Source organism: Curtobacterium sp. VKM Ac-2889, assembly GCF_015350855.1.
Lineage (GTDB): Bacteria > Actinomycetota > Actinomycetes > Actinomycetales > Microbacteriaceae > Curtobacterium > Curtobacterium poinsettiae.
This window is the reverse complement of the sequence record NZ_JADKSC010000004.1, coordinates 1-415029: the sequence shown is the minus strand read 5'-3', so window position 1 is coordinate 415029 and position 415029 is coordinate 1. Positions and strand designations below refer to the sequence as shown.

General features: G+C 71.0%; 379 protein-coding genes, 3 tRNA genes and 3 pseudogenes. 196 read left to right on the top strand and 189 right to left on the bottom strand.

The annotated features are described in order from the left end of the window. The first annotated feature begins 1391 nt into the window (after nt 1-1391). From ITJ50_RS15115 to ITJ50_RS15065, 11 genes are all read left to right on the top strand, one after another. Nucleotides 1392-2261, top strand: a complete 870-nt coding sequence (locus ITJ50_RS15115) for a hypothetical protein (RefSeq protein ID WP_194590826.1) — start codon at nt 1392-1394, stop codon at nt 2259-2261. 31 nt (nt 2262-2292) lie between these two features. Next, nucleotides 2293-3264: an HAD-IIA family hydrolase gene (locus ITJ50_RS15110; protein WP_231564126.1), complete on the top strand. Its 972-nt coding sequence runs from the start codon at nt 2293-2295 to the stop codon at nt 3262-3264. A gap of 10 nt (nt 3265-3274) precedes the next feature. After that, nucleotides 3275-3442, top strand: coding sequence for a hypothetical protein (locus tag ITJ50_RS15105; protein WP_156155395.1), 168 nt, complete (start codon nt 3275-3277; stop codon nt 3440-3442). After that, nucleotides 3435-4268 (top strand): TlyA family RNA methyltransferase, encoded by an 834-nt coding sequence (locus ITJ50_RS15100; RefSeq protein ID WP_194590825.1) that lies wholly within the window; start codon nt 3435-3437, stop codon nt 4266-4268. Before ITJ50_RS15105 ends, ITJ50_RS15100 begins: the two co-directional genes overlap by 8 nt. Further along, entirely contained in the window at nt 4265-5188 is a 924-nt protein-coding gene (locus tag ITJ50_RS15095; protein WP_017886924.1) for an NAD kinase, read from the top strand. Before ITJ50_RS15100 ends, ITJ50_RS15095 begins: the two co-directional genes overlap by 4 nt. A 16-nt stretch (nt 5189-5204) precedes the next feature. Further along, nucleotides 5205-6899, top strand: coding sequence for a DNA repair protein RecN (gene recN / locus ITJ50_RS15090; protein ID WP_071251335.1), 1695 nt, complete (start codon nt 5205-5207; stop codon nt 6897-6899). A 182-nt stretch (nt 6900-7081) separates the two neighbouring features. After that, nucleotides 7082-8797, top strand: coding sequence for a CTP synthase (locus ITJ50_RS15085; RefSeq protein ID WP_194590824.1), 1716 nt, complete (start codon nt 7082-7084; stop codon nt 8795-8797). A gap of 160 nt (nt 8798-8957) precedes the next feature. After that, nucleotides 8958-9533 (top strand): NUDIX domain-containing protein, encoded by a 576-nt coding sequence (locus tag ITJ50_RS15080; protein WP_017886921.1) that lies wholly within the window; start codon nt 8958-8960, stop codon nt 9531-9533. Next, entirely contained in the window at nt 9530-10129 is a 600-nt protein-coding gene (locus ITJ50_RS15075; protein ID WP_017886920.1) for a DUF1349 domain-containing protein, read from the top strand. The genes ITJ50_RS15080 and ITJ50_RS15075 overlap by 4 nt, the downstream gene beginning before the upstream one ends. Nucleotides 10130-10167: 38 nt before the next feature. Continuing rightward, nucleotides 10168-11220, top strand: a complete 1053-nt coding sequence (locus ITJ50_RS15070; protein ID WP_194590823.1) for a site-specific tyrosine recombinase XerD — start codon at nt 10168-10170, stop codon at nt 11218-11220. 81 nt (nt 11221-11301) lie between these two features. Then, nucleotides 11302-11760, top strand: a complete 459-nt coding sequence (locus tag ITJ50_RS15065) for an ASCH domain-containing protein (RefSeq protein ID WP_416354621.1) — start codon at nt 11302-11304, stop codon at nt 11758-11760. 9 nt (nt 11761-11769) lie between these two features. On the opposite strand, the gene ITJ50_RS15060 is transcribed toward ITJ50_RS15065, so the two are convergent. Beyond that, a complete protein-coding gene (locus tag ITJ50_RS15060) occupies nt 11770-12807 on the bottom strand; it encodes an LLM class flavin-dependent oxidoreductase (protein ID WP_194590821.1) in 1038 nt (345 codons plus the stop codon). A gap of 50 nt (nt 12808-12857) precedes the next feature. Between ITJ50_RS15060 and ITJ50_RS15055 the strand changes: the two genes are divergently transcribed. From ITJ50_RS15055 to ITJ50_RS15045, 3 genes are all read left to right on the top strand, one after another. Continuing rightward, nucleotides 12858-13190: a TraR/DksA family transcriptional regulator gene (locus ITJ50_RS15055; RefSeq protein WP_056069831.1), complete on the top strand. Its 333-nt coding sequence runs from the start codon at nt 12858-12860 to the stop codon at nt 13188-13190. Between the two features lie 100 nt (nt 13191-13290). Next, complete coding sequence (locus ITJ50_RS15050) at nt 13291-14340, top strand: hypothetical protein (RefSeq protein WP_194590820.1); 1050 nt, start codon at nt 13291-13293, stop codon at nt 14338-14340. Nucleotides 14341-14459: 119 nt separating this feature from the next. Further along, nucleotides 14460-14909 carry a TIGR02611 family protein gene (locus ITJ50_RS15045; protein WP_017886915.1) on the top strand — a complete coding sequence of 150 codons (450 nt, stop codon included), beginning with the start codon at nt 14460-14462 and terminating at the stop codon, nt 14907-14909. 134 nt (nt 14910-15043) lie between these two features. Here the strand turns inward: ITJ50_RS15045 and ITJ50_RS15040 are convergent, their stop codons facing one another. Continuing rightward, entirely contained in the window at nt 15044-16297 is a 1254-nt protein-coding gene (locus tag ITJ50_RS15040) for an MFS transporter (protein ID WP_042540827.1), read from the bottom strand. Nucleotides 16298-16400: 103 nt separating this feature from the next. Here ITJ50_RS15040 and ITJ50_RS15035 point away from each other — a divergent pair, with 103 nt between their 5' ends. After that, on the top strand, nt 16401-16766 hold the full coding sequence (locus tag ITJ50_RS15035; protein ID WP_042540826.1) for an ArsR/SmtB family transcription factor: 366 nt from the start codon (nt 16401-16403) through the stop codon (nt 16764-16766). Beyond that, complete coding sequence (locus ITJ50_RS15030; protein ID WP_323749915.1) at nt 16763-18388, top strand: methyltransferase; 1626 nt, start codon at nt 16763-16765, stop codon at nt 18386-18388. Before ITJ50_RS15035 ends, ITJ50_RS15030 begins: the two co-directional genes overlap by 4 nt. Before the next feature lie 3 nt (nt 18389-18391). Here the strand turns inward: ITJ50_RS15030 and ITJ50_RS15025 are convergent, their stop codons facing one another. Both ITJ50_RS15025 and ITJ50_RS15020 read right to left on the bottom strand, forming a co-directional pair. After that, a complete protein-coding gene (locus ITJ50_RS15025; RefSeq protein ID WP_031259567.1) occupies nt 18392-19255 on the bottom strand; it encodes an NAD-dependent epimerase/dehydratase family protein in 864 nt (287 codons plus the stop codon). A gap of 113 nt (nt 19256-19368) precedes the next feature. Continuing rightward, nucleotides 19369-19959: a TetR/AcrR family transcriptional regulator gene (locus ITJ50_RS15020; protein ID WP_052481929.1), complete on the bottom strand. Its 591-nt coding sequence runs from the start codon at nt 19957-19959 to the stop codon at nt 19369-19371. A gap of 176 nt (nt 19960-20135) precedes the next feature. On the opposite strand from ITJ50_RS15020, the gene ITJ50_RS15015 reads away from it, so the two are divergent. Then, nucleotides 20136-22616: a glycoside hydrolase family 3 protein gene (locus tag ITJ50_RS15015; protein WP_194590819.1), complete on the top strand. Its 2481-nt coding sequence runs from the start codon at nt 20136-20138 to the stop codon at nt 22614-22616. Nucleotides 22617-23164: 548 nt separating this feature from the next. Here the strand turns inward: ITJ50_RS15015 and ITJ50_RS15010 are convergent. Continuing rightward, entirely contained in the window at nt 23165-24178 is a 1014-nt protein-coding gene (locus ITJ50_RS15010) for an LLM class flavin-dependent oxidoreductase (protein ID WP_194590818.1), read from the bottom strand. Between the two features lie 182 nt (nt 24179-24360). Here ITJ50_RS15010 and ITJ50_RS15005 point away from each other — a divergent pair, with 182 nt between their 5' ends. Beyond that, the gene (locus tag ITJ50_RS15005) at nt 24361-26931 is read left to right on the top strand and encodes a DEAD/DEAH box helicase (RefSeq protein ID WP_042540825.1); all 2571 of its coding nucleotides are present in this window, start codon (nt 24361-24363) and stop codon (nt 26929-26931) included. A 64-nt stretch (nt 26932-26995) separates the two neighbouring features. Beyond that, nucleotides 26996-27247, top strand: coding sequence for a DUF6458 family protein (locus ITJ50_RS15000; protein WP_017886906.1), 252 nt, complete (start codon nt 26996-26998; stop codon nt 27245-27247). A gap of 7 nt (nt 27248-27254) precedes the next feature. On the opposite strand, the gene ITJ50_RS14995 is transcribed toward ITJ50_RS15000, so the two are convergent. The 4 genes from ITJ50_RS14995 to ITJ50_RS14980 form a co-directional block, all read right to left on the bottom strand. Continuing rightward, a complete protein-coding gene (locus tag ITJ50_RS14995; protein WP_194590817.1) occupies nt 27255-27659 on the bottom strand; it encodes a PIN domain-containing protein in 405 nt (134 codons plus the stop codon). After that, nucleotides 27659-27853: a type II toxin-antitoxin system VapB family antitoxin gene (locus ITJ50_RS14990; RefSeq protein ID WP_259553210.1), complete on the bottom strand. Its 195-nt coding sequence runs from the start codon at nt 27851-27853 to the stop codon at nt 27659-27661. The genes ITJ50_RS14995 and ITJ50_RS14990 overlap by 1 nt, the downstream gene beginning before the upstream one ends. A 64-nt stretch (nt 27854-27917) precedes the next feature. After that, nucleotides 27918-28439, bottom strand: a complete 522-nt coding sequence (locus ITJ50_RS14985) for a ribonuclease H family protein (RefSeq protein WP_017886904.1) — start codon at nt 28437-28439, stop codon at nt 27918-27920. Between the two features lie 94 nt (nt 28440-28533). Then, nucleotides 28534-29334 (bottom strand): hypothetical protein, encoded by an 801-nt coding sequence (locus ITJ50_RS14980; protein WP_194590816.1) that lies wholly within the window; start codon nt 29332-29334, stop codon nt 28534-28536. 132 nt (nt 29335-29466) lie between these two features. Between ITJ50_RS14980 and ITJ50_RS14975 the strand changes: the two genes are divergently transcribed. Beyond that, on the top strand, nt 29467-29805 hold the full coding sequence (locus ITJ50_RS14975; RefSeq protein ID WP_111224263.1) for a hypothetical protein: 339 nt from the start codon (nt 29467-29469) through the stop codon (nt 29803-29805). A gap of 6 nt (nt 29806-29811) precedes the next feature. Here ITJ50_RS14975 and ITJ50_RS14970 read toward each other — a convergent pair whose 3' ends face one another. The 3 genes from ITJ50_RS14970 to ITJ50_RS14960 all read right to left on the bottom strand — a co-directional run bounded on the left by ITJ50_RS14970 (nt 29812) and on the right by ITJ50_RS14960 (nt 32646). Further along, the gene (locus ITJ50_RS14970) at nt 29812-30378 is read right to left on the bottom strand and encodes a hypothetical protein (RefSeq protein WP_194590815.1); all 567 of its coding nucleotides are present in this window, start codon (nt 30376-30378) and stop codon (nt 29812-29814) included. Nucleotides 30379-30433: 55 nt separating this feature from the next. Then, the gene (locus ITJ50_RS14965; protein ID WP_194590814.1) at nt 30434-31252 is read right to left on the bottom strand and encodes an aldo/keto reductase; all 819 of its coding nucleotides are present in this window, start codon (nt 31250-31252) and stop codon (nt 30434-30436) included. Nucleotides 31253-31440: 188 nt separating this feature from the next. After that, entirely contained in the window at nt 31441-32646 is a 1206-nt protein-coding gene (locus ITJ50_RS14960) for an MFS transporter (protein WP_031259562.1), read from the bottom strand. A gap of 355 nt (nt 32647-33001) precedes the next feature. Between ITJ50_RS14960 and nrdH the strand changes: the two genes are divergently transcribed. The 4 genes from nrdH to nrdF all read left to right on the top strand — a co-directional run bounded on the left by nrdH (nt 33002) and on the right by nrdF (nt 36951). After that, nucleotides 33002-33235: a glutaredoxin-like protein NrdH gene (gene nrdH / locus ITJ50_RS14955; protein WP_017886897.1), complete on the top strand. Its 234-nt coding sequence runs from the start codon at nt 33002-33004 to the stop codon at nt 33233-33235. A 111-nt stretch (nt 33236-33346) separates the two neighbouring features. Next, entirely contained in the window at nt 33347-33763 is a 417-nt protein-coding gene (gene nrdI / locus ITJ50_RS14950; RefSeq protein ID WP_031259561.1) for a class Ib ribonucleoside-diphosphate reductase assembly flavoprotein NrdI, read from the top strand. Between the two features lie 17 nt (nt 33764-33780). Beyond that, a complete protein-coding gene (gene nrdE, locus ITJ50_RS14945) occupies nt 33781-35886 on the top strand; it encodes a class 1b ribonucleoside-diphosphate reductase subunit alpha (protein ID WP_017886895.1) in 2106 nt (701 codons plus the stop codon). 90 nt (nt 35887-35976) lie between these two features. Then, nucleotides 35977-36951 (top strand): class 1b ribonucleoside-diphosphate reductase subunit beta, encoded by a 975-nt coding sequence (gene nrdF, locus ITJ50_RS14940; protein WP_017886894.1) that lies wholly within the window; start codon nt 35977-35979, stop codon nt 36949-36951. A gap of 164 nt (nt 36952-37115) precedes the next feature. Here nrdF and ITJ50_RS14935 read toward each other — a convergent pair whose 3' ends face one another. The 4 genes from ITJ50_RS14935 to ITJ50_RS14920 form a co-directional block, all read right to left on the bottom strand. Beyond that, entirely contained in the window at nt 37116-37967 is an 852-nt protein-coding gene (locus ITJ50_RS14935; protein ID WP_017886893.1) for a carbohydrate ABC transporter permease, read from the bottom strand. After that, nucleotides 37964-38818, bottom strand: coding sequence for a carbohydrate ABC transporter permease (locus tag ITJ50_RS14930; RefSeq protein ID WP_228499887.1), 855 nt, complete (start codon nt 38816-38818; stop codon nt 37964-37966). The genes ITJ50_RS14935 and ITJ50_RS14930 overlap by 4 nt, the downstream gene beginning before the upstream one ends. Nucleotides 38819-39023: 205 nt before the next feature. Beyond that, nucleotides 39024-40349 (bottom strand): sugar ABC transporter substrate-binding protein, encoded by a 1326-nt coding sequence (locus ITJ50_RS14925; protein WP_017886891.1) that lies wholly within the window; start codon nt 40347-40349, stop codon nt 39024-39026. A gap of 44 nt (nt 40350-40393) precedes the next feature. Then, entirely contained in the window at nt 40394-41431 is a 1038-nt protein-coding gene (locus ITJ50_RS14920) for a hypothetical protein (RefSeq protein WP_042540821.1), read from the bottom strand. Nucleotides 41432-41618: 187 nt separating this feature from the next. Here ITJ50_RS14920 and ITJ50_RS14915 point away from each other — a divergent pair, with 187 nt between their 5' ends. Beyond that, nucleotides 41619-42671, top strand: a complete 1053-nt coding sequence (locus ITJ50_RS14915; RefSeq protein ID WP_031259559.1) for a LacI family DNA-binding transcriptional regulator — start codon at nt 41619-41621, stop codon at nt 42669-42671. Between the two features lie 223 nt (nt 42672-42894). Next, the gene (locus tag ITJ50_RS14910; protein WP_194590813.1) at nt 42895-43359 is read left to right on the top strand and encodes a hypothetical protein; all 465 of its coding nucleotides are present in this window, start codon (nt 42895-42897) and stop codon (nt 43357-43359) included. A 142-nt stretch (nt 43360-43501) separates the two neighbouring features. Here the strand turns inward: ITJ50_RS14910 and ITJ50_RS14905 are convergent, their stop codons facing one another. Continuing rightward, a complete protein-coding gene (locus ITJ50_RS14905; RefSeq protein ID WP_042540819.1) occupies nt 43502-44275 on the bottom strand; it encodes an SGNH/GDSL hydrolase family protein in 774 nt (257 codons plus the stop codon). A 129-nt stretch (nt 44276-44404) separates the two neighbouring features. On the opposite strand from ITJ50_RS14905, the gene ITJ50_RS14900 reads away from it, so the two are divergent. Then, nucleotides 44405-44866, top strand: coding sequence for a hypothetical protein (locus ITJ50_RS14900; protein ID WP_156463815.1), 462 nt, complete (start codon nt 44405-44407; stop codon nt 44864-44866). A 136-nt stretch (nt 44867-45002) separates the two neighbouring features. Here the strand turns inward: ITJ50_RS14900 and ITJ50_RS14895 are convergent, their stop codons facing one another. Beyond that, complete coding sequence (locus ITJ50_RS14895; protein ID WP_056069917.1) at nt 45003-46238, bottom strand: acyl-CoA dehydrogenase family protein; 1236 nt, start codon at nt 46236-46238, stop codon at nt 45003-45005. 419 nt (nt 46239-46657) lie between these two features. Next, nucleotides 46658-47095: a hypothetical protein gene (locus ITJ50_RS14890; RefSeq protein WP_194590812.1), complete on the bottom strand. Its 438-nt coding sequence runs from the start codon at nt 47093-47095 to the stop codon at nt 46658-46660. A gap of 241 nt (nt 47096-47336) precedes the next feature. On the opposite strand from ITJ50_RS14890, the gene ITJ50_RS14885 reads away from it, so the two are divergent. The 3 genes from ITJ50_RS14885 to ITJ50_RS14875 all read left to right on the top strand — a co-directional run bounded on the left by ITJ50_RS14885 (nt 47337) and on the right by ITJ50_RS14875 (nt 48818). Further along, nucleotides 47337-48086 carry a hypothetical protein gene (locus tag ITJ50_RS14885; protein WP_194590811.1) on the top strand — a complete coding sequence of 250 codons (750 nt, stop codon included), beginning with the start codon at nt 47337-47339 and terminating at the stop codon, nt 48084-48086. 71 nt (nt 48087-48157) lie between these two features. After that, complete coding sequence (locus ITJ50_RS14880; RefSeq protein WP_194590810.1) at nt 48158-48361, top strand: PLDc N-terminal domain-containing protein; 204 nt, start codon at nt 48158-48160, stop codon at nt 48359-48361. Between the two features lie 37 nt (nt 48362-48398). Continuing rightward, nucleotides 48399-48818 (top strand): DUF1648 domain-containing protein, encoded by a 420-nt coding sequence (locus ITJ50_RS14875; protein ID WP_194590809.1) that lies wholly within the window; start codon nt 48399-48401, stop codon nt 48816-48818. 138 nt (nt 48819-48956) lie between these two features. On the opposite strand, the gene ITJ50_RS14870 is transcribed toward ITJ50_RS14875, so the two are convergent. Together ITJ50_RS14870 and ITJ50_RS14865 are read right to left on the bottom strand one after the other, a co-directional pair. Next, entirely contained in the window at nt 48957-50006 is a 1050-nt protein-coding gene (locus ITJ50_RS14870; RefSeq protein WP_194590808.1) for a methionine synthase, read from the bottom strand. Nucleotides 50007-50043: 37 nt separating this feature from the next. After that, nucleotides 50044-51000: a putative oxygenase MesX gene (locus ITJ50_RS14865; RefSeq protein WP_194590807.1), complete on the bottom strand. Its 957-nt coding sequence runs from the start codon at nt 50998-51000 to the stop codon at nt 50044-50046. A 120-nt stretch (nt 51001-51120) separates the two neighbouring features. On the opposite strand from ITJ50_RS14865, the gene ITJ50_RS14860 reads away from it, so the two are divergent. After that, a complete protein-coding gene (locus tag ITJ50_RS14860) occupies nt 51121-52062 on the top strand; it encodes a LysR family transcriptional regulator (protein WP_017886883.1) in 942 nt (313 codons plus the stop codon). A gap of 65 nt (nt 52063-52127) precedes the next feature. Here the strand turns inward: ITJ50_RS14860 and ITJ50_RS14855 are convergent, their stop codons facing one another. After that, on the bottom strand, nt 52128-53528 hold the full coding sequence (locus ITJ50_RS14855) for a family 20 glycosylhydrolase (RefSeq protein ID WP_194590806.1): 1401 nt from the start codon (nt 53526-53528) through the stop codon (nt 52128-52130). Between the two features lie 518 nt (nt 53529-54046). On the opposite strand from ITJ50_RS14855, the gene ITJ50_RS14850 reads away from it, so the two are divergent. Further along, nucleotides 54047-55909 carry an alpha/beta hydrolase gene (locus tag ITJ50_RS14850; protein WP_194590805.1) on the top strand — a complete coding sequence of 621 codons (1863 nt, stop codon included), beginning with the start codon at nt 54047-54049 and terminating at the stop codon, nt 55907-55909. 130 nt (nt 55910-56039) lie between these two features. Then, complete coding sequence (locus ITJ50_RS14845; protein WP_194590804.1) at nt 56040-56489, top strand: hypothetical protein; 450 nt, start codon at nt 56040-56042, stop codon at nt 56487-56489. Nucleotides 56490-56536: 47 nt separating this feature from the next. On the opposite strand, the gene ITJ50_RS14840 is transcribed toward ITJ50_RS14845, so the two are convergent. Continuing rightward, on the bottom strand, nt 56537-57370 hold the full coding sequence (locus ITJ50_RS14840) for an ornithine carbamoyltransferase (protein WP_194590803.1): 834 nt from the start codon (nt 57368-57370) through the stop codon (nt 56537-56539). 271 nt (nt 57371-57641) lie between these two features. On the opposite strand from ITJ50_RS14840, the gene ITJ50_RS14835 reads away from it, so the two are divergent. After that, nucleotides 57642-58910, top strand: a complete 1269-nt coding sequence (locus ITJ50_RS14835) for an MFS transporter (protein ID WP_159556916.1) — start codon at nt 57642-57644, stop codon at nt 58908-58910. A gap of 16 nt (nt 58911-58926) precedes the next feature. Here the strand turns inward: ITJ50_RS14835 and ITJ50_RS14830 are convergent, their stop codons facing one another. The 4 genes from ITJ50_RS14830 to ITJ50_RS14815 form a co-directional block, all read right to left on the bottom strand. Next, nucleotides 58927-60660: a glycosyltransferase gene (locus tag ITJ50_RS14830; RefSeq protein WP_071251280.1), complete on the bottom strand. Its 1734-nt coding sequence runs from the start codon at nt 60658-60660 to the stop codon at nt 58927-58929. Nucleotides 60661-60663: 3 nt separating this feature from the next. Continuing rightward, complete coding sequence (locus ITJ50_RS14825; RefSeq protein ID WP_017886877.1) at nt 60664-61851, bottom strand: hypothetical protein; 1188 nt, start codon at nt 61849-61851, stop codon at nt 60664-60666. Nucleotides 61852-62132: 281 nt separating this feature from the next. Further along, nucleotides 62133-62861, bottom strand: coding sequence for a hypothetical protein (locus ITJ50_RS14820; protein ID WP_139179696.1), 729 nt, complete (start codon nt 62859-62861; stop codon nt 62133-62135). Between the two features lie 134 nt (nt 62862-62995). Further along, nucleotides 62996-63310, bottom strand: a complete 315-nt coding sequence (locus ITJ50_RS14815) for an SdpI family protein (RefSeq protein ID WP_017886875.1) — start codon at nt 63308-63310, stop codon at nt 62996-62998. 315 nt (nt 63311-63625) lie between these two features. Between ITJ50_RS14815 and ITJ50_RS14810 the strand changes: the two genes are divergently transcribed. Continuing rightward, nucleotides 63626-63976 (top strand): hypothetical protein, encoded by a 351-nt coding sequence (locus ITJ50_RS14810; RefSeq protein ID WP_194590802.1) that lies wholly within the window; start codon nt 63626-63628, stop codon nt 63974-63976. On the opposite strand, the gene ITJ50_RS14805 is transcribed toward ITJ50_RS14810, so the two are convergent. From ITJ50_RS14805 to ITJ50_RS14795, 3 genes are read right to left on the bottom strand one after another with little or no spacing between them, the layout of a single operon-like run. Further along, a complete protein-coding gene (locus ITJ50_RS14805; RefSeq protein ID WP_194590801.1) occupies nt 63973-64401 on the bottom strand; it encodes a hypothetical protein in 429 nt (142 codons plus the stop codon). The two genes, ITJ50_RS14810 and ITJ50_RS14805, sit on opposite strands and share 4 nt — an antisense overlap. Then, nucleotides 64398-65060 carry a response regulator gene (locus ITJ50_RS14800; RefSeq protein WP_056069957.1) on the bottom strand — a complete coding sequence of 221 codons (663 nt, stop codon included), beginning with the start codon at nt 65058-65060 and terminating at the stop codon, nt 64398-64400. The genes ITJ50_RS14805 and ITJ50_RS14800 overlap by 4 nt, the downstream gene beginning before the upstream one ends. Continuing rightward, nucleotides 65057-66763 (bottom strand): sensor histidine kinase, encoded by a 1707-nt coding sequence (locus ITJ50_RS14795; RefSeq protein ID WP_194590800.1) that lies wholly within the window; start codon nt 66761-66763, stop codon nt 65057-65059. Before ITJ50_RS14795 ends, ITJ50_RS14800 begins: the two co-directional genes overlap by 4 nt. 153 nt (nt 66764-66916) lie before the next feature. Between ITJ50_RS14795 and ITJ50_RS14790 the strand changes: the two genes are divergently transcribed. Next, nucleotides 66917-68410 (top strand): CitMHS family transporter, encoded by a 1494-nt coding sequence (locus tag ITJ50_RS14790; protein ID WP_056069962.1) that lies wholly within the window; start codon nt 66917-66919, stop codon nt 68408-68410. Nucleotides 68411-68443: 33 nt separating this feature from the next. On the opposite strand, the gene ITJ50_RS14785 is transcribed toward ITJ50_RS14790, so the two are convergent. Continuing rightward, nucleotides 68444-69517 carry a threonine aldolase family protein gene (locus ITJ50_RS14785; protein WP_194590799.1) on the bottom strand — a complete coding sequence of 358 codons (1074 nt, stop codon included), beginning with the start codon at nt 69515-69517 and terminating at the stop codon, nt 68444-68446. Nucleotides 69518-69603: 86 nt separating this feature from the next. Between ITJ50_RS14785 and ITJ50_RS14780 the strand changes: the two genes are divergently transcribed. Then, nucleotides 69604-70182 (top strand): TetR family transcriptional regulator, encoded by a 579-nt coding sequence (locus tag ITJ50_RS14780; RefSeq protein WP_194590798.1) that lies wholly within the window; start codon nt 69604-69606, stop codon nt 70180-70182. A gap of 82 nt (nt 70183-70264) precedes the next feature. Here ITJ50_RS14780 and ITJ50_RS14775 read toward each other — a convergent pair whose 3' ends face one another. Continuing rightward, nucleotides 70265-70909 (bottom strand): GntR family transcriptional regulator, encoded by a 645-nt coding sequence (locus ITJ50_RS14775; protein ID WP_017886866.1) that lies wholly within the window; start codon nt 70907-70909, stop codon nt 70265-70267. Nucleotides 70910-71006: 97 nt separating this feature from the next. Here ITJ50_RS14775 and ITJ50_RS14770 point away from each other — a divergent pair, with 97 nt between their 5' ends. The 4 genes from ITJ50_RS14770 to ITJ50_RS14755 all read left to right on the top strand — a co-directional run bounded on the left by ITJ50_RS14770 (nt 71007) and on the right by ITJ50_RS14755 (nt 74079). Then, complete coding sequence (locus ITJ50_RS14770) at nt 71007-71714, top strand: DUF969 domain-containing protein (protein ID WP_017886865.1); 708 nt, start codon at nt 71007-71009, stop codon at nt 71712-71714. Next, on the top strand, nt 71711-72793 hold the full coding sequence (locus ITJ50_RS14765; protein WP_042540668.1) for a DUF979 domain-containing protein: 1083 nt from the start codon (nt 71711-71713) through the stop codon (nt 72791-72793). The genes ITJ50_RS14770 and ITJ50_RS14765 overlap by 4 nt, the downstream gene beginning before the upstream one ends. Continuing rightward, complete coding sequence (locus ITJ50_RS14760) at nt 72780-73835, top strand: DUF2891 family protein (RefSeq protein ID WP_228499890.1); 1056 nt, start codon at nt 72780-72782, stop codon at nt 73833-73835. The genes ITJ50_RS14765 and ITJ50_RS14760 overlap by 14 nt, the downstream gene beginning before the upstream one ends. Before the next feature lie 61 nt (nt 73836-73896). Then, on the top strand, nt 73897-74079 hold the full coding sequence (locus ITJ50_RS14755) for a hypothetical protein (RefSeq protein WP_017886862.1): 183 nt from the start codon (nt 73897-73899) through the stop codon (nt 74077-74079). A gap of 52 nt (nt 74080-74131) precedes the next feature. On the opposite strand, the gene ITJ50_RS14750 is transcribed toward ITJ50_RS14755, so the two are convergent. From ITJ50_RS14750 to ITJ50_RS14735, 4 genes are all read right to left on the bottom strand, one after another. Next, nucleotides 74132-74434, bottom strand: coding sequence for a putative quinol monooxygenase (locus ITJ50_RS14750; protein WP_194590797.1), 303 nt, complete (start codon nt 74432-74434; stop codon nt 74132-74134). A 63-nt stretch (nt 74435-74497) separates the two neighbouring features. Further along, entirely contained in the window at nt 74498-75382 is an 885-nt protein-coding gene (locus tag ITJ50_RS14745; RefSeq protein ID WP_194590796.1) for a biotin-dependent carboxyltransferase family protein, read from the bottom strand. Further along, nucleotides 75379-76011, bottom strand: a complete 633-nt coding sequence (locus tag ITJ50_RS14740) for a 5-oxoprolinase subunit B family protein (protein ID WP_194590795.1) — start codon at nt 76009-76011, stop codon at nt 75379-75381. The genes ITJ50_RS14745 and ITJ50_RS14740 overlap by 4 nt, the downstream gene beginning before the upstream one ends. Then, nucleotides 76008-76787 (bottom strand): LamB/YcsF family protein, encoded by a 780-nt coding sequence (locus tag ITJ50_RS14735; RefSeq protein ID WP_056069985.1) that lies wholly within the window; start codon nt 76785-76787, stop codon nt 76008-76010. The genes ITJ50_RS14740 and ITJ50_RS14735 overlap by 4 nt, the downstream gene beginning before the upstream one ends. Before the next feature lie 168 nt (nt 76788-76955). Between ITJ50_RS14735 and ITJ50_RS14730 the strand changes: the two genes are divergently transcribed. After that, the gene (locus ITJ50_RS14730; RefSeq protein WP_017886857.1) at nt 76956-77126 is read left to right on the top strand and encodes a hypothetical protein; all 171 of its coding nucleotides are present in this window, start codon (nt 76956-76958) and stop codon (nt 77124-77126) included. Nucleotides 77127-77337: 211 nt separating this feature from the next. Next, the gene (locus tag ITJ50_RS14725; protein ID WP_052481922.1) at nt 77338-78702 is read left to right on the top strand and encodes an MFS transporter; all 1365 of its coding nucleotides are present in this window, start codon (nt 77338-77340) and stop codon (nt 78700-78702) included. A 99-nt stretch (nt 78703-78801) separates the two neighbouring features. Here ITJ50_RS14725 and ITJ50_RS17565 read toward each other — a convergent pair. From ITJ50_RS17565 to ITJ50_RS14710, 4 genes and pseudogenes are all read right to left on the bottom strand, one after another. Then, nucleotides 78802-78951, bottom strand: a pseudogene (locus ITJ50_RS17565) (DivIVA domain-containing protein); the annotation flags it as partial. Nucleotides 78952-78960: 9 nt separating this feature from the next. Further along, nucleotides 78961-79056 (bottom strand): annotated as a pseudogene (locus ITJ50_RS17560) (DivIVA domain-containing protein); the annotation flags it as partial. Nucleotides 79057-79109: 53 nt separating this feature from the next. Next, complete coding sequence (locus tag ITJ50_RS14715) at nt 79110-79454, bottom strand: hypothetical protein (protein WP_056069993.1); 345 nt, start codon at nt 79452-79454, stop codon at nt 79110-79112. A 145-nt stretch (nt 79455-79599) separates the two neighbouring features. Continuing rightward, a complete protein-coding gene (locus ITJ50_RS14710) occupies nt 79600-80457 on the bottom strand; it encodes an alpha/beta hydrolase (protein WP_194590794.1) in 858 nt (285 codons plus the stop codon). Between the two features lie 125 nt (nt 80458-80582). On the opposite strand from ITJ50_RS14710, the gene ITJ50_RS14705 reads away from it, so the two are divergent. The 4 genes from ITJ50_RS14705 to ITJ50_RS14690 all read left to right on the top strand — a co-directional run bounded on the left by ITJ50_RS14705 (nt 80583) and on the right by ITJ50_RS14690 (nt 83195). Beyond that, nucleotides 80583-81170, top strand: coding sequence for an LppP/LprE family lipoprotein (locus tag ITJ50_RS14705; protein ID WP_140448778.1), 588 nt, complete (start codon nt 80583-80585; stop codon nt 81168-81170). Between the two features lie 73 nt (nt 81171-81243). Next, nucleotides 81244-82275, top strand: a complete 1032-nt coding sequence (locus ITJ50_RS14700) for a YeiH family protein (protein ID WP_017886851.1) — start codon at nt 81244-81246, stop codon at nt 82273-82275. Between the two features lie 78 nt (nt 82276-82353). After that, entirely contained in the window at nt 82354-82965 is a 612-nt protein-coding gene (locus tag ITJ50_RS14695) for a hypothetical protein (protein ID WP_056070005.1), read from the top strand. Beyond that, nucleotides 82965-83195 (top strand): helix-turn-helix domain-containing protein, encoded by a 231-nt coding sequence (locus tag ITJ50_RS14690; RefSeq protein ID WP_056070008.1) that lies wholly within the window; start codon nt 82965-82967, stop codon nt 83193-83195. Before ITJ50_RS14695 ends, ITJ50_RS14690 begins: the two co-directional genes overlap by 1 nt. Before the next feature lie 17 nt (nt 83196-83212). Here ITJ50_RS14690 and ITJ50_RS14685 read toward each other — a convergent pair whose 3' ends face one another. Genes ITJ50_RS14685 through ITJ50_RS14640 form a run of 10 tightly spaced genes read right to left on the bottom strand, consistent with a single transcriptional unit; the run spans nt 83213 to nt 94423 of the window. After that, nucleotides 83213-84031: a GntR family transcriptional regulator gene (locus ITJ50_RS14685; protein WP_017886848.1), complete on the bottom strand. Its 819-nt coding sequence runs from the start codon at nt 84029-84031 to the stop codon at nt 83213-83215. Beyond that, the gene (locus ITJ50_RS14680) at nt 84028-84660 is read right to left on the bottom strand and encodes a TetR/AcrR family transcriptional regulator (protein WP_194590793.1); all 633 of its coding nucleotides are present in this window, start codon (nt 84658-84660) and stop codon (nt 84028-84030) included. Before ITJ50_RS14680 ends, ITJ50_RS14685 begins: the two co-directional genes overlap by 4 nt. Continuing rightward, the gene (locus tag ITJ50_RS14675; RefSeq protein ID WP_194590792.1) at nt 84657-85280 is read right to left on the bottom strand and encodes an isochorismatase family protein; all 624 of its coding nucleotides are present in this window, start codon (nt 85278-85280) and stop codon (nt 84657-84659) included. The genes ITJ50_RS14680 and ITJ50_RS14675 overlap by 4 nt, the downstream gene beginning before the upstream one ends. A gap of 46 nt (nt 85281-85326) precedes the next feature. Beyond that, complete coding sequence (locus ITJ50_RS14670; protein WP_194590791.1) at nt 85327-86784, bottom strand: MFS transporter; 1458 nt, start codon at nt 86782-86784, stop codon at nt 85327-85329. Nucleotides 86785-86827: 43 nt separating this feature from the next. After that, a complete protein-coding gene (locus ITJ50_RS14665) occupies nt 86828-88471 on the bottom strand; it encodes an amidase (RefSeq protein WP_194590790.1) in 1644 nt (547 codons plus the stop codon). Beyond that, nucleotides 88468-89379, bottom strand: coding sequence for a carbon-nitrogen hydrolase family protein (locus ITJ50_RS14660; RefSeq protein ID WP_194590789.1), 912 nt, complete (start codon nt 89377-89379; stop codon nt 88468-88470). The genes ITJ50_RS14665 and ITJ50_RS14660 overlap by 4 nt, the downstream gene beginning before the upstream one ends. Further along, entirely contained in the window at nt 89376-90476 is a 1101-nt protein-coding gene (gene rutA / locus ITJ50_RS14655) for a pyrimidine utilization protein A (RefSeq protein ID WP_194590788.1), read from the bottom strand. The genes ITJ50_RS14660 and rutA overlap by 4 nt, the downstream gene beginning before the upstream one ends. 43 nt (nt 90477-90519) lie before the next feature. After that, nucleotides 90520-91557 carry an ABC transporter permease gene (locus tag ITJ50_RS14650; protein WP_159556892.1) on the bottom strand — a complete coding sequence of 346 codons (1038 nt, stop codon included), beginning with the start codon at nt 91555-91557 and terminating at the stop codon, nt 90520-90522. Then, complete coding sequence (locus ITJ50_RS14645) at nt 91557-93245, bottom strand: sugar ABC transporter ATP-binding protein (RefSeq protein ID WP_194590787.1); 1689 nt, start codon at nt 93243-93245, stop codon at nt 91557-91559. Before ITJ50_RS14645 ends, ITJ50_RS14650 begins: the two co-directional genes overlap by 1 nt. Beyond that, nucleotides 93242-94423 carry a sugar ABC transporter substrate-binding protein gene (locus ITJ50_RS14640; protein ID WP_228515721.1) on the bottom strand — a complete coding sequence of 394 codons (1182 nt, stop codon included), beginning with the start codon at nt 94421-94423 and terminating at the stop codon, nt 93242-93244. Before ITJ50_RS14640 ends, ITJ50_RS14645 begins: the two co-directional genes overlap by 4 nt. A gap of 655 nt (nt 94424-95078) precedes the next feature. Here ITJ50_RS14640 and ITJ50_RS14635 point away from each other — a divergent pair. Both ITJ50_RS14635 and ITJ50_RS14630 read left to right on the top strand, forming a co-directional pair. Then, complete coding sequence (locus ITJ50_RS14635; RefSeq protein WP_194590786.1) at nt 95079-95591, top strand: NADPH-dependent FMN reductase; 513 nt, start codon at nt 95079-95081, stop codon at nt 95589-95591. Continuing rightward, a complete protein-coding gene (locus tag ITJ50_RS14630; protein WP_017886837.1) occupies nt 95588-96091 on the top strand; it encodes a flavin reductase family protein in 504 nt (167 codons plus the stop codon). The genes ITJ50_RS14635 and ITJ50_RS14630 overlap by 4 nt, the downstream gene beginning before the upstream one ends. 139 nt (nt 96092-96230) lie before the next feature. Here the strand turns inward: ITJ50_RS14630 and ITJ50_RS14625 are convergent, their stop codons facing one another. The 6 genes from ITJ50_RS14625 to ITJ50_RS14600 form a co-directional block, all read right to left on the bottom strand. Continuing rightward, nucleotides 96231-97307: an ABC transporter permease gene (locus ITJ50_RS14625; RefSeq protein WP_071405948.1), complete on the bottom strand. Its 1077-nt coding sequence runs from the start codon at nt 97305-97307 to the stop codon at nt 96231-96233. Beyond that, entirely contained in the window at nt 97304-98185 is an 882-nt protein-coding gene (locus tag ITJ50_RS14620; protein ID WP_194590785.1) for an ABC transporter ATP-binding protein, read from the bottom strand. Before ITJ50_RS14620 ends, ITJ50_RS14625 begins: the two co-directional genes overlap by 4 nt. 473 nt (nt 98186-98658) lie before the next feature. Continuing rightward, nucleotides 98659-99378, bottom strand: coding sequence for a response regulator (locus ITJ50_RS14615; protein ID WP_017886834.1), 720 nt, complete (start codon nt 99376-99378; stop codon nt 98659-98661). Beyond that, nucleotides 99360-100634, bottom strand: coding sequence for a sensor histidine kinase (locus ITJ50_RS14610; protein WP_159556886.1), 1275 nt, complete (start codon nt 100632-100634; stop codon nt 99360-99362). Before ITJ50_RS14610 ends, ITJ50_RS14615 begins: the two co-directional genes overlap by 19 nt. Before the next feature lie 82 nt (nt 100635-100716). Continuing rightward, nucleotides 100717-101025, bottom strand: coding sequence for a transcriptional regulator (locus ITJ50_RS14605; protein ID WP_194590784.1), 309 nt, complete (start codon nt 101023-101025; stop codon nt 100717-100719). Then, nucleotides 101022-101342, bottom strand: a complete 321-nt coding sequence (locus ITJ50_RS14600; protein WP_194590783.1) for a hypothetical protein — start codon at nt 101340-101342, stop codon at nt 101022-101024. The genes ITJ50_RS14605 and ITJ50_RS14600 overlap by 4 nt, the downstream gene beginning before the upstream one ends. Before the next feature lie 216 nt (nt 101343-101558). On the opposite strand from ITJ50_RS14600, the gene ITJ50_RS14595 reads away from it, so the two are divergent. Beyond that, a complete protein-coding gene (locus tag ITJ50_RS14595; protein WP_082046823.1) occupies nt 101559-101927 on the top strand; it encodes a YciI family protein in 369 nt (122 codons plus the stop codon). Here the strand turns inward: ITJ50_RS14595 and ITJ50_RS14590 are convergent. After that, a complete protein-coding gene (locus ITJ50_RS14590; RefSeq protein WP_194590782.1) occupies nt 101833-103035 on the bottom strand; it encodes an MFS transporter in 1203 nt (400 codons plus the stop codon). The two genes, ITJ50_RS14595 and ITJ50_RS14590, sit on opposite strands and share 95 nt — an antisense overlap. Nucleotides 103036-103097: 62 nt before the next feature. Here ITJ50_RS14590 and ITJ50_RS14585 point away from each other — a divergent pair, with 62 nt between their 5' ends. Both ITJ50_RS14585 and ITJ50_RS14580 read left to right on the top strand, forming a co-directional pair. Further along, a complete protein-coding gene (locus ITJ50_RS14585) occupies nt 103098-103688 on the top strand; it encodes a TetR/AcrR family transcriptional regulator (RefSeq protein WP_140448792.1) in 591 nt (196 codons plus the stop codon). Continuing rightward, entirely contained in the window at nt 103685-104578 is an 894-nt protein-coding gene (locus ITJ50_RS14580; RefSeq protein ID WP_159556880.1) for an alpha/beta hydrolase, read from the top strand. Before ITJ50_RS14585 ends, ITJ50_RS14580 begins: the two co-directional genes overlap by 4 nt. Before the next feature lie 118 nt (nt 104579-104696). Here the strand turns inward: ITJ50_RS14580 and ITJ50_RS14575 are convergent, their stop codons facing one another. Then, nucleotides 104697-105179, bottom strand: coding sequence for an ATP-dependent zinc protease (locus ITJ50_RS14575; RefSeq protein WP_017886827.1), 483 nt, complete (start codon nt 105177-105179; stop codon nt 104697-104699). Nucleotides 105180-105266: 87 nt separating this feature from the next. On the opposite strand from ITJ50_RS14575, the gene ITJ50_RS14570 reads away from it, so the two are divergent. The 4 genes from ITJ50_RS14570 (at nt 105267) to ITJ50_RS14555 (ending at nt 111288) form a co-directional block, all read left to right on the top strand. Further along, nucleotides 105267-106445 carry a RimK family alpha-L-glutamate ligase gene (locus ITJ50_RS14570; protein ID WP_042537686.1) on the top strand — a complete coding sequence of 393 codons (1179 nt, stop codon included), beginning with the start codon at nt 105267-105269 and terminating at the stop codon, nt 106443-106445. Nucleotides 106446-106514: 69 nt separating this feature from the next. Further along, nucleotides 106515-107588, top strand: a complete 1074-nt coding sequence (locus tag ITJ50_RS14565) for a 3-oxoacyl-ACP synthase III (RefSeq protein WP_042537701.1) — start codon at nt 106515-106517, stop codon at nt 107586-107588. Between the two features lie 8 nt (nt 107589-107596). After that, on the top strand, nt 107597-110302 hold the full coding sequence (locus ITJ50_RS14560) for an alpha/beta fold hydrolase (RefSeq protein WP_194590838.1): 2706 nt from the start codon (nt 107597-107599) through the stop codon (nt 110300-110302). Then, nucleotides 110299-111288 (top strand): NAD-dependent epimerase/dehydratase family protein, encoded by a 990-nt coding sequence (locus ITJ50_RS14555; RefSeq protein ID WP_017886823.1) that lies wholly within the window; start codon nt 110299-110301, stop codon nt 111286-111288. The genes ITJ50_RS14560 and ITJ50_RS14555 overlap by 4 nt, the downstream gene beginning before the upstream one ends. Here ITJ50_RS14555 and ITJ50_RS17970 read toward each other — a convergent pair. From ITJ50_RS17970 to ITJ50_RS14505, 10 genes are all read right to left on the bottom strand, one after another. Continuing rightward, complete coding sequence (locus ITJ50_RS17970) at nt 111264-111839, bottom strand: gamma-glutamylcyclotransferase family protein (RefSeq protein ID WP_231564040.1); 576 nt, start codon at nt 111837-111839, stop codon at nt 111264-111266. The two genes, ITJ50_RS14555 and ITJ50_RS17970, sit on opposite strands and share 25 nt — an antisense overlap. Nucleotides 111840-111939: 100 nt before the next feature. Further along, nucleotides 111940-112356, bottom strand: a complete 417-nt coding sequence (locus ITJ50_RS14545; protein WP_159556101.1) for an MFS transporter permease — start codon at nt 112354-112356, stop codon at nt 111940-111942. Beyond that, nucleotides 112353-113276, bottom strand: coding sequence for an Asp23/Gls24 family envelope stress response protein (locus ITJ50_RS14540; RefSeq protein ID WP_194590781.1), 924 nt, complete (start codon nt 113274-113276; stop codon nt 112353-112355). The genes ITJ50_RS14545 and ITJ50_RS14540 overlap by 4 nt, the downstream gene beginning before the upstream one ends. Before the next feature lie 78 nt (nt 113277-113354). Further along, nucleotides 113355-113528, bottom strand: coding sequence for a CsbD family protein (locus ITJ50_RS14535; protein ID WP_017885408.1), 174 nt, complete (start codon nt 113526-113528; stop codon nt 113355-113357). An 83-nt stretch (nt 113529-113611) separates the two neighbouring features. Next, nucleotides 113612-114175, bottom strand: coding sequence for a hypothetical protein (locus ITJ50_RS14530; protein ID WP_017885409.1), 564 nt, complete (start codon nt 114173-114175; stop codon nt 113612-113614). Beyond that, on the bottom strand, nt 114172-114747 hold the full coding sequence (locus ITJ50_RS14525) for a DUF6286 domain-containing protein (RefSeq protein ID WP_056070061.1): 576 nt from the start codon (nt 114745-114747) through the stop codon (nt 114172-114174). The genes ITJ50_RS14530 and ITJ50_RS14525 overlap by 4 nt, the downstream gene beginning before the upstream one ends. A 9-nt stretch (nt 114748-114756) precedes the next feature. Continuing rightward, nucleotides 114757-115071, bottom strand: coding sequence for a hypothetical protein (locus ITJ50_RS14520; protein WP_017885411.1), 315 nt, complete (start codon nt 115069-115071; stop codon nt 114757-114759). Then, complete coding sequence (locus ITJ50_RS14515) at nt 115068-115259, bottom strand: DUF2273 domain-containing protein (RefSeq protein WP_017885412.1); 192 nt, start codon at nt 115257-115259, stop codon at nt 115068-115070. The genes ITJ50_RS14520 and ITJ50_RS14515 overlap by 4 nt, the downstream gene beginning before the upstream one ends. Next, complete coding sequence (locus tag ITJ50_RS14510) at nt 115256-115714, bottom strand: Asp23/Gls24 family envelope stress response protein (RefSeq protein ID WP_017885413.1); 459 nt, start codon at nt 115712-115714, stop codon at nt 115256-115258. Before ITJ50_RS14510 ends, ITJ50_RS14515 begins: the two co-directional genes overlap by 4 nt. A gap of 161 nt (nt 115715-115875) precedes the next feature. Continuing rightward, the gene (locus ITJ50_RS14505) at nt 115876-117102 is read right to left on the bottom strand and encodes a helix-turn-helix domain-containing protein (protein WP_194590780.1); all 1227 of its coding nucleotides are present in this window, start codon (nt 117100-117102) and stop codon (nt 115876-115878) included. Nucleotides 117103-117184: 82 nt separating this feature from the next. Between ITJ50_RS14505 and ITJ50_RS14500 the strand changes: the two genes are divergently transcribed. From ITJ50_RS14500 to ITJ50_RS14475, 6 genes are all read left to right on the top strand, one after another. Continuing rightward, the gene (locus ITJ50_RS14500) at nt 117185-117475 is read left to right on the top strand and encodes a metal-sensitive transcriptional regulator (RefSeq protein ID WP_027466001.1); all 291 of its coding nucleotides are present in this window, start codon (nt 117185-117187) and stop codon (nt 117473-117475) included. A gap of 33 nt (nt 117476-117508) precedes the next feature. Further along, nucleotides 117509-117727 carry a heavy-metal-associated domain-containing protein gene (locus ITJ50_RS14495; protein ID WP_017885416.1) on the top strand — a complete coding sequence of 73 codons (219 nt, stop codon included), beginning with the start codon at nt 117509-117511 and terminating at the stop codon, nt 117725-117727. Further along, complete coding sequence (locus ITJ50_RS14490) at nt 117724-119955, top strand: heavy metal translocating P-type ATPase (protein ID WP_194590779.1); 2232 nt, start codon at nt 117724-117726, stop codon at nt 119953-119955. Before ITJ50_RS14495 ends, ITJ50_RS14490 begins: the two co-directional genes overlap by 4 nt. A gap of 237 nt (nt 119956-120192) precedes the next feature. After that, a complete protein-coding gene (gene pgi / locus ITJ50_RS14485) occupies nt 120193-121914 on the top strand; it encodes a glucose-6-phosphate isomerase (RefSeq protein WP_194590778.1) in 1722 nt (573 codons plus the stop codon). Nucleotides 121915-122152: 238 nt separating this feature from the next. Further along, nucleotides 122153-122689: a hypothetical protein gene (locus ITJ50_RS14480; RefSeq protein ID WP_139179692.1), complete on the top strand. Its 537-nt coding sequence runs from the start codon at nt 122153-122155 to the stop codon at nt 122687-122689. Between the two features lie 155 nt (nt 122690-122844). Continuing rightward, a complete protein-coding gene (locus ITJ50_RS14475; RefSeq protein ID WP_194590777.1) occupies nt 122845-124302 on the top strand; it encodes a sugar porter family MFS transporter in 1458 nt (485 codons plus the stop codon). 148 nt (nt 124303-124450) lie between these two features. On the opposite strand, the gene ITJ50_RS14470 is transcribed toward ITJ50_RS14475, so the two are convergent. The 3 genes from ITJ50_RS14470 to ITJ50_RS14460 all read right to left on the bottom strand — a co-directional run bounded on the left by ITJ50_RS14470 (nt 124451) and on the right by ITJ50_RS14460 (nt 126440). Next, the gene (locus ITJ50_RS14470) at nt 124451-125425 is read right to left on the bottom strand and encodes a zinc-binding dehydrogenase (protein ID WP_194590837.1); all 975 of its coding nucleotides are present in this window, start codon (nt 125423-125425) and stop codon (nt 124451-124453) included. 27 nt (nt 125426-125452) lie between these two features. Next, nucleotides 125453-125875: an organic hydroperoxide resistance protein gene (locus tag ITJ50_RS14465; protein WP_017885422.1), complete on the bottom strand. Its 423-nt coding sequence runs from the start codon at nt 125873-125875 to the stop codon at nt 125453-125455. Between the two features lie 100 nt (nt 125876-125975). After that, nucleotides 125976-126440 (bottom strand): MarR family winged helix-turn-helix transcriptional regulator, encoded by a 465-nt coding sequence (locus ITJ50_RS14460; protein ID WP_194590776.1) that lies wholly within the window; start codon nt 126438-126440, stop codon nt 125976-125978. Between the two features lie 104 nt (nt 126441-126544). Between ITJ50_RS14460 and mvk the strand changes: the two genes are divergently transcribed. The 9 genes from mvk (at nt 126545) to ITJ50_RS14415 (ending at nt 135023) form a co-directional block, all read left to right on the top strand. Then, the gene (gene mvk, locus ITJ50_RS14455) at nt 126545-127528 is read left to right on the top strand and encodes a mevalonate kinase (protein WP_056070075.1); all 984 of its coding nucleotides are present in this window, start codon (nt 126545-126547) and stop codon (nt 127526-127528) included. Beyond that, nucleotides 127522-128535 (top strand): diphosphomevalonate decarboxylase, encoded by a 1014-nt coding sequence (gene mvaD, locus ITJ50_RS14450; RefSeq protein ID WP_194590775.1) that lies wholly within the window; start codon nt 127522-127524, stop codon nt 128533-128535. Before mvk ends, mvaD begins: the two co-directional genes overlap by 7 nt. After that, nucleotides 128532-129614: a phosphomevalonate kinase gene (locus tag ITJ50_RS14445; protein ID WP_042539904.1), complete on the top strand. Its 1083-nt coding sequence runs from the start codon at nt 128532-128534 to the stop codon at nt 129612-129614. The genes mvaD and ITJ50_RS14445 overlap by 4 nt, the downstream gene beginning before the upstream one ends. Next, nucleotides 129607-130671, top strand: coding sequence for a hypothetical protein (locus tag ITJ50_RS14440; protein ID WP_017885427.1), 1065 nt, complete (start codon nt 129607-129609; stop codon nt 130669-130671). The genes ITJ50_RS14445 and ITJ50_RS14440 overlap by 8 nt, the downstream gene beginning before the upstream one ends. After that, nucleotides 130668-131831, top strand: a complete 1164-nt coding sequence (locus ITJ50_RS14435; RefSeq protein WP_042539902.1) for a hydroxymethylglutaryl-CoA synthase — start codon at nt 130668-130670, stop codon at nt 131829-131831. Before ITJ50_RS14440 ends, ITJ50_RS14435 begins: the two co-directional genes overlap by 4 nt. A 196-nt stretch (nt 131832-132027) precedes the next feature. Then, the gene (locus ITJ50_RS14430) at nt 132028-132495 is read left to right on the top strand and encodes a hypothetical protein (protein ID WP_017885429.1); all 468 of its coding nucleotides are present in this window, start codon (nt 132028-132030) and stop codon (nt 132493-132495) included. Beyond that, the gene (locus tag ITJ50_RS14425) at nt 132495-133400 is read left to right on the top strand and encodes a hypothetical protein (RefSeq protein ID WP_042539900.1); all 906 of its coding nucleotides are present in this window, start codon (nt 132495-132497) and stop codon (nt 133398-133400) included. The genes ITJ50_RS14430 and ITJ50_RS14425 overlap by 1 nt, the downstream gene beginning before the upstream one ends. 4 nt (nt 133401-133404) lie before the next feature. Next, a complete protein-coding gene (locus tag ITJ50_RS14420; protein ID WP_194590774.1) occupies nt 133405-134619 on the top strand; it encodes an alpha/beta hydrolase family protein in 1215 nt (404 codons plus the stop codon). A gap of 8 nt (nt 134620-134627) precedes the next feature. Then, a complete protein-coding gene (locus tag ITJ50_RS14415; protein WP_042539899.1) occupies nt 134628-135023 on the top strand; it encodes a hypothetical protein in 396 nt (131 codons plus the stop codon). A 362-nt stretch (nt 135024-135385) separates the two neighbouring features. Here the strand turns inward: ITJ50_RS14415 and ITJ50_RS14410 are convergent, their stop codons facing one another. The 3 genes from ITJ50_RS14410 to ITJ50_RS14400 form a co-directional block, all read right to left on the bottom strand. Continuing rightward, a complete protein-coding gene (locus ITJ50_RS14410) occupies nt 135386-137176 on the bottom strand; it encodes a sulfite reductase subunit alpha (protein WP_194590773.1) in 1791 nt (596 codons plus the stop codon). Next, nucleotides 137173-142743 (bottom strand): glutamate synthase-related protein, encoded by a 5571-nt coding sequence (locus ITJ50_RS14405; RefSeq protein ID WP_194590772.1) that lies wholly within the window; start codon nt 142741-142743, stop codon nt 137173-137175. Before ITJ50_RS14405 ends, ITJ50_RS14410 begins: the two co-directional genes overlap by 4 nt. A gap of 340 nt (nt 142744-143083) precedes the next feature. Next, nucleotides 143084-144382 carry a glycosyltransferase gene (locus ITJ50_RS14400; protein ID WP_228499895.1) on the bottom strand — a complete coding sequence of 433 codons (1299 nt, stop codon included), beginning with the start codon at nt 144380-144382 and terminating at the stop codon, nt 143084-143086. A gap of 122 nt (nt 144383-144504) precedes the next feature. Here ITJ50_RS14400 and ITJ50_RS14395 point away from each other — a divergent pair, with 122 nt between their 5' ends. Then, nucleotides 144505-145323 (top strand): helix-turn-helix transcriptional regulator, encoded by an 819-nt coding sequence (locus ITJ50_RS14395; protein ID WP_194590770.1) that lies wholly within the window; start codon nt 144505-144507, stop codon nt 145321-145323. Between the two features lie 39 nt (nt 145324-145362). Here the strand turns inward: ITJ50_RS14395 and ITJ50_RS14390 are convergent, their stop codons facing one another. The 9 genes from ITJ50_RS14390 to ITJ50_RS14350 all read right to left on the bottom strand — a co-directional run bounded on the left by ITJ50_RS14390 (nt 145363) and on the right by ITJ50_RS14350 (nt 155016). Then, complete coding sequence (locus ITJ50_RS14390; RefSeq protein WP_228499898.1) at nt 145363-145866, bottom strand: hypothetical protein; 504 nt, start codon at nt 145864-145866, stop codon at nt 145363-145365. Between the two features lie 214 nt (nt 145867-146080). Next, the gene (locus ITJ50_RS14385; RefSeq protein WP_017885437.1) at nt 146081-146350 is read right to left on the bottom strand and encodes a hypothetical protein; all 270 of its coding nucleotides are present in this window, start codon (nt 146348-146350) and stop codon (nt 146081-146083) included. Beyond that, nucleotides 146347-147948 (bottom strand): sensor histidine kinase, encoded by a 1602-nt coding sequence (locus tag ITJ50_RS14380; RefSeq protein WP_194590769.1) that lies wholly within the window; start codon nt 147946-147948, stop codon nt 146347-146349. The genes ITJ50_RS14385 and ITJ50_RS14380 overlap by 4 nt, the downstream gene beginning before the upstream one ends. Before the next feature lie 86 nt (nt 147949-148034). After that, nucleotides 148035-148757, bottom strand: coding sequence for a response regulator transcription factor (locus ITJ50_RS14375; RefSeq protein WP_323749914.1), 723 nt, complete (start codon nt 148755-148757; stop codon nt 148035-148037). 35 nt (nt 148758-148792) lie between these two features. Continuing rightward, complete coding sequence (locus ITJ50_RS17680; RefSeq protein WP_267237859.1) at nt 148793-150964, bottom strand: ArnT family glycosyltransferase; 2172 nt, start codon at nt 150962-150964, stop codon at nt 148793-148795. Nucleotides 150965-151243: 279 nt separating this feature from the next. Beyond that, entirely contained in the window at nt 151244-152056 is an 813-nt protein-coding gene (locus ITJ50_RS14365; protein ID WP_194590767.1) for a fructosamine kinase family protein, read from the bottom strand. 53 nt (nt 152057-152109) lie between these two features. Beyond that, complete coding sequence (locus ITJ50_RS14360; protein ID WP_056070111.1) at nt 152110-152835, bottom strand: response regulator transcription factor; 726 nt, start codon at nt 152833-152835, stop codon at nt 152110-152112. Further along, entirely contained in the window at nt 152823-154061 is a 1239-nt protein-coding gene (locus ITJ50_RS14355) for a sensor histidine kinase (RefSeq protein ID WP_194590766.1), read from the bottom strand. Before ITJ50_RS14355 ends, ITJ50_RS14360 begins: the two co-directional genes overlap by 13 nt. Nucleotides 154062-154167: 106 nt before the next feature. Beyond that, nucleotides 154168-155016 carry a LysR family transcriptional regulator gene (locus tag ITJ50_RS14350; RefSeq protein ID WP_194590765.1) on the bottom strand — a complete coding sequence of 283 codons (849 nt, stop codon included), beginning with the start codon at nt 155014-155016 and terminating at the stop codon, nt 154168-154170. Nucleotides 155017-155087: 71 nt separating this feature from the next. Between ITJ50_RS14350 and ITJ50_RS14345 the strand changes: the two genes are divergently transcribed. The 3 genes from ITJ50_RS14345 (at nt 155088) to ITJ50_RS14335 (ending at nt 158624) form a co-directional block, all read left to right on the top strand. After that, entirely contained in the window at nt 155088-155993 is a 906-nt protein-coding gene (locus ITJ50_RS14345; protein WP_082046982.1) for a DMT family transporter, read from the top strand. A 120-nt stretch (nt 155994-156113) separates the two neighbouring features. Further along, on the top strand, nt 156114-157712 hold the full coding sequence (locus ITJ50_RS14340) for a long-chain-fatty-acid--CoA ligase (RefSeq protein WP_071250437.1): 1599 nt from the start codon (nt 156114-156116) through the stop codon (nt 157710-157712). Between the two features lie 42 nt (nt 157713-157754). Continuing rightward, nucleotides 157755-158624, top strand: coding sequence for a UbiA family prenyltransferase (locus tag ITJ50_RS14335; RefSeq protein ID WP_194590764.1), 870 nt, complete (start codon nt 157755-157757; stop codon nt 158622-158624). 9 nt (nt 158625-158633) lie between these two features. Here the strand turns inward: ITJ50_RS14335 and ITJ50_RS14330 are convergent, their stop codons facing one another. The 5 genes from ITJ50_RS14330 to ITJ50_RS14310 all read right to left on the bottom strand — a co-directional run bounded on the left by ITJ50_RS14330 (nt 158634) and on the right by ITJ50_RS14310 (nt 163942). Continuing rightward, a complete protein-coding gene (locus ITJ50_RS14330; protein ID WP_194590763.1) occupies nt 158634-159827 on the bottom strand; it encodes an FAD-dependent oxidoreductase in 1194 nt (397 codons plus the stop codon). 57 nt (nt 159828-159884) lie between these two features. Then, nucleotides 159885-161159 carry an acyltransferase family protein gene (locus ITJ50_RS14325; protein ID WP_194590762.1) on the bottom strand — a complete coding sequence of 425 codons (1275 nt, stop codon included), beginning with the start codon at nt 161157-161159 and terminating at the stop codon, nt 159885-159887. Between the two features lie 367 nt (nt 161160-161526). Continuing rightward, the gene (locus tag ITJ50_RS14320) at nt 161527-162825 is read right to left on the bottom strand and encodes an NAD(P)/FAD-dependent oxidoreductase (RefSeq protein WP_017886975.1); all 1299 of its coding nucleotides are present in this window, start codon (nt 162823-162825) and stop codon (nt 161527-161529) included. A 103-nt stretch (nt 162826-162928) separates the two neighbouring features. Next, nucleotides 162929-163477: a dihydrofolate reductase family protein gene (locus ITJ50_RS14315; RefSeq protein WP_042540238.1), complete on the bottom strand. Its 549-nt coding sequence runs from the start codon at nt 163475-163477 to the stop codon at nt 162929-162931. A gap of 21 nt (nt 163478-163498) precedes the next feature. Further along, a complete protein-coding gene (locus tag ITJ50_RS14310) occupies nt 163499-163942 on the bottom strand; it encodes a hypothetical protein (RefSeq protein ID WP_194590761.1) in 444 nt (147 codons plus the stop codon). An 82-nt stretch (nt 163943-164024) separates the two neighbouring features. Here ITJ50_RS14310 and ITJ50_RS14305 point away from each other — a divergent pair, with 82 nt between their 5' ends. After that, nucleotides 164025-164798, top strand: a complete 774-nt coding sequence (locus tag ITJ50_RS14305) for an alpha/beta fold hydrolase (protein WP_194590760.1) — start codon at nt 164025-164027, stop codon at nt 164796-164798. Beyond that, complete coding sequence (locus tag ITJ50_RS14300; protein WP_228499901.1) at nt 164795-165550, top strand: esterase/lipase family protein; 756 nt, start codon at nt 164795-164797, stop codon at nt 165548-165550. Before ITJ50_RS14305 ends, ITJ50_RS14300 begins: the two co-directional genes overlap by 4 nt. Before the next feature lie 63 nt (nt 165551-165613). Here the strand turns inward: ITJ50_RS14300 and ITJ50_RS14295 are convergent, their stop codons facing one another. The 4 genes from ITJ50_RS14295 to ITJ50_RS14280 form a co-directional block, all read right to left on the bottom strand. Next, nucleotides 165614-166621 (bottom strand): LacI family DNA-binding transcriptional regulator, encoded by a 1008-nt coding sequence (locus ITJ50_RS14295; RefSeq protein ID WP_194590759.1) that lies wholly within the window; start codon nt 166619-166621, stop codon nt 165614-165616. Between the two features lie 148 nt (nt 166622-166769). Then, nucleotides 166770-167798, bottom strand: coding sequence for a Gfo/Idh/MocA family protein (locus tag ITJ50_RS14290; protein WP_194590758.1), 1029 nt, complete (start codon nt 167796-167798; stop codon nt 166770-166772). Beyond that, nucleotides 167795-168817, bottom strand: coding sequence for a Gfo/Idh/MocA family protein (locus ITJ50_RS14285; RefSeq protein WP_042540230.1), 1023 nt, complete (start codon nt 168815-168817; stop codon nt 167795-167797). Before ITJ50_RS14285 ends, ITJ50_RS14290 begins: the two co-directional genes overlap by 4 nt. 39 nt (nt 168818-168856) lie before the next feature. Further along, nucleotides 168857-169510: a CatA-like O-acetyltransferase gene (locus tag ITJ50_RS14280; protein ID WP_056070160.1), complete on the bottom strand. Its 654-nt coding sequence runs from the start codon at nt 169508-169510 to the stop codon at nt 168857-168859. Nucleotides 169511-169551: 41 nt separating this feature from the next. Between ITJ50_RS14280 and ITJ50_RS14275 the strand changes: the two genes are divergently transcribed. Continuing rightward, the gene (locus ITJ50_RS14275; RefSeq protein ID WP_194590757.1) at nt 169552-170109 is read left to right on the top strand and encodes a YbaK/EbsC family protein; all 558 of its coding nucleotides are present in this window, start codon (nt 169552-169554) and stop codon (nt 170107-170109) included. On the opposite strand, the gene ITJ50_RS14270 is transcribed toward ITJ50_RS14275, so the two are convergent. From ITJ50_RS14270 to ITJ50_RS14240, 7 genes are all read right to left on the bottom strand, one after another. Further along, nucleotides 170090-170458, bottom strand: a complete 369-nt coding sequence (locus ITJ50_RS14270; protein ID WP_042540251.1) for a VOC family protein — start codon at nt 170456-170458, stop codon at nt 170090-170092. The genes ITJ50_RS14275 and ITJ50_RS14270 overlap by 20 nt on opposite strands. A 19-nt stretch (nt 170459-170477) precedes the next feature. Next, nucleotides 170478-174329: an ATP-dependent RNA helicase HrpA gene (hrpA, locus tag ITJ50_RS14265; RefSeq protein WP_194590756.1), complete on the bottom strand. Its 3852-nt coding sequence runs from the start codon at nt 174327-174329 to the stop codon at nt 170478-170480. A 39-nt stretch (nt 174330-174368) separates the two neighbouring features. After that, complete coding sequence (locus ITJ50_RS14260; protein ID WP_194590755.1) at nt 174369-176201, bottom strand: thioredoxin domain-containing protein; 1833 nt, start codon at nt 176199-176201, stop codon at nt 174369-174371. Between the two features lie 91 nt (nt 176202-176292). After that, nucleotides 176293-176823 carry an AAA family ATPase gene (locus tag ITJ50_RS14255; protein ID WP_071250689.1) on the bottom strand — a complete coding sequence of 177 codons (531 nt, stop codon included), beginning with the start codon at nt 176821-176823 and terminating at the stop codon, nt 176293-176295. Nucleotides 176824-176827: 4 nt separating this feature from the next. After that, complete coding sequence (locus tag ITJ50_RS14250; protein WP_194590754.1) at nt 176828-177895, bottom strand: NAD-dependent epimerase/dehydratase family protein; 1068 nt, start codon at nt 177893-177895, stop codon at nt 176828-176830. 105 nt (nt 177896-178000) lie between these two features. Then, nucleotides 178001-178861, bottom strand: a complete 861-nt coding sequence (locus ITJ50_RS14245; RefSeq protein ID WP_159556077.1) for a sulfurtransferase — start codon at nt 178859-178861, stop codon at nt 178001-178003. 273 nt (nt 178862-179134) lie between these two features. Continuing rightward, on the bottom strand, nt 179135-180676 hold the full coding sequence (locus tag ITJ50_RS14240; protein ID WP_017886960.1) for an MFS transporter: 1542 nt from the start codon (nt 180674-180676) through the stop codon (nt 179135-179137). 170 nt (nt 180677-180846) lie between these two features. Here ITJ50_RS14240 and ITJ50_RS14235 point away from each other — a divergent pair, with 170 nt between their 5' ends. Beyond that, the gene (locus ITJ50_RS14235) at nt 180847-181509 is read left to right on the top strand and encodes a TetR/AcrR family transcriptional regulator (protein WP_017886959.1); all 663 of its coding nucleotides are present in this window, start codon (nt 180847-180849) and stop codon (nt 181507-181509) included. A 113-nt stretch (nt 181510-181622) separates the two neighbouring features. On the opposite strand, the gene ITJ50_RS14230 is transcribed toward ITJ50_RS14235, so the two are convergent. Beyond that, a complete protein-coding gene (locus tag ITJ50_RS14230) occupies nt 181623-183254 on the bottom strand; it encodes a dolichyl-phosphate-mannose--protein mannosyltransferase (RefSeq protein ID WP_194590753.1) in 1632 nt (543 codons plus the stop codon). Nucleotides 183255-183385: 131 nt separating this feature from the next. Between ITJ50_RS14230 and rsmI the strand changes: the two genes are divergently transcribed. The 5 genes from rsmI to ITJ50_RS14205 all read left to right on the top strand — a co-directional run bounded on the left by rsmI (nt 183386) and on the right by ITJ50_RS14205 (nt 188509). Then, complete coding sequence (gene rsmI / locus ITJ50_RS14225) at nt 183386-184207, top strand: 16S rRNA (cytidine(1402)-2'-O)-methyltransferase (protein ID WP_194590752.1); 822 nt, start codon at nt 183386-183388, stop codon at nt 184205-184207. A gap of 134 nt (nt 184208-184341) precedes the next feature. Beyond that, the gene (gene metG / locus ITJ50_RS14220; protein WP_017886956.1) at nt 184342-185910 is read left to right on the top strand and encodes a methionine--tRNA ligase; all 1569 of its coding nucleotides are present in this window, start codon (nt 184342-184344) and stop codon (nt 185908-185910) included. Continuing rightward, nucleotides 185907-186839, top strand: coding sequence for a TatD family hydrolase (locus ITJ50_RS14215; protein ID WP_194590751.1), 933 nt, complete (start codon nt 185907-185909; stop codon nt 186837-186839). Before metG ends, ITJ50_RS14215 begins: the two co-directional genes overlap by 4 nt. A gap of 2 nt (nt 186840-186841) precedes the next feature. Next, nucleotides 186842-187693 carry a 16S rRNA (adenine(1518)-N(6)/adenine(1519)-N(6))-dimethyltransferase RsmA gene (gene rsmA, locus ITJ50_RS14210; protein ID WP_194590750.1) on the top strand — a complete coding sequence of 284 codons (852 nt, stop codon included), beginning with the start codon at nt 186842-186844 and terminating at the stop codon, nt 187691-187693. Between the two features lie 291 nt (nt 187694-187984). Continuing rightward, nucleotides 187985-188509 (top strand): type II toxin-antitoxin system VapC family toxin, encoded by a 525-nt coding sequence (locus tag ITJ50_RS14205; RefSeq protein WP_194590749.1) that lies wholly within the window; start codon nt 187985-187987, stop codon nt 188507-188509. Nucleotides 188510-188596: 87 nt separating this feature from the next. On the opposite strand, the gene ITJ50_RS14200 is transcribed toward ITJ50_RS14205, so the two are convergent. Continuing rightward, nucleotides 188597-189337, bottom strand: a complete 741-nt coding sequence (locus ITJ50_RS14200) for an SDR family oxidoreductase (RefSeq protein WP_042541220.1) — start codon at nt 189335-189337, stop codon at nt 188597-188599. A gap of 101 nt (nt 189338-189438) precedes the next feature. Here ITJ50_RS14200 and ITJ50_RS14195 point away from each other — a divergent pair, with 101 nt between their 5' ends. The 5 genes from ITJ50_RS14195 to ITJ50_RS14175 all read left to right on the top strand — a co-directional run bounded on the left by ITJ50_RS14195 (nt 189439) and on the right by ITJ50_RS14175 (nt 194949). Further along, nucleotides 189439-190281, top strand: coding sequence for a helix-turn-helix transcriptional regulator (locus ITJ50_RS14195; protein WP_042541222.1), 843 nt, complete (start codon nt 189439-189441; stop codon nt 190279-190281). Nucleotides 190282-190550: 269 nt separating this feature from the next. Beyond that, complete coding sequence (locus tag ITJ50_RS14190) at nt 190551-191549, top strand: ATP-grasp domain-containing protein (RefSeq protein WP_042540556.1); 999 nt, start codon at nt 190551-190553, stop codon at nt 191547-191549. A gap of 86 nt (nt 191550-191635) precedes the next feature. Next, nucleotides 191636-192706: an LLM class flavin-dependent oxidoreductase gene (locus ITJ50_RS14185; RefSeq protein ID WP_194590748.1), complete on the top strand. Its 1071-nt coding sequence runs from the start codon at nt 191636-191638 to the stop codon at nt 192704-192706. After that, a complete protein-coding gene (locus ITJ50_RS14180) occupies nt 192703-194007 on the top strand; it encodes an O-acetylhomoserine aminocarboxypropyltransferase/cysteine synthase family protein (RefSeq protein WP_194590747.1) in 1305 nt (434 codons plus the stop codon). Before ITJ50_RS14185 ends, ITJ50_RS14180 begins: the two co-directional genes overlap by 4 nt. 9 nt (nt 194008-194016) lie before the next feature. Continuing rightward, entirely contained in the window at nt 194017-194949 is a 933-nt protein-coding gene (locus tag ITJ50_RS14175; RefSeq protein WP_042540561.1) for a 4-(cytidine 5'-diphospho)-2-C-methyl-D-erythritol kinase, read from the top strand. A 42-nt stretch (nt 194950-194991) separates the two neighbouring features. On the opposite strand, the gene ITJ50_RS14170 is transcribed toward ITJ50_RS14175, so the two are convergent. Next, nucleotides 194992-196644 (bottom strand): glycosyltransferase family 39 protein, encoded by a 1653-nt coding sequence (locus ITJ50_RS14170; RefSeq protein ID WP_194590746.1) that lies wholly within the window; start codon nt 196642-196644, stop codon nt 194992-194994. 95 nt (nt 196645-196739) lie between these two features. Between ITJ50_RS14170 and ITJ50_RS14165 the strand changes: the two genes are divergently transcribed. From ITJ50_RS14165 to ITJ50_RS14140, 6 genes are read left to right on the top strand one after another with little or no spacing between them, the layout of a single operon-like run. After that, nucleotides 196740-197795 carry a ThiF family adenylyltransferase gene (locus ITJ50_RS14165; protein WP_194590745.1) on the top strand — a complete coding sequence of 352 codons (1056 nt, stop codon included), beginning with the start codon at nt 196740-196742 and terminating at the stop codon, nt 197793-197795. A 58-nt stretch (nt 197796-197853) separates the two neighbouring features. After that, nucleotides 197854-198270 (top strand): TOBE domain-containing protein, encoded by a 417-nt coding sequence (locus ITJ50_RS14160; RefSeq protein ID WP_017888282.1) that lies wholly within the window; start codon nt 197854-197856, stop codon nt 198268-198270. Then, on the top strand, nt 198267-199076 hold the full coding sequence (gene modA, locus ITJ50_RS14155) for a molybdate ABC transporter substrate-binding protein (RefSeq protein WP_194590744.1): 810 nt from the start codon (nt 198267-198269) through the stop codon (nt 199074-199076). The genes ITJ50_RS14160 and modA overlap by 4 nt, the downstream gene beginning before the upstream one ends. 3 nt (nt 199077-199079) lie before the next feature. Then, entirely contained in the window at nt 199080-199880 is an 801-nt protein-coding gene (locus tag ITJ50_RS14150) for an ABC transporter permease (RefSeq protein ID WP_017888284.1), read from the top strand. After that, the gene (locus ITJ50_RS14145; protein ID WP_194590743.1) at nt 199877-200917 is read left to right on the top strand and encodes an ABC transporter ATP-binding protein; all 1041 of its coding nucleotides are present in this window, start codon (nt 199877-199879) and stop codon (nt 200915-200917) included. Before ITJ50_RS14150 ends, ITJ50_RS14145 begins: the two co-directional genes overlap by 4 nt. Nucleotides 200918-200929: 12 nt before the next feature. Continuing rightward, nucleotides 200930-202030, top strand: a complete 1101-nt coding sequence (locus tag ITJ50_RS14140; protein WP_017888287.1) for a calcium:proton antiporter — start codon at nt 200930-200932, stop codon at nt 202028-202030. 159 nt (nt 202031-202189) lie between these two features. On the opposite strand, the gene ITJ50_RS14135 is transcribed toward ITJ50_RS14140, so the two are convergent. Genes ITJ50_RS14135 through ITJ50_RS14125 form a run of 3 tightly spaced genes read right to left on the bottom strand, consistent with a single transcriptional unit; the run spans nt 202190 to nt 204939 of the window. Next, on the bottom strand, nt 202190-202438 hold the full coding sequence (locus ITJ50_RS14135) for a MoaD/ThiS family protein (protein ID WP_042540574.1): 249 nt from the start codon (nt 202436-202438) through the stop codon (nt 202190-202192). A gap of 3 nt (nt 202439-202441) precedes the next feature. Next, the gene (gene moaA / locus ITJ50_RS14130) at nt 202442-203494 is read right to left on the bottom strand and encodes a GTP 3',8-cyclase MoaA (protein ID WP_017888289.1); all 1053 of its coding nucleotides are present in this window, start codon (nt 203492-203494) and stop codon (nt 202442-202444) included. A gap of 5 nt (nt 203495-203499) precedes the next feature. Beyond that, nucleotides 203500-204939 (bottom strand): glycosyltransferase 87 family protein, encoded by a 1440-nt coding sequence (locus ITJ50_RS14125; protein WP_071250655.1) that lies wholly within the window; start codon nt 204937-204939, stop codon nt 203500-203502. An 87-nt stretch (nt 204940-205026) separates the two neighbouring features. On the opposite strand from ITJ50_RS14125, the gene ITJ50_RS14120 reads away from it, so the two are divergent. From ITJ50_RS14120 to pheA, 4 genes are all read left to right on the top strand, one after another. Then, nucleotides 205027-206418 (top strand): molybdopterin-dependent oxidoreductase, encoded by a 1392-nt coding sequence (locus ITJ50_RS14120; protein ID WP_194590742.1) that lies wholly within the window; start codon nt 205027-205029, stop codon nt 206416-206418. After that, nucleotides 206415-206885, top strand: coding sequence for a hypothetical protein (locus ITJ50_RS14115; protein WP_194590741.1), 471 nt, complete (start codon nt 206415-206417; stop codon nt 206883-206885). Before ITJ50_RS14120 ends, ITJ50_RS14115 begins: the two co-directional genes overlap by 4 nt. A 28-nt stretch (nt 206886-206913) precedes the next feature. Further along, entirely contained in the window at nt 206914-207459 is a 546-nt protein-coding gene (locus ITJ50_RS14110) for a MarR family winged helix-turn-helix transcriptional regulator (RefSeq protein WP_017888293.1), read from the top strand. Nucleotides 207460-207521: 62 nt separating this feature from the next. After that, nucleotides 207522-208478, top strand: a complete 957-nt coding sequence (pheA, locus tag ITJ50_RS14105) for a prephenate dehydratase (RefSeq protein ID WP_138804061.1) — start codon at nt 207522-207524, stop codon at nt 208476-208478. A 32-nt stretch (nt 208479-208510) separates the two neighbouring features. On the opposite strand, the gene ITJ50_RS14100 is transcribed toward pheA, so the two are convergent. Next, entirely contained in the window at nt 208511-209581 is a 1071-nt protein-coding gene (locus tag ITJ50_RS14100; protein ID WP_052481911.1) for a diacylglycerol/lipid kinase family protein, read from the bottom strand. A 55-nt stretch (nt 209582-209636) separates the two neighbouring features. Between ITJ50_RS14100 and serS the strand changes: the two genes are divergently transcribed. The 10 genes from serS (at nt 209637) to ITJ50_RS14050 (ending at nt 219614) form a co-directional block, all read left to right on the top strand. Next, entirely contained in the window at nt 209637-210899 is a 1263-nt protein-coding gene (gene serS / locus ITJ50_RS14095; protein ID WP_194590740.1) for a serine--tRNA ligase, read from the top strand. Further along, nucleotides 210896-211759 (top strand): HAD family hydrolase, encoded by an 864-nt coding sequence (locus ITJ50_RS14090; protein ID WP_194590739.1) that lies wholly within the window; start codon nt 210896-210898, stop codon nt 211757-211759. The genes serS and ITJ50_RS14090 overlap by 4 nt, the downstream gene beginning before the upstream one ends. A gap of 82 nt (nt 211760-211841) precedes the next feature. Further along, a tRNA-Ser gene (locus ITJ50_RS14085) sits at nt 211842-211926 on the top strand. Nucleotides 211927-213229: 1303 nt separating this feature from the next. Further along, nucleotides 213230-214246: a Gfo/Idh/MocA family protein gene (locus ITJ50_RS14080; protein ID WP_194590738.1), complete on the top strand. Its 1017-nt coding sequence runs from the start codon at nt 213230-213232 to the stop codon at nt 214244-214246. After that, nucleotides 214227-215375 carry a DegT/DnrJ/EryC1/StrS family aminotransferase gene (locus ITJ50_RS14075; protein ID WP_194590737.1) on the top strand — a complete coding sequence of 383 codons (1149 nt, stop codon included), beginning with the start codon at nt 214227-214229 and terminating at the stop codon, nt 215373-215375. The genes ITJ50_RS14080 and ITJ50_RS14075 overlap by 20 nt, the downstream gene beginning before the upstream one ends. Beyond that, a complete protein-coding gene (locus tag ITJ50_RS14070; protein WP_194590736.1) occupies nt 215372-215881 on the top strand; it encodes an NUDIX hydrolase in 510 nt (169 codons plus the stop codon). The genes ITJ50_RS14075 and ITJ50_RS14070 overlap by 4 nt, the downstream gene beginning before the upstream one ends. After that, nucleotides 215878-217059, top strand: a complete 1182-nt coding sequence (locus ITJ50_RS14065) for a glycosyltransferase (RefSeq protein WP_194590735.1) — start codon at nt 215878-215880, stop codon at nt 217057-217059. The genes ITJ50_RS14070 and ITJ50_RS14065 overlap by 4 nt, the downstream gene beginning before the upstream one ends. A 101-nt stretch (nt 217060-217160) precedes the next feature. Beyond that, nucleotides 217161-218282, top strand: coding sequence for a hypothetical protein (locus ITJ50_RS14060; RefSeq protein WP_027466093.1), 1122 nt, complete (start codon nt 217161-217163; stop codon nt 218280-218282). Nucleotides 218283-218535: 253 nt separating this feature from the next. Further along, nucleotides 218536-219054, top strand: a complete 519-nt coding sequence (locus ITJ50_RS14055; protein ID WP_267237857.1) for a GNAT family N-acetyltransferase — start codon at nt 218536-218538, stop codon at nt 219052-219054. Further along, nucleotides 219051-219614: a GrpB family protein gene (locus tag ITJ50_RS14050; RefSeq protein WP_194590733.1), complete on the top strand. Its 564-nt coding sequence runs from the start codon at nt 219051-219053 to the stop codon at nt 219612-219614. Before ITJ50_RS14055 ends, ITJ50_RS14050 begins: the two co-directional genes overlap by 4 nt. Nucleotides 219615-219698: 84 nt before the next feature. On the opposite strand, the gene ITJ50_RS14045 is transcribed toward ITJ50_RS14050, so the two are convergent. After that, nucleotides 219699-220394, bottom strand: coding sequence for an SDR family oxidoreductase (locus ITJ50_RS14045; RefSeq protein WP_017888299.1), 696 nt, complete (start codon nt 220392-220394; stop codon nt 219699-219701). Between the two features lie 84 nt (nt 220395-220478). Here ITJ50_RS14045 and ITJ50_RS14040 point away from each other — a divergent pair, with 84 nt between their 5' ends. After that, nucleotides 220479-220934 carry a winged helix-turn-helix transcriptional regulator gene (locus ITJ50_RS14040; protein ID WP_194590732.1) on the top strand — a complete coding sequence of 152 codons (456 nt, stop codon included), beginning with the start codon at nt 220479-220481 and terminating at the stop codon, nt 220932-220934. Between the two features lie 72 nt (nt 220935-221006). Here ITJ50_RS14040 and ITJ50_RS14035 read toward each other — a convergent pair whose 3' ends face one another. Continuing rightward, nucleotides 221007-222029, bottom strand: a complete 1023-nt coding sequence (locus ITJ50_RS14035; protein WP_042540619.1) for a LacI family DNA-binding transcriptional regulator — start codon at nt 222027-222029, stop codon at nt 221007-221009. Nucleotides 222030-222095: 66 nt separating this feature from the next. After that, nucleotides 222096-223376: a Gfo/Idh/MocA family protein gene (locus tag ITJ50_RS14030; RefSeq protein WP_081612345.1), complete on the bottom strand. Its 1281-nt coding sequence runs from the start codon at nt 223374-223376 to the stop codon at nt 222096-222098. Between the two features lie 202 nt (nt 223377-223578). Between ITJ50_RS14030 and ITJ50_RS14025 the strand changes: the two genes are divergently transcribed. Genes ITJ50_RS14025 through ITJ50_RS14015 form a run of 3 tightly spaced genes read left to right on the top strand, consistent with a single transcriptional unit; the run spans nt 223579 to nt 226906 of the window. Continuing rightward, entirely contained in the window at nt 223579-224553 is a 975-nt protein-coding gene (locus ITJ50_RS14025) for a carbohydrate ABC transporter permease (protein WP_081612346.1), read from the top strand. A gap of 11 nt (nt 224554-224564) precedes the next feature. Next, complete coding sequence (locus ITJ50_RS14020; protein ID WP_027466099.1) at nt 224565-225506, top strand: carbohydrate ABC transporter permease; 942 nt, start codon at nt 224565-224567, stop codon at nt 225504-225506. Nucleotides 225507-225532: 26 nt separating this feature from the next. Beyond that, nucleotides 225533-226906, top strand: coding sequence for an ABC transporter substrate-binding protein (locus ITJ50_RS14015; RefSeq protein ID WP_228499907.1), 1374 nt, complete (start codon nt 225533-225535; stop codon nt 226904-226906). A 506-nt stretch (nt 226907-227412) separates the two neighbouring features. On the opposite strand, the gene ITJ50_RS14010 is transcribed toward ITJ50_RS14015, so the two are convergent. Then, nucleotides 227413-227841 (bottom strand): BLUF domain-containing protein, encoded by a 429-nt coding sequence (locus ITJ50_RS14010; RefSeq protein WP_017888306.1) that lies wholly within the window; start codon nt 227839-227841, stop codon nt 227413-227415. Between the two features lie 76 nt (nt 227842-227917). Beyond that, a complete protein-coding gene (locus ITJ50_RS14005; RefSeq protein ID WP_056070256.1) occupies nt 227918-229072 on the bottom strand; it encodes an AI-2E family transporter in 1155 nt (384 codons plus the stop codon). 91 nt (nt 229073-229163) lie between these two features. Here ITJ50_RS14005 and ITJ50_RS14000 point away from each other — a divergent pair, with 91 nt between their 5' ends. Genes ITJ50_RS14000 through ITJ50_RS13990 form a run of 3 tightly spaced genes read left to right on the top strand, consistent with a single transcriptional unit; the run spans nt 229164 to nt 231283 of the window. Then, the gene (locus tag ITJ50_RS14000) at nt 229164-229952 is read left to right on the top strand and encodes an MSMEG_4193 family putative phosphomutase (protein WP_194590730.1); all 789 of its coding nucleotides are present in this window, start codon (nt 229164-229166) and stop codon (nt 229950-229952) included. Between the two features lie 48 nt (nt 229953-230000). After that, a complete protein-coding gene (locus tag ITJ50_RS13995; RefSeq protein WP_017888309.1) occupies nt 230001-230528 on the top strand; it encodes a DUF3090 domain-containing protein in 528 nt (175 codons plus the stop codon). Next, the gene (locus tag ITJ50_RS13990) at nt 230525-231283 is read left to right on the top strand and encodes an SCO1664 family protein (RefSeq protein WP_042540587.1); all 759 of its coding nucleotides are present in this window, start codon (nt 230525-230527) and stop codon (nt 231281-231283) included. Before ITJ50_RS13995 ends, ITJ50_RS13990 begins: the two co-directional genes overlap by 4 nt. A gap of 71 nt (nt 231284-231354) precedes the next feature. Here ITJ50_RS13990 and ITJ50_RS13985 read toward each other — a convergent pair whose 3' ends face one another. Both ITJ50_RS13985 and ITJ50_RS13980 read right to left on the bottom strand, forming a co-directional pair. Then, nucleotides 231355-233373 carry a vWA domain-containing protein gene (locus ITJ50_RS13985; RefSeq protein ID WP_194590729.1) on the bottom strand — a complete coding sequence of 673 codons (2019 nt, stop codon included), beginning with the start codon at nt 233371-233373 and terminating at the stop codon, nt 231355-231357. Beyond that, nucleotides 233366-234751 carry an AAA family ATPase gene (locus ITJ50_RS13980; RefSeq protein WP_017888312.1) on the bottom strand — a complete coding sequence of 462 codons (1386 nt, stop codon included), beginning with the start codon at nt 234749-234751 and terminating at the stop codon, nt 233366-233368. The genes ITJ50_RS13985 and ITJ50_RS13980 overlap by 8 nt, the downstream gene beginning before the upstream one ends. Before the next feature lie 210 nt (nt 234752-234961). On the opposite strand from ITJ50_RS13980, the gene ITJ50_RS13975 reads away from it, so the two are divergent. The 4 genes from ITJ50_RS13975 to ITJ50_RS13960 all read left to right on the top strand — a co-directional run bounded on the left by ITJ50_RS13975 (nt 234962) and on the right by ITJ50_RS13960 (nt 239273). Beyond that, entirely contained in the window at nt 234962-236416 is a 1455-nt protein-coding gene (locus ITJ50_RS13975; protein WP_040420052.1) for an MFS transporter, read from the top strand. Nucleotides 236417-236585: 169 nt separating this feature from the next. After that, nucleotides 236586-237266 carry a GntR family transcriptional regulator gene (locus tag ITJ50_RS13970; RefSeq protein ID WP_017888314.1) on the top strand — a complete coding sequence of 227 codons (681 nt, stop codon included), beginning with the start codon at nt 236586-236588 and terminating at the stop codon, nt 237264-237266. Between the two features lie 265 nt (nt 237267-237531). Beyond that, on the top strand, nt 237532-238755 hold the full coding sequence (locus ITJ50_RS13965) for an LCP family protein (protein WP_308162338.1): 1224 nt from the start codon (nt 237532-237534) through the stop codon (nt 238753-238755). Nucleotides 238756-239183: 428 nt separating this feature from the next. Continuing rightward, nucleotides 239184-239273, top strand: a tRNA-Ser gene (locus ITJ50_RS13960). A 116-nt stretch (nt 239274-239389) separates the two neighbouring features. On the opposite strand, the gene ITJ50_RS13955 is transcribed toward ITJ50_RS13960, so the two are convergent. Beyond that, nucleotides 239390-240394 (bottom strand): LacI family DNA-binding transcriptional regulator, encoded by a 1005-nt coding sequence (locus tag ITJ50_RS13955; protein WP_017888335.1) that lies wholly within the window; start codon nt 240392-240394, stop codon nt 239390-239392. Between the two features lie 115 nt (nt 240395-240509). On the opposite strand from ITJ50_RS13955, the gene ITJ50_RS13950 reads away from it, so the two are divergent. From ITJ50_RS13950 to ITJ50_RS13930, 5 genes are all read left to right on the top strand, one after another. Beyond that, nucleotides 240510-241748, top strand: coding sequence for a Gfo/Idh/MocA family protein (locus ITJ50_RS13950; RefSeq protein WP_194590727.1), 1239 nt, complete (start codon nt 240510-240512; stop codon nt 241746-241748). Beyond that, nucleotides 241745-242749: a sugar phosphate isomerase/epimerase family protein gene (locus tag ITJ50_RS13945; RefSeq protein ID WP_194590726.1), complete on the top strand. Its 1005-nt coding sequence runs from the start codon at nt 241745-241747 to the stop codon at nt 242747-242749. The genes ITJ50_RS13950 and ITJ50_RS13945 overlap by 4 nt, the downstream gene beginning before the upstream one ends. A gap of 203 nt (nt 242750-242952) precedes the next feature. Then, nucleotides 242953-243957 carry an AAA family ATPase gene (locus tag ITJ50_RS13940; protein ID WP_056071020.1) on the top strand — a complete coding sequence of 335 codons (1005 nt, stop codon included), beginning with the start codon at nt 242953-242955 and terminating at the stop codon, nt 243955-243957. Further along, a complete protein-coding gene (locus tag ITJ50_RS13935) occupies nt 243957-245288 on the top strand; it encodes a DUF58 domain-containing protein (protein ID WP_017888339.1) in 1332 nt (443 codons plus the stop codon). Before ITJ50_RS13940 ends, ITJ50_RS13935 begins: the two co-directional genes overlap by 1 nt. Then, the gene (locus ITJ50_RS13930) at nt 245285-247642 is read left to right on the top strand and encodes a transglutaminaseTgpA domain-containing protein (protein ID WP_194590725.1); all 2358 of its coding nucleotides are present in this window, start codon (nt 245285-245287) and stop codon (nt 247640-247642) included. The genes ITJ50_RS13935 and ITJ50_RS13930 overlap by 4 nt, the downstream gene beginning before the upstream one ends. A 504-nt stretch (nt 247643-248146) precedes the next feature. Here ITJ50_RS13930 and ITJ50_RS13925 read toward each other — a convergent pair. Then, the gene (locus ITJ50_RS13925; RefSeq protein WP_017888341.1) at nt 248147-248749 is read right to left on the bottom strand and encodes a TetR/AcrR family transcriptional regulator; all 603 of its coding nucleotides are present in this window, start codon (nt 248747-248749) and stop codon (nt 248147-248149) included. A 246-nt stretch (nt 248750-248995) separates the two neighbouring features. Further along, nucleotides 248996-249757: a trimeric intracellular cation channel family protein gene (locus tag ITJ50_RS13920; protein WP_017888342.1), complete on the bottom strand. Its 762-nt coding sequence runs from the start codon at nt 249755-249757 to the stop codon at nt 248996-248998. 69 nt (nt 249758-249826) lie between these two features. Here ITJ50_RS13920 and efeU point away from each other — a divergent pair, with 69 nt between their 5' ends. The 3 genes from efeU to ITJ50_RS13905 are packed head-to-tail and all read left to right on the top strand — an operon-like array spanning nt 249827 to nt 253945. Continuing rightward, entirely contained in the window at nt 249827-251437 is a 1611-nt protein-coding gene (efeU, locus tag ITJ50_RS17550; protein WP_017888343.1) for an iron uptake transporter permease EfeU, read from the top strand. Further along, nucleotides 251424-252644 carry an iron uptake system protein EfeO gene (efeO, locus tag ITJ50_RS13910; protein WP_194590724.1) on the top strand — a complete coding sequence of 407 codons (1221 nt, stop codon included), beginning with the start codon at nt 251424-251426 and terminating at the stop codon, nt 252642-252644. Before efeU ends, efeO begins: the two co-directional genes overlap by 14 nt. Continuing rightward, nucleotides 252641-253945, top strand: a complete 1305-nt coding sequence (locus ITJ50_RS13905) for a Dyp-type peroxidase (RefSeq protein WP_140448851.1) — start codon at nt 252641-252643, stop codon at nt 253943-253945. The genes efeO and ITJ50_RS13905 overlap by 4 nt, the downstream gene beginning before the upstream one ends. Nucleotides 253946-254267: 322 nt before the next feature. Here ITJ50_RS13905 and ITJ50_RS13900 read toward each other — a convergent pair whose 3' ends face one another. After that, nucleotides 254268-256649, bottom strand: a complete 2382-nt coding sequence (locus tag ITJ50_RS13900) for a bifunctional metallophosphatase/5'-nucleotidase (protein WP_194590723.1) — start codon at nt 256647-256649, stop codon at nt 254268-254270. 87 nt (nt 256650-256736) lie between these two features. Further along, nucleotides 256737-257894: a Gfo/Idh/MocA family protein gene (locus ITJ50_RS13895; protein WP_031260364.1), complete on the bottom strand. Its 1158-nt coding sequence runs from the start codon at nt 257892-257894 to the stop codon at nt 256737-256739. A 76-nt stretch (nt 257895-257970) separates the two neighbouring features. Here ITJ50_RS13895 and ITJ50_RS13890 point away from each other — a divergent pair, with 76 nt between their 5' ends. The 3 genes from ITJ50_RS13890 to ITJ50_RS13880 all read left to right on the top strand — a co-directional run bounded on the left by ITJ50_RS13890 (nt 257971) and on the right by ITJ50_RS13880 (nt 260390). Further along, complete coding sequence (locus tag ITJ50_RS13890) at nt 257971-259392, top strand: glucose-6-phosphate dehydrogenase (protein ID WP_017888348.1); 1422 nt, start codon at nt 257971-257973, stop codon at nt 259390-259392. A gap of 29 nt (nt 259393-259421) precedes the next feature. After that, nucleotides 259422-260207, top strand: coding sequence for a dienelactone hydrolase family protein (locus ITJ50_RS13885; protein WP_042540609.1), 786 nt, complete (start codon nt 259422-259424; stop codon nt 260205-260207). A gap of 110 nt (nt 260208-260317) precedes the next feature. Beyond that, nucleotides 260318-260390 (top strand) — tRNA-Arg (locus tag ITJ50_RS13880). A 79-nt stretch (nt 260391-260469) separates the two neighbouring features. On the opposite strand, the gene ITJ50_RS13875 is transcribed toward ITJ50_RS13880, so the two are convergent. The 10 genes from ITJ50_RS13875 to ITJ50_RS13830 all read right to left on the bottom strand — a co-directional run bounded on the left by ITJ50_RS13875 (nt 260470) and on the right by ITJ50_RS13830 (nt 270593). Continuing rightward, nucleotides 260470-261636 carry a N(5)-(carboxyethyl)ornithine synthase gene (locus tag ITJ50_RS13875; RefSeq protein WP_194590722.1) on the bottom strand — a complete coding sequence of 389 codons (1167 nt, stop codon included), beginning with the start codon at nt 261634-261636 and terminating at the stop codon, nt 260470-260472. A gap of 52 nt (nt 261637-261688) precedes the next feature. Continuing rightward, entirely contained in the window at nt 261689-262318 is a 630-nt protein-coding gene (locus tag ITJ50_RS13870) for a TetR/AcrR family transcriptional regulator (protein WP_017888351.1), read from the bottom strand. A gap of 93 nt (nt 262319-262411) precedes the next feature. Beyond that, entirely contained in the window at nt 262412-263092 is a 681-nt protein-coding gene (gene aroQ / locus ITJ50_RS13865; protein WP_017888352.1) for a gamma subclass chorismate mutase AroQ, read from the bottom strand. Further along, the gene (locus ITJ50_RS13860; protein WP_017888353.1) at nt 263089-263310 is read right to left on the bottom strand and encodes a hypothetical protein; all 222 of its coding nucleotides are present in this window, start codon (nt 263308-263310) and stop codon (nt 263089-263091) included. The genes aroQ and ITJ50_RS13860 overlap by 4 nt, the downstream gene beginning before the upstream one ends. A gap of 28 nt (nt 263311-263338) precedes the next feature. Continuing rightward, entirely contained in the window at nt 263339-265000 is a 1662-nt protein-coding gene (locus ITJ50_RS13855; RefSeq protein ID WP_194590721.1) for a glycoside hydrolase domain-containing protein, read from the bottom strand. 228 nt (nt 265001-265228) lie between these two features. Beyond that, nucleotides 265229-266323: an alkene reductase gene (locus ITJ50_RS13850; protein ID WP_056070304.1), complete on the bottom strand. Its 1095-nt coding sequence runs from the start codon at nt 266321-266323 to the stop codon at nt 265229-265231. Nucleotides 266324-266387: 64 nt separating this feature from the next. Beyond that, complete coding sequence (locus ITJ50_RS13845; protein WP_017888356.1) at nt 266388-266600, bottom strand: hypothetical protein; 213 nt, start codon at nt 266598-266600, stop codon at nt 266388-266390. Between the two features lie 51 nt (nt 266601-266651). Continuing rightward, nucleotides 266652-267095: a MarR family winged helix-turn-helix transcriptional regulator gene (locus ITJ50_RS13840; RefSeq protein ID WP_194590720.1), complete on the bottom strand. Its 444-nt coding sequence runs from the start codon at nt 267093-267095 to the stop codon at nt 266652-266654. Nucleotides 267096-267271: 176 nt separating this feature from the next. Next, complete coding sequence (locus tag ITJ50_RS13835; protein WP_194590719.1) at nt 267272-269866, bottom strand: MMPL family transporter; 2595 nt, start codon at nt 269864-269866, stop codon at nt 267272-267274. A gap of 88 nt (nt 269867-269954) precedes the next feature. Then, complete coding sequence (locus ITJ50_RS13830; RefSeq protein WP_017888359.1) at nt 269955-270593, bottom strand: TetR/AcrR family transcriptional regulator; 639 nt, start codon at nt 270591-270593, stop codon at nt 269955-269957. Nucleotides 270594-270754: 161 nt separating this feature from the next. Here ITJ50_RS13830 and ITJ50_RS13825 point away from each other — a divergent pair, with 161 nt between their 5' ends. Then, entirely contained in the window at nt 270755-272236 is a 1482-nt protein-coding gene (locus tag ITJ50_RS13825) for a mannitol dehydrogenase family protein (RefSeq protein WP_071251951.1), read from the top strand. A gap of 84 nt (nt 272237-272320) precedes the next feature. Here the strand turns inward: ITJ50_RS13825 and ITJ50_RS13820 are convergent, their stop codons facing one another. After that, nucleotides 272321-272878 carry a GNAT family N-acetyltransferase gene (locus ITJ50_RS13820; protein WP_194590718.1) on the bottom strand — a complete coding sequence of 186 codons (558 nt, stop codon included), beginning with the start codon at nt 272876-272878 and terminating at the stop codon, nt 272321-272323. A 42-nt stretch (nt 272879-272920) separates the two neighbouring features. Here ITJ50_RS13820 and bla point away from each other — a divergent pair, with 42 nt between their 5' ends. Then, nucleotides 272921-273865, top strand: coding sequence for a class A beta-lactamase (bla, locus tag ITJ50_RS13815; protein WP_194590717.1), 945 nt, complete (start codon nt 272921-272923; stop codon nt 273863-273865). Between the two features lie 28 nt (nt 273866-273893). On the opposite strand, the gene ITJ50_RS13810 is transcribed toward bla, so the two are convergent. The 4 genes from ITJ50_RS13810 to ITJ50_RS13795 form a co-directional block, all read right to left on the bottom strand. Then, entirely contained in the window at nt 273894-274883 is a 990-nt protein-coding gene (locus ITJ50_RS13810) for an alpha/beta hydrolase (RefSeq protein WP_194590716.1), read from the bottom strand. Between the two features lie 93 nt (nt 274884-274976). Beyond that, nucleotides 274977-276743, bottom strand: coding sequence for a hypothetical protein (locus ITJ50_RS13805; protein WP_194590715.1), 1767 nt, complete (start codon nt 276741-276743; stop codon nt 274977-274979). Between the two features lie 123 nt (nt 276744-276866). Continuing rightward, complete coding sequence (locus ITJ50_RS13800; protein ID WP_194590714.1) at nt 276867-277058, bottom strand: hypothetical protein; 192 nt, start codon at nt 277056-277058, stop codon at nt 276867-276869. 55 nt (nt 277059-277113) lie between these two features. Further along, nucleotides 277114-277683 (bottom strand): GNAT family N-acetyltransferase, encoded by a 570-nt coding sequence (locus ITJ50_RS13795; protein ID WP_228499910.1) that lies wholly within the window; start codon nt 277681-277683, stop codon nt 277114-277116. 166 nt (nt 277684-277849) lie between these two features. Here ITJ50_RS13795 and ITJ50_RS13790 point away from each other — a divergent pair, with 166 nt between their 5' ends. Continuing rightward, complete coding sequence (locus tag ITJ50_RS13790; RefSeq protein WP_228499913.1) at nt 277850-279904, top strand: transglycosylase domain-containing protein; 2055 nt, start codon at nt 277850-277852, stop codon at nt 279902-279904. An 81-nt stretch (nt 279905-279985) separates the two neighbouring features. Here the strand turns inward: ITJ50_RS13790 and ITJ50_RS13785 are convergent, their stop codons facing one another. From ITJ50_RS13785 to ITJ50_RS13770, 4 genes are read right to left on the bottom strand one after another with little or no spacing between them, the layout of a single operon-like run. Then, complete coding sequence (locus ITJ50_RS13785; protein WP_159556011.1) at nt 279986-281005, bottom strand: ABC transporter substrate-binding protein; 1020 nt, start codon at nt 281003-281005, stop codon at nt 279986-279988. Nucleotides 281006-281016: 11 nt separating this feature from the next. Then, nucleotides 281017-281931: an ABC transporter ATP-binding protein gene (locus ITJ50_RS13780; protein WP_194590713.1), complete on the bottom strand. Its 915-nt coding sequence runs from the start codon at nt 281929-281931 to the stop codon at nt 281017-281019. Continuing rightward, the gene (locus ITJ50_RS13775) at nt 281928-283034 is read right to left on the bottom strand and encodes a FecCD family ABC transporter permease (protein WP_228499915.1); all 1107 of its coding nucleotides are present in this window, start codon (nt 283032-283034) and stop codon (nt 281928-281930) included. The genes ITJ50_RS13780 and ITJ50_RS13775 overlap by 4 nt, the downstream gene beginning before the upstream one ends. 50 nt (nt 283035-283084) lie before the next feature. Continuing rightward, nucleotides 283085-284188 carry a FecCD family ABC transporter permease gene (locus ITJ50_RS13770; protein WP_231564117.1) on the bottom strand — a complete coding sequence of 368 codons (1104 nt, stop codon included), beginning with the start codon at nt 284186-284188 and terminating at the stop codon, nt 283085-283087. Between the two features lie 28 nt (nt 284189-284216). Between ITJ50_RS13770 and ITJ50_RS13765 the strand changes: the two genes are divergently transcribed. Then, the gene (locus ITJ50_RS13765; protein WP_194590712.1) at nt 284217-285047 is read left to right on the top strand and encodes a siderophore-interacting protein; all 831 of its coding nucleotides are present in this window, start codon (nt 284217-284219) and stop codon (nt 285045-285047) included. Nucleotides 285048-285191: 144 nt separating this feature from the next. Here ITJ50_RS13765 and ITJ50_RS13760 read toward each other — a convergent pair whose 3' ends face one another. The 3 genes from ITJ50_RS13760 to ITJ50_RS13750 are packed head-to-tail and all read right to left on the bottom strand — an operon-like array spanning nt 285192 to nt 288477. After that, the gene (locus ITJ50_RS13760; protein WP_017888373.1) at nt 285192-286103 is read right to left on the bottom strand and encodes a carbohydrate ABC transporter permease; all 912 of its coding nucleotides are present in this window, start codon (nt 286101-286103) and stop codon (nt 285192-285194) included. 1 nt (nt 286104) lies between these two features. Beyond that, nucleotides 286105-287070 (bottom strand): carbohydrate ABC transporter permease, encoded by a 966-nt coding sequence (locus tag ITJ50_RS13755; protein WP_017888374.1) that lies wholly within the window; start codon nt 287068-287070, stop codon nt 286105-286107. A 54-nt stretch (nt 287071-287124) separates the two neighbouring features. Beyond that, nucleotides 287125-288477 (bottom strand): extracellular solute-binding protein, encoded by a 1353-nt coding sequence (locus tag ITJ50_RS13750; RefSeq protein ID WP_194590711.1) that lies wholly within the window; start codon nt 288475-288477, stop codon nt 287125-287127. 294 nt (nt 288478-288771) lie between these two features. Here ITJ50_RS13750 and ITJ50_RS13745 point away from each other — a divergent pair, with 294 nt between their 5' ends. Beyond that, nucleotides 288772-290277, top strand: a complete 1506-nt coding sequence (locus ITJ50_RS13745) for an alpha-N-arabinofuranosidase (RefSeq protein WP_017888376.1) — start codon at nt 288772-288774, stop codon at nt 290275-290277. Between the two features lie 350 nt (nt 290278-290627). On the opposite strand, the gene ITJ50_RS13740 is transcribed toward ITJ50_RS13745, so the two are convergent. After that, nucleotides 290628-291653: a LacI family DNA-binding transcriptional regulator gene (locus tag ITJ50_RS13740; RefSeq protein WP_031260382.1), complete on the bottom strand. Its 1026-nt coding sequence runs from the start codon at nt 291651-291653 to the stop codon at nt 290628-290630. 196 nt (nt 291654-291849) lie between these two features. On the opposite strand from ITJ50_RS13740, the gene ITJ50_RS13735 reads away from it, so the two are divergent. From ITJ50_RS13735 to ITJ50_RS13720, 4 genes are all read left to right on the top strand, one after another. After that, nucleotides 291850-292794 carry a carbohydrate ABC transporter permease gene (locus ITJ50_RS13735; protein ID WP_017888378.1) on the top strand — a complete coding sequence of 315 codons (945 nt, stop codon included), beginning with the start codon at nt 291850-291852 and terminating at the stop codon, nt 292792-292794. After that, on the top strand, nt 292791-293762 hold the full coding sequence (locus ITJ50_RS13730) for a carbohydrate ABC transporter permease (protein ID WP_194590710.1): 972 nt from the start codon (nt 292791-292793) through the stop codon (nt 293760-293762). The genes ITJ50_RS13735 and ITJ50_RS13730 overlap by 4 nt, the downstream gene beginning before the upstream one ends. A 97-nt stretch (nt 293763-293859) precedes the next feature. After that, complete coding sequence (locus tag ITJ50_RS13725; protein WP_017888380.1) at nt 293860-295194, top strand: ABC transporter substrate-binding protein; 1335 nt, start codon at nt 293860-293862, stop codon at nt 295192-295194. An 87-nt stretch (nt 295195-295281) separates the two neighbouring features. Then, nucleotides 295282-297111 carry a glycoside hydrolase family 35 protein gene (locus ITJ50_RS13720; protein ID WP_194590709.1) on the top strand — a complete coding sequence of 610 codons (1830 nt, stop codon included), beginning with the start codon at nt 295282-295284 and terminating at the stop codon, nt 297109-297111. 80 nt (nt 297112-297191) lie between these two features. Here ITJ50_RS13720 and ITJ50_RS13715 read toward each other — a convergent pair whose 3' ends face one another. Continuing rightward, nucleotides 297192-297632: a hypothetical protein gene (locus ITJ50_RS13715; RefSeq protein ID WP_194590708.1), complete on the bottom strand. Its 441-nt coding sequence runs from the start codon at nt 297630-297632 to the stop codon at nt 297192-297194. Between the two features lie 20 nt (nt 297633-297652). Beyond that, nucleotides 297653-297952 carry a biopolymer transporter Tol gene (locus ITJ50_RS13710; protein WP_138804118.1) on the bottom strand — a complete coding sequence of 100 codons (300 nt, stop codon included), beginning with the start codon at nt 297950-297952 and terminating at the stop codon, nt 297653-297655. A 44-nt stretch (nt 297953-297996) separates the two neighbouring features. Here ITJ50_RS13710 and ITJ50_RS13705 point away from each other — a divergent pair, with 44 nt between their 5' ends. After that, nucleotides 297997-299070 (top strand): spore photoproduct lyase family protein, encoded by a 1074-nt coding sequence (locus tag ITJ50_RS13705; RefSeq protein ID WP_194590707.1) that lies wholly within the window; start codon nt 297997-297999, stop codon nt 299068-299070. A gap of 16 nt (nt 299071-299086) precedes the next feature. Here ITJ50_RS13705 and ITJ50_RS13700 read toward each other — a convergent pair whose 3' ends face one another. Next, nucleotides 299087-300187, bottom strand: coding sequence for an SDR family oxidoreductase (locus ITJ50_RS13700; RefSeq protein ID WP_159556006.1), 1101 nt, complete (start codon nt 300185-300187; stop codon nt 299087-299089). 37 nt (nt 300188-300224) lie between these two features. Further along, nucleotides 300225-300623, bottom strand: coding sequence for a DUF3253 domain-containing protein (locus ITJ50_RS13695; protein ID WP_017888385.1), 399 nt, complete (start codon nt 300621-300623; stop codon nt 300225-300227). Between the two features lie 81 nt (nt 300624-300704). On the opposite strand from ITJ50_RS13695, the gene ITJ50_RS13690 reads away from it, so the two are divergent. After that, nucleotides 300705-302045, top strand: a complete 1341-nt coding sequence (locus tag ITJ50_RS13690; RefSeq protein ID WP_262117882.1) for an alpha-amylase family glycosyl hydrolase — start codon at nt 300705-300707, stop codon at nt 302043-302045. An 81-nt stretch (nt 302046-302126) separates the two neighbouring features. On the opposite strand, the gene mmsB is transcribed toward ITJ50_RS13690, so the two are convergent. The 3 genes from mmsB to chvE all read right to left on the bottom strand — a co-directional run bounded on the left by mmsB (nt 302127) and on the right by chvE (nt 306082). Then, nucleotides 302127-303308, bottom strand: coding sequence for a multiple monosaccharide ABC transporter permease (gene mmsB / locus ITJ50_RS13685; RefSeq protein ID WP_017888387.1), 1182 nt, complete (start codon nt 303306-303308; stop codon nt 302127-302129). Then, on the bottom strand, nt 303295-304848 hold the full coding sequence (mmsA, locus tag ITJ50_RS13680) for a multiple monosaccharide ABC transporter ATP-binding protein (RefSeq protein ID WP_042540350.1): 1554 nt from the start codon (nt 304846-304848) through the stop codon (nt 303295-303297). Before mmsA ends, mmsB begins: the two co-directional genes overlap by 14 nt. A gap of 106 nt (nt 304849-304954) precedes the next feature. Further along, nucleotides 304955-306082 carry a multiple monosaccharide ABC transporter substrate-binding protein gene (gene chvE / locus ITJ50_RS13675; RefSeq protein WP_017888389.1) on the bottom strand — a complete coding sequence of 376 codons (1128 nt, stop codon included), beginning with the start codon at nt 306080-306082 and terminating at the stop codon, nt 304955-304957. A 180-nt stretch (nt 306083-306262) separates the two neighbouring features. On the opposite strand from chvE, the gene ITJ50_RS13670 reads away from it, so the two are divergent. Next, nucleotides 306263-307312: a substrate-binding domain-containing protein gene (locus tag ITJ50_RS13670; RefSeq protein WP_194590706.1), complete on the top strand. Its 1050-nt coding sequence runs from the start codon at nt 306263-306265 to the stop codon at nt 307310-307312. Between the two features lie 252 nt (nt 307313-307564). Here the strand turns inward: ITJ50_RS13670 and ITJ50_RS13665 are convergent, their stop codons facing one another. From ITJ50_RS13665 to ITJ50_RS13650, 4 genes are all read right to left on the bottom strand, one after another. Next, entirely contained in the window at nt 307565-308518 is a 954-nt protein-coding gene (locus ITJ50_RS13665; RefSeq protein ID WP_017888391.1) for a carbohydrate ABC transporter permease, read from the bottom strand. Between the two features lie 4 nt (nt 308519-308522). Then, nucleotides 308523-309491, bottom strand: coding sequence for a carbohydrate ABC transporter permease (locus tag ITJ50_RS13660; protein ID WP_194590705.1), 969 nt, complete (start codon nt 309489-309491; stop codon nt 308523-308525). Nucleotides 309492-309568: 77 nt separating this feature from the next. Continuing rightward, nucleotides 309569-310885 (bottom strand): ABC transporter substrate-binding protein, encoded by a 1317-nt coding sequence (locus tag ITJ50_RS13655; RefSeq protein ID WP_259494050.1) that lies wholly within the window; start codon nt 310883-310885, stop codon nt 309569-309571. Beyond that, a complete protein-coding gene (locus ITJ50_RS13650; protein ID WP_194590703.1) occupies nt 310882-312891 on the bottom strand; it encodes a glycoside hydrolase family 127 protein in 2010 nt (669 codons plus the stop codon). The genes ITJ50_RS13655 and ITJ50_RS13650 overlap by 4 nt, the downstream gene beginning before the upstream one ends. A gap of 162 nt (nt 312892-313053) precedes the next feature. On the opposite strand from ITJ50_RS13650, the gene ITJ50_RS13645 reads away from it, so the two are divergent. The 10 genes from ITJ50_RS13645 (at nt 313054) to ITJ50_RS13600 (ending at nt 326847) form a co-directional block, all read left to right on the top strand. Beyond that, on the top strand, nt 313054-314052 hold the full coding sequence (locus tag ITJ50_RS13645; RefSeq protein ID WP_194590702.1) for a LacI family DNA-binding transcriptional regulator: 999 nt from the start codon (nt 313054-313056) through the stop codon (nt 314050-314052). 519 nt (nt 314053-314571) lie between these two features. Beyond that, the gene (locus ITJ50_RS13640; RefSeq protein ID WP_194590701.1) at nt 314572-316275 is read left to right on the top strand and encodes a xylulokinase; all 1704 of its coding nucleotides are present in this window, start codon (nt 314572-314574) and stop codon (nt 316273-316275) included. Continuing rightward, a complete protein-coding gene (locus tag ITJ50_RS13635; RefSeq protein WP_194590700.1) occupies nt 316272-316982 on the top strand; it encodes an L-ribulose-5-phosphate 4-epimerase in 711 nt (236 codons plus the stop codon). The genes ITJ50_RS13640 and ITJ50_RS13635 overlap by 4 nt, the downstream gene beginning before the upstream one ends. After that, complete coding sequence (araA, locus tag ITJ50_RS13630; RefSeq protein WP_042540339.1) at nt 316979-318514, top strand: L-arabinose isomerase; 1536 nt, start codon at nt 316979-316981, stop codon at nt 318512-318514. The genes ITJ50_RS13635 and araA overlap by 4 nt, the downstream gene beginning before the upstream one ends. A gap of 17 nt (nt 318515-318531) precedes the next feature. Then, nucleotides 318532-319806, top strand: coding sequence for a D-arabinono-1,4-lactone oxidase (locus ITJ50_RS13625; RefSeq protein WP_071251966.1), 1275 nt, complete (start codon nt 318532-318534; stop codon nt 319804-319806). 511 nt (nt 319807-320317) lie between these two features. Next, nucleotides 320318-321244: a cation-transporting ATPase gene (locus ITJ50_RS13620; RefSeq protein WP_194590699.1), complete on the top strand. Its 927-nt coding sequence runs from the start codon at nt 320318-320320 to the stop codon at nt 321242-321244. Nucleotides 321245-321447: 203 nt separating this feature from the next. Next, nucleotides 321448-323115 (top strand): ABC transporter substrate-binding protein, encoded by a 1668-nt coding sequence (locus ITJ50_RS13615; protein ID WP_228499918.1) that lies wholly within the window; start codon nt 321448-321450, stop codon nt 323113-323115. After that, nucleotides 323112-324914 carry a dipeptide ABC transporter ATP-binding protein gene (locus ITJ50_RS13610; protein WP_194590697.1) on the top strand — a complete coding sequence of 601 codons (1803 nt, stop codon included), beginning with the start codon at nt 323112-323114 and terminating at the stop codon, nt 324912-324914. The genes ITJ50_RS13615 and ITJ50_RS13610 overlap by 4 nt, the downstream gene beginning before the upstream one ends. Continuing rightward, nucleotides 324911-325846 carry an ABC transporter permease gene (locus tag ITJ50_RS17965; protein WP_017888404.1) on the top strand — a complete coding sequence of 312 codons (936 nt, stop codon included), beginning with the start codon at nt 324911-324913 and terminating at the stop codon, nt 325844-325846. The genes ITJ50_RS13610 and ITJ50_RS17965 overlap by 4 nt, the downstream gene beginning before the upstream one ends. Continuing rightward, the gene (locus tag ITJ50_RS13600) at nt 325843-326847 is read left to right on the top strand and encodes an ABC transporter permease (RefSeq protein WP_017888405.1); all 1005 of its coding nucleotides are present in this window, start codon (nt 325843-325845) and stop codon (nt 326845-326847) included. Before ITJ50_RS17965 ends, ITJ50_RS13600 begins: the two co-directional genes overlap by 4 nt. Before the next feature lie 205 nt (nt 326848-327052). On the opposite strand, the gene ITJ50_RS13595 is transcribed toward ITJ50_RS13600, so the two are convergent. From ITJ50_RS13595 to ITJ50_RS13570, 6 genes are all read right to left on the bottom strand, one after another. Further along, complete coding sequence (locus ITJ50_RS13595) at nt 327053-327517, bottom strand: DUF2087 domain-containing protein (RefSeq protein WP_071251969.1); 465 nt, start codon at nt 327515-327517, stop codon at nt 327053-327055. Further along, nucleotides 327517-328836: a GNAT family N-acetyltransferase gene (locus ITJ50_RS13590; protein ID WP_194590696.1), complete on the bottom strand. Its 1320-nt coding sequence runs from the start codon at nt 328834-328836 to the stop codon at nt 327517-327519. The genes ITJ50_RS13595 and ITJ50_RS13590 overlap by 1 nt, the downstream gene beginning before the upstream one ends. A 987-nt stretch (nt 328837-329823) precedes the next feature. After that, nucleotides 329824-330597 (bottom strand): signal peptidase I, encoded by a 774-nt coding sequence (locus tag ITJ50_RS13585; RefSeq protein ID WP_228499920.1) that lies wholly within the window; start codon nt 330595-330597, stop codon nt 329824-329826. Next, on the bottom strand, nt 330594-331490 hold the full coding sequence (locus ITJ50_RS13580; RefSeq protein WP_020381115.1) for a hypothetical protein: 897 nt from the start codon (nt 331488-331490) through the stop codon (nt 330594-330596). The genes ITJ50_RS13585 and ITJ50_RS13580 overlap by 4 nt, the downstream gene beginning before the upstream one ends. Then, nucleotides 331487-332065, bottom strand: coding sequence for a TasA family protein (locus ITJ50_RS13575; RefSeq protein WP_071251972.1), 579 nt, complete (start codon nt 332063-332065; stop codon nt 331487-331489). Before ITJ50_RS13575 ends, ITJ50_RS13580 begins: the two co-directional genes overlap by 4 nt. Nucleotides 332066-332110: 45 nt before the next feature. Continuing rightward, entirely contained in the window at nt 332111-332665 is a 555-nt protein-coding gene (locus ITJ50_RS13570; RefSeq protein ID WP_056070388.1) for an alternate-type signal peptide domain-containing protein, read from the bottom strand. A 395-nt stretch (nt 332666-333060) separates the two neighbouring features. Between ITJ50_RS13570 and pnuC the strand changes: the two are divergent. The 4 genes and pseudogenes from pnuC to ITJ50_RS13550 all read left to right on the top strand — a co-directional run bounded on the left by pnuC (nt 333061) and on the right by ITJ50_RS13550 (nt 335308). Continuing rightward, nucleotides 333061-333727 (top strand): annotated as a pseudogene (gene pnuC, locus ITJ50_RS13565) (nicotinamide riboside transporter PnuC). Nucleotides 333728-333793: 66 nt separating this feature from the next. After that, nucleotides 333794-334426 carry a TetR/AcrR family transcriptional regulator gene (locus tag ITJ50_RS13560; RefSeq protein ID WP_194590695.1) on the top strand — a complete coding sequence of 211 codons (633 nt, stop codon included), beginning with the start codon at nt 333794-333796 and terminating at the stop codon, nt 334424-334426. Nucleotides 334427-334568: 142 nt separating this feature from the next. Further along, nucleotides 334569-335003 (top strand): chemotaxis protein CheY, encoded by a 435-nt coding sequence (locus ITJ50_RS13555; RefSeq protein WP_194590694.1) that lies wholly within the window; start codon nt 334569-334571, stop codon nt 335001-335003. Next, nucleotides 335000-335308 carry a winged helix-turn-helix domain-containing protein gene (locus tag ITJ50_RS13550; RefSeq protein WP_194590693.1) on the top strand — a complete coding sequence of 103 codons (309 nt, stop codon included), beginning with the start codon at nt 335000-335002 and terminating at the stop codon, nt 335306-335308. Before ITJ50_RS13555 ends, ITJ50_RS13550 begins: the two co-directional genes overlap by 4 nt. Before the next feature lie 69 nt (nt 335309-335377). Here the strand turns inward: ITJ50_RS13550 and ITJ50_RS13545 are convergent, their stop codons facing one another. The 6 genes from ITJ50_RS13545 to ITJ50_RS13520 all read right to left on the bottom strand — a co-directional run bounded on the left by ITJ50_RS13545 (nt 335378) and on the right by ITJ50_RS13520 (nt 342591). After that, nucleotides 335378-336598, bottom strand: a complete 1221-nt coding sequence (locus ITJ50_RS13545) for an ABC transporter permease (RefSeq protein WP_194590692.1) — start codon at nt 336596-336598, stop codon at nt 335378-335380. Next, entirely contained in the window at nt 336595-337530 is a 936-nt protein-coding gene (locus ITJ50_RS13540) for an ABC transporter ATP-binding protein (RefSeq protein WP_017888417.1), read from the bottom strand. The genes ITJ50_RS13545 and ITJ50_RS13540 overlap by 4 nt, the downstream gene beginning before the upstream one ends. Nucleotides 337531-337655: 125 nt before the next feature. Beyond that, nucleotides 337656-339314 carry a glycoside hydrolase family 13 protein gene (locus tag ITJ50_RS13535; RefSeq protein ID WP_194590691.1) on the bottom strand — a complete coding sequence of 553 codons (1659 nt, stop codon included), beginning with the start codon at nt 339312-339314 and terminating at the stop codon, nt 337656-337658. A gap of 77 nt (nt 339315-339391) precedes the next feature. After that, nucleotides 339392-340312, bottom strand: coding sequence for a carbohydrate ABC transporter permease (locus tag ITJ50_RS13530; RefSeq protein ID WP_017888419.1), 921 nt, complete (start codon nt 340310-340312; stop codon nt 339392-339394). After that, nucleotides 340312-341280, bottom strand: a complete 969-nt coding sequence (locus ITJ50_RS13525; RefSeq protein WP_017888420.1) for a carbohydrate ABC transporter permease — start codon at nt 341278-341280, stop codon at nt 340312-340314. The genes ITJ50_RS13530 and ITJ50_RS13525 overlap by 1 nt, the downstream gene beginning before the upstream one ends. 12 nt (nt 341281-341292) lie before the next feature. After that, nucleotides 341293-342591, bottom strand: coding sequence for an ABC transporter substrate-binding protein (locus tag ITJ50_RS13520; RefSeq protein WP_194590690.1), 1299 nt, complete (start codon nt 342589-342591; stop codon nt 341293-341295). 132 nt (nt 342592-342723) lie between these two features. Between ITJ50_RS13520 and ITJ50_RS13515 the strand changes: the two genes are divergently transcribed. Next, the gene (locus ITJ50_RS13515) at nt 342724-343953 is read left to right on the top strand and encodes an ROK family protein (RefSeq protein ID WP_194590689.1); all 1230 of its coding nucleotides are present in this window, start codon (nt 342724-342726) and stop codon (nt 343951-343953) included. Here ITJ50_RS13515 and ITJ50_RS13510 read toward each other — a convergent pair. Next, nucleotides 343865-344557, bottom strand: coding sequence for a CoA pyrophosphatase (locus tag ITJ50_RS13510; RefSeq protein ID WP_323749913.1), 693 nt, complete (start codon nt 344555-344557; stop codon nt 343865-343867). The genes ITJ50_RS13515 and ITJ50_RS13510 overlap by 89 nt on opposite strands. 183 nt (nt 344558-344740) lie before the next feature. Between ITJ50_RS13510 and ITJ50_RS13505 the strand changes: the two genes are divergently transcribed. The 7 genes from ITJ50_RS13505 to ITJ50_RS13475 all read left to right on the top strand — a co-directional run bounded on the left by ITJ50_RS13505 (nt 344741) and on the right by ITJ50_RS13475 (nt 350935). Further along, entirely contained in the window at nt 344741-346072 is a 1332-nt protein-coding gene (locus ITJ50_RS13505) for an alpha/beta hydrolase (RefSeq protein WP_017888425.1), read from the top strand. A 5-nt stretch (nt 346073-346077) separates the two neighbouring features. Continuing rightward, nucleotides 346078-348576 carry a bifunctional lysylphosphatidylglycerol flippase/synthetase MprF gene (locus ITJ50_RS13500; RefSeq protein WP_042538287.1) on the top strand — a complete coding sequence of 833 codons (2499 nt, stop codon included), beginning with the start codon at nt 346078-346080 and terminating at the stop codon, nt 348574-348576. Nucleotides 348577-348614: 38 nt separating this feature from the next. Then, nucleotides 348615-349148, top strand: a complete 534-nt coding sequence (locus ITJ50_RS13495) for a hypothetical protein (RefSeq protein WP_194590688.1) — start codon at nt 348615-348617, stop codon at nt 349146-349148. Between the two features lie 34 nt (nt 349149-349182). Then, on the top strand, nt 349183-349401 hold the full coding sequence (locus ITJ50_RS13490) for a cold-shock protein (protein ID WP_194590687.1): 219 nt from the start codon (nt 349183-349185) through the stop codon (nt 349399-349401). Between the two features lie 59 nt (nt 349402-349460). After that, entirely contained in the window at nt 349461-349916 is a 456-nt protein-coding gene (locus tag ITJ50_RS13485) for an HIT family protein (RefSeq protein WP_194590686.1), read from the top strand. Between the two features lie 66 nt (nt 349917-349982). Continuing rightward, nucleotides 349983-350288 (top strand): hypothetical protein, encoded by a 306-nt coding sequence (locus ITJ50_RS13480; RefSeq protein WP_139179816.1) that lies wholly within the window; start codon nt 349983-349985, stop codon nt 350286-350288. 176 nt (nt 350289-350464) lie between these two features. After that, the gene (locus tag ITJ50_RS13475; RefSeq protein WP_042538216.1) at nt 350465-350935 is read left to right on the top strand and encodes a hypothetical protein; all 471 of its coding nucleotides are present in this window, start codon (nt 350465-350467) and stop codon (nt 350933-350935) included. Between the two features lie 208 nt (nt 350936-351143). Here the strand turns inward: ITJ50_RS13475 and ITJ50_RS13470 are convergent, their stop codons facing one another. Continuing rightward, nucleotides 351144-352403: an MFS transporter gene (locus ITJ50_RS13470; RefSeq protein WP_042538214.1), complete on the bottom strand. Its 1260-nt coding sequence runs from the start codon at nt 352401-352403 to the stop codon at nt 351144-351146. Next, nucleotides 352388-352960, bottom strand: a complete 573-nt coding sequence (locus ITJ50_RS13465; protein WP_031260402.1) for an ArsR/SmtB family transcription factor — start codon at nt 352958-352960, stop codon at nt 352388-352390. Before ITJ50_RS13465 ends, ITJ50_RS13470 begins: the two co-directional genes overlap by 16 nt. An 80-nt stretch (nt 352961-353040) precedes the next feature. On the opposite strand from ITJ50_RS13465, the gene ITJ50_RS13460 reads away from it, so the two are divergent. The 8 genes from ITJ50_RS13460 to ITJ50_RS13425 all read left to right on the top strand — a co-directional run bounded on the left by ITJ50_RS13460 (nt 353041) and on the right by ITJ50_RS13425 (nt 368232). Next, nucleotides 353041-353304 (top strand): hypothetical protein, encoded by a 264-nt coding sequence (locus ITJ50_RS13460; protein ID WP_042538212.1) that lies wholly within the window; start codon nt 353041-353043, stop codon nt 353302-353304. An 84-nt stretch (nt 353305-353388) separates the two neighbouring features. Continuing rightward, a complete protein-coding gene (locus ITJ50_RS13455) occupies nt 353389-353601 on the top strand; it encodes a hypothetical protein (protein WP_139179817.1) in 213 nt (70 codons plus the stop codon). A 76-nt stretch (nt 353602-353677) separates the two neighbouring features. After that, on the top strand, nt 353678-364171 hold the full coding sequence (locus ITJ50_RS13450; RefSeq protein WP_194590685.1) for an amino acid adenylation domain-containing protein: 10494 nt from the start codon (nt 353678-353680) through the stop codon (nt 364169-364171). Continuing rightward, nucleotides 364168-364377, top strand: coding sequence for an MbtH family protein (locus ITJ50_RS13445; protein ID WP_017888435.1), 210 nt, complete (start codon nt 364168-364170; stop codon nt 364375-364377). The genes ITJ50_RS13450 and ITJ50_RS13445 overlap by 4 nt, the downstream gene beginning before the upstream one ends. After that, entirely contained in the window at nt 364374-365390 is a 1017-nt protein-coding gene (locus ITJ50_RS13440; protein ID WP_017888436.1) for a daunorubicin resistance protein DrrA family ABC transporter ATP-binding protein, read from the top strand. Before ITJ50_RS13445 ends, ITJ50_RS13440 begins: the two co-directional genes overlap by 4 nt. Continuing rightward, nucleotides 365387-366184 (top strand): ABC transporter permease, encoded by a 798-nt coding sequence (locus ITJ50_RS13435; protein ID WP_017888437.1) that lies wholly within the window; start codon nt 365387-365389, stop codon nt 366182-366184. Before ITJ50_RS13440 ends, ITJ50_RS13435 begins: the two co-directional genes overlap by 4 nt. Beyond that, complete coding sequence (locus tag ITJ50_RS13430; RefSeq protein WP_056070424.1) at nt 366181-366987, top strand: 4'-phosphopantetheinyl transferase family protein; 807 nt, start codon at nt 366181-366183, stop codon at nt 366985-366987. Before ITJ50_RS13435 ends, ITJ50_RS13430 begins: the two co-directional genes overlap by 4 nt. A gap of 150 nt (nt 366988-367137) precedes the next feature. Beyond that, on the top strand, nt 367138-368232 hold the full coding sequence (locus ITJ50_RS13425) for an SGNH/GDSL hydrolase family protein (RefSeq protein ID WP_017888439.1): 1095 nt from the start codon (nt 367138-367140) through the stop codon (nt 368230-368232). A 146-nt stretch (nt 368233-368378) separates the two neighbouring features. Here ITJ50_RS13425 and ITJ50_RS18010 read toward each other — a convergent pair whose 3' ends face one another. The 3 genes from ITJ50_RS18010 to ITJ50_RS13410 all read right to left on the bottom strand — a co-directional run bounded on the left by ITJ50_RS18010 (nt 368379) and on the right by ITJ50_RS13410 (nt 371650). Beyond that, nucleotides 368379-368921: a sigma-70 family RNA polymerase sigma factor gene (locus ITJ50_RS18010; protein ID WP_052481708.1), complete on the bottom strand. Its 543-nt coding sequence runs from the start codon at nt 368919-368921 to the stop codon at nt 368379-368381. Between the two features lie 214 nt (nt 368922-369135). Then, nucleotides 369136-370116, bottom strand: coding sequence for an alpha/beta hydrolase (locus tag ITJ50_RS13415; RefSeq protein WP_017888441.1), 981 nt, complete (start codon nt 370114-370116; stop codon nt 369136-369138). Then, the gene (locus ITJ50_RS13410) at nt 370109-371650 is read right to left on the bottom strand and encodes an MFS transporter (RefSeq protein WP_308202496.1); all 1542 of its coding nucleotides are present in this window, start codon (nt 371648-371650) and stop codon (nt 370109-370111) included. The genes ITJ50_RS13415 and ITJ50_RS13410 overlap by 8 nt, the downstream gene beginning before the upstream one ends. A 167-nt stretch (nt 371651-371817) precedes the next feature. On the opposite strand from ITJ50_RS13410, the gene ITJ50_RS13405 reads away from it, so the two are divergent. Continuing rightward, entirely contained in the window at nt 371818-372180 is a 363-nt protein-coding gene (locus tag ITJ50_RS13405) for a hypothetical protein (protein WP_071251986.1), read from the top strand. A gap of 115 nt (nt 372181-372295) precedes the next feature. On the opposite strand, the gene ITJ50_RS17525 is transcribed toward ITJ50_RS13405, so the two are convergent. After that, complete coding sequence (locus ITJ50_RS17525) at nt 372296-373258, bottom strand: glycoside hydrolase family 16 protein (protein WP_228499926.1); 963 nt, start codon at nt 373256-373258, stop codon at nt 372296-372298. A 282-nt stretch (nt 373259-373540) separates the two neighbouring features. Further along, entirely contained in the window at nt 373541-374734 is a 1194-nt protein-coding gene (locus ITJ50_RS13395) for an alpha-hydroxy acid oxidase (RefSeq protein ID WP_042538277.1), read from the bottom strand. A gap of 226 nt (nt 374735-374960) precedes the next feature. On the opposite strand from ITJ50_RS13395, the gene ITJ50_RS13390 reads away from it, so the two are divergent. After that, the gene (locus ITJ50_RS13390; RefSeq protein WP_042538276.1) at nt 374961-375887 is read left to right on the top strand and encodes a metallophosphoesterase; all 927 of its coding nucleotides are present in this window, start codon (nt 374961-374963) and stop codon (nt 375885-375887) included. A 198-nt stretch (nt 375888-376085) separates the two neighbouring features. Then, a complete protein-coding gene (locus ITJ50_RS13385) occupies nt 376086-377147 on the top strand; it encodes an NADP-dependent oxidoreductase (protein ID WP_081612354.1) in 1062 nt (353 codons plus the stop codon). A gap of 52 nt (nt 377148-377199) precedes the next feature. Here the strand turns inward: ITJ50_RS13385 and ITJ50_RS13380 are convergent, their stop codons facing one another. From ITJ50_RS13380 to ITJ50_RS13370, 3 genes are read right to left on the bottom strand one after another with little or no spacing between them, the layout of a single operon-like run. Then, complete coding sequence (locus ITJ50_RS13380) at nt 377200-378060, bottom strand: ABC transporter permease (protein ID WP_017888447.1); 861 nt, start codon at nt 378058-378060, stop codon at nt 377200-377202. Then, a complete protein-coding gene (locus ITJ50_RS13375) occupies nt 378047-379024 on the bottom strand; it encodes an ABC transporter ATP-binding protein (protein WP_017888448.1) in 978 nt (325 codons plus the stop codon). Before ITJ50_RS13375 ends, ITJ50_RS13380 begins: the two co-directional genes overlap by 14 nt. After that, the gene (locus tag ITJ50_RS13370) at nt 379021-380097 is read right to left on the bottom strand and encodes a LolA family protein (protein ID WP_042538274.1); all 1077 of its coding nucleotides are present in this window, start codon (nt 380095-380097) and stop codon (nt 379021-379023) included. The genes ITJ50_RS13375 and ITJ50_RS13370 overlap by 4 nt, the downstream gene beginning before the upstream one ends. A 125-nt stretch (nt 380098-380222) precedes the next feature. Here ITJ50_RS13370 and ITJ50_RS13365 point away from each other — a divergent pair, with 125 nt between their 5' ends. Beyond that, nucleotides 380223-381704, top strand: coding sequence for an FGGY-family carbohydrate kinase (locus ITJ50_RS13365; RefSeq protein ID WP_042538198.1), 1482 nt, complete (start codon nt 380223-380225; stop codon nt 381702-381704). A 99-nt stretch (nt 381705-381803) separates the two neighbouring features. Here the strand turns inward: ITJ50_RS13365 and ITJ50_RS13360 are convergent, their stop codons facing one another. The 4 genes from ITJ50_RS13360 to ITJ50_RS13345 all read right to left on the bottom strand — a co-directional run bounded on the left by ITJ50_RS13360 (nt 381804) and on the right by ITJ50_RS13345 (nt 386596). Next, nucleotides 381804-382286, bottom strand: coding sequence for a ribose-5-phosphate isomerase (locus tag ITJ50_RS13360; RefSeq protein WP_017888451.1), 483 nt, complete (start codon nt 382284-382286; stop codon nt 381804-381806). Further along, nucleotides 382283-384022, bottom strand: coding sequence for a dihydroxyacetone kinase family protein (locus ITJ50_RS13355; RefSeq protein ID WP_017888452.1), 1740 nt, complete (start codon nt 384020-384022; stop codon nt 382283-382285). Before ITJ50_RS13355 ends, ITJ50_RS13360 begins: the two co-directional genes overlap by 4 nt. 73 nt (nt 384023-384095) lie before the next feature. Continuing rightward, nucleotides 384096-385412: an MFS transporter gene (locus ITJ50_RS13350; RefSeq protein ID WP_042538194.1), complete on the bottom strand. Its 1317-nt coding sequence runs from the start codon at nt 385410-385412 to the stop codon at nt 384096-384098. Between the two features lie 29 nt (nt 385413-385441). Then, nucleotides 385442-386596 carry an erythritol/L-threitol dehydrogenase gene (locus ITJ50_RS13345; RefSeq protein WP_017888454.1) on the bottom strand — a complete coding sequence of 385 codons (1155 nt, stop codon included), beginning with the start codon at nt 386594-386596 and terminating at the stop codon, nt 385442-385444. A gap of 107 nt (nt 386597-386703) precedes the next feature. Here ITJ50_RS13345 and ITJ50_RS13340 point away from each other — a divergent pair, with 107 nt between their 5' ends. Both ITJ50_RS13340 and ITJ50_RS13335 read left to right on the top strand, forming a co-directional pair. Next, nucleotides 386704-387561, top strand: coding sequence for a GolD/DthD family dehydrogenase (locus tag ITJ50_RS13340; protein ID WP_071251991.1), 858 nt, complete (start codon nt 386704-386706; stop codon nt 387559-387561). A 53-nt stretch (nt 387562-387614) separates the two neighbouring features. Continuing rightward, on the top strand, nt 387615-388586 hold the full coding sequence (locus ITJ50_RS13335; RefSeq protein WP_194590684.1) for a sugar-binding transcriptional regulator: 972 nt from the start codon (nt 387615-387617) through the stop codon (nt 388584-388586). A 177-nt stretch (nt 388587-388763) separates the two neighbouring features. Here ITJ50_RS13335 and ITJ50_RS13330 read toward each other — a convergent pair whose 3' ends face one another. Beyond that, the gene (locus tag ITJ50_RS13330) at nt 388764-389288 is read right to left on the bottom strand and encodes a DinB family protein (RefSeq protein WP_194590683.1); all 525 of its coding nucleotides are present in this window, start codon (nt 389286-389288) and stop codon (nt 388764-388766) included. Between the two features lie 192 nt (nt 389289-389480). Here ITJ50_RS13330 and ITJ50_RS13325 point away from each other — a divergent pair, with 192 nt between their 5' ends. Continuing rightward, the gene (locus ITJ50_RS13325) at nt 389481-391013 is read left to right on the top strand and encodes an MFS transporter (protein WP_017888458.1); all 1533 of its coding nucleotides are present in this window, start codon (nt 389481-389483) and stop codon (nt 391011-391013) included. Between the two features lie 247 nt (nt 391014-391260). Here the strand turns inward: ITJ50_RS13325 and ITJ50_RS13320 are convergent, their stop codons facing one another. Continuing rightward, nucleotides 391261-392289 (bottom strand): GTP-binding protein, encoded by a 1029-nt coding sequence (locus tag ITJ50_RS13320; protein WP_017888459.1) that lies wholly within the window; start codon nt 392287-392289, stop codon nt 391261-391263. A 45-nt stretch (nt 392290-392334) separates the two neighbouring features. Here ITJ50_RS13320 and ykgO point away from each other — a divergent pair, with 45 nt between their 5' ends. Then, nucleotides 392335-392457: a type B 50S ribosomal protein L36 gene (gene ykgO / locus ITJ50_RS13315; RefSeq protein WP_017888460.1), complete on the top strand. Its 123-nt coding sequence runs from the start codon at nt 392335-392337 to the stop codon at nt 392455-392457. Nucleotides 392458-392485: 28 nt separating this feature from the next. Next, nucleotides 392486-393142, top strand: coding sequence for a histidine phosphatase family protein (locus ITJ50_RS13310; protein WP_194590682.1), 657 nt, complete (start codon nt 392486-392488; stop codon nt 393140-393142). Nucleotides 393143-393234: 92 nt separating this feature from the next. Here ITJ50_RS13310 and ITJ50_RS13305 read toward each other — a convergent pair whose 3' ends face one another. Continuing rightward, entirely contained in the window at nt 393235-394974 is a 1740-nt protein-coding gene (locus tag ITJ50_RS13305; RefSeq protein WP_017888462.1) for a glycerol-3-phosphate dehydrogenase/oxidase, read from the bottom strand. Between the two features lie 213 nt (nt 394975-395187). Between ITJ50_RS13305 and ITJ50_RS13300 the strand changes: the two genes are divergently transcribed. The 3 genes from ITJ50_RS13300 to ald all read left to right on the top strand — a co-directional run bounded on the left by ITJ50_RS13300 (nt 395188) and on the right by ald (nt 398379). Further along, nucleotides 395188-396129, top strand: a complete 942-nt coding sequence (locus ITJ50_RS13300) for a sugar-binding transcriptional regulator (protein ID WP_017888463.1) — start codon at nt 395188-395190, stop codon at nt 396127-396129. Between the two features lie 48 nt (nt 396130-396177). Continuing rightward, nucleotides 396178-397137 carry a helix-turn-helix transcriptional regulator gene (locus ITJ50_RS13295; RefSeq protein ID WP_083389395.1) on the top strand — a complete coding sequence of 320 codons (960 nt, stop codon included), beginning with the start codon at nt 396178-396180 and terminating at the stop codon, nt 397135-397137. Nucleotides 397138-397278: 141 nt separating this feature from the next. Beyond that, entirely contained in the window at nt 397279-398379 is a 1101-nt protein-coding gene (gene ald / locus ITJ50_RS13290; protein WP_042538184.1) for an alanine dehydrogenase, read from the top strand. Between the two features lie 83 nt (nt 398380-398462). Here the strand turns inward: ald and ITJ50_RS13285 are convergent, their stop codons facing one another. Then, nucleotides 398463-399272 carry a tryptophan-rich sensory protein gene (locus tag ITJ50_RS13285; protein WP_140449041.1) on the bottom strand — a complete coding sequence of 270 codons (810 nt, stop codon included), beginning with the start codon at nt 399270-399272 and terminating at the stop codon, nt 398463-398465. Nucleotides 399273-399425: 153 nt separating this feature from the next. On the opposite strand from ITJ50_RS13285, the gene ITJ50_RS13280 reads away from it, so the two are divergent. The 7 genes from ITJ50_RS13280 (at nt 399426) to ITJ50_RS13250 (ending at nt 406670) form a co-directional block, all read left to right on the top strand. After that, the gene (locus tag ITJ50_RS13280) at nt 399426-400409 is read left to right on the top strand and encodes a magnesium and cobalt transport protein CorA (protein WP_017888467.1); all 984 of its coding nucleotides are present in this window, start codon (nt 399426-399428) and stop codon (nt 400407-400409) included. A 79-nt stretch (nt 400410-400488) separates the two neighbouring features. Next, nucleotides 400489-402600, top strand: coding sequence for an alpha-galactosidase (locus tag ITJ50_RS13275; protein WP_194590681.1), 2112 nt, complete (start codon nt 400489-400491; stop codon nt 402598-402600). Between the two features lie 100 nt (nt 402601-402700). Next, nucleotides 402701-403984: a chloride channel protein gene (locus tag ITJ50_RS13270; RefSeq protein WP_017888469.1), complete on the top strand. Its 1284-nt coding sequence runs from the start codon at nt 402701-402703 to the stop codon at nt 403982-403984. Nucleotides 403985-404079: 95 nt separating this feature from the next. Then, nucleotides 404080-404292, top strand: coding sequence for an antitoxin (locus tag ITJ50_RS13265; protein WP_017888470.1), 213 nt, complete (start codon nt 404080-404082; stop codon nt 404290-404292). Between the two features lie 135 nt (nt 404293-404427). Beyond that, on the top strand, nt 404428-405720 hold the full coding sequence (locus ITJ50_RS13260; RefSeq protein WP_017888471.1) for an aminotransferase class V-fold PLP-dependent enzyme: 1293 nt from the start codon (nt 404428-404430) through the stop codon (nt 405718-405720). Further along, nucleotides 405717-406166 carry a Fe-S cluster assembly sulfur transfer protein SufU gene (sufU, locus tag ITJ50_RS13255; protein ID WP_042538174.1) on the top strand — a complete coding sequence of 150 codons (450 nt, stop codon included), beginning with the start codon at nt 405717-405719 and terminating at the stop codon, nt 406164-406166. Before ITJ50_RS13260 ends, sufU begins: the two co-directional genes overlap by 4 nt. A gap of 27 nt (nt 406167-406193) precedes the next feature. Further along, entirely contained in the window at nt 406194-406670 is a 477-nt protein-coding gene (locus ITJ50_RS13250; RefSeq protein ID WP_194590680.1) for a GNAT family N-acetyltransferase, read from the top strand. Here ITJ50_RS13250 and ITJ50_RS13245 read toward each other — a convergent pair. Then, nucleotides 406657-407709 (bottom strand): zinc-binding alcohol dehydrogenase family protein, encoded by a 1053-nt coding sequence (locus ITJ50_RS13245; protein ID WP_194590679.1) that lies wholly within the window; start codon nt 407707-407709, stop codon nt 406657-406659. The genes ITJ50_RS13250 and ITJ50_RS13245 overlap by 14 nt on opposite strands. A 95-nt stretch (nt 407710-407804) precedes the next feature. Between ITJ50_RS13245 and ITJ50_RS13240 the strand changes: the two genes are divergently transcribed. Next, nucleotides 407805-408380: a TetR/AcrR family transcriptional regulator gene (locus tag ITJ50_RS13240; RefSeq protein ID WP_194590678.1), complete on the top strand. Its 576-nt coding sequence runs from the start codon at nt 407805-407807 to the stop codon at nt 408378-408380. Here the strand turns inward: ITJ50_RS13240 and ITJ50_RS13235 are convergent. Beyond that, nucleotides 408334-408789: a GNAT family N-acetyltransferase gene (locus ITJ50_RS13235; RefSeq protein ID WP_194590677.1), complete on the bottom strand. Its 456-nt coding sequence runs from the start codon at nt 408787-408789 to the stop codon at nt 408334-408336. The genes ITJ50_RS13240 and ITJ50_RS13235 overlap by 47 nt on opposite strands. Before the next feature lie 28 nt (nt 408790-408817). Beyond that, nucleotides 408818-409267, bottom strand: a complete 450-nt coding sequence (locus ITJ50_RS13230; RefSeq protein WP_194590676.1) for a MarR family winged helix-turn-helix transcriptional regulator — start codon at nt 409265-409267, stop codon at nt 408818-408820. 62 nt (nt 409268-409329) lie between these two features. Here ITJ50_RS13230 and ITJ50_RS13225 point away from each other — a divergent pair, with 62 nt between their 5' ends. From ITJ50_RS13225 to ITJ50_RS13215, 3 genes are all read left to right on the top strand, one after another. After that, nucleotides 409330-409698, top strand: coding sequence for a VOC family protein (locus ITJ50_RS13225; RefSeq protein WP_017888480.1), 369 nt, complete (start codon nt 409330-409332; stop codon nt 409696-409698). A gap of 137 nt (nt 409699-409835) precedes the next feature. Then, entirely contained in the window at nt 409836-411239 is a 1404-nt protein-coding gene (locus ITJ50_RS13220) for an LLM class flavin-dependent oxidoreductase (protein WP_323749912.1), read from the top strand. Between the two features lie 4 nt (nt 411240-411243). Beyond that, nucleotides 411244-411735, top strand: coding sequence for a GNAT family N-acetyltransferase (locus ITJ50_RS13215; RefSeq protein ID WP_194590675.1), 492 nt, complete (start codon nt 411244-411246; stop codon nt 411733-411735). Between the two features lie 6 nt (nt 411736-411741). Here the strand turns inward: ITJ50_RS13215 and ITJ50_RS13210 are convergent, their stop codons facing one another. The 3 genes from ITJ50_RS13210 to ITJ50_RS13200 form a co-directional block, all read right to left on the bottom strand. Next, entirely contained in the window at nt 411742-412509 is a 768-nt protein-coding gene (locus tag ITJ50_RS13210; protein ID WP_228499929.1) for an SGNH/GDSL hydrolase family protein, read from the bottom strand. A 75-nt stretch (nt 412510-412584) separates the two neighbouring features. Beyond that, on the bottom strand, nt 412585-413514 hold the full coding sequence (locus tag ITJ50_RS13205) for an acetamidase/formamidase family protein (protein WP_042538158.1): 930 nt from the start codon (nt 413512-413514) through the stop codon (nt 412585-412587). Beyond that, nucleotides 413511-414917 (bottom strand): APC family permease, encoded by a 1407-nt coding sequence (locus tag ITJ50_RS13200; protein ID WP_071252005.1) that lies wholly within the window; start codon nt 414915-414917, stop codon nt 413511-413513. Before ITJ50_RS13200 ends, ITJ50_RS13205 begins: the two co-directional genes overlap by 4 nt. Nucleotides 414918-415029: the final 112 nt, after the last annotated feature.

The following is a 415029-nucleotide window of genomic DNA, read 5'->3' as shown; positions in this document are numbered from 1 at the left end:
GAAGCTAAGCCTCTCAGCGCCGATGGTACTGCAAGGGGGACCTTGTGGGAGAGTAGGACGCCGCCGGACTTAACGTAAGAAAGATGTGGCCATCGGCCCTCCATCGAGAATTCGCAGGGGAAACCCTCGTTCTCGGTTGGGGCCGGTGGCCATTTCTGTTTCTGCCGCCGTTCACTCGACGCCGGCTCCGGTTCGTGATGGACTGGAACCACCGTCGGGCGACCGACGCGGCACCCAACACAACGACACAGCGGATGAACGCCCGAGGCACTGCACCGGGCTCGCGATGAGGAGCAACGGTGGCGAACGACGACGATCAGCGGCGGAACGACGGCGACCGCGGAGATCGACCCCGGCGGGACGGCGATCGTTTCCCCCGTCGTGATGGTGCTCCGCGTCGTGACGACCAGAGCAACGGCCGGTGGTCCTCTGGTCCTCGTGAGTTCGAGCGTCGCGAGGGTGACCGTCGCGATCGTCCGCAAGGTGGGGACCGTCCGTTCCGCGATGGTGCTCCCCGCCGGGACAGCGCTCCGCGTCGTGACGGCGATCGTCCGTTCCGGTCAAGCGACCGCAATGACCGACCCTCGTGGCAGGGTGATCGTGGCGCCGCCGGCCGTCCGCCGCGCGGGGATGGTCCGCGTGGTGCCGATCGCCCGGGTCGTGACGGTGACCGTCCGTACCGTGGTGGGTCTTCGGATCGTCCGGCTCGTGATGCTGACCGTCCGTACCGTGGTGGGAGCTCTGACCGTCCGCGTCGGGACGGTGACCGCCCGTACCGCGGTGGCTCGTCCGATCGTCCCGCTCGTGATGGCGATCGCCCCTACCGCGGTGGCTCGGACCGTCCCGCTCGTGATGGCGATCGCCCGTACCGCGGTGGCTCGGACCGGCCCGCTCGTGATGGCGATCGCCCGTACCGCGGTGGCTCGGACCGGCCCGCTCGTGATGGCGATCGCCCGTACCGTGGCGGGTCCTCGGACAGGCCGCGCCGTGACGGGGACCGACCCTTCCAGGGCGGTTCGGACCGCCCGCGTCGTGATGGCGATCGTCCGTACCGCGGCGGATCCTCGGACCGTCCGGCTCGTGATGGTGACCGTCCGTACCGCGGCGGATCCTCGGACCGCCCGCGTCGCGACGGCGACCGTCCGACCCGTGGTGGTTCCTCCGACCGTCCGTTCCGTGGCGGGTCCTCGGACCGTTCCAGCCGCGATGGTGGCGAGGAGCGTCGTCGGTTCGGCGACGGCTCCCGGCACGCCGGTGCGCGCTTCGGCGAAGCGGCCCGCGACGACTGGGAAGACCGCGATCCGTACGGCACGAAGTCCATCCGTCCGCGTCACGAGGACCCGGAGATCCCCGAAGAGATCGATGCGCGCGACCTCGACCCGGCCGCCCGCATGGAGCTGAAGACCCTCAGCAAGGACAACGCGGACTGGGTGGCTCGTCACCTGGTGGCTGCTGCGCTGTTCGTCGATGACGACCCGGAGACGGCGAACCAGCACGCGCTGAGCGCGGCTCGTCGTGCTGGTCGGGTCGGTGTCGTCCGTGAGACCGCTGCCATCACCGCCTACCGTCTCGGCGACTTCGCCACGGCCCTGCGTGAGCTCCGCACCTACCGCCGGATCTCGGGTCGCAACGACCAGCTGCCGATGATGGTGGACTGCGAGCGCGGCCTCGGACGTCCGGAGCGCGCGCTCGAACTCGGCCGCTCGGTCGAACGGTCGGCCCTCGAGACACCGGTGCAGGTCGAACTCGCGATCGCCATGTCCGGCGCCCGTCTCGACCTCGGGAATCCCACAGCTGCGCTCGGCGAGCTGGAGATTCCACAGCTCGACCCGTCCACCGCCTACACGTGGTCCCCGGCGCTCTACAGTGCTTACGCGGCCACGCTCGAGGAGCTCGGTCGACAGGACGAGGCCGACGAGTGGTGGGCCCGAGTGGACCGCGCGGTAGCGGCCCTCGCCGAAATCGCGGACGACAACGCTTGGGAGACAGTTGATGTGGTCGAGGAAACGATCGAAGTCGAAGTACATGGAGACGCCGGAGACGCCGGAGACGCCGGAGACGACGACGCCGAAGACCTCGGAACCGACAACGTCGCGACCGACGCACTCGACGGCGACGACGACTCCGCCGACGATGTCGACGACGACCTCGACGACGAACCAGCCCTCGACGACCTCGACGACGACACCTCGGCAGCCGACGAGCCCGGCGAGATCGACGACGACAACCCCCGCGACGTCGACGGCTCCGCAGCCGGCTGAGCACCCGGCGGCGCTGACCGACGGCGTCGACGTGGTCCTCACCGACCTCGACGGCGTCGTCTACCGGGGCCGCAACGCGATCCCGCACGCGGTCGAAGCACTGACCCGGGCATCCCTCACGGCGCGGGTCGGCTACATCACGAACAACGCATCGCGCCGCCCGATCGACGTCGCTGAACACCTCGAGCGCTACGGGCTCGAGGTGTCCGAGGGCGACGTCGTCACCTCGTCGCAGGCCGGCGTCCAGCTGCTCGCGACCCTGGTGCCGGCCGGGTCGACCGTCCTGGTGACCGGCGGGCTCGGCCTGTCCAGCATCGTCGAGGCAGCCGGGTTCACGGTGACGTCGAGCGCCGAGGACTCTCCGGCAGCGGTGATCCAGGGCTTCTCGCCGGATCTCGGCTGGAAGGAACTGGCCGAGGCGTCGTTCGCCCTGGCCGACCCGGACGTGCCGTGGGTGGCGACGAACATGGACTGGTCGATCCCCGTCGAGCGCGGCATCGCCCCCGGCAACGGGACGCTCGTGTCCGCCGTGCACCAGGCCGTCGGTCGCATGCCCGTGGTCGCCGGCAAGCCCGAGCGGCCGATCTTCGACACCGCGGTGGAACGCTTCGGCGGCGGTCGGACCCTGTTCATCGGTGACCGGCTGGACACCGACATCAAGGGCGCGAACGACGTCGGGATCCCGAGCGTGCTCGTGCTCACCGGCATCGACCAGGCCAAGCAGGTGCTCGCGGCCGACCAGCGCTCGCGTCCCACCTACGTGCTGGAAGACCTCCGCGGCTTGTCCCAGCCGTACCCGGAGACGGTGCGGCGCGAGGACGAGGACGGCACCCGGTACGTGACCGTCGGAACCTCGACGGTGGCGATGCGCGGGCACGTGGTCCGGGTGCTCGACGCCGGGACGGACATCGATCGACTGCGCGCCGGCTCCACGATCATCTGGGAGTCCGAGTTGGCCATCTACGGGCTCGACGTCGACCCGCAGCTGTACGGCGGCGAGTAGCGTGTCGGACGTGCCGAACCCCGAGCAGCCGTCCGCCGAACCCGAGCAGCAGGACGCCTTCGCCGCGCGGACCGCCGAGGCAGAGACGCTCCCGCTCGTCGATCGCGCCGACGCCTTCTCCGCGCTGCACGACGAGCTGCGGACGCGGCTCGAGAGCGGCGGCTCCGCGAGTGCCTGAGCCGGACGGAGCCGTCCCCGACGCGACCCCGGTCCGCCTCGACGCGCTGCTCCCTGCACGCGGACTCGCTCGGTCGCGCACCGTGGCCAGCAAGCTGATCCAGGACGGCCGCGTGCTCGTCGGCGGGCGTGCCGTGCTCAAGCCGTCGACGCCGGTCGCGCCAGACGCCGAGATCGAGGTCGACGCCGCGGACGAATGGGTGTCGCGTGCAGCCCGGAAGCTCGTCGGTGCGCTCGACGCCTTCGACGTCGACCCTGCCGATCGTGTCGTGCTCGACGTCGGCGCGAGCACCGGCGGGTTCACCCAGGTGCTGCTCGCACGTGGTGCGCGCCGTGTCATCGCGCTCGACGTGGGCCACGGACAGCTGCACCCCACCATCGCGCTCGACGAACGCGTCGCCGTGGTCGAGGGGACGAACGCCCGGAACCTCACGCGCGCCGACTACCTGGCGCTCGACGACGCAGCCACCGACACGAGCCTCGTGGTGGGGGACCTGTCCTTCATCTCGCTCAGACTCGTGCTGCCGGCGCTGGCCGAGGCCGTCCCGGCGGACGAGTTCGTGCTGCTGGTGAAGCCCCAGTTCGAAGTGGGCCGCGGCGGTGTGCGCGAGGGCATCGTGCACGACGCGGGGCTGCGGAACGACGCGCTCATGAACGTGCTCTGGGCGGCGTGGGACCAGGGCCTCGGTACCAGCGGGCTCACCGCATCGCCGATCGTCGGGACCCACGGCAACCACGAGTACCTGGCCCGCTTCCAGCGCGGTGTCGGGGGCAATCCGACAGAATGGAGAGTCCGGGCGACCGAACTCACGGAAGGGTCTTCATGAGCGACGAACGGCACATCCTGCTCGTGTCCCACACGGGTCGCCGCGACTCGATCGACGCCGCGGTCGAGGTCTGCGACCTCCTGCACGCCGCCGGTCTCACGCCCGTCATGCCCTTCGACGAGTACGCGGACATCCGCCGCGCCGAAGCGTCGGTCGGCAAGGTCGACATCCTGGGCGTCGACGTCCAGCCGAACCAGCTCGAGATCGTCATCGTGCTCGGCGGCGACGGCACGATCCTCCGCGCCGCGGAACTCGTCCGGAACACCGGTGCTCCGTTGATCGGCGTGAACCTGGGGCACGTCGGGTTCCTGGCAGAGAGCGAGCGCGACGGTCTTGCCGAGACGGTCGAGCGTGCGCTGTCCGGCGAGTACAACGTCGAGGAACGCGTCACCCTGCAGGTCGACGTCGTCGTGGGCAACCAGATCGTCTACTCGAGCTGGGCGCTGAACGAAGCCACGATCGAGAAGGCGTCCCGTGAGCGGATGCTCGAGGTCGTGACCGAGGTCGACGGGCGCCCGCTGTCGTCCTTCGGTTGTGACGGTGTTGTCGTGTCGACCCCGACGGGCTCCACGGCGTACTCGTTCTCGGGTGGTGGCCCCATCGTGTGGCCCGATGTGGACGCACTGCTCATGGTGCCGCTGAGCGCCCACGCCCTGTTCGCCCGTCCGATCGTCGTCGGGCCGGACTGCACGCTCGCGATCGAGGTCCTGCGGCGAACGAGCGGCGTCGGCGTGCTCTGGTGCGACGGACGCCGCACCCACGACCTGCCCCCGGGCGCCCGCGTCGAGGTCCGGCGTTCGCCCGACCCGGTGCGCGTCGCCCGGCTCAAGGACGCCCCGTTCACCGACCGGCTGGTCGCGAAGTTCCAGCTGCCCGTCGCCGGGTGGCGCGGCCCCCAGAGCGACGAGGACGACCGATGAGCACGGAGAACACCCGATGATCGAGGAGATCGCGATCCGCGACCTCGGTGTCATCGGTGAGACCACGCTCGAACTCGGGCCGGGCTTCACCGTCGTCACCGGGGAGACCGGTGCAGGCAAGACGATGATCGTCACCGCACTCGGGCTGCTGCTCGGTGCGCGGGCCGACGCCGGTTCGGTTCGCCGTGGCGCGTCGAGCGCGGTCGTCGAAGGCCGCTGGCACGTCCCCGAGCAGGACGCGGTCGCCGAACGTGTCGAGGACGCCGGCGGCACCGTCGAGGACGGCGAGCTCATCCTCACCCGCACGGTCTCCGCCGAGGGGCGCAGCCGTGCCACGGTCGGCGGTCGCAGTGCCCCCGTCGCGGTCCTCGGTGAACTCGCCGACCAGCTCGTCACCGTGCACGGGCAGTCCGACCAGATCCGCCTGACCTCGGCCACCGCGCAGCGGGCGGCGCTGGACGGGTTCGGGGGATCCTCGCTCGAGAAGGCCCTCGCCCGGTACGTGGCCGCGTACGACGCCTGGCAGCAGCACGCCGGTGAACTCGAGGTCCTGGTCCGTGACCGGGACGACCGGGTGGCCGAGGCCGAGCGCATCCGTGCGGCCTCCGACGAGATCGAAGCCGCCGACCCGCAGCCCGGGGAAGACGTCGAGCTGGCCGAACGCGCCGAGCGCCTGGGGAACCTCGAGGAGCTCCGGCTGTCCGCTGCCCTGGCGCACGAGGCACTGTCCAGCGAGTCCCTCGACGGCGTCTCGGACGTCGTCGGCCTGGTCGAGTCCGCGCGCCGTGCCGTCGAGCGTGTGGTGTCGTCGGACAGTGCCCTGCAGCCGGTGCTCGAGCAGCTCACGGAGCTGGGCATCCAGGCAGCCGAGGCGTCGGCGAGCATCTCGAGCTACCTCGGTTCCCTGGAACCCGAAGCCGGGCACGACCTCGAACTCATCAACGAACGCCGGGCGTTGCTGGCCGGCCTCACCCGCAAGTACGGCGAGACGGTGGACGACGTCATCGCCTACGGTCAGCGCGCGAGTGACCGGCTGCTCGAACTCGACGGCGACGACGACCGGATCGCGGCGTTGCAGCAGTCGGTCGAGCAGGATGAGCAGGCGCTCGAGTCCGCCGCCGCAGCGCTCACCACGGCGCGTACCAAGGCGGCGGCCGACCTGGCGAAGCGTGTGACGGCCGAGCTGAAGACCCTCGCGATGGGTGGCGCGACCCTGGTGGTCGAGGTCACCGACGCGGGGGAGTACCGCCGCCACGGCCGTGACCAGGTGACGATCCTGCTCCAGCCGCACTCCGGCACCGACCCCCGGCCGATCGGCAAGGGGGCGTCCGGTGGTGAGCTGTCGCGCGTGATGCTCGCGATCGAGGTCGTCATGGCTGGCAGCACCACCGTGCCGACCTTCGTCTTCGACGAGGTCGACGCGGGTGTCGGTGGGGCGGCGGCCATCGAGATCGGCCGGCGGCTGGCGAAGCTCGCCGAGCGCACGCAGGTCATCGTCGTCACGCACCTGGCCCAGGTCGCCGCGTTCGCGAACAACCACCTCAACGTCGTGAAGGATGCCAGCGGTGCCGTGACCTCGTCGAGTGTGCGACGGCTCGAAGGCGAGGACCGGCTGCAGGAGATGGCTCGGCTGCTCTCCGGGCTCGGCGACAGCGCCAGCGGCATCGAGCACGCCCGCGAGCTGCTCGACGTGGCCGGCCAGCGGGCCTGACGGTCGGACCGGCCTGGTCCCCCGGTGACCCGGTCACGGCCCGGTGACCGGGCCACGGCCCGGTGACCGGGCCACGGCACGGTGACCGGGCCACGGCTCGACGACCCGGCCACCCACCCGCGCAACGCCCAGGGCGAACCGGGGTCGCGCCTCCCGGCAGTTCTGACGTACGATGGAATCCCGTGGCGGACACTCTCAGCGGCGGTACCAATTCTTCGAACTCGACCCCGAAGGTGACGAAGCAGATCTTCGTGACCGGCGGGGTCGTCTCGTCTCTCGGCAAGGGCCTGACGGCGGCCAGCCTCGGCAACCTGCTCACTGCTCGCGGCCTCAAGGTCGTCATGCAGAAGCTCGACCCGTACCTCAACGTGGACCCGGGCACCATGAACCCGTTCCAGCACGGCGAGGTCTTCGTGACCGACGACGGCGCGGAGACGGACCTCGACATCGGGCACTACGAGCGCTTCCTCGACATCAACCTGTCGCAGGCCGCGAACGTCACGACCGGTCAGGTGTACTCGACGGTGATCGCCAAGGAGCGTCGCGGCGAGTACCTCGGCGACACGGTGCAGGTCATCCCGCACATCACCGACGAGATCAAGCGCCGGATGCGCGAGCAGGCGCAGAACGACCCGCAGCCCGACGTCATCATCACCGAGGTCGGGGGCACCGTCGGCGACATCGAGTCGCAGCCGTTCATCGAGTCCGCCCGTCAGGTGCGGCACGAGCTCGGCCGAAGCAACGTGTTCTTCGTGCACGTGTCGCTGGTGCCGTTCATGAACGCCTCGGGTGAGCAGAAGACCAAGCCGACCCAGCACTCCGTCGCCGCGCTCCGCTCGATCGGCATCCAGCCCGACGCGCTCGTGCTGCGGAGCGACCGTCCGGTGTCGGAGTCGAACAAGCGCAAGATCGCGCTGATGTGCGACGTCGACGAGGACGCCGTGGTGAACGCTGTGGACGTCCCCTCGATCTACGACCTGCCGACGCTGCTGAACAACCAGGGTCTCGACCAGGTCATCGTCGAGGCGCTCAAGCTCGACGCCGGTCCGGTCGACTGGACCGCCTGGACGCCTGTGCTGAAGGCCGTGCACGAGCCGAAGAAGGACGTCACGATCGCGCTGGTCGGCAAGTACATCGACCTGCCGGACGCCTACCTGTCCGTCACCGAGGCGCTCCGTGCGGGTGGCTTCGCGCACGACGCGAAGGTCACGCTGAAGTGGGTCGTGTCCGACGACTGCACCACCCCCGAGGGCGCGGCGAAGCAGCTCGGCGACGTCGACGGCATCTGCATCCCGGGTGGGTTCGGCGTGCGCGGCATCGAGGGCAAGCTCGGCGCGCTGCAGTTCGCGCGTGAGCAGGGCATCCCGACGCTCGGCCTGTGCCTCGGCCTGCAGTGCATGGTCATCGAGTACGCCCGCCACGAGGTCGGTCTGACCGACGCGTCGAGCACCGAGTTCGACCCGGAGACCTCGACCCCGGTCATCGCGACGATGGCGGAGCAGGTCGACATCATCGCCGGTGGGGACCTGGGCGGCACGATGCGCCTGGGCCTGTACCCGGCGTCGTTCACCGAAGGGTCGCTGGCGGCGGAGCTGTACGGTGCGCCCGAGGCCTCCGAGCGGCACCGTCACCGCTACGAGGTGAACAACAAGTACCGCGAGCAGATCGCGGATGCCGGCCTGGTGTTCTCGGGCACCTCGCCCGACGGCACGCTGGTGGAGTACGTCGAGCTGCCGCGCGACGTGCACCCGTTCTACATCGCCACGCAGGCGCACCCGGAGCTCCGCTCGCGTCCGACCGATGCGCACCCGCTGTTCGCGGGGCTCGTCGCGGCCGCGATCGAGCGCCACGAGGCGTCCAGCCTGTTCGACCCGCAGACCGAGGAGCAGGTCGCGTAAGCGCCGGTCTCCACGATCGGACGGGAGGCGCGGTGCCAGCTGGCACTCCTCCCTCGCAGGCTCGGTCGGCGCGACCCGCGCAACGCTTCGCGTCGCCGCTGAGCGGGGCGCGCTCCCGTCCGTCCGTCGCCGCGTCAGGGGCGCGTGCTTGGATGGTGCCGTGACAGACGCACCCATCGCCGACGAGTCCGCCTCCTTCGAGGTCACCGAATCCACCGTCGTCTACGAGGGCGCCGTCTGGGACGTGCGTCGCGACACCGTCGCGTACAACGGTGACGCGATGGTCCGCGAGTACATCGACCACACCGGCGCGGTCGCGGTGTACGCCGAGGACGACGAGGGCCGCGTCCTGGTCATCCAGCAGTACCGGCACCCGGTGCGGATGCGTGACTGGGAGCTGCCCGCCGGCCTGCTCGACATGGCGGGCGAGGACCACCTGACCGCCGCGAAGCGCGAGCTGGGCGAAGAGGCCGACCTCGAAGCCGACACGTGGGAGCCGCTGATCCGCTACAACACGTCGTCCGGCGGCAGCGACGAGTTCATCCAGGTCTACCGGGCGCGCGGCGTGCGGTCGACCGGGTCCGCGTTCGAGCGCGAGGCGGAAGAGGCCGACATCGTGACGCGCTGGGTGCCACGGGCGGAGCTGCTCGACGGGATCCTGGGCGGTCGGCTCAACAACTCGGCCCTCGTCGTCGCGACGCTCGCGGTCGAGGCCATCGAACAGCGCAGCAAGTGAGCGGGGCAGCGGTCGACGGTCTGCGTGACCTGGTCGGCGCCGGTGCCTGGACGCACGAGCCGCAGGCCTCCGTGCTCGACGGCGACGTGTTCCGTGTCACCGCCGTCGAGGGCAGCGATGCCTGGCGGACCACCTCGTACGGGTTCGTGCACGACTCGGAGCACGCGCTGCTGCAGCCGACCGACGGCCCGTTCTCGGTCGAGGCGTCGTTCGTGCTCGACTACACCGAGCAGTTCGACCAGGCCGGGGTGTTCCTGCGCGTCGACGAGCGGACGTGGATCAAGGCCGGTGTCGAGTTCTCGGACGGTGCTCCTCAGCTCGGCGCCGTGGTCACGCGTGGGTTCTCGGACTGGTCCGTGTCGCCCGTGCCGGAGTGGGTGGGCCGGGTGGTGACCGTCCGCGCGAGCCGCGACGGTGACGCCGTGACGATCCGGGCGTGGGCCGAGGGCGACGAGCCCCGGCTCGTCCGGGTCGCGTACCTGGACCCGGAGGCCGTCGTGTCCGCGGGGCTGCTGTGCGCCGGGCCGACGCGGGCTGGCTTGACCGTGACGTTCACCGGCTTCCGGGTGGGCGCGCCGGACGAAGCGCTGCACTGACGGGCAGGTGGCCGTTCGCCGGTTAGCCTGCTGAGGTGATGCCCCTCGATCGTGCCGTGGAGACGTACCTGCGGCACGTCGCGATCGAGCGGGGACTCTCGCAGCACACGCTGTCGGCGTACCGGCGGGACCTCGCCGTGTTCGCCGAGTGGCTCGGCGTCGCACCGGTCGTCGAGTCGGACGGCGCTGACCGGGCCGGAGGCTCCTCGGTGCTGCAGGACGTCGCTCGCCTGGCGCGGGCGGACGTCTCGGGGTTCGTCGAGCACCTCGCCACGCGACCATCGGGACCGTTGGCGCCGCGGTCGATCGCGCGCATGCTCAGTTCGGTCCGTTCGTTCACCGCCTTCGCCGCGGGAGAGGGCTGGCTGCCGCTCGACCCCGGCACCGCCGTCCGACCGCCGAAGGCTCCCATGCGGCTGCCGAAGGCGATCCCCGTCGAGGACATGGAACGGCTGCTCGGGGCGGTCTCCGTCGACGCGGACGACCCCGTCCAGCTGCGGGACAAGGCCCTGCTCGAGCTGCTCTACGCCACCGGTGCGCGGATCTCCGAGGCGGTGGGGCTGTCGGTCGACGACGTCACCACGCTGTCGGACGCCGCTGCCGACGCTCCGGGCCCGGGCCCGGGCCCCGGTGCGGACGGGCTCGCCGTCGTGAAGGTCACCGGCAAGGGCAACAAGCAGCGGATCGTCCCGCTCGGCAGCTTCGCGCGGGCCGCGATCGACGCGTACCTGGTGCGGGCACGGCCGGTGTTCGCGGTACGGGGAGCGTCGACGCCGGCGCTGTTCCTCGGCGCCCGTGGTGCGCGGTTGTCGCGACAGAGCGCCTGGCTCGTGATCCAGGCCGCTGCTGCCGCCGCCGACCTGGAGGCGCACGTGTCACCGCACACCTTCCGGCACTCGTTCGCGACGCACCTGCTCGAGGGCGGTGCTGACGTCCGCGTGGTGCAGGAGCTGCTCGGGCACGCGAGCGTCGCCACGACGCAGATCTACACGATGGTCACGGCCGACATGCTGCGGGACGTGTACCAGACGGCGCACCCGAGGGCGCGGCGGCAGGCGCTGCCGGATGGGCGCGACGGGCGCGCTTCGTGAGCAGCAATGGTCGGGTCGCGGTATCGCACTCGACATCTCCTGCTCACGAAGTGCCGTCTCCCGGTGCACTACGGTCGGGGCGTGCCCTCGACCCTCGACGACTTCTGGACCGCACGACGCCTCGAGCGACCGGACCTTCCGGTGGACGTGCCGGAAGCCTGGTCGTTCGGTGCGACCCCGGAGCAGGCGGACGCGCTCCTGCAGCTCGTGCTCGACGGGGTCAAGGTCGGCACGGCGTCGTCGCTCTGGGACTACGAGGCGACCGGTGACCCGCTGCCCGCAGTGGACGAGTTGAGCATCGTGACCGACGGCTCCGATGCGCCCCGCGCGGTCATCGAGACGACGCTGGTCCAGGTGGTCCCGTTCGATCAAGTCGATGCTGACCACGCCTGGGCCGAGGGTGAAGGCGACCGCACGCTCGAGCACTGGCGGGCCGTGCACGAGGCGTTCTGGCGTGCACACTCCGAGCACCCGCGCGGGTTCGCGCCGGACATGCCCGTCGTGTGCGAGCGGTTCCGGCTGCTGTGGCCGGACGGCTGAGACCTTCGGTCAGGCGGGAACCGGCTCCGCGTCGACCTCGGTGAAGACGTCCTTCACGGCCGCGAGCAGCCGCGCGTTGAACTCCACACCGAGCTGGTTCGGCACGGTGACGAGCACGGTGTCGGCAGCGCGGACGGCCTGGTCGGCCGCGAGCTCCGCGACGAGCTGTTCGGGCCCACCGATGTAGGAGCGGCCGAACCGGGCGAGCCCGCCGTCGAGGTGCCCGACCTGGTCCTGCCCCTCGACCTGCGCGCGCACGCCGAAGTAGTGGCGCGACTCGTCGTCGATGATCGGGATGATGCTGCGCGAGACCGACACCCGTGGGGTCCGCTCCCAGCCCGACTCCGCCCACACCCGGCGGAAGCGCTCGATCTGCTCGGCCTGCAGCTGGTCGAACGGCACACCGGTGTCCTCGGTCAGCAGGGTCGAGGACATCAGGTTCATGCCCTGCTCGGCCGTCCACTCCGCGGTGGCGCGGGTGCCGGCACCCCACCAGATGCGGTCGCCGAGCGAGTCGGACAACGGGAAGATCGGCAGGGACCCGACCGATCCGGTCATCTGCGGGTTGGTGTTGGCCATCGGCTCGCCGGCGATCGCACGGCGGAACACGCTCGTGTGCGCTCGGGCCATGTCGCCACCGTTCTCATCGGAGGCGTCGGGCACGTAGCCGAACTGCTGGTAGCCGGCGAGGGCGGTCTCGGGTGATCCCCGCGAGACGCCGAGCTGCAGTCGCCCGCCGGAGATCAGGTCGGTGGCCGCGGCCTCTTCCGCCATGTAGAGCGGGTTCTCGTAGCGCATGTCGATGACGCCGGTCCCGATCTCGATCCGGCTCGTCTTCGCGGCGATGGCGGCGAGCAGCGGGAACGGTGCGGCCTGCTGCGGCGCGAAGTGGTGGACGCGGAAGTAGGCGCCATCGACGCCTGCTTCCTCCGCTGCGACGGCGAGGTCGATCGCCTGCACCAGGGCCTCTCGCCCGCTGCGCACCTTCGACCCCGGCACGTCACGCCAGTGTCCGAACGACAGGAACCCGATCTTCGTCATGTCCATGCGAACGCATCCGGGGGCGGGGTCATTCCGCCGCGACTACCGTGTCCGGGATGGAGGACCCCCGCCCCGCACTCGAAGCCGAACGCGCCCGCAACGAACGGCTGCTGACCGAGGTCGAGCGGAGCATGCGTGACGTCAGTGACGCCCGGCAGGATGCCAACTCCGACGACGAGCACGACCCCGAGGGTGCGACCCTGGCGTGGGAACGTGGCTCGCTCGGTGCGGTCCGCGACGGTGCGCAGCTGCGGATCCGCCAGGTGGACGCCGCGCTCGCACGGATCGACGAGGGCACCTACGGCCGCTGCACGGTCGGCGGCGAGCCGATCCCGGAGGCCCGGCTGGCCGCCGTCCCGTGGGCGGCGACGTGCGTCGCGCACGCTTGAGGCTCGGGGATTCCACTCGCAGGTGAGATTTCTTTAGTATTTTGCCGCCGACCGCGCGTGGCGTTCTTGTCGGCGCCTCGCGTCCCGCAATCATGACGCCATGACGCAGACCACCATCTACCGCACCGAGCCGATGGCGACTCGTGCCCTCGGCGCCGAGATCCGACACGATCACGAGCGGTTCGTCCAGCTCCTCGAGCGCGTGAGCGGCAATCAGTTCGGCTCGTTCCAGAAGGTCGAGTGCGAGGTGCCACACAAGGACGTCGAGACCGAGCGAGGGAGCGTCCGTCTTGACGTGCAGCTGACCTTCGACAGTGGCTTGGTCGGGATCGAGGCGAAGCTCGACCACGAGCTGACCGAGCGGCAGGTGGACGCCCAGCTCGAAGCGCTCGGCGACACCGGCGCGCTGTTCGTGCTGGTGCCGCGTAAGGAGTCGCTCGCTCGCTCGGTCATCGAGCACGAGCGAGTCAGCGTTATCGACTGGGACGAGGTTCTTGCGTGCTTCGACGCCCCTCGGCTGGTCAAGGACGACATCGAGGGCGAGGGGCGCCTGCTGAAGACGACGGTCGAGGCCCGGCTGCACGGCCTCGGGCTCGGTGCGCGGATGCCTGGCTGGAAGGTGCGGGTGCAGCGCGGGGACGGCGGTATGCCGTCGATCGTCTTCGAGCGGCCGCTGCACGACGGCAAGGATGCGAAGTGGATCCGCGGGCAGATCCAGGTCCCGGGGCGCGGGATGCCGCCGTACCTGGAGGACACGCAGTTCGAGGGGTTTGTCGGATTTTCGGTGAACCACCTCGACGAGGCCGACTTCCCCGATCCAGAGGGTGATGAGCAGGCGCCGGCGTGGGTCCGGGCGCTCGAGGTCTTGGACGACCAGGTCTTGTCGGAAAACCCGGGCGGGATCGCGGTGAGCCGTGGGTCGGCAGGCAACGGTCGGAAGGGTCTCGGCAAGCACAAGCTGCCGCTCGCGAAGCGCCACCTGTCCGGGCGCACGCACCTGGCGAGGGGCTACACCGACTGGTCCATCGGCCCGAAGACCGAGCTCGTCGGCATCGATGACCTCGACGCGCTCGTCGAGACGATGGTCACCTGGAGCAACGGCTGGTTCAAGGCGCTGCAAGGCTCACCGCTCGCGCGACCGGCGCAGTAGCGGCGACCACCTGCTCGCCGGGAGGCGCGGCGCAACCCCGCCCCGCGCCTCCCGGCCTGCGCACCCCGCGTCCACCGCGTGCGCCGCTGATTCCCAGCCGCGCGCCCTACGTTTTCGGCATGGACGGCGACCCGAACGACCGACCCGGCGACGCCCGGGCCGATGGTGCGGCCCGACAGCGCTTCCAGTGGTTCCACCGCCTGCGCGCCTGGATCCACGAGCGGCCGCACGTGCACCTGTTCTACAAGGTGCTGGTCGGTCTGGTGGGCGGGCTGGTCGTCATCATCGGGCTGATCCTGGTGCCGCTGCCGGGCCCGGGGTGGCTCGTGGTGTTCATCGGTCTCACCGTGCTGGCGAGCGAGTTCCACTTCTTCCACAAGATCATCACGTGGCTCAAGGCGCAGCTGCACCGCTTCTGGGACTGGGCCAAGCGGCACGGGCCGAAGCGTCTGCGCGATGCGGCCGACCGGGGCAAGGCCGACGTCGATGCTGCGCACACCGGAGCGGCGCGGACCGTCGGGGTCCGTGCGCGCGCTCGCGGGGCGAACTCGGCACACCCGGGCCACTAGTCGGGCCGTCGCGGTCGGCACCGTGCGGTGCTGTTCACCGCGTGCGAGGTTGACGCCTCCGTGCGGCGCTGCAGGCTCGCACCGAGCGATCAACCTCGCACCGAATGGGCAGCGCCGCACCGTGCGGGGCGCGCCTACTCGGCCGCGACCCGCACCGAACCGGTGGCGGTGCGCTCGATGACCTCGGCAGCGCGCTCCTCGACCTCGGCGGCGTCCTTCGATGACAGCTGCAGCACGAGGGCGACGACCGCGGCGAGCACGATGAAGCCGCCGTACCCGGCGATGACCGGGACGAGGCCGACCGACGGCTCGAGCAGGCCTCCGATGACCGAGGGCACCCCGAACGCCAGGTAGCTGACGACGTAGATCGTGGAGAGCAGTCCGGCGCGGTGGGTCGGTGCAGCGGTGGCGAGCAGCATCCGCAGCGGTGCCTGGAACCCGGCGCCGAAGCCGACACCGGCGACGGCGCTGCCGACGACCATGCCCGGCAGGGAGTGCGCGAACACGAACGACACGGTGATGATCGGGCCGAGCACGAGCGCCACGAGCCCGAGCAGGACCGCACGTCGGGTGTCCATCCGCTGGATCGCCAGGCCGGTCAGGGCGCCGACACCGGTGACGACCGCGATGAGCGCACCGGCGGCGAAGTGGTTCGTGATGCCGAACACCGCGCCGAGTGCCGAGGGGACGAGCGACAGGAACATGCCGCCCAGTGCCCAACTGGCCACGAGCGATCCGGCGACGCCGCGGAACAACCGACGCGATGACCGCGGCACGCTGATCGTCGGGCGCAGGGAGCGGAGTGCTCCTGGGCGACGCTCCACCTGCTCGGGGACGACGGACAGCGCGAGGACGAGCAGCACGAGGAGCGCGCCGAACAGCAGGTAGACGAGCTGCTCCGGCGCCGGACCCCACTGCACCAGGGCGCCGCTCGACAGCGCGCCGGTGGCCAGGGCGATCGGCGGGATGACACCGTTCAGCACACCCGCCATGGTCGGGTGGCGTTCGAGGGAGTTGTCGATGAGGGCCGCGCCGAGTGCACCGATGAGCAGTCCGACCGAGACGCCCTGCACGATCCGGTCCACGATGAGCGCGACGACCCCGTCCGCCGCCGCGAACAGGCCGAGCGACAGTGCGACGCCCAGCCCGCCGACGACGAGCACGGGCTTCCGGCCGACGTGGTCGGACAAGCGCCCCGCGATGAGCAGGCTCGCCAGCAGGCCGGCGACGTAGATGGCGAAGACCCCGGTGAGCATGAGCGGCGTGAGGTGCCACTCGGCGGCGTAGACCGGGTAGATCGGCGACGGGACGGCCGACGAGGCGACCGAGACCAGGAGCATCGCCGCCAGGATCCAGAACCCGGCGACCGAACGAGCTGACTGGTGCATGCGCACCCCTTTCCATCTCCGTGCAGTACGACTGCATTCGTACCGCACTCGAACAGTACGACGCAAGTCGTACAGCGAGCCGAACGGTGGTAGCGTCCCGTCCATGCCCGCGCACGTCGATGCTCCCGAACGGTTGCCGCAGCCGTCCGTGGCCGAGATGGACCTCCCCGTCGTCATGGACGCCCTGAGCGACCCGATCCGGCTCGCGATCCTGCACCGCTACCTGGTCGACGCGGCCGGCGGCGAGCGCAGCTGTGGGTGGGTCGGCATCGACCGGCCGAAGTCCACGCTGACCCACCACTTCCGGGTCCTGCGCGAGGCCGGGTTGCTCGAGCAGCACCTGGAGGGCCTGACCCGCGTCAGCCGTGTCCGGGTGGAGGACGTGCAGCAGCGGTTCCCCGGGCTCCTCGACCTGGTGCTCGACTGGCAGGTCCCATCGGCCCTGCTCCGCGAGGGGCTCGCCTCGTGAGCGGCGAGCCCGACGCCGCCCCGAGCCCGACCGTGCACACGCTGCCGTCGATCGTCGCAGACCCCGCCGTCGCCACGGCGCTCGCCGCGGACCTGACGGCCGCCGGCTTCACCGTCGACCGGCTCGACTCCCTGTGGGGCGCCGAGGCTGCCGCATCGCTGCACCGCGGTTCGCGGGTCGCTGCGCTCCGTGCGCTCGCCGCCCGCGAGACCACGCCGCTCAGCACCCTGGCGACGCTGTTCGTGCTCGGGCTGCCGGTGGCGCGGGCTGAGGCAGCCGCCGCGTTCCCGACCGCCGGGCTCGACGCCGTCATCGCATCGGGTCTGCTGCGCAGCGAAGGCGAAGGCGAAGGCGAAGGCGAAGGCGACGGCGAAGGCGACGGCGGCGCCCCGCTCGTCCACCCCACCGTCGACCTGCGCCCCTACGCCTTCGTCGACGACCTCGGCGCCGGCAGCTGGTGGATCGTCTCCGACCTGGGCGAGCTCGCCCTCGGACACGAGATCAGCGAGGAACACGTCCTCGGCATCGGCGGCGCCACCACGACGCTGAGCGGCCTGCAGGTGCCCGTGCCGGTCGAGCGGGTGCTCGACCTGGGCACCGGCTGCGGGATCCAGGCCATGCACGCGCGGCGGTTCGCTGACCACGTGGTCGCCACCGACATCTCGCGCCGTGCCCTCGACATCGCCCGGTTCAACGCGCAGTTGAACGGCATCGACGGCATCGACTTCCGGTTCGGTTCACTGTTCGATCCGGTCGCGGGGGAGCGCTTCGACCGGATCGTCTCGAACCCGCCCTTCGTCATCACGCCTCGTCGCGAAGGCGTCCCGTCCTACGAGTACCGCGACGGCGGCATGGTCGGTGACGCCCTGGTCGAGACGGTGCTCCGGGGCCTCGGGGACCACCTGGAGCCCGGTGGCACCGCACAGCTCCTCGGCAACTGGGAGTACCACTGGGGCGTCGACGGCCTGGACCGCGTGCGCGCCTGGTTCGCCGACACCGGCCTCGACGTGTGGGTGATCGAGCGCGAGCGGCAGGACCCGACGTCCTACGCCGAGACCTGGATCCGCGACGGCGGCACCAAGCCCGGCACGGACGGGTTCGACACCCTGATGGGCGCGTGGCTCGACGACTTCGCGGATCGCCGCGTCACCGGCGTCGGCTTCGGTTACGTCGTGGTGCGTCGACCCCTGCCGGGAGGCCCGTCCGGCCTCCGCCGGTTCGAGCGCGTCCCCGAGACGCTCGGCTCCAACCCCGCGGGTCTGGGGGCGACGGTCGCCCGCGTCCTCGACGCGGCCGCCTGGCTCGCCGCCCACGACGACGCCGCGCTCGCTGCCGCCCACCTGGCGGTGACCGGTGACGTCACCGAGGAGCGGTACTACTGGCCGGGCAACGACGACCCCACCGTGATGACGCTGGTGCAGGGCGGCGGGCTCGGGCGCCGGGTGGACGCGGACACCGCACTCGCGGCGTTCGTGGGCGCGTGCGACGGTGACCTGTCCGTCGCGGCGATCATCGGCGCACTCGCGCAGATCACCGGCGTGGACGAGCAGGCCCTGGCCGCCGACCTGCTGCCGGCGGCGCGCGACCTGGTGCTCGACGGGCTGCTCGTCCCCGCTGCCTGACGATCAGGCGCGGTGGTCGCGCCAGCTGTGCTCGGGCGTGTAGCCGAGGAGTTCGCGGGCCTTCTCCGACGACAGCAGCGAGCTGACGCCGTCGATGTCCGCACGGCGCTCGATGTCCGGCACGAAACGCTCGACGAGTTCGATCGTCGGGGTGTCCATCACCGTGTCGGGGCTCGCGATGACGAACGCCTCGAACCCGGTGAGGTCCGCCTCGAGCGCACGGCGGACGGCCTGGGCCCCGTCGCGCGAGTCGATGTACGACCACAGGTTGAACGTCTTCGCCTCGGGGGTGGCGTCCCACGGGAACGCCGGGTAGTCGGTCTCGTCCATCACGTTCGAGAAGCGCAGCCCGATCATCTTCAGCTCCGGGTCCCAGCGCGTGAAGTGGCGGGCCATCTCCTCTTCCACCGCCTTGCCGAGCGAGTACGACGACTGCGGGCGGACGGCGAACTCCTCGTCGACCGGCAGGTAGGGCGGCAGGTGTTCGCCCATCGGGATGCCGAGCAGGGTCTCGCTCGACGCCCACACGACGTTCTTGATCTTCGCGGCACGGGCAGCGTGGAAGACGTTGATGGACGAGGTCACGTTGTTGGTGATCAGGGCCACGTCGGGCACCTGTCCCGGGGCCGGCACCGCCGCGAGGTGCACGACGGCGTCGACGTGGTCGTACCGGTCGTCGATGCCGAGCAGGGCGTTCAGGACCTGGCCGTGGTCGGTCAGGTCGATCCGCACGAACGGGACACGCTCGGGCTTGTCCGGCGAGGGGACACGGTCGAGCAGGACCACGTCGTACCCGTGCGCATCGAGGTCGCGCACCACCGCCCGTCCGAGCTTGCCGCTGCCACCGGTCACCACTACACGCGTCATCGCGTCACTCCACATCGTCGTCGGAACACACCCTGGCGGGCACCGACCATCCTGCCCCGCCTGCCCTGACACGACCAGGCCCTGTCCGTACCCCACTGCCGGGGCGGGGGCTGTCAGGCGGTGGGGGCGACCTGGGCGATCGCCAGACGGGCGACGAGCTCGACGTGCTCGGCCATGTCGCGTGTGGGGTCGAAGAGCCACTGGATCTGCATGCCGTCGGACACCGCGAGCAACACGCTCGTGAGCTCGTCGGGGTCGATGTCGGTCCGCAGCCGTCCGTCCTGCTGCATGGTGCGGAAGTCGGCAGACAGCACGCGGCGGCTGCGTTCGTAGCGCTCGCGGAAGTACTCGTGCGCCGGGTGCTCGGCGTCGGTGGCGGCCGCGGCGGACAGGTTGACGAACATCTGCACCAGCCCCGGGACCTCGGCGTTGTGCCGCACGATCGCCGCGAGCAGGGCCGCCGGGTCCGCGGCCTGCCAGTCGTGTGCCAGGTCGAGCTCGTCGCGGCGGCGGAGGATCTCCACCCAGAGTTCGTCCTTCGAGTCGAAGTAGTGCAGCAGGCCGGCCTGGGTCAGGCCCACGGCGTCGGCGATGTCCTTGATGCTCGTCCGCCGGAAGCCCTGCGACGCCACGAGGTCCAGCGCGACCGTGAGGATCTCCTCGCGCTTCGCGATGCCCTTTGCGTACGAACCCCGTCGTGCCATGGCCAGACTGTACCGCCCACGGGAGACCCCAGAAAACCAACCAGCGGTCGGTTTTGGGTGGTACGGTGCAGGAGCTGCCAGCGCGGGCGGCGAACCCGGTGGATGGTGGGTGTGGGCGACGAGGCCCCGGCCGTCCAGGCGGCGCCCCGCGGCCCTGAACGAGAGGACCGACCACCGTGACCACCGTGAACGACGCGAGCACCGCCTCCAGTCCGTCGACGCCGCTGACCGAGCGCATCGATGCGCTCCTCGGCCAGTTGACCACCGACGAGAAGGTGCAGCTGCTCACCGGACGTGACTTCTGGACCACCTGGCCCGTCGAGAAGATCGGGCTGCGCCGGATCCTGATGTCGGACGGGCCGTCCGGCGTGCGCGGCGAGGTGTGGGACGAGCGTGACCCGTCCCTGAACCTGCCGTCGGCGACCGCGCTGAGCGCCTCGTGGGACCGCGCGATCGCGAAGCGCTACGGCGCCGCCGCTGCCGTCGAGGCCCGTCGCAAGGGCGTCGACGTCGTGCTCGGCCCGACCATCAACCTGCACCGGTCCCCGCTGGGTGGCCGGCACTTCGAGGCGTTCAGCGAGGACCCCGTGCTCACGGGTGACCTGGCCGCGTCGTACGTCGACGGTGTGCAGGAGAACGGTGTCGCCGCCACCCCGAAGCACTACATCGCGAACGACTACGAGACCGACCGCTTCACCGCGTCGACCGAGGTGTCCGACCGCGCGCTGCGTGAGCTGTACCTGCTGGCGTTCGAGAAGGCCGTGACCGAGGCGCACGCCTGGGCGGTCATGTCGTCGTACAACGCGATCAACGGCGTGACGGCGTCGGAGAACGACCTGCTCGAGACCCCGCTCAACTCGGAGTGGGGCTTCGACGGCATCGTCGTGTCCGACTGGACCGGAGTGCGTTCGGTGGACTCCGCGAAGGCGTCGCAGGACGTCGCGATGCCCGGGCCGAACCCGTGGTGGAGCGAGGGGCCGCTGCTCGCCGCCGTGCAGTCCGGCGAGGTGCCGATGGCAGCGATCGACCGCAAGGTCCGCCGGATCCTGACCCTGGCCGCCCGCGTCGGCGCGCTCGAGGGCTTCGAACCCGTCGCCGCGTCGCCCGTGCACGTCGAGGACGGCATCGCGTTCGTCCGCGAGGCCGAGGCCGAGGGCACCGTCCTGGTCCGCAACACCGGTGTCCTGCCGCTCGACGCCCCCGCCGTGTCGCGCATCGCGGTGATCGGCCACAATGCCGACCAGGCCCGCACGCAGGGCGGTGGCTCGGCCACGGTCGTGCCGTCGCAGGTCGTGTCGCCGCTGGACGGCATCCGTTCGGCGTTCCCCGGCGCGAGCGTGGACTACGCGATCGGCGCCGTCGTGCAGGAGGGCATCGCGGAGTTCCCGCTGTCCACCATCACGAACCCCGGCACCGGTGAGCCCGGAGCGCGGGTCGCCTTCGTCAAGGACGGCGAGGAGCTGTTCGTCGAGGACCGCCGCGCGACGGCACTGTTCTGGTTCGGCGGTGACGCGCCGACGCGCGAAGCCGACCGGCTCGACATCACCACCACCTACACCGCCGAGTCGACGGGGACCGTGCGGTTCGGCATCGGCGCGGCCGGACGGTCACGCATGTGGATCGACGGCGAGCTGCTGCTCGACGAGGACGTGCCGTACGAGGGCGACCAGCTCGGCGCCGCGTTCCTGAACCCGCCGGCGCGGTCGGTGCCCGTGTCGGTGACCACCGGCCAGCAGGTCGCGATCCGGATCGAGTACGACGTCATCCAGGACGAGACGCTCGGCGGGGTGCTGGCGTACCAGTTCGGTACCGAGCCGTCCGACGACGACCCCGCCGTGCTGATCGACGCAGCGGTCGAGGCCGCTCGTGGTGCGGACGTCGCCGTCGTCGTGGTCGGGACGAACTCCAAGGTCGAGTCCGAGGGCTACGACCGCTCCTCGCTGGCGCTGCCCGGTCACCAGGACGACCTGGTGCGCGCGGTCGCCGCCGTGAACCCGAACACGGTCGTCGTCGTGAACGCCGGTTCGCCGGTCGAGATGCCGTGGCGGAACGACGTCGCCGCGGTGCTGCTGACCTGGTTCGGCGGGCAGGAGTACGGCAACGCCCTGGCCGACGTGCTGACGGGGCGGCAGGAGCCCGGTGGACGCCTGCCCACCACGTGGCCGGTCGCGATGGCCGATGTCCCCGTGCTCGACGTCACCCCGGTGGACGGCAAGGTCTCCTACGACGAGGGCGTCCACGTCGGGTACCGGGCCTGGCTGCGGGCCGGCACCGAGCCGGCCTACCCGTTCGGGCACGGCCTCGGCTACACCACGTGGTCGATCGACGGGGTCTCCGCGACGCCGACCGTGCGCGAGGGCGACGCCGTCATCGTCACGGCGACCGTCGCGAACACGGGCGACCGCGCCGGCAAGCACGTCGTGCAGGTCTACGCGTCCCGTGCGGAGTCGGCGGTCGACCGCCCGGTTCGCTGGCTGGTCGGGTTTGCCCCGGTCCGGCTCGGTGCGGGGGAGTCGACGGAGGTCTCGATCGAGGTCCCGGCACGCGCCTTCGCCCACTGGGACGGTTCGTGGCAGTACGAGTCGGGGACGTTCACGCTGCACGTCGGTGCCTCCGTCGTCGACGACGCCGGAACCGCGTCCCTCGAACTGGAGTGACGAAGTCGTCCGGTTTCCGCGCAGCTCCCGACTCTGTTCAGTAACATCGTCGTGCGCGAGTCGGCTGGTTACCGTCCGCGCACGCACCGACTACGGGGTCGCTGGGTGAGCGATTCGGCCTCCTGATCCGGCCGTTGTCGCCCTGGCTTCCCCGGTGCGTCCCAGAATGCGTCCCCGCGTCCGCGCGGGGGCGCATTCGTCGTTCCGGGTCGGAGCCGCATCGGTGCTCCGTGCCGGAACCTCGTTCCGCGGATCGTCCCGGACTCGGTGCGCACCGGTGAACCGGTTGCCGGACTTCGTGCCGGTTCGCAAAAACGAGTGACACTTGGTCAACTTCTTTGCTCCAGGGACGCAGATCGGTGTGACAAACCGGTCGGTAGGTGGAACGATGGGGGCACCATCTCGTGCGGATCAGGGACGAGATGGTCATCCGGCCGGGCTCTCGGGCTTCACCAACTCGATCAGAGCCCCGCCGGATGCCCTCGACTCTCGGTGGCGGCAGGGCCGCAGGCGATCAGGCTCCAGGCGTCTGCCCGCGTCGCTGGCCCTCAGGCCCGTAGCGCCGGAGCGACCTCCTCGGCCACGATGCGCAGGATCCGCTCGTGTGCCGCACGGTCGCCGTTCGCCGGCAGGGTGATGACGAGCTCATCGGTGGCGGTGGCAGCCGGGTCGGCGAGCAGGGCGTCGACGATGGCCGCCGGTTCGCCGGACACGACCTTGCTGAAGCGGAACGGCGGCGCGCCCGACAGCGGTCGGCCCTCGTCGTCCATCCCGGACGCGTACCCGGTCAGGAACTCCTGGTGCACGGCGCGGTCGTGGTCGTCGAGGAGCGGCACCACGATCCGGCCCACGGCGACCTTGGACTCGCGGTGCGGGTGCAACTCGGCGAACCGCTCGCGGTAGGCGGCGATCTGGTCGGCCTGCGCCTCGGCGAACGGCGCACCCGTGTCCTCGGTGTTCAGGGTCGAGCAGTGCAGCAGCAGCCCCTTCTCGGCCGTGCGCACCGCCGTGCCCATGCTGCCGCCACCCCACCACACGCGGTCGCGCAGGCCCGGGCTGAGCGGCTGCAGGGTCAGGTCGGCCCCGGCGGGGATGCTCTCGTAGCCCTTGCCGGCACTGCCCAGGGGCTCGCCCTGCAGGACCTCGAGCAGCCGTGCTGCGCGGGCCTCGGCCTCGTCGCGGAAGCTGCGGTCGACCGTGCCGAACACCGGGTCGAGGATCGGCCCGTACCCGGCGATGCCCGTGCTGATGCCGAGCTGCACACGGCCGCCGCTGAGCAGGTCGACCGTGCTGGCATCCTCGGCCAGGCGCACCGGGTCCTCGTAGCGCATGCCGAGCACGGCGGTGCCGAACGCGATGGTGCTGGTGCGCTGCGCGGCGGCCGCGAAGAAGGTCATCGGGCTCGTCAGGTACGGCTCGAAGTGCCGTCCACGCACCCAACCTGTGCCGTAGCCGAGGGACTCGGCGGTCTCGAACAGGCGCAGGCCGTCCTCCAGGGCGCCGGCGGCGCCGTCGGTGCCGCCGTGGTTCGGGACGAAGGAGAGGAAGCCGAGTTCGCGCATGGCGCGAGTCTATGCGCACGTATCGAAATGCGCCTGAGTCGGCGACGGGGCGGACGGGAGGCCCGTGGCGAGCTGGCACCGCGCCTCTCCCCACCGGCATGGCCGGTCCGCCGCTGGCGCGTCGCCCCGGGACCGGCGGCGTGGGCCCAGTCCGTCATGGCCGCACCTGGGAGGATGGGCGCATGACCGACGTCACCGCCCTGCCCCCGCTCGTCGCCGCGATCCCGGCGGCGGTGGACGGCGTCGTCGACCCCGACGAGGTCTACGAGGCCTTCGCGGCCTGGGCCGCCGAGGGCGGTCGGCCCCTGTACCCGGCGCAGGACGAAGCGGTCATCGAGCTCGTCTCCGGCGCGAACGTCGTGCTGAGCACGCCGACCGGCACCGGGAAGTCGCTCGTCGCGGCCGGCGCGCACTTCGCCGCGCTCGCCGAGGGCAAGCGGAGCTACTACACGGCGCCGATCAAGGCGCTGGTGTCCGAGAAGTTCTTCCAGCTCGTCGAGCTGTTCGGTGCGCAGAACGTCGGCATGGTCACCGGCGACTCGAGCGTCAACGCCGACGCACCCATCGTCTGCTGCACCGCCGAGATCCTGGCGAACCTGGCGCTGCGGCAGGGACCGGACGCCGACGTCGACGTCGTCGTGATGGACGAGTTCCACTTCTACGGCGACCCCGACCGCGGCTGGGCGTGGCAGGTACCGCTGCTCGTGCTCGAGCGTGCGCAGTTCCTGCTCATGTCGGCGACCCTCGGCGACGTCACCACCATCGCCGACGACCTGTCCCGCCGGACCGGCCGGCCCACCGCCCGCGTGACCGGTGTCTCGCGACCCGTGCCGCTCGAGTACCAGTACGTGATGACGCCCGTGCAGGAGACGGTGGAGCGGCTCCTCGAGGAGGGCAAGGCGCCGATCTACATCGTGCACTTCGCCCAGGCCGCCGCACTCGAGCGGGCGCAGTCGCTGATGTCGGCGAAGGTCGCCTCGCGCGAACGCCGCGACCAGATCGCCGACGCCATCGCCGGCTTCCGCTTCAGCGCCGGGTTCGGGCAGACCCTGTCGCGCCTGATCCGGGCGGGCATCGGCGTGCACCACGCCGGCATGCTGCCGAAGTACCGACGACTCGTCGAGCAGCTCGCCCAGCGCGGCCTGCTGCCCGTCATCTGCGGCACCGACACCCTGGGCGTCGGGATCAACGTGCCGATCCGCTCCGTGCTGTTCACCGGACTGACGAAGTTCGACGGCACCAAGATGCGCCAGCTGTCCGCACGCGAGTTCCACCAGATCGCCGGCCGCGCCGGACGCGCCGGGTACGACACCGAGGGTGACGTCGTCGCCGAGGCCCCCGAGCACGACATCGAGAACGCCCGCGCCGTCGCCAAGGCCGGCGACGACCCGAAGAAGAAGAACAAGATCAAGCGGAAGAAGGCGCCCGAGGGCTTCGTGTCATGGGGGCAGGCGTCCTTCGAACGGCTGATCGCGGCCGAGCCCGAGCCGATGGCCTCGCGCATGCGGATCACGCACGCGATGGTGCTGTCCGTCGTCGCCCGTGGCGGGGACGCCTTCGCCGACGTCCGGTCGCTGGTCTACGACAACCACGAACCGCGCTCCCGGCAGCTCGCCATGGCCCGCCGGGCACTCGTCATCGCCCGGACCCTCATCAACGCACGGGTGATCGAGAAGGTCGACGGCGCCTACCGCCTGACCGTCGACATCGCACCGAACTTCGCGCTCAACCAGCCGCTGTCCCCGTTCGCGCTCGCCGCGTTCGAGTTGCTCGACCCTTCTTCTCCCACTTATGCACTGGACATGGTCTCGGTCGTCGAGGCCACGCTCGACGACCCGCGGGCGATCCTGTCGCAGCAGCAGTTCAAGGAGCGTGGCGAGGCCGTCGCCCGCATGAAGCAGGAGGGGATCGAGTACGAGGAGCGGATGGAGCTGCTCGAGGAGGTCACCTGGCCGAAGCCGCTCGACGAGCTGCTGACCGCCGCCTACGAGGCCTACGCCGCCGAACAGCCCTGGGTGCTCGACTTCCAGCTGTCCCCGAAGGCCGTCGTCCGCGACATGTACGAACGCGCGATGACCTTCGGCGACTTCGTGCGCTTCTACCAGCTCACCCGCTCCGAGGGGCTCGTGCTCCGCTACCTGTCCGACGCGTACCGGACCATGCGGCAGACCATCGCCGAGGAACAGCGGACCCAGGAGCTCGACGACCTGATCGAGTGGCTCGGCGAGGTCGTGCGGCAGACCGACTCCTCACTCGTCGACGAGTGGGAGGCGCTGCTCAACGGCGACGTCCTGCTGGCCTCCGAGGAACACGAGGAGATCGCGCCGCCGCAGCCCGCACGGCTCACCGGCAATCCCAGGGCGTTCCGGGTGCTCGTGCGCAACGCCCTGTTCCAGCGGGTGCTGCTCGCCGCGGCCGACGACATCGACGGGCTCGGGGAGCTCGACGCGACCGCCGGGTTCGACCGGTCGGCGTGGGACACCGTGCTCGAGGAGTACTACGAGGAGCACGACAGCATCGGCACGGACGCCGACGCACGGTCCATGCAGTACCTGGTGCTCGACGAGAGCGGTGCCACGGCATCACCGCGGGTCTGGAAGGCACGGCAGATCTTCTCCGACCCCGAGGGCGACAAGGACTTCGGGTTCTCGGCGACGATCGACCTGGACGCCTCGGACGAGGTCGGCGAGGCCGTCGTACGGGTCACCGAGATCGGTCGGTTCGACGGGTGGGCCGAAGTCGACGTCGACTGATCCGCGCGGGGGTTGTCGGACGTGTACCGTCTGCCGCACCACCCCCACCCGAGAGGACTGCGTCATGCGCATCGGATCCAGCATCGCCCTGATCGTCATCGGCGCGATCGTCGCCTTCGCGCTGAACATCCAGCTCGCCGGCGTCGACCTGCGCCTTATCGGCTACATCCTGATGGCAGCCGGTGTCGTGCTGCTCATCATCAGCCTCGCCGTGGCCTTCGGTGGTCGCCGCACCACGACCACCACGCGCTCGGGCGTCGACCCGGCGTCGGGGGAGCAGATCACGCAGCAGGAGCGGCGCGACGGGACCTACTGACCCGCAGTCAGCGCTCCGGCAGGTACTCGTGCCGGAAATCGGCGACTGCGTCGGCGATGTGGTCGTAGTCGCGGTCCGAGCTGAGGACGGTGGCCCCGTTGCGCACGGCGTAGGCAGCGATGTGGACGTCGATCGGTCCGGCTCCGCGGACGTGGCCGTTGTTCCAGAGGGCGTTCTGGATGCTCGTGACATCCTGGATGTCCGGGTGTTCTGAAGCCTCGAGGAAGGCGTCCATGTCGTCGCGGTACCCCTGGTGGTCGGGTCCGGTGCGTGCTGCATGGCAGTACTCGAGGACCTGCGGCGGGCAGGTCATGATCAGGTCCTGCGTCGCGATCTCGCGAAGCCGCTGTGCGATGCCCGCTGAACGGTGTGCCTTCCACCAGACGGAGTTGTCGACGATGTACGTCGCCATCAGGGATGCAGCTCGTCGGCCGCAGAAGGGTCGGCGCTGAAGTCTCGCGCGATGATGCGTTCGACGGCGGCGGGCTGTCGTCGCACCGCGATGAGGGTTTCGAGTGCTCTCTGCACGACCTCGCGGTTGGAGCGGGCGCCGGTCAGCTGCTTCGCATCATCGAGCACGCGTGGATCAAGATCGATCGTCGTCACTGCCAAGCCGATCACCTCCGTTATACAGGGGAGTACATAACCGGGCGGGCTGCTGGCGGAAGGGTCAGAAGAGGGTCGCGGGCGGGGTCGCGTCGGGCAGCGCGGACGGCTCCGGGACCTCGACGTTGGGCCAGCCAGGACCGTGCGGCACGTCGGTGCCGTTCTGGAACGCGGTGGCAGCACCACGGGCACGGACGTCGGCAGCTTCGTTCATCTCGTGACCGACGTGGCCGCGGACCCACTCGAACGTGACCTTGCGACCCTGCAGTTCCGCGTCGAGTTCCTTGATGATCTCGACGTTGAGGACCGGCTTGCCGTCGGCCTTCCGCCAGCCCTTGCGCTTCCAGCCGGCGAGCCACTCGGTGCAGGCCTTGATGGCGTACTGGCTGTCGCACAGGATGTGCAGCGGCTCGCCGGTGTCCTTCGTGGCACGGAGCAGCTGCAGCACGGCGGTGAGCTCGCCGATGTTGTTCGTCGCGCGGGGCCAGCCGCCGGCCGCCCACCGGTCGTCGTCGACGTACCAGGCCCAGCCGGCGGGGCCGGGGTTGCCGAGGGCTGAGCCGTCTGCGGCGGCGACGATCGTCACGATGGGACCTCCTGGTGGTGCCGAGTGCTCGCGAGTGCTGGTCAACCGTAACCGACCGTACGGACGGGCTCCGTCCGGCGGGGCGGCGACCGGATCAGCGCGCTGCGGGATCCAGGTTGAGATCGGTGTCCGTGATGAGCTGGTCGCCCGCGCCGGTCTGCAGCGACGGGTTCAGCCAGCGGAGTTGCGCGACGGTGATGCCCAAGCGTTCGGCGACCGTCACCTGCGCGTCGTCGCTCGACACCTGGTATGACACCGGCACACCGTGACGTTCGTGCACCCAACCGTTCGCCCCGGGCCGCGATGCGCCCACGTCGACCTGCAGGTCCGGGTACGGGTCGGGGATCGTCCAGTGCAACGGAGCGATTGCGAGCACGGAGCCGATGCCGGTGCGTCCGGAATCGTCCCCGTCATCAGACGGCGCCGGCACGAGCGCGACGCTGTGCAGGAAGTCCGGAGTGGGGCCGGCGTCTGACAGCCCGACCGAGTCCGGAGCGCCGGTCTCCGGGTCCCAGATGACGACTCCGGCACGGTACCCGCTGGCGTCGCCGGCACCGTCAGCGTCACCTCCGCGGAACTCCAAGCTCATCCACTGCGGGTTCGTCGTGCGGTAGCCGGACAACTCCGCGTCGAAGGTGCCGCTCTCGTTCGCGACGACCCGCACGTGGATCCGGGTGTCACCGCTCGCCGAGACGACATCGGTCTCGGCGGCGACCGTGCCGGCCGCCAAGACCTGCGGTGTGCTGACCTGCTGTGCGGCGGAGGTCGGGTCGGCTCCCGGGCTCCGGCTCGTCCCGTCGAGTGATGCCTGTCGTGTCGGCGTCGGGATCGCTTCGTCGCCGCCGAACGCCGTGCACCCGGCGAGCAGCAGCCCCACCAGTAGCGAGCCGATCACCGCGGTCGTCGCATCGTTCCCCCTCGTCGGCAGCGTAGCGGGGGCCAGGGGCGTCATCGAGTGCGGGGAGCGGACCGAGCCAGGCTCGTTACACGGGGCCGAGGACTAGCGTCCGCTGCAGGAGGAAACACCATGAGCGACAGCATCCCGAACGCCCCCGGCCCCGAGCCGTCGGACGACCGCGCACGGAACGACGCGCTCCGCGACGCCGCGCACAGCGACGACGTCGACGGGGTCAGCGGCCGCGAGCAGCGGGCGGCGGACACGTCGTACAGCCCGTCGAGTGAGCGCGAGATGGACGCGTCCCAGACGAAGCAGCGTGACGACGACGACCTGCGTGAGGACGGCATCGACCCGTCCAAGGTCATCGCGGCCCCCGGGACCGGCGGCGCGGACGACGCCGGCGACGTGGAGCCCGAACCGGGCGACCTGCACCTGCCGTGGCAGTCAGAGGAGGACCGCCGGGGCTGATCCGGGCTACCGGGTCGCGAGCTCGAGTGCGCGCACGAGTTCCTCGCCGTCGCGGACATCCCAGAACGCCACGAGCTGCGGACCGAAGAATCCATCGAGTCCGGTGTTCGCGTAGATCTGCGTCTGCAGACCGCGGGTCACGCCAGCGAACGGACCGAACTGCTCCTGCCACTCGACCGTGCAGTGCCGTCGGTCGGCCGACCAGCGCGTCGTGCGGTCCGATCGGCCCACCGGGACGTCGCGGGTCCCACACGACGTGATGACCAGGGCGCGGCGGTCGGTCACGGCGTAGACCGTCGTCCGCTTCCGGTGGAGCTTCACGAGGAACCGGCCGAACAGCAAGTGGAGGCCGAGGACGAGGAAGAGCGGGAAGATGACGAGCTCTGGCCCGATTTGACCGTCTCGGAGGACGCTGACGGTGCCGAAGCCGACGAATCCGCACCAGAGCAGCGAGAACGGAATGAGGAAGCCGTCGCGGCCCGAGAAGAGCTTGGCCGGGTCACTGGTGCCCGCCCAGTACAGGTGCTCATCGGGACGCAGATGTTCACGGGCGGCCTGTTGAGGATCGATCACCCCTCGACAGTACGACCTTGCCCTCGCCGTGGCTGACCGGTGCGTACCCCGCCCGCTACGACACCGTGTCCGGGTGGGAGCCCGTCCGCTGGCCGGACTCGAGTGTCGCGATCGCCGCGAGCTCGTCGTCGGTCAGCTCGAACCCGTCCACGTCGAGGTTCGACCGGATCCGCGAGGGCGTGACCGACTTCGGCAGCACCACCACGCCCTGCTGGACGTTCCACCGCACGAGCACCTGCGCCACGCTCGCCCCGTGTGCGTCCGCGATGCCGGTCAGCACCGGCTCGTCGATCAGGCGCCCGCGGCCGAGCGGCGACCACGCCCCGGTGACGATGTCGTGCTGCTCGTGGAACGCGATGAGCTCGCGCTGCGGCAGCCAGGGGTGCCGTTCGACCTGGTTCAGCGCCGGTACCTCGCCGGTCTCGTCGATGAGTCGCTGCAGGTGCGGCACCTGGAAGTTCGAGACGCCGATGCTCCGAGCCCGCGCCGACTCGCGCAGTTCCACCAGCGCCCGCCAGGTCTCGACGTAGCGGTCGTTCGCGGCGGCCGGCCAGTGGATCAGGTAGAGGTCGACGGCGTCGAGCCCCAGTCGCTCGAGGCTTCCGTCGAATGCCCGCAGGGTCGCGTCGCGCCCCTGGTGGTCGTTCCACACCTTGGTCGTCACGAAGACGTCGTCACGGTCCAGCCCGGAGGCCCGGATCGCCTTGCCGACGCCGGTCTCGTTGCCGTACATCTCGGCGGTGTCGACGTGCCGGTAGCCGGCGTCCAGCGCGAGGCCGACCGCCGTCTCGGCCTGGGCGTCGTCGACCTTGTAGACGCCGAAGCCGATCGCGGGGATCGAGCGGCCGTCGCGCAGGGGAACTGAGGTGACCATGCACCCATCCTGCCGGTGCCTGGCGGGCGCGCGCCGGGCCTCCAGGCCATCTGTGGAGAACGCGACCCGTACGCCGGGCGCACGTTCCTTCCCATACCGGCGGCGATGGCGAGTGGAAACGGGCGTACCTGCTCAGAACTTCCGACCGGGTACGCCCGATTCGACCAGGTACGCCCGAAAGCGTCCGCTCAGGTCGGCAGGTGCACCGGCTCGGTGTCGGGGAGCGGGCTGGCGTCGCGGCCGCGCAGGTCGGGCAGCCAGCTCCGCATCGCCAGGGGGAGCAGCACGCCCAGCCCGGCCATCACGGCGCCGACGGTGAAGCCGCCGACGGGGCCGCTGCCGTCGATCAGGAAGCCGGCGATCGCCGAACCGCCGGCCGCGCCGATCAGCTGGCCGGTGCCCATCCAGCCGTAGGCCTCGGCCGTGTCGGAGAACTTGACGGTGGCGGAGACCGAACCGAACATCACGGCGAGGGCCGGCGCGATGCCCACACCCGCGATGACCAGGGCGAGGCACAGCCACCAGAAGCCCGTGCCGCCGAGGGCCAGGGTGAGGCCGACGAACACGACGGCCATGCGCGTCCACAGGGTGTTGCGGGAGATCGGGCGGTGGCCGAACGCCAGGCCACCGGCGAGCGAGCCGACCGCGAACACCGCGAGGACGATGCCGGCGTTCGGGCTGCCCTCGCCGAAGACGCTGGTGACGCTCGCCTCGACCGCGGCGCACGCCCCGATCAGGAGCAGGCCGGTCAGGGTGGCGACGACGACCGCTGGACGCTTCAGCACGACACCGAACGCGCGCTTCGAACGGGGGATGCGGACGCGTCCGAGCTCGGGGGAGGCGATGAACCACGTGCCGCCGACGACCAGGAACACCATGGCGACGACGATCGCCTCGACCGTGCCGACCTGGGTGGCGACGAAGGTGGTGATGACCGGGCCGGCGACCCAGATGAGCTCCTGCGCGCTGGCGTCGAGGGAGAAGAGCGGTGTGAGCTGCGCCGACGTCACCATCTTCGGGTAGATGGTGCGCACCGCCGGCTGCACGGGCGGGACCGCCAGCCCGCCGAGGAACCCGACCACCACGTATCCCCAGAGCGGCATGACCACGAATGCGATCACCACCATGCTGACCAGCGCGACGATGCTCGTCAGGATGAGGACGGGGCGCATGCCCCAGCTGCCCATCCAGCGGCTCGTCAGCGGCCCGGCCAGCGCCTGCCCGACACTCGTCGTCGCGAGCACCAGACCGGCGGCGCCGTAGGAGTGGAACACGTGCTCGACGTGCAGCAGGTAGGCCAGCGACAGCATGCCGAACGGGAACCGTGCGGTGAGCTGTGCGGCGATGACACGACCCACGCCAGGGGTCTTCAGGAGGGGCCCGTACGTACTCACGAGACGAGTGTACGGACCGGCCGGATCGGGGTGTCCCCCGTCCTGGGGAGGGGGCCTTCGCGACACGCCGATGGGCTGATTCCACATCTGTGGATCGGGACTGTCCCCCGGTGTGGGGAAGTGTCGGTGGCCGGCCGCAGACTGGCGGAAACTCGGGCCTCCCGGGAATCCACAGACTGTGGAGGGCGTTGTGGAGAACTACACGGCTGTAACACTTCCTCTAGTGGTCGGTGCTGCGGCTAGCCACTAGATGTAGTGTGGAGGCATCGCAGCGGCCCCTCCCGGACACGACTGCGGACAGACATCAGCACCACCTCCACAGCACAGCAGAAACCAGTAGGAACCAGGGGAGAACATGGCCGTCACCGTCTACACCAAGCCGTCCTGCGTCCAGTGCACCGCGACGTACCGGGCCCTCGACAACAAGGGCATCGAGTACGAAGTGCACGACGTGTCCACGGACGAAGCAGCGCTCGAGCACGTCAAGAGCCTGGGCTACATGCAGGCCCCCGTCGTCGTCACGGACGACGACCACTGGTCGGGCTTCCGCCCCGACAAGATCGCGACCCTCAGCGCCGAACTGGCGTAGTCGTCCTGCGGGCCCCGAAGGGGCCCGCAGGCAGGGCATCTCGGGAGGCGCGACTCGCCTCTCCTGGCCCGCCCGGTCCGCCTGTCCGCACCTTTCCACGAGGAGCGCACCATGAGCCGATTGGTCTACTTCTCGAGCGTGTCCGGGTACACCGCACGCTTCGTCGAGAAGCTCGGCCGCGATGCGGACCGGATCCCGATCTACCCGAGCGAACCGTTCCTGCACGTGGACGAACCCTACGTCCTGGTGCTGCCCACCTACGGTGGCGGCAACGGCGACGGGGCAGTGCCCAAGCAGGTCATCAAGTTCCTCAACGACGCCCACAACCGCTCGCTCATCCGCGGCGTGGTGGTGGGTGGCAACACGAACTTCGGCGAGGCGTACGGCCTCGCAGGGGACGTCATCGCACAGAAGTGCAATGTCCCCCTTCTCTACAGATTCGAACTCTTCGGGACCCCTGACGACGTGTCGGCGGTCAACTCAGGATTGGATGCATTTTGGACGCAGCAGTTGCAGACGTCGATCTGACGTCGCCGCAGACGGGGATGGACTACCACTCCCTCAACGCGATGCTCAACCTCTACGACGCGGACGGGAACATCCAGTTCGACAAGGATCGTGAGGCCGCCAAGCAGTTCTTCCTGCAGCACGTCAACCAGAACACCGTCTTCTTCCACAACCTGAAGGAGCGGCTCGACTACCTGGTCGAGAACGAGTACTACGAACAAGCCACGATCGACATGTACTCGCTGGACTTCATCCAGCGACTCAACGACCTGGCGTACTCGAAGAAGTTCCGGTTCCAGACGTTCCTCGGCGCGTTCAAGTACTACACGAGCTACACGCTCAAGACGTTCGACGGCAAGCGGTACCTGGAGCGCTTCGAGGACCGCGTCGTCATGACCGCCCTCGGCCTGGCCCAGGGCAACGAGCAGCTCGCCATCGACCTGGTCGAAGAGATCGTCGCCGGCCGCTTCCAGCCCGCGACCCCCACGTTCCTCAACACGGCGAAGGCACAGCGCGGCGAGCTCGTCTCCTGCTTCCTGCTCCGCATCGAGGACAACATGGAGTCGATCTCGCGCGGCATCAACTCCTCGCTGCAGCTCTCGAAGCGCGGCGGCGGCGTGGCCCTGCTCCTCTCCAACATCCGCGAGGCCGGCGCCCCGATCAAGCAAATCGAGAACCAGTCCTCGGGCATCATCCCCGTGATGAAGCTGCTGGAAGACTCCTTCTCCTACGCGAACCAGCTCGGTGCGCGTCAGGGTGCCGGTGCGGTCTACCTCAGCGCCCACCACCCGGACATCATGAAGTTCCTCGACACCAAGCGCGAGAACGCCGACGAGAAGATCCGCATCAAGACGCTGTCCCTGGGCGTCGTCGTGCCGGACATCACGTTCGAGCTCGCGAAGAACAACGAGGACATGTACCTGTTCTCGCCGTACGACGTCGAGAAGGTCTACGGCGTCCCCTTCGGCGACGTCCCGATCTCCGAGAACTACCGCGCGATGGTCGACGACTCGCGCATCAAGAAGACGAAGATCAAGGCGCGTGACTTCTTCACGACCATCGCCGAGATCCAGTTCGAGTCGGGCTACCCGTACATCGTGTTCGAGGACACGGTGAACAAGGCCAACCCGATCAAGGGTCGGATCAACATGTCCAACCTGTGCTCGGAGATCCTGCAGGTCAACACCCCGACGACCTTCAACGAGGACCTGTCCTACAAGGAGATCGGCAAGGACATCTCCTGCAACCTCGGCTCGCTGAACATCGCGCTGACGATGGACTCGCCCGACTTCGGCAAGACCATCGAGACCGCCATCCGCGGCCTGACCTCGGTCTCGCAGATGTCGCACATCACCTCGGTGCGTTCCGTCGAGGACGGCAACGACAAGTCGCACGCCATCGGCCTCGGCCAGATGAACCTGCACGGTTACCTCGCTCGTGAGCGCGTCTACTACGGCTCCGAAGAGGGCATCGACTTCACGAACATCTACTTCTACACGGTGCTGTTCCACGCCCTTCGTGCGTCGAACAAGATCGCGATCGAGACCGGCGAGACCTTCGACGGCTTCCGCGACTCGAAGTACGCATCGGGTGAGTTCTTCGACAAGTACACCGACCAGACGTGGACCCCCGCGACGGCTCGCGTTGCCTCGCTGTTCGACAACGCGAACATCACGATCCCGACGCAGGATGACTGGAAGGCGCTGAAGGCGTCCATCCAGGAGCACGGCATCTACAACCAGAACCTGCAGGCCGTCCCGCCGACCGGTTCGATCTCGTACATCAACCACTCGACGTCGTCGATCCACCCGATCGCGTCGAAGATCGAGATCCGCAAGGAAGGCAAGCTCGGCCGCGTCTACTACCCGGCGCCGTTCATGACGAACGACAACCTGGACTACTACCAGGACGCGTACGAGATCGGTGCCGAGAAGATCATCGACACGTACGCCGCGGCGACGCAGCACGTGGACCAGGGCCTGTCCCTGACGCTGTTCTTCAAGGACACCGCCACCACGCGTGACATCAACAAGGCGCAGATCTACGCATGGCGCAAGGGCATCAAGACGATCTACTACATCCGTCTCCGCCAGCTCGCGCTGGAGGGCACGGAGGTCGAGGGCTGCGTCAGCTGCATGCTGTAGAGCTGCCGCTCTGCTCCCTGGAGGCGCGGTGCCAACCCGCACCGCGCCTCCAGTCCGTCACTTAGTCACCATCTCTGTAAGGAACACACGTTGGTCGAGAAGCTGAAGCTCATTGATCGGGTCCAGGCCATCAACTGGAACCGCATCCAGGACGACAAGGACGTCGAGGTCTGGAACCGTCTCGTCAACAACTTCTGGCTGCCCGAGAAGGTGCCGCTGTCGAACGACGTGCAGTCGTGGAACACGCTGACGCCGGCCGAGCAGACCCTGACCATGCGCGTGTTCACCGGTCTGACCCTGCTCGACACCATCCAGGGCACCGTCGGCGCCGTGTCGCTCATCCCCGACGCGATCACCCCGCACGAGGAAGCCGTCTACACGAACATCGCGTTCATGGAGTCGGTGCACGCCAAGTCCTACTCGTCGATCTTCTCGACGCTCGCGTCGACGCGTGAGATCGACGAGGCCTTCCGCTGGTCCGAGGAGAACCCGAACCTGCAGAAGAAGGCGTCCATCGTGATGGACTACTACCAGGGCGACAACCCGCTGAAGCGCAAGGTCGCCTCGACGCTGCTCGAGTCGTTCCTGTTCTACTCGGGCTTCTACCTGCCGATGCACTGGTCGTCGCGCGCCAAGCTCACGAACACCGCCGACCTGATCCGCCTGATCATCCGTGACGAAGCCGTCCACGGGTACTACATCGGCTACAAGTACCAGAAGGGCCTCGAGACCCTCACGCAGGCCGAGCGTGACGAGCTCAAGGACTACACGTTCTCGCTGCTGTTCGAGATGTACGAGAACGAGGTGCAGTACACGCAGGACCTCTACGACGAGGTCGGTCTGACCGAGGACGTCAAGAAGTTCCTGCACTACAACGCCAACAAGGCGCTGATGAACCTGGGCTACGAGCCGATGTTCCCGAAGAACATCACGGACGTGAACCCGGCCATCCTCTCCGCCCTGTCGCCGAACGCGGACGAGAACCACGACTTCTTCTCGGGGTCGGGCTCGTCGTACGTCATCGGCAAGGCCGTGAACACTGAGGACGAGGACTGGGACTTCTGATCCTGGACTGACTCGACGGGGACGCCCCGCTGGCTTCGGCCGGCGGGGCGTCCTTCGTTCACCGGCCCCGCCGCCCGAGAGGCTTGCTGGCACCCCCGTCGAGGTTCAGCTCGGAAGGGGCGTCTGCGACCGACCGGTTCCACCTCGACTCGAGCAGGCGAGCGTCATCCCTTGACGGCCGAACCGGCGACACTCTGGATGAAGAACCGCTGGAACGCGAGGAAGACGATCAGGACCGGCAGCACCAGCAGGGTCCCGAAGGCGAACGTCTGTCCCCAGTCGACCGGCGTCTGGCCGGAGAACACGCTCATCTCGAGCGGGAGCGGGCGGGCGGTCGGATCGGACGTCACGATCGACGGCCAGAGGTACGACCCCCACGAGCTGAGGAACGTGAGGATGGCCACGGTCGCGAAGACCGGTCTGGCGTTCGGGACGACGACCCGGGCGAACGTGCCGAATGCCCCGAGACCGTCCAGGCGCGCGGCCTCCTCGATGCTCTTCGGCAGGTTGAGGAAGAACGTGTAGAACAAGAAGATCGAGAACGCGTTCGCCACGAACGGGATCATCTGCACGAACAGGGTGTCGCGCTGGCCGTTCAGCAGGAACAGCAGCGGGACCGCGACGGACTCGAACGGCACGATGATCAGCAGGACGACGATGACGAACACCGCGTTCTTGCCGCGCCACTGCAGGCGCGCGAAGGAGTAGCCCGCCATCGAGTTCACGACGAGCCCGCCGAGCACGATGACCAGCGAGATGGCGACGGAGTTGCCCATGAACCGCCAGAAGTACCCCGTCGCGTCCGAGTCGAGGGCCTTGAAGACCCCGAGGTAGTTCTGGAGCGACAGGTGGATGGGGAGGAAGCCGGTGAAGCCGTCGAGGACCTCGGAGCTCGGCTTGAAGCTGCCGATCAGCAGGTAGTAGATCGGCGAGAACATGACCGCCGACATCACGATGAGGATGGCGTAGGAGCCGGCCTTCGAGAGTCGCTTGCGGGTGGGTCGGATGGTGCTCAACTTTCGCTCCTCTGGCGCAGGACGGCTCGCTGGACGAGGGTGATGACGACGATGATCAGGAAGAGGACCACCGAGATGGCGGCAGCCTGACCGACGCTGTTCTCGGCGAGGATCGCGTTCGTCGCCTGGTACAGGACCGTGCGGAGGGCGTTCTCGTTCCCGCCGGCGGTGGTGATCAGGATGTACACCTGGTCGTAGACCCGGAAGGCGAAGATCGTCGTGAGCAGCACGACGAAGATCAGGGTGTTCCGGACGCCGGGCACGGTGATGTAGCGGAACTGCTGGAAGACGTTCGCTCGGTCGAGTCGTGCGGCCTCGTAGCGCTCCTCGGGGATCTCCTGCAACGCCGCGAGGATGATCACCATCTGGAAGCCGACGCCCTGCCAGACCGACAGGACGATGACGGAGAGCATCGCCGTGTTGCCGGAGCCGAGCCAGTTGTGCGCGCCGACGGTCCCGCCGGTCACGGTCTCGACCGCGCTGTTCAGCAGGCCGTCCCCGCTGCGGTCGAGGATGACGCGCCAGATGACGGCGACGAGCGCCATGGGGAAGACGACGGGCATGAAGAAGAACGTGCGGAAGAACTTGATGCCCTTGAGCTGCTGGTTGAGCAGGACGGCGAACACGAGCGCCAGCCCGGTCTGCACCGGGATGACGACCGCGGCGAAGAAGAGGTTGTTGCCGAGAGCGCGGAAGAACTGCGGCGCCTCGACGGGGTCGGTGAAGAGGCGCACGTACTGCGTGAACCCGAGGAACGTCGGCGGACGCGGCGACCCGATCTGGACGTTGAAGAACGACAGCCCGATCGCGGCGACGAAGGGTACTGCGATGAACAGGACAATGCCGCTCATCGCGGGGAGGGCCATCAGCGGACCGGCGAAGGTGCCGCTCCGCTGCTTGCGCCGTTGTCGGGGAGCGCGGTGCTCCCGCGCCCTGGATGGCGTCGGCGGGGCATCCGACTGGGGACTGGTCGTGCTGGTCACTGGTGCTCCTGGTCGTCCTGTTCGGGGGCGGTGCCGGTGGAGACGTCGGGCAGGCCGACGTCTCCACCGCCGATCACTTGTAGTCGTTGCTGTCGGAGAAGGCCTGGTCGATGGACTGGGCCGCGGTGGTCAGCTGCTCCTTCGCGTCGGCGCCGCCCCAGACCGCGGAGAGCGCACTGGCGAACTTCGAGGTGATGACCGGGTAGCCCGGGGTCACCGGTCGGTAGACCGCGATACAGGAGTCCGTGATCGCCGTGGCGGGGCAGGACTGCTCGAGCTGTTGCCCCCAGAGGGCGAGGGCACCACCGGGCTGGTAGTCGGCCTGCTTGTCGAACACGGACTTCGTCGCTGCCGGAGCACCGTTCGCGTCCGTGATCGCCTTGACGCTGGTGTCGTTGAGCAGGTAGTCCATGAAGGCACCTGCGGCCTTGCCGTTCTTGGTGGCCGAGCTCATGCCCCAGGTCCAGGACCCGGCGCCGACCTTCTCACCCTTGCCGAAGTTCGGCAGCGGCAGGGCCACGAGGTTGCTGCCGACCGCCTTCGAGTAGGCCGGGTAGTTCCAGTGTCCGCTGAGGCTCAGCGCGACGCGGCCGTTCTGGAAGGCGTTGCCGTCCGTGTTCGCGTCGACGTATGGCTTCCAGGACGCGATGTCCTCGAGGGCCTTGACCGAGGCGGCGGAGTTCAGCACACCGGTGGCCTTGTCACCCTGGACGAGGTTGCCCCCGGCAGACTGGACCATCGGCGAGAAGCCGTACGTGCCCCACTCGGCGTTCAGCGACGCTTCGGTGAGGTCGAGCGCTTTCCCTGAGGAGTTCGCCGCGGCGAGCTTCTTCAGCGCCGCCGAGAACTGTTCCGGCGTCCACGCAGTGGACGGCGAAGTCGGGAGCTGAACACCGGCGGCCTTGAGGAGCTTCTTGTTGCCGTAGAGGCCCATCGCCGAGCTGTACTGCGCGAGGCCGTAGAGCTTGCCGTTGTCGGTACCCTCGGCGATCGAGCCGCTCGTGGCGTTGCTGACGGTGGACTTCGACACGTAGTCGCTGAGCGGAGTGAGCTTGCCGTTGTAGACGTAGCTCGCGAGCGTCGGGCCGTCGATCTCGAGCACATCCGGCAGCTTGTTCGTCGGGGTGTTCGTCACGGTGCTGGTGTAGGTGTCGCCGGAGATGAGCTTCAGGGTCGCCTTCACCTTCTTCTGCGACGCGTTGAAGCCCTTGACGGCGTTCTGGATGGCCGCGACCTCGGAGTCCTGGCCCTGGTGGCCCCAGACGACGATGCTGCCGGTCCCGCTGCCAGCAGCACTGCTGGAAGCGGAGCCGGAGGAGCAGCCGGTGAGGGCAGCAGCGGCGACCGCGGCGAGGGCGATGACCGTTCCTGTCCGGCGGACGAGGGACGTTGTGTGCATGGTTCTCCTTGAGTGGGATCGGGTGTCGGTCGGTGGGACGGCGCTCAGGGAGCGGCCGTACCGCTGCCGGCGGGGCAGGGGTGGGTCTGGGTCTGGGCCGTGGGCGCCGCTGGACGGAGGGCCAGCCGACCGTCGACGACGTGCACGTCGACCGGGTCGTGCAGGAAGCCGGGCAGGGGTTCTCCGGCGCGGCCGTTCGCGAAGGTCATCAGGACGGGTGAGCCGTCGCGACGACGGACGATCCGGCCCGAGTAGCACGTCACGTCGGTCAGCGGCTCGGCATCCGTCACGTCGAACGGACCGAAGGGCCCGTCGATCGGGACCGACCAGGTGCCCGGTGTCTCGTCGGCGCGTGGATTGGCCGTGCTGAGGGCGTCAGCGGGGCAGGAGAACACCAGGAACCAGGCGCCGTCGACCTGCACGACCTGCGGTACCTCGAGGTGGACGAAGCCCGATCCGGGTGAGGTCAGCGGTGGCTGTACTTCCCAGCGCTCGAGGTCGGTGGACGTCGCGTGTCCGATGACTCCGCGGTCGTCGAGCGCTCCCTCGGTGGAGCGGGCGGTGACGAGCATGTGCCAGAGGCCGCCAGAGGGGTCCTCGTGGACCCACGGGTCGCGCCAGGCCTCTTCCGGGAAGAGTGCGCCGTCGACGTCGGGGTCGTTGCCGAGGGTCTCGTACCAGCGGGGGTCGGAGCGCGTCACAGGGCCGGGCAGCTTCTGCCAGGTGACGAGGTCGTCGGACACGGCGACCCCGACCGTCTCGATGTTGGTGTGGACGGGCTCGTCCTCGAGGAACCGTGTGCCGGTGTAGAACATCCGCCAGCGGTCGTCCTGGCCGCGCACGACGCTCCCGGTCCAGGTCGTCGTCCCGTCGAACGCGTTGTCGGGACCGGGCCCGAACGGTCCGTCCAGGATCGCCCAGTCGACGAGGTCGTCGGAGACGGCATGACCGATGCGGGCTGCACGGTGTCGACGGTGCTCGTCGCCGAGTGACCGCGGTGCGTGGAGGAAGAACACGTGGTGGCGGTCGCCGTCGTCGGCGAACCAGAAGTCCCACACCCAGTGGTCGGGGAGCCTCAGCACGGGAGCACCGTTGCCCGGAAGCGGCGTTGGCCGTCGGTCGAGGGAAGGTCGTGCACGGGGTTCCACCACTCATCATCGAGGGGTCCACCGCCATGGTGAACCGGTTAATCACGTATGGTGTACCGGTTCACCACGGTCTGTCAAGCCCGTATGCTGGAGAGGTGCGAACAATGACGACGAGGTCGAGATGAGCGCCCGTCGAGTGACGCTCTCCGACGTCGCCGCTCGCGTCGGGCTGTCCAAGGCAGCCGTCTCGCAGGTGCTCAACTCCCACCCGGCATCGCGCGTTTCCGTCGACGCCGCAGCCCGCATCCGTGCCGCAGCGGGTGAACTCGGTTACCGACCGAACCTCACCGCACGGTCACTCACCACTCGCCGGTCCGGTGTCATCGGACTCGTCTCCGAGGCCATCACGACTGACCGGTTCGGGTCGGGCATGATCCGCGGCGCCCTCGCCGAGGCGAAGCGCCAGGGATACGTCCTCTTCATCACCGAGACCGAGGACCAGCAGGCCGGGATCGTCTCGTCGTTCGGTGTGCTCGTCGACCACCAGGTGGACGGGCTCATCTACGCTTCGATCCGACCGCACGCCGTCGAACTCCCTGAGATCAACGCGGACATCCCCGTCGTCATGCTCAACGCAGTCGCATCCCGTCCGACCGCCACCGTCCTCGCCGATGAGCACGCCGGCGGCGAGTCGATCGTGCGGCTCCTGCTCGACGCCGGCCACACCGAGGACGTCGTCATCATCGGCCGCGATCGGTCCGTCCGCCCGGCTTGGACCACCCGCGCGATCGAACGGCGCCTCGCCGGGATATCGGCGGCCCTCGCGGCCCACGACGTCGTGCCGATCAGTGAGATCGACATGCCCGAGTGGGATCCCGACCACGGCTACGAAGCCATGCGGGGCCTGCTCGCCAGCGGCCGTCGCCCTGGAGCGGTGATCGCCCTGAACGACCGGCTCGCCTTCGGTGTCTACCGCGCCCTGACCGAAGCGGGACTCCGGGTCTCCGAGGACGTCTCAGTCGTTTCCTTCGACGACGACGACATCGCGTTGTACCTCGAACCGACCCTCACCACCGCGGCGCTGCCGTACGAGGAGATGGGGGCCCTGGCGGTCCGCATCCTCCTTGACCCGGACTTGACCGTCGGTGAACAGCTCGTCCCGATGCCGATCCGGGTACGCGGTTCGGTGTCCGCAGTACCGCAGGAGCTCAAATCGTTCGACAGGCCCCACTGAGTCGTCCAGCGACGGTCCGCGGCTCGGGATGTGCGATCGCAGCCTGGGCCGAGCGGGCATCTCGTTCGTCGACGCCATGGTCCGTTCGGCGAGCGCCGAACCGCGAGCTGCCAACGTCGGACCAGGGGGGGTGTGATGCCCCGACGAACCCACGTGTGCCACGCTCAGAGGAGCGCGGATCACGATCACCTCTGTCGCCGACGAGCACGTGGAGGAGCCCGCCTTGATCATCACGAAAACCAACGGGTCGGTCAGCAGTGTGCTGAACGACACGTTCCGACCGCTCCCGGAGCAGGTGCGACGTAGCCTCGGCCTTCTCGACAACGACGACCACTTCGCGTGGCTCGTCTTCTCCGCGCCGATCGACGACCAGACCTGGCGCGCCGGCCCGCAGGCGGTCATCGACGAGTACGGCGACTCGTACCTGCAGGCCGGTGGCACCGCGGAGAAGATGAGCGTGGAGCTACGCCGCCGTGAGGACGACGGTGAGTACCGCTTCTCCATCGTCGGCCGTGATCACGATCTCACCGAACCGCTCACGGAGACCATTGACGTGCAGGCCGCGCACGAGCCGCGGCATCCTGCCGAGCTGTTCACGGCCGACCAGGCTGCGCCGGTGTTCATGCACTACGTCGAACACCAGACGGTCCCCGACGGCTACACGCTCCGTCTCGTCGCCGACATGTAGAAGATGGTGACGCCTCCCGTCCGTCATGTGTCGCGCGAGCGCGTGGAGTCTCGACGTGTTCTCGCCGGTGCCAAAGACTTCCGACTGCCCACGAGCGCTGTCCACGGGGTGCTTGAGGTGGGCTGATGTGACCGGTGGAGGCCTACGCGTTGAGCGTGCGCTCCAGCTCCGCGGCGATGGCGGTCATGCCGGCCTCGTTGGGGTGGAACGAGGACATGTCCAGGTGGAACGGCTGGATCCAGGGCTTCGCTGAGCCGAGCGCGTGGCCCTCGCTCAGCGCCGAGGCGAGGACGAGTTCGGCGCCGGTCCTCGATGCCGCGTCGCGGAAGACCTTGCGGATCGCCGTCTGTATGACCAGGAACTGATCCAGCTCGTCCTGGTCGAACGGCGTGTGCTCGAGCGAGTCGCCGTCCACCACCGTGAGGTAGTCGACAAGCATGATCCGCGCACGTGGTGCCTTCTCGCGGGCCTTCTCGACGACCTGCACGAGTCCCGCTGTCGCCGCTTCGACGGCCTCGTCGGTCGGTGCGGGGATGTCGTCCGGCAACATGGTGCTGAGCGTGGCGACCATGGGAGATTCCGGTGCCGTCCGGCGCAACGCCACGGAGAACATCGCACCGGCGAACTGCAGGTCGTTGCCGCCGGCGGTCACGGTGACCACGTCGGCATCGGCCGGAACGCCGTCGACCTGCGGCGGGTAGACGACACCGGACAAGGCTTGCTGCGGGGTGTCGAGGACATTCGCCGTCGTCGCGCCCGAGACGGTGAGATCGACGAGTTCCGCCGAGAGGCGTCCGGCGAGCTGGTGCGCGTAGTTCTTCGCGGACCGCACGGCGCTGGCGTCGACGATCGGCTCGATGCCAGGGCCGGCTGCGAAGGAACTCCCGAGTGCTGCGATGACCTTGGAGGGGGACATGGGACCAGCGTGTCACCGGGAGCACCTCGTTGCCGGAGCGTTCGTTCAACAATGACCATCCCGCGTCGGCCACACTGAACGGAGAACGAATCCAGATCACCTCGGTCAGCGCAACGAGTGAAGCGGCACATGATCATCGAAGAGACCAACAGCAGCATCAGCAGCATCCTGCGGGACACCTTCCGGCCGATGCCCGACCAGGTCCGCCGCATGCTGGGACTCCTCGACAACGACGAGCACTTCGCGTGGAGGCTCTGGTGGTGTCCCGACGACGCCGACTGGATGTTCAACCCCGACAAGACTGAGGAGCAGTACGGCAACTCCTACCTGCAGGCCGGTGGCACCGCCGAGAAGATGAGCGTGGAGCTGCGCCGCCGCGAGGACGACGGGGAGTACCGCTTCTACATCATCGGCCGTGCCCACGATCTCACCGAACCGCTCACGGAGACCATCGACGTGCAGGCGGCGCACGAGCCCCGGCATCCTGCCGAGCTGTTCACGGCTGACCAGGCTGCGCCGGTGTTCATGCACTACGTCGAACACCAGACGGTGCCAGACGGCTACACGCTCCGTCTCATCGCCGACATGTAGAAGGTGGCGACGCCACCGTCGTGTGTTCGCGACCGTGTACCGGACGGGAGGCGCGGTGCCAGCTGGCACCGCGCCTCCCGTCCGTCGTCTGTCACGAGATCGCGTGCACTCACGCGGCCAGCTTCCGGTGCAGGCGTCACGAGGTGCGGGTCGCACCGATCGCCCAGACGCGGGGCGGTTCGGCACCGTTGACCGCGTGGTCGCCGATGATCCGCGCCTTGAACACCCACGGGTTGTGGCTGCCAGCGGTGCGGGCGTTCCGCCAGTGCCGGTCGAGGTTCTTCGTCGTGCTCACCCCGGACGCCGCGAGCGCGTCGAACAGGTGCGACGTCGCCGTCGTCGCCAGCGTGGTCAGCGCAACCTGCGCCTGCGCGGTCGCGAGTTCGGCGCGGTCGTTGCGGCGCTCGTCCTCGGCGGTGTCGAGCCCCGCTCCCTCGTACGCTTCCTGCAGGGCTGCGGCGGCCCGGTCGACGATCGCGGTGGCGGCGAACCCGGCCGCCGACACCTCACCGACGACCTGCAGGATCTGCGGGTCTGCCGCGAACGTGTCGGCGTTGCCGTGTGAGAAGACGCGGGTGCGGTTGCGGACCTCGCGCGCGATCTCCCGTTCGGCTGCGAGGACGGACCCGGCGAGGACGCTCAACAGCACGCCCTGGTAGAACGCCGTCTGGTACTTGAACCGCTCGTCGAAGGGGATCACCGCGTCGGCCTGCACGACGGCGTCGTCGAAGGTGCTGGTGCCGGAGCCGGTGGTGCGCTGCCCGAACCCGTCCCAGTCATCGGTGTGCGTGACCCCGGGCTGGTGCGCGTCGACGATCGCGATGACCCGCTCGCCGGTGTCCGTGCGCTCAGCGTAGGTGTCGATCCAGTCGGCGAAGATGCTGCCGGTCGAGTAGTACTTCTGGCCGGTGATCCGGAACGTCCCGTCCGGCTGCGGGGTCACCTTCGTGACCACATCGCCGACCTGCACTGACCCGACCTCGGTCCACGAGTTGCCGGCGATCTCACCGCGGCCGAAGCGGTCCAGCCACCCTTCGCGTTCCCCGGACCGGGCGACCAGCCGGTCTTCCACCAGCGCGAAGTGACCGCGGAGCGCCTGGGGGATGTTGCTGTCAGCAGCGGCGAGTTCGGTCAGCAGGCGGAACAGCTGGGGCAGGGTCGCCCCGGCTCCGCCGCGGGCGACGGGGACGCGGACGGCGCCGAATCCGGCGGCGGCCAGTTCGCGGATCTCGTCGAACGGGAGGCGGTGGTCGCGTTCGCGCTCGGAGGCGCCGGCAGCGATGCGGTCGAAGATCGGACGGAAGCGGGCGAGGAGCTCGTCGTCGGCGCCCTCGTCGATCGTGCGGTCGGCGGTCTGGTTGCTGATGGTCACGAGGACTCCTTCGTGCTCTGGGTTGCTACCTGTCGCGTGGTGTGGCGCCGTGTGGTGTCGATTCGTCCGGTGTGGGCGGACAGCCCGACCAGATGTGCGCCATCGCGAGACTGTGGCATCGCCGAACGCCCGCGAGAAGGGGTGTGTCGATGTGTGTCGGAGGGTGACTTCCCATGACGCGTGACCACGCTGCGACGCCGTGTGCGTTCGCAGCAGCCCCCTTCGCGGTTCCGTGCGGGTGTGATGGCTGGGGAGCCGACGTTGGACGACAACGGGCATGCTCCTCAGAGGAACCCGCCTATGCCGCCCTCAGCGCAGCGCGCATCAACGAGGGAGCAAGCACCCGTCAACGGACTGGCCACTGCCTGGCCGGGTGTGGGCGAAAGCCTCGGTTTCGGCGTCGTTCACTCCGGTGAGGTTCAGGCCGGCGGTGTCGTCCCAGCGCCCTCGGTGTCGTCGGCACCCGCAAGACCTGTCCCGGCCTGGTCGAGGTTCTCGTGGGGGTCACCCATGTCTCCGGTCGCAGCGCCGGTGCGGGACAGCCCGAAGTGTCCGCGGACGGCGTTGGCCTCAGCGGGGGACAAGGTGCTTCCGGCTCCGAGGGACGGCGCGCCCTTGATCGCGTCCTTCGTGTACCCGACGTGCACGTCCGTGCCGTCGAACGTGGCGTCGTCGGCGGGGACGAGCGCCTGGTGACGCCCGAGCAGTCCGGTCGCGACACAGACGTAGGCCGCACTGCCGTCCTCGTCGGAGGGGAACACCTGCACGACCTTGCCCACTGATACGCCGTTGCGATCCCGGACAGTCGCACTCTCGACCTTGTGGATGACGCCCTTGGTGATCATGAACGTAGTCAACGCCCCGAGTCTGACGCTTCGCAGACGCCGTCCCCTTGGTGGGCGGGGTGGACCCGACCCTCGGAGTCCGGGGCCGCCTTGGCGCGCCACTCGATCGGCCGATCGCCCTCCGCGCGTCAACGACACGCCCGGAACAATTCTGAAGTTGCAGATCTGATGTACCACTGAGTTGACTGCTCGTTGTCGGCAACGCCGCCGACGCGAAAGCCGGCGTTGAGGCCGGAGAGCGAGGGGAATTTCCATGAAGCAGTCAACCTACGGACGTGTCGTCTCGATCGGCGCATCATGCGCCGTCGTCGCTGGTTCCGTCATCGTCGCCGTTCCGGCAAACGCCACGGTCACGCCGCCCGCCGACAGCAACGCTGTTGAACCGCGAACGCCGTCCGAGGTGTTGTCGGCTATCCGCGCTGACCTCGTCGCTTCCGGAACCCCGTCCGACATCACGGCCTTCGACCGCCTCAGCGCTGATCAGCGCCATGAGCTCGCTTCCTACTTCTTGGATCCGAGCATTGCGTCCGCGGCCACCGCAGCCGCCGATGAGAGGGTGCTCGGGCCGGAGACTGTTCGGACGAACGGGGACTTTGAATGGGGAGAAACGGAACCGTCGGGCGCTGGACAGGCAGGAAACGGCGTCGGGGTGGGGACCAGGGCCGCATCCCGGTCGTCGTGGGGGAAGCAGTGGTTCGCCTTCGCCGGAATCCGGCTCACCGAGACGAAGGTGTCGATGTCGTACCAGTACAGCGGTACTACAGCGAGGAAGATGCTCGGGTACTCGTGCACCGTCGTCAGGAACGTCCAGCCGTTCACTGAAGTGAGGACCTCCAAGAGCAGCGGTTACATCAGCGGCGGACAGGCCACTGCGAAGTGCAAGGTCGTCGTGGAGCGTGGTGTGCCGACTCCATGGGGCACGGTTGCGTGGAGCACCTACTCCTCGATCCAGCGCCTCAGCGCCAAGGGCAACGGCGCGATCACCTACAACCGCTGGGAGTGAGCGGAATGGCGTCTTGGGCGGCGGGGCAGATGATGAATCCACTTGTTCCAACAGTGCTCGACGGTGTGCTGATGGCCGTATCCCTCCTCGCGCTGTTCCTCGCGCTCGCAGCGTTCATCTCGCTGATCCGAGCTCGGTCGACCTCTGGCCGTCGTTTGCTCGGATGGACTCTCGTCGTCCTGTTCGCTCCGATCATCGGGCCGGCAACGTGGTTCGTCGCTCGGCACCGCGAACGGTCGATCGTGCCCAGAAATGACGACGTTGGCCAGCGGTGAGGGGAACTTTCGGTCGGATCAGCACCCTGTGCGCAGCATGAATCCGCGTGCCTTGTTCGCAGCCGTCGCTGCTGCGTTCCCGGTCGTCGTCGAGGTCGCGGTCACCAGCGTCTGGTGGGATCGGTTGCCCGACCGGATCGCGACGACGTTCGGCCCGGATGGCAGCCCGAGCGGGTACGGAACTCCGTTGGGAACCGCGATCCTGCTCGCGGCGGTACAGTCGCTGTTCCTCGTGGGGGCGGTCGGCTCCGCTTTTGCTCGAGACCGGCGCAGAGGTCGCATCTCGTGTGCGGTCACCGCAGGGTTCGTTGCGGCTCTCGCGATGAGCTGGCTGATCATCGTGGGATTGGGGTCTTCGACGTTGAGTCCGACGGCTTGGTGGCTTCTCGCGGCGGCGCCCGTGTGGGCGTTTGTCCCGTACTGGTTGCTTTCCCCCGCGAGGGGCGGTGGAAGGTGACGCCACTGCCGGCGTGACCTTCCAGCCGGAGCGCAGCCGCGCCTCCAGATCGGATCGAAAGCCGCGCACGCGGCGGACGCAACACGAACGGCGGCTCTCCTCCTTCCGGAAGAGAGCCGCCGTGGTGTCTCGCAGTGGTCAGCGCCCCGACGGGACCGCCGCGCCGACGAGCTCAGCCCGCACGATGTCTGCTCCAGCGGACAGCGCACCGAGCTTGTCCAGCGCCGCGCCCCGCGCCAGGGGCGCCATCCCGCAGTTGGAGCTCGGGATGAGCTTGTCGGCATCGACGAACTCGAGCGCCCGACGCAGCACCTCCGCGACCTCTTCCGGGGTCTCCACGGTCTCGGTCGCGACGTCGATCGCCCCGAGCATGACCTTCTTGCCGCGGATCAGCTCGACGAGTTCAAGCGGAACGTGGGAGTGGATGCACTCCAGCGAGACGATGTCGATCGACGACTGCTGCAGCAGCGGGAAGGACTGCTCGTACTGCCGCCACTCGGCGCCGAGGGTCTCCTTCCACTTGTTGTTCGCCTCGATGCCGTAGCCGTAACAGATGTGTACGACGGTCTCGGCGCGCAGGCCCTCGGCTGCGCGCTCGAGCGCGGCCACGCCCCAGTCCTGCACCTCGTCGTGGAAGACGGTGAAGGCGGGCTCGTCGAACTGGATGATGTCGACGCCGGCATCCTGCAGTTCCCGGGCCTCTTGGTTGAGGATCGTGGCGAACTCCCACGCCAGCTTCTCGCGGCTCTTGTAGTGCTGGTCGGACAGCGTGTCGATCATCGTCATCGGGCCGGGGAGCGCCCACTTGATGGGGCGATCGGTCTGAGCCCGCAGGAACTTCGCGTCCTCGACGAAGACCGGCGCCCGGCGGCTCACGGCACCGACGACGGTCGGGACGGCCGCGTCGTAGCGGTCGCGGATGCGGACGGTCTCCTTGCGCTCCAGGTCGACGCCGTCCAGGTGCTCGATGAACGTCGTGACGAAGTGCTGGCGGGTCTGCTCACCGTCGCTGACGATGTCGATGCCGCGGCGTTCCTGCTCGTGGACGGCGGACCGGAGGGCGTCCTGCTTGCCCTCGGTCAGGGCCGCGCCCTGCAGCTCCCAGGGGGACCAGAGCCGTTCGGGCTCGGCGAGCCAGGACGGTTTCGGCAGGCTGCCGACGATCGAGGTGGGGAGGAGAGAACGCATGGGTGTGATGGTCCAGTCAGTCGAAGGGCAGAGGAAGTCAGTGCGCGAGGGCGAGGTCAGCCCACCGGGCGAGGAGTGCGCGGTGCGGCCGCACCAGGTGCTCCTCGGTCCACCGGCCCTGCGTGATCCCGAGGCGGCTGCGCTCCTCGCGGTCGTACGTCACCGGGGTCGGCGTGAAGTCGGTGTGGTCGAGGGTGGGGCGGTAGGTGCTGCCGGCCGGGGTGTTCGCGGCGTAGACCTCCGGGCGGTAGATCTTCTGGAAGGTCTCCATGGTGGCGATCGTGCCGACGAGCTGGAGGTCCGTGTAGTCGCCGGTCAGGTCGCCGCGCGTGTAGAACGCGAGCGGGGCAGCCGCCCCGGCGGGCTGGAAGTACCGGACCCGCATGCCCATCCGGCCGAAGTAGTCGTCGGTGAGCGAAGAGTGCTCGTGCTCGTACTCGGCGCCGAGGACGGGGTGGACGTACCCGTTCCGGCGGTAGGTCTGGCTCGTCGAGACGCTGATGCAGACGACGGGCTCGGCACTGAAATTCGAGTGGAACGCGGAGGACTCCAGGAAGCGCTGGAAGAGTGCCCCGTGCAGCGCCCCGAAGTCAGACGGCAAGCCCGGGGACGACGGCAGCAGCACCGAGAAGTCGTAGTCGCGCAAGTACGACGAGAAGTTGTTGCCGAGGATCCCGCGGTGGCGCTCGCCGGTGTGCTCGTCGACGATCGTGACGTCGAGCATCTCGAGCAACGGGAACTCGGCGTCCGAACCACCGTCTGAGAACTCCAGCGCCACCGAGACGATGTCGAGCTGCAGACGGTAGCGGTCGTGCGCCGCGGCCAGCTCGTTCGCGCGCCCGTCGATCATCGCCAGCGCAGCACGGAGGTTCTGCTGACGGCGCTCGCCGCGCGCCAGGTTGGCGAAGTTCGTGGTCAGCCGGGAGCTGTCGGCGGGGGAGTAGTCCTCGTCGAACCGGGTCCGGGTGATGCTGAAGGTGAGGTCGTTCGCCATGGTCGGCAATCTGTTCGTCGAGCGGCCCGTGGGCACGGTGGGAAGGATGCATCGATGATGGCGGGAATAGCGAGCCATCAGGTAATACCGAGACGCTATGCACTGGTATAGCCTCGGCCTATGGCCCGGGTCTCGAACGACATCACCCTGCAGCAGCTCCGGTACTTCATCGAGGTCGCAACGGAGGGCTCGATCAGCGCAGCGGCCGACCTGCTCTACGTGTCGCAGCCGACGATGTCCGCGGCGATGAAGGACCTGGAGACGCGGATCGGGCGCCCGCTCTTCACCCGATCGGCCAGGGGAGTCGTGCTCACCGTCGACGGCGTCGAGTTCCTGGGGTACGCCCGGCAGGTCGTCGAGCAGGTCTCCCTGCTCGAGCAGCGGTACGTCGGCGGCCAGCGGTCGCGTCGGCTGCTCGGGGTGTCCGCCCAGCACTACTCGTTCGCGGTGGAGGCATTCGTCCGGATGGTCGAAGCGGCGGCTGCGGACGAGTACGAGTTCTCGCTGCGTGAGACGCGCACCTGGGACATCATCGAGGACGTCCGCACCCTGCGCAGCGAGGTGGGCATCCTCTACCGCAACGACTTCAACAAGCAGGTGCTCGGCAAGCTGCTGCGCGACGCCGGGGTCGTGTTCACGCCGCTGTTCGTCGCGCAGCCGCACATCTTCGTGGCCAAGCGGAACCCGCTCGCGTCACGGGAGCGGGCGACCCTCGAGGACCTTGCCGACCTGCCTCGGCTCACCTTCGACCAGGGTGCCAACAACTCCTTCTACCTGGCCGAGGAAATCCTGTCGACGATGTCGAGCAAGCGGGAGATCCGCGTCTCGGACCGGGCGACGATCTTCAACCTCATGATCGGCCTGGGTGGGTACACGATCTCCACCGGGCTCATCAGCGACGACCTCGACCCCGAGATCGTCGCCATCCCCCTCGACGTCGACGAACGCATCGAGATCGGCTGGATCGCGCATGCCTCGGTTCCCCTCACCGTGCAGGCGCAGGCGTACCTGGACGAGTTGCGTGCGGTGGTCACCAGCTACGGCGTCGAGCCGCTCGGGTAGGCAGGCGGCGGCTCCGGCGGCTCCGGCGGGTCCGGCGATCGGCCTGGAGGCACGACACGCGTCCGTCAGGAGGCTGCGGTCTCGATCATCGCCGTCACGTGCGGTGCGCTCCACCGCAGGAGCGCGTCAGATGGCGGGTCCTCGAGGTCCTCACCCCAGATCGCGACGGCGGCGCCCGACATCGGAGCCGCGAGCAGCGAACCGGAGTCGCCGTCCCACGTCCGGAGTGACCAGTTCTCGCGGAGATCGGCGACGGTGTACTCGCTGTCGGCCGGGTCGAGGTCCGTCGGCACCTCGTACAGGTAGTACGAGTTGTAGTTGAGCATGTCGATCCCGGCCTGCTGCAGGTCGACCGCACTCGCCCGCCGCGCTCGCCGTTCGCGCCGCTCGGCTGCGTCCTCGGTGTCGCCGTCGAAGCTCCAGTACGTGACGTGGATGCGCGGGTCCAGTCGCCCGACCGCGACCCGATCGATCCCGTCGTTCCAGGCCCAGACCTCGCGGTTGCCGAGAGCGGCCGCCATCGCGTTCATCCAGGCGACCCGTTCGGCGGCCGCGACGTCGTCGCCCCACTCATCACCGCCGATGTGCACGGTTCGGCTGGCGGGGAAGGTCCGCTGCACCTCTGCGTACAGCTTCTTCGCCAGCGCGAGACTCCCGGGCGCCGACGTGTCGAGTTCGTTCTCGCCCGAACGGATGCGGTCGACCCACTTCGTGCCGTGCTGCGCCTCGAGCAGGTCGAATGCCGCAGTCATGTGGCCCGGAGTGTCGATCTCGGGCACGATCGCGACACCCCGCCTCGCTGCGTGGTCGGAGATGGTGCGTGCCTGCGCGGCGCTCAGGAACGGACGACGGGTCACGCGGCTCGTGTACACGCCTTCGTCGAGATCAGCGTTGGCGAGGGTCTGGCCGAGCACCGTGCTCTCGATCCCGACGTTCTGGTCATCGGTGAGGTGCAGGTGCAGGAAGCGCCCACCGTCGTCGGCGAGCAGGTCGATGTGCCGCTTGATCAGCGCCACGGGGTAGTAGGCGCGAGCGACGTCGAGCATCACGCCCGTCTCCGGGCGCGCGCGCTTCGTGGGCGTGCTGGTGATGGTCGCAGTCGACGTGCGGCACTGCTTCGCGGAGTACGCACCCACGCAGGCCAGGACCGAGTACTCGCCGGCCGTGGCACGGGAGGGTGTCACGCGGACTGCGGTGACGGACGTGCTCGAACCAGCGGCGAGTGCCTTCACCGCGACCCGGCCGAGTGTGTACTTCTTCGTGCCGGCGGACAGGTACAGCCAAGCGGAGGAAGCCGGCTTCCGCACGGCGGCAGTGTTCTTGATCTTGAGGGTGGTGCGAACGGCGGTGCCGGTGGAGCTGGCGGTGGTCGTCGCGGTGACCTGGGTGACCGTCACCGTCGAGGTGGTCGACCCGGCAGCTGACCCGGCGATCACATCGATGCCGATCAGGGCTGCCGCAGACACCGCGATCGCCAGACCGGCTGCGACGGTTCGTCTGACGTGGTGTGGCGCAGGCGCTGTGGACGATCGGGACGAGGTCCTGTTCTGACGTGCCACGACGCGCTCCCTCGGCAATGCGCGTCCTTCACACCCGCGCGACGGCGACACCTTTCTACCCCAGCCGGATCACGTGGCTCGGATTCGTGCCCGAACCACGACGAAGGCGCCGTCCATCGGTGCTCGCCTTCGTCGCCATGTCCCCGAAACGACGGGCAGCACGCATCGGGACAGTCCCGAATGCACCGTCGCCCTCGGAACGCTGCGGATCTGACCGTCAGGAAATCCGTCTTTGGTTCCGAACCGTCTGGCGGTACAGCTGTCTGATTGCCTTGGGTGCCTGCTCGTGCCCACCGCCCGTTCTCTACCCAACCTCACGGCGTTACGGGACAGCGTCGATGCAGTCACATCCGGCGCCCTTGCTCCTGCCGCCCGCAACCGGGCGAGTATCGGTATGGTGGCTGCGGGGTGGAACGGGGGGCGTTATGGCTGATATCGAGTTTGATGAACGTGCGGCGGCAGCGCTCGTGGCGGCTGCCCGCGCGGCGGATGATTGCCTGCGTGGGCAAGGTGCCTCAAGATCAGCGGCGGCGCAGGACGCGTTGTTCAATTTTGACGGTGCATACTCCCTGCGATTCGTTGCAGCCGTCCAGACTGAGGCGTCTGATCGGACGCTCTTGGCGAGACACCTGGCAACAATGGCCGACCAGGTCACCGCGGTCGTCTCTGATGCTGCTAGGGAGCGCCGACGCATCGCCGACCTAGCCGAATGGACGACACGGGAAAACCGTCGCCAGCAAACCGCAGCTGCTGATCCGCTGCGGATGCTCGAAGTCCCGCCGAGCACTTTTCCAGATCCGAAGCCATCGACGGTAGCGATCACGCCGACGGAAATCTCGGTGTCATTCGCTGCGCGCCACCGAGAACGGACAGGAACCGGAACGAGCGGTGGGCGGAGCTCCGCGGTGCCCGAGAGCTTGAGAACGTTCGCCCGGGCTTGCCGGTCTGAGGACCGGTCAGCGGGCACGTCCATCGCTCGCCTCCGACGGGCTTGGGCGGCGTTCATTGCCTCATGCGGATGGGCTCGGGTAGGCAATACGACTTTCCTAGCCGGGATGGAAGGGTACTTGCGGGAGAACAACGAAGACGCGTTGTGGATTGATCGCGTAGCGGACGCGTTCGACCGAGCCGGCCGCTCCGGCACGCTGTCCAACGCGACGATAGACGTTGCAGCTTCGACTGAGGTCCCCGCCGCTGTGCAGCGCCTCTTCGGGGATGGGCTTGCACCGAGCGAGGTGCACGAGTTGTGGATGACATTCGGGTACACACCAGAACAGCGCGCCGATTTGCGAGCGCTGCCGCTGACAGTGCTCTCCGCGCTCGGGAACTTGGAAGGCGTTCCGTACTGGGCTCGCGACACGGCCAACCGAGTCGTACTTAGCGAGCGGCTGGAGGCCGCCCGGCGTGGTGGGAACGATGTGGAGCTGGACGCGCTCACGAGTATCAACAAAGCACTGCGCGGTGCGACCGATGAACACCCCAGATCGCTCACCGCACTCACTGCAGACGTGCCTCCGCTCGCTGCGGTCTCGATCGGTGACCTTGATACAGCGGCGAACGTGACGTGGGCTGTCCCCGGCATGGGCACGACGACCGCTGACATGGTTGGGTGGGCAAACTCAGGCCAGAACCTCGTCGAGCAACAGGCCGAAGCAAACGGCCGTCATGACAACGCAGTACTGGCGTGGATCGGTTATGCGCCGCCGCCCGTTCCGGACGGCGAGAACCGGGATCTGGGCGTGCTCGGCGATAGATCTGCCCGAGAAGGGGCGCCACAATTGGCGTCGAGCATACGAGGCCTTGACGCAGTCCGGGGCACCGACGGCCAGCCGCGGACGAATGTGGTCGCTCACTCCTACGGATCAACCACCGCCGCGTTCGGGCTCAGCGAGGAGGGCGTTCACGTGGACACTTTGACTACAATTGGATCAGCGGGGATACCGCGCAGCATCCGCGATGCTGGCGACCTGCACGCAAGCCACGTCTACTCCGGCCAGGCTCAACAGGCGAACCCATTGAACGAAGACAAGCCAAGCGGCGACCAATGGGCCTGGCTCGGTCGTCTCGGAAGTAACCGCAAAGACCCGACGGATCCCGACTTCGGTGGTACCGCCTTCGAGGTCGACGATGGCGGTCAAGGCAACCCGGTCCTGGATCACGGAGTGCACACGGATGGTAAACGCGGGTACCTGGACAAGGGGACTGAGTCGCTTCGGAACGTTGGCCTGATATCCACGGGTCAGGGCGACAAAGTGAGCCGACCGGATGATCACGAGGAAGCCTGGTGACCAGCGAATGAATGGCTCCGCGATTGCGAGTAGGGCGGGCCGGAGACGCTCCGCGACGCGATGGTTCATTGCGGTGATGGCCGTGGTAGTAACGATGTCTCTGCTGACAGCATGCGCAGGAGGAAAACCCATGGAAGATCCCTCGGCTCGGCACACCGTCAAGCCCGACGCAGCCAAGCAAACCGTGGTGGATCTCGTTGATGAGACGGCTCGAGCAGTGGACGGCCCCTGGAAGGTCATCAGCGGTCCGCGACTCGGTCTGTGCCCGGGATCTGACGGCTCGGGAGAAGCGGACGACAGCGGCGGAGTCACTTGGGTCTACGTCAAGCAGCGCGAGGGCGCAGCCGATCCGAGGAACGATCTCCGGAAGGTCGAGGCGTTGTGGAAGAGCCGCGGCATCACGACCGAGCGGTATCGGAGCGGTGGCGACGATCCTGACCTCGGGGTCCGGGGCCGCGGCGGCCCGGTCGAGACGATCGATTTCCTCGCATCCACGGTGGGCGGATACAGCATCGACGCCGAGTCGCAATGCGCTGATGGCGACTACGGAGAGATGACCGGGAGCGGCTCAACAGGCTGATCCGGGTCGTCGCGGCAGACAACCGAGCGGGAGCTAGACGGGCCAACCTACGGCTTCGCGGACGGCAGTTCGAGGCAGTGTGCCATGACGGCTTGCTGGACCGGCAGCAGCGCGGCCTTGAAGGCGTGCCCGACGAAGGCAGGGTGTTCGAGCGCATCGGTGCTGACCTCCCGACCGCGCACGAAGGGTGGACACGGGTCGAGCAGCACCCCTGTCGGCGCGAGGTCGAGCAGGGCCGCGGTGATCCGGAACGGTTCGAGTGCTCGGGCGTGCTCGCCGGGGCCGTCGGTGAGGAACACGTCCGCTGATCCGACGGCGGTCTCCAGGTCGTCCGTCCACACCGCACCCGGGGAAGCGAGCTCGGCGGGGCAGCACTGGACCAGATCGAGCTGCAGGACCCGAGCCGCTTCCTGCCACGCCCGAGCGATGTTGCCGTCAGCACCCACGAACAGGTACCGGAGCGACGAGATGTCGCCTCGCTGCCGCAGCGCGTACAGGTCAGACAGCACCTCGCAGGGGTGGTTCTCGTCGGTCATCGCGTTCACCACGGGCAGTGCCGCTGCTGCGGCCAGACCCTCGATGACGGCGAGGTCGTGATGGCGCACGACGAGGATGTCCGCCCACGCCGCCAGGTACTGCGCGACGTCCGTCAACGCTTCCGGCTTGTCCAGCGTGGTGTCGGGGAACACGATCGGCTGCAGGCCCATCAGGGACGCGCCCCGTTCGAACGTGACCCGGGTCCGCAGGCTCGTGGACGGGAAGAACATCACCGCGGTGCCCGCCATCGTTGGTCCTCGGCGGTCGCGGTAGTCGTCGGCCAGGTCGAAGACGGCGTCGACGTCGGACCTGCTCCAGTCATCGAGCTTGGTGAGCGATCGCATCCCACCACCCTAGGGACGCGCCGGCGCGCCCCCGACGTGACCGGATGACGGCCTGGAGGCGCGTGGCGGCGCCGCCACGCGCCTCCAGACCGTCGTGTGGTCGGTCCGACAACGCATCAGCGCCGTCGGCACCGCTTGGGTGGTTCCCTTTCCACTCCCTCATGGGAAGGCGCGAGCAGGCGTCCTACTGTCGTCTCAACCCGAGGTGCCCCAACGCCGGCTGGGACGTCGGCGGCGGCTGCGGGGCTCGGCGGAGGTGAGGAGGAGAGCGATGCCCCTGCGCGTCTTCTTCCCCCTCGTGTCGCTGACGTACGGGATCGGGAACTGGTTCACCTACCTGGCGCTGATCGTCTACGTGCAGACCCAGGCCGGGTCGACCGCGAGCGCGGGGCTGTTCCTGGCGCAGACGGTCCCGGCACTGCTCGTCGCCGGTCACATCGCTCGAGCTGTTCCGATCGAGAGCGTCCGCACGGCGTGGATCGGTTGCCAGGTCACCCTGGCCGTGATGACGGTCGGCGCGGCGTTCTTCGTCGAGCACCTGTGGGTGGTCTACGTGTACGCGGGGTCGAGCATGATCGTCCGTGCGGTTGCGAATCCGCTCCTGCTGTCGCTCGTGAGCTCGTCGGTCACTGCCACTGAGCGTCCGGTGGTGCTCCGCTCGGTGAGCGCGACGTCGGCAGTGACCCTCGCCGTCGCGCCGGCCGTGGGAGGTTCACTGCTCCCAGTGATCGGGCCGACGTGGTTGCTGCTCCTGAATGCGCTGATGTTCGTCGGCGTCGGAGCAGCCATGTGGGCTCACGGCGGTGTCGGACGTGCGTTGCGAGCGGCTCGCGATCATGGCGGGAGGACGGCGACCGAACTGCGCACGGGGAGCTGGTTCCGCTTGCCGGGGTTCGCCGCCCTCGTTCGCGTGGAAGGGTCCGATCTGTGGGCCTGGCGACAGCCCTACACACGGCTGTGGATGCTCCTGCTCATCGCGGGCGCGGTCCTCAACATCATCGAGACGCCGCTCGTGTTCGAGGTCGTGAAGCTCGGTGAAGCCGCGTACGGATGGATGCTCGCCGCCTACGGATGCGGCGGCCTCGTCGTGCTGCTCAGTAACCTGCGCCGTGGTCGCGCTCAGGACCTGTCCCCCGGGAACGACCGTGTGCCCACGTCGATCTCAGCAGTGGCGCTGGCCGCAGGCTTCCTGGCGGTCTCAGCGGTCGCGTTGGCGAGACCGTCGGAGGTCACCACGGTGGTGACGGCGGTCGCCGCGTTCTTCCTCCTCGGGTACGGAGCGAGCTGGCTCTCGGGGACGTCGCGGGCGTGGCTGAACTCGTCGTTCCAGGACCAGGGCGACACCGTCACGAAAGCGATGTGGACCTGGGCTTCGCAGGTGACGCTCGCGATCAACCTCGTCGTCTACCTCGCGTTCTTCGTCGTCTACGCGATGGTCCCGACGGGAGCGTGGATGCTCGTGCCTGCCCTGGTCGCCTACGGCGCGCTCCTGGTCACCCTTGCGCGGACCCGATCGCCACGAACGCTCGTCGTGGGCTGAGCCGAGGGCCTGCGCGTCAGCTCGTCGTGTCCGCCGCAGGCCCCTGTGTCGTCAGCCCGTGCTCCGTCTTCTCCCAGTAGTGCGGCCGGGTCAGGAGCTGCCAGAGCGCCTTGTAGGCGGCGATGGAGTGCAGCGTCCAGTACACGGGGTTCAGGAGCGACCAGAGGATCAGGTGGAAGGTCCCGCGCTTGAACGGGCCCATCATCGACAGGTAGATCATGATCGCGTTGCCGACCAGGAAGTTGAACAGGCACAGCCACAGCACCCACACCGGGAACAGCGCATCGACGGTCTCCCGCGGCAGGAAGAACGTGACGACGGTGAGCGCGTAGAACGGCAGCACGCAGAGGAACGTCGCCGGGGTACCTGCGATGAGCAGGACGAACGCCGCGAACCGGACGAGTCCGATCTCACGGACCAGTGCGACGGGCCGCCGCGCGTGGACGAGGCTCGTCTGCATGTAGCCCTTGATCCACCGGGACCGCTGCCGGATGAAGTTCGGCACCGAGGTGTTGGCCTCCTCCATCGTGGTGGAGTTGATGACACCCACCCGGTACCCGACGGCGCTCGCCCGGATGCCGAGGTCGGCGTCCTCGGTCACGTTGTAGGGGTCCCAGCCGCCGAGCTCGATGAGCGACGCCGTGCGGAAGTGGTTCGACGTGCCGCCCAGCGGGATCGGCAGGGACGCGTGGTCCAGACCGGCCAGCATGTAGTCGAACCAGTACGAGTACTCCAGCGTGAACATGCGGGTGAGGACGTTCTCGCGGGCGTTGAAGTAGTTCAGCGCCGCCTGCACGCACACCGTGGCCTCGCCACCGCGCTCGAACGCGATCAGTGCCTTCTTCAGCTGGTCGGGGTCGGGGGTGTCCTCGGCGTCGTAGATCACGAGGAAGTCGCCGGTCGCGACGTAGAGCCCGACGTTGCAGGCACGTGGCTTCGTCTGCGGGTGCCCCTTCGGCACGCTGATGACGCGGAAGTGCGGCGGTGGGTTCGCCGCGGCGATCGCGTCCCGTGTCTCCTGGTCCTCTTCCTCGGTCAGGATGATGACCTCGAGCTTGTGTACCGGGTAGTCCAGGCCGCCGAGGTTGTCGATCAGCTGGGCGACGATGTTCGCCTCGCGGAACACCGGGACCAGGACCGTGTAGCCGGGGAGATCTGCGTCGTCCAGAGCGGCGACCTCGGTGTCGGTGATCCGTTCGACGACGTCGTAGCGGGCTCCCTGCGTGGCGACGACGAACTTGAAGCCCGTCCCCGCGAGGAACACGAGGCTCGCTGCGATCAGTGCTGCGATGGCGGTCTGGACGGGCCAGACGATCCCGCACGCCACGGCGATCACGGCGAGGACGATGCCCGAGGCCTTCTGCGACCGCGAGAAGACGACGCGGGCGGAGAGCGTCGGGTTCCGGTCGTGGAGTTCGTTCGCGGCAGCGTCGGCGACGGCGCCGTGGAACTGGCTCAGCACGGCACGGCGGAGCGTCCAGCTGTCGACCGAGACGAACGTGACCGGAGCCCCGAGCTCCTCGGACAGCGCATCGCCGAGGGTGGCGTCGTCGGCTCGGCCGGAGGTGAGGACGAGGATGCTGCCGTCCTGCAGCACGCGCACCGGCATCCAGTCCTCGGCGAGGTACCGCTGTCCGGATCCGGGGCGCTGCAACGCCGGGTCGATCCCGGAGGCCTCGAGTTCGGTGAGTTCGTCGGGTCGGGACGTGGCCGTGTGCCGGCCGAGCCCGGAGGGGTGCGGGGTCGTCACGCGTCACCACCACCCGAGCGATGCACCGATGGCGGCCATCCACTGCAGCGTGATCGGCCGGTTGAACGCAGCCGCCCACGCGATCACGATCTGCGCTGCGCCCACGGCAGCGATCAGGCCACTCACCCGGGTGGTCCGGGCGGCGGGGACCACGGCGATGCCCATCATCGTCATGATGAGGAACACGTTGCCCGCGGAGTTCACCGGGATGAGGCCGCCCACGTAGCCGATGATCAGTGCACCGAAGACGAACACCGAGATCAGGACCGAGCCGGGGCGCCGGCTCAGCAGCGCCAGGGCGCAACCACTCACGACCGGGGCGAGGATGAGCAGCCCGTTGAGTGTCGTGACGAGCTCCGGGACGAGCGCCCAGAGCGCGGGGTCGTAGTGGACGGCGTTCTGGAACACCAGCAACGGGTTCCGTCCGAACAGCGCCTCGAGGAACATCACCGCCCCGAAGACCGCGATCGTCGGGAACAGCACGATGAGCACGTTCGACCATCGCGCCCCCGACTCGCTCCGCCGGGCGACGGAGAGCAGTGGGGCGGTGATCGCCGCCGCGACCACGAGGACGAGCCCCGAAGCATCCGCCAACGCCGCGAGCATGAAGAGGATCCCGGACTCGAAGCCCGCCTTGGTGTTCCGGCTGGAGACGAAGCGGACCATGTTGATCGCGCCGATCCCGAACAGTGCGATGCCGAGGAGCGCTTCGAAGTTGCCCGTGGCGGTGTACGCGAAGAGCGGGTTCGCGCCGATCGCGACGAGGAAGACCGTGCTCTTCCACCAGGGGAAGCGTCGCTGGACCATGGCCTCGAGCAACTGCTGCAGCAGGATCCCGGCGACCAGGGCCCCGGCCGCCGCGAGGCCGGCGGCGCCACCGGGGATGAGCCGCACCAGGACCGTGCCCAGCGGCGGGTAGAGCTCACTGAGCCACGAGACGTCCGCCCGGTCCCAACTCAGTGTCGCGACGTGGTCCACGACGGAGCGGTTGACGGTGACGTCGGCCACGGTGGGGTCGGCGCTGACGACGGCGAGGATCAGGAACGGGACGGCGAACGCGAGCCGGAGCAGCCACCGTGCGCCCGCGCGGCTCGGGAACGGTTCCAGCCGTGTGCGCGCGTGGCCGTCCGCACGCGCGGCTTCCAGCTCGCGCCGCAGGGAGCCTGCACGTTCCGCTTCCAACAAGACCACTGGGGCCACCTCACAGCAAGGCCGACTCGGTCTTGTTTGAAATCGATATCCGCGCACGACACGCAAGTCGTGGACGCCGCGGCAGTGCGGACGCGAGCGAATCCTCTCACCTCCAGCCGATCGCCGACCCGGGCCTCGGTCTGTCTGACCGCACGTGACGTCGAGCACGCGGCTGTCGGGTGCTCGTACCGGCCGGTCGAGGCGGTTCGACCGCGTCGTCGAGGCGATCGACGTGTTCGCCTCCCGCCCAGAGGCCGCCCGTGCGGGCATGCGTTCCGCGGCTATCGTCGAGGTCGCCCGACGGTCGTTCCGTCAGGCCTGACGAGTTCATTCACATCGGTCACTGACGACGGCTCGGGCACCGGATCGAACATCGCCACGCGGAGCGGAACACGACCATCGCAGTTCGGGAGCCCGGCGAACGAATCGACTCGCACCACTCCGTTGCCATCACGCTCGAGCCGGTACTCGACTCCGTACCCGGCATCGAGGCTGCCGAGCGATCGCCCCGGGGTCATGGTCCAGTTGCGCGCCTTGCAGCCGCGGACAGCTGCCACGTCCTCACCGTTGTTCCCGTTGCCCAGTTCGACCTCTGTGGGTGCGAACGGCCAGGGGCCGGCGAAGAGGTCGGTGTCGTGGTTCTGGCGGAGCGTCTCCATCGCCACGCTGGCGAGGCGATCGATGTAGGAAGGCGTCGCGCTGTGAGCGAGTTCGGGGATGCTGAAGTCGTTCCGGTTGCGCGCCACAGCCTCCGCTTCGAGCTCTGCGCGGACTGCTCGTACCCAGGGGTCCTTCTCGAGCGGCCCCGATGGTGCTGCGCCAACCCACCGGACGTCTGGGTAGACGGCCGGGGGCTCGTCTTCGGCGCATCCTGCGAGCGTGAGGACTGCGCAGCCGATCGCAAGCGGCACCCACACCACACGCCGCAGCCGACGACGTCTTCCGCGGCTCGAACTCCCCGATGCCACTGCTGCGAAGCGCTGTGTCCCCGACTTCCCCCAGGTCGCCATGGAGTCGAATCTACACACCGGGGTGTCCGGCCCGACGGTGCTGCGCCCCGAGATGCCCGCGCGGGTGCAGATCGTCACGGGACCACCTGACGGTCTGGAGGCCGCTTGCGGCGCCGCCCCGTGCCTCCTGTCCGTCATCTGGTCGCGCGGCCTGCGGCGACCACGCTCCAGAGCGCCCCGCCGACGAGGGTGACGGCGCAGGCGACGAACGCGGGAACGTCGTCGGCGCGTCCGAGTCCGACGGAGACCAGGCCCACGACCACCGTCGCGCCACCGGCGATGCTCGTCGGGACGACCGCTGCGCGGTGGCCGAGGAGCCAGTTCTCGTCGCTGCGCATGGTTGCCCTGGTGCGGATGCCGGCGATCCCGTTCCTGCCGATGACGCCGCGCGCCGGCAAGGCGACTAGGACGACGGTTAGCGCGGCGGCGACGATCTCGATGGCGATCAAGTGCGGTCTCCTTCCGGGGTCGTTGCGCGCTCAAGCGGACTTGCAATGCACCCGCTGCGTCGCACGAGTCCAACCTGCCGGTATCCGGTGAAATACGCAAGGGGTTGAGTTGGCGAGAAGTGGGCAGCGCGGCTGTGGTGGTACTCATTGCGCTGGTGCGAGGTCGTGCGCTTCGCTTGCCGAGACCGCCGGACCGTCGGACCGTCGGCGGCAGTGTGAGGGGTGCAGGTGCGGACGAGCAGGCTGCCGGGGCGTTCGCCGCTCCTGACGCGCACCCTCGCTACGACCATCGTGGTGACAGCTGGGCTGGCGCTGATGACCGGGTGCAGCTCGCCCGACCTGCCGCCGTCGTCAGCGTCTCCGGTCGAGGTGACGAAGGCGTACCTGGCTGCGGCGAAGGCGCAGCGGTGTGATGTCACGAAGGCGTTGACGCTCGACAGCACGTGGGCGTGGTGCCGGAACCCGACGCTGCGGAAGTACACCGTCGCGGACAAGGCGGAATCGGTGCCGTTCAACCCTGGCCACACGACGGAGTCCTGCGTCGACACGACGGTGACGAGTCGAGCGTCGGAGGAATCGGAGCCGATGAACGGGACGCGCACGTGGAGCTTCTGCTTCACGAAGACGGCGTCCGGATGGCGGCTCACGGACCAGGGACAGGGCTAGGGCGTCCGCCCCTCCCGTGTCGGCCGGAAGGGCCAGGCGTCAGCGTGCGTGTGTGGCACCGCGACGACCTGGACCGCGTCCCGGTAGACGATCCGACCCGGCGAGCGGGTCACGAGCTGCATCCACGGGATCCCGTGGCGGTCGAGGAGTTCCAGGTACGGGCCGACCATCTCGAGCAGCTCGACGGCGTCGGCGGCGAACCAGGCCCGGGCCCCGGGGTTGCGGGTCTCGTCGTAGCAGTCGGTCTGCACCGTGGTCGGGTCCGTGTACATCGCGGTCGCGTGCAGGTTCGCTTCTCGGAGCCACCTGGTCTCGGCGTCGCTGAGCCTGCCGTCCCGCTGCAGACCGTTGGCGAGGGCGAAGACCCCCGGGAACCGCCCGCGACGGTTGGGAACGGCGCTCTGGTACCGGACGAACTCGCTCACCGCCGCACGTACCGGTGCTCCGGCCGCCCCGCAGCCCCGTACCGCAACTGCATCGCCACCGTCCCGTCGGCCGTGAGCTGCGCCAGGTACCGCTGCGCCGTCGCCCGCGAGACCCCGATCGCCGCAGCGACCTCGGCGGCCGATCGTTCTTCACCGGCGACGAGCTGCTCGAGCACCAGCGCAGCAGTGGCCGCCCGGGACGGCGACGCCCCACCGCTGTCCCCGGCGTGCAGGATCCGGAACGCCCGCTCGACGGCCTCCTGGTCGAGCGTCGACCGCTCGTCGAGCACGTTCCGCGACCGCGCGTACGCCTGCAGCCGCTCGGCCAGCACCCCGGCTGCGAAGGGCTTGATCAGGTAGGCGAGCGCTCCGCTCCGCATCGCCCGGCGCACGGTGCCGGAGTCCGAGGCCGCGCTCAGCACGAAGGCGTCGGCGCCGGTGTCGATCGACCGCAGCAGGTCGAGGCCGCTGCCGTCGGGCAGGTACACGTCGACGAGCACCAGGTCCACGGCTCCGCCCGACAGCGCGGAGCGAGCACCCGCGAGGGTCCCGACGGGTTCGAGCGCCCGGAAGCCCGGTACCTGGTCGACCTGCCGCCGGTGCAGGTCTGCGACGTGGAAGTCGTCGTCGACCACCAGCACGGTGAACACGGAACTCACGACACCACTCCTTCCAGTCGGGCGCAGAACACCGCGCCGTGGTCGTCGCCGCCGGGGGAGGCGAGCCACACGTCGCCACCGTGCCGCCGGGCGATCTCCCGCGACAACGGCAGTCCGATCCCGAGCCCGTGCACCTGCGCGACGTCCCCGGACGCGGCGGTCGCCGCACTTCGGACGAACAGCGAGTCCGCGGCACCGTCCGGCACCCCCGGCCCGGAGTCCATCACCGACAGGTGCAGGGTCGTGCCGTCGTCGAGCACCTCGACCTCCACCCACGGGGAGCCCCCGTCACGCGTGCGCTCGTCCCCGCGGAGGGCCGCCGTCACCGCGTTGTCCACCAGGTTGCCGAGCACGGTCGTGACGTCGCCCGGCTCGGTGATCGTCCTCTGCACGAGCGTCTCCGCCCCGACCCGCAGCAGCACCCCGCGCTCGGCGGCCTCGACGCCCTTCGCCCCGAGGAACGCCTGCAGGTACGGCTCGGTCAACCGGTCGGCGTGCTGCACCGGGTAGCGCAGCGGCCCGCGCTCCTGCACGTCCGCCAGGTACGCCCGCGCCCGTGCGGTCTCGCCGATGTCGAGCAGCCCCGAGATCGCGTGCAGTCGGTTCGCGAACTCGTGGCGTTGCGCCCGGAGCGCTGTGCTCATCGCTCCGACGGCGTCGAGCCGCCGGGTCAGGGCCTCGACGTCGGTGCGGTCGCGCAGGACAGCGACCCGGCCCAGGTCGCGTCCGTCGCGGGACACGGTGCGGACGTCGACGAGCAGCACCCGGTGCCCGGCGACGATCGTGGCGCTCGCCGGAGCGGCGGAACCCCCGTCGAGCATCGACCCGAGCGGCGCGGGCAGGTCGAGGGACCCCACCGGCTGCCCGACCGGGTCCGCCAGCCCGAGCAGCTGCACGGCTTCGGGGTTGCAGACGGTGACGGCCCCCGACGGGCCGATCGCGATGACGCCTTCACCGACCCCACCGAGCACGGCCTGCTGGTTCTGCACGAGCGTCACGAGTTCCTCCGGCTGCAGCCCGAGCGTCAGCCGCACCAACCTGCGTCGGATCAGCACCGACGCGATCAGCGCGAGCAGGACCGCCGCCAGCCCGGCACCGATCACCGGCATGCTGTCCTCGACCAGGGTGTCGTAGACGCGTGCCCGGGTGAACCCGACGCTCACCTCGCCGACGACGGTGGACTGCCGGGAGGCGCGGCTCGTCCCCGCCCCGCCGGCTGCGGGTGCGGAGACGGGCACCTTCGCCCGCGCCGACTCGCCGAGCGTGCCGCGGGCCCAGGACACGGTCTCGCGTCCGGCGAGTGCGGCGTCGGGGGAGGTGCTCACCATCTCGCCGATGCGGTCGACGTCGGGGTGGGCCAGCCGGACACCCCGGTCGTCGGTGACCACGACGAAGAGCGCCCCGGTCCGGCGCTGGGCGGCAAGGGCAGCACGCTGGACGGGCCCGTCGGCGAGGGTCGCTCGGTCGAGGTCGGTGCCGTCGACGCTGAGCCGGGCGACCGCGGCCCGGACGTCGGACTGGGCGGCGACGCTCTGCGCGATCGCCAGTGCGGTCCCCTCGGCAGCGCGCTCGAGCCGGGTGACCTCGATCCGGACGAACACGGCACTGGTCAGGGCGACGACGGCGACGACCACGGCGAGCTGCAGGACGAGCACCTGGGTGGCGAAGCGGAGCCTGGGGCGCCGTGAACGGTCGTCGGTCACGACCCCAGCGTACGGAGGGTGCGCCGACCTGCTTGCGCACAATGCGCAGAATGCGGTCAACGCGCGATGGTGCGCCAATGTGCAGAAGCGCGCCGCGCCTCCAGGCCGGGTCGTAGCGTGCCCGGACTGCCAGACACGGACGAAGGAGTCCTGATGCTCGTCATCCTCGGGTACGCGATGGTCCTGACCTTCATGGTCCTGATCATGACCAAGCGCATGTCGCCCATGCTCGCGCTGATCATCGTGCCGACCGTGTTCGGCCTGTTCGCGGGGGCGGGCCTGGGACTCGGCGACATGGTCACCGAAGCGATCGGCACCCTGGCGCCGACGGCAGCGCTCCTGATGTTCGCGATCATGTACTTCGGGCTGATGATCGACGTCGGCCTGTTCGACCCCCTCGTCCGGTTCATCCTGCGGGTGACCGGCAACGACCCGGCGAAGATCGTGCTCGGGACGGCTCTGCTGGCGGGCGCGGTCTCGCTCGACGGGGACGGCTCGACGACGTTCATCGTGGTGACCGCGGCGATGTTGCCCATCTACCTGAAGCTCGGCATGAGCCCGGTCGTGATGACGTGCGTCGCCGGTCTGACGAACGGCACGCTCAACATCGTGCCGTGGGGTGGTCCCACCGCCCGGGCCGCCGCTGCACTGAAGATCGACCCGACGGACATCTTCGTCCCGCTCGTGCCGTCGCTCGTGGTGGGGCTGCTGCTGTGCTTCACGTTCGCCTGGACGATGGGGCTGCGGGAGCGGAAGCGCCTCGGGCTGATCGAGTTCACCGAGGCCTCGCGGGGTGCAGGGGTGCCGGAGCGCGCGAACGCCCGGGCCGGGTCGCGCGTGCTCGCGGCGGTCGGCGGGACCGGCGGCGGGATGTTCACGAGCCCCACGGTCGCGCTCGGGCTGCGCGGCGGGAAGGCCGACGGCCGACGTGCGGACGGCGACGGCGTGGACGGAACCGGTGCGACGGACGAGGGCGCGGGCACCGGCACGATGGCCGAGACGATGCTCGACCCGAACCGTCCGACCCTGCGCCCGAAGCGCATCTGGTTCAACCTGGCACTGACCGTCGCCGTGATGGTGGCGCTCGTGATGGGCCTGCTGCCGCTGCACTTCGTGTTCATGATCGGCACGGCGATCGCCCTGCTCGTGAACTTCCCGCAGCTCAAGCAGCAGACCGCGCAGATCGTCGCGCACGCCCCGAGCATCGTCGGCGTGGTGTCGATGGTGTTCGCCGCCGGGGTGCTGATCGGGGTGCTCGACGGCACCGGGATGGTCGCGGCGATGGCCGACTGGCTCGTTGCGGTCATCCCGGACTCGATGGGCCCGTACCTGGCGGGCATCACCGGCATCCTGAGCATGCCGCTGACGTTCTTCATGAGCAACGACGCGTTCTACTTCGGGATCCTGCCGGTGCTGTCCGAGAGCGCTTCGGCGTACGGGATCACACCGGCGGAGATGGCCCGCGCCTCGGTCGTCGGGCAACCCGTGCACATGCAGAGCCCGCTCGTCCCCGCGATCCTGCTGCTGGTGTCGCTCGCCAACGTGAACCTCGGCGACCACCACAAGAAGGTGCTGTGGCGGGCCGCCGTGGTCGCGATGGCGATGCTCGTTGTGGCGATCGTGGTGCGGGTCATCCCGTTCGGGTGATCTGACCGCCGCGCCGGAGTGCGCCGGGCCGGCTCAGGCGGCGTCGAGCTCGCGCGTCAGGGCTGCGACGAAGTCGTCGACGTCCTGCTCCGAGGTGTCGTACGCGCACATCCACCGCACCTCGTTGCGGCTGGCGTCCCAGTCGTAGAACCGGAAGTGCTCCCGCAGCCGGTCGGCCACGCCGGCGGGCAGGGTCGCGAAGACCCCGTTCGACTGGGTCTGCTGGCTGAAGCCGACACCTCGGATGCTGCCGTCGGCGATGCCGGCCTCGAGTGCACCGCGCAGGCGGGCGGCCATCGCGTTGGCGTGCCCGGCGGAGCGCAGGTACAGGTCATCGCTGAGCAGGGCGATGAGCTGGGCGGAGACGAACCGCATCTTCGACGAGAGCTGCATGTTCATCTTGCGCAGGTAGTGCAACCCCTCGGACGCGGAGGGGTTCAGCACGATGATCGCCTCGCCGTAGAGCATGCCGTTCTTCGTCCCGCCGAAGCTCAGCACGTCGACGCCGGCGTCGGTGGTGAAGTCGCGCAGGGGCACCCCGAGCGATGCCGCGGCGTTCGAGATGCGGGCGCCGTCCATGTGCAGCGTCATGCCGAGCGAGTGCACGTGGTCGGCGATCGCCCGGATCTCGTCCACCGTGTAGGCGGTGCCGAGCTCGGTGGTCTGGGTGATCGACACGACGAGCGGCTGCGCACGGTGCTCGTTGCCCCAGCCCCAGGCCTGCCGGTCGATGCGCTCGGGGGTGAGCTTGCCGTCCGGTGCATCGACCGTCAGCAGCTTGATGCCCCCGATGCGCTCGGGTGCTCCGGCCTCGTCGGTGTGGATGTGCGCGGTCGAGGTGCACACCACCGCACCCCAACGCGGCAGCATCGACTGCAGGCCGACGACGTTCGCGCCGGTCCCGTTGAACACCGGGAACGCTTCGGCCTGCGACCCGAAGTGCTGCCGGACCACCTCGTGGAGACGCGCCGTGTAGACGTCCTCGCCGTACGCGGTCTGGTGGCCGTCGTTGGCCTCGGCGATGGCCGCGAGGACCTCGGGGTGCACGCCGGCGTAGTTGTCCGAGGCGAAGCCCCGCAGGTCCAGGTCGTGCAGTCGGAGGGTCACTCGTTCATCCTAGGTTCGGGGGATCAGACGCCCTGAGCGACGGTCGCACCCGCGTCGCGGGCCGCGTGATCGGTACGGTGGTCGCCATGGCCCGATTCACGCCCCCAGCCGCTGACGCGATGCGCGCACGACTCCTGCTCGCCGCGCGGGACGAGTTCGCCGCGGTCGGACTGGCCGCCGGCAGGGTCGAACGGATCGGTGCCACGGCGTCGAGCAACAAGGCGCAGGTCTTCCACTACTTCGGCAGCAAGGAGGGCCTGTTCGACGCCCTCGTCGCTGACACCGTGACCGAGACATTCGCCGATGCCCCACTCGACACCGCCGACCTCGCCGACTGGGCCGGGCGGGTCCACGACTCGTACGTCCGTCGCCCCTGGGCCCAGCGGCTCGCGACCTGGCACCGCCTCGAGCGCGCCGACGTCCCGCTCGAGTCCGTCGCGACGAGCTACGCCGACGCGGTGGCCGAGGTCGAGCACGCCCAGCGCGCCGGGGTCCTGCCGCGGGCGTTCCGTCCGGCGGTGCTCCTCGGGCTCGTCCTGCACACCGCGGCGTTCTGGAGCGCGACCGCTCCGGAGTACGAGCCGCTGGTGCAGGCCGTGACGCCGCCGCGGCGTCGCCAGGTCGTGGTGGACGCGGTGACGGCGCTGCTCGGCGGGAAGTCCTGACCGAGGGCTCGACCGGCACCAGCGCGACCGCGATCGGACCGGGCGGGCGGGACGGAGCCGCACCGGGCCTCCTGTCCGTCCCTCAGCCGGTTGCGCCGGCGGCGACCCGCAGCGTCCGCTCCGCATCGTCGAGGTAGACCGCGAGCAGTGCCGAGGCGGCGTCCTGGTCGCCACCGCGCAACGCGGACACGATCGCGTCGTTGCGTTCGACGAAGTCGGCGTGGAACGACGCCGGGTCGGCGGTGGTCAGGAACGCGAGTCGCATCTCGGCGAGCAGGCCGTCCATCAGGGCGTGGATCCGCTCGCTCGGCACCGCGCGCACGAGTTCGGTGTGGAACCGGATGTCGGCGGTGCCGACGGCGCCCCAGTCGCCCGCGGCTGCTGCGGCCCGGGCGTCCGCGACCGCTGCGGCGGCCGCGGCGAGGGCTGGCGAGTCGGGGGAGCAGGCACGCACGGCGGCTTCTTCGAGAACCCGCCGAGCCGCGTAGAGATCGGTGACGTCGGCGGCGGAGAGGCGTCGGACGAACACCCCGCGGTTGAACACGTGCTCGACCAGTCGGTCGCGGGCGAGCAGCCGGAAGGCCTCGCGCAGGGTGTTCCGCGACACCCCGAGCTGATCGCTCAACCGCTCCTCGGACAGCTGCGCGCCGGGGGAGAAGTCGCCCGACGCGATCATGGTGCGCAACCGCGTGGCCGTGGAGTCAGCGCCGCCGACGGTTCGGGTCATGGCACCGATCCTGGCACGGGCGGCGTTTGTGAAGGGCGTGTTACAGAGCAGAACCGGCTCTTGCGATTGTTGAACAATGCGGTCCAGACTGTCCCGCATGTTCGTCCTCATCGGCGTCGCCGTCGTCATCGTCGGCTTCGCGTTGCGCGTCAACGCGCTCCTCGTCGTCACGGTCGCGGGCATCGTGACCGCGGCCATCGGCGGGATCGGTCCCGTCGGCATCCTCGACGCGTTCGGCAACGGGTTCGCCTCGAGCCGGTCCGTCACGACCTTCGCGCTCGTCCTGCCCGTCATCGGCCTGATCGAGCGCTACGGCCTGCAGGACCAGGCGAAGCGTTTGATCGCGAAGCTCGACAAGCTCACGACGGGTCGTCTGCTCGCCGGCTACCTGGTGATCCGGCAGGTCACCGCGGCGGTCGGCCTGACCAGCATCGGTGGCCCGGCGCAGACCGTCCGCCCGCTGGTCTACCCGATGGCCGAGGGCGCGGCGACGAAGAAGTACGGGCGGATCGATGACCGCATGCGCGAGAAGATCAAGGGCTACTCGGCCTCGTCCGACACCGTCGGGGTGTTCTTCGGCGAGGACGTCTTCGTCGCGGTGGGCTCCATCCTGCTCATCACGACGTTCGTCGACGCGACCTACGGGCTGTCGCTGGAACCGATCGACCTGGCCCTGTGGGCGATCCCGACGGGCATCGCGGCGCTGATCGTCCACGGCGGACGCCTGCTGCTGTTCGACCGCCGACTCGACAAGATGGCGGCGGACGCCCGTGCCGACGCTCCGACCCTGGGGGCCGCAGCGTGATCACCAGCGAATGGCTCTACTGGCTCATCGGCGCGTTCTTCATCGCCGTCGCCGTCCTGATCGTCACCGACACCGCGCACGCGAAGCGCCTGGGCAACGCCGCGTTCTGGGGCATCCTCGGCCTGTCGTTCTTCGCCGGCACGTTCGTCGCCGCTGGCAGCATCCCGCCGTGGACGCTCGGCATCGCCGTCCTCGTGATGGTCGCGCTCGCCGGACTCGGCTTCACCGGCACGACCAGCCGCACCCGGGTCGCGAGCATCCCCGGCGCCGGTACCGGTGCGGAGACCGGCCCCGCCGAACCCACCGGCGTGACGCAGAAGATCACGAGCGCGGGCAGCGGCAGCACGAGTGTGCTCGCCACCACCAGCCCGGACGAGCGTGCCGCGTTCGCGACGAAGTACGGCAACCGGCTCTTCATCCCGGCCCTGGTGGTGCCCGTGGTCGCCGTGCTGGTCGCGACGCTCGGCCCGCTCGTCTCGTTCGGCGGCGAACCGCTGCTGGCCGAGGGGAGCGCGACCCTGACCGGCTTGGGCATCGGCTCGGTCCTCGCCGTGGTCGTGGCCGTGTTCGTCCTGCGCCCGCCGAAGATCGCCACCCCGATCCGCGAGGGCGGTCGGCTCCTGCAGGCGATCGGCTGGGCGGCGCTGCTGCCGCAGATGCTCTCGACCCTCGGCATCGTCTTCACCCAGGCGGGGGTCGGCGACGCGGTCGGCACGATCATCAAGTCGGTCCTCCCCGACGGCTCACTGCTCGCCGCAGTGGTCATCTACTGCCTGGGCATGGCCCTGTTCACGATCATCATGGGCAACGCGTTCGCCGCGTTCCCGATCATGACGGCCGCGATCGGCTGGCCCGTCCTGGTGCAGGGCTTCGACGGCAACCCGGCCGCGATCTTCGCGATCGGCATGCTCGCCGGGTTCTGCGGCACGCTCGTCACCCCGATGGCCGCGAACTTCAACCTGGTGCCGGCTGCCCTGCTCGAGATGCGGGACAAGTACGGCCCGATCAAGGCGCAGATCCCCACCGCCGCCATCCTGCTCGTCGTCAACATGGGAGTCATGTACCTTGTCGCATTCTGATGCCGCCCCGATCGACCTGACCCGGGCGGCCTGGGCCGACCGCTTCGCGGCCGTCGCCGCGGACAACACGACCCGTGAGTACCCGTACGCCGCGCACCACGCGACGTCCGGGCCGGACGACCGGGCACTGCCCGTCGAGCTCCACCCCGCCTTCGCCACGTCGTACGACTGGCACTCGTCGGTGCACATGCACTGGCTCGCGGCGCGCCTGGTCGCGCACGGCCTGCCCACCGACCTGGAGGCCCGGCTCACCTCGATCCTGCAGGCGCACCTCACGACGGATCACCTGGCGACCGAGGCCGCTTACCTGCGCGAGACACCGCACTACGAGCGCCCCTACGGCTGGGCCTGGCTCGCACGGCTCGCCGCCGAGGTGTCGGCATCCGAGGCGCCCGCCGTCCGGGCACTCGCACCGGGGTTCGCGCCGGTCGTCGACGTCCTCGAAGACCTGGTCGTCCGGTGGATCGACGGCGCCGCGCACCCGGTCCGGCACGGCGTGCACTCGAACGCGGCGTTCGGGCTGCTGCTCGTGCTCGAGGCCGCCCGGTCACTCGACCGTCCGGCCCTGGCGGCAGCGGTCGAGGGGGCAGCACGGGACTGGTTCGGCGCGGACGCCGGGTGGCCGTTCGCCTGGGAGCGGAGTGGGCACGACTTCCTGTCCGCCGGTCTCGCCGAAGCCGACCTGATGCGTGCGGTGCTGCCCGCTGCGGAGTTCGCGACGTGGGCCCGTGGCTTCTTCGCCGCGGTGCAGCCGGGCGACGCGATCCTGCGGTCGACGGTGGTGCGCGACGAGAACGACCCCCAGCAGGTGCACCTGTTCGGGCTCGACCTGTCGCGGGCGGGATCGGCCCGGCGCATCGCGGACGCACTCCGTGCCGGCAGCTCGGACGACACCGGCATCGCGGACCTGCTCGACGACGCGGCCGACCGGCTGCTGACCTCCGGGCTCGCGGCGAGCGTGGGCGAGGAGTACTACTCCACCCACTGGCTGGCGAGCTTCGCCTGGGACGCCATGGAGGCCCGGGAGCACGCCGCTCGATGAGCGGCTTCGGGGTGGTGATCGTCTGCGGACACACTGAGGATCCGGAGGTACCTTCGGGGCCATGAGCGATCCGAAGGACGACGAGACCCTCGACGACTTCCGCGAGGCGCAGGAGACCGACTACGAACCGGAGCCCACCGTGCTCGACCCCGACGACCTCCCGGTGGTCGACGACGCGGACGACGAAGTGCTCCCCGACGACGAACGGCCGGTGCCGCTCGACACCGACGACGACGTGGTCTGACCGACCGCGGCCGACGCCGACCCATGCGCCGTGGGGCGGCGCCGGTGTCGGCTCAGTGGAGCGGGATGGACCGCGCGAAGGTGCGGGTGACCGGTGTCGCTTCGAGGAACGGTGCCATCGCCGGAGCACCCTCGGGCGTCGCACGCCAGGCCACGTACGTGTCGTGGTCCGCGGCGGTCGTCCACGACTCGACGACGACCATGCGCGCCGGGTCCTCGTCGTCGACCAGGACCTCGAGCGACTCCAGGCCGTGGAACGACGCGGTCTGTTCGAGCGTCTCGCGGATCGCACCCTGGAGCGCGTCTTCGGGGGCGTCGCTCTGGAACTGGACCTCGAGCAGGACGGTGATCGACATGGGGAACCTTTCGTCAGCGGTGTCCAAGCCAACTCCGGACCCCCTGCGCTTGTTCCGGGTCGGTCAGTCGACGATGCGGAACCGGAGCGGATCACCAGGCCGGAGCTGCGCGGCACGGTCGACCGACCGGGGCGTCAGGACCGCGACGACCGGGTAGCCGCCGGTGACCGGGTGGTCGGCGAGGAACAGCACGGGGAACCCCTCGGGCGGCACCTGCAGCGATCCCGTCTCGACACCCTCGCTCGGCAGCTCGCGTGTCACGGAGCGGGCGAGCGGCGTCGCAGCCGTGGCGCGGACCCCCACGCGGTCGCTGTCCGCACTGACGGTGAAGTCCTGACCGGTCAGGGTCGATCGCCACTCCGGGGTGAACCAGTCGTCGCGCGGCCCGGGCACCACGTCGAGCACGACCGGCTCGTCCGGCCACCGCGGTTCGGGCTGCGGCACCGCGTCGACGACCGGCCACGAGACCCGGGCTCCGCCGACCGGCAGGAGGTCGCCGGCCGACAGCGGCGGCGGACCGAGGCGCGCCAGGGAGTCCCACGAGCGGCTGCCGAGCACCGGTTCCACCGCGAAGCCCCCGAGGACCGCGATGTAGGCGCGCAGGCCCACGGTCGCGGTGCCGATACGGAGCGTGTCGCCCGGGGCCAGCAGCAGCACCTCGTGCGAGGCCGCCCCGCGGACCGATCCGTCCGCCCGCTCGACCTCGACCGGGCAGGCCGCGCCGGTGGCGGCCGCCACCACGTACGCGTCGGTGCGGAGCGTGACGGAGCCGAGCACGGCCTCCAGGACGGCCGCGTCGGCACGGTTGCCGACCAGTCGGTTGGCGAGTGCTGCGGACCCGCGGTCGGCCGCGCCGGCCGCCCCGAGGCCCATGTCGCTGAAGCCCGGTCGACCGAGGTCCTGCGTGGTCAGGCCGTAGCCGACCTGCACGACGGTCAGCGCGCTCATGCCACACCCGCCACGACGAAGCGGACGAGGGTGCCGGCTGGCGCGAGCGCCGGGGGCGTGCGCTCGAGCGACCACATCGGCACGTCGGTGCGGCCGATGAGCTGCCAGCCGCCGGGCGATGTCCGCGGGTAGACGGCGCTGAACTCTCCGGCCACCGCGACGGCACCGCTCGGGACGGCCGTGCGGGCGGTGCTGCGGCGGGGCAGGTCGAGCGGTCGATCGCTGCCGGTCAGGTAGCTGAAGCCCGGAGCGAAGCCACAGAAGGCGCTCGTCCAGAGCTGCCCGGTGTGCCACGCCACGAGTTCGTCGCGCCGCATGCCGGTCAGTTCGGTGACGGTGTCGAGGTCCTCGCCGTCGTAGGTGACGGGGATGACGAGCGGTTCGGTGTCGTGCGCTTCGAGCGTGGCGCTGACCGGGATGACGTGCGCCAGCTCCGAGCGGAGCCGACCGGTGTCCGTCGTCGCGGGGTCGAACCGGAACAGCAGCGTCCGGGCGCCGGAGACGATTTCGGTCAGGCCGGGCAGGGAGGCCTCGTCGAGCCCGGCGCGGAAGGCGACGACCTCGGCGAGCGACTCGAACGTGGCGAGGAGTGCGGTGCCGCCAGCGGAGCGGACGTCGGGACCCGTCACGGCGCGAGCGGTGCGGGCAACACGAACGGCGCGATCGTCACGCCGTGCTCGGTCAGGAGTGCTCGGATCGCACGGGCCATCGCGACGGCGTCGGGGGAGTCGCCGTGCACGCACACCGAGTCGGCACGCACCGCGATCTCGGACCCGTCGACGGCGATCGCGACGCCGTCGGTGACCATGCGGAGCACCCTCGCCGCGACCTCGTCCGGGTCGTGCAGCACCGACCCCGGCTGCTTCCGGGACACCAGCGAGCCGTCGGGTTCGTAGGCACGGTCGGCGAAGGACTCGCTCACGGCGCGGAGCCCGTGTCGTTCGGCCGCCAGCAGCAGTTCCGACCCGGGCAACGCCAGCACGGCGAGCGACGGGTCGACGTCGGCGACGGCGCGGACGACCGCCTCGGCCTGCACCGGGTCGGCGCAGGCGGTGTTGTACAGGGCGCCGTGCGGCTTGACGTAGGTGACGGCCGCGCCGGCGACGTGCGCGGTGGCCGCCATCGCCCCGAGCTGGTGGACGACGTCGGCGTACAGCTCGTCCGGTGTGACGTGCACGGGGCGGCGGCCGAAGCCGATCAGGTCGCGGTAGGCCACGTGGGCGCCGATCGCCACACCGCGTTCCGCGGCGGCGCGGGCGGTGGTGAGCATGATCGTCGGGTCGCCGGCGTGGAACCCGCACGCGACGTTGGCGCTCGAGACGACGTCGAGCATCGCGGTGTCGTCGCCCATGGCCCAGGCGCCGAAGCCCTCGCCGAGGTCGCTGTTCAGGTCGATCGTCGTCACGGGTGCTCCCTGTCGTCGCGGGTTGTTGAACAATCTACCGAGCGCCCCGGCCCGTGTCATCCGCTTCCCCCGCTCGGACGGTGGATTCCGAGGCGGGGCACGTACTGTCCGAGTCCTCAGTACCCCGGTGGCGGTGCCGCCGGGTCGATCCCTGCACTGGAGCAGCTCATGACCGACAGCAGCAACACGCACGACGCCCCGAAGAACGACCCCGAGGGCACCGAGAAGCCGGGCGGCCTCGGCGACGACAACACCATCCCGAACAACCCCGACGGCCTGGCCGCGGGCCACTCGGGCGACGACTCGCACTTCAACCCGGAAGAGGACGGCGAGCAGTAGCGGCTCCTTTCCGGCCTGCGGGTCGATGCAGAACGACACCGTCGTTGTCCTCCGACAACGGCGGTGTCGTTCTTCGTCGGCACGCATCCGCACCGACGAAACAATCAGAGCAAAACCTTCCGGCCTGCGGTTTCCGGTGCTACAGTCCCGATCACCTAGCAGCGCTAGGTATTCGAGGGCCCCGAAGCCCCCTATGACTCGAGGAGGAGTCATGTCGACACCGTCGTCGAAGGAAGAACCCACCCGCGGCATCGCCGGGACCGCGTCCCCCGCGGTCACCGCAGCCGCCGGAGCCACCGCCACGGACGCTGCTGCGTCCCGAGCGTTCTCGGTCGAGGGCATCACACAGTCCGTCAGCACCGTCCGGGTGGGTCGCGGGTACCTCTGGGGCCTGAGCTTCGCCCAGTTCGGCCTGTTCGTCGCCCTGCTCACCCCCGTCTTCGTGAGCATGTCGATCAAGGCCACGGAGCTGAACCCGACGAGCCCCGAGACCGTCGTAGGCTCGGTCCTGCCGTTCGGAGCGCTCGGTGCCCTGTTCGCCAACCCGCTGTTCGGTGCGCTCTCCGACCGCACCCGAACGCGGTGGGGTCGTCGTCGCCCGTGGATGGTCGGCGGCGTCGTGGTCTTCGTCGGATCCCTCGCCTGGCTCGCGTTCTCGCCCGACGTGCTGCAGCTCACCCTGGCCTGGGTGCTCGCGCAGGTCTCTGCCAACGCGGTGCTCTCGACCCTGACGGCGAGCTTCGCCGACAACGTGCCGGAGTTCCAGCGCGGCAAGGCCTCGAGCGTCATCGCGCTGGCGCAGAACATCGCGATCCTCGCCGGGCTCTACCTGGCCGTGTACCTGGTCGGCAACCTGCCGGTCCTGTTCATCGCACCGGGTGTCCTGGCGATCGTCGCGGTCCTCGTCTACTCGTTCGTCGCCCGTGACGACCTGCCGACGACTCCGGTCAAGCCCTTCAGCTGGGTCAACCTGATCAGCTCGTTCTGGACGAACCCGATCAAGCACCGCGACTTCGGGCTCGCCTGGTGGGGCCGCTTCCTCATCACCTTCGGCACGTTCATGTTCACGACGTACCGACTCCTGTACATGCAGGACCGCATCGGGCTCCCGCAGGGCGAGGCGGTCGGGGTCGTCGCGTTCGGCGTGCTCCTGTACACGATCGCCCTGCTCGTCAGCGCAGCGGTCTCCGGCTGGGTGTCCGACCGGATCCAACGTCGCAAGGTCTTCGTCTGGGGCTCGACGGCCATGACCGCCGTCGGTCTGGTGATCCTGGCCCACGTCGACACGGTCGGCGGGTTCTACTTCGCCGAGATCGTCCTGGGCTTCGCCTTCGGCATCTACGCCGCCATCGACACGGCCCTGGTCGTCGACGTGCTGCCCGACCCGGAGCGCCCTGGCAAGGACCTCGGCGTCATCAACATCGCGAACGCGTTGCCGCAGTCACTCGCCCCCGCCGTCGGCCTGTTCCTGCTCGGCATCGGTGGCGGCCAGAACTACACGCTCATGCTCTGGGGTGCCGGCGTCGCCGTCATCCTGGGTGCCCTGGTGATCCTGCCCATCAAGTCGGTCCGCTGACCGACGCGACCGCCTGGAGGCGCGACCTGCGTCCGTGACGCACGCCGCGCCTCCAGGCGGTCACCTGCACCGCCGGTGACCGTTTCAGCGGGCGCCGTGCTGGCGCAGTGCGACGACGACCTCGTCGAGGAAGTCGTCGACCTGCCCCTGGTCGTACCCCTCGCGGAACTTCGTCGGCTGGAACCGCACATCCATGACCTGTTCCGGCGTGAGCGGGTCGACGGGCCGCCGCTGCTCGTACCCGGTCAGGGTGGCCTGGATCCGGTCGAGGAACGCATCGACCTGGCGCTGGTCGTACCCGTCGCGGAACTTGGTCGGCCGGAACCGCTTCTCGGACACCTCTCGTGCGAGCATGTGCTCCCCCTTCTGTCTTTCCGGCAATGCTCCCACGGGCCGGTTGCCGAGGGTCAGCGCTGCGGCGTCCGCTTGCCGAACAGTGCGTCGAGGAACCGCGAGAACCGGGACTCCGGCTCGTGGATCGTCTCGATCGAGCGGGTCGGCGACCGGAACGCCAGGTCGTGCAGCATGTTCCGCTTCGAGCCGTCCCAGTTCGCGAACAGGTAGGTCCCGCCGATGAACGACATGCTCCGGACCGGCGCACGCTTCCACGAGTCGGCAGCCACGTAGTACCCCGCGTGGCCGGCGCGGATGTGCTGGATCACGGTGTCCACGTCGATGACACCGGTCGGTGTCACGACGGCGGTGATGCCCGTGCGGTCGCGGGCGACGTACTCGATGAGGTGTTCGGTCACGATGGAACTCTTCGTCACGGAGGTGAGGCGCCACGGGGGAAGCGTGGCGAAGGGGATTCGGAACCGCCGTTGCTTCCGTTCCCAGAGTACGTCCGCCTCGGGCGCGGCGTTCCCCGATGTCCGCCGTTCGTCCGTGGAAGAGCGCTCAGCGGATGGGCGTGTGGTGGTCGGGCGTCCGGTGGTCGGGTGTCCGATCCGCCCACGCGGCGATGCGGTCGATCGCGTCGTCGAAGTCCCGCGTGCCGGGTCGGTTGAGGAACGCGTGACGGCTGTCCGGCAGGACGTGACGTTCGACGGGGACGCCCGCGTGCTCGAGCTCGCCCGCGAAGCGTTCCCCCGACCCGCGCATCACGTCCCGCTCGGCGTCGACCATCAGGGTGCGAGGGAACCGGGTGAGGTCGTCGGACGCCGGGTAGACCGCAGCGGGGTGGCCGCCCGCGTACGCCCGGTTGCTCAGGTCCAACAGCACCGGGGCGTGCGTGAACCACCGGTGTCCGCGGACGAGTCGCCGCACCGCCCGGTCGCGGGGGAGTCGGGCGTGGAAGAACCCGTAGGTCAGCACGAGGCCGACCAGTGCCGGGGCGGTCGCGACCGCGGAGGCCGCCAAGCACGCACCGGCGCTCGCCCCGCCGAGCAGCAGACCCGAGGGTGCCTCGTCCTGCAGGTGGTGGAGGACGGCGACGATCTCGTCCCGCGCGTGCGGTGCCCGTCGTCGCCCACGTGGTCCACCCCGGCCGAGCCAGGGCAGCCCGGGCAGCGGTCCGAGGCGGTAGCCGACGGTCACGACCGGCAGCCCGCGCTCGGCGAGTGCCCGTGCGACGGCGTCGGACTCGGGCAGTTCGAGGTCGCCCCGGAAGAACCCGCCGCCGTGGACCCAGACCAGGGTCGGGGCTCCCGTGCTGGCGCTCGGATCGGCCGGTCGGTACCGACGGACGGGGACCGGCCCGTGTGGTCCGTCGATCTGGTCGTCCCGGACCTCGACCCGGACGGTCCCCTGGTGCATCCCCCGCATGGGAGCAGTGTGGCAGCACGCCGGCGGACGCCACAGGCACACCGCTGCAGCGTCCGGAGGGACACATCCCGGTAACGATGCGGGCGACCGTTCGGCGGCGCAGGCAGCGTGGAGGGATGCGCCTGACGAGAACCGCCCTGATCCTGACCACTGCGACCCTGGCCGCACTGCTGACGGGGTGCTCCGGCGCGGACGGGGCGGACGGCAGCGCGGCGACCCCGACCGTGACCGAGACCGTCACCGCCCCGCCCTCCGACGCCGCGAGCACGCCGACGCCGACCCCGACCCCGACCTGCGGGCCGACGAGCGGCGCCGAGGCTGCTGCCGCGGGCATCGCGGCCCTGCCGCTGCCCGCCGGACTCGAGGACGCGAAGTGGGACGCCGCGAACGCCGACTACTCCGGCTACGACGCCTGCGCGCCGCTGTCCTGGTCCGTGGTCGAACCCGAGTTCGCCACAGCCGGCTCCCCGTACGCGATCCTGCTGTTCCACGAAGGCCGGTACCTCGGCACCGCCACTGCCGAGCAGTACGCCTTCGAGCCGACCATCGAACGACGGAGCGAGTCGGCCGTGACGGTGACCTACAAGTTCGCGAAGGCGGGCGAACCGAACGCAGCACCCTCCGGCCGCACCACGGCCACCTTCACCTGGAACGACGAGACCGGCCGCGTCGACATGACGGGTGACACCCCGCCCGCTCAGTGACGATCGGGCGCTGCCCGTCGCGGTGACGCCCGTTCCGCGAGCGCGGCATCTGCCGGCACGACATGCTGTCCTCATGCAGTCCGTCCGTGCAGCCGCCCCCGGTGTCGCCCTCGCCGTCGCGATCGGCATCGTCGCCACCCTGGTCGGCCGGGTCGTCCCGGTGGTCGGCGGCCCCGTCCCCGCCGTCCTGATCGGTGCCGTGGTGGGGTGGCTCGTCCGGCGTCGCACCGGTGGCACACTCGCGGTGCTCGCCCCCGGGGTGAAGTTCTCGTCCAGCCGGGTGCTGCAGTTCGCGGTGGTCCTGCTCGGCGCGCAGCTGTCCATCGGCGAGGTGCTGCGCATCGGCGGTGAGACCCTGCCGGTGATGCTCGCGACGCTCGTCGTCTGCCTGGTGGCCGCGTGGGGGATCGGTCGACTGCTCCGGGTGTCGGGCGCGCTCCGCACCCTGATCGGCGTCGGGACCGGCATCTGCGGCGCCTCGGCGATCGCCGCCGTCACGCCGGTCATCGGCGCGGTGAGCGCCGACGTCGCCTACGCGATGTCCACGATCTTCCTCTGCAACATCGCCGCCGTCTTCGCCTTCCCGCTGCTCGGGCACGCCCTCGGCCTCAGCCAGCACGCCTTCGGCGTCTTCGCGGGCACCGCCGTGAACGACACGTCGTCCGTCGTCGCCACCGCGACCGTCTACGGTCGCCAGGCGACCGACACCGCGGTCGTCGTGAAGCTGGTGCGCACCCTGATGATCATCCCGATCGTCATCGGACTGGCCGGACTGGAGGCCCGCCGCGCCTCCCGCGAGCAACTCGCCCCCGCCTCGGGGTCGGGCCGCGGATTCCGCGTGTTCCGCTTGGTGCCGTGGTTCCTGATCGGGTTCCTCGTGGTGGTGCTGCTCCGGACGGTCGGGGTCCTGCCCGCGTCCGTGGCACCGGGGTTCGCGACCGCCGCCTCGTTCCTCATCACGGTGGCGCTCGCCGCGATCGGCTGCTCGACGGACTTCGCGGCGCTGCGACGTGCCGGGTTCCGTCCGATGCTGCTCGGCATCGCGCTCTGGGTCCTGGTGGCGGGGACGAGCCTCGGCGTGCAGGCGGCGTTCGGGCTGCTGTAGGGGCTTGCCCGAGCCGGACCCATCGTTTATCGTTGCATCGAAATTCGATGGTATCGATGATCGACAGGGGAAGCAGCCATGACCACACCCGTCTACGAACCGCCCCGCGGGCGGAACTCCTACTTGGCCTACGTCGTTTCGTGCGCCATCGGCATCGTGTTCGTCGTCTGGCGGTACGTCGAACAGCTCGTCCAGTCGATCACCTCGGGCACGGTGGCGGTGCCGATCCGGATGCGTGAGACGAGGGCCATCCCGCAGCCCCCGGGTGGCGCGACGGTGACGTCCGACCAGCTCGTGCTCCGGGCGCCGGTCGCCGACGTGCCGGGTGGTGCGATCGGGTGCATCCGCGTCGGCGACGCCCTCGAGGTCCTGCTCGTCAGCGTCCTGATCGCCCTGGTGGCGGCGGTGGCCTGGAAGATCTCGCGCGGCGGGCTCTTCGACCGCTCGACCACCCGGATCCTCGACTGGCTCGCCGGCGCGGTGCTGGCCGCCGGGTTCCTGCCGTCGTTCGTCCGCCGGATGGGGTGGAACTGGGTCGTGTCCGGGCTCGGCTGGGACGGGTACCTGCCCACGCCGGTGGTCGATCACCAGTTCCTGCCCGTGTACCTCGGCCTGCTCGTCGTCGTCTGCTTCCGGTTCGCGCTCACCGCCTCGCAGCGGATGGTGCGGGACCAGGCCGGGCTGGTCTGATGCCCCCGGAACAGGAGGACGGCCACGCGGTCGTCTGTCACCTCGACGATCTGCTGGCCGCGCAGGGGATGACCCTGACCGAGCTCGCCGACCGCGTCGGTGTGACCGTCGTCAACCTCTCGGTGCTCAAGAACAACCGGGCCCGCGCGATCCGGTTCTCCACCCTCACCCGACTGTGCGAGGTGCTCGGCTGCCAGCCGGGCGACGTCTTCTCGGTGCGCACGGACTGAGGATCCCCGCCCGTGCCTCACGTGATCCGGGAGTCGATCACCGCCCGGTCGCCGCGGTACCGCGAGAACCCGTACTCGACGGGTGTCCCGTCGGCCAGGCACATCAACCGTTCGATGTGGAAGATCGCCTGGCCGGGATCGATGTCGAGCAGGTCGGCCGTCCACTGGTCGGCGTTCACGGTGCTCAGGAGCAACCGTCGTGCCTCCGGCCGCGCGCCGGCCTTCCTGACGAGCACGTCCGGCACGTACTCGGTGAGCGGTTCGGCGACCAGGTCGGGGAAGCGCTCGTGCGGGACCCAGCTCGTCCGGACCCGGCTCGGTTCGCCGTCGAACGAGATGAGGCTCTCGACGAAGAAGGCGCTGCTGCCGGTCATCTCCAGGTTCCGCCGGACGGTCTCCGGCGCGGTCACCTGCTGCACGCACAGGTGCACGATGCTGAGCCGGGGCGACTCGAACACGCTGCCCCCGGCCGTCTCGCCGTAGATCGTGACCTCGTCGGACGTGCGGGCCAGGCTCACCGAGGCGACGGGCCGCACACCGAACGTGCCCGATCGCGGCGCACGGGTGAGCAGCCGTTGTTCCTTGAGCAACGCGAGGGCAGCCCGCAGGACGTTCCGCGTCGTGCCGTACAGGTCGAGCAGCTCCCACTCGTACGGCAGCGGACCGGTGAACCGCCCCGCGACGATGTCGGCCCGGATCAGGTCGGACACCTGGCGGGCCGCGTCGGAGCGTCGGTTGAACCCGATCCAGTGACCCGGTGCCGACGGAGTCGTCCCGACCCCCATGTCGGTCCAGGCAGCGGACGGGGCGAACCCCTCCGGCACGGTCCCGGTCACGAGGCCACCCCCACCGTCGACAGGTCACCGGTCCAACCGGCCCACCGCAGGAACTCCCGGGCCAGCCGCACCGGGTAGTCGGGCGCCTGGATGTCGAGCGAGACGAACACACGTCGGTAGAACGTCGGCCCGCCGAGCAGGTCCACGGCGATGCCGAGGTCGACGTCCGGTCGCAGGTCGCCGGCGTCCATCGCCCGCTGCAGCATCGCGTTCACCCAGAGCCGCCGGTCCAGGTGCCACTCGGCCACGGCCTCGGCGACCCGCGGCTCGTGCGACGCGGTCTCCACGATGAGCGGGAGCGCCCGACCGACCGGCGTCGCGACGAGGGCGTGCACCCATCCCCGGGTGAGGCCCAGGACACCCGCGGTGATGGGAGCATCCTGCACCGTCGGGATGTGCTCCTCCATCAGCCGGATCACGGTCTCGGTGAGCAGGACCTCCTTGCTCGACCACCGCCGGTAGATCGTCGCCGCACCCACGCCGGCCGCGTCGGCGACGGCCCGGATCGTGAACGCGCGGGGGTCGCCCTGGGCCAGGATCTCGACGCACGCGGTGTACACGGACTCGCCGACGGCAGCGCTGCGCGGCCGGCCCCGGACCTGCGCCTCGATGCGCGTCGTGGTGCTCATGCCGCGTCCCAGTGCTCGAGGACCCGGTCCATGGCCCAGACCTCGCCGATCTTGGCGGCGATGTCGAACAGGTTCGCCTCGTGCACGCTCGGCAACCGGTCGCCGACGGCTTCGCGCACGACGATCGGGACGAAGCCGTGCTGCATGGCGTCCGTGGCGGTCGCGCGGATGCACCCGCTCGTCGACAGCCCCGCGATGAAGAGCGTGTCGACGCCGCGGGCGACGAGGTCGGCGGCCAGGGACGTGCCGAAGAACGCGCTCGGGTACTGCTTGGGCACCACGGTGTCGCCGTCGAGGGGTTCGAGCCCGTCGACGAACGCCCCCGTGGACGCACCCGGCAGGTACGCGGCGAGTGCCGGCACCTTGCGGAAGAACACGCCGGCGTTGGACCCGTCGGCCGAGAGCGCCATCGTGGTGATCGCCACGTGCACCCCGGCTGCCCGAGCGGCGGTCGTGAGCTCCCGCATCCGTTCGACGGGTTCCTCGACCCCCGCGTAGAGCCCGCACTCGGGGTCCACGTACGCGCGGACCGGGTCGACGACGACGAGCGCAGCGCGTCGTCCTGGCTGCAGCGTGCCGGTGAAGCCGGCTGCCGCGTAGTCCTGGTGGTCGTCGGTCATGGTGTCCTGCTTCCGTCGTGGGTGGTCGTTGCCAGGGTGAGGACGGTCACGTGGACGCCCCCGGCTCGGGGAGGGGACCCGACCTGTCGGGTCGGAGTGGCGCCTCCCGGTCGGGAGGCCCGAACGGACCGAACGCGACGATGAGCGCCCCCAGGGCCGCGCAGCCGGCGAACGTCAGCGCCGCGGCGCGGACGCCGTCGACGAACACCTGGACGTCGCCGGACGGCAGGCTGAGCAGGCTGCCGTCGTAGGCCGCGGCCGCCTGCGCCGCGGACAGGCCGCCCGTCGCGATCGCGAGGCCGAGTGCCGTCGAGAACAGGAAGCCGGCGTTCTGCAGGGCCGACCGGATGGCGTTCGCGATGCCGCGGCGGTGCTCCGGGACGCGGGTCATCAGTGCCGACGTGCTCGGCGTCATGAACACGCCCGTGCCGACCCCGACGGCGCCGAGGCCGGTGGCGGTGACGGCGTAGGCGTCGCCGTCGGCGAGGGACACCGCGAGCACCGCGGCGCCGAGCGCGATCAGGAGCATGCCGATGGTCGACAGCGTCCGCGCGGCGACCCGACGGGCGAGGAAGCCCGCGCTCACCGCTGCGACCGTCGTGCCGATGGGCGTGGGCAGCACCCAGAGCGCGGCGTCGACAGCGTCCTTGCCGTCGACGGCCTGGAACGACAGCGACGCCAGCAGGACCAGTGCGTAGCTGGACAGGGCGCACAGCCCGGCGGCGGAGAACAGGGTGATGGTGGTGCGGTCGCGGAAGATCGCCGGGTCGACGAGGGGGTGCGCGACCCGGCGTTGCGTCCACACGAACACACCGCCGAGCACGACCGCGCCGGCGGTCATCGCGACGACGGGCACGGCCGACCAGCCGATCGAGCCGCCGGTCGAGACCGCACCGACGAGCAGCCCGACGGCCGTGACGGACAGGACTGACCCCGGCACGTCGAGGCGCTCGCCGGAAGGGGGACGCGTGCTGTGCGGGATCAGCCGGAGCGACCAGATGAGTCCGGCCAGTGAGATCGGCACGCCGGCGAGGAAGATCCACCGCCACCCGAACGACTCGGCGACCAGCCCGCCCACGACGGGCCCGATGACCTGGCCCACCGCGGCGACGGTGGCGTTCAGGCCGAGGCCGAGCGACAGGATCGACTCCGGGAAGACATCGGTGAGCAGCGCGGTCGTGTTGGTGACGATCGCTGCCGCCCCCACGCCCTGCACGAGTCGGGCACCGAGCAGCACCGCGGCGTCCGGGGCGAAGCCGCAGGCGAGGGAGGCGAGCAGGAAGACGAGGATGCCGGCGATGTACAGACGGCGCCGACCGACGAGGTCGGCGATGCGCCCGAAGACCAGGATGAGGGTGGTCGTGGTGAGCATGTAGCTGAGGAGCACCCAGCTGGACTGCACGGCGCTGGCGTCGAGGTCACGGCTGACGTCGGGGAGCGCGATGAGGAGCGCGCTCGAGGAGATGAAGACGAGGACGACGCTCAGGCTCGACGCGCAGAGCACTTGCCAGGCGCGTCGCCGGGCGGCGCCCTCGTCGATGGTGCGGCTACCGATCGGTCGGCCCTCGCACGGCGGACGACGGCGGCACCAGGCGGTGGTGCGTCGTGACCCGCTGGAAGGCGGCGGCCGCGGACAGCACGAGGCGGTCGTCCCACGGCCGCGCGACGAGCTGCACGCCGACGGGCAGGCCGTCCGGCGCGGTGCCCGCCGGCATCATCAGCGCGGGGAACCCGACGTAGTCGAACAGCCGGGTGTTCCGGGGGATGACGTCGTGCAGGTTGAACCGCTCGCCGTCGACCGACATCGTCAGGTCGTCGAGTCGCGGGGCGGTGGCGCCGATCCCGGGGGTGAGCACCACGTCCACGCCGGCCTCGTCCATCCGCGCGACCATCGCGGCCTGCACGAGCGGGCGACGGCGGAGTGCCCGGAGGTAGTCCGCCGCGGTCGGCAGGAACGAGACGTCGAACCGCGCGCGGGTGCCGGCGTCGAACAGGTCGGCCGTGTCGGCGTTGGCCTCCTGGTTCGCGGCGAGCTCCCCGGAGAACACCGTCCAGCACTCGGAGTCGATCGACTCCAGGTCGTCGAACTCGATCGGCACGAGTGTCGCGCCGAGCTCGCGGAAGCGCTCGACCGCCGCGGCGTGTGCGTCGAGCACCGCGCGGTCGACGCGTTCGGTGAACCAGTCGAGCGGGACCCCGATCCGGAGCCCCTCGACCCGTTCGGGCGCGGCCTCGATGAGCGGCACGGTGGCAAACGTCGTCGGGTCCTCGCCGTCGGAGCCGGCGATGACCGCCAGGACGAGGGTGAGGTCCTCGGCCGAGCGTGCCATCGGGCCGACGTGGTCGAGCGTCCACGACAGGCTCGCGACCCCGGTGCGCGGCACGAGGCCGTACGTCGGCTTGATCCCCGTGGTCCCGCAGAGGGCGGACGGGACGCGGATCGATCCGCCGGTGTCGGACCCGAGCGCGAGCGGGACGATCCGGGCGGCCAGCGCCGAACCCGACCCGGTCGAGGAGCCACCGGTCCAGCGCTCGGGGTCCCACGGGTTCCGCACGGCGCCGTACCGGGCGTTGTGCGGCCCGCCGCAGGCGAACTCGGTGGTGGCCGCCGTGAACACCGGGATCGCGCCGGCGGAGCGGAGCCGAGCCACGACGGTGGCGTCCTTCGGGGCCACACGGTCACCGGTCTGGAGCGAGCCGCTCGTGACGATCGTCCCCGCGACGTCGATGATGTCCTTCACCGCGAACGGGATCCCCTCGAGCGGTCGGGCGTCGTCGTCCGCCCAGCGGCGGGTGGACTCGGCGGCGGCTTCCTCGGCCCCCTGCACCAGGCGCAGGACGGCATCGGACCAGACGTCGTCGCTCGTCCAGTGCGGGGCGAGTGCGGCGAGGACCTCGGAAGGGGTCGTGGTGCCGGACCGGTACGCGGCGAGGAGTTCGACGACCGAGGCGCCAGCGGGGTCGGTGGCAGCCCGGCACACCGCCAGGTCGTCGTCCGGACCGGCAGCGGTCGGCGCCGGGGCCCCGTCGATCGCCGCGCCGAGGAGCCGGCCGAACAGCTGCGCGCTGTGAGCCGGTTCCGCGGGCAGCGCCGACGGAGCCGCGGGCAACGGGTTCGCGCGACTCGCGGCCAGCGCGCGGTCGAGCTGCGGTGCGATGGTGCCGCGGACCAGGGCGGCGACGTCCGTCACGCGGGGACCGCCGCCGCTGCGTGGGCGTCGGCGAGGTACCGGAACACCCCGGGCTGCCGGTCATGTCCGAGCGGGAAGTCCCGGCGGGCTGCCGCGACCTCGCCGACGTCGATGGTGGCCTGGATGATCGGTCCCGCCTGGTGGGCGGGGGCCGAGACGACCAGGTCACCCCGTGGTGAGACGACCGAGGACCGACCGAAGTAGCTGACGGTCTTGCCGTCGACGGTCTCTTCGCCGCCGCGGTTCGGGGCGAGGACCCACGTCTGCGTCTCGAGCGCGCGGACCTGCAGTTCCTGGGTGAACAGGGTCTCGCGGAAGCCCATCGACGACACGAGCACGAGCATCACCTCGGCCCCGGCGGCACGTGACGCGAGCCAGTACTCGGGGAAGCTCCGGTCGTAGCAGATGAGCATGCCGAAGCGGGTGCCGAGCGCGTCGAACACGACCGGTCCGGAACCGGCGGCGAAGTAGTGCTTCTCGTCGACGTCGGAGATCGCGTTCGTCGGGATCGACGTCTTGCGGTACGACGCCACGCGGTCGCCGTGCACGTCGGTGCCGTGCACGAGCGTGCCGTCGGCGTCGATGAACACCGCGCTGTTGTACTGCGCGTCGCCCGCGTCCTCGTAGAGACCGAAGGCGACGGCGGTGCCCAGCCGCTTCGCCGTGCTCGCGAAGCGGGCGGTCGCCGGACCGGGGACGGGCTGTGCCCAGGACTTCCGGCTGTCGTTGACCACGCCGCAGAAGTAGGGCGTGGTGCAGAGCTCGGGGAACACGACCAGGTCGGCACCCTCCGCGGCCTGCTCGAACAGGGTGATGAGTTCGTCGAGTGCGGTGTCGCCGTCAGCGGGGGTCCCGCCGGCCTGGACGACCGCGACCTCGATGACCGGACGGCTCGCGGCGGCGCTCATGCGGTGACCGCGCTCGGAGCAGCGGACGCGACGCCCTCGCGGGTGCGAATCAGCGGCTGGATGCGGGTGCCGAAGTCGTCCATCCCCTGCAGGAAGTCGTCGAACACCAGCATGATGCCCTTGGTGCCCTCGACGGCGGCGGCTTCGTCGAGCATCGCGGCGACGTGCTCGTAGGAGCCGACGAGCGTACCCATGTTCATGTTCACGGCCCCCTCGGGCAGCGAGATCCGCTTGGCCGTGTTGCCGTCCTCGCCCTCGGCATCGGTGAGCGCCTGGCCGGTCATCCAGGCGATCGCCTCGACGTCGACCCCGTCGCTGTACCGCTCCCACTTCGCCTGGGCGGCCTCGTCGGTCTCGTCGGCGATCACCATGAAGAGCACGTAGGAGCCGACGTCACGGCCGGTCTTCTCGCGTGCCTCGAGCAGGGCCTGGTTCTGTTCGGCGTAGGCGGTCGGGGTGTTCACACCGACGCCCATCGAGAAGTTGTAGTCCGAGTACTCCGCGGCGAACGCCATGCCCTGGGACGACTGACCGGCCGAGACGATCGGGATGTGCGACGTCGGCCGCGGCAGCATCCGGCAGTCGTCCATCTGGAAGTACTCGCCGTGGAAGTCGCTCCGGCCGGTCTCCCACAGCTCCTTCATCACCTGCATGTACTCGGTCTGGTACGCGTAGCGACGCTTGAAGTGCACCTCGTCGCCCGGCCACAGGCCCATCTGGTCGTACTCCGCCTTCTGCCACCCGGCGACCAGGTTCAGCCCGAAGCGGCCGTGCGAGATCGAGTCGACGGTCGCCGCCATGCGTGCCGCGATCGCCGGCGGGATGGTGAGGACCGCGGTCGTCGCGAACAGGCGGATCCGTTCGGTGCGGGCGGCGAGACCGGCCATCAGGGTGAAGGACTCGAGGTTCTCGTCCCAGAAGCCGCTCGGGCCGCCGAAGCCGCGCAGCTTGATCATCGACAGGGCGAAGTCGAAGCCGTACGCCTCGGCTTTCTGCACGATCTCGAGGTTCAGGTCGAACGACGGCTTGTACTGGGGCGACGTGGTGGAGATGAGCCAGCCGTTGCTGCCGATCGGGATGAAGACTCCGATGTCCATGGGGAACTCGCTTTCTGTGGTGGGTGTCGAAGGGGGAGCAGGGTCAGGGACGCTTCGCGGCGGCCTTGGCGGCGGTCGCGACGGAGTGCCGCCGGATGGTCTGCGAGACGGCGACGGCGACGATGAGGGCGCCGCCGTAGAAGAGCTGCTGCACGAAGTTGTCGGCGCCGAGCATCTGCAGACCGACCACGCCGGAGAACAGGAAGTACACGGCGATGAACGTGCCGATCGCGTTGAAGCGCCCCGGGACGATCGCGGTCGCACCGAGGTAGCAGGCGGCGAACGCGGGGAGCAGGAACGACTGTCCGCTCGACGGGTCGGCGCCGCCGAGGGTGCCGGCGTAGACGACCCCGGCCACCGCGGCGGTGAAGCCGGCGCCCACGAACGCACCGACCCGGAGCCGTCGGACGTTCAGCCCGGAGAGTTCCGCGACGGTGCGGCCGGTACCGACGAACAGCAGCCGTCGGCCGACCGGGGTGGCGCTCAGGACGACCAGGACGACGACCGTGGCGATCAGGCCGTAGACGAACGCGAGCGGCAGGCCTGCGAGCCCGCGCCACCCGACCGTGGCCTGCACGAGCGCCGGGTCGATGCCCGTCACCGAGGACGACACGCTCATCCACTGGATGATCCCGATCATGAAGGTCGACGTGCCGAGGGTGACGATGAACGAGTCGATGCGGAACCCGACGGTCAGCAGCCCGTTGACCAGGCCCACGACGACGCCGATGACCAGACCGGCGGCGATCGCGGGCACGAGCGGGACGTCCATCTTCGCGTTGAGCACGGCGATGGTCATCGCGGAGAGCGACATCGTCGAGGCGCCGGACAGGTCGAACTCACCGGCGGTGAGCGGGAACAGGAACCCGAGCGCCAGGATGAGCAGCACCGACTGGGACCCGAGGATGTTCTGCAGGTTGCCGAGGGTCGGGTACGTGTCGGGCAGCGCGATGCTGAACGCGATGACGATGACGACCCAGGCACCGAGCAGCGCGTACCGCTCGGTGTGTCCCCACGAGAAGCGCGGGCGGGTCGGACGGACGATCGAGGTCTCGAGGACGGGGTCGGCGGTTGTGGACATCAGGCGTTCTCCTTGACTGCGGAGGAGGCATCGGGGGAGGACGAGCCCGCGGGGGACGGGGACCCGGTGGGTGACGCCTGGGCATCTCGGTCGACGAGGCTCGCCACGACCGCGGCCGCGATGACGTCGCGGTCGACGCGGTCGTCGGTCAGCACGTCGTGCACGCGACCCTGGGCGAGGACGACGACGCGGTCGCAGACCTGCGCGAGCTGGTCGTAGTCGGTGGAGGCGCAGACGATGGTCACGCCCTGCTCGGCGCTCCGGCGGAGCATCGAGAAGATCGCGGCGCGTGCCCCGACATCGATGCCCTGGGTCGGCTCCTGCAGCAGCACGAGCCTCGGGGCGTCCTGCATCCACTTGGCCAGGACGGCCTTCTGCTGGTTGCCGCCGGACAGCGTGCCGAACAGGGCGGCCGGGTCGGCTGGTCGGACGTCGTAGTCGCGGACGAGTCCCGCGACGTGGGCGCGTTCCCGCGCGGGCGAGAGGCCGAGCAGCCCGCGGAGCTTCCCGAGGACGGGGAGCGTGACGTTCTGCTCGACGGACAGGGTGAGCGTCCCGCCCTCGCGCTTGCGGTCGGCGGGGACGTAGACGACGCCGCGGGCGATCGACGAACCGGGCGTCACGCGCTTCAGGTCGACCGGAGCGGGTGTCGCCCCGTCGCGCCGCACGGTGAGCGAGCCCGTCGCGGGGCGTGCCCCGTACAGGCCGGGCAGCACGTCCTCGACACCGGAGCCGGCGAGCCCGGTGATGCCGACGACCTCGCCGTCCGCCACGTCGAACGACAGACCGTCGACGACGCCGACCCGCAGGTCCCGCACCGTCACGACGGCGTCGCCGGTGGTCGCCGGGCGCGGAGTCCTGGCGGCGGGACCGTCCAGTCCGCGTCCGACGATGAGGGAGACGAGCTCGTCCGCCGTCGTCGTGGCGGTGTCCCGGTGCGCCTGGACCCGGCCGGCCCGCAGGACGGTGACACGGTCGGCGTGTTCGAGGACCTCGGACATGTCGTGCGACACCAGCAGCGCCGAGGTGCGGCCGTCCGCGACCAGGTCCTGCACGACCCGGAAGAGCAGGTCGGCGTCCTCCTTCGGCAGGAAGACCGTCGGCTCGTCGAGCACGATGAGCGCCCGGTCGTCGCCCAGCTCGGCGACGGCCCGCAGGATCGCGACGAGCGCCTTCTGGGTGTCGGTGAGTTCGTCGATCCGGGCCCGTGGGTCGATGTCGACCCCGTACCGCGCGAACAGCTCGGCCGCGGCACGGTGCTCGGCGCCCCAGCGGACGAAGGGTCCACGCCCGGCCACCACGGTCGCGAGCCGCAGGTTCTCGGTCACACCGAGCGAGGGGACGAGTGCGAGGTCCTGGTGGACGAAGCTGATCCCCACACGGCGGAAGTACCCGGGAGGCACCGGTAGTGGCAGCCGGGCGCCACGGACCTCGATCGTCGCGCCCGGTTCCGGCGCGTAGGTGCCGGACAGGACCTTGATGAGGGTCGACTTGCCGGAGCCGTTCTCGCCGAGCAGCGCGTGCACCTGGCCCGGCAGGACCTCGAGGTCGACGTCGTCGAGTGCGGTCAGCCCGCCAAAGCGCTTCGTGAGCCCGCTGATCCGCAGGACCGGCGCGGTGTCCGCACCCGTGCCGACGACCGCAGCCGACGATGCGGAGCCGAGCCGTGCCTCCCGGGTGGCGGTCACTCGGCCGCGCCCCAGATCGCTTCGTACCCGGTCTTGTACGCGTCGCCGTAGCCCTTGCTCGGCGCCGGCGGCGTGCCGGTCGCGTCGACGTTGTCCTTCGTGAAGACCTTGAGCGGGGTCTTCTCGTCGCCGTCCTCGATGATCGGCGTGCCGGTCAGGACACGGCCGGCCTGGTCGAGCGTCGCGTAGGCGAGCCACTCCATGTTCTCGCCGATGTCCATCGTGAGGACGCTGCCCTCCTGCAGGATCCTGAGCACCGCGGGGGTGCCGTTGTACGACGAGGTGAACACCTGGCCGGTCTTGCCGGCAGCGGTCACACCGGCCTCGACGTAGAGCGTCATCGAGTCGTAGACCGGCAGGACGTAGTCGAGGTTCGGGTCGGACTGCACGGCGGACTGCACCGTCGACGAGATCTTCGTCGCCCAGTCGGCGACGGGGACGTTGGTCACCTTCACCTTGCAGCCGTCGCACTGCGCCTCGAACTCGTCCTGCATCGCCGTGACGATGCCGTCGGACGGGGGCACCTCGGACGACGTGATGATGAGGACGTCGCCCTGACCCTTGGTCTCCTTGATGGCCCAGTCGGCGTTGAGCTTCGCGGCTTCGTGGAACGGGGCGGTCACCTGTGCGGCCACGAGCCCCTGCAGCTGGTCCGGCAGCGCTTGCCCGGTCTGGTAGGTGTGGCTGATCAGCACGGGGATGCCCGCTGCCTTCGCACGCTTCAGCGCCGGGACGATCAGCTCGCCGTTGACACCCTGCGCCAGCACGATGATGTCGGCTCCGCGGCTGATCGCCTGGTCGATGCCGGCGGAGTGCTCGGTGGGTGTGCCCTGGTTCGTGTACTCGATCCACTCGGCGCCGTACTGCTCGGCGACCTTCTCGCCGGCCTCGTCGACCGCGGTGATGAACGGGACCGCTGACGAGTTCGGGATGTTGAAGATCGTCTTGCCGGCGATCCCCGACATGTCGAAGCGCGCGCCCTCGAAGGTGAACGCCGGGTCGACGCTGGCTGCCTCGATCTGGCTCGTGGCGTGCTCGACGCCGGCGGTGACGTCACCGGAGCTCGTCGACGCGGTCGAGGTGGCGGAGCACGCGGACAGGAAGAGCACGCCGGAGATCGCGGCGGTGAGGAGCACGGGACGGGACGGACGCGTTCGGGACGGTGCGGGGGACGACATCGGTCGGGGACCTCCTGGACGGGTGGAGCAGGGAAGGTGCGGGGACGGGGAACCGGTGCGGGGACGGGCGGCGGGGACGCCGAAGGCCCCGCGGCGCGGGGTGGAGCGTGCAGGGAGCCGGGGACGGGCAGCGGGGCATCGGATCGGGGCGGGGCCGACGTGTGGCGGATCGCCGGTGACGCCGGCCGCTGCAGTGGGGCTGATGCGAATGTAACGGCCGCGGGGTGCCGACAGAGGGTCGCCCGGTAACGGTCCTGTTAGGCGTTTGTTTCGCTGGTGTTAGGCCACCTGCGGCGCCCGCCGCGGAGGGTCGTCCGCCCCACGGATCCGGGGCGGACGACTGCGCCACCGACCCGCGTGCAGGGGCGGATCCGGGCGGTGACGGGCCGGCGACGGCGGGGCGAAACACGCCGGACCCATCCGAGGCGACTTCCGGAAACGGCGCTCTCACAATCCGGCGCGGTCAGTGGGGACAGCGCCTGGCGGAATGGCGGAGCGGCCCGGACGCGCAGCCGCGCTGACCGGGACATTCGGGTGCCGCAGGGCCGGGGCAGCTGGCGTAACCCAGCCGATACGGACGCGGTACGGCGGCGAAACGAACGAGCGGTGGACTGCACCAAGCACCCACCACCCGCCCACCGACAGGAGCACCCCGATGATCACCACCGTCGTCGCCGGCAACCCCAAGCCGGCCTCACGGACACTCGACGCCGCGACGGTCGTGCTCGAGCGGCTCACCGGCCGGGCCCCGGACCACGTCGTCGACGTCATCGACCTCGGTGCCGGACTGCTCGGCTGGGGCGACCCCGCCGTCTCGGACGCCGTCCGCACCGTCGCCGGTTCCGACCTCGTCGTCGTCGCGTCGCCGACGTTCAAGGCGACGTACACCGGCGTGCTCAAGCTGTTCCTCGACCAGTTCGGCACCGGCGACGGACTCGCCGGCGTCGTCGCGGTGCCGCTCATGCTCGGTGCCGGCCCGGCGCACGCCCTCGCTCCGGAGGTCTTCCTCAAACCGGTGCTGGTCGAACTCGGCGCGACCGTCGTCGCCCCAGCCCTGTACCTGAACGACAAGCAGTACTCCGACCCCGCATCGACCGACGTGTGGCTCGCCCGCTGGCAGGACGTCGTCCTCGCCGCCGCCGCTCACCAGGAAGGAACCGCGTCATGATCAGCCCCTACTCCACCGAGGCCCCGGACCGCTCCGCGCTCAAGCAGGCGTTCTCCGGGTTCCCGTGCGGTGTCGCCGCGCTCTCCGCCGTCGTGGACGGCGAACCGACCGTGCTCGTCGCGTCCTCGTTCACGGTCGGCGTCTCACAGGACCCACCGCTCGTGATGTTCGCCGTGCAGCACACGTCGACCACGTGGCCGGTGCTCCGCGACGCCGGCACGATCGGGGTCTCGATCCTCGGTGAGGGGCACGCGCAGGTCACCCGGCAGCTCGCATCGCGGGACAAGTCGATCCGGTTCGTCGGTGTCGACACGACGGTCGCCGAGACGGGCGCGGTGTTCCTGCAGGGGGCGCCGATCTGGCTGGAGTGCTCGGTCGAGCACACCTACCCGGCCGGCGACCACGACATCGTGGTGCTCCGGGTGCTCGGACTCATGTCCGACTTCGCGCACAACCCGCTGGTCTGGCACCGGTCCGCCTTCGCGACGCTGACCGCCTGACCGGCGCCGGGCAACGGACGGGAGGCCCGCCCCACGTGAGCAGGTCTGCTCACGCTGGGCGGGCCTCCCGTCCGGGGCAGCCGGGTGCGCCGGGTGCGCCGGGTGCGCCGGGTGCGCTGGGCCTGCCGGTCCTGCGGCGTCAGCCGCGCAGCGCCTCCGACAGCTTCACGCGACTGCCGGTGCGGAGCAGCGCGTTCTCGTAGACGCGGGCACCGATGACCACGACCGCGACCACCGAAGCGGCGACGATGACGAGCGACAGGATCGGCTCCCACCACTCGGCCGTCCCCAGGAAGATCCGCATCGGCATGCCGATCGGGGCGCTGAACGGCACGTACGACATGATGCCGAGGATCGTCGGGTTGTCGTACGCGACGATGATCAGGAAGTACGGGATCATCACGAGCATCATCACCGGGGTGGTGACGCTGCCGACGTCCTCCTGGCGTGACACCAGCACGGCCGCCGCGGCGAACAGCGACGCGAGGAGCACGAACCCGATCGCGAAGAAGCCGATGAACCACAGGATGCTCGGGCCGAGCATCGCGAACATGTTGTCCTGCCCGGTCACCGCCAACGTGACGATGGCGGCGACGGCCACCGCGACGATCTGGGCGAAGGCCATGATGCTGTTGCCGAGGACCTTGCCGGCGAGCAGCGCCCTTGCCGGGATCGCGGACATCAGGATCTCGACCACCCGTGTCGACTTCTCCTCGACGACGCTCTGCGCGATCGACTGGCCGAACGTCACCGCCGACGCGAAGTACACGACGCCGAACGCGATGGCGATGAGGTAGACCAGGCCGCCCGGCAGCGCGTCCGGGTCGAGCAGCTCGATGCGCGGGGTGACGCTCAACGCCGAGACGACCTCGGACGGGGCTTCGTCGAGCCCGACGACCTTGTAGCCGAGCGGGTCGTCCGACGGCACGATCGCCGCGTCGACGTCGCCCTTCGTCACGAGCCGTTCGGCGTCGTCGACCGACGCCGACTTCGTGACGTCCAGCCCACTGGTGGTCGGCAGCGAGACGCCGTCGACGACCGCGACCGGGGTGGTGTCGTCGGCGGTGGCCTTGCTCACGATCCCGCCGACGACGATCGACGCGACGACCATGCCGATCAGGATGAGCGCCGAGACCACGAAGGCCTTGCTGCGGATGCGTGCCTGGATCTCACGTGCGGAGACGAGCCGCACGGCCTGCACGAAGGAGTTGTTCATCGGACGACCTCCCGGAAGACCTCGCTGAGCCGCGGCACCCGCGGCGAGAACGACCCGACGGTGCCGTGCTGGACGGCACGCTGCAGGACGCGCTGGGCGGTGGCGGCGTCGGCCTCGAAGACCGCGTACCCGCCGTCGAACTCCCGCACGGCCACACCCGGCTCGTCGCGGAGCCAGGCGACGTCCCCGTCGACCAGCAGCTCCCACGCGGCCGGGCCGGCCTGCTTGCGGAGTTCCTCCTGCGGACCGGCGGCGCGGATCGTGCCACCGGCGATGACGACGACGTCGTCGCAGAGCCGCTCGACCACGTCGAGCTGGTGGCTCGAGAACAGCACCGGGACGCCCCGGGCCGCGGTCTCGCGCAGGACACCGAGCACCGTGTCGACGGCCATCGGGTCGAGGCCCGAGAACGGCTCGTCGAGCACGAGCACCTCGGGGTCGTGTGCCAGCGCCGCCGCGATCTGCACGCGCTGCTGGTTGCCGAGCGAGAGCTTCTCGACGGGGTCGCCGGCGTGTGCGGTGAGTTCGAGGCGTTCGAGCAGCTCGCCGGTGCGGGTCGTCGCGGTGCGCTTGTCGACGCCGTGCAGCCGGGCCAGGTAGGTGATCTGCTCGGCCACCGGCATCTTCGGGTACAGGCCGCGTTCCTCGGGCATGTAGCCGAAGCGGCGGCGGTCGGCGGGACGGACCGCGGTGCCGTCGATCGAGACCGTGCCCGCGTCGGCCTGGAGCACGCCGAGCATGATGCGCATGGTGGTGGTCTTGCCGGCGCCGTTGCCGCCGACGAAGCCGGTGAGGCGGCCGCTGCCGACCGTGAACCCCACGTCGTCGAGCACCCGGCGGTCACCGAAGTGCTTGGTCACCCCTTCGATGGTGAGCATGTCGTTCCCCTTCGTCACGACGCTGGTCGTCGCTGCGCTCGACGCTATTGGCCGGGAGGCACGCCCCGCCTCCGCCGCCAGGCGGGACTTGGGTGGGGGCCGGCTCCACCGCGTGGGGGAGGAGCGTGCGGGGTGGGTGCGGGCGGGGTGCGGGGCGCGTGCGTCGAGTCGGCACGGTGCGGGCTTGTTCGGCTCGTGCGGGTTTGGTTGCTCGGTGCGTCGTGGTGGCGGGGCACGGTGCGGTCAACGCTGCACGGGTTGAACGATGGCGCACGGTGCGGGCGTGGGGTGCGGTGGTCGGCACCGTGCGGGCTTGTTGGGCTGGTGCGGGTTTGGTTGCTCGGTGCGTTGTGGTGGCGGGGCACGGTGCGGTCGACGCTGCACGGGTTGAACGATGGCGCACGGTGCGGCGATGTCTGCGAACTCGGCACCGTGCGGACTTGTCCCGCCGGTGCCGGATCGGTCGGGCTCGGTCAGCCGGCGACGCCGTGCTCGAACGCCCAGACGACCGCCTGGATCCGGTCGCGCAGTGCGAGCTTCTGCAGCACGTTCGACACGTGGGTCTTCACGGTGGCGTCCCCGACGTAGAGCTCGGCGGCGATCTCCGCGTTGCTCAGGCCCCGGGCGAGGAGCCGCAGCACCTCGGTCTCCCGCTCGGTGAGGCCGGCGGCGGTGAGCGCATCCCGGCCGGACGTCGCTGCCGTCGCGGTGGTCGCCGGCTCGGGCCGGGTCTCCGGCAGCGTCGTCGCCGTCGCCCGGCTGATCACCCGCCGCGTGACGTCCGGTGCGAGCAGGGCGTCCCCGGCTGCGACGGTCCGCACCGCGTCGATCAGCCGCTCGGGGGAGGCGTTCTTCAGCAGGAACCCGCTCGCTCCCGCCTCGAGCGCCTGGAACAGTGCATCGTCGCTGTCGAACGTCGTGAGGATGAGCACCGCCGGCGGGTCCGGCAGCGCCGCGATCCGCCGCGCGGCCTCGAGCCCGTCGACGCCGGGCATCTGCACGTCGAGGCAGACCACGTCGGGGCGAAGCGCCTGCACGGCCTCGACCGCCCGCGCTCCGTCCGACGCCTCTCCGACCACCCGGAAGCCCGGCTCGGACTCCAGGATCACGCGGAACCCGGCACGGACGAGTTCCTGGTCGTCGGCCAGCACGATGGTCAGGTCGGCCGTCCCGTTCACGTCGTCGGCAGCCATGCACGCACCAGGTAGCCTCCCCGGGCGCGTGGCCCGATCTCGATCCGTCCGTCCACGGCGTCGACGCGCTCCCGCATCCCGACGTGCCCGAGCCCGCTGCCGGAGGTGCTCCGGGCTGCACGGGCACCGAGTCCATCGTCCGCGACCTCGACCTCGACGCTGTCGTCCAGGTACCGCAGCCGGACGTCGGCGCGGGCGGTCGGTCCGGCGTGCTTCAGGATGTTCGTCACCGCTTCCTGCACGATCCGGTACGCCACGGCGGCCACCGTCGGTGGCACCGGGCGCTCGGTACCCACGACGACGTACTCGGCCGGGTGGCCGGCCACCCGGGCCGACTCGGCCAGTTCGGCGATCCGCGTGATCCCCTCGGTGCTCGGCCCGTCGCCACCGGTCGTCCCGCCGCCGGCCGCATCGTCGTCGGAGCGCAGGGTACCGAGCATCCGCCGCAGCTCCTCCACCGCGGTACGGGCGTTCTCCTCCACCACCTCGAGCGATGCGGACGCCTGCCCCGGGTCGCGGTCGAGCACGCGCCGTGCCGCACCCGCCTGCACACCCATCAGCGACACGTGGTGGGCGACGACGTCGTGCAGCTCGCGGGCGATCCGCACCCGCTCGATCGTGACCGCTTGCGCGGCCGACCGTTCCCGCTCCGCAGCGAGTTCGGCGGTGCGCTCGGCGAGCTGGTGCCGCGCGACGGCGGAGGCCCAGGCGCGGTTGCCGGCGTACCAGGCGGCGCCGAAGTAGATCACGTTGATGAAGATGTTGAGCAGCGAGAACGCCACGTACGGCGCCACGGGCGAGTCCGTGTCGTTCGGCAGGGAGTTCGGTGACGCCCACCCGAACGAGATCGCGATGAACAGCCACGCGAACATGCCACCGATGACGACCCAGCGCACCGCTTCCGACCGGACCCGGTCCGAGCACCACGCTCCGACCGTGTACAGCGCGATGAAGAGCGTGAAGTTGACGAGGAAGACCTCGGGGACACGGAGCAGCTGCGTCGCGGCGAACGCCACAGCCGACACCAACGCCACCGACATGGGGAACCGTCGGCGGAACGCGATCGGTGCCGCGTTCGCGACGATCATCAGGGCCGAGACCCACCAGACGGCCTGGTCGTCGCCGTACGTGCCGGCCGACCCGTACAGGAACGTCGTGAGCGCGAGCCCACCGGCCAGCACCACGGCGAGCACCGTGTCCTGTCGGTACTCGTGCCGCCCCACCGGCAGTCGCGACCACTCCGCCGTCGTCCCCACTCGCGGAACGCTAGCGGAATCCCGGTGCGATGTCGCCATCACGCTGGACTGCTCGGCGTCCGCTCGCTTCACGGTGCTCTGGTCACCCGTCGGGTTCGGCGATCGCCCGGATGACGGCGACGTGCCGCTCGAACGCATCCCGTCCTGCGTCGGTGAGGGCGAGCCAGCTCCTCGTGCTCCGCCCCACGCGAAGCCTGCGGACCCGGAGGAACCCCGCCTCGCCCAGAACCGCCGCTGCTTGGGACAGTGTTGAGTCGCTGACCTCGAGTGCGTCCCGGACGACACCGAACTCCGCTTCGTCCACCGTCCTGAGCAGGGCGAGCAGTGAGAACCGCACCGGCGAGTGGATCCGGTCGTCGAGTTCGTGCCGAGGGTGGGCGCCGCTCGTCATCGGCGCCGCGGCCGAGCCTGCGCTGCCGCCACGATGAGTGGAGCTGCGACGACGAGCGAGGTCGCTCCCCATGCCATCAGCGACGTCGACCCGTCGAGTCCTCGGAGCACCGCGGCGTCGAGCGGAGCAACGGCGAGGACGTACAGGACGCCGGTTGCGATCCAGGCGACGGCCATCAGTCGGTTGCCTCCGCGGGGGACGACCCGCCGGGTGCTCGCGACGAGCCACAGTGCGATGACGACGACCGCAGCGACCGCGAGGACCGGCAGCCGCGGGGCATTCAGCCCGTCGGCCACGAACACGAAGGACGCGACCACGGCGGCACTGCACAGGAACACCGGCGTCTGCCAGCCGCGCCCTTGCCTGAGGCGAGTCCCGGCTGCAGCTCCTCGAGAGGACGAATTCATGTTCACAGATGGTAAACGTGAAACTGCCGCATCCGCGGATGTCCCAGTGGAACCGCAGCTTCGGGGCGAAGGGGTCGGTCAGTGCGCGACGAGAGTAGCCTCCCGCCAACGAGCAGGGGAGACGCCATGCAGTTCCTCGTCAACGTCATCGACGACGGCCAGGCCGCCGCCGTCGGCAACACGTACTCCGCGACCGACGCCGAAGCCGCCGCGGTCGACGCCTTCAACGCCCGGATGGCCGACGCGATCGTGTTCGCGGCCGGGGTCTCCGCACCGGCCGACGCCACCCTGGTCGACGCCCGTGCAGGTGCGGGCGACGCGGCCACCGGCCCCGCGACGGCCGGGCGCGCCACGACCGGACCCGCGACCGGCACCGACGAGTACGTCGCCGGCTTCTGGGTCATGGAGCTCCCGGACGCCGAGACGGCGGCCCGGGTGGCGCACCAGGCGTCGCAGGCGTGCAACCGGAAGATCGAGCTCCGCCCGCTGCTCTGACGGCACGCAGGTCGCCCGGCCGACGGACCACCCCAGGGACGGCGCTCGCCGCGGTCACGACGGCCCCGACCACGAACGTCGCGACGAACCCGATCGCACCGACGAGCGCTCCGGCACCCGCCGCGCCGACGGCCTGCCCGAGCACGAGTGCGACGAACAGCATCGACGTGCCGGCCGACGACCGCTCGGAGTCGATCTCGGTCGTCCACGTGATCAGCGCCCCGGTCGCCGCCGTGTAGCCCCAACCGAACACGGCACACGCCAGCAGCGCCGCGACCGTCGACTGCGGCAAGGCCCCCAGCACGACGACAGCGACGGCGACCGAGCCCGCCGTGACCGCCCAGAGCGTCCGGGCGTGCAGTCCGTTGGTCCACCGCGCAGTGACCACGACGGCCGCTCCGCCGACCCCGAGCGCGATCCAGGCCGACACCGAGACCACGACCGACGCACCGGCGTCCACCAGGGCCGAACGACCGTAGGTCCAGACGACGGCGGACCCGGCCCCGAACAGCAGCGCCAGCACGATGACCCCTCGGTGCGCCGCGAACCACGGAGCACCGGGCAGTGGGGGCCGGGATGTCGCCGCACCACCCCGGGACACCACGAGCAACAGGGTTCCGACGGCCAGGGCGAACACCGCGGACACCACCCAGGCCGTCCGCCAGTCGGGCAGCAGCACGAGCGCGAGGACCCCGGCGCCCACGAGCCCCGGTCCGGTGCCGGCGTTCACGACCGCCTGCGCTCGACCGAGCAACGCGGACGGCACCTGCTCCGCGACGAGTCGCACGAGTGCGGGGGACGCGAGCCCGGCGCCTGCCGACGCGAGCACTGCGCTGACACCGAACGGCACCGGACCGTCGGCGGTGGCCATGGCGATCGCACCGACCCCCGCCACCAGCGTGGCAACCGCGACGAGGACCCGGGGCATCCGTGCGGCGAGCAGGAACCCGGCGACCGCACCGACGCAGTACAGCGCCGAGGCGCCCGACGAGACCCATCCGGCGGCGTCGGACCGGAGCCCCAGGTCGCGTTGCACGTCGGGCAGGAACAGCCCGTACGCCAGCCGCACCAGCCCGTAGGTGGCCGCGATCAGGCCGAGTCCGCTCACGAGGAGCAGTCGATGTCGCAACGAAAACGATCGTTTCACTTTTCAGACCCTAGGGTGCTGTCATGGTGATGCGCCCAGGAACCGAGCAACGGCTGCTCGACGCCGCCGAGGAGCTCTTCTTCTCGCAGGGGATCGCCGCCACCCCGATCGACGCCGTCCTCGAACGGGCCGGGGTCTCGACGGCGACGCTCTACCGCGGCTACGCGAGCAAGGAGGCACTGGTCGCCGCGGCGCTCACCCGTCGCCACGACGACTGGATCGCCACCTGGGACCGTGCGGCCGCCGCAGAACGGGACGACCTGGGCCGGCTGCTGGCTGTGTTCGACGCCCTCGACGACTACCGCTCGACGCCCACGGGCTCCCGCTGGTGCGCCTTCCTCGGCACCGCCGCCGAGTACGCGGACGCGCCCGCCGAGGTCCGGCAGGTCCTGGACCTCGAGACCACCACGTTGCGGCAGCGGCTCGTGTCGCGGGCCGCGCCGGTGGTCGGTCCCCGTGCCGAGGCCCTCGCCGACCAGCTGCTCCTCATCGTCTCCGGTTCCCTTGCGATGCGGTTGCGCGACCCCGCGCTCGACACGACGACGGCACGGTCCGTCGCCGCGTCCCTCATCCGGGAACACACCACCCCCGACGGAACGGCGCCCACCCCATGACCCGATCGCGTGCTGCCACGATCACCCGCCGCTCCCTGCTGATCGGCGGGACGGGCGTCGTCGCCGCGGGAGCCGTGGCCGAGGCGATCAACCTCGGACTGCTGCCCGGGCGCTCGACCATGTACCGGGTCCTCGGTCTGGACGGCACCGACGGCACGGTCCCCGACGTCGAGCCCGTCCCCACGACCTCCGGCACCTTCGTGTCGGCGGCGCGGAAGGGCCGCACCGTCGGCTGGACGATCGCGGCACCGGCGTCCGACACCCCCTTGCCGGTGGCGGTCGCCCTGCACGGGTACGGCGACGACCACACCTCGTTCTTCGGGCGCAGCCTGGGCTACGACCGGTTCCTCGCGGCGCACGTGGCCGCCGGCGGAGCCCCGTTCGCGATCGCCTCGATCGACGGCGGCAACCGGTACTGGCACCCACGAGCCGACGGGGACGACCCCGCCGCGATGGTCGTCGACGAGTTCCTGCCCCTGCTCGGCCGCCGCGGGTACGACACCGACCACCTCGCCGTGACCGGCTACTCGATGGGTGGCTTCGGCGCGCTCCGGCTCGCAGGGGTCCTCGGCGCCGCGCGCGTCCGGGCCGTCTCGGCCATCAGCCCCGCGCTCTGGAAGTCGGCCGCCGACACCGCCCGCGGCGCCTTCGACGACGCGGCCGACTTCCGCGCGAACACCGTCCTCGGGCGGCAGCGCGCGCTCGACGGCGTCGCGGTCCGCGTCGACTGCGGCAACGGCGACGGGTTCGCGCCGGCGGTGCACGCCTACGTCGACGGCTTCGCCGAGCCGCCGGCCGGGGGCTTCGCACCCGGCGGCCACACGCACGGCTACTGGCGCCGTCTGGCGCCGCAGCAGCTCGCCTTCCTCGGCCGCCACCTCGGTCACTGACCCGACCAGCGCCCGAGACGCGCGCCGAGGCGGACGGGAGGCCCGTGGCGGCGCCGCACCGCGCCTCCAGGCCGTCGACCGGTCGCGGCAACGGCCCGTGCCGGGTGACCAGGACCGCTCAGGCGCGCCCGCGGTTGCGGCGCCGGATCTCCTTCGGAGCCCGCCCGGCCACGAAGGACCGCGCAGGATCGACGAGGAAGCCCTGCCGGAGCGCCTCGCGCCCGACGAGCATCCGGAAGCCCATCTGGTCGCGGTTGCTCAGCGTGACCTCGGACTCGACGACGCGCCCGGCCAGGGCGATCTGCGTCAGCACCACGATGCGTTCCTGGGTGTGCCCGGTGGAGCTGCGGACGACGCGCCGGTCGTGCACGTCGCACTCGATCGTGGCGGCGTCGGCATCGGTGTCCTGCCAGGGGTGCAGCGAGAACCGGACCCGCTCGCCGGGCAGTTCCTCGAGGTCGAAGGCGTGCAACGCGGAGCTCCGGGCGCCGGTGTCGAGCTTCACCTTGATCCACGGCACGCCGAGGTCCGGCAGGCCCGCCCACTCCCGCCACCCGGCGACGACGAGCCCGCTGTCGGAGGACTTCGGAGCTCGGGCCATGTGCCCATCCTGTCGCATGCTCCGCGGCCACGTCCGCATGCTTTGATGGAGCGTCGCCGTCGATCCGACCCAGCGGAGAACCCCTCGATGAAACTCGCCATCCTGTCGCGTGCGCCCCAGGCGTACTCGACCCAGCGCCTCCGCGCAGCGGCACTCGACCGCGGGCACGAGGTCAAGGTGCTCAACACGCTGCGCTTCGCGATCGACCTGTCCGGTGACGACCCGGACCTGCTCTACCGCGGCAAGCTGCTGAGCGACTACGACGCCGTGCTGCCGCGCATCGGCAACTCGATCACCTACTACGGCACCGCCGTCGTGCGGCAGTTCGAGCAGATGGACGTCTACACGCCGAACACGGCGAACGGCATCACGAACTCGCGTGACAAGCTCCGGGCGAACCAGATCCTGTCGCGGCACGACATCGGCATGCCGGCGACGACGTTCGTGGCCGGGCGCAACGACGTGCGCGGCGCGATCGAACGGGTCGGCGGCGCGCCCGTCGTCATCAAGCTCCTCGAGGGCACGCAGGGCATCGGCGTGATCCTGGCACCCGAGGCGAAGGTCGCCGAGTCGATCGTCGAGACCCTGCACTCCACCAAGCAGAACGTCCTGATCCAGCGGTTCATCGCCGAGAGCCGCGGCCGGGACATCCGTGCCCTGGTCGTCGGTGACCGGGTCGTCGCGGCGATGCGCCGGACCGCCTCGGGTGACGAGTTCCGGTCGAACGTGCACCGCGGCGGCACCGTCGAGAAGGTCACGCTCACGCCCGAGTACGAGGCCGTGGCCGTCCGCTCGGCGCAGATCATGGGCCTGAAGGTCGCCGGCGTCGACATGCTCGAGGGCAACGACGGGCCGCTCGTGATGGAGGTCAACTCCTCACCGGGGCTCGAGGGCGTCGAGCGTGCCACCGGCCTCGACATCGCCGGTGCGGTCGTCGACTTCATCGCGAACCAGGTGGCGTTCCCCGAGATCGACGTCCGCCAGCGGCTGTCCGTCTCGACCGGCTACGGCGTCGCCGAGCTCCTCGTGCACACCAACGCGGACCTGGTCGGCAAGACGATCAAGGAGTCCGGGCTCTGGGACCGCGACATCACGGTCCTCACCCTGCACCGTGGCTCGAACGTCATCCCGAACCCACGCAGCGGTGTCGTCCTGGAGCCGGGTGACCGCCTGCTCTGCTTCGGCAAGCTCGAGGAGATGCGCTCGATGATCCCGGAGCGTCGCAAGCGGCGCGCGAAGGTGCGGAAGTTGCCGAAGGACGTCTGATCCGGAGCCGTCCAGCGCATCCGGATCGCGCACACAGGCCAGATGCGGAAGTATGTGTCGGTGACGATCATGACGGAACGGCCGGTCGACCAGGCATCGAGCAGTGAACCGGAGCAGCCCGGCAACGCCACGGCGAAGCACCGGAACGTCTCACTGCTCTCCGTGGCGACCACCACGGCGGAGCGTGTGACGACCTCGGCCGACATCGAGGCCAAGCTCCGTGGGGTCCTCCGTCGACTCCGTCTGCCGATGGGACTGCTCGAGCGCGTCGCCGGGGTCATCGAACGTCGCAACTGGGGCGAGGGGCAGACCTTCCAGGACGCCGCGATCGACGCCGGCCGCCGTGCCATGGCCGAGGCCGGGGTGCGTCCGGACGAGATCGGCCTGCTCATCAACACCTCGGTGACCCGTCCGCACCTGGAGCCGTCGGTGGCCGTCCGCCTGCACCACGGGCTCGGGCTGCCGTCGTCGGCCATCAACTTCGACATCGCGAACGCGTGCCTCGGGTTCGTCAACGCCATGAGCGTCGCCGCGGGCATGATCGACTCCGGGCAGATCAAGTACGCGCTCGTCGTCGACGGCGAGGACGCCGACCAGGTGCAGCTCAACACCATCGACCGCCTGAACCAGGGCGGGCGGAACCGCAAGGACTTCATGAGCGAGTTCGCCAGCCTGACCCTCGGGTCCGGCGCCGCGGCGGCCGTGCTCGGCCCGGCGGACCTGCACCCCGAAGGACACCGGATCGTCGGCGGCGTCACCCGCGCGGCGACCCAGTGGTACGACCTGTGCGTCGGCAGCGTCGACGGCATGTTCACGGACGCCAAGATGCTGCTCAAGGGCGGCATGGAGCTCGTCGTCGCCGCCTGGACCGAGGCCCGCGCCCACTTCGACTGGGCCGACATGGACCGCTACGTGCTGCACCAGGTCTCCGACGTGCACACCAACGCCTTCGTCGAGGCGATCGGCATCCCGCGCGACAAGGTCCCCACCACCTACCAGCGGTTCGGCAACGTCGGCCCCGCGTCGATCCCGATCACCCTGGCCGACGAGGTCGCCTCCGGCGGCATCCGTCGCGGTGACCGCGTGTTCCTGGGCGGCGTCGGCTCCGGCATCAACACGGCGATGATGGAACTCCACTGGTGAGGTCCCGGTTGCCCCGCGTCGCCGCGAGCACGGCTCCGGCGACGCAGCCACCCTCCCTGCCCGGCCTCGACCCGGCGTGGTCGCGTCTGGTCACGGTCCCCGCGTGGTCCGGAGATCGCAGGGGAGGAACGGATCGCGCCGCGCGCACCTGGCACCTCCTCGACACGGCCGGGTCCCTGGCCGCGCTCGGCGTGGAACCGGTCGGCACCATCCTGTGCGTGCACGGCAACCCGACCTGGTCGTACCTCTGGCGGTCGGTGCTCCGCACCTCGCTCGAGGTCGCCCAGGCCGGCGGCCCGGCCTGGCGCGTGGTCGCCGTCGACCAGCTCGACATGGGCTTCTCGGAGCGCACCGGCGTCGAGCGGGGGCTGCCGCAGCGCGTCGCGGACCTCGGTGCCCTGACCGACGAACTCGGGCTGACCGGCCCGGTCGTCACCCTCGGCCACGACTGGGGCGGTGTGGTGTCGCTCGGCTGGGCGGTCGACCACCCGGACGTCCTGGCCGCCGCGATGACGTGCAACACCGCGGTGCACCAGCCCGACGACGCCCCGATCCCCGCCCCGCTGCGGCTCGCCCTCGGCCCCGGCATGCTCGGCCGCGCGACGGTCGTGACCCCCGCGTTCCTCGAGACCACCCTGGCCATCGCGCACCCGAAGCTCGACCGTGCCACGGCCGACGGCTACCGGGCGCCCTACCGTGGTGCCGCGCGGCGCGGTGGCATCGGCGGCTTCGTCGCGGACATCCCCGTCGACGCCCGGCACCGGAGTGCGCCGGAGCTCGACCGCATCGCTGCGGGTGTGGCGGCGCTCGACGTGCCGGCGCTCCTGCTCTGGGGCCCGCGTGACCCGGTGTTCCTCGAGCGCTACCTGGACGACCTGACCGAGCGGATGCCGCACGCCGACGTCCACCGGTTCGAGGGCGCCGGGCACCTGCTGCCTGATGACGCCGACGTGGCGGGCGCGGTGTTCGACTGGCTCGGTGACCGCCTGCCGGACGGTGGCCGTCCTGCACAGGCCGACCCGGGCCTCCAGTCCGGACCCGTGGACACGGACCGGCCCGCCGCGGCGACGCCGCCGCTCTGGGCGCGGCTCGACGAGCTGCGGGGGAGTGACGAACCCGCCCTGGTCGAGATGGCCGCCCCGGGCGGTCCCCGCACGATCACGTGGCGGCTGCTCGCCCGACGCGTCGACGAGATCGCCGCCGGGCTGGACGACCTGGGGGTCCGGAGCGGCGACCGTGTCTCGCTCCTGGTGACCCCCGGTGCCGACCTGACCGCCGTCCTGTACGCCTGCGTGCGGATCGGGGCGGTCGTCGTCGTCGCCGATGCCGGTCTCGGCCTCGGCGGCCTGACCCGCGCGGTCCGCGGTGCCCGACCCGACTGGATCATCGGCGCGCTGCCCGGCCTCGGTGCCGCGCGTGCCCTCGGCTGGCCGGGGCGACGCATCGCGACGGTTTCGCTGCCCGCACCGGCACGGAGGGCGCTGCGCGTCGAGCACACGCTCGTCGACGTCGCCCGACGTGGTGCGCGTCGTCTCGCACACGGGGCGGAACTGCCGGCAGCGCCGTCGCCGGACGCGCCCGCCGCGGTGCTGTTCACCTCGGGATCGACCGGCCCGGCGAAGGGCGTCGTGTACACGCACGGGCAGCTGAGCGCCGTCCGGGACGCCCTGGCGACCCAGTACGACGTCGGGGTCGGCACCGGACTCGTCGCCGGGTTCGCACCGTTCGCGCTGCTCGGCCCGGCACTCGGCGCCAGGTCGGTCGCGCCCGACATGGACGTCACCGCGCCGCGCACGCTCACGGCGAAGGCGGTCGCTGCGTCGGTCGCCGCCGCCGATGCCACCGTGGTGTTCCTGTCGCCGGCAGCGCTGGCCAACGTGGTCGAGACGGCGTCGGAGCTCACCGATGCCGATCGTGCGGCGCTGCGGGGCGTGCGGCTGTTCCTGTCGGCCGGCGCTCCCGTGTCGGCCGCGCTGCTGACCGCGGCGACCGAGCTGATGCCGAACGCCACTGCCCACACCCCCTACGGCATGACCGAGGGGCTGCTCATGACCGACGTCGACCTGGACGGGGTCCGCGCCGCCGGCCGGTCCACCGACGAGGGGATCTGCGTCGGGGCGCCGGCGGAGAACGTCCGCGTCCGCATCGCGCCGCTCGACGGTTCCGGTCGCGCGACCGGAGCCCTGACGGACGCGCCCGGGGTCACCGGCGAGATCGTCGTCGCGGCACCGCACGTGCGCGACCACTACGACCGGCTCTGGCGCACCGACCGGGTCTCGCGCCTCGGGGTCGACGACCCGCGCGGACACCGCACCGGGGACGTCGGACACCTCGACTCCGCGGGACGGGTCTGGGTCGAAGGCCGGCTGCAGCACGTGCTCACCACGCCCGACGGGGTCGTCACACCGGTCGGGCCGGAGCAGCGGATCGAGGGCGTCGACGGTGTCGGACGTACCGGGGTCGCGGCCATCGGTCCGATCGGCACGCAGCAGGTGGTGGCCGTCGTCGAGACCGATCCCGCCGTGCGCCGGCCGGGTCTGGCGTCGCCGCAGCTCGCCGCCGCGGTCCGCGCTGCCGCCGGGGTCCGGCTCGCCGCAGTGCTCGTCGTGCCCGTGCTGCCGACCGACATCCGGCACAACTCCAAGGTCGACCGCACCCGGCTGTCCCGCTGGGCCGGCTCGGTGCTGTCCGGCGGACGGATGGTACGGCCGTGAAGGTCCTGGTCACCGGGGCCAGCGGGTTCCTCGGGCAGGCCACCGCCGCGGCCGTGCGGGACGCCGGGCACGAGGTCCGGACGTTCCAGCGCCGTCCATCCGGTGTGCCCGGGGTGCAGGACGTCGCCGGCACGATGACCGACGACGCCGCGATCGCCCGCGCGGTCGACGGGGTCGAAGCCGTCGTGCACCTGGCCGCCAAGGTGTCGCTCGCCGGGGACCCAGCCGACTTCGCGCGCGTGAACGTCGACGGAACGCGATCACTGCTGCGAGCCGCCCGTGCCGCCGGGGTCGCGCGCTTCGTCTTCGTGTCGTCGCCGTCGGTCGCGCACACCGGGTCGTCGCTCGTCGGGGCCGACGCCGGACCTGCCGAACCGTCCCGTGCCCGTGGCGACTACGCCCGCACCAAGGCCGCGGCGGAGCTGCTGGCACTCGACGCCGACGCCCCGGACTTCGCCGTCGTGGCGGTCCGGCCGCACCTGGTGTGGGGGCCGGGTGACACGCAGCTCGTCGGACGGATCGTCGAGCGGGCCCGAGCCGGACGGCTCCCGCTGCTCGACTCCGGCGCCGCGCTCATCGACACGCTCTACGTCGACAACGCCGCGACGGCCATGGTCGCGGCACTCGAGCGCGTCACGGACGACGGCGTGCACGGCAACGCGTACGTCGTCACGAACGGTGAGCCCCGACCCGTCGCCCACCTGCTCGCCGGCATCTGCACGGCATCGGGCGTCCGGCCACCGCAGTGGCACGTGCCGGCGGCGGTCGCCCGGGCAGCGGGCTCAGTGGTCGAGGCCGTCTGGCGTGTCCGACCGGGTGAGGACGAGCCGCCGATGACCCGGTTCCTGGCCGAACAGCTCTCGACCGCGCACTGGTTCGACCAGCGACGGACCCGGCAGGACCTGCGGTGGACCCCGTCGGTGTCGATCGACGAGGGGCTCGGACGGCTGCGCGTTGCGGCTCAGGCTTCGTCGGCCGCCACGTAGACCCAGGCCGTCCAGCCCGAGGCCAGCGTGACCTGGATGCGCTGGTAGTCGGCGACCTCGTAGTCGTCGACCGCGCGGAGCTGCCACTCGTACCCGAGCGTCAGGGCCACGCCCTCGACGACGTCGCCCGCGGCGCCGCGGCGCAGGATCGGGTGCCGGTCGGAGCCGCTCGTCCGGATGACGTCCGGGTCGGTGATCGTCACCCAGTCGAGTCGCCAGCCGGGCAGGGAGTCCGCGGTCGTCGGGACGTGGTCGCCGAACAGGGACTCCTGCACCAGGGGCTGCTGGAGGGTGCCGTACGAGAAGACCCGGTGCGTCGCTCCGGGGCGCGGCGTCGGACGCTTGACGGGACGCGGCGCGATCGCCGGGGTCGAGGTCCAGACGAGTGCACCGGCCAGGCCGGTCAGGCCGAGGTGCAGCAGCCCGATGATGCCGACGACGCCGCCCCAGGGGAAGCCGACCGCGAACGCGATGACGCCGACGACGAGACAGACGAGCGCGAACGCGCCGAGACCGATGACCCAGCGCTGGCCGGGGGAGAGACGCTTCACGTCGCGAGGCTAGCGGACGGGCAGTGGACCGGAGGACCACCCGGGTGCGCCGACGTGGGCGGGTGGGGCGGGCCTCCAGTCCGGGACCGCGTGCACGACGTCAGCCGGTGAAGCGGTTCCAGAGCTCCGTGACGATCGGCCAGACGTCGCCCGCGCGGTCGGCGGACCCGACGGCGACCAGGACGACGGGGACCAGGGTGACGGCCACGCTCACCAGGACGGCGAGCACGACGGCGGTCGTCGCGGTGGCGGTGTGCCGGCGGGTCAGGGCGAGCAGGAGCAGGGCGAGCACCACGACCGCGCCGAGCAGGGCGATGAGGGTGACGCGGACGAACGGGAACGGCACGAGGCCGGCGGTCGTGGCGGTGACCCCGCCGAGGAACCCGACCAGTGGCAGGAACCCGCCGACCGCGATGGCGAGCACGAGGAAGACCCCGGTGCCGCTGGCGATCCAGACGCCGCGGGGTCGGGGGCGCCGGTCGCGGGACCGGCGCCCTCCGGACCAGGCGGTGGTCACGGCTGGTCCCGGTGCCGCGGTGCCGCTGCGGCGTCGGCGGCCGAGTCAGCGGCGTCGTCAGCCGCTTCGGCCGCGGCATCGGCGGCGTCGGCGGCCCGGTCGCGGGTCGTGCCGGCTGTCTCGACGACGACGTCGCGGGCCTGTTCGGCGGCGTCCTTCGCGGACGATGCCGCGTCGGCGGCCTGTTCCGATGCGCGGGCGAGGGACTCCGAGGCGGAGTCGCGGACACGCTCGCCGGTCTCGGCAGCGGCGTCGACGGCACGCTTCGTCGTGTCGGCGGTGGCGTCGGCAGCGCGCTTGGTGGCGTCGGCGGTGGCGGACGCTGCCTGTTTGGTGGCGTCAGCGGTGGCGTCGGCAGCCTGCTTCGTCGCGTCCGCCGTGGCCGTGGCAACGCGCTTCGTGGCGTCCGCGGTCGTCTCGGCGGCCCGCTTGACGGCGTCGCCGGTCGACTCGGCCGCCTGCTTGAGGGCGTCGGTCGTCTGCTCGGCGGCGCGACCCAGCGGGGACTGCTCGTCGTCGAACGGGCCGTGCACGTCGAGGACGCGCACGTCGACCGTGGTGTGCAGGTCGGACAGCTGGCGCGTCGCTGCGCTCACCTGCTGCCGGACCTCGGCGGCGACGTCGAGCACCGGGTGCGGGTAGCTGACGACGACGGCGACCTGGACACTGAGCTCGCCGTCCTGTTCGTCGACCTGCACGCCGGCGGTACCGGCCGAGCGGCCGAGCTGCTTCCGCAGCTGGTCGGCGGCACGGGCGGCGATCCCGCCGAGGTGGTGCACGCCGGGCACGCCGAGTGCGGTCTCCGCCGCGGTGCGCGCGACGATCGTCGCGGTGCTCGCGTCGTCGGGCAGCGGCTCCGTCAGTGCTGCGGGCAGGGCCACCTCGGTGACCTGCGTGTTCGCATGGGGGTCGTGCTGCATGGTTCCTCCTCGTTCGGGATCAGCGCGGGGACGCGTCGGGGCACCCGTTCGACGGGTGCCCCGACGCGGTCGTGCGACCTACTTCTTGAAGACGTCCTTGACGTCCTCGCCGGTCTGCTTCGCGCTCGCAGCGGTCTGGTCCTTCTTGCCTTCGGCGACCTTGGCGTCGTCGTTGGTCAGGTTGCCGACGGCTTCCTTCGCCTTGCCGGCGAGGTCCTGAGCGGCGTTCTTGATCTTGTCGTCGAGTCCCATGACGGGTCCTTTCGTGGGTGGGCGTGTGCCCGGTGGTGTGGAGGTGGGCCGGGAGGCCCGGGGGTGCGTCCGGCTGACGGGTGTCAGTGGACGCGGGTCGCCTTCGCGAGCGCGGAGCGGGTACCGCCGGTCAGGTGCACGAGCACCGGGACCGGACGGCCGAGGGTGCGGTCGAGGACCGCGACGGCTCGGTCGACGGCGTCGAGCACGGTGACGGCGTCCCCGCCGCGGCGGACCGCGACACGGATCCGTGCGGCGCGCTGCCGGCGGACGAGGTAGGTGTCGACGCGGGAGCCGACCACGTCGCGGACACCCGCGAGTTCGTGTTCGACGACGTCCCGGACGAGTGCGACGTTGATGGTGACCGCGTCGTCGCCTGAGCGTTCCCGGACGGCGACGGACGTGCCGCCACCACCGCGGGTGGACGCCCACACGAGTGACAGGACGACCACGAGGGCCGCGGCCCCGGCGACGATCCACAGCGCGGACGCGGGCACGTCGAGGCTGCGGGGGAGGTCGACGTACGGCTTGAGCGCATCCTGGACGGCGGGCAGGACACCCGCGCCCATCGCGATCCCGACGACGACGGCGACCAGGCCGAGGACGAACAGGATGATCCGGTTGAGGGTCCGGTTGCTCTTGGTCATGCGAGGGTTCCCTTCTCCTCGACCCGGACGCGGACGCGTCGGCCGAAACGCTCGTCGAGGCCGCTCAGGCGCTCCACGACGGCGGCGCGGACGGTCGCCTCGTCGACCGGCACACCGGTGACGGGGACGATGCGGACCTCGGTGGAACGGCCGCGGGCGGTGGCGGAGGCGTTCCCCTCGGGGACGCCGGCCGCCATGCCGGCGGCGTTCGCCGCGGTGGAGGCGACGATGCGGGAGTCGATGACGACCGCACCACGCTCGTGCTCGACGACCGATCGGTGCTGGCGACCGGGCTTGAGGGCCAGGACGACCAGCACGACGCCGAGGACGACGAGCACACCGGCGATGACCTCGACGATGGTGACGAACGCGGCGTCCGGGCGGAGCGCCGTGTCGACCACGGTCTGGGGGTCGGCGACCAGCGGTGGGCGTCCGATGGCGCTGAGCACCGACTCGGTGCCGATCCAGGCGGCCACCAGGGCGAGCACCACGAGGGCCACCGCCACTGCTGTGGAGCGGGAGCGGTGCACGCTCCGACGACGGATGCGTCGTTCGACGGAACCGTTGCTCATGATGGCCTCCTAGCGGGCGCGGGACTCGTGCTCGCGCACGATCCCGGTGAGTTCGATGTGGGCACTGCCGACGCGGCGCCCGGTCAGGTCGCTCACGCGGCCCTTGACCTGGTCAGCGATCCGGATCGACCCGGAGACGATGTCGTCGCTCGCGGCGATCGGCCCGGTGATGTCGAGGGACAGTGCTCCCGACGCGTCGCCGAGGCCGACGCGCACCCGCTTGGCGGGGGCGCCGAGCCCTTCGGCTGCGACGGCCCGCGCCAGCGAGGTGAGCGCGCGTGCGGTGATCTCGACGCGGCCCGGGACGTCCGGGCCGGCGTTCACCGGGAGCTCCGGCGTCCGGTCAGCACGTCGGTCAGGGCGCCGCGGTCGATGCGACCGGTGGCGAGGGCGGCCACGAGGGCCCCGATCGCACCGAACACGATCACGAGCACGAAGCCCCAGAACCCGAACTGCAGTGCCACGACGGCGAGGACTGCGCCGATGAGGGCGCCGATCAGCGTGTTGCTCATGCGACTCGCGCTTCCTTCTTCTCGTCGTCGTTGTCGTCGTCGTCACCCGGGATGTAGACGTCCTGGACGGTCACGTTGACCTCGGCGACCTCCATGCCGACGATCTGCTCGAGGGCACGGGCCACACCGGTGCGGACACCGTCGGCGACCTGCTGGAGCGACACCGGGTACTCGGCGACGATCACGATGTCCGCGGCGACCTGCTTCTCGCCGACCTCGACCTTGACGCCCTGACCGAAGTCGCGCTGGCCGATCGCGTCGCGGATGGCGCCGATGGCACGGGCTGCGCCGTTGCCGAGGGAGTGCACGCCGTTGACCTCGCGGGCGGCGATGCCGGCGACCTTCGACACGACGGTGTCGTCGATGACGGTCTTGCCGGTGACGCCGCTGGTGCCGGCGTGCGAGGTGGCACGGGTCGCCGTGGTGGCCGGGGTGGGGGTGGTGGTGTCAGCCATGGTTCATTCCTTCCGTTGACCCGCCGGGCGTTCCCAGCGGTTGCTGTTCACGGATGAGACGGGCTGTGGAAGAGATTCGTCACACACGACTTCTCGGATTCGGGAAAAATCCAGGGATCCCCGGAAATCCGGGGATCTGCGTGTACCCCCGGGGCGTTCCGTCAGGCCGTTTCGCCGATTCCGGCCGCGTCGTTGCGTTCGGCAGCGGCCCGCATGGCGCGGACACAGGCCATCGGGGACTCGCCGCGCTCCTCGCGGAAGAGCTGCTGCAACCGACGGGGGAGCACCCCTGCGGCGGCTGCGATGTCGTCGAGCGTGAGCGGGTCGTCGAGGTGCTGTTCGATGTAGGACACCGCACGACGGACACGCCACGACGCCCTGCCGGCCTGCGGCTGCGCCGCGAGTGCCGCGCGCTTCGTGGTGGCCGGGTCCTCGCCGAACCGTTCGCGGTAGGTCTCGGCGAACCGGCCGGGGTTCGTGAAGCCCCACCGCCGGGCGATCACGGCGATCCCCGACGACACGAGCGGGCAGTCCGCTGCAGTCGCGCCGCCGCGGTCCGCGCGCAGGAGCTCTTCCCGCACCCGGTCCAGGCGGTGGTCGCGGAGGAACCGGTGCGGAGTGGTGTCGAGCGTCCGGGCGAAGACGTCCTGCAGTCCACGCTGGCTGAGCCCGCAGGCGGCGGCGATGGTGGGGATCGAGGGGCGTTCGGCGGCGTGCAGCTCGATGAAGCGGATCGCGTCGCGGAGCCGGTTCGCCACGGGGACGTCGTCGCCGCGGTTGCGGATGGGGAACGTGTCGAGGATGACGACGGCCAGCCGACGGTTCAGCGCGGTCCGCATCGGGCCGAGCACGCGGTCGTCGACCAGTGCCGGGCCGAGTTCGCGGATGAGGTGCCGGAGCGGTTCACGCCGGGCGATGACCTCGTCCTGCTGGTCGAACAGCAGCGGACCGTCCGGCAGCCGGTAGCCGAGGTCGCGGCCGACGCTCCGCAGGAAGCGGTCGGACACGTGCACGCCGTTGTAGACGGTGCCGTCGGACTCGAACCGGTACGCCTCGGACGCCGAGGCGATGTACGGGCTGCCCGGCTCGACGACGCGGGTGCGGTCGGCGAAGTGCATCTCGAGCCGGCCCTTGGTGAGCCAGAACACCACGTGGTCGTCCCGCACACCGATGACCCCGCCGCGTCGCCCGCCCTCGGCACGCATGGTGCGGAGTGACAGGTCGTCGTCGCCGACGACCGTGTACTCGTACCGGGTGTCGTCGGTGGCGAAGGTCTCCGAGGCGAAGTCCGAGCCGCCGTACTCCGCGGCGAAGATCTCGGAGTAGTCGGAACCCTCACCGTCGGAGAACCGCAGCCGGCGGAATCCGTTCGTCGTCGAGGTGTCCATGCGCCGATCATGCCATCAGTTGCACCAGACAAGGAAAGGAATACCCTAGGGGGGTACCGTATTGAGAACGGTGGAGGCGGACATGCACGAACACGTCGGGTACATCGGCGACAAGGACGACCTGCTCAAGCGACTCCGTCGCGCCGAGGGGCAGGTGCGCGGGATCGCGCGGATGGTCGAGGACGAGACGTACTGCATCGACGTCCTGACCCAGATATCCGCGGCGAACCGGGCGCTCGAACGCGTCGCGCTGTCGTTGCTCGAAGACCACCTGGCGCACTGCGTCGCCGAGGCCGTCGCCGAGGGCGGGGACGCCGCCGACGAGAAGGTGCGCGAGGCCAGCCAGGCGATCGCCCGGCTCGTCCGCTCCTGACCCCTGACGATCGATCAACCAGAAGGAGACACCATGACCACCGAGACGCTGCTCGTCGAGGGCATGACCTGCGAACACTGCGTGATGAGCGTCACCGAGGAACTCTCCGAGGTCGACGGGGTGACGGGCGTCGACGTCCGACTCGTCCCCGGCGGCTCGTCCGAGGTCACCGTCAGCTCCGCGGCGCCGGTCGATGCGGACGCCCTGCACGCCGCGGTGGCCGAGGCAGGCTACGAGGTCGCGCGCTCGTGACGGACCGCACCGTCGAACTCGACATCACCGGGATGACCTGCGCCTCGTGCGCGAACCGCATCGAGCGAAAGCTCGGCAAGATGCCCGGCGTCACCGCCACCGTGAACTACGCCACCGAGAAGGCGCAGGTGCAGGTCGCGGCCGACGGCACCGCCGACCCCCAGTCGCTGATCGCCGCGGTGGAGTCCGCCGGTTACGGCGCCACGGTGCCGGCACCGCCCGCTGCCGCCGACGCCGAGCCCACGGCCGACCAGGACCGGGCGGAACCGCTGCGACGACGCCTGGTCGTGTCCGCCGTGCTCGCGGTGCCCGTCGTGGTGCTCTCGATGGTGCCGGCCCTGCAGTTCCCGAACTGGCAGTGGCTCGCCCTGACGCTCGCGGCACCCGTCGCGGTCTGGGGAGCGCTCCCGTTCCACCGTGCCGCGTGGGTGAACGCACGCCACGGTGCCGCCACCATGGACACCCTGGTGAGCGTCGGGGTCCTCGCCGCGTTCGGGTGGTCGCTGTACGCCCTGTTCCTCGGGGACGCCGGCACGACCGGCATGCACATGACGTTCTCGTGGTTCGCCACCGATCCCGAGGCCGCCGACCTGTACCTCGAGGTCGCGACCGCCGTGACGGTGTTCATCCTCGCCGGCCGGTACATGGAGGCCCGTGCGAAGACGCAGTCCGGTGCCGCACTCCGGGCGCTGCTCGAACTCGGTGCGAAGGACGCCGCGGTCCTGCGCGACGGTGCCGAACACCGCGTGCCGACCTCGTCCCTCGTCGTCGGCGACGTCGTCGTCGTGCGACCCGGCGAGCGGATCCCGAGCGACGGCCTGGTGCAGGACGGCTCCTCGGCCGTCGACCGCAGCATGCTCACCGGCGAGTCCGTGCCGGTCGAGGTCGGACCGGGCGACCGTGTCACCGGCGCCACGATCAACGTCGGCGGCCGACTCGTCGTCGCCGTCACCCGCATCGGTGCCGACACCGAGCTCGCCCGCATGGGGCGCCTGGTCGAGGACGCCCAGACCGGCAAGGCCGAGGTGCAGCGCCTGGCCGACCGCGTGTCCGGCGTCTTCGTGCCGATCGTCATCGCGCTCGCCGTGCTGGCCTTCGTCGGCTGGCTCGTGCTCGGCGGCTCGGTCACCGCGGCCTTCACCGCCGCCGTCGCCACCCTGATCATCGCGTGCCCGTGCGCCCTCGGGCTCGCCACGCCCACCGCGCTGCTGGTCGGCACCGGTCGGGGCTCGCAGCTCGGGATCCTGATCGGCGGCCCGCAGGTCCTCGAGCGCACGCGCGGCGTCGACACCGTCGTGCTCGACAAGACCGGCACCGTCACCACCGGGTCGATGACCCTGTGGTCCGTGACCGTCGTCGACGAGACCGAGGACGCCGTGCTCCGGCTCGCCGCCGCGGTCGAGGACGGCTCGGAGCACCCCGTCGCCCGCGCCGTGACCACCGCGGCCCGCGCCCGGGGCGCCGACCTGACCGCGGCCGAGCAGTTCACCGCCACCGCCGGTGCCGGGGTGCAGGCCGTCGTGGACGGTGACGTCGTCCTGGTCGGCACGACCCGCTGGCTCGCCGACGCATGGTCGATCACCCTGCCGCCGGTGCTCGCCGACGCCGTGGACGGCGCCGAGGCCGACGGGGCCACCGCGGTCGTCGTCGCCCGGAACGGCAGCGCCCTGGGCGTGGTCGTCGTCGGCGACACCGTGAAGCCCGAGGCCGCCGACGCGATCACCCGCTTCCGCGCGCTCGGCCTGCGCCCGGTCCTGCTCACCGGCGACAACGACGGCGCAGCACGTGCCGTCGCCGCCCGGGTCGGCATCGACGAGGTGCACGCCCGCGCGACCCCGGCGTCGAAGCTCGAGACCGTCCGCCGGCTGCAGTCCGAGGGCCGGAGCGTCGCGATGGTCGGCGACGGCGTGAACGACGCCGCCGCGCTGGCAGCCGCAGACCTCGGCATCGCGATGGGCGCCGGCACCGACGCGGCCATCGCGGCGAGCGACATCACGGTCGTGAGCGGTCGGCTCACCGTGGTGGCCGACGCCGTCCGGCTGTCCCGCGCGACGCTCGGCGTCATCAAGGGCAACCTGTTCTGGGCGTTCGCGTACAACGTGGCGGCGATCCCGCTCGCGATGGCGGGGCTGCTGAACCCGGTGTTCGCGGGTGCGGCGATGGCGTTCTCGTCGGTCTTCGTCGTGACGAACAGCCTGCGCCTGCGCCGCTTCGCACCGCAGTCGTGAACCCGGCCACAGTCGTGAACCGGGCAGGCCGACCGCAGCCCTGAACCCGGCAAGCCGACCGCGGCGATGAACGCGACCGGCCGGGAGGCGTGACGCGCGCAGCGAACGCGAGCCGCGCCTCCCGTCCGACTGTGCGCACCACCTGCCGGAGCGCACTACGCTCGAAGACGGTCCGCGACGCAGCGCTGCGTGACCCGCGGGCTGTACGTCTCGAACGTGATCCCCAGGAGGACCGAAGTGACCGAATCCGCTCCCGTCGACCCCACATCGACCGAAGGCTGGAAGAAGCTCGACAGCATCGCTGCCGGCTTCACCCCGGACCTGCGAGGGTGGTTCGACAGCGACCCCGGTCGTGCCGAGCAGTACACCTTCCAAGCTGCCGACCTGACCGTCGACCTGTCCAAGGGCCTGGTGACCGACGAGATCCTCGCCGCGCTGCTGCAGGTCGCCAAGGACACCGGCGTCGCCGAGCGCTTCCAGGCGATGCTCGCCGGTGAGCACATCAACGTCACCGAGGACCGCGCCGTGCTGCACACCGCGCTCCGTCGTCCGAAGTCGACCGAGGGCCTCGTGCCGGCCGCGCCGCTGACCGTCGACGGCCAGGACGTCGACGCCGACGTGCACGCCACGCTCGACAAGGTCTACGGCTTCGCCGAGCAGGTCCGCAGCGGCGCCTGGACCGGTGTCACCGGCAAGCGCATCGAGACCGTCGTCAACATCGGCATCGGTGGCTCCGACCTCGGCCCGGTCATGGTCTACGAGGCGCTCAAGCCGTACGTCCAGCCCGGCCTCGAGGCCCGCTTCGTGTCGAACATCGACCCGGCGGACATCTACGAGAAGACCGCGGACCTGGACCCCGAGACCACGCTCTTCATCGTCGCGTCGAAGACCTTCGGCACGCTCGAGACCCTGACGAACGCGCGCCTCGCCCGCCAGTGGCTGTGGGAGAAGCTCGGCCTGACCGACGCCGCCGACGACGAGAAGAAGAACGCCGTCGCCAAGCACTTCGTCGCCGTCTCCACCGCGCTCGACAAGGTCGAGGCGTTCGGCATCGACCCCGAGAACGCCTTCGGCTTCTGGGACTGGGTGGGCGGCCGCTACTCGGTCGACTCGGCCATCGGCACGAGCGTCGTCATCGCGATCGGCAAGGAGAACTGGGAGCAGTTCCTCGCCGGCTTCCACGCCATCGACGAGCACGTCCGCACCACGCCGCTCGAGCAGAACGTCCCCGTCCTGATGGGCCTGCTCAACGTCTGGTACACGAACTTCCTCGGTGCGCAGAGCCACGCGGTCCTGCCCTACACGCAGTACCTGCACCGCTTCGCCGCGTACCTGCAGCAGCTCACGATGGAGTCGAACGGCAAGCGCGTCCGCTGGGACGGCTCGCCCGTCACCACCGAGACCGGCGAGGTCTTCTGGGGTGAGCCCGGCACGAACGGCCAGCACGCGTTCTACCAGCTCATCCACCAGGGCACCCGCCTGATCCCGGCCGACTTCATCACGGTCGCCAACCCGGCCCGTCCGCTGCAGGACGCGACCGGCGACGGCAAGGGCGTCGCGCCCGGCACCGACGTGCACACGCTGTTCCTGGCGAACTTCTTCGCGCAGACCAAGGCGCTGGCGTTCGGCAAGAGCGCCGACGAGGTCCGCGCCGAGGGCACCACCGACGAAGGAATCGTCGCGGCCCGCACGTTCCCCGGCAACAAGCCGACCACGTCGATCATCGCGCCGGAGCTCACCCCGAGCGTGCTCGGCCAGCTCATCGCGCTGTACGAGCACATCGTGTTCACCGAGGGCACGATCTGGGGCATCGACTCGTTCGACCAGTGGGGTGTGGAGCTCGGCAAGCAGCTGGCGCTGCAGGTCACGCCGGCCGTCGAGGGCGACCAGGCCGCGCTCGACGCGCAGGACCCGTCGACCAAGGCGCTCATCGCGAAGTACCTGGAGCTGCGGAAGTAGCGCACGCCCCCACCTGACGGACAGGCGGCCCGTGGGGGAGCCGCCACGGGCCTCCTGTCCGTCGTGTGCGTGCGCTGCGGCCGCGGGCCGGACGCCGGGCCGGTTTCGCGCTCAGCGACACCTCATGCGCGCGCCGTCCCGTGCGGTGTCGCTCAGTGCGGAACGCGGCTGGTCGCGGTGCCCCGCCACCGCGACGGACGGTCCGCCGGTGTCGGTCGGAGCGGCTACGGTCGAGGGCATGGAGCGTTCGGAGATCCTCGCCGCGGCTGCCGCCGCGCACGCCGCCCGCATCGCAGCGGCGGGTGGTGACGACGCCGCGGCGCGTGAACGGGCCGACAGTGTCCGGCGCCGGGCCGACGGGCTCACCGACCGGTACGACACGGTCGAGGGCACGGACACCGAGTCCGACGCCCGTGACGCCGCCCGCCGTCGTGCGGGAGAGGCGGACCGCGCGGCCTCGCGCACCGAGGGCGTGCTGTCCGACTGGCACCGGATGGGCACTCGTCGTGGCGTCACCCCGGACGCGCAGGTCCGCACGGCCTGGACCGTGACCGGGGTCCCCGAGCGGGGTGACGCCCGTGCGCTGGCGAACGTGCTGCTCTCGACCGCGGGGCACGCGGGCCGCGTCGCCGACGCCGCTCGGCGCAACCCCGCCCTGTCCGGCGCCGCCAGTGCGGCCGCTCGACGCACCGTCCGCCGCTACACCGACCACGGTGCGGACATGGCGTCGTTGGGGGACGTCCTCGGCGACGGCCCCGTCGACGACGACCGCTGACGCTGCATCGCAGATTGGACCGCTCCCGTCCTCATCAGGTGTTCTGTGGACCGATCCAAACGACCTGACGACAGAATGTCCAATTGACAGGACATGGAATCGGGTTACGATCGGTCCACGCACTGACGCGCGATCACCGACGAAGGAGTCACCGAATGGTCGACATCAAACCGACAGCCCCGACTGTCGCACTGCCCCCGTTGGGGACCGGGCCGCACCGCCGACGTCTCGGCGTGCTGGCCCTCGTCGCCACGTTCGGCGGGTTGCTCTTCGGGTACGACACCGGCGTCATCAACGGCGCCTTGAACCCGATGAAGACGGAGCTCGGCCTCACCAACTTCACCGAGGGTGTCGTCACGAGCTCGCTGCTGTTCGGCGCCGCGATCGGTGCCATGCTCGGCGGCCGCATCGCCGACGGCTGGGGTCGCCGCAAGACGATCATCCTGCTCGCCGTCACGTTCTTCGTCGGCACGCTGATCTGCGTGTTCGCGCCGACGTTCGAGGTCATCGTCATCGGTCGTGTGCTCCTCGGCCTCGCGGTCGGTGGCGCGTCGACGGTGGTGCCCGTCTTCCTCGCCGAACTCGCCCCGTACGAGATCCGCGGATCCCTGTCCGGCCGCAACGAGCTGATGATCGTCATCGGCCAGCTCGCGGCGTTCGTGGTCAACGCGGTCATCGGCAGCGTGTGGGGTGAGGGCAACGGGGTGTGGCGCGTCATGCTGGCCGTCTGCGCGCTCCCCGCGATCGCCCTCTTCGTCGGCATGCTCCGGGTGCCGGAGTCGCCGCGCTGGCTCGCGTCGAAGAACCGTAACGACGAAGCACTCTCCGTCCTCGAGCAGGTGCGGACCACCGACCGTGCCCGTGCCGAGCTCGACGACATCAAGCGGAGCAACGACATCGAGGCGAAGGTCGAGCGCGTCAGCGGGTGGCAGACGCTGCGCGGGAACAAGTGGCTCATCCGCATCGTGCTCATCGGCGCCGGACTCGGCGTCGCGCAGCAGCTCACCGGCATCAACTCGATCATGTACTACGGCCAGACCGTGCTCATCGAGTCCGGGTTCCAGGCATCGGCAGCCCTCATCGCGAACATCGCACCCGGTGTGATCGCCGTGGTCGGTGGCGTCATCGCCCTGTACAACATGGAGAAGATCAACCGCCGGACGACGCTGATCCTCGGGTTCACGCTGACGACGACCTGCCACTTCCTGATCGGCATCGCGTCGGTCGCACTGCCCGAGGGCAACCCCGCTCGTCCGTGGGTGATCCTGTTCCTGGTCGTCGCGTTCGTCGGCTCGATGCAGACCTTCCTCAACATCGCCGTGTGGGTCGTCCTGTCCGAGATCTTCCCGACCCAGATCCGCGCGCTCGGCATGGGCATCTCGGTGTTCTGCCTCTGGATCGCGAACGCGTTCCTCGGGCTGTACTTCCCGACCATCGTCGCCGCGACCGGCATCACCGGGACGTTCTTCGGCTTCGGGATCGTCGGGCTCCTCGCCCTGCTCTTCATCTGGAAGTTCGTGCCGGAGAGCCGCGGCCGCACCCTGGAAGAGGTCGAAGAGGGCGTCACCACCGGCAACATCTTCACCGTCCCCGTGAAGGCGTCGCGCCGCTAGGCCGCACCACGCTGCAACGAGTGCGCAGAAGACGTCGGGTCGCCCCAGGGCACCCGGCGTCTTCTGCTCATTCGGTGTGTGACGAAGCATGCAGACGGACGGGAGGCCCGGTGCCAGCTGGCACCGGGCCTCCCGTCCTGTGGTCGCGCTACGGGCGCAGGAGCACCTTGCCGACGCGGCCGGCGGTGTCGCTGGCGCGCACGGCGTCGCGGACCTGCTCGAAGGCGAAGGTCTCGGCGACGGGGAGCGTCAGCGAGCCGTCGAGCACCCGGGTGATGAGCTCACCGAAGAGCTGGCCCTTCGTCTCGGCGGGCATCGTCTTGCTGACGACGGAACCCCAGAAGCCCTTCACGGTGAGCTGGCCGAAGATGACCTTGCCCGACGGGATCTCGAGCGTCGGTGACGCCATCGCGCCGAAGACGACGAGGGTGGCGTTCTCGCCCAGCACCGACGCGATGTCGCCGGCGGCCTTGCCGCCGACGGACTCGACACCGGCGATGATCGGGGCGCCACCGGTGATCGCGGCGACCTGGTCCTGCCAGTCGTCGGCGTCGGTGGCGACGATGCGCTCGATGCCCTGCTCACGGAGCTCGTCGACACCGGCGGCGCGACGGACGAGTCCGATGACGTTGATGCCGCGTGCGGCACCGAGCTGGGCGACCATGCGACCGACCGCACCGTTGGCGGCGTTCTGGATGATCCAGTCGCCCTCGTGCAGGTCGAGCGAGTGCAGCAGGCTGATGGCGCTGAACGGCATCGAGACGAGCTGCGCGGCGGCCTCGTCGGTCATCGCGTCCGGCACCGGCACGAGGCCTGCGGCGTTCGCGGTGTAGTACTCGGCCCAGACGCCGAAGGCGCCACCGGCGACGCGCTGGCCGACCTGCAGGTTCGTGACGCCCTCGCCGAGCGCCTCGACGACGCCGAGTGCCTCGGTGCCCGAGGCGGCGGGCAGCTCCGGCTTGAAGCCGTAGGTGCCGCGGACGGTCCACAGGTCGTGGTTGTGGATGGGGGAGAGGACCGTGCGGACGAGGACCTCGCCGGTGGCGGGCGTCGGGACGGGGCGCTCCTGCACCTCGAGGACGTCGGCGGGCTCGGCGAACGTCTCGTGGACGACGGCGCGCATGGTGGTGGGAGTGGTGGTGCTCATGGGTCAGTCCTCCGAGACGACGATGGTGACGTCGATGTTGCCGCGGGTCGCGTTCGAGTAGGGGCAGACCTGGTGGGCTGCGTCGGCGAGTGCCTGGGCCTGGTCGTGCTCCAGGCCGGGGATGACGACCTCGAGCATGACGGCGAGCTGGTAGCCACCGTTGCCGTTCGGGCCGATCTGCACGCGACCGCCGACGGACGAGTCGGTGATCTTCACCTTCTGGCTGCGGGCGACGCCCTGCAGTGCGGAGTGGAAGCAGGCGGCGTAGCCGGCTGCGAAGAGCTGCTCGGGGTTCGCGCCGTTGCCGGAGCCACCCATCTCCTTCGGGATGGCGAGGTCGAACTCGACCGTGCCGTCGCTCGTGGCGACGTGGCCGTTGCGGCCTTCGCCGGTGGCCAGGGCCTCGGCTGTGTAGAGGGCTTCCATGGGGTTCCTTCCTTGTGGGGCGGATCGTGCAGTTCGGGGTGTGCGGCGTGCTCTCGCGCTCAGCGACACTTCACGGGCACACGTGGCCGTGAGGTGTCGCTCAGTGCGAAACGGCGCCGGCGGCGTCGCGCTCGGGATCGGCCGCCGTGTGCATCGTCTCGGTCAGCCGGTGCAGCGTCGCGATGAGCTCGGCAGCGGCACGTTCGTCGGCCAGGCCCATCCCGGCGGCTATGCGTGCGGGGATGCCGCTCAGCTCGGACCGCAGTTCGCGGCCGCGCTCACCGACGGTGACGGTGACGACGCGTTCGTCGGTGCTGCGGCGCTCGCGACGGACCAGGTCGCTCTGCTCCATGCGGCGGAGCAGCGGCGAGAGGGTGCCGGAGTCGAGCTGCAGGTGTTCCCCGAGGCTCGAGACGGTCTGGTCGCCCTCGACCCACAGGGTGACGAGCACCAGGTACTGCGGGTACGTCAGGCCCCAGGGTTCGAGCATCGTGCGGTACGCCTGCGTGGTGGCGCGGGACGCCGCGTAGAGGGAGAAGCACACCATCTCGTCGGTCACGGGCATGCGTCCACACTGTCACGCAACCCAGTTGTGCACAACTCGATGCAGCGGATGCCCAGCTGACGAACACGCCGACGGCCCGTGCGGTTAGGCTGACGTGACCCACGATGACCAGCTGCGACCTCGACAACACCACGACCCCCGGCAACGGATCGGCGTCGTCCCACGGCAAGACGATCCTGATCGGTGAGCACGCCGTGGTGTACGGCGCACCCGCTCTCGTCCTGCCGGTGCTCGACGCGCGGGTCGTGGCGACGGTCACCCCGGTCGCCGCCGACGCCGAGCAGCCCGGTCACAGCCTGCAGTCCACCGTGCACACCGGCCCCCTCGACCTGGCCCCCGCTGCCGTGATGCCGACCGTCACCGCGGTCACCGCGACCCTGCGGCACTTCGGGGTCACCGACCGGCACTTCCACGTCCGGGTCGACAGCGAGGTCCCGACCGCCCGCGGCATGGGCTCGAGCGCCGCGGTCGCCGCGGCCGTGACCGCCGCCGTCGCCGACGCGCTGGGCGAGACACTCGACGTCGAGACCCACCACGAACTCATCCAGGAGTGCGAGCGCGTCGCCCACGGGCGTCCGTCGGGCCTCGACGCCCGGGGCGTCGTCGCGTCCGCGCCGGTCTGGTTCGAGGCCGGGCACATCGAACCCGTCGCGCTCGGCGCCCGGTTCACCTTCGTCGTCGCAGACACCGGCGTCCCCGGGCACACCAGGGAAGCCGTGTCCGCGGTCCGAGCACGCCACGACCAGGACCCGGCCGGTGTCGGCGCCGTGATCGACCGGATCGGCGCGCTCGCCCGGCGGGCACGGGGGACACTCGAGGACGGCGATGCCCAGGCTCTGGGTGTCACCATGGACGCCGCGCACGACCTGCTCAGCACACTCGACGTGTCGAGTGACGACCTGGACCGGCTCGTCGACGCCGCACGCGCTGCGGACGCCCTCGGCGCGAAGCTCACCGGCGGCGGGCGGGGCGGGTGCGTCCTCGCGCTCGCCGCGGACGACGACCACGCGGACCGCATCGCGGCCGCACTCCGCGCTGCAGGGGCCGCAGCCACCTGGACCACCACGATCGGAGCCCGCGCTTGCTGACAGCCACCGCCGTCGCGCACCCCAACATCGCCCTCGTCAAGTACTGGGGGAAGGCAGACGCGCAGCTCGCGCTGCCCGCCACGGGCAGCGTCTCGATGGGGCTCGACGTGTTCCCGACGACGACCACCGTCACGGTGGACGGCGGACGGGAGGCGCTGGGCGCACGGGGAGACACGTTCACGCTGAACGGTCACGTCGTCGACGACGGGGCGCTGGTGCGCGTGCAGCAGTTCCTCGACCTGGTGCGGGAGCTCGCCGGCAGCGACGCCCGCGCGTCAGTCGTCTCCGAGAACACCGTGCCGACCGGTGCCGGGCTGGCCTCGAGCGCCTCCGGCTTCGCAGCGCTGGCCACCGCGGCCGCCGCGGCGTACGGCCTCGACCTGTCGCCGCGCGACCTGTCGCGTCTGGCCCGTCGTGGTTCGGGTTCGGCCACGCGCTCGATCCCCGGCGGTGTCGCCGTCTGGCACGCCGGCGACGACCAGGGCTCCTTCGCCGAGCCGATCCCCGCTCCGCCGATGGCCATGGTCGTCGTCACGATCGACGCCGGCCCGAAGCCGATCGGGTCGCGCGAGGCCATGCGTCGCACCATCGCCACGTCGCCCTTCTACCCCGCCTGGGTCACCTCGACCACCGAGACCGTCGGTGACATGCTCACGGCCTGTGCGGCCGGCGACTTCACCCGCATCGGCGAGATCACCGAGAGCAACGCCCTCCGCATGCACGCCACGATCGAGGGCGCCTTCCCGCCGATCCGCTACCTCAACGCCCGCAGCGTCGCCGTGTTCGACGCCGTCGCCGAGCTGCGTGCCGGCGGGGTCGAGGCCTACGCCACGGCCGACGCCGGCCCGAACGTCGTCGTGCTCACGAAGCCGCAGGAGCGGTCGGCCGTCGCCGGGGCGCTCGCGTCGCTGGGTGACGTCATCGAGTCCGGCACCGGACCTGCCGCGCGGGTGCTCCGCTCCGAAGAGACCGGGAGCAATCCCGACCAGAAGGAGTCCGCGCAGTGATCGAGTTCCGTGCACACGGCAAGCTGTTCGTCGCCGGCGAGTACGCCGTCGTCGAGCCGGGCCAGCCGTCCGTCCTGATCGCCCTCGACCGCGCCATCACGGCGAAGGTGCGCGAGGGCCACGGCGCGGGCAGTGTGCACTCCGAGGAGTACGGGCACCTTCCGCTCACGTGGACCCGTGCCGAGGACGGCCTGGCGCTCGACCGCGAGCACCACCCCTACGACTACGTGATGGCCACGATCGACCTGGTCGAGAAGCTCCGCGCCGAGCGCGGCATCGCCCCGCGGTTCCACGACCTGCGCATCGAGAGCCAGCTCGACGACGCCAGCGGCCGGAAGTTCGGACTCGGGTCCTCGGCCGCGGTGACCGTCGCGACCGTCGGTGCCCTCGACCGCTTCTACGGCATCGGTCTGACGCAGCGCCAGCGCTTCCAGGTCGCCCTGCTCGCGACGATCCGGGTCAACCCCCGGGCCTCGGGCGGTGACCTCGCCGCGAGCACGTTCGGCGGGTGGCTGCGCTACAGCGCCCCGGACCGCGAGCGGCTCGCCGCCATGCTCGGGGACCACGCGGTGTCCGCGATCCTGGCCGACGCGGACGCGTGGCAGGGCTTCGACGTCCAGCGGCTCCCCGCCCCCGAGAACCTGCAGCTGCTCGTCGGCTGGACCGGCTCGCCCGCGTCCACCACGAAGCTCGTCGACGTGGTGCGTCGGCACCGCAACGGCGGGTACCAGGCGTTCCTCGACGAGAGCCGTAGCTGTGTCGACGACCTGACCACGGGCCTCCAGACCGGCGACGCCGAGCGCACGCTCGATGCCCTCAAGCGTGCACGCGTGCTCATGCAGCGTCTCGGTGACTCGGTCGGGTCGCAGATCGAGACCGAGCGGCTCGCGACCCTGTGCGACGTCGTCGAGGCGGCTGGCGGGGCGGCGAAGCCGTCCGGTGCCGGCGGCGGCGACTGCGGCATCGCGCTCGTCCCGGCGGACACCGACCCCGCCGGCATCCACCGCGCCTGGGAGGCGCACGACATCAGACACCTCAGCGTCGCGGTGCGAGCACCAGAAGGAGCCCTCGATGAGTGACCTGCTCACACCGATCCCCACCAAGTGGGTCGGTCCGATCCGCGTCAGCGGCAACGCCGTGCAGGGGGAGCACGAGGTCCCCCTCGCCACCTACGAGTCGCCGCTCTGGCCGTCCGTCGGCCGCGGTGCCCGCATCTCGCGCATGGTCGAGGACGGCATCGTCGCGACCGTCGTCGACGAGCGGATGACCCGATCCGTCGTGGTCCGTGCCGACAGCGCCGCTGCCGCCCACGTCGCCGCCGGGCAGATCCTGGCACGCCAGGACGAGCTCGCCGCGATCGTCGCCGGCCAGAGCCGGTTCGCCAAGCTCATCGAGGTGCACCCGGAGATCGTCGGGGACCTGCTGTTCCTGCGCTTCGCGTTCACCACGGGCGACGCCTCCGGCCACAACATGGTCACCCAGGCCGCGGACAAGCTGCTGCCGGCGATCCTGGACTGGCAGCCGGGCCTGCGGTACGTGTCGGTGTCGGGCAACTTCTGCACCGACAAGAAGGCCACCGCGGTGAACGGCATCCGTGGCCGCGGCCGCAACACCATCGCCGAGATCGTGATCCCGGGCGAGGTCGTCGAGAAGCGCCTGCGGTCGAGCACCGCACGCATCGTCGAGCTCAACATCGCGAAGAACCTGATCGGGTCGACGATCGCCGGCGCCATCCGCTCGGCGAACGCGCACTACGCCAACATGCTGCTCGGCTTCTACCTGGCCACGGGCCAGGACGCCGCCAACATCGTCGAGGGCTCGCAGGGCATCACGAGCGCCGAGGACCGCGACGGCGACCTGTACTTCGCGACCTCGCTGCCGCACCTGATCGTCGGCACGGTCGGCAACGGCAAGGGCGGCGACCTGCCCGTCGTCGAGGACGCCCTGGTGCGCCTCGGCTGCCGCGACGACCGCGAGCCGGGGGCGAACGCCCGCCGCCTCGCCGGTCTCTGCGCCGCCACGGTGCTGTGCGGGGAGCTCTCGCTCCTCGCCGCGCAGACCAACCCGGGCGAGCTGATGGCCGCCCACGTCGCCATGGAACGCCGTGGCACGAAGCCCGCAGGCGGTGCAGCATGAGCGGCGTCGGCATCCACGACATCGCGATCGCGACCGGTCACCACGTGCTCGAGCTCGACGACCTGGCCGAGCGGCTCGGCGTCGACCCGGCGAAGTACCACGTCGGCATCGGGCAGGACGCGTTCAGCGTGCCCGCCCCCGACGAGGACATCGTCACGATGGGCGCCACCGCTGCGAAGGAACTCATCGACCGGCACGGCGTCGAGGGCATCCGGACGGTGCTGTTCGCCACCGAGTCCGGCGTCGACCAGTCCAAGGCCGCCGGCGTCTACGTGCACGGTCTGCTCGGGTTGCCGAAGGCCGTCCGCGTGGTCGAGCTGAAGCAGGCCTGCTACGGCGGGATGGCCGCGGTGCAGCTCGCGCTCGGCATCGTCGCCCGCGCCCCGCACGAGCGGGTGCTCGTCATCGCCGCCGACGTCGCGCGCTACGACGTCGACACCGCCGCCGAGCCGACCCAGGGTGCCGGTGCCGCCGCGATCCTGGTGTCCGCCGACCCCGACCTGATCGAGATCGAGCCGGCCGCCGGCGTCTACACCGCCGACGTCGACGACTTCTGGCGGCCGAACGACCGCTCCACCGCGCTGGTCGACGGACGGCTGTCCGTCAGCGCCTACGTCGACGCGTTCGTCGGCGCGTGGGACGACCTCGCCGAGCAGGGCGGGCCGGCGTACGAGGACATCGTGCGCTTCGTCCACCACCAGCCGTTCACGAAGATGGCGCTCAAGGCGCACCGGAAGCTCACGCAGCACGTGGGCGTGCCGTTCGACGAGTCGGAGCTGTTCGTCGGGTTCACGTACAACAAGCAGACCGGCAACACGTACACGGCGTCGCTCTGGATCGGGCTCGCGGCACTCCTCGACCTCGACGAGCACCTGGCGGGGGAGCGCATCGCCCTGTTCAGCTACGGCTCGGGCAGCGTCGGCGAGCTCATCACCGGTGTCGTCCGGCCCGACTACCGCGAGCACCGCCGGGTCGGTCGGGTGCGCGCGCTGCTCGGCGCACGCGTCCCGCTGACGGTCGACGCGTACCGCGAGCTGCACGCAGCCGGCGCCGCCACCAGCGAGGACGTCGAGCGTCCGCGCGTCACGACCGCGCCGTTCCGGTTCGAGGGTGTGCGCGGTGGCGCGCGCCACTACGAGGCGACGACGCAGCAGGCGTAGCCGGCGTCGCCGGCGTCGCCGGGCTGCTCCCGCCCCGCGGACCCGGCGCACGTGCCGGCACCTGTCGCTTCCGCGGACCGGACGGCGGGCCGGGGGGGGCGCCCCCCGGGGCCTCCTGGCCGTCCACCGGTCACGCCGGCGGTCTCGTGCACGAGGGCGAGGTGCCGGTAGTCTTGCCGCGGAGATCGGAGGGTCGATGGCGGAGCAGCTGGGCGCGTCCGGCGCCGTCCGTGCCCTCGTCGCCACCCTGCCCCGCGCACCGCACCTGTCCGACGTCGTCACCGGCGTCGGCACGATGGTCGGCAAACCCACTCGCGTCGTCGACGTCGACGGTCCGAGCTGGGGGCCGCTCACGGCGCTCGTGTCGCAGTTCGAGCACGAGAACCTGGTGCTCGTGCCCGCCGGGGCGCCGCCGCTCTACCGCATGCACTGCGTGCTGCACGAGCTCGGGCACCTGGTGCACGGCGACGTCGGCACGCCGACCGCGTCGTCCGTCGCCGAGTTCGCCGCCGGGGGCCACGTGTGCCGTCGTGCGCTCGACGCCGACTCGGGGCTCGTGAGCATCTCGGACGACGACGAGCACTTCGCCGAGCGGTTCGCGTACGAACTCGCGACCGTCCTGCTCGCCGGTGCCACGGGCGCGGACGAGCGGGCCTACGGCTGATGGCAGCACTGCACGCCGCAGCCTTCTGGTTCGCGGCGCTGATCTTCCTCGCCCGCACGCCGTACGTGCTGCGGAACCCGCGCGGCCGGGCGGCCTGGGGTGCCACGGGTGTCGGCGCACTCGGGCTCCTGACCCTGGGCAGCGTCGTGCCGCAGACCGTGCTCGACGGCGCACTGGGCGGCTCGAACCTGATCAACCTGGTGCAGAACGTCTGCGCGACCGTGGCGTTCTGGCTGATGCTGCGGGCGAGCACCGACGACCTGCCGGAACGCCCGATGCTGGCGAAGCCGGTGGCGCTGCTCGTCGTGGTCGTGGCGTTCACGGTGCCGTTCCTGCTGGTCGAGGAGCGCGGCGGTACCGACTTCGACTTCATCGTGCACGGGATCGCACAGACGCCGATGTGGTTCTACGCGACCGTCTACATGGTGAGCGTGGGGCTGATCGCCGCGACGACCCTGCGGCGTGGCGTGCTGCAGAACCCGGTGGCGCTCGTGGTGTTCCGCGTCGGGCTGGCCCTGGTGGTCCTGGCGAGCGTCGACGAGGTCGCCTCGCTGACGGCGGACCACTTCGGGGTGTTCCCAGCCGGGGTCCGTGACGGACTGCGTCTGGCCTTCGACCCGCCGTTCTACCTGGGCATCGTGTTGATCGTCGTCGCGATGGCCTCGTTGACGTTCCGGCGGTGGGGGCGTGACCTGCGGCACCGCGGGCACCACCGCCACCTGCGCCGCATCGTGCGCCGGCACGAGGTGCGCGCGGTCGAGCGGCCGGGCGACCCGCAGGCCCGGACCTACGACCTGGTCATCGCGATCCGCGACGCCGAGGTGCAGGGACGGACCCTTGACGATGCCGAGCTCGCCCAGGTGCGGGCGGCGGAACGGACCCTGACCCGGAGCCTCGGAGGATGACGGCGTGACGATCGTGTGGTGGGTGCTCGGTGCGCTCGTGGTGCTGGCGGTGGCGGCGCTGCTCGTCCTGCTCGTGGTGCGGAAGGTCGTCGGACGGATCGTGCTGCCCGCGGGCGACCGCTGGACCCCCGTGCTCGGGTCCGACGCCGACTCCGTCCGGCTGCCGATCACCGACGACACCGTGCGCCCGGGGGAGTACGGCCTGTGGCACGACGGCCCGGGCCACACCACCGTCGGGCCGGTGCTCGAGATCGACGAAGCCGCCGGGTCGGTGCGGCGGGCCGTGGTGCGGACGACCGGCGCGGTGTCGTCGCGGGTGCGGTGGAGTGGGCACGTGCACCCGGACCCGGCGGCGATGGAGGTCGACTGGTCCGAGGTGTCGCTGCCGACGCCGGTGGGGCCGGCACCGGCGTGGGTGGTGCGGCCGGGCCCCGACGGCGCGGCCGACGGCCGTGCGGGAACGGACGGCACCGCCGACGGCGTTGCCGACCGCGTTGCCGACCGCGATGCCGCCCGGACCTGGGCGGTCCACGTCCACGGGATCCGGACGACCCGGGTCACCGCGCTCCGGACCGTCCCCGCGGCGCTCGAGCTCGGCTGGACGTCGATCGTCCCGTCGTTCCGTGGCGACGGCGAGGCCCCGTGGGAAGGCCGGGCCTCGCACCTCGGTGCCCGCGAGTGGGCGGACGTCGAAGCGGCGCTCGACCACGCCGTCGCGAACGGCGCCGAACAGCTCGTCCTGGTCGGCTGGTCGATGGGCGCGACGATCACGCACGAGCTCCTCGCCCGCTCGGCGCACCGCGACCGCCTGGCCGGGATCGTGCTCGTCGCCCCCGCGCTGGACTGGTCGGTGGCGGTCCGGTCACAGGCCCGCCGTGCTGGTCTCCCCGGCATCGTCGTCTCGGCCGCCCTCGGTGCGATGGCGACCCCGGTCATCTGCCGGCTGGTCGGGCTGCGGGAAGCCGTCGACGTCCGGGCCCTCTCCTGGTTGCGCGCACCCCGGGCGTTGCCACCGACCCTGCTCATCCACTCCGCCGGCGACACGACGGTGCCGTTCTCGGCCAGCCAGGAGTTCGCCGAGGCACACCCGGGCACGGTGACGCTGGCGGTCAGCGAACCGGCCGAACACGCGTGGGAGCGCAACGTCGACGCCGTCTGGTTCGACCGGACGATCACGACCTGGGCGTCGAACCTCGCGCACACCGCGGCACAGGAGTAGAAGGAGCCATGGGTCAGCTCATCTACGGCGGGCAACCGCTCGACCTGCGGATCGACGACCGCGCGCTCACACACCTGCAGATCGTCATCGTCAACATGCTCCGGCGCGACCACCGTTTCGCGTTCTCGTGGAAGGACGACGTCATCCACGGCAACGGTCGCAGCACGATCTGGTTGCATCCGAGCGTCAGCCTGCACTTCAAGTTCACGGGGAGCCGGGTGCCGTCGATCAACCGCAGCTGGCTCGAGGACCTCTACGCATCGGCCACGTCGGGGTCCGGGCTCGTGCTGACACCGGAGCCGACGGACACCAGCACGGCCGACGACTCGGCGTGGTCACGTGCCGTCGCACCCGGGGACGCGGACGACGCCTCGAGCACTCCGAGCGGTACCACAACACGCTGATCTGGGTCAACGGGTTCCGGTCAGTCCGTCCGACCCGTACGCTTTCTGTACCGCGGTACAGAGTCGTCCCCCGCACCGGAATCCAGGGATCCGGTGTTGACCTGTCCCGCGGCAGGAGGGGGACCCGAATTGACCGTGACGCACTGCGAGTCCGGCACCGACCAACCATCGGTGCTCTGGGCGAGCGAGCGAGGTGAGTCCCGGATCAGGGGATTCGCCGCTCATGCGACCGGCGCCGTGCGCCGGGACCGCCGCGTCACGGTGCTGGGCTCGCCGATCGGTCTCGACCGACCGGCGCTCCTCCGGGATCGCCCCGGCCATCGGATTCGGGTTCCGTGGCCGGGGCGGTCTCTCCGCTCGCCTCAGTAGACGTCGCGCACGTACCGCTTCGCGCGACGCATGTCGGCCAGGTACGCCTGCGCGTCGTCCTCGTCGCGCCCGCGGCCGGTGCGGATGACCTGCAGCAGCGCGGCCTCGACGTCCTTCGCCATGCGTGAGGCGTCGCCGCACACGTACACGTGGCCGCCGTCCTCGAGCCAGGCGAACAGCTCCGCCGACCGTTCGAGCATCCGGGTCTGCACGTAGACCTTCTCGGCCTGGTCGCGCGAGAACGCCAGGTCGAGGCGGTCCAGCACGCCCTGTTCCTGCAGGTCGGTGAGCTCGTCCTGGTACACGAAGTCGGTGTCCCGGTGCTGGTCGCCGAAGAACAGCCAGTTGCGCCCGGTCGCACCGGACACCGCGCGCTCGTGCAGGAACCCGCGGAACGGCGCGACCCCGGTGCCCGGACCGATCATGATCATCGGCGCCGACTCGTCCGCCGGTACCCCGAACGACGCGTTCGGCTGCAGGTACACGTCGACGGTGCCGTCCGGGTCGACCCGGTCGGCCAGGAACGTCGACGCGACGCCGGCGTACATCCGGTGCGGGTCGCCGTAGCGCACCGACGCGATGGTCAGGTGGATGCGGTCCGGGTGCGCCAGCGGGCTCGACGAGATCGAGTACTGGCGCGCCTGCAGCGGCCGGAGGTTCGGCAGCAGCTCGTCGAGTCCGGGGGCAGCCGACCCGGCGTCGCGGAGCAGGTCGAGGACGTCACGTCCCCACAGCCAGCGGTCCAGCTCGTGCTTGTCGCCGTGCGCCACGACGGCTGCGAGCTCGCTCGACGGCGCGCGCTGCACCAGGTCAGCGATGAGGTCCTTCGAGGGCGTCCGGATCTCGCGGTCGGTCCGCAGGACCTCGCTGATCGGACGGCCGTCGAACGCCTCGCCGCCGTTCGCGCCGACCTGCTCGAGCAGGTCCGCCACGAAGACCTCGTCGTTCACCGGCACCACCGCCAGGGCGTCACCGGCCGCGTACTCGATCCCCGAGTCGCCGAGGTCGAACTCGTAGTGCCGGATCTCCTTCGCGCTGCGCGGCGAGGAGAGCAGCCGGTTCTCGACCAGGCGCGACGGGTACGGGTTGCGCTTGTTCCACTGCGACCCCGGCCGGGAGGCACGGCTCGCGCCCGCCCCGCCGGTCGCGGCTGCACCGTCGCCGGTGCCACCGCCCGTGGCAGCGTCGGGTGCAGCCGTCGCGCCGGTCTCGGCGGCCAGGCGGTCGAGGACCGCAGCGGTCCACAGTGCGGCCGCGTCCTCGAAGTCGACGTCGCAGTCCACGCGGTCGTGGACCCGCGTCGCGCCGAGCTGCTCGAAGCGGGTGTCGAGGAGCTTGCCGGCCTGGCAGAACTCGTCGTAGCTCGTGTCACCGAGCCCGAGGACGGCGTACTGCAGCCCCTCGAGCCGCGGCACCGTGCTGGCCTGGATCGCGTCCCAGAACAGGCCGGCGTTGTCGGGCATCTCGCCCTCGCCGTAGGTCGAGGTGACGACGAGCACGTGCGACATCTCGGCGAGCTGCTCGGGCGTGACGGCGTCGAGCGCGCTGGAACGGCCACCGAGCCCGCGGGCCCTTGCGCCGGCGACGAGCTCGTCGGCCAGGAACTCGGCGTTGCCGGTCTGGGTGCCGAAGAGCACGTCGATCGTCGTCGTGGGCGCGCTGGCCGCGACCTTCTTGCCGGCGGCGGCGATGCCCGCGATGAACCCGGCGAGCCAGGACTCCTGGGCGGCGGAGAACGGTGCGTCGACGGGGATCAGCGACCCGGTCGGGGGGAGCAGGCTCACGCGGTCACCGCCTCGGTCGGCGCCTGCGGTGCACGGCGCGCGATGTCCTCGAGCGCCGCGGTCGCGAGCAGCTCGTCGAAGCGTGCCTCGCGGACGCGGCCGTCGTTCTGGGCGTTCTGGTGCATGATCCACCCCGCGGTGCCCGGCGCGTCCATGCTGCGGTTGTTCCGCTGGGTGAGCGCGCGCTTGTAGTCGTCGAGCCGCTTGATCGCGATCAGGGTCGCGAGCTGGTCGTCGGCGAACCGGTCGAGCGTGCCGCGCAGGTACTTCACGACGCGCTGCTTGACGGAGAAGTCCTCGGTGAGCACGAGGTTCTTGACGGCGTCGGCGACCCGCGGGTCGGCGGCACCGGACGCGCCGGGGACGCGCTCGAGGGCGACGTCCTGGGCGACCCCGAGCACGGTGTACGACGACAGCAGCGAGAACATGTCCTCGCCCTGGTCGCCGAGCGCCGGGGCACGGCCGTCGAGCACCGTGCGCTGGTCGCGGTAGTCGAGCTTGAACGCGCGGAGCTTGTCGGTGGCGATCGAGATCGCGAGCTCGTCGAGGAGCTCCGGCCGGGTCGCCGCCGCCAGGATCTCGCCGGCGTCCTGCGTGAGCAGCAGGGCGCGGGGCATTCCGACGAACACGTGTGCGCGTGCGGTGTCCCACTCGGCGAGCAGCCGCTCGGCCAGGGCCGAACCGGTCGCCTCGAGATGCCACTCGAGCAGCAGGCGGGCGGCGGCCTCGTGGAACGCACCGCGCTCGGTGTCGGTGACGGGGAACACCAGGAGCGAGTCGGTGCTGGCACGCTCGGCGACCTGGCCGGACGGGTCGTACTGGTACAGGAACCCGCCGGACATGCCGTTGCCGAGGCCCTTGCCGAACGCGCCGAGGTTGAACACGGCGCCACCGGTCATGTACTCGCAGCCGAAGTCGCCCACGCCCTCGACGACGGCGGTCGCGCCGGAGTTGCGGACGGCGAACCGGTCGCCGGCCTCGCCCTCGACGAAGGTGCGGCCGCCGGTGGCCCCGAAGAGCGCGAAGTTGCCGACCAGCACGTTGCCGCCCTGTTCGGCACTGCCGCCACCGGGGGCACGGACGATGATCCGTCCGCCGCTCTGGCTCTTGCCGACGCCGTCGTTCGCGGTGCCGGTGTGCTCGAGCACGACGCCGTCGTTGTTGAAGACGCCGTAGGACTGCCCGGCCGATCCCTGCGTGCGGATCGTGACCGCGCCGTCCACCAGCCGGCGGCGTCCGCGGTCGTCCGTCGTCACGGCGGGCAGGCCCTGCACGTCCTCGGAGCGGAGCTCGTGGTTGAGCAGGCGCTCGAGGTCGATGCCGAGCTGGCCGCCGACCGACTTGTCGCTGTTGCCGAGCAGCACGCCGTGCACGAGTACGTGCTCCTGCGCGTGGTCGACCAGGGCGGTGCGGACGCGCTCGAGCAGGGCGTCGTCGGTGTGGAAGTCCTTCTCCAGGTACTCCGGGTCGGTGACGACCTTCTCGGGCACCTGGGCGAGCAGGGCACGTGCGTCGAGCCGGCCGACGCTCGCCGGGTGGTCGAGGAGCTGCAGCAGGTCGGTCCGGCCACGGGCCTCGCGCAGGGAGCGCAGGCCGAGCCGGGCCAGGATCTGCCGCACGTCGTGGGCGATGTTGAGCAGGTACTGCGCGAGCGCGCGGGGGTCGCCCTCGAACGCCTCGGCGTTCGTGGTCAGGCCCGCCGGGCACTTCACGTTGCAGTTCTTCGCCATCACGCAGCCGAGCATCATGAGCGCGGTCGTGCCGAACTCGAAGCTGTCACCGCCGAGCAGGGCGCTGGTGACGACGTCGCTGCCGGTCTGGTGCGCACCCGAGCAGCGGAGCGTGACCTTCTGGCGCAGGCCGTTCGCGACCAGGGCCTGGTGCACCTCGGCCACGCCGATCTCCGCGGAGCGGCCGGCGTACTTCAGGCTGGTGACGGCCGCGGCGCCCGTGCCGCCGGTGTTGCCCGCGACGTTGATGACGTCCGCGCCGGCCTTCGCGACACCGACCGCGATGGTGCCGATGCCCTCGGACGAGACGAGCTTCACGATCACCCGGACGCGGGCGGCCTTGCAGTCGTGGATGAGCTGCGCGAGGTCCTCGATCGAGTACGTGTCGTGGTGAGGCGGCGGCGAGATCAGCTCGACGCCGGGCGTGCCCCCACGGGCCGCGGCGATGTCCACCGTGACCTTGGGTGCGGGCAGCTGACCACCCTCGCCGGGCTTCGCACCCTGGCCGATCTTGATCTCGAGCTCCTCGAGCATTGGGTCGGCGAGGTAGCCGGCCCAGATGCCGAACCGGCCCGAGGCGAACTGCTTGATGCGCGAGCCGCGGATAGTGCCGTAGCGGGAGTGGTGCTCGCCGCCCTCACCGCTGTTCGACATGCCGCCGACCATGTTCGTGCCGTGCGCGACGGCCTCGTGGGCGGTGGCGACGAGCGCGCCGTGGCTCATCGCGCCGGACGCCAGGGTCCGGGTGATCTCGTGGGCCGGCTGCACCTCGTCGAGCTCGACGCTCGCCGGGGCGCTCTGCAGCAGCGCGAGCAGCGCGACGGCCGCACCGGTGGCGCGGAGCGTCACCTGGGTGTCGTCGACGGCGTCGACGTCGATCTGCCCCGGGTGGAGCAACGCGAGGCCGTCTGCCAGGGCTGTGTGGCGCAGTGCACCCGTGGTCCCCGTCGACGTGAGCTCCAGGCGGAACCGCTCCGTTCCTCCAGGCAGGTCCTGGTCGTCCGACGGACGCGAGCCGGACAGCCCGCGCACGGTGACGCTGGCGTTGCCGCTCGTCGAGAAACGACCGAGCTCGCGCGCGAAGTCCTCGGCCGTGTCGATGCCCGTGACGTCCGCGGGCAGGGCGAGCACGTCGCGGAGCGCGGCGGGGCGGCGGGACCGCTCGTCGTGCGTGGTCTGCAGGAACGTGACGTAGCCCGGCGTGATGCGGTGCGCGTCGATCTCGGCCTCGCTGAGGCGGTCGTACCCGGTGTTCCGGTACGCGGCGTCGGTGATGCCGAACGAGTCGTCGAGCTGGCGGAGCGTGAGCAGCCGCAGCGCGTCCGAGTCGCCGGAGCGCTCGAAGGCCGGGCGCTCCTCGGTCATGCCGCCGAACCCGCGGACGCTCGCGACGCCGAACGAGTGGCCGGCGCCGTCGGAGCGTTCCTTGAACAGGCCGAGGAGCGGGACCTGACCCTCGGACGCCACCGAACGGGCACGCTCGTGCCAGTCCGTCGCCGCCTGGGCGATGCGCACGAAGCCGACGCCGCCGACCGGGGCCTGCATGTGCGGGAAGACCCGTGCGAGCACGTCGTCACCGGTGTCGAGGTAGTTCGGCTCGAAGAACTCGCCGCCGATGTAGCTCTCGGCGGTGCACAGGCCGACGCGGCCCATGGTCTTCGCCAGGGCCTTCTCGGCGGCCTTGCGGAACTGCTTGAGTGCCAGGTCGGTCGCGGTCAGCTCACCGGCGGGTGCGGGCGCGGCGGGGTACTTCTCCTCCGCACGCAGCCGTGCGCTCAAGCTGTACACAGCGGCGGCACCGAAGCCGAGCGCGGTCGCGACGTGGTGTGACGATGGCAGCTGACCGCTCTCCGCGACGACGGACACCCGCAGGCGCAGACCGGTCTCGATGAGCCGCTGGTTGACGGCCGCCACGGCCAGGATCACGGGAAGGGGCGCATGGGTCGACGACACCTCGCGGTCGGTCACGACCGCGATCCCACCACCACGCGCCGCGAACGCCTCGATCGCGTCGCACAGGGCGTCCAGTGCGCCGCGCATCGCGTCGGCGTTCGCCTGCTCGTCGGCGGGCACCGGCACGTAGAGCATGTCGAAGCGCTCGAGCGGCACGATGTCCTGGTCACGCAGCCGCACCATGTCCAGGTGCCCGAGGATCGGCGACTGCACGACGAGCTGCCGGCCCGTGGTGCCGGTGCCGTCCGGCTTGGCGCCGAGTGCGACGCGCATCGACATGCCGTCGGCTTCGCGGATCGAGTCGAGCGGCGGGTTCGTCACCTGGGCGAAGCGCTGCGAGAAGTACTTCGCCATGCCGCCCTCGGTGTCGCTCAGGGCGTTGATCGCGTTGCCGTAGCCCATCGCCGAGATGCGCTCCGACCCGTTCTGCAGCATCGGGTCGAGCATGAACCGGAAGCTCTCCTGGTTCAGCGAGTACGCGACGTACCGGCCCGCGAGCGACAGGTCGCCGTCGTAGCCCAGGGTGTTCCTGGTGCGCTCGTAGGCCGGCGCGGGCAGGTCGTCCAGGTTCACACGGGCCGCGTCGAGCAGGGTGCCGTAGTCACGGCGGGCCGCGAGCATGCGCAGCACCTCGCCGGTGCGCATGCGGGATCCGGTGCGGTGGTCGACGACGAGCATGCCGCCGGCCTCGATGCGGCCGCGGTGCACGACCTCGTCGGCGGCGAACTCGACCTGGCCCGCCTCGGACGACACCATCAGGTACTCGGCCGTCTCGACGGTGCGCAGCGGGCGCAGGCCCAGACGGTCCAACCGGGCACCGACGACGTCGCCGTCGCTGAAGATCACGGCCGCGGGGCCGTCGTTCTTCTCCTCGTACAGCGAGAAGTACTCGAGCATGTCCCGGACGTCGGGGGTCAGGGTGCGGTCGTTCTCCCACGCCGGGGGCATGAGCGAGACGACGGCCTCGACGATCTCGAGCCCGTCGTCGAACACACGGCTCTGCAGGGTCTGGTCGAGCCGGCTCGAGTCCGACTGCCCGGGCGGACGCACGATGCTCCGGGTGCGGGCACGCGCGAGCGCCTCGTCCGACAGCCGGTTCTTCCGGTCGGTGTTCAGCTCGCCGTTGTGCGCCATCAGGCGGAACGGCTGCGCCATCGTCGGGTGCGGCTCGGTGTTCGTCGAGAACCGGGTGTGGAAGTACAGCGTCCGCACCGAGTGCCGGGGGTCACGCAGGTCGGTGAAGTACCCGATCACCTCGCCGGAGTTCAGCCGGCCCTTCAGGATCTGGGTCCGGGCGCTGAGTGACAGCGGGTACAGGGCGGCGTGCTCGGCACGCTCGGCGGCGGCCTGGGCGTAGGACACGGCCTCGATGGCGAGCAGGGCACGGTTCGCGGCGGCGTCGACCTCGGTGCGGTCCCAGTCGGACGGTGCACGGAAGACCCACTGCACGATCGGCAGCTGGTACTGCTCGGCCTCGGGGCGCGCGACCGAGTGGTCGACCGGGACGTCACGGACCAGCAGCAGCTCGAAGCCCTCGGCCGCGATGGCGTCCGAGACCGTCTGCTGGGCCCGGGTGCGCTCGTCGGCGCCGTCCGCGCCGGTGCCACTCGGCACGAAGCAGTTCGCGACGCCGAAGTGCCCGGCGCGCAGCTGCTGGCCGGTGATGGCGCTGAAGAACTCCACCGACAGGTCGATGCTGACGCCCGCGCCGTCACCGACACCCTCGGCGGACTTGCCGCCGCGGTGCGGGATGGAGCACAGCGCTTCGTCGCCCTTGCGGATGACGTCGTGGCTCGGCGTCCCGTCGAGACGGGTGATGAAACCGACGCCGCAATCGCTCGATTCGCGGGCAGGGTCGTAGAGACCGAAGGGTGTGGGGTTCACGTGCGGGTCCAGTGGGGCGTTGCCGGCAGCGGACGGCGCGGGCTGCATCGATGGAGCGCTCGCCGCGGGCAGACCGATGGTGGCAGTCGGGCCCTGTGGGGTGGTGGTGCGGTAGGGCGATGCTACGGCTTGGTATACCGACCGTGCAACACGGGTGGTGCGGGCGTGTGATGGTGTCGCACCGTGCGGGTCTGTTCGGCTGGTGCGAGGTTGCACGCTCGGTGCGAGTTCGTAGCGCTGCACGGAGCGTGCAACCTCGCACGGGATGGCCGACGCCGCACGGTGCGGCGTGCCGCGGGCGCCGTGCAACCTCGCACCGGGTGGGTAACCCGGCACGGTGTCAGGCCGCTCGCTCACCGGTTCGGTCGCTCACCGCGATCGGCTCCGTGACCGCCGTGCTCGCGTCGGCGGCCGGGGTCGTCCCGGGGGTCGTCCCGGGGCCGACGAGCTCCGGGTGACGGCGGCCGGTGCGGAACACCCACGCCTTGAAGAGCACGAAGCGCACGCACGTCGCGAACAGGTTCGCGGCCGTCAGCACGAGGATCTCCGTGCCGTGCGAGGCTCCCGGCGTCGTGCTGTGCAGCACCACGAGCGACCCCGACGTGATCGCCCAGGCGACGCCGAAGACCACCAGCCCCTGCACGTGGTGTCGCCCGGCTCCGGCGCGGCCCCGCACGCCGAACGTGAACCGCCGGTTGAGGGCGGTGTTGCCGATCGCCGTCAGCAGCAGGGCCAGGAAGTCCGCGGTCTGCGCTCCGATCGCCGGCCGGAACAGCGCGTAGAGCACGGCGAACGCCACCGTGGAGAGCACCCCGATCGCCCCGAACCGCAGCAGCTGCCCGAGGAACCCGACGTGCGGTGGGGTGAAGGGGCGGCGGCCGATCGCCTCGTACACGGCGCCGATCGGCACCCGACCCGTGGCGATGCCCCGCGAGACGCGCCACATGCCCTTCAGGTCCGCGGTCGCGGTCGACGCGATGTGCACCGACGAGTTGACGTCGTCGACCCAGTCCACCGGGACCTCGTGGATGCGCAGTCCGGCGTGCTCGGCCAGCACCAGCATCTCGGTGTCGAAGAACCACGCGTCGTCCTCGCAGAGCGGCAGCAGGTGGTCGGCCGCGCGCTTGGTGACGGCCTTGAAGCCGCACTGCGCGTCGGAGAACGACACCCCCATCGTGGACCGGAGCAACAGGTTGTACGAGCGGGAGATGAACTCGCGCTTGCTGCCCCGCACCACCCGCGACGAATCCGCCAGCCGCGTCCCGATCGCCAGGTCCGAGTGCCCGGAGAGCAGCGGCGCGACGAGCGGCTCGAGGGCCGCCAGATCCGTCGACAGGTCCTCGTCGACGTACACGAGCACCGTCGCCGGGGACGCGGCCCACACGGCCTTGAGCGCACGACCCCGGCCCTTCTCGGGCAGGTGGACCGCGTGCACGCCGGGGAGCATCGCCGCGAGGTCGTCGGCGATCCGGGCGGTGTCATCGGTCGAGGCGTTGTCCGCGATCGTGATGCGCCACGGGTGGTGCAACGACGTCCGGCAGAACGTGTGCAGCCGCCGCACGTGGGCGGCGAGTGTGTCCTGCTCGTCGTAGCAGGGGACGACGATGTCGATGTCGAGGGGCTGGTCGGTCTCCGTCATGCCGCTCATGCTCGGGAGCCCGGCTACGGGGGCCGAAGCAGGGCCCTGTGTCCGGGGTAAGAACGAACACCACGTGAACGCAGCGGACACGACACCTGTTGTCCGGATACGTTCGACGCACGATGACGACCGAGCGCGACGACGCACGACGGACGGCCGTGCTGCTCCCGGGGGAGCGGCTGGGTCTGGCGCTCGACGAGCGGTGCCCCGAGTTCACCGAGCTGCTGCTCGCGCCACCGTTGCACGGCATCCGTCCGGACGGACACGACTGGCTCCGGCGGCGCTACGAGCAGATCGTCCCGCTCGTGCTCCCTGCAGCGCTGCGGGCGGTCGAGCACGGTGAGCCGCTCGACCCCGACTGCCTCGTCCGGCTGCGCGAGGTCGCCGCCGCCAGTGCCGGTGATCCGCACGTCGACGTGTCGGTCGTGCTCCGCGGCGCCCTGCCCGCCATCCGCGTCTTCGCGCTCGTCATGCACACGGCCACCCGCGAGCACGCGACGACGATCGACCACGCGGGGCGGACGATGCTCGCGATGAGCCGGGCGTCGCTCGTGGCGCACGAGCTCGGCTCCTGCTGGGCCGAGGCTTGGGCGCAGCAGCGTGGCGGTCCGTCAGAGGACGCCGCGGCACCGCTCGGCACCGACGACATCGACCTGGTGGCGTCCGCGCCCGGCCTGGACGAGACCGAGGAACGGATGCTCGCGCTCGCCGCCAGCGGGCTCTCGAACGACGCCATCGCCAAGGAGACCGCCTACAGCCGGCAGGCCGTTGCCTGGCACCTCGGGCGGCTCATGAAGTCGTGGAAGGCGCCGAACCGGACGGCGCTGGTGTCGGTCGCCTTCGTCCGGGGCTGGATCCGGTCGCGGCGCCAGCTCGGCCTGGCGGCAGGGACCCGGCCGGCGGCGATCGAAGCACCGCCGGCGCACGACGACGCCCCCTGAGACCGGGGTCCCAGGGGGCGTTGTCGGCCGGAGCCGGAGTCAGCCGCCGTTGACGTGGATGACGTTGTCGATGCGCTCGATGTTGCCGAACACACCCCAGTTCAGCCAGCCGCCGTCACCGTTGTTGGTGACCTTGCCGGGGCCCTTGAACCAGTAGATGACGTAGTTGCCGCCCTTGATGTCGATCGACTGGGCATCGGCGACGTCGCCTTCGACGGTGATGTCCTGGTTCTTGTTGACCACCGCGACGGTGAGGCGGTCGGGGTTGCCGGCGTTCCAGTACCCGACGTCGAGTGCCGCCTGCACGGCACCGCCGCGGTCGCTCTGGTCGTTGACGGCGTCCTTGATCGCGTTGACGATCGCGACCGGGTCGAGGTTGACGTTGACGCTGCCCCCGACGGACGACGAGGTGCTGGGCGCGGGCTCGGCGGCCTGCGCAGGGGCTGCGATGAACGCCCCGGCGATGACGGCGCCACCGAGGGCGGTGCCGGCGAGGAGCTTCACGGACTTGCGCTTGAACGAGTTCATGATCGTGTTTCCCATCTCTGCAGTGGTGACCCGTTCGGGTCGTCTTGCTCGGACAAGACCCAGCCTGCGGGCGCTCCGCCACGGATGCACGCGATCGGGTTCGACGTTGGTCGATCGTCTGACGATCCGGACCGCGCACGACTTTCGTGCTCAACGACACCGCACGCGGCCAGTGGTGCGTGAGGTGTCGCGGGCGCGTGAGCACGCGTCCGAGCGCCTGACGAGCGGTTCAGCGGGGCAGCAGGATCTGCACGATCGCGACGACCACGAGCGCTGCGATCGGGACGCCCGCGATCCACACGCCCGCCCGCATCTGCGTCCGGCGGATCGTGGGGGCTGCGTGCGATGACCGTGCGAACTCGGTCGCGGCCACGAGCTCCGGCGCCGCGGCGGGCGGTGCAGGCTCGGGTTGGGGCCGGTCGTCCTCGAACGCCGGGACCTCGACCACCAGGTCGGCGGGGTCCGGACGGCCGGGCAGCTTGTCGTACGCGTTCGTCACGGGGCCTCCTCGTCCGACGTTCTCCGACCAGTATGCGACCCCGTGCCCGGCCCCGTGCCCGTGCCCGGCCCCGTGCCCGTGCCCACGCCCACGCCGACGGCAGCGGCAGGCAGGTCCACCGTGAACGCCGTCTGCCCCGGCTCCGACGAGACCCGGACGCTGCCGCCGTGCGCCAGGACCACCGCTCGGACGATCGCGAGCCCGAGGCCACTCGTCCCCTGCCCCGGCGAACGCGTCCGCGAGGCCTCGCCCCTGGTGAAGCGGTCGAACAGGGTGGGCAGGGTCTCCGTGGGGATCGGCGGCCCGTCGTTCGCCACGACGAAGCGCGCCACGGAGCCACCGGCCCCGTGGCCCTCGTCGACGCCGTCCAACGCCTGCAACGACACCACCACGGTCGTGCCGACGGGTGTGTGCGTCCGCGCGTTCGCGAGCAGGTTCGTCACCACGCGGCGCAGTCGTGCGGTGTCCCCGGGCACCACGAGCGGGTGGTCGTCGACGACCTGCAGCGTCCACCGGTGCTCCGGCGCGGTGGCGCGGGCGTCCATCGTGGCCTCGACGACGAGCGAGGTGAGGTCGACGGGCTCGGGCACGATCGGTGGCGCGGTGCCGAGGGCCGAGGCGTCGAGCCGCGCGAGCAGCAGCAGCTCGTCGACGAGCTCGCCCATCCGGAGGGCCTCCTGCCCGATCCGGTCGACGTTCCGGTGGATGGCGTCGAGGTCCGACGAGCCCGCGGTCAGCTCGGCGTAGGCGCGCACGGTCGCGATCGGCGTGCGGAGTTCGTGCGACGCGTCGGCGACGAAGGTGCGCATGCCCGCCTCGGCGTCGCGTCGGACCGTCAGGGCCCGGGCGACGTGGCCGAGCAGGCGGTTCAGTGCGGTGCCGACCTGGCCGACCTCGCGGTTGGCTGTCAGGTCGGCGTCGGCGACCCGCACGGGGATGTCCGTGTCGCCGCGCTCCAGGTCGAGTGCCGTGACGTCCGAGGCCACGGACGCGACGCGCTCGAGCGGTCGCAGGGACCGTCGCACGAGCAGCGCGAGTGCCCAGGCGGCGACCACCAGGCCGAGCACCGTGACGATCCCGATCACGAGCAGCAGGCGCGCGATCGCGGCGTTCAGGTCGCCGAGCGGCAGGGCCGTGACGAACACGTCGCCGTCGTGCCCGACCGCCTGCACCCGGTAGGCGCCGAGGGGTCCGAGGTCGATCGTCGCGGGGTCCGCGCCGATGTCGACCGCGGTGAGCGTCTTCCGTTGCGCCGACGCCAGCCCGTGCTGGTCTCCGTCGCTGTCGGTGTACCCGCCGAGCACGACGGTGTCGTCCCGCACGATCGCGACGACCGTGCCGGCGGACTGCCCGGGTGCACCGATGAAGGCGTTGTCGGGATCCGGACGATCCGACGACGACGAGGATGACGACGAGGACGACGACCCGGGCGGCGGTCCGGTGGGCGCGTCCGCGCCGTCCCGTCCGCCGACGGTCCGGTTCGCGGCCGTCGACAGTTCCGCGTCCAGCCGGTCGACCAGGTACCCCCGGAACGCGACGACGGTCACCGCCCCCACGACGACGTTCGTCGCCACGAGCAACAGCGCGACGGCCGCCACGACCCGCCACCGCAACGACGGCACCCGTCCGGCGCGGGGTCGGCCGTGACGGTGGGGAGAGGCCCGGATCACCTTCGCCGATCGGCTCACGTCGTCGGCCGCAACACGTACCCCGCCCCGCGGACGGTCTGCAGCATCGGCTCGCGCCCGACGTCGAGCTTCTTCCGCAGGTACGACACGTACATGTCCACCAGGTTCGACGACGTGCCGAAGTCCATGCCCCACACGCTCGCCAGCAGCTGCTCGCGGGACAGCACCCGGTTGGCGTTCCGTGCCAGGTGCCGCAGCAGTTCGTACTCGGTCGGCGTGAGTTCGATCGGGTCCCCGTCGCGGCTGACCGTGCGGGCGTCCTCGTCGAGCCGCAGGTCGCCGATCACGAGCTCGGTGCTCGCCCCGGCTACGGCGACCCTGGCCGAGGTGCGCGCCAGGATCCGCGCACGGACGAGCAGCTCCTCGATGCCGAAGGGCTTGGTCAGGTAGTCGTCGCCGCCGCCGGTCAGCCCGGCGAGCCGGTCCTCGGGGGCGTCGCGTGCGGTGAGGAACAGCACCCGGACGCCGTCGCGGGCGTCGCGGAGCCGTTCGAGCACCTCGAACCCGTCGATGTCGGGCAGCATCACGTCGAGCACGATGACGTCGGGCTGGAACTCCCGGGCCGCGAACAGCACGTCGCGACCACGGTGCACGGACCGCACGGCCCAGCCGTCGCCCGCGAACGCCAGGGCGACGGCATCGGCCAGGGCGTGCTCGTCGTCGACGACGAGGGCGCGGACGGGGGAGCCGTCGGTGCGCTGCAGCGGGTGGCCGGCCATGTCCCGGAGCCTATCCACCGCGCCCCCGTCGCCGGTCACTCCGTGCTGCTCAGGTCGTAGACGGTCTGGCCGCCGACCGTCGTCGACTCGTAGTTCGCCGCGACCCACTCCTGGATCGCCGACGCGGTCGAGGATCCGCCGCCCATCCCACCGCCGGAACCGGACGAGACGTAGTACCCGATGTCGCCGTCGGCGACGGCGGCCTTGAACTGCGCGAGCGTCGGAGCCGGGTCGCTCGACCAACCGCCGATCGCCATCACGGCGGTGTCGGTGTCGAGTTCGAGCTGCGCGGCCGACTGCGATCCGTTCACCGCGGCCGCCCACTTCGCGTCGGATGCCTCGAGCAGCTTCCGCAGCGCCGACGAGGTCGACGTGCCGCCGCCTGTGCCACCACCCCCGGCCTGGAGGCCCGTGCCCGACCCCGCCTCGGAGCCCGCGCCGTCGGGTCCCTCCGTCGTACCGCCCGGTGCCTGCCCGGTGGCGCCTTCCGGCGCCTCGCCGGAAGCGCCCTCCGGCGGGGTCCCGCCGGGACCCTGCTGGGAGTCGGACGCGCCGTCGGAGCCGCCGTCGTCGGAACCGGAGGCCGGTCCACCCGGTCCATCCGTGCCTCCCGGCATGCCACCGGTGCCACCGCCGCCCGTCCCACCGGAGCTGCTGCCCGCCGGACCGACGCTCGGGATCGAACCGGAGTGCGCGACGGTCGTCGTGGCGAGGGCGTAGGCGGTGGTGCCGGACAGCCCGAACAGGGTGCCGGCGAGGACGCCGACCGTGACGAGCCTGCGCAGCGACGGCACACTGCCGATGACGATCAGTGCCGCGGACAGCAGCCCACCGGCGAGCATCACCCAGCGGAGCCACGGCAGCCACGTCGGGTTCTCGTTCAGCAGGCACCAGCCCCAGAACGCGGTGACGCCGGTCATCGCGGCGAGGCCGAGGCGGCCGAGGAAGCGGGCTCGTGCGTGCCAGAGCAGGGCGCCGCCGGTGCCGACGAGTCCGGCGATGGCCGGGGCGAGGGCGACCGTGTAGTACGGGTGGATCGTGCCGGACATGTACGAGAACACCAGGCCGGTGACCAGGAGCCACCCGCCCCACAGGACGAGCCCGGCACGGGCGGGGTCGGCCAGGTGCCGGCGGCCGACGACGACCAGGCCGACGACCAGGGCGATGAGCGCCGCGGGCAGGAGCCACGAGATCTCGAGCCCCATCTCGGACGAGAACAGCCGGTTCAGGCCCGTCGAGCCACCGAAGGAGCCACCCGCGGTACCGCCGGTCATGCCGCCGCCTCCGCCACCGTTGCCCGAGCCGCCGAAGATCCGACCGAGGCCGTTGTAGCCGAACACCAGGTCGAGGACGGTGTTGTTCGTCGAGCCGCCGATGTACGGGCGGGACTCGGCGGGCCAGAGCCACACGGCGACGACCCACCAGCCGGCGGCCACCACGAGGGAGCCGGCGGCGACGACCAGGCCGATCACCCGCCGGCCCCACCCGGTGCGGGCGGCGAACAGGTACACGAGGCCGAAGGCGGGCAGGACGAGCAGGCCCTGCAGCATCTTCGTCAGGAACGCGAAGCCCAGGGCGATCCCGGCGAGCGCGATCCACCTCCAGCTGCCCTTCGGCAGCGCCCGCACCGTGCAGTACGCCCCGGCGGTCATCAGCAGGACGAGCAGGGCGTCCGGGTTGTCGAAGCGGAACATCAGGGCCGCTGCCGGGGTCGCTGCGACGACGAAGCCCGCGAGCAGGGCGCCGACGTTCGCGGTGGTGGCACCGAGCCGGGCCAGGGTGCGGCGGACCGTGCCCCAGACCAGGGCGACGGAGCCAACGGCCATCAGCGCCTGGGGGAGCAGCAGACTGGTGCTCGAGAAGCCGAACAGCCGGGCCGACAGCACCATCACCCAGAGTGAGGCGGGTGGTTTGTCGACGGTGATGAAGTTCGACGAGTCGAGGGAGCCGAAGAAGAACGCCTCCCACGACTTCGTGCCGGCCTGCACGGCGGCGGCGTAGAAGCTGTTGGCGTACCCGGAGACGCTGAGGTCCCACAGGTACACCACGGCGGTCACGGTGAGGAGCGCCCAGAACGCGGGCCGGAGCCAGCGGGCGTCCTCGCGCTCGCCGAGGAACAGCCGGGCGAGGGGCGGGCGGCGCCGATCCCGCGCGGCACTGCGCGCGGGGTCGCGTCGGTCGGTCACGGGTACCGGGTAGGTGGTCATGTCGATGAGCATCCGGGGCGTTCCCCGACTGCTGCACTGTGCCGGCTGTGGGCGAGCTAAGGACGCACGGTGCGAGGTTGGCCGGCGGGGAGAGCGCGGGCGGCGCGGGCGCACGGTGCGCTGTCGTCCGGTCGGTGCGGGGTCGCCTGCTCGGTGCGCGGCTGTAGCGCTGCACGGGGTGGGCAACCTCGCACGATGTGAGCGAGGCCGCACGGTGCGCCGCTGGCACCGGGGCGGGCAACCTCGCACGGGGTGAGCGAGGCCGCACGGTGCGAGGGGTCAGGCGTACCGCTGCGCCGCCCGGAGCGCGGCCCCGGTGTACGAGCCGCCGAACAGGAACACGCGCAGCAGCAACGGCGCGAGCTGGTGGAGCTCGACGCGCTCCTGCCAGCCGTCGGCCAGCCGTGACTCCCGGTCGTAGGCGGCGAGCACCGTCTCGAGCCGGGGCAGCCCGAACAGCCCGAGCAGCGCCAGGTCGGTCTCCGCGTGCCCGCCGTGCGCGATCGGGTCGATGAGCACGGCGCCGGTGGGTTCGGACGAGTCCGTCGGCCAGAGGACGTTGCCGGCCCACAGGTCACCGTGCAGACGAGCGGGGCGGTCCCCGACGAGCGCGGGCTGCGGTGAACCGAGGGTGCCGTCCTGTACCCGCGACGCGACCCGCTCGAACACGGCGGCCTCGGCGTGGTCGAACCCGCCGGCGTCGACGATCCGGCGGACGAAGTCGCGGATCCGGTACTCGGCGAAGAACTCGCCCCAGGTCGCCGGTGCCTGTTCGGCTGCGACGAACGGCGTGCGCGAACGGCCCATCCGCAACGCCGCTCCTCGGGTCCAGCCGGCGGGAGGTGCGCCCCAGTGGTCGGCACCGGCGGCGTGCGTGTGGGCGAGCGATCGGCCGAACCGCTCGGCCTGGGCGGTGGTGGGGGAGCCGTCGGAGATCAGTTCGAGGTCGAGCACGGTCGGACTCGGGCGCCCGAGCACGCGGGCGATGCGGGTGCCGCCGGCGTCCTCGGCCTCGGCGAGCCAGGCGAGCCCTGCGGCCTCGGCTGCCGCTTCGTCCGCGGTGGTGAACGTCTTCACGTGCGTCTCGGCCATCGGTCCATCCTGCCGAGCGGACATCGCCGACCGTTCAGACGACGCTCACCCGGTCACCCGGTGGGCTGTCCCCACCCCGTCCCGCCCCGCCGCGCCGCGTGCACGACGAGCGCGAGCTGCACCCGGTTCTCGACGCCGAACTTCTCGTACACGTGCCCGACGTGCGTCTTCACGGTGGCCAGGCCCACGTACAGGTCGGCGGCGATCTGCGCGTTCGACGCCCCGTTGGCCACGGCGAGCGCGACCTCCCGCTCGCGCTCGGTCAGCAGGGCGAGCAGTCGACGTTCCTCGGCACCGTCCGCAGTGGCGCCGCCCGTTCCACCGGCTGCGGGGCCCGAGCGTGGCCCGGCGGCGAACGCGATCACCCGGTCGAGCACCGAGGGGGACAGGATCGAGCGCCCGGACGCCACGGTCCGTACGGCCTGCACGAGTTCGTGCGGCGGGGTGTCCTTGAGCAGGAACCCACGGGCGCCGGCCTGCAGCGCTCCGAGCACGAGGTCGTCCCCCTCGAACGTGGTCAGCACCAGGACGGCCAGGTCGGGCCGCCGTCGCAGTTCGCGTTCGGTGGCGACGAGTCCGTCGCACCGGGGCATCCGGATGTCCATGAGCACGACGTCGGGCGCGGTCGCGGCGATGACGCCCTCGGCTTCGAGCCCGTCGCCCGCTTCGCCCACGACCACCAGACCGTCGTCGCCGCTGAGCAGCATGCGGAGCCCGACGCGGACGAGCTGGTCGTCGTCGACCAGGACGACCCGGACGGGAGCGGTCACGGCGTCCACGGCAGCACCGCCTCGACCACGTGCACGCGTCCGTCGTCGCTGCCGGCACGGAAGCTCCCGCCGACGAGTCGGGCGCGTTCGGCGAGCCCGCGCAGACCGTGCCCCGCGACGGAGCCGGCGGCGTGCCCGGCACCCTGCCCGGCGGCGGCCTTCGTGCGCGCTGGCTCGTCGGTCAGCGTGTTCGACACCACCACCCGGATCGCCGGACCGCCGACGGTCTCGACGACCACGTCGACGGGCTGTCCGGGGGCGTGCCGACGGGCGTTCGTCAGCGCCTCCTGCACGATGCGGTACGCATGTCGCCCGACGGCGGTCGGCACCGCCGCGGCGTCGGAGTCGACGCGCGCCCGGACGGTCGCGCCCCCGGAACGGGCCTGGTCGAGCAGGGCGGGCAGGTCGACGAGTGTCGGCTGCGGAGGCGCGGTGCCGGTCACCTCGTCGCCGGCGTTCGCGGCCGGGTCACGCAGCACCCCGAGCACGTCGCGCAGGTCGGTGAGCGCGGAGTGCGCCTCGGCCCGCACGACCCCGGCCGCTGCGGCTGTCTCATCCGGGGTGAGCCCCGGGCCGCGGTACTCGAGTGCGCCGGCGTGCAGCGCGACGAGGGAGAGCCGGTGGCCCAGGACGTCGTGCATCTCGCGGGCGATGTGGGCGCGTTCCTGCTCGCGGGCGCGGTCCTCGCGCAGCTGCTGGTCGCGCTCGAGCAGGTCCGCGCGCTCGCGCAGGGAGAGCAGGAGCGCCCGGCGCTGCCCGATCCCGATGCCGATCGCGACGAGCAGGGCGATGCTGACGGTGCCTGCGAGCACGATCTGCCAGAACGGCACGGTCTGGTCGGGGGCCAGGACGACGTCGTAGAGCACGGTGGCGCCGAGCAGCACCGCACCGACGACGGCGATCTCGACTGCACGGCGCCGGGTGGCGAGCGAGACCGTCGCGATCGCGGCCGACCCGACCGCCAGCGTCGACACCGAGCTGAGGGCACCGATGACGACCGTGACCACGAGCGGCGCCCGGTGCCGGAACGGCAGCAGGACGAGGGCGACCAGGCCCGCTCCCATGTCCCCGAGGATCAGGGCGCCGACGTGCAGGTCGCTCCATCCGCGGGTGTCCATCGTCGGCCACACCAGACCGGCGGTGAACAGCCCGGTCAGCGCCGCGACGGCCACGCGCCACGTCTGGGACCACACACGCTGCCCGAGGGGCACGGCGGGGAGCGCGGTCGAGGTCATGCCCCGAGCCTAGGGAGCCGCGTCGACGAGCGGATCCGCCGAAGGTCGGAGCCGCCGGAGCCGCCGGAGCCGCTCGACCGGCGACCCGCCCGCCCGCCCGCCCGCCTCAGACCGCGTCGACCAGCGCCCGCGCCAGGGGGTGCCACGCACGGGACGACGGCCCGCTCAGCACCAGGGTGCGCTCGAGCCGCCGGGCCATCGGGATCATCACGAGGTCCGGCGGCAGCATCCCGCGGCCCAGGGTCGGCACGATCGACACGCCCTCGCCCCGCTGGATCATCCCGAACATCGTGCTCATCTCGCGCACCCGGTGGGCGTACCGGAACGGCCGGCCGTCGAGTTCGTGGAGCTTCTGGATCTGGTACTCGCACCCGCCGCCGCCCGCCACCAGGCCGTCCTCGTGCAGGTCGTCGAGGGTGAGTGCTGGCAGCTCGGCGAGGGGGTGGTCGCGGCGGATCACGGCGGCCATCTCGTCCCGCGCGACGACCACGCCGCCGTCCGGCACCGGCGACGGGTCGACGAGCACGGCGGCGTCGACGGTGCCGGCCTCGAGCCACTCCGGCATCTCGTCGTCGTCCCCCTCGTAGACCTGCACGTCGACGTCCGGCAGGGTCACCGCCCACAGCTCGCGGAGCCGCGGCAGCAGCCCCTGGCAGACGGTGGGGACGGCGGCGAGGCGCACGGTGCCGCGCGCCGTGCCGGGCCGGACCACCGCCTCCAGGGCTTCGACCGAGGCGAGCACGCTGCGGGCGTGGGCCAGCAGGCGGTCGCCGAGCGGGGTGGGGGCGGCGACCGCGCCGCGGTGCACGACGGAGCCGCCGACCTCGCGCTCGAGCCCCGCGACGGCGTGCGACACCGCGGACTGGCCGACGCCCAGGGCGACGGCCGCGGCGGTGAAGGACCCGGCGTCGAGCGTGGCGACGAACGCGCGCAGTTGCTGGACCGAGACGGTCATGCGTCCTCCTCATGTGGGCATGAGCGACATGCGTTTGCCGCATGTCGCTCGGTGGTCCGACACTAGGCCACGTGAACGCCCTCCTCTACGTCCTCGTCGCACTGACCTGGGGCTCGAGCTTCCTCTTCGCGAAGATCGGCCTCGACGGTCTCGCCCCGCAGCAGGTCGCCACCGTGCGGACCGTGCTCGGTGGGGTCACGCTCGTCGTGGTGCTCCTGGCGACCCGTCGGCGCTGGCCTCGGGAACCGCGGACCTGGGCGCACCTGGCGGTCGTCGCGGTGTTCCTCAACGCGGTGCCGTCGTCACTGATGGCGTGGGCGGAGCAGACGGTGCCGTCCGGCCTCGCGAGCATCTACAACGCGACGACCCCGATCATGACGCTGGCCGCGCTCGCGGTGCTCGTGCCGTCCGAACGCCTGCGCGGACGGCAGGTGCTCGGGATCGTGCTCGGCATCGTCGGGGTGCTCGTGCTGGTCGGCCCGTGGGACGTCCTGACCGACCCCGAGGTCCTGGCGAGCGTGCCGGGGCAGGTCGCACTGCTCGGTATGACCGCGTCCTACGGCATCGGGCTCGCCTACCTGCGGCGGGTGGCCGTGGCGAGCGCGTACGACCCGGTCACCTTGGCGACGGTCCAGCTGACGCTGGCCTCCGGGATGCTGCTGCTGGTCGCGCCCGTCATCGCGACCGGTCCGGTCGAGCTGGACGGGAGGATCGTGGCCGCGATGATCGCGCTCGGTTGCGTCGGCACGGGGCTGGCCTACGCCTGGAACACCCGGCTCGTGCAGGCGTGGGGCGCTGGTCGCGCCTCCACCGTCACCTACCTGACGCCGGTGGTCGGGGTGGCGCTCGGGGTGCTCGTGCTGGGGGAGCGGGTGCGGTGGAACGAACCCGTCGGCGGACTCGTCGTGCTGCTCGGGATCGCCCTGGCGTCCGGGGTCCTGGTGCGCCGGAAGGTCGCCGCGCCGACCGCTGCCTGACCGGACACCCGTGCGGCGACCGCCCCGGACGGGTGTCGTCGGAGCACGCGCGACGCGGCAGGACGAGCCGTAGGATCGGCTGCGACGACGACGAGGTCGTCGACGACGACGGAGACCGGCATGCACGACACCCACACCACCCGCGCGACCGCATCGGTCGCAGCGATCCTCGCCGAGTCGGCGGCACGGTACCCCGACGACGTCGCCGTCATCGTCGGCGACGTCCGCACCACCTACGCCGAGCTGTGGGCCCAGACCCTGTCCTACGCCGGAGCGCTCCGTGCGCGGGGCGTCACCGAGGGGTCGAAGGTCGCGATGCTCGTGCCGAACGTCGCGGACTTCCCCCGCGTCTACTACGCCACCCTCGCCCTCGGCGCGGTGGCCGTGCCCGTGCACGCCCTGCTGAAACGCCGCGAGATCGAGTACGTCCTGCGCGACAGCGGGGCCACGTTGCTCGTCTGCGCCGCACCGCTGCTCGGCGAAGGTGCTGCCGGCGCCGAGCTGGCCGGGGTCGACGTGGTGACCGTGCTCGCGCCGGCCCCTGCGCAGGCTCCGACCGGCGACCAGTCCGCGGCCGGCCCCGACCGGCTCGAGGCCCTCGCCGCGCAGAGCGAACCGCTCGACACCTACGTCCCCAGGCACCCGTTCGACACCGCGACCATCCTGTACACGAGCGGCACCACCGGCCAGCCCAAGGGCGCCGAGGGGTCGCACTTCGCACTGCTCGAACAGGTCAACACCAACCTGATGACCACGTTCGACATGCACCGCGGCGACGTCCTGCTCGGCGCGCTGCCGCTGTTCCACACGTTCGGGCAGACCTGCACGATGAACACCGGGTTCCGCACCGGCGCGACGCTGGTCATGCTGCCGAAGTTCGACGGCGACTCGGCGCTCGCCGCGATGGTCGAGCACGGCTGCGGCATCTTCATGGGCGTCCCGACGATGTACATGGCGCTGCTCGACGCCGCGACCCGGTCCGAGGCCCGTCCGACGCTCCGGTACGCGATCTCCGGTGGTGCCTCGCTGCCGCTGGCGGTGCTCGAGCGGTTCGAGCAGGTCTTCGACGCCCCGATCCACGAGGGGTACGGCCTGACCGAGACCTCGCCGGTCGCCACCTTCAACCACGTCGGACAGCCGCCGCGGCCCGGCACGATCGGCACGCCGGTGTGGGGCGTCGACGTCGAGATCGCCGACCCCGAGGTCCGCGACGCGATCGTCATGCTGCCGCACGGTGCGATCGGCGAGCTCGTGATCCGCGGCCACAACCTGATGAACGGGTACCTCGACCGGCCCGAGGACACCGCGGAGGCCATCGTCGACGGGTGGTTCCGCACCGGCGACCTGGGGACGAAGGACGACGACGGCTACCTGACGATCGTCGACCGCACCAAGGACATGATCATCCGCAACGGCTACAACGTGTACCCCCGCCAGGTCGAGGAGGTGCTCGCCACCCACCCCGACGTGGCGATGGCCGCGGTGTTCGGCGTGCCGCACGCGGTGCACGGGCAGGAGATCGAGGCGGCGGTGGTCCTGCGCTCCGGCGCGACCGTCGAGCCGCAGGTCCTGGTCGACTTCGTCGCCGCCGAGATCGCCGCGTACAAGTACCCCCGGGTCGTGCACGTCCTCGACGCGCTGCCGCTCGGCCCGAGCGGCAAGGTACTCAAGCGCGAGCTCGTCGACCGCTTCGGCGTCGAGGTGACCGCGGTCCCGTGACCGGCCCCACGACCGCGCAGGAGCGATCCGTACGCTGACCGGGTGACCGCCAGCAGCGCCCCGTCGACCGCACGACTGCTCTTCGCGTCGTCGCACCCCGGGCCGACCGTCACGGTGACCGTCCTCGCCGCGGTGGTCGCCGCCGCCGTCGGACACCCGGTGTGGCTCGTGGCCCTGGTGGCGCTGACGGTCGTCGCCGGGCAGCTGTCCATCGGGCTGGCGAACGACTGGATCGACGCGGACCGCGACCGGGCCGTCGGACGGCGCGACAAGCCCGTGGCCCGCGGCCTCCTCGCCGTCGGCACCGTCCGTACCGCTGCCTACGTCACCGCCGGGATCGCCGTGGTGCTCTCGCTGTTCCTCGGCCCCGTCGCCGCGGTCGCGCACCTCGTGCTGGTCGCCGCCGGGTGGGCCTACGACGCCGGCCTGAAGCGTTCGGTGTGGTCGGTGGCGCCGTTCATCGTCGCCTTCGGGCTGTTGCCCGTCGTGTCCGTCGCGGCCGGGCCCGAGGGACAGTGGCCGACGTGGTGGGCGATCGCGACGGGGGCCGTCTTCGGCATCGCGATCCACTGCACCAACGTGCTGCCCGACCTGGTCGACGACGCCGCCACCGGTGTCCGGGGGTTCCCGCACCGGCTCGGGCTCCGCGGCGCGGGGATCGCCGCGTTCGCCTCGCTCGTCGTCGCGGCTGCCCTGGTGCTCGGCGGACAGGTGCTCGGTGACGACCCGGTGCGGGGCGTCGGGGTCGTGCTCGCGCTCCTCGGTGCCGTCGTGGTGCTCGTCCTCGCCGTCGTCGGCGTGCGGCTGGTGCTCGCGGGACGGGCGTCGCGCACCCTGTTCCGGCTGGTCATCGCGTCGTCGCTCGTGCTCGTCGTCGAGCTCGGCTTCGCGGGCGCGCGACTCGTCGCCTGACGTGAGCCGTCAGGCCCAGCGCATCGCGTAGAGCCGGGCCAAGCCGTGCGCGGTCGGCAGCGACAGGGCGGTCCGGAGCAGCGCCTCCCGTCCGGTCGTGCTGACGGGGCCGAGCGGACGACCGAGCGCCATGTTCGCCTCGGCCTGGCGAGCCGCACGACGGGCGGCTGCCTGGCGGCGGGCGGCGTAGCCCGGCCACGGCCCGGCCGTGCCGGTGCGGACCGCTCGGGCGAGCAGCGGCGCCAACTCGGCGGCGTCGAGCCACCCGAGGTTCATGCCCTGCCCGCCGATCGGGCTGATCTCGTGTGCGGCGTCCCCGACGAGCACGACCCGGCCGGCACCGACGCGGTCGGCCGTGCGGCGACGCACCCGGAAGCCGCTGGTCATCGAGCAGGTCGCCGGGTCGGGGACGACACCGGTGCGCTCCGCGACGAGGGCCGCGAGACGGGCGACGAGCGCGGGGTCCGGGTCGCGCGTCGCGCCGCGTTCCGCTGCGGCGAACGCTGCGTCGTCCGGCACCAGGGCGACGTACCGGCGACGCGCGCCCGGCAGCGGGAAGGACTCGACCACGCCGTCCGGGCCCACGTCGACCAGCGCGGCGGACCGGGCCGACGGAGCCTCGGGGTCGGCGAAGTCGCCCATCACGTAGCGGTCCGGGTACTCGCGCCCGGTCGTTCCGATGCCGAGCAGGTCACGGACGACGCTCCGAGCGCCGTCCGCACCGACGACGAAGGCCGCACGGACCGTCACCACGTCGCCGTCGGGCCCGGTCCCGGTGGCATCGACGTGGTCGGTGTGCCGGGTCAGGGCGGTCAGGGCGGTCCCGGTACGCAGGGCCTCCGGCGCACCGGTGTGGAGCCGGTCGCGGAGCAGGGACTCGGTGCGGTGCTGGTCGAGGGTCGCCACGTACGGGTGGGTCGGCGAAGCCCGGTCGAAGCGCAGCGTGCCGAGGGTCCGACCGCGGCTCCTGGCCACCCCTGCACGGACGAGCGACGCCTCGGCGAGCACCGCGGTGTCCAGGCCGATCGCGGCGAACGCGTCGAGGGACGGCGGGTGGATGCCGATGGCCCGCGAACCGGTCGGCGGCTCCGCGCGGCGTTCCCACACCCGGACGTCGACGCCCCGCGCCGCGAGGAGCGCCGCCACGAACAGCCCGACGGGTCCGCCGCCGACGACGAGGACGTCCGTCCGTTCCGAGTGCACGGGGGCGAGCCTACGGTCGGCGTGCGCCGGGGCACTCAGTGAGCAGAAGACGTCGGGTCAGCGCGCCGTACCCGGCGTCTTCTGCTCACTCGACGGCGCGGGCGCGGGCGCACGCACAGGTGCGGCCGCAGGCATCGGCGCGGATGCGCTGCGTGCCGCACGAGCCCGCGCGCGGAACCGCTCGACGGGCACCTCGACGGCGTACGCGGCACCGATCGACACGATCACCACGGCGCCGACCAGGCCGACCGTGCCCCAGGGTCCGATCGCGAAGGTGCCGAGCAGCGCGATCACCAGCGGGTGCCAGAGGTACGCCGAGTACGACACCCGGCGGCCGAACCACGACACCGGCGTCCAGCCCAGGGCCGCGGACACGGGGGACCGGACCGAGACCAGGCCGCCGATCGCCACCGCCGAGACCAGTCCGGTCGCCGGCAGCACGATCCCGAACGTCGACGCGTGCTCGGTCCAGTCGTCGCCGATGCCGAGCAGCACCGCGACCAGCAGCACGAGGCCGACCCAGGTCGCCAGGTGCCCCAGGACCCCGGCGGCCCGCACCCGCACGCGTTCGTCATCGAGCAGCAGGGCCAGTCCGCAGCCGATCGCGAGCGGCACCACCCCGAGCACGGGCGAGAAGTAGACGTCGGGCGTGGTCCCGCCGCTCGGGGTCCGGTAGCTCGCCCACGACACCGCCGACGCCCCGACGACCAGGACGCCGAGCCCCGCGAGGAGCCAGCGACGCCGCACCCTGAGCGCGGCCAGCAGCGCCAGGACCGGAGGCCACACCAGGTAGAACTGCTCCTCCATCGACAGGCTCCACGTGTGCGCGAAGACGCCCTGCGAGGTGTCCCAGAAGGCGCGGAACAGGTTGCCCGTGTAGGTCAGCGCGATGAACGCCGCTTCACCGGAGTGCAGTGACGCGCCCTTGTAGTCACCGACCCAGTTCCAGAGCAGCAGCCCGACCACGACGAGCGCCAGCAGCGCCGGGTACAGGCGCAGCAGCCGCTTCACCCAGAACGAGCCGAGGCGCACCCGCCCGGTGCGGCGCCGTTCGCCGAGCAGCAGCGTCGTGATGAGGAACCCGGAGAGCACGAAGAAGACCGTGACCCCGATGAAGCCGCCATCGAACTGCGGCACGTGCAGGTGGTACAGGACGACGACCAGGATGGCGAGCGTCCGGAGTCCGTCGAGCGCGGGCGCACGGTGCGTCAGCGGGGGCGGCGGAGCCTCGGGCGCACCGGTTCCGGCGCGTGCCGGGGCGGCCGTGCGGTGCTGCGGTCGCGCCGATGTCGGCGCGTCCGTCGGCGCGTGCGTCAGCGTCGTCGTCGCCATGGTCCCTCCGCGCGCTGCTCGGTTGCGTGTCGCCGACCAGGGTGCCTCTCGCGGGTAAGAGGAGGCTCAACGAGCGGGGTGTACCAGGCTCGTCAGTGTCGACGTCGAACGTGCGGACCGTCGCGCTGCGCGCACAGCGACCATGTCGCTGTCGTACGACGGCGACATGGTCGTTCCGCGTCGGCGCCAGCCCCGCGCACCACGCGTCGGCCGGGAGGCCCGTGGCCAGCCCGCACCGCGCCTCCAGACCGTCGCGCCCAACGTCCGCCGCACGCACACCGTGAGCAGGAACGGTCGGGTCCGACGTGCGGACCCGACCGTTCCTGCTCACGAAGCGAGCGCGCGAGCGCGCGAGTGGACTCGGCGGCTACTCGGCCTTCTGCAGCTGCCAGGGGTCCGGCTCGCGGTCGCCGTTCGGGCGCACCGGGCGGACGTCGCCGACGATCGGGATCGAGCGCTTCCGCATGAACCACACGTAGCGGACGAAGAAGTGCGTCAGGGTCGACATCCGGTTGCCGGCGCCGAGCAGGCTCGTGATGTGCACGAACACCCAGGCGAGCCAGGCGACCGGGCCGACCATCGTGATCCCGCCGCGCAGCTGGGCGACCGCGGCGTTCGTGCCGATCGTCGCCATGGTGCCCTTGTCGAAGTACTTGAAGCGCTCGGTGGCCTTGCCCTCGAGCAGGCGCACGATCTGCCGAGCCGAGTGCCGGCCGCCCTGCAGTGCGGGCTGGGCGAGCTGGGCGAGGGCGTCGTCCTGCGCGGCGATGTCGCCGGCGGAGAAGATGCGCTCGGCGCCCTTCACGCTCAGGTCGTCGTTCACCTGGATGCGGCCCCCGTGGGTCTGCGGCAGGCCCCAGCCGGAGACCTCCTTGTGGGCGGCGACACCGGTCGCCCAGACGACCTGCGACGCGGGGATGAACTCGCCGTCCGCGGTCATCACGCCGTCGGGCTTGACCTCGGAGACGCCGGTGTTCAGCCGGAGCACGACGCCGCGCTTCCGCAGCACCTTGGCGGCGTAGCGGCGCAGGCGGGGGGCGAACGGCTTGAGCAGCTCACCACTGCGGTGCACGAGCGTGATGGAGATGTTGCCCCGCTCGATCTCCGGGTACGCGCCGACGAGGGCCTGGTCGCGGAGCTCGGCGAGCGCGCCGGCCATCTCGACGCCGGTCGCGCCGCCGCCGACGATGACGATGCGGATCTCGTCGGGGCCCTGGTTCGCCGCCGCCTCTTCGAGTCGGGTGAACAGCTCGTCGCGGATGCGGAGTGCCTGCGAGCGGGAGTACATCGAGTACGCGTACTCGTACGCACCGGGGGTGCCGAAGTAGCTCGTGTTCACACCGTTGGCGAGGATCAGGTAGTCGTAGTGGAGGTGTTCGCCGTCGGACATCTCGGCGATGCGCTCGTCGGTGCGGATGCCGGTGAGCAGGCCGTGGCGGAACTCTGCGTTCGACTGCCGGGCACGGAGCGAGCGCAGGAAGTACGTCACGTCGCCGGCGTTCAGGCCGCCCGTCGCCACCTGGTACATCAGGGGCTGGAACATGTTGTAGACGTGGCGGTCGACCAGGGTCACCCGGACCGGCGCGTCGGCGAGCTCCCGCATGGCGGCCACACCGGCGAATCCACCGCCGACGATGACGACGTGCGGGCGGGTGTCCTGGGTCATGCTTGCTCCGGTGTTCCTCGGGTGCGTGTGGTCACCCACGAGGGTACGCGCGGTTCGGCAGGACGCATGACGGGCAGGGGCCGGGAGGCCCGTGGTGCGTCCGTCAGGCGTCGAACCGCCCGTAGGTGTTCAGCACGTTCCCCTTGCTCGTCACGGTGCTGTCGACCAGACGCAGGCGCGTGGGCGGGTCGGTCGGCTCGAAGAGCCGCCGGCCACGGCCGGCGATCGCCGGGTGGATCATGAGCTGCAGTTCGTCGAGGACCCCGGCGAACAGCAGGCTGCGGACGAGCGTGACACTGCCGCACACGGCGATGTCGGCCCCGTCGCGCTGCTGCAGTTCGCGGACGAACGCGGGGACGTCGCCCGGGATCCGCGTGCTGTTCTGCCAGGTCAGGTCGTCGCCGAGGGTGGTGGAGGCGACGTGCTTCTCGATCGGGTTGATCCACTGCCCGAAGGGGTCCTCCGGGTGGGCTGGCCACCACTCGGACCACTCGAGGTAGCTGTTCCGGCCGAGCAGCACGGTGTCGGTGCGGGCCGTGAAGGCACCCATCGCGGCACCGAGCTCGGCGTCGAAGCTGTCGTACTGGAACTCGTAGGGGTCCTGCACGACGCCGTCGACCGACGTGAACAGACCGGCAGTGGTCTTCCGCATGGTCCGGATCGTACGCGCTGGTCAGCTCCCGGTGCCGTTGCCCGGGAACCGGTCCGTGCCCGGCACCCGGGTCGTGGACTGTGACCGATCGGCGCCGATCGCGTGGCCGACGGCGAACCCGACGCCGCCACCGACGAGCAGCGCTGCGAGTGCGACGACGGCGGCGAGCACCGGCCAGAACCACGGGGGCTTCGGGCCGGTGCTCCGGCGGTCGCCCGTGGTTCCGGCTCCGTACCAGGGGGTGGTGCCGTTCGGGGCGCCGGGGTTCCAGGCTCCGGTGTCGGCGCGGTACGGCTGCTGCTGCTGCTGCTGCTGCGGCTGCGGCGGCTGTTGCTGCGCGAGCGCGGGCCCGTCGAGCGTGGCGGTCGACGTCGGGGTGGCGTCCCAGCCGGTCGGCGTCGTCGCCCGGTTCGCCGGGACGGAGCCGTCCGGTTCGTGGCCGTTGGTGGGAGTGGTGTCGCTCATGCCAGCACTCCACACGGCCCGGCTGTGGGCAGCCGATGACCAGGCTGACCCGGTGCTGCGAACCGCCGCGTAGCCTCGGCTCGTGCGCGCTGCTGTGGAGACCGTCCGGATCGACGGGCTGCCCGTGCGCCTGCACACCATGGCGTCGCGCGGGCCGGTCCGTGACGAGGCCGACCCCACCGTCGTGTTCGTCCACGGCATCGGGATGTCACACCGGTCCTTCGCCCGGTCGCAGCGCGCCGTCGCCGCCGAGCACCACACGATCAGCGTCGACCTGCCGGGGTTCGGCTGGTTGCCCGCGGCCGGTCGGCGGCTGTCGATCGAGGAGCTCGGCGACGTGGTGGTGCGGGCCGTCCGACACCTGGTCGTCGATGACCTGGTGCTCGTCGGGCAGTCGATGGGCACGCAGGTCGTCATCGAGTCCGCCCGCCGTCACCCCGACGCCGTCACGGCGATCGTGCTCGTCGGTCCGGTGATCGACGCCGAGCGGCGATCGCTCCCGATGCAGGCGCTCGACCTGGGCCGCGACGGCTTCGTCGAGGGGGTCCGGATGAACACGGTCCTGGTCACCGACTACCTCCGGAGCATGCGCCAGTACCTGCGCGAGCTCGGGCCGATGCTCCGCTACCCGGCCGAGCAGACGATCACCGAGGTCACGCAGCCCGTCCTCGTCGTCCGCGGCACCCAGGACCCCATCGCGCGGCACGACTGGTCGGCCCGGCTCGCGGCCGCTGCGCCGGACGGCACCTTCGTGGAACTGGCGGGGCCGCACCACGTGCAGGAACGGCAGCCGGACGCGCTCGCACGACTCCTCGAGACGTTCCGCAGCGCCGAGCGCCTGGAGGGACTCCGATGACCCGGCCGGCCACGTCGGGGACCGAGGCGGCGCGGACGACGCGATCCGGGCCTCCAGGCCGTGTCCCGCTGGTTCGGCGTGCCTGCTGGGCCGCACTCGACTGGGGGTACGCGGCCCGGTGGCAGGTCCGGAGCCTCGGCCCGACCACCGCGGACGACTACCGGACCGGCGACGGGCAGCCCGTCGTCGTGGTCCCCGGCGTCTACGAGACCTGGCACTTCATGCGGCCGCTGATGGACGCGCTCCACGACCGGGGACACCCGGTGCACGTGCTGCCGGTCCTGCGGCACAACCTGCGACCCGTGCCGGACTCGGCGCGTGCGGTGATGGCGTACCTGCAGGAACAGGACCTGCGGAACGTGCTCGTGCTCGCGCACAGCAAGGGCGGGTTGATCGGCAAGTACGCGATGACGCAGCTCGACCAGCACGAGCGGATCGACCGGATGGTCGCGGTGTCGACGCCCTTCGCGGGGTCGGTCTACGCGCGGCTGGCGCCGGTGCCGCACCTGCGGGCGTTCCGGGCGGCGGACCCGGTGCTGGCGGGGCTGGCGCGGGAACTCGATGCCAACGCGCGGATCACGTCGGTGTACGGGGTGTTCGACACGCTCATCCCGGAGGGCAGCGAACTGCAGGGTGCGACGAACGTGCGGTTGCCGGTGGGCGGGCACTTCCGGATCCTCGGCGATGCGCGGACGCGGTCAGCGGTGCTGGCGGCTGCGGCTGACGGCTGTTCCGGCCGAGACTCGGCCTGACGGACAGTTCTCGCTGTTCCGAGGGCGCCGACTGTCCGCCGGGCCGAGATTCGGCCGACGCGCTCAGCGGGCAGCGACGCTCGCGCGCTCGACGATCCGGTGCGGCACCACGACGGTCTCCGGCGCGGCACTGCGATCCGCGATCCGCCGGGTCAGCAGGTCGAGTGCCGCCGTCGCGAAGGCCCGACGGTCGAACGACACCGTGCTGAGCGACGGGATCGCGTACGCGGCAGCCTCGACGTCGTCGAACCCGATGACGCTGACCTGCTCGGGCACCCGGACCCCGCGGGCGGCGAGGACGTGCAGCACCCCGAACGCGATCGAGTCGGTGAAGGCGAAGACGGCGTCGGGCAGGGGGTGCTCGTCGAGCCAGGCCGCGAAGGTCGTCGCCGCGGCGCTCGTGGTCCACGCCGGCAGCGGGACGCGGAGCGACGGGTCGGGTGTGATGCCTGCTGCGGTGAGCGCTGCGGTGTACCCGTGTTCGCGGAGCTCGCTCGTCGCCGTCGCAGCACCGTCGGGAGACGCGCCGACGATCGCGATGCGCCGGTGCCCGTGGGCGATGAGGTGTGCGGTGACCTGCTCGGCCGCCGCACGGCTGTCGACGTGCACCTGGTCGACGTGCTCGGGCTCGACCTCGCCGATGACGACGGTCGGCGGCAGCCCCTCGGTCGAGGCCAGGACACTCGCGCTGAGCGACACCGGGTTGAGGATCAGCCCGTCCACCAGGTGTGCGCGGGCGCGGGACACCAGTTCGCGTTCGAGAGTCGGGTCGTTGCCGGTCTGCTCGAGCTGCACGACCCAGCCGCGTTCGCGGGCGAGTTCCACGAACGACTGCGCGAGTTCGGCCGAGTAGGCGCTGCCCATCTCCGGCAGCGTCAGCGCGATCGCTCCGGAGCGGCCGTTCCGCAGCCCGCGGGCGGACAGGTTCGGCACGTAGTCGAGCTCGGCGACCGCGCGCTCGACGCGTTCACGGGTCTCCGGGCGCACGACGACGCCGCCGTTGACGACGTTGGAGACGGTCTTCGGGGACACCCCGGCGAGGGCGGCCACGTCCCGCACGGTTGCGCGCATCGGGACGAGCGTAGCGCGGCGGGGTGCGGTGCGGCGCGGTGCGGCGAGGTGCGGCGAGGTGGGGTGGGGTGCGGTGCGGCGAGGTGCGGCGAGGTGGGGTGGGGTGCGGCGGGGTGGGGCGAGGTGGGGGGGGGGGGCGGCGCCGCGCTCAGCCCGCGGCCTGCACCGCGACCGTCCGGCCCGTCCGCACCGACTCCTGCGCCGCCAGCACGATCGACAGCGTCCGCAGGCCGACCCCGACGTCCGGCTGCGGCTGCTCCCCGGACGCCACGGCCGCCAGGAACGTCCGGAGCATCGGCACGTCGTGGTCGGGCCCGTACCGGAGCTCGATCGGCCGGCCGCCCACGGCGTCGAGCCCGCGAGCAGCCGCCCCGAAGAAGTCCACCGACACCGTGCCGCCCGTCCCGGCGACGTCGAGCGTCAAGCCGCCCCACACCGGCGACGTGTCCGGTCGGCTCCACGAGCAGTCGATCGCCGCGATGGTGCCGTCGTCGTACGTGATGGTCACCAGGCCCGCGGTCTCGGCGTTCGCTCGGTCGGCGTGCAGCACCTGGTTCGCGACGGCGGTGACGGACACCGGCGTCGCTCCGGTCAGCCCGTCGATCAGGTCGGCGACGTGCACGACGTGGTCGACGAGGGCGCCGCCTCCGCTCAGCCGGACGTCGGTGAACCAGTCGCGGGCCAGCGGCAGCATGCCGTTGTTCGCGCCCCGCACCGAGAACACCGTGCCGAGTGCGCCCGAGTCCCGCGTCGCCCGCAGCCGGTCGAACGCCGAGGCGAAGCGCACCGGGAACGCCATCATCAGCAGCACCCCGGCGCGGTCCACGGCATCGCGGATGGCGAGGCCGTCCTGCCACGAGGTCGCGATCGGCTTCTCGCAGAGCACGTCTGCCCCCGCTGCCGCCGCGAGCTCGACGAACTCGCGGTGCCGGGCGTTCTCGCTCGTGACGATCACCGCGTCCGGGCCCCAGGCGAGCAGTTCGTCGACGGAGTCCGCGTACCCGGCGCCGAGCGCGCGTGCCAGTTCGGCTCCGCGCAGGTCGCCGAGTTCCGTCCCCGTCGACACCCCGCCCGGGTCCGTGCCGCGCACCTCGACATCGGGCATGGCCGCCAGGGCACCGAGGTAGCTGATGGCGTGCGTGTGGGCGAACGAGAGCACCCCGATCCGGAGCGTCACCGTGCGACCTCGACCGGCTGGCCGGACTCGATCGACTCGATCGCCGCGTTCGCGATCCGCACCGCGGCGACGCCGTCGTCGACGGTGACCCGGGGTGGCCGACCGCCGTCGAACGCGGCGAGGAAGTCGGTGAGCTCCAGCGCGTACGGGTCGGCGGCCGGGTCCACCGGCGGCAGGAAACCGTCGACGGACGCCGGCGCCGCCAGGTCGCTCCGGGTGTCCTCCTCGGCCCGGGAGGAGTGCGACAGGCTGCCGAGCGTCCCCGTCACCGAGTACTCCGTCGTGAAGGCCAGGTGCTGCGGCCCCCACAGCCCGGCGACGTGGCTGATCGCGCCCGACTCGTGCGTGAGCAGGACGTGCGCCGCCTCGACCGGCTCCGCCTCGGACCCCGCGCGGACGCTCACCGCCGACACCCGGGTCACCTCGCCCGCCACCCAGCGGGCGATGTCCAGGTCGTGGATCATCTGGTCCATCACGATCCCGCCCGACAGCGCGCGGTCGCCGAACCAGGGGACGTGGGTGGGGAAGGCGCCGGACCGCGAGAACCGCAACACCGCCAGGTCGCCCAGGAGGCCCGTGGTCGCGGCCTCGTGCAGGCGCGCGTACGCGGGGAACCAGCGCACCACCTGGGCCGGGTAGAGCTGGACGCCTGCGTCCGCAGCGCGGGCCGCCAGGTCCGCCGCGTCCGCGTCGGTCCGGGCCAGGGGCTTCTCGGAGACGACGTCCTTGCCGGCGGCGATCGCCGCGCGGACCACCTCGGCGTGGGCGTGTGTCGGGACCACGACGTCGACGACGTCGACCGCGGCGAGGAGCTCGTCGAGGCTGTCGGCGACGGTGATCGTGCTGCCCTCGGCGCGGGCGGTGTCGGTGAAGGCGTCGACGAGTTCGTGGGCGCCCTCGCGAGCGTGCACCACCACATCGCCCAGGCGGAGCAGTCCGGGCAGGTGCGCGACGGAGATGCCGCCCGCGCCAACGAGCCCGATGCGTTTCCGGGCGAGGGGCTCCGACTGTGGCGTCATGGGGTCAGCGTAGGAGATGCGGTCCGAGGACGGGCAGGGTCAGCCGAGCCAGCCAGGGTCGGTGAAGAGCTCCTCGAGTTCGCGCAGCAGCCGGGTCGTGTGGAAGCCGTCGGCAGCGGCGTGGTTGACGTGCAGCGCCAGGGGGAGCAGCGTCCGGTCGCCAGCGGTCCGGTACCCGCCGAGCGTGATGATCGGCAGCAGGTGGTCCCAGCCGTCACGCACCTGCAACGAGAACCCGGTGAACGACGCCCCCGGCAGGGTCGACACGTCGAACACGTTGCCGGGGCGGTCGTCCTGCGGGAACATCCGGGTGTCGTCGCGGTGCCGCTCGATCGTCGACACCGCGGCATCGTGGAAGGTCCCGAAGTCCTCGTCGTACGGCACGACCAGGGCGGAGAACGTCTCGGTGTCCGGGTGGAACACGGTGAACATCGGGTGGACGCGGTCCCACACGGCGGGGGAGCCGTCGTCCAGCAGCTGCATCCGGAACTCGTCGTGCCGGTTCACCACGGTCGCGATGGCCCAGAGCTGTGACGCGTAGGTCCGTCGGCCGGTCGAACGGACGCGTTCGACGAAGGCGGTGACGTCGAGCTCGACGGTCACCTCGTACGCGCACGGCACCCGCTGCCGGTAGTGCTCGAAGTGCTCGCGGCGGGCCCACTGGTCGACGTCGATCGCCCGGAGTTCGGTCATGGCTCCACCCTCGTGCGGGATCGCTTCCCTACGGTGGAGCCATGCCGACGCTCGAACGTGTTCCCGCCCTGGTCGCCACCGGATTCCTCGCGATCCCCGTCGCCGAAGCCCTCGTCGCGTTGCCGAGCGACGTCCTGACGAAGATCGAGGGCGCACCGATCGACGCCGACCTGGCCGACACCGCCGCGTTCTCAGAGGCGTACGGCTACCCGCTGGCCAGCGGTGCCAACTGCATCGTCGTCGCGGGGAAGCGCGGCGACGAGGTCCGTTACGCCGCCTGCGTCGTCCTGGCATCGACGAAGCTCGACGTCAACCGCGTCGTGAAGCAGCTGCTCGACGTCCGCAAGGCGAGCTTCGCCCCGATGGACGAAGCGGTCGAGCTGACCGGCATGGAGTACGGCGGCATCACGCCGATCGGACTGCCGTCGTCGTGGCCGCTCTACATCGACGCGCGCGTCCTCGACGCCCCCGAGGTCGTCATCGGCGCCGGGCGCCGCGCCGCGAAGCTGTTCCTGCCCGGCGCCGCACTCACCGCACTGCCGAACGTCAACGTGGTCGAGGGTCTGGCGACCGAACCGGTCAGTCCGACGGCCGGATGAGACAGAACGGGTGCCCTGCGGGGTCGAGGTAGACGCGGAACGTCTCCGTGCCCGACCCCGTGGCCGTCGCGCCGATCGCGAGCACCGCGGCCTCGCCGTCGTCCAGGTCGTCGACCTTCACGTCGAGGTGGCTCTGCTGCGGGACCGTCTGCCCGGGCCATTCCGGCGCCTGGTAGTCGTCGACCTGCTGGAACGCCAGGATCGGACGGTGGTCGGTGAACGGGAGGGCGAGCTCCGCCCAGTCCTCGTCGAAGCCGACGATCTCCCCGCCGAGCAACTCGGCGTAGAAGCGGGCGAGGGCGCGGGTGTCCGGGCAGTCCAGGACCACGACGTCGAGTGTGCCGATCATGGCCGACACGGTAGCCCCATCAGCGCGCGGCGGTCAGGGCCTTCGTGATCCGCTGCAACGAGACGGTCTCGGCGGTCCCGAGTTCCTGCGCGAACAGGCTGAGCCGGAACTCCTCGAGCATCCACCGCGCGTGCACGAGCTCCGGGTGCGCCCCGACCGCGGGCGGGAAGACACCGCCGGCGTCGGTGTAGCGGTCGGTCGCCACGGTGACCTCGCGCATCCACGTGGCGTCGCGCCCCGGGTTCTGCAACAGCTTCTGCACGCGCGCCTCGATGCCCTGCAGGTACACGCGGATCCGACGCAGGCGGTCGAGCCCCGCGACGGCGACGAACCCGGGGAACATCAGGCGTTCCATCTGCTGCCGCATGTCGCTGAGGGCGGCGAGCAGCGACATCGAATTCGCCTGCTTGAGCGCTCGTTCGGCGGAGCGTTGCGCGGCGAGCACGGCCGCGACCTCGGACACGGCGGTGAACATCGTGTCGACGACGGTAGCCGACACGGCATCGCGGACGGCCTCGAACCCGGCCTTCGTGAAGACCATGCCGTCCGGGTGCGCGCGGCGGATGCCGGCGTCGACCACGGCGGCCAGGACGTCGTCGAACAGCGCGGCGGTCGACGGGTAGGGGCTGGCTGCGAGGGCGAGCTTCTCCTGCCCGGTCAGGTGCGACTGGATGTAGGACACGGGCGACGGCACCGCGTGCATCACCAGACGACGGACCCCGGCGGGCATCCGGACGACGCGGTCGGACGGGGTGGCGAGCAGCTGCACGCCGACGGTCGCCTTCGGACCGGTACCTTCCTCGACCAGGGACGGGTACGCGCGGATGACACCGCCCGCCTGCTTGGTGTCGAGGGTCTGCGGCAGGTCCTGGTCGGGCCATGCGGTCAGTCCGGACTGTTCGAGCGGACGACCGGCACCGGCGGACGCGACGCGAGCCGCGCCTCCTGACCGTCCCGTGCCCTTCGCCGTGGCGGAGGCGACGCTCTGCTGGGTCCGGTCCTTGAGCTTGGTCTGCAGGGCCGACAGGTCCTTGCCGGTCTCGACCCGGCGACCGCGCTCGTCGACCACCGCCCATGTCGGCAGCAGGTGTGCGGGGACGCGGGTCAGGTCGAAGTCGGACTCGGAGACCGGCACGTAGGTCATGCGCTGGATCGCCTTGGCGAGGGTGGCGCGGAACGACTCCGTCGGCTCGGTCGGGGCGTCGTCGGGCAGTTCGGCGACGATCTTCTCGGCCCAGTCGGCAGCGGGCACCACGTTCTTGCGGATCTGCTTCGGCAGCGACTTGATGAGCGCGGTGACGAGTTCTCGTCGGAGGCCGCGGACCTGCCAGTCGAAGCCCTCTTCGCGCATCCGGGGCAGGAGCGCGAGGGGGACCTGCACGCTCACGCCGTCGTCCTGGGCGCCGGGCTCGAAGCGGTACTGGATGGCGAGGCGCTGGTCGCCGCTGTGCCACTGGGTCGGGTACTCGACGTCGTCCTCGGCCGCTTCGGCTGCGGATTCGTCCAGCAGGTCCGACCGGCGCATCGTGAGCAGGTCCGGCTGCTCGCGGCGGGTGGTCCGCCACCACCCCTCGAAGTCGCGGGTCGTCGCGACGTCGGCCGGGATGCGGGCGTCGTAGAACTCGTAGACGTTCTCGTCGTCGAGCAGGATGTCGCGGCGACGGGTGCGTTCCTCGAGCTGCTCGAGTTCCTTGCGGAGCTTCCGGTTGGCGCGGTCGAAGGCCTGCTGCGATTCCCACTCGCCCTCGACCAGGGCGTGCCGGATGAACAGCTCGCGGGAGTGTTCCGGGTCGATCCGCGAGTACTGCACGCGGCGGCGCTGCACGATCGGGACGCCGAACAGGGTCACGCGCTCGTAGGCGACGACCGCGCCCTGCTTCTTCTCCCAGTGCGGCTCGCCGTAGGTGCGCTTGAGCAGGTCACCGGCGAGCGGTTCCACCCACGCGGGGTCGATCCGGCCGACGGTCCGGGCGAACAACCGGCTCGTCTCGACGAGCTCGGCGGCCATCACCGCGTCGGGCTGCTTCTTCGCGAGCACGCTGCCCGGGAACACCACGAACCGGGTGTTCCGGGAGCCGAGGTAGTCGCGCTTCTCGCGGTCGCGCAGCCCGATCTGGCTGAGGAGTCCGGAGAGCAGGGCCCGGTGCACGGCGTCGCCGTCCTCGGAGCGTGCCTGCCCGACACGGACGTCGACCTGCTTCGCGGCGCGGGAGAGCTGCCGGTACAGGTCCTGCCACTCGCGGATGCGCAGGTAGTTGAGGAACTCGGCCTTGCACAGCCGCCGGAACGCGCTCGACGACAGTTCCTCCTGCTGCTCCTCGATGTGGTTCCAGAGGTTCAGCAGGGTCAGGAAGTCACTCGTCGGGTCGGCGAAGCGGGCGTGCAGCTGGTCGGCGTGCGCACGCTTCTCGAGGGGGCGCTCGCGGGGGTCCTGGATGCTCAGGGCGCTGACGATGGCGATGACCTCGCGCCCGACGCCCTGGCGCCCGGCTTCGAGCACCATGCGACCGAGGCGGGGGTCGATCGGCAGCCGGGTCAGCTGCCGCCCGGACTTCGTGATGCGGCCGTCCTTGTCGACGGCGCGGAGTTCGCGCAGCAGGTCGAGGCCGTCCTTCACGCCCCGGCTGTCCGGCGGCTGCAGGAACGGGAACGACTCGATGTCCCCGAAGCCGAGCGAGATCATCTGCAGGATCACCGCGGCCAGGTTCGTGCGGAGGATCTCGGGGTCGGTGTACTCGGGGCGACGGCCGAAGTCGTCCTCCGAGTAGAGCCGGATCGCGATGCCGGCACTCGTGCGGCCCGCTCGGCCGGAGCGCTGGCTGGCGCTGGCCTGCGAGATCGCCTCGATCGGCAGACGCTGCACCTTGGCTCGCGGGGAGTACCGCGAGATGCGCGCCGTCCCGGTGTCGATGACGTACTTGATGCCGGGCACGGTGAGCGAGGTCTCGGCGACGTTCGTGGCGAGGACGACACGACGGCGGATGCCCGGGGTGTGCCGGCGCTCGAAGACGCGGTGCTGGTCGGCGGCGGACAGGCGGCCGTACAGCGGCAGGACCTCGGTGCCCGGGTAGCGCTTGCCCTCGATCGCGTCCTGCGCGTCGCGGATCTCGTTCTCGCCGGACAGGAACACGAGCACGTCGCCCGGGTCCTCCTGCGCCAGCTCGTCGAGGGCGTCGGTGATGCCCTGCAGGGTGTCGCGGTCGTCGGCAGCGTTGCCGCTGTCACCGGTGCGGGAGTCCGACTCGTCGTCGGCGGCGTCGTCCTGGTCTTCGGCGACGAGGGGGCGGTACCGGATCTCGACCGGGTAGGTGCGGCCGGACACCTCGATGATGGGGGCGTCGTCGAAGTGCTTCGAGAACGACTCCGGGTCGATCGTCGCACTCGTGATGATGAGCTTCAGGTCGGGGCGCCGGGGGAGCAGCCGCTTCAGGTAGCCGAGCAGGAAGTCGATCGTCAGGGACCGCTCGTGCGCCTCGTCGATGATGATCGTGTCGTACCGCTTGAGGTCGCGGTCGAAGTGGATCTCGTTCAGCAGGATGCCGTCGGTCATCAGCTTCACGCGGGTCTCGGAGCTGACCTTGTCGGTGAACCGGACCTGGTAGCCCACGAGTCCGCCGAGTTCGCCGCCGCCCAGTTCTTCCGCCACACGCTCCGCGATGGTCCGGGCTGCGATCCGACGGGGCTGGGTGTGCCCGATGTGCTCCCGACCGAGCTCGAGGCAGATCTTCGGCAGCTGGGTCGTCTTGCCCGAGCCGGTGGCCCCGGCGACGATGACCACCTGGTTGTCACGGATGGCAGCCGCGATGTCGTCCCGCCGCTGCGAGACCGGCAGTTCGGGCGGGTACGTGATGACGGGCAGCGGAGAAGACATGAGCATTCCAGGATACAGGCGCGCCGGGAGGGAGGGGCGTCAGCCGATCTGCCCGGCCAGCGCGTCCGCCGACCGGGACGGCAGGTCACACACCCGGTCGTGGCAGACGTACGCAGCGGGGTCGAGCACATCGCGTCCCTCGAACAACGAGAACCCCGCCGCGGCCCAGTGGCGGGCCTGTTCCGGCGTGGTGGTGGCGACGACCGTGCCGGGGCGCCGAGCACGGTGTGCAACGGCCCGCATCGGATCGTCGGTGCTGCTCGTGACGACGACGATCTCCCGTGACGGGCGCTGCAGGGCGAGGGCGACACCGAGGGCGTCCGCGTGGCCCAGGGGGCGTTCGGTCCCGGTGCGGGCCCGGTCGGCGACGAGTCGTGCCGCGGCGGTCCGCAGTTCCTGGTCGCCCGTCAGCGCCCCGAGTGTCGCGGCGGCCGATGCCAGCGCCACCGTGCCGGACCGCATCGCGGTCTGCGGCTGTTCGCCGGTGGCCGTCCCCGCAGCGGCAAGCACCGGGTCGACGTCGAAGCGCTCGGCCAGACCGTCGTCGACGAGCGAGCGTGCGACGGTCGCGTAGGAGACCTCGCCCGTGACCAGGGCCAGTTCGAGCAGCCCTTCGGCCAGCAGTCCGACGTCCTCGACGGTGGCCGGTGCCGAGGACACCCCGCGCGGTGTGCTGGACCGCACCGACACGTGGCCGTCCTGCACGTGGGCGGCGAGGACCGCGTCGGCCGCACCCCGGGCGAGCGCGACGAGTTCCGGATCACCGTGCCGTGCGCCGGCGATCGCGAGCCCCCGGATCGCCAGGCCGTTCCACCCCGTGAGCACCTGGTCGTCCAGCGGTGGTGGGTCGAGCCGGGCGCGCTCGGCGATCGGTCGGCGGTACCACTCGCCCTCGACCCGACGGCCGTCGATGGTCGATTCGCTGTCCTGTGCGGCGACGAACGCCCCGTCGGCGCGGCGCAGGGTGTCCCGCAGGAAGTCGGCGATGCCACGGGCCTGCTCGGCACCGGCGACCGCGAGCAGCCCCGCGTTGTCGGAGAGCATCCGTTCGTAGTGCGGCACGCTCCAGTCGCGCTTGGTCGCGTACCGGAAGACGCCGCCGTCGGCGTCGGTCAGCTCGGACGCGCGGATCGCGTGCAACGACCGGTCGAGCAACCCGTCGGCGTCGGCGTCGCCGTCGGCCGCCGCGTCGGCGACGAACTCGAGCAACGGCGTGCTCGGGAACTTCGGCGCGCCGCCGAAACCACCGTAGGTGGTGTCTTCTGCTTGCAACAGCTGGCTCGTGACGGCCCGGACGGTGTCGACGGACGGGAGGCCCGGGTCGGCTCCGGCACCGCTCTCGCCCGAGCGGGCGGTCGCGTCCGCCACGGCACCCTGCCGGATCGCCGTCGCGATGGCCGAGGCGTTCGCGTCGACCTCGTGCCGACGTTCGGTCCAGGCGTCGAGCACCGCTGCCAGGATCTGCCGGAACGCCGGGACCTGCCCGACGGGAGTGGGTGGGAAGTACGTCCCCGCGAAGAAGACGTGGCCGTCGGGCGTCAGGAACGTCGTCAGCGGCCAGCCGAGCTGCTGCGTGAACGCACTCGCCGAGGCCATCAGGCTCGCGTCCACGTCAGGGCGCTCTTCGCGGTCGACCTTGACCGACACGAAGTCCCGCCGGAGCAGCTCGCCGATCTCCGGGTCGGCGAAGCTCTCGCGCGCCATGACGTGGCACCAGTGGCACGTGGCGTACCCCACGGACACCAGCACCGGGACCTCGCGCTCGCGTGCTTCGGCGAAGGCTTCGGGGCCCCATTCGCGCCAGTCGACCGGGTTGTCGGCGTGCAGCCGCAGGTAGGGGCTGACTGAGGTGCCGAGGCGGTTGTCGTTCATGGCTCCAGCGTGCCCTCGGGCGACTGGACGGACCACCGCTCGGGGGGATCTGTGGACGAGCTGCCCCCTGTGCACAGGCCGCACAGGGGGATCAGCGCGGGAGCCATCCCGTGATCGACGCGAGCCGTGCGGCCACCTGGGCGGGGCTCTGGCCGTCCGTGTCCACCCGGGTGACGGTGTCCGCGGTGACCGAGTCGAGCCTCCCGGCCGTCCGCGTGCTGTGCGCGAGCTGCGCCTGCGGGACCGCGCCACCCGCCCGTCGTGCGAGCCGTTCGGCGGTCGTGTCGTCCGCGGCGCGGAGCAGGACGACACGCACCAGCGGGTCGTCGCCCATCGCCGCAGCGAGGCGCTCGTGTTCGAGCACGGACACGGTGTTCGTGTAGACGAGCCGGTGGTGTCCGATCGCCCGGTAGCCGGCCCAGAGCGCGGCGAGGTTCCGCTCCGTCAGGTGCGCCTCGGGGTGTTCGACGTGCGGTGCCGGGTGGGCCAGGTCGAGCAGGTCGCCCTCGATCACCGCGTGCCGGACGTCCGCCGCGACGAGCAGGTCGTGCAGCGCCTCGGCCGCCGTCGACTTGCCCACGCCGGAGCGTCCGCCGATGAACAGGACCTCCGACCGGAACACGGTGTCAGCCCAGGTCGAGGGAGAGGAGTGCGAGTGCGGCGTCCTCGGGACCGTAGTCGAACAGGTGCTCCCAGAAGGGGTCGTCGGCCCACGGCACGTCGCCGTCCACAGGGGTGGCGCGGGCGGTCTCGACGAGCCAGTCGAGTTCGGGGAGGACGGCGGTCGCGAACTCCGGCGGTTCCCATCCCAGTGCGCGTGCCGCCGTGGTGTCGAGGACGAACGGCGGTCGTGACGACCACGGCGTGCCGCCGACGAAGGCGGGCGCGTCCTCGTCGAGCAGGACCTCGTCGAACCGGTGGTCCAGGTGCCCGCCGATGGTCCGGACGACCTCGAGCGCGGTCGGGGCCGAGGCGTCCGCGACGTTGAGGATCCGGCGGTCCGGCGCGTCCGCGACCACACGGACGAGCGAGCCGATGCCGCTCGCCGCCGTCGTGTGGTCGACGCCGCGGCCGTGGTCGGCGAGCAGGACGCGTTCCCGGCCGTCGAGCACACGGCGGACGACGAACCACTCCCGTGGGCGGCCGATGCCGACGCCGTACACCTTGGACGGGCGGAGCACCGTGACCGGGGCACCGTGGTCGAGCAGGACCTGCTCGGCCGCCACCTTCGCGGCGCCGTAGCCGTCACGACTCGTCGGGTCGCCGTCGCCGGCGGTGACCGTGGGCTGGATCTCGGTGACCGCGCCGCCGAACACCGGCTTGTCGAGCGAGTTCGCGTGCCGCCCCTGCTCGTCGGCGTACACCGACCTGGACGACACGAAGACCGTCGAGCCGACGTCGTCGAGGAACGGCAGGAGCTGCTGGGCGTCGTCACGGGTCAGGCCGACGGTGTCGACGAGCAGGTCGGCTCCCGGGCGCAGCAGGTCGCGCAGGACGGACCGGTCGCGGCGGTCGCCGGACGTGAACGTGGCGCCGGAGGCGGTCAGAGCGTCCGCTGCGGGGCCGCCCCGGCGGGCCAGGACGTCCACCTGCCAGTCGTCGCCGCCCCGGCCGGACGCGTCGAGGAGTTCGCGTGCGACCGCCGAACCGATGCCGCCGGTGCCGCCGAGGATGACCGCGCGTCTGGTGCTCATGGTGCAACGGTAGTGCGGCGCGGCCGTCGGCCGGCGGCAGTCAGCCGGCCGCAGTCAGTCGGCGGCCGCCGGCCAGGTGCGGCCGTCGTTCCGCGATCGGATCGGTCAGGACGCCAGTTGCTCGTGCCGCCACCAGTCGGCCAGTGAGCCGTCGTAGACCTGCACCCGGTCGTGCCCGAGCACCGTCAGGGCCAGGGCGTCGACGCACGCGGCGCTGCCCACCCCGCAGTAGGTGACGATCTCGTCGGCGCCGATCACCGCGGCGAAGGCCCGCTCGAGTTCGGCCCCGCGCAGGTACGCGTTCGTCTCGGGGTCCACCAGCGAGTCCGCCGTGATCGGGGTGCTGCCCGGCACGATCGGCGGGTGGTCGTCGCCCAGGGCAGCCCACGAGGCGGCGAACACCAGGGACGCCGGCTCTTCGCCGGAGACGGCACGGGTCACGCGGTCGTGGTCGGCCCAGAGCGCGCGTTCTTCGCCGGCCAGGAACGCGCCGGCGTCTGGGCCGGACGGCGCCGCCGGCGCGCGGAGTGCACCCACGCGGACCGGCCGGCCTTCGTCGCGCCACTTCGTGAAGCCGCCGTCGAGCACCGCGACCGAGTCGAAACCGAACGAGCGGAAGATCCACCACAGGCGCGCCGACCACTCACCGACGCTGTCGTCGTAGATGACCACGGTCGACGTGTTCGTCACGCCGAGCTGCCCCGCGGCGGCCTCGAAGCGCTCGGCACCGGGGCGGGTGAAGGGGACGTCGGCGTCGGCGGCCGAGAAGGCGTCGATCAGGTCGGCGAAGCGGGCGCCGGGAACGTGGCCGCGCTGTTCGTGGGCGTCGCGTCCGGGCAGCCAGGTGGTGTCGAACCCGGCCCCGACCGTGTGCACCGAGGCGTCGAGCACGACGAGCTCGTCAGCACCGAGGTGGTCTGCGAGCCACTGCGTCGACACGAGTGGTGAGGTCAGGACGGGGGCCATGCGGGCCACCATAATCCGCACCCCTGACGTGGGCCAGAGTCGTGGACACACGGCGCAACCGGGGGTGCGTGTGTGGGCGGTGACCGACGGTCCACCAGTCGTTCGACGAGTGGTCCGTCGGAACATGCGCGGGCACCGAGTGCGTGCGCATCCGTCGACGATGCACGCGTTGTTCGACAGGTGGATCGTCGTGAAACGGGTGTCGCCGCAGCCCCCCCCCGCACAACGGCCCACCCCGGCAGTACCGGAGCGGGCCGCAGCGCAGCGCGAGCGTCAGTGCGCGGCGGCGGGGATGCTCCCGGTCGTCGCGGACCCGGCGCGGGCGAGCCGCTCGAGCCGGACCGACTGCCGGTTGATGAGCAGTCCGCCGGCCAGGGCGACGAGCACGAGCACGCCGGCCGAGATGCCGAACGCCACGTGGTACCCGTCGAGCGTGGCCTGGGCCTGCTGCAGCTTCGTCGGGGCGGCGGACAGCCCGGACAGGCTGTTCGACACCACGTCGGCGAAGATCGTCGACAGCAGGGCCGTGCCGATCGAGCCACCGATCTGCTGCATGGTGTTGACGGTTGCCGAGGCCACACCGGCGTCGGCCCGGGCGACCCCGGTGGTCGCGGTGTTCATGGCGGACGAGAAGATCGTGCCCATGCCGAGACCGATGACGATCAGCGCCGGCAGGACGGTGCCCGCGTAGGAGCTGTCCAGGTCGGTGCGGAGCAGCAGGAGCAGTCCGGTCGCGGCGACCAGGCCACCGGCGAAGATGAGGATCTTCGGCCCGACGCGCGGCAGCAGGCGGCCACCGATCTGCGTCGCCGAGATCATGATCGACAGCGGCATCGGCAGGAACGCGAGACCGGTCTGCAGCGAGCTGAAGCCCAGGGTCTGCTCCAGGTAGTAGGTCAGGAACAGGAAGATGCCGAACATGCCGATCGCGACGAGGCCGATCGCGATGAACGAGCCGCCGCGGTCACGGTCGAGCACGACGCGCAGGGGCAGCAGCGGGTGGGCGACGCGGGTCTCGATGAACACGAACGCGGCGATCAGCACGACACCACCGGCGAGCATGGCGATCGTGACGGGGGAGTCCCAGCCGTTCGTCTCGGCGTTCGAGAAGCCGTAGACGACGCCGACCAGACCGAGCGTGATGGTGATGACGCCGAGCACGTCGATGCGCGGACGCTCGACCTTCGGCGGCTTCTCCATGAAGACGAGGGCGCCGATCACGCCGAGCACGGCGAAGACGACGTTGACGTAGAGGCACCAGCGCCAGGACGCGTACTCGGTCAGCACGCCGCCGAGCAGCAGGCCGATGGCCGCGCCGGAGCCGGCGATGGAGCCGAAGATGCCGAACGCGCGGCCACGTTCCTTGGGGTCGCGGAACGTGGTGGTCAGCATGCCGAGTGCGGACGGGGCGAGCAGCGCGCCGAAGACGCCCTGCAGTGCGCGGGCCGCGACGAGCAGGCCGAACGAGTCGGCCAGGCCACCGAGCACCGAGGCGACGGCGAAGCCGACGAGCCCGATGATGAAGGTGTTCTTGCGTCCGAACAGGTCGCCGAGGCGCCCGCCGAGCAGCAGCAGCGAACCGAAGGCCAGCGAGTACGCGGTGACGATCCACTGTCGCTGGTCGGTGCCGAAGTCCAGGTCGGCCTGGGCCGAGGGCAGGGCGATGTTCACGATGGTCGCGTCGAGCACGACCATCAGCTGTGCGAGGGCGATGACCGCCAGGGCGATCCAACGGTGGTTGCTCTTGGCGGGGGTGGTGCCCGGAGTCGTGGGTGCTGTCCCGGTGGGGGTCGGCACGGTGTGTTCTGCCGTCACGGCAGCCTCCTCGAGAAGGTTGGAGGGTGAGGTGGAGGTGCGCGCCGTCGGGCACTCCGGTGGTGTGGTGGTGACGAAACCGGATGCGAGGCATCCGTTTGTGGCCAGTGTAGACCGAAACGGAAGGATGGCATCCACTTGTTCCCAGAAAGTGCAACTACGGTCAGATCGTGAGCACCACCGAGTCCGCGTCCGACCTCGAGCGACCGCTGCGCGCCGACGCTGCGCGCAACCGCGAGCTGATCCTGCAGACGGCACGCAAGTGCTTCGCGGAACGCGGACTCTCCGTCACGCTGAACGACATCGCGCACGAGGCCGGTGTCGGCGTCGGCACCGTCTACCGCCGGTTCGCCGACAAGGACTCCCTGATCGAGGCGCTGCTCGCCACCAAGTTCGAGGCCATGAACGACGCCGCAGCGCGCGCCGCGGACGTGTCCGACCCGCGTGAGGCACTCCGGGTCTACCTGATGGGCGTCTTCGCGTTCCGCGCCCGCGACCGTGCCCTCGCCGACGCCATCGTCCGTGCCGGCAAGGCCCGCCCGTCCATCGTGCAGGAGCGCGACCGGCTCGAACGTCAGGTCGCCGCGATCATCGGCCGTGCCGAGACCGCCGGCGTCGTCCGGACGGGCTTCGACTACCGCGACCTGCCGATGCTCACGGCGATGGTCGGCGCGGTCGCCGACGCCACCCGCGAACACGACCCGGACGCGTGGCGCCGCTACGCGGAGCTCCTGATCCAGGGTGTCCTGCCGGGCACGGACGACACCGCGCCGATGCTCGGCGACCCGCTCGACCGCGAGTCGATCGAGCGCGCGCTGCACGCGCAGTCCTGACCACTGCCGGACGGGAGGCCCGGGGCGGCGCCGCCACGGGCCTCCAGCCCGGCGGTGGTCGCCACCAGCGCGCCCACCGCGACGGGCGCGGCCGGACCGGCCGGACCTGCCGGCTAGAGCCAGCTGGGGATCCAGTAGTGCGACCGGACGAAGTCCCACGGCACCTGCATCGCCGTCCACATCGGGTACCAGTAGACCGAGGCGAGCACGACGACGCCCAGGTACACGCCGACCCACAGGATCGCCCGCGACCGGCGTGACCGTTCGTCGCTCCGTCTGCCGAGCACCAACCCGATCGCGGCGGCCAGCGCCATCACCATGTAGGGCTCGAAGGCGATCGTGTAGAACTGGAACACCGTCCGGTCGACGTACATCAGCCAGGGCAGGTACCCCGCCCCGACGCCGAGCAGGACGAAGCCGTACTCCCACTTCCGGCGCAGGACCCAGAGCACGAGCAGCGCCACCGTCGCGATGACCGAGGCGTACCAGATGAACGGGTTCGCGATGCCGGTGATCGCCTCGCCGCAGCGGTCCGCCCAGCAGCCGTCCTGCCCGGCGTCCGTGCCGACGTAGAACATCGACGTGGGGCGCTGCATCACGAGCCAGAGCAGCGGGTTCGCCTGGTACGAGTGCGGGGTGTGCAGCCCGATGTTGAAGGCGTAGATCTCCGACTGGTAGTGCCACCAGTTCTGCAGGCTGTCCGGCACCCAGGCGAGGAGCCCCGTCCACCGTTCGCCGCCCGACGACAGCCAGTTGCGGTCCCAGCCGTCCTTCGACACGAACCATCCGGTCCACGACGCCACGTAGGTCACCGCGGCGATCGGCACGGTCAGCAGGAACGACACCGGTGCCTGCTGCAGCAGCGCGCTCGACGACCAGAACTCCACCCCGGCCCGGCGGCGCATCATCATGTCGCTCAGCACCGAGTACACGGCGAAGAACGCCAGGAAGTACATCCCCGACCACTTCGTCGCCGCCGCCAGCCCGAGGGCCAGGCCCATCGCGAACAACCACGGTCGCCACCAGAGCACCGGCCCCCACAGGGTGGTCCGGCCGGCGGCGGCGCGGGCGGCGACCCACGCGTCGAGCCGTCGTTGGCTGTGCCGCCGGTCGAGCAACAGCGCGCCGAAGCCCAGGATCACGAAGAACGTCAGGATGCCGTCGAGCAGCGTCACCCGCGACATCACGATGGCCTGCCCGTCGATCGCGAGCAGGAAGCCGGCGAGCGTGCCGATCATCGTCGAGCGGAACAGCGACCGGGCGATCACCGCGGTGAGGAACACCGTCGCGATGCCGAGCACGGCCACCGTGAAGCGCCAACCGAACGAGTTGTCCGCCCCGAACAGCAGCATCCCGAGGCCGATCAGGTACTTGCCGAGCGGCGGGTGCGCGATGAACTCAGCGGCACTCGTGAAGACGTCCGTCTCGCCGCGGACGAACCGGTCGTCGGTCGTCGGGGCGCCGTCACCGCTCGGGTTCGCGGGCCAGGTGCCCTCGTACCCCAGGTGCACGATCGACCAGCCGTCCTTGACGTAGTACGTCTCGTCGAACACGAGCGAGTGCGGGTTGCCGAGGTTCACCAGCCGCAGCACGGCGGCGAGGAGCGTCACGGCGAGCGGACCCGTCCACCGCCACACGGCGACCCGCTGCGACGTGGAGAGCACCCGCCCCCACCAGTCGTCCAGGCGCGAGCCGACCGGCCGGTCGGGCACGGCCGTGCGGTCGTCGGTCAGCTCGCTGGTCATCGCTGAGCATCCTACGGATCGACCTATGTCCCCGCTGCGACGGGCGTGCACGCGCCGCGCGGCCGCGCTGGACGACGCCGGTGTGGCTGCGCCGGGCCGCGCCGGCGTCGCCGTGCGGGGACAATGGGTGCGTGATCGTCCTCGCAGCAACCCCCATCGGCAACCTCGGGGACGCCTCGCGCCGTCTCGTCGAGACCCTCTCCAACGCCACGGTCGTCGCGGCGGAGGACACCAGGACCGCCATCCACCTGATGCGCGCCCTGGGCATCGAGAACCGTCCGCGGCTCATCGCCCTGCACGAGCACAACGAGCGGGCGAAGGCGTCCGAGGTCGTCGAGCTCGCCCGTGACGAGGACGTCGTCGTCCTCACCGACGCCGGCATGCCCGCGATCAGCGACCCGGGCTTCCCGCTCGTCGAGGCCGCAGCCGCAGCCGGGGTCACCGTCACCGCGCTGCCCGGGCCGTCGGCCGTGCTGATGGCGCTCGCCGTGTCCGGGCTGCCGACGGACCGCTTCACGTTCGAGGGGTTCCCGACCCGCAAGGCCGGGGAACGCCGCCGCGTGTTCCAGGCGCTGGCAGGGGAGCAGCGGACCATGGTGTTCTTCGAGTCGCCGCACCGGCTGGCCGAGACCCTGGCCGACATGGCCGTCGGGTTCGGGGGCGACCGCCGCGCCGCGGTCTGCCGTGAGCTCACCAAGCTCTACGAAGAGGTCCGCCGCGGGCCGCTCGACGAACTCGTCACGTGGGCGTCCGAGGGCGTGCGGGGCGAGATCTGCGTCGTCGTCGCCGGGGCCGCCGAGGCCACCGAAGAGGCAACGCTCGACGACGGGGTACGCCTGGTGCTCGAGCGGGTGGCCGCCGGCATGCGCATGAAGGAGGCCGCCGCGGCGGTCGCGGACGCGACCGGGCTGTCGAAGCGCGACCTGTACGAAGGGGCGCTCGCGGCGCGCTGAGCGGGGCTCGTCACGTTCGCGTCCGCCGGTCTGGAGGCGCGGGGCGGGCCCGCCACGGGCCTCCCGGACCCGGTTCTCCACAGTCCACCGCCGCACGCGTCATCAGCGTTCGGAGCGCCCGTAGGATGGTCCGCATGTCCGCCGGGTCCTCGTTCAGCATCACCACGCCGATCTTCTACGTGAACGACGTGCCCCACATCGGGCACGCCTACACCGAGGTCGCCGCGGACTTCCTCGCGCGCTGGCACCGGCAGCGTGGTGACGACACCTGGCTGCTCACCGGCACCGACGAGCACGGGCAGAAGATCCTGCGCACCGCCTCGGCGAACGACGTCTCGCCCAAGGAATGGGCCGACCGCCTGGTCAACGACGCCTGGAAGCCACTGCTCGACACGGTCGACGTGGCGAACGACGACTTCATCCGCACCACCGACGAGCGCCACGAGCGTGGCGTGACGGCGTTCCTGCAGAAGCTCTACGACGACGGCTTCATCTACGCCGGTGAGTTCGAGGGCTTCTACTGCGTGGGTTGCGAAGAGTACAAGCAGCCGAGCGACCTGGTGGCCGGCACCGGTGCGTACGAGGGCCAGCAGGTCTGTGCGATCCACTCGATCCCGGTCGAGGTCCTGGCCGAGCGCAACTACTTCTTCCGGATGTCCGACTTCGAGCAGCGCCTGCTCGACCTGTACGAGTCGAACCCGCTGTTCATCCAGCCCGAGAGCGTCCGCAACGAGATCATCTCGTTCGTCAAGCAGGGGCTCCGCGACCTGTCGATCTCGCGCTCCAGCTTCGACTGGGGCATCACGATCCCCTGGGACAGCGACCACGTGCTGTACGTGTGGTTCGACGCCCTGCTCAACTATGTCACGGCGCTCGGCTACGGCACCGACGACGACGAGGCCTTCCAGCGGCTCTGGCCGAGCGTCCACATCGTCGGCAAGGACATCGCCCGGTTCCACGCCGTCATCTGGCCGGCGATGCTCATGGCCGCGGGGCTGCCCGTGCCGGAGCGCGTCTTCGGCCACGGCTGGCTGCTCGTCGGCGGCGAGAAGATGTCCAAGTCGAAGCTGACCGGCATCGCGCCGTCCGAGATCACCGACACGTTCGGGTCCGACGCGTTCCGCTACTACTTCCTGCGCGCCATCACCTTCGGGCAGGACGGCAACTTCAGCTGGGAAGACATCTCGGCGCGCTACCAGGCCGAACTCGCGAACGGCTACGGCAACCTGGCGTCCCGGCTGGTCGCGATGCTGCAGAAGTACTTCGACGGCGAGGTCCCGGCGCGCGGTGCGCTGACCGAGTCCGACCAGGCGATCGATGCCCTGGCCGTGTCGGTCACCGAGCGTGCCGACGCCGCGATCGCCGCCTTCGCCCCGCACGAGGCGATCGCCAGCGTCTGGGAGCTCGTCGACGCCCTGAACGGCTACATCACCGAGCAGGCGCCGTGGGCCCTGGCGAAGGACGACGCCGAGCGCGAGCGCCTCGGCACGGTCCTGACCACCGCGCTCCGCGGCCTCGGCACCGTCACCGTCCTGCTGTCCCCGGTCATGCCGAAGGCGACCGAGAAGCTCTGGGCCTCGATCGGCGCCGGCGGGTCCGTCGCCGAGCAGCGGGTCGACCGCGCGTACGAGTGGCAGGGTGCGTCGCACGTGGTGCCACTGGAGAGCGGGCTGTTCCCCCGGATCGAGCAGGTCTCCGAGTGACCGACGCCGAGTCGCACGTCCGGTCCCGCAGTGACGGGGCGTCCGGGGCCTCGAAGCGCGACCTGACGTACCCGCCGCTGCCCCAGGCGCTCGTCGTACCGGTGTACGACAACCACACCCACATGGAGATCCCCGACGGTGTCGGTGACGGGGGTGACGGTCCGCTCGAGTACCGCGAGCACCTCGACCGTGCTTCCAGCGTCGGCGTCCGCGGTGTCGTGCAGGTCGGCACGGACCTCGCCACCTCGGAGTGGTCCGCGTCGATCGCCGCTCGGGAGCCCCGGGTCCTGGCGGCCGTCGCGCTGCACCCGAACGAAGCGCCCGTACTGCAGGAACAGGGGCTGCTCGACGAGCACCTCGCCGGCATCGAACGGCTCGCCGCGCTGCCGCGGGTCCGGGCCATCGGTGAGACCGGTCTCGACTTCTTCCGCACCGGCGAGGACGGCCGCGACGCCCAGGTCCGTTCGTTCGAGGAGCACATCCGCATCGCGAAGGAGCACGACCTCGCGCTGACGATCCACGACCGCGATGCGCACGACGCCGTGGTCGAGGTCCTCGACCGCGTGGGTGCCCCGGAACGCACCGTCTTCCACTGCTTCTCCGGCGGCCCGGACCTGGCCCGGCTCTGCGCCGAGCGCGGCTGGTACATGTCCTTCGCCGGCACCGTGACGTTCAAGAACGCCGCACTGTTGCGTGAAGCCCTGGTCGTTGCCCCGCGGCACCTGATCATGGTCGAGACCGACGCGCCGTTCCTGACGCCCACCCCGTTCCGTGGTCGTCCGAACGCGCCGTACCTCATCCCGCTCACCCTGCGGTCGATGGCAGACACCCTGGGCACCGATGCCTCGATGCTCGCGGCCCAGATCGCCTCGAACACCGAGCTCGTCTACGGTGCGTGGGACGCCGAGCCCGTGACGGTGGACGAGTAGTCGTGGGTGCCCTGCTCGGCCCGGCAGAGATCCGGGAACTCGCGGCCGAACTCGACGTCACCCCGACGAAGAAGCTCGGCCAGAACTTCGTGCACGACGCCAACACCGTGCGGCGCATCGTGTCCGTCGCCGGCGTCACCCCGTCGGCGCAGGTGCTCGAGATCGGCCCGGGGCTCGGGTCGCTGACACTCGGGTTGACCGAGACCGGCGCCCCCGTCACCGCGGTCGAGATCGACAAGCGCCTGGCCGCCAAACTGCCGTCGACGGTGTCGTCGATGCAGCCCGACGCCAGACTGACGGTCGTGCAGCAGGACGCCATGACCGTCGCCGCCGCGGACCTCGACGTCGAGCCGACGCACCTCGTCGCGAACCTGCCGTACAACATCTCGGTGCCCGTGCTCCTGCACCTGCTCGCGACCTTCCCGTCGATCGAGCGGTCGCTCGTGATGGTGCAGGCCGAGGTCGGGTACCGGCTCGCCGCCGGCCCCGGCAGCAAGGTCTACGGTTCGCCGAGCGTCAAGGCCGCCTGGTACGGGTCGTGGAGCACCGCCGGGCTCGTCAGCCGGCAGGTCTTCTGGCCGGTGCCGAACGTCGACAGCGTCCTGGTGGCCTTCGACCGGCACGAGCCCCCGGGTGACGAGCGTCTGCGGTCGCGGGTGTTCACGCTGGTGGACGCCGCGTTCCAGCAGCGGCGCAAGATGCTGCGGCAGAGCCTGTCCGGGGTGCTCGGCGGCAGTGCGCACGCGTCCGAGGTGCTGACGGCGGCGGGCATCGACCCGACTGCCCGGGGCGAGGCGATCGGTGTGGACGACTTCGTGCGGCTCGGGCGGACGGTCCTGGCGGCTGCGGAGTAGTCCGTCCCTCCCCGCGAGCGAAATACGGAATGTTTCGGGGTGTCCGGTCGGTGCTCCTACGGTTGATCGCATCAACCAAGGAGGCATCATGGGATCCACCGAGTCGCCCCTCTCGCCCCGCCGGGTGCCGAGCCCGTCCACAGCAGCCGAGCGCCGAGCGTTGTTCGCACGGACGCCTCGGCCTGAGGGCACGTTCGAAGAGCGCCGCGAGCGTCGGCGGCGTGCGATCGAGGCGATCGATCCGGACTGCCGTGTCGAGCCGATCGAGCGTCTGCGCCGGGTGCCCTGACCGTGTTCGAGTCGCTCGGTTCCGATGACTTCGACGAGCACCGGGTCCTGGAGTTCCACAGATGCTCCGGCCGACCCGCCGCGGTCCTCGTGGAGACGAGTTTCATCGAGTGCGTTCTCCACCGTGCGGAGCCACAACATGCCCGAGCTGCGGCGTTCTGGGATCACCTCGACCTGGCCGACACGAGCATCGTGTACAGCGGGTTCGCCGAGTTCGAGATCTTCGAATCAGCGCATCGCAAGGGACCGCGGGCGGCACGTCAGCACAAATCGGCCTGGCGGGACCTGCTGAGTTCGACCCAGATGCACTGGGCCAGTGTCGACGCGGTCGCCGATGACGTCCCCGGCCTCATGGAAGAGTTCGGCCTGACCGCTGCAGGTGCCCTGCATGTTGCCACGGCTGAGCACTGGGAGGTCGACGGCTTCGTGACCGTCGATCCTTCGTTCGGTGTGGTGGACCGGGCACGCCTCCCGCTGATGATCGACGTCGAGGGCGCTCAGTTGGCGCGACGCCTGCGTACCAGCTGACCGCGATGGTGCGAGGTTCCGTGGTCCGGTGCGAGCCGAAGTGGCTCGCACCGACCACAGAACCTCGCACCATTCGAGGCACCCGGGTCAGTGCTCGCGGGACGCCATCATCTCGAGGATCTGCTGGTGGTTGCCGTTCCGCTCGGCGAAGCGCAGCGGGTGCACGTTCTGCACCAGGATCTCCGGTGCAGCACCGGACTCGATGAGCGCCATGACCTCGTCGGCGAAGGCGTCGAGCGGCATCCCACCGAAGTCGGCGCCGCCCATCAGGTCGGTCATGACGGCCGGCGGGGCGAGCTCGAGCACCTCGAGCGACGAACCGACGAGCTGCTGGCGCAGGGCCTGCGTGTAGGCGTGCACACCGGCCTTCGTCGCGCTGTACGTCGGCGACGCGGTGAGCGGGACGAACGCGAGACCGGACGTCACGGTCATCAGGGTGGCCGAGGGCTGGGCGAGCAGGTGCGGCAGGAACGCGTCGATGAGCCGGATCGTGCCGACCAGGTTCGTCTGGACGAGTTCGAGGGCATCGTGGATGTGCCCGGGGTCGCGGAGGTCTTCGTCGCGCATGATCCCCGACATGGTGATCAGGGCATCGAGCGACGGGTAGGCCTCGAGCACCGAGGTGGCAGCGCCTTCGATCGACGACGCATCGGCGACGTCGATCTGCACGGTGCCGAAGCCGTGCTCGGCGGCGAGGGAGTCGAGGAAGGCCTGGCGACGGCCGCCGATGACGACGGTGCTGCCGGCGGCCTGCAGGCGCTGGGCGAGCGCGAGACCGATGCCCGAGGTCGCGCCGGGGATGAAGACGGTGGAGTTCGTGATGTCCATGACCACCACGATGCTCCGCGGACGGGGTCACAACCAGAGCGCGGTCATCGGGGGATCGGCGATCCCTGGCACCTCGCCACGAACCGGACCATGATCGACCCATGGACCGTGCCGCACTCGCCGACTTCCTCCGCCGTCGCCGCGAGCTGCTGCGCCCCGAGGACGTCGGCCTCGGGCAGGGCCCGCGACGCAGGACTCCGGGGCTCCGCCGTGAAGAGGTCGCTGCCCTCGCCGGCATGTCCGTGGACTACTACACGCGACTCGAGCAGCAGCGTGGCCCGCAGCCGTCCGAGCAGATGATCGCCGCGATCGCCCGCGCCCTGCGGTGCAGCCTCGACGAGCGCGACCACCTGTTCCACCTGGCCGGGCAGAACGCCCCGACCCGGATGCACCGCGCCGACCACGTCGACCCGGCGATCCTGCGGGTGCTCGACCGGCTCGAGGACACCCCGGCGATCGTCGTCAGCCACCTGGGCGAGACCCTGGTCGAGAACCGGCTCGCGGCGGCACTGCTCGGGTCGTCCGTCAGCCTGCCCGGCAACGAGCGCTACCAGGCGTGGCGGTGGTTCGTGACCGGGAACGAGCTCGCGAAGTACGCGCCGGAGCAACACGAGCGACTGGCCCGGGTCGTGGTGGCGTCGCTGCGGGCGGCGGTGGGGCTCGCGGGCCCGGGCGATCGTCGGGCGACCGAACTCGTCGCCGAGTTGCAGACGCGCAGCCCCGAGTTCCGCGACCTCTGGGCCAAGCACGAGGTGGCCACCCGCTGGTCGGACAACAAGACCATCGTGCAGCCGGAGCTCGGGCGCATCACCGTTGACTGCCAGGTGCTGCACACCGACGACCAGGCGCAGGCACTGCTGCTGTTCACCGCGCCTCCAGGATCAGAGGACGCGCAGAAGCTCGAGCTCCTCGGGGTCGTCGGACAGCAGACCTTCGCCGGCTGACGACCTCGCACGGTGCGCGTTCGCTCGGCTCGTGCGAGTTTGGTCGACCTCGCACGGTGCGCGGTTGGTGAGCCCGTGCATCGTCGACCGCTTGGTGCCGCCTTACAGTCCGCCACCGAGCGGCCAACCTCGCACCGACCGGACAAGCGCGCACCGTGCGACCCGCCCCGCCCCGCCCCGCCCGCCCGACCCGCCCCGCCCCGCCACCGAGAAGCAACGCCGCGTCACACACTTGGCCGCGTGCGGTATACCGTGCCTAGGGTGGGGGCGTGAGCACTCCGCGCGTGTACGTCATCCACGAGAACCCCGAGTGGTTCCCGCCGCTCGCCGCCGCCTTCGAGGCCGAGGGCGTCCCGGTCGAGGAGATCCTGCTGACCGAGGGGCAGATCGACCTCGCGGCCGAGCCGGCACCCGGCGTGTACTGGAGCCGCATGTCCGCGAGCTCCCACACCCGCGGCCACGAGCACAGCAAGGAGTACACCCGCGCCGTCCTCGGGTGGCTCGAGCGAGCGGGTCGCCAGGTCGTCGGCGGCAGTCACGTGCTCGAGCTCGAGGTGTCGAAGGTCGCCCAGCACGGCCTCCTGCAGCAGGCCGGCTTCGACGTGCCCCGCACCACCGCCGTGTTCGGCACGACGACGCTCAAGCAGGCGGCGAAGGACTTCACGAACGGCCAGGACGTCCCGTTCATCACGAAGCACAACCAGGGCGGCAAGGGCCTGGGCGTGCGGCGCTTCGACTCGCTCGCCGAGTTCGACGCCTACGTCGACAGCCCCGAGTTCGAGGCCCCGGTCGACGGCATCACGCTGCTGCAGGAGTACCTGACGGCGCGCGAACCCTTCATCACCCGCGTCGAGTTCGTCGGCGGCGAGTTCGTCTACGCCGTCCGCGTCGACACCAGCGCCGGCAGCTTCGAACTCTGCCCCGCCGACGCGTGCGAGGTGCCCCAGGCCATTGCCGGCGCCGTCTGCGACGTGCCCGGTACCGAGACCGCCGGTGCGCCCCCGGCGTTCGCCGTCCGGACCGAGATCACCGCTGGCCACCCGCTGGTCCAGCAGCTCCGCACGTTCCTCGCCGACCAGCGCATCACCATCGCGGGCGTCGAGTTCATGGAGACGACGGACGGCCGCACCGTCGTCTACGACATCAACACGAACACGAACTACAACCCTGCTGTCGAGGAGTCCGCGCCGGCCTCCGGCCCGCGCTCCATCGCGAAGTACCTCGGCGGCCTGCTGGCGGCCGAGTACGCCGCAGAGCTCACGGCCTGAGACCGCAAGGACCACCGGACTGGAGGCCCGTGGCGGGCCCGCCACGGGCCTCCAGTCACCTTTCCCACACCCCCCAAGGAACCCACGTGCGATTCGGATACTGGACCCCGCTCTTCGGCGGCTGGCTGCGCAACGTCGACAACGAGAACATGCCGGTCACCTTCGACTACGTGAAGCGCCTGGCGCAGCGCGCCGAGCGGATCGGCTTCGACCTGACGCTCGTGCCGGAGCTCAACCTCAACGACATCAAGGGCACGGCGGCGCCCTCGCTCGAGGCGTGGTCCCTCGCGGCGGCGATCGCGGCGACGACCGAGCGCCTGGAGATCATGGCGGCGATGCGTCCCGGCTACCACCTGCCCGCGGTGACGGCGAAGCAGGCGGCGACGATCGACGACATCTCGTGCGGCCGGTTCACCTTCAACGTCGTGAGCGCCTGGTGGGCGGAGGAGGCGAAGCAGTACGGCGGGATCTTCTCGGAGCACGACGACCGGTACAAGCGCACCGCGGAGTTCGTCGAGGTCATGAAGGGCCTGTGGCGCGAGACCCCGTACTCGTTCTCGGGTGAGTACTACGACATCGAGAACGCCCACCTCGAGCCGAAGCCCCGCGTGACGCCGCGCATCTACGCCGGTGGTGAGAGCGAGGCCGGCAAGGCCGCGATCACCGGGTACGCCGACGCCTACCTGACCCACGGCGGCACGGCCCCGGAGCTCCGCGCGAAGATCGACGAGATGAAGCGACGCCGCGTCGACGCCGGGCTGCCGCCGTTCGAGGCGTTCGGCATGGCCGCCTACGTCATCGTCCGGGAGACCGAGGAAGAGGCGCAGGCCGAGCTCGCCCGGATCACCGACGTGCAGCACGGCACGGCGTACGAGTCGTACCAGGACTTCATCTCGAAGTCGCAGCTCGAGCACGTGCCCTCGCTCGAGGACTACTCGGTGTCGAACCGCGGCCTGCGCCCCGGGTTCGTCGGCACCCCCTCGCAGGTGGCCGACCGCATCAAGGAGTTCGAGGACGCCGGCGTCGACACGCTCCTGCTGCAGTTCTCGCCACAGCTCGAGGAGATGGACCGGTTCGGCGAGCAGGTCATCCCACTCGTCCGGCCGACGGCCCCGACCACCCCGACCGCCGCGGGTGTCTCGGAGCCGGTCTCGTGAGCACCGAGGACGACTGGGCCTTCGAGACCCGCCAGATCCGCGCCGGCTTCAAGGCCGACCCGGGCTGGGGCGCGAACGTGCCGCCGATCGCACAGAGCGCCGCGTACGTGTACCCCTCGGGCGAGGACGCGGCCGCGCGCTTCATGCTCGACGCCCCCGGCCACACCTACACGCGGGTCAACAACCCGTCGGCGGCAGCGCTCGAGCGCCGGATCGCCGACCTCGAGGGCGGGATCGGCGCGCTGGCGCTGGCGTCCGGGCAGGCGGCGACCTCGCTGGCCGTGCTCGGTGTCGCACGCGCCGGCGACCACGTGGTGTCGAGCGCCTCGCTGTACGGCGCGACCTACACGCTGTTCGCGTCGACGCTGCGGGACCTCGGCATCACCTTCACGTTCGTGCAGGACCCGACCGACCTGTCCGAGTGGGCGGCGGCGGTGCGTCCGGAGACGAAGGCGTTCTTCGGCGAGTCCATCCCGAACCCCCGCGGGGACGTCCTGGACTTCGCCGGGGTCTCCGGCGTCGCGCACCGGGCAGGTGTCCCGCTCATCGTCGACAACACCATCGCGACGCCGTACCTGGTCCGCCCGATCGAGCACGGTGCCGACATCGTCGTGCACTCGGCGACGAAGTACCTGGCCGGACACGGCAGCGCCATCGCCGGGCTCATCGTCGACAGCGGGAACTTCGACTGGGCGGCCCACGCGGACGCCTACCCGCAGCTGGCCACGGCCGAGCAGTCCGGGTTCGCGAACACGAACTTCGCCGAGAAGTTCGGGCGGCGGGCGTTCATCCAGCGCACCCGCTCGAAGCTCTCCGCCGACCTCGGGCCCGCGATCGCACCGTTCAACGCGTTCCTGGTGCTGCAGGGCGTCCAGACCCTGTCGCTCCGCATGGACCGGCACGTGTCGAACGCCGCCGCCGTGGCCACCTGGTTGGACGCGCACGACCAGGTCGAGCACGTGCACTACGCCGGCCTGCCGGACTCGCCGTGGCACCACCTGCAGCAGCGCTACGTGCCGAAGGGGCCGTCGGCGGTGCTGTCGTTCGACCTGGCCGGCGGGGTCGCTGCGGGTCGGCGGTTCGTCGCGGCGCTCGAGCTGTTCGACCACGTCTCGAACCTCGGGGACGTCCGCTCGCTCGTCGTGCACCCGGCGTCGACCACGCACGTGCAGATGACCTCCGCCGAGCGGGCGGCCGCCGGGGTGGGGGACGGACTCATCCGCCTGTCGATCGGCCTGGAGCACATCGACGACATCACCGCCGACCTGGCGCGGGGCTTCACGGCAGCTGCAGCGGGATAGGTTGGGGGCATGACCACGTTGGCCGCCCCGACCCGCGTGCGGACGCGCGCCCCCGGCAAGATCAACGTGTTCCTGTCCGTCGGGGCGCTGCAGGACGACGGCTACCACGACGTCGCCACGGCGTACCAGGCCGTGTCCCTGTACGAGGACGTCACCGCCGAGGCCGCCGACGACTTCTCGGTCACCTTCACCGGCCCGATCGACACGCGTGCCGTGCCGGTCGACGAGTCGAACCTGGCGATCCGTGCGGCCCGGCTCGTGGCCGACGCGGCCGGACACCGCGGTGGGGTGCGGCTGACCATCGACAAGCAGGTGCCGGTCGCCGGCGGCATGGGCGGTGGCTCCGCAGACGCGGCCGCGACCCTGCTCGCGGTCGACACGCTCTGGGGCACCGCGCTGGGGCGCGAAGAGCTGCTCCGGCTCGCCGCGCAGCTGGGCGCCGACGTGCCGTTCGCCTTCGCCGGCGGCACCGCCGTGGGCACCGGTCGCGGTGACGAGCTGAGCCCGGCGCTGGCCAAGGGCGAGTTCCACTGGGTCCTCGCCCTGAGCGACGACGGCCTGTCGACCCCCGCCGTCTACCGTGCGCTCGACGAGCACCGGGAGCGGTACCGCGCCGACATCTCCCCGGCGCCCTCGCACCCCGTGGTCGAGGCGAACGTGCTGCAGGCCCTGCGCGCCGGAGACCCCGACCTGCTCGCGGACTGCGTGCACAACGACCTGCAGGCGCCCGCCATGCGGCTGCAACCGCGGCTCGCGGCGACGCTGGAGCTCGGCGAGAAGTCCGGTGCCCTGGCCGGGCTGGTGTCCGGCAGCGGCCCGACCGTGGCGTTCCTGGTGGGCGACCGCGACGCCGCGCTCGAGCTGCAGGTCGAGCTCAGTGCCGCCGGGCTCGTCGCACTCCGTGCCACCGGACCGGTGCACGGCGCACGCGTGGTGCACTGACCCGTCGCTCGACCCGGTCGGCCGACGGTCGGCGTCCCACCGTCAGCGTCTGTACTTCCAGAGGATGACCGTGCCGGTGTGCCAGTAGCGCACGACGTGGAAGCCCTGAGCCACGAGCGTATCGGTGACCTGCGGCCGGATGTTCCGTGACTTGCCGCCGACGAACCACACGGTGTCGATGCCGGAGAGCCGCGCGGGTACCGTCTCGGCGACGTCGCCGTTGACGTCCCAGAGCTGCCCGCGTGCGGCGCCGGTCTCCGTGACGGCGAGGTCCCGCATGCCGGTGAACGCGTCGGGGTAGGTGTCGGCGATGACCTGCGCGGTGGTGGTCGGGTGCCCCCAGACGCTGCCGAAGACGACGCCCTCTTCCTGGTCCGTGCGCCAGTCCCGCTCACGATCGATGATCGCCGCCGCGTTCGCCCAGTGCGAGTCCTGCTTGGCGTGGGGCAGGCGGACGGTCGTGCTCGTCGGCGCCGACACCAGCAGCAGGCCGACGACCGCGAGCGCCACCCACCGGCGGGGACGGATCGCGGTGATCGCCAGGCCGATGAGCAGCGCGACGAACGGCAGGCTCAGGCTTGCGTACTTCGGCGTGTACAGGTGCTCGCCGGCCGCGGTCGCGCCGACCAGCAGCGCGGTGGGCAGGATCGTCAGCGGGACTGCGACGCGGACCGCCTGCATGCGCAGCGCTTCGCGGGCCGCGGGGGCGGGGCCCCGGGACGCGCGGACGGCGAGCACGACGGCGACGGCCATCAGGACCCAACCGAGCGCCGCGTACGGCCACACGGCCCCGAACCAGGCGGTCGCGACGACCTGTCGCACCGTCGCCCAGCCGACCCCGGTGATCCAGCCGACCTGCTTGGCCTGCCCGGCCGCCAGGACGATGAACGGTGACACCACGAGCGCGGCCCCGACGGCGGCGACGCCCCAGCGGACGAACGCCGCGCGGTCCACCATCGGCGCCGGCACCGGACCGGTGCGCTCGGACAGCACGGCGTCGCGCCGCGCGGCACGATCGGCGACGGCCGTCCAGAGCAGCACGACCCCGTGCGCGACGACGGCCAGGGCCAGGTACACGTTGAACAGCACGGCCAGCACGGCGAGCAGCCCGTAGACGACCCACCACCGGGTCGCGTGGTGCCCGGACCGGCTGCGTCGGACCGCGGTGATGCCGACCAGGGTCAGCGCGACGGCGAAGGTCGTGACGGTGGCGTACGGGCGTCCTTCGCCGCCGGCCCAGGCGACGCGGGGCAGCAGCAGGAACACGATGCCGGAGACGACGCCCAGGCGGACGCCACCGAGCCGCCGGCCCAGGGCGACGACGAGTCCGGCCGACACCCCGATGGCGAGTGCGCTCGGGAACCGCAGGGTGAAGGGGGAGTACCCGACCAGGGTGAACCACACGTGCATCACCGCGTAGTAGAGACCGTGCACCGCGTCGACGTTCTGCAGCTCGGCCCAGAGCGCCGGCCAGCTCCGCTGTGCGCTCGCGACGGTCGCGGCCTCGTCGTACCAGACCGACGGCACCCAGGCGAAGGCGGCCACGACGACGACGCCGAGCGCGCCGACGGTGATCTCGGGCGTCCGTGCGAGGGCCCGGACGGCGGCGATGACGAGCGCCCAGGCGCGTGCGCGCACCGACGAAGCCGACGTCGTGCGTCGGATCGGAACGGTGCCGGTACGCGGGGAACTCACGCCCGCGACCGTACCGATCTGCTCTGGGGATCCGCCGCGTCCGGGCGCTGAACTCTCACATGCACGAGTTCGGTGCGACGGGCCAGAATGACGGGATGGAACCCCTCGTCGCCCCTGTCTCCGCGCTGTCCCCGGGGCGGGCGCAGCTCGGTTCGCGCACCGCGGCGCTCGCCGACGTCGGGACGACCGGGCTGCGACGCCTGGCCACATCGCGCATCCTCGTCGTCGGGGCCGGCGGGCTCGGGGCACCGGTGGTCGCGTACCTCGCCGGGATCGGTCGGCTCACGGTCGTCGACCCGGACGTCGTCGACGCCTCGAACCTGGCCAGGCAGACGCTCTTCACGGCGGCCGACGTCGGCTCGCCGAAGGCGCAGGTCGCGGTCGCCCGGGCCGTCGCCGTCGACCCGGAACTCGACGCGGTCGCGGTGGTCGGGTCGTTCACGCCGGACCTGGTCGCCGGGCACGACGTCGTGGTCGACGCCGCCGACTCGGTCGTGGTCACCCGCGCCGTCTCGGACGCCTGCGCCGCAGCCGGTGTGCCCTTCGTGTGGGGCACCGTGCTCGGCCACGACGGGCAGGTCAGCGTCTTCCGCGACGCCGGACGAGACGGTGTCGACTTCCACGACCTGCACCCCGACGCCCTGCCGGACGAGGGGTCGTGCGCCCTCGACGGGGTCGTCCCCGCCCTGTGCGGCGCGGTCGGCGCGGTGATGGCCGGGCAGGTCCTCGCGCTGGTCACCGGCACCGGCGACCCCCTGCTCGGCCGCGTCCTGACCGTCGACGCCCGCCGCTGGCGCTGGACCGAGAGCCCCGTCCGTCGCGGCCCCGCCTCGCGTCGCCCGGCACCCGCGGCCGCCGCCACGCCGCCGCGCATCGCGCCGTCCGCCCTGGCCGCCCGGGTGGCGGACCCGGCGGACCCGCTGGTCGTCGTCGACGTCCGGACCGCCGAGGAACGCGCGGCCGGCGTGGTCGCCGGTGCCGTCACCGACGACACCGGCGGGGAGGAGGTCGTCGTCTACTGCGCACGCGGACCCCGTGCGGACGCATGGGCGGCCAGACAGCCGGCCGGGAGGCGCGTGGCGGTGCTCGACGGCGGGTTCGAGGCCTGGCGTCGCGAGGGGCTGCCCGTGGCGATCGAGCACCGGTCCTGACCCAGCCCGGTCACCAGCACTGCCCGGTCGCCGCATCCGCGGCTAGGATCGGTGGATCATGACGCAACTGCGGGTACGGGACGCTGCGGCCTTCCTCGGGATCAGTGACGACACCGTGCGTCGGCTCGTCGACGGCGGCACCTTCACCCGTGCCACGGACGACGCGGGGCGGGCGGTGGTCGACGGGCGCGAGGTCGCTGCGTACGCCCGGGAACGCAGCTCCGAGCTGACCGACCCGGCAGCGGCGGTGACGAGCTCGGCCCGCAACCGCTTCGTCGGGATCGTCACCGACCTGGTCGTCGACACCGTGATGGCGCAGGTCGAACTGCAGTGCGGCCCGCACCGGGTGGTGTCCCTGATGAGCGCCGAGGCCGTCCGCGACCTGGGGCTCGAGATCGGGTCCGTCGCGGTGGCGTCCGTGAAGGCCACGATGGTCGCGGTCGAGGCGCCCACCCGACACGAGGACGAGCGATGAGTCGTCGTCGCCTCAGGGCCGCCGCCGCACTGGTCCTCGCGGTCGCCGTCTCGACCGGGCTCGCCGCCTGCACCGCTGCGGACACGGGCCCCGGCGCGTCGACGCCGTCGGGCTCCGGGACCGAGGGACCGACCGGCTCGATCACCGTCTTCGCCGCGGCGTCGCTCCAGCAGACCTTCACGACCCTCGGCAAGGAGTACGAGCAGGCGCACCCCGGCGCCTCGATCCGGTTCTCGTTCGCCGGGTCGAGTGACCTCGTGAGCCAGATCCAGAACGGCGCTCCCGCCGACGTGTTCGCGTCGGCGGACGAGGCGAACATGGCGAAGCTGTCGTCGGACGACCTGGCGAGCGGATCGCCGCAGGACTTCGCCACGAACACGCTCGAGATCGCGGTCGCACCCGGCAACCCGAAGGGCATCTCGGGGCTCGACGACCTGCGCGCCCCGGGCGTGCAGCTCGTCACGTGCGCCGCCCCCGTGCCGTGCGGTACCGCGGCCGCGAAGGTCGAGCGAGCCGCCGGTGTCGACCTGCGCCCGGTCAGCGAGGAGCAGTCCGTCACCGACGTCCTCGGCAAGGTGGAGTCCGGGCAGGCCGACGCCGGACTGGTCTACGTGACGGACGTGCGCGGCGCGGACGGCAAGGTCGACGGCGTGCCCTTCGACGAGTCCGGGGACGCCGTCAACACCTACCCGATCGGCGTGCTCCAGCAGTCCGCTGACCCGGAGCTCGCCCAGGCGTTCGCGGAGTACGTCCGCTCCACTGACGGGCAGCGCGTGCTGTCCGCCGCGGGCTTCGGGAAGCCCTGACCCGTGGCGCCGCGCACTGACGGACGGCCGCCGGTCGCGTGGTGGCTCCCGCTGCCCGCGGTGCTCGGCGGACTGTTCGTCGTCGTGCCGGTGCTCGCGATGCTCGGTCGGGTGGACTGGTCGTCGTTCGTCGGGCTCGTGACCTCCACCGCGTCGCTGACCGCGCTCGGGCTCAGCCTCGGCACGGCGCTCGCGGCCACCGGGGTCGCGTTCGTCCTCGGGTACCCGCTCGCCGTGCTGTTCGCGCGGTCACGCTCACGCTGGGTCGGTGTCGCACGGGCGGTCGTGCTCCTGCCGCTCGTGCTGCCGCCGGTGGTCGGTGGCCTCGCCCTGCTCGCGGCCTTCGGTCGGCTCGGGGTGGTCGGAGCGTTCCTCGACGACCACGGCCTGCACATCGCGTTCACCACGACGGCGGTTGTCATCGCCCAGACCTTCGTCGCGATGCCGTTCCTGGTGTCCTCGGTCGAGGGGGCGCTCCGCGTCGAGGGCGACCGGTACGAGCGGGTCGCCGCGACCCTGGGCGCCGGGCCGACCCGGACCTTCCTGACCGTCACGACGCCGCGGGTCCTGCCGGGGATCGTGTCCGGGCTCGTGCTCTGCTTCGCCCGGGCACTCGGCGAGTTCGGCGCGACCCTGACCTTCGCCGGCAGCCTGCAGGGGGTCACCCGGACCCTGCCGCTCGAGGTCTACCTGCAGCGCGAGGTCGACCCGGACACCGCGGTGGCCCTGGCCGTCGTGCTCGTGGTGGTCGCCGTCGTGGTCATCGGGGCGTCGTCGATCCGCACCCGCGGAGCACTGGCGTGACGGGCGCGGAAACCGTGGCCGTCCGGGCGCACGTCGTCGTCGGGTCGCGGGACGTCGACGTCACGATCGAGGTCCGTGCGGGGGAGTGCGTGGCGGTCATCGGGCCGAACGGTGCCGGCAAGTCCACGGTGCTCGAGGCCCTGGCTGGACTGCTGCCGATCGACGCCGGCCGGATCGAACTCGACGGCGTCCGCGTGTCGGACCCACGGCACACCGTCCCCGCACACCGCCGCCGGACCGGGCTCGTCGCACAGCGGTCCGACCTGTTCCCGTTCCTCGACGTCGTCGGGAACGTCGCCTTCGGACCCCGTGCCGCCGGCGCCGGTCGCGCCGCCGCCCGGGAGCGTGCCCGCGATGCGCTCGACGCCGTCGGGGTCGCCGACCTGGCCGCCCGCGACCCCCGGACGCTCTCCGGCGGTCAGGCGCAGCGCGTCGCGATCGCCCGCGCGCTCGCCACCGACCCCGCGGTGCTGCTGCTCGACGAACCGACCTCGGCGCTCGACGTCGGCGCGCAGGACGAGGTCCGCGCAGCGCTCCGGACCGCGGTCGCCGGCCGGCCCGCCGTGCTCGCGACCCACGACCCGGTCGAGGTCGTCGCCCTGGCCGACCGCGTCGTCGTGCTCCAGGGCGGTCGGGTCGTCGAGCAGGGCACCCCCGCGGCCGTGCTCGGTCGTCCGACCAGCGCGTTCGCCGCGACGTTCTCCGGGCTCGCGCTGGTGCGCGGGACCGCCACCGGGGGTGGGATCGCGATCGACGGCGGGGGCGCGCTGACGTCGGGGACGCACGCCGTGCCTCCCGGCCGGCCCGCCCTGGCCGCCTTCCACCCGACGGCCGCCGTGCTGACGCGGGACGGCGCCGGAGCCGCGCGCACCGTCTCGTCGCTCGAGCCGCGCGACGGACTGGTCCGCGTCCGCGCCGGCGACCTGGTGGCGGACCTGACGCTCGCCCGGCTGACCGCGCTCGGCATCGTCCCCGGCGACGCGGTGCGCATCGACGTCCCCGCGGCCGAGGTGGCGGTGTACGCGCCCCGCGGTTGAGACAATGGTCCGATGACCTCCTGGTTCCCCAAGGTGTGGCCCGTGGCCACGCCGATCCTGGCGGCCGTCGTGCTCGCGTTCTCGTACGGCCGCTACGGACTCGGCACCGCCGTGGTGGTCGTCGTCGCCGTCGTGCTCGCGGTCACGGTGCTCGCGGCCGTCCACCACGCCGAGGTCGTCGCGCACCGGGTCGGGGAACCGTTCGGGTCGCTCGTGCTGGCCGTCGCCGTGACGATCATCGAGGTCGCGCTCATCATCTCGCTGTCGAGCTCCGGCGGTGCGCAGGCCGAGACCCTGGCGCGCGACACCGTGTTCTCGGCGGTGATGATCACGATGAACGGGCTCGTCGGCCTCGCGATCCTGATCGGGACCCTGCGGCACAACACCGTGCGCTTCAACCAGGAGGGTGCGAGCGCCGCGACCATGACGGTGGCCGCGCTCGCCGTGCTGACCCTGGTGCTGCCGACGTTCACCACCGGCACCGACGACGCGTCCTTCACCGGCACGCAGCTGGTGTTCGTCGCCATCGCGTCACTCGTGCTCTACGGGTTGTTCGTCGTCACGCAGACCGTGGCGCACCGCGACTTCTTCCTGCCGGTCAACCGTGCCGGCGGGGTGCTCGTCGAGTCCGAGGACGCCCACGCCGCACGCCCGTCCGGCCGCACCACGATGGTGTCGCTCGGGTTGCTCGTCGTCGCGCTCGTCGCCGTGGTCGGACTCGCCAAGGTGGAGTCGCCCGCGATCGAGGCCGGGGTCGCCGCCGTCGGCTTCCCGCCGTCGTTCGTCGGCGTCGTCATCGCGCTGCTCATCCTGCTGCCCGAGGGCATCGCCGCGTCGAAGGCCGCCGCGCGGAACCGGATCCAGACGAGCCTGAACCTGGCGATGGGGTCCGCGATGGCGTCGATCGGGCTGACGATCCCGTCGATCGCGGTCGCGTCGCTGTTCATGCCGGGGACCCTGCTGCTCGGGCTCGGGCCGTCGCAGATCGTGTTGCTCGCGTTGACGATCGTCGCGGCGGTGCTCACGGTGCTGCCCGGTCGTGCGACGCGACTGCAGGGCGGGGTGCACCTGGTGATCTTCGCCGCGTTCATCGTCCTGTCCGTCTCGCCGTAGGGCGGGGGCGGGGCGGGCGCGGGGCGGGCGCCTGGTCGTTCCGGGCGTGCCTGGTCGAATCGGGCGTACCTGGTCGGAAGTTCGCACCAGGTATGCGCGGAAGCACCAGGCATCGAGGGTGTTCTGGGAAGGAACGGGCGCGCCGCTCAGCCGCCGAACTCAGCCCCCGGCGAAGGGCGGCATGACGTCGACGACCTCCACGCCCGACAGCGAGGTCGCCCGGTCGCGCGTGGTCACACCGTCGACCAGGTACGAGCAGCGCTCCTGCAACGCACTCCAGCGCGCAGGGTCCGCCACGGCAGCCGTGTCGATCGCTCCGAGGGCCGCGTCGATGGTGGCGCCCGACGTGGTCAGCGAGTCGACACCCACGGCAGCCCGGGCCGCGGCGAAGAACCGGATCGTGGTCATGGCTCAGCCGCCGATCGCGCTCATGCCGCGGGTCGGGTGCACGAGCTCGTCGCTGTCGTCACCGTGGTCGCGGGGCTTCGCCCACATCGCGAGCCGCCACAGCTCGGCGACCTGGTCGTCGTCTGCCCCGGAGCGCATCGGCCCGAGCACGTCGGTCTCCTCGTCGGAGAACAGGCAGCTGCGCACGTGGCCGTCGGCGGTGAGCCGGGTGCGGGTGCAGTCGGCGCAGAACGACTCGGTGATGCTCGCGATGATCCCGACGGTGCCGAGCGGTTCGCCGGTGACGGCGTCGTGCACGCGGTACCGCTCGGCCGGGGCGCCGTCGCGCGGGGCGTCGTCCGGCGTGAGCACGAACGACGTCGCCAGCAGCGCGCGGGTCTCGGCCGCGGTGATCATCTCGGTGCGGTCCCAGGCGTGGTCGGGGTCGAGCGGCATCTGCTCGATGAACCGCAGCTCGTAGCCACGCTCCAGGCACCAGCGGAGGAGCTCCGGGGCGGCCTCGTCGTTGATCCCGCGCAGCAGCACCGCGTTCACCTTGATGTCGAGCCCGGCGTCGTGCGCGGCCGACAGCCCGGCGATGACCTTGTCGAGGAACGGGCGTCGGGTCACGGTGGTGAAGACGTCGGGGTCGACGGTGTCGAGCGACACGTTCACGCGTCGCAGTCCGGCGTCGTACAGGCCCTGGGCGCGGTGGGCCAGGCCGATCGCGTTCGTGGTGAGCGACAGCTCCGGGGCGTCGGGCAGCGCGGCGCACCGGGCGATCACGTCGACCAGGTCGTGCCGCAGCATCGGCTCGCCGCCGGTGAACCGGACCTTGCGGACACCGAACCGCGCCGAACCGATCCGGACCAGCCGCTCGATCTCGGTCGCCGTCATCAGGGCCTCGTCGGGGGCGAACGGCAGCCCGGCCGCGGGCATGCAGTACGTGCAGCGCAGGTTGCAGCGCTCGGTGAGCGACACCCGCAGGTCGACGGCGCGACGCCCGAAGCGGTCGACGAGCCCGGTGGGAGCCGGGTCCACGGAGCCGGTCGTGCCGAGCAGGGTCGCGGGTGCCATGGTCGTCAGCGTACGTGCTCCACGCGTCGGAACGTCAGCCGCTCCCACCACCGGCGCCAGTCCGACCGGCTCGTCCGCAGCAGCGTGACGACCACGATGACCGCCACGGCCGCGAGCAGCCACCACCGGTAGGCGTCCGCCGACGGCCACACCCCGCGCAGCGCGATGGCCAGACCGATCGACAACCACTCCCACCGCCCGGACAGCACCACGAACGGGATGAGCAGCAGCGCGTACCAGGGGTAGCGCGGGGTCACGGCGAGGAACGTCACGCCGATCATCAGGACCTCGCCGGACCAGGGGCGCGCCGGGTCCGACAACCGCCACGCGACGAACGCCGCCAGCAGGACCAGGAGCCCGACCGCCAGGGTCCCGGCGTCGCCCTTGACCACGAGCGACACCAGCGCGAAGCGGGAGCCGTCCTCGTAGCCCTCCTCGTTCAGGTAGCCGGGCAGGTACCCGAGCACGTCGAGTCCGGTCGTCAGCACGTACGGCACGTAGAGCAGCCCGAACACCGCGATGCCGATCGGGATCGCCCACCACGCCCGCCCGCGGCCGAGCAACGGTGGGTACACGATCGCCGGGATGAGCTTCGTCGCGGTCGCGGCCCCGAGTGCGATCCCGCCCCAGATCGGCCGGCCGAACGCGACGAGCACGACACCGGCCGTGGCGAGTGCGGCGCCGACGACGTCGACGTGCGAATTGGTGACCGCCTCGGACGCGACGAGCGGCGACCAGGCCCAGAGCGCCGCCCACCAGGTCGGACGGCCGATCCGGCGGAGCACCACGACGAGCCCGATGGTCACGCCGAGCGACACGAGCAGGCCGGCGACCTGGAACGGCAGGTACTGCGCCGTCGCCGGCACGAAGAACCGCACCGCCGCGAACCACAGCTGCGCCATCGGCGGGTAGATCGTCGTGACGTCCGGCCGGTTGATCGCGGTGCAGTGTCCGTCGGCGCCGTCGCCGAGTCCGCGGAACCGGGGCTTCAGCGGGTCGCACGTGCCGTCCACCTTGTCGGGGAACAACCAGTCGGGTCGCAGACCGGACAGTGCCGCGGACTGGGGGGTGTGCGCGTACGGTGAGACACCGGCATGCTGGACGATGCCGTCCCACGCGTACCGAGCGGAGTCGGTGCTCGTGTTCGGCGGGCCGACCAGGGCAGCGATGCCGATCACCACCGCTCCGCCGATGACCATGGTGGTCATCCACCGGACGGGCACGAAGCGCACCGCGAGCACGGCGATGACGAAGACGGTCCAAGCGATCAGCGTCCACGCAACGAATGCAGAACGATGGCCCGATCGGAGGAACCCCAGATGCGTGACGCCGACGGCGATGACGCCCGACAGGGCCAGCACTCCGACGACGGCCAGCACGGTGCCGATCCGCGCGGCGGTGCCGTCGGCCAGGGACGGTCGGAGGGCACGCAGTCGGTCGCTCATGGTGCGTCGAGGCTATCCGGCGTCCAGCGTCTGCTGCACGACGGACGAGCAGCTCTGGCGTCCCCCAACCGCAACGCCCGCTCGGCGGTGGTGCTCGGACGCCTGCTCGGCATCGCGTTCCTGATCTGCTTCGGTACCGGGATCTACAGCCACCTGCTGCAGGAACCGCTCGGCTGGATGCGGTTCCCGACACGGCCGACGCAGCTGTACCAGTTCACGCAGGGCCTGCACATCACGACCGGGATCGCGATCATCCCGCTGCTGCTCGCGAAGCTCAACACCGTGATGCCCGCCCTGGTGCAGGTACCGCCGGTGCGCGGCGTGGTGCACCTGCTCGAGCGGCTGTCGATCGCGGTGCTCGTGTCGGCGTCGATCATCCAGGTCGTCACCGGCCTGCTCAACACGTACCAGTGGTACCCGTGGCCGTTCCCGTTCCGCCAGGTGCACAACGCGATGGCGTACGTGATCATCGGCTCGCTGGCCATCCACATCGCGGCCAAGCTGCCGGTCATCGCCCGCTACTGGCGGAAGCGCGACTCCTACGACGTGCACGGCCGGTTCATCGCGGACCCCGCGTCCGGCAGTGAGCTGCTCCCACCGGGCCTGGAGGATCGTGGTGCGTCCGCCCCGAGCGCTGCGGTCGCCGAGACCGCCGGGTCCACCGCCCCCGGCCTGCTGGGCCGCGTGTTCCGCTGGATCGACGGCGTCGACGGCGTCGACGCCGCCGCCGGCGGCGCCGAGTCCCGTCCCACCGGACCGGACGCGGCCCCGGATGCCCGCGAGGTGTCCGAGGAGCCGAGTCCCGCCCAGCCGACGGCCGACGTGCCGGAGCCGGACCGGGCCTCCAGGCCGACGCCGGAAGCAGCCACCGGACGACGCCAGCGCATCGCCCGACGCGGGTTCTTCGCCGGTGTGACGGCGGCGACCGTGGGGGTCGTCGCGCTCACCGCGGGGCAGTCCTCGAAACTCGCGGAGCCGTTCAACGTCTTCGGCGCCCGTGGGCGTGGCATCGGCGCGAACGGCCTGCCGGTCAACCGCACCGCGCGTGCCGCCGGCGTGCTCGCCAGCGCGACCGCAGCCGACTGGACGCTCACCGTCGTCGGCCACGACGTGAGCCGGACCTTCGTCCGTGCGGAACTCGTGGCGCTCGGCACCGCGCAGGTCGACCTGCCGATCTCGTGCGTCGAGGGCTGGAGCCAGATGGGTACCTGGAAGGGCGTGCGGATGCGCGACCTGCTCGACGCCGTGCAGGCGCCGCAGGGATCGCACGTGCGGGTGACGAGCCTGGAACGGCACGGCGGCTACCGGATCATGGACATGGGGCCGGAGTACGCCGAGGACCCGACGACGCTCGTCGCCCTCGAACTGAACGGCGCGACACTCGACCTGGACCACGGGTTCCCGGCGCGCATCATCGCTCCGGGGCGGCCCGGTGTGCTGCAGACCAAGTGGATCGAGAAGATCGAGGTGCTCCGGTGAAGGCCGCGCGGATCGTGCTCGTGGTGATCGGTGTGCTGGTCATCGCGTTCGGGGCGTACGTGCTCGTGACGTCCGTCACGCCGAAGCGCATCGGCGGGCTCGGGGTGTGGCTGCTCGCGGCGGTGGTGCTGCACGACGCGATCCTGTCGCCGTTCGTGGTCGGTGCCGGGCTGTTGCTGCGTCGGGCCGGACGCTCGCTGCGGGCCTGGGTGCTCGTCGTCGTGCAGGCGGCGATCGTGCTCGGCAGCGTGCTCGCCCTGGTGGTGCTGCCGGAGATCGCGGCCAAGGACCACGGGCAGAAGAACCCCACTGTGCTGCCGTTCGACTACGGCACGCGGCTGCTGCTCGTCGAGGGGGCGCTCGTCGTCGTCGTGGTGGTCGTGCTCGTGGTCGGGGTGCTGCGGTCGCGTCGCGAAGGTGGGCCGTCTGGTTCGGCCGGTTCGTCCGCGGTGCGCAGCACTGGTTAAAGGGACAACCTTTCGGTATGATCAGGCCATGACCGACGAGACCCCGTGGCTCACCCGCGAGCAGCTGCGCGCGTGGATGAAGCTCGTGGCCGTCATGGAACTCCTGCCGGCGGCGCTCGACCAGCAGCTCCAGCGTGACGCCGACCTGACGCACTTCGACTACATGGTCATCGCGATGCTCTCCGAGACCGACACCCGGACCCTGCGGATGTCGGCGCTCGCCTCGGCCACGAACGCCTCGTTGCCGCGGCTGTCGCACGTGGTGTCCCGGCTCGAGAAGCGCGGGCTCGTCACCCGGTGCCCGTCGACCTCCGACCGCCGGGCCACCGACGTCCGGCTGACCGACGCCGGCTACGCCACCATCGTCGACGCCGCTCCGGACCACGTCCGCACCGCCCGCCGGGTGGTGATCGACGCGCTCTCCGACGAGCAGGTCGCGCAGCTCGACGGCATCGCGGCGTCGCTCCTGACGCGCCTCGACCCCGAGGGGCGGTTCGCGGCGCTGACCTACCCGCGCGAGGACGACGACACCGCGATCTGCGAGCAGCGGCTGACGGGTGCGGCGACGGACTGAGCGGCCCTGCGCGGTGCGCTGCGGACGATCGTCGGTCGTGGTGCTTGCAATAGGCTCGCCGCATGACCGACCCCGCCGCGCCGTCCGACACGTACTCCTACCTCGGACCCGCCGGCACCTTCACCGAGGCGGCCCTGAAGCTCGTCGAGGCCGCCGCCGGCAAGCCCTGGCGGAGCGTCAACAACGTCGGTGAGGCCCTGGACGACGTCATGTCCGGCCGGTCGATCGGGGCCGTCATCGCGATCGAGAACAGCGTCGACGGCGGGGTCAGCGCCACGCAGGACGCCCTGGCCCGGATCCCCGGCGTGCGGATCGTGGGGGAGTACCTGGTCCCCGTCGACTTCGTGCTCGTCGCCCGGCCCGGCACGACCCTGGCCGACGTGCGCACCGTGAACGCACACCCGGTCGCCTACGCGCAGACCCACAACTGGCTCGAGGCGAACCTGCCCGGCCACGGCCACATCCCGGCGTCGTCGAACGTCGCCGCGGCGCTCGCCCTGCTCGAGGCGGACCCCACCGCCGACGCCGCCGTCGCGCCGCCCGGCATCACCGACCACCACGACGTCGTCGTGCTCGCGTCGTCCATCGGCGACAACGCCTCGGCGGTCACCCGGTTCGTGCTCGTGTCGAAGACGCTCGCGCTGCCCGAACCGACCGGAGCCGACAAGACGAGCGTCATCGTCGAGCTGCCCGCCGACCACCCCGGCGCCCTGGTCGACATGCTCGAACAGTTCGCGACGAGGGGCATCAACATGGGGCTGCTGTCGTCACGGCCGATCGGTGACGAGCTCGGCCGCTACCGGTTCGTCATCGACCTCGACGGGCACGTGCGCGACGAGCGGGTGGCGGACGCCCTGCTCGGCCTGCGGCGGTTCAGCCCGCGCGTGACGTTCCTCGGGTCGTACCCGCGGGCCGACGGTGCCCGCCCCGAGGTCCCGGCGCGCTACTCGGACGCCGCGTTCGTCGAGGCGCGCGACTGGCTGCGCGCCATCGTGTCCGGCGAGCCCGGGGCGCGGTAGCGCAGGCCGCGGCCCGCACGACAGGGTCAGGCTCAGGGCACCTGGCGCGAGCCGTGGCGGTCGTCCGCCGGGTCCGGCACGCGCACGGAGAGCCCCATCGGATCGATCCGCGAGCGGAAGGCGATGACCTCGCCCACCGGGTCGCCGTCGATCTCGAACTCGTCGGGGCGCTCGAGCCGCGCCGTGAACTCCTGCCCACGCAGGTAGCGCAGGGGCCGTTCCTCGCGCGAACGCGACACGATCTTCTTGCCGACGGCGGTCTTGCCCAGGTTCGACCGGCGGAACGCCCGCAGGATCCCGTTCTCCCAGAACACCCGCGCCCCGATCCGGACCCAGCCGAAGAACCCGCGGGGACGCATCACGGCGATGTCGAACACGCCGTCGTCGATCTCGGCGTCGGGCAGCAGGATCGCGCCGGCCTGCAGCATGCCGCAGTTGCCGACGATGAGCGAGTGCGCCCGGAGCGAGTGGTTGCCGTCGTCGTCGAGCTGGTAGCGGAACTCGAACGCGTTCGCGTCGCGCACCGAGCGGAACAGCGAGTCGACGTAGGCGAGCCAGCCGACCTTCTTCTTCAGCTCGGGCCGGGTGTTCACGAGCATCCGGGCGTCGAGCCCGAGGCCGGCCATCACCAGGAAGCCGAAGCGTTCGCGCTCGCCGCCGGGACGCTCCACCTTGAGCATGCCGAAGTCGATCTTGCGGTCGTCGCCGTGGAAGATCGTCCGGACGCTCGCAGCCAGGTCGTCGAGGGGCAGCTTCATGTTGCGCGCGAGCAGGTTGCCGGTACCGCTCGGCAGCAGGGCCAGGGTCGAACCGGCCTCGTGCACGACCTCGGCGACCGCACGGACGGTGCCGTCACCACCGGCCGCCGCGACGACGTCGGCACCGGCCTCGATCGCTTCGCGGGCCATGCCGCCGCCCGGGTCTTCTTCCGAGGTCTCGAACCACAGGGTCTCGGCCCAACCGGCCTGCTCCTGGTGTTCCTGGACCGTGCGCTTGAGGGTCGGCAGGTGCACCTTGACCGGGTTGTAGACCACCGCGGCCGTCCGCTGCTCGGTGGGGAGGGCGTCCTGGTCCGCGGGCGCGGTCTCCGAAGGGCTCGACATACGTCCACGCTACCGATCGAGGCTGCGTGCGGTTGCCCCTGTCTAGGATGGAGCGGTGATCGATCCACAGCTGCTCCGCGACAACCCGGACGTCATCAAGGCTTCACAGCGGGCACGCCGTGCCTCCGAGGCCGTCGTGGACGAAGCCGTGGCCGCCGATTCCGCCCGCCGCAGCGCGATCACCTCGTTCGAGTCGCTCCGCGCCGAGCAGAACGCGTTCGGCAAGACCGTCGCCAAGGCCCCGAAGGACGAGAAGGCCGCGCTCGTGCAGCAGGCCCAGGCCCTCGCCGCCAAGGTGAAGGAGGCGCAGGCCACCGTCACCGCGGCCGAGGACACCTTCAACACCGTCGTCCGCAGCATCCCGAACGTCGTGCTCCCCGGGGTCCCCGAGGGCGGCGAGGACGACTTCGTCACGCTCCGCACCGTCGGCACCAAGCCCGAGTTCGACTTCGAGCCGAAGGACCACGCCGACCTCGGCGAGCACCTCGGCATCATCGACATCCCGCGCGGCGTGAAGGTCTCCGGCTCACGCTTCTACTTCCTGCGCGGCATGGGCGCCCGGCTCGAGATCGCCTTGATGTCGCTCGGCCTCGACCGTGCGATCGCCGCGGGCTTCGAACCGCTCATCACCCCGACGCTCGTGCGCCCCGAGACGATGGCCGGCACCGGGTTCCTCGGCGAGCACGCTGCCGAGGTCTACCGGCTCGAGGCCGACGACCTGTACCTGACGGGCACGAGCGAGGTCGCCCTGGCCGGCTTCCACGCCGACGAGATCCTCGACATCGAGAAGACCGCGCACCGCTACGCCGGCTGGTCGACCTGCTACCGGCGTGAGGCCGGGTCGGCGGGCAAGGACAACCGCGGCATCCTCCGCGTGCACCAGTTCAACAAGCTCGAGATGTTCACCTACGTGCACCCCGACCAGGCCGAGGCCGAGCACGAGAAGCTCGTCGGGTACCAGGAGCAGATGCTGCAGGACCTCGGGCTGCACTACCGCGTGATCGACGTCGCCGGCGGTGACCTCGGCACGAGCGCCGCGAAGAAGTACGACATCGAGGCCTGGGTCCCGACGCAGGGCACGTTCCGCGAGCTCACCTCGACGTCGAACTGCACGACCTACCAGGCCCGCCGCCTCGACATCCGCTACCGCACCGAGAGCGGCAAGACCGCCCCGGTCGCCACCCTGAACGGCACCCTCGCCACCACCCGCTGGATCGTCGCGATCCTCGAGACGCACCAGCAGGCCGACGGTTCCATCGTCGTGCCGGAGGTCCTGCGCCCCTACCTGGGCGGCGTCGAGGTGATCGAGCCCCGATGAGCACCCAGGGGCGGTTCGTGGACGGATCCGAGCAGGGCGCGGGCGCCGAGGCACCCGCGCGCACCAAGCGCTGGCTGGTCGCGCTCGACATCGACGGCACCACGATGCGCGAGGACGGTGTCATCACACAGGCGGTGGTCGCCGCCGTCCGGAACGCCGAGGCCGCCGGGCACGAGGTCATGCTCTCCACCGGCCGCAGCGAGGGCATGACCGTGCCCCTGCTCGAGACCCTCGGCATCCGGCCGAAGTACCTGGTCTGCGCCAACGGTGCGCTCGTCCTGGCCCGTCGCGCCGACGGCTCCTACGTGCGCGAACACGTCGAGCGGTTCGATCCGTCCGAGGTGCTGCAGACCATCCACGGTGCGCTCGAGAACGCCGCGTTCGGTGTCGAGGACGAGACCGGCCACTTCCTGCTGTCCGGCAACTTCCCCGACGACACGATGACCGTCGAAGGTGAGCACGTGCCGTTCGAGCAGCTGCTCGGCGTTGAGGCCACGCGCGTCGTCGTCATCTCGCCCGGCCACGACACCGAGGACTTCCTGGAGATCGTCGAGCAGATGGGCCTGCACAAGGTCTCCTACTCCGTCGGCTGGACGTCGTGGCTCGACATCGCTCCCGAAGGCGTGACGAAGGCCACCGCCATGGAACGCGTCCGCGAGTGGCTCGACATCCCGCGTTCCCGCGTCTTCGCCGCGGGTGACGGCCGCAACGACATCGACATGCTCCGCTGGGCCTCGACTTCCGGCCGCGGCATCGTCATGGGCCAGGCACCCGACGACGTCGTCGACGCCGGCAACGAGCTCACCGGCGGCATCACCGACGACGGCTTGGCAGCGGCGCTCGATTCGCTTCCGCGCTAGTCCGCCTGCGCGCGCACCCCTGCCTGGAGGCCCGTTAGACTTCCAGGGACGCGATCACGTCTCGCCACGTGGTCGCGTCACTGGAGGGTTGTCCGAGCGGCCGATGGAGCCTGTCTTGAAAACAGGTGGGCAGAGATGTCTCGTGGGTTCGAATCCCACACCCTCCGCGGCGGCCGTTCGGAGTCCGAACAGCCCAAGAACGTGCTAGCGATCCACCACTGTTCGCGGCTGCGCTGCGATTGCTTGCACCTTGGTCCATGGACTCTCGGTAGGAGCTCCTGCCAACGTCTTTCTCCAACGATGAGCAGCTGCCCGTGCTGACTCATCGATGCGCAGCGAGTCCAGTCGAGCGCGGACTCCCCGCCAATCGGGTCGGACGGTGCCCGCATCGTGTGCCGCCCACGACGTCTCACCGCTGGTCTCGATGATTTGAGCAAGCCCGAGGCGCCGGAGGGCGTGCGCATTCGCCAACCGCTCGGGGCTTCCCCCAGGCAGGACAACCCCGGTGAGGCCGAACTGAAGGAGCAGCAAAGTTGTGCCGTGGCCGCCGTGAAAGACCACGCTGTCGCACGAAGCAAGTACATCGTCGGAGGCCAGCTCCAAGCAATCGACACCGATCGCACGTAACGTCCGCGCCAGCCGCGTCGGGGGCGTTCGCCCCCACGCCACGGACAGTGACGGGCCGAGATCAGCGAAAGCGCCAAGAAAGGCGTCCACGTCGTCGGACTCGGGAACGACGCCGTAGAAGAGCGTTCGATGGCCGTCTGGCGACGTTGGACCAGAAGGCGTCTGTCGACCCGTCAACGGTCCGAGGTACGTGACCTTCCCCCTGAAGCCCTTCGGTACCTGATCGATCTGCGGCACACTCGGAACACCAACGCCGCCTACTGCCAAGAGTTCACGGCCGTCGACGAGTCGCCCTGCGCCGAGTGAATCCGCCATGTCTGTCCAGATCTGCTCGGACGCTCGCCCGGCGTACCGGTGCCCGGGAAGATGCAGCGATTGGAGCACGGACGTCACGGGTATGCCGAACCGCGCCGCGGCCGATCCCACTGATGGGCGACCGTCGTGCACCGCGAGGTTTGCGTTGAACGCTCGCAGCGTGCTCGCGTCCCATTCGACTGACAAGGAAAAGTACGCCGGGTCGGTCCAGCGGTCCCAATAACCGGCCGAGATGAGACCCTCTGGGTACACGACGGGATGCACACCGGACCGTGCGACGACATCGACGTGCTTCTGAGTCGAGACCGCCATCGCGCACGAATGGCCGGCTCCGTTTGCTTCACGCGCGATATGCAGAAGTCGGCCGACGTGCCCGTTCCCGCCACCCCAAGGGAAGAATAACACCCGCAAGGGAATCCCTCCGTTCCTCGATTCGTCGAGAACTGATTCGATGCGAACCGGAGCTCATGCTAGCGTGCCCTGATGGGGGTACGTTGTGGTACCTTCACTGACCACGAGGGGGACTCAATGGCGAGTATGAAAAAAATTGCGGTGATCGGGGTTGGTGAGCAGGCCTGGACGAATCTCGTGCCCAGCCTCGCGACCATACCGAACGTGCGTATCGATTGGGTCTGTGACACCGACCCGGTCGCGCGCTCCCGAGCTGCGGAGAAGTTGAAAGCAGTTCAATTCGGATCAGTTGAAGAGCTCCTCGGCTCAGTTACACCGGATGCACTGATCGTCGCGTCGACTCCGACAGTGCACCAGCGTGTTCTGGAAATGGCTATCCCGCGCGGGATCCCGACGTTCGTCGAGAAGCCTCCTACGTTGACGACGAGTGGCCTTCAACAACTCCTGCGGCTGAATCGCACGTCGGGCACGCCTACCCGGGTGGGGCTCAACTTCAGCTACTCCGAGCCAGTGCAGATAGCGCTCCAGGCCATGCAGGACGCGGCCTTTGGCAACCTGGCGTACATGCGTATCAACCATCTGAACAACAAACCCGACCAGCCGCTTTGGTTGCAGAACAATCACCGCCGGGATTTTCTTCTATCACAAGTGATCCATGCGTTGGGTGTCGTCTTCGAGGCTGGTGCGCCTGCGAGTGATGACGAGCATTTCACTGCGTACGACAGTCAGGTTGGGGTACTCATGTCACTCAACAAACAGTTCGTGAGCCGACGATCTGGAAACCCCTTCACCTTTGAATTGGTCGCCTCGTCGTCCGCTCCGTTCTTCGATTGGAGTCTCCAAGCAATCTCTGACAACGGTTCGATGATCACGATCAACTCGCTGCTGGAGATCGAGATATCGACTCAAGGAGTCACTCATCCTCTCGGGGTCGGCCCGAAGTGGTGGCGAAGCAGCTGGCGACCGAGTCCGGTGTCGACCGGTCACAGGCGCAATGGCTTCACTCTGCAGTTCGAATCTTTTCTGAACGACAAAACCTCGCATGCTCAAATGGCTCCGAATTTGGCTGCCTGTTTGCCGATGTACGAGTTGATGGACAGGATGGAGGCGGCGAATGTCCTTGAAGCTGCTTGAGAACCGGAACATCGACATCGATGAGCGAGACGTGTCGGCAGTCGTGGCGGCCGTACAGTCAGGAGCGCTCTCGGGAACCTCGCCCCTGGTTCGAGTCTATGAGACCGAGCTCGCTGAGTACTTCGGATCGGCGTTCGCGCTTGCTGTCTCGAGCGGTACGGCGGCATTGCAAGTCCTGCTCTATGCGTACGGCATCGGCCCGGGTGACGAGGTGATTCTTCCACCGACTGCTCCGGTGATGACGGTGCTTCCGATCATCGCTTCGGGGGCGTGCCCGGTGTTCGTGGACATCGCTGCGACGACGTTCGGCCTGGACCTGCGGGGCCTCGAGCTCGCGCGTTCCGCCCGCACTCGGCTGATTGTCACGGTGCCGATGTGGGGATATCCGACGAACGTCGAAGAGGCGCAAAGCCTTGCTTCTGACTGGGCGATTCCAGTGATCGAAGACGCTTCGCACGCGCACGGGACCGTTGAGGGGAACGGGCGACTGGCCGGCCGCACCAGCCATGCCAGTTTCTTCAGCACTCAGGAGCGAAAAATGGTGTCCACCGGAGAAGGAGGCTTCATCCTTACAGACGACGTCGACCTCGCGCGTCGTGTCCGGGAGATCCGTGACTTCGGGAAGATCGACCCTGCCCATCCGTCTCTTGCGGCTCTGGCGGGGACCTACGGGCACGCATTCGGGCTGAACTTCAGAACATCAGCGATCGCGGCGGCTCTGGGAAGGCAGCAATTGCTGAAGCTCGACCGCAAGATAGCGGCAAGGACGGCGAACGCGGCACGTCTCGCTGAGGCAGTTCGTCGTTTGCGCCACGACTACCGACCACGGCCTGTCGAGTCGGGAACGCCGAATCACTACTCGTTGGTGGTCGAGGGGCCCCGTGGTTCCGACGCCACGGGCGTTGGCCGTGTCCTGCACAGTCGAGGCATCGTGTCAGACATCTTCCGATTCGGAGGCGTACCGCTGAACCGCATGCCGCTCTTCGCGGAGTACAGATCCGCTGACACGCCGAATGCGGAACGAGCTCTGGCCGAGTTTGTGACCCTCCCAACGCATGAGGGGTTGACCGAGTCGGACCTCGGCCGGATCGAGCGCGCGATTGAGGAGACGATGGGAACGTCAGCGTGAGCGTAATTGAGGGAATGTACGACTACCAGCGTCACGACACTGCTTCCGGATACGTGACCACGCCGGACCAGTTGCGGCTGTTGCTCGTCGCCCACCGCAAGCTGCGGCGGTGGTTACCTCCGGGAGGGCACGTCGAGGACGGCGAACTTGCACACGACGCAGTCCTCCGTGAGGTTCTTGAGGAGACCGGGGTCGAAGCAATTCACCCCGCAGTCCAGTGGGACCTGCAACTCGGAGGTGTTATTGACGTGCAACTGCCCGCACCGATCGCGGTATCCGCGCAGTTCATCGGACACGGCGACTCTCGAATCGGGAAACCGCATATTCACATCGATCACATCTTTCGGTTGTCCGTGAGAGAAGGCGCGGGTTTGACGACCACCGTCGACCTTGCAGAGGTGGAAGCGTGCGGCTGGTTCACGCGCGCCGAGATCCTCGAACAGATGGACGTCTTCGATGCCACCAGGGCATTCGCGAAGAGATTCATGGACGAGGAAGCGGGATGACGCGCACCGAGGTGTCGGTCGTCATCCCGACCTTCAACCGATCGAGGGAACTCTCCCAGACACTCGAGGCACTCGACAGGCAGACGTCGTCTTCGTTCGAGGTCGTCGTGGCTGACGATGGTTCAAAACACCCCGTTGTTGATGAAGTCGAGGGGACGTTCTCGTTCCCGCTGACGCACGTTCGGCAGGAGCGTGACGGATTTCGACTGGCGGCGGCACGGAACCTGGGGGCGAGCGCAGCGAGCGGCGCGCTCCTCGTGTTCCTTGACTGCGGGACGTTGCCCGGACCGCGGTTGGTGGAGACATACCTTGCAGCAGCAGAGCGAGCATCGTCGGTTGACTTCGTTGCGATGGGGCCAACGTACGGGTATGACGTCGCGCCGCCGTACGCCTCCTACGTCGCAAGGGTCTTCTGCGACGCTGGCGCCGACTTCCAGCCGCATCGCTTCTTCGGTATCCCCGGCGTTGCGGACTACCGAGAGCTGGCCCTCGCAGCCGCAGTTCACCCTGCCGAAATCATGATGCCGTGGCGCTTGTTCTGGGGCCGTAACGTAGCGGTGGCTGCGACCGCCTTCTCCAATGTCGGCGGATTTGACGAGAACTTCAGGAGCTATGGAGTCGAGGACATCGATCTCGGATACCGTCTTCTTGCCTCCGGATGTCAGGTCAGGTGGGAACGGGCGGCCTGGGCTTTGGAGATTCCTGAAGTCGCTGATCTGAGCTCGACGCAAAAGGCGGCCGAGAACGATAGCAATCTCCGGGCGATGCAACGGAAGTACGACGATGTGTGGGTGGAGTTCTACCGCGCAGTCCGTCCCTCGGCCCGGAGCGAGCAAGTCGAAGGCGAGCTCCTCGAAGCGGAGCTTCGACGGATGACGCCGTGCGCTCCGTTACGACGCACGGAGCCCGGCCCGGAGCGGATTGTCTACTTCGGTGTCCCGGAGATTCCGATTGGCGCTGACGACGTGGTCCTCGACCCATGCGTCCACCGCAGCCGTTCGGAGCACGACCCCGGTCTCGTCTCGTCTCTCGGCATGGCGACTCTCTTCAACGAAGGTCAATTCGATCGGGCAGTCATAACGCAGCGGTTCAGACCACTCCTTGCCCATTGGTCTGAATTCGTGACCGCGGAGGCCTCACGACTCGCTCATCGAGTCGATCGGACAGGTAGCCGATGAGGCGCGGAGAGGGGGAACAAGGTCACGAGCATGCACCTGCGCCAAGCCCATCGGGTCGCCCGGGATCTCGGCCCTACGAACTGGTTCTGCTCTTCAACGCGATGTTCGGAGGGCTCACGGCCGTCGGACTCCCACTCGCCTTGAACAGTGCAGGCCTCTCGAAGGCCGCCATAGCCGTGTTCTTCGTGTCCAATGCGTTCGTGGCAGTGTTCTACAACACTGTGCTCGTCCCGAGGATCCGCCGGGCGGGGTACCCGCGGCTGGCGTTGATCGGAACGCTCTGCTGTGTGCCGGTCGGGACTCTGCTCGTGGCGCGCTCGGCGGACCAGCCTGAGGTCCTCTACACCGGCGGAGTGCTCATGCTCTGCGTGAGTGCGGTCGTGCCCCAGATCTTCGGGCGAGCTGGAACTGCCCTGGGTGGAGAGATCACGACGACGATGGTCCTGCGGTTCAGGCGAGTGCTCATCGCGGGCTACATCGCCGGTCTCCTCCTGTACAGCGTCTGTGTAGCGCTGCACCTGGACCCTCTTCTCGTAGCGGCACTCGTCGCGAGCCTGTGCCTGACCGGACCGGTGTCCTCAGTGTTTCGAGGCAAGGTGGCTCCGTCGCCTAGGGCTTTGGGGGAGGCGACGCGCTCACCGCTTCGGCGTCCGCCAGCATTGGTGGTCTGCGCCGCGCTGGTCGTTGTCGCTCTACTCAAGTCGGTGGACACTCTTCGAGGGCTCTACCTTCCTTTGGTTGCGGCTTCCGGTGGTATCGAGCCGTCACTGATCTCGGCGAGTTTCATGGTCGGGTCACTGCTGGAGTTTGCGATGCTGCCGATTCTCGGCATGCTTATGCGACGGCAGGGATCTGCTCTCGCCTCCGTCGTCGTCGCTAGCGTTTCCATCGCCGTGTTCGTCCTGATGGCCTCATCGACCGGCATCTGGGCACTCTTCATCGTGCAAGCTCTCTACTCATTCGTCGGAGCCGGATTCCAGAGTGTCGGCCTGTTGCTGCTCTCTGACGTTCGAGGGTCGGATGCGGGGGCTGGGGCGAGCGCGTACATGGCGGTGACGCAGGTGGGGACGGTTCTCGGCGCATTGTTGCCGCTCGTGGTGCCGGGGTACTCCCCGGCAATCTTCTGGCTAGCTGCGGCGATGTCGTTTGGAGCGGCCGCACTCGGCTGGGTGGTGCACTCGAGATCTGGCGCATCGAGGTCGGTCTTCGGCAGTGTGAGCTGAATCAAGAGTGAGGAGACCTCGATCACCTGGGGGATCCACGATGCCTTCAAGACCTCACCTGGAGGCGGACCGATCGGAGGTCGTCGAGCACGTAAGCGGGCTCAGAGGACCGCCGTGCCACAGAGCCCTTGCCGCTACCGTGATGTAACGCACACCTCGCTGTCGTCCGGATGCAGTCCCCACAGGGGATGACGCCGACTGGCGGGATCTCTCTGCACAGACCGATTGGTGAACCTCCGCGATGGACACACGGTTGCGCCCACTCCGCCTCGACGACGCGGCCGTCCTGGCTACGGTCATCACCGAGAACGCCGAGTTCCTGCGTCCGTGGGAACCGGCCCGAGCGCCGTCGTACTACACGGAGTCCGGGCAGCGGGACGTCATCACGCAGGCCCTCGCCGCGCAGCGGGCCGGCGACGCGGTGCCGTTCGTCATCGAGTCGACCGACGGGGAACTCCTCGGCCGCATCACGCTGAGCGGTGTCGTCCGCGGCGCCCTGCAGTCGTGCGCGATGGGGTACTGGATCCGCGCCGACCGCACGCGCCAGGGCCACGCGTCCCGCGCTGTCCGCGCGGCCGCCGATCACGCGTTCGACGTGCTCCGTCTGCACCGCGTGCAGGCCGAGACCCTGCCCGAGAACGTCGGCTCGCAGCGCGCGCTCGAGTCGGCCGGCTTCACCCGGTACGGCTTCGCGCCGGAGTACATCAAGATCGACGGGGTCTGGCGCGACCACGTCATGTTCCAGCTCCTCGCGCCGACGCCGGTCCCGTGATCGAGGTCGTCGAGTACCGGGCGGAGTGGCCCGAGCGGTTCCGGCAGCTGCGCGATGCGTACGCCGCCGCACTCGACGACGCTGACGTGCGGTTCCGGAGCATCGAGCACGTGGGCAGCACGTCCGTGCCGGGCTTGGCGGCGAAGCCCGTGCTCGACGTCGACGTCGTGGTGGACGCTGCCGACGTCCCGGCTGCAGTTGCGGCGATGGCGACCATCGGCTTCGAGCCGCGGGGTGAACTGGGCGTCCCGGGGCGGCAGGCGTTCCGGGCGCCGGACCGCTTCGCCCCGACCAACACCTACGTCGTCGCGGCCGGGTCGCTCGCACTGCGGAACCACCTGGCCGTGCGCGACGTACTGCGTGCCGACCCGGCGCTCCGCGACGAGTACGCCGCGGTGAAGCGCCGGGCAGCCACGGAGGCCGAGGACATCGACGACTACATCGAGCGCAAGAGCGAGGTGCTGGGACGGATCCTGCGCGTCGGTGGCCTGTCCGACGACGAGCGCGCCGCCATCACCGCCACGAACCGTCGGATCACGGACCGCGGCGCGGGCGGCTGACGCGATCGGGGCGGGTGGCGGTTCTGGTTCAGGAATCCGGGTGATCGTGAACCAGAACCGTCAGCGCCCGAACGGGAACAGGTCTCAGGCGCTGGCGAGCATCGGGTAGAGCGCGGTGAGCGGGGCGCTCAGGCCGGCACGGACGTCGCGGCTGACCTGGTCGGCGAGGACCTCGTGCTCGCCCGCCTCGACCGCGTCCCAGATCGAACGCACGATGTCGGCGGGGTCGGACTTCTCGACGTCGAGGTCGGCGATCATGCCGGTGTCGGTGTAGCCGAGGTGGGCGCCGACGACCTGGGTGCCCTGGGGTGCGAGCTCGAGGCGCAGGGAGTTCGTGATCGACCAGAACGCGGCCTTCGACGCCGAGTACGCGCCGGCGAGGGCGACCCAGCTCAGCGCGGAGTGCACGTCGATCAGTGCACCGTTGGCGATCGAGGGGGCGAAGGTCTTGGCGACGCGGAGTGCGCCGAAGACGTTGGTGGCGAAGATGCGCTCGACCTCTTCGACGGAGACGTCGACGAGCGGGTCGGAGCCGGCGATCCCGGCGTTGTTCACGACGACGGTCACGTCAGCCGCGGCGCGGGCTGCGGCGTCGACGCTCTCCTGGCTCGTGACGTCGAGGGCGAGCGGGACGATGCGCTCGTCGTCCCAGGTGCGCGGGTTGCGGGCGGTCGCGTAGACCTTGGTGGCGCCACGCTCCAGTGCCTGGCGGACGAACTCGGCGCCGAGGCCGCCGTTCGCTCCGGTGACGAGGACGACGGCGTTGGTGAGGTTGGTCATGAGTGCTCCAGAGAAGAGAAGTTGAGTACGGAAATCGAACCTAGCACGTTGTGTCCGGAAATCGAACCCAGCTAGGATGAACACATGCTCGGCATCCTCGGCGGCGACGAGCGCTGCCCCATCGCACGCTCCCTCGACGTCCTCGGTGAGAAGTGGACGCTCATGATCGTCCGCGACGCCCTCGGCGGCTCGACCCGCTTCAGCCAGTTCCAGCAGAGCCTCGGCATCCCGCGCGAGGTCCTGACCGCACGCCTGGTCTCGCTCGTCGACGGGGGAGTGCTCGAGCGCACGACCTACAAGCCCGAGGGAGCCCGTGCCCGCGAGGAGTACGTCCTGACCGGCGCCGGCCGCGACCTGTCGCTCGTGCTGCTCGCCCTCGGCGGCTGGGCGGACCGGCACCGCCCGTCCGAGCGGCCGTCGGACCTGCGCTTCGTCGACGCCGACAGCGGCGAGGCTGTCGAGGCCGCCGCCGTGACGGTGGATGCGCAGCAGCGCATCCCGACCGCGCGCCTCCGCGCCGTCATGGAGCCAGCGTCCTGAACACGACCAGCTGACGGACAGGAGGCCCGTGGTGGCCCCGCCCCGCGCCTCCCGTCCGCTTTTCTGGGTGCGTCAGCGACGCACGTCGCAGCCGCAACTCGCGCCGAGGACCAACTCGGCGGGGACCAGGTCGCGGTGCCACTGGTTGTCGGCGTCGAGGCCGAGCACACGGTCGACCGCGGCGACCGCCATCGTCTCGATCGGCTGCCGGACCGTGGTGAGCTGCGGGTTCGTGTAGTCCGCCTCGGCCGCGCCGTCGAACGAAACGATCGCGACGTCCTCGGGGACGCGCAGACCGAGCTCCCACAGTGCCCGCATGACGCCGATCGCCTGCATGTCCGAGCTGACGAAGACGGCTCGGGGCCCGGTCTCGTCGGCGAACATGCGGAGTCCGGCTTCGTAGCCACCGCGGCGGGTGAAGTCGGTACGGACGATGGGCCCGTCGGGCAGGCCGGCCTGGCGCAGGGCACGCATCCAGCCCTGCTCGCGGAGCTCCATCGATCCGGTGTGCCCCATCACCAGCCCGATCGAGGGGTAGCCGTGCTCGACCAGGTGGCGGGTCCCGTCGAGGGCGCCGCGCAGGGCGTCGACACCGATGCTCGCGTACTCGGGGACCTCGAAGAACGTGTTGAGCAGGACCATCGGCAGGCCGGGGTCGGTGACGGTCGACAGGTCCGGGTGGGTCATGATGCTCGTCACGATGACACCGTCGACCTGGCGGGCTGAGAGGCTGCGGAGCCGCTCACGCTCCTGGGCGGCATCGCCGTCGCTGTTGGCGAGCAGGACGTCGTAGCCGCGTGCTGCGGCGGCGTGCGTGACGGCGACGGCGAGCTCGGACCAGAAGGGGTTGTCGAGCTCCGGAACGATCAGGCCGAGCATCTTCGACGAGCCGGTGCGCAGGGCCTGGGCGCTCGCGTTCGGGCGGTAGCCGAGGACGCGGATGGCCTCGCGGACACGTGCGGCGGTGGCGGCGGCGACGGGGCGGGGTCCGTCGTGCACGACGTAGCTGACGACGGAGGTGCTGACACCGGCATAGCGGGCGACGTCCGCGCGGGTGACCGCCCTCGGGTTCGTCGGGACGGTCACGGGTGCCACCTTCGTCGGGTCCGGGAGCGTCGTTCGGGTGCCGGCCACGACGGACCGGCACCCGAACGACACGTGTTACTCGGACGCGATCGTAGCCGACGACGTGCTGCCGGCTGACGTCGGTGCGCTCGTCGGCGTCGCGGGCGTCGCTCCGGCGTTCGTCGTCTCCGGGGCGTCGCCGAAGTCCGGCACCTCGAGCCGGGCGCCGCCCTGCAGCGCCGACTGGTGGGCGATGATGCCCGGCAGGGTGAAGCGCGCGGCGGTCCAGGCGTTCACCGGCGGCAGGGTCCGGTCGACGACGGCGCGGACGAAGTCGTCGGCCAGGAACTGGTGGCTGCCCTCGTGCCCGGTCGGCACGCCGTCGTACTCGGCGGGCAGACGGTCGGTGTCGTGCACCTCGGCGTAGCCGGACACGAACGCGTCACGCAGGGACGGGTCGACGTCGGCCAGGCGCGGGTCGTCGAGGGACATCGTCGCCTGGGTGTCGATCTTGTCGCTGATGTCGTACGAGTCCTCCTTGTCCTGCCACACGCTCGTCTTCGCGAGCTGCTCGAAGCTGGCCTCGGTGCCGAAGTAGCGGAAGCGCGACTCGCGGATGTGCGACGGGTAGCCGACGCGACGCATCTCGTTGATGCGCATGACCCCGCCGTTGTCGAGCTCGAACAGGGCGGTGGCGTTCGAGAAGTCGTTGTCGAACTGGCTGACGTCCTTGTCGAAGACGCCGTCGCCGCGGTCGTCCTTCACGCCGATGCAGCTGACGCTGACCGCGTGCCCGGGGATCGCGCCGAGGACCCCGCCGACGGAGTGCGTCGGGTAGAGCATGGGCGGGTAGCTGGCGGTGCGCTTCCACTCGTCGCCGCCGCTGTACTGGTACGCGGCGTAGAAGCCGAGGTCCATGTCGTGCACGTAGTCGCCCTCGGCGTAGAAGACCCGACCGAAGGCGCCGGCGGCGACCTGCTTGCGGGCGAACACCGTCGCGGGGTTGTAATAGCTCGTCTCGCCCATCATGTAGGTCAGGCCGGTCTCGCGGACCGCCTGGATGATGTCGCGGATCTCGTCGACCGAGATCGCCATCGGAACGGCGGAGTACACGTGCTTGCCGGCGCGCAGGGCCTTGACCACGAGCGGGCCGTGGGTCCAGCGCTGCGTGAAGATCGCGACGGCGTCGACGTCCGAGGCGAGGACGGCGTCGAAGTCGTCGAAGGTGCCGTCGAGGTGCTGCGTCTCGACGAGTTCGGACGCCCGCTCGTCGACGAGGTCCGTGACGTAGACCCGGTCGACGTCGGGGTGGAGCTTGAACAGCTTGGCGAACTGGGGGGCGAACTGGCCCGCGCCGACCATTCCGACAGAGATCATCAGTGACCTTTCCAGGGGTGTGGGATGCGTCGCCGAGCGGGTCGCTCCGATGCGATCGAGCGCCATCCTGACACACGCTGTCTACACGTGACAACCCCTGTCCACAGCCCGGAAAAAGCCTCTTGCGAGCCGGGGTCCCCACGTGTAGATTCCCGGCTCACGGACTGCTGCACGTCAGTCCACCGCAGACGAAGGAGTCGCGATGGCAACCGAGAGCCCTGTGTCGTCACCCTTGACGACCGCCAGCACGAGACGGAGGAGTCGGTCCGCCGACCTCGCCCGTGCCCGCACCACCGCACCGCGGCGCCGCCCCAGGAACGACCTGTGGCTCGCGCTCGTCTTCATCGCCCCGGCAGCCGTCGGGTTCGCGGTGTTCCTCGCCTGGCCGACCGTGCGGGGCATCTACCTGAGCTTCACGTCGTACAACCTGCTCACCGAGCCCGAGTTCACCGGCCTGCAGAACTACGCCCGACTGGTGCAGGACTCGATCTTCTGGCACTCGATGGTCGTGACGATCGAGTACGTCCTCATCAACATCGTCATCCAGACCGTCGTCGCGCTGTTCATCGCCGTGATGATGCACCGGCTGACCAAGTCGACGTTCGTGCGTGGCATCGTGCTCGCGCCCTACCTGGTGTCGAACGTCGTCGCCGCCCTGGTCTGGCTCTGGATCCTCGACACCCAGCTCGGCATCGGCAACGAGATGCTCGCAGCGCTCGGCCTCGACCGCATCCCGTTCCTGCAGAGCGACGTCTGGGGCATCCCCTCGATCGCGCTCATCAACGTCTGGCGGCACGTCGGCTACACGGCGCTGCTCATCTTCGCCGGCCTGCAGTCCCTGCCCGAGACCGTGTACGAAGCCGGGCGCATCGACGGTGCGAGCGAGTGGAAGATGTTCTGGCGCATCACGGTGCCGCTGCTCCGCCCGATCCTGTCCCTGGTGCTGATCATCACCGTGATCGGGTCGTTCCAGGTGTTCGACACCGTCGCCGTCACCACGCAGGGCGGCCCCGCGAACGCCACGAACGTCGTGCAGAACTACATCTACAACCTGGCGTTCGGTCGGTTCCAGTTCGGCTACGCGTCCGCGGTCTCGGTCGCGCTCCTCATCGTCCTCAGCATCATCACGATCATCCAGTACCGACTCACCCGCTCGGGTGAGTCCGACCTGGACTGAACGGAAGCGCCATGACCACGACACTCACCCGCTCCGTCACCACGTCCCGCCCGCCCCGGATGGGCGCCGGCCACCGTCGCCGCCCGTCGCTCGGCCGGGTGCTCGCCTGGGTCGCGATGATCCTCGTCATCGTCGTCACCCTGTTCCCGTTCTACTGGATCCTGCGCACCGCGCTGTCGTCGAACACCGCGATCAACTCCGACCCCACCTCGCTGCTGCCCGTCGGGTTCAGCCTGGGCGGGTTCGAGCGGGTCTTCGGCCTGCAGTCCACCGAAGAGGCGTTGGCGCAGGGCGGCTCCGGCGCCGCGCTGAACTTCTGGCGGTACCTGCTCAACTCGATCCTGGTGTCGACGCTCGTCACCGTCGGCCAGGTGTTCTTCTCGGCAGCGGCGGCCTACGCCTTCGCCCGGCTGCGCTGGCCCGGCCGCGACAAGGTGTTCGGGGTGTTCCTGGCCGGGCTGATGGTCCCCGCGATCTTCACGCTGCTGCCGAACTTCACGCTCATCAAGCAGCTCGGGCTCGTCGACAACCTGCTCGGCATCGCCCTGCCGACGATGTTCATGACCCCGTTCGCGGTGTTCTTCCTGCGCCAGTTCTTCCTCGGCATCTCGAAGGAGGTCGAAGAGGCGGCGCTCATCGACGGCGCCGGCAAGGTCCGCGTGTTCTTCCGGCTCGTCATCCCGATGGCGGCCGCCCCGATCGCCACCCTCGCCGTGCTGACGTACATCACGAGCTGGAACGACTACTTCTGGCCGCTCATGGTGTCGTACACCGACAGCTCGCGGGTGCTGACCGTCGCGCTCGGCGTCTTCAAGTCGCAGACCCCGCAGTCCGGCACCGACTGGGCCGGGCTCATGGCCGCGACCCTGGTGGCGGCGCTCCCGATGATCCTGCTGTTCGGCGTCTTCGCCAAGCGGATCGTCAACTCCATCGGCTTCTCCGGGATCAAGTGACCCGGCTGTCGGACAGGACGAACACCATGACGAACCAACTGACCCGCCGCACGCTCTTCGCCGGCGGCGCCTCCGCCCTGGCCCTCGGTGCGCTCGCCGCCTGCTCGTCGCCCGGTCGGCGTACGACCAGCCGATCGGGTGCACGGACCGTGAGCTACTGGCTGTGGGACGCGAACCAGCAACCCGCCTACCAGGCCGTCGCCGACGCCTTCCACCGCGCGAACCCGGACATCACCGTGAAGATCACCCAGCTCGGGTGGAACGACTACTGGACCAAGCTCACCGCGGGGTTCATCGCCGGCACCGCGCCCGACGTCTTCACCGACCACCTGACGAAGTTCCCGCAGTACGCCGACCTCGACGTGCTCTACAAGCTCGACGAGCTCGACGCGACCAAGGGCATCCGCGACGACGACTACCAGTCCGGGCTCGCCGAACTGTGGAAGGGCCAGGACGGCCACCGCTACGGCTCCCCGAAGGACTGGGACACCGTCGCGATGTTCTACGACAAGAAGGCGATGGCGAAGGCCGGGGTCTCCGCCGAGGAACTCGGGTCGCTCGAGTGGAACCCGGACGACGGCGGCACGTTCGAGCGGATGCTCGCCCGGCTGACGGTGGACTCCAAGGGCCGACGCGGCGACGAGGACGGCTTCGACAAGGACGACGTCGCCGTCTACGGCATCTCGTCGAACGGGTCGGGCGGCGACGGCTTCGGACAGACCCAGTGGTCGCCGTTCACCGGGTCGGTCGACTGGTTCTACACGAACGAGAACCCCTGGGGCGACAAGTTCCGCTACGACGAGCGGGTCGTGCAGGACACCCTCGCCTGGTACTACCGGCTGGCCGAGAAGGGCTACATGGCGAAGTACGGGGTGTTCTCCACCACGACCGGGCCCGAGGTCCAGCTCGGCGCTGGCAAGTGCGCGCTGTCGTTCAACGGCTCGTGGATGATCGGCTCGTACCTCGGCATGGACGACCTCGACGTCGCCGTCGCCCCGACCCCGATCGGTCCGGCGGGACACCGCGCGTCGATGTTCAACGGGCTCGGCGACTCGATCACGAAGCAGGCGAAGGACCCCGAGGCCGCGGCGAAGTGGGTGGCGTTCCTGGGCAGCGACGAGGCGCAGCGGATCGTCGGTCGGAGCGGGATCGTGTTCCCCGCTCGTCCCGCGGGCACCGAGGCCGCGGTGGCGTCGTTCCGGAAGCGCGGCCTGGACGTCTCGGCGTTCACCCGGCAGGTCGAGGAGGAAACGACGTTCCTGTTCCCGGTCACGAAGAACCCCGCCGACGTGCAGGCGTTGCTGCAGCCCGCCTTCGACGACGTCTACGCGAACGGCAAGCCGATCTCGACGCTGACCGGGGTGAACGAGCAGGTGAACAACCTGCTCGCCCTCACCTGATCGCGCACGGTGCGGGCCGGCCGCGGGCCTCCCGTCCGGCGGCGCGCACGGTGCGTGTGTGGTGACTGGGTGCGGGGTTGGTTGCGTGGTGCGGCGCGGTAAGCGCGCACGGTGTGGGCAAGCTCGCACCGGGTGGCGAAGCCCGCACGATGCGGTGGCCGGGAGGCGCGGTGCGGGCCGGCCACGGGCCTCCCGTCCGGCGGTGCGCACGGTGCGTGTGTGGTGACTGGGTGCGGGCTTGGTGGCGTGGTGCGGCGCTGTGAGCGCGCACGGTGCGGGCAAGCTCGCACCGGGTGGCGAAGCCCGCACGGTGCGGCGGCCGGGAGGCGCGGTGCGGACCCGCCACGGGCCTCCCGTCCGGCGGTGCGCATGGTGCGTGTGTGGTGACTGGGTGCGGGGTTGGTTGCGTGGTGCGGCGCGGTAAGCGCGCACGGGGCGGGCAAGCTCGCACCGGGTGGCGAAGCCCGCACGGTGCGGTGGCCGGGCGGCGCGGCGCAGCCGACGGGTCAGAGGTCGTGCAGCTCGCGGTCGCGGAACCACTTCAGCAGCCACGCCGCACTGGTCCGGTCGAACGAGCGCGGGAAGTCCATCGTCCCGGAGAGGAAGGGACTGAAGCCCGCTTCTGACCGGATGTCGGAGTCGTCGAGTGCTCGGTACGCCATCGACCAGCCGTCGAAGCGCCGGCGCTCGATGTCCTCGCGCACGAGCGACTTGACCTCACCGTGCCGCCGGTCCTTCGCGATGACGTCGTACCGGTCCTGCACGCTCCACGCCGGCCCCTCGAGCAGCTGCATGAACCGGCCACCCTTGGCGAGCAGGAGCCCGGAGACCCCGAGCGCTTCGTTCCGCAGCCGGGACTCAGCGAGCAGCACCGCCATGGCCTGGTCGTCGAAGGGCACGACGGCACGACTCATGTAGACGATGGAGACGAGCACTCCTCCATACTGCTGGGTGGCAGGCCGTTGCGCGAAGTGGATGTCCGCAACGCGCCCCACGGATCGGCGCCGCGGATCAGCCCTGCGGCAGCTCGTGCGCGGTGACGTCCTCGTTGCGCTTCTTCCGCCAGGGTCGAGCCGGGGTGTTCGGGCCGTCCCACACCAGGATGGCGCCCCATGCCGCGGCGATCAGCGGCACCGAGATGATCGCGCCCGTGATGCCGGCGAGCACGGTGCCGGCGGTCAGGCCGATCAGGATGACGAGGCCGTGCAGCTTGAGGGTCCGCCCCATCAGGACGGGCTGCAGCAGGTTGCCCTCGAGCTGGTTCACCAGCACCACGATGCCGATCACGATGAGTGCCTGCACCGGGCCGAGGGCGACGAGCGCGACGAGGGCGGCGAGGATGCCGGCAGCGGTCGCACCGACGATCGGGATGAACGCCGTGATGAAGACGACGACGGCCAACGGCAGGGCCAGGGGCACGCCGAGGATCGCGATGCTGACCCCGATGCCGATCGCGTCCACGGCAGCGACGGTGGCGGTGCCGCGGACGTAGCCGCCGAGGGTCGAGACGACCCGGTCACCGACACGACGTGCACGGGCGTAGCGCTCACCGGTGAAGGGACGGAGCAGGAACTCCCAGATGCTCGGGCCGTCCTTCAGGAAGAAGAACAGCACGACGATCATCAGCACGAGCCCGGTCAGGAAGTTCGCGGTGGCCGACGCACCCGCCAGCGCACCGGAGCCGAACTGGGCGCTCGTGACGAAGTCGGACGCCGACGCGACCGCGTCGTCGATCTGCTTGTCGGAGATCGAGAACGGCAGGTTCTTCGCGAACTCCTGCAGCTGCTGGAAGCCGTCGACCGCCGACTTCTGCAGCTGCGACCACTGGTTCTCGACCGCGACGACGATGAGCCAGCCGATCAGGCCCAGGATCGCGAGCACGCCGATCAGGACGGCGAGGGTGGCGAGCACCGACGGCACGCGGTGCTTGCGCAGCCACGACACGACCGGGTGCATCGCCGACGCGATGATGAGCGCGAGGAGCACGGGGATCGTGACGACGCTCAGGATGTTGCTCGCCCAGACGACCCCGGCGACGACCACCACGACGATGATCAGCTGCAGGCACCGGGTCGCGAAGTGCCCGGCGGAGTCGGACCATGCGGCCTGGACCCTGGACGGCGGGGCTGGGGTGGTCGGGCGCGGAGCGTCGCGGAAGAACGGCATGCGCCAGACGCTACCGACCAGCGGGCCGCCGCGCCGCTTCTGACGGGCAACGCGTCGAGGGCAGCACGTCCGCGCGCCTAGGATCGGGCGCATGGCGACCGTCCTCCTCGTCCGTCACGGACGCACCACCGCGAACGCCACCGGCGTCCTGGCCGGACGCACCGCCGGCGTGCGACTCGACGCCGTCGGGCGGACCCAGGCCGAGCGGACCGCGGAGCGCATCGCCGCGGTGCCCGTGGTCGCCGTGGTGTCGAGTCCGCTCGAGCGCTGCCGACAGACCGCCCGCGCGATCCTCGACCGCCAGCCCGACCGGCAGCCCGACCGGCAGCCCGGCCGCCAGACCGACCGGCAGTCCGGCGCGTCCGATCTGCTGATCGAGCGCGCCATCACCGAGGCCGACTACGGGCAGTGGCAGGGCCGGAAGCTCGCCGACCTGGCGAAGGAGCCCCTCTGGCGCACGGTGCAGGCGAACCCCAGTGCCGTCGTGTTCCCCGGCGGCGAGTCCATGCAGACGATGCAGTCCCGTGCCGTCGCGGCCGTCCGGCGCATCGACGCCGAGGTCGAGGCGGAGCACGGACCCGGCGCGGTCTGGGTCGCGGTGAGCCACGGCGACATCATCAAGAGCGTCCTGGCCGACGCGTTCGGCATGCACCTGGACCTGTTCCAGCGCATCGGCGTCGGGCCGGCCTCGGTGTCGGTCGTGCGGTACGGCGAGCACCGCCCCGAGGTCGTCGCGACGAACACCGAGTCGGGCGACCTGTCCTGGCTGCGCACCGCCCCGGCTCCCAGCGGGGAGGCCGCGGTCGGCGGCGGCGCTGGACATCCGGAACCCGATGCGCACACCGGCACCGGGCGTCCGGCCCCCGACGCGCCCGGCTGACCTGCGCGACCCTGAACGGGCGGAGCCGAGCGCTCCTACAATGCGGGTATGCCCACCATCGTCCACGGCTTCGACTGGCCGGACCGCCTCGTCGTCGGCACCATCGGCCGTCCGGGTGAGCGCGCCTTCTACATCCAGGCCCGCTCCGGTCGACGCGTCACCAGCGTCGCGCTCGAGAAGGAGCAGACCTCCGTGCTCGCCGACAAGATCGACGAGCTCCTCGACGAGGTCGCGACCGTCGACGACAACCGCTTCAGCGTGCCGCCGTCCGTGCCCGCCGAACTCCGCGACCCGGAGCCCCTCGACCAGCCCGTCGAGGCCGAGTTCCGCGCCGGAGCGCTGAGCTTGGGCTTCGACCCGTCCACCGCCCAGGTCGTCATCGAGGCGTACCCGATCGACGACGAGGTCGAGATCGTGTCCGAGGAGAGCGAGGACGGCGTCGAGATCGAGGCCGTCGTGGAGATCCCCGAACCCGCCGAGCTGTTCCAGGTGAAGATCCCGGTCGGCACCGCCCGGGCATTCGTCGAGCGCACGCGTGAGGTCGTCGCCGCCGGTCGTCCGCCCGGCGACGCATGAGCGACGGATCGCTCTCCGTCCGGGCGCGCATCCGTGAGGCGTCCAACGCCACCTTCCTCGCCGACCTCGACGGCGCGACCGTCGTCTACAAGCCCATCGAGGGCGAGCGCCCGCTGTGGGACTTCCCGGACGGCACGCTCGCCGGCCGCGAGATCGCCGCACACCTGGTCTCCGAGGCGTTCGGCTGGGGCGTCGTCCCGCCCACGTGGATGGGCGACGGTCCGTTCGGCCCCGGCATGGTGCAGCGCTGGCAGGACGTCGACCCCGAGCAGGACGCCGTCGACCTGGTGGCACCCGAACTCGCCGAGGCGGACGGTTCGCCCTGGCTGCCCGTGCTCGAGGCCATCGACGAACACGACCAGCCCGTCACGCTCGTGCACGAGGACTCCGAGGCCCTGCGCCGGATGGCCGTCTTCGACGTCGTCGTGAACAACGCCGACCGCAAGGGCGGGCACGTGCTCGCGATGCCCGACGGCCACCGCTTCGGCGTGGACCACGGGCTCACCTTCCACGTCGAGCACAAGCTCCGGACGGTCCTGTGGGGCTGGATCGGCGAGCCGCTCGGGCCCGACGAGCTCGAGGGCCTCGACCGCGTGTCCGAAGCCCTGCGCGGCGGTCTCGGCGACGAGCTCGCCGAGCACCTGACGGACGAGGAGATCGACACGCTCCGGGCGCGCTGCGCGGCCCTGCGCGCCGTCGGGATCTTCCCGCCGCCGCCGGGTCACGGCCCCGCCGTGCCCTGGCCGCTGTTCTAGACGCACCCAGGGACGTAACTGGAGGCCCGTGGCGGTCTCGCCACGGGCCTCCAGGCTGTCCGTGGCTGGCTTCAGAGCCCCCAGTCGTCGCGGAAGAGCGCGCCGCCGGCCCCGCGACGCGAGCCGAGGTACGAGCCGACCACGGCGACCCCGAGGTCGTCGTTCTCCGGCGCCACGACGCTGCCGTCCACCCGCTTCGCCATCGCGTCGATGAACCGGGCGAGCCCCGGGTCCTCGCCGAGCCGGAAGAACGTCGTTTGGGCGCCGAGGCGTCCGGCGTTCTCGAGCTCCCGCACGGTCAACGCGATCGTCACCGGGTCGGGCGGGTAGTCGAACCAGACCTGCCCGTTCGGCTCGAGGTGCGAGGTCGGCTCGCCGTCGGTGACGATGAGGAGCACCGGTTGGGCCGTGGGGTGCTTGCGGAAGTGCCGGTTGGCGAGCAGCAGGGCGTGGTGCAGGTTCGTGCCCTTGTCCCACATCGCGTCGAGACCGACGAGCTGTTCGACGTCCATCACCTCGGCCTCGCGACCGAAGGCGATGAGCTGCAGGTCGTCGCCGCGGAACCGGGTCGACACCAGGGTGTGGAGCGCCAGGGCCGTGCGCTTCATCGGGACCCAGCGGTCCTCCATCGCCATCGAGAACGACGTGTCGACGAGCAGCGCGACGCAGGCCTGGGTGCGGGCCTCGGTCTCCTGCACCTCGACGTCGTCGATGCTCAGGTGCACGCCGGCTCCCTGCCGACCGCTGGCCGCCGTCCGCACCACGGCGTTCGTGATCGTGCGGGGGATGTCCCACGGCTCGGTGTCGCCGAACGCCCACTGCCGTGACGCCCCTGACGGTTCACCCGCGGCGCCCGAGCGACGGAGGTCCCTGGCGCCCTGGCGACCGGACATCCGCTGGGCGACGTCCTTGAGCAGGCTCTTGCCGAGCTGCCGCATCGCCTTCGGGGTCAGCCGGAGCTGCCCGTCGGCACCGCGGCGCATCGCCCCCGAGTTCCGGAGCGCCTGTTCGAGCCGCTGCAGGGTCTTCGCGTCGACCGCCGCTTCGTCGCCCAGCTGCCGGGACAGCGCGTCGAGGTCCAGGTCGTCGAGTTCCGAGCCGGGGCCGGACTGGGCGAGCTGGTCGGCGAGCGCGTCGAGGTCCGCGATGTCCTGGAACACCCCGGTGCCGTCGCCGAGCCCGAGGCCCTGCTCGCCGTTCATCCGCTCCGACCCGCCCCAGTCCTCGCCGGGCCGCAGGGACCGCAGGTTCCCGTCGAGCTGGGACAGCTGCCCCATCAGGTCGGGGGAGCCGAAGGCCTGCTCGGCGAGGGAGTCGAGTTCGTCCCGCTGCTCCTGGGTCATCGAGTTCCGCATGCGCTGCGCTGCGGCCGCACGGGCTGCCAGGTCGTCGAGCAGCTCGTCGACGTTCGCGGGGTCCGACGGGAAGTACTCGCCGTGCTGGTCCATGAAGTCGTCGAACTGCTGCTGGGTGTCCTCACCGCGAGCGTGCGCCTCGAGCAGGGCGTTGAGGTCCTGCATCATCGCGCTGACCGCGGCCCGGTCCTGTTCGGTGGCGCCCTCGAGCGCCTGCTTCATGCCGGCGAAGCGCTGGTCGAGCACCTCGCGGCCGAGCAGGTCCTTGATCTCGTCGTACTTCTGCCGGGCCTCGGGGCTCGTCCAGTCGTAGCCGCCGAGCTCCTGCACCGCGGCGGCGGGGGAGGGCGACAGGCTGTCGAGCTGCAGTTCGGCCAGCGCCCGGTCGCCGTCGTCGAGGTCGACGTTGCGGGCGAGTTCGCCGCGTTCGGCACGGAGCGCCTGGTCGAGCAGTTCGCGGACCTGCTGCAGGGTGCCGTCGAGGTTGTTCCGGCTCGTCAGTTCGCGGCGCCGCTCGGCCACCTGGCGGGCCAGGTCGTCGAGGCCGCGCTGCGTCCGGCCACCGCGTCGCAGGAACTCCTGCATCGCGCGCTCGGGCGACGTGCCGCCCATCACGTCCTGCCCGATGGCGTCGAGTGCCTCGGCCAGGTCGACCGGGGCCGCGAGCGGGTCCGGCCCGCCGGTGTAGGCCCCGTAGCGGGTGTCGCGCGTCAGGCGTCGGTTCTGCCTAGCCATAGACGGCTTCGCCCCCGCCGGACTCCTTGCTGATGCGTCGGGCGAGGAACAGGCCCTCGAGGGCGAGCTCGATCGCGCCGGCGCGTTCGCCGTCGTTCGTGGCACCCATCCGGTCGCACACCTGGTCGTACAGGTCGGACTCGCCGATCGACGGCAGCCCCTCGAGGAACGCCCGGGCGCTGACCTGCTCGCCCGTGGTCACCATCGTGCCGCCGTCGAGCGCGTCCACGAGCACCGCGAAGTCGAGACCCCTGAACCGGGCGCGCACGGTCTCGGCGGTCGCGGTGCGGAGCAGGTGCTCGAGGACCTCGTCGGCCCGGTCCTCTTCGCCGTTCTCGAACTCGATCTTGCCGCCGAGAACGTCCACCGCGGTCTCGAGGTCGATCGGGCGGGCGACCGCCTCGTCCTCGCCCTGGCGTGCTGCGCGGTGCACAGCGGCGGCGGACACCGTCTCGGCACCCGCGATCGCGAACCGGGCGCTCACGCCGCTGCGCTGGTCGACGGCGCTCGACGAACGGAGCGCCCGGGTGAAGCGGGCGAGGATCTCGATCAGCGCGTCGGGCACCTCGGCCGTCAGCTGCGCCTCCTGCCGGATGACGGCGATCTCGTCGTCGAGCTCGATCGGGTAGTGCGTGCGGATCTCGGCGCCGAAGCGGTCCTTCAGCGGCGTGATGATCCGGCCGCGGTTCGTGTAGTCCTCGGGGTTCGCACTCGCCACGACGAGCACGTCGAGCGGCAGCCGCAGCACGTAGCCGCGGATCTGGACGTCGCGTTCCTCCATCACGTTGAGCATCGCGACCTGGATGCGTTCGGCCAGGTCGGGGAGTTCGTTGATCGCGACGATGCCACGGTGGCCGCGCGGGACGAGCCCGAAGTGGATGGTCTCCGGGTCGCCCAGGCTGCGACCCTCGGCGACCTTCATCGGGTCGACGTCGCCGATCAGGTCGGCGACGCTCGTGTCCGGCGTCGCGAGCTTCTCGACGTAGCGGTCGTCGCGGTGCCGCCAGCTGATCGGCAGGGCGTCACCGAGCTCGTCGGCACGACGGATGCTCGCCGTCGTGATCGGTTCGTACGGGTGCTCGCCGAGCTCGGAGCCGGTGATGACCGGCGTCCACTCGTCGAGCAGGCCCTGCAGGGTGCGGAGCAGGCGGGTCTTGCCCTGGCCGCGCTCGCCGAGCAGGACGACGTCGTGCCCGGCGATCAGGGCGCGTTCGAGCTGGGGGATGACGGTGGTCTCGAAGCCGTGCAGGCCGGGCCACGGATCGGTGCCCTGGCGCAGGGCGGTGAGCAGGTTGTCGCGGATCTCGGCGCGGACCGTCTTCTGGACGTGACCAGAGGTGCGGAGCTCGCCGACCGTGCGGATGTCAGGTCGGGTCACGTTCTGGACGTTACGCCTTCTCGGACGGGAGGCCCGTGGCGGGCCCCGCCACGGGCCTCCCGTCCGTCCGCTTGTGGGTTTCCATCGCACTTGCGATCATTGAGATCCCGGCGACGGAGCCGGATTCGAAGTAGGGGGATCCGGCTCCGCCCCCGGTTGCTCGTACCGCATCTGAACCACATCGGCGATCTCGGCGTACGGTCCCCTTTCGTGAGCAGCGCGAACGCAACCATCAAGAGCCTGGTGCCCGCCAGGATGGACCGCTTGCCGTGGACCCGGTTCCACTGGAGCGTCGTCGTCGGACTCGGCGTGTCCTGGATCCTCGACGGTCTCGAGATCCAGATCGTCTCGAACGCCGGGTTCCAGGCCGACCTGAACCTGTCGACGCAACAGGTGACGTTGCTCGGCACGATCTACCTGGTCGGGCAGGTCGTCGGCGCCCTGGTGTTCGGGCGGATGTCCGACCGGCTGGGCCGCCGCAAGCTGTTCATCCTGACGCTGGCCATCTACCTGATCGGTTCCGGCATCGCGGGCCTCGCGCAGGACTTCTGGTTCCTGGCGGCCTTCCGGTTCGTGGCGGGGTTGGGCATCGGCGGCGAGTACGCGGCGATCAACTCCGCGATCGACGAACTCATCCCCGCGAAGTACCGCGGGCACGTCGACATCGCCATCAACGGCACGTACTGGGGTGGCGCGGCACTCGGCGCCTTCGCGAACATCTACCTGCTCGACACGTCGTACTTCGCCGAGGACATCGGCTGGCGCATCGGGTTCTTCCTCGGCCCGGTGCTCGGCATCGCGATCATCTTCCTGCGCCGGCACATCCCGGAGAGTCCGCGGTGGCTGATGACGCACGGACGTCAGGAAGAAGCCGAGGCCACCGTCTCCCGCATCGAGGCGTCGGTGGAGCAGGCGACCGGCAAACCGCTGCCCGAGGTCGACCAGTCGAAGGCGATGACGGTCACACCGACCGACCGCGTCGGGTTCCTCACCATCGCGCGCGTGCTGCTGAAGCAGTACCCGACGCGGACGCTCGTCGGCGCGACGATGATGATCACGCAGGCGTTCCTGTACAACGCGATCTTCTTCACCTACGCGCTCGTGCTGACGAACTTCTTCGGCCTGAAGACAGCGGAGACGGCGGTCTACTTCTTCCCGTTCGCGATCGGCAACCTGCTCGGGCCGATCATCCTCGGGCGCTTCTTCGACACCTGGGGTCGTCGCCAGATGATCTTCCTGACGTACCTGGTGTCCGGGCTCGTGCTCGCCACGTCGGCGTTCCTGTTCCGGGCCGACGCGATCTCGGCCACGGTGCAGGTCGCGTTCTGGTGCGTCTCGTTCTTCTTCGCCTCGGCCGGTGCGTCGAGTGCGTACCTGACGGTCAGCGAGATCTTCCCGCTCGAGCTGCGGTCGCAGGCCATCTCGTACTTCTTCGCGCTGGCGCAGATCTTCGGTGCGGTCGCCCCGGCCATCTACGGTGCCTTCATCGGGGACGGGTCGTCGCGGGAGCCGCTGTTCTGGGGGTACCTGCTCGGATCCGCGGTGATGATCGGCGGCGGCGTGGTGGCCCTGATCTTCGGGGTCGACGCCGCGCGGAAGGGGCTGGAGGACGTCACCCAACCGCTCTCGGTGCTCACCGGGGATGCGAAGTCCGACCGGAAGTGAGCACGGTGGCGGCGGCCTGACATTCTGTATGCAGAGTGTTTAGCGCCGCCGCCGCAGCGCTGTCACTGTGCCTGCATGGCACTCCTCCACAGTCCGACACCGGCGACGATCATCCACGACAGCGGCCGCCCGCTCCCCGGGGGCTCCGCCCGTGCGTGAACCTGGGGTGATGGAGCACACCCCGATGCGCGCCGCGGCCGGCGACCTCGATCCCCACGGCCTGCGCCGCAGCCTGCTGCGCGATGCGGTGTTCCTGCGCCTGCTCGACAACGTCCTGCGGGGCGAGTACCGCCGTGGGCAGCGGCTGCGGCTCGACACCCTGGCATCGGACATGCGGGTGTCGCGGACGCCTGTGCGCGAAGCCCTGGTGACCCTCGAATCGCTCCAGCTGGCGACCGTCCAGCGGTACGTCGGGGTCGTGATCTCGCACTGGTCGGTCGACCAGATGACCGAGCGACTCCGGATCGCGCAGACCATGCTCGCCGATCCTCCGTCGAGCGCCGTCGGCTACCAGGACCGGTTCGACAAGGCGTGGCTCCGCGAGTGCTGGACCGAAGCCGGTGCCTTCGTCGAGCTCGGGTCCTGGTACCTGCGCCGCCGCGGATCGTCGGTGAGTGGCGACTGGTTGCTGTCGCAGCGCATCGTGCTCGACATGTTCTTCACCGATGACGTCGCCCTGGCGAACGGGATCGACGCCGTGGTCGACCGGCGCCGACGGGTCGAGATCGTGGAGCGAGCGGTGGACGCCGCCGCCCGCGATGCCCTCGACGACTGCGCCGCCGCACTCCTCGAACTCTCGACCGCCCTGATCGCCCTGCCGGACCGCTTCCGGGTGGTGGTGTCGGCCTGACGCGGCGTCGGCTGCGGATCCGTTCAGGTCCGTGCCGACCGCCGCGGATCCGCTGGTCGCGATGCCGTTCACCGAGCATCGCCGGTGCACCTCGCACCGGATCGTCAGGAAACGTCGTGGCAGCCTTGACCGGTTGCCGTCCCCGGCGTGTCCACCGACGACAGGAGTGCCCGTGAACGACGTCCGCGACCGATCCCACCGCTTGAACCGAGCGTCCGGGATCGCACGGCATGGACGTCTCCGGCGCTCGAGCCCCCTCGCGACCGTGGCCAAGACGGTCTCCGCCGTCGTCGCGGTGGCGCTCGTGAGCTCGGTCTCGGTCACGGCGATCGCGGCGAAGCAGGTCACGGACGACCTCGGTGACGGGGTGGAGATCCAGGGCCAGCCCGCGCCGCAGGCGAAGGGTGGTCCCAAGCCCCTCAGCGCCTTCAAGGGCGGGTTCAACATGCTCGTCGTCGGCACCGACAACGACCCCGACCAGAGTGCTGCGTTCGGGGAGCGCGACGCGACCCTCAACGACGTCAACATCCTGCTGCACGTCTCGGCGGACCACACCAACGCCACCGCGGTGAGCATCCCGCGTGACCTCGTCACACCGATCCCGGCCTGCAAGAAGACCGACGGCACGGGCACCGCCCCGGCGATGGCGGCGCAGCCGATCAACACCTCGTTCGGCGAGGGCGGCCTGAACTGCGTCACCCAGACGGTCGCCGGGCTGACCGGGCTCGACATCCAGTACTCGGCGGCGGTGTCGTTCAAGGGCGTCATCGAGATGTCGAACGCGATCGGCGGCGTGCCGGTCTGCGTCGCCCAGCCGATCACCGACTCGTACACCGGGCTGAACCTGCCCGCCGGCACCTCGACGCTGCAGGGTGACGATGCCCTGGCGTTCCTGCGCACCCGGCACAGCGTGGGCGATGGGTCGGACCTCGCCCGGATCTCGAGCCAGCAGGTGTTCCTGTCGTCGCTGCTCCGCACCGTGAAGTCGAACGACACCCTCGGTTCGCCCGCCCGCCTGTACAAGCTGGCCCGGGCGGCGGCGTCGAACATGCAGCTGTCCCAGAGCCTGAACGACATCGGGACGATGGTGCAGATGGGTCTGGCGCTCCGCGACCTGCCGCTGGCGCAGGTGAACTTCGTGCAGTACCCGGGCACCACGGGCGGCACCGGGGTCTACGCCGGGAAGGTCCAGCCGACGACGTACCTGGCCGACCAGCTGTTCGCGAAGATCAAGGCCGACCAGTCGTTCTCGCTCGGGGCGGACAGCACGGGCATCGGGTCCGAGACGAACCCGACGCAGACGGGTCCGACGCAGCCGACCGCTGCACCGTCGTCTCCGGAGGCTGCGCCGAAGCCGGCGACGCCCGCGACCCCGGCAGCACCGTCGTCGGCTGCGCCCCGCACCCCCTCGGCGACGCCCGAGACCATCGACGGACTCGAGGGCCAGTCAGCCGACCAGCAGACCTGCTCCAAGGCGTTCGGGTACTGAGGCGCGGGGCGGGCCCTCGCTGGCCCCGAGTCTCGGTCGGGCGGACTCTTTGCGGCCTTCAACGCCCGTGGACTGTCCGCGGGGACGAGTCTCGGCTCGGTAGCTGCCTGCCCCCGAACGCAGGAACGGGGGCGCGGTGGTGGGCCGCGCCCCCGGGGAAGTCGCTCCCCGTCGGGCGCCACGCGATCGGGCGCGCCGGGCCCGCGCGGAGAACGACGTCGGGTGCTGTGTCGCGACGACGGGGGTGAACCCCGGAACGTGATTGCCGCGTCCCGACGATGCTATGCAGTGGGGTACGCCCCGACAACCCCGATGTGTCCCCACTTCGGGGGACCGCGCTGTCCGGCCCGAGCCACGCGCGGGCGTGCGTCGGGTCGAGACTGGCGCGGTCCTCCTGTATGGTGGTCGGAGCGCTCGCGAGAGTGCTTGGAGACGTCGCATAGTCCGGCCGAGTGCACCACCCTGCTAAGGTGGAGTCCCCTTTGAGGGGACCGAGGGTTCAAATCCCTCCGTCTCCGCACTGTACGAACAGCATGACGAAACCCCGGTCCGATCGGACCGGGGTTTCGTCGTTCCCGGGCGCCTCGCACGGCGGTCGACCCCGCCGGAACCAGGTTCCGCGGCTCTAGCGCGATCAGGCGCGCGGCGGCCCCGTCGTCGACCGCACCACGAGCGTCGGTGGCACGAGCGTCCGGATGGGACCCGCCGGGGCTCCCGCAGCCGCGCCGATCCGCTCCACCAACCGCGCAGCCGCCAGGCGCCCGACCTCGTCGTTGTGCGGGTCGACCGTCGTCAGGCGCAGCAGGGGTGACGCGGCGAGCGGGGTCTCGTCGTTGCCGATCACCGAGACGTCCTGCGGCACGCGGAGTCCGGCTTCCTGCACGGCGGCGATCGCACCCATCGCCATGACGTCGTTCGCGGCGAACACCGCGGTCAGGTCGGGGTGCTCCCGGAGTGCGAGCCGCGTGCCCTCGTAGCCGGTGGCTTCCGAGGTGGGGCCGGAGCCGGAGACCAGCGGCTCGATGCCGGACGCGACCAGCTGTGCGACGGTGGCGTCCCGGCGGAGCGCAGCCGGGCCTCCCGAGCCGGTGACGTGGACGATGCGGCGGTGACCCAGCCCGATCAGGTGATCCGCTGCCAGCCGTCCGCCGGCGGCTTCGTCGGAGGCGACCACGTCGAGTCCGCCTGGGACGTCCTCACGCGCACCGGCGACCACGACCGGGGTGTCCGCGGGGACGACGACGTCGGGGAAGCCCTCGGCGGCGAGCACCACGCCGTCGACCCGCAGGGAGACCAGGTCGTCGAAGGGCGAGGAACCGAGGTGGGCGTTGGCGCGGGTGTCGGCGAGGGTGAGGCGGAGTCCGTGCGGGGCGAGGGCCTCGCGGATGCCGTCGAGCATCGGGACGTACCAGGGGTTCCGGAAGTCGTCGACGATGACGCCGATGGTGCGGGTCCGGGTGCCGGCGAGGATCGCGGCGGCGCGGTTCGGGCGGTAGCCGAGCTCCGCGACGGCGGCGAGCACCGCGGAGCGGCGGGCGGGGGAGACCCCGGGGTCGTCGCGCAGCACCATCGACACCAGGGACTTCGAGACGCCCGCGCGTGCGGCGACGTCGATGATCGTCGGCGGGCGAGGGGTCACGCTGAGCCTTTCCGGCACGGTGCTTGACAGGACATGGGCTGGTGCGGCTACAGTCTACCGACACGTTCTGGAACGTTCCAGAATCGGATCCAGCGACCTTCTCGAAGGAGAGAACATGAGCGACAGCATCGGCGTCGCCGTCATCGGCGCGGGCATGGCGGGCAAGGCCCACATGGCTGCGTGGCGGAACGCACCCTCCCTCTTCACCTCGACGCTGCCGCCGATCCGGCTCGTCTCGGTCGGCGACGTGTACGAGCCCCTCGCCGCCGAGGCCGCACGGCGCTTCGGCTACGAGCGGCACGACACCGACTGGCGGGCCATCGCGGCAGCGGACGACATCGACGTGGTGAGCGTCGTCGTCGCGAACACGCTGCACCGCGAGATCGTCGAGGGGCTGCTCGCCGCCGGCAAGCACGTGCTGTGCGAGAAGCCGCTGTCCGACTCGCTCGACGACGCCCGCGCGATGGCGTCCGCGGCGGCAGCGGCCGAGCAGCGCGGGGTGCTCGGCCGCATCGGCTTCACCTACCGCCGGGCTCCTGGGCTCGCTGCGATCAAGGAGCTCGTCGAGGACGGCACGCTCGGCCGGGTCCTGCACGTCTCCGGCCGGTACTGGACCGACTACGGCGCCTCGCCCGACGTCCCGTTCTCGTGGCGCTTCGCCGGGGAGCCCGGGTCCGGGGCGCTCGCCGACGTCGGCTCCCACCTGTCCTACGTCGCAGAGTTCCTCGCCGGACCGGTCCGGAGCGTCAACGGTGGGACGTTCACCACGTCGATCACCGAGCGACCCGTGGCCGCCGGACACGCCCTGCGGGGGCAGGCGGTCCCGCTCACCGGTGCGACCGCGGCCGTCGGCAACGACGACTACGCCACGTTCAGTGCACGCTTCGGTGACGGCACGGTCGTCGGGTCGCTCGAGGCCTCCCGTGTCGCGGCCGGGCACCCGAACGGCCTCGTCATCGAGGTGTTCTGCGAGCGCGGGGCCGCCCGGTGGGACCAGGAGCGCGCCTCCGAGATCGGCCTCGCGCTGCAGTCCGACGGCTCGCGTACGGGCGGGTACCGCCAGGTCGTGCTCGGCCCGGACCACCCCTACGTCGCGGGCGGCATGGCGATAGACGCCCCGGGCGTCGGTTGGGGGCAGAACCAGATGTTCGAGTACCAGGCGCGGGCGTTCCTCGACGAGGTCGCCGGGCTGTCCGGCGACGTACCCGACGCCCTGCCCGCGAACGCCACGTTCGACGACGGCGTGCACAACATGGAGGTCCTCGACGCGGTGGCACGGTCCGCCGCGGCCGGGGGTGCGTCCGTCGACGTGGCCGACGCCGTCGTCCCGACCACGGAGGGTGTCCGCGCATGAAGCTCGGTCTCTACGACGCGATCCTGCACGACCGGCCCCTCGCCGACGCACTCCGGGTCATCGCGGCCAACGGCCTGACCGGCATCGAGCTGAACACCGGCGGCTTCCTGCCCCCGGTGCACGTGCCCGACTTCGACGCGATCCTGGTCGACGACGACGCCCGTGACGCCTTCCTCGCGCAGTTCGCGGGGACGGGTGTCTCGATCGCCGGCCTCAACTGCAACGGCAACCCGCTGCACCCCGACCCCGCGATCGGTCCCGCGCACGCCGAGGACGTCCGGCGCAGCATCCGCCTCGCCGCCCGCCTCGGACAGGACCGCGTCGTCACGATGTCCGGCCTGCCGGCGGGGGAGCCCGGCGGGACGCGGCCGAACTGGATCGTGAACGCGTGGAACTCGGCCGCGCTCGACGTCCTCGAACACCAGTGGAGCGTCGCGGTGCCGTTCTGGCAGGAGATCGACGCCCTGGCCCGGGAGCACGGCGTGAAGGTCGCGCTCGAGCTGCACCCGCAGAACCTGGTGTTCAACCCGGCGACGATCCGCGAGCTCGTCGAACGCGGCGGGCTGACGAACGTGGGGGTCGAGCTCGACGCCTCGCACCTGTTCTGGCAGCAGATGGACCCGGTGGCGGTCGCCCGCGACCTCGGCCCGCTGGTCTTCCACGCCGCCGCGAAGGACGTCCGGATCAACCCGCACGCCGCGATCAACGGCGTGCTCGACAACTCGTTCCGCCGGTTGTCGACCGACGAGCCACGCACGAACCTGGGCGGCGACGAGTGGGCGAACGAGTGGCCGAAGCCGTCGGCGTGGGACTTCGTCGCGCTCGGCAAGGGCCACGACGAGGCGTACTGGACGACGTTCCTCGAGGCCCTGCGCGCGATCGACCCGGACATGTGGGTGAACATCGAGCACGAGGACACCGAGCTCGGGCGCGAAGACGGCGTCGCGGTCGCCGCGCGCGTGCTGCGCGCCGCGGACGCGGCACTGCCGCACCGGGCCTGACCCTCCGGCGGCAGATCCGCACACCGCCTGGAGGCCCGTGAGCCGTTCCGCGCACAAGGTGACGGATCCGCTCGTGGTGCGCCGTGCCTCCCGGCCGCACCCTGAGCGGATCGGCCACCGGTGCGCGGAACGACCAGTCGGTGCACCCGTGCCGGGTGCTGTCACCGGGCCGGGGTAGCATGCACGACACCTGTCCTGTGACGATGGAGCCCTGCGTGCCGGAACCGACCGACCCCGCCTTCCCGCTCGAACACGTGCGATCGGTGGGCGACGACATCGTGGCCTCCGTCGCCACGGTGATCGACGGCAAGACGGAAGCCATCCGAACCGCCCTGACGGTGATGCTCGCCGAGGGGCACCTGCTCGTCGAGGACGTCCCCGGGGTCGGCAAGACCGTGCTCGCCAAGGCGCTTGGCGCCTCGGTCGGCGGGTCGGTGAACCGCATCCAGTTCACCTCCGACATGCTGCCGTCCGACGTCACGGGCGTGAACATCTTCGACCAGTCGTCCGGCACCTTCCGGTTCTCGCCCGGCCCGGTGTTCGCGAACGTCGTCATCGGCGACGAGATCAACCGCACCAGCCCGAAGACCCAGTCGGCCCTGCTCGAGGCGATGGCCGAGTCACAGGTCACCGTCGACGGCGTGACGCGGCAGCTGGACCGTCCGTTCATGATCGTCGCGACGCAGAACCCCATCGACATGGAGGGCACGTACCCGTTGCCCGAAGCCCAGCGCGACCGCTTCATGGCGCGCATCGCGATGGGCTACCCGAGCGTCGACGCCGAACGGCAGATGCTCGCGAACCGCGGCGGCAGCGACCCGCTGTCGCGCCTGCGGCCGATCGTCGACGTCACCACCCTGCGGCAGATCATCGAGACCGTGGCCCACGTGCACATCGCCCCCGACGTCGAGGCGTACATCATCGCGATCGTCCGGTCGACGCGCACGCACCCCGACCTGGTGCTCGGTGCGAGCCCCCGTGCGACCCTGCACCTGGCGCAGGCCGCGCGTGCACACGCTGCGTTGGCCGGCCGGCCGTTCGTCACCCCCGACGACGTCGCAGCGCTCGCCCCGATCGTCCTCGCACACCGGCTCGTGCCGGTCGCCCGGGGGCTCGGCGGCACCGGCGAGGACACCGTGCGCGAGATCGTCGTCCGCATCGTCTCGGACACCGCCATCCCGTTCACGGCCACCCCCGTCCGCTCCTGATGGCGCGTCCACCGGCACCGCCGTCGCTGCTGCGACGCGTCGGTGCCGCGCGGTCCACGGCCGCCCGGTTCGGTCGCCGCGGGCTCTCGTTGGCACGCCGGACCCCGTTCCCGCGTCCGACGGTCCGCGGCTGGACGGTCATCGCGGTCGGCATCGGCCTGGTCGGCGGCGGCCTGGTCGGCTCCACGAGCGTCGCGGTCACGGCAGGGCTCCTGCTGCTCGTGCTCGTCGTGCTCGGCATCGTCATGGCGTTCGTGGTCGCGACCCCGCTGCGAGGCAGCCGCAGCACCGCCCGGGCGATCGTGCAGGTGGGCGAGGTCTACCGCGAACGCATCACCCTGGGCGGCACCAGCCTGCCGTTCGGCCCGCGGGCGACGCTGCTCGTCCGCGAACAGCTCGAGGACGCCTTCGCCAGCTTGGCCGAGGCGGAGACCTACGCCGAGGTCGGACCTGGCCTGCCGCCGGCGGTGCTCGACGTCGAAGCGCTCGCGATGCACCGCGGCCGCTCGCTGGTCGGGCCCGTCACGATCCGGGTCGAGGACCCCTTCGGCCTGCTCCGGATCGACCGTCCCGTCGTCGCGGCCGAAGAGATCGTCGTCGTGCCGGCCTCGGCGCCGCTCGGGGCGATCGACGCCGGAGCGCTCGCCGGTGCCGTCTCCGCCGACGAGGGCCGGGTCGGACAGGGCGGTTCGGCCGACGACAGCGAACTCCGTCCGTACCGACCGGGTGACCCGATCCGCCGGGTGCACTGGGCCCAGAGTGCGCGCCGCGGGGAACTCCACGTCCGCCAGACCACGCAGGCCCAGCCGCCCGAGGCCGTGATCGCGCTCGACGTCCGGCGCGAGTCCTACCAGCGCCTCGGTCGGGAAGACCTCGCCGAGCTCTCCGATCTGGGCGGCGACCAGGCCTTCGAGCACGCCGTGGTGGTGGCCGCCAGTGTCGCCCGCGCGCTCGCCGCCCGGACCTCCCGCGTCGTGCTCGTGTTCGACGGCCCCGAAGGCGCGACCCGGCACGCGGGCGACGTCGGCGGGCTCACCGACGTGCTCGTCGGGCTCGCTGACGTCCGGCTCCGCTCCGATGCGCGACAGGTGACCGACGTCCTGCCCGAGGTCCGCGGCCGCGACGTGCACGGGATGACCGCCGTCGTGACCGGTACCTGCACCGCGGAGGAAGCCGCCGAGCTCGTCAGCGCGACGAGTGGGTCGAGCCGCGGCATCCTGGCGACCATCGTGCCGCCGGACCCTGCTGTCCGGGGCATCCTCGACCGCGGCGGCTGGCGGACCCTCGTGGTTCCGGTCGCCGGTGCGACGCCGTCCGGAGCAGCGCGGTGACCGGGGCGACCTCCCCGGCGCGTGGCCGCGCCGACGTGCGCGAGATCCTGGAGCGGGACGACCTGCGTGACGTCCCGAGCGCCTGGGTCGTCGCCCTCGCGCCGGTGCCCGTGCTCCTCGCCGCCCTCGCCATCCGGCCGCTCGTGCAGGGCATCGCCTGGTGGGTGTCCGGTGTCGTCGTCGTCGCCGTGCTCGTCGCGGTGATGCTCGCGGTGCGCCGGCAGACGCCCGGCATCCGCTTCGTCGTCCTGGTCGGCACGGTCATCGCCTGCTCGTGCGCCGCCGCCCTGGTCAACGACATCCAGCCGCTCGGGTGGCTCGACGCCGACGGGGCCCTCGGGCAGACGCTCGCCGCGATCCGCCTCAACCCGGCACCCCTGCCACAGACCGACGCGATCCGGCTCGTGGTCACGGCGTCGATCGGGTGGGTGGCGGCGGTCGCACTGTTCCTCGCCGCCATCGCGCGGATCCCGTCGCTCGCCGCGGCCCCGGCCCTGGTGATCCTGATCGTGCCGGGCGTCATCACCGGCCAGCCCGCCGGCACCCCGCTCGTCATCGCCACGTCGGTGGCGTTCCTCGCCCTGCTGTGGTTGTCGGTGCGCCCCGTGCAGCGCGCACTGCCCGCCGCCGTCGTCGGTGCCATCGGGCTCGTCGTCGCCATCGGACTGCCGACGATCGTGCCGCTCAACGCCAGCTGGCTGTCCGGTGTCACCGGTGCGATCCAGTCCCCGATCCAGCCCGGACGGCCCGGCACGCTGCTCGAACTCGGCAACGACCTGCGCCGCCCGAGCGAGCTCGAGGTCTTCCGGTACCGCTCGTCGGACGGGCAGCCTGAGTACCTCAAGCTCGCCGACCTGGACGAGTTCGGCACGGGGGACTGGGTGCCGACCGTGACGAACGCGGCCGAAGCCGACACCGCCGACGAACAGCAGTGGGCCGAGGGCGTCAACCCGCGCCTGGCGAGCCGCGGCGACGTGACGGTCCGTATCACCGGGCTGTCGAGCACCTACCTGCCGGTGCCGTCAGGTGCGGTCTCGATCGAGTCGCAGTCCACCAACCTCGACCTGTCGCAGTGGCGCTGGATGGGGAACTCGAGCACCGTCCGGTCGACCGGCGCCGCGACGGCCCGGGGTGCGATGTACGAGGCGTACGGCGCCTCGACCTTCGCCAACGACTACCTCGACGCGGTCGCCGCCTCGGGGGTGCTCGCGCGCTCCGACGGCCGTGGCTTCCGGGAGCCCAGCCGCGAGCAGCTCCGCACCGACCTCGCCCTGCCCGACGACCTGCCGGCGAACATCTCGTCCACCGCCACCCGTGTCGCCGCAGCCGCGACCGACGACTACGGCCGGGCACGGGCGCTCGAGCAGTGGTTCCGCAGCGACCTGTTCACGTACTCCGAGACCGCTCCGGTGGAGCAGGGCTACGACGGTGACAGCATGGACGTCGTCTCGACGTTCCTGCGCGTCCGCGACGGGTACTGCGTGCACTTCTCGTCCGCGATGGCCGTGATGGCCCGGACGCTCGGCATCCCCTCGCGCATCGCGGTGGGGTACCGGGCAGGGTCGCCGCAGCCCGACGGCGAGTACGCGGTGTCGAACCGGCAGCTGCACTCGTGGCCCGAGCTGTACATCAAGGGCGCCGGCTGGGTCGCGTTCGAGCCGACGCCCGACTCCGACGAGGCCGCTCCGTCCGAAGAACCCTCGGCCTCCCCGACGGCAGCGGCGCCGGAGACCCCGCTGCCGGCGCCCGAGCAGACCACCCCGGCGGAAGAGTCGGCGTCGTCGACTCCGTCGGAGTCCCCGGTTCCGGGTGCTGCGGGTGCGTCCAGCACCGGCGGCGGCGGTGGCCCCGTCGGTCTGCTGGTGGGCCTGTTGCTCGTGCTCGCGGTCCTGGTCGCCCCGGGCTTCGTGCGTGCCGTTCGTCGCCGCTCCCGGCTGTCGGCGATCGCCGCCGGTCGGTCACCTGCCGTGCAGGCGTGGCGGGAACTGCTCGACGACGTCGCCGACCACGGGTACGCCCCGGGCCTCGCGCCGCCGGGTGACGCCGCCGCCGTGGCCCGGACTGCCCGAGCCGTGCTCGGACGCCTGCGGCCCGGACTGCCCGCGTCGGTCGTGCCGCACCTGGAGGCCGCCGTCGACGCGGTCGACCGTGAGCGCTTCGCCGCCGACGGGGACGCATCGGTGGACGGTGCGGCGCTGGGCAGCCACGTCCGACAGGCCCGTGTCGCCCTCGACGAGTCGGTCCCGAGCGTGCGCGTCGTGCGGTCGCGGCTGCTGCCGCCGAGCCTGTTGCCGTCCTCGGCCTGGTCCCACGACGGGCCGAAGCCCCGCCGTCGGGATCGTCGCACGGCCTGACGCCGGCGCGGGCGCGTGGTGCGAACCTCGCACGGTGCGGGGTTCGTCGGGCGCTGCGGGGTTGGTCGGGTGGTGCGTGGTTGGTGGCTCGGTGCGGGGCTGTAGGCGTGCACGGGGCGGTCGAGCGGGCACGGGGTCGCGAACCTCGCACGGTGCGGGCTCCGTTGGGCGATGGCTCGGCGGATGTTGCACGGTGCGGGGGTTGGTCGGGTGGTGCGTGGTTGGTGGCTCGGTGCGGGGCTGTAGGCGTGCACGGGGCGGTTGAGCAGGCACGGGGTCGCGAACCTCGCACGGTGCGGGCTCCGTTGGGCGACGGCTCGGCGGATCTTGCACGGTGCGGGGTTGGTCGGGTGGTGCGTGGTTGGTGGCTCGGTGCGGGGCTGTGGGCGTGCACGGGGCGGTCGAGCGGGCACGGGGTCGCGAACCTCGCACGGTGCGAAGCCCCGACCGCCGCGCCCCGACCGCCGCGCCCGACCGCCACGCCCGCCCGCGGCCGCGGCAGCGTCAGCGCCGGCGGATGACCGCCTCGAGCAGGGTCGCGACCAGCTCGCCCGGGTTGACCCCCGGCAGCGCCGGCGCGTCGAACACCAGGCCGACGTTCGCCGCGATGAGCACGTTCGCGAGCTCCTCCGGCGTCATGCCCACGTCGACCTCGGGGTGGCCACCGAGCCACAGCCGCACCAGTTCGAGCACGCCGTCCTGCAGCACCCGGCGCTGCCGGATGAACTCGGGCAGGAACTCCGGGTGCCGGACGGCGTACCCGCGGAACGTCGACAGCAGCGCGAACTGTTCGCTCTGGTCGTTCTGACCGAACGCGACGCGCAGGACGTTCCCGACGTCGACGGAGTCGATGTCGGCGTGCACGAGTTGCCGCAGGGAGCCGAGCACCACGTTGGTGGACCGCTGCATGACCTGTCCGAGCAGGTCTTCCTTCGACGAGAAGTTCGAGTAGACCGCACCCTTGCTGAACCCGGCGCGCGCAGCGACCTCGTCGAGCCGGGCGCCGTGGACCCCCTGTTCGGCGAAGACGGCCGCACCGGCGGCGAGCAGGCGCTCTCGGACCTCGGCGCGCGGGATGCGCTGGGCGGGGGAAGCGTCGTCGCTCATCGGTTGGTGCTCCGACCTGTGCTGGTGGTCGTCGGGGAGAGCATCGTGGAGGAGACCTGCCGCGCCGCGCGTCTGATCCCGCGCGGCATCAGCGAAGCCCCCATCCCCACGTCTGCTCGGAACCGCCGCGTTCGGGTCGCGTCGGTGCTGTGCGGACAGCGTTCACCGGGATCGCACCGGCAGAACCACCAGGACGATACCCGGCGGTACTGATCGTACCGTCGCGGAGCCGCGGATGACAGCCCCTCAGTCCTCATGATCTTCCCGGACGCTGCCGGCACCGGTCCGACGCCCCGGTCGACGGAGCAGTCGGAGCGCGTCCGGTCGCAGGCTCCGACCGCGCCGGAGCAGCGAACCCAGGGTCGACTTCGGCTGCCAGTCACGACCGTTCGGCAGGCCCCAGCCGCGGCGGACCGCGCCCCAGCGGAGCCCGAGCGACAGGGTGATCGCGAGCAGGATGCCGATCGAGGGCGACCCGAGGGCCGAGGCGATCACCATCGTGGCCGACGCGGCGACGGCCACGGTGGCGTACAGCGCGTTCCCGCCGAAGACCGCCGGCACCCGTCGCAGCAGCAGGTCGCGCATGGCCCCGCCACCGACCGCCGTGATGGTCCCCATGATGATCGCGGCGGGCCAGTCGAGGCCGGCGTCGTAGGTCCGCTGCACGCCGACGACCGCCCAGAACCCGATCACGGCGGCGTCGAGCACGGTGAACAGGCGGTCCCAGGTGATCTCGGAGAACGACACGAGGAACGCGATGAGCGCCCCGGCGACGGCGACCGGCACGTACAGCGGGTCGACCAGTGCGACGGGCGGCCCGTTCTGCAGCAGGGTGTCGCGGAGCATCCCGCCACCGAGTCCGGAGACGAACCCGACGACCAGGAACCCGAACAGGTCGAAGTCCATCGCGCGGGCGATGGAGCCGCCGAGCAGGGCGGACGCGAAGACCCCGGCGAGGTCGAGCACGTTCGTGACCGACGCCAGGCCGTCGACGGACAGCAGGTTCATGAGAACCATCAAACATCACGTCGCACGACTGGCGGGCCGTTCGGCGGTTAGGTTAGCCTCACCTTCGTCATGCTCGCCACTCTCGTCATCGGTCTCCGTGAAGGCCTCGAAGCCACGCTCATCGTCGGCATCATCGCCGCGTTCCTGCGTCGCAACCGCGTCCCGCTCGCCCCGATGTGGTCGGGCGTCGGGCTCGCGGTGCTGCTCAGCATCGCCGTCGGCTTCGGGCTGCAGGCCGTCGAGCAGGCGCTGCCGCAGGCGCAGCAGGAGGGCATGGAGGCGGTCATCGGCATCGTCGCCGTCGTCTTCGTCACGGGCATGATCGTCTGGATGCGCACGCACGCGCGCACCCTGACCGCCGACCTCGAAGCGAGTGCGACCGCCGCGCTCGGCCGCGGCACCGCCTGGGCGCTCGCCGGCATGGCGTTCCTCGCCGTCCTGAAGGAGGGCTTCGAGACCTCGGTGTTCCTCCTCGCCACGTTCCAGGCGTCGTCGGACACCGGCCTCGCCGCGCTCGGCGCCGTGATCGGCATCGCCGCCGCGGTCGTCGTCGGCTTCGGCATCTACACCGGTGGCGTCCGCCTCAACCTGTCGCGGTTCTTCACCGGCACCGGGGTCTTCCTGGTCTTCGTCGCCGGCGGCCTGGTGCTGACCGTCCTCCGCCGCGCGCACGAGGCCGGCTGGATCGTCATCGGCCAGCAGCGCACCGTCGACCTGTCGTGGCTCGCCCCGAACGGTTCCGTGCAGGGCGCCCTGGTCACCGGCGTGCTCGGCATCCCGCCGGACCCACGGGTCATCGAGGTGCTCGGCTGGGTCCTCTACGTCGTCCCGGTACTGGCCCTGACCCTGTGGCCGCGCGCCTGGCGTCCGTCGCCGGACCGTGTGCCCCGGGTGCGCGCCGTCGTCGCCGGCACCCTCGCCGTGGCGGCAGCGGCGCTCGCGATCGCCGTGCCGACCGGCGGTGTCGACCTGCCCCGCACCACCGCGGTCAGCGGCGACGCCAGCTCCGTCTCGGCCAGCGTCGACGGTGCGTCCGGCGTCCTCCGTGTGGCCGGCACCGGAACCGGCCAGGAGGCCCGACTCGCCCTGCCGACGTCGGCCCACCGCCGCGTCACCCGCGCGGGCGTGGCCGCCGACCGGTGGCGCGTCGTGCAGGACGGAACCGGTGCGCAGGGGAGTGGTGCTGACCGTCCGTCGAGGCTGACCCTCGACGACCTCGTCACACTGTTCGGCCGACTGCCCGTCGGGGTCTCCCCGTCGACGAACCCCGGCCCGTTCGCGGCCCGCTGGGCCGTCCGCGACACCGTGACCCTGTGGACGGTCCGGGGTGGGGTCCTGGACGCCACCCGCGACGAACGCGACGTGCTGACGCTGAGCGGTGGGGGCCTCCCGTCCGCACGCACCACGACCCTGGACCGCACCGTCTGGTCCGTCCCCGACGCCCGCGTCGAGCGGTCGGCCGCCTCGGTGGCCGCGGCCGACGCCCGGTCAGCCGACCTGCTGCTCTGGAAGGCCTGGCTGCCGATCGCCCTCGGCACCGCGGCCGCCGCACAGGCGCTGCTGGCGCTGCGTGACCGCCGTCGTCGGCGGCTCCCCACGACCCGCACCCCCGAACCCGTCCCCGCTCGTGGCCCTCCGGCCGCGGACCCTGCAAGGAGCACCGACCATGTCCTTCGGTAAGCCCGTCCGACCCCTGATCACCCTGGGCGCCCTCGGCGTCGTCACCGCCCTCGCACTCTCCGGATGCTCCGGCGGGTCCGCCGATGCCGGCGGCTCCGGCGCCGACGCGAAGGTCTCCCGCGTCACCGTCACGCTCACCAACGACGGGCAGGACGCCTGCGCGGTGTCCGCGACGAAGGTCCCCGCGGGCCCCGTCACCTTCACGGTGAAGAACGAGTCGTCGACCGCGATCACCGAGGTCGAGCTGCTGCAGGACCAGCGGATCCTCGGCGAGAAGGAGAACCTGGCACCCGGCCTCGACGCCGTCCGGTTCACCGCCACGCTGACCGGCGGGAAGTACCAGGTGTACTGCCCCGGTGCCGAGACCGAGCTGACGGACTTCACCGTCACCGGCAAGGCCGCGTCCACCGCGAACAGCAGCGCCTCGACGCTGCTCCGTGACGGGACGAAGGGCTACGCGACCTACGTCGACGGCCAGGTGACCGACATGGTCGCCGCGGTCGAGCAGCTGCAGAAGCACATCGACGCCGGCGACCTCGACGCGGCGAAGACCGACTACGCGAACGCCCGTCCGTTCTACGAGCACGTCGAGAGCGACGTCGACGGCTTCGTCAAGAAGGGCTTCAAGGCCACCGACAACGCGGGCAACCTCGACTACCTGATCGACATGCGCGCTTCGAACCTCGACCCGGCCGTCGGCTGGAGCGGGTTCCACGCCGTCGAGAAGGACCTGTTCCAGGCGGGGAAGATCACCGCGTCGACGAAGCAGACCGCCGCGGACCTGACCGAGGACGTCCAGCTGCTCGCGAAGCTCGTGCCGACGCTCGACTACAAGCCGGAGGACCTGGCCAACGGTGCCGCCGGGCTGCTCGAAGAGGTGCAGTCGAACAAGATCACCGGCGAGGAAGAGGCGTACAGCCACATCGACCTGGTCGACCTCGCCGCCAACGTCGAGGGTGCCCGCCAGGCCTTCGCGTACCTCAAGCCGGGGCTGACCAAGCTCGACCCGACCCTGACGAAGCAGATCGCGAAGCAGTTCGACGCCACGAACACGCTGATGGACGGCTACCGCGACGCCGACGACCTGGGCGGCTTCGCCAGCTGGGACGCCGCCACCAAGAAGTCCGACGCGAACACGATCTCGCAGCAGATCCAGGCGCTGCAGGACCCGCTGTCCCGCCTGGCCGAGAAGGTCGCGACCGCGTGACCGAGCTGGACGAAGGACCCCGGGCGGACGAGGCACCCCGGGCGAACGTCTCGCGCCGCGGACTGTTCGGCGCCGGCCTGGCCGTGGCCGGTGCCGGGGTCGGCGCGGCCGCGGGCATCGGCGGCGCCACCGCGGCGACCGGGGTGAACCCGTTCACGGCGGCGACGAACGGCGACGAGTCGATCGACCTGTCCACGAGCCACCCGTTCTACGCCACCGCGGCACGGCAGCCACAGGGCGGGATCCGCACCACCCCGCAGCGGCACTGCGTCTACATGACGTTCGACCTGTCGACCACCGTGACGACCGAGCTGCAGGTGCTCCTGGCCCGCTGGTCGGCCGCGATCGCCCAGCTGCAGGCCGGCAAGACCGTCGGCAGCGTCGAACCCGCCCACGGCAACGGGGTCGGTGCCGACACGGGCGAGGCGCTCGACCTCGGTCCGGCGTCCCTGACCGTCACGGTGGGGCTCGGCCCGGGCGTCTTCGACGAGCGCTTCGGGCTGGCCGACCGGCGTCCGGCGTCGCTCGCCGACATCCCGACGCTGCCGAGCGACAACCTGCAGCGGGGCCTGACCGGCGGCGACCTGTCGCTGCAGGCCTGCGCGGACGACCCCCAGGTGGCGTACCACGCGGTGCGCGACCTGGCGCGGATGGCCCGTGGCACCGCGACCGTCCGCTGGACCGTGCTCGGCTTCGGTCGGGCATCGGCGGGGCCGGACCAGAGCACGCCCCGCAACCTGATGGGGTTCAAGGACGGCACCCGGAACATCACGACCGACGCCGACCACGACCGGTTCGTCTGGCTCGACCGCGACGCCGGGTGGATGGCCGGGGGCAGCTACCAGGTGGTGCGGAAGATCCGGATGAACATCGAGACCTGGGACGCCGACGTCGTCAGCGACCAGCAGCGGGTGTTCGGGCGGACGAAGATCCAGGGGGCACCGCTCTCCGGCGGACAGGAACACACCACCCCGGACTTCCACGCGAAGGACGACGACGGTGCGACGAAGATCGACGCGACGTCGCACATCGCCCTCGCCGCACACGAGGCGAACGGCGGCGTGAAGATCCTGCGCCGGCCGTACAACTACACCGACGGGCTCAACGAGTACGGCCAGCTCGACGCCGGGCTGCTGTTCATCGCCTACGTGAACGACCCGGACCACTTCACGCGGTTGCAGCGGAAGCTCGGCGCCTCGGACCGGCTGAACGAGTACGTCTCGCACATCGGCTCCGCGGTGTTCGCCGTGCCGCCGGCACCGCGCAAGGGGTCGTACATCGCCGAGCAGCTGTTCCGCTGAGCTGAGTCGCTGACCCGGAAGGGTGGGCGCCCTCCGCCGTTTCCCTGGAGGCGGAGGACGCCCGCGTCGCGGAGTCTTGTCGAACGGAACCACCGCCGACTTGCTGAAAGCGACCCGGCACGACGCGTCGCGGTGCGACAACCCCGAGAGTACCGCGTGGATCCGCGGATCCGCAGTGTTCGACCGGGATGGGACAGCAACCGTGGCGGCCAGCTCGCGCGACGCGTGCGCCGGACGCGCCCCGGGCCTCCTGACCGACGCGAACGGGCCGCCTCACCATGGTGAGACGGCCCGTTGCGGTGTGCGCTCGGGAGGCGCGGGGTCAGTCCGTCAGGACCATCGCAGCACGTCGTGCACGGTTGCGGCGGAGGACCACGAGTGCTGTGGTCCCGGCGAGCAGGAGCAGGCCGGCCGCGATCGCCGGAGCGGTCAGGTCCGCACCCGTGTAGGCGAGGTCGCCACCGGCGCGCGGGTCGTCGTCGGTCCCGCCGACGCCGCCGATGCCGGCGTCGTCACCGGTTCCCGCGCCGGGGCCGGGGGTGACCCCGCCACCGGTGCCCGGGGTCGGGTCAGCCGGGTCCGTCGGGTTCGTGGGGTCGGTCGGGTCCGTCGGATCGGTGGGGTCGACCGCCGCGGCGACCGGGATCGTCACGGCGAGGGTGACGGTCTGATCACCCGGCAGGGAGACCACGAGCGGTGCGTCGGTCGTGGCGACCGGCTCCGCCACGGCGGCGAGCGAAACGGACCCGGCGGTGCGGGCGGCAGCGCGTGCAGCCGGCGCCTCGATGTCGGGGACCGTGACGGTCAGGGTCGCGCGACCCTGCTCGTCGTTCGTGTCGATGATCGTCGGGTCGATGGCGGCCGACGCGAGCTCCTTGCCGTCCGCGCTGACCGAGACGGTGCCGGCCTTCGCGGGGTCCTCGCTGCTGAACACGAGCGACGACAGGTCGAGCTCGATCTCGTCGCCGGGCTGGAACCCGTCGGACGGGGTCGGCGTGACCGTGACCCCGACGGCGCGCTGGTCGGTCGGGGGCGTGACCGTCGGGTTGGCGAGGAAGTAGTCCACCTGGGCCTGCAGGTCGACCTGGCCCGAGTCGGCGATGTTCGTGCCGGTCGCGAAGGCGCCGAAGTTGTCACCACCGGTCGACAGGAACGAGTTGACGGTCACCTTGAGGGTGTCGGTCAGCGCGATCGGCTCGCCGTCGAGGGTCATCCCGGTGATGCGGTCGCCACGGCCCTTCGACGGGTCGTAGGTGTACGCGAAGCCGTCCGAGACGCCGAGCTTCAGGAACGGACGCGGCAGACCGTCCGGCTGCCACTGCTGCTCGAGGGCGTTCTTGATCTGCTGGCCCGTCATGTCCTCGGTGACCAGGGTGTTCGCGAACGGCTGGACGAGCGCGGCTTCCTTGTAGGTGACGGTGCCGTCCGGGTCGCCGGCGCCGCTCGACGCGGCGATCATGTCGGTGCGGAGTCCGCCGGGGTTCATGAAGGCGACCTGTGAGCCGTTGCGCTCGGTGGCGCTGCGCTGGACCTCGGCGATGTAGTTGCCCAGGACGGATTCGCCACCGCGGTTCTCGGTCGTGCGGTCGGACTGCACGGCGCGACGCAGGTCACCCGTGATCGTGCCGAGTTTCTTGCTGCCCTCGACGTCGGCGACGGCCTTCGCGGCGGTCACGATGTCGGCCACCGCGTTCACCGAGGTGGGGTCGGTCGGCACACGGGCCTCGCCGTTGACCGACTTGACCTCGCTCGTGATGCCGGTGAGCTGCTTGTCGGCGTCCACCGTGAGCTGCAGGTGCCCGAAGGCCACGCCGTAGGACCCGGCCTGGATCACCGGACGCTTCGTGCCGTCGGGGCCCGCGATCGAGTGGTTGTACGTCGCGTGGGTGTGCGCTGAGACGATGGCGGAGACCTTCGACGAGACACCCGAGGTGATCTCGCCGAACACACCAGAGCCGGTGGCGTCGGCGAGGACGTTCGTCGGTGCGCCCTCGTGGACGAGCAGGACGAGCACGTCGGCCTCGTCGTTGTCGTCCTTGCCGTCGGTGAGCTGCTCGGCGTACTTGTTGACCTGGCTGACGATCGGGGCCATCGCGAGGCCCTCGACACCGCCGGGGCTGACGAGCCCGGGGATGAGGTCCTCGGTGGTGGCGCCGATGAAGCCGATCTTCACGCCGCCCTTCTCCACGATGGAGTACGGCGTGAACGCGGGGTCCGTGGTGCCGGCCTTGACGATGTTCGCCGAGACGTAGGGCCACTCGGCGCGGTCCTCGATGCGGCCGGTCAGGTCGCTCTGGCCCTTGTCGAGCTCGTGGTTGCCGATCGCGCTGACGTCGAGGTCCATGGCGTTCAGGGCGTCGATCGTCGGGGTGTCCTGCTGGATGAGCGACGTGAAGGTCGAGGCCCCGACGTTGTCGCCGACGCTGGCGAAGATCGTGTTCGGGTTGGCCTCGCGGTACGACTGCACGACGCCGGCGAGCTTCGCGGCGCCCGCTGCCTTGTCGGCGGCGGTGCCCTCGGACTCGATGCGACCGTGGAAGTCGTTGACGTCGATGATGTCGATCGTCGTGTCGCCCTCGGCGGCGACGGCTGCGGACGGGACGGACAGTGCGACCAGGACCCCGGCGGTGGCGAGGGCCGCGCCGGCGCCGAGGCGCCGTCGGGTCGTCGCACCGGCGGATCCGGTGGTGTGGGAAGTGTTCATCGCCGTCGAACCTACGAAGACGCACAGGCGACTCGCCAGACCCAGTCGCAACTCGTCACACGACGTTCACATCCACCATTCCGAGCTTCAGCGGATCTCCCGCCAGGTCGTCTCGGCCGCGCTGCCGATCACGGCCTCGATGATGTCGGCGGAGCGGGCGCCGTCCGCGAAGGTCGGCAGTCCGTCTGGTGCCACCCCGGTGCGGGCCGCGGTGTAGGTGTCGGCGACGAAGGCCGCGAACGCGTCGAGGTACCCCTGCGGGTGTCCGGCCGGCACGATCGCCAGCCGGCGCTGGTCCGGGTACCCCTGCGAGGGGTCGCGCACGACGATCTGCGCGCCGCGCTCGTTGCCGAACCACGCGGACTCGGGCTGCTCCTGGTCGAACGCCGCGCTGCCACGGGTGCCGTCGACCTCGAACCACAGGCGGTTCTTGCGGCCCGACGCGACCTGCGAGATCACGACGTTGCCGATGCGGCCCGTGGCGGTGCGGAAGGTCGCCACGGCGGTGTCCTCGGTGGTGACCTCGGCACGCTCCGCCGCGTCCGCCACCGGGTCCGGGTCGGGGGAGCCGGAGAACGACGGACCGGACGCCGCAGGCCGGGTGGGGTAGACGATGTCGGTCGCCGCGGACACCGAGGCGAAGCGCTCACCCGTGACGAACTCGACCAGGTCGCACCAGTGCGAGCCGATGTCGGCGAACGCACGGGACAGCCCGCTCGAGGTCGGGTCGACCCGCCAGCTCGAGGCGTCCTCGTCGAGCATCCAGTCCTGCAGGTAGTGGCCGTGCACCGCGAGCAGCCGGCCGAGCTCCCCGTCGGCGATGCGCGACCGGATCTCGCGGACCATCGGGTGGTAGCGGTACACGAACGGCACCGTGGCCACGACACCGGCGTCGGCAGCGGCGGCGACGAGCTCGGCGGCCTGGGCGGGGTCGATCGCCAGGGGCTTCTCGCACACGACGTTGATGCCGGCCGCGATCACCGCGAGCGCCTGCGGGTGGTGCTGGTCGTTCGGGGTGCAGATGTGCACGACGTCGGGGGCGTCGGCGATGACCTCGTCGAGCGAGGCGTAGCCACGGGGCAGGTCGAGCTGCGCCGCCACCTGCTCGGAGCGGGTGGCGTTCCGCCCGAGGACACCCAGGACCTCGGCACCGGAGGCCCGGGCCGCCCGGGCGTGGACGCCGGCGATCATGCCCGTCCCGACCACGGCGACACGGAGGCGTCGCCCTTCGTACCCATTGCTCATGGTGCTCCCTCGCGCCGGAATGACACCACCGTAGCGGCCCGGTCATCCACCGGGGCCGATGAGTACCGTCTGCAGCATGTCGAGCCTCCAGACCAGCCTGCTCATCCTCGGAGCCAGCGGTGACCTGTCCAAGCGCCTGCTCCTGCCCGGCCTCGCGACCCTGCTCCAGGTGAAGGACGACTGGGACGTCCAGCTCGTCGGGGCCGGTGTCGAGGACCTGTCCGACGCCGACTGGAAGGCGCAGGTGCGCGAGTCCTTCGAGAACGCGCAGGCGTCGAAGAACGAGGAGGACGAGGGCGCTTCCGGCGACACGGCGCTGCCGGAGCGACTGCAGGCCGTGGTCGACGCCTCCACCTACCGGAAGGCCGACGTCACCGACCCGGACGACCTGCGGGCACTGCTCGAAGTGTGCGACCACGACCCGGCGATCTACTTCGCACTGCCGCCGGCCGTCACCGAGAAGAGCTGCGAGCAGCTCGCCCACCTCGACCTGCCCGCCCGCACCCGGCTGGCGCTCGAGAAGCCGTTCGGCACCGACGCCGACAGCGCCTCGAAGCTCAACGACCTGCTGCACTCGTTCATCCCCGAGGAACGGATCCACCGGGTCGACCACTTCCTCGGACGCTCCACCGTGCTCAACCTGCTCGGGCTGCGCTTCGCCAACCGCATCATCGAGCCCCTGCTGTCGTCGCAGCACGTCGAGCGCGTCGACATCGTCTACGACGAGACCCTCGGGCTCGAGGGTCGTGCGCGCTACTACGACAAGGCCGGCGCGCTCACCGACATGATCCAGAGCCACCTGCTGCAGGTGATGGCCGTCGTCGCGATGGAGGCCCCCGCCTCGATCAAGGCCGACGACCTGCGCACCCAGAAGGAGCTCGTGCTGCGGGCCGTCCGGCCCTGGGGTGGCGACGTCGTCACCGCGGGCAAGCGCGCCCGGTACACCGCCGGCACCGTCGGCGACCGCCAGCTGCCGTCGTACGTCGACGAGGACGGCGTGGACCCGTCGCTCGGCACCGAGACCCTCGCCCAGCTCACCCTGGAGATCGCGAACTGGCGCTGGGCCGGCGTCCCGTTCACCCTGCGCTCCGGCAAGGCGCTCGCCGCACAGCGTCGCGAGATCGTCATCACGTTCAAGGACTCCCCGCACGTGCCCGAGGGACTCACCGGCACCGAACTGCCCGACCGGCTGCGCATCTGGATCGCCCCGGACGAGATGCAGCTCGAGCTCAACGTCAACGGCGCCGGCGACCCGTACACGATCGACCACACGAGCCTCGAAGTGACCTTCAACCCCGGGCGCCTGAGTGCCTACGGCGAGGTGCTGGCCGGCGTGCTCGAGGGTGACGCGACGCTGTCGGTCCGCGGCGACAGCGCCGTGCAGGGCTGGAAGGTCGTCGGGCCGTTCCTCGACGCGTGGAAGGCCGGCAAGGCGCCCCTCGACGAGTACGCAGCGGGATCGGTCGGCCCCGACGGCTGGGACAACATCGAGGCCTGAGCCCGACGGGCGGCGTAGCGTCGGGCGACGTGAACACCACCGACGACGTCCTGCAGACCGTTCCCGAACCCGCCGGCGCCGACATCCGTGTCGATGACGTCTCCTACGACCACGAGGGCACCGAACTGCTCGGTGTGCTCGCGAAGGACGCCGCGATCGCGGGCCGTCGTCCGGCCGTCCTCGTCGTGCACGACTGGCACGGCGTGAACGAGCACGTCGAAGCCCGGGTGACCATGCTCGCCCGACTGGGCTACGTCGCGTTCGGCGCGGACGTCTACGGTGCGGGCGTCCGCCCCGGGGACGACACCGCGGCCCAGGTCGCCGGCGGTTTCTACCAGGACCTGCCGCTGCTGCGGGCCCGCGCCACCGCTGGACTCGAGCGACTGCTCGCCGACCCGGACGTCGACCCCGCCCGCGTCGTCGTCATGGGGTACTGCTTCGGCGGCTCGACCGCACTCGAACTCGCACGGACCGGGGCCGACCTGGTCGGTGCCGTGTCGTTCCACGGCGGGCTCATCGCGCACGACCCCTCGGACGCCGCCGACATCCGGGCGAAGCTGCTCGTCCTCACCGGGGGCGCCGACCCCGTGGTGCCGGACGAGGCCGTGCACGCGTGGCAGGACGAGATGCGGGCTGCGCCTGACGTCGACTGGCAGGTCGTGACGTACTCGGGCGCGATGCACGCGTTCGCGGTGCCCGGCACCGACGCCCCGGACCACGGTGCGCAGTACCAGGAGCGCGCCGACCGCCGGTCGTGGCAGGCGCTCCGGGTGTTCCTGGCCGAGGTGTTCGACGAGGAGCCCGCGGCACGGTGACAGCGCGGCCGTCGGAGGCTGCTCGCGACACGCCGGGCACGGGGGCCGGAGCGCCTCGATTGGCGCCCGGGCCGCACCTGTTGTAGAGTCTTCCACGGCCGCAAGGCCACGCGCTCGTAGCTCAATGGATAGAGCATCTGACTACGGATCAGAAGGTTGGGGGTTCGAGTCCCTTCGAGCGCACAGTACGAAGAAGGGCCCTGGTGGACACCACCGGGGCCCTTCTCCGTTCCGGCCGGCGAGGGCCAGAGCCCGGCGAGGGTCAGCCCGCGGCGTGGTGCGGGTAGTCGGCGGAGCGGCCCTGGAACGCCAGGATCGCGGGGTTGCGGATGTGTCCGTCCCCGATCTCGATCGCCCGGCGGATCGTCTCCGACCCGGCCCAGGCGTCGGCGCCCGACATCACGGTCCGCAGGAACGGCAGCAGCGCCTCGCTGATCTCCCAGGTCGACGAGTTCCAGAGCAGCGACGGGCTGTGGTCGACCGCGTAGTAGTTGGTGGTGCCGCCGACGGTGGTCATCGGTTGTGCGAAGGACGTCGGGTGCGCCCAGCTGAACCCCATCCCCTCGTCGACGGAGACGTCGACGACGAGGCTCCCCGGACGGAAGGCCGCCAGGTCCTCGGTGCGCAGGAACACCAGGGGCGCGTTGGGGTCCTGGAGCGTGCAGTTCACGACGATGTCGTTCTCGGCCAGGTACGGCGCGAGCGGGACCGGCCCGTCCGGGGTGCTGACCACGCTGTCGAACGGCGGTGCGTCGGTCTGCCCGAAGTGCAGGATGTCGACGGAGGGGATGGGTGAACCGACGGCCGCGATGTCCCGGTTGGTCAGGACGCGGACGTCGTGGATGCCGTGTGCGTTCAGGGCGGTCACCGCACCGCGGGCCGTGGCACCGAACCCGATGACGACCGCGGTGAGCCGGCGCCCGTAGTCGCCCGTCGACCCGCAGAGCTGCAGTGCGTGGATCACCGAGCAGTAGCCGGCGAGTTCGTTGTTCTTGTGGAACACGTGCAGGCCGAAGCCGCCGTCGTCACGCCAGTGGTTCATCGCCTCCCACGCGATCAGCGTCAGTCGTTTGTCGACGGCGAGCTGCGTGAGTTCCCGGTCCTGCACGCAGTGCGGCCACCCCCAGAGCACCTGACCGTCACGCAGGTCCGCCAGGTCGGACGGCAGGGGCTTGGGCAGGAGGACGACGTCCGCGGTCGCGATGACCTCGTCACGGTCGGCCATCGCGCCGACGAGTGGTTCGAGCTGGTCGTCCGGCACGCCGAAGCGAGCGCCGTACCCGCGCTCGAGCGTCATCGCTCGGCGAAGGGCCGGATCGATGCGCTCGAGGTGGGCCGGGTGGATCGGCAGGCGGCGCTCGTCGGCCTTCCGGGAGTCGGCGAGCACCCCGAGGTGGAGCAACTGGTGCGCTGGCGCTGTTTCGGTCATGGTGCACTGTACGGTGCAGGCCGACCACGGGCGCGCCGGACGGGACGACCGCTCAGGAACCGGGCGAGTACGGCCGGGCCGCGTCGATGATCTCCGGGGCACGCTCGATGCCGAACGACGTGAAGAGCGGCGACCACAGGGCCTTGAGCTGCGCGACGAGTTCGTCGTCGGTCAGCTGTGTCGAACCGTCCACCATGCCCAGTGTCGTGTTGAGGAGCAGCAGGACCGACGGCTGGACCTCGGCCGCGTCGACGTCAGCGGCCGCCACCCCGGCGCTGACGAGCTCGCCGCGCGTCATCTCGAACCAGTCGAAGCCGCGCGGCACCGGCACGCCGGCCTTGCCGAGTTCGTGCAGGAGCCGCACGGCGCCGCCCGCGACCGAGCCCCTGCGGACGTCGATCCCGGTGGTCAGGAGGAACACCGTCAGGCGCTCGAGGCCGGGCTCGGCGGGCAGCGCGTCGAACAGTTCACGCCAGCGCTGCTGCTGCAGCTCGATGACCGCCGTCGCCAGGTCCTTCTTCGACGGGAACAGGTGGTACCCGATCGCCGACTTCGGCTTGCCCATGGCCTCGGCCACGCGGGAGAACGTGGTCGCCTCGTAGCCGAAGGCCGCGAACTGTTGCCCTGCGGCGTCGATGATGGCTCGTCGAGACGCCTCCATGGCGAGCTGCCGCTGGTTCATCTGGCGCGGTGTCCTTCCTCGCCCGGGATCGAGCGGTCAGTGAACACCACATCCTAGGGCCGCTCACTCCTGCGGCCCGTCACCCCGTTCGGGTCAGGCGGCGCAGAACGTGTTCCACGCCACGTCGATCCCCTTCCGGTGCAGCGAGTCGAGTCCGACGTCGAGGTGCTTCCGCTCCGCGTCCACCAGGTGCGCGCACCGGTGGTCCTGGGCCACGGTCTGCAGCTGGCCGAGCGCGGTCACCAGGTCGGTGTCGATCGCGTCGAGTTGGGGCCGGATGGTCGCCAGGTCCGGTGCCGTCGTCGGTGCGGTCCACGGGTTGTGCGTCCAGTGGTTGATGAGGCCGCGCTGGACGACCTTGCTCGCGGCGATCTGTGCGCGGACCACCCGGGTCACCAGGACGGGGTCGACGCCCTGCTGCTCGGCCAGGGTCACCGCTTCGTCGACGACGGCCTGTTCGCGCACCGGGTCGGCGACCGGCTTGCCGCTCAGCCACTTCGACTCGGCCACCGGGTCGGCGAGCTCGAGTCGACGCAGGATGAGCGCGCCGAGGGTGTCGAGCTGCGCCGTCGACGCCGCGGGACCGGAACCGTCGTGGGAGATGGTCATCGTGGAACCCGTCGGTTCAGCCGAGGTGGACAGGGTGTCGGCGTTCGCCACCGACGTGGGCAGTGCGATGCCCGCTGCGAGCAGGCCGAGGGCGAGCGCGGTCGCGGCGCTCCGGCGGGCGCGCTGACGGGCGGAGGTCGAGGTGGTGGGGTGTGCGGTGTTCACGGGGTTTCCTTCCCGAACCGGCGCCGGAAGCGTCGGGTCAGATCGTCGATGATCGGTTTGATGACCTCGTCGTAGAACGGGTAGACGCCGAAGTGGTCGGCGCCCTCGTCGCAGTAGCAGTCCATCGAGATGGCCTCCTCGAAGTTCGAGAAGACGTAGGTGGCACGGTGCGGGAACACTGCGTGCGGTTCGTCGTCACGCGGGGTCGTGGTGGTCACGGCGGTGCTCGATCCCGGTCAGCAGTCGTCAGCCGGCCAGGCGTGCCGCGGGGACGCCCGGGTCGCGCCCGGAGACCACCACGGCGTCGATCTCGGTGGACCCGTTCCCCGACCCGACCGTGCGGTTCTGGATCTGGTTGAGCGCCCAGTTGCCCGGCAGGGGCTCGAGCTGGTTGCCCGCCCACGCCGGCGACATCCCGGCGACGAACGAGAAGTGCGCGAGTCCGGAACTGCTCACCGCGGTGCACGTGGCACGGGATCCGTAGACGCCCTGCTTGTACAGGTTCCCCCGGTCCCGCAGTCCGGCTGCGACGCCGCGGAAGTACGGCACCACGAGCGAATCATCCTGTGCGGCGGTGGCGTCGAAGTCGGCGGCGAAGTAGATGGTGGTCTGCTTGGGGATCCCGAGTTCCCGAGCGGCGTCGTGGGCGCGGTGGGCGTCCTTGACACCCTGCTCCTCGGTGAACCACGAGGCGGCGAACCCGCCCTCCTCGAAGATCGGCCACAGCCCGAGCCCGGCGCTCGCCATCACGCGCAGCTCGTCGGGCGTCAGGGCCTTGTCGAGCGCCCCCGACCGCTGGTGGTTCGTCAGGTAGCGGCCGACGCCGGTGGCGCCGGATGCACGGACGGCTGCAGCGCGCGCGTCGTCGAGGCGCACGGCGGTGTCGGCCCCGGTCGTGGCCCGGTCGGGGTCGCCCGTGCTCGCGGCCAGCGCCGCCCACGTGCCGGCGTCGCACGTCCCGGTCTGCTCGGCGGGCGGGAACGCCTGGAACTGCTGGAACGCACGGACCACCGCGGCGTCCGCCGCGGAGTAGGCGCTGCTGAACACAACGCGCTCACCGTTCAGCACCAGGAGCGCCTTGACGAGCAGCACCCAGGCGCCGGTGGCCCCCACGCCGACGACGCTCGGTCCCGCGGCGCGGAGTGCAGCAGCCGTCCCCGGACCCCAGGCTCCGTCGACCGTGACGCCGACCGCGACCTGCACGGCGCGGATCGCTGCGGCGTACGTGCTCGTGTCGACGACTCCGCTCGTGCTGCCGTACGCGCCGCCGACCGCCTCGGCGTACGTGCGGTTGAGGTACTGCTGGACGGTGCGGACCGATCGGGACCCGCCGGAGGCGAGCCGCACCGGGTCGACGGTCAGGAGTGCGCCGAACAGGTGGGCCGACAGCGGGAGCCCGCCGGGAGCTGCGCCCAGGTCGGACCGCAGGGCCTCGGCGGCCGCGACGGTGGCCGCGTCGAACTCGCCGGTGAGCGAGACGGTCGACGCGCCCTTGCAGATGAGTCCCGCCTGGACGAGCCGGCGCCAGGTCTCGGCGTCGTCGCCCGTCTCGGCGCCGACGTCCCCGTGCTGCTCGAGTTTCTGCCGTGTCGTCGGACCGAACGTCGCGACGACGGGGGAGATGCCGAGGAGCGACTGGGTTCCCTGCACGATCCCGAGCACGGTGCCGCTGCCGGTCAGTCCGTCCTCGTCCACCTGCACCCACCCGTGCACGTGCCCGAAGGTCTTGTTGAGCCAGCGCTGCACGGCCAGGACACCCGCGTCGGCCGAACCGGAGGTGCCGGTCGACCCGGGGGAGCCGGCCGAGCCGGAGGGGGTCGCCGCGTCGGCCGGGGCCGCGAGCGTGGTCGTGACGAGCGGGACGGCGGCGGTGATGCCGATGAGCGCAGTTCGGCGCGAGATGTGCACGGGGGTGCCCCTTCAGTTGCCTCGAGCGTCCGCTGGCCACCGATCACGCTGTGCGATGCTGATGGCTGCGGCATGGTCCGAGCAACTTCGTCCCTCAACTTGGGACGGTCCTGCATTTCGACAGACGATCGACTGATGAAGCGCTCAGTCCGACAGAACGGACGGGAGGCCCGTGGCGATTTCGCCACGGGCCTCCCGTCCGTTCCGTCCGTTCTGTCGGTGCGTCGACTACGCGACGGTCGCGCGCGCCTCGGCGAGCGACGGGTAGTCCGTGTAGCCCTCGGCGGTCGCGCCGTAGAAGAGCTCCGGACGCGGCTCGTTGAGCTCGGCGTCGTGCTCCCAGCGGTGCGCGAGGTCCGGGTTGGCGATCGCGGCGCGGCCCACGGCGACGGCGTCGGCGTGGTCGCCGTCGACGAGCGTGATGGCCTCGTCGCGGGTGGTGAGCGACGAGAAGCCGGAGTTCACGATGAACGGCGCACCGGTGGTCCGGCGGATGTGCTGCACCAGGTCGCCGGTCGGCTCGGCGTGCAGGACGTCGACGAAGGCGAGCCCGAGCGGCGCGAGGCCCTCGGCGACGGCCGTGTAGGTGGCGCGGACGTCGTCGGCGTCGTCCTCGATGACGCCCTGGATCCCGTGCTCGGGCGACAGGCGGATGCCGGTGCGCTCGGCGCCGATGGCCTCGGCGATGGCCGTGGTGACCTCGATCGCGAAGCGCGCGCGGTTCTCCGGGGAGCCGCCGTACTGGTCGGTGCGGGTGTTCGACACCGGCGACATGAACTCGTGCACCAGGTAGCCGTTGGCACCGTGGACCTCGACCCCGTCGAGCCCGGCGGCGATCGCGTTGCGGGCGGCCTGCACGAAGCCCTGCACGGCCTCCTGCACCTCGGCGGTGGTCAGCGCGTGCGGGACGGGCATGTCGGCCTTCGAGCCGTCGGCCAGGTGCGTCTGGCCGGGAGCGGCGACGGCGGACGGGCCGACGATGCGCGGCGTCTGCGAGATGTCGGTGTGCGAGACGCGGCCACCGTGCATGAGCTGCATCACGATCGTGCCGCCTGCGGCGTGCACGGCGTCGGTCACGCGGCGCCAGCCGGCGATCTGGTCGTCGGTCTCGATGCCGGGCTGGCCGGGGTAGGAACGGCCCTCCTGCACGGGCCAGGTGCCCTCGGTGATGATCATGCCGAGGCCGGCGCGCTGCCGGTAGTGCTCGACGAGCAGGTCGTTCGGGACGCCGTGCTCACCGGCGCGGGTGCGGGTGAGCGGGGCCATGACGACGCGGTTCGACAGGGACAGGGCACCGATGGTGGTGGGTTCGAAGAGCTTCACGTCAGGGGGAACGACGAGTTGTCCGATGCAATTCCGTCTCGGAGCAGTTCTTCAGGCAGCGCCGTCAGTCGCGCGGGCACACCAGCGTCGACGAGCGCACCTGACCCTCTGGCCGGATCACCTGGTGCTGGGAGAGGGGCTTGCCGCACAGGGGGCAGCCCCGGTCGATCGTCCGGTCGTCGATGCCCTCGGGGCGGCCGGCGCCGATCTGCGAGGGGCCCATCTTGTCGATGAGCGTCGTGTTCCATCGTTCGTACCACTGGCCGAAGCGTCCCACGGTGCATCCTTTCGTTCGTGCACGAACTATTATGGCACTGATGGTCGCGGATCACACCTGGTCGACGCGTTCCAGCAGCTCCGTCAGTTCGTCCTTCAGGGACTCCAGGCGAGCGAGTGGCCACCCGAGCCGGTCGGCGACGGCCAGCGGCACCGCCTGGGCGCGGTCGCGCAGGGCGTGTCCGGCGGTGGTCAGCGAGACCTCGAGCTGGCGTTCGTCGGCGGCACTGCGCGTGCGGCGGACGTAGCCGGAGGCCTCCAGCCGCTTGAGCAGTGGGCTCAGCGTCGCGGATTCGAGTCGCAGCTCGCCGGCGATCTCGCGCACCGACCGCGGGTCCCGCTCCCACAGGGCGAGCATCACGAGGTACTGCGGGTGGGTCAGGCCCATCGGTTCGAGCAGGTCGCGGTACAGCCCGATGACGCTGCGGCTCGTCGCCGCCAACGCGAAGCAGAGCTGCCGGTCGAGCGCGAGCGGGTCCGGTGCGGTCTGGGTCATGCGCCCAGGGTACTTCGTTCGTGCACGAAGTGGTCTGAGGCGCGGTGGTGGCGCGTTCATGCAGGGACAGGTAGCGACAGGACACCAGTCGATCGACGCGTGTTCTGTCGCGTTGCGGACGCATCAGGTGCGGACGCATGCGTCGGGCCTCCAGGGTGGTTGCGCTGGTGCGTCGACTACGCGCGGTGCGCGGGCGGGTGCCCCGAGTCGTGCGTCGTCGCGTCCGGCTCCACGGGGAGTGCGTGGGTGCCGGTGTGCGTGTCCTCGTGCCCGGCGACCGGGTGGGAGCGCTCGAGCTTCGCGCCCTCCACGTCGACGTCCGGCACGATGCGGTCGAGCCACTTCGGGAACCACCAGGCGCTCTTGCCGAGCAGGTGCATCGCCGACGGGATGAGCAGCATGCGGACGACGAAGGCGTCGATCAGCACACCGAACGCCAGCCCGAAGCCGATCGGCTTGATGGTGGACGAGTCCGAGAAGATGAAGCCCGCGAACACCGAGATCATGATGATCGCCGCTGCCGTGACCACCGCGCGACCCGCGTGCAGACCGCGCTGGACGGCCACCTTCGCGCTCGCGCCGTGGGCGTAGGCCTCACGCATGCCGGACACCAGGAACAGCTGGTAGTCCATCGCCAGACCGAACAGGATGCCGATCTCGATGATGGGCAGGAAGCTCAGGATCGGTGCCGGGTCGTGCACACCGAAGACCGAGCCGAGCCAGCCGAACTGGTAGATCGCGGTCAGACCACCGAACGACGCCAGCACGGACAGGATGAACCCGGCGGTGGCGGTGATCGGCACGAGGAACGACCGGAACACGATGATCAGGATGATCAGCGACAGTCCGACGACCACCACGAGGTAGAGCGGCAGCACGTTCGACAGCTTCTCGGACACGTCGATGTTCGCCGACGCGTTGCCCGCGACGCCGAGCGTGACCTTGCCGTCGTCGGTGGAGACGGTCTGCTCGCGCAGGTCCTTCACGACGTTCTCGGTCGAGACGCTGTCCGGGCCGCCGGAGGGCTTCACCTGGAACGCGACGATGTCACGGTCCTTCGACGCACCGATGGGCAGCACGGCCTCGACGTCGTCGTTCTTCGCGATCGCCTGGCCGATGGTGACCTCGGTCGCGGTGACGTCGCTCTTGCTGATCGACTCCGGCAGGGTCGCCACGACGAGCAGCGGGCCGTTCTGGCCGGCGCCGAACTCCTTCTCGAGCGTCTTGTAGGCCTTGTACTGGCTGGAATCGACGGCCTCGGACGATCCGCTCGGCAGGCCGAGGCGCATCTGGGTCGCCGGCAACGCGATGGTGCCGAGCACCGCGACGCCGAGGACGAGCGTGATGACCGCGCGCCAGCTCGACATGGGCTTCTTCGGGATCCGCGTGGAGTCGGTGTTGCCGATCTTCGCGCGCTCCTTCTTCCGCAGGATCCGCATGCCGATCAGCGACAGCAGGGCCGGCGTGAAGGACGTCGCGATGAGGATCGCGAAGAGCACCGCGACCGCACCGACCGTGCCCATCAGGCCGAGGAACGGGATGCCGGTGATGTTCAGGGCGAGCAGCGCGACGATGACGGTCGCACCGGCGAACACCACGGCGTTGCCCGAGGTGCCGTTCGCGAGCCCGATCGACTCGTGCACCTGCATGCCCTGCTTCAGCTGGGTCCGGTGCCGGTTCAGGATGAACAGCGAGTAGTCGATGCCGACCGCCAGGCCCAGCATCACCCCCAGCACCGGCGTGACCGAGATGAACTCGACCATGCTCGAGAACGACAGGGCGGTGAGCGAGGCGACGCCCACGCCCAGGACGGCACTGACGAGCGGGACCGCGGCGCCGATGACCGTGCGGAGCATCAGGAGCAGCACGATCGCGGCGATGATGACACCGCCGATCTCACCCGGTCCGAGGATCGACGGCACACCCTGCGCGATGTCGTTCGAGACGTACACGTTGACGCCCCGGATGTCGGCCGACTCGGCGTCGTCCGCGATGGCGGTCTTGGTGTCGGCGGGGACCTCGTAGGTCGACGTCGTGAACTGGACGGTGCCGATCGCGGCGCTGCCGTTGTCCGACACGAAGCGGATGTCCTTCGACAGGTCGAGCCGGGCCGCGTTTTCGTCGAGTTCCGTCTTGCCGTCTGCCAGCTTCTTGGCCGCTGCATCGAGCTGCTGCTGGCCGGACTCCAACGTCGTCTGCTGTGCGTCGAGCTTCGCCTGGGCCGCCGCGATCTGCTGCTGAGCTGCTGCCGCTGCGGCACCGGTCAGCGCCTGAGTCTGTGCCTGTTGCGCGTCGATCTGCTTCTGAGCTTGTTCGATCTGCTCATTGCCCGCATCGATCGACTTCTGCTGGTCGCTGAGCTTCTTCTCGTTGGCTGCGAGCGTGGCCTTGCCGTCGGTGATCTTCTGCTGGCCCTCGTCGAGCCGGTCCTGCGTCGCGAAGCCGCTCGTCGTGCCCTTGACGCCGTCGAGCTTCTCGAGGCTGGTCAGGAAGTCGTCGATCTCGGACTGCTGCGAGGACGAGAACGCCTTGCCGTCCTTCGTCTCGAAGACGATCGTGCCGTTGCCGCCGTTCGCCGACGGGAACTTGTCGGCGAGCTGGTCCTGCACCTGACTGGTCTTGGTGTTCGGGATGGTGATCGACGACGAGATCGTCCCGGCGAAGAGCGTGTACGTGACGCCCGCGACGGCCATGATCACGACCCAGGTGATGATCACGAGCCAGTGGCGTCGTGCGGAGAACCGTCCGAGACGGTAGAGGAGACCGGCCATGCGGAGTGCCTGCGGTCCTTTCGTTGTCAGGTGCTGGTGGTGCGGGGTGCGCCGGTGGACCCCTGGGGGACGAGGAGGTGGGGTGGTGTCAGTCGTCGGCCATGTAGCCGCTGCGGACGCTGTGCACGAGTCGGGCGAGCAGGTCGTCCCACGCGTCGAGGGCGGGCTGGTCGAGATCGGGGCCGGAGGTCGCCAGCCAGTGTTCCGCGATGACGACGATGCCGCTCATGAGCCCTTCGACGAGCAGCGCTGCATCGAGGGGGTCGGCGGCCGGGTAGCGACGGGCGACCTCGTGCCGGAGCCGTTCGGTCACGCGTGAGAACGCCGTCTGGGTCAGGACCGCGGCCTTCGGGTCGTCCTTGCCGGGGTCGCCGAGGATCCGGTACATGCCGGCGATCGCCGGGGCCAGGTCGGCGCCGCGGGCCGCGGACTCGAGCTCGTCGAACATCGACGCCCGGCTGCCGTCGCCCACCGGCGTCCGGGCCATGTCGGCGAGGAACCGGTCGATGATGACGGACAGCTCCTGCTCGCAGACGGCCAACAGGACCTCGTCGAGCGAGGCGAAGTGGTTGAACACGGTGCGCCGGGCGATGTCGGCCCGGGCGGCGAGGTCGTCCACGCTGAAGTCGCGTCCGCCGCGCTCGTCGATCAGGTCGCGGGCGGCCTGCAGGATCGCCGCGCGGTGCTTCGCCTTGAGGGCGGCACGGCGGTCGGTCACGATGGTCACGAGAGGGAACACTAGGTGCATCGATGCACTCGGTGCAATGAGGCTCGGTGCTTCCCCAGGTTCGTCCCCCGGCGTGAACGTCTGTGCTGCACCGGTGTTCAGGCGGAGGCGTCCGGTGCCAGACTGGACCGACGAACCACCGTCGTACGAAGGAGTACCCGATGCCCGTCCGCCTGTCCCCGGAGACCCTCGACGAGATCGCCGCGAGCGGTGTCGCCGTCCCCACCTACGACCGCGCCGGGATCACCGCCGGCATCGTCCACTTCGGCGTCGGCGGGTTCCACCGCGCGCACCAGGCGATGGTGATCGACCGGCTCCTGCAGCAGGGCGAGGCCCGCGAGTACGGCATCTGCGGCGTCGGCGTGCTCGAGCAGGACCGCCGGATGGCGACCGCCATGGCCGAGCAGGGCGGCCTGTACACGCTCGTCCTCAAGCACCCGGACGGCACCCGCGAGTCCCGCGTCGTCGGCAGCATCGTCGAGTACCTGCTCGCCGTCGACGACCCCGACGCCGTCGTCGAGAAGATGGCGCACCCGGACACGAAGATCGTCAGCCTGACCATCACCGAGGGCGGCTACAACTTCGACCACGTCACGGGCGAGTTCGTCGCCGACGAGCCGGGTGTCGCCGCCGACCGGCGCGGCGACGGCCCGCCCCGCACGGTCTTCGGCCTGGTGGTCGAGGCTCTGCGCCGCCGACGGGACCGCGGGCTGGAACCCTTCACCGTGATGTCGTGCGACAACATCCAGGGCAACGGGCACGTCGCCCGGTCGATGTTCACCGCCTACGCCCGGCTGCAGGACCCGGCCTTCGCCGACTGGATGGACGAGCACGTGGCGTTCCCGAACTCGATGGTCGACCGCATCACCCCGGTCACGGCCGACGAGGACCGCGCCTGGGTCCGCGACGAGCTCGGCATCGACGACGCCTGGCCCGTCGTCGCCGAACCGTTCTTCCAGTGGGTGCTCGAGGACGACCACCCCGCGGGCCGGCCGCCCTACCAGGACGCCGACGTGCAGATCGTCGAGGACGTCGAGCCGTACGAACTCATGAAGCTCCGTCTCCTCAACGCCAGCCACCAGGGGCTCTGCTACTTCGGGTACCTGTCCGGATACCGCTACGCGCACGAGGCCACACAGGACCCGGCGATCGCGACCTTCCTGCGCCGCTACATGGACGAAGAGGGCGCACCGACACTGCACCCGGTCCCCGGCATCGACCTCGATGAGTACGAGTCGACCCTGATCGAGCGCTTCCAGAACCCCGAGGTGCGCGACACCCTCGCCCGGCTCTGCGCCGAGTCGAGCGACCGGATCCCGAAGTGGCTGCTCCCCGTCGTGCGCGAGAACCTGGCCGCCGGTCGGCCCGTCACGCTGTCCGCCGGCATCGTCGCGTCGTGGGCCCGCTACGACGAGGGCACCGACGAGTCCGGCGAGCCCATCGAGATCGTCGACCGGCTCGCCGAGCCCCTGCACCGCATCGCCCTGACCCAGCGCGAGGACCGCCTCGCCTTCATCGCGAACCGCCAGGTCTTCGGCGACCTGGTCGACGACGAACGGTTCGTCGCCGCCTACCGCGACGCCCTGGACGGGCTCATCGCGGACGGCGCGCACGCCACCGTCACGCGCCTGTCGCGGTCCTGAGACGCGACCGACGAACGGACGGGAGGCCCGTGGCGGCGCCGCCACGGGCCTCCCGTCCGCCTGCTGGTGGCTGCCGTCAGACGCTCACCGCGCGACGTCGTCCCACGGCACCGGAGTGGTCTCGCCCGTCTCCCAGTCGCGACGCAGCACGCCGTAACCGACCGACCCGACGGCCGGGCCGCCGTCGACGGGCCACGCCTCGCGGTAGTGGGCCTCCTGCACCCAGCCGGCACGGACGAAGACCCGGCGCATGGCGGTGTTGTCCTCGCGGGTCTGGCCCTCGAAGCGCGTGATCGCCGGCATCGTCGTGAACACGTGGTCGGTCACCGCACGCAGGGCGGGCACCCCGAGGCCGCGGCCCCGGAACCGACCTGCCAGGCGCAGGTCGAACAGGGGGACGGGGTCGGCGAGGTCCTCGAGGCGGACCAGCCCGATGCGTCCGAGCTCGTCGTGGTCGAGCCAGGACGTGTCGTGCTCGTCGTCGCGGTAGGCGCCGGAGTCGACGGCGCTCGCCGCGTCGGCCGCGCTGATGCGCCGTCGGACGTGGAACGGGAACTCCTCGGACGTCAGGAACGCGAGCAGCTCCTGGCGGTCGGTGCCGGTGGGGTCCAGGCGCGTGAGTCGGACGGCAGGAGCTGGCATGCCGCTCAGGGTAGTTGCACGGTCGTCGGGCAGGCTCGGGGCGTGCGAGGTGGGACGAAGACGACGACCACAGCCCTGACAGCCCTGGTGCTGGTCGGACTGGTGGGGTGTTCCGGCGAGCCGGGCGGTGCGTCGGCTCCTGCTTCTGCCGCTGCGTCGGCTCTGGGTGCAGCGGCGCCGGCGACCGACCCGGCGACCGACCCCGCCACCGCGCGGGCCTTCGCGTCGCTCGAGCGGCGGTACGACGCTCGGCTCGGCGTCGCCGCGGTCGACACCGGCAGCGGCCGGACCCTCGTGCACCGTGCAGGGGAGCGGTTCGCGTTCGCGTCGACGGTGAAGGTGTTCATCGCGGCGGCGGTCCTCGACGGCTCGTCCGACGCCGACCTGGCGACGGTCGTGCACTACGACCGCGGTGACCTGCTCGAGTACGCGCCCGTGACGAGCGAGCACGTCGACACCGGGATGACGGTCCGGGAGCTCATCGACGCGGCGCTCCGGTCCAGCGACAACACCGCGGCCAACCTGCTCGTGGAGCGGCTCGGCGGCCCGGACGCCGTCGAGCGGTGGCTGCGCGGCATCGGGGACCGGACGACGAGCGTCGACCGGGTCGAACCCGACCTGAACCAGGCGACGCCGGGCGACCGGCGTGACACGACGACGCCGGAGCGGTTCGCGGCCGACCTGCGGGCGGTGCTGCTCGGGGACGTCCTCGACGCTGCCGACCGGCGGGTGCTCCGCGACGCGATGCTCGGCAACACGACCGGGGACGCGACGATCCGTGCCGGGGTGGATCCGTCGTGGCGGGTCGCCGACAAGACCGGCACGGCGTCCTACGGGGTCCGGAACGACATCGCGGTCGTGACGCCGCCGGGACGAGCACCGATCGTGCTGGTGGTGATGACGAGCCGGGCCGATGCCGCCGCGGAACCGTCGGATGCACTGGTCGCCGCGGCGACCCGGGCCGCGGTGGCCGGGCTGACCGGCTGAGCCGCACGCCTCGCGGAGCGTCGCGGGACTACCGGAGTGTGCTCGCCCAGCGCCCGATGGTGTCGTACGCCCGTTCCCGGACGTCCGGCGCGGACAGGACGACGTCGTGCAGGGCCCCCGCGAGCCGGCGGACCGTGACCTCGTCACCGAGGGAGAGCGCACGGTGCGCCACCGTGTCGACGTTCAGGGCGACGTCGGCCCGCGCCATCCCCGGGTCCCACCGCGGCTGGAGCATGCTCTTGTCGCTCAGCATCACCAGGGTCGGGACCGTGATGCCGAGCCCCTTCTCGACCTCTGCCTGACCGTCGAAGACCGCGGCGAGCCACCCGGGGTGCAGGGGGAAGCCGCGCTCCGGCCGCCACTGCTGCTCGTAGGTCCACGACCCCTCGCCCTCGGCCGAGACGGTGCGCGTGTAGAAGCCGGGGTCGACGGCGGGCATCGGCGCGAGCGGGTTCCGGCGCGCGCCGAGCCTGATGACCGGTGCGACGATGGCCCGCCCCACCGCGGTGGCCTGGAACTCGAGCCACGGGCTGTTCAACACCAGGCCGTGCACGAGCTCCGGGTGCCGGGCCGCCCACAGCGACAGTGTCAGACCGCCCGTGGAGTGGCCCATCGGCACGAGCTTGCGGCGGTCCGAGCCGGGGTGCTCGGCCGAGATCGCGTCGAGCGCTGCGGCGATGTCCTCGTCGTACACGGCCAGGTCGTCGACCATGCCCGGGGTCTGGTGCGGACGCAGACTCCGACCGTACTTCCGCAGGTCCAGCGCGTGGAACCTGGCGCCGAGCCGCTCCAGGCGTTCGGCGAGCTCGACCTGGAAGAAGTAGTCCGACCAGCCGTGCACGTAGAGCACATCGACCCCGTGCAGGGGCCCGCGACCGTGCAGCAGCAGGTCCCTCGGGGTGTGCCGTCGGCGGACCAGGGTGGCGACGACGGGGCCCTCGGAGTCGGTGCCGAGCGGCAGTTCGAGCCGCTCGTACGGTGCTCCGAGCACGTCCTCGTGCCACCCCTGGTCCGTCATGCGCCGAGCGTATCCGGCGCCGGTGCGGGCGGTGCTGGTGCGGGGGCGTGCGGCCGTCACCCGGCCAGGACCACCCGCTCCCTCAGACCCCGATCAGTTGTACGACGCGAGTCGGTTCGGTGCGGTGTTGCCGGCCGGTGTGGGAACCGCGCCGCCGACGCCGTTGATGATGCTCGAGATGGTGCCCGTGTCGCCGAGCGAGACGGTGACGAGCCCGTGGGCGCGGACGCCGGCGGTCTGCGGGACCTCGAACGCCCGGTCGGCGTGCACGGACGGGTTCGTGTTGAAGAAGGCGTAGACGCCGCCGCCCCAGATCTCGTGCTTCGTGACCGAGGACGCCACCTTGTAGGCCGCGTAGCCCGCGCCGGTCGGGCTCTGCCAGGAGGCGTTGTCCGGCACGTCGTACGGCATCTCGTTCTGGAAGAAGATCGTCCTGCCGTTCTCACCGTTCCAGAGCACTTCGTACTTCTGGTAGTGCTCGACGAAGAGCCCGGTGGCGAGCACGTCGTCGCCGTTCACCTCGACCCCGGTCGAGCCGGTGTTGACGTTCCAGCCCGTCGGTGCCCCGCCGTGGTCGGCTCGCCAGGCCCAGATGTGGTCGACCAGTGTGTCGTCGGCGTTCACCTGCAGGGTGGTCGTCGCCTTGCCCTGCACGCTCGAACCGACGCGGAAGAAGACGTCCTGGATGCTCTGCGGATCTCCCGCGTGGTCGACGTGCGACCCAGCGCTGCCGAGGCGGACGAGCTGTGCGCTGTTCTGCGCACCGGCGTCCACGACGAGGTTCGACACGTTCACCCCGGCGACGTCCGTCGACGTCAGAACGGCGTTGCCCCTGGTGGGGACGAGCGTGGGGAAGCCGATTCCCGTCACGACGGTGTCCGCCCTGGTGACGGCGATCGGCGAGTCGAGCTCGTACGTGCCCGGCGTGAAGAACAGGTTCAGTCCCTGTGCGAGTGCGGCGTTGATCGTGGCGGCCGAGTCGCCCGGGTGCGCGACGTAGAAGTTCCGCATCGGGAGGTCGGTGCCGGCGGTGTTCGGCCACGTGACCCCGCTCGCGTTCTGCTTGAGCGAGGGGACGAACACGTGGTACTTGTTCGACGAGTCCACGTACAGGTACGGCTTCTCCCGTGTGGTCGGCGTGGTGGCGAGCGTCGTGTAGCTCTTCGAGAAGTCGTTCGCCGGGGCGCCCTGGACCCCTGAGAAGGTCATGTTCCAGTTGCCGCCCTGCCACGCCCCGATCGTCGAGTTCCGCGTGTACCACTGCTGCTGGGACCCCGAGGTCACCGTGCCGTCCACCTTCGTGTCGGCGATGTAGCCGCCGGACGAGTACCCCTGTCCACCATCCTGGTTCGACGGACCCATCGTCAGGTTGCCCTTCACGTGGACCCGGCGCATCGGGGCGGCCTGGGACACCGCCCACCGGTCGGTTCCGCTCTCGGGCGCGATCGCCACGTTCTCGACCGACCGCCAGAAGTTCTGTGTCGCGTTCTTCTCGTCGCCGGCATTCCACCCGGAGTCGACGTTCACCGCGCCGTTGATCGTGACGTCGTCGGGGTTCTTGCCGAGCCCGGCGACCGACGTGTAGAAGCCGAGGTTCGCCCAGATGCGGCCGTAGCTGCCGGGCTTGAACAGGAAGACGTGCCGCTGCGTGCCGAACTGCGCCGTCGTGCTGCGGAGCTGGCTGGTGAACGCCGCGTCGACGTCGGCCTGGATGGTCGACGCCGGCACCGTGGGGTCGTAGACCTTCACGTTGCTGCCGAAGTCCGGGGTGTCGCTCGTGGCGACTGCCTGGGCCGAGATCGCCGGAGCCAGTGCCCCCACGACTCCGACGCTCAGGGCGAGCGCGAGGATCCGCTTCATCCGTCGTTGCATGATGCTCGATTCGTCATCGTGCGGCGTCGTTGCCGCACGGGACAGACGGTAGACCCGTTGCCGCGCTCGGACAGTCGGGAGAAAAGGGGACAAGTGCCCCGGCGGCGGGGACTAGCTGCGTGGCGCCCGGACGAAGAACAGCGTGAGGGCACCGAGGACGACCGCGGCGACGATGAGCGCCCAGGCGAGCACGATGACCGGCCCGTCCCAGGGGGAGACGAGCAGTCCGACCCCGATCACCAGGGCCACGGCGGCGCCGATCAGGGCGAGGCGGTGCGGTCGTACCGGAGCGGTGCGTGTCACGGTTCCAACGGTACGCGCGAAGGGCTGGCAGCGCGGCGTCGAACGGGTACGCCGGTCACACCGTCGTGCGCATCACCCACCGCCACTTCGCGATGCGGCGGTCGCGCACGAACCCGAACTGCGTGAACAGTTCTTCCGGTCCGGTGTGCAGGTACGCCCCGCGCTGCGGTTTCCGCTCGACCGTCTGCTCCGGGTAGGCCTCGACCGTCCCGCCGCCCGCCCGGCGGATCTCGTCCAGGGCCGTGGTGACCGCGGCACGTGCGACACCGTGGCCGCGGTGCCGGGACTCCACGAACACGCAGCCGATCCGCCAGTCCGGCAGCGTCGAGGCGTCGCGGGCGTACGCGCCAGGGTTCAGGATCGTCGGCAGCTCGGCCGGGCGTCCGAACTGGCACCAGCCGACCGCGGTGCCGTCGGCGTAGACGAGCACCTGGTGGTTCGTGCCGTCGCGCACGTGCCGGTGCTTCGCCTCCTGGTGGGACACCGTGGGGTCCGGTGTGCCGCGCGGGCCGTCCGGGTGGAAGCCGATGCACCAGCACCCGCCCCACACGCCATTGCTGCGGGTCACGAGCGCGGCGAAGTCGGGCCACGTCTCCTCGGTGAGCATCGCCGTCGAGTACTCCATGCGCCGATCATGCTCCGCACGGGCGGCGAGCGCCGAGCGGCGACCGACCCCGGCACTTTCCCAGCGGACACGACGGTGTTCCGCGGGGAAGTCCCGGCGGCCACCCGAGCAGGACTGCGAGCCTCTCCGGACCGCGCCGACGGTGGCGCGGACGAGGGGGAACGACATGACGATGCGACGTGCAGGGGGAGCCGCGCTCGGCTTCGTGGGTGGCAGTGTGCTCGCCGGGTTGCTGGTGAGCGTCGGGGTGACGCCGGTGATCGCGGTCGCCGGCGTCGGCACGACCTCGGCGATCGGGGTGTTCGAGTCGTTGCCGGAGGACATCGAGATCGGGCAGCTCCCGCAGCGCAACCAGATCTGGGCGTACCGCGGCGGCGAGCCGGTGCACCTGGCGAACGTGTGGGACCAGGACCGCCAGGAGCTCACGCTCGAGCAGATCAGCGACCACCTGGAGCACGCCGCGGTGGACGGCGAGGACAAGCGGTTCTACGAGACCGGCGGTGTCGACGCGACGTCCGTCGTCCGGTCGCTCGTGAGCGTCGCCACGTCCGGGACCGAGGGCGGGTCCGGCGGTTCGACCCTGACGATGCAGCTCGTGCGGAACATCAAGATCCAGCAGGCGAGCGAACTGCCCACCGCCGAGGAGCGCGAGGCCGGGTACGAGGAGGCGACCCGGCGGACGCCGCAGCGCAAGCTCGCCGAGATGAAGCTCGCGATCAGCCTGGCGAAGCAGTACACGAAGCGGCAGATCCTGGCGGCGTACCTGAACATCGCCTACTTCGGCGACCAGACCTACGGCGTGCAGTCGGCGGCGCAGCACTACTACGGCAAGTCGGCGAGCGACCTGACCCCGGCCGAGGCGGCGTCGCTCATCGCGATCGTGCAGTGGCCGGAACGACGGGACCTGTCGACGCCGGACCACCACCGCGACAACGCCGCCCGGCGGAACGTGATCCTGCGGTCGATGCACGAGCAGGGGCACCTGTCGGCCGAGGAGTACCGAACGGCTCGGCTGTCCCGTGTCGCCGACTCCGTGCACCTGACGGCACCGCAGCAGGGGTGCGAGGCGGTCGAGGTGGGCGCCGCGTTCTTCTGTGACCACGCGGAGACCATCGCTCAGCGGCTCCCGCAGCTCGGCGCGACGAAGCAGCAGCGGGCGGACGCCTGGCGCACCGGCGGGTACCGGATCCAGACCACGCTCGACCTCGACCTGAACGCGGCGCAGAAGCAGCTGCTCGACCGGTACGACCCGAAGACCGAGACCCGGCTGGCACTCGGGGCCACGTTCAACACGGTCGAGGCAGGGACGGGCCGCGTGCTGACGATGGCACAGAACACCGACCACGACCGCTCGTCCGACGCGCCCCGCACCGCGACCTCGCTGAACTACGCCACCGACGAGGCGGACGGCAGCTCCACCGGCTTCCAGACCGGGTCGACCTACAAGATGTTCACCCTGCTCGCGTGGATCGAGGCCGGCCGCAGCCCGGACACCGTGGTGGACGGCACGCCGCACCCGCACAGCGAGTGGACCGCGTGCGGGGAACCCGCCTCGGCGTTCTGGCAGCCGAAGAACGACTCACCCGGGCAGCGTGGTCCGTACTCGGTCCGGTCGGCGACGGCGCAGTCCGTCAACGCCGCGTACCAGTCGATGGCCGAACAGCTCGACCTGTGCGACATCCGCGACGTGGCCGAGCGGCTGGGCGTGCACCTGGCGAGTGGCGGCGATCTGCCGTGGAACCCGGGGTCGTTGCTCGGCACCGAGAGCATCGCTCCGCTCACGATGGCCTCGGCCTACGCCGGCATCGCGAACGGCGGGCGGTTCTGCGCACCCGTGGTGATCGACCAGGTCGTCGCGCCCGACGGTGAGGAGCTCGGCGGACAGCCCCGCTCGTGCACGCAGGCGGTGTCCCGGCAGACCGCGGCCACCGCGTTCGACGTCATGCAGGGCGCCTTCCGCGGCGGGACGGCGAGCGGTGGGCAGACCCCCGACGGCGCGACACTGTTCGGCAAGACCGGCACCACGGACGCGGCCGACCAGGTGTGGTTGGTGGGCGGGACCTCGCGTGCCGTCACCGCCTACTGGCAGGGCAACACGGACGGCGCGAAGCACAACCTGCGGTCGTTCTCCAACGGCCAGGGCGGCACCTACGCCGGGTCGCGTGCGGCCGTCTGGCGCGACGCGCAGACGGCGGTGAACGCGGCGCTGCCGGTCGGCTGACGGCCCGGAACGCAGCCACGAACGGCCTGGAGGCGCGGTGCCAGCTGGCACCGCGCCTCCAGGCCGGTTCTCGGTTGCGTCCTACGACAGCTTCTTGCTGTCCTCGAGCCAGCCCGCGAGCTTGGTCATGTAGTCGGCCTGCGACGTGTAGTCGAGGGCCGGGAACGTCCAGCTGTGGACCTGGCCGGCCTTGAGCGCGGCGTTGTCGGCGAAGGTCGGCTGCTTCTCGAGGTCGGCGACCTGGTAGCCCTGCTGCGACAGCAGCAGCACGTCACCGGTGATCTGACCGGCGTTCTCCCACGAGTAGATGCCCCAGTAGAAGCCCTTCGGCTTCGGGTTGACGAAGTCGACCCCGTACGACGCGTACATCTGCAGCGACGGCTCGTCGGTCGGGCGGGTGACGTACGCGCCGTCACCGTCGGCGTACATCGAGACGACCGACAGGTCCGTGTCCTTCGAGACCTTCTCGAGCTCGTCGGCGGCGGTGTCGAAGCGCTTCTCGGCGGCGTCGACCGTCGACTCCTTCGCGCCGAGCGACTCGGAGAGCTTCGCGATCTCCTCGATGACGTCCTCGCCCTTGCCGCCCCACTTCACCTCGGCGACCGGCGCGATCGCCTTGATCTGCTTCTCCTGCGCCTTGTCCTTGAAGCCGTAGCCGGGCTGCTTGGTGTCGAGCGTGCCCTTCGCGTCGGTCGGGTAGACCGAGGTCACGACGAGGTCGGGCTTCAGCGCGGCGAGCTGCTCCAAGTCGATGTCGCCGTAGGCGGTGCCGAGCTGGGTGATGCCGTCGGTGTCGAGGCCCTTGAACCGGGCGTCCTTCGCCATCGTCAGCTGCCCGAAGGTGCCGACGGGCTTCAGGCCGTACTCGATGAACGACAGGGCGATGTCGTTCAGCACGACGACGCGCTTCGGCGTGTGGTCGACCTTGACGGTCGCGCCGGTGGCGTCCTGGTACGACCACGCCTTCGACGCGGCGGTGCCGCCGTCGGAGTCGGAGTCGTTCGAGTTGCCGGTGCTCGAGCAGCCGGTCAGGAGGAGTGCCGAGACGGTCACGGAGGTCAGGAGGGCGGCGCGCAGGTGGCCACGTCGGGAGGTCTTCACATTAGGAGAGGCTAACCTAACTTTGCGGCACTCGCCAGCGCGTGTTCGGTTTTCGTGCGTGTGACGGTGTGCTCGGTTCCGGCGCTCGGGAGCGGGTCGTGCTCGTCCGCTTCGGGCACGATCATCGGCGCACCGGTCACGGGGTCGGGGAACACCCGGGCGTGCAGGCCGAACGCGTGCTCGAGCAGTGCCGGGGTGAGGACCTCGTGCGGTGTGCCGTCGGCCACGACCCCGCCGTCGTGCAGCACCACGAGCCGGTCCGAGTACCGCGCCGCCAGCGACAGGTCGTGCAGCACCATCACGATCGTCGACCCCTGCTCGCGGTTCAGCCGTCGGACGAGCCGCAGGACCTCGAGCTGGTGCGCGAGGTCGAGGTAGGTCGTCGGCTCGTCGAGCAGGAGCGTCTCGGCCTGCTGCGCGACGACCATGGCGATCCAGGCGCGCTGGCGCTGTCCGCCGGACAGGCTCGTGACGTCGCGGTGCGCGACCTCGGTCAGTCCGGTGGCGGCGATCGCGTCCTCGGCGACGGCGGCGTCCTCGGCGGTCCACGGCTTCGCCCACGACTGGTGCGGGTTCCGGCCGCGCATCACCAGGTCGAGCACGCTGGTGCCGGCCGGGGCGACAGGGGACTGCGGCAGGATCGCGAGCTTGCGGGCGACCTGGCGGTTCGGCTCCTTGCGGATCGGGGCGCCGTCGAGCAGGACCTCGCCGGCCTGCGGCTTGAGCACGCGGCCGAACGCCTTGAGCAGGGTCGACTTGCCGCAGCCGTTCGCGCCGAGGAACGTCGTGACGGTGCCGCGCTCGATGCGCAGGTCCAGGTCGCGCAGGACCGGCTGGCGGTCGTAGCCGACGGACAGGCCCTGGGCTTCGAGCACGCTGTCGTGCTCGTGCTCGTGCTGGTGGTCGCGGTCGTGCGCTGTTGTCATCGGGACATCTCCTTGCGGTGACGGACGAGGAGCCAGATCAGGTACGGCGCCCCGATCACGGTGGTGATGATGCCGACCGGCACCTGCCACGGGAACGCGGAACGGGACAGCAGGTCGGCGGCGAGCACGAGCACGGCTCCCAGAGCACCGGCGAGCAGCAGCGGCGGCCGGTTCGTGCCGGCGAGCCGGAGCCCGACCTGCGGCACGACGAACGCGACGAAGCCCACCGGTCCCGCGGCGGCCACGGCGGCGGCGGTCAGCACGACCGCGAGTGCGATGACGAGCAGCCGGTGTCGCTGGACGCCGAGTCCGACGCCGGTCGCGACCTCGTCGCCGAGCTGCCCGATGCCGAGTGCCGCACTCGTCGCGAGTGCGATCGGCACCGCGACCACGGCCACCAGGAGCAGCGGCCAGACGCTCTCCCACGAGGTGCTCGACAGGCTGCCGACCAGCCACTGCGAGGCCGCGGTCGCGACCGTGATCTTCGCCCGGACGAGCAGGTAGCTGGTCACGGCGTCGAGGGTCGCGCTCACGCCGATGCCGACCAGCACGAGCCGGTAGCTCTGCACGCCACCGCGCCAACCCAGGCCGTAGACCAGGACCGCTGCGACCAGGGCGCCGATCGTGGCGGCCACCGGGATCCCGCCACCGAGCACCAGGGACGACACCGAGTACGTCCCGCCTCCCAGGACGATCGCGGCGACCGCACCGACGCTCGCGCCCGCGGTGACGCCGATGATGTCCGGGGTGCCGAGGGGGTTCCGCGTGAAGGTCTGGGTCAGTGCCCCGGCGACCCCGAGGGTCAGGCCGACGAGTGCGCCGGTCAGCACGCGGGGCAGGCGCAGGGTGGTGATGATGAAGGCGTCGGGACCGGACTCCAACCCGAGCAGGGACCGGATGACGACCCCGGGCGCGATCCACGTCGAGCCGACCGCGGTGCCGAGGACGATGAGCACCAGGACGGTGGCGAGCGACGCGACGGTGTACCAGAACACCCGGGGGCGCCAGGCGAGGCCGACGGGGCCGATGCGGATGCCGGCACGGCCGGGGGTGCGGGCCGCGGGGCCGTCCGTGCCCGGCGCACCGGGTGTACTGCCGGGCATGCCGGTTGTGCTGCCGGGCGTCCTCCCGCTGCTGCGCACCGCTGCCCCGCTCACAGTGACACCAGCGATCGGCGGCGGGCCACGGCGACGAACACCGGGCCCCCGATGACGGCGAGCACGATGCCGACCTCGACCTCGGAGAACCCGCCGATCAGGCGACCGATGACGTCGGCGACCAGCACGAGGGCGGCGCCGACCAGACCGGACACCGGCAGCGTCCAGCGGTGTCCGGTGCCGACGAGCGCGCGGGCGACGTGCGGGACCGTCAGGCCGACGAAGCCGATCGGGCCGGCCGCCGCGGTCGCCCCGGCGGCGAGCAGCGTGATCCCGCCCAGGCCGACCAGCCGGGCGACGAGCACGTTCTCGCCCAGGCCCTTCGCCAGCTCCGACCCGAGCCCGAGGGCGTCGAGGGCGCGGACGTTCAGCACCGCGAGCACGAGTCCGGCGGCCAGGAACGGCCACACCGCCCCGAGGATGTCGAGCTGGCGTGCGGCGAGCGACCCGACGACCCAGAGCCGGTACGCGTCGAGCGACGCCTGGTCGGTCAGCACGACGAACGAGGTCAGGGCGGCGAGCAGCGCCGAGACCGCGGCGCCGGCGAGGGCGAGCGGCACCGGGCTGGCCGTGCCGCTGCCGGCGATCGTCACCGAGAAGACGACGACGCTGGCGACCAGGGCCCCGACCAGTGCGAACCAGACGGTCGCGCTCGTGCTCGTCACCCCGAACACGTAGACGCCGAGCACCACCGCGAGCCCCGCGCCCGACGAGACGCCGAACAGACCGGGGTCGGCGAGTGGGTTGCGGGTGTGTCCCTGCATGAGCAGTCCGGCGATGCCGAGGGCCGCGCCGACCGCTGCGCCGATGAGCGTGCGCGGGATGCGGGAGCCCCACACGATCGCCTCGTCGGTGCTCGATCCGGTGCGCGTGAGCCCCGCCCACACCTCGGCGACGCCGATGCGGTTGCTGCCGAGCAGCATGCTCGCCACGGCGACGAGGACCAGGGCGACGACGAGGCCGATGATGACCGCGGTCCGTCGCCGCATCGCGGTCCGGTGCACACCGAGGGCGCGGGACGCGTCGCCGTCCCGGGCGCTGGACACGACGGGTTCGGGGGCCTCCGGACCGGAAGCCAGAACGGGATTGGGGGCTGGCACGGAAGTCATCTTAGGTTAGCCTTGCCTCATGGCGAAGACCCCGCGGCTCCTGCCGACGAACCCCCGGCTCTTCCGCGCCCGTGTCCTCCGGACCCAGCGGGTGACCCCCTCGATGCAGCGTGTCACCGTCACCGGCGACGACCTGCACGAGTTCGGCTACCTCGGTTTCGACCACTGGTTCCGCCTGTTCGTCCGGCGCCCCGACCAGGACGCCTTCCGGATGCCCGACCTGGACGGCAAGAAGTGGTGGCCGACGTTCCTCGGCATCCCCGAGGACATCCGCCCGCACTGCGCGAACTACACCGTCGCCGCGTACCGGCTGCTCGCCGACGGCACCGCCGAGCTCGACATCGACTTCGTCGTGCACCTGGACCACCGCGGTCAGCTCGAGGGCCGTGCCGCGATCTGGGCCTGCTCCGCCCGCCCCGGCGAAGAGCTCGCGATGCTCGACCAGGGCTGCATCTTCGACGTCCCGGCCGGCACCAGCGAGGTCGTCGTCGCGGCGGAGGAGACCGGCCTGCCGGGCATCGTCGGCATCGCCGCGTCGTTGCCGCGCGACACCGTCGGCCGCATCATCCAAGAGGTCCCGACCGCCGCCGACATCCGTGACCTCGACGCCCCCACCGGCGTGCAGGTGACGTGGATCGTCCGGCAGCCGGGCGCGGTCCCCGGCAGTGGCGCCCTCGCGGAGCTGCAGCGGCACGTGCCGTCCGACGACAGGGGCTACGCGTTCGTCGTGGGGGAGTCGAAGCTCGCCACCGAGGGCCGCCGCCACCTGCACCGTGCGGGTCTGCCGAAGTCGCGCATCACGTTCTCCGGGTTCTGGAAGCACGAGACGAAGGTCTCCGTCCCCGTCTGACCCGCGCGCTGCCTGGCAGGTACGCCCGTTCTGAACAGGTACGCCCGCCCTCGCCAGGTGCGCCGCGCCCGTGGCGCGACCAACGGACGGACGGGAGGCCCGGTGCCAGCTGGCACCGGGCCTCCCGTCCGTGGTGGGGCCGCGTCAGCCCTTGAGGCCCGAGCCCGTCACGCCCTCCACGATCTGCCGCTGGAAGATCAGGTAGAGGATGATCAGCGGCAACGCCGCCAGGAGCGCGCCCGCCTGGATGTCGGCGTAGCGCTGCCCGAAGCTGCCCTGGACCGTGGCGAGCCCGACCGGGATCGTCATGAGGTCCGGGTTGGACAGCACGAACAGCGGCAGCAGCAGGTTGTTCCACACCCCGACGAAGGTCAGGATCGTCACCGCTGCGATCACCGGACGCGACAGCGGCAGGATGACCGACCAGTAGACCTTCCAGATGCCGGCGCCGTCGATGCGCGCAGCCTCTTCGAGCTCCTTCGGGATGCCGTCGAAGAACTGCTTGAAGATGAACACCGCGATCACGGCGGGCACCTGCGGGAAGATCACCGACCAGTACGTGTTGAGCAGGCCGACCGCGTTGAGCTCCTGGAAGATCGGGATGATCAGCACCTGGGTCGGGATCATGATGCCCAGGATGATGAGCAGGAACGCGATGTTCCGGCCCCGGAACACCAGCCGCGACAGCGCGAACGCCGCCATCGAGGCGAACAGCACGGTGAGCACCGCGGTCACGACGCTCGTGATGCCGCTGGCCAGGTACCAGTTCCAGATGTCGCCGGCCTGGAACAGCGACGCGTACGAGTGCAGCGTCGGGTTCCAGGTCGACAGGATCGAGTTCGCGCCGAGCGCGGCGACCCCGTTGTCGGACAGCGACGTCTTCAGCGCGAACACGCTCGGGATGAGCCAGATGATCGCGAAGATCGTCAGGATGATGCCCGACGCGATCGTGAAGCCGCGCCCGCTGACACCGATCTTGGCGGCGCTCGTGGGAGCGGCGGACGAGACCCCGGTGCGGAGCTTCCGGCCGGTGGTGATGCTCTCGGTGGCGGTCATGTCAGGCACCGATCTCTCGCTTGGCGGCAGCGCGCTCGACGAGCTGCCGGATGACCGCGATCGCCACGATCACGATGAACAGGAGGACCGACGCGGCCGACGCGGCACCGAGTCGGTTGTCGGTGAATCCGACGCCGGTGATGAGCTGCAGCGAGACCTGGGTGGAGATGCCCGGTCCGCCGTTCGTCATCAGGTAGACCTGGTCGAAGATCTTCAGGCTCGCGATGATCTGCAGCAGGATGACGAGGGTCGTCGTGCGGCCGAGCAGGGGGAGCGTGATCGACTTGATCTGCTGCCAGTTCGAGGCACCGTCGACGGCGGCGGCTTCGTACAGTTCGCGCGGGATCTCCTGCAGGCCGGCCAGGTAGAGCACGAAGTTGAAGCCGAGGGTCCACCACACGGTGGCGATGGCGACACCGATCATCGCCGTGTTCGGGCTGGCCAGGACACCGGCGCCCGGAGTCATCCCGAGCAGCGACTGGACGCTCGCGAAGAGACCGGTGCTCGGCGTGAAGATGAACACCCAGATGAGCGAGATCGTCGCCGACGGCAGGATGAACGGCAGGAAGAACGCCAGACGGAAGAACCACTGGCCGCGGTTCATCCGGTTCGTCAGCACGGCGAACACGAACGCCAGGATCACGAGCGGCGGGGTCGTGTACAGCGTGAACTGCAGTGTGTGCCAGAGCGAGGACCAGAAGTCGTCGCGACCGAGCATCTCCGCGTAGTTCGCGAACCCGGCGAAGCTGCCGAGCCCGGTGCGGACCGTCGAGGTGTTGAAGAAGCTCGTGACGATCATCCAGACCGTCGGGCCGAGCAGGAAGGCGATGTAGAACAGGCCGAACGGGGCGAGGAACAGCCAGCCGCTGCGGCCCTGGCCGCGGGTCAGGCTGGAGCGGTACGGGCGGAGTCGTCGCGGCGCGCTCGCCGCGTCCGTCGGGCGGTCGAGGACAGGTGCTGTGGTCACGTCATCGTGCCTTTCGCAGGGTGTTCACGTCGTTCGTGGTGGTCGCAGGCCCGATCACAGCGGGCTCGGCGTGTTGAGGTAGGTCGACAACTGGGACTTGATCGCGCTCATGGCCGCGGCGGGGGAACTGCTGCCCTGCTGTACGAGGGCCAGCTGGGCGCCCACGGTGTTCTCGAACGTGGACCCGGAGCCGCCGTACCAGGCGGCGTCGTCGAACACCGCGGTCTCGGCGGCGGAGGCGTAGTTCGACTGCGGCGTCAGCTTCTTGTAGGCCGAGCTGTCGTACGTCGGCAGGTACGCCGGCACGTGGCCACCCTGTGCCCAGGTCAGGCTCTGCTCGAGCATCTGCTTGATGAACAGCATCGCCGCCTGCTTCTGCTCCGGCGTACGGTCCTTCTTCGGCAGGATGAACGTGTGCGAGTCGGCCTGGGTCGCCGGCTTGTCGAAGAGCTGCGGGATCGGAGCCATCCCGAACTTCAGCCCCTTGATCGACTGGGCGGTGCTGATCTCCCACTCGCCCTGCATGAAGAAGCCGGCCTTGCCGGTGAACATGAGCGTCTGCGCGGTGGCGTAGTCGAGGCCCTTGTTGAGCCAGCCCTGCTTGACCCACTTCTGGGTCATGTCGGTGACCTTCGTGTAGGCGTCCTCGTTGACGGTGAGCTTGGAGCCGCCGTCGCTGATGAACGGCGTCGCACCCTCGATCTGGTTGTACATCGTCCAGAAGAAGCGCCACGGGGTCGCGACCTCACTGACGTTCGCGACGTTGAGCGCCGTGCCGCCGGTGACCTTCGAGACTGCCGCCAGGGCCTTCTCGAAGGCGTCGATCCCCGTCAGGTCCTTGAGGTTGTCGTCGCTGTCGAGCAGGCCGGCCTTCCGGCACACGTCGACGTTGTAGAACAGCACGAAGGGGTGGGTGTCGAGCGGCACGCAGATGTTCTTGCCGTCGGTCTTCTGCGCCGTCCAGGCCTTCTGGTTGAAGTCGGCGGCGCTCATACCGACGCCGGCGAGGTCCTCGGAGGTGATGGGATCGAGCAGGTCACCGTCCCACAGGGGCTTCGCCCGGGTCAGGTGGGAGATCGCGACGTCCGGCGGCTTGTTCCCGACGGTGGCGAGTGTGACCTTCGAGTAGTACGGGTTGCCCCACGCGAACGTGGTGGCCTGCAGCGCGCTCGATCCGCCGTGCTGCTTGGCGTAGCCGGCTTCCATGTCCTGCATGCGGACGCCGTCACCACCGCCGAACAGGTTCCAGAAGACGAGGGTCTCGGGGTTGAGGGCACTGCCGGCGAGACCGGCGGCGAGGGGACTGGAGCAGGCGGCGAGCGGCAGGACCGTCGCGGCCGCTGCACCGGCGGCGAGGAAGCCCCGCCGCGAGAGGCGCGACGCAGGTGTTGCGGGTGGGATCGGCATGGCATCACTCCATCGGGATGGGCCGGGCTCGGGAACAGGGTCGGTGCTCCCGCCGGAGCATCGCTGCTCCGGACCCGGAGCACTGCTGCTCCGGACACGGAACGACCTTCCGGTGCTCCGTGAGCGCTCACATTAGCGCTCGCCCCTGTCATCCGCCACCCCTTTCGCGACGGCGTGGAACCCGGTAGCGTTTCCGTCAGGTGAGCGCTCACTTTCGTGACGGCCCGCTTCGGTTCCCGTACGCGCCCCCACCGCTCCCCGCACGAACCGCACTGCCACGATCGAAGGAGATCCATGCCCCGCACACACCTCGTCCTCGACGCCGCGTTCACCGTGGGGCCGGTGCGACGTCGCCTGTTCGGCGGGTTCGTCGAGCACCTCGGCCGCCACGTCTACGACGGCATCCACGAGCCCGCCCACGAGACCGCCGACGAGCACGGCTTCCGAGGGGACGTCGTCGAACTCGTCAAGGAACTCGGCGTCTCCGCCATCCGCTACCCCGGTGGCAACTTCGTCTCCGGCTACAAGTGGGAGGACGGCGTCGGCCCCGTCGAGCAGCGCCCCCGCCGCCTCGACCTGGCCTGGCACTCGACCGAGACGAACGAGGTCGGCCTGCACGAGTTCCAGCACTGGCTCGACCGGGTCGGCTCCGAGCTCATGCTCGCCGTGAACCTCGGTACCCGCGGCACGCAGGAGGCGATCGAGCTCCTCGAGTACGCCAACATCGACGCCGGCACCGCACTGTCCGATTACCGTCGTTCCAACGGTCGCCAGGAACCCTTCGCCATCACGATGTGGTGCCTCGGCAACGAGATGGACGGCCCGTGGCAGCTCGGCCACAAGAACGCCGACGACTACGGCAAGCTCGCCGCCATGACCGCCAAGGCCATGCGACAGATCCAGCCCGACCTCGAGCTCGTCGCCTGCGGTTCCTCCGGGGCGTCGATGCCGACGTTCGGCGAGTGGGAGCGCACCGTCCTCGAGCACACCTACGACGACGTCGACTACATCTCCGCGCACGCCTACTACGAGGAGGACGACGACCTGCCGTCGTTCCTCGCCTCGGGCGTCAACATGGACCACTTCATCAAGACGGTCACCACGGCCGCCGACCACGTCCAGGCGCAGAAGAAGTCCGACAAGCGCATCGACATCTCGTTCGACGAGTGGAACGTCTGGTCGATCAAGAAGTGGGAAGCCAAGGCCAAGACCTTCACGCTCGACGAGTGGCCCGTCGCCCCGCGTCTGCTCGAGGACGTCTACACCGTCGCCGACGCCGTCGTCGTGGGTGGCCTGCTCATCTCGCTGCTCCGCCACGCCGACCGCGTCGCCTCGGCCTCGCTCGCCCAGCTCGTCAACGTGATCGGCCCGATCATGACCGAGCCCGGCGGCCCGGCCTGGCGCCAGACGACGTTCTTCCCGTTCTCGGTCACCTCGCGCCTGGCGCAGGGGACGTCGCTGCAGGTCAAGGCCTCCGGTGACACCGTCGACGGTGGCAAGCACGGCGAGGTCCCGGTCGTGGACTCCGCCGCCACCGTGACCGAGGACGGCAAGGCCGCGGTCTTCCTGGTGAACCGCCACCCGTCCGAGCCGACCACGGTGACGATCGACCTCGCAGGCATCGGTGCGACGGGCGACGTCCACGCCGAGGGTGTCTGGGACGACGACCTGCACGCCGTGAACGACCTGGAGAACACCTCGCGCGTGGGGCTGCGCACGAACGAGTCGGTCCGCCGCGAGGGCGACACCGTCACGATCGAGCTCCCGCCGGTCTCCTGGACCGCCGTCTCGATCGGCTGACAAGACGCCTCGGCGCACGCCACGGCGGGCGTCGAGTGAGCACAGAGGACGTCGGGCGCTCGCGCCCGACGTCCTCTGCTCGTTGCGGGGGCGCGGCGCGCGGCGGGCCGCGGCCGAGTCTCGTCTGAGCGGACAGAGCGCGGCACGCGGATGGCGCAGCCTGTCCGCATGGCCGAGTCTCGGGCCGCGTACGTGGACGCGGCGGCCGGGAGGCCCGTGGCGGCCTGGCACCGAGCCTCCCGTCCGGCGTGCGGCGAGACCACGACCGAGTCTCGTCTGAGCGGACAGAGCGCGGCACGCGGACGGCGCAGCCTGTCCGCGGGGCCGAGTCTCGGCACGAGCGCGCCGCGTCAGCGCGCCGGCGGTGCCGCCGTGCTCGCGCGCTCGACGAGCCGCACCGGCACCAGGTCGGACGCGACGCTGACCCGCTCGCCGTCGATCTGGGCGAGCAGCGTGGCGACCGCTCGGCGGCCGACCTCGTCGAAGGACTGGTGCACGGTGGTCAGCGGCGGCCAGAACGAGTCGGACTCGGGGGAGTCGTCGAACCCCACCACGCTGAGCGACGACGGCACCGGGCGTCCGGACTCGTGTGCGGCGCGCAGGACACCGAGGGCAGTCTGGTCGTTCGCGGCGAACACCGCGGTGATCTCCGGCCGTGCGGCGATCTCGAGCCCGGCCTCGTACCCGTGCTCGGTCGTCCAGCCACCGCGGAACACCGGGGGGACGGGGCGGCCGGCGCGCGACAGGGTGTCCTGCCACGCGGCGAGGCGACGGGCCGCCGAGTACGACGAATCCGGACCGGCGACGTGCCAGACGGTCTCGTGGCCCAGGTCGAGCAGGTGCTGCGTGGCCTGCCGGGCGCCGTCTGCCTGGTCGGTGTCGATCGCGGGGTGGTCCGTGCTGCCCGTGGAGTCGACGATCACCATGGGGACGCCGTCGGGCAGCACGACCTCGGCGGTGTCGATGATGTGCGACTCGATGATGATCACGACGCCGTCGACGGCCTGTTCGTGCAGGCGTGAGAAGGCGGACCGGACGCCCGCCTCGGTGCGCGAGGCCATGGGCAGCAGGGTGATCGTGAAGTCGGCGACCCCGGCGGCGTCGGCGATGGCCTCGAGCGTGCGCATGTTGCCGAAGGACGCGAGCGTGAACATGATCACGCCGATGGTGCGGAAGCGGCCCGAGCGCAGGGCGCGGGCGGCACGGTTCGGCCGGTAGCCGAGGGACTCCATCGCGCGCTGGACGCGGTCGCGGGTCTCCGGGCTGACGTTGTCGAAGCCGCGGGCGACCCGCGAGACGGTCTGCATCGAGACCCCCGCGGCGTCGGCGACGGCGGCCATCGAGGGGGCGCGGCGGGTGCCGGCGGGGGACTCCATCGTCACGCTGGCGCTCCTTCCGGATCGAGGGGCCGAACGGTCGGCCTCCCCGGACGCTAGCGCATGTTGACGTTGCCATGCTATCGTCGCGACGTTCGATGTTGACGTCAACATCGGTGACCGCCCGGACCCCCTGATCCGGCCCGGGCCGAGCCGCCGACATCGACCACCCGAACGCAGCAGACGAAGGAGTCACATGAGCACGCTCGCAGCGCGCCCCGGTGAGGCAGCACCGCGCCCCACCGCCGAGCGCCCCGCCGGCCGCCGCCCCAAGCCGCGGGGACGGTTCACCGGATGGCTGTTCGTCGGCCCGTTCGTCGTCGTCCTGGTCCTGATGCTCATCGTGCCGATCGGGTACGCGCTCTGGCTCAGCCTGTTCCGCGACCAGCTCATCGGCGGCAACCAGTTCGTCTGGTTCGCCAACTACGTGCAGCTCTTCCAGGACGCCAAGTTCTGGTCCGGGCTCGGTCGGGTCGCGATCTTCCTGGTCGTCCAGGTGCCGATCATGCTCGGCCTCGCGCTCGTCGCCGCCCTGGCCCTCGACAGCGCCCGACTGTGGGGGACGAGCTTCTTCCGCATCGCGGTGTTCCTGCCCTACGCGGTCCCCGGTGTCGTCGCAGCCCTGATCTGGGGCTTCATCTACGGCAACCAGTTCGGTCTGACCGGCGCCGCGAACGACGCGCTCGGCATCGACCTGCTGCAGCCGTTCAGCCCGAGCTGGGTCCTGACGTCGATCGGCAACGTGGTCACGTGGGAGTTCCTCGGCTACAACATGCTGATCTTCTACGCCGCACTCCGCACCGTCCCCGGTGAGCTGTACGAGGCGGCGGAGCTCGACGGCGCCGGCCCGATGCGCACGGTCCTCTCGATCAAGCTCCCGGCGCTCCGCGGCCCGATGGTCATCGCCACGATCTTCTCGATCATCGGCAGCTTCCAGCTCTTCAACGAGCCGAACCTGCTCAAGACGCTCGCCCCGAACGTCATCGGCAGCGCCTTCACCCCGAACATGTACGCCTACTCGCTGTCCTTCAGCGGCCAGCAGTTCAACTACTCCGCCACGGTCGCGATCGTGATGGGCGTGATCACCGCGGTGATCGCCTACGTCGTCCAGGTCCGCGGCACCCGCGAGGAGAACCGATGAGCACCATCCAGCACCCCGCCGGGCCCGCAGCGGCCACGGTGACCGAGGCGACCACGACGCAACGCGCGCCGCGCACCCGCTCGATCCGCGCCTCCCGGCAGCTCCGCACCGCGGAAGGCGGACGCAAGCCGAAGCGTTCCGGCCTGCTGACCGCGGTCATGGTCGTCTTCGTCGTGTACTCGTTCGCGCCGCTGTTCTACCTGCTCGTGAACAGCACGAAGACGCAGTCGTCGCTGCTCTCCACCTTCGGTCTGTGGTTCGGCGGGGACTTCAACCTCTGGCAGAACATCGTCGACACGGTGACGTACAACGACGGCATCTTCCTGCAGTGGTTCGGCAACACGCTGCTCTACGTGGTCGTCGGCGCCGGCGGGGCCACCCTGCTCGCCACGGTGGCGGGCTACGGCATGTCGAAGTTCCAGTTCCCGGGGCGCCGTGCGGTCTTCGCCGTCGTCCTCGGCGCCATCGCGGTCCCCGGCACGGCACTGGCCGTCCCGACCTTCCTGCTCTTCTCGCAGGTGGGCCTGACGAACACCCCGTGGTCGATCATCCTGCCCTCGCTGATCAGCCCGTTCGGCATGTACCTGATCTGGACCTACGCGGTCGACGCGATCCCCGCCGAACTGCTCGAAGCCGCCCGCATGGACGGTGCCGGCGAGTTCCGGATCTTCTTCACCATCGCGCTCCGCCTGCTCGCTCCCGGTGTCGTCACGGTCCTGCTGTTCGCCGTCGTCGCGACCTGGAACAACTACTTCCTGCCGCTCATCATGCTGAGCGACCCGAAGTGGTACCCACTGACGGTCGGCCTGAACCAGTGGAACGCGCAGGCCACCGGGTCCGGCGCGCAGCCGATCTACAACCTCGTCGTCACGGGATCGCTCCTCACGATCATCCCGATCGTGGTCGCGTTCCTCTTCCTCCAGCGCTTCTGGCAGTCCGGCCTCGCAGCCGGGTCGGTCAAGGCCTGACCCCTCGGACACCAGGCGTACGGCGACCCCGCCACGCGCCGCCCGGTCCGGCACACAGCAGCACCACCCCCTCCACGAAGAAGTGAAAGGCACTCCCATGAACAAGCGTCTCCGGCGCGGGCTCAGCGCCCTCGCCATCGGCGTCACCGCCGCGATCGCCCTCGCCGCGTGCGCCTCCGGCAGCTCCGGCTCCGGCGGTTCGGCCGACGACATCGACAAGGCCCTGAAGGACGGTGGCACCCTGACCTACTGGTCGTGGACCCCGTCGGCGAAGGCCCAGGTCGCCGCGTTCGAGAAGCAGTACCCGAAGGTGAAGGTCAAGCTCGTCAACGCCGGCACCGGCGCCGACCAGTACACGAAGCTGCAGAACACGATCAAGGCCGGCTCGGGTGCCCCCGACGTCGCCCAGGTCGAGTACTACGCCCTGCCGCAGTTCGCCCTGTCCGAGTCGCTCCTCGACCTGTCGAGCTACGGCTTCGACTCGCTCGAGAAGGACTTCGCGAAGAGCACCTGGAGCTCGGTGTCGATCGACGGCAAGGTCTACGGCCTGCCGCAGGACTCCGGCCCCATGGCGCTGTTCTACAACAAGAAGGTCTTCGACAAGCACGACATCGCCGTGCCGAAGACGTGGGACGAGTACGTCACCGCAGCCAAGAAGCTGCACCAGGCCGACCCGAAGGCGTACATCGCCGCGGACTCCGGCGACGCCGGCTTCACCACGAGCATGATCGCCCAGGCCGGCGGCACCCCCTTCACCACCGACGGTGACAAGGTGACCATCAACCTGCAGGACGCGGGCTCGAAGAAGTGGACGAGCACCTGGAACGAGCTCGTCGAGCAGGGCCTGCTGTCGAAGACGGTCGGTTGGACCGACGACTGGTACAAGCAGCTCGGCAACGGCGAGATCGCCACGCTGATCACCGGCGCCTGGATGCCCGGCAACCTGGAGTCCGGCGTCGCCCAGGCCTCGGGTGACTGGCGTGTCGCCCCGATGCCGACCTACGACGGTGGCACCGCCCAGACCGCGAACAACGGCGGCAGCGCCGAGGTCGTCATGAAGCAGTCGAAGAACCCGGCACTCGCCGCGGGCTTCCTCAAGTGGCTGAACTCCTCGAAGGAGTCCACGAAGGTCTTCATGGAGTCCGGCGGCTTCCCGTCGACCACCGCTGACCTGGACTCGTCGGCCTTCCTCGACGAGAAGCCGTCCTACTTCGGCGGCCAGCAGATCAACAAGGTGCTCGTCGACGCGTCGAAGTCCTCGGACAACGACTTCACGTACCTGCCGTACCAGGTGTACGCGAACAGCGTCTACGCCGACACCGTCGGTCAGGCGTACGAGAACGGCACCTCGCTCGACGCCGGCCTGCAGGCCTGGCAGAAGGCCCTCGCCAAGTACGGCAAGGACCAGGGCTTCACGGTCTCGACCAAGTAGTTCCCGGTATCCCCGCGGGGCCGCGCGGACACGTCCGCACGGCCCCGCTCCACGCCCGGCTCCGGCCGGCCATGAGAAGGTCACACCATGCGCTTCGCCATCGGCGACACCGACTTCCTGCTCGACGGCGAGCCGCACCGGGTCCTGTCCGGCGCGATCCACTACTTCCGCGTGCACCCCGACCTGTGGGCCGACCGGATCCGCAAGGCCAAGCTGATGGGCCTCAACACCATCGAGACCTACGTGGCGTGGAACGCGCACGCGCCGTCGCCGGGGGAGTTCGACCTGTCCGGAGGCCTGGACCTCGGCCGCTTCCTCGACCTCGTCGCGGCCGAGGGCATGCACGCCATCGTCCGCCCCGGCCCCTACATCTGCGCCGAGTGGACCAACGGCGGGCTGCCGTACTGGTTGTTCGCGGACGGCTCCGTGGGGGTCCGCCGAAACGAGCCCGGGTTCCTCGCAGCGGTCGAGACGTACCTGCAGCACCTGGCCCCCGTGCTGGTCCCGCGGCAGATCGACCAGGGCGGGCCCATCGTCCTGGTGCAGGTCGAGAACGAGTACGGCGCCTACGGCTCCGACCCCGAGTACCTGCGCGCGCTGGAGCAGATGCACCGCGACATCGGGCTGACCGTCCCCTTCACGAGCGTCGACCAGCCGATGGGCACCATGCTCGAGGACGGCTCGCTGCCCTCACTGCACAAGACCGGTTCGTTCGGCTCCCGCTCCGCCGCCCGGCTCGAGTGCCTGCGGCAGGCCCAGCCCACCGGCCCCCTGATGTGCTCGGAGTTCTGGGACGGCTGGTTCGACAGCTGGGGCGAGCACCACCACACCACGCCGGCGTCCGCCAGTGCCGAGGACCTGGACGTCCTGCTCGCCGCCGGCGGCTCGGTGAACATCTACATGTTCCACGGCGGCACGAACTTCGGCTTCACGAACGGCGCGAACGACAAGGGCGTCTACCGTCCGATCGCGACGTCGTACGACTACGACGCCCCGCTCGACGAGGCCGGCCGACCGACGTCGAAGTTCCACGCGTTCCGCTCGGTCATCGAGCGCTACGCGCCCGTGCCGCCGCTGCCCGCAGCGATGGAGCCGGGTGGGTCGGGTCGCCTCGGTCCCGTGGCCGCGTCCGGCGACGGCCTGGAGGCCCGGATCACCCCCGCCACGGACCTCGCCGTCCGTCTGGACCGCGTCGCGTCGCTCCGTTCCCTGCTGCCCACGCTCACGACGTGGTCCGCGCACGACGAGCCGCCGACCTTCGACGCCCTCGGAGCCGCGAGCGGCTTCGTCGTCTACCGCGCCGAGGCCGACCTGCCCGCCGGAGGGGTGCTGACCGTCGGCACCGAGGTGCGTGACCGTGCGATCGTGTCGGCCGACGGTGTCGTCGTCGGGGTCCTGGAGCGCGAGCACCACGACCGGGCCATCACCCTGCCGCCGGTGACCGGCACGCTCGAACTCCTCGTCGAGGACCAGGGCCGGGTCGACTACGGCGTCCGCATCGGTGAGCCGAAGGGCTTGATCGGGGGCGTCTCGATCGACGGCGTCCCGGTGGCCCGCTGGACGGCGTCCCCGCTCGCACTCGACCCGATCGCGCCGGCAGCCGTCACCGCACTGGCCGAAGCCGCTGCCTCCGGTGGTGACGTGCTCGCCGGACCGACGTTCGCAGCTGGCTCGTTCGACCTCGACACCGTGGACGACCGGTACCTGTCGCTCGACGGGTTCCGGAAGGGTGTCGCCTGGGTCAACGGGTTCTGCCTCGGTCGGTACTGGTCGCGGGGCCCGCAGCGGACCCTTGCGATCCCGGGGCCGGTGCTCCGCCACGGTCGCAACGAGCTCGTCGTGCTCGAGCTGCACGCCGCCGCTTCCCGTACCGCGTGCCTGCTCGTCGAGCCCGACCTGGGCCACACCGAGGCCTAGTCGCGCCGCCTGGTCGAATCGGGCGTACCTGGTCAGAAGTTTCGACCAGGTACGCCCGATTCTGCTCCCCATCGCGGGCGTCATGGGACGTTTCGGACCTCGCGAGCCGCCGCCCACGCTCGAACTTCGAGGAGTGCCTCGCGTCGCCACCGCCAGAGCGAAGCGAACCTCGTGCCGTCGTCCTCCCGTGCCCGGGTCAGCAGCCAGATCTGCCGTCGGTGTTCGGCCCCGTGATCGTCGCGCCACTCGACGAACGCGTCGTCGAGCACCGCGGTGATCCCCGCACGCGGTGCGGTCCACGACGAGAGGAAGCCGGAGTACCGGAGGGTGTCGTCGCACAGGTGCACGGCGACGCGTCGGAGCCTGGCCGTGGCCCAGGTCCCGCCGGCGATGAAGGCGACACCGAGGACGAAGACGAACACCCGCGCCGATGCTCCGGGTACGAAGGCCACGCCCGCGAGTGCGACTCCCGTCCCGATCATCACCGGGCCGAACACGATGAGGTTCAGGATGCGATCCAAGCGCGGTGGACGGATCGTCGTCACGGCAGAGTGTCCAGGTCGGCGAGGGCCTGCTCGGCATCGGCGATCCGGTCGGCCTCTGGGCGGCTCCACCACTCGGGGCCGCGTTCGCCCAGGCCGTGCTTGGCCACGCCGTTCCGGTGCCGCGCCGCCGCCAGGGCCTCGTCGTCGCCCTCGCGCTTCGCGGTCTTCACGGCGTTGCGCCCGCGCCCCAGGTGGGAGCGGAGTGCGGCGGCGAGCTCCTCGGGCAGGGCGGGGTCGGTGCGGCGCCAGCGTCGGCCGTCCACGACGAAGAAGTGGTCGTCGGGTTCGGCGGTCATGGTCCGAGTCTGCACCGTCGGCGGTGCCGGGTAGACAGGATCCGATGAGCCACGAACGCGTCCGCCCGATGCTCGACGTCCGACGCATCTACGCCGAGCCGGCCGCCCTCGAACTGCAGCGCGGGCAGGAGATCGTCGGGCGCTGGCCGGATGTCGAGATCGTCCCGGTCGAGTCGCACTGGAACATCCCCGAGGTGCACGGCGACGAACGGAACGTCCAGCGCTGGGTGCGGATCAAGACCGAGGCGCTCGTGCTCGGTGTGAAGAAGTCGCTGGTGACCCGGCCGAACGGTCGCTCCGCCGACTTCATCGCACCGTCCACCGCGAACGGCTGCGCGATGGCGTGCGCCTACTGCTACGTGCCGCGTCGCAAGGGCTACAGCAACCCCGTGACGGTGTTCGCGAACATCGACCAGATCACCAAGCACGTGGCTCGGAACATCGCCAAGCAGGGGCCGAAGACCGAACCGAACCAGTGCGACCCGGAAGCCTGGGTCTACGACATCGGCGAGAACAGCGACTGCTCGGTCGACGCGATGATCAGCGACAACGTCCGCGACCTCTGCGACCTGTTCCGGATGACCCCGACGGCCAAGGCCTCGTTCGCCACGAAGTACGTCAACCGCGACCTGCTCGACTGGGACCCGATGGGCCGGACCCGAATCCGCTTCTCACTGATGCCGCACGAGACCGCGAAGGTCACCGACATCCGCACGAGTCCGATCGCCGAGCGGATCGCCGCGGTGAACGACTTCGTCGACGCCGGGTACGAGGTCCACCTGAACTTCTCGCCGGTCATCCTCACGCCGACGTGGGAGTCGGACTGGGCCGAGCTGCTCCGGCAGGTCGACGACGTGCTGTCCCCGGCCGCCAAGGAGCAGCTCGCTGCCGAGGTGATCTTCCTGACCCACAACCAGCCCTTGCACGAGGTCAACCTCGGGTGGCATCCCAAGGCCGAGGACCTGCTGTGGCGTCCGGACCTGCAGGAGCAGAAGGTGTCCCAGAACGGTGCCGTGAACGTGCGTTACCGGTCCGGCATGAAGGGGCAGCTCGTCGAGCGCTTCCGCGAGCTCGTGGCCGAGCACCTGCCGTCGTGCCGGATCCGGTACGCCTTCTGATCAGCGCCCTCCCCGATCAGGGGATGAGCCGGTCGGCCCGGTAGCGGGCGAACAGGTCCGCGAACGCCTGTTCGGTCCGACGGAACGCTGTGAACCCGGCGTCTCGGCTCTTGCCCATGTCGGTGACGACCTCCATCGCACGGCCCAGGTCGGCGTCGGTGTGCCACCACGAAGCGAGTCGGTTGATGTCGGCCTCGGCGAGACCGTGGCGCTCGGCGATGCCGGCCCACTCGGACTCGTACGGGGCCATCTGCTCCTCGAGCGGTCGCGGAGCGTCCTGGTAGCCCACCACGCGCGCGGGGTCGACACCGAGGTGCGCGGCCAGGCGCGGCCACATCCAACGCCAGCGGAAGACGTCACCGTTGACGATGTTGAACGGCTCGTCCGCACCCTCGGGTGACGTCGAGGCCCACACCATGTGCTCGGCGAGGATGCCGGCGTCGGTCATGTCGGTCAGGCCGTTCCACTGCGCCTCACTGCCGGGGAACACGAAGTCCAGGTCGAGTTCCTTCGCCAGCGTGGCCTGCACGGCGAGTGTGAGGCCCATGTTCATGGCGTTGCCGACGGCGTGCCCGATCACGGTGTGGGAGCGGTGCACCGACCAGGTGAACCCCTGGCGCTCCGCGGCTGCGAAGAGTTCGTCCTCTTGCGCGTAGTAGAAGTTCGGGGTGTCGAGGCGCGGCTCCTCCTCGTGGAAGGGGGTGTCGGGCATCTCGCCGGCGGCGTACGCCTCGAACGGGCCGAGGTAGTGCTTCAGGCCGGTGACGAGGGCGACGTGCTCGAGCGGAGCGTGCGACAGTGCCGCGAGCAGGTCGCGGACCATTCCGCCGTTCACGCGGATGTTCTCCGCCTCGGTGTCCTGCCGCTGCCAGGCGGTGAAGAAGACGTGGGTCGGGTGCTCGTCGGTGAGTGCGGCCGCCAGGCTCTCGGGGTCACGCAAGTCGGCCGCGACGGTCCGGACGCCCTGTTCGGCGAGCGGTCGGCGGGAGAGCGCCGTCACGTCCCAGCCGAGGTCGAGCAGGTGGCGCACCAGGGCGGAACCGGTGATGCCACTGGCTCCGACGACCAGGGCTTCGCGGCGGGCAGGGGTCGGTTCGGTCGATCCGGTTGCAGTCATCCCTCGATGCAACCCACGTTGGACGACACGTGTTCCCTCAACGCGGACGGCGGATGCGGATCGGACCCTTGGCGGTCGACGGGTCGACGACGGACCCGCCCTGGGTGATCTCGACCTCGCCGCGCGCGACCATGCGCCGGGCGGCTCGCCGTGCCGGCTCCATCAGCGGTCGCCAGTCGTCCGGGTCCAGCGAGCGTGCGACCTCGGACGGGCAGATGCTCGAGGTCCGTGCCCGGGCTGCGAGCAGTTCGTCGATGCGCTGCTCGAGGGCCCGGTCGGTGTCGTCGAGACCGTGCCGGCGACAGGCGCCCGAGCACCACTTCGCCTCCGGTGCCGCCGAGGACGGCATCCGCCGACCGCACGAGGCGCAGGTCCGCTCGGCGTGCGCCGACTCCGACGCCGAAGCATCGGCTTCCGTCCTGATCGCCCGTCCCATCACCCCATCCTCGTCCTGCCGTCCGCGGGGGTACACAGCGACCACGCACCCGGCCCAGGTGCACCTGGCAGCATCGGAGCGGTGAACCCCGACACCGCCCCCACCCGTCCGTCCGAGCCCGCCTGGGCCCAGCACGTGATGTGGTGGCACGTCTACCCGCTCGGCTTCGTCGGCGCCGAGGTCCGGCCGACCACGCCGGTGGGGGAGCGTCCGCTCGAACACCGCCTCGACCGCCTGACCGGGTGGCTCGACCACGTCGTCGACCTCGGTCTGAACGGCCTGTTGCTCGGCCCGGTGTTCGCGAGCTCGACCCACGGGTACGACACGGTCGACCACTTCCGGATCGACCCGCGCCTGGGCGACGACGCCGACTTCGACCGTCTGGTCACCGCGGCGCACGAGCGTGGCGTGCGGGTCCTGCTGGACGGGGTGTTCAACCACGTCGGCCGTGAGCACCCGGCCTTCACCGCGTTGTCGGAACAGGGCCCCGAGGCACCGACCGCCGACCTGTTCGCCATCGACTGGTCCGGCTGGCAGCCGGGACGGCCCGTGCCCGTCGGGCTGTTCGAGGGGCACGACATCCTCGTCGCTCTCGACCACGACAGCCGCGCCACCGAGGACCTCGTGGTGCAGGTCATGACGCACTGGTTGGAGCGGGGGATCGACGGCTGGCGGCTCGACGCGGCGTACGCGGTGCCGCCGGCGTTCTGGGCACGGGTGCTGCCACGGGTGCGGGAGCGGTTCCCGGACGCCTGGTTCAGCGGTGAGGTCATCCACGGCGACGCGGCGGCGATCGCACGCGACTCGACGATGGACTCGCTCACCCAGTACGAGCTGTGGCAGGGGATCTGGCACGGCATCGCGGACGGCAACGGCCACGAGCTCGCGCACGCGATCGAGCGGCACGACGCCCTGCTCGCCACCTTCGCCCCGACCACGTTCGTCGGCAACCACGACGTGACCCGGATCGCGAGCGCGGTGGGGGAGCGGTTCGCCGGGCACGCCGCCGCGGTGCTGTTCACGGTCGCGGGGACGCCGGTGGTCTACGCCGGTGACGAGTACGGCTGGACCGGTGTGAAGGAGGAACGCGAGGGCGGCGACGATGCTGTCCGCCCGGTGTTCCCGGCCGAGGTGCCCGCGCCGACGGACCTGACGCACGCGTACGAGGCGCTCATCGCCCTGCGCCGCCGGAACCCGTGGCTGCACCGGGCACACACCGACGTCGTGCACCTGACCAACACCGCCGTGGTGCTGCGCACCGCGACGGCGGACGCCGCCGTGGTGACCGCCCTGAACCTGTCGGACGACCCCGTCGACGTGCCCGTGGCCGACGCGACGCAGGTCGAGGCGGGCGGGGCCGATGTCGGGGACGGGACCCTGCGCCTCCCGGCCGGGGGGTGGGCCGTCCTGTCGCGTTCGTGAGCAGAAACGGTCGGGTCCCCATCGAGGACCCGACCGTTTCTGCGCACCAAGCGAACGCGAGCGAACGCGAACGAACGCTCCCTACTTGCGGGCGGACGCCGCCCGGCGCTTGTTGAACACGTCGAACGCGACGGCGGCGAGCAGCACCAGACCCTTGATCAGGGACTGGAACTCGGTGCCGACACCGAGGATCGACATGCCGTTGTTCAGCAGGCCGATGATGAGACCACCGACGATGGCGCCCGGCACGGTGCCGATGCCGCCGGTGACCGCAGCGCCACCGATGAACACGGCGGCGATGGCGTCGAGCTCGAAGCCGTTGCCGGCGCCCGGAGCCGCCAGGTTGAGCTGCCCGGTGAAGACCACGCCCGCCAGGGCCGAGATGACACCCATGTTGACGAAGAGCAGGAACGTGACCCGCTTCGTCTTCACACCCGACAGCTGCGCGGCCAGCGCGTTGCCACCGATCGCGTAGATGTGGCGGCCGAACACGGCGCTCCGCATGACGACCGAGTAGATCACCACGAGCGCACCGAGCACGACGAGCACGATCGGGGTGCCGTTGTAGCTGGCGAGCAGGAGTGCCACGTAGATCACGAGCACGGCGCCGAAGGCCGTCTTCACGATGAACCAGGCGAACGGCTCGCTCTCGAGCTGGTACTTGCGACGCGTGATGCGACCGCGGAACGCTGCGATCACCATGACGGCCGCGGCGGCGAAGCCGAGGATCATCGTGAGCGGCTCGTACCCGGTGGTGCCGAAGGACGGCAGGAAGCCGGAGCCGAGCGAGCGGAAGCCGGTCGGGAACGGCGAGATCTGCTGGTTCTGCAGCACGATCTGGGCCGCGCCGCGGAAGGCGAGCATGCCCGCCAGCGTCACGATGAACGCCGGGATCCCGAAGTAGGCGATCCAGAAGCCCTGCCAGGCACCGACGAGGGCACCGACGACCAGGCAGAGCACGACCGCGATGGGCCACGGGATGTTCCACTGCGTGATCATCACGCCGGCCATGGCACCGGTGAAGGCGACCACCGAACCGACCGACAGGTCGATGTGCCCGGCGATGATGACCATCACCATGCCGATGGCCAGGATGAGGATGTAGCTGTTCTGGACGATCAGGTTCGACACGTTGATCGGGGCCAGCGTGATGCCGTTCGTGGTCACCTGGAAGAAGATGACGATGACGATCAGCGCGATGAACAGGCCGATCTGTCGGAGCTGCCCGGTGAGGTAGCCGACGGCGGACTTAAGCGCGTTCATTGACAGGGGTCTCCCGTTCCTGGGTCATGTACTGCATGAGGACCTCGGGCGTCGCCTCGGAGCGCGGGACGTCGGCCGTGATGGTGCCCTCGGAGAGCGTGTAGATGCGGTCGCAGATGCCGAGCAGTTCGGGGAGCTCGGAGGAGATCACGATGACCGCCTTCCCCTGGTCGGCGAGCTGGTTGATGATCGTGTAGATCTCGTACTTCGCGCCGACGTCGATGCCGCGGGTGGGCTCGTCGAGGATGAGCACGTCGGGGTCGGCGTACATCCACTTCGACAGGACGACCTTCTGCTGGTTCCCGCCGGAGAGCTTCCCCGTCACGACGTCGACGTTCGGCGCCTTGATGTTGAGGCTCTTGAGGAACTGGCTCGCGACCGTGGTCTCCTCCGAGGAGTTCACGAACCCCCAGTTCGCGAGCTTGCCGAGCGCCGACCCGGAGATGTTCCGCTTGATGTCGTCGATCAGGTTCAGGCCGTAGCGCTTGCGGTCCTCGGTGACGTAGGCGATGCCGTTGTCGATCGCCTGCGAGACGGTGTGCGTCTTGATCGGCGTTCCGCGCTTGTAGACGGTGCCGCTGATGCCGGTGCCGTACGACTGGCCGAAGACGCTCATCGCGAGTTCGGTGCGGCCGGCACCCATCAGCCCGGCGATGCCGACGACCTCGCCGGCCCGGACGTTCAGGTTGGCCCGGTGGATGATCTCGCGCGACGAGTCGAGCTGGTGGTGGACGGTCCAGTCCTCGATGCGCAGCAGTTCCTCGCCGATGACGGGGTGCTCGCGCTCGGGGTACCGGTTCGACAGGTCGCGGCCGACCATCCCGCGGATGATGCGGTCCTCGGACACATCGTCGGCGCGCATGTCGAGCGTCTCGATGGTCTTGCCGTCACGGATGATCGTGACCTTGTCCGCGATCGCCTTGATCTCGTTGAGCTTGTGGCTGATGATGATCGCCGTCATGCCCTCGGCCTGCAGCGAGCGGATGAGCTCGAGCAGGTGCGCGGAGTCGTCGTCGTTCAGCGCGGCGGTGGGCTCGTCGAGGATGAGGAGCTTCACCTCCTTCGAGAGCGCCTTCGCGATCTCGACGAGCTGCTGCTTGCCGACACCGAGGTCGACGACCTTGGTCACGGGGTTGTCCTTCAGCCCGACGCGCCCCAGCAGCTCGGCTGCCGTCAGGTTCGTCTTGTTCCAGTCGATGAAGCCGCCCTTGGACTGCTCGTTGCCGAGGAAGATGTTCTCAGCGATCGACAGGAAGGGGCTGAGGGCCAGCTCCTGGTGGATGATGACGACGCCGGCGGCCTCGGAGTCGTTGATGTTGGCGAACCGCACGGGTTCGCCGTCGAGCAGGATCTCGCCGTCGAAGGAGCCGGCCGGGTAGACCCCCGACAGCACCTTCATCAGGGTCGACTTGCCTGCGCCGTTCTCGCCGCAGATCGCGTGGACCTGGCCGCGCTCGACCTCGATCGTGACCCCCTGCAGGGCCTTGACGCCGGGGAACGTCTTGGTGATGTCCCGCATCTCGAGGATGGTGTCCGCCATGTGGACGCCTTTCCGTCGTGCGCGCGCGTGCGCGCGCTGGTGGAGACGGACTGGAGGCGCGGTGCGCAGCTGGCACCGCGCCTCCGGTCCGAGAGATGGGCCCTGACTACTTCAGGTCGGCTTCGGTGTAGTACCCCGAGTCGACGAGGACTTCCTTGTAGTTGTCCTTCGTGACGACCGTCGGCTGGAACAGGAAGGTCGGGACGACCTTGACCTTGTTGTCGTAGCTCTTGGTGTCGTTGACCTCGGGCTTCTTGCCGGTGAGCAGGTCCTCGGCCATGGTGACCGACTGCTTGGCGAGCTTGCGCGTGTCCTTGTAGATGGTCGAGTACTGCTGCCCGGCGATGATCGACTTGACCGAGGCGGCCTCGGCGTCCTGGCCCGTGACGGTCGGGAGCGGACGGTCGCTCGTGCCGTACCCGGCACCCTGCAGTGCCGAGATGATGCCGATCGAGATGCCGTCGTACGGCGAGAGCACGCCGTCGAGCGTGGTGCCGCCCGAGTAGGACTTGGCGACCAGGTTCTGCATGCGGGCCTTGGCCGTGGCCGGGTCCCACTGCTGCGTCGCGGCCTGGGACAGCTTGTCCTGGCCGGACTGGATCTTCAGCGTGCCGTCCTCGAGGTACGGCTTGAGCGTCTTCATGGCGCCGTTGAAGAAGAACCCGGCGTTGTTGTCGTCGAGCGAGCCGGCGAAGACCTCGATGTTGAAGGGGCCCTTCTCGCCGGTCTTCTTGCCGTCCGCGTCGAGCACACCCAGGCCGGTGAGCAGGCTGTTCGCCTGGTCGACGCCGACCTTCTCGTTGTCGAAGGACACGTAGTAGTCGACGTTCTTGTTGCCCGTGAGCAGGCGGTCGTACGAGATCACCTTGATGCCGGCCTTGGCGGCGGCGTCGAGCTGGTCGGAGAGCGCGCCACCGTCGATCGAGGCGATGATCAGGACCTTCGCGCCCTTGGTGATCATGTTGCTGACCTGCTGGGCCTGCTGCTGGACCTTGTTGTCGCCGTACTCGAGGTCGACCTTGTAGCCGGCCTTCTCGAGGTCGCTCTTGACGGCGTTGCCGTCCTTGATCCACCGCTCGGAGACCTTGGTGGGCATGGCGACGCCGACGAGGGCGCCCTTGTTGTCGCCGCTGCCGCCACCATCGGTGGATGCACGGCCGCCGGCCGAGCAAGCGGCCAGCGAGATCGCGATGCCGACGGCTGCGACGCCCGCGATGATCCTGCGCTTCATCATCGAAGTACCTCTGTTCCTTCGCGTCGTCCTCGACGCGGTCGGGTGCCGGGGCTGCTGTGCCCCGCGGGATGCGCTCGTGTGAGCGCTCACATCTTGTGGGTTCCGTGACGGGGTGTCAACTCAGCGTCGCCGTTTCGTGATCTTGCCGCGGTGGCCGGACCGAGCGGTACGGTTGGCCACGTGAGCACCAGGACCGCCCCCGAGGGCACGGGCGGCAAGCGCCGGAAGGCCCCGACGATCTTCGACGTCGCCGAACGCGCGGGCGTGTCCCACCAGACCGTCTCGCGTGTCATCAACGGTGACCCGACCGTCCGCGAGCAGTACCGGACGCAGGTCACCGACGCCGTGACCGAACTCGGGTACCGGCCCCGCGCCGCCGCCCGGGCGCTCGCCGGTGGGCGGAGCAAGGCGCTCGGCATCATCACCGCCGGCGACGCGCTGTACGGCCCGTCGAGCACCTCGATCGGCTTCGAACGGGCTGCCCGCTCTGCCGGGTACCACGTGCTGCTGTCCACCCTGCCCGAGGAACCGCGGCCGTCCGACCTGTCCGGGGCGCTCACCACGCTGCTGGCGCAGGACGTCGCCGCGATCGTGCTCGTCGCCGCTGACAACCGGGTGCTCGACGCCCTCGCCTCGCTCACCGTGCCGGTCACGGTGCCCGTCGTGGTGTCGAACGCGGTGCAGCGCGACGCCGTCCGGAACCCGGTTGCGCCGAGCGTCGCCGCGGTCGCGATCGACCAGGCCGCCGGCACCTCGCTCGTGATGCAGCACCTGTTCGACCGCGGACACCGCCGGATCGTGCACATCGCCGGACCGCACGTGTCGCAGGAGTCCGAGGTCCGCCGTGCCACCTACGTGCGGATCATGCAGGACGCCGGGCTCGAACCCGTCGTGCTCGAGGGCGACTGGACCCCGGCGAGCGGCTTCGCAGCTGCCCGGCACATCGACGTGGGGACGGTCGACGCGGTCTTCGCGGGCAACGACCAGATGGCGCTCGGGGTGCTGCACGCCTTCGCCGACGAGGGGCTGCGGGTGCCCGACGACATCGCGGTCGTGGGCTTCGACGACGTCCCCGAGGCCGCGCACTTCACGCCGCCGCTGACCACCGTGCGGCAGGACTTCCGGGCGATGGGGGAGCGGGTGCTCGACACCGTGCGGGCCCTGGTCGAGGGGGAGCCCCGCGACGAGACACTGCTCGCGCCCGAGCTGGTGGTGCGGCGCAGCACGTAGCGCCCCCTCGCACGGTGCGGCGGTGTGCGGGTGGTGCGAGGTTCTTCCGTGCGCCGGCCCGCGGCGCACGGTGCAGCGTTGTGCGGCCGGTGCGAGGTTGATCGCTCGGTGCGGCGCTACAGTCCCGCACCGAGCGATCAACCCCGCACCGGTTGAGGGGCCGCGCACGGTGCGAAGCCGCGCACGACCCCGCACCGACCGAGGGGCCGCGCACGGTGCGACACCGCGCACGACCCCGAGCTGACCCGACCGTCAGCCCTTCAACGCCCCGGACGACAGCCCGGCGACGTAGAACCGTTGCAACCCGACGTACAGCGCGATGCACGGGATCATCGCCACCACCGACCCGGCGACGAGGTTGCCGTAGGACACCTGCCCGTACGCCCCGGTCTGCAGGTTGAGCAGCGCGACCGGCAGCGTGTACAGCGAGTCCTTCGTCAGGAACGTCAGCGCTCCGAGGAACTCCGTCCACGACGCCAGGAACGCGTACAGTGCCGCGGTCGCCGCCCCGGGCAGCAGGAGCGGGCGGAGCACCGACACGACGACCCGGAAGCGCGAGGCCCCGTCGACGAACGCCGAGTCCTCGAGCTCGGTGGGGATCGACTCGAACGCGTTCCGCATCACGAACACCCCGAACGGCAGGTTCACCGTCGTGTAGAACAGCACGAGCCCGAGCAGCGAGTTCGTCAGCCCCATCGCGTTCATCTCGAGGTACAGCGGCGTGAGGATGGCCTGGAACGGCACCATCATCGTCAGCAGCACCAGGCCGAACACGACGCCGGATCCCCGGAACCGGAAGCGGGCGAAGCCGTAGCCGGCCATCGTCGCGATGACCGCGGTCAGCACCGCCGTGGCGATCGACACGATGAGCGAGTTCACGACGCCGGTGAGCAGGTGCGACGACGAGGCGAACACGGCGGCGAAGTTCTGCCACCCGAGCTGGAAGAACGTCGCCGGGTCCGGGGCCTGCGTGATGACGGCCTCGGACTGGAACGCCCGCAGGATCGACCAGATGAGCGGGACACCGAACACGAGCGCGGAACCGATGCCGGCGATCGCGTACAGGGTGCGCTTCACGGTGGTGTCGCGCGGGTGCTGGACGCTGCCCTGCTGGTGGCGCCGACGTCGGCCGTCGCCCGTGGTGGTCAGGGTCCTGGTGGACAGGTCCGGCGCCGAGAGGGCCGCACGGGAGGTCGTGGTGCTCATGGCGTCAGTCCTTCTCTCGCAGTGCCCAGAACTGGAACACCGTCACGGCGGCGATCACCACGACGAGGGCGATCGACTGGGCGGTCGCGGCCCCGAGCTGCAGGTTCACGAACCCGCGGTTGTAGATCGCGTTCACGATGGTGGTGGTCTCGGTGCCCGGCCCGCCCTGGGTCAGGATGTAGAACTGGTTGAAGGCCAGCAGCGACCCGATCACCGAGATGATGACGCTCAGCGCGACGGCGGAGCGGATCATCGGGAACGTGATGAGGCGTTCGGTCTGCCACCAGGACGCCCCTTCGAGCTGCGCGGACTCGTAGACCTCGTCGGGGACGCCCTGCATCGCCGACATGAGCAGCACCATCGTCAAGCCCGACACCGCCCAGACCACGAGCACGCAGATGAGCACCGTCGCCAGCGGGCCGTTCACGAGCCACGCGGTGCTGCCGTCGGTGATCCCGAGCCAGCGGAGCACCATGTTGACCGCGCCGGAGTTCGGTTGCGCCTCGAGCACGAGCATGAACGAGAGCGTCGTCAGCCCGACCACGTACGGCAGGAAGAACACCGTCCGCAGGATCGTGCTGCCGCGGCGGCGGGCCCGGACGAGCACGGCGAGGAAGTACCCGAGCGCCAGGATCGGCAGGGTCACGATCGCCGTGTACAGCAGCGTGTAGCCGATCGCGTGCACGAACGTCGGGTCCTGGAACAGCGTCAGGTAGTTCTGCAGTCCGATGAACCGGTACGGACCGATCAGGGGCCAGTTCGTGAACGAGATGTAGAGCGCGAACACGAGCGGGACGAGCACGAAGACGGCGACGAACAGGATCGCCGGGGCGACGAGGACGGCGCCGGTGCGCGGCGGGTGGGTGAGCGAGTTGCGGGTCCGGGCGGAGCCGCCGCGCCCCGGGCCGCGGCCCACGGTTGGACGGCCCGGGCCGGTCCGGCCGGCGGGACGCCGGGTGGAGATGGTCGACATGCGTGCACCTCTCTGTGCATCAACAAGAGCGAGACGAGCCAGAGCCCGAGACGAGCGAGACGAGCGAGCAGGCAGGCTCAGGCCTGCACCTGGTCGAGGATCCGCTGGTAGTCGGACTGCGCCGTCCGCATGGCGGCAGCGCTCCCCGACCCGAACACGGCCTCGCGGAACATCGCGAAGTACGGCGACGACGGCTGGTTGTTGAGCAGGTTGTACGCCAGCGTCTGCGGCGCGTAGCCCTTCTCGATGGCGTCGAGCGGGCCGTACGCCAGCGGGAACCGCTTGCGGTACTCCGGGGTGGCGGCGTCGGACCGCGTCGGGAAGTACCCGCCGTCCGGCAGTGCCTGCTGCTGTTGGAGCGCGTTCGCGTACTGCATGAACGCCCATCCACCGGACGGGTTCGCCGCTCCGTTCGGGATGCACATGTTGTCGCCGCCGTCGAAGAACGACCGCTGGCCGTCCCACGACGGGATGAGCACCGTCTGCATCTTCGCCCGCATCGCCTTGGTGGCCGCGGGCACGGTCGCCCCGTACGAGGTCGGGAAGATCCCCACCTTGCCGGCCCGGAAGTCGGCACCCCACGTGGTGCCGGCGTCGGAGTACGTCGCCTTCGACAGCACGCCGTCCTTCCACAGCTGCCGGTAGAACTCGAGCATGCGTTCGAGGGCCTCGTTGCCGGTGATGTTCGGCCGCTGGGAGCCGACCTCGCCGGTCATCATGTCGACGCCGGTCGCCCAGACGTGCGGCTGCGTGACGAAGCCGATGATGCCGGCGGCGTTGCCGGAGATCGACCAGCCGTACACGTCGTCGTCGAGCTTCCGGATGGCCTTCGCCGCGTCGAGCAGCGTGGACAGGTCCTTCGTCGACTCCTCGACGTCGAGGCCCGCACGCTCGAACAGCTCGGTGTTGACGAACAGCTGCGAGTTGTCCGCCAGGTACGGCAGCCCGTAGTACCGGTCGCGGTACTCGAGCAGGCGCAGGTGCCCCGGCGAGATCGCATCGAAGTAGTCCAGGTTCTTGACCACGTCGGTCAGGTCGGCGAACGCCTCGCGGAAGATGAACAGCTGCGAGTTGATGTCGTCGATGTCCACGACGTCCGGCGGCTCACCGCCGCGGATCGCGGTCGCCAGCTTGGTCACGTACTGCGCGTCCGGCACCGGGGTCAGCTGGACCTGCAGCTCCGGGTTCGCCTTGTTGAACCCGGCGACGGCCGACGTCAGGCCGGCCTGGGTCGCCGACCGGCACCACACCTGCACCGTGCCGGTCGCGTCCTTCCCGAAGCTCGCGGGCTTCGCGACGACCTTCGGCAGGGTGCCGGAGCACCCGGCCAGGGCGAGGGCTGCCCCGCCGGCGACGCCGCCGACGAGGAACGCACGGCGGTCCACGCCGGTCACCGCGCCAGCGGGAGCCAGACGCGCATCGGCGCGGCTCCCCGGTTCGCCCACGCGTAGTACGGGACCGCGGTGGCGGTGACGTCGTGGACGTCGCGACCGGCCTGGAGGCCCGTGGTGGCGCCCTGCGGACCGGCCACGTCGTCGACGGTGGTCGCGTCGCGGGCCGTGGTCGCGCCTCCCGGCCCGTCCAGACGCTGGTACGGCCAGGCCGGCTGCACGTGCTCGGCCGGGGCGTGCCCCGGGATCCGCAGCGTGACGACGCCGTCGAGCAGGTCGCCGCGGTGTTCCTCGGTGATCGGCGCGTCGGCGTCGACCGTCAGGTCGTCGACCGTGAAGCCCCGCTGGTCCGCCTGCTCGACCGCGTACACGAGCGGGCCGCGCTCGATCGCGACCTGCCCGCGGGCGGCGTCGATGCGGGCGTCGGCGACGTACCGGTGCGGCGTCGTGTCGAAGACGAGCTCGACGGTGTCGCCCGCCGACCACTCGCGGTCGACGACGTGCAGCGTGCCCGCCGTGGGGTTCGCGGACCCGTCCGGACCCGTGACGGTCGTGGTGTCCGACCAGGCCGGGATCCGCAGGCCCAGGGCGAGCGGGCCGTCCTCGGTGACCGTGACACGGACGCGGCCGTCGTGCGGGGAGTCGGTGTCGACGCGCACCGGACCGAGGTCCGCGGTGGCGTACTGGTGGATCTGCAACCCGCCGTCCGTCGCGGTCGCCAGGTAGCCGTCGAGGCTCGCGAAGGTCCGCATGATGTTCGGCGGGCAGCAGGCGCAGTCGAACCAGCCGCGACGCCCGTGGGCGGGGGAGCGGTTCTCGTCCTGGTGGGCGTGGTCGCGCTGCTGCAGCGGGTTCACGTAGAAGTACTCGGTGCCGGCCAGGCTCACCCCGGCGAGGAACGCGTTGTAGAGCAGGCGCTCGATCGCGTCCGCGTACACGGGCTTGCCGGTCGCGAGCAGCAGGCGCCAGGCCCACTGCACCCCGCCGATCGCCGCGCAGGTCTCGGCGTAGCCGCGGTCGGTCGGCAGCTCGTACGGGTCGCCGAACGCCTCCCAGTCCCAGCGAGCCCCGAGGCCGCCGGTGATGAACGCCTTCGTCGCCATCATGTCCGCGAACTGCGTCTCGCTCGCGGTGAGGAGCTCGGTGTCCCCGGTCTCGATCGCGACGTCCACGGCACCCGCGGCCAGGTACACGGCGCGGACCGCGTGGCCCTCCACCGTCGTGGCTTCGCGGCTCGGCACCCGGTCGGAGAAGTACGTCGGCTCGCCGCCGGCGCGCTCGATGATCCCGTGGCCCCGGGCATCGACGAACCAGTGCGCCAGGTCGAGGTAGGCGCGGTCGCCGGTCTCGCGGTACAGCTCGACCAGGCCCATCTCGACGACGGGGTGGCCGTCGACGTCGCGGGTCTTCGGCGTGCCGTCCGGGGCGGTACCGTCGCCGAACGTGCGGACCAGGTGGTCGGCGTTCTTGATCGCGACCTCGAGGAGCCCGGTGTCGCCCGTCGCACGGTGCTGGGCCACGGCCGCCTGGTACAGGTGCCCGGCGCAGTACATCTCGTGGCTCCACTTGAGGTCCGTGTACCGCTCGCCCTTGCCGCGGACCTGCTGCACGGAGTCCAGGTAGCCGTCCTCGGCCTGGGCTCGGGCGTACAGCGCGGTGACCTCGCGCTGCAGGTCGAGCAGGTCCTCGGCGGGGGCGCGGCCGTACTCCCACGCCACGGCCTCGAGCCACTTCGTCACGTCGGAGTCCATGAAGATCGGGCCGACGGCCTCGCCCTCCTCGAGCCCCGCGGCGATGCGCAGGTTCCGGAAGTTGCCGGCCGTCTCGAGCTGCTGGTAGCCGCTCCGCACGGCGTCACGGCCGTTGCGCTCCTGTCGGAGCGCCCAGAAGCCGCCCGTGATCCGGGCGTCGCCGGTCGGCAGCGGCCGGAGCGTGAGGTGCGCGTCGGCGGTCGGGAGGACCGGGGTCGCGGTGTGCGCGCCGCGATCGGTCGCGAGCGTGGTGGTCATGTCGCCTCCTTGCGATGTGACTCGGGCCGTCCGGGTCGTCATCGATCCGGAAAACGGTTTCTGCGGTGGACGCTACGACACGGGGCGCACGCCGCGCAAGAGCATTCCGGTGCTTTTGTGTAAGGTCATCGGCACGTCCTGGTCATCGGAAAGGTGGTTGCCGTGACGCTCGAACGCACCGGACAGCCGATCCGGATCACCGACGTGGCGGCGCTCGCCGGGGTGTCGATCGGCACCGCGTCGAAGGCGCTGAACGGCACCGGACAGCTGCGGGACGCCACCCGGCTGCGGGTGAAGGAAGCCGCCGAGAAGCTCGGGTTCGTCGGCGACGCCCGTGCCCGTGCGCTGTCCTCGGGGCGGACCTACACCGTCGGCATGATCACCACCGACTCGTTCGGCCGGTTCTCGATCCCGGTGCTGCTCGGTGCCGAGGACGCCCTGTCCGCTGGGCGTATGGCCGTGCTGCTCTGCGACACCCGCGACGACCACGTGCGCGAGGCCCACTACCTGCGCTCCCTGGCGGCCCGCGGTGTCGACGGCATCATCGTGACCGGCCGCTCCGCCGACGCCCGGCCCCCGATCGACGCGTCCATCCCCGTCGTCTACGCCTTCTCGCCCTCGACCGACGACAGCGACGTGTCGGTCACGCTCGACGACGCCGCCGGTTCGGCACTCGTCGCCTCGCACGTGCGCTCGCTCGGGAAGCAGCGGGTCGCGATCGTGACGGGGCCGGCGCGGCACCGGTCGGCAGCGCGACGCGTCGCCGGTGCCACGTCGGTGCTCGGGTCGCACCTGGTCACCGAGCCGCTGTACGGCGAGTGGTCGGAGCGCTGGGGGCGGCAGGCCGTGGACCTGCTGGCCCGGCAGTCGCCCGACGTCGACGCGATCGTCTGTGGCAGCGACCAGATCGCCCGGGGCGTGTGCGACCGGCTGCGGGAGCTCGGACGCTCGGTGCCGGGAGACGTCGCGGTCACGGGCTTCGACGACTGGGACGTGATGGCGCTCGCCTCGAGGCCGCCGCTGACCACGGTCGACCTGCGGCTCGAGGAGCTCGGGCGCGTCGCGGGGCAGGCGCTCCTCGCCCTGATCGACGGCGGGACCGCGGCGTCGGCGGCCGTGACCCCGTCGCTCGTCATCCGCGAGAGCACCGTCGGGGCGTAGGTCGGTCACGACACCCCGTCCGCCGTGGTCGAGTGGTCACGAACCGTCGCTCTGCGCGCCGCCAGCCGACCGTTCGTGACCGCGGGGCGGGGAGGCAACGGGGCGTCGTGACCGTCCCGCGCGCCGCCGTTCGGGGTGTCGCGGGTCCGGCGGGTCGGCGCTCCCGGGTGTGGGGCAGCGAGGGGTCAGGACTCGCGCGGGTGTGGGGCGGCGAGGGGTCGGGACATGCCCGGGTGCGGGGCGGCGAGTGGTCGCATGTCGTCTTCGCCCTCGTGCGTCGCGCGGTCACGACCCGTCGTGAGTGGGACGTCGAGTGGTCAGGAACGGCCGGCTGCAGGTGCGCCGGACGACGGTTCGTGACCGGTCGGCGGAACTGAGCGGGGAGTTTCGACCGGCGGGGGAAGCGGGCGGACGAGTGGGACGGGCAGGACGGGCGGCGCGCCGCCGCGTTGCGTGTGTGAGCGCTCACGTGCCAGGATGTGAGCGCTCACTGAGGACGACGAGGTTCTGGAGGAACGCATGGGCGACGACCGCCGACAGCGGATCGTGGACGGCCGCACCACGCTCGGGATCGAGCTCGGCTCCACCCGCATCAAGGCCTGCCTGGTGGACGAGGACCTCGTCCCCATCGCAGCCGGCTCCCACGAGTGGGAGAACGAGTACGTCGACGGGCGCTGGACCTACTCGCTGCAGGCCGTCGAGACCGGACTCCGTGCCGCGTACGCCGCCCTGGTCGCCGACGTCGAGTCGCAGTACCGCGTGACCCCGACGACCTTCCGCGCGGTGGGCGTGAGCGCGATGATGCACGGCTACCTGGCGTTCGACGCCGCGGGCGAGCTGCTCGTGCCGTTCCGCACCTGGCGCAACACCTCCACGGGTCCCGCAGCCGAACGACTCAGCGACGCCCTCGGGTTCAACATCCCGCTGCGCTGGTCGATCGCGCACCTGTACCAGGCGGTCCTCGACGACGAGCCGCACGTGGCCGAGATCGCCGGTGTGACGACCCTGGCCGGCTACGTCCACCGTCGTCTGACCGGTCGGAACGCGCTGGGTGTCGGTGACGCCAGCGGCATGTTCCCCATCGAGGGCGGCCCCGTCGACAGCGGCCCCGGTGACCCCGGTGCCAAGGACTTCGACCCCGCCATGCTCGCCACCGCGCAGGACCTGATCGGCCTGCCGGACCTGCGGTCCCTGCTGCCCGAGGTCCTGGTGGCCGGCGCCGAAGCGGGCGAGTTGACCCCCGAGGGTGCAGCCTGGCTCGACCCGACCGGCACGCTCGAACCCGGTGCACCGCTCTGCCCGCCCGAGGGGGACGCCTGCACCGGCATGGTCGCGACGAACGCGGTCGCCCCGCGCACCGGCAACGTCAGTGTCGGCACGAGCATCTTCGCGATGGTCGTGCTCGAGCAGCCGCTGACCACCGCGCACGAGGAACTCGACGTCGTCACCACCCCGGCCGGGGACGCCGTGGCGATGGTGCACTGCAACAACGGCGCGAGCGAGATCGCGAGCTGGGCCCGGGTGTTCGGGCGCTTCGCCGAGGCCTCGAGCGAGCGGACCGGCGCGACGCCGATCGGCATCGACGACGTCTACGCCACGCTGCTCGCCGAGGCCGTCGCCGACGACACCGACCCGGACGCCGGCGGTCTGCTCTCCTTCAACTACCTGGCGGGCGAACCCGTCACCCACGTCGAGGACGGCCGGCCCCTGCTGCTCCGCACCCCCGGCGCACGCTTCACGCTCGGCAACCTGGTGCGCTCCGAGGTGCACGGCGCCTTCGCGACCCTGGCCATCGGCATGGACGTCCTGCACGGCGAACAGGTGCAGGTCGACCGGATGACGGCGCACGGCGGGCTCTTCCGGACGCCCGGCAGCCCGCAGCGGCTCCTCGCGGCGGCGTTGCGGGTGCCGATCGCGCTCGAGGAGACCGCGGGCGAGGGCGGCGCCTGGGGGATCGCGGTGTTGGCCGCCTACCTCGAGCACACCGACCAGCAGCTCGCCGACTACCTGTCGGACACCGTGTTCGGCGGGGACGCCGTGCACGTGGCCGAACCCGAGCCGGCGGACGTCGCCGGGTTCCAGACGTACCTGGACCGCTACCGGGCCGCACTGCCCGTGCAGGACGTCGCCGCGGCGGCGACCCGCCCCAGCGCGACCACAGGACCGACCGAAGCGACCGACGGCGCCGACCCGCGCCTCCAGACAGAGGAAGTGACCCGATGACGGACGCGATCGACGAGACCACACGCCAGGCGGTGGCGACGACGCGGGAGCGCGTCGCGCGCCTGCACGGCGAACTCGTCCGCTACGGCCTCGTGATCTGGACCGGCGGCAACGTCTCCGAGCGCGTGCCCGGTACGGACCTGTTCGTCATCAAGCCGAGCGGGGTGTCGAGCGACGACCTGACGCCGGAGAACCAGGTCGTCTGCACGCTCGACGGCGTGCCGGCCGAGGGCTGGGGCAACGCGCACGGTCCCTCCAGCGACACCGCCGCGCACGCCTACGTGTACCGGAACATGCCCGAGGTCGGCGGTGTCGTGCACACCCACTCGACGTACGCCACCGCCTGGGCCGCCCGCGCCGAGGCGATCCCGTGCGTGATCACGGCGATGGCGGACGAGTTCGGCGGACCGATCCCGGTCGGCCCCTTCGCGATCATCGGCGACGACTCGATCGGCCACGGCATCGTCGACACCCTGAGCGGTCACCGCAGCCGTGCGGTCCTGATGCAGAACCACGGCGTCTTCACGATCGGCAAGGACGCGAAGGACGCCGTCAAGGCCGCCGTGATGTGCGAGGACGTGGCACGGACCGTCCACATCGCGAAGCAGGGCGGCGCGGTCGTCCCGATCCCCGAAGCAGACATCGATCGACTCTTCGATCGCTACCAGAACGTCTACGGACAGAACCCCGAAGGAGCCATGCGATGACGCAGGACACCACCGTCGACCCCCAGGCCACGCTCGACAGCTACGAGGTCTGGTTCCTCACGGGCTCCCAGGGGCTCTACGGCGAGGAGACCCTGCGCCAGGTCGAGGAGCAGAGCAAGGCCGTCCACGCGGAGCTCGCCGGGCACCTGCCGGTGCAGCTCGTCTGGAAGCCCGTCCTCAAGGACGCCGACGGCATCCGCCGGGCGCTCATCGAGGCGAGCGCCGACGACAAGGTCATCGGTGTCACCACGTGGATGCACACGTTCAGCCCGGCCAAGATGTGGATCGGCGGCCTGCAGGCCCTGACCAAGCCGCTGCTGCACCTGCACACGCAGGCGAACGTCACGCTGCCCTGGGCGGACATCGACTTCGACTTCATGAACCTCAACCAGGCCGCGCACGGCGACCGTGAGTTCGGCTACGCCCTGGCCCGCCTGGGCGTCCGGCACGCCACGGCCGTCGGCCACGTCTCGGACCCGCGCGTCCAGCAGCGCGTCGCGAACTGGACCCGTGCCGCCGCAGGTGCCGCGGCCGTCCGCGAGCTGAAGCTCACCCGCTTCGGCGACAACATGCGCTACGTCGCCGTCACCGAGGGCGACAAGACCGAGGCCGAGATCGAGCTCGGCGTGCAGGTCAACACGTGGGCGGTCAACGAGCTCGCAGCAGCGGTGGACGCCGCAGCAGCGGACACGGCAGCGGTCGACGCGCTCGTGGCGACGTACGCGCGCGACTACGACGTGGACCCGTCACTCCGCAGCGACGGTGGCGAGCGTCACGCCGCGCTCCGCGACGGCGCCGCCATCGAGATCGGCCTCCGCACGCTGCTCGCGCAGAACGGCAGCGCCGCCTTCACCACGAACTTCGAGGACCTCGGCTCGCTCAAGCAGCTGCCGGGCCTGGCCGTGCAGCGCCTGATGGCCGACGGCTACGGCTTCGGCGCCGAGGGCGACTGGAAGACCTCGGTCCTGGTCCGCGCGATGAACGTCGCCGGCGCCGGCCTGCCCGGTGGTGCGAGCCTGATGGAGGACTACACCTACGACCTCACCCCGGGCGCCGAGAAGATCCTCGGGGCGCACATGCTCGAGGTCTCGCCGACGCTCACCACCACGAAGCCGACGCTCGAGATCCACCCGCTCGGCATCGGCGGCAAGGACGACCCGGTCCGCCTGGTCTTCACCGCCGACTCCGGCGAGGCCGTCGTCGTCGCGCTCTCCGACACCCGCGACGGGTTCCGCCTCACCGCGAACGTCGTCGACGTCGTGCCCCCGACCGAGGCCCTGCCGAAGCTGCCCGTCGGCCGTGCCGTCTGGGAGCCGCGCCCGTCGTTCCCCGTCGCCGCCGAGGCCTGGCTCACCGCCGGGGCCGCCCACCACACCGTCATGACGACGGCCGTGGGCCTGCAGGTCGTCGAGGACTTCGCGACGATGGTCGGCACGGAGTTCCTGGTGATCGACGAGCACACCACCGCACGCGGGTTCCGCGACGAGCTGCGTCTCCAGCAGACGTGGCACCGTCTCGACCGCGGCTTCTAGGGGAGTCAGGACCCACGATGGACGACGTGATCGCGGCCGAGCGCACGCGCACGAACTGGGCGGGCAACGTCACCTACCGCGCCTCGGCGCTGGCCCGCCCGACGTCGGTGGACGAGCTCCAGCAGCTCGTCGCCTCGACGCCGCGCCTGACGGCGCTCGGCTCGCGACACTCGTTCAACACCATCGCCGACACGGATGCCGTCCAGGTCTCGCTGTCGGACCTGCCGCCCGTGCTCGACATCGACACGGCCCGGCGGGTGGTCCGTGTGGCCGCGGGCATGACGCACAGTCAGGTCGCGGCCGGCCTGGAGGCCCGTGGCTGGGCCCTCGGGAACCTCGCGTCCCTGCCGCACATCTCCACGGCCGGTGCCGTCGCCACGGGGACGCACGGCTCCGGTGTGCGGAACCCGTCGCTCGCGCAGGCGGTGGTCGGCCTCGACGTGGTGCGCGCCTCCGGCGCGCTCGACCACGTCGACGCTGCGTCGCCGGACGGGCTGCTCGACGCCCACCGCGTGGGGATCGGCGCGCTCGGCGTCGTCACCGCGGTGGAGCTCGCGATCGAGCCGACGTTCCAGGTCGCCACGACGGTGCACCTCGACCTGCCGTGGGAGGCCGTGGCCGCGCAGTTCGACCAGGTGATGTCCGACGCGTACTCGGTGTCGATGTTCACGTCGTTCGACGACCGGGGCGCCCGGCAGGTCTGGGTCAAGCACCGCGTCGACGAGGCCGCACCGACGGTCGACCTCGTGGCCCTCGGAGCCCGTGCAGCCTCGGGTCCGGTGCACCCGGGTGAGAACGACCCTGCCGGGGTCACCGAGCAGGGCGGCGTGCCAGGGCCGTGGGCCGAGCGGCTGCCGCACTTCCGGTCCTCGTTCACCCCCTCGACCGGGGCCGAGATCCAGGCCGAGTACCTGATCCCCGCGGCCTCGGCCGTGGCGGCACTCGAGGCGCTCCGACCGCTGGCGTCGCTGTTCGCGCCGATCCTCATCGCCGCCGAGGTCCGCACCATCGCGGCCGACACCGCCTGGCTCGCGCCGTCATCCGGCCGACAGTCGGTCGGTCTGCACTTCACGTTCCGCCGGGACGCCGCCGCCGTGGCCGCGGCGGTCACCCGGATCGAGGACGTCCTCGAGCCCTTCGACCCGCGGCCGCACTGGGGCAAGGTCTCCGCTGCCGGCGCCGAGCGGCTGCACGAGGCGTACCCGCGGCTGTCCGACTTCGCCGCACTCGCCCGTGACCTCGACCCCACGGGGCGGTTCCGCAACGCGTTCCTCGCGCGCATCCTGTCCTGACGCGATTGACAGGTGTCCCGCACCACCGGCTGTGGTGCGGGACACCCGGGTCCTCAGTCCTTGCGGGACAGGTCGATCAGGAGCCTGACCACGGTCACGAGCAAGCTCGCGATCCCCAGCCAGGGCACCCGACGCCTGGACCGATCATCGGTGTCGTTCGACATCGCTGACCTCCTGGTGTCGTCGCCGGCTGACACGAGGAGCTTCGGCCGAGGGATGCGTCGCCGAGCGGGCTCGGCTACCATCGGTTCCGAGCGTTGGACTCGGGATGGTTGATGCATCCCTTGGCTTTCCACTCGGAAGGCGAATCGAGGCCCGGAACTGTTGTCGCAGTCCCGGGCCTCACGCTTTCGCCCAGGTCGCGCTCCGGCGGTGACGCGACCGGAGCCAGCCTACGTGCATGTGTCCGCTGATATGCAGATTGACTCTCACAGGGGATCCCCATCGGATGCCCCGGCGAACCCCCGCTTCGGTACCGGTCGTCCACATGTGAGGACGCAAAGGTCGGGGCATGGCGAACCTCAACCGCATCATCGGCATGGCCTCGAAGGTCATCGACAAGCAGCTCCAGAAGCGTGGGCAGGGGGGAACCGCGCCCGGCGCCGGATCGCAGCAGGGCGGAACCGACTGGCGTGGCATCGTGCGGAGCGCCGCGGACAAGCTGACCGGTGACGACCGGGGCCAGCAGCAGCCGCCGCAGCAGTACGGCCAGCCGCAGCAGTACGGCCAGCCGCAGCAGTACGGCCAGCCGCAGCAGTACGGCCAGCAGCAGCAGCACGCAGGCACGCCGCAGCACGGGGCCGACGCCGACAAGGTCGCCCTGGCGAAGTACGACTACCTGCTCCGCACCTCGTCGCCGGAGCAGCTCGAACAGGTCCACCACGACGCCTTCGCGCGGCTCACCCCCGGGCAGCGCCAGCAGGTCCGCGACCGCCTGAACTCCGAGCTCCCGCCCCACGAGCACCTGCGCGACGACTCGGCGGGCGGCATGGCCCGTGCGATGACCCGCGGGGAGATGTCGCGTCCGGGTCTGGTCCGACGGGTCCTCGGGGGTTCCGGCCGCTCGGGCAACGCCAACGGCAACGGTCGCGGCCGCGCCGGGGCCTTCGCCGGCGGTGCAGCGGTCGGCGCTGGCGCGATGGCGTTCGGTGGCCTCGCCGCCGCGGTGGCCGGGGGAGCGGTGCTGAGCGCCGCCGCCGGTCCGGTGCTGGCCGGGGCTGCCGACCTCGGCGTGGACTTCGAGGGCATCGCCTCGGGCATGGGTGACCTCGGGCTCGGTGACCTCAGCGGTGGCGTCGAGGGACTCGCCGGTCAGGGTGAGCAGCTCCTCGGTGGCTTCGGTGAGCAGGCCGCGGGCTTCGGTGAGCAGGCGTCCGGTCTCGGCGAGCAGGCGTCGAACCTCGGCAACGACTTCCTCGGTGGGCTCTTCGACCGCTGACACACGACGGTGCGAACGCATCGGGAATAGCGGGACGGCGTCCGGCGCTTGCAATGTTTCGTCGTGCGTCGTCCGACGCACGCGAGATTCGGACGGGCCACCGTCGCGGTGTCAGGATGGATGCCGCCCGGCGGGTGGACCGTTCCGCCGTCGCAGCGACCGCCACCGCGATCGCGCCCCCTTCCCCGAGGAGCAGCCCCGTCATGAGACGCCCCAACCGCCTGACGATCACCGCGGCCGTCGCCGCAGCAGCAGCCCTGGTCCTGACCGGCTGCTCGGGTGGGGGCTCGTCCGACGACGGCGCCGACGGCACGGCCAAGGGCGGCACGCTCAACATCCTGACGCCGCAGACCTCGTTCCACCTCGACCCGGCGACCAGCCAGAGCCTCGGCATCACGTCGATGGGGCTCGTCGCGCGTCGACTCACCACCTGGGACGTCGAGCCGGGCAAGACGGCGAAGGTCGTGCCCGACCTGGCGACCAACACCGGCGTCTCGAGCGACGACGGCAAGACCTGGACCTACACGCTGAAGGACGGCGTCGAGTTCCAGGACGGCACGCCGATCACCACGAAGGACATCAAGTGGGGCATCGAGCGCTCGTTCGCGCCGACGCTGAGCGGTGGCCTGAGCTACCACAAGTCGCTCCTGGTCGGTGGTGACTCCTACAAGGGCCCGTTCGACGGCAAGTCGCTCGACAGCATCGAGACCCCGAACGACAAGACCATCGTCTTCAAGCTCAACGCCGCGTACGGCGACTGGCCGTGGCTCGCGTCGATGCCGGCGTTCACCCCGGTGCCCGAGGGCGACGGCAAGGACACCGGCGCCTACGACCTGAAGCCGGTCGCGTCCGGCCCGTACCAGGTGCAGTCGAACACGCAGGGCTCGCAGGTCACGCTGGTCCGCAACAAGAACTGGAGTGCGAAGACCGACGAGGTCCGCACGGCCGGCCCGTCGAAGATCGTGTTCAAGGAGAGCCAGGACCAGTCCACGGCCACGCAGACCCTGATCGCGGACAACGGCGACGCCAAGAACTCCTTCGGGGCGATCTACCTCGGTGCCGCGGAGCTGAACCAGGTGCGCAGCAACCCGGCCGCCCAGGACCGCCTCGCCACCTCGAAGGCCGGCCCGATCAGCTACATGGCGATCAACACGCAGCGCGGTGCGCTCAAGGACCTCAAGGTCCGACAGGCCCTGCAGTACGCCGTCGACCGCAAGTCGTTCCGGATCGCCGCAGGCGGCGCGATCGCCGGGTCGTACGCCTCGACCCTGATCACCCCGGGCATCGCGGGGCGCCAGGACTACGACCTGTACAAGACGAAGGCCACCGGCGACGTCGACAAGGCGAAGCAGCTGCTCAAGGAGGCCGGTGTCTCGGGCCTGAAGCTGACCCTCGTCACGCAGAACGACCCGACGTACCTCGCCCAGGCGCAGGCGCTGCAGTCCGGCCTGAAGCGTGCCGGGATCACGGTGACGCTCAAGCCGCTCGACTACGACTCCTTCACGCAGGCGACCACCAACGGCACCGACTTCGACCTGTCGCTGTCGAGCTGGCAGCCGGACTTCCCGAGCGCGAACGCCAACCTCCAGCCGCTCTACGCCTCGTCGCAGATCGGTGGCGGCGGCTACAACGTCTCGAAGTACCGCAACCCCGAGGTCGACGCCCTCATCGCGAAGGCGAGCTCGACGGTCGACCAGGACGCCGCGCAGAAGCTCTGGGCACAGGCCGACCAGAAGATCATGGCCGACGCCCCGGTCGTGCCGCTGATCTACGCGAAGCAGTCGTTCCTCGCCGGGTCGAACGTGCAGAACTTCCAGATCGCGGACTTCCCCGCGTACCCGAACTACCTCAAGGTCTCGCTCAAGCAGTGACCGATCCGATCCTGCAGGTCGAGGGGCTCCGCGTCGTGTTCGGCGACGCGGAGCCCGTCGTCCGTGACGTCTCCTTCGACCTGACGCCCGGCCGGGTCCTCGCCCTGGTGGGGGAGTCAGGCTCGGGCAAGTCCGTCAGCGCCATGAGCGTGCTCGGGCTCCTGCCGCCGCAGGCCTCGGTGTCGGGCAGCGCCCGGTTCCGCGGCGAAGAGCTCATCGGTGCCGCCACCGAGACCGTCCGCGCCGTCCGTGGTGCGGGCATCGGCGTGGTGTTCCAGGAGCCGATGAACTCGTTCACACCGGTCCTGTCGATCGGCACCCAGATCGCCGAGGCCGTCCGGGTACACCCGTCGGGACTCGACCGTGCCGGTGTCACGGCCCGCGTCGACGAGTTGCTCCGCGACGCCGGGCTCGCCGACCCCGAGCGCATCCGGAAGGCCTACCCGCACGAACTGTCCGGCGGCCAGCTCCAGCGTGCGATGATCGCGATGGCCCTGGCCGGCGATCCGGTGGCGCTCTTCGCCGACGAACCCACGACCGCGCTCGACGTCACCGTGCAGGCCGGCATCCTCGACCTGCTGCGTCGGCTCGGCCGCGAGCGTTCCCTGGCCGTGCTGCTCATCACCCACGACATGGGCGTGGTGGCGGACGTCGCGGACGACCTGCTGGTGCTGCGTCGCGGCGACCCGGTCGAGCACGGGACCGTCGCCGAGGTCTTCGCCCACCCGACCGCCGACTACACGCGCGAGCTCCTCGCGGCCGTCCCCAGCCTGGAGGCGCGTGGAAGCTCCGCCGAGCCGCTCGCGTCGACCGAGACTCGGCCTGCCGGACCGGACGCGGCTCCGGCAAGCCGCAATCTGTCCGCAGACGCGAGCACCGCCTCGGCCCCGGCCGACGTCGACGACGCGAGTCGCGCCTCTCCCCACCGGCACGGCCGGCCCGCCGCTGGCGCGTCGGACCAGAACCGGCGGCGTGGGCCCAGTCCGCTCGTGGCGCGCCTGCGCGACGTCGCCGTGCGGTACTCGCGCCGAGGCGGACCCACCGTGTCCGGTATCGACCTCGACCTGCACGCCGGTGAGACCGTCGGCCTGGTGGGCGAATCCGGTTCCGGCAAGTCGACGATCGGGCGCGCGCTCGCGGGCCTGGTGCCCGTCGTCGCCGGCTCGGTCGAGGTGGACGGCAGCGACCTGCGCACTGCTCGCGGACGCCGGCTGCGCGAACTGCGCAGCCGGGTCGGCATCGTGTTCCAGGACCCGGCGTCGTCGCTCAACCCGCGGCAGACCATCGGCTGGAGCATCGCGGAACCGCTGCTCGTGCACGGCGCCGACTCCGCAGCCGAACGCGCCGAGCGTGTCCGCGAACTGCTGATCGCCGTGCAGCTCGACCCGACGTGGGCCGAGCGGTTCCCGCACCAGCTGTCCGGCGGCCAGCGGCAGCGAGTCGCCGTCGCGCGTGCGCTCGCGCTGCGGCCGGCACTCGTCATCGCCGACGAACCGACCTCGGCACTCGACGTGACGGTGCAGGCCGCCGTGCTCGACCTGCTCGCCGGCCTGCAGCAGGAGTTCGGTTTCGGCATGCTGCTCATCAGCCACGACCTCGCCGTCGTCCGCCAGCTCGCCGACCAGGTGATCGTGCTGCGCGACGGCCGGATCGTCGAACGGGGGAGCACCGACGCGGTGCTCGACGACCCGCAACAGGACTACACGCGCATGCTCCTCGCCGCAGCGCCCGTCGCCGATCCCGTGCGACAGGCCGCCCGCCGCGAGGCGTGGCGCGCGTGGGAAGGAGTGGCCTCGTGACGGCCAACGTGGTCGACCGACCGGTCGCACCGTCCGGCCGTACGACCGGCTTCCGGGCCGTCGTGCGGCGGGTGCGGCAGGACCGCTGGGCGGTGGCCTCGGCCGTCGTCATCGCGGTGTTCCTGGTGGTCGCCGTGGCGGCCCCGCTCATCGCGAAGGCGTCGGGGCAGGACCCGTACTCGTACGACATCGACGCGCTCAACTCGTTCGGTGCTCCGCGCGGTCCGGGCGGCGGCATCAGCGGCGAGCACTGGTTCGGCGTCGAGCCCCTGACCGGGCGCGACCTGTTCTCGATCGTCACGTACGGCGCGCGGACCTCGCTCGGCATCGGACTCGCCGCCACCCTGGTGTCGATCGTCATCGGCGTGCTCGTCGGCGTCACGACCGGGTTCTTCGGCGGCTGGTACGACCGGGTGCTCTCGCGGGTCGTCGACGTGATCTTCGGGTTCCCGTCGCTCGTGTTCATGATCGCCCTCACCGCGATCGTGCCGTCGTCGTTCCCGAAGCCCGTGCTCGTCGTGCTCGTCATCGGGTTCTTCGGCTGGCCGGCCGTGGCCCGTGTCGTGCGAGGGCAGACGCTGTCGCTCGTCAGCCGGAACTACGTCGTGGCCTCCACCGCGATGGGTGCCGGCCGGTGGCACGTCATCCGCACGCAGCTGCTGCCGAACCTCGCCGCGACCATCACCGTCTACGCGACGATCTCGATCCCGTCGATGATCGGTGCCGAGGCCGCGCTCTCGTTCCTCGCCGTCGGGGTCAACCCGCCGACGCCGTCGTGGGGTCGCAGCATCGGTGACGCCATCGGCTGGGTGCAGACCGACCCCATGTACCTCGTGTTCCCCGGAGCCGCACTGTTCCTCATCACCCTCGCCTTCAACGTGCTCGGCGACGCCCTGCGCGACGCCCTCGACCCGCGAGGGGGCACCGCGTGAACGCCGCGACCCTGCGCTTCCTCGCGATCCGCCTGCTCGGTGCGGCGGTCGTGCTGCTCGTCGTCGCGGCCATCACGTACGCGCTCTTCATGCTGCTGCCGACCAACCCGGCGCGGGCGATCTGCGACAAGCCCTGCACCCCGGACCGACTGCGCGAGGTGCAGGCGTTCCTGGGCACCGACAAGCCCTGGCTCGCACAGTTCGGCGCCTACCTGGCCGGCATCTTCACCGGCCGGACCTTCGGCAGCGGCAACAGCGTCATCGAGTGCGCGGCGCCGTGCTTCGGGTACTCGTTCCAGCTGCACGAGAGCGTCACCGAGCTCATCCTCGCGCGCCTGCCCGTCACCGCCTCGATCGCCGTCGGAGCCGCTGTGCTGTGGCTCGTGGCCGGGGTGTTCGGGGGCACCGTCTCGGCGCTGCGTCGCGGCACCTTCGTCGACCGGGCCGTGATGACGGTCGCGGTCGCGGGTGTCTCGTCGCCGGCGTACCTGGTCGGACTGCTCGGCATCCTGCTGTTCGGGTTCGTGCTCGGGATCCTGCCGACGAGCGGCTACGTGGCCTTCGGTGACGACCCGGTCGGCTGGTTCACCCACCTGATCCTGCCGTGGTGCGTGCTGGCCTTCATCAGCGCTGCGATCTACGCCCGGTTGACCCGCGGCGAGATGCTCGAGTCGATGTCGCAGGACTTCGTCCGGACCGCTCGGGCCAAGGGACTGCGCGAGCGCCAGGTCGTCGTGCGGCACGGACTCCGGACGGCGATCCTGCCCGTGGTGACGCTGTTCGGGCTCGACCTCGGGTCGCTGCTCGGCGGTGCAGTCATCACCGAGAAGGTGTTCTCGATGCAGGGTCTCGGCGCGCTGCTGATCGACGCGGTGCACACGCTCGACCTGCAGGTGGTCGTCGGCTTCACGCTGTTCTCGGCGCTGCTGATCGTGACCGCGAACGTGATCGTCGACATCGTCTACGCGTTCGTCGACCCGCGGGTGCGGCGCCGGGCGTAGGGCGCGGTCGGCCCGCGCACCGTGCGGGGCGCGCTGGTCCGTGCGAGGTTGCCCGCTCCGTGCTGCACTACGGCGCCGCACCGAGCGGGTAGCCCGTCACGGTCCGACGAACCCTGCACCGTGCGTCTGCGCCGGGCCCGGCTCGCCCCGCCCTGCGACGGCTGCCCGCCCCGCCCTGCCCCGGCTGCCCGCCTGCCCGGCTGCCTCAGGCCGGGCGCCCCACGAACCGGTAGACCGAGCCGTCGTCGGTCCGCGTCAGCACACCGAGGTCCACCGCATCCCGGCGCACGATGGACACGTCGGCCGCCAGCATGCCGATCGCGGCGTTCAGCACGGCCTCCGGCACGGCGCGGTCACGCCCGAGGCGCTCGAACACGAGCTCCACGATCCGGACGGACAGCGCATGTCGTTCGACGTCCTTCACCGGCATCCGCTCGATCCGGTCGAACTCGAGCACCGCTGCCGGCGACTGCAATCGCTGGAGTTCCCGTGCCGTCCGACCGAGCACCGCGGCGTCGGGGCCGTCGTCGGTGACCCAGTCGAACGAGCCGACCGCCGCCCGGGTGCGGTCGTCGGCGGGGGCTCCGGCGAACACCGCCGCACGGAGGGCCGGGGACGCCAGGACGGAGACGACCTGACGCGCCCGGCCGACCACCCGGGCGACGTCCATCAGAAATACGTGATGCCGTGCGGCGTCCGCGGCGGCAACAGCATCGCGCGGAGCAGCTCCACCGACGCCGGGTCCGCAGCGCGGACCAGGCCGGCGGCCGCCAGGGTGACGGGGGAGACCGAGCCGATCAGCACCGCACCGAGCTCCGCGACGTCGAGCTGGACGTCAGACCCGGCCACGTCGACGTCGTCGGCGACGCGCGTGACGGTGCCACGGGCCTCCTGGACGTCCAGCCGGTACGTGCCGGTCGTGTGGCCGAGCGCATCGGTGACCGCGAGTGTCAGCGAGCCGTCGGTGGCGAACGGCCTCGACTCGAGCACCGCCGCCACGTCGAGCACGCGCAGCCAGACGTGGTCCTCCTCGTGGTCGACGTCGTACGCACGGTTGTCGCCGAGCGCCGCGACGATCGGGTCGTCGAGGCGGGACCGGTTGTACTTCACGACGTCGTTGAGGTCGACCGACAGCAGGAACTCCCACAGGGCGGTGTAGGCCCGGTCGTCCGCGTAGACCAGGTCGACGACCTCGAGCGCGGTGTCGGAACCGCTGGTCTCCTTGACGCGCCAGGTGACGTAGCCGTCGATGTCGTCCGAACCGTCGGGCCGGTGCACGGCAGCGCGGACGTCCTTCGCCTTCTGGCCGTCGGGGCCACGCAGGCCGAAGACGACGTCCCAGGTGCCGGTGTTGCGGAGCATGGAGCCGGGGGTGCGGGCGTGGAAGCGGTCGAAGACGGCTTTGCCCGGGCCGTCGGCGAGCCACTGCGGCGTCACGACCGACACCGTGCCGGAGGTCGGCGCCAGCAGGGGGAGCGCGCGTTCGCGGCGGACGTGGATCGCGCGCTCGCGGATGGCGCTGCCGAAGCCGAAGCGGCGGTAGATGGTGCCCTCGGACGCGGTCAGCGACGCCACGGCGTAGCCCTCGGCGACGCCCCGCTCGAGCGCGTGCGTCATCATCCGGCGCAGGATGCCGCGGCGGCGTTCGGTCGGACGGACGGTGACCGCGGAGATCGCCTGGGTGTCGACGGAGGACCCGTCTCCCCAGCTCAGCGCCTTGCGGAACCAGGTGAAGGTGCCGGCCGGCCAGGTCTCGTCGACAGACCCCGGGAACGGCTTCCGCACGTAGACGCCGAGGAAGGTCTCTTCGTCGGCGATGAAGTGCGACGCCATGCGGGCTGCGCCCTCGGCGTCGGGGTCGGCTTCGTGGAAGCCCATCCCGACGGCCTGCATCCACGGTGCCGTCTCGGCGTTCGGTGCCCCCTTGTCGTCCGTCCCGGGCGCGAACTCGCGCAGCTCGTAGCGGTCGTCGAATGCATCGTTGCTCACGTTCCGACACTATCGGGACCGGGTGACGTCGCGACAGCCGGGTGGTCTGCGTGGGGTCACGTGCCGGGAGTTGGGTGTCGGGGTGCACGGTGCGGGGTGCGGGGTGCGGGGTGCGGGGTGCACGGTGCGGGGTTCGTGGGTCAGGGCGGTGGAGGTGGCTCGGTGCGCGGTTGTGGCGGGGCACGGGGCGGGCAAGTTCGCACGGGTCGGGCGATCCGGCACGGTGCGCATGCCCGAAGAACCGGCACCGCACGATGAGCCCTGCACCGCACGACGAACCCTGCACCGCACGACGAACCCGGCGCGGTGCGGTTCCGTGGTCGCGTCCTGGGGGCTCGACCGAAGCCGCACGGTGCGGGGTTCGTGGGCCGGGGCGGTGGAGGTGGCTCGGTGCGGGGTTGTGGCGGGGCACGGGGCGGGCAAGTTCGCACGGGTCGGGCGATCCGGCACGGTGCGGCTCTGCTGCTCTGCGGCAGGAGCTCGCACCGGGAGCGGGAACGCGCACGGAGTCTCCCGCGCTGCACGGTGCGCAGGCGCGACGAACCTGCACCGCACGACGAACCCCGCACCGTGCGACGGGCGGTGCCGTGTCAGTCGGTCGCCCCCCGCGGGGGATCGACGAGCAGTCCGACGCGGTCGGCCAGGTAGTCGGCGAGGGGGACGGCGGCGCCTGCCGTCGGGGACCACCGGACGGAGGGCACGTCGTCGGCGACGAAGAGCACACCGTCGGCGGCGACCAGGGTCTCGTCGACGGGGATCGGGACGGCGCCGTGGTTGACCGTCTCACCTGCGGCGAAGTGTCCCTTCGCGGCGGCGGCACGGTAGGCGCGACGGACCTCGGCGGAGACCGACTGGTACTGCGAACGACCGGGTTCGGTGACCCGGGTGATCGACCCGGTGGCCCAGACACCGCCGGCGGTCTCGGGGGACGACCCGATCAGGAGCGCTCCGACCCGCCACACCCGCCCGAGCGGCCGCATGGTGGGGTCACGACGGATCCCGAGGACGGCCTTCGGCTGGACGTACTCGCCGAGCGCTTCGTCGGGGACGTCCGCGGCGCGGAGCCGTCGGGCCGCTGCGTCGAGGAGCTCCCGCGCCCGCTGCACTCCGTCCGTCACGTCCACCGAGCCTAGACCGGGTGGGGGTCGTGGTCTCGGTGGTGCTCCGTCCGACGTGGTGTGCTGCGCTGCGACGCCCGCGGCCGGTGCCCGCCCGACGACGACGGGCGGTGCTGACGAAGCCGGCGGTCATCATGACCGCGCCGTACGTCAGGAGCACGCCGGCGACCAGCGGGATGAGCCAGCTGCGCGACCCGTTGACGAGCTGGTTGACCAGGCCGATGTCCGGGACGCTGTACCAGAGGACTCCGCGGATCTGCACGGCGGTGACGGGGGCGGGGTCGGCCTCGGCGTTGTTGTCGCCCTTGAGGACGAAGGTCCGTCCGCCGTCCGACGACGAGGACACCGACACCACGCGGTGGCTGATGACCGCGGGCTGGCCGGAGACGATCTGGTAGGTGACGACGTCGCCGACCTGGATGTCCTCGACCGGGGTCGGCCGGACCACGAGCAGGGTGCCCGGGGGGAGTGTCGGCTCCATCGACTGCGTCAGGACGGTGAGCGGCATCGACCCCGTGGCCTTCGGGACGACGATCAGCACGACGGCCAGCGCAGCCACGATGAGCAGGAGCCCGGTGCTGAGCCCGAACGCGACGGCGCGGACGACCGCTCGCCACCCGGTGCGTGGGGCGGGGGTGCTCATGCGCCGCATCGGATCGCCGCCCCGTTGTCCTGCGTGAAGAGCGTGACCTTGCCGGTGCCCGCGACGGTCGAGGTGGGGTTGCCGGCGCTGTCGAGCACCTTGACGGTGACGGTGAGCGTGCCCGAGGTGCCGGCGCTCGCGGGGACGTCCGGCGGTGCGATCGTGATGAACGCGGAGTAGTCCTGCGCCTTCTTCCCGACCGGGGTCGAGCCGACGAAGGCCCCGTACCAGGTGTCCTGCGGGCGGTTCGCGGCGTCCCAGCGCACCTCGACGTACCAGCCGCCGTGGTCGGTGCAGACCAGCGACGGGGTGGTGTCGACGGTCGCCGCCGGGGTGGTCAGCGTGAAGCTGCCGGTGACGACGCCCGAGCTCCAGGTGCCGCTCGTGACGGTGAGGCCGACGTTCACCGTGGTGGTCGCACCGGCCGGGGCCGACGACTGCAGGGTGCTGCGCGTGCACCAGATCGCGGAGGCCCCGGCGGCGAGCTTCGCGCTCATGCTCGGCAGCGACGCCCAGGTTCCGCTGACGGATCCGGTTCCGACGGCCGTGCTCGTGGTGCAGGCCGTGGTCGAGGCGACCGGCCAGGCGACGACGGTGACGGCCTTGGCGAGTGCAGTCGAGCTGCCGGAGGCGACCGAGACCGTGGTGGTGGCGGTGCCGCCGAGGGTGCCCGAGTCGGTCAGGGTGATCGGCTTCGTCGTCGAGGTGACGCTCGCCGAGAAGGCGGTGGTGAGTGCGCTCGTGCCGCCGATCGACGCCGTGACGGTGCCGACCGTCGTGCTCGCCGCGGTGGTGCCCGAGGCGCTCCACAAGGCCCACGCGGCACTCGAGGTGCCACCGACGAACACGGCGGTGAGGAGCACGGCGACGAGGAGCCGGAGGCGGCGGTTCATGCGGCGACCTGCGTTCCGGTGACGGTGAGGGTGAAGTCGGTGGTGGCGCCGGCGACGGTCTGCGGGGCGTCGGCGTCGAGGGCCATCTCGAGGCACGCGATCCCGCTGCCCCCGGCCGGCAGGGTGACGACACCTGAGCCCGTGTCGAAGGTGGCGAGCCGCGCGCTCGTGCCGGTGAGCCCGGGCACGCACTTCGCGGTCGACGACACCATCGCGAGGTGGAGCGTCAGCTCACCGGACGCCGCCGCGACTGATGACTTCGAGGACGTCGTCGTGACGCGCACGGAGAGCGGGATCGACCCGGTGTTCCGCATGGTGAACGTGCCGGTGGTGCTGGTGCCCGGCCCGAGGACCGCGGTGTTCATCGCCGTCGTGCCGCCGACGGTGATGGTCGCCGTCGCGGAGCGCACGGTGGTGGCGGCCGTGCTGGCCGTGCCGTTCCAGAGTGCGTAGGTGCCGCCGACGCCGAGGAGCGCCGTGCCGACCGCGACGACCAGGCCGAGCGCGACCGGCCACACCCAGCGGTGGCGTCGGGAGGCGCGGTGGCGTCCCGTCGTCCGCGGTGTGGCGGTCATGTCCCTGCTCCTGGTCGTCGTGGTCGGTGGGGTGCGATCGGTGGGTCAGGAACCGATCGCGGTCTGGGTCAGCGTGAAGGCGAGCGCGCTGAGGTTGAGCGAGCCGCCCTGACCGGTGGTCGCGGCGGCGGGCAGCGTCACGGTGAAGACGACCTTGACCGTCGAGGTGGACGACGACGGCGAGACGACGAAGGTGTTCGCGTTCGACGAGGACTGCACGATCGAGGCGCTCGTCGACGTGACGGCCAGCGTCTTCGTCGTGGCGGCGATCAGCGCGCTGTCACCGGTGATGCTCTGGTTGGCGTAGGTCAGGTTGGCCTTGAGGTCCTGGCCGGTCGCGCCGATGTTCAGCGTCTGCGTGAACTGGAACGTGTTGCCCGGCACCATCAGCGCCTTCGTCGGGTCGATCGCGGCGGAACGACCGTTCGTGATGTCGGTCCAGGCGCCGTCGTTGTTGGCGCTGAGCGTCAGGGTGCCGGCGCTCACCGCGGACGCGGCGCTCGAGGCGCTGGCGTTCCAGAGGGCGAACGTGCCGGCACCGCCGAGGAGGAGTGCGACGCCTGCTGCGCCGGCGATGGCACCGGTGACGATCTTGTGCATGGAGTGGTTCCGTTCCTGCGTGCCTGGGCGCGCTGAAGCCCACCGGGGACGTTCGGGTGTCCTGCCCGGTGGGGAGGTTGTCATCGACCCAGTGGTTGGAAGGGGTCGCGGCTGACCGGTGCCGAGAACGGTCGCCGGGCCTCTGAGCGCAGGGACTGCTGCTCGGGCGGGCTGGACTCGCTCTGGGGACGACGTTAGCTGTCCCCCAAAGTGCGGACAAGCGAGAACGAGCGTTCACCGGGACCCCAGAACGGGGGGCATTTGAGTCCTCGTGTTGGAGGACATGGTTTGTACCCCGATTTCTGGGTGTGCGCTCCGTGCGGACAGGGGAAACCCGGAAGGAATGCCGGTACGGGTGGCGTCGTTGCACCGTCCGGCGGAAACGAGGAGGGCCCATGGACATCGTGCGTTGGTTGTTCGACGCGCAGATCGTCATCGGCGACCAGACGGTGCTGTGGCGTGAGGTGATCGGCAACGTCTTCGGGTTGCTCAGCGCCCTCGGCGGCATGCGTCGCAAGGTCTGGGCCTGGCCGGTCGGACTGGTCGGCAACGCCCTGCTCTTCACCGTCTTCATGGGTGCGCTGTTCGACACCCCCAACCCCGTCAACCTGCTCGGCCAGGCGGGCCGTCAGGTCATGTTCATCATCGTGAGCGTCTACGGCTGGTACCGGTGGACGCACCGCCCCGAGGACGCGACGACCGTGATCGACCCGCACTGGGCCTCCTGGCGGTCCCGCCTGCTGCTCGTCGTCGGCCTGGTCGGCGGCACCGCCCTGCTGACCCCCGTCTTCCGCGCGCTCGGATCCTACGAAACCGGTGTGGAGCGACGCCTGGATCTTCGTCGGCTCGCTGCTCGCCACCTACGGCATGGCCAAGGGGTGGGTCGAGTTCTGGCTCATCTGGGTGGCGGTCGACCTGGTCGGCGTGCCGCTGCTGTTCTCCGCCGGGTACTACGCATCGGGGCTGATGTACGTCTTCTACGGCGTCTTCACCCTGACCGGGTTCTTCGTGTGGATGCGCCAGCGGGTCCGCCCGCCGGCGGCGCCGATCACCGTCGGCTGACGGCCTGGGGGCACGGCCCCCGCTCTGGGACGAGACAAACGGCCCGCGATGCGCTGCAATGGTCGGATGGAACCCCTGCACGGCGAACGCGTCGAGGACGACGAGTCCCTCGCAGAGCGCACCGTGCGCGCAGCCATCCGCGCGTACCGGTTGCACCCGTTCGACGACGTCGACGCCGCGGTCATCGCCGACGTCGCCGGCGTTCCGCTCGAGACGGTCGAGCGGCTGTTCCCGACCTGGCACGCCCTGCTGCTGGTCACCTACGACCGGTGGGTGCGGCTGCGCGGGACCCGACGGAAGGCCCCGCCGACGTGCATGATCGAGCACGTCCGCCTGACCCTCGCCGAGGACGTCGCCGATCCGGGCCTCGTCCGGGTCCTCGCCGGACTGATTACCGTGGCCAGCTCGGAGTCCGGGTTCGCCGAACTGTTCCGCAAGCGGTTCGAGGAGTACGCCGAGCAGCTGACCGTCGGGCTGCAGCGCGACTTCGACAAGGGCGCCGAAGAGGCCGGGATCCCCGCGTACCAGGCGGCGACACAGCTGCTCGCGATGTACGAGGGGCTGCAGATCCAGATGCTCGTCCGCCCGCACATCGACGTCCTGGTCGAGTTCGATCGTGCGGCCGACACCCTGCGTCAGGGGTGGAAGCGGCATGCCGTTCCCTTGTGGGACCTCAACGAGACGCCTGTCCGCGTCTGAGGGCCGCGAGCGCGAACGCGAGCGCACCGCGAACGAGCGCGCACCGCGAACGCAAGCGGATCGCGAGCGGACTCGCGCATACGGAAACTGCTTGCCAATTTGGAAAGTACTTGCCATACTGGTGTCAACGAGAGGGGACACCATGGACCACACCACCGCACGACCCGGACCCGCCGAGGCGGCCCGACTGCTCGACCAGGCGGACCGGATCGGCCGACGCGCGCACGACGCCGTCCGCTGGCCGTACGTCACGTTCATCACCGCGCTCGGCGTCGCGACGTCGCTCGGCACGCTCGGCATGGGACTCACGACGGGGGACGCGTTCGCCGCGGTCTACGTCGGCACCCTCGTCGCGCTGGTCGCCCTGGTGGTGTTCTTCATGGTGAGCATCCGCGGCCGCTCGGCCTTCGCCCGGAGCCGCCGCTGGACCGTCTACATCGCCAGCTGGGCGGTCACCTACCTGGCGGCGATCGCCGTGGTCGGGTGGGTGCACGGCTCGGTGCTCTGGTCGGGCATCACCTCGGGGCTCGTCCTGCTGGTCGCGCTCGTCTGTGCGGCTCGTGAGGCCCGCTCGTGAGCACCACGGAACGGACGCACCCGCGGCACGAGCTCGACGACCTGCTGCAGCACCCGGTGCGCTTCTCGGTGATCGCCGCCCTGACCCGCTCCGGCACGCTGGGGTTCCGCGAGGTGCGGGACGCGGTCGAGGTCAGTGACTCGGTGCTGAGCAAGCAGGTGTCCGCGCTCGAGGCGGCCGGCTACGTGTCGGTGGGGAAGGGCTTCGTGGGCAAGACGCCCCGGACTTCGATCACCCTGACCGCCTCGGGCCGGGCCGTCTGGGCCGCCCACCTGGACGCGCTCCGCCGCATCGCCGCCGGCTGACCAGCGACGCGAGCTCCGCGGGCCGGCGACGCGAGCACCGCGGGCCGACGGGGCCGAGCACCGCCCCGCTCAGCCCCGCTGCCCCCGCCGCCACGACAGCACCTGCCGCACCGTCACCTTCGACCCGTACTGCGCGACCGAGTGCCGGAACAGGTACTCGGCGAACCACAGCAGCAGCCCGGCGACGACGAACACCTCGACGATGCAGACCACCGACTCCGTCACGGTCAGGGCCCCGACGGCGTTCCGCACCATCGCGGTGATCGGCGTGAAGGTCGGGAAGTACGTGAAGAACTGCGCCACCGGCGACGTCGGCGTCGTCATCACGAAGAACGCCGCGTACAGGGGGATGATCAGCGCGAAGATCGCTGCCGACTGCAGGGCAGAGGCGTCCTTGATCGACGGCACCGCGGCCCCGACGGCGACGAACAGCCCCGATGCGAGCAGCACTCCGCCGACGAGCAGCAGCGCCCCGGTCACCATCCGCCACGGGTCGATGGTCAGCCCGCCGAGCTGCGACGACAGCAGCGGCAGGGCGACGAGCAGTCCGACCAGTCCGGGCACGACGAACACGCTGACCTGCACGAAGCCGACGAGCAGCATCGCGATGACCTTGCCGCGGATCAGGTCGCCCGCGGTCACCGTGGTCAGGATCATCTCGGAGATCCGGTTCTCCTTCTCCTCGACCACGACGGTGACCATCCGGGCGGCGAGCAGGATGACGAGCCCGAAGAACGCGGCGACGAACAGGAACGGCGGCACGACGGACAACCAGCCCGGCGCGACCCGGCCGTCGGCGTAGGTGGTGACGTCGGTGGCGGGCGGGTTGCGGAGCAGCTGCACGGTCTCGGGGTCGTCGACCGACGCGGCGACGCTCTGCTCGAGCACCCGCTGGGCGAGCGACGAGTACACGCCGTTGGCGAAGAGCCCGCGGTCGGCCGCGTCGACCCGGATCGCGGTGGTGGACGGTGACGACGGGAACACGATGAAGGCGTCGAGGTCGCCGGACCGCACGGCGGCGCGGTCTGCGGCGGCGCTGGTGGACGGTGTCCCGCCCCACTTCGCGGCGACGGACTCGGACACCAGGCCGGAATCGTCGACGTAGTGGAACGGTGTCTTCGTGGCCGACGACCCGGAAACCACCGAGTCCGTGCCGGCGGCCTGTCCGATGCCGACGAGCAGCGAGACCACCACGATGACGACCGGCAGCGCGAGCGTGCCGATCCAGAACGCGGGCTTCTTGACCGCACGGACGAACTCGAACCGGACGACCGTACCGAGGTTGCTCATGCCGCTGCCCCGTCGGTCGACGTCAAGGCCAGGGCGTCGTGCCCGTACACCTGCACGAAGATCTCGTCGAGCGGGATCCGGCGCATCTCGAACGCGGTGACGTGCACCCCGGCCGCGACGAGTTCCGCCAGGACGTCCGCACCGTCCGGGGCGGCGGCCTGCGTGGGGACGAGGTAGGCGACGTGCCCTTCGTGCCGGGCGAGCCGGTACAGCGGCGACTTCGGCACCGGGCCGTCGAGCCCGACGCGGGCGACCGCGCCGCCGAAGGCGTCCTGCACGTCGGGCACGGATCCGTAGGCGGCGGCCCGGCCGTCCTTGAGCAGCAGGATGCGGTCGCAGAGCCGCTCGACCTCGTCCATGTGGTGGGTCACGAGGACCACGGTCGCGCCGTCGGCCTTCCGTTCGTCGACCAGGTCGAGCAGGAGCCGCCGGTTCACCGGGTCGAGCCCCTTGGTCGGTTCGTCGAGGATGAGCAGCCGCGGCTGGTCCATGATCGTGATGCCGAGCTGCACCTTCTGCTGCTGCCCGCCGGACAGCTTGTCGACGCGCAGCTTCGCACGGTCGGCCAGCCCGACGCGCGCCAGGTAGTCCATGCTCCACGCGGTCGCTTCGGCGCCGCGCAGCCCGCGCAGACGCCCGAAGTAGGTCATCACGTCGATGACGGATTCCTTGCGGTACAGCCCGCGCTCTTCGGGCAGGTAGCCGATTCCGCCCGTGGCCGGCCGGTAGGGGCGACCGTCGATCGTCAGCGTCCCCGCCGTCGGCGTGGTGATGCCGAGCAGCGCACGGATCGTCGTGGTCTTGCCGGAGCCGTTGCTGCCGAGCAACCCGAACGTCTCACCGGGGGCGACGTCGAACGACAGCCCGTCGACCACGGTGCGATCCCCGAACCGCATCACGAAGTCCTGCACGCCGATGCTCGCCCCGCTCATGCGGCGACCCTACCGGCAGCGGCTGACGTCTCGGATGCCGGTCGCGGCCCGAGATGGTGACCCCACGGCGGACGGGAGGCACGGTGCCTGCCTGCACCGCGCCTCCCGTCCGCCACCTGGTTCCGTCAGGAACGCAACCAGGCCGTCCCCACGCCCGACAGGTCGCCGTCGACCACCGGGGCCGAGGCGAGCAGCAGTTCCCCGGCCGGCAGCGCGAAGGGCTCGTCGCCGAAGACCGTCACGCTCGTCCATCCGTTCGGCCGACGGAACGCGAGCACGTCGTCGCGGCGGGTCTCGATCCACTCGAGCTGTTCCTCGGACTGCAGCTGGCCGCGCAGGCCGAGCGCCTTCCGGTACAGGTGCAGGGTGGAGTCGGGGTCGGCGTCCTCGGCCTCGACGCTGGAGTCGGCGAACCACGCCGGCTGTGGCAGGTGCGAGCCGTCCGGACCGAAGCCGAACGACGAGCCGGTGCGCGTCCACGGGATCGGCACGCGGCAGCCGTCACGGCCGACGTCGACGCCCGGGTTGCGGAAGAACGCCGGGTCCTGGCGGTCGGCGTCCGGGATGTCGCCGACCTCGTGCAGGCCGAGCTCCTCGCCCTGGTACAGGTAGGCGGAGCCGGGCAGGGCGAGTTCGAGCAGTGTGGCGGCCTGTGCGCGGCGCAGGCCGAGCGACCGGTCGAGCGCGTCCTGCGAGCCGCCGGCGAGCAGCCAGGCGCTGCCCTGCTTGTCGGTGCCGCCGGCGCGCGGCGGCAGGGCGTAGCGGGTGGCGTGCCGGACGACGTCGTGGTTGGAGAACACCCACGTGGTCGACGAGCCGGACTGCTCGGCGAGGCCGAGGTTGAACTCGATGATCGTGCGGAACTGCCCGGCGTCGAAGTCGGCCTCGAGCAGGTCGAAGTTGAACGCCTGACCGAGCCCCTCGGCGCTGGCGTAGCGGGCACGGCGGTGGGCGGGGACCCAGGCCTCGGCGACCGCGGTGCGGGCCGGCGTGTACTCGTTGAAGACCGTCCGCCACTCGGCGTAGATCTCGTGCACGTCGTCGCGGTCCCAGAGCGGGTGCGTGCCGTCCTTCGGCATCTCGGCGAGCTCGGCCCAGGTGGGCAGGGTCTCGCCCAGGTCCTTCGCCAGGCCGTGGGCCACGTCGATGCGGAACCCGTCGACGCCGCGGTCGGACCAGAAACGCAGGGTGTGCAGGAAGTCGTCGCGGACCTCGCGGTTCGCCCAGTTCAGGTCGGGCTGCTCCTTCGCGAAGCTGTGCAGGTACCACTGGCCGTCGCCGACGGCGGTCCAGGCCGGCCCGCCGAAGATCGAGATCCAGTCGGCGGGGGCGTCCTCGCCGGACGGTCCACTGCCGTCGCGGAACACGTAGCGGTCGCGGGCCGGGGAGCCCTTCGGCGCTGCGAGCGCCTCGCGGAACCACTCGTGCCGGTCGCTCGTGTGGTTCGGGACGACGTCGACGATCACCCGGATGCCCGCGGCGTGCAGTGCCTCGACCATCCGGTCGAAGTCGTCGAGGGTGCCGAGGCGCGGGTCGACGTCGCGGTAGTCGTCGACGTCGTAGCCGCCGTCGGCCAGGGCGGACGGGTAGAAGGGGCTGAGCCAGACGGCCTCGACGCCGAGTGAGGCCAGGTACGGCACCCGCTCGGTGATGCCGGGCAGGTCGCCGATGCCGTCGCCGTTCGCGTCGGCGAACGAGCGGGGGTAGATCTGGTAGACGCTGGCCTGGCGCCACCAGGTCTCGTCGTTCGTGGTGGCGGCGGGCTGGGCGAGGGTGTCGGTCACGTCGGGCCTTTCGTGGGTCGAGGGGTTCGTCGGGTTCGTGGGGTGTGTGTCGGTCGGGTCCGCACCGGCGGTGTCGGTCACTTGATGGCGCCCTGCGTCACGCCCGCCATCACCCACCGCTGGGTGACGAGGTAGACGATGATCGCCGGGGCCATGGCCATCAGGTACGAGGCGAACGACACGTTGTAGTTGTTGCTGAACTGCGTCTGGAACATCTGCTGCAGCACCGGCAGGGTCTGCAAGCCCGGGTCGGAGGTGATCAGCGACGGCATCACGAAGTCGTTCCAGGACGCGAGGAACGCGAAGATGCCGACGGTGGCGCTCATCGGTGCCAGCAGCGGGAACACGAGTCGCCAGAACACCTGTCCCGTGCTCGCACCGTCGATGCGTGCACTCTCCTCCAGTTCCGCCGGGATCGAACGCAGGAAGGCCGTGAAGAGCAGCACGCTGAAGGACAGTTGGAACATGACGTGCAGGATCGCGACGCCGAGCGGGTTGTCCAGGTGCGCGAGCCCGGTGAGCTTCACCTGCGACAGCGCGAGCACCGGGAACGGCAGGAACATCGCGGCGAGCAGGTAGAAGAACGACCAGCGGAACAGCCGGCGGTCCCAGTTCCGGGCGATCGCGTAGGCCGTGAACGAGGCGAGCAGGATCGTGCCGACGACGGTGATCGCGGCGACGAACACCGAGACCCCGAACGCCCGGGGGAAGTCGGTCAGCTGCCACGCCTGCACGAAGCCGTCGACGCTGAACGGCGCCGGCAGAGAGAACGCGTTGCCGTCGACCGCCTGGCCGGTGGTCTTGAACGCCATCGTCAGGGTGACGTAGAGCGGCACGAGGACGGTCAGTGCGCAGAGGACGAGGACGACGGTGACGGGCCAGTTGGCGGTGCCGCCGCGCCGACCGGCGGATCGTCCGCCGGCGGATCGGTCGGCGTCGACGGACCGGATGCTGCCGGTCGCGGTGGTCCCCGGTCGCAGGGGTGCTTGCAGGGACATCAGAGCGCTGCCTTCCCGCGGGTCGCCCGCAGCTGGATCACGGCGATGACGACCGCGATGACGAAGAAGATCGTGGCGTTCGCCATCTGGTAGGCGTAGTCGCCGCCGTTGAAGCCCTTGAAGATCGACATCGCGACACTGGTGGTCGAGGTGCCGGGGCCGCCGTCGGTCAGGCCGACGATGATGTCGTACGAGTTCAGGAAGTTCTTGAACCCGATGACCAGGTTGATCAGGATGTAGCCCGCGGTCAGCGGTGCGGTGATCGAGACGAGTTGGCGCCAGGCACTGGCACCGTCGAGGGCCGCCGCTTCGTACACCTCGCCCGGGATCGAGAGCACCCCGGCGATGTAGATGAGGAGCGTCGACGGGATCGCCTGCCACGCGGTGACGACCACGATCGCCAGCCAGGCCAGATCGGGGTCCGCCAGGATGCTCTGCTCGAGCGGGCCGAACCCGATCGCCGTGGCGAAGGCCGGCAGGCTGTTCGCGAACAGGAACGAGAACACGTACGCGATGACGATGCCCGAGATCACCATGGGCAGCACGAACACCGCGCGCAGGGCGATCTTGCCGCGGATCTTCGACGTCAGCGCGATGGCGAGCAGGAACGCGATCGCGTTGACGACGATCACGGTGACGAGCGAGAACCCGAGCGTGAACAGGTACGCCTGCAGGATCGCCGGGTCGGAGAACACCGCGATGTAGTTGGTGAGCCCGGTGAAGCGGAACTCGCCGAAGCCGACGGAGTTCGTGAAGCTCAGCACGATGCCCATCACGGCCGGCAGCGTGATGGCGAGCGTGAAGAGCACCAGCGTGGGCAGCAGGAACGCCAGGAACAGTGGGTCGACGCGGGGCTTCCGGCGTCCGTCCCGCAGCCCCTTCCGTCGTCCGGCCTGGAGGCCCGGGGCGGCCCCGCCACGGCGGCGGCGGTCCGCCGTCGTGATCGATTCGGTGGTCGTGGTTGCCATTCGGACGTCTCCTTACGCGGCCGTGCGGAGCGCGAGACGCGCCCAGTCGGCGTCGAGGGTGCGGAGCTGGCGCTGCGGGTCGCCGCCGAAGGCGATCGACTGCGCGGAGTTCGCGACCGGGATCTCGGCGGGGATGAGCTGCGAGGCACCGAGGTAGAAGGCTGCGTCGTCGTAGTACGACTGCATGCCGCGCAGGGCGGGGTTCGACGCCGGGGGAGCGTCCTTGCGAACGCCGAAGCCGTTGTTGTCCGCGTTGTACTGGTCGTTGACCTTCGACTGCATCAGGAAGGTCAGGAACTCGCGGGCGGCCTCCTGCTTGCGCGACGCCTCCGGGATCCAGAGGGCCAGGTCGACGTTCACGCGCACCTTCCGGTCGGCCGGGTCGTCGGTGACGGGCAGCGGGAAGGTGCCGAGGTCCATGTCCTTGTTCGTCTTGGCGATCTCACCGAGCGCCCACGGTCCCTGCAGGTACATGCCCGCCTTGCCCTGGGCGAAGGCGAGGTTGCCGTCGCCGTACCCACGGCTCGCGGCGCCGTCCTGGTGCCAGGCGCGGAGTCGCACCATGCGCTCCATCGGCTCCCGCAGGTCGCGCTCGAACGAGACGGCCGATCCCGTGCCGACGTTCGTGCCCTCGCGCCGCAGGGCCTCGAAGGTCGCCGGGGTGTCGATCATGCCGCCGATCGAGTAGTCGAACATGCCCTGGGCGATCGTCCAGTTGTCCTTGAACGTGCCGTAGATCGGCGCGATGCCGGCCTTCGTCAGGCGCTCGCACACGTCGGCGAACTCGCTCCACGTCGTCGGGACCTCGATCCCCTGCTCCGCGAACAGTGCCTTGTTGTAGATCACCGACGCCGCGGTCACCGAGTAGGGCAGGGCGCTCTTCCGGCCGGGGTAGTCGGCGGTCTGCTCCATGAGCGGCCACAGGTCGGGGTTGATGGTGTCGGCCTGCGGCAGGTCGGACAGGTCCGTCAGCGCACCGTGCTCGACGAACGGCACGACCGAGAAGTTGTAGTTCCAGCAGCCGAGGTCCGGCGGTCGGTTCCGGACGAAGTTCGCCGACATGCTCGAGGTCGAGTCGCGGACGACCCGGATCTTCGACTGGGTCTGGTGGAACCGTGCGATGAGCTCGTCGAAGTAGCCGATGACCTCGGGCTTCGACACGTAGAACGTGATGGTCTCCTGCTTGGCGCTCGAGGACCCGATCGGGGCGCACCCGGCGAGCGCGAGGCCCGCCCCGATGCCGCCCGCTCCCAGCAGGAACGAGCGTCGGCTGACCGAGGCTGCGTTCCTGGCGGTGGCGTGTGCTTGCACGTCGTCTCCGTCCGTCCGGACCCGGCGTCCCTGCCGTTCCGTCCCGCGAGCGGCTCCGATGCTGCCCGCGGAACTAAATGTAGCGAGAAAATCTAATTCCGCAAGGAACTCGTCGCACGATAGGGTCACGGCATGCCGCCGCCCCGTGGAACGAGCGCAGAGACGCTGCTCGCGTACGCCTTCGACTCCGCGGCGTTCACCGCGACCGAGGCGATCGACGCCACCGGGCTGACCCGGTCGACCGTCCTGGGTGCGGCCGAGGAACTCGTCCGGCTCGGCTGGCTCCGCGAGCTCGACGACGCCCGTGCCGCGGGGGAGTACCGGATGGGACGCCCCGCCCGGCGCTACGAACTCGACACCGTCGCCGGGGTCGTCGTCGGCGTGGACGCCGGCCAGCACCGGGTCACCACCTTCGTCGCCGACCTGCGCGGCACCGTCCTGGGCCGTGCCGAGGGGGCGCTCGGTGCATCTGGCCTCGACGTGCCCGTGCGGCTCCGGGTCATCGCCGACACCGTGGCCGCTGCGCTCGCTTCGGCAGGCGTCGACCGCACCCGGGTCCTGGTCACCGTCGTGGGTGTCCCCGCACCGGTCGACGCCGCCGGTGCCTCGCCCGACGACGGGGGCTTCTGGGTCCGGATGAACCCGGGGTTCGACGGCACCGTGCCGGGCGGGATGGTGCTCGTCGAGAACGATGCGAACCTCGCCGCGCTCGCCGAACGGCCGTCCTCGGGTGACGCGTCCTTCGCGGCGCTGCTGTCCGGCGAACGCTACGGCGCGGGCCTCGTCGTCGACGGGGTCCTGCTGCGCGGCGCCCACGGCGGAGCGGGGGAGATGCGGGTGCTCGAGCTCGTCGAGGGCGTCGGTTCGTCCGCCGGCATCGGCGCCGTCGCCCGAACCTTCGTGGCCGACGCCGTCGTCGCCGGGCACATCCCCGCGGACGCCGCGCTCGCCGCGGACGCCGCCCTGGTGTTCGCGGCCGCACGGAGCGGCGATCCGGTCGCGCGCACCATCGTCGACCGTCTGGGCGACCGCCTGGCCCGGGTCTGCGTCCTGCTCGCGAGCTTGCTCGACATCGACCGCGTGGTGGTCGCCGGCGCGATCGCCCAGCCCGCGGTCGCCGTCATCGAACGCGCGCGCGACCTGCTCGCCGAGGGGCACTTCGACCCGGTGCCCGAACTCGTCGCGTCGTCGCTCGGAGCCGACGTCGTCGTGATCGGGGCCGTGGCCCACGCGGTCGATGCGGTGCGGGCCGACCCGCTGTCCTTTCCGCTGCTCAGCCGGGCAGCGGCACCTCGTGGTCCCGGTCCCACGGTTCCGTCCAACCGAGTCGGTCGAACAGTGCATCCAGCAGCATCGCGGTGAAGCCCCACACCAGGTGGTCGTCGCCGTCGGCCTCGATGGTGAACGCTGCTCCGCGCCACTCCTGACCACCGCGGCGGATCACTGTCACGCCGCGGTTCGCCGGGTCGAGCAGATCGGCAACCGGTACCCGGAACACCGCGGCCGACTCGTGCTCGTCGACGACGTGGATCGGTGACGGGTCCCGCCACCAGCCGATGACCGGCTGGACCAGGTGGTTCGAGAACGCCAGCGGTACGGCGGGCAGGGGGCCGAGCACCTCGACGCCAGCGGGGTCGAGCCCCGTCTCCTCCTGTGCCTCGCGGAGTGCGGCGGCGACGGCGTCCGCGTCACCGGGGTCGATGCGTCCGCCGGGGAACGCGACCTCACCCGCGTGCGCGCGCAGGGTCGTGGCCCGGGCGAGGAGCAGGACGTCGAGGTCGCGCGGGACCCCGGGTGCTGCTGCCGGTCGGTCGCTCGGCGTGTGGTCGAGCGCGCCGAAGAGCATCAGGACCGCGGCCCGACGTGGCGAGGCCGTGCTGCCGGGTTCGACGAGCGGCCCGCCGTCCCCCCAGCCGTCCGCTGCGACCGCCGCGAGTGCAGCTTGTACCGATCCGTCGTGCGTCACCCGTTCACCCTAGGTGTGCGCCACCGAGAGGTCCGGCGGGCCCGTCGCTCCGGACGGTTCGCTGGGGATTGTTCGAGTACTGCCTGGGAGCCGCGCAGGTGGGAACTGTGGGAACCGGAAGCGCCTCGGTGCCCCGTTCGCAGCGGGCCACCGCCACGATGGCAACGTCCGCCGGGAGGCCCCATGTTCCACGATCTGCTCCGACCCCTGTTCCACATCGCCGTCGTCGCACCGTCCGTGCTCGTCCCGGTCGACGTCATCGCGGTGCTCCTCACCGTCGCCGCGCTCCTGCCCGCGTTCGGTCGTCGCTCCCGGCACCCGGTCCGGGGCCTGGTCTGGCGGCTCGGCGCCATGGCCGTCGGAGCCGTGCTCGGCTTGGTCGCGGTGTGGTGGTTCGGCGACGTGCAGGACCTGTACGGGGTGTCGTTCACGCCGGTCACCCGGATGTGGGTGGCCTTGGCCTTCGGCGGTGTCGGCCTGCTCGTCGTGGTCGTCGTCCAGGGCGGCTGGCTGCGCCGCGTCCTCGGCCTGCTCGCGGCGGTGGCGGTGGCGCTGGCCGCCGTCCTCGGCGTCAACGTCGACTTCGGCGCGTACCGCACGATCGAGCAGGCCGTGACGACGGATCCGTACCCATCCGGTCCGCTGGGACACGAGACGGGGGTGGGGCGCGCCTCCAGTCCGGTGGTGGACCCGGCCACCTGGCGGGCACCCGCCGGCATGCCGCGGCGTGGGAAGGTGCTCTCCGTCGACATCCCGTCGACCGTCTCCCACTTCCACGCACGGCCGGCGGTCGTGTACCTGCCGCCCGCAGCACTGACCGAACGACCGCCGACCCTGCCCGTCCTGATCAGCCTCGCCGGGCAACCCGGCCAGCCGAGCGACATGTTCCAGGCCGGCCGGCTCGGCGCGGTGATGGACGCCTTCGCTGCGGCACACCACGGGCTCGCCCCGATCGTCGTCGCACCCGACCAGCTCGGAGCGCCGGACCGCAACCCGATGTGCGTCGACTCGTCCCTCGGCCGCTCCGCGACGTACATCATGACCGACACCACGAACTGGATCCGGCAGCACCTGCGCGTCGGAGCGTCCCCCTCCGCCTGGGGCATCGTCGGGTTCTCGCAGGGCGCGACGTGCGCCATGCAGTTCTCCACCGCACACCCCGGCGTGTTCGGCACGACCTTCGCCATCTCGAGCGAGCTCGCACCCCTGAACGGCTCCGTCCAGCACAGCATCCAGTACGGGTTCGGCGGCTCGGCCTCGCGGTACGCCGCAGCGGCACCGCGGGCGATCATGCGTGCGCACGGTCCTTACCCCGGGCACCTGACGGTGTTCGCCTACGGCAGCGACGACGCCCCCTACGTCGCGTCGACCAGGGCACTCCGCGCCGCCGCGAACGCCGCCGGCATGCAGACCCGGCTGTTCGTGTCCGAGGGCTCCGCCCATGACTGGAACACCGTCCGCTACGCCCTGCGCGTCGGGATGCCCGGCGTCATCGCGCACCTGGGCCTCCGGTGAACGCGATGGCCGCGGCCTTCGCGTGGGCGAGACCGAAGCGTCTCGTGCCGGTGGCCCGTCGGTACCCGCTGACGAGCGTCGTCTCGGCCCTGACGGTCGTCGCCGGCATCGCCGCCGTGGTGCTCCGCTGCATCGGTGCGCACGACGGCCGGACGCCCGACTCCCTGGGCGGGACGATGGGTCCGCTCGGCGTGGTCGCGGTGACGAGCAGCGTCGTCGGGTTCCTCGTCACCTTCGTCGCCGTCGTGGTGTGCACCGGGGCGTCCGAACGGCTGCTCGGCTGGCGGCGCACCCTGCTCGCGATGGTCGTCACGACCGTCGTGGGGACCGGCCTCGGCGCCGTGCTGCAGCTGTTCGACGGCGCCCCGGCGAACCGCGGTTTCCTCGTGCACCTGGGGCACGTCGGACCCTGGACGTGGATCGTCGGCACCATCGTCACCGCGAGCGCGTTCGCCGGCGCCCTGTGGCGGCGCCGGATCCGGGTCGTGTCGATCGCCGTCGTCGCGGCACTGCTGCTCTACGCCGGACACGCGTCCGACCTGCACGCGGCGCTCGCCCTGGTCGTCGGCCTGGTGCTCGGTCGCGTGCTGCGACGGTCCCCGGTGCGGAGCGGCTGGACGCGGAGCTCCTCACGCGAGACCCGGGTGCTGCTGGTGGCCGCGGTGACGGTGTCGGCGGTCGGACCCGTGCTCGCGCTCGTCACCGGTGCTCAGTTCGGACTGCTCGCCCCGCTCGCCGTGGTGCTCGACACCGGGCCGACCGGGAGGATGCCGCACTGCTCGGTGACCGGGGTGACCGCCAGCTGTGTCCGGGCGCTCGCCGCGGTGCACCCGCACGGCTTGTTCCAGTCGCTGCTGGCCGTGATGCCGCTCGTGGTCCTGGCGGTCGGCGCCGTGGGACTCCGGCGTGGCAGCCGGTTCGCGCTGTGGCTCGTGGTGACCGTCGACCTGATCACCGGCATCGCGACCGCCGTGTCGTACGGGGTGCTGCCCGAGCGGCACCACGCCGTCGTGCAGCGTCTGGCATCGGACCACCTCGCGGTATCGCTCTCCCTCGTCGCATCGGTGTTGGTGCCGATCGCCACCGCCGTGGTGCTCGTCCTGCGCCGCGCCGACTTCCCGGTCCGGACCGACCGGCGACGACTGCTGACCTTCGCGATCACGGTCGCCGGCGCGGCCCTGGTGCTCGCGGTCGTCGTCGTCGGCGTCGCCGTGGCCTCGGGCGACAGCGTGCGGGAGCCCCTGCACCTGGCGCTCGCCGTGCTCGGCCCGATCGCCCCCGTGACCCTGCCCACACACCTGGCACTGGCCGAGCCGGCGCTGCGGTTCGTCGTGGGCATCTCGGGCCCGCTCCTGTGGCTCGCGGTGGCGATCGCCGCGGTCCGTCCGACCGGGGCAGGACGCTCGGACAGCGACCTCGACGGGCAGGACGCCGCCCGGGTGGCCGCTCGTGCCCTGCTGGTCGCGGGCGGTGGCGACACCTTCGGGTGGATGACGACCTGGCCCGGCAACGAGTACTGGTTCACCGAGGACGGCCGCGCCGGGGTCGCGTACCACCGCACCGGCAGCGTCGCCGTGACGACCGGTGGCCCCTTCGGCCACGAGGACGCACGGCTCGCAGCACTCGAGGGCTTCGCACGGGCCGCGGACGATCACGGTTGGACGCCCGTCTTCTACGGCATCGACGCCACCCTCGGTGCTGCACTCGCACGACTGGGCTGGACGACCCTTCCCGTCGCCGAGGACGCCGACCTCGACCCGCGCACCTGGACGACCACGGGCAAGCGCAAGCAAGACGTCCGCACGGCCGTCAACAAGGCCGCACGCTCCGGCACCACCGCGCTCTGGTCGGACTGGGCCTCGCTGCCCGGCTCGGTCACCCGCCAGATCGAGGCGATCTCGGAGGAGTGGGTCGCAGAGCGCGAACTGCCCGAGATGGGGTTCACCCTGGGCGGGATCGACGAGATGCGCGACCCCGCCGTCCGCACGCTCGTCGCACTGGGCGAGGACGGCACCGTGCTCGCCGTCACCAGCTGGCTGCCCGCCCACCGCGCCGGCCAGGTGGTCGGCTGGACACTCGACGTGATGCGCCGCGCCCCGGACGCCCCGAACGGCGTCATGGAGTTCCTGGTCGCGAGTGCGGTCGACCGGATGCGCGCCGACGGGGCCGAGCGGCTCAGCCTGTCCGCGGCACCGCTCGCGTCCTCGGCGGAACCGCAGACCGGCGGCCGGAGCGGCGTCGAATCGGTCCTCGACGTCGTCGGCGGAGCCCTCGAACCGGTCTACGGGTTCCGCTCCCTGCTGCGCTTCAAGGCGAAGTTCGGCCCCGACCTGCACCCACTGGTGATGGCGTACCCGGACCCGGTGGCGCTGCCCACGATCGGCGTCGCCATCGTCCGCACCTACCTGCCGGGGCTGTCGCTCCGCCAGGCGGTGGCGATCATGCGCGAACGGCGTCCGGCGCCCGCAGCCCGGGCCGAGCAGCCAGCCGCGCGCGTCGGCTGAACCGGACGGCTCCCCAGCGCCGTCGGTACGTTCGGTGCATGGGAACCGAACGCGCCGACGGACCGGCGGTGGACGAGCACGATCCGTACGAACGTCGCCCCGGCCACGTCACGAGCGTCGACGGCCGGACCGACCGGATGACCACGGACATGTTCGCGGGCGTCGTGGTCGGGTTCGTCCTGCTGCTCGTCTTCGGGTTCTTCCAGCTCGTCGAGTGGATCGCGATCGGAGCGGCCGTCGTCATCGGTGCGGCGGTGTGGTTGGTCCTGCGCAGCCGTCGACGGCGTGCAGATCGTCGCGCGGGTCGGTCCCCCGACGCCGTCCCACGTGCGCGTGACCGCGCCATCGCCGAGGCGAACGGTGGCCGCCACTTCTTCGTCGCCCAGAACCCGGTCGTCGTCATCGTGATGGGCGCGATCTTCATCGCTGTTGCGGTCGCCCCACTGCTGTTCGGCGGGTTCTCCGTCGGCCGGATCGTGACCGGGGTCATCGTCGTCGCGAGCGGCGTCCTGTGCATCGTGCAGGGGATCGGCACGCTGCGGGTGCGCCGCCGGGAGCGCAGCGGCGGCTGAACCGCGGGGTCGCTGCTGTCGCCCCGTGGAGACGGTGACCGGTGAAGTGGTGCAGTGGAGCGGCGACGAGGGCTGGGGTGCACTCCGGTCTTCCGCCGTCCCGTCGGATGTCTTCGTCCAATTCTCCGACCTGGAGACGGCCGGATGGGCCACGCTGTCCATCGGACAACGCGTGGAGTTCCAGGTCGAGCACTACCTTCGCGGGCAGGACGAGTACATCTACCGGGCGCACCGGATCCGCATCCTGCGCTGAACGTGCGCCGGTGAACGGCGTCGGGTGAGGCGGAGACGAGCGCCGCTAGTGTCTCGTTCATGGGGCCTCTCGTCTGCTCGTTCTGCCAGAACATCGACGACAACTCGTTCGAGGTCATAGCAGCGGGTGACCACGTGATAGTCGTCGCGGACAGCCATCCGATCAACCGCGGCCACATGCTCGTCCTTCCGACCCGCCACGCTGCGGACTTCGCTTCGATGACGCAGGCAGAAGTCATCGAGATGGCACTCGTCGCGCAGCAGGTCGATCGAGCTATCCGGAGTGTCTTCAGCTCGGCGATCGGCGGCACGAACGTGCTCATGTCGAATGGTCGAGAAGCAGACCAAGGGGTTCCGCACGCCCACCTGCACGTGATCCCGCGACAGGAGGGTGACGGGTACGAGTTCCGTGAGGACTTCAGCCGGTACCCCCTCCGCCCGCTCACCGTCACGGAACGTGGCGCGCTTCGGACCGAGATCGAGGCGTGCGATCCCAGCCCGCCCAGGTCGAACTGATCGGTCCGAGACCGCCGCCCGAAGTGGGCGCATCGGCGTGGCCCGGTGGCCAATAAGCTCACTTCCGTGACTGCAGTGCAGACCGGTCGACGCTTCGGCGCGACCCGAGGCGAATTCGCGCTCCTGATGACCGTGACCGTCGTCCTCGGACTCGTGGTCCCGGCCGGCGGGCTGCTCGCCGCCTTCGGCTCGCTGCTGACCGGCGTCCGCGACGACCGTCGCCGCGTCCGCGCCCTGTTCATCGTCGGCCTGGGCATGTTGGTGCTACAGGTGGCGTTCGTCGCCGTCGCACTCTGGGGCCCGGTGCAGGTGTGCAACTCGACGAACGGCAGCCCCGAGACCTGCCAGACGTACTGGCCCTGGGAAGGCTGACGCGTCTTCGACGCGACCACAGGGCGGACGGGAGGCCCGGTGCCAGCTGGCACCGTCCCTCCCGGCACGGCCGTCGCCCCGCTGGCGCGGTGCGCCGGTACCGACACCGTGTCAGGATCGGCCGTCGCACGACATCTCTCAGTGAGCGACCCTGCTCCCACCGAAGGAGAGAACCGATGAACACACGAACCCGCGTCAGCCTCACCGCGGTGGCTGCCTGCGTCGTGGTCGCCGCCCTCAGCGGTTGTGCTGCGAGCACCCCGACTCCGGCGCCGTCCGCCACCACGGCGATGACCGGGGACAAGACCCCGCTCCCGTCCCCGTCCCCGACCGCGACGGACGCCGCGACCACGGACGACCAGACTCCGTCGACTCCGCCAACGTCCCCGTCGAAGGCCCCCGGGACGTCGGCGCTCGCGCAGCACATCTACGACGAGTGCAGCAAGGGGGCCGCGGACGCCGGGGTCACCCTGACCTTCACGGACGACCCGTCGGGGTACCCGGGTAGCGACGGGACCTACCAGCTCGTCTACCCCTTCACCTTCGACGACGGGCACACCGATCCGTACGCCGTCTACAACTGCACGCTCACCGACGACACGGTGGACTCCTCGTACGTCAGCAGCGGGATGACCGACAGCCACTGACCACGTGGAGGTCGCTCCGGACCTCGGACGTCAGGGTGACGACGTGGGGATCCCCCAGCGTGCCGGGCAGTCTGACGAACGGCGCGGGGCCCAGCGTCGTCGGCAGTTCGGCCGCGCGCACGCCCGGCAGCGGCTGTACGAACACGAGCGACCAGCAGCCGCTGTCCGGCCACGATCGCAGCCCGGCGGCAGCTCGGGCGCCCCGGCGTCATGCCGTCGAACCCGCTGGCACGGTGATCGAGCGGCGTTCCATGAGCCGCCACGATCCGCCGAGCAGCGGCGTGAGCGTCACGACGGTGTACACGACCGCGACGACGGCGAAGGTGGTCTCGACCCCCACTCCGTCGGCAGCGAGTCCGGCGAGCAGGCCGCCGACGGGGATGCCCGCCCACGCGCCGGCACCGAGCAGGCCGAACACCCGCGCGCGCATGTGCTCCGGGATCCGCTCGAGCTCGACGGCTCCGAGGATCGGGTTGATCGAACCGGCCGCGAGCCCGGAGAGTGCGGCGGACGCGAGCATCCACGGCAGGCTGAGCCCGAGCGCCGGAACGACCAGTGACGGCCCACCGGCGAGGACGAAGCACAGGGCGAAGACCACCCGTCGCGGCACGCGGTGCGCCACGTACCCGAAGGCGACGGAGCCGAGGAACGCCGCACCCCCGAAGACGCCGGTGACGAGCCCGAGCGCCTGCGCGCCGCCGAGCTGCTGGTCGGCGTAGAGCGGCAGGAGCGTGGTCGAGCGTGCGGCGTCGAGCAGGTTCGTCACGAGCACCAGCGCGACCACGAGCCGGAACAGGGGGTCGCGGACGCAGAACCGGAACCCGTCGGCGATGTCACGCCAGTACCCCTGCGACGCCACCGGCTCGGCGGATTCGACCGGTGCCGCTGCGCCACGGACCGTGACCGCCATCAGCAGCGCGGCTGCCCCGAAAGCGATCGCCACGCAGGCGAGGCCCGGCATCGGACCCGTGACGGCGACCAGGGTCCCGCCGAGCGGGGCGCCGATCAGCACCGACAGCCGTGACGACGCCTCGAAGTGGCCGACGGCGCGTTCCAGCGGCACCCCCGCCGTCGTCGCCAGCCCCGGCAGGAGCACCCGTCGCGCGGACTCGCCGGGGGTGTCGAACAGGCCGCTGACGAAGACGAGCGCGAGGAGTGCCCAGAACGGCAGCCCGACGGTCCAGGCGAGCACCGGCATCGCGAGCAGCGTGAGCCCACTGATGAGGTCGGAGGCGACGCTCGAGCGGACGAAGCCCACCCGCTCCACGAGGGCACCACCGAACGGGCCGCCGAGCACGATCGGGACCGTCGCCATGAACGCGGCGATGCCGACGTCGGTGGCGGAACCGCCGCGCGCCAGGACGGCGAACGGCACGGTGATGGTGGTGACGACGTTCCCGATCCGTGACACCACCTGCACCGCCAGCAGCGCGCGCAGTTGTGCGCGGGGGCTCAGCTGCGCGGCCATCGGTACGCCTGGTTCAGCACGAAGACCTGCTCGGAACCGTCGTCGGCGCTGTGCTCGGCGGCGACATCGGCCCAGCGGTCGACGACCTGACGGAGTTCCTCGCCCATGTCCTGGAGTTCAGCCGCCGTGAGCCGGAGCACTCGGTCGGTGCTCGAGGACGCCGCCACCCACTCGCGGCCGAACGTCGGCGCGTGGTCGACGAAGGCCTCGTAGTTCGCCGCGTACACACGGGCGACCGCGTGGTCGAGGGCGTTCGTGGCGAGCAACCGCTCCGGGTCGTCGAGCGCGTCGGCGAGCTCCCACACGGAGGCCTCGTGCGCGGCTCGCCACCAGCGCTCGCGGCGGTCCGTGCCGGCGTCCGGAGCGGGTTCGATGAAGCCTGCAGCCGCGAGTCTGGTGCAGTGGTAGCTGATCGTGCCCGGAGCCTCGTCGATGACGTCGCCCAGCGTCGCGGCGGTCTGCGGGCCGTTTGCCCGCAACAGGCCGAGGATGCGCAGGCGCGTCGGGTGGGCCAGGGCGCGCATCTGGGCGGGGTCGTCGATCCGTCCTGCAATCATGGTGCGACCCTACATGCACAAGGAGTGTTGTGGAGTTTCCCGGGGCGTATCCGTTCCCGAACCGTGAGGATTGCGGCGACGTGGAGCTCGAGACCGACGGCGCGCTCCCGGCTGAGAGTCTGCAGTGCCTGACGGACGCGAGCGGAGCCGGCAACGTGGCGTCACTCGCCTGGGTGCGGCGGACGACCGAGGGCGATCCGACCCCGTACTTCGTCCAGACGGACGGGGCAGGGGCGACGGTCGCGTCGACGGCGGCCTACGACACCTACGGCCAGGGCGGGTGGCGCGAGTACGGGCGTCCGCACAGTGGGTCGCACGAGCGGAGCGATCTGAACACCGTGTGAACGACCAAACCGGTCACCACGGTGGCCCCGAACGACTCCACGGTGGCCGAAGTCCGGCCGCCGACAGTCGACGAGGAGCTTCCCGTGAAGAAGAACACCCGCATCCTGAGCACCGCGACCATCGCCGTGGCGCTGACGCTCGGCGGTCTCGCAACGAACGCGACCGCTGCGAACGCCGCCGAAGACACCTCCACGAACGCGACGTCCCCGGCACTCATCCAGGGCCCCCTCGTCCAGGGCCCGCTCATCGACATCGGCGGGATCCTCGACTCGCTCCGCATCGGTCAGTTCCAGTAGCGCCCAGAGGAACCGGAACCAGCGGAACCGCGATCCGGCCCGGTAGCGGCCGCGTCCCGACAGGAAGAGTCTCTCTGTGACGAGCAAGCACCACCATGGCGACCGGGACGAGCAGGAGGCCGGCATCCGCGTCCCGTTGACCTCCGCGCAACGAGGCATCTGGTACGCCCAGCAGCTGGACCCGTCGAACGCGACGTACCAGATCGGGCAGTACCTCGACCTCCGGGGCGCGCTCGACCAGCGGCTCGTCCGGATCGCGCTGAACACGGTGGTCGCCGACCTCGACGCGCTGTCCATGCGCGTCCGGTCGGACGCGGACGGTCCCTACGGGGTCATCGTCCGTCCGCGTCCGACCGACGACGTCGTGCAGGTCGTCGATCTGCGTCACCTCGATCCGGAGGCGGCGCTCTCCGAGGCGATGGCGTCCATGGACCGGGCGATGGAGACCCCGCGCGATCTGCAGGGTGACGACCTGTTCGGCGCGGTCCTGTTCCAGATCACGGACACCCGGTCCCTGCTCTTCCAACGGGTGCACCACCTGCTGCTCGACGGCTACTCGGCGGTCATCGCGCTGCGGTACATGGCCGAGGTGTACACGCGTCTTTCTCAGCCCGCACCGTCGAGCCGGGGCCTCGACGTCGCTGCCGAGCCCCGCGCACACCTCGCCGCCCGGCAGCCGTCGGTGCTTCCCGGGTTGGACGACCTCCACCGTGACATCGCCGAGTACGAAGCATCCGCGCAGCGTGACGCCGACGAGGCCTACTGGCGCAGCGCACTGGACGACGACGCAACGGTCGCCGGCCTCGAGGGCACCGCGAGGTCGGCAGCGAGCTCCATCGTGCGGGTCGCCGTGCCCCTCGACGACGCGCGTGCTGCACGCCTCACGGCACTCGGCCGGGACCTCCCCAAGACCGTCGTCGCCATCGTCGCCCTGTACATGGCGAAGATCACGGGGGAGGAGCGTGTCGCGCTCGGCCTCCCGGTCACCGCCCGACGGGGAAGAGTGGCGAAGAGCACCCCGTCCATGCTCTCGAACATCCTGCCGCTGCGGATCGACGTCCCCGCGAACGCCGAGATCTCGGACGTCATCGCCCATGCTGGCGACGTCGTCCGGAGCGCGGTCGGACACCAGCGTTTCCGCGTCGAGTCCCTCGCCGGGGCACCTCGGCATGCTGGGCCTTCGGTGAACCTGTTGCCCGTCATCGACGAGATCCGCTTCGGCGACGCCGTCGGCGCGGTGAACATCCTCTCGACGGGTCCGGTCCACGACCTCTCCATCGTCCTGTCGGGGCTGTCGAGCGACGCTGCCACCGCAACCCTGCAGCTCGAAGGCGACGCCGAGCTCCACACGACGGCGAGTCTCGCCGAGCACGCGGACCGGTTTCTCGCGTTCGTCGACCGTGTGGTCGGCTGCCCCGAGGGTCTCACCGTCACGGGCGCGACGATCCTCGACGAGGACGAGGTCCCGCTCCTCCTCGGCCAAGGCGCCGGGGAGACCGTCACCCTCGACCCGGAACCGGTCATGGAGGCGTTCGCCGACGTCGCCCGTCGACGCCCGGACGACCTCGCCGTCGTCGCCGAGGACGGCACGACGACGTTCGCGGCGCTCGACGCCGACGCGACACGACTCGCGCACCACCTGATCCGCGAAGGCGTGGTTCCCGGGAGCCGGGTGGCCGTCCGCATCGAGCGCAGTGCTCTCCTGCCGATGCTCGTCCTCGCCGTGCTGCGCGCCGGCGCGGTCTACGTCCCGCTCGACCCGGAGTACCCGACCGACCGGGTCGCCGGGATGATCGAGGACGCGAGTCCGACGCTGGTCCTCACGAGCAGCGCGCAGCTCGTCCGTGACCGGGCCGCCGGCGCCTCCTGGCAGGTTCCCTCGCTCCCTGTCGACGCCGACACCACGGTGTGGCGACGCCGGACGGACGACCCGAGTGCTCTGCCAGCGATCGCCCCGGACGCGCTCGCCTACATCGTCTTCACCTCCGGGAGCACCGGGCGCCCGAAGGGCGTCGGCGTGAACCGGGCCGCCCTGCGGAACCTGTTCCAGCACCACCGGGCCGAGATGTTCGACCCGGCCGAAGCGCGGCTCGGCCGGCCGCTCCGCGTCGCGCACACCGCTGGCCTGTCGTTCGACGCGGCGTGGGATCCGCTGCTCTGGCTCTTCGCCGGACATGAGCTGCACGTCGTCGCCGACGACGTGCGTCGTGACCCCGAGCGACTCGTCGAGTACTTCGTCCGCCACCGGATCGACGCCATCGAGACCACCCCGTCCTTCGCGGAGGCACTGCTCGCCGCGGGCATGCTCGACGCCGATGTCCACCCCACGGAGATCGCCGTCGGCGGCGAAGCGGTCGGCCCGGCCCTGTGGGACGCACTGGCCCACCGCGACGACGTGCACGCCATCAACCTCTACGGCCCCACCGAGGCCACGGTGGACAGTCTCACCGCAGTGCTGGAACCGGGACGCCCGCCGCACATCGGCTCGTCAGTGCGGAACACGCGGCACTACATCCTCGACGCTGCCCTCACACCGGTACCCGACCGCGCCGTCGGCGAGCTCTACCTCGCCGGGGCGAACGTGGCAGAGGGCTACGTGGGACAGCCCGGGCTCAGCGCCGAGCGGTTCGTGGCTGATCCGTTCTCCGCCGACGGTTCCCGCATGTACCGCACGGGAGACGTGGTCCGTCGTCGCCGTGACGGGTCCCTGCGGTTCGTGGGACGCATCGACGACCAGGTCAAGATCCGTGGCTACCGCGTGGAGCTCGCCGAGGTCGAGGCCGCGATGATCCGCCACCCCGGGGTGGACCTCGCAGCGGCCGTCGTGCTGGGCGAGGGTCCTGCCAGTCGCATCGTCGGCTACGTCACCTCCGACGGCGACCTCGGGAACCTTCCGGCGGCGGTCCGGGAGGGCATGCGCTCCGACGTCCCCGACTACATGGTCCCCTCGGTCGTCGTCGCCCTCCGCGAGATGCCCGTGACGCCGAACGGCAAGCTCGATCGTCGCGCGCTGCCAGCGCCCGAGCTGTCGGGTTCCGGCACGGTGCTGCCGCCACGGAACGACGACGAGCGCGTCGCCGCTGCGGTGTTCGCCGAGGTCCTCGGGGTCTCCGCGGTCGGGATCGACGACGACTTCTTCGCAGCGGGCGGCCACTCCCTGCTGGCAACCCGGCTCGCCGCGCGTCTGTCGGAACAGTTCGACCGGACGATCACCGTGCGGGACGTGTTCGAACGGCCGACCGTGGCTGCTCTCGTCGGAGCACTCGACACGGGCACGCCGACCGATCGCGCAGCCCGCCTGGCACGGAGGACGCGCCCGGACACGATGCCGTTGTCGCTCACGCAGCGGCGACTGTGGTTCCTGAACCGCCTCGAACCGGACTCCGCCGCCTACAACATCCCCGTCGTGCTCCGCCTCGACGGTCCCTTGTCCGCCGAGGCCCTGCGCGCAGCGTTCGTGGACGTCGCGATGCGGCACGAGCCGCTCCGGACGATCGTCCCGTTCGTGGGCGACGGGCCGGTGCAGCAGGTCCTCGAGGGTGCTGCCGCCGAACCGCCGTTCCTGACGGTCACGGTCCCCGAGCACCGCATCGACGACGTCGTCCGCGCCGAGGCGACGCGTGGGTTCGACGTCACGAGCGAGACGCCACTCCGCGCGGTGCTGCTCCGCATCGACGACGACCACCACGTGCTCGTCGCGACGATGCACCACATCGCGTCGGACGGGTGGTCGCTCGCACCCTTCGCCCGCGACCTCGGGACCGCGTACGCGGCCCGTGTCGCCGGGACCGAACCAGCGTGGCTGCCGCTGCCGGTCGACTACGCCGACTTCACACTGTGGCAGCGGGAACAGCTCGGCGACGCCGAGGACCCCTCGAGCGAACTCGCCCAGCAGCTGGCGTTCTGGCGGATGGCACTCGCGGGCGCGCCGGACGAGATCTCCCTGCCCCGGAACCGCGCACGTTCCGTCGACGACGGAACCGTTCGACAGACCGTCGGTGCGGTGGAGCTGACCCTCGACCCCGCGCGGCACGCCGAGCTCCGCCGCTTCGCCGGGGACCACCGCACCAGTCTGTTCATCGTGCTGCACGCAGCCGTCGCCGCCGTGCTCCAGCAGCACGGTGCGGGTGAGGACGTCGTCATCGGGACCCCGGTCGCCGGACGGACGGACGCGCAGCTCGACGACCTGGTCGGTTTCTTCGTCAACACCGTCGCGCTCCGCACCTCGCTCGACGGTGATCCGAGCGTCGAGGACCTGCTCGAACGGATCCGATCGGGCAACTCCGCGGCGTACGCCCACCAGGACGTCCCGTTCGATGCTGTCGTCGACGCCGTCCGGCCACCCCGGTCGGTCGGTCGTCACCCGGTGTTCCAGGTGATGCTGACACTGCAGAACACCCGGCCGGCAGCCCTCGATCTCGGCGACGTCGCGGTGACGGTTCCCGCCCAGTCCACCAGTGCCGGGGTGAAGACGGACCTGCTCCTTGACGTGACGACCCCCGATGGTGACGACGGTGGACTCGTCGTCACGTTCGGGTACGACGCGACACTGTTCGACGAGACGACCGTCACGCGGCTCCGCGACGCGCTCGACCGCGTGCTCGCCGCCTTCGTCGAGGGTCCGCACCGTCGCCTGTCCGACATCCCGAACGTGGACGCTGAGACAGCCCTCGAACTCGACCACCAGTCGCGTGGCCGGACGTCCGTCGTGACGGGGACCGTGCTCGACCGCCTCGACACCACGGTTGCGAGCTCGCCTGACGCAGACGCACTCGTCGACACCGCCGGGACGGTGTCCTTCGCCGACCTGGCAGTGCAGACGACCGCGGTCGCGACCAACCTGGCGCGCCTCGGCGTGCGTCGGGGTGACCGCGTCGCCGTCGCGCTCCGGCGCAGTTCCGACGCGATCGCAGTGGTGCTCGGCGTCCTCCGGGCCGGTGCGGTGGCGGTGCCGATCGACGTCGCCTACCCGGACGCGCGCATCGGTCAGATCCTCGCCGGGGCGGAACCGACCGTCGTGGTCGCCCACGACGCGGAGCGCACCTGGTCGGTCGCCGACGAGGCAGGGGTGCCCGTGCAGGTCGTCGCGCCCTCGGCGCTCAACCGTGACGTCGGCGACGCCGCAGCTCCGGTCGCCCCTGCACCGGAGGACGTCGCCTACCTGGTCTACACGTCGGGGACCACCGGGACGCCGAAGGGCGTGCAGGTGTCCCACGCGGCACTCGCCAACGTGCTCGCGCAGCACGAGGACGCGATGATCCGTCCGGTCCGCGACCGCGTCGGTGGTCGAGCCCCGCGGATGCTGCACCTGTCCGGGCTCGGCTTCGACGCGGCGTGGGACCCGATCGTGTGGCTCGTCGCCGGCACGACGCTCGAGGTGGCCGACGACGCCACCCGGACGAACGCGGAGACGGTCGTTCGAGACGTGGTCGAGCACGGCATCGACGTGATCGAGACCACGCCGTCGTACGCCCGTCAGCTGGCCGCGGTCGGACTCTTCGACGCCGTCGCGGAGCACGACGGTCACCTGACCGTCGCGGTGGGCGGAGAAGCCGTCCCCGCGGACTTCTGGAACGAGGTCGCCGAAGCCGACCACATCGACGGTTGGAACCTCTACGGACCGAGCGAGAGCACGGTCGACGCCGTCGTCGCGCGGATCGAGCCCGGCGCCGTCACCATCGGACGGCCGATCGCGAACGTGACGGCCCGCGTCCTGGACGACTTCCTGCAGCCGGTGCCGCCCGGAGTCGAGGGAGAGCTCTACCTGTCGGGCAGCTCCCTCGCGCACGGCTACCGCGGACGGTCCGCCGAGACCGCCAGCCGCTTCGTCGCCGACCCCCAGGGAGACGGCACCCGGATGTACCGCACCGGCGACGTCGTGCGTCGCCGCGTCACCGGGGAACTCGACTTCCTCCGCCGTGACGACGACCAGGTCAAGCTCCGCGGGTACCGGATCGAGCTGGCCGACGTCACCCAGGCCCTCGAACGGATCGACGGCGTCGAGGCTGCCGTTGCTCGTGTCGTCGTGCCCGGCGGACCGGACACCGCACGGCTCGTCGCGTGGGTCGTCGGGACCGTCGACGAACAGGGTGTCCGCCGATCCGTCGCCGCCGATCTCCCCGACTACATGGTCCCCTCGGCCATCGCCGTCGTCGACGCGATCCCGCTGACCCCCAACGGCAAGGTGGACACCGCCGCGCTGCCCGAACCGACCTCGACCGGCGGCGACGGCCAGCCCGTGAGCGACGACGAGCGGACGATGTCGCGGGTGTTCGGCGAAGTGCTCGGTGTGCGCGACGTCGGCATGCACGACGACTTCTTCGCGCTCGGTGGACACTCGCTGCTCGCGGTCGGGCTGATCGGGCGCGTCCGGGACGAACTCGGTGCCACGCTGCCCCTCCGCAGCATCTTCGACGCCCCCACCCCGGCAGGTCTCCTCGCCGCGGTCGGATCCGCGGGAGCCGCCACCCAGCAGGGCGACCGGCAGACCGACCCGGCGCTCCGCGCGTGGGCCGCGCAGCACCCGCGACGGGAAGGCGAGCAGCTGCCGCTGTCGCCGAACCAGGCGCGGCTGTGGTTCCTCAACCGGCTCGACCCCACCTCCACCGACTACTCCGTGCTGTTGCAGGCGACGTTCCGCGGCGATCTCGACACGGACGCGTTCGCCGACGCCGTCGACGACGTGGTCGTCCGGCACGAGATCCTCCGGACGACGTACCCGGAAGTCGACGGTCAGCCGGTCCAGCGCATCCACGACGTGGTGCCGGGCATCGTCACCAGCGCCGCGGTCGACACCTCAGCGGGCTTCGACCTCACGGTGGACCTGCCTGTCCGGGCCGGGCTCGTGGCGACGGGAGACCAGCAGTGGCGTCTCGACCTGTTGATCCACCACATCGCCACGGACGGGGCCTCGCTCGGCCCGCTGGCGCGCGACATCGCCACCGCGTACGCCGCGCGGACCGGGAGCACGGCGCGTGTGCAGCGTCCGCTCGAGGTGCAGTACGCCGACTTCGCGCGGATGCAGCGCGCCCTCCTGGAATCCGACGGTGGACGGCACGACGCGTCGTTGTCGGCGTGGGTCGAGCAGCTCGCCGGCATCCCGGACGAGCTCGCCCTGCCTGCTGACGGACGTCGGCCGGAGTCGGCGACCCGAGCTGCCCGGCAACTGCGATTCACACTGCCCGAGGACGTCGTCTCGGCGGTGCACGCCGCTGCCGGACAGGCGCAGGCCAGCAGCTTCCACGCGTGGCTCGCCGGGCTCGCCGGCTACCTGCACCGCATCGGTGCCGGTGACGACGTGGTGATCGGATCACCGTCCGCCGGGCGGTCCGACCCGGACACCGCTGACCTCGTGGGCTTCTTCGTGAACACGTTGCCGCTGCGCATCGGGATGACCGACGCACCGGACCTGGTCGCGACCATCGAACGGGCCCGAGCCGCAACACTCCACGCCATCGAGCACGAGTCGGTGCCGTTCGAGCGCATCGTCGAGGCGATGGCCCCCGAACGTCGACTCGGACGACACCCGCTCTTCCAGACCATGCTCTCGGTGGAGGAGGACAGCGGGGTCTCGATCTCGCTGCCCGGCGTGACGACCGACCGACTCGAGCCCGACAGCACCGGAGCAGCCAAGGTCGACCTGTCGTTCGTCCTGCGCCCGCGTTCCTCGGGAGAGGTCGACGGCGTCCTGGAGTACGACGCGTCGATGTTCAGCGATCGCGCGGCGCGAGGGTTCGTCGAACGGTGGACGGCGTTCCTGGCAGCAGCGGCCACCGCCCCCCGGCGGCCGCTCCTCGACGTCCCCGTGCAGGCCGGCACCGGGCGCCTCGATGCCTGGCCGGCCGCGACCGACCACCGGCAGCAGTCGATCCTCGAGGCGTTCGCCGACTCCGTCGCCGCCCGCCCGACCGCACCCGCCGTCGTGGCCGGAGGCGTCTCGCTCACCACGGCGGAACTCGACGCTCGCGTCGACGGGATCGCGGCCCGGATGATCGCCGCCGGGCTCCGACGCGGCGACGTCGTCGCGCTGCCCCTGGGCCGTGGCGTCGACACCGTCGCCGCGCTCCTCGCGGCGTGGCGCGCCGGCGCGGTCGCCGCTCCGATCGACGTCGAGCTGCCCCGCGACCGGATCGCCACGATGCTGCGGAGCGCCGACGTGCGTCTGGTGCTGCACCACGGCGTCGGCGGCGGGACGACGGACACCACACCTGCGGACGTGGCGACCCTCGCAGCGTCCGAAGCGGGCGTGCCGTCGGACCGGCTGCTCCGGATCGACGACGATGCGGCATCGGGGCCCGCCGTGCCGGCGCGCGTCGAGCCGCCGCGGCTCGACGACCCCGCCTACCTGGTGTTCACGTCCGGTACGACGGGCGAGCCGAAGGCCGTGCAGGTGCCGCACCGCGCGCTGGCCGCGCTGTTGTCGAGCCACCGTGCGACGCTCCTGCCCGACCCCGAGGAACGTCGCGTCCGCGTCGCGCACACCACCGGCGTCGGGTTCGACGCGGCGATGGACCCCGTGGTCTGGCTCGCAGCAGGCCACGAGGTGCACGTCGTCGACGACTCCACCCGGCGCGACCCCCAGGCCCTCGTCGCGCTCCTCGCCGAGCGTCGGATCAGTGCGTGGGAGACCACGCCGAGCTACGTCACCGCCCTCGCCGGCCAGACGGAGCTCGAAGCGCTGTTCGATGACCGCGACGAGGCCGACCCGTTCGTGCTCCTGCTCGGTGGCGAACCGCTCGACGCAGGTCTCTGGTCGTGGCTGCGCGACCGGCCGGCCGTCGCAGCGTGGAACCTGTACGGTCCGACCGAGGTCGGCGTCGACTCCATGGTGGCGAGCGTGGCCGACAGCCCCGCCCCGGTACTCGGCGCGACGACGGTCGACACCGTCGGGTACGTCCTCGACTCCCGCCTGCGCCCGACGCCGGTCGGCAGCGTCGGTGAGCTGTGGCTGGCGGGCGAGCAGCTGGCACACGGCTACCGCGGCCGGCCCGGCTCGAGCGCCGAGCGGTTCGTGGCCGATCCCTTCGCCTCGGACGGATCGCGGATGTACCGGACCGGTGACCTCGTCGTCCGACGAGACGCCGACGGGGACGAGCGTCCCGGCGTCGTCTCCTTGGGCCGCAGTGACGGGCAGGTGAAGATCCGTGGCCACCGTGTCGAACCCGGCGAGGTCGAGGCGGTCCTGCGCGGTGCCGGCGGCGTCACGCACGCCGTGGTCCGTCCGGTCGACACCGCACGCGGCACGGAACTCGGCGCCTGGGTCGTGACGGACGGAGTCGCCTCCGATGCGTTCCTCACCGCACTGTCCGACCGTCTCCGCTCCCGTGTACCCGACTACATGGTGCCCGCCGGGATCGCGGCGATCGACGCCGTCCCACTGACGCCGAACGGGAAGGTCGACGTGCGGGCACTCCCCGAGCTCCGGATCGGTGGCGGTGCAGGGGCGGCTCCGAGCGGACCCGCGGAACTCGCGATCGCCGCGGCGTTCGCCGCGACACTCGGTGTCGACGGCGTCCGCGCCGACGATTCCTTCTTCGCGCTGGGCGGTCACTCGTTCGTCGCGCAGCCGACGATCCAGGCGGTCAACGAAGCCCTCGACGCGGACCTGCCCGTGCAGGCGCTCTTCCAAGCGCCGACCGTGGCCGGACTCGCCGCCTTGGTCGAGTCCGGCGGTGCGGACGTGGCGGAGTCGCTCCGGACGATCCTGCCCCTCCGGCCCACCGGGCAGGGTGCCCCCGTGTTCGCGGTGCACCCTGCGAGCGGCGTCGCGTGGAAGTTCTCCACGTTCGTCTCTCGTCTGGCCACGACCCGACCGATCCTCGGCGTCCAGATGCCCGGGATCGCGCCGGACCGTCCGGAACCCGCGACGGCCGGATCGTTGGACGAGCTGCTCACCGAGTACGTCACCGCCATCCGCGGCGAGCAACCCCACGGCCCCTACCTGCTCACCGGGTACTCGTTCGGCGGCCGGCTTGCGCACCACATCGCGGCGCGGCTGCAGGCCGAGGGCGAAGAGGTGGCGCTCCTCGCGGTGCTCGACGCGTACCCGACCGAAGCATCAGCGTTCGACGGTGTGGCCGACACCGATGACATGTGGCGCGGTTTCCTCGACGCGAACGGTGTGACGCCTCCTGGTGGCCACCTCGACGGCGAACGGGTGCTCTCCCTCCTCGCCGAGGCTGGCAACCCGCTGGCCGACGTTCCGGGGCACGTCGTCGACCGCATGGTGCGGCGGTTCCGCCGGCTCGGGGAGCTCCTCGACGACGCTCCGGTCCCCGTCGTCCACGGTGATCTCCACGTGTTCGCCGCGACCGAGGACGTCCCCGCGAACCGTCCGGCGCCCGCGGTGTGGGAGCAGTTCGTCACCGGGACGGTGACGTCGAGTTCCGTGGGAGCCCGTCACCAGGACATGCTCACCGACCGGGCACTCGACGACGTCGCACCGGTGCTCGACCACCTCCTCGAGAACGTCCGACACACCGACGCACGCAGAGCGAACCGACTCGGCGCCGGCTCCGAAGACCCAGGTAGGAACACCCCCGCAGCTGACCCAGAGGAGCATCGACCGTGACGAACCCGTTCGACGATCAGGACGGCACCTTCCGGGTGCTCGTGAACGAAGCCGGACAGCACTCGCTCTGGCCCGAGTTCGCCGACGTTCCTCGAGGGTGGGTCGCCGTGTTCGGTCCCGCCGTCAAGACGGCGTGCACCGACTACGTGTCGGAGCACTGGCACGACATCACACCGTCCTTCGAGAGCACCCGCGTCGCGTCGTGATCTCCGTACGAGGGATCACGAAGCGGTTCGGGACCCACCAGGCGCTCGACGGCGTCGAACTCGAGGTGCCCGAGGGCACGGTGCAAGGGCTCCTCGGGCCCAACGGCGCCGGCAAGACGACGACCGTGCGCGTCCTCACGACGCTGCTGCAGCCCGACTCCGGCGACGCCTTCGTCGCCGGACGATCGGTGTTGACCGAAGGCCACGCCGTGCGACAGCGTCTCGGCGTGTCCGGCCAGTACGCAGCGGTCGACGAGAAGCTCACCGGCTTCGAGAACCTGACGATGGTCGGCGAGCTGTACGGCATGCGTCGGAAGGACGCGAAGGCTCGAGCACGTGAGCTCCTCCGGGAGTTCCGCCTCGACGACGTCCCCGACGACAAACGTGCGGGCACGTACTCGGGGGGGATGCGCCGCCGGCTCGACCTGGCCGGGGCGATCGTCGCCCGGCCCCCGGTCGTCATCCTCGACGAACCGACCACCGGGCTGGACCCCCGCGGTCGTCGCGACACCTGGGACGCGATCGAGTCGCTGGCATCAGGTGGGACCACCGTGCTCCTCACCACCCAGTACCTCGAGGAAGCCGACCAGCTCGCTGACTCCATCGCGGTCATCGACGGAGGACGCATCATCGCAGAGGGCACGGCCGCGCAACTCAAGGCCCAGACCGGCGGAGCACGGCTCGACATCGTGCTCGCCCCCGGTAGCGACATCGACCTTGCCGTGGACGCTGTCCGTCGGGTGGGTCACGAACCCGCCGTCGACAGGCGAGTGGGTCGCCTCACCGTCGGTGCCGGCGGAGGCAGCAGTGATCTCCTCGACGTCGTCGGCGCACTCCGAGCCGTCGGGCTCGAGACGTCCGAAGCGGCACTCCGGCAGCCGACGCTCGACGAGGTCTTCCTGCAGCTGACCGGGACGCCAGCTGATCCGGACGCGCCCGTCGCAGCGGTGGGGGCGAGGTCCTCCGAGCCCGACCCGGTGATCGCCGGGGGACCGACGGAGGCGAGCCGATGAGCATCGCGAGCGTCCTCCGCGACGGCCGGGTCATCGCCCGACGGAACATGCTCGGCGTCCGCCGAACGCCCGGGGCGCTGGTGACCGGTGTCGCGCAGCCCATCATCTTCGTGCTCATCCTCGGGTTCGTGTTCGCCGACGCACTCGGCGGAGACGACTACCGCGAGTTCCTCATCGGCGGTGTCCTCGCGCAGACGCTGACCTTCAACTCGTCCTTCACCGCCGTGTACCTGGCGAAGGACCTGCAGACGGGCCTCATCGACCGGTTCCGGGCCCTGCCGATGTCGCGGGTCGGGGTCATCCTCGGGCGCACGACCTCGGACCTCATGACGAACGCCATCTCGATCGTCGTCGTGATCGCGTGCGGCCTGGTGATCGGCTGGCGTGTGCACTCCGACATCGGGTCCGTGGTGCTGACGTTCGGGCTGCTGCTGCTCTTCGCGTTCGCGACGTCCTGGATCGGGGCGTTCATCGCGCTGACCGCTCGCAGCGTCGAGGTCGCACAGTCCCTCGGCCTGCTCTGGCTGTTCCCCGTGTGCTTCGTCTCCGGAGCGTTCGTGTCCGCCGACATGCTCCCCGGTCCGCTCCGGGTGGTCGCCGAGTGGAACCCCGTCACCGCCGTCGCCACCGCGGTGCGGCGGGGCTTCGGGAACGAACCGCCGTCCGGGTTCGCCGTCGGGCACGGATGGCCGGCCGACAACGCGCTGCTCTACGCGTCCTTGTGCTGCGTCGCCATCATCGCTGTCTTCGCACCCATCGCCGTCGTGCAGTACCGACGCATCAGCAAGCGGTGATCCATCTCCTGCTGACCACCGTCGACGACGTCCTCGCCACCGGGGATCGCCTGCTCGGATCGACGGGCGGCGCGGGTGCTGCCTCGCTCGTCAGCGCAGCCGATCGTGCCGCTGCCGACAGCAGGCGAGCAGACCTGGATCGACGGCGGACCCTCGCCGGGCGACTCGCGCTCCGGTTCCTGGCCTGCGCCGTGCAGGGCCGTTCGTGGTCCGACGCCGCGTCCGTCCCGGTGGACCGGACCTGCGAGCACTGCAGCGCGCCGCACGGTCGCCCTCGTATCGCTGGGTCCTCCGCGTCCACCTCGACCTCTGGACGACTGGTGCTCGTTGCTGTCGGCGATGACGCGGCTCGGCTCGGGGTCGACGTCGAGGAGTACCCCGAGACCCTGTGGGACGGGTTCGACGACTACGCGCTGCACCCGTCAGAGCGGGCGGCGATGCCGACCGGACGCGATGGCCTCGTCCACCGGGTCCAGGTGTGGACCGACAAGGAGGCACTCCTCAAGTCAGTCGGTGTCGGCTTGCGCGGCGAACCGTCGGGGCTCCGCGTCGCCGCGGCATCGGCCGGCGTCACGACGGCAGCTCCCCTCCTCGGATGGCGCCCCGTGGCGCAGTCAGCCGACCCGCGGCTCGCGACGGCGTGGACCGTCACCATCAACGCCGGTCGCCGGGCGGCTGCCTCGATCGCGGCGGCGCACCCGACCCCGATCCGCCCCTGGAGGATGGACCGACAGGGGGCCGAACCGGTGCAGCCGGACGTCCGCCGCGACACGGCAGCCAGCGTCCCTGCAGCGACAGCGTGAGCAGCCGGGCCTGGAGGGACGGTGCAAGCTGGCACCGGTCCTCCCGTCCGCCCCTGGTCGTCCTCTCATAGCGCGGGGCGTCGTACCGACCTACCGTCTACTTGTCAGACGATCGTCTGTCGAATAGGCCCTCTGGAAGGAACCTGCTCCATGCGTCACGCTCCTCGCCTCCGCCGGACCAACGCGCTGCTGATCACCAGCGGTGTCCTCACGGCGGCAGCGCTCGCTGTCGGGGCAGCCGGGCCCGTCTCCGCGGCCAACGCCGACGGCACGGCGCCCACCCAGTCCGTGGCCGCCGCCAGCGGTGGGAACTACGTGGCCCTCGGCGACTCGTACGCGGGCGGCTTCGGCGTCGCCCCCTACAGCTCGGGTCCGGCGGCCGGCTGCTTCCAGTCCACCACCGACTACCCGCACCAGGTCGCAGCATCGCTGGGACTCCAGCTCGACGACCGCGCCTGCGCCGGTGCCACCACCGGCAACATCTCCCGGGTCGCGCAGAAGACCGGAGCCGGAAGCGCCACTGCGCCCGTCCAGGCCGATGCGCTGTCCAAGAACACGGACGTCGTCACGGTGTCGATCGGCGGGAACGACCTGGGGTTCGCCGGAGTCATCGCGAACTGCGTCGCGCTGGACAAGGCTGGCCCGGTGTTCGCGGAGATCCACGGGAAGACCTACAACCACTGCAAGGACTACTACGCACCGGTCGTGCACGGGGTCGAGCGGGACCGTCTCGCAGCGCGCGTCCGCACCGTCGTGGCACCTCGGCTCGCGCAGACGTTCCGCGTGATCGCGCAGCGCGCGCCGCAGGCGAAGGTGTTCGTCGTCGGCTACCCGATGCTCGCGCCCGGCACGGCGCAGGCCCCGAAGGGATGCTTCTCGAGCCTCCTCGGTGACTCCGGACTCGAGCCGCCGTTCCCGCAGAACGCGTTCCCCTTCACCCCGACCGACACCGCTTACTTCCACCGCACCCAGAACGCGCTCGACGGAGCGGTCAAGGCTGCGGCGAAGGCTCGTGGGTTCACCTACGTCTCGACGCTCCAGGGCTCTGCTGCGCACACCCCCTGCGCTGCGTCGGGCTCGGCATGGATGTCGGGACTCACCCTGACCGATCGCGGTACCGCTGCGGACAGCACCCCGCTGGCCGGGACGAAGTACTCCATCCTGTTCGGCGCACTCCACCCGAACGCTGCCGGCATCGCGTACCTGCGTGACCAGACCAAGGCCGCGATCGTCGGATCGCGCTGACACTCCGACGGCGGATCTGGTCGCGTCGCTGACGCGACCACGAGACGGACGGGAGGAACGGTGCCAGCTGGCACCGGGCCTCCCGTCCGTCTGCTGGATGCAGCTTCCGTGCCCTCCTGACCGTCAGCACGGGTGGCGGTCGGTCTTCAGGCCGCCCGCGTGGCAGCGATCAGTCGGTGCGCTCGAAGAGCGCTCAGGCCGTCGCGGACACGGGTCTTGGCCGTCCCGACGGTGATGCCGAGCTGACTGGCGACTTCTGCGGTGCTCCGTTCGCCGAAGTACCGCAACACCACAGCGTCCCGCTGTTTGTCCGAGAGGTCAGCCAGAGCGATGCGCAGGGTGGGGCGGAGGAACAACGCGTCGCGCTGGTCGTCGTCGCGGTCGACGCTGTGGTGGTCACGAGTGCCGATGCGGAGCTCGCGTTTCCGCAGGGCTTCGAGACTGCGGATCCGGTCGATCGCCCGACGATGCGCCACGGTGCGCAACCACGACTGCAGATCGGCTCGGTCCGGATCGTACCGATCCGGGTGCTGCCAGAACTCGAGGAACGCTTCGTGCACGACGTCCTCCGCGAGGTGTCGGTCGACGATGACCGTCCCCACGAACCGTCGCAGTCCCGGAGCGTGCTGCTGGTACGCAGCGATGAAGGCGGCGGGTTCGGACTGATCGGCACTGTGTGTTCGACACATGTTGCCCCCTTGCGTTGCTTCAACGTAGATCGTTCTGGACGGATCCGTCTCCCCCCTTTCGGGGCGTGCGAGCAGGCGACGAAGCGCCGTGGGTGATCTGATCGTGGGGCGCGGGGGCGCGGGGGTGACGGCCGAGACGGGAGGCACGGTGCCAGCTGGCACCGTGCCTCCCGTCAGGTTCCGTGTGGGCTTCCGGGCCTCGGACTGCCCGCGCTCAGGCGGACTGGCCGAGGAGGCCTCCGGTGAACTCGCGCAGGGCCCGGGTCGCACGCTGCGACAGGGTTGCCTCCGGCATCATGCTGGTCGACCCGTGGAACGCTCCCGGCCAGACGTGCAGTTCCGCCTGGACACCAGCGGCCCAGAGCGCGCTGGCGTAGGCGACGGTCTCGTCGCGGAACACCTCGGTGCTGCCGCAGTCGACGTACGCGGGCGGGAGCCCGGCGAGGTCCCTCGCGCGGCCGGGGGCGGCGTAGATCGACACGTCCTCGCCACCCCGCCGGTCACCGAGGTAGGCGTCCCAGCCGAACCGTGTCATCTCCCGGTCGGCGACCCCGACACCGTCGAACTGCCGAGCCGACAGGGTCGCGTCGCGGTCGTCGAGCATGGGACTCACGAGCACCTGGCCGATCACGGTCGGCCCCTGTCGGTCGCGGGCGAGGAGGGCCGTGCCTGCGGCGAGACCGGCACCGGCGCTCTGCCCGACGAGGACGATGCGCTCCGGGTCGATGCCGAGTTCGTCGGCGTGCTCGGCAGCCCAGACGAGTCCGGCGTAGCAGTCCTCGACCGGGTAGGGGTCCGGGTGCTCCGGAGCCAGGCGGTAGTCGGGGCTGACCAGGACGACGTCGTGCACGAGCAGCCACTCGTCGTAGGAGTCGAGGTTGCCGAGGTGGTGGCCGAACATCATGCCGCCGCCGTGGATCGCGTAGGCCAGGGCGGCCGTGCCGGTGCGGCCGGTGCGCTGGATCACGGCGAGGTCGATCGGGTCGCCGCGGTGCCCCGGGACCGTGACGCTGCGGCGCTCGAGGCCGCGAGCACGCAGTCCTTCGTCGAGCTGCGCTTCGGTCATGTCCAGCTGTCGCATCTGCGGCAGCATCTGGGTCGTGAGGTGGAAGCGGCCGCGCGCGTCCATGGCGGTGAGGAAGGGGACGAACTCAGGATCGAACGGCGGGCGGGGGAGGGCGATGGTGTCAGACACGTGAGGGCTCCTCGGTGATGGTGGTCTGGTCGGTGTGTGCGGGGGTGGGGGCGGCAGGGTCGGCGCGGATCGTGCCTTCCCGGACGTCGCTCGTCCGGGCTCGGAGCATGCCGGCCACGACGAGCAGGGCTGCGATCACGGCGAGGCCGAGACCGGCGATGGTGAGAGCGTCCTGGAACCCCTCGAGCCGGGCGGCGGTCCAGGTGGTCGTGGTGATGCTCCCGGCGACGAAGGCTGCGACGATCGTCCCCGCCGTGGCGACCGCAACACCGCTCGCGAGCTCGCTCGAGGTGTCGACGAGCGCGGCCCCGACCGACGTGCGGTCCGCGGGGAGACCGGTGAGGACGGAGGCGCCGGCGACGACGCCCACCACGCGCATGCCAGCAGCGACGAGCACGAGCGCGACGAGCACCCACGGGTACCCGTACCGGCTCAGGGTGCCGAAGACCACGAGGCCTGCGACGACCGAGACGGCGCTCGTCCAGGCGGCACGGCCCAGGCCGACCCGCTGCACGATCGGTCCGACGAAGCGGCCTCCCACGAGCAGCACGACCACCTGCGGCAGCGTTCCGACCGCGGCCAGGGCCGGCGGCCAGCCCCAGGCGAACTGCAGCTGCAGGGTCACGAGGTACGACAGCCCCGCGACGGCGAGACCCGACGCGGCCTTGAACGCCAGTCCGCTCGAGACCAGTGGTCGAGCGAGCAGGTGCAGGTCGATCAGCGGGTGCCGGGCGGTCCGCTCCCGGACGACGAACCCCACCGCGCAGGCGACGGTCAGGGCGAGGGCGGCCCACCCCGACCAGTCAGCGGCTCCGGACTCGACCAGGATCGTCGGCGTCACGAGCGCCCCTGCGGTCGTCGCGGTGCCGAGCAGTGCCCCGATCACGTCGACCGGGTCGCGGCGGAGCCCTGCAGCATCGTCGCGGACGACACCGAACCGGATCCCGACGAGCGCGAGGACCGCGATCGGCACGTCGGCCAGCAGCAGCACCTGCCACGGCGCGACGGCGAGCACGAACCCGCCGACGGTCGGCCCGATGGCCAGACCCACGAGTCCAGCCGTCGAGATGACGGTGAGCGCCCGGACCCGGAGCCCTTCGTCGTCGAAGAGCCGGAACGCCAGCGCCATCGACCCGGGCGTCGTCATCGCCGCAGCGACGCCCATCGCGACCCGCACGGCGATCAGTTGCTCGGTCGACGTGACCACCGCCGTGGCGAGGCTCGCCAGGGCCAGCAGGACGAGCCCGGCGAGCATGACCCGGCGGCGACCGATGCGGTCGGCGACGGCGCCGAACAGGAGCATCAGCCCGCCGAAGGCGACCGAGTAGGCACCCGAGACCCACTGCAGGCCCGTCGTCGACGAGCCCAGGTCGCGACCGATCGTGGGCAGGGCGACGTTGAGCACGGAGTTGTCGAGCATCTCGAACAGGAACACCGCCGACAGTCCGGCGAGGGCGATCCATGCGTCGCGCAGACGAGGAGACAGGCCACCGGCGGGCACGTGCCCGGGGCTGCGAGGGGAACTGGGGGACACGATGGCGCACTCCTTCGAGGGAAGAAGTGGCGACTCGTTCGATGCCGCGTGCTGGTGCGTCGCAGATCGCGGCGCCTTTTACCTCAGTGATCCAGACCATACACGGACCGACCGGTCGACGGAAGTCCGCGCGCGGGAGCGGTCGCCGCAGGACCTACCCTGGACGGATGCTCTCCCGCCGCGAAGCCGCCGTCCGGCTCGACATCCCCCTCGAGATGGCGACCCGCCACGGCATCCCGTCGCGCCTGAGCGAAGCGGAGCTCGACGCGATCGAGCAGGACCCGCCCGCCTGGCTCGTGCAGTCCCGCGCCAACCGCACCGGCACCAAGAAGGTCTGGGCCCGTCTGGAGTGCGTGGTCTGCGGCTTCGACGAAGAGGCACGTCCGAAGAAGTGGTGGCCCGAGTGGGACTACTTGATGTGCGACTACCACGCCCCGTACCAGGCGCCCGAGCCCACCGCCGGGCTGACGCGGCGCGAGGTCGAGGGCATCGGCAGCCGTTTCATCGCCCTCGTCGACGAGAAGCCCTAGCCCACAGGCTCCGCCGGGCGCGCTGCGGCAAGCAGACGCGACCACGCAGACGGACGGGAGGCCCGGTGCCAGCTGGCACCGGGCCTCCCGTCCGTCGTGGTGCGGCCTGCGGACGCTACTCGGTCGTCGAGACCCAGTCGATGAGCAGGTTGCCCTGCTCGCCCCAGTTGCCGACCTGGAACATGAAGCGGTGCGGGGTGGTCGGCACGTCGTCCGTGACGGTGTCGAGGACCGTGCCGTCGACGCTGTAGGTCACGGATTCACCGGGCACCCAGTCGACCTTGTACGTGTGCCACTCGCGCCACGAGACACCGGTGCCGACCTGGACCCGGTCGGACTCCTTGCCCGGGGTCATCGAGTGGTGGAACGCCGAGGGGCTGTCCTCGAAGTTGCCCTCGGGGAAGTCGATCTCGCCGTCGGACCACACGTTCGACGTCGGCCACAGCATGAAGGCCGCGCCGTTGCCGTCGCCGCCGGTCGCCTTCGCGCGCACCGAGAACGAGCCGCCGACGTGGTCCCAGGCGCCGTCGGAGGAACCGAAGGTGCCGGCCGCTCCGGCACCGGTGCCGAGGGCGACGTCCATCACGCCGTCGTGGACCGAGACGGTCTTGCTCGGCGCGTAGATGCCCGAGGTGCCGTCGGGGTACGGGTGCCACGACTGCGGGTAGAGCGACTGGACCAGGCCGGTGACGGCGTTCGTGGTGAAGTCCTCGACGAACGGGGCGTCGGGCGCGAGTGCGGACAGATCTGCGGGGGAGGCATCGGCGTCCGGGGCAGCGTCCACTCCGGGTTCCGCATCGGGCGCGGGCGCGGGCGCGGGTTCGGGTTCGACGACGGGCGCGGTGTCCTCGACCGGCGCGGAGTCCTGCGTGGGCTCCGCCTCCGGGGTCCACTCGTCGGTGGGGGCCGTGGGCTCCGTCTCGTCCGGGACCGGTGTCGGGGTAGGGTCCACCGGGGCGTGGTGCCGGTGGCGCTCCCCGTCCCAGCCCCACCAGGTGCGGGCGGAAGCGGCGGTCGGGACGCCGAGGACCAGGGCGCCGGCGGTCGCGGCCGCCAGGATCGCGCGGTGGCGGATCATCGGGTGCGCCCGTCGGTGGCCGCAGAGGCGGTCGTGGACCTGGGAGTGGACGGGTGTCGTGGGGTCGTGCCGCGCGGCGGCGTGCACGTGCTTCGGGTCGAGATGTCGGGCTCCTCGTGGATGCTCGGGCGCAGGATGCGGGGAGGGACGGACGCAGCAGCCGGCCGGGTGCCGAGGGTTTCGTTGACGCGTCCACGCACATCTTGCATCATCTGTGACCCGTTCGGGGGGTGTCACGGAAATCGACCGACGAACATCCGGTGGCCGCAGTCGAACGCGCGATCAGGCCCGGGGGATCGGCTGCAGGCGCTGCAGCTGCGTCACGTGTCCCGGCTCGAGCTCGTCGAGCGAGGCCACCCCGAGCAGCCGCATGGTCCGCTCGATCTGCTCGGACAGGATCTGGATCATCCGGTCCACCCCGGCCTCGCCGCCGGCCATCAGCCCGTACAGGTAGGCACGGCCGACCATCGTGAACGTCGCGCCGAGGGCCACGGCGGCGACGATGTCGGCGCCGGACATGATGCCCGTGTCGAGGTGCACCTCGGTGTCGTTGCCGACCTCCTTGACCACGGAGGGCAGCAGGTGGAACGGCACCGGTGCCCGGTCGAGCTGCCGACCGCCGTGGTTCGACAGCGTGATCCCGTCGACCCCCAGGTCGGCGAGGCGCTTCGCGTCCGCCAGGGACTGCACGCCCTTGACGACGACCTTGCCCTGCCACTGGTCGCGGATCCAGGCGAGGTCCTCGTAGGTGACCGTCGGGTCGAACATGTGGTCGAGCAGCTCCCCGACGGTGCCGGACCAGCGGTCGAGCGACGCGAACGCCAGCGGCTCGGTGGTCAGGAAGTCGAACCACCACCACGGCCGCGGGATGGCGTTCACCACGGTCCGAGCGCTCAACTGCGGCGGGATCGAGAACCCGTTCCGCTTGTCCCGCAGCCGCGCACCCGCGACGGGGACGTCCACGGTGACCAGGAGCGTGTCGAACCCGGCCTGCTGGGCGCGGGAGACCAGCGCCATCGACTTCTCGCGGTCCTTCCACATGTACAGCTGGAACCAGTTGCGGCCGTGCGGGTTGGCGTCGCGGACGTCCTCGATCGCGGTGGTGCCCATCGTGGACAGCGAGAACGGGATGCCCGCTCGCCCGGCCGCCCGGGCTCCGGCCCGCTCGCCCTCGGTCTGCATCATCCGCGTGAAGCCCGTCGGCGCGATGCCGAACGGGTACGACACCGGCGCCCCGAGCACCTGACGCGAGGTGTCCACCTTCGACACGTCCCGCAGGATCGCCGGGGTGAACTCGATGTCCTCGAACGCCTGCCGCGCACGGGCGAGCGAGATCTCCGCCTCGGCCGCGCCCTCGGTGTAGTCGAACGCGGCCTTCGGGGTACGGCGGGCGGCGATGTCCCGCAGGTCCCAGATCGTCAAGGCCTGTTCGAGGCGCTGACGCCGACCCGGCAGCGACGGCTTCTTGAACTGCATGAGCGGCGCGAGGTCCCGCACCGTCGGCAGCTGCCGCTTGACCCGCGTGCGAGCGGCGGACGCAGGTCCGGTCGCGGGTGCCGGTGCCCCGGTGGCGGGGTCGATCCGGTGCTGGTCGTCCGTCGAGGTCATGCAGACATCCTACGTCTCCGGATCGATCGAGGGCCGGGACGATCTGCCGTGGCCGCCGCACCGGACTGACGGGGGCCGTGGCTACCGTGGACGCATGCAGCCGCCAGCAGCCGGGACCCTCCGCATCCTCCACCTCTCCGACACCCACCTGACCGGCGACGGGGCCCTGCACCAGGGCGCGGTCGACACCACGGTCGCGCTCGAACGGCTGCTCGCCCACGTCGACGACGTCCCCGGCATCGGGCTGGTGGTGGTCTCCGGCGACGTCTCCGAGGACGGCAGTCCCGAGTCCTACGCCACCGTGCGGGACCGCGTCGGCGGCTGGGCGCAACGGCACGGTGCAGCCCTCGTCGCGGTGCCCGGCAACCACGACCTGCGCGAGGGCTTCCGTCAGGTCCTGACCAACGGGCACGTCCTGGGCGAGGGCGGCGCGGCGCTCGTGCACACCATGGAGTACCTGCCGCCGACGGTCCCGGTCTCCGGGCAGTCGGTCGTCGCCGGTCGCCGGATCGTGACCGTCGACACGAGTGTGCCGGGTGCCGGGTACGGCGAGCTCAGCGACACGGCGCTCGAGCACCTGCGCACGGCCCTCGCCGACGCGGACGGCGCAACCGACGCCCCGCACGGCACCGTCGTCGTGCTGCACCACCCACCGCTGCCCGCCCCGACCGAGCTGCACGAGGCACTCCGCCTGCAGAACCCCGAGGCGCTCGCCGACGTCATCCGCGGTTCCGACGTCCGCGTCGTCCTCGGCGGCCACTACCACCACCACTTCGCCGGGTCGCTCGCCGGCGTCCCGGTCCTCGTCGCCCCCGGCGTCGCGAACGACACCGACGTCGTCGGCCCCTACGACGAAGAGTCCGCCGTCGTCGACAGCGGCGCACTCGTCGTCGACGTCGCCGCGGACGGCTCGGTCTGGTCCACACCGGTCCGCGTGCCGCGCGGCGACGCCGACCCGCGGGCCTTCCACCTCGACGCCGAGACGGTCCGGTCCGTCATCGCGGCCGCCGGCAAGCACTGATCCGAGCGCCAGCGGGCGCCGCGCCCGGTCGTTGCGTGCGGTGCACGCGCGTCAGGACGGACGGGAGGCCCGTGGCGGGGCCGCCACGGGCCTCCCGGCCGTCGTCTGGTCGCGTCCACAGCCGCGGTACCCCGCGTCTTCGGGTTGCATGCGGGAACACCGAGTAGCACGGACGCACACCTGAGCGAAGGAGCACCCATGCGAGTCGGCAGTGCAGTGCAGTACGACCGGTACGGAGACTTCGACGTCGTCGAGCTCGTCCCCCAGGAGAAGCCCACGGCAGGTCCGGGCGAGATCGTCGTCGAGATCGTGGCCGCGGGCCTGAACCACATCGAGCGGTTCCTGCGCGAGGGGAAGCTCCGCGACCACGTCGACCTCGAGTTCCCCGCGCACCAGGGTGTCGACTTCGCCGGCATCGTGCGCGCGCGGGGCGACGGCGTGAAGGACCTCCGCATCGGCGACGAGGTGATGGGACACGCGCCGACCGGCGGCGCCCACGCCACCTGGATCGCGGTGCCGCGCGGCGCCGTCATCAAGAAGCCGGAGCACGTCGGGTGGGAGGTCGCCGGCGGCCTGTACCTGGCGGGCTGCACGGCGGTGTCGATCGTCCGGTCGCTGCGGCTCGGACCGCAGGACACCGTCGTCATCTCGGCCGCGGCGGGTGGCGTCGGGCACATCGAGTGCCAGTTGGCGCACGACGCCGGCGCGACCGTGATCGCCCTGGGCAGCCCGCGCAACCACGACTACCTGCGACAGATCGGGACGCTGCCCGTCGCGTACGGCGAGGGCGAGGAGGACCGCATCCGCGACATCGCCGACGGACGGCCCATCACCGCGTTCATCGACAACCACGGCGAGAGCAACGCCGAGCTGCTGGCCGAGCGCCTCGGCGTCGGGCAGGAGCGGTTCGTGTCGTCCGAGGAACGCCGGGACATCGAGGTCCGGTTCCTCCGCGCGCCCGCCGAGGACGAGGAGACCCGCGAGCTGCTGACCCTGCTGGCGAAGGCCGTGCAGGACCGTCGCGTGCAGGTCCTGATCTCGGGCTTCTACCCGTTCGAGTACATCGTCGAGGCGTACGAGGACCTGGCCGAGATGAAGTCCCGCGGCAAGGTCGTCATCGGGATGCAGACCGTGGAGACCGGGGCGCGGCTCGACTGGTACCGCTCCGAGAAGGCGCGTGACCTGCGCGACCGGTACGCCGACGCGCGGGGGACCGACACGGAGACGATGGCCGGCGGATCGGCCTCGCCCGCGAGCTGAGCGAGCTGAGCGTTGACGGGGCCCGGCACCTTCGTGCCGGGCCCCGTCCGCGTCAGCTCAGGATGTCCTTCGAGGCGAACCGGCTGTACGCCAGCGCTCCGAACACCACGACGTACCCGAGCTGCAGCACCGCGTTCGACCCGAACGAGTCGAACGAGATCGGGTCGCGCAGCAGGTCGCCGAAGCCGAGCCACTGGTGCGAGAACAGGTACGGGTGCAGCCAGTCGAGCTGGGGGAGCTGGTCGAGCACCTGCGACGCCCCGGCGAGCACGACCGTCGCCGCCATCGCCCCGACCGGCACGTTCGTCAGGGTCGAGGCGAACATGCCGATCGCCACGAGCCCGAGCATCGACATCGCGACGTACAGCGCGAGCAGCAGGGCCCGGCCGGCGTACGACCAGCCGTCGACCTGCGTGCCGGACAACAGCGTGACCGGCCCGATCGGGAACAGCACGGCACCGATCGCGGCGCCGACCAGCACGACGAGCAGCGTGGCGGCCAGGCAGAACGCGACGGCGCCGACGAACTTCACCAGGACGAACCGCACCCGGCCGGTCGGTGCGACGAGCAGGTAGCGGATCGTGCCGTGGCTGGCCTCGCCCGCGACGGTGTCCCCGGCCACCACACCCACGGTGAGCGGCAGGAACAGCGGGATCGACACGGTCAGCGCGGTGAACGCCACGAACAGTCCGTTGTTGGTGATGTCGCCGAGGAACGCCGGCCCGCCGTCGTCGCCGTCGGTGGTCAGCCGCACGGCGACCGCGATCAGGATCGGCACGAGTGCCAGCGCCCCGAGCATCGCCCAGGTGCGGCGTCGCCGGAACACCAGCGCGAGCTCCGAACCGAGCAGTGCGAACGTGCGCTGCCGACGGCGGACGGGCACCTCCCGCACGGCCACGTCAGGCTGCGACATCGAATCCCTCTCCGGTGAGTGCGACGAACAGGTCCTCGAGGGTGCCACCGCCGACGTCAAGGCCACGGACCCGGACGTCGGCGCGCACGAGTTCGGCGGTGATGGTCTCGGGCAGCAGCCCGTTCGGCAGGTCGGCCACGAGCACGTCGGCCCCGCCGTCGTGCCGAGGAGTCAGCCCGAGCCGCGTGAGGACGGTGCCGGCCTGGCCGACGTCGGGCGTCCGCACGGTCACGGTCCGGGCGCCGGCTGCGCGCAGCTCGTCGAGGGGGCCCTGCGCGACGATCTTGCCCGTCCGCATGACGGCCGCGTGCGTGCAGACCTGTTCGATCTCGGCCAGCAGGTGGCTCGACACGAACACCGTCGTGCCGTCGTCGGCCAGGGACCGGATCAGGTTGCGGACCTCGCGCGTGCCCTGCGGGTCGAGGCCGTTGGTCGGCTCGTCGAGCACCAGCAGGTCACGCGGCGACAGCAGGGCGTTCGCCAGGCCGAGCCGCTGCTTCATGCCGAGGGAGTACGCGTGCGCCTTCTTGTCGGCCGCGTGGGTCAGCCCGACACGGTCGAGTGCACCGGCGACGCGGGCCTTGCGGGTGCGCGGGTCCGACGTGGGGTCGGCCGCGTCGAAGCGCTGCAGGTTCGCCCGACCGGACAGGTACGGGTAGAAGGCCGGCCCCTCGACGAGCGCGCCGACGCGGGGCAGGACGTCGTGCAGCGCCTTCGGCATCGGTTCACCGAGCAGTTCGATGGTGCCGCCGCTCGCGCTCGACAGACCGAGCAGCATCCGGATGGTGGTGGTCTTGCCGGAACCGTTCGGCCCGAGGAACCCGAACACCGCGCCGCGCGGCACCGCCAGGTCGATGCCGTCGACCGCGCGCTGCTTGCGGAACACCTTCTGGAGGCCCGTGGTGCGGATCGCCAGGTCGGGCGCCGGCCCGGCCGTGCTCACCTGGTGGTCGGCCGTGCTCACTTCGCGGCGTCGACCAGGGAAGCCACCGGCACGGCGCCCGCGAAGACGCGGCCGTCGTCGGTCAGGTAGACCGACACGAGCGACGTCTGCACCGCGCGGCCGCCGTCGACGGGCTTCGTCAGCTGGTCGAGCAGGCCCGAGGCGTCTCCGTCGAGCCCGGACTGGTCGGCGGTGCCCGTGGGGAGCTCGGCGATGGTGCCCCAGCCCGTGCCCGTGAAGGTCGGCTCGTCACCGCTCGGGGTGCCACGGCGGTCGCCGTGCTCGCCCTTCGTGTGGGTGCCGGCGTCGGACAGGTCCTTCTCCGTCACCTTCGCGTTCGACGGCGGGGTGAAGTCGAAGAGCCGGGCTGCCGGGGCGCCGTAGTCGAGGCTGGTGAACCCGACCTGCACCGCGGGCTCGTCCGCGCCGGCGGCCTGGACGCTCGCACGGAGCGGGAGCCCGGTCTGCTGGTCGACGGCCAACCGGACGGCTCCGACGAGGGTGTCGGACGACTTCGGGGTCAGGGTGATCTGCCAGGCGTCGTGGCCGGCGACGCTGACCTGGGTCGGCTTCGACACGGTGGTGGTCGGGGTGATGGCGTCGATGGCCTGCTCCGCGATGTCGGCCGGGGTCGTCGTGCCGTCCTGCGGGTCCTTCGCGGTGTCGCTCGGCAGCGTCACGTGCGTGGCGGTGCGCTCCTTCGAGTCCCAGGTCCAGACGTCGGAGCCGTTGTGGACGACGTCCTGCTCGGCGAGCTGCTGCGTCAGCTGGACGCGCTGCTTGTCGGGGCCGTCGACGTAGACACGGGCGGTGTGCGACGCGGTGAGGAGTCCGAGCACGTCGGAGGCGTCGCCTTCCACCGAGGAGCCGCCGGACCCGGTGGGCAGTTCGGGGAGCCCGAGCGCGCTCGTCTGCGAGAGCTTGCCCGAGTACTGGGCATCCGACGACTTCGCGATGCTGGCGATGACGGCCGCCGCAGTGGGGTTCGTCCCCGCGATCGGGTCGTTCGCGGCGTTCGCGATCATCGGCGCGGCCACGGCGCCGGCGACGACGACCGGTGCGATGACGGCTGGCAGCCAGGCTGACTTCTTCATCGGGTTCCCCTCGTGGAGCATTCGAGTCGTGGGTACCGTACGTCCGGCCCCCGACAGGCAGCTGGGCGTCGCTCGTAGACTCGTGGGGCGACCGGCGGCGGTCGTGTGGCGGCGAAGGAGGCGGCATGCGCGCGGTGCTCGGTCTGGACATCGGGACGTCGAGCACGAAGGCCTTGCTGGCCCGGTTCGACGGCACCGTGCTCGCCGAGGTGAGCCGTCGCCACGAGGTCGACCGCCCCGAACAGGGCCTGGTCGAGATGGACTCCGACGTCTGGTGGGAGGAGTTCACGTCGCTCACCCGCTCCCTGCTCGACCGTGTGCCCGACGTCGAGGTGCAGGCGGTCGGCGTGAGCGGCATCGGACCGTGCGCGCTGCTGACCGACGTCGACGGTGCGCCGCTCGGTCCGGCGATCCTGTACGGCATCGACACCCGGACGGCGACGCTGCTCGACGACGTCACGGCGGAGCTCGGCGGCGAGGGCGCGATCCGCGCCCGCTGCGGGTCCGCCCTGAGCACGCAGGCCGCCGGCGTGAAGCTCGCCTGGCTCGCGCGGCACGAACCCGACGTCTGGGCGCGGGCCGTACGGTTCACGATGCCGTCGTCCCGCGTGGTCGAACGGCTGACGGGGGAGTACGTCCTCGACCACCACTCGGCCAGTCAGACGACACCCCTCTACGACGTGCACGCGAACGCCTGGATCCCGGAGTGGTGCGACCGACTGGCACCCGGTCTCGCGATGCCTCGCCTGCTGTGGTCCGGCGACCAGGCGGGCGTCGTGACGCCCGAGGCGGCCGCGGCCACGGGCCTCCCGGCCGGCATCCCCGTGACGGCCGGGACCATCGACGCCTGGGCCGAGGGCGTGAGCGTCGGCGAGTCCGTGCCGGGCCGGATGTTCCTGCAGTACGGCACCACGATGTTCATGATCGTGCCGACGGCCGAACCCACGTCGGTGCCGGGCATGTGGACGACCGTCGGCACGCACCCGGGGCAGCCGAGCGTGTCCGGTGGGATGGCGACCTCCGGGGCGATCACGGACTGGCTGCGACGGCTGGTCGACGGCGAGTGGTCGACCATGCTCGAGGAAGCGCGGTGCTCCGGCATCGGGGCGAACGGGCTGCTGATGCTGCCGTACTTCGCGGGGGAACGGACGCCGATCGCCGACCCGGACGCTCGCGGCGTGCTCGCGGGGTTGACAGTCCGGCACACGCGCGGCGACATCTACCGGGCGACGCTCGAGGCGACGGCGTACGCGGTACGGCACCACCTCGAGGCCCTCGGCGACGCGGGGGTCGAGGTCCGCGAACTCGTCGGGGCTGGCGGCGGGCTGCTCGGACGGCTGTGGCCCACGATCGTGTCGGACGTCACCGGGCTGCGGCAGACGGTGCCGAGCGTGACGATCGGTGCGTGCTTCGGCTCGGCGTTCCTGGCGGCCGAACTCGTCGCGGGGCCGGGCGACACCGTGGACATCGGTGCGTGGAACCCGCCGGCGACGGTGATCGAGCCGGACCCCGAGGCGACGGCGGCGTACGAGGCGGGGTACCGCGACTACCGCGACCTGTACGAGGCGACGAAGGCCGTCGTGCACCGCTTGGCCGCGCGGGGCTGATCGGCGGCGGTGCCGCTCCGCGGAACACCGGTGTTCGCGTGCCGAACACCCGAATGGGCGTGTTCAGTGCGCGAACACCGGTGTCGTGCGGAACCCTGCCTACGCCTGCGCGTCGACCCCGGCGGGGGCGCTGCCGTCGTACTCGCAGATCGCCTGCACCTTCGAAGCGCTGGCACTGGAACGGTCGAACTCGTAGCCGAGCCACTCCTTCGCCAGCCGACGGGCGAGCTCGACGCCGACGACGCGCTGCCCCATGCAGAGCACCTGGGCGTCGTTCGACAGGATCGAGCGCTCCACGCTGTACGAATCGTGCGCGGTGACGGCACGGATGCCCGGCACCTTGTTGGCGCTGATCGCCACACCGAGGCCGGTGCCGCAGATCAGGATCGCCCGGTCGGCCTCGCCGTTCGCCACCAGGCGCGCAGCGTCCACGGCCACGTGCGGGTAGGCGGTGTGGCCGTCCGCGTCGACGCCGACGTCGGTGACGTCCGACACCCGGTCGTCGGCGAGCAGGTCGGCCTTGATGATCTCCTTGTAGTCGAACCCGGCGTCGTCGGACCCGATCACGAGACGGTACGTCATGCGTGTGTTCCTTCCTTGTCAGCACGGGCGGCGAGGACCTCGCCGACCCGCGTGAGGATCATCCCCATCGAGGTGGCACCCGCGTCGGGTGTCCCCAGGCTCTTCTCGGCCAGCGGCCTGGCCCGTCCGACCTTCGGCGTGAGGTCGGCGGTCTTGTCGGCCTCGTCCCGAGCGACTTCCGCTGCAGCTTGCCACGCTCCGGCGAGTGGCTGACCAGCTTCGACCGAGGAACGCAACTGCTCCACGAACGGCAGCAGTGCGTCGAGCAGTGTCTTGTCACCGCGCGACGCCCCGCCCAGGTGGACGATCGAGTCGGCGAAGGCCTGTGCCGCGTCGACGACGTCGGCTGCCTGGTACGACTCGCGGTCGTCGCCGAGGGAGCGGCCGAACGCCTCGAGTGCGGCGCCCCACAGGACACCGGAGGTGCCGCCCGCGAACGCGGCCCACGCATCACCGGCGCGTCCGAGGACGAAGGCGACCCCGGCCTCCGGGCCGAGCCCGTCGACCGCCTTGCGCGCCGCACCGATCCCCTTGACCATGCCGCGGCCGTGGTCGCCGTCCCCGGCGACCGCGTCGATGCGGCCGAGCGTCTCCTCGTGCTCGCGCAGGAGCGCGTCCATCGCCTCGACGGCGGCTCGCGCCGTCTGCGCGGCCTGCCGGGAGGCATCGGTCGCCTCCGGCACGACCGTCGCCTCGTCCTCGGCGGCGTCCACCGCATCGGCCGGCACGAGCGCCGCGACCGGTGCCGCCACCTTGCGGTACGCGGGCGTGTAGGCGTCGGCGCGCCAGAGCCGTTCGAGTTCGTCGTCGAGCCACTGCAGCGTCAGCGAGCAGCCGCCCATGTCGAGGCTCGTGACGAGTTCGCCGACCTCGGGTTCGACGACCTCGAGCCCGGCGTCCTGCAGCAGCGGCAGCACCCGGCCCCAGAGCAGGAAGAGCTCCTCGTACTTGGTGTCACCGAGCCCGTTGAGGATCGGGGCGACCCGGGTGCCGGCCGTCGCGGGGCGGTCGGCGAGCAGTCGTTCGGCGAGCAGCGACGCCAGGTCCGTCGCACGGAGCAGCGGGACGTCCTGGATGCCCGGCTCGCCGTGGATGCCGAGCCCCAGGCCGAGGTGGCCGTCGGGGACGGTGAACAGCGGTTCGGTCGCACCGGGCATGGTGCAGCCGGAGAACGCGACGCCGATGGTGCGGGTGGCGGCGTTCGACGCCCGGCCGATCCGTTCGACCTCGTCGAGGTCGGCGCCCTCGGCAGCGGCGGCGCCCATCGCCTTGAAGACGGAGAAGTCACCGGCGATGCCGCGGCGCTTCGTCTCGTCGTCGGCACTGGCGATGTCGTCGGTGACCACGACGATGCGGGTGTCGATGCCCTCGGCACGCAGCCGCTCGGCCGCGAGCCCGAAGTTCATGGTGTCACCGGCGTAGTTGCCGAACGACAGCACGACACCGCGGCCCTGGTCGGCGGCCTTGGCGACCGAGTAGACCTGCGCGGTCGACGGCGAGGTGAAGACGTTGCCGACGACGGCGCCGGTGGCGAAGCCCGGGCCGACGACGCCGCAGAACGCGGGGTAGTGGCCGGAGCCACCCCCGACGACGACGGCGACCTGCGGTGCGGCCCCCTCGGTGGGCAGGGTCACGACGCCGCCGTGGACGCCGCGGACCCGGTCGGCGTAGAGCGCGAGCCAGCCGCTCAGTTGGTCTTCGGCGAACTCGTCCGGGTCGTCGTGGATCGTGGTCATGGTGCGGGTCCTCCGGAGGTGGTGGTGGGGTGGTGCACCGGGCGACGACGGGACGACCGTCGTCGCCCGGGTCTCAGTGTCCTCGGTCGCCCTGCGGGACCTTGAGGAAGTGGATCATCACGAACGCGCAGGCGTACAGGCCGACGAACGTCCACGTGGCGGCCTGGCCACCGCCGCCCAGGGCGAAGACCGCGGCGACGACACCGGTGCCGAGGAACGCGGCACCGCCGGCGGCCGTGGTGTACATCGCCATGGCGGCGCCCTTGTGCTCGGGGGCCAGCGCCGGCATGATCGCGCCCATCGGCACGAACCCGGCGAGCAGGCAGCCGAACACGCAGCCGGCGACGACGGAGAGCACGTAGCCCCAGTCTGAACCGGCGGGGACGAGCTGCGGCACGTACCACCAGGCGATGAGCCCGAGGGCGGAGCCGACGATGCCGAACCACTTGACGGTGCGCTGCCAGCCGATCTTGTCGCCGACCCAGCCGAACAGGGCGTTGACCAGGATGTTCGTGGCGTAGACGCAGACCGTCATGAGCAGCCAGCGGCTCTGGCCCCAGCCGCGCTCGTTCGCGATCACGGCGGGCAGGACGACGAACATGCCGAACTCGGGTGCGGTGTTGATGAGTCGGACGAGGAAGCCCATCAGGATCTTCGGTCGCGTGACCGTCAGGCGGATGCCGCTCGTCAGCACCTGCCAGGCGCTCTCACCGGCGGGGGCGATGCGCGTGAACCCGTTCGGCAGCCGGACGCCGAACAGCATGATGAGGAACCCGATCACGACGAGGGCGATCGAGGCGACCATCGCCCCGGTCTCGCCGACGGTCCCGCCGCCGAACACCGGGATCGCACCGATCGCGAACAGCGAGCCGAGGGTCGGCAGACCACCCGTGAAGGCGACGTAGAACCAGCCGACCGCGGAGCCGTTCCGTTCGACCGGGGTGGTGATGTTCACCCAGACCAGGAACGCGAAGGCGAACAGCGGGTACCCGAAGCCGCGCAACGCGTACGTGACGGCGGCGAACGGGACGCTGCCGGCGCCGAGTGCCAGCAGGAACAGGACCTCGAACACGACCCAGACGGCGAAGCCGAGGATCATCACCCGGCGTGGCCCGACCAGGTCGGACAGGGCACCCGAGACGTAGCTGCCGATCAGTGCGGCCAGGCTGTAGAACGTGACGATCGTCGCCACGGTGGCCTCGGGGCTGCCGAGCACCGCCACCATGTGCGGCGTGATGAAGTTCGACTCGACGCCGTTCCCGGTCATGAAGACCAGGACGGCGACGAACCCGAGGGCGAGCGGACGGGGGATGCCCATCCGGTCCAGGCGGCCCTCGGCGCGGGGGGTGGTCGTGCGGGCGCCGGTGGCGCGTGATGTCGTCGCTGACATGCTCGTTCTCTCCCTGCTGGTGGAGTCGGTCAGGCCTGCGGCGCGGCCGTGGTGGGGGCGGTCAGGGACGGGATGATCGACACCTTGACGCTGGCACCGGCGGAGTCGCCGACCAGGTCGAGCGCCTCCTGGAACTGCTCGAGCGGGAACTGGTGCGTGCAGATCTCCGACATCGGCAGGGTCTCGGCCTCGAGCAGCTTGATCGCCGCCGGCCAGGTGTGCGGGCCGAGGTGGGCGCCGCGGACGTCGAGCTCCTTGTCGTCGGAGATGATCGACCAGTCCACGGACACGTCGTCCTTGAACACCGAGTACTCGACGAAGGTCCCGAGCTTGCGGAGCAGGTTCAGTCCCTGCGGCACCGCGGACGGGTGCCCGGTCGCCTCGATGTAGACGTCGGCCCCGTAGCCGTCGGTGAGCTCCTTGACCCGGGCGACCGCGTCCTCCTGGGCGATGTTGATCGTCAGGTCGGCACCGACCTTGCGGGCCAGCTCGAGCTTCGCCTCGACCACGTCGAGCGCGATGATCCGGAGCGGGTTCTTCTGCCGCGCACCGGCGATGGCGGAGAGGCCGATCGGGCCGGCGCCGGCGATCACCACGGTGTCGCCGAACTTGATGTCACCGCGCTCGACGGCGTGGAAGGCGCACGACAGCGGCTCGGAGAACGCGGCGACCTGGCCGGGCAGGGCCTTCGACACCGGGTGGGTCAGTGCCTTGGCGGGCACGAGGACGTACTCGGCCATCGCGCCGTCGTAGCCCTTGAAGCCGAACATGTCGTGCACGTTGCACATCCAGTACGCGCCCTCGAGGCAGTAGCGGCACTCCCAGCACGGCACGATCTGCTCGCAGGCGATCCGGTCGCCGAGGTCGACGCCGCGCTTGGCCAGGGCGGCGTCGTCGCCGGCGACGATCGTGCCGACGAACTCGTGCCCGGGGATGCGGTCGCGCTCGGCCCAGGCCGCACGGTTCTCGTCGCCCCAGAACTTCGCGGCGCCGTGGTAGCACTTCAGGTCGCTCGCACAGATGCCGACGGCGTCGGTGCGGAGCAGGAGTTCCCCGGGGCCGGGCGTCGGCACCGGACGCTCCTCGAGCCGGTAGTCACCGGGGCCGTGGACGACGACGGCGCGCATCGTCGTGGGGATCGTGGTGGGGGCGGTCGTGGCCGCGTTCTCGGTCGTCGTCGACATGAGCTGTTCCTCCGTTGGGTGGCTTCGGCGATGACTGTACACCTTCGAGAACGTTTGTCCAGAACACAATTTCTGGTACGTTCGGCACCGAACGCAAGGGAGCGAACATGACGACGGACTTCGCCGCGGCCCTCCGACCGGGCCCCGACACGATCGACCTGACCAACGACTTCAGCGGCCGCACGGCGGTGGTCACCGGCGGGGCGTCCGGCATCGGCAACGCGATCGCCCGGGCCCTGGCGGCCCGGGGCGCCCGCGTCGCCATCGTCGACGTCCGGGCCGACGGTGCCACGTCGGCCGCGGCCGACCTGCCCACGTCCGCCGTGCCGTCGACGGCCGCACCGGACACCGCCGCCGACGGGGCGGACGCGGCCACGAGCCTCCACGCCGGGTTCGCCTGCGACGTGACCGACGCCGACTCGGTGACCCGCACCGTGGCGGACGTCGTCCGGCACTTCGGCGGCGTCGACGTGCTGGTGAACTGCGCCGGCATCGCCGCCCTCGCCGCGGCCGAAGACCTGGCAGCCGACACCTGGGCGAAGACCATCGACGTCAACCTGACCGGCACGTTCCGCGTGGCGCAGGCCGTCGGCCGGCACATGCTCGACGCCGGGTACGGGCGGATCGTGAACATCGCGTCGCAGGCGGCCCACGTCGGCATCGACGGGCACGCCGCCTACTGCGCGTCGAAGGCCGGCGTCATCGGCCTGACGACGGTGCTCGCGCTCGAGTGGGGCGGACGCGGCGTCACCGTGAACACCGTGTCGCCGACCGTCGTCCTGACCGACCTCGGCCGTGCTGCCTGGGCGAACGAGAACGGCATCCGGCACCAGGACGAGATCCCGACCGGACGCTTCGCGACCCCCGACGAGATCGCCGCGGCCGTGCTGTTCCTGGCGGGGGAGTCGAGCGCGATGGTGAACGGCGCGGACCTCCGTGTGGACGGCGGTTTCACGATCCGCTGAGCCGTGCTCGGACTACGATCGCGGTGTCCGATCGAGTCGAAGGGTCCCGCTCCATGTCGTCCGAGAGCACTGCCGGCCCCGGCCCCGACTCGTCGCGGACCCGGTTCCCGCTGGACACCGTCTACCAGGCGGCGCGGATGTACTACCTCGAGGACGCCACCCAGGTCGAGATCGCCTCGCGCCTCGGGGTCTCGCGCCCGACCGTCTCGCGGCTCGTGGCCGAGGCCCGCAAGGCCGGACTCGTCCGCATCGAGGTCGTCGACCCGTTCCAGGACGAGACCGTGGCGCTCGCCGAACGCCTGCAGGTCGTGCTCGGGCTCCGCGCGGTGCACCTCGCCGCGGTCACCCACGCCGCGACGCTCGGCGCCGACCTGTCCGCACCGCTGGCCGCCGCGGTCGAGGGCATGGGACTCGTCCCCGGCGACGCCGTCCTGATGTCGTCCGGTCGCACCGTGTACGACGTCGCACGATCGGGCATGCCGACCATGCCCGGCGTCCAGCTCGTCCCGACCGTGGGTGGGCAGGCCGACCCGATGCCGTGGTTCCAGACGAACGAGATCACCCGGACGGCCGCGGAGCACTCCGGCGCGATCCCGGCGTTCCTGTTCGCCCAGGCGCTGCCGTCCCCGGCGATGCGGTCCACCCTCGACGAGGACCCGGCGTTCCAGCACGTCGTCGGACTCTGGAGCCGGGCGAAGGGCGCGATCCTCGGCATCGGTGCGCCGACCCACACCCGCGACGCGCTGGCCCGGGGCATCCCGGTCGAGGACGCCGCGTTCGACCGGGCCGCCGGTGACGTCTGCCTGAACTTCTACGCTGCCGACGGCTCGGCGATCGAGTTCCCCGGCAGCGACCGGATGGTGCGGACCTCGCGCGAGGTCCTGTCGACCGTTCCGCACGCCGTCGGGGTGGCCGTGGGCAGCGCCAAGGTCACGAGCATCGTCGCCGCGGTGCGGGGCGGCCTGGTCAACGAGCTGGTGACGGACGCCGCGACGGCACGTGCGGTGCTCGACGCACTCGCCTGAGTGACCGTTCCTTCCCATCACGCGCGCGATGGATGGTGCTTCCGGGCATCCCTGGTCGTTTGTTCGTGGCAGGTACGCCCGGTTCCGGCAGGGACGCCCGGTTCCGGGGGCGACCGCCTGCGGCCGGGAGGCGCGGGGCGGGGCCGCACCGCGCCTCCCGACCGGTGGTCCCCACGTCTAGCGCGTGCGCCGCACGTCCCACAGGTGGTGCACCGGGTCGTGCGCGTAGTAGGTGGCGAGCGTCGCGACGGTGAAGGCGCTGCCGTCGGACCGGAGCCCGGTGCGCTCGAGCACCTCGTCGGGGACGGCGGCGAAGGCCCGGGCCGCGCGGTCCGCCGACTCCCGCAGCTGCCGGGCGACGACCGCGGGGTCCTGCTCGCCGTAGCGGTCCTCGACGGCGGTGGCGTCCTGGTCCCAGTTCGCGAAGGCGGGGGCGTCCTCGGTGAGCATCAGGTCCAGGCGTTCGGCCATCGTGCGGTGCACGTCCCGCACGTGGGCGCCGTACTCGAGCGGTGACCACGTGTGGTCGTCCGGGCGGTCCCGGACGTCGTCGCGTCCGAGGACCTCGGGCCACCCTGCGGTGTTGTCGTCGATGATGCCCGGCACGTCGCGGATCGTCACGGCGCTGCCGTCGTAGCCGCACTCGGGGCACGCGGTCTCGATGACCCACGTCCAGCTCTTCGTCTCGGATTCGATCGCCACGGGCCCGATGTTACGGCGTCGTTACTCAGTTCCGTCCTTCCGCGAGCTGGTGCGGATCGGGCGTGACCCCCGTCCGGGTGACACGCCGGTTCCTGAGAATCCCCGGCCAATGACATTTCGGTTGCTCGGTAACGTCGCTCGCTGTTCTGGGCCGGTACCCGACGGCCCACCGATCTTCTCGAGGAGCAAGGCATGGGTTCCGACCCCAGCAGTACCAACACCCGACCACACCGACGGCTGCGTGAGAGCGACGTCACCGTGGTCGACAAGAGCATGATGCGACGAGCCGTCAGCGGCATGGTCGTCGGCAACACCATGGAGTGGTACGACGTCGGCGTGTACGGCTACCTGGCCGTCACGATGGGGAAGGTCTTCCTGCCGACGGCCGAACCCTCGGTGCAGATCCTGTTCAGCCTCGGTGTCTTCGCGGCGACGTACATCGCACGGCCCCTGGGCGGCATCGTGTTCGGACGCCTGGGCGACAAGATCGGCCGCCAGAAGGTGCTCGCGACGACGCTGATCATGATGGCGGCGTCCACGTTCCTGATCGGTGCGCTGCCCGCGTACGCCACCATCGGCGTCTTCGGTCCGATCCTGCTCGTCGTGCTGAAGCTCGCGCAGGGCTTCTCGACCGGTGGTGAGTACGCCGGGGCCACGACCTTCGTCACCGAGTACGCCCCGGACCGCCGTCGCGGCTTCTTCGCGAGCATCCTGGACTTCGGCAGCTACCTGGGCTTCGCGCTCGGTGCAACCGTCGTGTCGGTGCTGCAGATCACCCTGGGCGACGAGGCGATGACCGCCTACGGCTGGCGTTTCCCGTTCCTGGCGGCCGGTGTGATCGGTGTCGTGGCCATCTACTTCCGTCTGCGCATCGAGGAGTCGCCGGTGTTCCAGGCGACCCAGGCCGCGCAGGAGGCCGCGAGCGAGTCCCGGGCGTCCTTCGACGGTGAGCGTCCGGCCAACGTCGTCGCGATGGTCCGCCAGCACTGGCGCCCGATCGTCATCGCGATCATGCTCGTCGCCGCGTCGAACACCGTGGGCTACGCCCTGACCTCGTACATGCCGACGTACCTGACCGACTCGCTCGGCTACTCCGCCATCGACGGCACCCTGCTGACGATCCCGGTGCTCCTGCTGCTCGCGGTGATGCTCCCGCTGACCGGCAAGCTCTCCGACCGCCTCGGCCGCCGCGTCGTGATGTGGATCGGTGCCGCCACCACGGTCGTGCTCGTCGTGCCGGCGTTCATGCTGATCGGGCACGGGGCGCAGTGGTCGACGCTCGCCGGCCTCGGGCTGCTCGCGCTGATGACCGCGCTGTGGGTGTCGAACCAGGCCGCGTCGCTGCCGGCGCTGTTCCCGACGTCGACGCGGTACGGCGGCATGGGCTTCGCCTACAACATCGCGATCGCGGTGTTCGGCGGGACCACGCCCCTGATCGTGCAGGCGCTGCTCACCGCGACGGGTGACGAGCTCGCCCCGGCGTACTTCCTGATGGCGATGAGCGTCGTCGGCGCGATCGGCGTCTTCTGCATGAAGGAGTCCTCGCAGCGCCCGCTGCCCGGCTCGATGCCGGCCGTGGAGACCGAGGACGAGGCGAAGGAGCTCGTGCTCACGCAGGACACGAACCCGCACCTGGACCTCGGCGACCTGCCGTTCGCCGCGCAGGACGCCGCGGCTGCCGCTGCGCGCGAGGCTGCTGCGCGTGAGGCGTCACCGGCGCGTTGACGCTGCGGCTCTCGACGTGACCACGGACGGGAGGCGCGGTGTGGGTCCGACCCGCACCGCGCCTCCCGTCCGTGCGTGCGTGCGTGCCGTCCGTGCGTGCGTGCGTGCGCTGCGACGATGCACGCGACGATCGACTCGTGCCCCGTCGCAACCTGCGCACGCAGCGGGTGTGTGCGCATGAGACGACGATGCACGCGACGATCGACTCGTGCTCTGTCGCGGGACGTGTGCGCACCCACGCGCGCCCTCACTCGTGCCGGTGCTCCGACGCCGGGTCCACCGCGGGCCACTCCGGGAACGGGTCCGCCCAGCTGCGCCACACGTCCGGCCCGGCGAGCAGCTCCGACGGCGTGAGCAGCGCCCCGTCGAGGGCCCGCTCGATCGCCCGGACGTCGAGCTGCTCGCCGACGAACCACAGCGCCTGCCCGATCGGGGCATCGGCGTCCCACGACGGGTTCGCGGTGGGGTCGAGCGCGAGCATCGACCCGAAGCTCGACCACGAGCCGACGTGGTCCGGCCGCGATGCCAGGCGGAAGAACCCCCGCGACCGCAGCACGCGACCGTTCACCCCGGCGGACAGGTCCTCGGCGATGACGGACGACAGTCGCCCGGGGTGGAACGGCAGCGGCTCCCGGTAGCGCATCGAGACCAGGGCGTCGCGGGCGTCGCGCCCGGTGTCCGCGCCGCTCGACAGTGCGCGCATCCAGCCGGCGCCGGTGGCGAGCACCCGTGCCGCGCCGCCGTTCGAGGCCGGCAGGTCGGCGGCGCTCCGGATCGCGGGCAGGGCGACGATCACGGCCTGGGGCGCCATCCGGTGCAGCAGGGACACGAGCGCCCGACGCCGACGGCCGGACAGCGGCTCGATGCGGTCGAGGGCGATCACCGTCGCGTACTCGACGAGTGCCGCCATCCGGTCCGCGGCCACGAAGGCGTCGTCGACGTCCGACCAGAGCAGGTGTGCGACGTCGTCGGCCCGCAGCACGCCGACGACGTGCCTGAGCACCCGGTCGTCGCCGGTCTCGGACCGTGCCGCGTTGGCGAGCAGCATGCCGACGGCGCGGGCATCGGCCCCCGGGTGCAGGGTGACGACGAGCCCGTGGTCGGCCTCGGGCCCGCAGAGCCGGTCGAGCTGGTCGGCGCGGTCCGCCACGGCACGGGCGGTGGCGAAGGCGCTCCCGGCGACGTGCATCCGGTGCCCGTCGGAGATCCGGGCGGCGACGCGGTCGGCGTCGACCTGGTGCAGGGCGGTGACGAGGGTGATGGCAGCAGCACGCATGTGGGCTACTGTAACTGAAAACCGTTATCAACAAGGAGGCTCGTCGTGAAGGTCCGCAACTCCCTCAAGGCGCTCAAGAAGATCCCCGGCTCCCAGGTCGTCCGGCGCCGCGGCCGCGTCTACGTCATCAACAAGAAGAACCCCCGCTGGAACACCCGGCAGGGCTGACGTCAGCGGCGGTCCGTAGGGTGGCGGCATGCGACTGCTGCTCATCCGCCACGGCCAGACCCCCGCGAACGTGCACGGCGTCCTCGATGCCGTGGTGCCCGGACCAGGACTGACCGAGCTCGGGCAGCAGCAGGCCGACGCTCTGCCCGCAGCGCTCGCCGACCGCGGGATCGAGCGGTTGTTCGTGTCGTCGATGGTCCGGACGCAGGTCACGGCGGCACCCCTGGCGGCCTCGCTCGGCCTCGATCCCGTGGTGCTGCCGGGCCTCCGCGAGATCGAGGCGGGCGACACCCAGGGCAAGAGCGACACGGTGTCCGTGCAGACCTACATCTCCACCGTGCACGGCTGGTCCGGCGGTGACCGCACGACCCGGATGCCCGGTGCCGAGAGCGGCGTCGAGTTCTTCGAGCGCTACGACGATGCCGTCCGCCAGATCGAGGCCACCGGGGTGGCGGTGGCCGCCGCCGTCAGTCACGGTGCCGCGATCCGCACGTGGGCGAGTGCGGCTGCGCAGAACACCCCCGACCACTTCGGCACGAAGCGCCACCTGGAGAACACCGGCATCGTCGAACTCGAGGGCTCGTTCGCCGACGGCTGGCGCCTGGTCGACTGGGAAGGCGAGCCCGTCGGCGGCGACCAGCTCATCGACCGCACGGCGCTCGACCCCACCGGCGAGCGGTTCTGACGCGACCAGCGGGTCGCCAACGCGTCCCCGAACGGACAGGAGGCCCGGTACCAGCTGGTACCGGGCCTCCCGTCCGTCCGTCGGGGCGTCGACTACGCGAGCTGCGACGTCGGCGCCGAAGCGGACGTCAGCGGCACGATCACGCCGTGCGACTCGCGCAGGACGTCGAGCGTGCGCTGGACCTCGTCCGCGCGCTCCTCGGTCGTCCAGCCGAGCGCACCGGCGAGCACGTCGGCCAGCTCGTCGAGCAGGTCGATCGTGACCCCACCGACGAACGCCAGGTTCGTGCGGCGCAGGACGACGTCCACCAGGTGCACGGCCTGCTCGTGGCGGGCGAAGTAGGCGACCTCGGCGCGGGTGAGCGACGGGTCGGACTCGAGCGGCTCCACCGGGCCGTCGGTCAGGACGTCCACGACCTCGGCGGCACGGGTGCCGTAGCGCTCGAGCAGCCCCTCGACCAGGGACTCGTCCAGGCCGTCGCGGTGCGACTTGATCCACAGGGCGCGCTGGGCGTCGGTGGTCGGGAACTCCTTGCCACCGCCGATCGGCATGCCGGTGGTGTCGACCTTGCGGCTCATGCCGAGCTTGGTCGTCGCCTCGGTGGACAGGTGTGCAGCGAGGGCACGGAACGTCGTCCACTTGCCGCCGACGAGCGACAGCACGGTCGACTTCGGCAGGCCGGCGATCTGGGTGTCCACGATCCGGTAGTCACGCGACACGAAGCCGGGGGCGGTGTCCTCGTGGCGGGGGAGCGGGCGGATGCCGGAGTAGCTGTAGACGATGTGGTCGCGGGTGACCTCGATCTGCGGGAACACGTGCTTGACGAGCCCGAAGAAGTAGTCGATCTCCTCGTCGGTCGTCGTGACCGGCTTCGCGGGGTCGGCGTCGATGTCGGTCGTGCCGATGAGCACCCGGCCCTTGAGCGGGTAGATGAGGACGATGCGGCCGTCGTCGTTCTCGAAGAACAGCTCGCGGCCCTTGGTGGCTTCGAGCAGCTCGTCGTTGTGGACGACGATGTGCGAGCCCTTCGTGCCGCCCATGAACTTCGTCTCGCCGCCGAACGCCTCGTTCGTCAGGTCGGTCCAGGGGCCGGAGGCGTTGATCACGACGTCGGCCGTGAACACGAACTCGTCGCCGGTCTCGCGGTCGCGCAGCAGGACGCCGCCGTCGCGGGTGCCGGCTGCCTCGACGTAGTTGACGGCGCGTGCCTTGTCGGCTCCCGCGGCCAGGCCGTCCTTGAGGACGTCGAGGGCCAGGCGCTCGGGCTCGTGCACGCTCGCGTCGTAGTAGGTGCCCGTGTACTTCAGGTCCTTGTTGAGGGCCGGCATGTCCTCGAGCGCCGCCTTCTTGGTGCGGAAGACGTGCTTCGGGACGGAGCCGCCGTCGCGCGAGAAGGAGTCGTAGATCGTCATGCCGATCTTGATGAGCATCGCGCCGCGCTCCTTGGTGGAGCGCTGCTTGTGCGTCAGCATGCGCAGCGGGGCGTTCATGATGCCGGAGAACGTCGAGAAGATCGGCATGGTCGTCTGCAGCGGCTTGACGTAGTGCGGGGCGATGCGGATCAGGCCGTTGCGCTCCTGCACGCTCTCGCGCACCAGGCGGAACTCGCCGTTCTCGAGGTAGCGGATGCCGCCGTGGATCATGTGGCTCGAGGCCGCGGAGGCGCCGGAGGCGTAGTCGCCACGCTCGACCAGGGCGACGTCGACGCCCTGGAGTGCGAGGTCACGGAACGTCGCGATGCCGTTGATGCCGCCGCCGACGACGAGGACCTGCGCGTTCGGGCGCTCGGTGAGGGCGGTCACCGTGTTCCGGGGCTGTGTCTTCTTCGACATGGTTCGTCGCTTCCTTCGTCTGTTCGTGGGGTCAGGATCGATCGTGCGCTCGTTCGACAGGGCGGGCAACTCGCGTGCACGAACGTGCAGCACACGTGTCGTCCAGGCCCGACGCGGCGGTCTGGAGGCGCGGCCGGGGTTGCAGAGGCCCTGCACGTCCGTGCATGGTTGCGTTCGACAGATCGGAGCACCATGAGTGACGCGGCTCAGCCCATGCGCACGCAGCAGGCGCTGCGCGCCGCCCACCTGTACTACCTGCAGGACCTGACGATGGACGCGATCGCCGACGAACTCAGCACCTCGCGCTCGTCGGTGTCGCGGCTGCTGAAGTACGCCAGGGACACCGGGCTCGTCGACATCCAGATCCGGTCGCCCCTGGACCAGGCCGCCGCGCTGAGCCGGAGCATCCGATCCCGCTTCGGGGTGCACGCGCACGTCGTCCCGGTGCCGGACCACACGAGCGACGTCGACCGGCTCGAGCGCGTCGCACTGTCCGCCGCCCGGATCCTGACGCAGTACGTCGAGTCGAACATGGTGATCGGGATCTCGTGGGGTTCGACCGTGAGCGCGGTCAGCCGGTACCTGGTGCCGAAGACCACCCACGGCTCGACGATCGTGCAGATCAACGGCGCCGCGAACACCCGCACCACCGGCATCGTCTACGCGTCCGAGATCCTGCGGCGGTTCGGCGAGGCGTACGGGGCGTTCGTGCAGCAGTTCCCGGTGCCGGCGTTCTTCGACGACCCCGCGACGAAGGAGGCGCTGTTCCGCGAGCGCTCGATCCGCCGCGTGCTCGACCTGCACGAGCGGATGGACCTCGTCGTGTTCGGTGTCGGCGCCCCGCAGGCCCCGGTGCCCTCGCACGTCTACTCCGGCGGGTACCTGGACCCCGAGGACCGCGACGAGCTCACGCAGGCCGGGGTCGTCGGGGACGTCTCGACGGTGTTCTACCGGTCCGACGGCTCGTGGAAGGACATCGGCGTGAACGCACGGGCCGGCGCTCCCGACCTCGACACGATCAAGCGCGCGCCCCGGCGGGTCTGCGTCGTCGCCGGGCGGTCGAAGGCGGCGTCACTGCGGGGTGCGCTGGCCGCCGGGCTGATCACGGACCTGATCCTCGACGAGAGCGTGGGGCAGGCGATCCTGCAGCCCTGAGTCGGGATCTGACGCAGTTTGTCGGTGGTCCGTCCTACGTTCTGGTGCATGGTGCTTTCTCTCGAACGGCCCGGGCCGCGGTACTTCCGGCGGATGGTCGGCAGCGACGTCGACCAGGCCCTCGCGTTCTTCACGGGCGACTACGACTTCCGTGCTCCCGTCGTCCGGCGCACCCACGAGAACGCCCACTGGGACTTCGCGGGCGTCGGTGACGAGCGGATGTCCCTGCGCTCGTCGCGGTTCATGGTCGACCTGCGCAGCGAGAGCCAGGTCGACGACGAGTTCCTGGTCGCGTGGCTGCGCAGCGGTTCGAGCCGGATCACCACGGGCGGCGAGACGTTCGAGCTCCAGGCCGGGGTGCCGGTCGTGCTGCCGTTCGCCGAGCCGTACGCCCTGCACCACCACGACATCGCCCTGAACCTGGTGCAGCTCGACCGCGACTTCGTCCGTGCCGTCGCCGGTGACGACGACTTCGCGTTCGAACCGATGCGCCGCCCGACCGCCGACGGCATCGCGCTGTGGCGATCGGTGGTGCGGAAGTACTCGGCCGTCTGGCTCGACGTCGAACAGGCCATGAGCCCGATGGTCCAGCACGACATCGCCGAGGCGTTCGCGACCGCGGCGATCCGTGCGTTCCCGCGGCGCAACAAGTGGCGTGCGTCGGTGTCCGGCAGCGGCCCCGAGCACGACCGCCTGCGCCGGGCGCTCGAGTTCGTGCACGAGCACGCGCGTGAAGCGATCGGCACGCCGGACATCGCGGCGGCGGCCGGCCTCAGCCCCCGCGGGTTGCAGCAGTCGCTCCGTCGGCACCTCGACCAGACGCCGGGGGAACTCCTGCGCGGCGTGCGGCTCGACGGCGCCCGGACGGACCTGGTCGGCGGTGCGCTGGACGAGACGACCGTGGCCGAGATCGCGCGGACGTGGGGCTTCGGGCACCTCGGTCGCTTCTCGGCGACCTACCGCAGCCGCTTCGGTGAGCTGCCGAGCGAGTCGCTGCGCGGGCACTGACCGACTGCTGCTGCGGACGGTTCCGCCGAATCTCGTGACACGGATCGCGCTGCCGCTGTCCGGATGTTCGGCTCAGCGCTGCTGTGGGCGAATCCGGTGCTGAATGGACGGGACGAACGCACCGCCCACGAAGGAGTCCGCATGCGCATCGGCGTCCCCACCGAGATCAAGAACAACGAGTACCGCGTCGCGGCCACCCCCGCCGGTGTCGCCGAGCTCGCATCGCACGGCCACCAGGTCCTGGTGCAGGCCGGCGCCGGGTCCGGTTCGGCGTTCACCGACGACGAGTACCGCACCGCCGGCGCCACGATCGTCGACACCGCGGCCGAGGTGTGGGAACGCGCCGAGCTGATCCTCAAGGTGAAGGAGCCGGTCGCGTCGGAGTACCCGATGATCCGCCCGGGGCAGGTGCTCTTCACCTACCTGCACCTCGCCGCAGACCGCCCCCTGACCGACGCCCTCATCGACTCGGGCGCGACGGCCATCGCCTACGAGACCGTGCAGCTGCCGGACCGCTCGCTGCCCCTGCTGTCGCCGATGTCCGAGGTCGCCGGGCGGCTGTCCGCCCAGGTCGGCGCGTTCCACCTGATGCGGACGAACGGCGGACGCGGACTGCTGCTCGGCGGGGTCCCCGGCACGCCGAAGGGCCGCGTGGTCGTCATCGGCGGCGGCGTCGCGGGGGAGCACGCCGCGACGATGGCGCTCGGCATGGGGGCCGACGTCACCGTGTTCGACATCAGCCTGCCGCGGCTCCGGGCCCTGGACGCCCGGTTCGACGGGCGTGTCACGACCCTGCGGTCGTCGGCGCACGCCATCGCCGAGGCCCTGCGCGACGCGGACCTGGTCATCGGCTCGGTGCTGATCCCCGGGGCCTCGGCTCCCAAGCTCGTCACCGACGCCATGGTCGCCGACATGCGACCCGGCTCGGTGCTGGTCGACATCGCGATCGACCAGGGCGGCTGCTTCGAGGGTTCCCGCCCGACGACCCACGACGACCCCACGTTCGCCGTGCACGACACCGTGTACTACTGCGTGGCGAACATGCCCGGCGCCGTCCCGCGCACGAGCACGATCTCGCTGACGAACGCCACGCTGCCGTACGCCGTCGCGATCGCCGACCGCGGGTGGGAAGCCGCGCTCGAGGCCGACCCCGCCCTAGCCGGAGGCCTGAACGTGCACGCTGGCCGGGTCACGAACGCCGCGGTCGCCGCCGCGCACGGCCTGGTGGCTTCCGCGCGCTGAGTCTTCGCGCTGAGCGACACCTCACGGCCCGATCGCTGCGTGAGGTGTCGCTCAGCCCGAAACGACGCGCAGGCAGTCGCGCGTCAGGCCGCCACCGGAGCCGCCGCCCGACCGGCACGGCCGCCGACCCAGCCGGCGCGGGCCCGCACCACCACGGTCACGACGACCACGGCCGCCGCAGCCACCACGGCCGCCACCGCCGTCGGGACGGAGACGAGCGGCCCGTCGAACCGGGCCACCGCGACCCACGCCAGACCCCACGCGACCGAGGCCATCGGTGCCAGGCGCCCCCGGCCCCACAGTGCGATGAGCACCCCGACGAGCCCTGCCACCGCGGCGACGACGACGCCCCACGGGTCCTGTCCGAGTCCGAAGCCACGGAAGCCCGCCGCCGTCAGCACCGCGGCGGTGTTGGCGGCCGTCGCGACACAGACCCACCCGAGGTACAGCCCGAACGTGCCGTCGGTCAGGATCGCCTCGACCACGCCCCGGGACGGGGTCCGGCGCAGGATCGTGAACGTCCAGATCAGCACGACGAGCAGTGCGACGATGATCGGTTCGCTCGCCCACAGGAACCCGAACTGCACCGACAGGATCCACGCGGCGTTGAGCAGCAGGGAGAGCACCGCAGGCACCACCAGCCGCTCGTGCCGTTCGTCGTTCGCGGTGCGGAAGAGCTGCAGCACCGCGTAGCCGATGAGTCCGGCGTAGACCACACTCCAGATCGAGAAGGCCGGGCCGTCCGGGGCGATCGCGGTCGAGGACGCCGACAGGGCGCCACCGGCGGCGTCCTGGATGGGCGTGCCGCCGGCAGCGCCCGACCCCACGTACGCGCCGATGACGGCGACGACCGCGCTCACGGCCACCGCGATGCGCTTCCAGATCCTCTTCATGACAGTCCCTTTCGTCAGCATGCTGATGACCTGCACCGTAGGCGGCCGGTGGCGGCGGTCGTGCAGCGCGCGTTCAGGCAGGACGCGGGGCGTGTGGCGGAGCCGGCACGGGCCTCCAGGCCGGAGACCGGCCACCCTGCGTACGGTGGGCGCGTGAGCGTCGAACTGAACACCGTCTACATCGACCGGATCGCCCCGATCGCGAGTCCGTCCCTCGACGACACCTTCCGGATGCTCGACGAGCAGGGCGCCAGTGCGTGCATCGTCCTGCACCAGCCCGACGCCCAGGAACTCGGCGACGTCGCGGTCGCCCTCGGTCTGCACGAGCTCGCCGTCGAGGACTCCGCCGAGGGGCACCAGCGACCGAAGCTCGAGCGCTACGGATCGACGCTGTTCGTGGTGCTCAAGCCCGCGCTGTACAACGACCAGCAGGAAGAGGTGGCGTTCGGCGAGGTGCACGCCTTCGTCGGTGAGACGTTCTTCCTCGTCGTGGTGAAGGCCGACCCGCGGGGCAAGCAGACCGTTCCCCGGGCACTGCAGCGGATGAGCGGCAAGCCGGGTCTGGTGACGGTCGGGCCGCAGGCGCAGCTCTGGGCGCTCATGGACTCCATCGTGGACGGCTACGTGCCGGTGATCGACGGGCTCGAAGAGGACATCAACCAGATCGAGGACCAGCTGTTCTCCGGCGAGGCCGGGGTGTCCCGCCGGGTGTACGAGCTGTTCGGCGAGGTCGTCGACTTCCAGCGTGCAGCGCGTCCACTCGTCTACATCATCGAGAACCTGCACCGCGGTGCCGAGAAGTACCACCTGCCGGTGGAGATGCAGCGCCGGTTCCGCGACGTCCTCGACCACTCGATCCGGGTGGTGGAGCGGCTCGACACCTTCCGGCAGCTGCTGCAGAACGCCCTGACCGTCGACTCCACCCTGGCGGCCCAGAAGCAGAACGACGACACGAAGAAGATCTCCGGGTGGGCGGCGATCCTGTTCGCACCGACGCTCATCGCCGCGATCTACGGGATGAACTTCACGCACATGCCCGAACTCGGCTGGACGTGGGGGTACCCGCTGTCGATCGTCGCGATGGTCCTGTTCGCGGCGATCCTGTACGTGGTGTTCAAGGTGAAGCGCTGGTTCTGAGCCGCGCCGCAGCCGGATTTGCAGCGGACGGCCCCGGACCGGAAAGCTCTGACGTGCAACGACGCCGACTGGAGCCCGCATGCCGCACGAACTCGTCCACCTGAGCGCCGGTGGCGTCTCGCTCGTCCTCGACTGCCGTGACGACGCGCTCCCCGCCGTCGTGCACTGGGGAGCGGCGCTCGGCCCGCTCGACACCGCCGCACTGACGGCACTCGCCGACGCCGACGTCACCCCGGTGTCCCCGAACGAGATGGACGCCCCCGTCCGCCTGTCGGTGCTGCCCGAACCGCACCGCGGCTGGAGCGGCCGTCCGGGGCTCGCCGGGCACCGGGACGGTGCCGACTGGTCGCCGGCGTTCACGGTGACGGCCCTCGCGGTCACGGACACCACGGTCACCGCCGACGCCGCGGACACCACCGCCGGGCTCACGGTCCGGGTGGTGACCGAGATGCTCGGCTCCGGGCTCGTGCGGGCCCGGGCGAGCGTGACGAACACCGCCGACGGCGCCTACACCGTCGACGACCTGACGCTCGCGATGCCGATCCCGTCGGGGGCCCGCGAGATCCTGGACTTCGCCGGCCGCTGGGGCAAGGAACGGACCCCGCAGCGCCGGGAACTCGTCGTCGGCACCCACCAGCGCGAGGGACGGAAGGGCCGCACCGGCACCGACGCGGCGACCGTGCTGACGGTGGGGGAGCCGGGCTTCGGCTTCGCCCGCGGCCAGGTCTGGGGCGTCCACACCGCGTGGAGCGGGAACCACAGGCACCACGCCGAACGGCTCGCCACCGGCCGCCAGGTCATCGGCGGCGGCGAACTCCTGCTGCCCGGCGAGGTCCGGCTCGACACCGGTGCCACCTACGAGGGGCCGTGGGTGTACTTCGCGCACGGCGACGGACTCGACGACCAGGCCCGACGGTTCCACCGCTGGCTCCGCAGCCGCCCGCAGCACCCGACGACGCCGCGCCCGACGACGATCAACGTGTGGGAGGCCGTGTACTTCGACCACGACCTGGCCCGCCTCGTCGACCTCGCCGAGCGTGCTGCGGCCCTCGGCGTCGAACGCTACGTGCTCGACGACGGCTGGTTCCGCGGGCGCCGCGACGACCACGCCGGCCTCGGCGACTGGTACGTCGACGAGGCCGTCTGGCCGGACGGGCTCGGACCCCTGGTCGACCGCGTCCGTGCACTCGGCATGGAGTTCGGCCTGTGGTTCGAACCCGAGATGGTGAACGAGGACAGCGACCTCGCCCGCGCCCACCCGGAGTGGATCCTGCAGGCCGACGGACGACTGCCCGCGCGCTCCCGCGACCAGCAGGTGCTCAACCTGGCGATCCCCGAGGCCTTCGCGTACGTGCTCGAGCGGATGACGGCGATCATCGGTGAGTACGGCATCGAGTACGTCAAGTGGGACCACAACCGCGACCTCGTCGAGGCGGGCTTCCCCGGTGGCGGTGCAGCGGTCCACGAGCAGACCCTCGCGGCGTACCGGTTGATGGCCACGCTCGGCGAGCGGTTCCCCGCGCTGGAGATCGAGTCGTGCTCGTCGGGTGGCGGCCGCGTCGACCTCGGTGTCATCGAGCACACCGCGCGGGTGTGGGTGTCCGACGACATCGACCCGCTCGAGCGTCAGCAGATGCACCGGTGGACGCAGCAGCTCCTGCCGCCGGAGATGCTCGGCTCGCACATCGCCAGCGGCCGGAACCACACCACCGGTCGCGTCCACGACCTCGCCTTCCGCGCCGGCACCGCCCTGGTCGGACACCTCGGCATCGAGTGGGACCTGGCCGGCGCGACCGCCGAGGAGTCCCGGGCGCTCACCGAGTGGATCGCGCTGTACCGGGAGCTCCGCCCACTCCTGCACGGCGGCGACCTGGTGCGCTCGGACGAGGTCGACGACTCGCGGCTCGTGTACGGCACGGTCACGCCGGACCGGCAGCAGGCGGTCTTCTTCCTGGCGAGCATCGGGCGCTCCGAGGTGTCCGGCACCGGCCGGGTCACCTTCCGCGACCTCGACCCGGACACGTCGTACCGCGTCGACCCCGTGGTCATCGGGGCCGGTCATGACCTGGTTCGACCGGACTGGTGGTCCGGCCCGCGCGTCTTCAGCGGACGGGTGCTCGGCACCGTCGGCCTGCAGCCGCCGCTCATGCCGGCCGAGGGCGTGGTGCCGTTCCGGGTGACGGCCGTCTGACGGCGGGTGGTCGGGACACCCGGCCTGGAGGCCCGCCCCGCGTCCGGCGGGCCCGTCGCGGTCCGTCATCGGGTGCGTCCGGCCCGTTAGGCTTCCGGTCATGCCGCACTCCGGACACGCGACCCCGGTCTGGGCCCTCAAGCTCGCCGTCGTCACCGCCCTGGTGGGCGTCTCCGGCGGCATCGCCGGCATCGCGGTCTGGCTCGCGCTCCAGCTCATCCAGTTCGTCGCCTTCGGGTACGGGTTCGGTGGGCACCTCGAGGCGGCCGACGCCCCCTCCGGGCTGAACCGGTTCCTCGCGCTCACCGCCGCCGGGGTCCTGACCGGGTTCGCCTGGTGGGCGCTCCGTCGGTGGGGTCGTTCGATCGTCTCGGTCACCGCGGCCGTCGACGGCAAGCGGATGCCCGCCCTGGCGACGCTCGCGAACGCCGGCGTCCAGATCCTGGCCGTGGGGCTCGGGGCGTCCATCGGCAAGGAAGTCGCGCCGCGCGAGGTCGGGGCCTGGCTCGCCCAGCTCGTCACCCGTCGTGCGGGGCTGACGGCGCGCGAGACGAAGATCCTCGTGGCCTGCGGTGCCGCGGCCGGCCTCGCCGCCGTGTACGACGTGCCCCTCGGCGGTGCCCTGTTCGCGGTCGAGGTCCTGCTCGGCGAGATCAGCTTCGCGACCGCGCTGCCCGCCTTCGCCACGAGTGCGGTCGCCGCCATCACCGCCCGGCTCGTGATCCCGGACGAGGTGCTCTACCACGTGCCCGCGATGCACCTGTCGCCGTCGCTGCTGGTCTGGGCGATCGTCGTGGGGCCGGTGCTCGGGCTCGCCGGGGTCGGGTTCGTGAAGCTGACCAACCGGCTGCAGGGCATCGCGCCGAAGGGCTGGCACCTGCTCGTCGTGCTGCCGCTGGTGTTCGCGATGGTCGGGCTCATCGCGATCCCGTTCCCGGAGATCCTCGGCAACGGGCGCGCGCTCGGCCTCGTCGCGATGAACAGTGCCCTGGACGATTCGTCGTTCGCCGGTCTCTCGCCGGTCGTGTTCCTGCTGCTGCTCGGTGTCCTGCGGACCGTGACCACCTCGGCCACCATCGGCGCTGGTGCGGTCGGTGGCACGCTGACCCCCTCGATCGCGATCGGTTCGGCGATCGGCGGCGGACTGGGTGGCGCGTGGCTGCTGCTCTGGCCGGCGGACGGCCCGAGCCTGGCGGCCTTCGCGTTCGTCGGTGCCGCGGCCTTCCTCGCCACCACCATGCGCGCACCGTTCACCGCGCTCGTGCTCGTCGTCGAGTTCACGCAGCAGGGCACCGACATCCTCGTGCCCTCGTTGCTCGCGGTGTCCGGCGCGGTCGCCGTCGGGTACGTCCTCGCCCGTCGTCGCAGCGCCCAGATGGTGTGAGGACCCCGGACGTTCCGGTACGGACGGCGGCCCAGGGGCCTACTGTCGGCGCCAGGACGGAGCGACGGGCTCCGCACCGAGACGAGGAGCAGCCGATGGCGGGGTTCGACGACATCACGAAGAAGGCCCAGGAGTTCCTGAAGGACGGCAAGGTCCAGGACGCCCTGAAGAGCGAGAAGGCCGAGGACGTCAGCGACAAGGTGCTCGGCGGCGTGGCCGACGCGGTCAAGAAGGCCACGGGCGGCAAGTACGACGACAAGATCGACGGCGCCCGCGACGCAGCGGACGAGAAGATCGGCAACGAGTAACGAACGACGTGCGACGGCCCAGGTCCCGGCGTGGTCCTGGGCCGTCACCGTGCCGACTGGACGCGGTCGGGAACAACGGACACCATGGACGGGTTGCTCCGGACAGCAGCACCAGGAGGACGAGACGTGACAGTCGTGGCGCCGAACCAGCCGCTCACCGAGACCGAGGTCGAGGCGATCAAGCAGGACTTCCCGATCCTCGCGCAGGACGTGAACGGGCAACCGTTGGCGTACCTGGACTCCGGGGCGACGGCGGAACGCCCGCGCCAGGTCCTCGACGCTGAGCGACGCTTCCTCGAGCACGACAACGCCGCCGTCCACCGCGGTGCGCACACGCTCGCGGCGCTCAGCACCGACGCCTACGAGGACGCCCGTGCCACCGTCGCCGGGTTCATCGGCGCGGCTGCCCCGGCCGAGGTCGTCTGGACCGAGAACGCCACCGACGCTCTCAACCTCGTCGCCTACGGCATGGCCAACGCCAGCCGCGGTCGCGGGGGCGTCGACGCCGCACGCTTCCGGCTCGGCGCCGGCGACGAGATCCTGGTGACCGAGGCCGAGCACCACGCCAACCTCGTGCCGTGGCAGGAACTCGCAGCCCTGACCGGTGCGACCCTGCGCTGGATCCCGGTCGCCGACGACGGCACCTGGACCGCCGACGACGCCGCAGCGCTGATCACCGACCGCACGAGAGTCGTCGCGTTCTCGCACGTCTCGAACGTCACCGGGATGATCGCCCCCGTGGAGCAGGTCGTCGGCCTCGCCCACGCCCGCGGTGCCCTCGTGGTGCTCGACGCCTGCCAGTCCGCTCCGCACCGTCCCCTCGACGTGCAGCAGCTCGGTGTCGACTTCGCCGCGTTCTCCGGGCACAAGATGCTCGGCCCGAACGGCATCGGCGTGCTCTGGGGACGGAGCGAGCTGCTCAACGCCCTGCCGCCGTTCCGCACCGGCGGCTCGATGATCACCACCGTGACGATGGAGGGCTCCGAGTTCATGCCAGCGCCCGAGCGGTTCGAGGCCGGCACGCAGCCCGTGTCCCAGGCGGTCGCCCTGGCCGAGGCCGTGCGCTACCTGCAGGGCATCGGCATGGAACGGGTCCGCGCCCACGAGGAGCACCTCGCCCGCCGGATGCTCGTCGGCCTCGCTGCCGTGCCCGGCATCCGCCTGGTCGGCCCGCCCGCCGGTGTCCCGCGCTCCGGCCTGGTGTCCTTCGACGTCGACGGTGTGCACGCCCACGACGTCTCGCAGTACCTCGACGCGCAGGGCATCGCCGTGCGATCCGGCCACCACTGCGCCCAGCCCCTGCACCGCCGGCTCGGCCTCGTCGCGACGAGCCGTGCCAGCACGTACGTGTACACGACCGAGCACGACGTCGACCGGTTCCTCGCAGCCGTCGCCGAGATCCGCGACTACTTCGGAGCGACCGCGTGAACGCCCTCGACAGCCTGTACCAGCAGGTCATCCTCGACCACGCGAAGGCGCGGCACGGCGACGGTGCGATGCCGGACGCGGACGCCTCGCACTTCGAGCGGAACCCCACGTGCGGCGACGAGATCACGGTCAGCCTGCGGCTCGAAGCCGGCACCGACCGCATCGCCGGGCTCGCCTGGCAGGGTGACGGCTGCTCGATCTCGATGGCCTCGGCATCGGTCCTCACCGACATGGCCGTCGGCCGCACGGTGCCCGAGTTCCTCGCACTGACCGAGGAATTCCGCACCATGATGCGCTCACGCGGCGTCGGTGAACCCGACGAGGACGTCCTCGAGGACCTCGTCGCCTTCCACGGCGTCTCCAAGTTCGTCATGCGCGTCAAGTGCGGCATGCTCGCCTGGGTCGCGGCGGAAGCCGCCGCGCGCGAGGCGACCGCGTCCCGCTGAGCCGGGTGCGGCCACGCAGGGAGCGCGATGATCTTCGAGACGGAGCGACCCGGCGCAGGCCGGGCCGACGCGATCGTGCGGGCCTACCTGACCGAGGTCGCGTCGCGGTGGTACGGGCGGGCGGCGACGTCGGCCGAGGTCGACCGCGCGCTCGACGAGGAGCCGTACGACGACCTGCAGGGTGACTCCGGGGTGTTCGTCGTCGCGAGTGAAGGGGAAGCCGCTGTCGCCTGCGCCGGCGTGCGCTTCGTCGGTGCCGTCGGCGAGCTGACGAAGGTGTTCACACTGCCGGAACACCGCGGCCGAGGCATCGGTTCGGCGCTCCTGCGCCACGTGGAGGACTTCTGCCGAGACCGCGGGACCACGTCGCTGCGGCTGGACACGCGGGCCGAGCTCGCCGAAGCTTGTGCGCTCTACGAACGGCTCGGTTTCGTCCGGGTGTCGCCGTTCAACGATGATCCGTACTCGGACCGCTGGTACGCGAAGTCGCTCAGGGGAGCGTGACGACGAGCTTCCGGGCGGAGACACCGTCGCGGAGCTCGGCCAGGGCGTCGGGGATCGCGGCGAGTCCCGATCCGACGACGGAGGCGGTCGGGGTGGCACGGTACCGACCCGTGCGGAGCGCTTCGGGCAGGAAGTCGCGGTAGATCGCGGGGCCGACCTCGGACTCCGTCGGGCGGCCGCCCCAGATCGCAGTGACGTGGACCCCGTGTCGGCGCTCGAGCCGCGCACGGATCGTCGTCACCGGTGTCGGGTACGCGGATGCGAGCCGGCCGGAGCCGGTGGCCGTCCGGACGATCGGGAGCGTGCGGGTCAACGAACCCTGACCGAAGGCGAGGGTGCCGGCGAGCTCCCGGTCGGCGAGTGCGTCGAGGATGCGGCGTGCGGCACCGTCGTCGCGGTAGTCGAACACGGCCTCGGCCCCGAGGTCCTGCACGAACCCGTGGTTCTTCGGCGATGCGGTGCCGATCACGGCGTACCCGGCGGCCCGGGCGAGCTGAACGGCGTTGGCGCCGACGCTCGTGGACGCACCCCACACCAGGACGACCCCGTCGCGGTCGACCGTGTCTGCCGTCGGGAGCGACAGCGCGAGCTGGTCCGGCTCGAAGAGACCTGCCGCGGCGGTCGAGACGGCGAGTGGCAGGACCGCTGCCTGCTCGGCGGGCAGGGCATCCGGAACCGGGGTCGTCACGCGTTCGAGCAGCAGGACCTGGTGCTGGAAGGCGCCTTCGGCAGCGCTGTTCCGGTGCTGTTCCTGCCCCGCCGCGTGCCCGACGACCCGGTCGCCCACGCGGAACCGCTCGACGTCCGGGCCGATCGCGACCACGGTGCCGGCGACGTCCGACCCGAGGACCGCGGGGAACCGCAGCTTCGGGAACACCAGGTGCCGGAAGAGCCCGCTGACGGCGTCGACCGGGTTGACCGCGACGGCCTCGGCACGGACGACGAGTTCGCCGGGGCCGGGCTGGGGGACCGGAGCGGGTCCGACGGCGAACCGTCCGGTCGACGTGGTCCACAGTGCTGCGTTGCCGGATGACGACATGGTGTCCCGATCTCTTGCTCGAAGTGAGTCATGACACGACGTGTCATCGCCCAGTCAACCATGACACGCCGTGTCATCGCCACTACTGTGAACACATGCGTTGGTCTCCGGATGCCCGAGGGCGACTCGAACGAGCGGCGTTCGAGTTGTTCGCCGAGCAGGGCTACGAGGCGACGACCGTGCCGCAGATCACCGCACGGGCCGGACTCACGACCCGCACCTTCTTCCGGCACTTCGCCGACAAGCGCGAGGTGATCTTCGCCGGCGACGAGATCCCCGACCTCGCCCGGGCCGCCATCCAGGGCGCGCCGGCCGGGGTCGACCCGCTCGACATCGTCGTGCGCGGCCTCCGCACCGTCGCCGACGAGCGGTTCGAGGGGCGTCATGACCAGGTCGGTTCGGTGCGGCGGCTGGTGCTGTCCGAGCCGTCGCTCCGGGAGCGCGACGCACGGAAGCGTGCCGACCTGACGGACGCCGTGCGCGAGGCCTTCGTCGGCCGCGGGCTCGACCCGTCCGAGGCGGCGGTCATCGCCGAGACGACCGTGATGCTGTTCCACCTGGCGCTCGAGGCCTGGCTCACCGGACCGGCCGAGCGCCGGATGGCCGACATCGTCGACGAGCAGCTCAGTGCGCTCCGTGGGGTGCTCGATCGGCGGCCCGCAGCGTCATGAACACGTCGACACCGTCGTCGGTGTCGAGCACGAAGCCGTGTCGTTCGTACAGTCGGCGGGCAGGGCTGCCCACCAGCACGTTGAGCCGAGTCGAGCCGTCGTGGGGCTCGTCGAGGACGGCGCGCAGCACGGTCGACCCGACCCCACGGCCCTGGACGTCGGGCGCGAGGTAGAAGTGCTCGACCCAGCGGACGCCGTCCTCGTTGCGCACGGTGATCGAGCCCACGTCGCGGCCGTCGACCACGACGATGCGGGTCAACTGTGGCTGGAACGCGTCGCGGAGGCGCTGTCGCACACGCGCCTCGTCGAACACCTCGAGTCGTGTCAGGTCGTCGCGCAGCACCACGGCCCGGAGCTCGACGAGCCACTCGAGGTCTTCGGTGGTGCTGTTCCGCAGTGCGACGTCCATCCGCTCAGCCTACGAACCCCGCGAGCGCTCAGACCGCACTGCGGAGCGAAGTGACCATGCTCCGCAGGATCTGACGGGCCTCGGTCTGCTGGTCCGCGGTCAGGTCGGTGAGCATCCGCTGCTCGACCCCGCGGATCGCCGCACTCGCCTGCGCCAGGCTCCGTCGTCCGCTGTCGGTCAGCTGCGTGGGGAGCGCCTTGCCGACCGACGGCTCGGTGGCACGGGTGACGAAGCCGTCCCGCTCCAGGGTCTGCAGCAGCACGTTCATCGACTGCCGGGTGACGAACGTGCCGCGCGCGAGCTCGGAGTTCGACAGGCCGGGTCGCTGCGCCAGCAGTTCGAGGCAGGAGTAGTGCGTCACCGTCATGCCGAGTGGGCGCAGCACGGCTTCCATCGAGGCACGGAGGGCGCTCGCGGTCTCCTTGAGCAGGTAGCCGATCGACGTCTCGAGGTGGATGCCGGTGTCGTCTTGACGCATGTCAGTAGTCTGACATAGGTTGTCCCGTGTCAGAAGACTGACACGAACCTGAGGAGCACCACATGCCCGTCACCGGCCCCGACTTCATCTCCCTGCAGACCCGCGACCTCGATGCCTCGCAGGCGTTCTACGAGCGGTACCTCGGTCTCGTCCGTTCCCAGGCCGGCCCGCCGCACGCCGTCGTGTTCGAGACGACGCCGATCGCCTTCGCCCTGCGTGACATCGTCCCCGGCACGGACCTCGACGCGGTGGCACAGCCCGGCATCGGCGCCGCGATCTGGCTGCACGCGACCGACGTCCAGGCGATCCACGACGCGCTGGTCGCCGACGGGCACCGGATCGTCTCGGCGCCGATCGACGGCCCGTTCGGCCGGACGTTCACGTTCGCCGACCCCGACGGCTACCACGTGACGCTCCACGACCGCGCCTGAGCCCCGGAGCCGGCCATGCGTCGGGCGCGGGCGGCGCGCCGGACGCGGGGCGGGCCTCCAGTCCGTCGCCGGAGCCGACCGTCACGCTTCGTCACGATCCGTGACGGTCCGAGGTGTCCGACGTAGCGTCTCGACCCGTGACCACCAGCAGCGAGCACCGGCAGATCCGCTTCAACGCGTTCGACATGAACTGCGTCGCGCACCAGTCCTCCGGACTGTGGCGGCACCCCCGCGACCGGTCGCGGGACTACCGCGACCTGACCTACTGGACCGACCTGGCGAAGACGCTCGAGCGCGGCGCGTTCGACGGCATCTTCATCGCCGACGTCCTGGGCACCTACGACGTGTACGGCGGCTCGAACGAGGCCGCGCTCCGCACCGGGTCGCAGGTGCCCGTGAACGACCCGATCCTGCTCGTGTCGGCGATGGCGTCGGTGACCGAGCACCTGGGCTTCGGCATCACGGCCGGCACCGCGTACGAGCACCCGTACCCGTTCGCCCGACGCATGTCGACGCTCGACCACCTGACGGAGGGCCGGGTCGGCTGGAACGTCGTCACCGGGTACCTGCCGAGCGCCGCACGCAACATGGGCCAGACGGACCAGCTGTCGCACGACGACCGGTACGACGTAGCGGACGAGTACCTCGAGGTCCTCTACAAGCTGTGGGAGGGCTCGTGGGAGGACGACGCCGTCGTCGCCGACCGCGAAGCCGGGGTCTTCACGGACCCGGCGAAGGTGCACCCGATCGAGCACCACGGGACGCACTTCGACGTGCCGGGCATCCACCTGTCCGAGCCGTCCGTGCAGCGCACGCCCGTCATCTACCAGGCGGGCGCGTCGCCGCGCGGCATCCGCTTCGCCGCGGAGAACGCGGAGGCGGTCTTCGTGGGTGCACCGACCGTCGAGCAGCTCGCGTCGACCGTCGCGAAGGTCCGGGACGCCCTGGAGGCAGCTGGTCGCGACCGGTACGCAGCCCGCGTCTACACGCTGCTCACCGTGATCACGGACGCCACCGACGAGCTGGCCCAGGCGAAGTACGAGGACTACCTGTCGTACGCGTCGGAGCTCGGTGCGCTGGTGCTCAACTCCGGCTGGATGGGCGTCGACCTGTCGCAGTGGGACCCGGACCAGCCCCTCGGCGACGTCGAGTCGAACGCGATCCAGTCGGCGGCGGCGAACATCGCGGCAGCGACCGGCGAGGACGGGTCGAAGTGGACGATCCGCGACCTGGCGCGGCAGACGGCGATCGGCGGGCTCGGCCCGGTGGCGGTCGGTGGGGGAGCGACCATCGCCGACCGGCTGCAGGAGATCCAGGAGCTGACCGACGTCGACGGCTTCAACCTGGCGTACGCGGTCACCCCGGGTACGTGGGAGGACGTCATCGAGTTCGTGATCCCGGAACTCCGTGCCCGCGGGGCCTACCCGGAGGCGTACGAGTCGGGTTCGCTCCGGCAGAAGCTGCACGGACGCGGGGACCGCCTGCCCGACGAGCACCGTGGGGCGTCGTTCAGGATCGGGAGCCGGGCGGTCGTAGGCTGATCGGGTGATCGAGTCGTCCGTGGTCGTGCGTCCTGCGACCCCGGAGGAGACCGACACCTGCTTCGACCTGTGGGCCGCGGCCGTTGCGGCCCGTGACGGCGCCGCGGAGGACCCGGCGGTCCGGGAGCGCGCCCGGCAGAAGTTCGCCGCTGACCACGTCGCCTGGCTGGTGGCGCCCGGACCCGACGGTGCGGTCGACGGCTTCGTGCTGGTCACGGCACCCGGCACCGGACGGTCGACGGACCCGGCGGACGCCGCCTACCTGTCGTTGCTCGCGGTGCGTCCCGGCGTGCAGGCCCGCGGGGTCGGACGGTCGCTGCTGTCCGAGGCCGTGCACGACGCCCGGGCTGCCGGCCACCCGCGCGTGGTGCTGCACGTGCTCGGCGACAACGACCGGGCGGTGCGGCTGTACGAGGCGGGTGGCTTCGTGGCGACGGGTGACGAGTTCGCGCACGCGCTGAGCGGCGTCACCACCCGCGTCTACGTCGCGGGCTGATGCTGGCTACGCGTCCCGACCGTGCACCGGCGTCCACGTCGGGTAGGTCGCCGAACGCCCGTCGCCCGACGACGTGCGGGTGATCCGGCGCTGCAGCCACGGCAGGACGTACTCGCGGTAGTAGCGGAGCTCTTCTCCCAGGCGGGCCCGGGTGGCGCCGGCGTCCGCGGGCTCGAGCGGCGCGGGGCCGTCGAGGACCGCGTGCAGCGCCAGGTCCGCGACGCGCTGGTGCCCGGTGGCGTTCATGTGCAGCCGGTCGTCCGACCAGAACTCGGCGCGGCCGAGGTGCGGGTCGCGGGAGACGTCGACGAACGGCAGGCCGTGGCGTCGGGCGAGCGTGCCGAGCGCTTCGGCCCAGGCGTCACCGCGGCGGTTGATCAGGGAACCGAGGGGCAGGCGGGCACTCGGGTCGGCCGGGCTGAGGAGCGCCAGACGCGCGCCGGTGGCCTCGACGCGGTCGGCGGCGGCCTCGACCTGCCCGATCAGCGCGTCCACCTCGAAGCGCGGGCGCAGCAGGTCGTTGCCGCCGGCGCAGAAGGTGATGAGGGTCGGCGCCGGGTCGAGCGCGAGTGCGGCGCCGAGCTGGCCGTCGAGGACCCCGGCGAGCAGTCGGCCGCGCACCGCGAGGTTGGCGTACGAGACGTGGGCGTCCGAGGCGCCCGCCATCGCGCTCGCGAGTCGTCCGGTCCAGCCGGGGAACGGAGCGGCCCCGGCGTCGCCGATGCCCTCCGAGAAGCTGTCGCCGATCGCGACGTAGCGGATGGTGTCGTGCATGCGCCCATCATCGTGCACATGCCTGTGCAGGTTCCCGGCACGACAGTCGTACCGGGAACCCGCATCAGCGAACCCTCATAGCACCGACTTCGGGACCCGGTGCAGGGTGACTGCGCCGACGGCGGCGAAGGGGTGCAACGGGTCCGGCGCGGTGGAGCCGGTCGGCCCGCCGAGCTTCGAGTCACCGACCGCGCTGAGCACCGCGTAGGCGTCCTCGGCGGTCCAGCCGTGCTCGTCGACGAGGAACGCGAAGGCGTCCTCGTACCCGCGCCGGACGCTCTCCTGCACGGGGTCGCCGAGACCGACGAACAGCCAGTCGTCAGCGGTCTCGATGCGGGGTGCGCGGAGCACGGGGCCGCCCTTGACCAGGTCGACGGAGACGATCGCGGTGCCCTGGGCCTCGATGGCGACGAACGACGACTCGCCCTCGGCCATGAGCGCGTGGATGTCGCCGATCGACAGCAGCGCGCCGGGGACCCGGACGGGCAGGGACACGGTCGAGCCGGGGCGGGCCTCGGTGACGTCCATGTTGCCGCCCTCCGGGTAGGCCGGCATGATCGTCGAGTTCTCACCCTCGGCCGGGGCCGTCCCGATGCACCCGATCATCGGCCGCACGGGGAACCGGTGCCGGTCGGACACCTGCACCGTGCCGTCCGAGATCGGGCATCGGCGGGCGAAGACCCGGTCGCCCATCACGTGCTGCAGGGCCCCGGAGCCGGGCAGGGACACCGACCACCCGTGCGTGGTCAGCTCGATGGCGTGGATGGTCACCACGAGGGTGTCGCCGGGTTCTGCCCCCTCGACGAACACCGGGCCGGTCACCGGGTTGATCGGTGCCTGCAGCTGCGCCATGTCGTGGTGCTGGTCGAGTTCGGCGTAGACGGCGTCGGTGGTCTCGAAGCCGATGGTCTCGCCGGTGCCGGGGCGGACCCGCAGCACGGGCTCCCGGTCTGCGGAGAACCCGGGGCGGCCGAGGGTGTTCGGCAGGAAGTGGTCCGGGGTCATCGTGCGTCCTCCGTCGTCGGTTCTGCTTCCGAGCCGACCTCGGTGGAACGGCCGGTGCGTCGGTAGTACAGGAACACTGCCGCGCCGACGATCAGCCAGACGATGCCGCCGACCTTCGCCTCGACCGCGGCGTTCAGCAGGACGTACCCGATGATCAGGAACCCGATCAGCGGCACGACCAGGTGCAGCAGCCAGTTGCGCGACTTCCCCTTGACGACGTGGTGCACGAAGACGGACACGTGCAGGAGCATGAAGCCGAACAGCGCGCCGAAGTTCACGAGCGACGAGATCGTGTCGATCTGCCCGACGAAGAACAGCACCAGGATCGCGGACAGCACCGAGACGACGATGATCGCGTTCTGCGGCACCTGGCGACCGTTGAGCTTGTGCAGGAACGCGGGCAGCTGACGGTCGCGGCTCATCGAGAAGAGGAGGCGGCTCGTCGCGGCCTGCGCGGCCATGGCGTTCGCGATGCCGACGGCGAGCACGTTGACGGCGAAGAACGCGGTGGCCCACCCGCTCGACGACGCCTGCTCGACGATGGTGAAGAAGGCATTTCCGGCCTCACCCTTCGGGAACGCGTCACGACCCCCGGCGATGGCGCTGGCGAGCCAGGTCTGCAGGATGAACAGGAACGCCACGATGACGAGCGCCAGGATCATCGCCGTGCCGGCTCCGCCACGACGGCCGGTGGACTCCTCGGACAGGGTGGAGATGCCGTCGAAGCCCAGGAAGCTCAACACCGCGATCGACAGCGCCGACGCGATGAGCGGGGCCGACACCTTGGCCGGGTCCCAGATCTGCGCGGTGCTGAAGGACGCGTCCGGAATAGTGCCGCCGGTCAGCGCGACGATCGCGATGACGACGAAGATCGCGACGAAGACGAGCTCGATGAGCAGGAAGATGCGGTTCGCGAGCTTGAGCGAGGACACCCCGGCCAGGTTGATGACGGTGTTGATCGCGACGAACACGAGCGCCCACAGCCAGCGGGGCGTGCCCGGGAAGATGCCGACCATGCTCTCGGCGGCGAACACGTAGAGCAGCGTCGGGACGAGCAGGTAGTCGAGCAGGATCGCCCAGCCTGCGAAGAACCCGGCGGTGGGGTGGATGCCGCGGCCGACGTACGAGAACACGCTGCCGGCGAGGGGGATCGACTTCGCCATCTGCGCGTAGGCCAGAGCGGTGAAGATCATCGCGACGAGGCCGACCAGGTACACCAGCGGCACCATGCCGCTGGAGGCGTTGTAGACGGTCCCGAAGATCGCCCACGGGGCGATCGGGACCATGAAGACCAGCCCGTAGATGAGCAGGTCGGTGGTGCTGACGGAGCGCTTGAGCTCCTGCTTGTAGCCGTAGGCCTCGAGCTGCTGCTGTGCGGAGAGCTCGCTGTGCTGCTGCGACATGTCGGGTTCCGTTTCGGGTGGAGGGACGGGTGCGGCTGTGGGGGGTGGGGACTTCCGGTCTGGAGGCGCGGGGGGGGCCCCCCCCCCCCCCCCCCGGCTGGTCGGGGCCGGG

Coding starts and splice junctions, on each gene's coding strand:
- ITJ50_RS13695 (WP_017888385.1), bottom strand. CDS start 300,623: ATGGGACGGGCGATCAGGACGGAAGCCGATGCTTCGGCGTCGGAGTCG.
- ITJ50_RS14090 (WP_194590739.1), top strand. CDS start 210,896: ATGAGCACCCAGGGGCGGTTCGTGGACGGATCCGAGCAGGGCGCGGGC.
- ITJ50_RS14075 (WP_194590737.1), top strand. CDS start 214,227: ATGTCCTTGAAGCTGCTTGAGAACCGGAACATCGACATCGATGAGCGA.
- ITJ50_RS14340 (WP_071250437.1), top strand. CDS start 156,114: ATGCACGACACCCACACCACCCGCGCGACCGCATCGGTCGCAGCGATC.
- ITJ50_RS13935 (WP_017888339.1), top strand. CDS start 243,957: ATGGCGCGTCCACCGGCACCGCCGTCGCTGCTGCGACGCGTCGGTGCC.
- ITJ50_RS14310 (WP_194590761.1), bottom strand. CDS start 163,942: ATGAGCGACACCACTCCCACCAACGGCCACGAACCGGACGGCTCCGTC.
- ITJ50_RS13350 (WP_042538194.1), bottom strand. CDS start 385,412: ATGTCAGCGACGACATCACGCGCCACCGGCGCCCGCACGACCACCCCC.
- ITJ50_RS14780 (WP_194590798.1), top strand. CDS start 69,604: ATGGCCCGATTCACGCCCCCAGCCGCTGACGCGATGCGCGCACGACTC.
- ITJ50_RS14440 (WP_017885427.1), top strand. CDS start 129,607: ATGAGTGACCTGCTCACACCGATCCCCACCAAGTGGGTCGGTCCGATC.
- ITJ50_RS14700 (WP_017886851.1), top strand. CDS start 81,244: ATGCAGTCCGTCCGTGCAGCCGCCCCCGGTGTCGCCCTCGCCGTCGCG.
- ITJ50_RS14325 (WP_194590762.1), bottom strand. CDS start 161,159: ATGGCGACGACGACGCTGACGCACGCGCCGACGGACGCGCCGACATCG.
- ITJ50_RS13735 (WP_017888378.1), top strand. CDS start 291,850: ATGAGCACGCTCGCAGCGCGCCCCGGTGAGGCAGCACCGCGCCCCACC.
- ITJ50_RS14245 (WP_159556077.1), bottom strand. CDS start 178,861: ATGGCCCCCGTCCTGACCTCACCACTCGTGTCGACGCAGTGGCTCGCA.
- ITJ50_RS13300 (WP_017888463.1), top strand. CDS start 395,188: ATGCGCACGCAGCAGGCGCTGCGCGCCGCCCACCTGTACTACCTGCAG.
- ITJ50_RS13470 (WP_042538214.1), bottom strand. CDS start 352,403: ATGGCCGCGCAGCTGAGCCCCCGCGCACAACTGCGCGCGCTGCTGGCG.
- pheA (WP_138804061.1), top strand. CDS start 207,522: ATGACCGACCCCGCCGCGCCGTCCGACACGTACTCCTACCTCGGACCC.
- ITJ50_RS13820 (WP_194590718.1), bottom strand. CDS start 272,878: ATGCCAGCTCCTGCCGTCCGACTCACGCGCCTGGACCCCACCGGCACC.
- ITJ50_RS13900 (WP_194590723.1), bottom strand. CDS start 256,649: ATGAACACTTCCCACACCACCGGATCCGCCGGTGCGACGACCCGACGG.
- ITJ50_RS14060 (WP_027466093.1), top strand. CDS start 217,161: ATGTTCGGAGGGCTCACGGCCGTCGGACTCCCACTCGCCTTGAACAGT.
- moaA (WP_017888289.1), bottom strand. CDS start 203,494: ATGGCACCCGCGACCCTGCTCGGCACGACCGGCTCCGTGGACCCGGCT.
- ITJ50_RS13370 (WP_042538274.1), bottom strand. CDS start 380,097: ATGAAGAAGTCAGCCTGGCTGCCAGCCGTCATCGCACCGGTCGTCGTC.
- ITJ50_RS14790 (WP_056069962.1), top strand. CDS start 66,917: ATGCTCGTCATCCTCGGGTACGCGATGGTCCTGACCTTCATGGTCCTG.
- ITJ50_RS14625 (WP_071405948.1), bottom strand. CDS start 97,307: ATGAACAACTCCTTCGTGCAGGCCGTGCGGCTCGTCTCCGCACGTGAG.
- ITJ50_RS13660 (WP_194590705.1), bottom strand. CDS start 309,491: ATGTCGACCATCTCCACCCGGCGTCCCGCCGGCCGGACCGGCCCGGGC.
- ITJ50_RS14975 (WP_111224263.1), top strand. CDS start 29,467: ATGAGCGACAGCATCCCGAACGCCCCCGGCCCCGAGCCGTCGGACGAC.
- ITJ50_RS14125 (WP_071250655.1), bottom strand. CDS start 204,939: ATGAGCGACCGACTGCGTGCCCTCCGACCGTCCCTGGCCGACGGCACC.
- ITJ50_RS14025 (WP_081612346.1), top strand. CDS start 223,579: ATGGCAACCGAGAGCCCTGTGTCGTCACCCTTGACGACCGCCAGCACG.
- ITJ50_RS14135 (WP_042540574.1), bottom strand. CDS start 202,438: ATGACCACGATCCGGTTCTTCGCCGCGGCCCGGGCTGCCGTGGGTGTC.
- ITJ50_RS14575 (WP_017886827.1), bottom strand. CDS start 105,179: ATGGCCCGAGCTCCGAAGTCCTCCGACAGCGGGCTCGTCGTCGCCGGG.
- ITJ50_RS13435 (WP_017888437.1), top strand. CDS start 365,387: ATGAGCATCGCGAGCGTCCTCCGCGACGGCCGGGTCATCGCCCGACGG.
- ITJ50_RS13890 (WP_017888348.1), top strand. CDS start 257,971: ATGTCGAGCCTCCAGACCAGCCTGCTCATCCTCGGAGCCAGCGGTGAC.
- hrpA (WP_194590756.1), bottom strand. CDS start 174,329: ATGTCTTCTCCGCTGCCCGTCATCACGTACCCGCCCGAACTGCCGGTC.
- ITJ50_RS13505 (WP_017888425.1), top strand. CDS start 344,741: ATGTTCCACGATCTGCTCCGACCCCTGTTCCACATCGCCGTCGTCGCA.
- ITJ50_RS14525 (WP_056070061.1), bottom strand. CDS start 114,747: ATGAGCAACGGTTCCGTCGAACGACGCATCCGTCGTCGGAGCGTGCAC.
- ITJ50_RS13875 (WP_194590722.1), bottom strand. CDS start 261,636: ATGACCGAAACAGCGCCAGCGCACCAGTTGCTCCACCTCGGGGTGCTC.
- ITJ50_RS13395 (WP_042538277.1), bottom strand. CDS start 374,734: ATGCAGTTCAAGAAGCCGTCGCTGCCGGGTCGGCGTCAGCGCCTCGAA.
- ITJ50_RS14915 (WP_031259559.1), top strand. CDS start 41,619: ATGAGCGCCCGTCGAGTGACGCTCTCCGACGTCGCCGCTCGCGTCGGG.
- ITJ50_RS14725 (WP_052481922.1), top strand. CDS start 77,338: ATGTCGACACCGTCGTCGAAGGAAGAACCCACCCGCGGCATCGCCGGG.
- ITJ50_RS14030 (WP_081612345.1), bottom strand. CDS start 223,376: ATGATCTCTGTCGGAATGGTCGGCGCGGGCCAGTTCGCCCCCCAGTTC.
- ITJ50_RS14280 (WP_056070160.1), bottom strand. CDS start 169,510: ATGACCGAACTCCGGGCGATCGACGTCGACCAGTGGGCCCGCCGCGAG.
- ITJ50_RS15040 (WP_042540827.1), bottom strand. CDS start 16,297: ATGCACCAGTCAGCTCGTTCGGTCGCCGGGTTCTGGATCCTGGCGGCG.
- ITJ50_RS13570 (WP_056070388.1), bottom strand. CDS start 332,665: ATGCACAAGATCGTCACCGGTGCCATCGCCGGCGCAGCAGGCGTCGCA.
- ITJ50_RS13405 (WP_071251986.1), top strand. CDS start 371,818: ATGCTCTCCCGCCGCGAAGCCGCCGTCCGGCTCGACATCCCCCTCGAG.
- ITJ50_RS13840 (WP_194590720.1), bottom strand. CDS start 267,095: ATGACCCAGACCGCACCGGACCCGCTCGCGCTCGACCGGCAGCTCTGC.
- ITJ50_RS14465 (WP_017885422.1), bottom strand. CDS start 125,875: ATGGAAGCCCTCTACACAGCCGAGGCCCTGGCCACCGGCGAAGGCCGC.
- ITJ50_RS14505 (WP_194590780.1), bottom strand. CDS start 117,102: ATGGACACCTCGACGACGAACGGATTCCGCCGGCTGCGGTTCTCCGAC.
- ITJ50_RS13635 (WP_194590700.1), top strand. CDS start 316,272: ATGACGGACGCGATCGACGAGACCACACGCCAGGCGGTGGCGACGACG.
- ITJ50_RS14260 (WP_194590755.1), bottom strand. CDS start 176,201: ATGAACGACAACCGCCTCGGCACCTCAGTCAGCCCCTACCTGCGGCTG.
- ITJ50_RS14365 (WP_194590767.1), bottom strand. CDS start 152,056: ATGGCCGAGACGCACGTGAAGACGTTCACCACCGCGGACGAAGCGGCA.
- ITJ50_RS15035 (WP_042540826.1), top strand. CDS start 16,401: ATGCCCGCGCACGTCGATGCTCCCGAACGGTTGCCGCAGCCGTCCGTG.
- ITJ50_RS13665 (WP_017888391.1), bottom strand. CDS start 308,518: ATGAGCACCACGACCTCCCGTGCGGCCCTCTCGGCGCCGGACCTGTCC.
- ITJ50_RS13335 (WP_194590684.1), top strand. CDS start 387,615: ATGTCGTCCGAGAGCACTGCCGGCCCCGGCCCCGACTCGTCGCGGACC.
- ITJ50_RS14475 (WP_194590777.1), top strand. CDS start 122,845: ATGGTCGACATCAAACCGACAGCCCCGACTGTCGCACTGCCCCCGTTG.
- ITJ50_RS13620 (WP_194590699.1), top strand. CDS start 320,318: ATGGCGAACCTCAACCGCATCATCGGCATGGCCTCGAAGGTCATCGAC.
- ITJ50_RS13265 (WP_017888470.1), top strand. CDS start 404,080: ATGGCGGGGTTCGACGACATCACGAAGAAGGCCCAGGAGTTCCTGAAG.
- ITJ50_RS17680 (WP_267237859.1), bottom strand. CDS start 150,964: ATGACCACCTACCCGGTACCCGTGACCGACCGACGCGACCCCGCGCGC.
- ITJ50_RS15115 (WP_194590826.1), top strand. CDS start 1,392: ATGGAGCTGAAGACCCTCAGCAAGGACAACGCGGACTGGGTGGCTCGT.
- ITJ50_RS13640 (WP_194590701.1), top strand. CDS start 314,572: ATGGGCGACGACCGCCGACAGCGGATCGTGGACGGCCGCACCACGCTC.
- ITJ50_RS14885 (WP_194590811.1), top strand. CDS start 47,337: ATGAAGCAGTCAACCTACGGACGTGTCGTCTCGATCGGCGCATCATGC.
- ITJ50_RS14015 (WP_228499907.1), top strand. CDS start 225,533: ATGACGAACCAACTGACCCGCCGCACGCTCTTCGCCGGCGGCGCCTCC.
- mmsB (WP_017888387.1), bottom strand. CDS start 303,308: ATGAACGCGCTTAAGTCCGCCGTCGGCTACCTCACCGGGCAGCTCCGA.
- ITJ50_RS13625 (WP_071251966.1), top strand. CDS start 318,532: ATGGACGACGTGATCGCGGCCGAGCGCACGCGCACGAACTGGGCGGGC.
- ITJ50_RS14690 (WP_056070008.1), top strand. CDS start 82,965: ATGCCCCCGGAACAGGAGGACGGCCACGCGGTCGTCTGTCACCTCGAC.
- ITJ50_RS13795 (WP_228499910.1), bottom strand. CDS start 277,683: ATGGAGTACTCGACGGCGATGCTCACCGAGGAGACGTGGCCCGACTTC.
- ITJ50_RS13740 (WP_031260382.1), bottom strand. CDS start 291,653: ATGGAGTCCCCCGCCGGCACCCGCCGCGCCCCCTCGATGGCCGCCGTC.
- ITJ50_RS14230 (WP_194590753.1), bottom strand. CDS start 183,254: ATGACCAGCGAGCTGACCGACGACCGCACGGCCGTGCCCGACCGGCCG.
- ITJ50_RS14530 (WP_017885409.1), bottom strand. CDS start 114,175: ATGACCAAGAGCAACCGGACCCTCAACCGGATCATCCTGTTCGTCCTC.
- ITJ50_RS18010 (WP_052481708.1), bottom strand. CDS start 368,921: ATGTGTCGAACACACAGTGCCGATCAGTCCGAACCCGCCGCCTTCATC.
- ITJ50_RS14880 (WP_194590810.1), top strand. CDS start 48,158: ATGGCCGTATCCCTCCTCGCGCTGTTCCTCGCGCTCGCAGCGTTCATC.
- ITJ50_RS14810 (WP_194590802.1), top strand. CDS start 63,626: ATGACCGGGTGCAGCTCGCCCGACCTGCCGCCGTCGTCAGCGTCTCCG.
- ITJ50_RS13560 (WP_194590695.1), top strand. CDS start 333,794: ATGGAACCCCTGCACGGCGAACGCGTCGAGGACGACGAGTCCCTCGCA.
- ITJ50_RS14730 (WP_017886857.1), top strand. CDS start 76,956: ATGACCGACAGCAGCAACACGCACGACGCCCCGAAGAACGACCCCGAG.
- ITJ50_RS13760 (WP_017888373.1), bottom strand. CDS start 286,103: ATGACCGCCACCGAGAGCATCACCACCGGCCGGAAGCTCCGCACCGGG.
- ITJ50_RS13990 (WP_042540587.1), top strand. CDS start 230,525: ATGAGCGACGGATCGCTCTCCGTCCGGGCGCGCATCCGTGAGGCGTCC.
- ITJ50_RS14395 (WP_194590770.1), top strand. CDS start 144,505: ATGACGACCGAGCGCGACGACGCACGACGGACGGCCGTGCTGCTCCCG.
- ITJ50_RS13710 (WP_138804118.1), bottom strand. CDS start 297,952: ATGACCGCCGAACCCGACGACCACTTCTTCGTCGTGGACGGCCGACGC.
- ITJ50_RS13540 (WP_017888417.1), bottom strand. CDS start 337,530: ATGAGCGGGGCGAGCATCGGCGTGCAGGACTTCGTGATGCGGTTCGGG.
- ITJ50_RS13870 (WP_017888351.1), bottom strand. CDS start 262,318: ATGAACCAGCGGCAGCTCGCCATGGAGGCGTCTCGACGAGCCATCATC.
- ITJ50_RS14160 (WP_017888282.1), top strand. CDS start 197,854: ATGACGCAACTGCGGGTACGGGACGCTGCGGCCTTCCTCGGGATCAGT.
- ITJ50_RS13545 (WP_194590692.1), bottom strand. CDS start 336,598: ATGAGCAACCTCGGTACGGTCGTCCGGTTCGAGTTCGTCCGTGCGGTC.
- ITJ50_RS13305 (WP_017888462.1), bottom strand. CDS start 394,974: ATGTCGAAGAAGACACAGCCCCGGAACACGGTGACCGCCCTCACCGAG.
- ITJ50_RS14045 (WP_017888299.1), bottom strand. CDS start 220,394: ATGACCAACCTCACCAACGCCGTCGTCCTCGTCACCGGAGCGAACGGC.
- ITJ50_RS13525 (WP_017888420.1), bottom strand. CDS start 341,280: ATGGCAACCACGACCACCGAATCGATCACGACGGCGGACCGCCGCCGC.
- ITJ50_RS14570 (WP_042537686.1), top strand. CDS start 105,267: ATGAAACTCGCCATCCTGTCGCGTGCGCCCCAGGCGTACTCGACCCAG.
- ITJ50_RS13725 (WP_017888380.1), top strand. CDS start 293,860: ATGAACAAGCGTCTCCGGCGCGGGCTCAGCGCCCTCGCCATCGGCGTC.
- ITJ50_RS14110 (WP_017888293.1), top strand. CDS start 206,914: ATGACCGACGAGACCCCGTGGCTCACCCGCGAGCAGCTGCGCGCGTGG.
- ITJ50_RS13575 (WP_071251972.1), bottom strand. CDS start 332,065: ATGACCGCCACACCGCGGACGACGGGACGCCACCGCGCCTCCCGACGC.
- ITJ50_RS14630 (WP_017886837.1), top strand. CDS start 95,588: ATGATCAGCCCCTACTCCACCGAGGCCCCGGACCGCTCCGCGCTCAAG.
- ITJ50_RS14660 (WP_194590789.1), bottom strand. CDS start 89,379: ATGAGCGCCGCCGCGAGCCGTCCGGTCATCGAGGTCGCGGTCGTCCAG.
- nrdH (WP_017886897.1), top strand. CDS start 33,002: ATGGCCGTCACCGTCTACACCAAGCCGTCCTGCGTCCAGTGCACCGCG.
- ITJ50_RS13895 (WP_031260364.1), bottom strand. CDS start 257,894: ATGAGCAATGGGTACGAAGGGCGACGCCTCCGTGTCGCCGTGGTCGGG.
- ITJ50_RS13390 (WP_042538276.1), top strand. CDS start 374,961: ATGCAGCCGCCAGCAGCCGGGACCCTCCGCATCCTCCACCTCTCCGAC.
- ITJ50_RS14005 (WP_056070256.1), bottom strand. CDS start 229,072: ATGCCGTTCTTCCGCGACGCTCCGCGCCCGACCACCCCAGCCCCGCCG.
- ITJ50_RS14065 (WP_194590735.1), top strand. CDS start 215,878: ATGACGCGCACCGAGGTGTCGGTCGTCATCCCGACCTTCAACCGATCG.
- ITJ50_RS13275 (WP_194590681.1), top strand. CDS start 400,489: ATGCCGCACGAACTCGTCCACCTGAGCGCCGGTGGCGTCTCGCTCGTC.
- ITJ50_RS13250 (WP_194590680.1), top strand. CDS start 406,194: ATGATCTTCGAGACGGAGCGACCCGGCGCAGGCCGGGCCGACGCGATC.
- ITJ50_RS13355 (WP_017888452.1), bottom strand. CDS start 384,022: ATGACCACGATCCACGACGACCCGGACGAGTTCGCCGAAGACCAACTG.
- nrdI (WP_031259561.1), top strand. CDS start 33,347: ATGAGCCGATTGGTCTACTTCTCGAGCGTGTCCGGGTACACCGCACGC.
- ITJ50_RS14615 (WP_017886834.1), bottom strand. CDS start 99,378: ATGGCTGCCGACGACGTGAACGGGACGGCCGACCTGACCATCGTGCTG.
- ITJ50_RS14580 (WP_159556880.1), top strand. CDS start 103,685: ATGACCCGATCGCGTGCTGCCACGATCACCCGCCGCTCCCTGCTGATC.
- ITJ50_RS14500 (WP_027466001.1), top strand. CDS start 117,185: ATGCACGAACACGTCGGGTACATCGGCGACAAGGACGACCTGCTCAAG.
- ITJ50_RS14900 (WP_156463815.1), top strand. CDS start 44,405: ATGATCATCGAAGAGACCAACAGCAGCATCAGCAGCATCCTGCGGGAC.
- ITJ50_RS14100 (WP_052481911.1), bottom strand. CDS start 209,581: ATGTCGAGCCCTTCGGAGACCGCGCCCGCGGACCAGGACGCCCTCCCC.
- ITJ50_RS15095 (WP_017886924.1), top strand. CDS start 4,265: ATGAGCGACGAACGGCACATCCTGCTCGTGTCCCACACGGGTCGCCGC.
- ITJ50_RS14650 (WP_159556892.1), bottom strand. CDS start 91,557: ATGTCCACAACCGCCGACCCCGTCCTCGAGACCTCGATCGTCCGTCCG.
- ITJ50_RS13745 (WP_017888376.1), top strand. CDS start 288,772: ATGCCCCGCACACACCTCGTCCTCGACGCCGCGTTCACCGTGGGGCCG.
- ITJ50_RS14640 (WP_228515721.1), bottom strand. CDS start 94,423: ATGTCGTCCCCCGCACCGTCCCGAACGCGTCCGTCCCGTCCCGTGCTC.
- ITJ50_RS14480 (WP_139179692.1), top strand. CDS start 122,153: ATGGAGCGTTCGGAGATCCTCGCCGCGGCTGCCGCCGCGCACGCCGCC.
- ITJ50_RS14200 (WP_042541220.1), bottom strand. CDS start 189,337: ATGGACATCACGAACTCCACCGTCTTCATCCCCGGCGCGACCTCGGGC.
- ITJ50_RS17525 (WP_228499926.1), bottom strand. CDS start 373,258: ATGATCCGCCACCGCGCGATCCTGGCGGCCGCGACCGCCGGCGCCCTG.
- modA (WP_194590744.1), top strand. CDS start 198,267: ATGAGTCGTCGTCGCCTCAGGGCCGCCGCCGCACTGGTCCTCGCGGTC.
- ITJ50_RS14750 (WP_194590797.1), bottom strand. CDS start 74,434: ATGTCGATCACCGTCCTGCTCGAGGTCCAGTTCCAGAGCGACGCCCCC.
- ITJ50_RS13205 (WP_042538158.1), bottom strand. CDS start 413,514: ATGACCCCGGACCACTTCCTGCCGAACACCCTCGGCCGCCCCGGGTTC.
- ITJ50_RS13210 (WP_228499929.1), bottom strand. CDS start 412,509: ATGCACGACACCATCCGCTACGTCGCGATCGGCGACAGCTTCTCGGAG.
- ITJ50_RS14250 (WP_194590754.1), bottom strand. CDS start 177,895: ATGAGCACCAGACGCGCGGTCATCCTCGGCGGCACCGGCGGCATCGGT.
- chvE (WP_017888389.1), bottom strand. CDS start 306,082: ATGATGAAGCGCAGGATCATCGCGGGCGTCGCAGCCGTCGGCATCGCG.
- ITJ50_RS14495 (WP_017885416.1), top strand. CDS start 117,509: ATGACCACCGAGACGCTGCTCGTCGAGGGCATGACCTGCGAACACTGC.
- ITJ50_RS15055 (WP_056069831.1), top strand. CDS start 12,858: ATGGAGGACCCCCGCCCCGCACTCGAAGCCGAACGCGCCCGCAACGAA.
- ITJ50_RS13920 (WP_017888342.1), bottom strand. CDS start 249,757: ATGAACCTGCTGTCCGTCGACGGCCTGGCGTCGGTCACGAACGTGCTC.
- ITJ50_RS14620 (WP_194590785.1), bottom strand. CDS start 98,185: ATGCTCACCATCGAAGGGGTGACCAAGCACTTCGGTGACCGCCGGGTG.
- ITJ50_RS14165 (WP_194590745.1), top strand. CDS start 196,740: ATGGAACCCCTCGTCGCCCCTGTCTCCGCGCTGTCCCCGGGGCGGGCG.
- ITJ50_RS13970 (WP_017888314.1), top strand. CDS start 236,586: ATGGAGCACACCCCGATGCGCGCCGCGGCCGGCGACCTCGATCCCCAC.
- ITJ50_RS13805 (WP_194590715.1), bottom strand. CDS start 276,743: ATGAAGCGGATCCTCGCGCTCGCCCTGAGCGTCGGAGTCGTGGGGGCA.
- ITJ50_RS14745 (WP_194590796.1), bottom strand. CDS start 75,382: ATGAGCGCGCTGACCGTCGTGCAGGTCGGCTACGGCCTGACCACGCAG.
- ITJ50_RS13515 (WP_194590689.1), top strand. CDS start 342,724: ATGCCGCCGCCCCGTGGAACGAGCGCAGAGACGCTGCTCGCGTACGCC.
- rutA (WP_194590788.1), bottom strand. CDS start 90,476: ATGGACATCGGAGTCTTCATCCCGATCGGCAGCAACGGCTGGCTCATC.
- ITJ50_RS14415 (WP_042539899.1), top strand. CDS start 134,628: ATGGGTCAGCTCATCTACGGCGGGCAACCGCTCGACCTGCGGATCGAC.
- ITJ50_RS14695 (WP_056070005.1), top strand. CDS start 82,354: ATGACCACACCCGTCTACGAACCGCCCCGCGGGCGGAACTCCTACTTG.
- ITJ50_RS13225 (WP_017888480.1), top strand. CDS start 409,330: ATGCCCGTCACCGGCCCCGACTTCATCTCCCTGCAGACCCGCGACCTC.
- ITJ50_RS13985 (WP_194590729.1), bottom strand. CDS start 233,373: ATGGCTAGGCAGAACCGACGCCTGACGCGCGACACCCGCTACGGGGCC.
- ITJ50_RS14295 (WP_194590759.1), bottom strand. CDS start 166,621: ATGCGCGCAACCGTGCGGGACGTGGCCGCCCTCGCCGGGGTGTCCCCG.
- ITJ50_RS13615 (WP_228499918.1), top strand. CDS start 321,448: ATGAGACGCCCCAACCGCCTGACGATCACCGCGGCCGTCGCCGCAGCA.
- ITJ50_RS14635 (WP_194590786.1), top strand. CDS start 95,079: ATGATCACCACCGTCGTCGCCGGCAACCCCAAGCCGGCCTCACGGACA.
- ITJ50_RS14775 (WP_017886866.1), bottom strand. CDS start 70,909: ATGACCCGAACCGTCGGCGGCGCTGACTCCACGGCCACGCGGTTGCGC.
- ITJ50_RS14755 (WP_017886862.1), top strand. CDS start 73,897: ATGAGCGATCCGAAGGACGACGAGACCCTCGACGACTTCCGCGAGGCG.
- ITJ50_RS15005 (WP_042540825.1), top strand. CDS start 24,361: ATGACCGACGTCACCGCCCTGCCCCCGCTCGTCGCCGCGATCCCGGCG.
- ITJ50_RS15025 (WP_031259567.1), bottom strand. CDS start 19,255: ATGACGCGTGTAGTGGTGACCGGTGGCAGCGGCAAGCTCGGACGGGCG.
- ITJ50_RS13825 (WP_071251951.1), top strand. CDS start 270,755: ATGCCCGTCCGCCTGTCCCCGGAGACCCTCGACGAGATCGCCGCGAGC.
- ITJ50_RS14705 (WP_140448778.1), top strand. CDS start 80,583: ATGCGCCTGACGAGAACCGCCCTGATCCTGACCACTGCGACCCTGGCC.
- ITJ50_RS13465 (WP_031260402.1), bottom strand. CDS start 352,960: ATGATTGCAGGACGGATCGACGACCCCGCCCAGATGCGCGCCCTGGCC.
- ITJ50_RS14820 (WP_139179696.1), bottom strand. CDS start 62,861: ATGGCGACCTGGGGGAAGTCGGGGACACAGCGCTTCGCAGCAGTGGCA.
- ITJ50_RS14605 (WP_194590784.1), bottom strand. CDS start 101,025: ATGACGAGCGGCGCCCACCCTCGGCACGAACTCGACGACCGGATCCAC.
- ITJ50_RS13810 (WP_194590716.1), bottom strand. CDS start 274,883: ATGACGGACCAGGGGTGGCACGAGGACGTGCTCGGAGCACCGTACGAG.
- ITJ50_RS14710 (WP_194590794.1), bottom strand. CDS start 80,457: ATGCACCAGGGGACCGTCCGGGTCGAGGTCCGGGACGACCAGATCGAC.
- ITJ50_RS14840 (WP_194590803.1), bottom strand. CDS start 57,370: ATGCGATCGCTCACCAAGCTCGATGACTGGAGCAGGTCCGACGTCGAC.
- ITJ50_RS14435 (WP_042539902.1), top strand. CDS start 130,668: ATGAGCGGCGTCGGCATCCACGACATCGCGATCGCGACCGGTCACCAC.
- ITJ50_RS14535 (WP_017885408.1), bottom strand. CDS start 113,528: ATGGGACTCGACGACAAGATCAAGAACGCCGCTCAGGACCTCGCCGGC.
- ITJ50_RS14515 (WP_017885412.1), bottom strand. CDS start 115,259: ATGAGCAACACGCTGATCGGCGCCCTCATCGGCGCAGTCCTCGCCGTC.
- mvk (WP_056070075.1), top strand. CDS start 126,545: ATGACCAGCTGCGACCTCGACAACACCACGACCCCCGGCAACGGATCG.
- ITJ50_RS14040 (WP_194590732.1), top strand. CDS start 220,479: ATGCTCGGCATCCTCGGCGGCGACGAGCGCTGCCCCATCGCACGCTCC.
- ITJ50_RS14390 (WP_228499898.1), bottom strand. CDS start 145,866: ATGGGAAACACGATCATGAACTCGTTCAAGCGCAAGTCCGTGAAGCTC.
- ITJ50_RS14195 (WP_042541222.1), top strand. CDS start 189,439: ATGGACCGTGCCGCACTCGCCGACTTCCTCCGCCGTCGCCGCGAGCTG.
- ITJ50_RS13700 (WP_159556006.1), bottom strand. CDS start 300,187: ATGACTGCAACCGGATCGACCGAACCGACCCCTGCCCGCCGCGAAGCC.
- ITJ50_RS14425 (WP_042539900.1), top strand. CDS start 132,495: ATGGCAGCACTGCACGCCGCAGCCTTCTGGTTCGCGGCGCTGATCTTC.
- ITJ50_RS13730 (WP_194590710.1), top strand. CDS start 292,791: ATGAGCACCATCCAGCACCCCGCCGGGCCCGCAGCGGCCACGGTGACC.
- araA (WP_042540339.1), top strand. CDS start 316,979: ATGACGCAGGACACCACCGTCGACCCCCAGGCCACGCTCGACAGCTAC.
- ITJ50_RS14400 (WP_228499895.1), bottom strand. CDS start 144,382: ATGACGGAGACCGACCAGCCCCTCGACATCGACATCGTCGTCCCCTGC.
- ITJ50_RS14350 (WP_194590765.1), bottom strand. CDS start 155,016: ATGACCGTCTCGGTCCAGCAACTGCGCGCGTTCGTCGCCACGCTCGAC.
- ITJ50_RS13790 (WP_228499913.1), top strand. CDS start 277,850: ATGACGATGCGACGTGCAGGGGGAGCCGCGCTCGGCTTCGTGGGTGGC.
- ITJ50_RS15070 (WP_194590823.1), top strand. CDS start 10,168: ATGCCCCTCGATCGTGCCGTGGAGACGTACCTGCGGCACGTCGCGATC.
- ITJ50_RS13485 (WP_194590686.1), top strand. CDS start 349,461: ATGGGGCCTCTCGTCTGCTCGTTCTGCCAGAACATCGACGACAACTCG.
- ITJ50_RS13945 (WP_194590726.1), top strand. CDS start 241,745: ATGAAGCTCGGTCTCTACGACGCGATCCTGCACGACCGGCCCCTCGCC.
- ITJ50_RS13200 (WP_071252005.1), bottom strand. CDS start 414,917: ATGTCGCAGCAGCACAGCGAGCTCTCCGCACAGCAGCAGCTCGAGGCC.
- ITJ50_RS13380 (WP_017888447.1), bottom strand. CDS start 378,060: ATGTCGCAGCCTGACGTGGCCGTGCGGGAGGTGCCCGTCCGCCGTCGG.
- ITJ50_RS14925 (WP_017886891.1), bottom strand. CDS start 40,349: ATGCACACAACGTCCCTCGTCCGCCGGACAGGAACGGTCATCGCCCTC.
- ITJ50_RS13365 (WP_042538198.1), top strand. CDS start 380,223: ATGCGCGCGGTGCTCGGTCTGGACATCGGGACGTCGAGCACGAAGGCC.
- ITJ50_RS14320 (WP_017886975.1), bottom strand. CDS start 162,825: ATGACCCAGGACACCCGCCCGCACGTCGTCATCGTCGGCGGTGGATTC.
- ITJ50_RS14585 (WP_140448792.1), top strand. CDS start 103,098: ATGGTGATGCGCCCAGGAACCGAGCAACGGCTGCTCGACGCCGCCGAG.
- ITJ50_RS14770 (WP_017886865.1), top strand. CDS start 71,007: ATGTTCGTCCTCATCGGCGTCGCCGTCGTCATCGTCGGCTTCGCGTTG.
- ITJ50_RS13950 (WP_194590727.1), top strand. CDS start 240,510: ATGAGCGACAGCATCGGCGTCGCCGTCATCGGCGCGGGCATGGCGGGC.
- ITJ50_RS13360 (WP_017888451.1), bottom strand. CDS start 382,286: ATGACGTACCGTCTCGTGATCGGGTCCGACGACGCCGGGTTCGACTAC.
- ITJ50_RS15050 (WP_194590820.1), top strand. CDS start 13,291: ATGACGCAGACCACCATCTACCGCACCGAGCCGATGGCGACTCGTGCC.
- ITJ50_RS13940 (WP_056071020.1), top strand. CDS start 242,953: ATGGAGCCCTGCGTGCCGGAACCGACCGACCCCGCCTTCCCGCTCGAA.
- ITJ50_RS14000 (WP_194590730.1), top strand. CDS start 229,164: ATGGCGACCGTCCTCCTCGTCCGTCACGGACGCACCACCGCGAACGCC.
- ald (WP_042538184.1), top strand. CDS start 397,279: ATGCGCATCGGCGTCCCCACCGAGATCAAGAACAACGAGTACCGCGTC.
- ITJ50_RS15060 (WP_194590821.1), bottom strand. CDS start 12,807: ATGGACATGACGAAGATCGGGTTCCTGTCGTTCGGACACTGGCGTGAC.
- ITJ50_RS13835 (WP_194590719.1), bottom strand. CDS start 269,866: ATGGCCGGTCTCCTCTACCGTCTCGGACGGTTCTCCGCACGACGCCAC.
- ITJ50_RS14285 (WP_042540230.1), bottom strand. CDS start 168,817: ATGACGCCACAGTCGGAGCCCCTCGCCCGGAAACGCATCGGGCTCGTT.
- efeU (WP_017888343.1), top strand. CDS start 249,827: ATGCTCGCCACTCTCGTCATCGGTCTCCGTGAAGGCCTCGAAGCCACG.
- ITJ50_RS14510 (WP_017885413.1), bottom strand. CDS start 115,714: ATGGCTGACACCACCACCCCCACCCCGGCCACCACGGCGACCCGTGCC.
- nrdE (WP_017886895.1), top strand. CDS start 33,781: ATGGACTACCACTCCCTCAACGCGATGCTCAACCTCTACGACGCGGAC.
- ITJ50_RS13650 (WP_194590703.1), bottom strand. CDS start 312,891: ATGACCACCACGCTCGCGACCGATCGCGGCGCGCACACCGCGACCCCG.
- ITJ50_RS13530 (WP_017888419.1), bottom strand. CDS start 340,312: ATGTCCCTGCAAGCACCCCTGCGACCGGGGACCACCGCGACCGGCAGC.
- ITJ50_RS14680 (WP_194590793.1), bottom strand. CDS start 84,660: ATGAGCACCACGACGCGCATCGAGGCGCAGGTCCGGGGCCGGCCGCGC.
- ITJ50_RS13475 (WP_042538216.1), top strand. CDS start 350,465: ATGAACACACGAACCCGCGTCAGCCTCACCGCGGTGGCTGCCTGCGTC.
- ITJ50_RS15045 (WP_017886915.1), top strand. CDS start 14,460: ATGGACGGCGACCCGAACGACCGACCCGGCGACGCCCGGGCCGATGGT.
- ITJ50_RS14375 (WP_323749914.1), bottom strand. CDS start 148,757: ATGGCCGGCCACCCGCTGCAGCGCACCGACGGCTCCCCCGTCCGCGCC.
- ITJ50_RS13425 (WP_017888439.1), top strand. CDS start 367,138: ATGCGTCACGCTCCTCGCCTCCGCCGGACCAACGCGCTGCTGATCACC.
- ITJ50_RS14460 (WP_194590776.1), bottom strand. CDS start 126,440: ATGCCCGTGACCGACGAGATGGTGTGCTTCTCCCTCTACGCGGCGTCC.
- ITJ50_RS13995 (WP_017888309.1), top strand. CDS start 230,001: ATGCCCACCATCGTCCACGGCTTCGACTGGCCGGACCGCCTCGTCGTC.
- ITJ50_RS13500 (WP_042538287.1), top strand. CDS start 346,078: ATGGCCGCGGCCTTCGCGTGGGCGAGACCGAAGCGTCTCGTGCCGGTG.
- ITJ50_RS14270 (WP_042540251.1), bottom strand. CDS start 170,458: ATGATCGGCACACTCGACGTCGTGGTCCTGGACTGCCCGGACACCCGC.
- ITJ50_RS14860 (WP_017886883.1), top strand. CDS start 51,121: ATGGCCCGGGTCTCGAACGACATCACCCTGCAGCAGCTCCGGTACTTC.
- ITJ50_RS14845 (WP_194590804.1), top strand. CDS start 56,040: ATGGAAGATCCCTCGGCTCGGCACACCGTCAAGCCCGACGCAGCCAAG.
- ITJ50_RS13580 (WP_020381115.1), bottom strand. CDS start 331,490: ATGAACCGCCGCCTCCGGCTCCTCGTCGCCGTGCTCCTCACCGCCGTG.
- ITJ50_RS13720 (WP_194590709.1), top strand. CDS start 295,282: ATGCGCTTCGCCATCGGCGACACCGACTTCCTGCTCGACGGCGAGCCG.
- ITJ50_RS14565 (WP_042537701.1), top strand. CDS start 106,515: ATGACGGAACGGCCGGTCGACCAGGCATCGAGCAGTGAACCGGAGCAG.
- ITJ50_RS15020 (WP_052481929.1), bottom strand. CDS start 19,959: ATGGCACGACGGGGTTCGTACGCAAAGGGCATCGCGAAGCGCGAGGAG.
- ITJ50_RS13295 (WP_083389395.1), top strand. CDS start 396,178: ATGGTGCTTTCTCTCGAACGGCCCGGGCCGCGGTACTTCCGGCGGATG.
- ITJ50_RS13780 (WP_194590713.1), bottom strand. CDS start 281,931: ATGACAACAGCGCACGACCGCGACCACCAGCACGAGCACGAGCACGAC.
- recN (WP_071251335.1), top strand. CDS start 5,205: ATGATCGAGGAGATCGCGATCCGCGACCTCGGTGTCATCGGTGAGACC.
- ITJ50_RS14835 (WP_159556916.1), top strand. CDS start 57,642: ATGCCCCTGCGCGTCTTCTTCCCCCTCGTGTCGCTGACGTACGGGATC.
- ITJ50_RS14175 (WP_042540561.1), top strand. CDS start 194,017: ATGACCACGTTGGCCGCCCCGACCCGCGTGCGGACGCGCGCCCCCGGC.
- metG (WP_017886956.1), top strand. CDS start 184,342: ATGTCCGCCGGGTCCTCGTTCAGCATCACCACGCCGATCTTCTACGTG.
- efeO (WP_194590724.1), top strand. CDS start 251,424: ATGTCCTTCGGTAAGCCCGTCCGACCCCTGATCACCCTGGGCGCCCTC.
- ITJ50_RS13345 (WP_017888454.1), bottom strand. CDS start 386,596: ATGTCGACGACGACCGAGAACGCGGCCACGACCGCCCCCACCACGATC.
- ITJ50_RS13240 (WP_194590678.1), top strand. CDS start 407,805: ATGCGTTGGTCTCCGGATGCCCGAGGGCGACTCGAACGAGCGGCGTTC.
- ITJ50_RS14905 (WP_042540819.1), bottom strand. CDS start 44,275: ATGTCCCCCTCCAAGGTCATCGCAGCACTCGGGAGTTCCTTCGCAGCC.
- ITJ50_RS14995 (WP_194590817.1), bottom strand. CDS start 27,659: ATGGCGACGTACATCGTCGACAACTCCGTCTGGTGGAAGGCACACCGT.
- ITJ50_RS14080 (WP_194590738.1), top strand. CDS start 213,230: ATGGCGAGTATGAAAAAAATTGCGGTGATCGGGGTTGGTGAGCAGGCC.
- ITJ50_RS13705 (WP_194590707.1), top strand. CDS start 297,997: ATGAGCCACGAACGCGTCCGCCCGATGCTCGACGTCCGACGCATCTAC.
- ITJ50_RS15010 (WP_194590818.1), bottom strand. CDS start 24,178: ATGCGCGAACTCGGCTTCCTCTCCTTCGTCCCGAACCACGGCGGCACC.
- ITJ50_RS13325 (WP_017888458.1), top strand. CDS start 389,481: ATGGGTTCCGACCCCAGCAGTACCAACACCCGACCACACCGACGGCTG.
- ITJ50_RS14870 (WP_194590808.1), bottom strand. CDS start 50,006: ATGCGTTCTCTCCTCCCCACCTCGATCGTCGGCAGCCTGCCGAAACCG.
- ITJ50_RS13765 (WP_194590712.1), top strand. CDS start 284,217: ATGGCGAAGACCCCGCGGCTCCTGCCGACGAACCCCCGGCTCTTCCGC.
- ITJ50_RS14595 (WP_082046823.1), top strand. CDS start 101,559: ATGCAGTTCCTCGTCAACGTCATCGACGACGGCCAGGCCGCCGCCGTC.
- ITJ50_RS13775 (WP_228499915.1), bottom strand. CDS start 283,034: ATGCCCGGCAGTACACCCGGTGCGCCGGGCACGGACGGCCCCGCGGCC.
- ITJ50_RS14865 (WP_194590807.1), bottom strand. CDS start 51,000: ATGGCGAACGACCTCACCTTCAGCATCACCCGGACCCGGTTCGACGAG.
- ITJ50_RS13340 (WP_071251991.1), top strand. CDS start 386,704: ATGACGACGGACTTCGCCGCGGCCCTCCGACCGGGCCCCGACACGATC.
- ITJ50_RS13230 (WP_194590676.1), bottom strand. CDS start 409,267: ATGCGTCAAGACGACACCGGCATCCACCTCGAGACGTCGATCGGCTAC.
- ITJ50_RS14850 (WP_194590805.1), top strand. CDS start 54,047: ATGGCTGATATCGAGTTTGATGAACGTGCGGCGGCAGCGCTCGTGGCG.
- ITJ50_RS13750 (WP_194590711.1), bottom strand. CDS start 288,477: ATGCCGATCCCACCCGCAACACCTGCGTCGCGCCTCTCGCGGCGGGGC.
- ITJ50_RS13495 (WP_194590688.1), top strand. CDS start 348,615: ATGGGAACCGAACGCGCCGACGGACCGGCGGTGGACGAGCACGATCCG.
- ITJ50_RS13285 (WP_140449041.1), bottom strand. CDS start 399,272: ATGAAGAGGATCTGGAAGCGCATCGCGGTGGCCGTGAGCGCGGTCGTC.
- ITJ50_RS13555 (WP_194590694.1), top strand. CDS start 334,569: ATGGACCACACCACCGCACGACCCGGACCCGCCGAGGCGGCCCGACTG.
- ITJ50_RS13385 (WP_081612354.1), top strand. CDS start 376,086: ATGCGAGTCGGCAGTGCAGTGCAGTACGACCGGTACGGAGACTTCGAC.
- ITJ50_RS14930 (WP_228499887.1), bottom strand. CDS start 38,818: ATGAGCGGCATTGTCCTGTTCATCGCAGTACCCTTCGTCGCCGCGATC.
- ITJ50_RS13245 (WP_194590679.1), bottom strand. CDS start 407,709: ATGTCGTCATCCGGCAACGCAGCACTGTGGACCACGTCGACCGGACGG.
- ITJ50_RS13235 (WP_194590677.1), bottom strand. CDS start 408,789: ATGGACGTCGCACTGCGGAACAGCACCACCGAAGACCTCGAGTGGCTC.
- ITJ50_RS13595 (WP_071251969.1), bottom strand. CDS start 327,517: ATGGACGTCGCCCGGGTGGTCGGCCGGGCGCGTCAGGTCGTCTCCGTC.
- ITJ50_RS14470 (WP_194590837.1), bottom strand. CDS start 125,425: ATGCGCGCCGTCGTCCACGAGACGTTCGCCGAGCCCGCCGACGTCCTC.
- ITJ50_RS13585 (WP_228499920.1), bottom strand. CDS start 330,597: ATGAGCACCCCCGCCCCACGCACCGGGTGGCGAGCGGTCGTCCGCGCC.
- mmsA (WP_042540350.1), bottom strand. CDS start 304,848: ATGGCGGACACCATCCTCGAGATGCGGGACATCACCAAGACGTTCCCC.
- ITJ50_RS14540 (WP_194590781.1), bottom strand. CDS start 113,276: ATGCAGCACGACCCCCATGCGAACACGCAGGTCACCGAGGTGGCCCTG.
- ITJ50_RS14300 (WP_228499901.1), top strand. CDS start 164,795: ATGACCCGGCCGGCCACGTCGGGGACCGAGGCGGCGCGGACGACGCGA.
- ITJ50_RS13925 (WP_017888341.1), bottom strand. CDS start 248,749: ATGAGCGACGACGCTTCCCCCGCCCAGCGCATCCCGCGCGCCGAGGTC.
- ITJ50_RS14965 (WP_194590814.1), bottom strand. CDS start 31,252: ATGGTCACCTCAGTTCCCCTGCGCGACGGCCGCTCGATCCCCGCGATC.
- ITJ50_RS14430 (WP_017885429.1), top strand. CDS start 132,028: ATGGCGGAGCAGCTGGGCGCGTCCGGCGCCGTCCGTGCCCTCGTCGCC.
- ITJ50_RS13310 (WP_194590682.1), top strand. CDS start 392,486: ATGCGACTGCTGCTCATCCGCCACGGCCAGACCCCCGCGAACGTGCAC.
- ITJ50_RS13320 (WP_017888459.1), bottom strand. CDS start 392,289: ATGCGTGCTGCTGCCATCACCCTCGTCACCGCCCTGCACCAGGTCGAC.
- ITJ50_RS14315 (WP_042540238.1), bottom strand. CDS start 163,477: ATGCGGAAGACCACTGCCGGTCTGTTCACGTCGGTCGACGGCGTCGTG.
- ITJ50_RS14875 (WP_194590809.1), top strand. CDS start 48,399: ATGAATCCGCGTGCCTTGTTCGCAGCCGTCGCTGCTGCGTTCCCGGTC.
- ITJ50_RS13270 (WP_017888469.1), top strand. CDS start 402,701: ATGCCGCACTCCGGACACGCGACCCCGGTCTGGGCCCTCAAGCTCGCC.
- ITJ50_RS14675 (WP_194590792.1), bottom strand. CDS start 85,280: ATGACCGACGACCACCAGGACTACGCGGCAGCCGGCTTCACCGGCACG.
- ITJ50_RS14355 (WP_194590766.1), bottom strand. CDS start 154,061: ATGACCTCGACCGCGCTCCCCGCCGTGCCCCTCGGGCAGCGTGTGTGG.
- ITJ50_RS14275 (WP_194590757.1), top strand. CDS start 169,552: ATGCCGACGCTCGAACGTGTTCCCGCCCTGGTCGCCACCGGATTCCTC.
- ITJ50_RS15000 (WP_017886906.1), top strand. CDS start 26,996: ATGCGCATCGGATCCAGCATCGCCCTGATCGTCATCGGCGCGATCGTC.
- ITJ50_RS14140 (WP_017888287.1), top strand. CDS start 200,930: ATGACCTCCTGGTTCCCCAAGGTGTGGCCCGTGGCCACGCCGATCCTG.
- ITJ50_RS14020 (WP_027466099.1), top strand. CDS start 224,565: ATGACCACGACACTCACCCGCTCCGTCACCACGTCCCGCCCGCCCCGG.